Genomic DNA, 451,144 nt, shown 5'->3' with positions numbered 1-451,144 from the left:
TGAGGCCCGCGAGCAGGGCCGCCTCCTTGCCGAAGTTGCGGCTGAAGGAGACGTACCGCACCCGCGAGTCGCAGTCGGCGAGGTGCCCCAGCACGGCGAGCGTACGGTCGCGGCTGCCGTCGTCGACGTACACGAACTCCATGTCGTGGCCGAGCGGCAGCAGCTCGTCCGCGATCTTCTGGACCTCCTCGTGGAAGCGTTCGAGGACGTCTTCCTCGTTGTAGCAGGGCGCGACGATCGATATCAGCATGGCGGTCCCCCAGGGGCGCGGTCAGCGGGCGGTGGTCACGCGCTCGCGCGGTGGTGTGGTCGTGGACGGTGCCGGGACGCGTCTGCGGCGCACGGCGGTGAGGGCGCCGAGCAGGGCGAGCGTGAGCAGCGAGGCGCCCCCGACGGCCGTGCCCAGCCGCAGGCCGGGCGGGTGGAAGGTGCAGGTCAGCGAGGTGGAGTTACCGTCGAGGGGGACGGCGATCAGCCCGTGGTACTCCCCCGCGGGCCGTTCCCGGCCGCCGCCCGTGGCACACCGCCAGCCGGCGATCCGGGGCGCGGCGACCACGGCGATCCCCCTGCTGCCCGGAGGCAGTTGGGCCCGGAGGGTGCCGTCGGAGACGGTCACCTCGGTGGCGGCGGTCGCCTTCAGGCGGGCGGCCGCGGTGCGCAGGCGTGCGGTGTCCAGGCAGCCGATCGCACCGCCCGGGATACGGCCGGGGCGGTCCGGGGACAGCTCGACGCGCAGCCGCCCGGACGCCGGGGCGGGGCCGAGCGGCGCCATCGCGGCGCGGCCCCGCGGGAACTCGAAGCGGAAGCGGGCGTCGGTGCCGGCGCCGTGCTGCCGTGCCGTGCCCGAGTAGTGCGGGGCCCACAGGTACACCTGGGTCCCGGCCGGGCAGCGGGCCGTGATCGTCGGCCTCGTCACGGCGTTCCCGGACCCGACCCGGCCTCCCCGGGCCGGCCTTCCGGTGTCGCCGTGCACGGCGAGGCGGGGCACGGTGTAGACGCGGCTGCCGAGCAGCAGTTCCTGGTTGCGGTACGGCGACGGCCCGAAGGGGGCGCGGTCGGGAGCGGTCCGTACGGTCACCAGCGGCGGCACGTCCTGCCGGGTCACGGTCACCGGGCCGGCGTCCTGCGCCAGGTGCTTCTGGTGCGGGTCGGGCGGCGAGTGGACCCGGGCGCCGACCGAGAAGATGACGTCGGTGACGGCATTGTCGAGGCTCTGCACGCTGCGGCCGCGCGAGGTCCAGCCGTCACCGAGCGCGGTGAGCGTACGGCTGAGGACGTCGGAGGTCAGGCTGCTGTAGTACTGGGCACCCTGGCCGCCCACCAGCAGCGGGTCGTTGCCGACGGTCTGCTCGCGTCCGGGGTCGGTACGGTACCGGGGCCAGCCGTCGGCCCCCGCGATCGCGTCCGCCTGCCGCTGCTGCCGCTGCCCCCAGGGCGCGTAGTCGTCCAGGTGCGCGAGGCGCAGCCGGGTGGCCACGGCGGAGGTGGCGGCCGTCTCGCCGAGCTGCGCACCGAGCAGGAGTACGACGGCCAGGCCGGCCAGCCGGGAGCGCTGCCCGGCGTCGGCGCGGCCGAGCAGGGCCAGTCCGCCGAGCGCGCCGGCGGTGGCGAGCAGCAGCACCGGCCAGGCGAAGGGCCGTACCAGGTCGCTGCGGCTCGCGGCGAGGGTGATCAGGGCGAGCAGCCCGGCCGCCGCCGCGAGCGCGCGCCGGTCGGGCGGGCCGTACGACAGGGTGTGCCAGGCGGCGATCACCAGCAGCCCGCACAGCACGAACGCCTGGCGGTAGGGGCTGCCCTGCGGGGTGGCGAAGGCGTGCCAGACCAGGTGGGTCGGCGCCCACTGCATCGACAGGGTCACCGCGAGCACGAGGACCGTCCAGCCGGTGCGCACCCGGGCCGGCACCGCGCGGTGGAACGGCAGGGCGAGGGCGAGCAGCAGGGCCGTGACGCCCACGTAGACGGCCGGGGAGCCGAAGCCGTACGTCGCCGGCAGCAGCCGGGCCAGCACGTCCTCGCTCGCCACCGGGGCGAACTGGCGGACGCGGCCGGGATAGGCGTGCTTGGTGCCGAAGTAGATGACGGTCACCAGCGGGGCGGCGAGGCCCACGCCGAGGACGACGGTGAGCGCGGCGCGGCCGGCCGCCGCGAGCGCCCGCCGGCGCGGCAGGTCGGCCAGCACCAGCCGGAGCAGCAGGACCAGACCGGCTCCCAGAGTGGCCATGTAGGCGGTGTAGAAGTTGGCGGTCCAGGCGAGGGCCACGACCAGGACGCCGAGGAAGCGGCGGCGCCCGGCAAGCGCCCATTCGCCGACCAGGCAGAGCAGGGGCAGGGCGATGAGCCCGTCGAGCCACATCGGGTTGTAGGAGGCGTCGGCGACGCTCCAGCCGCACAGCGCGTACGAGGTGCCGAGCAGGCCCGCCGCCCACCAGCGCCCCGGCCGCAGGGTGAGCAGCAGGCAGGCCATGGCGGCCGCGGCCGAGGCGGTCTTCAGGACGGTGACCACGTACACCGCGAGGTCGATCTCGTCCCGCGGGAAGACGGCCACGAGCAGGGCGAACGGGCTGCCGAGGTAGGTGCCGAGGTCAGGCAGGAAGCTGGAGCCGTAGCCGGACCGCCAGTTGACGAGGAGACCGCCGTCGGCCCTGCCGTGCAGCAGGTCCCACAGGTGGGTGTGGAAAGGCACGTACTGGTTGCCCAGGTCGTTGACGCTGCGGGTGCGGGGGCCGAAGGGGTAGCTGCGGGCGAGGGCGTCGGCGGCACAGAACGCCGTGATCGTGACGGCCGCGGCGAGCAGGGCGGCGGCACGCCTCGGTCGGAATTGCATTTTCGCCGGTCCCCCCCGGAATGTATGCCTCGTCGATTCGCCGTCTTAGACGGGACACGTTTCCTGTTGGTTGTGCGCTCACCGAAAAGTGAGGCGACTTCTTCCGAATACGGGAAACACCGCGTGAATTTCATGACGGCCAGGAAAACAAAGGATTTCCGAAAGGTGTGTTCGAGGTGAATCGAGCAGCGCTTGACTTGGAGCGCACTCCAAGTTCTACCGTCCTCGTCATGACCAGCGGACACATGAGCGAGAGCACCACCCGTGACGAGCGTTTCACACACGGCCTGGAGGTTCTGAAGAAGGTCGACGGCGAGGCCGGGCAGCGGGTCGTCGACTCGCTCGCCGACATCAACCCGGAGCTGGGGCACCAGATCGTCGCGTGGGCCTTCGGGGAGATCTACGACCGGCCCGGGCTCGCCCCGCGCGACCGGCAGCTGGTCACCCTGGGCATGCTCACCGCGCTCGGCGGCTGCGAGGCCCAGCTGGACGTGCATGTGAACGCGGCGCTCAACGTGGGCCTCACGCCCGAGCAGATCACCGAGGCGCTGCTGCACTCCGCGGTCTACTGCGGCATGCCGAAGGCGCTGAACGCCACCTTCGTGGCGAAGAAGGTGTTCGCCGAGCGCGGGCTGCTGCCGCTCGGACAGCAGCCCGCACCGGCCGCGGCTACTTCTGCTTGATCCTGAGGAAGGTGATGGAGTTCGCCGGGAAGGTGTACGTGAACTTCCCCGCCGCTCCGGTGAACGTGGAGGTCTCGGGGGTGACCGCCGTGGACGTCTCGCTGTTCACCGCGTCGGGGGCGGCGGCGAGCGTGGTCACCTTCGCCGTGCGGGCGACCCTGGCGCCGCCCAGGTCGATCGCCGTACGGGCCGCCGAGACCTGGGCGTTGACGACCTTGACGATCAGCTCACCGGTCTTCGCGTCCCGGGTGACGACCTGGCGGAACGGCTCGGCCGGCTTGTCGTCGGTGAAGCTGCCCCACTGCTGCCCGTCGAGGTACAGGGTGACCTGGCGGCCGCGCACCTTGACGTCGATGTCGTAGGCCCGGCCGGTCTCGACCGAGCCGGCCTTGGAGATCAGGGTGGACTTGCCGCCGTCCACGGCCTGCTCGACCGCGCTCTGGGTGTTGTTCCAGCCGCCCAGGTTCCACCAGTAGTAGTTGCCGGTGTCCTTGACGCCGAAGGCGACGAGGAAGCCCTCCTTGCCGGACTTCTTGGTGGCCTTCACCTGCAGGTCGTAGTCGTGCCAGGACGGGTCGCCCGCCTGGACCATGGTGTTCTCGGCGGTGTCGGACGTCTCGACGTACTGCCCGTCCTGGACGCTCCAGCTGCCGGCGCCGGTGTGGGTCCACTTCGAGGCGTCACCGGAGAAGTCGTCGCTGAGCAGAGTGCTCCCGTCGGCGGCGGTGACCAACACGTCGTCGTAGGCGGCGCTGGTGTTCCAGGTGGACAGGCCGACGGCACCGGTGATGGGGCCGCTGACGTCCGGGGTGGTGGTGGCGGTGGACGGCACCACCCGGCTGCCCACGTTGGTCATGAACAGCTTCTGGACCTCGTAGTTGGCCGAGCCCCAGGAGGCGTGGTTGTTGAACCACACCAGGTCCGGCCGCCACTGGACGTAGTCCTCGTTGGCGAACAGCGGGGCGTAGGAGGCGAGCTTGACGACGTCCGCGTTGCGCTCCAGGCCGGTCATGTAGGCCGCTTCGGCGAGGCCGTTCTTGAAGGCGTTGCCCTGGGAGGCGTACTCGCCGAGGAAGACCTTCGGGCCGCTGCGGTCGTAGGAGTCGTAGCGGTCGTTGTTCTGCAGGAACCACTGCGGGCTGTTGTAGTAGTGCTCGTCGACCAGGTCGACCCTGGCGTCCTTGTTGAGCTTCCAGGCCGTGTCGAAGGTCGCGCCGGAGTCGTCCGGGCCGGAGTTGGAGATCACCCGCATGTACGGGTACTTCGCCTGGATGGCCGCGCGGAACTGCGTGAAGCGGGCGAAGAACTCGTTCGGCAGGTTCTCCTCGTTGCCGACCTCGATGTGCGTGAGGTGGAAGGGCTTCGGGTGGCCCATCTCGGCGCGCTTCCCGCCCCACTCGCTCGTCACCGGGCCGTTGGCGAACTCGATGAGGTCGAGGGTGTCCTGGATGTGCCGCTTGAGCAGCGCGTCGTCGGCTACGGCCTTGTTCTGGCCGCAGCCGGTCACCAGGGCCGGGACGACGGGCAGGGGCATAGCGCCGATGTCCTCGGCGAAGCGGAAGTACTCGTAGTAGCCGAGGCCGTACGACTGGTTGTAGCCCCAGAAGTTCGAGTTCGTCGCCCGCTGCTCGACCGGGCCGACGGTGTCCTTCCACTGGTAGGAGCGCTTGCGCTGCCAGCCGGAGGCCTCGCTGTAGTCCTGCATGGAGCCGGTGTTGACCAGGCAGCCGCCGGGGAAGCGGACGAAGCCCGGGTGCAGGGCGGCGACCTTCTCGGCGAGGTCCTTGCGCAGGCCGTTCGGCTCGTGCTTGTAGGTGTCGCGCGGGAAGAGGGAGACCATGTCGAGCGCGGCGGCGGCCGAGGAGGCGACGGTGAGGCGGCCGGTGCTGCTGGTGCGGGTCGCGGTGAAGGTGGCCCGGTACTGGGCCCAGCCGCTCTTCTTGACGGCGATCGTGTGCCCGGTGGCCAGGGTGCCGCCGGCGTCCTGGAGGGACACGGTGAGCGTGGTGCCGGCCTCCGCACGGGCCCACACCGAGAAGTCGTACTTCTTGCCGTCCTCCAGCGCGATGCCGGTGTTGTAGCCGGCGTTGGTGACCGACGAACCGGCGCCCAGGGAGAGGTAGTTCCGGTTGCGGTCGTTCAGCCGGCCGGCGTCGCCGACGACCTGCGCGGTGCCGGAGACCGTCCAGGCGGTCAGCGGTGTGTACGACCTGTTGTCGTCGGTGGAGTACTCGAAGGACCGGTTCTGCACGAGTTCGGCGTACAGGCCGCCGTCGGCGGCGCGGTTGATGTCCTCGAAGAAGACGCCGTACATCGTCTTGTCGATCTCGGCGCCCTGGGCGGTGGGGTCGACGGTGATCGAGTAGTCGGTGACGTCGGCGGCGTGGGCGGGGGCCGGGACGGCGGTGGCAGCCAGCAGGAAAGCGCTTGCCGTGAGGCCGAGTCTCAGCCTGGTGCGGGTGGTGCGTGACATGGATACTCCGCGGCTCTTCGATTGTTCGAAATATCAGACAGTGGTCAGCACTTCGAACGGCAAGATAGGGAAGGGGTATGAGCACGTCAATGGGGCGGACAGACAGGGGTGATGATGGGCGGGTTCTGGCCCGTGGCCGATGTCCTGGCCCACCTGGCCGGACGCTGGCGGGTGGAGCGGACCGTGCGGGATCTGGCGAGCGGGGACGAGGGGCGGTTCGAGGGAGTCACCGTCTTCAGCCCGCTCGACGGCGGCGGACTGCTGCACGAGGAGTCGGGCACCTTCACCTGGCAGGGCGTGGCCCGGCCCGCGACACGCACCCTGCGCTTCCTGCCCGGGGCCTCGCCGGGCACGGCGGACGTCCGTTTCGCGGACGGCCGGCCCTTCCACGACCTGGACCTGACCTCGGGACGGCACGTGGCCGACCACCCCTGCGCGGCCGACCTCTACCGGGGCGAGTTCACGGTGACGGACGCCGACCACTGGCGCTCGGTGTGGCGGGTCGGCGGACCGGCGAAGGAACTGCTGCTGACCACCGACTACGTGCGCGAGGGCTGAGCCGACACACCGTCCAGACGGAGGTTCCAGCGGCCCGAGCGGCCCGTGACCGTGGTCGTGGAGAGCGGGCGCACGTCGATGTTCCAGTAGGTCGCGGGCGGCGCCTTCAGGGCGTACACCAGGGCGGCGCGGATCACCGAGGGCTCGGCGACGGCGACGATCCGGCCGCCGTCGCCCACCGGGCGGGTGTCGAGCCAGCCACCGACCCGGGAGATGAAGGCCAGCAGCGACTCGCCGCCGTGCGGGACGGAGCGCGGATCGGCGAGCCAGGCGTCCACGGCCTCCGGTTCGCGAGCCATCGCCTCGCCCAGCGTCAGCCCGCGCCACCGGCCCATGTCGCAGTCGCGCAGCGCGAGCTGGACCAGCGGGGCGTACCCCAGGGCGTCGCCGGTGGCACGGCTGCGCGGGGTCGGGGAGCAGTAGCGCAGTTCGGCCGCCGCCAGCGGCAGCAGGTCCCCGGCGATGCGCTGCACCTCGTCCCAGCCGGCCAGGTCCAGCGGCCGGTCGTCCTCGAAGCGCTCCGCGAGCAGCGGGGAACTGCGCGCGGCGGCGACGAACGTGACCCGAAGTGGCATGCGGTGATGGTGAGCCTCGGGTGTACCCAGGTCAAGGGCCGTTACCTGTGAGTTACCCGGGGTGTGCGCCCGCTCACTGGGGGAGGTGGATCATCCACCGGTCGGGGCGGTCCAGCGGCCGGAAGCCCAGCTTCTCGTACACCCCGTGCGCGTCCTCCGTGGCCAGCAGGATGCGCCGCAGACCGAAGGGCCGCAGGTGGTCCCGGATACGGCCGACGAAGGCCGTGCCGACGCCCGTGCCGCGCACCGAGGGGTCGACGTACACGTCGGCCAGCCAGGCGAACAGCGCCCGGTCGGTCACCACGCGCGCGTACGCCACCTGCTCGCCCGAGGCCGTCGCGTACACCCCGAAGTTGATCGAGGACGCCATCGCGTGCTCGTGCTTCTCCCGGGGGCGGCCGATCGCCCAGTACGCGTCGGTCGACAGCCAGCCGTGGACACGGTCGACGTCCACGCGGGAGGTGTCGGCGGAGAACTCGTAGCCGTCGGGGAGGTCGGGTGCGTCGCTCATGCGGGGATCCTCACAGGGCGGACGGCCGGCGTCGAATCGTTTTACCCGGTGGTACGACTGCCTTCCTGCCCGAGAGCACCCTGCCTCAGAGCACCTCGTCGCACGCGACCCGCAGCCGCCGTATCCCCTCCGCGATCTCCCCCGTCCCCGCCACCGCCGCGAAGCTCAGGCGGAGATGGCCCGCGGGGGGTTCGGCGCTGAAGTACGGGCGGCCGGGGGTGAGGGCGACCCCCGCGCGGAGGGCGGCCGCGGTCAGGGCGGCCTCGTCGGCTCCGTCGGGGAGGCGGAGCCAGAGGTGGTAGCCGCCGGAGGGGATGTGGGGCAGGGCCAGTTCGGGCAGGTGCAGGGCGAGTTCGGTCGTCATGGTGTCGCGGCGGGTCTTCAGCTCGGCCGAGAGGGCCCGCAGATGGCGGGGCCAGGCCGGGGAACCGACGAGTTCCAGGGCCGCCTCCTGGAGCGGCCGGGGGACGAAGAAGCTGTCCACGACCTGGATCGCGCGCAGGCGCTCCAGCACGGGACCGCGCGCGGCCAGCGCGGCCACCCGGAAGCTGGGCGAGGTCGCCTTGGTCAGCGAGCCGACGTGGACGACCACGCCGTCGGGGTCGTCGGCGGCCAGCGGGCGGGGCAGCGGGCCCGCGTCCGCGTGCACGAGGCGCCGTACGTAGTCGTCCTCGACGACGAACGCGCCCGCGGCGCGGGCGATGCGCAGCACCTCGGCGCGGCGGTCGGGGGCCAGGACCGCGCCGGTCGGGTTCTGGAACAGGGGCTGGCAGACGAAGAGCCGGGCGCCGGTGGCCCGGAAGGCATCGGCGAGGAGGTCGGGGCGTACGCCGTCGGGGTCGACCGGCACCGGGATCGGGCGCAGTCCGGCCGCGCGGGCGAGGGCCAGCATGCCCGGGTAGGTGGGCGACTCCACGAGGACCGGGGCACCGGGCGGGGCCAGCGCCCGCAGGGCCGTGGCCAGCGCGGCCTGGCCACCCGCGGCGATCAGCACCTCGGCCGCGGTGACCGCGCCGCCGATGCCGCGCGCGAACCACTCGCGCAGCTCGGGCAGCCCCTCCAGCGGCGGCCTCCCCCAGGCGCCGGGCCGTCGCCCGGCCCGGGCCAGGGCCGCGGCCATGGCCCGCTCGGGCTGCAGGGAGGGGTGCGGATAGCCGCCGCTGAACTCCAGCACGCCCGGGGGCGGGGTGGTGAGCGAGACCGTGACCCCGGAAGCGTCCACCGTGCGAGGTACGAGGTCGGAGGCGCCGTCGGCGCTCAGCGCGACCTCCTGCCAGGAGGTGTCCCCGGCGGGCGCGGCCACGGCATGCGGCCGGGCGCGGAAGGCGCCGGCGCCGGGCCGGGTGACCACCAGTCCCTCGGCGGCCAGCTGGGCCAGGGCCCGGGAGACGGTCACCGGGCTCACCCGGAACCGCTCGACCAGGACCCTGCTCGACGGGAGCTTTCCACCTGGGGAGTAGCGGTCCAGTTCCCGTCGCAGCTGTTCTGCCAGTTCACCCACACTGCTACGCTCATGCATGAGAGCACAGAGTAGCGCTACTACCGCGACGGCGATAGCGGTCCCCGCTCCCCGGGAGCACCGGTCCTTCGGCACCGGGATGGCGGCCCTGGGGGTGACCGCCTTCTCCCTCACCTTCCCGTCCACCGCCTGGGGCCTGGAGAGCTTCGGCCCCTGGTCCCTGGTGGCGGTGCGCAGCGTCCTTGCCGCGCTCATCGCGGGCGGGTGTCTGCTGGTGCTGCGGGTGCCGCTGCCCGACCGCCGGCATCTGCCGGGCCTCGCGGTCGTCGCCGCCGGAGTGGTGTTCGGCTTCCCGATGCTGACCACGCTCGCCCTGCAGACCTCGACCACCTCGCACGCCGCCGTCGTGGTGGGCCTGCTGCCGCTGACCACCGCCGTCTGCTCGGCCCTGCGCATGGGCCACCGTCCCTCGCGGCGGTTCTGGCTGGCGGCGCTGACGGGCGCGGCGGCCGTGCTCGCCTTCACCCTCGGCCAGAGCGGCGGTGCGCTCACCGCCGCCGACGGCTATCTGTTCGCCGCACTGCTGGTGTGCGCGGCCGGCTACACCGAGGGCGGGCGGCTGGCCCGGGTCATGCCCGGCTGGCAGGTCATCGGCTGGGCGCTGGTGCTGTGCCTGCCGCTGAGCGTGCCGGCAGCAGCGCTGGCGCTGTCGTACGAGCCGGTGCACTTCACCGTGCACGGGGTGACCGGTCTGGTGTGGGTCTCGGTGGTCTCGCAGTTCCTCGGTCTTGTCGTCTGGTACCGCGGGATGGCGGCCATCGGGATCCCGAAGGCGAGCCAGTTGCAGTTGGCCCAGCCCCTGCTCACACTGGTGTGGTCGGCGCTGCTGCTGGGCGAGCACCTTACGGCGGCCGCTCCCCTGACCGCTGTCGCCGTGCTCGTCTGCATCGCCGTCACCCAACGGTCGTGACCGCGAGGAGGGCCTGATGCGCGCAACCGTCGGCGACCAGCTTGTCCAGCACGGCAGGGTGGTCGGCGAACACGACAAGATCGGCGAGATCGTCGAAGTGATGGGCCAGAAGGGCGAGCCGCCGTACCGCGTCCGCTTCCAGGACGGGCACACGGGCATCTGCTCCCCCGGCCCCGACACCGAGATCCGGCACAAGGAAACCCGACCGTCATAGCTCAGCGCGGTGGCTTCGCCGGCTGCCCGTAGTGGTCGGCGACCACCCGCGCCATCGCCCCGACCGGATCCGCCGCCACGTCCTTGGCGGCGAAGAACACATGGCCGCGCACCTGCGGATACCCGGCGGCGAGCGTGAGGTGCCGGGAGAGTTCGACCGGGTCCTGCCACTCCGAGGGCTGCCCCGCGGCCCCCGCCTTGTACAGCGCCTCCCCGATGTACAGCCGCGTCTTGGTGCCCTCGGCGACCTTCGCCCACCAGTCGACCAGGGTGGCGTAGTCGGCGGCGGCGAAGCCGATGTGCCAGTAGAGCTGCGGGATGATGTAGTCGATCCAGTGGTTGCGTACCCACGTACGGGTGTCCGCGTGCAGGTCGTCATACGTCTGCACGCCCGCCCGGGTGTCCGAGCCGCGGGAGTCGGTCGCGGCGTTGCGCCACACCCCGAAGGGGCTGATCCCGAACCGGGTGCCGGGCCGGACCTGCTTGATCGCCGCGGCCGTCTCCCGCACCAGCCTGTCGATGTTGTCGCGGCGCCAGGCGGCCCGGGTGGAGAAGTCGCCGCCGTACCGGTCGTACGCGGCGTCGTCGTCGAAGGTCTGCCCGGCGACCGGGTACGGGTAGAAGTAGTCGTCGAAGTGGACGGCGTCCACCGGGTACCTGACGACCGCGTCGAGCATGGCCTGCTCCACGAAGGCGCGGACCTCGGGCAGGCCCGGGTTGTAGTAGAGCTTCCCGCCGTAGGGCACCACCCAGTCCGGGTGTCGGCGGGCCGGGTGCGAGGCGGCCAGCCGGGTCGGGTCGGTGTGGTTGGCGACGCGGTACGGGTTGAACCAGGCGTGCAGTTCCAGGCCGCGGGCGTGCGCCTCCCGCACGGCGGTGCCCAGCGGGTCCCAGCCCGGGTCCCTGCCCTGGGTGCCGGTGAGGTACTCGGACCAGGGCTCGTACGGCGAGGGCCACAGGGCGTCGGCCGTGGGCCGCACCTGGAGGATCACCGTGTTGAGCCGGTCACGCACCGCCCGGTCCAGGTGGGCGATCAGCTCCGTGCGCTGCGCCTCGGCCGTGAGGCCGGCCTTCGAGGGCCAGTCGCGGTTGGACACGGTCGCCAGCCACACGCCCCGCATCTCGGCGGCCGCGCGCGGCCACGGCCAGTGCCGGTGCCGCGGCACCGGCACCGCCGCCGCACCCTGGGCCGTCGCCAGCGTCGACAGCGCCGCCATCGCGAACGCACGCCGTGACAGTCGCCCCATCTGCACACCCCCATACGCTCCGGATCCGCGCCGTCACGGATCGTCCCGCGCCCCAGGATGCCCCCACCCGGGCGATCGATCATCGATACTTGGCGGTAACGTGCACGATCGGAGCAGGCGCCGAACCCGGAGGTCCTGCCAGAGCCGGAGAACACCAGCGAAGGGAACGATGTGACCGACATCGAGCGCGTCGGAGTCGTGGGCTGCGGCCAGATGGGCGCGGGCATCGCCGAGGTGTGCGCCCGCGCGGGACTGGACGTCAAGGTCGCCGAGACCACCGGCGAGGCCCTGGAGATCGGCCGTACCCGGCTGTACAACTCCCTGGCCAAGGCCGCCGAGCGCGGCAAGATCAGCGAGGAGGAGCGGGACGCCACGCTGGCGCGCCTCAGCTTCACCACCGACCTCGGCGAGTTCGCCGACCGTGATCTGGTGATCGAGGCGGTCGTCGAGAACGAGCAGGTGAAGACGGAGATCTTCCAGGTGCTCGACCAGGTGCTGACCCGCCCGGACGCGATCCTGGCCTCCAACACCTCCTCCATTCCGCTGGTGAAGCTGGCGGTCGCCACCTCCCGCCCCGACCACGTGGTCGGCATCCACTTCTTCAACCCGGCCCCGGTGCAGAACCTGGTCGAGCTGATCCCGGCGCTCACCACCTCCGAGGGCACGCTCAGCCGCGCCCAGGCCTTCGCCGAGAAGGTGCTCGGCAAGCACGCCATCCGCGCCCAGGACCGCTCCGGGTTCGTCGTCAACGCGCTGCTGGTGCCCTACCTGCTCTCCGCGATCCGGATGTTCGAGTCCGGCATCGCGAGCCGCGAGGACATCGACAACGGCATGGAGATGGGCTGCGCCCACCCCATGGGCCCGCTGCGGCTGTCCGACCTCATCGGTCTGGACACCATCGTCTCCATCGCCAACTCGATGTACGCCGAGTACAAGGAGCCGCTGTACGCCGCTCCCCCGCTGCTCCAGCGCATGGTCGAGGCGGGCCGGCTCGGCCGGAAGTCCGGCTCGGGCTTCTACACGTACGGCTGATTACAAGGAGCGACGCTCCATGGGCCCGGCACCGATTTCGGTGCCGGGCCCATCTGTTTCACACACCGTGTGCGCGCCGGGCACGCATATGCCCTTCGCACACGCTCCCCACGCGCCCACCTGGCGAGTTGACTCCTCATGCGCATGCAAGGGATGCGGAACAACCAGATTCGACTACGGAAAGGAGTGGACCCGTGACCGCCGATCCGGAGCATCCCGTGGTCCATGGAGAACTCGCAGAGTTACGGCGCCGCCTCGACGTGGCGTACGCCCGAGTCGAGGGAGGACTCGCCCTGCTCAGTCATCGCACCGAGGAGGCCGCCAAGGAACTGGACGCACTGCACACGCGCATGAGGTCGCTGGAACACGCACGCTGGCCGCTGCCCTCGGTCGCCGCGCTCACGGCTCTGGGAGCGCTGGTCGTGACGGTCTGGCAGGTGCTGGCCCACTAACCATCCGCGAGCCTCATGTGGTGCAGCAGGAGTAACGCGGCCGCCATGTTGGCGGCCGGGACCTCCCCTCGGGCGATCAGGTCGGGGACGACTTTGAGGGGGACCCATGCGCGGCGGTCCGACTCGAAGTCGTCCACGGGATGTCCGACGTACTCGCCCCGGTCGGCCCAGTAGATGTGGTGCCGGGCGTCGGTGAGGCCGTTGGACGGCTCCACGCTCATCAGGTGGTGCAGGGGCCCCGGCCGCCAGCCGGTCTCCTCCTCCAGTTCCCTGGCGGCCGCGCTCGCGATGTCCTCGCCGTCCTCCACCACACCCGCGGCCAGTTCCCAGCCCCAGCTGTCGGTGATGAACCGGTGGCGCCACAGGAGCAGGACTTCGTTGGCCTCGTTGACCACCGTGGCGACGGCGACCGGCCGCAGCCGGATCAGGAAGTGGTCGAGGTGCCTGCCGTCCGGCAGCTCGACATCTGCGAGGTTGACGCTGAACCAGCGGTTTTCATACACAGTTTGTTCGTTCTGTTTCGTCCACTGCACGGTTCTGCCACCTTCCGACGAGTAAGTGGCAATATCGCAGCAGGGACTGGGTACCCACAGTGGGTCTACAGCGGTACGCGCAGTGCTCCGTCGATGAGTTCGGCGGCTTCGGCGGTCCCGGCCGAGCCGCAGTTCACCAAGTGCTCGCGTACCGCGCGGAGTCTGTCGCGCAGCCGCTGGGACTCCATCCCGCGCGCCTGCTCGGCCATCTGCACGGCGGTGACCACCGCCTTGTCCGCATTGCCCTGGCGCAGTTCGATGGTGCTGAGCATGGCGAGCCGGTGCACCCGGCCCCGGTCGTGGGCGGGGTTGTCGACCGCGGCCGCCGCGTGCTCCCGCGCGGCGGCGAGTTCACCGAGGCTGAGCAGCGCCTCGGCCACCTGGACGTTGACCAGGCCGGGCTGGACATAGCCGGTCTCGTCGGGTTCGTACCCGCGCCGGATGCGGTCGGCGGCCGTCTCGGCCCGGCGGATGCAGGACAGGGCGCTGCTGCTGTCGCCGAGGTGGGCGTACGCCTTGGCCTGCATCGCGTACAGGTCGGAGGCGAGGGCCGGGGTGATGTGCGGGCCCGCGGCGCGCAGCGCGGCCTCGGCGAAGGCGACGGCCTGCCGGTACTCCTTCATGAACAGCGCCTGGTTGACGAGCAGCGCGATCACGTACGCGCCAAGCCCCCGGTCCCCGCTGGCCTTTGCCAGCCGGAGCGCCTGGTGGAAGTAGCGCTGGGCGAGACCGTGCGCGTCGGAGTCGTACGCGCAGATACCCGCGATCGCCACCAACCCGCCGGTGGCCCGGTGCAGTTGGCGGCCGGTGGCGTCGGTGTAGCTGCCTCGCAGCAGCGGCGCGGCCTCGGCGTTGAGGAACCCGACGATCCGGGTGCGGGTCGCGATACCGCCCGCCTTCCGGTACATCTGCTCGTAGTGCGTACGGGCGGCGCGCAGCATCTCGATGTCAGCCGCGGTGACCCGGTGCCGGCCACCGCGGGAGACGTCCACGTCCTCGGGCGGGTTCTCCCACTCCCACACCGGCATCACGGCCGGGGTGCCGGTGACCGCGGGAGCGCCGAGCACATGCGGGCGCTGCTGTTCGTCGGAGCGCCACAGGGCGGTGGCCCGCTCCACGAAGCCGGAGAGCGAGCCGGTGTGCGGGGTGCTGGGCTCGCCGGGCACCCCGAGGCCGATGTCGTCCAGGGTGACCGGCCGGTGCAGCCGTCCGGCGAGCACCTCGCAGATCAGGTCGGGCACCTGGCCGCGTGGCCGCTGCCCCTTCAACCACCGTGCCACGGCCGTGTGTTCGTACCGGAGCGCTAGGCCCCGTCGCCGGCCCGCCTGGTTGACGTGGGCGGCGAGACCGGCGTGCGAGATCCCCGCCTCGTCCAGGATCGCGTCGAGCAGAGTGTTGGGCTGCATGGATTGCCCCCCGAGTGGCCTGGTGCCGTCAGCGTAGTGCGTCCGCTTTCACACGGGGTGTGAACGGAGTGCGCGCATCCGCAGCGTGTGCACGCTGTTGCGGAGCGTGTTCTGCCGGTTGACTGAGAGTCCTCGCAAGAGGCCGGCCAAGCCGCCGGCTCCCCCTCAGAAAGCGGCGGCTTGGCCGTTTGCGCGCGCCCCTGAGAACTCGAAGTTTCTTCGGTCGTTCCGTAGGACCAGTACCGCTACGTCGTCCGTGGGCCGGCCGGCTGTGTGGTGCAGGAGGGACGTGAAGACCGCGCGGAGGATCGTCTGGGCCGTCATCGGGTGATCGTGTACCGCCTCGCGCAGCACTGTCGGCAGCGAGAAGAACCGGCCGTGGGCATCCCTCGCGTCCTCCGCCCCGTCTGTGAAGAGGACCAGGGAATCCCCGGGGAGCAACTGCCCGCACGAGTGCGCCTCCAGCTCTGCGGGGAGCGGGAACGGACCCAGGGGCGGAAGTGGATCGGCAGCGGTGAAGGGCTCCACCCGGGTGCCGCTGAGCAGGTACGGCCATGGGTGACCGCAGTTGAGGGCGCGCACCTCGCCGTCCCGGGCGATCTCCAGGAGCAGGACGGTGACGAACTCCTCGGCGACCGGGTGCTCGGGCTCCTGGGCGCCGTTGCACGGGTGTTCGGTGCGGGCCCGCTCACGCAGGTGACGGGCGTGGGCCCGCTCCAACCGCCGGAGCACATGGGTGAGTTCGGCCTCGTCGTGGGCGGCCTCACGGAAGCTGCCGAGGACGGCGGCCACGGTGCCGAGGGCGGCAAGCCCATGACCGCGTACGTCGCCCATGACCACGCGGACGCCGTGTTCGGTGGCGACGGCCTCGTACAGATCACCGCCGATGGCCGCGCCGCGGTCGGCGGACAGCTGGGCGGCCGCCACGTTCAGCCCGTCGAGCCGGGGCGGCAGGGGCCGTAGCAGCACGCTCTGGGCGGCGCCGGCGACCCGGCGGACCTGCCTCAGCTCGCGCAGCAGGGCATGGCGGACATGGAATATCAGTCCGGTGCCGACGGCGAAGAACACGGCGCTGGTGACGATGCGCGCGCCGAGCCCGTCCTGCTGGGCGAGCGGGCAGCCGAACTTGTACGTGACCGCCACGGCTCCCCAGACCGTGGGCAGTACGGCTCCCCGCGCGGTGGGTGCCCGTGCCTTGATACGGATCATGCCTCTGGTCCCCCATATGGGCCCTGAAAAGCAGACGGACCGACCCCGAAAGGCCGGTCCGATTCTGTCGAGAGGCATGGCCCGGGAGGGCCAGATCCCTCCCGATTCCCACCCGAACGAGTGAGAACTCCCAGGCCAACCCGCATTTATGCAGCGATCAGCCCCGAAGCACAGCCCCGGTCCGCTCGCCCGCCAAGGCAACAGCCGCATCCCGAGCAGCCGAAGCCTCATCAACGGTCAGCGTCCGGTCCGCCGCGCGGAAGCGCAACGCATACGCCAGCGACTTCTTGCCCTCGCCGAGCTGCGCGGCATTCTCGTACACGTCGAACAGCCGAATGGACTCAAGCAGCTCACCCGCACCCGAACGCAGCGCAGCCTCGACCTCCGCGGCCGGGACCGGCTTGTCGACCACGAGGGCGACATCCTGCGTGGCGACGGGGAAGGACGAGATGGAAGGCGCCTGCGGCACCCCGTCGCCCACCGCCTCCAGCGCATCCAGGTCCAGCTCCGTCGCGCAGGTGCGCTCCGGCAGCCCCAGAGCCTTGAGGACCCGCGGGTGGAGTTCTCCCGCATGGCCCACGACCCGCTCCGTGCCGTCGGCGACGACCACCAGCTCGGCACAGCGGCCGGGGTGCCAGGGACCGTACTGCCCCTTGCGCACGACCAGCTCCGCACCGGCCTCACGGGCGACGGCGCGCGCCGCCTCGACCGCGTCGGCCCAGCCGGACGGACGGCCACCGCCCCACCAGCCGGCCTGCTCACGAGCCCCGGCGAGGACGACGGCCACATGGCGCGGCTGCTCGGGCAGCGCACCGTTCAGCTCGGTGATCTCCTCGTCGGTGGGACGCCGGTCCACGGACAGGTGGACACCGAGGCGCTGCTCCTCGCGCGGCCGGAAGACCAGGCCGGTCTCGAAGAGCGCCAGGTCGTGCGAGCCCCGGCCGGCGTTGCGCCGCAGGGCACCCAGCAGGCCCGGCAGCAGGGTCGTACGGAGCGCGGGCTCCTCGTCGTTGAGCGGGTTGACCAGCTTCACGACGCGGCGGGCCGGGTCGTCGGCCGCCAGGCCGAGGTGGTCGAAGACCTGCTCGCCGACGAACGGGTAGTTCGGCGCCTCGACGTAACCCGCGCCGGCCAGGGCGCGGCCGACCCGGCGGTGCAGCCGCTGCCGGTGTGTGAGGCCGCGGCCCGAGGGGAGCTTGGGCAGCGTGGAGGGCAGGTTCTCGTAGCCCTCCAGACGGATGACCTCTTCGGCCAGGTCGTTCGCCTCGAAGAGGTCGGGCCGCCAGGACGGGACGGTGACGATCAGCTCGTCCTGCCCGTAGACGTCGCAGCCGATCTCCTGCAGGCGGCGGACGACGGTCTCGCGGCCGTAGTGCACGCCCGCGACCTTGTCCGGGTGGTTCGCCTGGACGGTGATCGTGTGCGGGGCGGAGGGCGCGACGACCTCGGTGACGCCGGCCTCGGCGGTACCGCCCGCGAGCAGCACCAGCAGGTCCACGGTCCGCTGCGCGGCGGCCGCGGCGGCCTCCGGGTCGACGCCCCGCTCGAAGCGGCGGGAGGCCTCCGAGGACAGCTTGTGGCGGCGGGCCGTACGGGCGATCGCGACCTCGTCGAAGTGGGCGGCCTCGATGACCACGTCGGACGTGGCGTTCTCGAGGTCGTCGTGGTCGGCGATCTCGGTGTTGGCGCCGCCCATGACGCCGGCGAGGCCGATCGGGCCGCGCTCGTCGGTGATGACCAGGTCCTCGGCGTGCAGCTTGCGCTCGACGCCGTCGAGGGTGACGAGCTTCTCGCCCTCCTCCGCCCGGCGCACGCCGATGGTGCCCTGGACCAGGCCGCGGTCGTAGGCGTGCAGGGGCTGGCCCAGCTCCATCATCACGTAGTTCGTGACGTCGACGGCAAGCGAGATCGGGCGCATGCCGACCTTCTGCAGCCGGCGCTGCAGCCAGATCGGGGAGCGTGCCTCGGGGCTCAGACCGGTGACGGTGCGGGCGGTGAAGCGGTCGCAGCCGGCCGGGTCGGAGACCTGCACCGGGTAGCCGAACGCGTTCGGGCCGGGTACGTCGAGCAGCGCGGGGTCGCGCAGCGGCAGGCCGTAGGCGATGGCGGTCTCGCGGGCGACGCCGCGGATGGACAGGCAGTCGCCGCGGTTGGCGGTGACGGCGATGTCCAGGACCTCGTCGACCAGCTCCAGCAGCTCGATGGCGTCCTTGCCGACCTCGGTCTCCGGCGGCAGCACGATGATGCCGTGGTTGCCGTCGTCGCCCATGCCCAGCTCCTCGGTGGAGCAGATCATGCCGTGGGACGTCTTGCCGTAGGTCTTGCGGGCGGCGATGGAGAAGCCGCCCGGCAGGGTGGCGCCCGGGAGGACCACGACGACCTTGTCGCCGACCGCGAAGTTGCGGGCGCCGCAGACGATCTCCTGGGGCTCGCCGGTGCCGTTGGCCTGGCCGACGTTCACCGTGCAGAAGCGGATCGGCTTCTTGAAGCCCTCCAGCTCCTCGATGGTCAGCACCTGCCCCACGACCAGCGGGCCCTTGAGGTCGGCGCCGAGGTGCTCGACGGTCTCGACCTCAAGACCTGCGGAAATGAGCTTGGCCTGGACGTCGCGGCCGGTCTCCGTCGCCGGCAGGTCGACGTACTCCCGCAGCCAAGAAAGCGGGACCCGCATCAGATCTCCATCCCGAACGGCCGGGTGAACCGGACGTCACCCTCGACCATGTCTCGCATGTCTTCGACGTTGTGGCGGAACATCAGCATCCGCTCGATGCCGAACCCGAAGGCGAAGCCGCTGTACTTCTCCGGGTCGACGCCGCAGGCGGCCAGCACCTTCGGGTTGACCATGCCGCAGCCGCCCAGCTCGATCCAGCCCTCGCTGGAGCAGGTGCGGCAGGGCCGGTCGGGGTTGCCGACGGACTCGCCCTTGCAGACGTAGCAGAGCATGTCCATCTCGGCGGACGGCTCGGTGAAGGGGAAGAAGTTCGGGCGCAGCCGGGTCTTCATGCCCTCGCCGAACAGCGCCTGGACCATGTGGTCCAGGGTGCCCTTGAGGTCCGACATGGTCAGGCCCTCGTCCACGGCGAGCAGCTCGACCTGGTGGAAGACCGGGGTGTGCGTGGCGTCCAGCTCGTCGGTGCGGTACACACGGCCCGGGCAGATCACGTAGACCGGCAGCTCGCGACCGAGCAGGGAACGGATCTGGACGGGCGAGGTGTGGGTGCGCAGCACGACACCGGACTCGGTGCCGCCGTTCGGGCCTTCGACGAAGAACGTGTCGGCCTCGCCGCGGGCCGGGTGGTCCGGGCCGATGTTGAGGGCGTCGAAGTTGAACCATTCGGCCTCGACCTCGGGGCCCTCGGCGACCTCGTAGCCCATGGCCACGAAGACGTCCTCGATGCGCTCCGAGAGCGTGGTCAGCGGGTGCCGGGCCCCGGCCGGGACGCGGTCGTACGGCAGCGTGACGTCGACGTCCTCCTCGACCAGCACACGGGCGTCGCGCTCGGCCTCCAGCTCGCCCTGGCGGGCGGCGAGGGCCTTGTTCACGGCGCCGCGGGCCATGCCGACGCGCTTGCCGGCCTCGGCCTTGGCGTGCGGGGGCAGGGCGCCGATCTCGCGGTTGGCGAGGGCCAGCGGGGAGGCGGGGCCGGTGTGGGCGACCTTGGCCTCGTGGAGCGCGTCGAGGGAGCCCGCGGCGGCGAAGGCGGCGAGCGCCTCGTCCCGCATGCGCTCGATCTCTTCCGGTTTCAACGCCTCGACCTCGACAGGGTCGTACGACTTATTGGGTGCGGACATCTCTTCCCGTGCTTCCGATTGGCTGGCGGATGGTCCCCGTCACCGACTCGCGAGGGCCGCGTGAAGGACACAAAGGTGCCAAAGGCCGAGTCTAACGGGGTGGGGGTGGACGAATGGCCCGCGGGCCGCTAGGCGAGATACGCCGGGGCGCCCACGGGCAACGTAAATCGGAACTCGGCGCCGCCGCCGGTGGCGCGGCCGACCGTGATGGTGCCGCCGTGGGCCTCGACGATGCCCTTGACGATGTAGAGCCCCAGGCCCGTGCCGCCGCGCTTGCTGCCCCGCCAGAAGCGGGTGAAGACGCGGTTCATGGATTCCTCCGGGATGCCGGGCCCCTCGTCGCTCACCGTGACCGACGTGCCGGTTTCCTCGCCTTCGCGCGGGGATGCCGAGGGCGTGAGATCAATGGTGACGGTTCCCTCGCCGTGCCGCACGGCATTTTCCAGCAGGTTGCTGAGCACCTGGTCGACTTTGTCGGGGTCGGCCCACAGGGCGGGCAGGGGCTGCTCGATGCGCAGCAGGAACCGGTCGGCGGGCTGTCCTGCGGCGACGTAGGCCTGGATGTGGCGTCCGACGGCCGCGCCGATGTCCACGGGCTGGCGCCTGACCTCCAGCCGCCCGCTGTCGATCCGGGAGATGTCCAGCAGTTCGGCGATGAGCCGGGTGACGCGGTCGGCGTCGGCGTCGACGGTCTCCAGCATCAGCCGCTTCTGGTCGTCGGTGAAGCGTTCCCACTTGGCGAGGAGCGTGGCGGTGAAGCCCTTCACGGACGTCAGCGGGGAGCGCAGCTCGTGGGCGACGGTGGCGATCAGCTCGGCGTGGCTGCGCTCGGTGCGGCGGCGGGCCTCGGTGTCACGGAGCGACACGACGACCCGCTGCACCGGCCCGAGGGGTTCCCCGCGCACGTACCGGGCCGAGACCAGCACTTCCCTCCCCCCGGGCAGCAACAGGTTGCGCTCGGGCTGCCGTACCCGGATGGCGAGGCCGCCGTAGGGGTCGGTGAGCTGCCACCAGCGCCTGCCCTCCAGATCCTCCAGGGGCAGGGCCTTGTCCAGGTGCTGCCCGAGGGCGTCGGCGGCACGGACGGCGGTGATGCGTTCGGCGGCGGCGTTGAAGCAGATCACGCGGCCGTGGTCGTCGGCGACCACGAGGCCGTCGGGCAGCTGGTCGGGGTCGATGCCGAGGCCGGTCTCGGCGCAGTCGCCGTGCCGGGGCGCGGGTGTGCGGCGCACGTCCCGCCCGTCCGGCGCAGTGCTGGTGCCGACCACACTCATCCCTGTACCCCACCTCTCAGACGGCGCAGGGCCCCGAGCTGGCCACCCTACTAGCTCTCGGTGACGGTTCGGCACCCTCCGGAGGCGCGCTGTGCACGAGCCGACGCGTAGAGACATACGGCGGCGGCCGTGGCGAGGTTCAGGCTCTCGGCCTTCCCGTGGATGGGGACGCGTACGACGGCGTCGGCGAGGGCGCGGGTCTCCTCCGGGAGCCCCCAGGCCTCGTTGCCGAACACCCAGGCGGTGGGCCCGCCCATCGTTCCCTTGTCCAGCTCCTCGTCCAGGTCGCGGTCGCCGGCCCCGTCGGCGGCGAGGATCCGCACACCGGCGTCCTTGAGCCCCGCCACGGCCCGCTCGACGGGCACGCCGACGGCGACCGGCAGATGGAACAGGGAGCCCACGGAGGCGCGTACGGCCTTGGGGTTGTACAGGTCGACGGAGGCGTCGGTCAGGACGACCGCCTCGGCGCCGGCGGCGTCGGCGCAGCGCAGCACGGTGCCGGCGTTGCCCGGGTCGCGGACGTGGGCGAGCACGGCGACGAGCTTCGGCCGGGCGGCGAGGACGTCCTCGAAGGGGGTGTCCAGGAACCGGCAGACACCGACCAGACCCTGCGGGGTGACGGTGGTGGAGATGTCGGCGATGACGTCCTCGGCGGCCAGATGCACCCGGGCGCCGACGCTGCGGGCCTCCCCGATGATGTCGGCGTACCGCTCCGCGGCCTCCACGGTGGCGAACAGCTCGACGAGGGTCGCCTCCCCGCCGACCCGGTGCCCGGCAGCTTCCCGCACGGCCTGCGGCCCCTCGGCGAGGAACAGCCGGTCCTTGCCCCGGAAGTTCCGCTTGGCAAGCCGCCGCGCGGCGCTCACACGGGCGGAACGGGGGGAGATCAGCTCGGGGCTGACGGGGGGCATGTTCTTCACCTTCAGCAGCTCAGGTTCCGCTTTTCTTCACACCACACAACGCAACGGACCCGCAGGCAGAAGCCCACGGGTCCGCACAGTCACGTCGGCCTAAGGCCGGCGCAGCGTCACGCGGCCTTCGGCGCGTTGACGTCCGCCGGCAGCGCCTTCTGCGCGACCTCGACGAGCGCCGCGAAGGCACCCGCGTCGTTGACGGCCAGCTCGGCGAGGATCTTGCGGTCGACCTCGACGTTCGCGGCCTTCAGACCCTGGATGAAGCGGTTGTACGTGATGCCGTTGGCGCGGGCAGCGGCGTTGATGCGCTGGATCCACAGCTGACGGAAGTCGCCCTTGCGCTTCTTGCGGTCGTTGTAGTTGTAGACCAGCGAGTGGGTGACCTGCTCCTTGGCCTTGCGGTACAGGCGCGAACGCTGACCGCGGTAGCCGGAGGCCGCCTCGAGGATCGCCCGGCGCTTCTTGTGGGCGTTGACTGCCCGCTTGACGCGTGCCACTTTTTAACTCCTTGTAGCGGGGTCGTGGTGGTCTTCACACGACCCGGAAACGATTGGGTCCCGGTCCAGACGTACGGCGCTCAGACGGCGCCGCCACGTCACTTGCCGAGAAGCTTCTTGATCTTCGCGGCGTCGCCCGGGGCCATCTCGGCGTTGCCGGTGAGGCGACGCGTCACGCGGGACGACTTGTGCTCGAGCAGGTGGCGCTTGCCGGCGCGCTCACGGAGCACCTTGCCGGAGCCGGTGACCTTGAAGCGCTTGCTGGCACCGCTGTGCGACTTGTTCTTCGGCATAGCGCCGTTCTCTCCTCGTCGGTGGCGTTCCGGTGCCCGGTCGCGAAACCGGGCACGGTGGAACGTCGCTCTTGTATCGGTTACATCCTGGGACTCGCGTCCCGGGGATCACGCCTCGGCGGGCTCCTCGGCGGGCGCCTCAGCCTCAGCCTCGGCAGGGTTCTGCGAACGACCGGGGTTGGCCTTCGCTTCCGCCTTCCGGGCTTCCTGCGCCTGGCGAGCCTCGGCCATCGCCTCGGTCTTCTTCTTGTGCGGACCGAGAACCATGATCATGTTGCGGCCGTCCTGCTTCGGGTTCGACTCCACGAACCCGAGCTCCTGGACGTCCTCCGCGAGGCGCTGCAGCAGCCGGTAGCCCAGCTCGGGCCGGGACTGCTCGCGACCACGGAACATGATCGTGATCTTGACCTTGTCGCCCTGCTTGAGGAACCGAACGACGTGACCCTTCTTGGTGTCATAGTCGTGCGGGTCGATCTTCGGCCGGAGCTTCATCTCCTTGATGACCGTGTGCGCCTGGTTCTTGCGCGCCTCACGGGCCTTCATGGCCGACTCGTACTTGAACTTCCCGTAGTCCATGAGCTTGCAGACCGGCGGACGGGCGTTCGCCGCCACCTCGACCAGGTCGAGGTCGTACTCCTGCGCAAGCTCCAGGGCCTTGGCAAGCGGGACAATCCCGACCTGCTCGCCACTGGGACCGACAAGTCGCACCTCGGGAACGCGAATCCGGTCGTTGATGCGGGGCTCGGTGCTGATGGATCCTCCTCGGTAGCACCATACGGCGGTCTGGCGGACAGCCGCGTACGTCTCTATTCGTAGGACCTAACCGCACCGAAGCACAAAAAATGCCCCGGACGATCACAGGCGGGGCTCCCATAGCAACCGGAGCACCGCCGCGATGACCGCGGGGCGCTGTTCGGGCGGCTCCATCGTCCGTACGGAACGATGGTGGCCGCCTGACCGGGTGACCCGCCGTCCCGGAGGACGGTCAGGTGGGAGATCGGAGCCTCCACTTGTGGGCTGGACACAGTCATGTCCAGCCGGTCGCCCACCAGATTAGCAGGATCGCTTGACAAGGGCTAATTGAGGACGGGTGGGGCTGATGAGGACGCCCACCCGGCCTCGCCTATCGTGTGGGGCATGAGTGAGACCCCTCCTGAGAACACCGACTTCGACGCGATGACCCGGGACATCGCCGAGGTCCCCGCCGTCGAGGTGATCGTGACGGTCGCCGTCAACCTGATGAGCGCCGCCGCCGTGAAGCTCGGGCTGAGCGAGGAGGGCGACAAGTACAAGGACCTGGACGAGGCGCGCAAGCTGGTGACCGCGCTCGCCGGTCTGCTGGACGCGAGCGCGACCGAGATCAGCTCCTTCCACGCGGCCCCGCTGCGCGACGGCCTGAAGTCGCTGCAGCTGGCGTTCCGCGAGGCGTCGATCGTCCCGGACGAGCCGGGCCAGGGCCCGGGCGAGAAGTACACGGGCCCCATCTACGGCTAGCCACGAGGGGCTTTTCTACTCCCGTACGAACAAGGGCTCGCCCGGAGGCGTGGTCCCGGCCGGCAGCAGTGCCAGGTCGAGACCGCGCACCAGGCGGGCCCGCAGTGTCTCGTCGGCGGCCAGCCGCTCGGCGACCGCGCGGGCGGCCTCGGCGGGCGGGACGGCCGGGTCGAGGACGAGGGCGAGGGTGCCGTCGGCCTGTCCGGGCCCGAGGTGCGCGCGCAGGACGGCGGGCTCGGCGGCCACGGCGGCACGGACGGCCTCGACGACGGCCGGGTCGGCGAGCGGGTCGCCGCTGGTACGTCCCTCGGCGAGGGCGAGCAGCGCGGGGCCGGTCAGCTCGAAGGGAACCGGGCCGGCCAGGTCCAGGACGACCGTGTCCGCCCTCTCGTGCGCGGCGGCCTGCAGCGCCTGGTGCAGGGGTACGGCGACGGGGCGGGCCGCCGGGTCCCAGCGGGCCAGGGAGTCGGTGGAGGTGAAGGCGGGCAGCGCGGTGCGGCCGCCGGCCTTCAGGGTCGGTACGGCCATGTCGCTGGTCTTCTCGCGGCGCAGCCCGTTCTCGTCCTCCTCGACCTCGCCGAGCAGGGCGACGACCGGGACGAGCAGGCGGGCCCCCTTCAGCGCCTCCAGGACAGGCGCCAGAGCGCCACGGTCCTCGGCCCAGGCGGCGAGCGCGGCGCTCAGCCGGGGGTCGGCGGAGCCGTCGTCGTCGGAGAAGCCGGGGTCGGGAATGTTCTTGTTCGCCACGGTCACCGACCCTATAGGGGGGAAGCTGCTGGGCTTGTGCGGGGCCGGAAACCGGGCCGTCACCGGGCTCACAGGAATCTCAGCATTCCCTGACGCAGATCTAACGTCCGTCTAACGGGCCGCACAGTCCCCGCCCCGAGCATCGCGGGCATGGAGTCCTCCAGAGCCAGCCGTCGCCGCCGTACCCGTCGCTCCCGCCGTCGCCCGCTTCTCTTCACCGCGCTCGCCGTGATCGCCGTCAGCGGGGTCACCGCGGGCGGGACGGTCTATGTGAAGGCGCGGGCGCACTCCGGTGCGGGGGCCGTGGCGTCGGCGTCGGCTTCGGCACCGGCGTCGGTCTCCCCCTCGACCACGGAGGCGTCGGTGGAGCCGGCGGCGGTGGACCGTAAGGCGCTGCTGTCCCAGGCGATGGCCTCGGTGAGCGTGCCGTCCGGCGCCAAGGTGTCGGCTGCGGTGCTCGAAGTGGACTCCGGCGAGAGCGCGGCGTACGGCGGGGCCGCCTTCGACACCGCGAGCATCGTCAAGGTCGACATCCTGGCCACACTGCTGCTGCAGGCGCAGGACGCCGGGCGGCAGTTGACGGTGGCGGAGAAGGCGTACGCCACGAAGATGATCGAGAACAGTGACAACGCCTCTGCGACGGCCCTGTGGCACACGATCGGGCGGGCGGAGGGGTTGGACGCGGCGAACGAGCGGTTCGGGCTGGCGCAGACCTCTGGTGGTTCGGGTGAGCTGTGGGGGCTCACGCAGACCACGGCGGCGGATCAACTCGCGTTGCTTCAGCAGGTGTTCGGGGAGGAGTCGCTGCTGAGCGCGGCTTCTCGGACGTACGTCCAGGGGCTGATGAAGGGGGTGGAGGCCGATCAGCAGTGGGGGGTTTCGGCGGCGGCTGTGGGGTCTTCGTGGGCTCTGAAGAACGGGTGGCTGGCGCGTAGTACGACCGGGCTGTGGGACGTGAACAGCATCGGGCGGGTGACGGTGGACGGGACCGACTACCTGGTGGCTGTGTTGTCCAAGGGGACCGTCAGTGAGGCGAAGGGGATTTCGCTGGTGGAAGATGCCGCGAAGGCGGCGGTGTCTTCGTTCGCCGCGCCCCTTTAGGTAGTTGTCCTTCGGTTTCTCCAAAGGACCAGCCCCGCCACCAGGAGCACTCCCCCCATGCTCCCTGCCAGGGGGCCCGCCCAGTCGGAGGTGGAACTGGTGGACTTGGGGGCGTCCGGGCCGGGGCCGAAGTACTTCTCGTCGTACGACGCCGGGCGCAGGCCCCGTGGCTTCAGCTTGGCCGCTGCCTTGAGGGCCGCTGCCGGGTCGATCATGCCGAAGCCCCGGGAGTCGTCGCGGCCGCCCACCGGGGCGTCCCTGGCCGTGTCCTCCAGCAGCTTCTTGATCTGGGCCGGGGTCAGGGTGGGGTGGGCCGCCTTGATCAGGGCCGCGGCGCCCGAGACGAAGGCGGAGGCGGCCGAGGTGCCCCAGCCTTCGTAGTACTTGTGGTCGGGGTCGGCGATCACGACGTTCACGCCGGGTGCGCTGACCGCGGCGTACCAGCGGCGGGTGGAGAAGGAGGCGCGGGTGCCGTACTTGTCCACGGCGGTGGCGGCGATGACGCCCGGGTAGGCGGCCGGGTAGGAGACATGGTCGCCCTTGTCGCCGCCGTTGCCCGCGGAGGCCACGACGACCACGCCCTTCTTCAGGGCGTACTGCACGGCCTCGTCCTCGCTCGGCTCCGGGTGGGCGGAGCTGGAGTCGTCGCCGAGGGAGAGGTTGATGACGTCGGCGCCGTGGTCGGCGGCCCAGCGGATGCCGTCGGCGAGGGCGTTGCCGCGGGTGGTGCGGGCCTTGGCGCGGGCGGAGTCGCCGTCCTCCAGGATGACCCGCACGGGCAGGATCTTCGCCTCGGGCGCCACGCCCATGACGCCCTCGGTGTCGCCGGGGCCGTGGCCGTGCCCGGCGATGATGCCGGCCATGGCGGTGCCGTGCCGGGCCCAGGTGCGGTCGCCGGGCTTGGCGCCGAAGCCGATCATGTCCTTGGTGGGCAGGACGTTGCCGGCCAGGTCCGGGTGGTCGGCCTCGACTCCGGTGTCCAGGACGGCGACGGTGACGCCCTGACCCTTGGTGGTGCGCCAGGCCTCGTCGAGGTGGAGGGCGGACAGGCCCCACTGCTGGCCGCGGATGCTGTCGGCGTGGGCGGTGGCGGACGGCAGCAGGACGAGGGAGCCGGCGAGCAGGAGGCTCACCGCCGAGCCGGTCATTCGCTTCACGAGGGCTTCTCCGTGGCCGAGCTGACGGTCTGGCGCAGTCGCCGTTCGACGCGGTCGGCGAGGCCCTGGGCCTCGTTGCCGAGGCCGGCCTGGGCGGGTGCCGAGGTGGCGCCGGAGCGGAGGGCGTCCGCGGCGGGCAGGGGCGCGTCGACGGTGCGGCCGTCGGCCCAGCCGGAGACCGAGTAGGCGACGACGGGGGCGTCGGTGAGGACGGAGAGGGTCCAGGTGGCGCGCTGCTCGGCGCCGAAGCCGGCCGCGGCGGTGCCCTTGGCGGCGTACGGCCGGGGCATCAGGTCGCTGCGGCGGTCCAGGTGCTCGTCGCGGAAGCGTGCGGCGAGCGCGGACATGGCGGCGGAGTCGGCCTTGGTGAACAGCAGGCCGACGGTGGTGACGTAGGTCTGGGTGGCGTCGGTGTAGGTGGCGCGCAGGAGCCGCTGGCAGCCGACGGGGGCGAGAACCTTGTGCAGCAGCGGGTCGAAGGCGTCGGCGCAGGTGCTGTCCGGGGCGACGGCGATCCGCGTCCAGGTCCGGTCGGCACCGCCGGGTCCGGCTCCGGTGCCCTGGAGGGTGGGCGGGAAGAGCTGGTCGACGGGCACGCTGTGCCACAGGGTCGCGGCCGCGGTGAACCCGCTCCCGGCCGTGCCGTCCCCGCCGTCCCCGGTGAGCCAACTCCCGGTCACGGCACCGCCGATGAGGCCAAGCCCGAGGACCAGGCAGGCGGCGGCAGCGGCGGTCCGGGGACCTACCCGCACTCCCAGCGGCCGCGCCCGCGTCCGCTCGTCGTACCCCTCGGGCTCCCCGAACGACACGACGGGCCGAGCGGCCGCCCCCGCGCTCCAGGAGAACGCGGGATCCGGCGAAGCCGGCGGAGGGCTCACGGGGTGCGCGGGGTCGCTCGGACTCCAGGCGCCCCGGAGGTCGCGCGCGGGGGGCCTGGGGGATGGCAGCGGGGAGGCCGGGCGGGTGGCGGCAGGGTCCTGCGCGGAGGCCGGGCGGCCGGGGGCAGGCGTGGACGCGGAACCAGGACGGCCGGGAACGGACTCCCCTGGACGGCCAGCGAACGGCATAGCTGCAGAACCCGCACGGCCCGGAACGGACTCCCCCGGACGCCCGGCAGCCGGCATGGCTGCCGGGCCAGGGCGCTGCGGCTCGGCCGCCGACCGAATCGGCCGCAGCGGGGCCGTCGTCTCCGAGAGGGACTCCGCGGGCGCTGCGGGGCGGGGCGGTGTACCCGCGTACGGCGTCGGCGCGGAATCCGCAGGGCCGGGAACGGACTGCCCCGGACGGCTGGCGGCAGGCGTGGACGCGGAACCAGGACGGCCCGGAGCGGACTCCCCCGGACGGCCAGCGGCCGGCATGGCTGCAGAATCCGAACGGGCCGGAGCGGACTCCCCCGGACCGCCCGCGAACGGCGTGGCCGCAGAACCCCCACCGCCCGGAACGGACTCCCCCGGACGGCCCACGGACGGCATGGCCGCCGGGCCAGGGCGCTGCGGCTCGGTCGCCGGTCGGATCGGGCGGAGCCGGGTCGTCGTCTCGGCCGGGGACTCCGCAGGTGCTCCCGGGCGCGGCGGCACCTTCGTGGCGGCCCGCTCGGCGCGTGCCCTGCGGCCCGTGCTCGGTGCCGTGTCGGGGAGGCGGCCCGCGTTCGGCGGGGTGTCGGGGAAGCGGGCCGAGGCAGGGGGTGGCGGCGGGCTCACCGGATCGGGGGCCTGGGGTACGGAGGACGGCCGGAAGGGGGCAGGGGCCGGGCGGGCGGGCTGCTCCTGCCCCGGCGCCCGCGTGGCGCGGGGTGCGAACACGGAGGGTTCGTCGTCGAGGTCCTCGGAGCCCGGCGCGGCCGGGATGGCCGCCGATCCTGCGGAAACCCCCCGGTACCCGGCCGGCTCACGGGCGCCCGTAGCCGCCGACGGTCCGGGCGTCGCCGGTGACGGCGGTTCGGTGGTGGGGCCGGGAGGCGGATTCGTCGGGCGTGGCGGTACGGGGGCGCGGCGCGCTTCCGTGCTCATGCACCCCCCGTTTCCTCGTGCCCGGGCCGTTTCCTCGTACACGGGCCGTCGTGCTCCTCGGCCGTGCCCGGTGCGGAGACCTCGTCCGGGCACGCATACCCGTACGGCTGGATCGACATCCCGGTTCAGGTGAAGCGGCCGGGCGTGTTCCGCCGTACGTGCGCGTCACTCTACGGGTTGTCCGGGAGAGAAGGAGAACCAGTCCACGAGCCCGGGGCATCTGCCCGGAACGTCCCCCTACCCTGCGGTAATCCTGTCTGGCAGGCTTCCGTCATGACTGCGCGTGCCGCTGATCGGGCCCGTTACGACCGGGCCACTGCCCATCTCGACGCCCCTCTCGCGATCGTGGATCTGGACGCCTTCGACGCCAACGCGGACGATCTGGTCCGCCGCGCCGCCGGAAAGCCGGTCCGGGTCGCCAGCAAGTCGGTTCGCTGCCGGGCCCTGCTGGAACGCGTCCTGGCCAGGGACGGCTTCCAGGGGATCATGTCGTTCACCCTCGCCGAGTCGCTGTGGCTCGCGCGTTCCGGGTTCGACGACATCCTGTTGGCCTATCCGTCCGCCGACCGGTCCGGTTTCGCGGAGCTGGCCGCCGATCCCAAGCTCGCGGGCGCCGTCACCGTGATGATCGACGACGTCGCCCACCTCGACCTCATCGACGCGGCCCGCGACGGCGGGCGTGAAGTGGTGCGGGTCTGCCTGGAGTTGGACACCTCGCTGAAGCTGCTGGGCGGCCGGGTCCGGGTGGGGGCGCTGCGTTCGCCGCTGTACTCGCCCGCCCAACTCGCCGAGCTGGCCCGGGCCGTGGCCCGGCGACCCGGCTTCAAGCTGGTGGGGATCATGGCGTACGAGGGGCACATCGCCGGGGTCGGGGACTCCGTGGCCGGGCGGCCGCTGCGTTCGCGGGCCGTACGGCTGATGCAGGCCGCCGCGCGGCGGGAGCTGGCCGAGCGGCGCGGTGCCGTGGTGCGGGCGGTCCGGGCCGTGGCGCCCGACCTGGAGTTCGTCAACGGCGGTGGCACGGGCAGCGTGCAGCACACCGCCGCCGAGGACGCGGTCACGGAGATCGCGGCGGGTTCGGGGCTGTATGTGCCGCGGCTCTTCGACAACTACACGTCCTTCAGCGGCCGTCCCGCCGCCCTGTTCGCGCAGCCCGTCGTACGACGGCCGGGCGTGGGGGTCGTCACCGTGCTCGGCGGTGGCTACCCGGCCTCCGGCGCGGCCGGTCCCGACCGGCTGCCGGTGCCGTACCTGCCGGAGGGACTCAGGTACGACCCGCAGGAGGGCCCCGGCGAGGTGCAGACCCCGCTGCTCGGCTCGCCCGCCGACGATCTGCTCATCGGCGACAAGGTGTGGTTCCGGCACGCCAAGGCGGGCGAGCTGTGCGAGCGGTTCGATGTGCTGCAGCTGGTCGAGGGGGACGCGGTGACCGCGACCGTGCCCACCTACCGGGGTGAGGGGCAGACCTTCCTCTGAGCGCCGTTCAGAAGACGGTGTCGGCCCGGTCCGGCACCACCGTGCCGTCGGCGCGCCGGAGCGGTCCGAGCGTGCCGTCGGGGTGGGTGCGGGCGGTGGTCGCGCACGGGTACGGCTCCGGCCTGCGCGGCAGCGGGGCGATGAACATGGGGTTCACCAGCCAGTGGCCGTCGGCGTCGTCGTAGGCCCGGCACATCAGCTCCGGCTTGTTGCGGTTGATCACGAGGTGGGCGCCGGTGGCGTCCCCGACGAAGGTGACGTCGGTGTCGGCGTCACCGGCCGCGAGCGCGGGCCGCCGTTTCCAGGGCTGCCGCTGCCAGGCGGCGGCGCCCTGGACGCCGTAGATCTCCTGGTTGATCCAGCAGCGCTTGCCGTCGATGTACGGGATCACCGCACCCCGGGTGGCCGGGACGCCGCCGCAGCCCTCGTTCCGCACGGTGATCCGGCCCCGGCGGTCCAGGACCGAGCGGATGGCGATGGTGTGGGCCGCGTCGACGCCGACCGCCCGGGACCAGACCTCGGTGACGGGTTCCGCGCCGGCCGAGACGACGTACACCTCGAATCCGGCTCGCTCCAGGGTGCGGATCAGGTCGCGCTGCTGGTCGTAGTAGCGGACGTAGGCGGGGACCGTGCGGGTGCCCAGGGTGCGGGTCGCGCCGACGGGGGCGGCCAGGGCCTCGCGGCGGGCGGAGCCGGCGTAGGAGGCCAGTTCGGCGGGGGTGCGGCCGGCGAAGAGCTGGGGGATCCAGGCGTACTGCGGGACCGTGCGGCGGTGGTTCCAGCGGCCGGCGAAGGCGGGGGCGCCGCTCGTCGTGGTGCCGGTCTCGCGGATCCGCACGATCTCGTCGGTGCAGCGGGGGCGGGTCGAGGTGCGCAGGGGTGCGCCCGCTCCGGTGCCGCAGGCGGCCGTGAGGGCGTGGTCGGCGGCATCGGTCAGCCAGGCGCTGGTGTCCTTCCAGCGGGCGGGGCGCAGCAGCCGGTCGTGGCGCAGGGCCCAGGAGAGGGTGGCGTCGGTGACGTCGTTCTTGGTGACCGTGTTGTCCCAGTCGAACGTGGCCACCGCGCCCCGGTGACCGGAGCAGGTGCCGTAGCCGTCGATGACCTGCTGGAGGTGGGCACGGTTGGCGCCGTACCAGGTACCGGTCAGCCGGGGGCAGTCGGGAGCGGCCGCCGTCGTTGCGGTGGGCGCGGCCGCCAGGGCGGCGGCCGCTGCCAGGGTCCACACGAGATGCTGTCGCATACGCGCGGACCGTACACCTTTGTCCCTACAGGGGCGTGACGTACGCGCCCGAGATTCCGCCGTCCACCAGGAAGTCGGTGGCGTTGACGAAGGAGGAGTCGTCGCTGGCCAGGAAGGCGACGGCGGCGGCGATCTCCTCGGCCTCGGCGAACCGGCCGACGGGGATGTGGACGAGCCGGCGGGCGGCCCGCTCCGGGTCCTTGGCGAACAGCTCCTGGAGGAGCGGGGTGTTCACCGGGCCGGGGCACAGGGCGTTCACCCGGATGCCCTCGCGGGCGAACTGCACGCCCAGTTCACGGGACATGGCCAGCACACCGCCCTTGGAGGCCGTGTACGAGATCTGCGAGGTGGCCGCGCCCATCCGGGCCACGAAGGACGCCGTGTTGATGATGGAGCCCTTGCCCTGGCGGCGCATGTACGGGATGGCGGCCTTGCAGCACAGGTAGACGGAGGTGAGGTTGACCTCCTGGACCCGCTTCCAGGCCTCCAGGCCGGTCTCCAGGATGGAGTCGTCGTCGGGCGGGGAGATGCCGGCGTTGTTGAAGGCGACGTCGACGCTGCCGTAGGTGTCGTACGCCGTCTTGAACAGCGCCTCGACCTGCTCGGGGTCGGTGACGTCGACCTTGACGAAGATCCCGCCGACCTCGTCGGCGGCGGCCTTGCCGCGGGCCTCGTCGACGTCGCCGCAGACCACGTGCGCGCCCTCGGAAGCGAGGCGGCGGGCGGCGGCGAGGCCGATGCCGCTGCCGGCTCCGGTGACGACGGCGGTACGGCCGACCAGGCGGCGGCAAACAGTTTCTGCGGTCACTGTGCGGGGCCCTCCGTGCTGATGAAGACGTTCTTGGTTTCGGTGAAGGCGGTCAGGGCGTCCGGGCCGAGTTCACGGCCGAGTCCGGACTGCTTGAAGCCGCCGAACGGGGTCGAGTAGCGGACGCTGGAGTGGGAGTTGACGGACAGGTTGCCCGCGCGCACGGCCTGGGAGACGCGCAGGGCGCGGCCGACGTCCCGGGTCCAGATGGAACCGGAGAGGCCGTAGGGGGTGTCGTTGGCCAGGCGGATCGCGTCCTCCTCGTCGGTGAAGGGGAGGAGGACGGCGACGGGGCCGAAGATCTCCTCGCGGGCGGCCTGGCTGTCGTGCCGCTCCCCCGTCAGGACGGTCGGCGGGAACCAGAAGCCGGGTCCGTCGGGTGCGCTGCCGCGCAGGGCCGAGGCGTCCTCGGGGACGTACGAACGGACGCGGTCGAGCTGCTGACGGGAGATCAGCGGGCCCATCTGGGTCTTCTCGTCGGCCGGGTCGCCCACCACGACGCCGGCCAGCGCGTCGGCGAGGAAGTCGCGGGCCTCGTCGTACACCGACTCCTGGACGAGGATGCGGGTGCGGGCGCAGCAGTCCTGGCCGGAGTTGTCCAGGAAGGAGAAGGGGTCGAGGGCGGCCTTGAGGTCGGCGTCGGCGAAGACGACGTTGGGGCTCTTGCCGCCCAGTTCGAGGGTCAGGCGCTTCGTCTGGTCGGCGCAGAGCGCCATGATCCGCCTGCCGACCCGGGTGGAGCCGGTGAAGACGATCTTGCCGACGCGCGGGTTCAGGACGAGGGACTCACCCGCGATGTCGCCACGGCCCGGCAGGACCTGGAAAAGGTGCTCGGGCAGGCCCGCCTCCAGCGCGAGTTCGGCCAGGCGCAGGGCGGTCAACGGCGTGGTCTCGGCGGGCTTGAGCAGCACCGCGTTGCCCGCCGCGAGCGCCGGGGCCACGCCCCATGCGGCGATCGGCATCGGGAAGTTCCAGGGCGCGATGACCCCCACCACACCGATCGGTTCGAGAAACGTGACGTCCAGCCCGCCGGCGACCGGGATCTGCCGACCGGTCAGCCGCTCCACTCCCCCTGCCGCGTAGTCCAGCAGATCGCGGACGTTGCCGGCCTCCCAGCGGGCGTTGCCGATGGTGTGGCCGGCCTCGCGCACCTCCAGCCGGGCGAGTTCCTCGATGTGGTCGTCGACGACGGCGGCGAAGCGGCGCAGCAGCCGGGCCCGGTCGCCGGGCGCGAGTGCGGCCCAGGCCTGCTGGGCCCGTTCGGCTCGGTACGCGGCCGCGTCGACGTCCTGCTCGACGGCGCCGGGTACGGTCGCGATCACCTCTTCCGTCGCGGGGTTGAGGACGTCGAGTTCATACAGTTGCGACACGTCATGCCTCACAAGCGTTCGAAGGAGCGGCGCAGCTCCCAGTCGGTCACCGCCGCGTCGAAGGCCTCCAGTTCGACGCGTGCCATGTTGCGGTAGTGCGCGACGACCTCGTCGCCGAAGGCGGCCTTGGCGATCGGGCTGTTCTCCCAGAGTTCGGCGGCCTCGCGCAGGGTGGTCGGGACGTGCTCGAAGTCGGCGGTGTAGGCGTTGCCGGGGCAGGGCTCGGGGAGTTCCAGCTTCTGCTCGATGCCGTACAGGCCGGCCGCGACCAGTCCGGCGACGGCGAGGTACGGGTTGACGTCGCCGCCGGGGAGGCGGTTCTCGAAGCGCAGGGAGCGGCCGTGGCCGACCACGCGCAGGGCGCAGGTGCGGTTGTCGTGGCCCCAGGCGACGGCGGTGGGCGCGAAGGAGCCGGGCTGGAAGCGCTTGTAGGAGTTGATGTTGGGGGCGTAGAGCAGGGAGAAGTCGCGCAGGGCCGCGAGCTGTCCGGCGAGGAAGTGCCGCATCACGTCGGACATCCCCTCGGACCCGGCCATCGCGTTGTCGCCGTCGGCGTCCGCGAGCGAGAGGTGGATGTGGCAGGAGTTGCCCTCGCGCTCGTTGTACTTGGCCATGAAGGTGATCGAGACGCCCTCCTGGGCGGCGATCTCCTTGGCGCCGGTCTTGTAGAGGGCGTGCTGGTCGCAGGTGCGCAGGGCCTCGTCGTAGCGGAAGGCGATCTCGTGCTGGCCGGGGTTGCACTCGCCCTTGGCGGACTCGACGGTGAGGCCGGCGCCGGCCATGTCGTTGCGCAGCCGGCGCAGCAGGGGCTCGATGCGGCCGGTGCCGAGGATGGAGTAGTCGATGTTGTACTGGTTGGCCGGGGTCAGGCCGCGGTAGTTCGCGTCCCAGGCCTGCTCGTAGCTGTCCTTGAAGACGATGAACTCCAGCTCGGTGCCGACCTGGGCGGTGTAGCCGAGTTCGGCGAGCCGGTCGAGCTGTCGGCGCAGGATCTGGCGCGGGGCGGCGACGACCGGGGCGCCGTCGTTCCAGGCGAGGTCGGCGACGAGCAGGGCGGTGCCGGGGTGCCAGGGGATGCGGCGCAGGGTGGACAGGTCGGGGTGCATGGCGAAGTCGCCGTAACCGCGGTCCCAGGAGGACATCGCGTAGCCGTCGACGGTGTTCATCTCGGTGTCGACGGCGAGGAGGTAGTTGCAGCCCTCGGTGCCGTGCTGCAGGACCTCGTCGAGGAAGAAGCGGGCGGCGAACCGCTTGCCCTGGAGACGCCCTTGCATGTCGGGGAAGGCCAGGACGACAGTGTCGATCTCACCACCGGCGACGAGGGCATGCAGCTCCTCGACACTCAGCGGGGGTGTGCGGTCTGCCACGGGAGAACTCCTTCGGCTTCTTCACGCTTTTTCGGCCGGGCCGGGAGCCATAAGGTATTGCCGAGAACCATTGCTTGGGAAGGGGGTACGGCCGGATGTCGCAGGAGACGGACGCGTACGGCGTGAACGACCGGCTCACTCCGGTGTTGCGGGCGGTACGGGCCGGCAACGGCTTCGAGGAGGCGCTGGAGCAGATCCTCCAGGTCGTGCGGCTCGGTCTGGTGCCGGGCGGCGAGCGGCTGCCGGCCGAGCGGGAGCTGGCGGAGCGGCTCGGGATCAGCCGGGTCACGCTGCGCGAGGTGCTGAAGGTGCTCCAGGACCAGGGGCTGGTGGAGGCCCGGCGCGGGCGGTACGGCGGAACGTTCGTGCTGCCGCGCACGGACGCGGGCGGCGAGGACGAGCTGCGGCGGCGGATCGCCGAGGTCGACATCGAGGACGTGCTGCGCTTCCGCGAGGTGCTCGAGGTGGGCGCGGCCGGGCTGTGCGCGGCGCACGGGCTGACGGACGAGCAGGCCGACCGGTTGCGGGAGGCGCTGGACCGGACCCATGAGGCGCCGCTCGCGGAGTACCGCCGGCTGGACACACTGCTGCATCTGACCCTGGCCGAGCTGTGCGGTTCGCCGTCGCTGACCGCGCAGTACGCGGCGGTGCGGGCGACCGTCAACGACCTGCTGGACTGCATCCCGCTGCTGGTGCGCAACCTGGAGCACTCACAGCGGCAGCACATCGCGCTGGTGGAGGCGGTGCTGGACGGGGACGCGGACGGGGCGCGGGAGATGATGCGGGAGCACTGCGCGGGCACGGCGGCGCTGCTGCGGGGCTTCCTGGCGTGAGCCGACTCTGCAAAGGTATGGGCATGGACCTTTGGATTCCTGGGAGGGCGGCATGACCGTACGACCGCTGATCGGTGTGAGCACGTACCTGGAGGCCGGTGTGCGCTGGGGCGTGTGGGAGCTGGACGCGGCGCTGCTGCCGGCCGGTTATCCGCGGCTGGTGCAGCGGGCCGGGGGGCTCACCGCCATGCTGCCGCCGGACGCGCCCGAGCGGGCCGCGGATGCGGTGGAGCGGCTGGACGGGCTGGTCATCGCGGGCGGGCCGGACGTGGATCCGTCCCGGTACGGCGCCGAGCGCTCACCGCGTACGGGACCGCCCGCACCGGAGCGGGACGTGTGGGAACTCGCGCTGATCGAGGCCGCGTTGGCGGCCGGGGTGCCGGTGCTGGGGATCTGCCGGGGGATGCAGCTGCTGAACGTGGCTCTGGGCGGGACGCTGGTGCAGCACATGGACGGGCACGCGCAGGTGGTCGGCGTGTTCGGGAGCCATCCGGTGAAGCCGGTGCCGGGCACGCGGTACGCGGGGATCGTCCCGGAGGAGACCTCCGTGCCCACCTACCACCATCAGGCGGTGGAGCGGCTCGGTACGGGCCTGGTGCCCTCGGCTCACGCGGAGGACGGGACCGTGGAGGCGATCGAACTGCCGCCGAGCGAGGGATGGGTGCTCGGGGTGCAGTGGCATCCGGAGATGGGGAAGGACCTGCGCGTCATGCAGGCGCTCGTGCGGGCCGCGTCCTGACGTCACCCCCTCGTCAAGGAAAGCAACTCCCGCGCCGGCCCCGTAGGCCGATGCCCCGTGGGCCACACCGCACGCAGGTCCCGGCGCAACGACACCCCTTCCACCGGGATACCCACCAGCCGCCGCATCGCCAGCTCCTCCCCCACCGCCAGTTCGCTGAGGACGGAGGGGCCCGCGCCGCTCACCGCCGAGGCCTTCACCGCCGTGGTGGAGGACAGTTCGATCAGGGGCCGGGCCAGGCCGCCCAAGGCCGTGTCCAGGACCTGGCGGGTGCCGGAGCCCCGCTCGCGCAGGATCAGGGGCGTGGCCGCCAGCTCCTGAGCCGTCACGGGGCGCCGGCGGCGGGCCCAGGGGTGGCCGGGGGCCGTGACGACGATCAGGCGGTCGTGGGCGATCACCGCGGAGTCCAGGCCCGGCGGGACGGTGAGGCCCTCCACGAAGCCCAGGTCCGCCTCGTCGGCCAGCAGGAGTTCCGCGACCTTCGCCGAGTTGCCCGCGAGCAGCGACACCGCGGTGTCGGGGCGCTCGGCGTGCAGGGCGAGGAGCCAGCCCGGGAGCAGGTACTCCGCGATGGTCATGCTCGCCGCGACCCGCAGCCGGGAGTCCCGCCGGTCGCGCAGGGCCCGCGCACCCGCGTCGAAGGCCGCCGCCGCCTCCACCACCCGGCGGGCCCAGTCCGTCACCAGGGCACCCGCGTCGGTGAGCCGGGAGCCGCGCGGGGAGCGGTCGACCAGGGCGACGCCCAGTTGCCGTTCCATGGACCGGATGCGGCTGCTGGCGGCCGGCTGGGTGATGCCGACCTCCCGCGCCGCCGCCCCGAGACTGCCCAGCCGCGCCACGGCCAGCAGCAGCTCCAGCGCGCCGAGGTCCGGCACCCGGTGCGCCAGCGAGCCGCCGGGGCGGCCGTCGTCCGTCGCGTACTCCTCGCTCATAAGACCAGCTTATGCCCTCATAGACAGGAACTCCCTGGTCAGCGACGATCGGCGGCGCGAGGGTGAGGACATGGTCACCGCAGCCCATCCCCTGTCCGCCACACGCGCGATCCGCGTCCGGCACCTCGGTCCCAACTGGTACGCCTCCGTGATGGGGACCTCCATCGTCGGCACGGCCGGTGCCGCGCTCCCCCTGCACCTCCCCGGGCTCCGCGAGGTCTGCACGGCCGTCTGGGCGCTGGCCCTGCTCCTGCTGCTGACCCTGCTGACCGCCCGCGCCCGGCACTGGACCCACCACCGCGACCAGGCCCGCGCCGACCTCCTCGACCCGGCCATGGCCCCCTTCTACGGCTGCCTGTCCATGGCCCTGCTGGCGGTCGGCGGCGGCGCCCTGACCCTCGGCCGGGACTGGATCGGCACCGGTCCCGCCGTCGCGCTCGACACGGTCCTGTTCACCGCCGGTACGGCGGTCGGGCTCGCGGCCGCCGTGGCCGTGCCGTACCTGATGGGCGTACGCCACCGCGTCCAGGCCGCCCAGGCCACCCCGGTCTGGCTGCTGCCGCTCGTCGCGCCGATGGTCTCCGCCGCGCTCGGTCCGCTGCTGGTGCCGCATCTGCCGCCGGGGCAGCCCCGGGAGACCCTGCTGCTGGCGTGCTTCGCGCTGTTCGGGCTGAGCCTGCTGGCGACGCTGCTGATGCTGCCGCTGGTCTTCGCCCGGCTGATCACCTCGGGTCCGCTGCCGCTCGCCCTCACCCCGACCCTGTTCCTGGTCCTCGGCCCGCTCGGGCAGTCCACCACCGCCGTCGGCCTGATCGCGGACTCGGCTCCCCGGGTCGTACCGGCCCCGTACGACCGCGGTTTCGCGGTGTTCGCGCTGCTCTACGGGGTGCCGGTCATGGGGTTCGCGCTGCTGTGGCTGGCGCTCGCGGCCGCGCACGTGGTGCGGGCCCGGCGGCACGGCATGGGCTTCACCATGACCTGGTGGGCGTTCACCTTCCCCCTGGGCACCTGTGTCACCGGCGCCGCCACCCTCGCCCGGCACACCGGGCTCGCCGGGTACGAGGTCCTGAGCGTCGGCCTGTACGGCCTCCTGGTCACCGCGTGGCTCGCGGCCGCGTCGGGGACGGTACGCGGGCTGCTCAGCGGTGAGCTGCTCGCAGGGCCTCGCCCAGTGCCCGTGGCGCCTCGGCCAGCGACGGTCCGTACCAGGTCAGGTGCCGTCCGCTGACCAGGGCGCAGCTCAGCCCGGGAAACGCCTCGGGGCCGTCCTCGGCGGTGAACCGGTAGGGCTCGTCCGGCAGGACCACGACGTCCGGGGCCGCCGCCCGCAGCTCGTCCAAAGGCACGCGCGGGTAGCGGTCGGGGTGCGCGGCGTACAGGTGGTGCACCCCCAGCCGGGTCAGCACGTCACCCGCGAAGGTGTCCCGGCCCAGGACCATCCAGGGCCGGCGCCAGATCGGCACGACCGCCGTCGTACGCCTCTCCGGCTCGGCAAGCCCGCTCCAGACGGCCTCCGCCTCCTCCAGCCACGGCGGCCGGCCCGGCGCACCGCACGCGGCCAGCACCCGCTCCAGCTCCCGAAAGGCCTGCGGCACGCTCCGCACCTCGGTGACCAGCACCTCCAGTCCCCCCGCGCGGAGTGCGTCCAGGTCGGGGGCGCGGTTCTCCTCCTCGTTGGCGATCACCAGGTCAGGAGCGAGGCCGAGGATCCGCTCCACATCGGGGTTCTTGGTCCCCCCGATCCGGCTGACGTCCAGATCCACCGGATGGCTGCACCAGTCCGTGGCGCCGACGAGGGCCCCGGGCAGCGTGACAGCCACCGCCTCGGTGAGGGAGGGAACCAGGGAGACGACTCGCACCAGTTCTCAGCGAGCCCTGTCCTGAACAGCCTCGATATGTTCGGCGACCGCCACCACAATGACCCGCGTGTCCGGAACCGTCGCCCGCCAGCGGTGCCGAACCCCGCCCGTCAGATACAGAGTGTCGCCGCGCCCGAGGCGATACGCCCGCCCCTCCGCCTCGATCTCGACCGCCCCGTCGGCGACGTACATCAGCTCGTCGTTACGGTGCTGGAACTCCCGCCCGGCGTCATGGTCGCCGGTGAACTCGGAGGCGTGCAGCTGATGGTGGCCGCGCACCAGGGAGCGGGTGCGCGGGTCGAAGTCGCCCTCGGCGACGGGCTCGGCGCGTACGACGTCCACGCTGGCCGCCGGGTCGGCGGCGGCGAGGAGTTCCACGGCCGTGGTGCGCAGGGCGTCGGCCAGCTTCTCCAGGGAGGTACGGCTCGGGCGGGCCTTGTCGTTCTCGACCTGGCTGAGGAAGGGCACCGAGAGGCCGGTGCGCTCGGCCACGACGGCGAGGGTGAGTTCCAGCGCACGGCGACGCCGCCGGACGGCCGCGCCCACCCGCACGGGCTGTTGCTCTTTGTGGTCGCCCATCGCTCCGGCTCCCTCCTTCACTCGTCGTGCCGCCGACCGGGTGTCCGTCGCGGGACACACCTCTGATGAGTTCTCTGCACCCTACGCATGTTCGGCAAACCGTTTCATGCGGCTGTCACATCCCTGACACGCCGGTGGGCCCGCACCCCCATGGTTCGCGCCAGTGCTGCGGCTCGCCGTGCGGGACGGGTCTCCCCTGGTTCAAGGCCGAAGCGGGCCTCGGTGTTCCCGCCGGGGCAGGGCCCATGGCGCTCCGTGGTTGGCCGGATCCAACCCGTAGGGGGATCTCCCGGGATTCGGCAGCTCTTCCAGTACTCGGCGTGGGTGGTCGGCAGCCAGGAGTCGGTCTGGAGTCGACCTGGCCGGTGGCGAGGCCGGTGTGACTGTCAGTGCCGTACGGCATGATGCGAGCGTGACCGGACGACTCATGCTTCTCGACACCGCCTCGCTGTACTTCCGCGCCTACTTCGGCGTGCCGGACTCCGTGCGGGCGCCGGACGGCACGCCGGTGAACGCCGTGCGGGGGCTGCTGGACTTCATCGACCGGCTGGTGCAGGACCACCGGCCGGCGAAGCTGGTGGCCTGCATGGACGCGGACTGGCGGCCGCAGTGGCGGGTGGACCTGATCCCCACGTACAAGGCGCACCGGGTCGCCGAGGAGCACGAGGGCGCCCCGGACGAGGAGGAGGTGCCGGACACGCTCACCCCGCAGGTGCCGGTCATCGAGGCCGTGCTGGACGCGGTCGGCATCGCCCGGGTCGGGGTCGCGGAGTACGAGGCCGACGACGTGATCGGCACGTTCACCGCGCGCGCCGACGGGCCGGTGGACATCGTCACCGGCGACCGCGACCTGTATCAGCTCGTCGACGACAAGCGCGGCATCCGCGTGCTGTACCCGCTGAAGGGCGTCGGCACGCTGCAACTGACCGACGAGGCCGTGCTGCGCGAGAAGTATGGGGTCGACGGGCCGGGGTACGCGGATCTGGCGCTGCTGCGGGGCGATCCGAGCGACGGCCTGCCGGGCGTGTCCGGCATCGGCGAGAAGACGGCCGCCAAGCTGCTCGCCGAGTTCGGTGACCTGGCCGGGATCATGGCGGCGGTCGACGACCCGAAGGCGAAGCTCACGCCGTCGCAGCGCAAGCGGCTGACCGAGGCCCGGCCGTATGTCGCGGTCGCGCCGAAGGTGGTGCGGGTGGCCGACGACGTCCCGCTGCCGGAGGTCGACACCACGCTGCCGCGGACCCCGCGCGATCCGGCGGGACTGGAGGCGCTGGCGGCACGCTGGGGGCTGGGCGGCTCCCTGCAGCGGCTGCTGACGACGCTGGGAGAGTGATCCTGACCGGAATATTCCGGCAAAACGCGTTCATCAAGCCCTCATGGAACCCCTGTTAACTGGAGAGAGATGCTAACTTAGGTAAACCTAACCAACGCAGCAGGAGGCCGTGATGGCAGAGCGTCCGGGACGAAAGCCGCGCAAGCCCCATACCGCCCAGGTGGTGCGCACCGAGCGGCTGACCCCGCACATGCAGCGTGTCGTGCTCGGCGGCGAGGGCCTCGCCGGATTCGCCGCGGAAACCTGCACCGACCACTATGTGAAGCTGCTCTTCGGCCCTCCTGGCGTGACCTACCCGGACTTCGACCTGGAGCGGATCCGAGCGGAGTTCCCCCGTGAGCACTGGCCGGTGACCCGGACGTACACCGTGCGCGCCTGGGACCCCGAGCACCGCGAGCTGACCCTGGACTTCGTGATCCACGGCGACGAGGGCCTGGCCGGACCCTGGGCCACCCGCGTGCAGCCCGGTGAGAGCGTGCACTTCATGGGCCCCGGGGGCGCGTACGCGCCCGACCCGAGCGCCGACTGGCATCTGCTCGTGGGGGACGAGAGCGCGCTGCCGGCGATCGCCCGCGCCCTGGAGACGCTGCCGTCCGGCGCCCGGGCGCACGCCTTCGTGGAGGTGTCCGGCCCCGAGGAGGAGCAGAAGGTCGACTCCGAGGTGGAGGTCGTCTGGGTGCACCGCGGGGACCGGCCGGTGGGCGAGGCCCTGGTGGAGGCCGTGCACGCGCTGGAGTTTCCCGAGGGCCGGATGCACGCGTTCGTGCACGGCGAGGCGAGCTTCGTGAAGGAACTGCGCCGACTGCTCCGGGTCGAGCTGCAGATCCCGCGCGAGGACCTGTCGATCTCCGGCTACTGGCGCCTCGGCCACAACGAGGACGGCTGGCAGGCCTCCAAGCGCGAGTGGAACGCCCGCATCGAGGCCGAGCAGGAGAGCGGCGGCGCGGCAGCCGCGTGAACACCTGGAAAGCGGCGGCACCCTGACGGGGTGCCGCCGCTTTCGCGTGCTCGCACCGGCACCCTCCCTTGAGGGCGTGAGGACTTGGGCCCGTTACGGACACGCCCGCGTGACGCGGGGGAAACAGCGCGTCCCTAATTTCTGTCGCTCGACAGGAATTCACTCCCCGCGACCCTGGGCAGGTGCCGCCGTGACGACGACCGACGACCGCTCCCTGGAGGAGTTCGGCTACCGCCAGGAGCTGCACCGCAGCCTGGGCCGGTACGCCTCCTTCGCCGCCGGCTTCTCCTTCATCTCCGTCCTGACCACCGTCTTCCAGTTCTTCGCCTTCGGCTACTCCTTCGGCGGGCCGCTCTTCTTCTGGGCCTGGCCGGCCGTGCTGATCGGCCAGCTGGCGGTCGCCGCGTGCTTCGCGGAACTGGCCGCGCGCTACCCCATCTCCGGAGCGATCTACCAGTGGTCCTCGCGCCTGGCGACCCCCGCCTTCGGCTGGTTCGCCGGCTGGATCATGGTGATCGGGCAGATCGTGGTGGTCGCGGCGGCCGCGCTGGCCCTGCAGATGGTGCTGCCCGCGCTCTGGTCCGGCTTCCAGCTGATCGGCACCGACACCTCGCCCACCTCCGCCGACGGCGCCGCCAACGCGGCCGTGCTCGGCGTGGCCCTGCTGGCACTGACCACGCTGGTCAACCTCGTGGACAACCGTGTGATGTCCCTGGTCAACCGGGTCGGCGTGACCGCCGAGATCATCGGCGCGGTGCTGATCGTGGTCCTCCTGCTGACCCACTCCCGGCGCTCCCCCGGCATCACCTTCCACACCACCGGCGGCGCCGGAACCGGCCTGTTCGGGGCGCTGCTGATCGGCTCGTTCACGGCGGCGTACGTGATGATCGGCTTCGACAGCGCGGGCGAGATGAGCGAGGAGACCCACCAACCACGCCGTACGGCACCGCGCACCATCCTCACCGCCCTCGGTGCGGCCGGCCTGCTCGGCGGCCTCGTCGTCCTCGGCGGCCTCCTCGCCGCGCCCAGCCTCACCGACGGGAAACTGGCGGTGGACGGGCTGAGTTACGTCCTCACCAGCAGCCTGGGCGACGGGGTGGGCCGGGTGCTGCTGGCCGACGTGGCGGTGGCGATCGCCGTGGCCACGCTCGCGATCCAGACGGCGGCCTGCCGCATGCTGTTCTCCATGGCCCGCGACGGCCGGTTGCCCCTCGCCCGCCACCTGGCCAGGGTCAACCCCCGCACGGGCATGCCCGGCACCCCCGCCCTGGTGGTCGGCGTCCTGGCCGCCGCCCTGCTGCTGCTCAACTTCGCCTCGCCGGAGGCGTTCCTGGCCATCGGCACGACCTGCATCGTGATGCTGTACCTGGCCTACGCGATGGTGACGGGCCCGCTGCTGCTCAGCCGTCTGCGCGGCCGGTTCACCACGACGGGCACGGACGAGACGGGCGCCCCGCTCTTCTCCCTCGGCCGCTGGGGGATCCCGGTCAACGCCCTGGCCCTCCTCTACGGCCTCGCGATGACACTCAACCTGGCCTGGCCCCGCGCGGCGGTGTACGACCCGGCGGGCGGGCACTGGTACTTCCAGTGGTTCACGGTGCTGTTCCTGCTGTTCACGCTGCTGTCCGGCTTCCTGTACCGGGCGCGGAAGGCACATCAGCCGCACACCGCGCCGGAAGGGTCACCGCTGGCCGTACCCGCAGAGTCGTCCTGACCCCACTCACCGGGCCACGGCATGCCCGTGCGATCCGGATGCGAAGGCCAGGATGTGCGGGACCGCCGCACGCAGGCTCTCGAAGTGGCGGTGCACGCCCTCCACCGCGGCAGCGGCGTTCACGCCCCACACCGTCATCCCGGCCCGGAGCCCGGACTCGACTCCGGACGGGGCGTCCTCGACGACCAGGCAGTCTTCCGGCTCGGCACCCAGCAGTGCGGCAGCCCGCAGAAACGGCACGGGCGAGGGCTTGCCCTCCTCGACGGCGGCCGCGTCCACGATCAGGCCCGGCACCGGCAGGCCCGTCCGCAGGAAGCGGCCGCGCACCCGGTGCTCGTAGTTCGAGGTCACCAGCGCCCAGGACCCCGACGGCAGACCGTGCAGCAGCTCCGACGCGCCGTCGAAGGCCGCATAGACCCCGGACCGTACGTCCTCGTCCTCCAGCTCGTGCAGCGCGGCCAGGCACTCGTGCGGGTCGCGGTCCGCGGCGACCTGGGCGAATGTCTCCATCGGCCGTGTCCGCAGGGCCACTTGGTACACCTCGTCGGCGTCCAGACCGTATCGCTTCGCCCACGCTCGCCATACCTGGCGCTGGTTGCTCACCGCGTCCATCAGCGTGCCGTCGACATCGAACAGGACATACCTCGAACGGCCCGACTGCGCAGATTCCCTGGTCACGCGTCGATCATGCCAGGCACCGACCCCAGGACCGCGGCCCCGGGCACGGCACCCTCGTACCCTTGACCGGTGAGACGTCGTACCCCGCCCCCGCCCGCCCCGCTCCCCCAGCGTGACGGAATCGACCCGGTGCGGGTGCGGCTGCCGTTCGGCGGGGTGTGGGCGACCGTGCGGGAGTATCTCGTGGCGCGGCTGACGGGGGCCGGTCCCGGGGTGGTCGAGGCGATGTTCGACGCCGGGCTGATCGTGGGCGCCGACGGGCGGGCGGTGGCGCCGGACGCGCCGTACGAGCCCGGGATGTTCGTGTGGTTCCAGCGGGAGCTGGCCCCCGAGGTGCCGGTGCCGTTCCCGGTGCAGGTGGTCCACCAGGACGCGCACATCGTCGTGGCCGACAAGCCGCACTTCCTCGCGACGACCCCGCGCGGCACCCATGTCGCCCAGACCGCGCTGGCCCGGCTGCGGAGCGAGCTGGGCATCCCGTCGCTGTCCGCCGCGCACCGGCTGGACCGGCTCACCGCGGGTCTCGTGCTGTTCACGGTGCGGCCCGAGGAGCGCGGCGCGTATCAGACGCTGTTCGCGGACCGGCTGGTCCGCAAGGAGTACGAGGCGATCGCGCCGTACGACGCCTCGCTCGCCCTGCCCCGGACCGTGCGCAGCCGGATCCTGAAGGAACGCGGAGTTCCGGCCGCACGGGAGGTCCAGGGCGAGCCGAACGCCGTGACCCGGGTGGAGCTGGCCGAGCACCGGGCCGCGCTGGCCCGGTACCGGCTCGTCCCGGAGACGGGGCAGACCCACCAGCTGCGGGTGCACCTGAGCGCGCTGGGCGTGCCCATCCTCGGCGACCCGCTGTATCCGGAGGTGACCGCCCCCGTGCCGGACGACGACTTCCGGCGTCCGCTGCAACTGCTCGCACGGAGGCTGGAGTTCACCGATCCGGTCACGGGGGCGGAGCACACGTTCGTCAGCGGACGGACGCTCCAGGCCTGGCACTCGCCCGAGCGGTGGGCCGCCGGCCAGGAGCCGTAGCCCCGTCCCCCGCGCTCACTCCCCGCGCCACCAGCGCAGCATCCGCTGCCACACGTTCTGGCGGCGGGGCTGCACCGGCGCCGCGGGGACGGGCTCGGGGGCGGGGCGCGGGATCTCCGGAGTGACGTCCGGCGCGGGCATCGGTTCCGTGCGGACGCTGCCGACCTGCCACGTGGCCCGCTGGTTCGGGATGTGCGACGCGCTGGGCGGAAGTTCCACGTCCTGCTGGGGCTTCGGTTCGAAGCGCACCGGCAGGGCCACCAGGTGCCGGGAGGCGATGGACGACCGCCAGCGCAGGTCCTCCTCGGGGCAGTCCAGCTGGATGTCCGAGAGCCGCGTCAGCAGGGCGTCCACACCGACGTCGGCGATGGCACGGCCGATGTCCTGGCCGGGGCACTCGTGCGGGCCGCCGCCGAACGCGAGGTGGGAGCGGTTGCCCTGCATGTTGGCCGACAGGTCGGGCCGCACCCGCGGGTCCACGTTGCCCGGGGCGGGCGCGAAGAGCAGCCCGTCGCCCTTGCGGATGCGCTGGCCGCCCAGCTCGGTGTCCTGCTTGGCGAAGTAGCCGAGAACGGTGCTGAACGGCGGCTCGTCCCACAGGGACTGCTCGATCGCCTCCGGCACGGTCATCTGGCCGCCGTTGAGCTGGGCGCGGAAGCCCGGCTCGGTGAGGACCATGCGCAGCGCGTTGGCGAGCAGGTTGGCGGTGGCCTCGTAGGCCGCGAAGAGGACGAGGCGCAGGTGTTCGCGGACCTCGTCGTCGCTCAGTCCCGCGGGGTGCGTGATGAGGTGACTGGTGACGTCGTCGTCGGGCCGGGCGCGGCGGCGGGTGGTGAGCCGGCTCAGCGCGTCCATGACGTAGGTGTGGCTCTGGATGGCGGTCTCGGTGCCCTTGAGCGCATCACGGGCGGCCTGCACCATCCGGTCGTTGTACTCCTCGGGCATGCCGAGGATCTCGCACATGACGGCCATCGGCAGGTGCTCGGCGAACTGGGAGACCAGGTCGGCCCGGCCCCGCTCGCAGAAGTCGTTGACCAGTTCCTGGGTGTAGCGGCCGATGTGGCGGCGCATGGTGCGGTGGTCGATGGTCGACATGGCGCCGGTGACCGCCGCGCGCAGCCGCTGGTGCTCGTCCCCCTCGGCGTGCGAGCAGATGGGCTGCCAGGCGATGTGCGGCATGAGCGGGTGGTCGGGTTTGACCATGCCCTCCTGCAGCGGGGTCCAGATCCGGCTGTCGCGGGCGTACTGGGAAGGGCTGCGGACCAGGTGCAGGTTCTCGGCGTGCCCGAGGACCACCCACATGGGTACGTCCTCGTGGAGCAGCACGGGCGCCACGGGGCCGTGCTCCTCCCGCAGCCGCTCGTAGAGGTCGCCCAGGTCGGCCGCGTCGGGGCCATAGAGCCGGTGCAGCCCCCCGGGGCCCAGGCCGTGCGCCGGGCAGCCCGGCGGCGGGCCGGCGGTGGGGTCGGTGCCGGTCAGGGATTGGGGTTCAGGCGTCACAGTGTCGCTCCGGAACGGAAGGTGTGGGGGTATGGACGGATGCGGGTCAGGTGAGGGCGCCGGACAGGGCGATCGAGTGCAGGAAGCGCATCAGGGTCATCAGCACCTCCTTGCTGGAGGCCCGGCGGCGCACGTCGCAGTCGAGGATCGGGATCTCCGGGGCCAGGTCCAGCGCGGTGCGCAGTTCCTCGGTCGGGTAACGGGGCGCGTCGGGGAAGGAGTTGACGGCGACGACGAACGGAACGCCCCGTTCCTCCAGTCGTCCCATGACGTCGAAGCTGACCTCCAGGCGCCGGGTGTCGACCAGGACGACCGCGCCGAGCGCGCCCTCGAACAGGCCGTTCCACAGGAACCAGAAGCGCTCCTGGCCGGGGGTGCCGAAGAGGTAGAGCACCAGCTTGTCGGTGATGCTGATGCGGCCGAAGTCCATGGCCACGGTGGTGGCGGTCTTGGACTCGGAGCCGTAGTTGTCGTCGACCCCGATACCGGCCTGGGTCATGGTCTCCTCGGTGGTCAGCGGTCTGATGTCGCTGACCGAACCGACCATGGTGGTCTTGCCGACGCCGAAACCGCCCACGATCACGATCTTCACCGCGGCCTGCGCCGTGTGCGGCAGATGGTCCTCGGTGCGTGGGCCGGGAATGGTGTCAGAGCCGTTGAAGTCCATGCATCACCGCTTCGAGGAGTGAACGGTCGGGGAGCGCCTTGCGGACGATCGGGGCGCGCGCCTGCACCAGTTCGGTCGTGATCAGCTCGGTGATCAGGACGGTCATCGCGCTGAACGGCAGATTGAGGTAGGCCGAGAGCTCGGCCACGGACAGGGGGGCGCCACAGAGCCGGAGCACTGCCGCCTCCTCCGGTGAGGCGGACGGCGGCGGCGCGGAACGCGCCACGATTAAGGTGACCAGGTCGAGTTCGGCCCGGCCGCCGTCGGCGCTGCCGGCGATGGTGTACAGCCGTTCCGGGTACCTGGGGTTCTCCTCGCCCTCCGCCGGTTTGGGGGGCGGCGGGGGCGGGGGCGGCAGTGGTTGCGGCTGGCGCCGTTTGCGTCGTGGAGGAGTCATACGGTCTGCCCGTTCCGCCGGGGCGGACTGGTGAGATGGGCGCCCATCCGGACGACGAGGTCACGCATCATGCCGCTCATCCGGCCCGGCTCACAGGTCACGTCGGCGAGCACGGCGAGGAAGGCGTTGGCACCGGCGTTCATGAGGTAGAAGTAGCCGCCCTCGATCTCGATGACGACGAGCTTCATCTCGCCGGCGCCGGGGAGTTCCTGGATGATGGCACCGGCGAGGCTCTGTACGCCCGCGCAGGCGGCGGCCACCCGGTCGGCGGCGTCGGGGTCGCCTCCGTGGCGGGCGATACGCAGTCCGTCGGCGGAGAGGACCACGATCATCTCGATGCCTGGTACGCCGTCGTTCAGCTGCTTGAGCATCCAGTCCAAGTTGCCTCGCTGCTGGATCACTTGAGGTTCCCCTCGTCGTCGTCGGTGGCGCCCTCGGTGGCGGTGTCCGAATCGTTGAGCAGGTGCAGGTACGCGGTCGGGTTCAGCGTGAAGTCGGTCAGTTCGGCCGCGGTGGCGTCCTCGGGCATGCCCTTGCGCAGGCCGTTCCAGAAGTCGTCGACCCACATGCCCGGCGGCCGCTCCCGGAGCTTCTTCAGCTCGGGGTCCATCTCGGGCTCGGGCTCGGGCTTGGGCTGGGACCAGATGGTCGGCCGGCCCTCGCGCTCGGCGCGCTCGATGGCGGCCTGTTCGGCGTACCGCTGGCTGAGCGGGGTCTTCATCCGGCTGCGGCGCTGCGGCAGACCGCCCGCCGTCCACTCGGTGACCTCGGGGACGTCGTCCTCCATGGAGATCCCGGCGGGGATGCGGGGGCTGGTGGGGCGGCGCTTCTTGGGCGGGCGCTTGGGGCCCTCGACGGCGCCGAGTTCGGGCTTGGGCACGGCGGTGGCACCGATGCCGTGGGCGGCGCCGACGCCGGGCTCGGTGGTGGTCATGACGCGCGGCACGATGAGGATCGCGCGGACGCCGCCGTAGGCGGAGGCGCGCAGCGAGACCTGCATGTCGAAGCTCTTGCAGAGGCGGCCCACGACGGCGAGGCCGAGCTGCGGGTTCGAGCCCAGGTTCTCCGCGTCGTCGCGCGCCATGGCGTCCGCGATCGCCTTTTCGATGCGGGCGCGGCCTTCGTCGCTGAGGCTGACTCCGGCGTCCTCGATCTCGATGACGACGCCGGTCTGCACCTCGGTGGCGGTGACATGCACCTTGGTCGTCGGCGGCGAGTAGCGGGTGGCGTTGTCGAGGAGTTCGGCGGCCGCGTGGATGATCGGCTCGACCGAGGTGCCCTTGATGTTGATGTTGACGATGGAGTTCAGCTCGATGCGCCGGTACTCCAGGATCCGGGACATGGCACCGCGCAGCACGCTGTACAGCGACACGGGCAGCGGCCACTGACGGCCGGGGCGGCCGCCGCCGAGCACGGAGATGGTGTCGGCGAGGCGGCCGATCAGCGCGGTGCCGTGGTCGATGCGCAGCAGGTCGTCGAAGACCTCGGGGTTGCGGCCGTGGTCCTCCTCCATCTCCCGCAGTTCGTTGGCCTGCTGGTGGACGATGGCCTGGATACGGCGGGCGATGCTGACGAAGGAGCGCTCGGTGGCGTCGCGCATCGAGATCTCGTGGTCGGCGCCCTTCAGCGCCGTGCGCAGCAGCTGGCGCTGCGAGTCGGGGATGTTGCGCAGTTCGGGGTCGACGTCGACCGCCTTGCGCATCACCTCTCTGAGCGGTTCTCCGTGGCGCAGCCGGTGGAGCGCGGTGGGCAGGATCTCGGTGCCGAGGCGGACGATCTCCGCGTCATGGGCGGCGAGGCGGCGCTCCAGATACGCGGTGTGACGGGCGTGCTCGGCCTGTGCCTCGCGGAGTCTGCGTCCGCGGCGGACGACTTCGGTGGCCGTGGCGAGGACCAGGAGCAGGGCCACGGCCCCGCACCCGCCGACGGCGATCCGGGCCGAGGCCGGGGCCAGGGTGACCGCCGCCGCGGTCGCCGCGGCCATCGCTATGGCCGGGAGCAACAGCACGCGCGCGTAAGGACGTTCACGGCCGCCGGGAGGCTTTTGAACACTCACCATGGATGCCTTCTGAGACGAGTCGGCTGGGTGTCAGGGGAGCTTGCGTGGGGAAGGTTCATGGAACTGAAGGGGATCATCGGGAAGTTTGGGAACAGGCGCACGAATTCACCTCAACTCGGTGCGCCGCGGGCGAGCTTAGTCCGACCGGATCATCGCCGTGTCATATTCGGCAAGCACCTGAAATCGCCCACGCAACAGGAGTACGCTCGTCCCCATTTGCACGCTCGGCGATCATTCGAACACGACCCGTGACGGCGTACGGGCGTACGAAAATCACTCATCGTGATGAGTGAAAAGGCGGGTCAGACCCCGACGATCCGCAGCGCCGCGTCGGCGGTGGCGCGGGCGAACTCCGCCACGGAGCGCTCCGGTTCGGAGCGGTGCACCAGGATGACGCCCTCGATCAGACCGAAGACCAGATCCGTGCGCAGATCCAGCTCGCTCTTGGCGAGCGCCCCGCCCGCGGCGGTGGCGGCCAGCAACTGCCGGTAGCCGTCCTTGAGTTCGGCCCGTACGGCATGGAAGCCGGCGAACCGCTCGGTGCGCACCTCGGGCAGCAGATAGAGCCCGCCGAGGTTGTGCGGCCCGCCGCACAGCAGCTCCACATCGGTGCGGCACAGCTCCCACAGGCGGTCCTCGGCCGGGGCCGAGTCGTCCGCGAGCAGCTCACGGGCCCGGGCCAGCGAGGGCGTGACGGTGGACTCCAGCAGGTCGGCGAGCAGTTCCTCCTTGCCGGAGACGTAGTGGTACATGGACGCCTGCCGCATGCCCGCGCGCTCGGCGACGGCCCGGGTGGTGGTGGCCGCGTAGCCGCGGGTGGTGAACAGCTCGGCGGCCGCGGCGAGCAGTTCGGCGCGCGGTTCGAGGCCACTGTCCGGCCGCTGCGCGGCCCTCGGCCGGCCGACCCGGCGACTGCTGCCCGTTCCCATGCGTTCGATCCTCGCACACCGCCTCGTCCGGCGATCTCCGCGGATCTCCGTGAGGGCTCGGTAACCACCCGGCAACGCACCCGCAATGGCGGCGACCCGGCCCGCCCCTAATTTCTGTCGCACGACAGAAATCCACTCCTTCCGGCGAGAGGTCCCGCGATGGCGACAGCGACCACCCACGGAGCCCGTGCCCACGCCCGCGCCCAGGAGGGCAGCCGTGCCGAGGCCATGCCCGTCGTACCGGCCCGGGACTGGCCCGAACCGCCCTGCGAGGCGGGCCATCTGGTGTGGGCCGAGACGGTGGCGGGCGGCAACTACACGCACCGCGTGCTGGCCCGCGGCACGGAACTGCGCCTGACCGATGTGCGCGGCGACGCCTGCGCACATCTGCTGCTGTACGTGGCAGACCGCCCCTGGGAGCGGCTGAACGTCGCCGACACGGTCAAGGTGCAGTGGAACGCCTATCTGGGCGAGGGGCAGCTGCTCCTGTCCGACCAGGGACGTGTCCTCGCCTCGGTGGTCGCCGACACCTCCGGACGGCACGACGCCCTGTGCGGCACCTCCACCCTCGTACGCAACACCGAGCGGTACGGCGACGGCACTCCCCAGTCCCCCTCCCCCTCCGGCCGCGAGCTGTTCAAGCTGGCAGCCGCCAAGAACGGGCTGGAGGCGTGCGATCTGCCGCCCTCCCTCTCCTTCTTCCAGGGCGTCGAGGTACGCGACGACGGCGCCGTGGAGTTCACCGGCTCGGCCGGACCCGGCGGCAGCGTCCTGCTCCGCGCGGAGCAGGACGTGACCGTGCTGATCGCGAACGTGCCGCATCCGGTGGACCCACGCCCCGACTACGTCAGCACCCCCTTGGAGGTGCTCGCCTGGCGGGCCGCGCCGACCGCGCCCGGCGACCCGCTGTGGGAGGCCACCCCCGAGGGCCGCCGCGCCTTCCTGAACACCGCCGATTTCCTCGCCGCAAGGGGGCTCGCATGAAGACCGTGGTTCCGGCCCGCGCCGCCTGGTCGTCGGTCGTCCGCGCCGGCGGCACGCTCACCATCACGGACCTGCACGGCAACCAGGCCGTCGACTTCCTCGTGTACGACGCCCACGACACGTCCGTGCGCTACAGCGCCCCCGACACCATCCAGGCGCAGGGCACCATCTTCCTGACCACCGGCAGCGTGCTGCTCTCCAACGAGCACACCCCGCTGATGACGGTCGTCGCCGACGAGGTGGGCCGGCACGACACGGTCGGCGGCGCCTGCTCCAAGGAGTCCAACACCCTCCGCTACGGCCATCACACCTGGTCCCAGCACGCCTGCGTGGACAACTTCCTCGCGGAGGGCGCGAAGTACGGTCTGGGCAAGCGGGACCTGGTCTCCAACATCAACTGGTACATGAACGTGCCGGTCGAGAAGGACGGCACCCTCGGCATCGTCGACGGCATCTCGGCGCCCGGTCTCTCCCTGACCCTGCGGGCCGAGCGGGACGTCCTGGTGCTGGTCTCCAACTGCCCCCAGATCAACAACCCGTGCAACGGCTTCGAGCCGACGGCAGTGGAGATGACGATCACGGGGACCGGCGCATGAGTTTCCAGAAGGTACTGGTCGCCAACCGGGGCGAGATAGCCGTCCGGATCATTCGCACCGCCCGCGAACTGGGCCTGCGCACGGTCGCGGTGTACTCCGACCCGGACCGCTCGGCACCGCACGTCCGGCTGGCCGACGAGGCGGTGCGGCTCGGCCCGGCGCCCGCGAGGGAGTCGTACCTGGACGCGGACCTGGTGCTGAAGGCGGCCAAGGACACCGGGGCGGGCGCGATCCATCCCGGGTACGGCTTCCTGTCCGAGGACGCGGCCTTCGCGCGGCGCTGCGAGGACGCCGGAATCGTGTTCGTGGGGCCGACGCCCGGACAGCTGGAGCTGTTCGGCGCCAAGCACACGGCCCGCACCGCGGCCGAGGCGGCCGGCGTGCCGCTGGCGCCGGGGACCGGGCTGCTGAGCGGCCTGCCAGCGGCGCTGCGCGAGGCCGCCCGCATCGGCTATCCCGTCATGCTGAAGGCGACCGGCGGGGGCGGCGGAATCGGTATGTCGGCCTGTCGCTCCGCCGCCGAACTGACCGAGGCGTGGGAGCGGGTGCAGCGGGTGGCCGCCGCGTCCTTCGCCTCGGCCGGCGTGTTCCTGGAGCGCCTGGTCGAGCACGCCCGCCATGTCGAGGTGCAGGTCTTCGGCGACGGCGCGGGGAAGGTCGTCACCTTCGGCGACCGCGACTGCTCCCTGCAGCGCCGCAACCAGAAGGTGGTCGAGGAGGCCCCGGCCCCCGGACTGCCCGACCACGTCCGTACCCGGCTCGCCTCGGCCGCCCGGGACCTGTGCGCCTCGGTGGGCTACCGCTCCGCCGGCACGGTGGAGTTCGTGTACGACGCGGCCCGCGAGGAGGCGTACTTCCTGGAGGTCAACACACGCCTCCAGGTCGAACATCCGGTCACCGAGGAGGTCTACGGCGTCGATCTGGTCGCGTGGATGCTGCGGCTGGCGCGCGGCGAGCGGGACGTCGTCCGCGACCCGGGCCGGCCGCGCGGCCACGCCGTCGAGGCCCGCCTGTACGCCGAGGACCCCTCGCGCGGGCACCGGCCCAGCGCGGGCCTGCTGACCCGGGTGGAGTTCCCGGCCGGGGTGCGCGTCGACGGCTGGGTGGAGACCGGCACCGAGGTGACGACGTCGTACGACCCGATGCTCGCCAAGGTGATCGCCTACGGCCCCGACCGCGCGCACGCGCTGCGCCGGCTGGACGAGGCGCTGGCCCGCACCCGCGTGGACGGCATCGAGACGAACCTGGGCCTGGTGCGGGCGGCACTCACCGCACCGGAGTTCCGGGCCGCCGCCCACTCCACGGCCACCCTCACCGGCGTCACCGATCCCACCCCGCGCATCGAGGTGGTCTCCGGCGGGACGCTCACCACGGTCCAGGACTGGCCGGGCCGCACCGGCTACTGGCAGGTGGGCGTGCCCCCGTGCGGACCGATGGACGACCGCTCCTTCCGGCTGGGCAACCGGGCGCTCGGCAACCCCGAGGGCGCGCCCGGGCTCGAATGCACGCTCCAGGGGCCCGCGTTGCGGTTCAGCCACGCCACCACGGTCTGTGTGACCGGCGCACCGGCCCCGGTGACCGTGGACGGCACACCGGTCGGGCAGTGGGAGCCGGTCACGGTCCCCTCGGGCGCGGTCCTGGAGGTCGGCGCGCCCCTCGAACACGGCCTGCGCACCTACGTCCTCTTCGCGGGCGGCGGTCTCGACGTGCCGCCGTTCCTGGGCAGTGCGAGCACCTTCACGCTGGGCCGGTTCGGCGGCCACGGCGGGCGGGCGCTGCGCACCGGCGACGTCCTGCACGGCGGGGCCGTCGCCCCGGGCACCCCCGTCACGGACCGCCCCGAGTTCACCGCGGTCTGGCACATCGGCGCCGTGGAAGGGCCGCACGCGGCACCGGAGTTCTTCACCGAGGACGACATCCGCGACTTCTACGCGGCGGACTGGAAGGTCCACTTCAACTCGGCGCGCACCGGCGTCCGCCTGGTCGGCCCGAAGCCCCGCTGGGCCCGCTCCGACGGCGGCGAGGCGGGACTGCACCCGTCCAACATCCACGACACCCCGTACTCGGTCGGCGCGGTCGACTACACCGGTGACATGCCGGTGCTGCTCGGCCCGGACGGGCCCTCGCTCGGCGGGTTCGTGTGCCCGGCGACCGTACTGAGCGGCGAGCGGTGGAAGCTGGGGCAGCTGCGGCCGGGTGACACGGTCCGCTTCGTGCCCGTGGACGTGACGGGCGCGCCCCGCCCGGAGATCGCCGACGGCGGGGTGCTGGCCCGCGACGGTGACGTCACCTACCGCCGCAGCGGCGACGACAACCTGCTCGTCGAGTTCGGCCCGATGCAGCTCGACCTGGCGCTGCGCATGCGGGTGCACGCCCTGATGGAGGCGGTGACGGCGGCCGGCCTGCAGGGGGTCACGGACCTCACACCGGGCATCCGCTCACTGCAGATCCAGGTGGACCCGGCCGTCCTGCCCCAGCACGAACTCCTCACCGCCGTACGGCGGATCGCGGCGGCCCTGCCCCCCACCGCCGAACTGACCGTCCCCTCCCGCACGGTCCACCTCCCGCTCTCCTGGGACGACCCGGCCACCCGCGAGGCCATCGCCCGCTACATGGCGGGGGTCCGGGACGACGCCCCCTGGTGCCCGTGGAACATCGAGTTCATCCGCCGGATCAACGGCCTCGCATCGGTCGAGGACGTGTACCGCACGGTCTTCGACGCGGAGTACCTCGTCCTCGGCCTGGGCGACGTGTACCTGGGCGCCCCGGTGGCCACCCCACTGGACCCGCGCCACCGCCTGGTGACGACGAAGTACAACCCGGCGCGCACCTGGACCGCCGAGAACTCGGTCGGCATCGGCGGGGCGTACCTGTGCGTCTACGGCATGGAGGGCCCCGGCGGCTACCAGTTCGTGGGCCGTACGACCCAGGTGTGGTCGGGATGGCAGCAGCGGGGCGCGTTCGAGCCGGGCTCGCCGTGGCTGCTGCGCTTCTTCGACCGGATCAAGTGGTATCCGGTCGAGCCGGACGAACTCCTGGACCTGCGGGCCGACATCACCTCCGGTCGCTTCGTCCCCCGCATCGAGGAGGGCACCTTCTCGCTCTCCGCGTACGAGGCCTTCCTGGACGAACACGCCGAGTCCGTCGCGGAGTTCCGGGCCCGGCAGCGGGCGGCCTTCGCGGCGGAACGGGACGCCTGGGAGGCGGCGGGCGAGTTCGCGCGGGCGGATGCGGCGGCCGCGCCGTCCGCACCGCCGGCCGAGGTGGTCGCACCACCGGGCGGCCGACTGGTCGAGGCCGAGTTCGCCGCGTCCGTGTGGCAGGTGAACGTGGCCCCGGGCGACACGGTCACGGCGGGGCAGCCGCTCCTCGCCCTGGAAGCGATGAAGATGGAATCAAGGGTGCCCGCACCGGCCGACGGCCTGGTCGCGGAGGTCCTGGTGAGCCCGGGTGACCAGGTCGAGGCAGGCAGGGCCCTGATCGTCCTGGCCCCGGCCGCGAGCCGGGCCGAAGAGCGCACACTGGAGATCGAGGAGCACGCATGACCCCCACCGTGTCCCGGGTGCGCGCCGCGTACGACCGGATCGAGGCCGTCGACCGCCCCGAGATCTGGATCGACCTGCGCCCGCGCGAGGAGGTCGAAGCGGAGGCGCGGGCGCTCGACGCACGCGTGGCCGCCGGGGAGCACCTCCCCCTCGCCGGCCGCCTGCTGGCCGCGAAGGGCAACATCGACGTCCACGGACTGCCCACGACGGCGGGCTGTCCGGCGTACGCCTACGACCCCCCGGCCGACGCCCCGGTCGTCGGGCGGCTGCGCGCGGCGGGCGCGCTCGTCCTCGGGACGACCAACCTCGACCAGTTCGCCACGGGCCTGGTCGGCACCCGCTCCCCCTACGGCGCGGTACGCAACGCCCACGACCCGGCGAGGATCAGCGGCGGCTCCAGCTCCGGCTCGGCGGTCGCGGTGGCCCTCGGCATCGTGGACCTCGCGCTCGGCACGGACACCGCGGGCTCGGGCCGGGTGCCGGCCGCCTTCAACGGCATCGTCGGCATCAAGCCCACCCGTGGCCTGGTCCCGACGGAGGGCGTGGTCCCGGCCTGTGCGTCGATCGACTGCGTGACGGTGTTCGCCCGCACGCTCCCGGAGGCCGAGCAGGCCCTGTCCCTCATGGCGTCCCCGCCCGCCCGCACCCTGCCGCCCCTCCCCCAGCGGACCCCCGGCCCATGGCGCATCGCGGTCCCGTCCCGGGAAGGCCTCGGCGAGCTGGACGAGGGCTGGGCCGAGGCCTACGAGCGCGCCGTGGAGCGACTGCGTGAGGCGGGCGCATCGGTCCGGCAGATCGACCTCACGCCCTTCACGGAAGCGGCGGCGATGCTCTACGAGGGCGCCTTCGTGGCCGAGCGCTACACAGCCGTGGGCACCTTTGTCGACAAGTTGATCGCACAGGGCGGGGAAGGCCTGGACCCCACGGTCGCCGGCATCATCACCCGCGCCCGCGACATCCCGGCCCACCAGCTCTTCACCGACCGGACCCGCCTGGCGGACCTGCGCGCAAGGGCCCTAGCCGAGTTGGCCGACGCCGACGCCCTCCTGCTCCCGACCACACCGGGCCACCCCACGCTCACGGAGGTGGCCGCCGACCCCCTGGGCGCCAACGCCCGCCTGGGCCGCTTCACCAACTCCACGAACCTCTTCGACCTGGCGGCGGTCGCCGTACCGGCGGGCGAGGTCGGGGGCCTGCCGTTCGGGGTGATGCTGATCGGCCCCGCCTTCACCGACGACCGCCTGGCCACCATCGCCCGCACCCTGGAGCCGGAAACCCACCTGGCCGTGGTCGGCGCCCACCTGACGGGCCAGCCCCTGAACCCCCAGCTCCTGGCATTGGGCGCCCGCCTGGACCGTACGACGACCACGGCCCCGGTCTACCACCTGCACGCATTGCCCACCGACCCACCGAAGCCGGGCCTGGTACACGTGGGCGAGGGCGGGGCACCAATCGAGACGGAGATCTGGCGCCTGCCGGCCGAGGGCCTGGGCCGCTTCCTGACCACGCTCCCCCGCCCGATGACCCTGGGCAGCGTGCAGCTGGCAGACGGCACCAGCGTCCCCGGCTTCCTGTGCGAACCGAGCGCTCTACAGGAGGCCGAGGACATCACAGCCTATGGCAGTTGGCGGAACTTCTTGAAACACCGGTGAGGGCAACTACTCAGGGGCGCGGGGAACTGCGCGACCAGCCACAACTCACCCGCACCCGCCAAACGCCGAATCACCCCACCGACGAGTAGGCGACAACACCCCGCAGCAACTGATCAACAGCCTTACGCGCAGCCTTCGCCACAGTCGACCCCTCCACAGGAGAAGCCGCCGAAATCTGCCCAAGCACATCGATCACCTGCTTGCACCACCGCACAAAGTCCCCCGCAGGCATCTCCGCCTCACGCAACACCTCATCGAGCCCCGTCCCCGAGGCCCACATGTACGCGGCCCAGGCGAAGCCGAGATCCGGCTCCCGCTGCCCGACACCCTCGGTCTGGTTGATCCGGAACTCCTCCTCCAGACCGTCGAGTCGGCCCCAGATCCGGACCATCTCACTGAGCGCGGCCTTCGCCTTGCCCGAGGGAAGCTTGGGCGCCATGGCGTCGTCGCCGACCCTCGCCTCGTACACCAACGCCGAGACGCACGCGGCGAGTTCGGCGGGCGCGAGCCCCTCCCAGACACCTTCCCGCAGGCATTCGCTGGCCAGCAGGTCGAGTTCGCCGTAGAGCCGGGCGAGCCGCTTGCCGTGCTCGGTGACCTCGTCGCCGCGCAGGTAGTCCAGTTCGGTGAGCAGCGCGACGATGCGGTCGAAGGTCCGCGCGATGGTGTTGGTGCGGCCCTCGATGCGCCGCTCCAGCTGCGAGGTGTCGCGGAGCAGCCGGTGGTACCGCTCGGCCCAACGGGCGTGGTCCTCCCGGTCGTTGCACCCATGGCACGGATGGGCCCGGATCGCCGTGCGCAGCCGGGCGATCTCGCGGTCGTCGGCGGCCTGCGACCGCTTCTTGCGGGCCCGCTCCGGCGGGATGTGCCCGGCCTTGCTGCGCAGCGCCGAGGCGAGGTCCCGACGGGACTGCGGGGAGCGCGGGTTGAAGCTCTTCGGGATCCGCATCCGGTCCAGCGGCTCGACCGGCACCGGGAAGTCCATCGCCGCCAGCCGCTTGACCTGCCGTTCGGCGGTCAGCACCAGCGGGCGCGGACCGTCGTGGTGGTCGAAGCCGCGGTGACCGTTGGAGCGACCGGCCGGCAGCCCCGGGTCCAGCACCAGGGCCAGCCCCGCGTACTTGCCGGTGGGCACGTGGATGACGTCGCCCGGCTTGAGCTTCTCCAGGGCGACGGCGGCCTCCGCGCGGCGCTCGTTCGCGCCCTGCCGGGCCAGCTCGGTCTCGCGGTCCTTCAGCTCGCGACGCAGCCGCGCGTACTCCTCGAAGTCGCCGAGGTGGCAGGTCATGGAGGCCTTGTAGCCCTCCAGGCCCTCCTCGTTGCGCTGCACCTGCCGGGAGATCCCGACGACCGACTTGTCGGCCTGGAACTGCGCGAAGGAGGTCTCCAGCAGCTCGCGCGAGCGGTGCCGGCCGAACTGCTGGACCAGGTTGACCGCCATGTTGTACGACGGCTTGAAGCTGGAGCGCAGCGGGTACGTGCGGGTGCCCGCGAGACCGGCGAGGTGTTCGGGGCTCATCGCGCGCTGCCACAGCACCACGGCATGGCCCTCGACGTCGATGCCACGCCGGCCCGCACGTCCCGTCAGCTGGGTGTACTCACCGGGCGTGATGTCGGCGTGCTGCTCGCCGTTCCACTTGACGAGCTTCTCCAGGACCACCGAGCGGGCGGGCATGTTGATGCCCAGGGCGAGGGTCTCGGTCGCGAACACGGCCTTGACCAGTCCGCGCACGAACAGCTCCTCGACGACCTCCTTGAAGGTCGGCAGCATGCCTGCGTGGTGGGCGGCGATACCGCGCTCCAGGCCCTCCAGCCACTCGTAGTAGCCGAGGACGTGCAGGTCCTCGGTCGGGATGGCGGAGGTGCGCTCCTCGACCAGCGCGCGGACCTGTTCCCGCGCCTCGTCGTCGTTGAGCCGCAGGCCGGCGTACAGGCACTGCTGGACGGCCGACTCGCAGGCGGCGCGGCTGAAGATGAAGGTGATCGCGGGCAGCAGGCCCTCGGAGTCGAGGCGCTCGATGACCTCGGGCCGGCCCGGCGTCCACACGCGCGAGCGCTGTCTGCGCTCCCGCTCGCGGTCGGCCTCGCGCATCGCGCGGCCACGCCGGCGGTCCTGGTACGACGGCCGGGTCGACTCCATGCGGGCGAGGCGGGCGAGGTCGGGGTTGACGGCCTTCTTGTGGCCCTCGCCCTCCTCGAACAGGTCGTACATCCGGCGCCCGGCGAGCACGTGCTGGAACAGCGGCACGGGCCGGTGCTCGGAGACGATCACCTCGGTGTCGCCACGGACGGTGTCCAGCCAGTCACCGAACTCCTCGGCGTTGGACACGGTCGCCGACAGCGACACCAGGGTCACCGACTCGGGCAGGTGGATGATCACTTCCTCCCAGACGGCGCCGCGGAAGCGGTCGGAGAGGTAGTGCACCTCGTCCATGACCACATAGCCGAGGCCGAGGAGGGTCTGCGAGCCGGCGTACAGCATGTTCCGCAGCACCTCGGTGGTCATCACGACCACCGGGGCGTCGGAGTTGATGCTGTTGTCTCCGGTGAGGAGTCCGACCCTGCCGTCCCCGTAGCGGCGGCACAGGTCGGCGTACTTCTGGTTCGACAGCGCCTTGATGGGTGTCGTGTAGAAGCACTTCTTGCCCTGCTGGAGGGCGAGGTGGACGGCGAACTCGCCCACGATCGTCTTGCCCGAGCCGGTGGGGGCGGCCACCAGCACACCCTTCCCCTCTTCGAGGGCCTGACAGGCCTCGATCTGGAAGGGGTCGAGGCCGAAGTCGTACATCTCGCGGAAGGACGCGAGCGCGGTGGCCTGCTCGGCTGCCCGCCTCCGGGCTGCCGCGTACCGCTCGGCCGGTGAGAGATCCTCTGTCATCGTGCTTTCGAGCGTACCGGGCGTCACTGACAACAGGACGATCATTATCCGGATCTTGGGTTGTTCAACAACGACCGATGCCCCCGTCCTCGAGGACGGGGGCATCGCGTTCTGTGGTTCTGCGCGGGCTCAGGTCACGTCGTCGTAGCCGTTGACCCGGTCCGTGCTCGTCTGCTCGGGCAGGGCCCGGTGCGCCGGGACGGGCTCGACCTCGCCGATGTCCTCGGGGGTGAGGTCCAGGTCGGAGGCCTCGTCGTCGGCGGGACCCTCGGCCTCACGACGGCGCTTGCGCTTGTCGTTGGCCAGGGAGAAGGCGACCGCGCCGAAGTACAGCACCCAGATCGGTCCGGCCAGGGCCAGCATCGACAGCGGGTCCGTGCTCGGGGTCGCGACGGCCGCGAAGACCGTGATGCCGAGGATCATGCCGCGCCACCAGCCGAGCATGCGCCGGCCGGTCAGTATCCCGGTGAGGTTGAGCATGATCAGCAGCAGCGGCAGCTCGAAGGAGAGCCCGAAGACGATCACCATGCGGGTGACCAGCTGGAGCAGATCGTCCAGCGGCAGCAGGTTGGTGATGCTGCCGCTCGGTGTGAAGTCGATCAGCACCTTGGCGGTGGTGGGCAGCACCTCGTACGCGAAGAACGCGCCGGCGAGGAACAGCGGGGCGCCGGTGAAGACGAAGGCGTAGGCGTACTTCTTCTCGTGCCGGTGCAGACCCGGTGCGACGAAGGCCCACAGCTGGTAGAGCCAGACCGGCGAGGCGAACACGACGCCGGCCGTCAGGGAGACCTGGAGTGCGAGCGTGAAGGGGGCGAGCAGACCGTTGATGGTGATCTGTGCGCACTTCTGCTCGTCGCTCGACCTGGCCAGCTGCGAGAACGTCTGGTGGCACCCGACCGAGTCAAGGATCGGCTTGGTCAGGAAGTTGATGATGTCGTTGTAGAAGAAGGCGGCGACGACCGTCACGACGACGATGGCCAGCAGCGCCTTCGCGAGCCGGTTGCGGAGCTCACGAAGGTGATCCGCAAGGGGCATGCGCCCCTCGGGATCCTTCTCCGTCTTGCGGGCAGACTTGAGCAACCCACGTCCTCATCTCGTGCGGCAGGCCGGAGGGTTCCGGCGCTGCGTCAGCGCTGGGTGGTGTCCGTCGGCTCGTTGACCGGCCGAGAGCTGGTCACGTCGCCGGGGGCCGCCTGGATGGTGCGCTGGGACGGAGGCTGCTCGTTGGTGGTGGGAGCCTGGGCGGAGGCGTTGCCCTCCTCCTTCATCGCCTTGGCTTCGCTCTTGAGGATGCGCGCGGACTTGCCGAGCGAGCGAGCCATGTCCGGAAGCTTCTTCGCGCCGAACAGCAGCACGATGACGACGAGGATGAGAATGATCTCGGGGGCTCCGAGCCTTCCGAACATAAGTCTTTACCTTCTCACCGAGGCGACTGGATGGGGTGCTGTCCGACCAGTCGGACATGTGTCCGATGGTCGTGCTGGCAGCGATCGTAACGCTCGGGGGTGAACGTGAGGCAATCCCCGTGCGTACTCCCGGTCCGCGGCACGCGCCTCGTTCTCCGCACCGCGATCAGAGCGTACCTGTCCCGGTCCTCAGCATGACAGGGCGAAGTGACCCAAACCGCTGCCCACCACCGACTCACAGGTTCCGGCATCGCCCTTCACAGCGTGTCCACGGCGCGGGCCGCGCTGACCGCCGCCCGCTCCAGGTCCTCGGCCGCCCTGTTGATACGGCGCGCGGAGGCCGAGACCTGCTCCCCGAGGCGCCGCGCCTCCAGGAAGACCCGGACGGCGAGCACCCCCAGGACGGCGAGACCCAGGAAACCCACGGCTACCGCGAACATCGGCCAGAACATGACGTCGAGCCTAGACGGTCCTAGACCGTGTAGTGCAGCCGCAGGGTCCTGACGCCGCCGCCGGTGAGCAGCTCGACGATGCGCTCCCCGGCGGGCTTGCGCACCGAGGCGCCGCAGTCGGGGCAGGTGAAGGAGTAGAACGTCGTCCGGCTGGTGGCGCCGATGGCGAGGCGCAGCGCGCTCGCGGCGAGCTCGAAGCGGCCCCGGCAGTCCGGGCAGCCGGCCTTGAACACCACGGGGACCACTCTCTTCATCCCGGCGAATGCGGCCGCCACCGTCATCTCACCCGCACCGGACACCGGAGACTCGCTCAAAGCCCTCGCTCCTGCCTGTCGTACTGCCCGTCGTTCCCACCGTCGTGATCACCGTGCACCGCCGTCGGCGGTGTGTCGTACGCCGCCAGGGCCTCGCGGGCCGCCCGGCGGGCGCTGTCGGCCAGCTCGGGTGGCGAGACGATCCTGCCGTCGCGGCCCAGGCGCAGGGCCAGCCGGCGCAGGGAGGTCGGATCGGGGGTGCGCAGAGTGATACGCAACCCGCCGTCGGGAAGCTCATCGGCGCTGTCGTGCGGGTAGTACTCGGCCACCCAGCGGCCGCCGGGGCCGACCTCGATCACGACCTCGGGGTCCTCGGCGGCCGGCTGCACCAGGGCCTCGGAGAGGTCCCGCAGCTCGATCTCCGGCGGCGCGGAGGGCTCGTCCAGGATCCTGATCTCGGCGACCCGGTCGAGCCGGAAGGTGCGCCGGGCCTCGGAGCGGCGGCACCAGGCCTCCACGTAGGTGTGGCCGACGCTGACCAGGCGGATCGGGTCGATCTCGCGCTCGGTGACCTCGTCACGTGCGGGTGAGTAGTAGCGGATCCACAGGCGGCGGCGCTCCGAGATCGCCCGGTCGACGTCGGCGAAGACCCCGCCCTCGGACTCGAAGGTCACCGAGAGACGGGAGCTGGCGCCGGCGACCTCACCGGCCGCCGCCTCCACCTTCGCCGTCGCCCGCAGCAGGGCCTGGCGGTCGCTCTCCCGCAGGCCGGGCAGGGTCGACACCGCGCGGGCGGCCACCAGCAGGGCCGTGGCCTCGTCGGCGGCGAGCCGCAGCGGCTCGGCCGCCTCCTCGCCGAGCGCGGCCGGGTTGTGCCACCAGATGCGCTCACCGTCGGTGTCGATGTCCAGCAGGTCGCCGCCGCGGAAGCTGGTGCCGCACATGGGCAGCAGATCGAGGTCGGAGACCAGCTCGTCCTCGGTGATGCCGAAGGCGCGCGCGACGTCGGCGATCCGCGCGCCGGGCCGCTCCCTGAGGTAGGTGACCAGGGAGAGCATCCGCCGGGTCTGGTCGATGGCGTTCACGGGCCTGACCGGTTTGCCTGCCATGGTTCTGCTCCGCTCCCCTCAGCCCTTGGCCACGGCGCGCAGCCGGTCCACCACGTCGGCCCGCAGCTCGGCCGGCTCCACCACGACCACGTCCGGCCCGAACTCCACCAGCCAGGCGTCCAGGCCGTGCCCGTACGGAATCTCCAACTCGTCCCAGCCGTCGCCGAGTTCCCGGACCTCGGTGGCCTTCGCCCGAAGGGGGTAACCGGCACCGGAACGCAGCCTGATCAGCGCCGAACGGTCGGCGATCTCGCCCGCCCAGCCGGCGACGGTCTCGCGCACGGTGACGACGTCGGGCACGGGCGCGGTGAAGCCCGTACCGCGCGAGCGGACCCGGCCGGTGATCCGGGAGAGCCGGAAGACGCGCTCGGCGCCCCGGTCGCGGTCCCAGCCGGCCAGGTACCAGTGGCCGCGCCAGCACTCCAGGGCCCACGGCTCGACGTGCCGGGGCTCGGGGTGGGCGGCGGACGCCTTGCGGTAGTCGAAGACGACCGGGCGCCGGTCGCGGCAGGCCAGCATCAGCGGCTCGAAGGCGGCCTCGTGCACCGGGATGCGCGGCTCCAGGGCACCGTGGACCTCGTACGGGTCGACGTCCTCGGGCAGCCCCGCCGCGCGCAGCTTCTGCAGGGCGCCGCTGGCCGCTCCGGCGAGGCGCGCCTGCTGCCAGACCTTGGCGGCGAGGCCGAGGGCGGCGGCCTCCTCGGCGTCCAGGGTGATGGGGGGCAGCCGGTTGCTGTCGCGACGGGCGAGGTAGCCGACCTCGCCCTCGATGTTCTCGACGGTCTCGATGACCAGGCCCAGCTCGCGCAGATCGTCCTTGTCCCGCTCGAACATCCGGTTGAAGGAGTCGTCGGAGCCGGCCGCGCCCTTTTCCGGCCTGACGGCCTCGACGTACGCCTCGATGGAATCGCGCAGCTCTCGCTTGCTGAGCGGCCGCCGCGTCCCGAGCAGACACAGCGCGAGGTTCATCAGCCGCTCGGCCTTGGCAATGGCCATCGACGCCCTTCGCCTTCTTATGGTGCTTACGGACGATGACCGTACCGCTCCCAAGGGGCCTGGCAAAGCCGAGGGCCCATGCCCGGACAGGCATGGGCCCCAGGTGATCGGGTCCGGTCGGAACCCGTAAACAGGCCGTACGACGATCAGACCGCGATCAGGTCCACCACGAAGATCAGGGTCTCGCCGGGCTTGATCGCCGGGGTCGGGCTCTGGTTGCCGTAGGCGAGGTGCGCGGGGATGGTCAGCTGGCGGCGGCCGCCGACCTTCATGCCCTGCACGCCCAGGTCCCAGCCCTGAATGACACGGCCGCCACCCAGCGGGAAGCGGAACGGGGTGCCCCGGTTCCAGCTGGCGTCGAACTCCTCGCCCGTGCTGAAGGCCACGCCGACGTAGTGGACGGTGACGGTCTGACCCGCCTGCGCCACCTCGCCGTCGCCCTCCCAGATGTCCTTGATCTCGAGGTCCGCCGGGGGCTCGCCGCCGGGGAAGTCGATCTCGGGCTTGTCGATGCTCACGTCAAAAGCTCCTGCTTGTGTACGACACGAAACACGGACAGTCTTTCATCCCCACTGGTCTGCCGCCTGCCATTGCCGGCGCAGCGCGGCGCCGGCTACATCGCGGCCAGGATGTCCACCGAGAACACCAGCGTGGAGCCCTTCTTGACGACACCACCGCTCGGCGGGTTGTTGCCGTAGCCCAGCTCCGGCGGTACGACGACGAGCACCCTGCTGCCCACCTTCTTGCCGGTCAGCCCCTGGGCCAGGCCCTTGACGGCCTGCTGCATCTGCTCCAGCGAGAACTGGCTGAGCCGCCCGGAGCCGTACGTCTGCTGGAACGTCTTGCCGCCGTCCCAGACCACGGCCTTGAACTGGCACAGGATCGCCTGGTTCGCCTTGAGCTCGTCGCCGTCGCCCTCCAGGACGTAGTTCGACACCAGCTTCTTGGGCGGCTCGGACTTCGGGACGGTGACCGACGGCGCTTTGCCGTCGGTGTTGGTGCCGACCTTGGGCAGGGCGGCGTCGGTCTGCGGGACGGGCTTGCCCTTGACGGAGCTCTTGGAGTTGAAGGAGTCGATCAGGTCGATGACGAAGACCAGGGTGTCGGTGCCCTTGATGCCCGCCTGCGGGTTGCCCGACTTGCCGTACCCCAGCTCCGGCGGGACGGAGAGCTCGATCCGGCTGCCCACCTTCTTGCCCGCGATCGCGTACCGCCAGCCGTCGATGATGCCGCCCTGGGCGAGCTGGATGACCAGTGGGCGGTTGCGGTCGTAGGAGTTGTCGAAGACCTTGGCGGTGCTCCAGATCTGGCCCAGGTAGTTCGCCTGGATGAAGTCGTTCTCCGCGATCGTGCGGCCGTTGCCCGCGATGACCGTCTTGACCGCGAGGTTCTTCGAGGGGTCGCCCTGCCCCTTGGCGACGGTGGGCTTCTCGCCGAACTTCGTGCCCGCCGTGATCGCCGGCAGCGGCCCCTCCACGATCTTGGGCGGGGGCGTGGACGCCGAGGCCGACGGCGACGCCTTGGCCTTGCTGGAGTCGGACTTGTCGTCGCCGCACGCGGCGAGCGTGACCAGTCCCGCGGGAACGGCGGCTAGGAGGAGTGAGCGTCGGCGCACGGAGATGCCTCGTAATCGGTCGATCTTGTGGATTGGCGTGCGCGCAACTCTACGGCGTGAGAAGGGCGCCGTACGGGAAACGTACGGCGCCCGTGTGGCGTTCCGGCAATTCGGTGCGGAAACGCTTGACTCACATACCTTTGTCACATTCCGGCGATGAGCTTCTCCACCCGGTCGTCCACCGAACGGAACGGGTCCTTGCACAACACGGTGCGCTGTGCCTGGTCGTTGAGCTTCAGGTGCACCCAGTCGACCGTGAAGTCCCGGCGCTGTTCCTGCGCCCTGCGGATGAAGTCGCCGCGCAGCCGGGCCCGAGTGGTCTGCGGGGGAACCGACTTGCCCTCGAAGATCTTCAAGTCGTTGCAGATCCGGGCGGCTTGGCCCCTTTTCTCCAGCAGGTAGTACAGACCACGACGCCGGTGGATGTCGTGGTAGGCGAGGTCTATCTGGGCGACCCGCGGGTGCGACATGGTCATGTTGTGCTTGGCCCGGTACCGCTCGATGAGCTTGTACTTCATGACCCAGTCGATCTCGGTGCCGATCCGGTCGAGTTCCTCGGTCTCGATCGCGTCCAGGGTGCGGCCCCACAGCTCCAGGACCTGCGCGACCGTGCCCGTGCGGATGCCACGGCGGTCGCAGAAGTCCACGGCCTTGTCGAAGTACTCGCGCTGCACCTCCAGCGCGGAGGCCTCCCGGCCGCTGGCCAGGCGCACCTTGCGCCGGCCGGTGATGTCATGGCTGACCTCGCGGATCGCCCGGATCGGGTTCTCCAGGGTGAGGTCACGCATCACGGTGCCCGCCTCGATCATGCGCAGCACCAGGTCGGTGGCGCCGACCTTGAGCAGCATCGTCGTCTCGGACATGTTCGAGTCGCCCACGATGACGTGCAGGCGGCGGTAGCGCTCGGCGTCCGCGTGCGGTTCGTCGCGGGTGTTGATGATGGGCCGGGAGCGGGTCGTCGCCGAGGAGACGCCCTCCCAGATGTGCTCCGCGCGCTGGCTGACGCAGTAGACGGCACCGCGCGGGGTCTGCAGGACCTTGCCCGCGCCGCACAGCAGCTGCCTGGTCACCAGGAAGGGGATGAGGATGTCCGCGAGCCGGGAGAACTCCCCGTGCCGTGCCACCAGATAGTTCTCGTGGCAGCCGTAGGAGTTGCCCGCCGAGTCGGTGTTGTTCTTGAAGAGGTAGACGTCGCCCGCGATTCCCTCCTCGTGCAGGCGTCGTTCCGCGTCCACCAGGAGTCCCTCGAGAATGCGCTCGCCGGCCTTGTCGTGGGTGACCAGTTCGATCACGTTGTCACATTCGGGTGTCGCGTATTCCGGATGTGACCCCACGTCGAGATAGAGCCGGGCGCCGTTTCGCAGAAAGACATTGCTGCTGCGGCCCCATGACACGACACGGCGGAAGAGGTACCGCGCCACCTCGTCAGGAGACAGGCGCCGCTGTCCCCTGAACGTGCACGTGACGCCGTACTCGTTCTCCAGCCCGAAAATGCGGCGGTCCATGACTGAACATTACGCCCGATCCCCTGAGCTGAAACGGGGTTCGGCAGCACGATTTGGATCATTTTCCGATGAAGCCGCAACAACCCCGCTCCGCACGGGAGCTGCGAGGACCCGTCCGGTGGCGAGCAGGACCAGCAGGGACACGGCCCCCGCGACGCCCGGAAGCGCGAATCCCCACAGCGCGCCACCCGACTGGACCACCGGGCCCGCCAGCCCCGTTCCGACCGAGGCACCCACGGTGAACGTCGTCACAAGCCAGGAGAACGCCTCGGTGACGGTCCCGCTCGGCGCGTGCCGGTCGACGATGATGAACGCACAGGCGATGCACGGGGCGAGGAACACTCCGGAGACCACCGTGAGCAGCACCATGGCCACCGCGCCGGGCATCAGCAGCAGCGGCAGGTAACACACCGCCAGAAGCGCCACCAGGATCCGCAGTCGCCGCTCGGGCGTACCGCTCCACTGGCGCGCGCCGTAGACGCTGCCGCCGACGAGGGCCCCGAGGCCCAGCGCGGCCATCAGCCAGCCGTAGACCGCGTCACCGCCGTGGGCGTCGGCGTACGGCACCGAGGCCACGGTGATGGAGCCGAGCGCGATGCCCACGAACAGGAAGGCACCGAGCAGCACCAGCAGGCCCCGCGAGCGCAGGGCGCCCAACCAGTGTGCCTCACGCGGGGCCGAACGCCACGCGCGCGAGGGCGGCGAGACGACCACGGACAGGGCACCGAGGACCCCGACGACGTTGAGCACCAGCAGGGCCGCACGCTCCGACCACAGCGACACGCACAGGGTCACCAGCAACGGGCCCACCGTGAACATGACTTCCTGCGCGACGGCGTCCATGGCGTAGGCGGTGTGCACCTGCTCCTCGCGGCGCAGCACGGACGGCCACAGGGCACGCAGGCCGCCCTCCAGGGGCGGGGTGAACAGGCCGGCCGCCGCGACCGTGCAGTACGCGACGGGCAGCGGGTCGGTCCCGGAGAAGGCGAAGGCCGTCATCGCGAGGGCGGACAGGACGGATGCGGGCAGCTGGACGCGCGGCTGCCCGTACAGGTCCACGAGACGGCCCAGCACCGGCTGGCCCACCGCGTTGGCGACGCCGTACACGGCCGCGAGGGCACCCGCCAGGCTGTACGTGCCCCCCTCGGCGCGGACGAACAGCACCAGCGCGATGGCCGCGGTCGCGTTCGGCAGCCGGCCCACCAGGGTGCCGGTCAGCAGACGTGCCGCGTGCCTCGCCCTGAGGATCTCCAGGTATCCCGCGGCCATGTATCGCCTCCAAGTGTTACGTATAACGTCCCCTCTCATACGTACCATGTGCGCTGTTCACACGTCCACACGAAGGAGCAGGCCCACGGTGGCACGCAGCAGCACGCGCCCGACCAGCCGTGACGTCGCACAGGCGGCCGGCGTCTCCCAGGCGGCCGTCTCGCTCGTGCTGGGCGACAAGTGGCGCGGCCGGGTCTCCGAGACCACCGCCGAGCGCGTACGCGAGGCCGCGCGCGAACTGGGCTACCGGCCCAACCTCGCCGCCCGCAACCTGCGCCTCGGCCGCACCCGCACCGTCCTGCTCGTCGTCCCCGCCCTCACCACCGAGTTCTTCGCCGGCGTCTACACAGGCGCCGCACGAGTCGCCGCCCGGCACGGCTTCGGCGTCGTCCTCTACCCCTCCCCCGAAGGCATCGGCCCCGCCCGCGACCCCTTCGCCTCCGCACAGGCCGCCCTGGACGGCGTCATCGCCTCCTCCATGGCCGCCGACGCCCTCACCGCCATCCGCGGCGACCAGCTCCCCCTGGTCATGCTCGACAGCGACCCCGAGGGCAGCCTCGGCGCGGCGACCGTGAACCTGGACATCGCCGACGGCGTCCGCCAGGTCGCCGAGCACCTGCTGACCCTCGGCCACCGCCGCATCCTGCACCTCGCCGCCGACGTGCCCTCCTGGACGTTCGAGATGCGCGCCCGGGAACTGGCGGCACGCCTGGCCGCCGTACCCGGGACGGAGATCCGTACCGCCCCCGCACCCATCTCCATCGAGGGCGCCCTGACCGCCACCGAGGCCGCGCTCACCGCCCCCGGCCCCCGGCCGACCGCGGTGGTCTGCGACGACGACAAACTCGCCGCCGGCGCCTACAAGGCCCTGCGCCGCCTGGGCCTGCGCGTGCCGGACGACGTCTCCGTGACCGGCCTGGACGACCTGGCACTGGCCACGGCCCTCGACCCCGAGCTGACGACGGTACGACTCGACGCCGAACTGTTCGGGGAGCGCGGAATGGAGGCCCTGCTGGCCGTCCTGGAGGGCCGGGAGCCCGAGCGCGGGGACATTCCGGTGGAACTGGTCGTACGGGCCTCCACGGCACCCCCTCGTACGCCCTGAACGCCGTGTGCCCCGACCGGAGAACCGGACGGGGCACACCAGAGCGGGACGAGACGGGGCCTACTCCTCCTCGGAGCCCTCCTCCTCGGAGCTCTCCGCCTCCGTGGCCGCGCCGTTCTCCTCCAGGAGGCGGCCGAGCTGGCGGCCGACGATGCGCTTGAACTTGCGCGACTGCGGGCGGGTGCGGTCCAGCACCGCGACCTCCAGGCGCTCGGCGGGGATCTCCCGCTGCGTGCCGTTCGACTCACGGGACAGCGCCTGCACAGCCAGCTTCAGCGCCTCCGCCAAGGTCATACCGTCCTGATGGCGCTGGTCCAGGTAGTTGCTGATCAGCTCCGCGTTGCCGCCCACCGCCACCGAGCCGTGCTCGTCGACGATCGAACCGTCGTGCGGCAGCCGGTAGATCTGGTCACCCTCGGGAGTCTCCCCGACCTCGGCGACGACCAGCTCCACCTCGTACGGCTTCTCGGCGGCGGAGGAGAAGATCGTGCCCAGCGTCTGGGCGTAGACGTTGGCCAGACCGCGGGCGGTCACGTCGTCCCGGTCATAGGTGTAACCACGCAGGTCGGCGTACCGGACACCGCCGATCCGCAGGTTCTCGTACTCGTTGTACTTACCGGCGGCCGCGAAGCCGATCCGGTCGTAGATCTCGCTGAACTTGTGCAGCGCGCGGGACGGGTTCTCGCCGACGAACACAATGCCGTCGGCGTACTGCAGCACGACCAGGCTGCGACCGCGGGCGATGCCCTTCCGGGCGTACTCCGCCCGGTCGGCCATGGCCTGCTGGGGTGAGACATAGAACGGCGTCGACACCGGTTATCCGTCCCTTTCTGTCATGGTCACTGGATCACCTCGATAAGAACCGGGCCCACGCTCAGAGCAGGGCGGCCTTGGGGCCGTCCGGCTCCTCCAGGCGGTGCTGGAGCACCGCACGGGACAGCTCGGAGGCCTCCTCCTCGGAGAGCCGGCGGAAACCGTCCTCGGTGATCACGGTGATGATCGGGTAGATCCGGCGGGCGACATCGGGACCACCGGTCGCCGAGTCGTCGTCAGCCGCGTCGTACAGGGCCTGGACCACCAGGGTCGCGGCCTGCTCCTCGGTCAGGTCGCCACGGAACAGCTTCTTCATCGCACCCCGCGCGAAGATCGAGCCGGAGCCCGTCGCCGCGAAGTTGTGCTCCTCGGAACGGCCGCCCGTGACGTCGTAGGAGAAGATGCGTCCCCTCTCCCGACCCAGGTCGTACCCGGCGAACAGCGGCACCACCGCCAAGCCCTGCATGGCCATGCCGAGGTTGGAACGAATCATGGTCGACAGCCGGTTCGCCTTGCCCTCCAGCGACAGCTGGGCACCCTCGACCTTCTCGAAGTGCTCCAGCTCCAGCTGGAAGAGCTTGACCATCTCGACGGCCAGACCGGCCGTGCCGGCGATACCGACGGCGGAGTACTCGTCCGCCGGGAACACCTTCTCGATGTCCCGCTGCGCGATCACGTTGCCCATCGTGGCCCGGCGGTCACCGGCGAGCACCACGCCGCCGGGGAACGTCACGGCCACGATGGTCGTCCCGTGCGGCGCCTCGATCACGCCCTGCGTGGGCGGCAGCTGCCGGTTGCCGGGCAGCATCTCCGGCTGGTGCTCCGACAGGAAGTCCATGAACGAAGAGGACCCAGGCGTCAGGAAGGCAGCTGGTAGACGCCCGGTGCTACGAGTGTTGGCTTCCACGCGTTTCCTTCCAGGTAGTCGGCAGCTCGGTGCATCGCTTCGGGATCGTCCCTCAACAGGCCGAGGCCGGAATTGCAGTTGAAGCACAGTACGCCAGGGACCCTACCCGTCATTCGGCAGTGATCCACATGCGTTGCGGGAGTCCCGGCAATGCCGCTGCAAGCCATCCAGGTTCGAGCGCTTGCAGGCAAGCGCTGCGCGCGGCTTGTACTCACCACACCGCACGCAACGCTTCACACCCTCTGCGTTCACCAACCCGAGCACCCCCGCAACCTTCGAATCGAAGGTTACTCGCCGCCCTTCTGAACGAAACTACGAACGAAGTCCTCCGCATTCTCCTCGAGAACATCGTCGATCTCGTCCAGGACGGAGTCCACGTCATCGCTCAGCTTCTCGTGCCGCTCCTTGAGGTCCTCGGAAGCCTGCGCGTCCTGCGCCTGCTCCTCGACCTCCTCGGTGGAGCGCGTCGCCTTCTGCTGGCCGCCGCCGGTGTCCTTGGTCGCCATAACCCTCACCCCGCTCAGTTCGCCTGCCGATCGGTGATGATCAGACCCTACAAGCCGGGTCCGACATCGGCCCCGCAGTTTCGACAACGTACGGGGACCACCTCGATGATTCCCGGGCGGTGGGATTTCCACCCTGGTCCGCCCGGGACGGTGCACGTGCCGGCTCCTCGCCCTCAGCCGCCTGACAGGACCCTGACCAGGTCTTCTGCCGTGCGACAGCGGTCCAGCAGCTCCTTGACGTGATTTCGCGTTCCGCGTAGTGGTTCCAGGGTTGGAACGCGCTGGAGGGAGTCCCGGCCGGGGAGGTCGAAGATGACCGAGTCCCAGCTCGCCGCGGCCACGTCGTCCGCGTACTGCTCCAGGCAGCGGCCGCGGAAGTACGCGCGGGTGTCCTCCGGCGGCTTGGTACGGGCCCTGTCGACCTCGGACTCGTCCAGCAGCCGCTTCATGCGTCCGCGGGCCGCCAGACGGTTGTAGAGGCCCTTCTCGGCGCGCACGTCGGCGTACTGGAGGTCGACCAGGTGCAGCCGGGCGGCGTCCCAGTCGAGGCCGTCGCGGCGGCGGTAGCCCTCCATCAGCTCTCGCTTGGCGACCCAGTCCAGCTCGCCGGCCAGACTCATCGGGTCGTTCTCGAGCCGGTTGAGGGTGTCCTCCCAGCGGGAGAGGACGTCCTTGGTCTGTTCGTCGGCGTCCGCCCCGAAGCGTTCCTCGACGTACTTGCGTGACAGCTCGAAGTACTCCATCTGCAGTTGGACCGCGGTCAGGGTCCGGCCGCTACGCAGGGTGACCAGTCGCTTCAGTGAGGGGTCGTGGGAGACCTGGTGGAGTGTGCGGACGGGCTGGTCCACTGCCAGGTCGACCGCGATGAAGCCGTCCTCGATCATGGACAGGACCAGGGCGGTCGTGCCCAGCTTCAGGTAGGTCGAGATCTCGGAGAGGTTGGCGTCGCCGATGATCACGTGCAGGCGGCGGTACTTCTCCGCGTCCGCGTGGGGTTCGTCGCGGGTGTTGATGATCGGGCGCTTGAGGGTGGTCTCCAGGCCCACCTCGACCTCGAAATAGTCGGCGCGCTGGCTGAGCTGGAAGCCGTGCTCGTGGCCGTCCTGACCGATGCCGACGCGACCGGCGCCGGTGACGACCTGGCGGGAGACGAAGAAGGGCGTGAGGTGGCGCACGATGTCCGAGAAGGGGGTCTCCCGCTTCATCAGGTAGTTCTCGTGCGTGCCGTAGGAGGCGCCCTTGTTGTCGGTGTTGTTCTTGTAGAGGTGGATGGGCTGGGCGCCGGGGAGCTGGGCTGCTCGTTCGGCGGCCTCGGCCATGATCCGTTCGCCGGCCTTGTCCCAGAGGACGGCGTCGCGGGGGTTGGTGACCTCGGGGGCGCTGTATTCGGGGTGGGCGTGGTCCACGTAGAGGCGCGCACCGTTGGTGAGGATGACGTTGGCGAGGCCGATGTCCTCGTCGGTGAGCTGGCTGGCGTCGGCGGCTTCCCGGGCGAGGTCGAAGCCTCGGGCGTCTCGCAGCGGGTTTTCCTCCTCGAAGTCCCAGCGGGCTCGGCGGGCCCGGTGCATCGCCGCCGCGTAGGCGTTGACGATCTGGGATGAGGTGAGCATGGCATTGGCGTTCGGGTGGCCGGGGACGGAGATCCCGTACTCCGTCTCGATGCCCATTACTCGCCGTACGGTCATGCGGCCCTCCTTGCCCGGCGGCACCCTCGGTCGTGGGCGCCGCTCAAGTACCGCTGGAGCTCCGGTGCGTGTGCGGTGCCCGTCCCCGCACTGCGCGACTCGGCGGTAGGAAAGAGCCTAGAACGCCTTTGCGCTGGTGGGGAGATCATTTGCGTCATTGCCTGCTCCGGTCGTGGCCTGAAAAACAGTCGGCTGCGGGTACCCGCCGAGGGCACCCGCAGCCGCCCTGCCTTTACAGGTACTGACCGGTATTCGCCACCGTGTCGATGGAGCGGCCGGTGTCGGCGCCCTGCTTTCCGGTGATGAGGGTACGGATGTAGACGATCCGCTCGCCCTTCTTTCCGGAGATCCGGGCCCAGTCGTCCGGGTTGGTGGTGTTGGGCAGGTCCTCGTTCTCCTTGAACTCGTCCACGCAGGCCTGGAGCAGGTGGGAGACGCGGAGACCCTTCTGGTTCTTCTCCAGGAAGTCCTTGATCGCCATTTTCTTGGCGCGGCCCACGATGTTCTCGATCATGGCGCCGGAATTGAAGTCCTTGAAGTAGAGGACTTCCTTGTCGCCGTTGGCGTAGGTGACCTCCAGGAAGCGGTTCTCCTCGGTTTCGGCGTACATGTGCTCGACCGCCGTCTGGATCATGCTCTGGACGGTCGTCTCCTTGCTGCCGCCGTGCTCGCCGAGGTCGTCGGCGTGCAGCGGGAGCCGCTCGGTGAGGTACTTGCCGAAGATGTCCCTGGCCGCTTCGGCGTCGGGACGCTCGATCTTGATCTTCACGTCGAGCCGGCCGGGGCGCAGGATGGCGGGGTCGATCATGTCCTCGCGGTTGGAGGCGCCGATGACGACCACGTTCTGCAGGCCTTCGACGCCGTCGATCTCGGCGAGCAGCTGCGGGACGATGGTGTTCTCCACGTCCGAGCTGACGCCGGAGCCGCGGGTGCGGAAGAGCGACTCCATCTCGTCGAAGAAGACGATCACGGGGGTGCCCTCGCTGGCCTTCTCACGGGCACGCTGGAAGACGAGGCGGATCTGCCGCTCGGTCTCGCCGACGTACTTGTTGAGCAGCTCGGGACCCTTGATGTTGAGGAAGAAGCTCTTGCCGGCGGCCTGGCCGGTCACTTCGGCGACCTTCTTGGCCAGGGAGTTGGCGACGGCCTTGGCGATCAGCGTCTTGCCGCAGCCGGGAGGCCCGTAGAGCAGGACTCCCTTCGGGGGCCGCAGCTCGTGCTCCTTGAAGAGGTCGGGGTAGAGGTACGGCAGCTCGACCGCGTCGCGGATCGCCTCGATCTGGTTGCCGAGGCCGCCGATCTGGTCGTAGCCGATGTCGGGGACCTCTTCGAGGACGAGTTCCTCGACCTCGCTCTTGGGAACGACCTCGTAGACGTAGCCGGAGCGGGGTTCGAGGAGCAGGGCGTCGCCGGGGCGGATGGTGACGTCCAGCAGCGGCTCGGCGAGCCGTACCACCCGCTCCTCGTCGGTGTGCCCCAGCACGAGGGCGCGCTCGCCGTCCTCGAGGATCTCCTTGAGGGTGACGATGTCGCCGACGCTCTCGTACTCCATGGCCTCGACCACGTTGAGCGCTTCGTTGAGCATGACCTCCTGGCCGCGCCTGAGGTCGTCGAGTTCGACGCTTGGGCTGACGTTCACCCGCAGTTTGCGGCCGCCGGTGAAGATGTCGGCCGTGCCGTCCTCGTTGGCCTGCAGGAAGACACCGAAGCCGGCCGGCGGCTGGGCGAGCCGGTCGACCTCTTCCTTGAGGGCCACGATCTGGTCGCGGGCCTCGCGGAGGGTGTTGGCCAGTCGCTCGTTCTGTGCGGAGACGCCGGCCAGGTTGGTCTGCAGTTCGACGATCCGCTCTTCGAGAATCCTCGTGTGCCGCGGAGAGTCGGCGAGCTTGCGTCGCAGGACGGCGATCTCCTGCTCAAGGTAGGCGATCTGCCCGGCCGGGTCGTCGGACCCTCGTCCCGGGCGGATGCCGCGGTTCATGTCGTCGTCGTGGGCTGCCACGGTCCTCACCTCCTCCAAGGGGAGCTGGACGCTTCCAGACCCTACCTGGGTGGGTGTCGATTGAAACCCCTAGATCACAAAGACTGTCAAGGTGTGTCGTCGGTCACCCGGTGCGCTCCCTCTCGCAGGGAGGGAATACCCACTCAACGTGATTCGGAAGCGGCTTGTTCCTTGTCGGGGATGGTCAAAACCCTTCAGGACTGGCCGGAGTTGTCTGTTCCGGGCCGGTCGTCCGGTACGCGGGCAGGCCTGCGGACGCCCCCGTGTTCATCACGCAGAGCGACGGCTCGGATGGTCGGCGTCACCGTCGGGGTGGCTTGAAGTGTTCCCCCGGGCTCCGGGGTTCCCTTCCCCGGTCGGGCGGTCGTACCCGAGGGGGCCCGGAAGGAAACCCCGGACCCCGTCGCACGCGGCAGGAAAGCGGGCGGAGGTAGGGTCGAGGTGTTCAACAGCCGCTGGAGCGGACCCGGCTGGCCTTCGCGCCTCGGGCACCGCCCGGCGAACCGACGGCAGGAGAGATGACCGTGCAGCAGGAGGCCCCGGGCGGGGAGGCGCTGGAGGTCTGGATCGACCAGGACCTGTGTACCGGCGACGGGATCTGCGCCCAGTACGCGCCCGAGGTGTTCGAGCTGGACATCGACGGGCTGGCCTATGTGAAGGGCGCGGACGACGAGCTGCTCCTGCACCAGGGGGCCACGACGCCGGTGCCGCTGCCGCTGCTCACGGACGTGGTGGACTCGGCGAAGGAGTGTCCCGGCGAGTGCATCCACGTACGCCGGGTTTCGGACAAGGTCGAGGTGTACGGGCCCGACGCGGAGTGAGTCCGGGCCCTCGCCGGGTCAGACGCTGTGGGCCCCGGCCGGGGTGGAGCGCAGGAACGCGGTGCCGTTCCAGCGCCACTTGGCCGGGGTCTTCACGTCGGGGCAGCAACTGGGCACGTCGGACGAGGAGTAGCCGAGCAGGGTGGCGCTGACGGCCCGCGCGCGCAGGGTGAAGTCGGTGACGGTGAGGCGGTCCTTGGGGTCGACGAGGGTGGCGACCACGCGGGCCGTGCCGCTGTCCGTGCCCCGGGTGAGGACGTAGACGCCGTCGGGCGGGGTGCCCATGGGGGCGTCGCAGTGTACGACCGCGACGGTTTCCGGCCTGCCGTCCCCGTCCAGGTCGCCGGCGGCCTGCTTCACCACCAGCGCCTTGACCGGTCCGCAGTCGAGCGGGAAGTCCACGCCTGTCGTGCTGGGGGGTGCGACGGCGGCGGGGGCGGACTTGGCCTCGGTGCCGGGGGCCGGCTGGGCGGCCGTGGCCGAGCCGGGCTGCACTACGGAGGACAGGGCGATCACACCGGCGACGGCAGTGGCGGTGGCGACCCAGTGGATGGGCCGGGTGTGCGTGTGGGCGAGCTCCGGAACGGCGGATTGCTGCACTAGCAGTGTCTCCTGTGAGGGCTGTGCCGGTGGGGGGGTGGCCTGCATGGTGCCACACGTCACAGTGCGGGGGAACGGCGGGGTCGTTACGGATTTCCGCAGGCGAAGAGCACACGCGCGCGTGGGGCCGTACGCATCCCGATGCCGCGTCAACGGACGGGCGCCGTGCCCGGGTTCCCGGGATCGATCGGGAACTCGGGCACGGCGCCCTTGCGTTGTGCTCGGCGGGGGGCCGGTCAGCGGCCGGAGCCGCCGTCGGCGTTGGGGCCGGCGTAGTCCTCGCCGTAGGCGCCCTTGGCGGGGCGGCGGCGGCGCATGGGCGGCTCGACGCCGTCGGCGAGGCGGCGGGCGGTGAGCAGGAAGCCGGTGTGGCCGATCATCCGGTGGTCCGGGCGGACGGCGAGGCCCTCGATGTGCCAGTTGCGGATCATCGTCTCCCAGGCGGTCGGCTCGTTGAAGCAGCCGATCTCCCGGATGGACTCGACGGTCCGGGCGAGCTGGGTGGTGGTGGCCACGTAGCAGCACAGGATGCCGCCGGGGACGAGTGCCTTGGAGACGGCCTCCAGGCACTCCCAGGGGGCGAGCATGTCGAGGATGACGCGGTCGACGTCGGTGTCGGACAGGTTGTCCTGGAGGTCGCCGACGGTGAGCTGCCAGGCGGGGTGCGGGCCGCCGAAGTAGCGCTCGACGTTCTGCTGGGCGATCTCGGCGAAGTCCTCGCGGCGCTCGTAGGAGTGCAGCATGCCCTGGTCGCCGATGGCACGCAGCAGGAAGCTGCTGAGCGAGCCGGAGCCGACGCCGGCCTCCACGACGCGGGCGCCGGGGAAGATGTCGGCGAAGGCGAGGATCTGCCCCGCGTCCTTCGGGTAGACGACGGCTGCCCCGCGGGGCATGGACAGGACGTAGTCGGGGAGCAGGGGGCGCAGCGCGAGGTAGGCGACGTTGCCGGTGGTGCGGACAACGCTGCCCTCGGGAGCGCCGATCAGTTCGTCGTGCGGGAAGGAGCCCTTGTGGGTGTGGAAGTTCTTCCCGGCTTCGAGCGTGAACGTGTAGTGGCGGCCCTTGGGGTCGGTCAGCTGAACCTGGTCCCCGACCTTGAAGGGCCCGCGCCTGCGGGCGGCACCGGTCGGTTCGGACATGTGACCAGCCTACCGGCACCTGAGGGGGCCGCCGACCACTAGGACGTGGGGCGGGCCATGGCTTTCACGAAGGCGCGCTCGACGTCCGCGGCGGACAGGACGCCGTAGATCTCGCCGGTCTCCTCGACCACCAGGTACTCGGTCGCCGGGGTGGCCCGCAGGGCGTCCAGCAGCTCCTCCCCGGACAGCTCGGCGGAGACCCGCATGCCGTCGGTCAGGTCCTGGGCGAGGCCGCTGACGGCGACCCAGGGGCGGCGGTGCTCGGGTACGCCGACGATGGCGGCCTCGCGGACGAGGGAGAGGGGGTTGCCGTCGGCGTCGACGACGACCAGGGCGCGGGCGCCGGCGGCGTTGGCCCGGCGCAGGGCTTCGGAGAGCGGGGTGTCGGTCTGTACGGGTACGGCGCGCCGGGTCAGGGTGCGGGCGCGCAGCTCGGGGAGGTGTTCGCGCAGCCGGGCCATGCGCAGGCTGTTGCCGGCGCCGGTCCAGATGATCGCGGCGAGGATGGCGGCGAGCAGGGCGTCGGTGACGGTGTCCATGCCGCTGATGTCCTCGTTGCCGCCGCCGAGGGCGCCGGTCTGGTTGAGCAGCGGGAGGCCGATCAGGACCGAGATGGCGAGGGCGCGGCCGACCCAGGCGGCGGCGACGGTGCCGCTCATGGGCTTGCCGGTGATCTTCCAGACGACGGCGCGGAGCATGCGGCCGCCGTCCAGGGGCAGGCCGGGCAGCAGGTTGAAGATGGCGACGATGAGGTTGGAGATCATCAGGCCGGCCAGCAGGACGCCCGGGACGGTGTCGGGCTCCACGGGCTTCATGGCCAGGTAGAACAGTCCGGCGAGGACGAGTGAGAGCAGCGGCCCGACGAAGGCGAGGACGAACTCCCGGCCCGGGGTCTCGGCCTCCTTCTCGATCTCGGAGACGCCGCCGAAGAACTGGAGCTGGATGCGGCGGACGGGGAGTTTGAAGCGGATCGCGGCGACCGTGTGGGCCAGCTCGTGGACCAGCACGGAGGCGTAGAAGGCGACGGCGAAGAACAGGGACACCAGGTAGCGGGCGGCGCCGAGTTCGGGCAGTACGCGGTCGAGCTGGCCGCCGAAGACCCAGGTGATCAGCGCGGCGACCAGGAACCAGCTGGGCGCGACGTACACCGGTACACCGAAGGGGCGGCCCATGAGGATCCCGCCACCGGGTTCCTTGGCGGGCGGCTGGGGCGGCTCGCCCTTGGCGATCCCGGAGTGGGCGAGGGTCCGGTGCTCGCCGGATCCGGCCCGGGGGCCTGCAGCGGGCGCCTCTTCACGGGCCCCGGTGTCCCTGGCGTCCTCGCTGGTCGGCGGGTGCGGGTTGTCGGTCGGGGTGTCTTCGCCGGTGTCCGGGTCCTGGTGCGGGTCCCGTTCCGCGGGGGTGGGGGTGTCGGGGCGTCGTGGGGCTCGGGCCCGGGGTGATCGGTGGGTCCGGTCGCCGGGGCCGTAGGACCTGCGGGGTGCTCGGCCGGCTCGTCGTTGCCGGACCGCGGCTGCCCGCTCCCGCCGCTCACGTCCACGCTGTCCCCTCGTTCGAAGCGTCCTCCGCGCCAACCGGCCGGAAGGGTCTGGGTCGATGGTATGCGGCCGTGGTGACACGTTCCGCCCCGGCACCCCCTGTGTTTGCCCCGCCGTGGCATGCCCGACGCCGCACGCGGCTGGGTCACTGTCAGTGCCGGGCCGTATGGTCTGGGGTCATGGACAGCAGCATCGAGGACGCGGGGGCACGGCCCGGCGCGGTCGAGGACACAGAGGCAGCCGGCGGCAGCGGCGAGGCCGCCGGGTCGGTGGGTGAGCGTGCCGCCATGGCGCCGACCTCGTTGTCGCCGTCCCGCGCCAGTGACTTCATGCAGTGTCCGTTGCTGTACCGGTTCCGGGTGATCGACCGGTTGCCGGAGAAGCCGAGCGAGGCGGCGACCCGGGGCACGCTGGTGCACGCCGTGCTGGAGCGGTTGTTCGACGCGCCCGCCGGGGAGCGGACCGCGCCGCAGGCCAAGGCGCTGATCCCGGGCCAGTGGGACCGGCTGCGGGAGAGCAGGCCGGAGGTCGGTGAGCTGTTCGCCGACGATCCGGAGGGGGAACGGCTGGCGCGCTGGCTCGGTGAGGCCGAGCAGCTGGTGGAGCGCTGGTTCACGCTGGAGGACCCGTCGCGGCTGGAGCCCTCCGAGCGGGAGCTGTTCGTGGAGGCCGAGCTGGAGTCGGGGCTGCGGCTGCGCGGGATCATCGACCGGGTGGACGTGGCGCCCACGGGTGAGGTGCGGATCGTCGACTACAAGACGGGCAAGGCGCCGCGCCCGGAGTACGCCGAGGGCGCGTTGTTCCAGATGAAGTTCTACGCCCTGGTGGTGTGGCGGCTGAAGCGGGTGGTCCCGCGCCGGCTCCAGCTCGTCTATCTCGGCAGCGGGGACGTGCTGACGTACGACCCGGTCCTCGCCGACCTGGAGCGGGTGGAGCGCAAGCTGCTCGCCCTGTGGGAGGCCATCCGGCAGGCCACGGAGAGCGGTGAGTGGCGGCCCCGGCCGACGAAGCTGTGCGGCTGGTGCGATCACCAGGCGCACTGCCCGGAGTTCGGCGGCACTCCCCCGCCCTATCCGCTGCCGGTGCGGGCGCCGGAGTCCGGTGCCGGGTGAGCCCGGAGGCGGACCGCTGACCCTGCGCAGGGCAGAATGGGGCCGGACTAGCGAAGGAGTGTCACGTGGCCATCCGCGTCCTACTGGTCGATGACCAGCCACTGCTGCGTACCGGTTTCCGCATGATCCTGGAGGCCGAGCAGGACATCGCGGTCGTGGGCGAGGCCGGTGACGGTCTGCAGGCCCTCGACCAGGTGCGCGCCCTGCAGCCCGATGTCGTGCTCATGGACATCCGGATGCCGCGGATGGACGGGGTGGAGGCGACCCGGCAGATCTCCGGTCCGGGGCGGGACGGCCCGGCGAAGGTGCTGGTGCTGACCACGTTCGACCTGGACGAGTACGTGGTGGAGGCGCTGCGGGCCGGGGCGAGCGGCTTCCTGCTCAAGGACGCGCCCGCCAACGAGCTGGTACAGGCGATCCGGGTCGTGGCGGCCGGTGAGGCCATGCTGGCGCCGAGCATCACCCGCCGTCTGCTGGACAAGTACGCCACGCATCTGCCCTCAGGCGAGGAGCCCGTGCCGGACACCCTGCACACGCTCACCGACCGCGAGGTGGAGGTGCTGAAGCTGGTGGCGCGGGGGCTGTCCAACGCCGAGATCGCCGCCGACCTGTTCGTCAGCGAGACCACCGTGAAGACGCACGTCGGGCACGTGCTGACCAAGCTGGGCCTCAGGGACCGGGTGCAGGCCGCGGTGTACGCGTACGAGAGCGGGCTGGTGCGTCCGGGCGCGCAGTAGGACTTTGTACACAGCACTGGGCGCTGCGTCCTCCGGAGGAGAACGCAGCGCCCTGCGCGTAGGTGCCGCTCAGCCCTTGCTCAGCTCCCAGAACCGGAACACCGTCGAGGCGTCCAGGCAGTACTCCAGGCCGTAGACGCCGTCGCGGGCGAGCGCGTACTGCTTGGCCTGCCACACCGGCAGGACGGGCAGCTCGTCGGCGACGATGTCCTGGAGCTTCCCGAATTCCTTGTCGGTGGCGGAGCGGTCGCTCTGAGCGGCCGTGCCGGGGATGAGGGAGCCGGTGATCGTGCTGTTGCTGTAGTTGTTGCCCAGCACGTTGTCCTTGCCGAAGAAGGGCGCCGTGAAGTTGTCGGCGTCCGGGTAGTCGGGCACCCAGCCCTTCACGTACACGCCGTACTTGCCCTGGGCGATGTCCTTCTCGTACTGGTCGAAGGCGACGGACTTGACGTCGGCCTGGAACAGTCCGCTCGCGTTGAGCTGCCCGGCGATGGCCTTCAGCTCCTCGTCGGTGGCGGGGCCGTAGCGGGACGGCGTGGACCACAGGGTGAGCTTCACCTTGCCGGTGATGCCCTCGGCGCGCAGCGCGGCGGCGGCCTTCTCCTTGGAGGGACGGGCGCCGTAGGTGTCGAAGAAGGCCGTGTTGTGGCCCGCGATGCCGGCCGGGATGATCGAGTACAGCGGGGTGGCGGTGTCCTGGTAGACGTTCCTGACCAGGGCGTCGCGGTCGAGGAGGTAGGCCATGGCCTTGCGGACGGCGAGCTTGCCGGCGACCGGGTCCTTCATGTTGAAGACCAGGTGCTGGACCTCGGCGCTGCTGCCCTCGATGACGTCGATGCCCTTGCTGCCGTCCTGCTGGTCGAGGTCGGCGATGTCGCTCGCGGACAGGCCTCGGTAGGCGATGTCGACGTCGCCGCTCTCGAGGGCCTTCTTCAGGGCGGCCCGGTCGCCGTGGAAGAACTTCAGGGTGATGCCGGAGTTCTTGGCCTTGGCGGTGCCCTGGTAGTTGGAGTTGACGGAGAAGACCGCCTCCTCCTTGTCGAAGGAGTCCAGCTTGTACGGCCCGGAGCCGACGGCCTTGTCGTCGGTGCGCAGGCCGTTGGCGTCGTACTGGCGGTGGTCGACGATGGAGCCGGCGCCGGAGGCGACCTTGCTGGGGAAGGTGGCGTCGGGGACCTTGAGCCGGAAGACGACCGTCTTCGCGTCGGGTGCCTCGACCTTGTCGAGCATCGGGAACATGATCGCCGGGCCGGCGGCGTCGTCGATCTTCAGCATGCGGTCGAAGGAGAACTTGACGTCCTCTGAGGTGAGGGCGTCACCGTTGCTGAACTTCAGACCGTCCTTGAGTTCACACTTGTACACCATCGCCTGGGTGTCGGTGAAGGTGCACTGCTTCGCCGCCTCCGGCTCGGGCTCCGTGCCGCCCTTGGGGAAGCTGAGCAGCGACTGGAAGACGTTGTTGAACAACAGCCAGGAGCCGGGGTCGTAACCGGAGGCGGGGTCGGTGGCGAGGACGTCGTCGGACATCCCCATCACCAGGGAGGAGCCGGTGCCCCCGGATGCACCGTCCTCCGAGCCGCAGCCGGTCAACAGGCCGGAGGCCAGCCCCGCCACGATGGGCAGGACTGGCCACTGGTTGCGCAGGTTCACTGTGTGCCTTTGTCGTCGGTTCGTCGATCCGGAGCCCCCGTTCCGTGCCCCGGACAAGGAGAGACGTCAGCCGCTGACTCCGCGGCCGAGTTCCCACAGCTGAAGCGTCGAGGAGGAGTTGAGGGCGTAGGAGACGCCCGTGATGTCGTCCCGTGCGGCGACGTACTGCTTGCCCTGCCACAGGGGCAGTACGGGGACGTCCTCGGCGACGGTGTTCTGAATCTCGGTCAGGCTCTTGGTGGCGTTGAGCCGGTCGGCCTCGCGGCGGGACTCCGGGATGAGCGTGCGCTGGATGGTGCTGTTGGAGTACGGCGAGCCGAGGAAGTTGTCCTTGTCGAGGAAGGGCGCGACGTAGTTGTCCGCGTCCGGGAAGTCGGGGAACCAACCCATGCCGTAGACGTCGTACTGGCCCTTCTGCTCGGCGGGCCGGAAGGTCGCCCAGGGGTGCCCCTGGATGCTGACGTCGAACAGACCGCTGCCGTTGAGCTGCTTCTGCAGGATCTCGAACTCCTGCTTGGTGGCCGAGCCGTAGTGGTCGGTGGTGTAGTGCAGCGTCAGCTTCACCGGGGCGGTGACGCCGGCCTTGGTGAGCAGGTCCTTCGCCTTGGCGACGTTGGGGTCGCCGTACTTGTTGAAGAACGAGTTGGAGTGGCCGGTGAGGGTCGCCGGGACGAGCGAGTACAGCGGCTCGGCCTGGGTGCCGTAGACCTTGGAGACGAGTTCGCCGCGGTTGATGACCTGGGCCATGGCCTGGCGGACGGCCTTGTTCTTCACGGTCGGCGCGTTGGTGTTGAAGGCCAGGTAGCGGATCTCCAGGCCCGGCATGTCGACCAGGTCGACGTTCTCGTCGGAACCGCTGTCCAGCTTGTCGATCTGCGCCGGCGACATGGTGCGGGTCATGACGTCGATGTCGCCCTTGTCGATGGCGGCGCCCATGGCGTCCGCGTCGTCGTAGGAGCGGATCACGACCTGGTCGTTGTTCACCTTCAGGCTGCCCTTGTAGGAGGCGTTCTTGGTGAAGGTGGCGCTGACGATCGCGTTGTCCTTGACGTCGGCCGTGACGGTGTAGGGGCCGGAGCCGTCGACCTCGAAGCCGTCGCGCAGCTTGCCCTTGTCGTAGTCCTTGGGGTCGACGATGCCGGCGACCGGGGTGGACAGCTTGTACGGGAAGGTGGCGTCGGCCGTCTTGAGGTGGAAGATGACCTCGCGGTCGCCCTGGGTCTCGATCGTGTCGATGGTGTTCAGCAGGGCGGCGACACCGCTGTCGGCCTTGATGCGCAGGGCTCGCTCGATGGAGAACTTGACGTCCTCGGCGGTGACCTTGTCGCCGTTGGCGAACGACAGACCGTCGCGCAGCTTGCAGGCGTAGCGCTCGTTGCCGCTGTCGGTGAAGGAGCAGCTCTCGGCCGCCTCGGGCACCGGGTCACCTTCGCCCTTGGGCTGGGTCATCAGGGTCTGCACCGTCTGGCGCAGGATGTTCCAGGTGCCGACGTCGTAGGCGTAGGCGGGGTCGAGGGGCGCGGGCGCGTCACTCGTGGCGGTGAACCGGTCCGTGGTGCCGACGACGATGGCGTTCCCGCTCTTGCTGCCGCTGTCGGATCCGCCGCACGCGGCGAGAACCGGCGTGAGCAGGCCGGCGACTGCCGGCAGCACCAAGGTCTTGCGGTTCATGCGGGACTTTCTCCAGGACTGTTCGAATCCGTGTACCCGGCATGCATGGGTGGTGCGGCGGGTCACGGGGGTTGCGGCGATGTTCTCGCGACGAGATTAGACCGCGCCCGCAGGAGGGTTCACAGCCGCGTGAGTTGAGTCCCCATCACGGAGTGAAACCGGGTGTGGACACACCGAAAACCCGACAGCGGCAGGTTTGGTGCAGCTTTCCATCAATCGGGACACAAAGGCACGCCAGTCGACCCCAAACGGGGCCGATCTGCACACTCGGGCAACGTTGTCGAGCCCGTCACACGTGGGGAACGTCACACTTCCAACTGGGTTGGCGGTTAACGGAATTCGGCCGGGCGGCCCGCTTCGAATTCCATGTCGGTGTACGACCCCGGATTTTTGTCCAACGCGTCCAATGGACTTTGCACGCTGGGTGAACGGCTAGCGCATTTCCGTCATCAGGCCGCGCAGAAATGCCAGGTCGACCTCTTCGAGCGAGCTGACGACCGTGCGCCCGTCGGTCGGCGCGATGGGGGCCACCGAGGGCACGGCGACCACCCGGCAGCCTGCGGCCTCCGCGGCCTCCACGCCGGTCGCGGTGTCCTCGATCACCGCGCACCGGGCGGGCTCGGCGCCGAGCCCGGCGGCGGCGAGCAGATACGGGTCCGGGTACGGCTTGGTGCGCGACACCTCGTCGCCGGCCACGGTCAGGGCGAAGTGCTGGGGGCCGAGGGAGGCCAGCACGCGGTCGATGATGCGCCGGTGCGAGGCGGAGACCAGGGCGGTCGGGATCTCGTACTCGTACAGCTCGGCGAGCAGCCGGGCGGCACCCGGCATCAGTGGCAGGGAGCGGCCGATGCGCTCCTCGAACCCGTCGTTGAGCAGCGTGGTCAGCTCGGCGAGGGTGATGTCGGCGCCGGTGGCCTCGATCAGGAAGCCCGCGCTGCGGGTCATGGGGCCGCCGACCACGATGTGGCGCCAGGTGTCGTCGAGGGTGTGGCCCAGGGCGGCGAAGACCTCGACCTCCACGTCCCACCAGAAACCCTCGGTGTCCACCAGGGTGCCGTCCATGTCGAGGAGCACGGCCTGCAGGGCTGAGCCTTCGGCCGTACGGGTTCCGAGCGCGGGGACCGTACTGGTCATCCTGGCGCACCTCCTTGAGGGACGACCAGGCCGGTTCCCGGACAGGGAACCGGCCTGCGGTGGACCGACCAGTGTACGACTTATCCGATCAGTGTGCTGTGCGACGCGCCTCACGGGGCGTCGAGGCACCTCACCGGGCGTTGAAGTACTTCGCCTCCGGGTGGTGGATCACGATCGCGTCCGTGGACTGCTCGGGGTGGAGCTGGAACTCCTCGGACAGGTGGACGCCGATCCGCTCGGGCTGGAGCAGTTCGGCGATCTTGGCGCGGTCCTCCAGGTCGGGGCAGGCGCCGTAGCCGAGGGAGAAGCGGGCGCCCCGGTACTTCAGGGCGAACATGTCCTCGATGTCGGCCGGGTCCTCGCCGGCGAAGCCGAGTTCGGCGCGGACGCGGGCGTGCCAGTACTCGGCGAGCGCCTCCGCCAACTGCACGGACAGGCCGTGGAGTTCGAGGTAGTCGCGGTAGGAGTTCGACTCGAAGAGCTTGGCCGTCTCCTCGCCGATGCGGGAGCCGACGGTGACCACCTGGAGGCCGACGACGTCCGTCTCCCCCGACTCCTCCGGGCGGAAGAAGTCGGCGAGGCACAGCCGGCGGCCGCGGCGCTGGCGCGGGAAGGTGAACCGGGTGCGCTCGTTGCCCTGCTCGTCCAGGATGATCAGGTCGTCGTCCTTGGAGACGCACGGGAAGTAGCCGTAGACCACGGCGGCCTCCAGCAGGTTCTCCGTCTGGAGCCGGTCGAGCAGGCCGCGCAGGCGGGGGCGGCCCTCGGTCTCCGCCAGTTCCTCGTACGTCGGCCCGTCCCCGGTGCGGGCCTGCTTCAGGCCCCACTGGCCCTTGAACAGCGCGCCCTCGTCCAGCCAGCTCGCGTACTCCTTGAGCTGGATGCCCTTGATGACGCGGGTGTCCCAGAACGGCGGGGTCGGCACGGGGTTGTCGGTGGCGACGTCGGAGCGGACGTGCCCCTCCTCCGGGCGTTCCTCGACCTGGAGGGCGGCCGCGGCCCGGACCCGGCGCTGCTTCAGCTCGGGCAGCTGCGCACCGGGCACGCCCCGCTTGACGCCGATCAGGGCGTCCATCAGGCGCAGGCCCTCGAAGGCGTCGCGGGCGTAGCGGACCTCGCCCTCGTAGATCTCGTGCAGGTCCTGCTCGACGTAGGCGCGGGTGAGGGCGGCGCCGCCGAGGATGACCGGGAAGCGGGCGGCGAGGCCGCGCTGGTTCAGCTCCTCCAGGTTCTCCTTCATGATCACCGTGGACTTGACCAGCAGACCGGACATGCCGATGACGTCGGCCCGGTGCTCCTCGGCGGCCTCCAGGATCGCGGAGACCGGCTGCTTGATGCCCAGGTTGACGACGTTGTAGCCGTTGTTGGACAGGATGATGTCGACGAGGTTCTTGCCGATGTCGTGGACGTCGCCGCGCACGGTGGCCAGCACGATGGTGCCCTTGCCCTCGGCGTCCGACTTCTCCATGTGCGGTTCGAGGTAGGCGACGGCCGTCTTCATGACCTCGGCGGACTGGAGGACGAACGGCAGCTGCATCTGGCCGGAGCCGAACAGCTCGCCGACGACCTTCATGCCGTCCAGGAGGGTCTCGTTGACGATGTCCAGGGCCGGGCGGTCGGCCAGCGCGAGATCGAGGTCGGCCTCCAGGCCGTTGCGCTCGCCGTCGATGATGCGGCGCTTGAGGCGTTCCTCCAGCGGGAGGGCGGCCAGCTCCTCGGCCTTGCCGGCCTTCAGGGACTTGGCGGTGGCGCCCTCGAACAGGGCCATGAGCTTCTGGAGGGGGTCGTAGCCCTCGCTGCGGCGGTCGTAGATGAGGTCGAGGGCGGTGGTGACCTGCTCCTCGTCGAAGCGGGCGATCGGCAGGATCTTGGAGGCGTGGACGATCGCGGAGTCCAGGCCCGCCTTGACGCACTCGTCCAGGAAGACGGAGTTCAGCAGGATGCGGGCGGCCGGGTTGAGGCCGAAGGAGATGTTCGACAGACCCAGCGTGGTCTGCACGGCCGGGTGCCGCTTCTTCAGCTCGCGGATCGCCTCGATGGTGGCGATGCCGTCCTTGCGGGACTCCTCCTGACCGGTGCAGATGGTGAAGGTCAGGGCGTCGATGAGGATGTCGTCCTCGAGGATGCCCCAGTTCCCGGTCAGGTCGTCGATCAGCCGTTCGGCGATCTCGACCTTCTTCTCGGGGGTGCGGGCCTGGCCCTCCTCGTCGATGGTCAGCGCGATCAGGGCGGCGCCGTGCTCCTGGGCCAGCCTGGTGACCTTGGCGAAGCGGGAGTCGGGGCCGTCGCCGTCCTCGTAGTTGACAGAGTTGATCACCGCGCGGCCGCCGAGCTTCTCCAGGCCCGCCTGGAGCACGTCGACCTCGGTGGAGTCGAGGACGATCGGCAGGGTGGAGGCGGTGGCGAAACGGCCGGCCAGCTCCTCCATGTCGGCGACGCCGTCGCGGCCGACGTAGTCCACGCAGAGGTCGAGCATGTGCGCGCCCTCGCGGATCTGCTCGCGTGCCATCTCGACACAGTCGTCCCAGCGGGCGTCCAGCATGGCCTCGCGGAACTTCTTGGAGCCGTTGGCGTTGGTGCGCTCGCCGATGGCCAGGTAGGAGGTGTCCTGGCGGAACGGCACGGTCTGGTAGAGGGAGGCGGCGCCGGGCTCGGGCCGCGGCTGCCGCTCGGGCGGGGTGAGGCCCCGGACGCGCTCGACGACCTGGCGCAGGTGCTCGGGGGTGGTGCCGCAGCAGCCACCGACCAGCGAGAGGCCGTACTCGCGGACGAAGGTCTCCTGGGCGTCGGCCAGCTCCGGCGCGGTCAGCGGGTAGTGGGCGCCGTCCTTGCCGAGGACCGGGAGGCCCGCGTTGGGCATGCAGGACAGCGGGATACGGGCGGTGCGGGCGAGGTAGCGCAGGTGCTCGCTCATCTCGGCCGGGCCGGTGGCGCAGTTCAGGCCGATCATGTCGATGCCGAGGGGCTCCAGCGCGGTGAGGGCCGCGCCGATCTCGGAGCCGAGCAGCATGGTGCCGGTGGTCTCGACGGTCACCGACACGATCACCGGCACGTCCAGGCCGAGGGCGGCGAGGCCCCGGCGGGCGCCGAGGACGGCGGCCTTGGTCTGCAGCAGGTCCTGGGTGGTCTCCACGAGCAGCGCGTCGGCGCCCCCGGTGACCAGGCCCTCGGCGTTGCGCTGGAAGGCGTCGCGCAGGGTGGTGTAGGGGGCGTGACCGAGGGTGGGCAGCTTGGTGCCCGGGCCGATGGAGCCGAGGACCCAGCGGGGCCGGCCGTCCTTGGCGGTGAACTCGTCGGCGACCTCGCGGGCGACGCGGGCGCCCGCCTCGGACAGCTCGTATACACGGTCGGCGATGTCGTACTCGCCGAGCGCGGAGTGGTTGGCACCGAAGGTGTTGGTCTCGACGCAGTCGACGCCCACGGCGAAGTACGCCTCGTGGACGGAGCGGACGATGTCGGGCCGGGTGAGGTTGAGAATCTCGTTGCAGCCCTCGAGGTGCTGGAAGTCCTCGAGTGTCGGTTCCTGGGCCTGGAGCATCGTGCCCATCGCTCCGTCGGCGACCACCACGCGGGTGGCCAGTGCCTCTCGGAGTGCGGACGCACGGGTCCGGGTGTCGGCGGAAGGGGTCGTTGGCAACGAGGCCATGAAGGGGCTCCCTGGAGTGCGACGGCTGTCGGCTATGCGGTTTGCCCGGCGGGACCGGGCAAGGGGCACGGCGTCAGAGTAACCGGGAGTGGGCTTGGATGGGCAGCGGCGTCCACGAGGCGGACTCGAGTGGCCGAGCCCGGATGGCCGGGGCGCCACGTGCAGGCCACGGCAGATGTAACAGGTGTCGGCCGACCATTAGCGGGAGGCCGACATGGACCGGTAGTGTTCGACATTGCCGAACGGTGTCTTCGATGCTGTTCGGGACGGTCGAAAGGGACGGAGGGCAGGACGGCGATGGCACGGAACATCCAGTCGCTCGAACGGGCGGCCGCGATGCTGCGGCTGCTCGCGGGCGGCGAGCGACGACTAGGCCTGTCGGACATCGCCTCGTCGCTGGGCCTCGCCAAGGGCACCGCCCACGGCATCCTGCGCACCCTCCAGCAGGAGGGCTTCGTCGAACAGGACGACGTCTCCGGGCGCTACCAGCTGGGCGCCGAGCTGCTGCGGCTGGGCACCACCTACCTCGACGTGCACGAGCTGCGCGCGCGGGCCCTGGTGTGGACCGACGACCTGGCCCGCGCCAGCGGGGAGAGCGTGTATCTGGGCGTCCTGCACCAGCAGGGCGTACTGATCGTGCACCACGTCTTCCGGCCCGACGACAGCCGGCAGGTGCTGGAGATAGGGGCCATGCAGCCGCTGCACTCCACGGCACTGGGCAAGGTGCTGTCGGCCTACGACCCGGTCGCGCACAGTGAGGCCCTGGAGGCCGACCGCAAGCCCTTCACGGACCGCACGGTGTGCGAGCTGGCGGACTTCGAGCACATCCTCGACCTCACGCGCGCGCGTGGGTACGCGTCGGACGTGGAGGAGACCTGGGAGGGCGTGGCCTCGGTCGCCGCACCCATCCACGACCGGCGACGGATGCCCGTGGGCGCGGTCGGTATCACGGGCGCCGTGGAACGGCTGGGCCAGGACGGCGCATTGCGCCCCGAGCTGATCGCGGCGGTACGGGACTGTGCCCGCGCGGTCTCCCGCGACCTGGGCGCGGGGCGGTTCTGAGCGGGCAGGCGATCCGCCGCTGACCAGCGGATAACCCCACGGGGACGACCGGGACGCAAGGCGGCGTTCCGGTTCTCGCCATACCCTGAAATGGACATATATGGCGAGAAGGTACGTCAGCGCACGAAGAGCGATAACCAACAGCGATCAATAACGATCCTGTTTTCGATAACAGAACCCTTGACGCATGCGTAACGCCGAAGCAAGACTCCCGTCCATCGGTCGGCATTGTCGAACACCTACCGGCAATACGCGCTAGAGTGTGACAACGCCAAGGGCCGGAATCGCTCTCACCCCCGAGGGCGCCAGAACCCCCGGTGGGACCCGGGGTTCGGCTTCCCTGGACGAAGGACAAAGGAGTCGCGGGTGTCCAGCTCCGACATCTTCATCGGCGAGACCATCGGTACCGCCATACTCATCCTGCTCGGTGGCGGCGTCTGCGCCGCCGTGACGCTGAAGGCCTCCAAGGCCCGTAACGCCGGTTGGCTCGCCATCACCTTCGGGTGGGGTTTCGCCGTTCTGACGGCCGTTTACACCTCGGCGCCGCTCTCCGGCGCCCACCTGAACCCGGCCGTGACGCTCGCGCTCGCGATCAAGGACAAGGACTTCAGCAACCTGCCCGTCTACTGGGGCGGCCAGCTGCTCGGCGCCATGATCGGCGCCACCCTGGTCTGGGTCGCCTACTACGGCCAGTTCCACGCGCACCTCACCGACAAGGAGATCGTCGGCGGTCCGGGTGCGCAGGCCACGGAGGCCAAGGCCGTCGAGGCCCAGGAGACGGGCGCAGGCCCGGTCCTCGGCATCTTCTCCACCGGTCCGGAGATCCGGAACGCGGTGCAGAACCTCCTCACGGAGATCATCGGCACCGTGGTGCTGGTGCTCGCCGTCCTCACGCAGGGCCTGAACGACAAGGGCAACGGTCTCGGCACCATCGGCGCCCTGATCACCGCGCTGGTGGTCGTCGGCATCGGCCTCTCGCTCGGCGGCCCGACCGGCTACGCCATCAACCCCGCCCGTGACCTCGGTCCGCGCATCGTGCACGCCCTCCTGCCCCTGCCCAACAAGGGCGGCTCCGACTGGAGCTACGCCTGGATCCCGGTGGTCGGTCCGCTGATCGGCGCCGCTATCGCTGCAGGCATCTACAACGTCGCCTTTGCTTAAGAAGCACCGAGTCTTCCAGCACGCGCCGTACGTACAGCTTCATCACCACGGATCTTTCAGGAGCACACAGTGACCGACGCCCACACCGCAGGCCCGTTCATCGCGGCCATCGACCAGGGCACGACTTCCTCGCGCTGCATCGTCTTCGACAAGGACGGCCGGATCGTCTCCGTCGACCAGAAGGAGCACGAGCAGATCTTCCCGAAGCCGGGCTGGGTCGAGCACAACGCCAACGAGATCTGGACCAACGTCCAGGAGGTCGTCGCCGGAGCCATCCAGAAGGCCGGCATCACCCGCGACGACATCAAGGCCATCGGCATCACCAACCAGCGCGAGACCACCGTGCTGTGGGACAAGAACACCGGTGAGCCCGTCCACAACGCCCTGGTCTGGCAGGACACCCGCACCGACGCCCTGTGCAGGGAGCTCGGGCGCAACGTCGGCCAGGACCGCTTCCGCCGTGAGACCGGCCTCCCGCTGGCCTCGTACTTCTCCGGCCCCAAGGCCCGCTGGCTGCTCGACAACGTCGAGGGCCTCCGGGAGCGCGCCGAGGCGGGCGACATCCTCTTCGGCACCATGGACACCTGGGTCATCTGGAACCTGACCGGCGGTGTCAACGGCGGCCACCACGTCACCGACGTGACCAACGCCTCCCGCACCATGCTGATGAACCTGCACACCATGCAGTGGGACGAGAAGATCGCCGAGTCCATCGGTGTCCCGCTGGCGATCCTGCCGGAGATCCGCTCCTCCGCCGAGGTCTACGGCAAGGTCACCGGCGGCAAGCTGGGCGACCTGCTCGGCGGCATCCCGGTCGCCTCCGCGCTCGGCGACCAGCAGGCGGCCCTGTTCGGCCAGACCTGCTTCTCCGAGGGCGAGACCAAGTCCACCTACGGCACCGGCACCTTCATGGTGATGAACACCGGTGACAAGATCATCAACTCCTACGCGGGCCTGCTGACCACGGTCGGCTACAAGATCGGCGACCAGCCGACCGTGTACGCCCTCGAGGGCTCGATCGCCGTCACCGGCTCGCTGGTGCAGTGGATGCGGGACCAGATGGGCCTGATCTCCACCGCGGCCGAGATCGAGACGCTCGCGCTCTCGGTCGAGGACAACGGCGGCGCCTACTTCGTACCGGCCTTCTCCGGTCTGTTCGCTCCGCACTGGCGCTCCGACGCCCGCGGTGTGATCGCCGGCCTGACCCGGTACGTCACCAAGGCGCACCTCGCCCGTGCGGTCCTGGAGGCGACCGCCTGGCAGACCCGGGAGATCGCCGACGCGATGGTCAAGGACTCCGGCGACGAGCTGGTGGCCCTGAAGGTCGACGGCGGCATGACCTCCAACAACCTGCTGATGCAGACGCTCTCGGACGTCCTGGACGCACCGGTGGTGCGCCCGATGGTCGCCGAGACCACCTGCCTCGGCGCCGCCTACGCCGCCGGTCTCGCCGTCGGCTTCTGGTCCAGCACCGACGAACTGCGCGCCAACTGGCGCCGGGCCGCCGAGTGGACCCCCCAGATGGACGCGGACATCCGCGACCGTGAGTACAAGAACTGGCTCAAGGCCGTCGAGCGGACCATGGGCTGGATCGAGGACGAGGACTGAGCGGCCCGGACCGCCCAGCCAACTCTGACTAGGAGTAAGAACCCGAAATGACCAGTCAGCCCACCCTGCAGTCCGTGCCCGCCCTGGGGACGCACCCGGCCTCCGGCTCCAACCCGAGCCGGGCCGAGACCAGGGAGCAGCTCTCCAAGGCGTCGTACGACCTTCTTGTGATCGGCGGCGGCATCCTGGGCATCTCCACCGCCTGGCACGCCGCGCAGTCCGGGCTCAGGGTGGCGCTGGTCGACGCCGGCGACTTCGCCGGCGCCACCTCCTCCGCCTCCTCCAAGCTGCTCCACGGCGGTCTGCGCTACCTGCAGACCGGCGCGGTGAAGCTGGTGGCGGAGAACCACTTCGAGCGCCGTGCGGTCTCCCGCCAGGTGGCCCCCCACCTGGCGAACCCGCTCACCTTCTACCTCCCGGTGTACAAGGGCGGGCCGCACGGCGCGGCGAAGCTCGGCGCGGGCGTCTTCGCCTACTCCGCGCTCTCCGCGTTCGGTGACGGCGTGGGCCACCTGCTCTCCCCCGCCAAGGCGGCGCAGGACGTGCCCGAGCTGCGCACCGAGAACCTCAAGGCCGTGGCCGTGTACGGCGACGACCAGATGAACGACGCGCGCATGGCGCTGATGACGGTCCGCGCGGCCGTCGAGTCGGGCGCGGTCGTCCTCAACCACGCCGAGGTCACCGGCCTGCGCTTCACCAAGGGCCGGGTCACCGGTGCCGACCTCCGGGACCGCATATCCGGCGCGGAGTTCGGGGTCAACGCCCGCCTGGTGCTGAACGCGACCGGCCCCTGGGTCGACCACCTGCGCCGGATGGAGGACCCGAACGCGGCGCCGTCCATCCGCCTGTCCAAGGGCGCCCACCTGGTCCTCAAGCGCACCTCCCCCTGGAAGGCCGCGCTGGCGACCCCCATCGACAAGTACCGCATCACCTTCGCCCTCCCCTGGGAGGACATGCTGCTGCTCGGCACCACCGACGAGGAGTACGAGGGCGACCCGGCGGACGTCGCGGTCACCGAGAAGGACATCGCCCAGATCCTGGACGAGGCCGCGTTCTCGGTCCGCGACCAGCAGCTGCAGCGCGACCTGATCACCTACGCCTTCGCCGGCCTGCGCGTGCTGCCGGGCGGCCCCGGTGACACGGCCAAGGCCAAGCGCGAGACCGTCGTCACCGAGGGCAAGGCCGGCATGCTGTCGGTCGCGGGCGGCAAGTGGACCACCTTCCGGCACATCGGCCGCACGGTGATGCAGAAGCTGGAGGCGCTGCCGGGCCACCCGCTCGGCGACGACTTCGAGCCGATCTCCTCGCTGCCGAAGAAGCTTCCGCTGCCCGGTGTCGCCAACCCGCGCGCGGTCGCCCACCGTCTCCTGGTGGACCACCCGGCGCCCGGCCCGCGCATGGCCGCCGACACCGCCAAGCACCTGGCCACCCACTACGGCTCGCTGGCCTTCGACATCGCCCGTATGGCGAACGAGAGCCCGGAGCTGGCCGAGCGCGTCCACCCGGACGCCCCGGAGATCTGGGCGCAGGTCGTGTGGGCCCGCGACCACGAGTGGGCCGAGACGGCCGACGACGTGCTGCGCCGCCGCACCACGCTGACCATCCGGGGCCTGGCCACGGACGAGGTCCGCGACAAGGTCCAGGACCTGCTCGACAAGAAGTAGGTCCCGGCCGGCCCCTCCCCCCTGACCGGGGCCGGAACGGATGAGGGACGGCTCCTCCCGCACGAGGAGCCGGAGCAGCGAGAGGGGCGGCTCCACGCCGACGGAGCCGTCCCTTTCGCGTGCGCGGATGTCAGTGGGGGTGGCGGAGATCAGCCGAGCGACCCCGCGACCGCGCGTACGGCGTCCACGTCGGGCAACTGGGCGCGGCCGACGATCAGTTCGCGGCCCAGCAGCAGCGCCCGCCGGGACGCCGGGACCGGGTCCGGGAGGGTCGTCAGGTCGGTCAGGTGGGCGTAGCCGATGATGCGGCGGACGATCTCGGTGCCCGCGTAGCCGAGGGACTCGCTCCAGACGCGGCGCAGGAAGCGGTCCAGGTGGGCGTCGTCGAAGAAGGTGTCGACGCGGGTGGGCCACAGCCGGCGGAACTCCGTCTCGAACGCCTCCCAGGAGAGGCGGAGTTGGTCGCCGTGGTCGGTGAGGGTGCCGAGGGCGCGGGCGCGCTGCTCCGACACCAGCGTGTTGGCCCAGTACAGGCCGAGGTCGAAGCCGATGGGGCCGACGAAGGAGAACTCGGGGTCGAAGACCCGGACCACCGGGGCACCCGCGCGTTCGCCGACCATGACGCTGCCGGTGTGCAGGTCGCCGTGGAGGAGGGCCTGCGCGCTGGTCATGAAGGTGTGGCGGAGGTCGGCGACCTCGGTGCGCAGGCGGGCGTCGGCGCGGAAGGAGGCCGCCAGGTCGTCCAGGCCCGGGTGCCAGTGGTTGTGCTCGTGCTCGACGTACGGCTCGGAGAGGACGACGTCCTCGGTGATCCTGCACAGCTCGGGGTTGACCGAGGCCGCGATCAGGGCCTTGCGTTCGGCCGACGGCAGGCCGAAGTCGCTGGTGGCGAAGGAGAGCCGGGCGACCAGTCGGCCGATGCCCGGCGAGGTGTGCGGGCCGTACGCGGCGCCCTCGTTCAGGACCGTGCGCAGCACCTCCAGGTCGGAGAGGTCCTCCATGACGAGGGCGTGGTTCTCGGCGTCGTAGCCGTGGATCGCCGGGATCTCGTCCGGGGCCACCTTGGCCAGCTGGGCGTACGCCCGGGCCTCCGCGTCGGAGCGGTCGGGGCTCAGCGGCCAGGAGGGGCCGGCCACCCGGACCCAGGGCAGCGCCTGCTTGAGGGCGAGGCCGCGGGTGCCGGTGCCGTTCGAGGCGAGGAAGACGCGGTTGACGTTGCCGTCGGAGACCTCGCGGACGTGGATGTCGGTCCCGTCCTCCCAGTGGCCCCGCTCGCGCAGGTAGCCGGGGATGTCGTCGGTCTCCAGGATGCGGTAGCCCATCGGCTGTGAACTCCCTTATGCGGTGCGGCGCTTGGACAGGGTGAAGCTGAAGACCAGGGCGAGGATGAGCACGGCTCCCTCGACGACGTCCTGGGTGTAGTACGGCAGGCCCTTGATGGTCAGGCCGGTGGTGATGATGCCGATGAGGACGGCTCCGAGGGCCGTACCCCAGACGTTGGGGCGGCCCCGGCCGAGCACCGACGTGCCGACGAGGGCCACCGCGACCGCCTCCAGCAGCTGGGAGGTGCCGGCGGAGACATCGCCCTGTCCGATCCGGGCGGCCAGGATCAGGCCGCCGACGGAGGCGAGGACGCCGGAGACGACGTACGCCAGGGCCCGGTACGCGCCGACGCGGATGCCCGCGAGGCGGGCGGCCTCGGGGTTGGCGCCGATGGCGTACAGCACCCGGCCCCAGCGGGTACGGGCGAGGAAGACCCAGGCGGCGACGGTGAGCCCGCCGAAGATCAGCACCGGGACGGGGATGCCGAGAACCGTGCCCCGGTCGATGCGCAGGAAGCCCTCGGTGAAGCGGCCCGGGGCGGTGGTGCCGTCGGAGCGGGTCATGCCGGGGGTGATGGACTGGCCGTCGACCAGGATGAGTTTGCTGCCCTGGATCACGAACATGGTGCCGAGGGTGGCGAGCATGTCGGGGATCTTCAGGACGACGATGAGGAGTGCGTTGAGCAGCCCGGCCAGGGCGCCCGCCGCCAGCACCGCGAGGATCGCGACCGTGCCGATCTGGTTGTAGATCACCATCGTCTGGGCGGCGACCGAGACACCGAGTCCGGCGACCGCGCCGACGGACATGTCCATTCCGCCGACGGCCATGGTGAGGGTGACGCCGAGGCCGAGGATCGCGGCGACGGAGACGTATCTCAACGTGTCGAGGAGCGTCGCCGACTCGCGGAACGAGCCCTCGCTCAGCGCGAAGTACAGGAACAGCGCGACCGTCACGAAGATGAAGCCGTACTTGATGACGGCGTTCTGGACGCGCAGGGCGGTGGCGGCGGTGGGCGGGGTCGCCGACTTGGCCGGGGCCTCGGTGCTCTGGGTGCTGGTCATGGCGTGCTGCTTCCTTCGGCGGCCGGTGTCACGGGGGCTCAGACGGACACGGCGATGGTCTGGATGACGCGGTCACGCTGTGCGTCCTCGCCGTACGCGTCGAGGCGGACCTCGCCGGCCGCGAGGACGACGACCCGGTCGGCGACCTCCAGCACCTCGTCGACGTCGGCGGACAGGACGAGCACGGCGGCGCCCTCGGCGGCCAGGGCGCGGGCCCGGCGGCCGATGTCCCGGCGGGCGCCGATGTCCACGCCTCGGAACGGCTCGTCCAGGACGAGGACGCGCGGGGTCTCGGCGAGCCAGCGGCCGACGACGACCTTCTGCTGGTTGCCGCCGGACAGCTCCTCGACGGCGCTGTGCTCGTCGCGCGTGACGACACCGAGGGCGTCGATGGTGGCGCGGCCCAGCGCGTCCTCGCGGGAGTGGCTCACCAGCCCCGCCCGGGAGACGGACTTGAGGAAGGGCAGCGAGATGTTCCGCGCCACCGACCAGCCGGGGACCAGCGCGTCGGTGTGCCGGTCCTCGGGGACCAGATGGACGCCGGCGCGGATGGCGTCGACGGGGCGGCGGGGCGCGTACGGCCTGCCGTCCAGTTCGAGGGTGCCGGTGCGGAACGGCTCGGCGCCGAACAGCCCGCGCGCCAGCTCGGTCTTGCCCGCGCCCAGCAGGCCGACGACGCCGGTGACTTCGCCAGCGCGCAGGTCGAGGTCGAGGGGTGTCCGGTCGTCGAAGAGCCGTACGCCCCGCAGGGAGAGGACGGCCTCGCCCTGTTCCCCTTCGCGCACCGGGCGGGCGGTCCGGGCCTCCTCGGCCTGGGCCAGCATGGCGCGCAGGGCCGCGTCCCAGTCGAAGGGCCTGGCCTGGTCCTCGGTGAGACGGCCGTCCCGCAGGACGACCAGCCGGTCGGCGAGCGCCTCGATCTCGCCGAGGCGGTGGGAGACGTAGAGGACGGCGATGCCGTCGTCACGCATCCGCTCGACCAGTGCGAACAGGCGCTCCGCCTCGGCGGCGGACAGGGCCGAGGTCGGCTCGTCCAAGATGAGGAGCCGTGGGCGGGTGGCCAGGGCGCGGGCGAGGATCAGCAGTTGCCGGTCGGAGATGCCGAGTTCGGTGACGTCCCGCTTCAGGACGGTGTCGCTCCAGTCCAGGCCGAGCGCGGCCTGGATCTCCCGGGCGCGGGCCAGGACGCGGCGGCCGTTCAGGAACGGGTTGCCGCGCTGCTGGGCGAGTTCCTCGAAGACCAGGTTCTCGGCGACCGTGAGTCCGGGCACCACGCCCTCGCCGATGCGCTGATGCACCGTCTGGATGCCGAGCCGGCGGGCGGCGAGGGGCGACTGGAGCGCGGCCGGGGAGCCGTCGACCAGAACCTCGCCGCCGTGGCCGGGGTGCACGCCGGACAGGATCTTGATCAGCGTGGACTTGCCGGCGCCGTTCGCGCCGAGCAGCGCGACCACGCTGCCCGGTGCGATGTCGAGGGACACGGAGGCGAGCACCGTCTTCCCGCCGAAGGCCATGCCGACGTCCCGGAGGCCGACCGCAGGGGTCACGTCAGTGGGCGACATTGGGGATCCAGTCCGCGGTGCTGACCTGGGAGAGGTTCAGTGCGGGCAGGGCGGCCCGCAGCTGGTCCATGTTCTGGATCTTCTTCTCGCGCAGGAAGTCCTGGGTGATGGCGACGGCGGGGAACTCGACGGAGGACTGGTGCAGTTGGCCCGCCAGTTCGAGGGCGGCGGTACGGACGACGGCGGCGCCCACGGCGGACGGGTCGGTGCCGGCGGTGGCGGTCCAGGGGCTGTCCTTGGCGGTCATGTTCTGGATGTCGGCGTTGGAGACGTCGGCGCCGAACACCTTCACCCTGCCCTGGAGCTTCTTGTTCTGCACCGCGAGGACCGTGCCCTTGGCCAGCTCGTCGTAGGGCGCGAAGACGCCGGTCACGTCGGAGTGCTGGGTGAGTGCGGCGGAGACGAGGGGAACGTTGTCGGTGGCCGTGGAGTCGGTCACCTTGCCGACCTTGAAACGCTGCTTCCAGCCCTGGGCGGCGACCTCCTTCGTCCAGACCTTGTCGCGGGCGTCGAGGGCCGCGTAGCCGGCCACGTTGACGTAGCCGACCTGGGCGTTTCTGCCGACCTCCTTGGCCATCACGTCGAGGACGGCCTGGGCCATGCTCGCGTCGTCCTGTTCCGTGTGCACGACGGACTCGTTGTCGACGTCGAGGTCGTAGACGACGACCTTGATGCCCTTCTTGACGGCCTGGTCGATCTGCGACTTCAGGGTGGCCGGGAAGCCGTGGTCGATGACGATCGCCTGCGCGCCGGAGTTGATGGCGCTCGACAGGTCCGTGGCCTGCTTGGCGTTGTCGGCCTGGGCGTCGTACACGGTGAGGTCGATGCCGAGGGCCTTGGCCTGGGCCTTGGCGCCGTTGCCCCACTGCTCGAAGTAGTCGCCGGCGCCGCTCTGCCGGACCAGGGCGACCTTGACCGGGCCCTTGCTGAAGGGGGCGGGCTTCTTGCCGGTGGCGGCCGAGGCGGAGGCCGTGGTGTCGCCGGTCTGCCGCGAGGCGTCGGAGGACTGCGAGCAGGCGGAGAGGAGGAGGGCGGAGACGGAGGCCAGCGAGAGCGCGGCGAGGGAAAGGCGGGCGCGGGGCATGAGGGCTCCAGGGTGCGGAGGGCGGAGAGGGGGAAGGGATGCGCGACCCGGAGCAGGGAAGGAGGAAGCGGCGCCACGTCGGCGTGGCGGAATACCCGCCGCAGAACGGGCGGTGTGATGCTCCGGAGGAGGTCAGCGACAGCTGGCCGTGGTCGACCGGAGCAGGTCCACGTACAGCCGCCGCACGAGCAGCGGCGTCTTCATGCTCAGATCATGGGAACGTTTCCAGCCAATCGTCAAAGGCGTTGACATGGATTCTCAGTATTTGAAACAACAACCTCGTCACACTGGGTCGGCGGCAGGCCGGGAGTTACGATCGCGGGACCGGCATCCGACCCGGCACAGTGAGGCCCTGATGACGACACCCCGCGCCAAAGCGCTGCGCATGCCCCGCATGCGGCGCTGTACGGGCGCGCGCTGTCGCGGCTGAACCGCTGTTCGCCGACACGCCCTCTTCCTCCCCCTCCCGTCCGGTGCTTGTCTCGTTATCCGGACACCCCTTCCTTCTCCTGGAGTTGCTCCCATGACCCTGCTGACGACCTGGCCCGAGTCCGGCCCCGACACCGTGGTCCGGCGCACCGCCGACCCGGCCGAGATCGCCGAGGCGCTCAGGCCGCTCGGTGTGCGCTACGAGCAGTGGCCGATCCGCGAGGACGTGCCGGCCGATGCCGACAGCGAGACCGTGTTCGCCGCGTACGGCCCGGAGATCGACCGGCTCAACGCCGAGGAGGGCTTCACCACCGTCGACGTCCTGGGCCTGCACCCCAGCGAGGACCCCGAGTACCCGGTGAAGGCGAAGGCCGCGCGCGAGAAGTTCCTGCAGGAGCACACGCACGACGACGATGACGAGGTCCGCTTCTTCGTCTCCGGTTCCGGCATCTTCTATCTGCACGTGAACGGCGAGGTCCACGCCGTCTTCTGCGAGAAGGGCGACCTGCTGGGCGTGCCGCGCGGCACCACGCACTGGTTCGACATGGGCACGCAGCCGTCGTTCACCGCGATCCGCTTCTTCCACGAGGAGGACGGCTGGATCGGCAACTTCACCGGCTCGGCCATCGCCTCCCGCTTCCCGGACTACGACACCATCGCCGCCGGGTACGAGCAGGACAAGAGCGCCGCGTGACACAGCACTTCGACGTGGACGCCGTGGTGCTCGACATCGAGGGCACCACGAGCGCCACGGGATTCGTCGTCGACGTGCTGTACCCGTACTCGCGCTCCCGTTTCGCCGCACTGCTCACCGAGCGCGCGGGCGACCCGGAGGTGGCGCGGGCAGTGGCGCAGGTGCGGGAGCTGACGGGCGATGCTGACGCCGACGCCGTACAGGTCGAGAAGACACTGAACGCCTGGCTGGACGAGGACCGCAAGGCGACCCCGCTGAAGACGCTGCAGGGCGTCATCTGGTCCGAGGGTTTCGCGCGCGGCGACCTCGTCTCGCACTTCTACGAGGACGTCGTACCGGCGCTGCGGGCCTGGCACTCGGCGGGGCTGCGGCTGTACGTCTACTCGTCCGGGTCGGTGGCGGCCCAGCGGGCGTGGTTCTCCTCGACACCCGAGGGGGACCTGCTGCCGCTGGTCTCCGGCCTGTACGACACCGAGAACGCGGGGCCCAAGCAGGAGCCGGAGTCGTACCGGCGTATCGCCTCGGCGACCGGCGTCGAGCCGGGCCGCCTCCTTTTCCTGTCCGACCGTCCCGGGGAGCTGGACGCGGCCCGGGCGGCGGGCTGGCGGACCGTCGGGATCCGGCGGCCCGGAGAGCCGTACTACGAGCAGGGCGTCGGCGACCACGCGCAGGCGGGGACGTTCGACGAGATCAACGTTTCGAGGAGCACCACGTGACCGCCGACATCAGCGCACTCGACCTGGAGAAGGCGGGGGCGTCTCTCGCCGCCGAGTCCGCCCGTTTCGCCTCCTTCGGCTGGATGCGGGGCACCTCGGGCAACCTGTCCGTGGTGCTGTCCCGCGACCCGCTGCGGCTCGCGGTGACCGCGAGCGGCCACGACAAGGGCGAGCTGACGCCGGCCGACGTGGTGCTGGTGGACGGGCAGGGCGCCGCGGTGCGGGGCGGCAGGCCGTCGGCGGAGGCCGAACTGCACGCCCGGGTGGCCGCGTTGACGGGAGCCGGCGCGGTCGTGCACGTGCACACCGTGGCGTCGGTGGCGATGGGCCGCCGGGAGCCGGGCGGGATCGTCTTCCGGGACCTGGAGATGCTCAAGGGCGTCGGCCAGCCCGCCCACGACGTCGAGGTGACCCTGCCGGTCATCGCCAACAGCCAGGACATGAAGGAACTCGGCGACCGGCTGGAGGCCGCGCGCGACCCGCGGATGCCGGCCGTGGTCGTGGCCGGACACGGGCTGTACGTGTGGGGCGAGAACCCCCGGCAGGCCCGGCATCACACCGAAGTGGTCGAGTGGCTGCTGGAGTTGGAGCTGACGCAGCGGTGAGAAAGAGGCGGTAGAGGCGGGGCATAGCCGCCACCTCCATGGTCATGAACCTGCGATCCGACGGGCGGATCGCAGGTCTCATGGAGGTGTGGGATGCACCGCAGACTCGCCACCGGCCTCGCCGCCGTGGCCCTGGCCCTGATCACCGTCACCGCCACCGCCACCGCGGCCACCGCGGCTCCGGCCGACAAGCCCCAGGTACTTTCCAACTTCACCCAGACCACCGCGTCCAGCTACAACGCCTGGGCCGCCGCGCGCGCCGACCAGTCGGCCTGGGCGTCCTACGGCTTCGACTGGTCGACCGACTACTGCTCCGACTCGCCGGACAACCCGCTCGGCTTCCCCTTCAAAATGTCCTGTGCCCGGCACGACTTCGGCTACCGCAACTACAAGGCGGCCGGCACGTTCAGCGCCAACAAGGCGCGTCTGGACAGCGCCCTGTACGAGGACCTCAAGCGGGTGTGCGCCACCTACAGCGGGGCGACGAAGACCGCCTGCACCAGCACGGCGTGGACGTACTACCAGGCCGTCAAGGCCTTCGGCTGACGAGCCGACGCAGGCGCGCGGGCCGGGGCGGTACGTCGTCGCCACCCGGCCCGGGCCGCGGGTCAGCGCAGCCGCTCGCCGGGCAGTTCGCCCGCCGACACCTCGAGCACACCCCGCTCGGTCACCAGACCGGTCACCAGGCGCCCCGGCGTGACGTCGAACGCGGGGTTGTGGCCGCGGGACCCGGCGGGAGCCGTCCGCACGCCCGCCCACTCCAGCACCTCGTCCTCGCCGCGCAGTTCGATGTGGATGTCGTCGCCGGTGGCCGTCGCCAGGTCCACCGTGGTCGTGGGCGCCGCCACCAGGAACGGGATCCCGGCGTCCGCGCAGGCCAGGGCGACGCCCACGGTGCCGACCTTGTTCGCGGTGTCCCCGTTGGCCGCTATGCGGTCGGCGCCGACGATCGCCGCGTCCACCTCGCCCCGCAGGATCGTGCCGGCGGCGGCGCCGTCGGCCTGGACGTAGTGCGGTATGCCCTCCTGGACCAGCTCCCAGGCGGTGAGCCGGGAACCCTGGAGCAGGGGCCGCGTCTCGTCGGCGTACACGACCTCCAGGCGGCCGCGGGCGTGCAGTTCGCGTATCACCCCGAGTGCCGTGCCCCAGCCCGCCGTCGCCAGCGCGCCCGTGTTGCAGTGGGTCAGGATCCGCAGCGGGCGGTCCTGGTCGGCCTTCTTCAGCAGCCAGTCGGCGCCGTACGCGCCCATCGCGCGGTTGGCCTCGACGTCCTCCCGCTGGACCGCCGCGGCCTCCGCCAGCACCGCGTCCAGGCCTTCGGGGAGGCGGGCCGTGACCCGGTCCACGCAGACCATCAGGTTGACGGCGGTCGGACGCGCCTCGCGTACCCGGGAGATGGCCCGCAGGATCTCGCCGTCCGTCCAGTCCTCGCGCTCGCCCTGGAGCAGCGCCAGGGCGACGCCGTAGGCGCCCGCCGCCCCGATCGCGGGCGCGCCGCGCACCACGAGCCGCTGGATCGCGTCGACCAGGGTGTCCACATCGCGGACATGCAGCGTCTCGGTGCGGTGCGGAAGCAGGGTCTGGTCGATGAGTGCGATACCGGTACCGGTCCAGTCGACGGCACGCAGTTCCTGGGACATAACGGGACACTCCTGATGTTCCGATGGTGTCCGCCACCGTACATGACCTCGTAGAACCACAGTTCGAGACGGTATGACGGGTGGCTGGAGACGGGTGTTACAGTCCAGCACCTGCATTCCGCAGGCCAACACCCGCATTCCGCTGGGCGAGACGGCGAAGGAGGACGCGTGCTGCTCACCAAACGCCGCTTCCTCGACTTCGGCCGCTGCGCCGGCGACGGCTGTCGACGCTGACCCGTCCCACCCTCAGCGTCCTTCTTCCCCTTCACCCTCACGCGCTCCAACGGCGGAGCGCGCCTTCCCGTATCCCGGAAGCATCCCCGGAAGGTCCTCATGCACCGCAGACACCGCCGCGCCCTGCGCCTCGCCGCCGCCACCGCGATCCTGGCCACCGCCGCCACCGCCTGCAACGCCGCCGCCAAGAACGACACCTCGGCGAGCGGCAAGAGCGGCAGCGGCACGTCGTTCACGCTGGTCACCCCGGACGCCGTCGGCCAGAACGAGTTCCTCAAGCTCGCGGTCACCGGCATCAAGGAAGCGGCCAAGGCGCACGACGGCACGCAGAAGGTGTACGAGTCCACCGACACCGCCTCGCAGCAGCAGAACGTGCAGGCCGCCGTCGAGGCGGAGCCGGACGTGATCGTGCTCGTCGGCTTCGAGTTCGCGGACCTGGTCGCCCAGCAGGCCAAGGCGCACCCGAAGCAGCGGTTCCTGATGATCGACGCCTGCACCACCAAGACCTTCGCCAACGTCAGTTGCGCGGTCTTCCGTGAGCACGAGGGTGTCTACCTCGCCGGCGCCGAGGCGGGCCTGCTCAGCAAGTCCGGCAAGGTCGGCGCGGTGGACGTGCTGGACACGCCCCAGTTCCGCCGCTACAGCGACCCGTTCGCGGCCGGCGCCGAGCAGGTCGCCGCCAAGACGCAGACGGCCACCCGCTTCGTCGGCGGCCAGTCCCCGTTCGACGACTCGGCCCGCGCCAAGGAGCAGGCCGACTCGCTGCTCGCCAAGGGCACCGACCAGCTCATGGCGGCCGCGGCGGCAGGCAACTACGGCGTCTTCGAGGCGGCGAAGGCCAAGGGCGCCTTCGCGTACGGCGTCGACGTCAACCAGTGCCCCTCCGCCCCCGGCACGGTCGTCGACAACGTGATCAAGCGTACGGACGTCGCCGTGCAGAAGGGCATCGACGCGGTGCTCGGCGGCAAGGCCGGCACGACCGTGTCGTACGGCCTGAAGGAGGGCGGCATCAGCCTCACCGGTCTGGAGGCGGGCGTCGACTCGTCCCAGTGCGTGATCGCCCAGCACAAGGACGTCCTGGAGAAGGTCAAGGCGCTGCGCGACCAGATCGTGGCCGGGAAGCTGAAGGTCGATGACCCCGCCGCAAGCTGAACCGGCGGTCGAGCTGCGGGGAATCACCAAGCGGTTCCCCGGCACGCTCGCCAACGACTCCGTCGACCTGACCGTCTCGGCCGGTGAGATCCACGCTCTGATGGGTGAGAACGGCGCGGGCAAGTCCACGCTCATGTCGGTGCTCTACGGCATGGAGCGCCCCGACGCCGGGACGATCCGCGTCGACGGGCGCGTGGTGTCCTTCGCCGGTCCGGCCGGCGCCATGGCCGCCGGACTCGGCATGGTCCACCAGAACTTCAAGCTGTTCGACTCGCTGACCGTCGCCGAGAACGTGGTGTACGCCGCCGAGCCGCGCCGCTTCGGCCTGGTTGACCGGGCCGCCGCCCGGCGCCGGGTGCGCGAGCTGGCCGAGGAGCACGGGCTCGCCGTCGATCCGGACGCCCGGGTCGGCGACCTGCCCGTGGGCCTGCGCCAGCGGGTGGAGATCCTGAAGCTGCTGCACCGGGGCGCGCGCACCCTCATCCTCGACGAGCCGACCGCCGTGCTCACGCCCGCCGAGGCCGACGCGCTGTTCGCGGTGCTCAAGTCCCTGGCCGCACAGGGCCGTACGGTGATCCTCGTCACGCACAAGCTGCGCGAGGTGCTGGAGGGCAGCGACCGGGTGACCGTGCTGCGCGACGGCCGGGTGGTGGCCCGGCTGGTCACGGTGGAGACGACGGCCGACGAGATCGCGGCCGCGATGACCGGCCGCGCGGTCGAGCTGGACCGCGTTCACGCCCCGGGCACCCCGGGTGACGTGGTGCTCGACGTGACGGGCCTGGCCACCGACGGCGTACGGGACCTCGAACTCGCCGTGCGCGCCGGGGAGATCGTCGGCATCGCGGGCGTCGCGGGCAACGGGCAGAGCGAACTGGTCGAGGCCCTGGCCGGACTGCGGCCGGTCACCGCGGGACGGGTCGCCCTGCGGGGGCGGGACATCACGCACGCCTCCGCCACCGAGCGCCGCGCACACGGGCTCGCGTACGTCCCCGAGGACCGCCATGCGGTCGGTACGGCGCCGGCGGCGTCGGTCGCGGACAACCTCGCGATGGGCCACCACCGTACGTCCCTCTCCTCCCGCGGCCTGCTGTCGCCCGCCGCCGTCCGCGCCCATGCGCGCCGGCTGGTCGAGCGGTTCGGCATCAAGGCCGCGACCGAGGAGGTGCCCGCCTCGGCGCTGTCCGGCGGCAACCTGCAGAAGCTGCTGATCGGCCGCGAACTCGCGCACGAGGCACCGCTGCTGCTGGTGGAGCAGCCGACCCGCGGAGTCGACATCGGCGCCGTCCAGAACATCCACGACCAGCTGATCGCCTACCGCGACGCCGGTCACGCGGTCCTGCTCGTCTCGGCCGAGCTGAGCGAGATCCGGGGCCTGGCGGACCGGGTGCTGGTCATGTACGAGGGCCGGATCACGGCGACGTACCCGAAGGACGAGGCCGACGAGCGGTCGCTGGGCCTCGCGATGGCCGGCGGAACCGCGCCGGTGGAGGCCGTGGACTGACATGAACAACCGGATATCGGGAGCCCTGCGCTCCCCCGTCACCTTCTCCGTGCTCGCGGGCGTCGTCATCGGCGCGCTGTTCCTGCTCGGCACGGGCGCAGACCCGGTCACGGCGTACCAGGCCGTGCTGACCGGCGCGCTCGGCGCCGACGGCATCGGCTCCACGCTGAGCACCGGCACCAGCGTGCTCGGCATGGCCCTCGCCCTGGCGATCCCGCTGCGCGCCGGGCTGATCAACCTGGGCGGCGACGGGCAGCTGGTGCTCGGCGGCATCACCGCGGCCGTGACCGGACTGTACGTCCCGCTGCCCGCCCCGCTCGTCGTCGCCCTGGCGCTGCTCGCCGGGATGGCGGCCGGGGCCGCGTACGCCGCGCTGGCCGCCCTGTGCGAGAACCACCTCGGGGTCCCGCTGCTGGTCAGCAGCCTGCTGCTGAGCTACCCGGCGGTCTCCCTCGCCTCCTACCTGGCCCGCTACCCGCTCAAGGAGCCCGGCTCCAGCCTCCCCCAGACCCGCGCGCTGCCCGAGGGCGTGGCACTGCCCGCCTTCGGTGACTCGACGGTCACGGTCGGGCTGGTCCTGGTGCTGCTCGCGGCGGCCGGCTACTGGTTCACCGACCGGCGCACGGCGTTCGGCTACGAGATCCGGATGACCGGGCTCAACCCGCGCTTCTCCGCCTACGCGGGCATCGAACGCCGGGGCCTGACGCTGAAGTTGATGGCGGTCTCGGGTGCGCTGTCCGGACTGGTCGGCGCCATCGGGGTGTTGAGCTTCCCGTACCGCTTCGTCGACGGCTCGCTGACCGCGCCCGGCTACACCTGGACAGGTCTGACGGCCGCGCTGCTGGCCGCCGCCGCTCCGCTGGGCACGGTGATCGCCTCGCTGTTCTTCGCCGTGCTCCAGGTCGGCGGGCTCGCGATGGAGCGGACCACGGAGGTGCCGCGCGAGCTGACCCAGGTGCTGCAGGCGATCGTGATCGTGTTCCTGGCGGCCCGGGTGCGCTTCCCGAGCCGGTTGTGGCGCAGGAGAAAGGAGGCGGTCTGATGTTCCTCGACTCCGACCTGCTGATGTCGGCGCTGCGCGCGCTGACCCCGATCCTGCTGGCCGCGCTGGGCGGCGCCCTGTGCGAGCGGGCGGGCGTGTTCAACATCGGGCTCGAGGGCATGATGCTGCTCGGCTGCTTCACCTCGGTGGCCACCAGCTGGTTCACCGGCAGCCCCTGGCTCGGTGTGCTCGCCGCGGCCCTCGCCGCGGCCGCGTACTCGCTGATCCTCGCGGTGGGCGCCGTGACTCTGCGCGGCGACGCGGTCGTGCTGGGCATCGCCATGAACCTGCTGGCCGTCGGCCTGACCAGCTTCCTGCTGCGGACGGTGTTCGGGGTGCAGGGCACCTTCGACGACCCGTCGCTGGCCGGGCTGCCGCTGGTCGGCGGCTTCACCCCGCTCGCCTATCTGGCGTGGGCGGCGGTCGCGGTGGCGGCGGTGCTGCTGTCGCGGCACGTGTGGGGGCTCAGGCTGCGCGGGGTCGGCGAGGCCCCGGACGCGGCGGCCACCCTCGGGGTGAGCCCGGCCAAGTACAAGTACGGTGCCGTCCTGGTCTCCGGGGTGCTGTGCGGACTCGCCGGGGCCCAACTCGCCCTGGGGAACGTCACCTTGTTCTCCGAGAACATGACGGCGGGCCGGGGCTGGATCGCCGTCGTCGCGGTCATGCTGGGACGTGCCGCCCCGCTCGGGGTGCTGCTCGCCGCGCTGCTGTTCGGCCTCGCCGAGGCGGCCGGCTTCCGCCTCCAGGGCGTGGGCCTGCCGCAGCAGGCGACCGACGCGGCGCCGTACGTCGTCACGCTCGCCGCCCTGTTCCTCTCGACGGCCCGCCGCCGTCGCCGCCGTACCTCTACCTCCGGAGTCGCCGCATGACGCAGGATCTGCTGCCCATCACCCGCATACCGCGCACGGGGCTTCCGGCGCACGCGCTCGTGGTCGGGGATCCGGCCCGGGCGGCGGCCGTGGCCGCGCTGCTGGACGGCGCCGAGGAGGTGTCGTACCACCGCGAGTACCGGGTGTTCAGCGGCAGCTGGAAGGGCCTGCCGGTGGTCGTCGCCTCGCACGGGGTGGGGGCGCCGGGCGCGATCCTGCTGTTCCAGGAGCTGGCCGACGCCGGCGTGCGGGCCTTCCTGCGGTTCGGTACGGCGGGTGCGATGAGGCCGGGGATCGCCGACGGCGACCTCGTCATCGCCGAGGCGGCCGTACGGGACGACGGGGTCACCCACCAGCTGCTGCCGCCGGAGTATCCGGCGTACTCCTCGCCCGAGGCGGTGTTCGCGCTCCAGCGGGCCGCGCGGGAGGCGGGTGCCCCGCACCACCGGGGGATCGTGTGGACGCGGGCGGCCTTCCAGCCGGGGCTGATCCCGCTGTTCTCGTACGAGGGTGCCGGGCTCGCCGCCATCGAGATGGAGCTGTCCGCGCTGCTGGTCACGGCCTCGCTGCGCGGGCTCGTCGCGGGCGGGGTGGTCGTCGTGGACGGGGCCAACGCCGACGAACTGGTCGACGCGGAGGCGACCGGTGGCTACAACCCGCACCGGGAGGTCGTCGCGGCGGGCGTCGAGCGGGGTGCGGTGGTGTCCCTGGAGGCACTGCGGCTGCTGGCCGAGGGGACCTGGGCGTGAACATCGACCTGCTGGTCCACGGCGGTGACGTCCTGACCGTGGACGACGCCGGAACCGTCGTACGGGACGGGGCGGTCGCCGTACATGGAGGGGAGATCGTCGCCGTCGGACCCGCCGAGGAGCTGGGTACGAGGTTCACGGCGAACGAGTCCATCGACGCCGCGGGCTGTCTCGTCCTGCCCGGCCTCGTCAACACCCACACCCACCTCGCGATGACCCTGCTGCGCGGCCGCGCCGACGACGTCACGCTGCAGGGCTTCCTGGAACGGGTGCTCAGGTGGGAGGCCGAACTGCTGTCGCCGGAGAACGTGACGGCGGCCGTACGGCTGGCCGTCGCCGAGAGCGTCCGGGCCGGGGTGACCTCGGCGCTGGACATGTACTGGTTCCACGAGGCGGCCGAGCGGACCGCCCGGGAGGCGGGCTGGCGGCTGCACACCGGGCCGACCTTCATGGACGTACCGGAACCGGCCGACGGCATCGCGTACGAGGACCGGCTCGCGTGGGCGCGACGGGACCTGGAGGCGCGCGGACCGGCCCGGCCCGGCCACCGTCCGGTGCTCTTCGCGCACTCCGCCTACACCCTCTCCCCCGGCCAGCTCACCGAAGCCTTCGCCCTGGCCAGGGAGTTCGGCGCGCTGATCCACATCCACGCCGCGGAGAACGCCACCGAGGTCGCCACCGTCGAGGTGCGGTACGGCAAGCGGCCCGTGGAACTCCTCGACTCGCTCGGGCTGCTCGGACCCGATGTGCTGCTCGCGCACGCCGTCGACCTGACGGGACCGGAGATCGCCGCGCTGGCCCGTACCGGTACGGCGGTCGCCCACTGCCCGGTCTCGAACCTGAAGCTGGGCTGCGGGATCGCCCCGGTGCCCCGGCTGCTGAGCGCGGGCGTGACCGTGGGGCTGGGCACGGACGGGGCGGTCAGCTCCAACACGCTGGACGTGCTGGGCGCGGTGCGGCAGGCGGCGCTGGTGCACAAGGCGGGCGGCGACCCGACGGCGGTCGGCGCCGAGCAGGCCGTACGGATGGCGACGCTGGAGGGTGCGCGGGCGCTGGGCCTCGGGGAGCACCTGGGCTCGCTGGAGGCGGGCAAGCGGGCCGACCTGATCGTGCTCGACCTGGACGCGCCGCATCTGCGGCCGGCGCACGACCCCTGGTCGACGCTCGCCTACGCCGCGCACGCGGCGGACGTACGGGACACGGTGGTCGACGGCCGGGTGCTGATGCGGGACCGGCGGCTGACCACGCTGGACGAGCGGGCGGTGCTGGACGCGTTCGCGCTCTCACCCGAACAGCCGCAGGTGGTGCCCGCATAATGTGCTGAGACATCCGATGTCTCGGCACATCAGGCGGGCGACAGGGAGGCCGGTCATGGCAGTCACCGACGAGGCGATCGAGAAGATCAAGGACATGATCGTCTCCGGTGCCCTGCGCCCGGGCGACCGGCTGCCCAAGGAGAGCGAACTCGCCGCCGACCTCGGCCTGTCCCGCAACTCCCTGCGGGAGGCCGTACGGGCCCTGTCGCTGATCCGGATCCTGGACGTGCGGCAGGGCGACGGCACCTATGTCACCAGCCTCGATCCGCAGTTGCTGCTGGAGGCGATGAGCTTCGTCGTGGACTTCCACCGCGACGACACGGTGCTGGAGTTCCTTGCGGTGCGCCGGATCCTGGAGCCGGCCGCGACGGCGATGGCGGCCTCGCGGATCAGCGAGCAGCAACTGGACGCGCTGTCGGCCCAGTTGGACGCGCTCGGCGCCGAGCCCTCGGTGGAGGAACTGGTCGCCTGCGACCTGGAGTTCCACCGGGGCATCGTGCAGAGCGCGGGCAACTCGGTGCTGTGCTCGCTGCTGGACGGTCTGTCAGGGCCCACCACCCGGGCCCGGATCTGGCGGGGGCTCACCCAGGAGGACGCGGTCAGCCGCACCCTGCGCGAGCACCGGGCGATCCTCGCCGCGCTGCGCGACCGGGACGCGGAGGCGGCCCGTTCCTGGGCGACCGTGCACATCGCGAGCGTGGAGCAGTGGCTTCGCAGCACGCTGTGAACCGCCTGTGCAGGGCGGGCCGGGCTCCCTTCCGGCAGGGGGGTGTTCCGAGGTGGCGAACGGGGCAGTGATCCGTGCATCCCCCGGCCCAGGGGGCTGCGGACGCCCCCGCCGGACGCCGTAAGGTGGGGACGTCAGGCGAGGGCACGTCGGAAGGAGGCACTGGGTGATCGAGCTGGAGGGGGTTCCCGAGCTGATCGACCCAGTCATGGTGGCCGCGTTCGAGGGCTGGAACGATGCCGGCGACGCCGCCTCCACGGCGGTCGCGCATCTGGAACGCGAGTGGAAGGGCGAGGTGTTCGCGGCGCTGGACGCCGAGGACTACTACGACTTCCAGGTGAACCGCCCCACGGTGTTCATGGACGGCGGAGTGCGCAAGATCACGTGGCCGACGACAAGGTTGTCGGTGGTCCGGGTCGGCGGCGAGAAGCCGCGCGACCTGGTGCTGGTCCGCGGCATCGAACCGTCCATGCGCTGGCGCTCGTTCTGCAACGAGCTGCTCGGCTTCGCGCACGAGCTGGGCGTGGAGCTGGTGGTCATCCTGGGCGCCCTGCTCGGTGACACCCCGCACACGCGTCCGGTCCCGGTCAGCGGGGTCACGTCCGACCCGGACCTGGCCCAGCGGATGGACCTGGAGGAGACCAAGTACGAGGGCCCGACGGGCATCGTCGGCGTCCTGCAGGAGGCGTGCACGCACGCGGGCGTCCCGGCGGTGTCGCTGTGGGCGGCCGTACCGCACTACGTCTCCCAGCCGCCCAACCCGAAGGCCACGCTGGCGCTGCTGAACCGTCTGGAGGACCTGCTCGACCTGCGCATCCCGCAGGGCGAGCTGCCCGAGGACGCGCGCGCGTGGCAGGTGGGCGTGGACCAGCTGGCGGCCGAGGACAGCGAGGTCGCCGAGTACGTCCAGACGCTGGAGGAGGCCCGGGACACCGCCGAGCTGCCGGAGGCGTCCGGCGAGGCGATCGCCCGGGAGTTCGAGCGGTATCTGCGGCGCCGGGACGTCAGCCCGCCGGGCGGGCACGCCACGGCGGACGGCGGGGACGCCTCGTACCTGCGGGACAGCCCCGGCGGCAAGGCCCGGCCGACCAGGCAGCCGCCGAAGCCGGGACCCTCCGGAAGCGCGGAAGGCTCGCCGGAAGGTTCTGCCGAGGGCTCCGCCGGAGGTCCCGCCGAGGGCTCCTCCGAGGGCGGCGACGAGGACACGTCGGAGGACTGAGCCCGTCGGAGGACCGAGGCGACGGATCGGGACAACGAGTCGAGACAACGAGTCGAGACAACGAGTCGAGACAACGAGTCGAGACAACGAGTCGAGACAACGAACGAGGGGCGGTTCCCTTGCCGGGAACCGCCCCTCTGCCGTACCTGCGGCTACAGGGCCACGCCGAGCAGCGCGTCCACCGCCCGGGTCACGAGACCCGGCGCACCGATGTCGGTGCCGCCGTCCGCCTCCTGGCGGGCGGCCCAGCGGTCCACGGCGGCGAGCGCCGCGGGGGCGTCCAGATCGTTCGCGAGGGCCTCGCGGATCTCTTCCACCAGCGCGTCGGCGGACGGACCGTCGGGCCGGGAGACGGCCGCGCGCCAGCGCCCGAGACGCTCGACGGCGTCCTGGAGCACCTGGTCGGTCCACTCCCAGTCGGAGCGGTAGTGGTGGGCGAGCAGGGACAGCCGGATGGCGGCCGGGTCGACGCCGTCCCGGCGCAGCCGCGAGACGAAGACGAGGTTGCCCTTGGACTTGGACATCTTCTCGCCGTGCAGGGCGACCATGCCGGCGTGCACGTACGCCTTGGCCATGGGGAACTCGCCGGTGAGCACCTGGGCGTGCGAGGCGCCCATCTCGTGGTGCGGGAAGGCCAGGTCGGAGCCGCCGCCCTGGACGTCGAAGCCCATGCCGAGGTGGTCGAGGGCGATGGCGACGCACTCGATGTGCCAGCCGGGGCGGCCGCGGCCGAGCGAACCGCCGTCCCAGCTGGGCTCGCCCTCGCGGGCCGCCATCCACAGCATCGGGTCGACGGGGTTCTTCTTGCCCGGGCGGTCCGGGTCTCCGCCGCGCTCGGCGGACAGCAGCCGCATCGCGGCCGCGTCGAGGTTCGAGACCTGGCCGAAGTGCGGGTCGGACTCGACGGAGAAGTAGATGTCGCCGTCCAGTTCGTAGGCCGCACCCAGGTCGCGCAGCCGCTCCACGAGCGGCACGATGCCGGGTATCGCCTCGACGGCGCCTATGTAGTGCTTCGGGGGGAGCATCCGCAGGGCGGTCATGTCCTCGCGGAAGAGGGCCGTCTCCTTCTCGGCGAGGGCGACCCAGTCGACGCCGTCCCGCTCCGCGCGCTCCAGCAGCGGATCGTCGACGTCGGTGACGTTCTGGACGTAGTGAACCTGCCGCTTGGTGTCGAGCCACACGCGCTGAACGAGGTCGAACGCGTTGTAGGTCGCCGCGTGACCCATGTGGGTCGCGTCGTACGGCGTGATGCCGCAGACGTAGATACGGGCGACGGGACCGGGGTCGAGGGTGACCGGACCGTCGGTCGCGGTGTCGTGGATCCTCAGGTCGCGGCCCTGACCAGGCAGGGCGGGGACCTCGGAAGCGGGCCAGGCATGCATGTACATGAGCCTAACCGCCCACGAGCTGCGGATACGAACGGGATCAAGCCGGATGACCGGTTAGGCGTTCTTGTACATCGGTGGCGGATGTGCTTACACCGGTGGCCAGGGGATCGCCGGCCACTCCCCGCTCGGCTCCGGGTGCCGGCCGGAGGTGAGCAACGCCTCGACACGCGCGCGCGTGGCGTCGATTTCGGCCGTCGTGAGGAGTCCGGCCAGCCGCACGGACAGCTCCCCGCCGTCGGAAAGGGTCTTCTTCAGCCTTTTGAGCACCTCGACGGCGTCCGGGGTGAGCGGCTCACCGGCCCAGCCCCACAGCAGCGTGCGCAGCTTGTTCTCGACGTTGAAGGCGACCCCGTGATCGATGCCGTAGAGCCGGCCGTCCGCGGTGGGCAGCAGATGGCCGCCCTTGCGGTCGGCGTTGTTGATCACCGCGTCCAGGACGGCGAGGCGGCGCAGCCGCTCGTCGTCGGCGTGCACCAGCAGCGCGGTACGGCCCTCGCCTACCTCGGCGAACCCGATCGCCTTCCAGCCGGGTTCGGGCTCCTCGGCGTCGACCAGGGCGAGCAGCTCGGCCTCGGCGTTCACGTCGATCCACAGCTGGCACATGCCCTCGCCGTAGGGGCCGTCGCGCAGCACGGTCGGCGGGACGAGCCCCCAGCCGGTGGCCTCGGAGACCTCGTAGGCGGCCACCTCGCGGCCGGCCAGGGTGCCGTCGGGGAAGTCCCACAGCGGGCGCTCGCCGGCGACCGGCTTGTACACGCACGATGCTTCCTGCCCGTCGTTCGCGACCGTGCAGAACAGCGCCGCGTTGGACGCGTCACGGATGCGGCCGCGCACCTTCAGCTCACCGATGGTGAGCAGTTCGGCAGCGGTCACGCTCCGCGGCGGTATCCGTTCTGGCGCGGACATACGTGTCCTTCCGGATCGAGCGGGAGGCTGCACAGCGGGCACGGCGGCCGCCCGGCGTTGACGACGTCCAGGGCGCGCTTGGCGAAGGCCCTGGCCTGCGCGCCGGTCAGCCGGACCCGCAGCATCGGGGGCCCGTTCTCCTCGTCCTGGAGCAGCCGCTCCTCGGCCTCGGCGAGGTCCTCCTCGGTGTCGGCGTCCAGCTCCACGAGAGCCTGCGCCTCCACGATCATGCGCTGTTCCTCGCCGTCCCAGGCCAGAGCCATGGTGCCGACCCGGAACTCCTCCTCGATGGGGGTGTCCAGCGGGCCGGTGTCGGCGATCTCCGTGGGCGCCACGGCGGGGACGGCGGCGCTGCCGCCACTGCGCCGTACGACCTCGTCCAGCAGTTCGTCCATGCGTTCGGCGAGCGCGGCGACCTGGGTCTTCTCCAGAGCCACGCTGGTCACCCGGGAGCCTGCGATGGCCTGGAGGAAGAACGTACGGCGTCCGGGCAGCCCGACCGTGCCGGCCACGAAGCGGTCCGGCGGATCGTAGAGGAACACCTGACGGGACACGTCCTGTCTCCATTGGATTCGAGAGTTGGTGCGGTGCGGGCGGTGCGTGAAGGCGACTGTGCGGACCGCTTCACCCTACTGCTCCCGACGATCACGGTGCGCCCGCACCGCCTCCGACCGGTGCGTCTTCCCCCGGAGGTTCCTCGCGCGGGGCAAGGGAGGCGAAATCGCCGGTGTCGCCGAGACGAACGAGAAACGGCCTGAGGCGGGTGTAGCGGATCGCGGTGACGGAGCACGGCTCCACGGAGATCCGCTGGAACAGGTCGAGATGCAGTCCGAGGGCGTCCGCGACCAGTGACTTGATGATGTCGCCGTGCGAGCACATCAGGTAGACGGCGTCGGCCCCGTGGTCGCGCTCCACGCGCGCGTTCCACTCGCGTACGGCCTCGGCGGCGCGGGTCTGCATGGCCCGCATCGACTCGCCGCCGGGGAAGGCCGCGGCCGAGGGGTGCGCCTGGACGACCTCCATCAGCGGTTCGTCCTTCAGCTCGGCGAGCTTGCGGCCGGACCAGTCGCCGTAGTGGCACTCACCGATCCGTTCGTCGGTGTGGGCGCGCAGCCCGGGCCGGGCTTCCAGCAGCGGTCGTACGGTCTCCTGACAGCGCTCCAGGGGGCTGATGACGACCTCGGAGATCGGCAGCCCGTCGAGGCGGCCGGGCAGCGCGGCGGCCTGCGCGGCCCCCCGCTCGTCCAGGGTGACGCCTGGCGTCCATCCGGCGAGCACGCCCGAGGTGTTGGCGGTGGACCGTCCGTGCCTGACGAGGATCAACGTGGGCATGCGGCCCAGGGTAAGCGCTTCTCGACATGCGGCGGCGGGCGGGCGAAGGGAGAATGCGCTCCGTGATCGTGGACTGCGCCGTGTACCGGGACGGGCACCGTACCGAGGGCCCGGAGGACCTGTCCGACGCCCTGGAGGAGGCACGGGCGGCGGGCGGGTTCGTGTGGATCGGGTTGTACGAGCCGTCGGAGCGGGAGTTCGACCTGGTCACCGAGGAGTTCAGGCTGCATCCACTGGCGGTCGAGGACGCCCTCAAGGCCCACCAGCGGCCCAAGCTGGACGTGTACGACGACTCGCTGTTCATGGTCCTCAAGCCGGTGATGTACGAGCCCGAGAGCGACACCGTCACGGCCGGCGAGGTCATGGTCTTCATCGGCGACGGCTTCGTGGTGACCGTCCGGCACGGCGAGGTCCAGCCGCTGGCCGCCGTACGGCACCGGCTGGAGGAGGACCCGGAGATGCTGGCCAAGGGCCCCACCGCGGTGCTGTACGCGATCTCCGACGCCACCGTCGACCACTACCTGGACGTGGCGACGGAGCTGCAGACGGACCTGGAGGAGCTGGAGGCCGAGGTGTTCCAGCCGGAGCGCGGCGGCACTCGCCACACCGCGTCCCGGATCTACAACTTCAAGCGCCAGATCCTGGAGTTCCGCCGGGCCACCGTGCCCCTGACGGTGCCGCTGACCCGGCTGGGCGGTACCGGCGCGCTCGGCGTCGGGGTGCCCTTCGTGCACGAGAAGGCGCGGCCCTTCTTCCGTGACGTGTACGACCACCTCGCGCGCGTGAACGAGTCCGTGGAGGGCCTGGACCGGCTGGTGTCGGACATCCTGTCGGCGCATCTGGCGCAGATGAGCGTGCGGCAGAACGACGACATGCGGAAGATCTCCGCGTGGGCGGCGATGGCGGCGGTTCCCACGATGATCGCAGGGGTCTACGGCATGAACTTCGACCACATGCCCGAGCTGCACTGGCTGTGGTCCTATCCGGCGGTGATCGTGCTGATGGGTGCCCTGGAGGTGCTGCTGTACCGCACGTTCAAGGACCGCGGCTGGCTGTGAGCGCGGCTCAGGCGAACTCCCGGGCGGGGGTGGCGGGCCCGCCGAGGGCGTTGCGGCGCTCGGGCATGCGCAGGGTCACCATGCGGTGCCAGCCGGCCAGGCGCTCGTAGGCGTACACGGCGTGGATACCGGCCGCGAGCGCCGCCGACCTGGCCCGCGGCCAGTCGAGGATGCGGCCCATGTGGGCCGTCACGGCGAGGCTGACGTCCCGGTAGACGCGGATCTCGGCGAGCGCGCACGCGCGCAGGGTGCGCTGGATGAGCCGGCCGTGCCCGGCGGCGGCGAAGCGGAGCAGTTCCTCGTGGGTGTAGGCGAGGTGGTTGTCCTCGTCGCCCGAGATCATCCGTACGGCCCTGCCGACCTCGGGATGGTCGCCGAAGTACGTACGGAGTATCACCATCTGCTCGGCGGCGCGCTGTTCGGTGACCCGGCTGTGCGAGAGGTAGACGATGACGTCTCGCACGGTGAGCGGCTCGTCCCGCTTGAGCTTCTCGTGGGCGAGACCGATGCCCTCGCGCTCCAGGAGCATCGTGTAGTCGGTCTCGGGCGGGACCGGGACCGGGGTGAGGCCGCGCTTCCTCAGCAGGGCGTTGAAGATGCGCCCGTGCTTGTCCTCGTCGGCTCCGTGCCGGGCGATCTTGGGGGCCATCGCCCGTTCGCTCTGCGGTACCAGCGCGGCGATCCGGCCGTTCTCCCAGCCGCCCTGGGACTCTCCGCTGGCGGCGATGGAGCAGAAGAGCCGGAAGGACTCGTCGTCGTCGAGGATCTCCTGGAACAGACTCTTGGCCGAAAGCATGGCAGACACCTCTCTGCACGATTCCGCGCTGCACGATCCGCAGGTTTCCGCAAAGAACGAGTCAAATGCGGACAGAGGGGAGCCGCAACAGCAGTGCGGGCCGACTCGGCCGAAAGGTGGAGCGCCGGGGTCGTAACCGCGCGGCGCCCGGCGCGTTGTTCCCCGTGACGGCCGTGGCGGGGAAGACCCCCGAGCCCCCACCACGGCCGCTGAAAACTCCCGCCGGGAACTCCCCTGTCAGGCGAGCCCGGCGCGTTCCATGGCCTCGGTGCCGGCCCGCAGGGAGGCGATCCGCTCGTCCAGCGTGAAGCCGGCGGGGGCGAGGGTGAGGGTGGTGACCCCGGCGGCGGCGTAGGCCTTCATGCGGTCGGCGATGCGCTCCACCGAGCCGAGCAGCGTGGTCTTGTCGATGAGGTCCTGCGGGATCGCGGCCGCGGCCCCCTCCTTGTCGCCGGACAGGTACTTGTCCTGGATCTCGGCGGCCTCCTTCTCGTACCCCATGCGCTGGGCGAGCTGGTTGTAGAAGTTCTGCTTGCGGCTGCCCATGCCGCCCACGTACAGCGCCGTGTAGGGGCGGAAGGTGTCGGCCAGCCGGGGCACGTCCTTGTCGTCGCCGACGGCGAGCGGCAGCGTCGGGCAGATGTCGAACCCGTCGAGGGTCTTGCCGGCCTTCTCCCGGCCCGCCCGCAGGTACTTGATGGCGGTGTCCTCGAGGTGCTCGGCCGAGGGGAAGATCAGCAGCGCGCCGTCGGCGATCTCACCGGTCTGCTCCAGGTTCTTGGGGCCGATGGCGGCGATGTACAGCGGGATGTGCTCGCGCTCCGGGTGCACGGTCAGCTTGATCGGCTTGCCCGGTCCGCCGGGCAGCGGCAGCGTCCAGTGCTCGCCCTCGTACGACAGGCGCTCGCGGGTCATCGCCTTGCGCACGATCTCCACGTACTCGCGCGTGCGCGCCAGCGGCTTGTCGAACTTGACGCCGTACCAGCCCTCGGAGACCTGAGGCCCGGAGACGCCGAGGCCGAGCCGGAAGCGGCCCTTGGACAGCGAGTCCAGCGTCGCCGCGGTCATCGCCGTCATCGCCGGCTGCCGGGCCGGGATCTGGAAGATGGCCGAGCCGACGTCGATGCGCTCGGTCTGCGCGGCGACCCAGCTGAGCACCGTGGCCGCGTCGGAGCCGTACGCCTCGGCGGCCCAGCACACGGAGTAGCCCAGCCGCTCGGCCTCCTGCGCCACGGCCAGATTGTCCGCGTCCATCCCGGCACCCCAGTAGCCGAGGTTGATCCCGAGCTGCATGGCCGATTCCCCTTACCCATGAGTAACGTCCCTTGGCGGAGACCTTAGCGCGGGGGCGGGGCAAAGGGGCAGGGCATGCCGGGGATCGGCGGCCGGAAGCCCGGTCCCCCGCTGTGAAGATGCGCGGTCCCTCCCTGTGAATCGGAGTTATCCACAGGCAACCCACGGCACCAGTTCTGGCCAGTAATCTCGCGCACATGGAGCAGAGGCATCTCGGCCGCACAGGCCTGCGCGTGTCCCGGATCGGACTCGGCACCCTCACCTGGGGCCGGGACACCGACGAGCACGACGCCGCGGACATGCTGAAGGCGTTCTGGGAGGCCGGCGGAACCCTCGTCGACACCGCGGACGTGTACGGCGACGGTGAGGCGGAGTATCTGCTCGGGCAGCTCATAGACGGCCTGGTGCCGCGCCGGGACCTGGTGATCTCGACGAAGGCGGGCAGCGTCCCCGACCCCGACCGCCGCTTCGACGGCTCCCGCGGCCATCTGCTCGCCGCTCTGGACGCCTCGCTGGCCCGGCTCGGCACGGACCACGTCGACGTCTGGCACATCCACGCCTTCGACCCCGACACCCCGCTGGAGGAGACGCTCCAGGCCCTCGACCTGGCGGTGAGCAGCGGCCGCGCCCGGTACGCCGGCGTCTCCAACTTCTGCGGCTGGCAGCTCGCCAAGGCGGCCACCTGGCAGCTCGCCGCACCGGGCACCCGCACCCGGCTGGCCAGCACACAGCTGGAGTACTCGCTGCTCCAGCGCGGCGTCGAGCGGGAGGTGCTGCCCGCCGCGCTCGACCTGGGCGTCGGTCTGCTGCCCTCCTCCCCGCTGGGCCGCGGCGTGCTGACCGGCAAGTACCGGCACACCACTCCCCCGGACTCACGCGCCGCCTCCGAGCACCTGGCGCCGTTCGTCGCGCCGTACCTCGACGACACCGCGACGCGCATCGTGGACGCGGTGCAGACGGCCGCCGACGGGCTCGCGGTCACCCCGCTCCAGGTGGCCCTCGCCTGGGTCCGGGACCGGCCCGGAGTGGCCGCCCCGATCGTCGGCGCGCGCAACGCGCAGCAGCTCACGGCGGCATTGTCAGTGGAGGCCCTTAGTCTTCCTGACGAGATCTGCCGGGCGCTCGACGATGTGTCGGCACCCCTGCACCGCTATCCCGATCACGACTGGAGCACGCTGTGAGCACGGAGCCGGAGACCACGGAGGACACCGGGCCGGGGACCCCGGAGGGCCTGGAGACCCCGGAGGCCCCGGAGGCCCTGGGTCAGGAGACGGCGCCCGAGGACAGCGGTGGGGGCCGTGGCGCGGGGGTGGAGAACGCGGAGGTTTCCGGGGACGCGGGCGACGGGGCGGTGGAGAGCGGCGGCGCCGCCGGCGACGGCGGTGCTGCAGCAGCCGAGGGTGAGGGCGCGTCCCAGCTGTCCGAGGCCGAGGCCGAGCTGGCCGCCCAGCGGGTCGAGCGGGAGCGGATCGAGCGGCGCAAGGCCGAGAAGAGGGGGACCGTCGAGAGCGGCGCCAAGCTGAGCGGCAAGGCGGCCGACCTGCTCGCCGCGATCCGCGCGGTGGAGAGCGGCGAGAAGCCGGTCGCCACGGTCTTCGCCGAGCCCGAGCCGGCCCCGCGCCGCCCCGTCCCGGAGCCCGTCCGCCGGCCGCAGCCCGCCCCGGCCGCCCTCGCACCCGGCGCCCCCGCCGCCGAGGCCGTCGAGGCCGTCCGTCGTGTGCTGGGCGAGGGCGGCGCCCCCGAGGCCCTCGCGCCCCAGGTGGCGGCGGCCCTCGGTGAGGGCGCCGACACCACGCTCCGGGAGGACCCCTGGCAGCTGCTGCGGATCGGCGGCGTACGGCCGGAGCAGGCCGACGGGTTCGCGCGGGCGCTGCTCGGCGCGGCCTGCGCCCCCGACGACGAGCGGCGGGTCCGCGCGGTGACGGTCTGGCTGCTGGAGCAGGCGGCGCTGGCCGGGCACACCGCCCTGGAACTGCCGGCGCTCACCGCGGCCCTGGCCCAGCGGGGCGTGCCCGACCCGGACGCGGCCGTGCAGGACACGATCGCCGAGGGCGAGGCGCTGGTCTTCCAGGACGCCCTGGAGGAGCCGGGTGCCCCGGCCCCGCAGGAGGAGGACGGCGAGGAGGGCGAGGAGGAGCGCCCGGTCCGTGTCCTCGCCGGCCTGGAGCGGTACGCGCTCGCCGAGGAGAGCCTCGCCGACGGCCTGGCCCGCCTGGTCAACTCGCTGTCCGAGGAAGCCGCGGAGAGGTGGGAGGCGGCCGCGGCCGGGGCGACCGGCGGTGCCGCCGAGCTGGCCCGCGCCGCCGCCGGGCACGGCCTGGTGCTGCACACCGGCGCGGAGGCGGCCCGCGCCGAACCGGCCGCCCTGCTCGGCGCCGCCCGCGCCGCCGGCCTGCGGGCGTTCGCCGTCTGCCACACCCCCGACGGCCGCCGTCGCCTCGCCGCGCTGGTGGGCGAGGAGCCGGAGGCGGCCGTAGGCACCATTGCCGGCCTGCTCTCCGGTGCCGAGGGCCCCGGCCGGGACGCGGACGGCGCCCTGGACCTCGATCTGCTGATCGTGCTGGACGCGCCCCAACTCGACGTGGAGAGCGCCGCGATGCTGGTCGAGTCGCTGCCCGACGGCGCCCGGCTGGTGCTGAGCGGCGACCCCGCGGTGCTGTGGTCGGCCGGACCCGGGCGGGTCTTCGCCGACCTGCTCGCGGCCCGCGCCTGCCCGCAGATCGCCTCCCGCACCCCCGACCCCGGCCCGCTCGGCGAGCTGGTCTCCGGCATCGGCGTCGGCGAGCTGCACCAGGTCGAGGCGCCCGGCAAGGAGATCGTCATCGTCCCGGTGCGGGACGCGGGCGAGGCCGTGCACCGGACCGTGCAGCTGGTCGCGGACTCGGTGCCGCGGGCCATCGGCGTGCCGCCCGAGCAGACCGTGGTGATCACCCCGGGCCACGGCGGAGCGGCGGGCACCCGGGCGCTCAACTCCGCCCTGAAGGAACGCCTCAACCCCGGCCCCGGCCGCTTCGGCGGCTTCGACCCCGGCGACCGGATCGCCTACTCCCCCACCCCGGGCCGTACGGTGCCGGGCCGGGTGGTGAACGCCGACGCCGACGGGCTGCACCTGGAGTGCGCGGGCGCCCCTGTCGTCGTACCGCGGGAGCGGGTGGAGCAGTGCGTACGGCACGGCTGGGCGCTGACCGCGCACCAGGCGGTGGGCGGCCGCTGGCCTGCGGCCGTGGTGGTGCTGCCCGGCGACGCCGCGCAGACGCTCAGCAGACCCTGGGTGTACACGGCGTTCGGCCGGGCGGAGCGGCATCTGTCGGTCGTGCACGGCGTGGAGCAGGCCCTGCCGAAGGCGGTGGCGGAGGTCCCGGCCAAGGCCCGCACGACGCGGCTGCAGACGCTGCTGCGCACCCAGGTCGCCTCAGTGGGCTGACCCTCTCCTTCTCTCGGTGGGGGGAGGTGCCGTACCGGCCTCGGGTCGCACGGCACCCCCGCCTCCTCACCTCACCGCTCGGCGTCCAGCGGCTCCAGGTCCTCGTCCTCGTCCCTGTCGAGTTCGAGGTCGTCCTCCTCGTCGATGTCGTCGGAGACGTCCTCGTCGAACACCGCGCTGACGTCGAACCGGCACACGACCCGCTGCGGGTCGACCTGCTCGAACGGTGCCTCCAGCCACTCCCCGGGCTCGGCCGGCTCGTCCGCCGCGGTGACCCAGAGCGTGGAGTCGCCCTCCTCCAGGCCGAACTCCTTGTGCCGGGAGGCGATCTCGTCCGGTTCGAACTCGCCGAACAGGACGCCCAGCGCCCCGTGGACCGTACCGGCGCCGTCCTCGCCCGCGCCGCCGCCGTCCTCGAACTCCACCGCCTCGACCCGCTGGGCCTGCGCCAGCAGCCGCTGGGGTTCCGCCACGGCGTAGTCGCGGCGGATCAGCACACTGATCGCGTTCGGTTCCTCGGGGCCCGCGTACGGCGGCAGCGAGTCTTCCGCACCGGGGATCTCGAAGGGCGTGACCTCGTCGTAGCGGTCGTAGAGCAGCTCGTCGTACACCTCGGCGGCCGCGGCCAGCTGGTTGAACGCCTCGTAGACGGCCGGGTCGTCCTCCCCCGACCTGCGTTCGACCGCCGCCAGGTGACGGTCGAGCGCGGTCTTGACCGCCTCGACGGCGGCGCGTACCTCGGCAGCGGTGGGCTGCGCAGCATCAGACATAGTGCAGACGCTATCCGTACCGGGCACCAGCCCGCACAATAGATGCGATGCCGGAATACGAATTTGTCGACGTGTACGTACCGCGCGGGGTGTCCCGCAAGGAGGCGACACGTCTGCTGACCGACCATGCCGAGTACGGACACTGGGAGTTGGACCGACTGAGCCTGCTGCGCGACGGCAGCCGCAGGGTGCGGTTGCGCCGGCGGATCATCCGCCAGGTGCGGGCCACGTGGTGAAGCGGGACGCATGAACGGAGCGGGCCCCGCCGTCCTGGCAGGGCCCGCTCCGTTGTCCGGCTGCCGCGCTACGCCGAGGCCCGGGCCTTGCGGTACAGCACCGCGCCCGCGAGCAGCGCGCCCGCGCCCACCGGCAGCGCGAGGCCCAGCGGCACGTCACTGCCGGTGTGGGCGAGCTGCGCGGTGCTCAGGTAGGTGCTGGAGCGTCCGCCCTGCTGCTTGACCTGGGACGAGCCGTGGGGAGTGTGGCTCCCCGTGGTGGGCGGCGTGCCCTGGTGGCCCGGAGTTCCCGGGTGCCCCGGCGTACCAGGGTGACCAGGCGTACCCGGGTGGCCCGGCTGACCGGGGTGACCGGGCTGGCCCGGGTGGCCAGGCTGTCCCGGGTGGCCAGGCTGACCGGGATGCCCCGGCTCGCCCGGGTGCCCCGGCTGTCCGGGCGGGTTGTCGTGCCCGCCGCCCGGCGGCTGGCTGTGGTGACCGCCGCCGTTGGCACAGTCGTTGCCCGTCGTGGCGTTGCCCGCCCCGACGACGTCCACGCTGTTGCCGCACACGTTCACCGGGACGTCGATCGGCACCTGGACGGTGTTGCCGGAGCCGACGCCGGGCGAGCCACTGCTGTGGCCGCCCGCGTGCGAGCCGCCGGAGCTGCCGGAGCCGCTCGAGTCGCCGTAACCCCCCGCGTCACTGCCACCGTGATTGGCGCATTTGTTGCCCACGGACGGGTTGAGGAGCCCGACGACGTTCACGGTGTTGCCGCAGACGTTCACCGGTGCGTGCACCGGCGCCTGCACCGTGTTGCCGGACAGTACGCCGGGCGAGCCGGTCGCGGAGCCGACCGCGCCCGAGTCGGCCTGGGCGTAGCCGCTCGCGGCGGCGATCACACCGGTGGCGGCCGCCATCGTCATCAGGCCCTTGCGGGTGCCCTGTCGCATTTCTGTATTCCCCCCTGCCTTCGTTCTCCGTACATTCCCGCGAAAAGGATTTCCGCGGTAAAAGACCGGTCGGCCGCGGAGCGCATGGCGCGCGCTCCGAGGCCGACGGCTCGTAGAAGACGCCCCTCAGAAAGTCGGCGTCAGTCGTTGATGCAGGTGTTGCCAAAGGCGGGGTTCAGGAGCCCGATCACGTTGATCGTGTTGCCGCACACGTTCACCGGGACGTGCACGGGCACCTGGACGACGTTGCCGGAAATGACGCCGGGCGAGTGCACGGCGGCACCCTGGGCACCCGAGTCGGCGACGGCCAGGCCCGCGCCGGCGAGAACCAGACCACCGGTGGCAGCCGCAGCAGCGACGACCTTCTTGATCATTATTCCTCCTTGTAGGCAATGCGATCCCAAGATGCGGGGATCACATCATCAGTAACGAGGAGGGAGTAATGGAGCTACGAGCTTATCGTCGCATTCACTCTTCTCAGTCGATCTCGTACGGGCGCCCGAATACCTGGGCCCAAGACTTCACGACGCGTCGATGAATCGGTCGAGCACGCGCACGCCGAACTTCAGCCCGTCGACCGGAACCCGCTCGTCCACGCCGTGGAACATGCCGGCGAAGTCCAGCTCCGGCGGCAGCTTGAGCGGCACGAAGCCGAAGCCGCGGATGCCGAGGTCGTCGAAGGACTTGGCGTCGGTCCCGGCGGAGAGCGTGAAGGGGATCGCCTTGGCGGTCGGGTCCTCTGCCAGCAGCGAGGACTGCATGGCCTCGACGAGCGCCCCGTCGAAGGTGGTCTCGATCGCCTTGTCGGCGTGCACGTCCTCGCGGCGGATGTTGGGCCCGAGCAGCCGGTCGAGGTCGGCGAGGAACTCCTCCTCGTGGCCCGGCAGGAACCGTCCGTCGATGTGTGCGGTGGCCTCGCCGGGGATGACGTTGACCTTGTAACCGGCGTTCAGCTGGGTGGGGTTGGCGGTGTTGGACAGGGACGCGCCGATCAGCTTCGCGATCCCGCCGAGCTTGGCCAGGGTGGCCTCCATGTCCTCCGGGTCCAGCTCGGTGCCGAGCGCGTCGCCGAGTTCGTCGAGAAAGGCCCGGGTGGTCTTGGTGACCCGCACCGGGAACTTGTGCCGGCCGACCCGGGCGACCGCCTCGGACAGCTCGGTGATGGCGTTGTCCCGGTGGATCATCGACCCGTGTCCGGCAGTGCCGGCCACGGTCAGCTTCATCCAGTGCATGCCCTTCTGGGCTGTCTCGATCAGGTACAGCCGCCGCTGCTCGTTCACCGTGAAGGAGAAGCCGCCCACCTCGCTGATCGCCTCGGTGACGCCCTCGAACAGGTCCGGGTGCTTGTCGACCAGGTGCCGGGCGCCGTACGTGCCGCCGGCCTCCTCGTCGGCGAGGAAGGCGAGCACGATGTCCCGCGGCGGGCGCCGCCCGCTGCGCAGCCGGTCGCGCACGACCGCGAGGGTCATGGCGTCCATGTCCTTCATGTCGACGGCCCCGCGCCCCCACACGCACCCGTCGGCGACCTCTCCGGAGAAGGGGTGGTGGGTCCAGTCGTCGGCGTTGGCCGGTACGACGTCCAGGTGGCCGTGGATGAGCAGCGCGGGCCGGGACGGGTCCTCGCCCTCGATCCGGGCCACGGTGGAGGCGCGTCCCGGGTGCGACTCGAAGATCTTCGGCTCCAGCCCGACCTCGGCGAGCTTCTCCGCGACGTATTCGGCGGCCTTGCGCTCGCCGGGGCCCGAGTGGTCGCCGTAGTTGCTGGTGTCGAACCGGATCAGCTCGCGGCAGAGGTCCACGACCTCGTCCTCGCCGGTGACGCCCTTGGCCGTGTCCGTCTCGCTCACGCTGCTTCCTCCCGCTGTCTGCTGGTGGTCCTCCTCATCCTCCCTCCGGCCCGGCCCCGGACCCAAGACCGGTCCCGGCCCGTCACACGCCGTTCACGCGGGATCGGAGGGCGGGACGGGGTGTGATCAGCCACCCCCGAAAGCCTGGTAATGTTTCCTTCGTCGCCACGGGGGAAGCCCCGCACGACAGACACCTTGTCCGGGTGGCGGAATGGCAGACGCGCTAGCTTGAGGTGCTAGTGCCCTTTATCGGGCGTGGGGGTTCAAGTCCCCCCTCGGACACCAGTGAGGGCCCCTGTTCATCAGGGGCCCTCTGCTTTTCCCGCCTTGGCGAGGCTCTGGCTGCGCGAACTGCCCCTGAATGTCCGCTCCTTGGCGGTGTGTGTGGGGCATGTCTCGTCCCGCGCGAAGATCCGCAGGTCAGCAACCTCGGGCCGGTGCTCCGCGCACCCCCGTACAGCCCTCCCGAGTGGCCCGACCAAGGGCCGGAGCCTAGCGTCGTACTAAGATTTCCGGTTTGTTACCGAGCTGGAGTCGGACAACCCCAGGCAGACCTGCGGGCCCGCCAGCGCCCCGGAGGCTTCCGGGATCGAGACGCGAGGACCGATGGCAGCCATAGACGAGAGCAGCGCTCTCGGCCTGCTCGACGAAGAGATCCGCACGCAGTTCGGCGACAGGGCACGCTTCTCCGCCGGGCCCGCCGCCTCGCCGCGCACGCTGGTCGACGTCTTCGACGCGTCCGTGCGGTCGTACCCGGACGAACTCGCGCTGGACGACGGCACCCACCGTCTCACCTACCGTGGGCTGGCCGTGGAGGTGGAGCGGCTGCGGCGGCGGCTCGCCGATGCGGGGGTCGGGCTCGGGGACCGGGTCGGGGTGCGGGTTCCGTCGGGGACCAATGAGCTGTACGTCGCGATTCTCGCCGTTCTCGCCGCCGGCGCCGCCTATGTCCCCGTCGACGCCGAGGACCCGGACGAGCGGGCCGAGTTGGTGTTCGGGGAGGCCGAGGTACGGGCCGTCATCGGGGCGGGACACCAGGTCACCGTCAATGGTGCCTCCGAGACCCCGGCCGCCCGGCCCGGTGTCGAGCACGACGCCTGGATCATCTTCACCTCCGGGTCCACCGGGAAGCCGAAGGGCGTTGCCGTCACGCACCGCAGCGCCGCCGCGTTCGTCGATGCCGAGGCCGCGTTGTTCCTGGCCGAGGAGCCGATCGGGCCCGGGGACCGGGTCATGGCGGGGCTGTCCGTGGCGTTCGACGCGTCCTGCGAGGAGATGTGGCTGGCCTGGCGGTACGGCGCCTGTCTGGTGCCCGTGCCTCGGTCGCAGGTCAGGAGCGGTGCCGATCTGGGGCCCTGGCTGGTCGAGCAGGAGATCACCGTCGTCTCGACCGTGCCCACGCTGGCCGCGCTGTGGGAGCCCGAGACCCTCAACGACGTGCGGCTGCTGATCTTCGGCGGTGAGGCCTGCCCGCCCGAGCTGGCGCAGCGGCTGGTCACGGAGGGGCGCGAGGTGTGGAACACCTACGGGCCGACCGAGGCGACCGTCGTGGCCTGTGCGGCGCTGATGACCGGTGAGGGGCCGGTGCGGATCGGGCTTCCGCTGAACGGGTGGGAGCTGGCCGTCGTCGACGAGGGCGGAGAGCCCGTTCCGATGGGCGCCGGCGGGCAGCTGGTGATCGGCGGGGTCGGGCTCGCGCGGTATCTCGATCCCGAGAAGGACGCGGAGAAGTACGCGCCGCTGGAGTCGCTGGGCTGGGAGCGGGCGTACCGCAGCGGTGACCTGGTCAAGGCCGAGCCCGAGGGACTGGTCTTCCTGGGGCGGGCCGACGAGCAGATCAAGCTCGGCGGGCGGCGGATCGAGCTGGGCGAGGTGGATGCCGCGCTGCAGGCGCTGCCCGGTGTGGCGGGAGCCGCCGCCGCGGTGCGCACCGCCCGCAGCGGCAACCAGCTCCTCGTCGGGTACGTCGTCACCCAGGACGGCTGGGACCACGCGGCCGCCGTCGAGAAGCTGCGCGCGGAGCTGCCGGCCGCGCTGGTGCCGCTGCTCGCGCCCGTCGCCGAGCTGCCGACCCGGACGTCCGGGAAGGTGGACCGGAACGCCCTGCCCTGGCCGCTGGAGGGCGTGGAGGCCCCCAAGGCCGACCTGTACGGCACCGAGGCCTGGCTCGCCGAGCAGTGGGCCGAGGTGCTGGGCATCCCGGTGACCGGCGCCTCCGACGACTTCTTCGCGATCGGCGGCGGCAGTCTGGCCGCCGCCCAGCTCACCACCCGGCTGCGCACCCGCTACCCGAGCGCCGCCGTCCTCGACATCTACCAGCAGCCCACGCTGCGCAAGCTGGCCCGGCGCCTGGAGGCCTCGGCGCAGGACGACGGCGCGCAGCGGACGATCGCGCCGGTGCCGGTGCGCGCGCAGGCCGTCCAGCTCCTGGTGCTCGTCCCGCTGGTCACGCTGCTCGGGCTGCGCTGGACGGTGGTCCTGGCCGCCGCCGGGAACCTGCTGCCCGGCTACGCCTGGCTGCCGACCGCCCCCTGGTGGCTGCTCGCGGCCGGTGCGCTGCTGTTCTTCAGCCCGCCCGGCCGGATCGCGCTCGCGGCGGGCGGGGCGCGGCTGCTGCTGCGCGGCCTTGCGCCCGGGCGGTACCCGCGGGGCGGGAGTGTGCATCTGCGGCTGTGGACCGCCGAGCGGCTGGCCGAGTTCAGCGGGGCCACTTCGCTGACCGGATCGTGGCTGGAGCGGTACGCGCGGGCGCTGGGCGCCAAGGTCGGGCCCGAGGTGGATCTGCACTCGCTGCCGCCGGTCACCGGCCTGCTGCGGCTGGGGCGCGGGGCCGCCGTGGAGTCCGAGGTGGACCTGCGCGGGTACTGGCTGGACGGTGACCGGCTGGAGGTCGGTCCGGTGAAGGTCGGCGCGCACGCCGTCGTCGGGACGCGCAGCATGCTGTTCCCGGGCGCGCGGGTCGGCAAGCGGGCCGAGGTGGCGCCCGGCTCGGCGGTCACGGGGCAGGTGCCCACCGGTCAGCGGTGGGCGGGCGCGCCCGCGGTCAAGCTCGGCAAGGCCAAGCGCAACTGGCCGAAGCAGCGGCCGCAGCGGGGCACGTACTGGCGGGTCATGTACGGCGTGACGGGCATGGCGCTCAGCGCCCTGCCGCTGCTCGCGGGCGTGGTCGCGCTGCTGGTCGCCCGGGTCTTCGTGACGCCCGGCAGCTCTCCGGCCCAGGCTCTGCGCGGGGCCGCGCTCGGGCTCGTCCCGGCCACGCTCGCCTACGGCCTGGCGTACGCGCTGCTGATCCTGGTCGCCGTACGGCTGCTCAGCCTGGGGCTGCGCGAGGGCACGCATCCGACGCACAGCCGGGTCGGCTGGCAGGCGTGGACCGTGACGCAGCTGATGGACCGGTCCCGGGAGACGCTGTTTCCGCTGTACGCCGGGCTGGTCACGCCGGTGTGGCTGCGGCTGCTGGGGATGCGTGTCGGGCGCGGTGCCGAGGTGTCGACCGTGCTCGCGCTGCCGAGCCTGACCACCGTCGGGGACGGGGCCTTCCTGGCGGACGACACGCTGACCGCGCCGTACGAGCTGGGTGGCGGCTGGGTGCGGATCGGGCACGCGGAGATCGGGCGGCGGGCCTTCCTCGGGAACTCGGGGATGACCGCGCCGGGGCGGAGCGTGCCGGACGGCGGTCTGGTCGGCGTGCTGTCGGCGACGCCGAAGAAGGCGAAGAAGGGCACCTCGTATCTGGGGCTGCCGCCGGTGAAGCTGCCGCGCAGCGCCGCCGGTGGGGACCAGAGCCGTACGTACGACCCGCCCGCCCGGCTGCTGTGGGCGCGCGGTCTGGTGGAGCTGTGCCGGATCGTGCCGGTCTTCTGCTCGGCGGCGCTGGCCGTGCTGACGGTGGCGGCGCTGTGTGCGCTGGGGCCGTGGGCGCCAATGCTGTCGGGGCTGGTGCTGCTCGCGGCCGGGGCCGCGGCCGCGCTCGCCTCCGTCGTGGCGAAGTGGCTGCTGGTGGGGCGGCACCGCGCCGCGGAGCATCCGCTGTGGAGTTCCTTCGTGTGGCGCAACGAGCTGGCGGACACGTTCGTCGAGGTGCTGGCGGTGCCGTGGCTGGCCGGGGCCGTGCCGGGCACGCCGGTGATGACGGCGTGGCTGCGCGGGCTCGGCGCCCGCATCGGCAAGGGCGTGTGGGTGGAGAGCTACTGGCTGCCGGAGGCCGACCTGGTGACCCTGGCGGACGCGGCCACTGTGAACCGCGGCTGCGTCCTGCAGACTCACCTCTTCCACGACCGGATCTTGCGGACGGATACTGTGGTCCTCCGTGAGGGCGCCACGCTGGGCCCTGGCGGGATCGTGCTGCCCGGCAGCACGATCGGGGCCCGTACGACCCTGGGTCCCGCGTCGCTCGTCATGGCCGCGGAGTCCGTCCCCGACGACACCCGCTGGCTGGGCAACCCGATCGAGGCGTGGCGTCCGTGAGCGCAGCCTTTTCGGGGCCGGTGGGCGGTCGACCGGCACGGAGTGGTGGCACAGCGCAGGGAGCGGACACAGCAGTGGCAGTTCAGCAGTCGGTCGGCCCGGACCCGTACTTCCCGGACAACGGTGACTCCCGCTACCGGGTGCACCGCTACGAGATCACGCTGGACTACCGCCCGGGCCCGAACCGGCTGGCGGGCACGGCCCGGATCAACGCGATCGCGGGACGGACGGCGCTCGCCGAGTTCCAGCTCAACCTGGCCGACTTCAAGATCGGCCGGGTGCGGGTGGACGGCCGGCAGCCGCACTACACGCACCGGGGCGGCAGGCTGCGCATCCGCCCGGCCAAGCCCGTGCGGGCGGGGGCCGCGTTCACGGTCGAGGTGCACTGGTCCGGCAACCCCAAGCCGGTGGCGACGCCCTGGGGCGGGATCGGCTGGGAGGAGCTGTCGGACGGGGCGCTGGTGGCGAGCCAGCCGATCGGGGCGCCGTCCTGGTACCCGTGCAACGACCGGCCGGCCGACAAGGCGTCGTACCTGATCTCGGTCACCACGCCGTCCGCGTACGCGGTGGTCGCGGGCGGGCGCCTGCTGACCCGTACGACGAAGGCCTCGACGACCACCTGGGTGTACGAGCAGGCCGCGCCCACGTCCAGCTATCTCGTCGGTCTGGCGATCGGCAAGTTCCAGACGGTGCTGCTGGGCGACCCGGGACCGGGCGGCATCCCGCAGCACGGGCACATCCCCGCGCATCTGCTGCCCGAGTTCTCCCGGGACTTCGCGCGGCAGCCCGCGATGATGGAGCTGTTCCAGGAGCTGTTCGGGCCGTACCCGTTCGACGAGTACGCGGTCGCGGTGACCGAGGAGGAACTCGATGTGCCCGTCGAGGCACAGGGGTTGTCGCTGTTCGGCTCCAACCACGTGGACGGCGCCCGGGGTTCGGAACGGCTGGTGGCGCACGAGCTGGCGCACCAGTGGTTCGGCAACTGCGTGTCCATCGCCGACTGGCGGCACATCTGGCTGAACGAGGGCTTCGCCAAGTATGCGGAGTGGCTGTGGTCCGAGCGCTCGGGCGGCCGCAGCGCCCAGCAACTGGCCGCCGCCGCACACCGGTTGCTGTCCACGCTGCCGCAGGACCTCCGGCTGGCCGACCCGGGCCGCAAGTCGATGTTCGACGACCGGCTCTACGAGCGGGGCGGCCTGACCCTGCACGCCGTGCGCTGCGCGCTGGGCGACGAAGCGTTCTTCCTCATGCTGCGCAGCTGGGTACGGCTGCACCGGAACGGGTCGGTGACGACATCGGTGTTCACCGCGCACGTGGCCCGGTTCGCGGAGGAGCCGCTGGACGGGCTGTTCAAGGCGTGGGTGTACGGGGCGGCGCTGCCGCCGCTGCCGACGCTGGGCTCGCGGGCGGCCGTCTAGTTCTCGAACTCCAGCAGCACCTTGCACGAGCGGCTCCGGTCGGCGGCCAGGGCGAAGGCCGCCTCGGCCTCCTGTACCGGGACCACCGCGCTGATCAGCCCGTCGAACTCGGCGCGGGCCGCGAGCAGGTGCAGTGCGTCGTCGAACTCGGTGTCGAAGCGGAAGGCGCCCCGCAGCTCGATCTCGCGGCTCACCAGCAGGTTCCCGGGGAAGGGGCTCGGCCCCGGCGGCAGCATCCCGAGCTGGACGACCACACCGCCGCGCCGCACCAGCCGCAGGCAGGTGTCCAGGCCGGCCGCCGCGCCGGACGCCTCCACGGCCACGTCCGCCTCGGCCGGCCGCCCGGTGTCGTCCGGGTCGTCGGCCCGTACGAGGGTGTCGGCCCTGGCGACGGCCGCGTAGGCGAGGGCCTCGGGCAGCAGGTCGGTCGCCGTCACCCGTGCCGCGCCGGCCGCCTTGGCCGCCGCGACCACCAGGCAGCCGATCGGCCCGGCCCCGGTCACCAGCACATGCCGGCCGGACACGTCCCCGGCCCGCCGCACCGCGTGCAGCGCCACCGCGAGCGGCTCGGCGAGCGCCGCCCGCCGCAGCCCGAGCCCGTCCGGCAGCTGCCTCAACTGCCCGGCCGGTACGGCCACTTGACCGGCGAACCCGCCCTGCACATGCGGGAAGCGGGCCGCGCTGCCGAGGTAGCGGGTGGCCCGGCACACGTTCGCCTGCCCGGCGCCGCACTCCGGGCAGCGCCCGCAGGGGGTCGCGGGGTGCACGGCGACCGCGGTACCCGGAGCCGGGCCGGTGGCTCCGGGGCCGTAGGAGACCACGGTGCCCACGACCTCGTGCCCGAGCACCATCGGCTCCCTGAGCCGGAAGTCGCCGACGCCGCCGTGCCGCCAGTAGTGCAGGTCGGAGCCGCACACACCGCCGTACCGGACGGCCACCAGGGCCTGGCCCGGCCGGGGTTCGGGGTCCGGCAGCTCCGCCACCCGCAGCTCCCCCGCGCCGTGGATCACACAACCCAGCATGTCCGCCGCCCCTTTCAGAGCACGCTCGTCATACCGCCGTCGACGTACAGGACCTGCCCGCTGACGAAGTCGGCGGCGGGCGAGGCGAGGAAGAGCACCCCGCCCACCAGGTCCTCGGTACGGCCCCAGCGGCCGGCCGGGGTGCGGCGACGCACCCAGGCGCTGAACTCCTCGTTCTCGACGAGGGGTCTGGTCAGCTCGGTCTCGATGTAGCCGGGTCCGAGCCCGTTGACCTGGACGCCGTACGGGCCCCAGTCGGCGCACATGCCCTTGGTGAGCATCTTCAGCGCGCCCTTGGTGGCGGCGTAGGGCGCGATGCCCGGCCGTGCCACCTCGCTCTGCAGCGAGCAGATGTTGATGATCTTGCCGTGGCCGCGTTCCGTCATCCGCCGGGCCGCCTCCCGGCCGACCAGGAACGCGCTGGTGAGGTTGGTGTCCAGGATCCGGTGCCAGTCCGTGTCCGTGAACTCCAGCAGCGGGGCGCGTAGTTGCATGCCCGCGTTGTTGACGAGGATGTCGAGCGGGCCCACCCGCTCCTCGACGTCCGCGATGCCGGCGGCCACTGACGGACCGTCGGTCACGTCGAATGCCGCCGTGTGCACCCGGTCGCCGGGCAGCGAGGCGGCCGCGTCGGCCAGCCGGTCCGGGTCGCGCCCATTGAGGACCACCGTGCAGCCGGCCTCCGCCAGGCCCCGGGCCAGCGCGAGTCCGATGCCACGACTGGAGCCGGTGACCAGGGCCGTACGGCCGCCGATGTCGAAGAGAGGGTGAGCCGTCATCGTCGTACCGCTCCTAGATCACCAGGGACAACAGCAGGACCAGACCGCCGGCGACCACCGAGATGATCGTCTCCATCACCGACCAGGTCTTGACGGTCTGCCCGACGCTCAGCCCGAAGTACTCCTTCACCAGCCAGAAGCCGGCGTCGTTGACATGGCTGAAGAAGAGCGAGCCGGCGCCGATGGCGAGGACCAGCAGGGCGGTGTGGGTGGTCGACATGTCGGCCGCGAGCGGCGCGACCAGGCCGGCCGCAGAGATCGTCGCGACCGTCGCCGAGCCGGTGGCCAGCCGGATCGCCACCGCGATCAGCCAGGCCAGCAGCAGCGCCGGGATCGACCAGTCCTTGGAGATGTCCAGGATCATCTGGCCGACGCCGGAGTCGATCAGGGTCTGCTTGAAGCCGCCGCCCGCGCCGACGATCAGCAGGATGCCCGCGATGGGCATCAGGCCCTTGTCGACCGTCTGCTGGAGCCGCTCCTTGCCGAACCCGGCGGCCCGGCCCAGCGTGAAGAAGCCGACCAGCACGGCGGCGAGCAGCGCGATCAGCGGCGAGCCGATGATGTCGAAGACCCGCTGGTTCATGTTCGTGGGGTCGTCGACGACGATGTCCACCAGGGCCTTGGCCAGCATCAGCACCACCGGCAGCAGCATGGTGGCGAGCGTCGCGCCGAAGCCGGGCCGGCGCTCCAGTTCCTCGGAGGCGCGCTGCGGGAGCATGCGGTCGGGGGCCGGGACGTCCACCCAGCGGGCGGCGAACCGGGAGAAGACGGGGCCGGCGATGATCACCGTCGGTATGGCGACGAGGATGCCGAGCGCCAGGGTGACGCCCAGGTTGGCGCCGACCGCGTCGATCGCGACCAGCGGGCCGGGGTGCGGCGGGATCAGGCCGTGCATCACGGACAGACCGGCCAGCGCCGGGATGCCGATGCGCATCAGGGAGTAGTTGCCGCGCTTGGCGACCATCAGCACGACCGGGATCAGCAGCACGATGCCGACCTCGAAGAACAGCGGCAGGCCGACGACGGAGGCGATCAGCACCATCGCCCAGGGCATGGCGCGTCCGCCCGCCTTGGCGAGGATCGTGTCGACGATCTGGTCGGCTCCGCCGGAGTCGGCGAGGAGCTTGCCCAGGATCGCCCCGAGCGCGATCAGGACGCCCACGCCGGCCACGGTGGTGCCGAGCCCGGTGGTGAAGCTGACGATGGCCTTGTCGAGCGGTGCCCCGGCGACGGCCCCGAGGACCAGCGACCCGATGGTCAGCGCCAGGAAGGCATGGAGCTTGAACTTGGTGATGAGCAGGACGATGGTGGCGATGCCCACCAGGACGGCGATGCCGAGCTGGACGTGGCCGGCCGAGGTGATGGGCTGGACGGTGTCCGCTGCCAGCATCTCGACGCTGAGTCTGGTCACGGGGGTTCCCTTGCAGGTACGGGGGACGGGGGTGAGGTGCTACGCGGGGATGTCGGGAAGCGCGTCGAGTGCCTTCACGGCTCGATCGGTGATCTCCTGGGGGCCGCCGCTGACATCCACGGCGACTCCCCTCTCGTCCGGCTCCAGCGGCTGGAGCGTGGCGAACTGGGAGTCCAGCAGGGCGGTCGGCATGAAGTGACCCTGCCGGTGGGTCATCCGGTCCTCGATGAGCTTCCGGTCGCCCGTGAGGTGCACGAACACGATCCCGGGAGCCACGGACCGAAGCCGGTCGCGGTACGACCGCTTCAGCGCCGAGCTGCTGACCACCCCGCCGAGCCCGGCCCGCTCGTGCGCCCAGTGACCGATGGCCTCGAGCCACGGCCATCTGTCGGCGTCCTCCAGCGGGATCCCGGCCGACATCTTGTCGATGTTGGCCTGCGGGTGGAAGTCGTCACCCTCGGCGTACGGGACGCCCAGCCGGGCGGCGAGCAGAGGACCGATCGTGGTCTTGCCCGTCCCGGCGACGCCCATCACGACGACGACCTGGGGGGTGCGCATGACTGCCTCGCTGTCTTCCTCGACATCCGACGCCGACGTCCGGCGTCGCCACACTGAAACCCATTAGGTACGACGAATTCAAGAGTCTGTGACATATAAGTCTGACTTTTTGGCTCCGTGATCCACGCCGTACTCTGAGTGCATGAGCACACCGGGCCGGGGGCTGCACGGCCACGTACTGGACACCCTCGGTCCCGCGATCACTGCGGGCGAGTACCCTCCGGGCAGCGTTCTGCGCACCGACGAACTGGCCCAGCACTTCGAGGTGTCGCGATCCGTGATGCGCGAGGCGGTCCGGGTCCTGGAGTCCATGCATCTGGTCGAGTCCCGCCGCCGGGTGGGCGTCACGGTCCGCCCCAAGGCCGAGTGGAACGTCTACGACCCGCAGGTCATCCGCTGGCGCCTCGCGGGCGCCGACCGCCCGCACCAGCTGCGCTCCCTGACCGTGCTGCGCTCGGCGGTCGAGCCGGTGGCGGCGGGCCTGACCGCGAAGAACGCCACGGCCGAGCAGTGCGCCGAACTCACCGAGTGCGCGCTGGGGATGGTGGCCACCTCACGCGGCCACCGGCTGGAGGAGTACCTGGTCCACGACGTCGCCTTCCACCGGGTCATCCTCATGGCCTCGGGCAACGAGATGTTCGCCCGGCTCGGCGACGTCGTCGCGGAGGTGCTGGCCGGGCGCACCCATCACGAGGTGATGTTCGAGGACCCCGATCCGGCGGCCGTGACCCTGCACGTCCAGGTCGCGGAGGCGGTACGCGCGGGCGACGCGGCCCGCGCCGAACAGCTGACCAGGGAGATCACCATGGGCGCCCTCGAGGAGCTGGACATCCTGGCGCCCTAGACACGTCAGTCGCTTCAGTCGCTTCAGTCGAGGAAGTCCCCGTCGACGTACACCCACGCCCCGTCCACCCGCTCGAACCGGCTGCGCTCGTGCAGCGAGCCGCCGCGGTAGGAGGCGCGGAAGGTCACGGTGCCGGTGGTGTGGAAGGCCGACCCGTCGGTGCTGCCGAGGATCTCCAGCCCCGTCCACTTCATGCCCGGGTCCAGGTCCAGCCGCTCCGGCCGGGTGCCGGGATGCCACGTCCGCAGCAGATACCCGGCGTCCCCCTTGACGAACGCGCTGTACCGCGACCGCATCAGCGCCTCGGCGGTGGGCGCGGCGGCGGAACCCGAGTGGAAGCGGCCACAGCAGGCGTCGTAGGACTCGGGACGGCCGCAGGGGCAGGTGCGCGTGGTCATGGCCCACATTCTGCCCGTACCAGGGGAGGCGCCGACCGCCGCCGCGGTGCACAGTGGAAGAGGAGACGCGCCGGTGCGTCCCGTTGCCTCGCACGCAGTGAGGAGAGACGGACGATGACTCGACCCTTGAGCAACCGTCCTCCGTCCGTCAAGGAATGGCGGCTGAACCTGTACCTGTCCGAACACGACCCGGACACCACGGCCCGGATCATCCTGGACACCGGGGACAACGTCCTGGAGAGCCACGCGGAGGCCCGCAGGAACCCCTACGACACGGCGGTGCCCGATATCGGTGACGAACTCGCGGCCGGACGTGCGCTGATCGCCATGGGCCGTCTGCTGCTGCGCGCGGCCGCGGGCGACATGAAGGAGATGGGCGCGACCGAGACGGAGACTCCCGCTCCGCTCTGGCCGGCCCAGGGATGACGGAGCCCTGCCGTGCTCTTCACCGACCGGATCGAGGCGGGGCGCCGGCTGGGCCTGCGCCTCGAATACCTCAGGGGCCAGGACGTCGTGGTGCTCGGGCTGCCGCGCGGCGGGGTGCCGGTCGGCGCGGAGGTCGCCGAGGCGCTCGACGCGCCGCTGGACGTCTGCCTGGTGCGGAAGCTGGGCGTGCCCGACCAGCCCGAGCTGGGGATGGGCGCGATCGGCGAGGGCGACGTACGGGTGATCAACCAGGAGGTGCTGCGCGGCACCGGCGTCGGCCAGGCGGCCCTGGAGCGGGTCGAGCGGCACGAGCGCCAGGTGCTGGAGCAGCGGGCCGCCCGCTACCGGGGCGAACGCGCTCCCGTCAGCGTCGCCGGCCGGACCGTCGTGGTCGTCGACGACGGGGTGGCCACCGGCTCGACCGCGCGGGCGGCCTGCCGGATCGCCCGGGCCCGGGGTGCCGCGCGCATCGTGCTGGCGGTCCCCGTGGCACCGCGCGACTTCGCCCGGCGGCTCGGCGGGGACGCCGACGAACTGGTCTGCCTCGACACCCCGGACGACTTCTTCGCCATCGGCCAGTTCTACGGCGACTTCACCCAGACCGGCGACGACGAGGTCACGGCCTGTCTGCGGCAGGCCGCCAGGCGCCACGACCGGTTCGCCGGCACCGGCGCCGAGGACCGCGAGGTGGAGGTGGCGGCGGGTGCCGTACGGCTGCGCGGGCGGCTCACCCTGCCCGAGGGCGCGACCGGGGTCGTCGCCTTCGCCCACGGCAGCGGCAGCAGCCGGCACAGCCCGCGCAACCGGTTCGTGGCCGAGGGACTGAACGGGGCCGGTCTCGGCACCCTGCTGTTCGACCTGCTCACCGAGGACGAGGAGCGCGACCGGGCCAACGTGTTCGACATCGCGCTGCTGGCCGGGCGGCTGGCCGGTGCCACCGGCTGGCTGCGCGAGGAACCCGACGTCGAAGGGCTCGCCATCGGCTACTTCGGCGCCAGCACCGGCGCGGCCGCCGCCCTGTGGGCCGCCGCCGAACCGTCGGCCCGCCCCGCCGCGGTCGTCTCCCGCGGCGGCCGCCCCGACCTCGCCGGGCCGCGGCTGCCCGAGGTGACGGCGCCCACGCTGCTCATCGTGGGCGGCGCCGACATCCAGGTGCTCGGCCTCAACCGGGAGGCGCAGGCCCAACTGCGGTGCGAGAACCGGCTCGAGGTGGTCCCCGGCGCCACGCATCTGTTCGAGGAGTCCGGAACGCTGGAGCGGGTGACCGAGCTGGCCCGCGACTGGTTCACCGACCACATGGCACCCGCACACGTGTAGGTGGGGATCATGCCCGAGGGGCTCGTCACCCTGTTCCTCGCCGGTGACGTGATGCTCGGCCGGGGCGTCGACCAGATCCTCCCGCACCCCGGTGACCCCGCCCTGCGGGAGGGCTATGTGCACGACGCCCGCGACTATGTCGCCCTGGCGGAGGCGGCGAACGGTCCGGTACCGCGGCCGGTGGCTCCCTCCTGGCCCTGGGGCGAGGCGCTGCCGGTGCTGGAGCGTGCGGCGACCGACGTGCGGGTGATCAATCTGGAGACGGCCGTCACCCGGGACGGCGACTTCGCGCCGGGCAAGGGAGTCCACTACCGGATGCACCCGGCCAACCTGCCCTGTCTCGCCGTGGCACGCCCCGACGTCTGCGTTCTCGCCAACAACCATGTGCTCGACTTCGGGCCGCCGGGCCTCGCCGAGACGCTGGACTCGCTGGCGGCGGCCGGGCTGCGCAGCGCGGGTGCGGGCCGGGACGAGGCCGAGGCCTGGCGGCCGGCGACCGTGCCGCTGCGGTCGGGCGGACGGGTGCTGGTCTTCTCCTTCGGGATGCCGTCCAGCGGAATCCCGCACAGCTGGGCGGCCGGCGCCGAGCGGTCCGGGGTTGCCCTGGTCGCCGCCCCGACCGAGGGCGCCGCGGCCGAATTCGCCGACCGTCTGCGGCAGTCCGGCCGGCCGGACGACATCGTGGTCGCCTCCGTGCACTGGGGTTCCAACTGGGGGTACGGCGTCTCCCGTGCCGAGGTCCGTTTCGCGCACGCGCTCGTCGACGCGGGCGTGAGCGTGGTCCACGGCCACTCCTCGCACCACCCGCGTCCGCTGGAGGTGTACCGGGACCGGCTCGTCCTGTACGGCTGCGGTGACCTCGTCGACGACTACGAGGGCATCGGCGGCTACGAGCGCTACCGGGACGACCTGCGGCTGCTGTACCTGGCCTCGCTCGAACCCGGCACCGGCCGGCTGACCGGCCTGCGGATGGTGCCGCTCCAGGCGCGCCGGATGCGTCTGGAGCACGCGTCGGCCGAGGACACCGCGTGGCTGCGCGCCACTCTGGACCGGTGCAGCCGTGATCTCGGCACCCGGGTCGAGAACGCGGACGACGGCACGCTCACGGTGCGGGCCCTGCGGTGAGACCGGGGGGTCGAGTCCGCCCGGTGCGAGTCGGGTTCAGGCGCGCCCGCTCTTGCGCAGGAACTTGCGCAGGCGGGTCAGGGGCCAGGTGTTGATCACGTCCTCCTTGGTGAGCCAGCCGCGCTGTGCGGTGCCGACGCCGTAGCGCAGCTGGTCGAGGTGGAGGACGGAGTGGGCGTCGGTGTCGACGGCGAACTTCACCCCGAACCGCCTGGCCCGCAGGATGTCCTCGTCGCGCAGGTCCAGCCGGTCGGGCTGGGCGTTGACCTCCAGCGCGGTGCCGGTGCGGGCGCAGGCGGCGAACACCTCGTCCCAGTCGGCGTCGACACCCGGGCGCTTGCCGACGAGCCGGGTGGTCGGGTGGCCGATGACGTTGACGTACGGGTTCTCGCAGGCCCGCACGAGCCGCCGGGTCATCGCCTTCCGGTCCAGGTCGAAGTGGGAGTGCAGGGAGGCCACGCACAGGTCGAATCCGGCCAGGAAGTCGTCCGGCCAGTCCACGTCGCCGTCGGGGCCGATGTTCAGCTCCGTGCCGTGCAGCAGCCGCATCCTGCCCAAGGTGCCGTCCAGCGCCCGCAGTTGCTCCCGCTGGGCGAGGATCTTCTCGTCGGTCATGCGCTGCATGTACAGGTTGGGTGCGTGGTCGGTGACCGCGTAGTAGGCGTAGCCGCGTGCGGCGGCGGCCTCCAGCATCGTCTCCAGCGGTGCGAGGCCGTCGGTGAGGTCCGTGTGGGTGTGCAGGTCGCCGCGGATGTCCCGCTCGGTCAGCACCTCGGGCAGCTCGCCGTGCAGGGCGGCCTCGATCTCCCCGCGGTCCTCCCGCAGCGTCGGCGGGATCCAGGGCAGGCCGAGCCGGTCGTAGACCTCCTCCTCCGTGCGGGAGGCGAGCGACTCCCCGCTCTCGGCGTCGAACAGGCCGTACTCGGAGAGCTTGAGCCCCTGGTGGACGGCGATGGTGCGGGTGCGGATGTTGTGCCCCTTGGAGCCGGTGAAGTACTGCAGCCCGGCGCCCCACGACGTGGGCGGCAGCACCCGCAGGTCCACCTGGACGCCCTTGTGGGTGCGGATCGACGTCTTCTTCTCGCCGTGGGCGATCACCTCCGCGGTCGACGGCAGCGAGACGAGGGCGTCCATGAAGGGTGCCGACCGGTTCGCCGCGACGAGGATGTCGATGTCGCCGATGGTCTCCCGCATGCGCCGCAGCGATCCGGCGTAGGCACAGCGCTTGCAGCCGGTCACCGCGGACAGTTCGGCGACGATCTCCTCGGCGGTGTCGAGGGCCAGGTGGACCGGGATACGGTCGCCCGCCTGCCGCAGCAGCTGGATCCCGTGCAGGATGTTCTCCTGCGTCTTCTCGCCGAACCCCTTCAGATCGGCCAGCGCGTCCGCCTCGATGGCCTTGGCCAGCTCGTCCACCGAGGAGATGTGCAGGTCCTCGTAGAGCCGCAGGGCCTTCTTCGGGCCGAGCGTGGGGATCGTGATCAGCTCCCGTACCCCGGCGGGGATCTTCGCCCGGCGCTCCTCGACCACGGCCATGGTGCCGGTGCGCAGGTACTCGATCACCTTCTCGGCGATCGACCTGCCCACGTTCGGGATCTCCTTCAGGCCGTCGGCGTCCAGCTGGGAGATGTCCGCGGGATGGCCGCCGATGGCACGCGCGGCCTTCTCGTAGGCGCGCGCCTTGAAGGCGTCGCCTCCCGTGATCGCGATGAGGTCCGCGTACTCCTGCAGGAGCGCCTCGACCTCCTCATTGGGCCGGGCCACCCTTCAAGTCTAGGAAGACACCGTTCGTGCGGCGTCACGGACGCCACAACGGGTGTTCCCGCTTCGCCCACTCCCTGCTCACCGACCCGGTCCGCAGTCCCCGGCGCGCCTCCGGATCGCCCAGTGCCATGCCGATGTGGCCGGCCAGGACCACGCCGATGGTCAGGGCCAGCCAGTCGTGGACGAAGGTCGCCGAGGTGCGCCACATCAGCGGGGTGAGGTGGGTGAACCACATCATCAGGCCGGTGCCGAGCATGACCAGGGTGGCCCCGGCGATCCAGGCCGCGTAGACCTTCTGGCCGGCGTTGAACTTGCCCGCCGGGCGGGACGAGTGGCGCTTGTCGCGGACGAGGGCCGCGCGCAGCCACATGCGGTCGTGCGGGCCGAAGCGGTTGAGGAACCGCAGGTCGGCTCGGAAGGCCCGGGAGGCCAGGCCCAGCAGGACGGGGACGGGCAGGGCCAGCCCGGCGCACTCGTGGATGCGTACGACCAGTTCGCGGCGCCCGACCAGCACGGCCAGCTGCGGGATGTAGAGGCAGGCCGCGGTGACCACGCACACGCCCATCAGCGCGGCCGTGGTGCGGTGCACCCACCGCTCGGCGTGGGTGAAGCGGTGGACGCGGGCGCTCGGCGGGGCCGGGGTCTCAGCTCGTAGGCTCATCGGTCCGTCCGTTCGAGCGGCCGACCCAGGCGTCGACGTCGTAGCCGAGCTTCTCCCAGTAGCCGGGCCGGACCTCGTCGGTCACGGTGATCCCGGAGAGCCACTTGGCCGACTTGTAGAAGTACATGGGGGCGACGTAGAGGCGGACCGGGCCGCCGTGGTCGTGGCCGATGTCCTTGTCCTGCATACGCAGGGCGACCAGGACGTCCGGGCGGCGGGCCTGGTCGAGGGTGAGGCTCTCGGTGTAGGTGCCGTCGAAGCAGGTGAAGCGGATGGCCTTGCCGGTGGCCTGGACGCCCGCGGCGTCCAGCAGGTGGGAGAGCCTTACACCCTCGAAGGGGGTGCCCGGCACCCGCCAGCCGGTGACGCACTGGACGTCCTTGACCAGCCGGGTCTGCGGCAGGGCGCGCAGGTCGGCGAGGGTGTAGGTGTGCGGGTGGTCGACCAGGCCGTCTACGGTGAGCCGGTAGTCGGCGGGGCCCTTGTGCGGGACGGACGCGGCGACCGAGTAGTAGCGGAAGCCGCCGCCGTTGGGCAGCAGGCCGGTCAGGCCCGTGGGGTCCTTGCCGGAGATGCTGCCGAGGAAGCCCTCCAGGCCGCGTTGCAGCACCGGCGCGGCCGCGACGCCGAGGGCGCCCAGGCCGAGGGTGCCGAGGAAGACACGGCGGCCGATCGGCCTGCCCTCCGGTTCCTCGGTCGGTTCAGGTTTCACCTACTCATTCGAGCACTTCCGGCCTTTCCCGGGCCAGGGTGTACGGCGGCCGGTCAGACTTCCGTAATCACTTCTCACCCATGTCCCAGGAAACTACGTCTCAGGAAACGCCCGGCCGAGTGCGCGGCAGCGGGCGGTGCGGAAGGCCTGCCACGCGTCGCGGTGCGGGTAGGACCAGGGGGCCCGGGTGGCGTGGCGGCCGATGCGCTGGAAGAGGGCCGCCGCCTCGGCCGGGCGGCCGGCGCAGGACATGGCGAACGCCAGGTGGTTGAGGTCGGTGTGGCGGCGGGGGTGGTCGTCGTGCTCCCACTCCAGCCACCAGTCGAAGGCCGCGCGCAGGATCCGGCGGGCCCGGGGGCCGGACCAGTGCCCGGAGCCGACCGGGTCGGCGGGGGCCAGCCCGGTGGCGGCCAGGACCCGGTAGCGCTCGGCGTAGGCGACCACCGGCAGGACGGCCAGCGGGGAGTCGGCGGGGGCCTGGGCGGCGGCCAGCTCGGCGAGGTCGTACACCTCGTGGGACTCGGCCCGGCCGCCCTGGGGCCGCTCGGCGAGCCGGGCGACCAGCAGGTGGTGTCCGTGGTGGTGCTCGGGGTGGCGCGCCCGGAGTTCCGCGAACGCGCGCAGCACCTCGTTCTCCGGGCCCCGGGTGCGGGCCAGCCGGAGCAGGCCGAGCCAGGGGGTGGGGTCGGCGGGGGCGAGCGCGGCGGCGGTGCGGCATGCCTCGCGGGCCCGCTCGGCGTCGTCCTTGCCGCGCAGGGTGCGCCGGACCAGGGCGAGGGCGTGCAGGGTGGCGGCGTCGGCGGAGCCGGGCTCGGCGAGCAGCCAGTCGTGGGCCCAGGCGGCGGCGTACGGCTCCCCGGCGAGCACGGTGGCCCGGTGACCCCGCCGGTCCCAGTCGTCGCCGGTGTGCAGCAGCAGCGAGCGGGCGACCTGCCAGCGGCCCTGGGTCAACGCGGCCCGGGCGGCGAGGAGTTCGGCGTCGCCGAGCGCGTCGTCGAAGCCGGCTTCTAACGCGCTGGAGTCGTCCGGGGCGGTGTCGCCGGACTGGTCCGTGGGGGCCCGGCGAACGCCGAGCAGAGGCGGGAGTGGGGTCACCGCAGGACTTCCTGATTCTCGGGCTGCCATCGACCGATCACGCACAGCAAACCCCCAGCCAAGGTTTGCGTCAAGCGGAACCCGGGTGTTACTGCGTTCAACCAACGTACGAGGAGGGGTACTTGAGCCAGGTGTGGCGTACGCCATGGCGCCGGAGCCCCGCTCGGCGCAGCATCGTGACCCAGTCAACTGCCCGGTTCCGGGCACTCTCCGGGGCAATGCGGCCCCGGGAGCGCTACAGTCGGCCACTACGCGTCCGTGGTCCGGCCGGATGATCGAGGTACGCAGCGTGTCCGTTCTGGTTCTCCTTCTCGCCGTGAGTGCGGCCTGCTGCGTCGGCTTCGGGTTCGTGCTCCAGCAGAACGTCGCCCAGAAGGCACCGCTCGGCGACTTCCTGTCGTTCCGGCTGCTGCTCGACCTGATGCGGGTACCGCGCTGGCTCGGCGGTATCGCCCTGATGGTGGCCGGCATGGCGCTGGGTGCCGTCGCCCTGGGCAAGGGCGAGATCTCCCTGGTCGAGCCGCTGCTCGCGACGAACCTGCTGTTCGCGCTCGCCCTCTCCCGCCACCAGACCAGACAGCCCCTGGGGCGCCAGGGCTGGACCGGCCTCGCGCTGCTCGCGGGCGGCGTGACCGCGTTCATCATGGCGGGCGAGCCGCGCGGCGGCAGCGCGGTCGCCGACCCGGTGCGGCACTGGCTGATCATCGGCGCGATGCTCGGCGCGGCCATGGTGCTCACGACGTACGCCAAGCGGTCCCGGCTGAGCTGGGGTCCGGTGCTGCTGGCCACCGCCGCCGGGCTGCTGTACGGCGTACAGGACGCGCTGACCCGGGTGAGCGGCACCCGCTTCGCCGAGGGCGGCTTCACGGAGCTGTTCACCGGCTGGCAGCCGTACGGTGTGCTCGCTCTGGGCGTCACCGGTCTCGTCCTGGTGCAGAGCGCCTTCGAGACCGCTGAGCTGCGCATGTCGCTGCCCGCCCTCACCGCCGCCCAGCCGCTCGCCGGCATCCTGTGCGGCGTGGGCTTCCTCGGCGACCGGCTGCGCACCGACACCGGGGCGCTGGCCTGGGAGGCGGCGGGGCTCGCGGCGATCGTCGGGGGCATCGTGCTGCTCGGGCTGCACCCGGCGATGCCGTGCGGCGCGGAGACGGAGCCCACGAGGGACCTCCAGGCACGCTGAGCCCCTGCCCAGGGGTCCTGCTTGGATACGGGCATGAACCCTGCTGACGAGATCCTCGACATCGTCGACGAGCACGACCGGGTCGTCGCCCAGGCCGCGCGCGGCGAGGCGTACGCCAAGGGCCTGCGCCACCGGTGCGTCTTCATCCAGGCCCGGGACGCGGCCGGGCGGCTCTTCGTGCACCGCCGCACCGCGACCAAGCTGGTGTTCCCCGCCCTCTACGACATGTTCGTCGGCGGGGTCGTGGGCGCCGGCGAGTCCTACGACGAGGCGGCGCTGCGGGAGGCGGAGGAGGAGCTGGGCGTCACCGGTCTGCCCCGGCCGGCGTACCTCTTCAAGTTCCTGTACGACGACGGGGCCGGGAACAGCTGGTGGTCGGCGGTGTACGAGGTGCGGTGCGACCTTCCGGTACGGCCCCAGCCGGAGGAGGTCCAGTGGCACGACTTCCTGCCCGAGGACGAGGTGGAGCGGCGGCTCACCGAGTGGGAGTGGGTGCCGGACGGGCTGGCGGCGTACGAGCGGCTGAGGGCGCTCCGGTCGGCCCGGTGACACCCCGGTAGGGTCCTGCGCGTGATCGAATTCGTGCGGAACGTCCGGCTCTGGTTCGCCCCGGAACAGGTACGGGAAGAGGGCAGCACCCCCGACTACCGGTTCTCGCTGGCCAACGAGCGCACGTTCCTGGCCTGGCTGCGGACCGCCCTCGCGCTGATCGGCGGGGGCTTCGCGGTGGACCAGTTCCTGCCGGACCTGCGCTGGGCGTGGCGGGTCGGCCTGGCGCTCGCGCTGCTCGGCGCCGGTGTGCTGTGCTCGCTGCGGGCGGTGAACCACTGGGTGCGCTGCGAGCGGGCGATGCGGCGGGGCGAGGACCTGCCGGCGTCCCGGTTCCCGGCGGTGCTGAGCCTGGTGGTCGCGGTGGTGGCCGTCGCGATGGTCGTGGTGGTGCTGGTCGGATGGGCGGGGTGAGCACCGAGGCCCGGGATCCCGGGCTGCAGCCGGAGCGCACCCGGCTGGCCTGGCGGCGTACGACGCTGTCGAGCACCGTGGCGGCCGTGCTCGCCGTGAAGACCGCGCTGCACGGCGGGGCCTCGGCCCTCGGCGTCGCCCTGTGCGCCCTGTGCTGTGCGCTCTGGCTGGGCTTCCTGTGGGTGGCCCACCGCCGGATCCGCGCGCTCACGACGAGCCCGCGCCCGGCCGCGCTGGCACCCCGGCACGCGACGGCGGCGGTGCTGTGCACGGTGGCGATGGCCGCGTGCGCGGCCGTCCTCGTGTTCTAGGCGGTTTCCGGGCGGCTCAGGCGACACCTTCCTCGCTCTCCCAGTCCACCGTGACCACGATCTTGCCGCGGGTGCGCCCCTCCTCGCTCAGTCGGTGCGCGTCCGCCGCCCGCTCCAGCGGGAAGGTCTCCTGGACGTGTACGGACACGGTCCCCTGCTCGGCCAGCTCGGACAGCTTCCCCAGGTCCGCGGCGTCGGGGCGGACGAAGCAGTAGCGGCCGCCGTAGCTCAGCACCTCGGCGTCGGCGATGGACGCCAGCCGGTCCTCGGGAGCGAGCAGGTTGGCGGAGGTCCTCAGCGTGTCGCCGCCGACGGTGTCGAAGACCGCGTCCAGACCCTCGGGAGCCAGTCCGCGCACCCGTTCGGCCAGGCCCTCGCCGTAGGCGACCGGCTCGCCGCCGAGGCCCCGTACGAAGTCGTGGTTGCGCTCGCTCGCCGTGCCGATCATCCGGGCGCCCAGGTGGACGCCGATCTGGACGGCCAGCGAGCCGACCCCGCCGGCCGCCGCGTGCACCAGCACGGTCTCGCCCCGCTTGACCTCCAGCGCCTTCACGAGGACCTGGTAGGCGGTCAGCCCGGCCAGCGGCAGCCCGGCGGCCTCCTCGAAGGACAGGTTGCGCGGCTTGCGGGCCAGCGTGCGCACGGGCGCGGCGACGTACTCGGCGAAGGTGCCCCGGGACAGGAAGTCCTCGCGGACATAGCCGATGACCTCGTCGCCGACGGCGAACTCCGGCACCGCGACACCGGGCTGCACCACGACCCCGCTCACGTCCCAGCCGGGGACGACGGGGAAGACGGCGTCCAGGACGGTGTCGAGATAGCCCTCGCGGCACTTCCAGTCGACCGGGTTGACCGCCGCCGCGCGCACCTTGACCAGCACCTCGTCCGGGCCGACCTTCGGGTCGCGGACCTCCCCGTACTCCAGCACCTCCGGTCCGCCGTAGCGGCTGTAGCTGATGGCCTTCATGCCCTCGACCCTCCGGGGTACTCGCACGCCACGCAACCCGTATGCCCCGATATGTACCGTCCGCGCGCGTAGCCTGTCGGTCGTCACCGTTCCGCACCCCCCGAAGGTGAACCCATGACCACCCTCCACCAGGAACACACCGAGCACGGCACCCACAGCCACGGCCCCGGCTGCGGGCACACCGCCGTGCCGCACCTCGACCACCTCGACTACGCACACGACGGCCATCTGCACCGCGAGCACGGCGGCCACTGGGACGAGTGCGAACCGGCCGGCCACACCGCGCACGCGGGCCACGAGCACGTGCACCACGAGGAGTGCGGGCACGCGCAGGTGCAGCACGGCGACCACGTCGACTACCTGCACGACGGGCACCGGCACGCCGAGCACGGGGACCACTGGGACGACCACTGACCCTCGTCGCACCACGGCCGACGGCTCCCCGGGCAGCGCGCGGGGAGCCGTCGGCCTATCGTGGCTCCGGTCACGTTTCGCGCCACGTTCGGCACTTGCACTGGACGACATACCGACCGGTCGGCATCATGAGTCCTGTTCTTGTTCAGCCGTTCGTAGGAGTGATGTATGAGCGCCGACCACCCGCCCGGACTCGATCTCGACCGGCTGCACGGCCTGCTCGACCGTGAGCGGCCCGGTCTGGTGAACGGCCCGCTGACCGGACGGCTGATCGAGGGCGGACGGTCGAACCTCACCTACGCGCTCTCCGACGGCACCTCGAAGTGGGTCCTACGACGGCCCCCGCTGGGCCACGTCCTGGCCACCGCGCACGACATGAGGCGCGAGCACCGGGTGATCAGCGCGCTGCACCCGACGGACGTGCCGGTCCCCCGCCCGGTGCTGCTGTGCGAGGACGAGGAGGTGCTGGGCGCGCCGTTCTACGTCATGGAGTTCGTCGAGGGCACCCCGTACCGCACCGCCCAGCAGCTCGCCCCGCTGGGCGCGGAGCGCACCCGGAACGCGGTGCTGTCCCTGGTGGACACGCTGGTCGGACTGCACGCGGTGGACCCCGCCGAGGTGGGCCTCGCGGACTTCGGCCGGCCCGAGGGCTTCCTGGACCGCCAGTTGCGCCGCTGGGGCAAGCAGCTGGACGCCTCCCGCAACCGCGAGCTGGCCGGCATCGACGAGCTGCACGCGGCCCTCGGACGCGCCCTGCCCACCTCCCCCGCGCCCGCCGTCGTGCACGGCGACTACCGGCTGGACAACGTCCTGATCGGCGACGACGACCGGATCAAGGCGATCCTCGACTGGGAGATGTCGACGCTCGGCGATCCGCTGACCGACCTGGGTCTGCTGGTGATGTACAGCCAGCCGCTCGGGATGCCCGAGTCGCCGGTGTCCACGACCGCGGAGGCCCCCGGGCACCCGTCCCCGCAGGAGCTGATCGAGCGGTACGCCGCGCGCTCCGGGCGCGATGTCTCCGCCGTCTCCTGGTACACGGCGTTCGCCTGGTTCAAGCTCGCCGTGATCCTGGAGGGCATCCACTACCGGTACACGCTCGGCCAGACGGTCGGGCGCGGCTTCGACCGCATCGGCGAACTCGTGCCCGTCTTCATCGACCACGGACTGACCACTCTTCAGGAAGGCTGACCGGACATGGACTTCGCGTTCGACGCGCGTACGGAGGAGCTGCGCGGCAAGCTGCTCGCCTTCATGGACGAGCACGTGTATCCGGCGGAGGCGGTGGCCGAGGAGCAGCGGGCCGCGCTGGCCTCCCCCTGGGACACCCCGGCCGTGGTCGAGGAACTGAAGGCGGAGGCGCGCAGGCAGGGCCTGTGGAACCTCTTCCTGCCGGACACCGAGTACGGCGCCGGGCTGACGAACCTCCAGTACGCGCCGCTCGCCGAGATCACCGGCCGCTCCCCGCAGCTCGCGCCCACGGCGCTCAACTGCGCGGCGCCGGACACCGGCAACATGGAGGTGCTCGCCCAGTTCGGCGACGAGCAGCAGAAGAAGCAGTGGCTGGAGCCGCTGCTGGCCGGTGAGATCCGCTCGGCGTTCGCGATGACCGAGCCGGACGTGGCCTCCTCCGACGCCACCAACATCACCACGCACATCGAGCGGGACGGCGACGAGTACGTCGTCACCGGCCGCAAGTGGTACATCTCCGGGGCGATGAACCCCGACTGCAAGATCTTCATCGTCATGGGCAAGACGGACCCGGACGGGACGGACATCCGGCGCCAGCAGTCCATGGTCCTGGTCCCGCGCGACACCCCGGGCGTCACCGTCCGGCGCGCGATGCAGGTCTTCGGCTACGAGGACCACTACCACGGCGGCCACGCCGAGGTGATCTTCGACCACGCGCGCGTGCCCGTCGCCAACCTGATCGGCGAGGAGGGCGGCGGCTTCGCCATCGCCCAGGCCCGCCTCGGCCCCGGCCGGATCCACCACTGCATGCGGCTGATCGGCATGGCCGAGCGGGCGATCGAGCTGATGTGCCGCCGGGCGGTGTCCCGTACGGCCTTCGGCAAGGCGCTGGCCCAGCAGGGCGTGGTCCACAACTGGATCGCGGACGCCCGGGTGACGGTCGAGCAGCTGCGGCTGCTGGTGCTGAAGACGGCCTGGCTGATGGACACGGTCGGCAACAGGGGCGCGCACACGGAGATCCAGGCCATCAAGATCGCCACACCGCGCGCGGTGGTCGACATCATCGACCGCGCGATCCAGCTGCACGGCGCGGGCGGTGTGAGCCAGGACTTCCCGCTGGCCGAGCTGTACGCGGGGGCACGCACCCTGATGATCGCGGACGGCCCGGACGAGGTGCACCAGCGGTCGCTGGCGCGGCGGGAGTTGAAGAAGTACCTGTAGAAGGCGTGTGTAAGGGGCGGTAGCCATGGGCGACCGCCCCTTACACGTATGTCCGCGAGGCTACGGCCGCAGCGCCCGCAGCAGCAGGTCGGCGAGGTGATCGGCGACCTGCTGGGGGGTGAGGGGGCCGTCCGGGCGGTACCACGTCGACAGGTGGTGCACGGAACCGAAGTGGTAGTCCACGACCAGGTCGGCGGGGGTCGCCGTGGAGAAGACGCCCTCGCGCTGGCCCTCCTCGATGAGCGCGCGGAACTGCTCGTGGTAGCGCCGGCGCTCGGCGCGCACCTGCTTGTTCTTCTCCGGGCTCAGATGGTGCATGGAGCGGAAGAAGATCATCGCGTCGTCGAGGCTCTCGATGGTCGTGACGACCACGTCCGCCGCTGCGCCTCTGAGCCGCTGCTCCACCGGCGCGTCCATGGTGGAGAAGTGATCCAGCCGCTCCTGCTGGACTCGCAGCACGCGCGCGTACACCTCGTGCAGAAGGTCGTCCTTGGAGCCGAAGTAGTGGTACAGCGCCCCCTTGGTGACGCCGGCCGCCTCAACGATCTCCTGCACCGAGGTGCGGTCGTAGCCCTGCTCGGCGAAGAGGCGGGTGGCGGCGTTCAGCAGCCGCTGCGGAACGGGCGTCCCGTCTCCGTCCGTCGTCCTGGGCACTGCCGCCACCTGCCTTTCCGTCGTTACTGCTGATTGTCGTGGGCGTGATTGTCCTGGGCGCGGGAACGCAGTTCCCGACGGAGGATCTTCCCACTCGTCGTCTTGGGCAACTCGGGCAGGATCTCCACCTGGCGCGGGTACTTGTACGCGGCCAGTCTCTCCTTGCAGTACACCGCGAGTTCATCCGGGTCCGCCTCGGCGCCCGGGCGGAGGCTGACGTAGGCCCTGACGGTCTCCCCGCGATAGCCGTCGGGGGCGCCGACGACGGCCGCCTCGCGCACCGCCGGATGGGTGTAGAGGACGTCCTCGACCTCGCGCGGCCACACCTTGAAGCCGGACGCGTTTATCATGTCCTTCTTGCGGTCGACGACGTAGAGCCAGCCCTGTGGGTCCATGAAGCCGATGTCGCCGGTGCGCAGCTCGCCGTCCGGGAAGGTCTCGGCGGTGGCCTCGGGGCGCCGCCAGTAGCCCGGGACCACCTGGGGCCCTCGTACGACGATCTCGCCCTGTTCGCCGAAGGGCACCTCCGCGCCCTGCTCGTCCAGGATGCGCACGACGGTGTCGGCGCCGGGCAGGCCGACGGCCAGCGTCCCGGAGACGGGGTCGACCGGAGACTCCAGGCCGGGCGGGACGGCCGCGGCGGCCCCGCTGCACTCCGTCAGCCCGTAGCCGGTGCGGATGTACCGGCCGCAGCGGGCGCGGAACTTCTCGACCAGGGCGGGCGGCACGGGGGCGCCGCCCGAGGCGATGTTCACGAAGGAGGCGAAGTGCTCCGGGGTGGCGTCCGGGTGGGCGGCCAGCGCCATGTAGGCGGTGGACGGGCCGACCGTGTAGTGCGGGCGGTGCTCGGCGAAGGCGTCCAGGACGACGCCGGGCTCGAAGCGGTAGGCGAGCACCAGGGTGCCCACGCTGTTGAGGCAGGTCGCGAACTCGCTGACCATCCCGGTGATGTGGAACAGGGGCGCGAGCGCGTAGTAGACGGGCGCCTCGGGCAGCGCGAGCCCCGTCCGCTGGCGCTCGGCGTTGTGCATGATGTTGCCGTGCGTGTTGGTGGCGCCCTTCGGGGTGCCGCTGGTGCCCGAGGTGTAGCTGATCAGCGCGATGTCGCCGGGGCGCGGGTCGCGGCCCTCGGGCGCCTTGCCGCCCTGCCGGGCGACGGCCACGAGGTCGTCGGCGTCGGGGGCCTGGGGCAGCCGCTCGAAGGTGAACACGCGCGCGTCGTCCCGCGTCTGGAAGTCCAGCTCGCACGCGGTGAGCACGATCCGCAGCGGCGAGTCACCGGCCGTGTCCCGCAGATACGACTCCCAGGCCCGGTCGGTGCAGACCAGCGCGGCGACCTCGCCGTCCCGCAGCACATGGGCGACCTCGGCCGACTTGTACATGGGGTTGACGGGCACCACCGTCGCGCCCGCCTTCCAGGCGCCGAGGACGGCCAGGACGAAGTGCGGGGAGTTCTGCAGCAGGACGGCGACCCGGTCGCCCCGCTCCAGACCGCGCCCCGCGAGGTGGGCGGCGACGGAGTCGCTCAGCTCGTCGACCTCGCGGTAGCTCAGCCGGGCGTCGAAGTAGGCGAGGAAGGTCCGGTGGGGGGCTGCGGCGACCGCGTCACGCAGGGCGTGCACGAGCGAATCGGCGGGCTCGATCGGCCCCCGCTGGACCTCGTTGAGCAGGGCCAGCCAGGGCCGCGCCGCGTACGGGGAGGCGCTCACCGGGTGGCCTCCCACTTCTGCTGGACGCGGTTCATGCCGGCGAGCCAGCGGTCGGGCGTGGTGGCCCGCGCCTGGTAGTACTCGGCGACCTCGGGGTGCGGCAGGATCAGGAAGCGGTCCTCCTCGATGCCCTGGAACAGCGCCTCGGCGACCGCCGCCGGCTCGATCGCGGTCGGCTGCAGCACCAGGTCACCGGCGCTGCCGGTGGCGGCCAGCATGTCGGTGCGGACGCCCTGGGGACAGATGGCGTGGACCTTGACACCCCGGTGGCGGTACGTGAGCGACAGCCACTCGGCGAAGGCCAGCGCGCCGTGCTTGGTGACGCTGTAGGAGGGTGCGCCGATCATGGTGAGGAGCCCGGCGGCCGACACGGTGGAGACGAAACGCCCACGGCCGCGCTCCAGCCACTCCGGCAGCAGCGCGTTGGCCGCCCGGACATGGGCCATCACATTGACGTCCCAGGACAGCGCCCAGGCCTTCTCGTCGAGCGCCTCACCGGCACCCGCGTCCTCGAAGGCGACACCGGCATTGGCACAGAACACGTCCACGCTGCCACCGAGCGCGTCACGGGCGTCACCGACGATCGCGGAGGCGTCCCCCGGCACGGCGGTCCCACCGATCTCGTCCGCCACCGCCTTGGCCTTGTCGGCATCCAGGTCGTTCACCACCACTCGGGCCCCCTCCGCAGCGAACCTACGGGCGAGCGCGGCCCCGATCCCCCCACCCGCCCCGGTGACGACCACTCCCGCATCCTGCACGGTTTCCACCATCGGTCTCCTTCGACACGACTTCGCGCGGCGCGCATCGGCTCTGGCGCTCCAGACTAACCAGTCGGTATGTAGGTAGGGAAGGGTCGGCTCGTCAGGGGCGCGGGGCTGTATCGATGTGCGGCTCCGCCGCGTGGGCGCGATCAACCACAGACGGCCCGCAGCCTGCCACACTGCCTGCGGGAGCGCTCAACGTGGAGGTCACCCCATGCACCTGTCCAGAAGAGCCTTACTCGCAGCGGCCACAGCAACCGCCTCGCTCGGAGCAACACCGGCAGCAGCAGCCGATCACCCAAGCACAGGCTTCGAAAGACTCGCAGCCGACGGATACGCCCTCCTCAGCGGCCAGCGCGTCGGCGTCGTCACCAACCCCACGGGCATCACGAGAGACGCCAGCCACATCGTCGACGTGATGCACACCGACCCCCGCGTAAAACTCACCGCAGTCTTCGGCCCAGAGCACGGCTTCCGCGGCACCGCCCAGGCCGGCGGCTCCGAGGGCCGCTACGACGACCCGGCGACCGGCCTGCCGGTCTACGACACGTACCTGAAGAGCGGCCGCCCCCTCGCCGACATCTTCACCGCCTCCGGCGTCGACACGATCGTCTTCGACATCCAGGACGTGGGCGCCCGCTTCTACACGTACATCTGGACCCTGTACGACTGCATGGAGGCGGCCCAGCTCGCCGGCAAGCGGTTCGTCGTACTCGACCGCCCGAACCCGGTGACCGGCCGCTCCGCCCAGGGTCCCGTCCTGCACAAGGAGTTCGCCACCTTCGTCGGCCGGCAGCCCGTCGCGCAGGCGCACGGCATGACGGTCGCCGAGCTGGCCCGGCTGTTCAACGGGGAGTTCCTGAGCGCGCCCGTCCCGCTGGAGACCGTCCTGATGACGGGCTGGAAGCGCACGCGGTTCTACGACGCCTCCGGTCTGCCCTGGGTGCCGCCGAGCCCGAACATGCCGACCACGGACACCGCGCTGGTGTACTCGGGCACCTGCATGTTCGAGGGCACCAACCTCTCCGAGGGGCGCGGCACGACCCGGCCCTTCGAACTCCTCGGCGCCGAGGGCGTCGACGGGCGGTGGGCCGCCGCGGTCAACGAACTCGGGCTGCCGGGTGTGCGGTTCCGGGAGGCGTACTTCACGCCCACCTTCTCCAAGTTCCAGGGCAAGACCGTCGGGGGCGTGCAGATCCATGTGCGGGACCGGGCCGCCTACGACCCCGTGCGCACCGGGATCGCGTTGCTGGTGACCGCGCGGAAGGTCTGGGACGGCTTCGCCTGGCGGTCGGACAACTGGATCGACAAGCTCACCGGCTCCACCCGGGTGCGGACGATGATCGACGCGGGAGCGGGCACGGACGAGGTGGTCGCCGGCTGGCAGGAGGAGCTGGCGGCTTTCCGGAGTGTTCGAAAGGAATATCTGCTCTACAAGTGACCCGCGCTGTATGGCCAACTCTGCTCCGCCGCAGGACGATACGCCCACATCGCATCGTTCGGGGGACGAGGGAGCCTTGCATGGCGGATCCTGGGATGAGCGTGACTCCCTACTGGGAGCTGACCTTCGATGCGGACGGGGACGTGGACGGCCCCGAACGCGACCGGCTGCTGGCGCAGGTCACGGACCAGGGCGTCCGTGACCTGATCGTCTTCGCGCACGGCTGGAACAATGACCGCTCGGGCGCCACCAGGCTGTACCGGAGTTTCTTCGCCCCGATCCCGAAGCTCGCGCCGAGGGCGCGGATCGGGTACATGGGGGTGATCTGGCCGTCGATGCGGTTCTGCGACGAGCCGATCCCGGACTTCCCCGGCTCCGCGCCGACTCTCGCGGCGGGCCCGGCGCTGGACCCGGACACCCGGCGCGCGCTGCTGAAGACCTTCCCGGACCGGGCCGACGTGCTCGACCGACTGGCCCGGATGCTGGACGAACAGCCGGGCGGGGACGAGGGGTTGGCGCAGTTCGGGCAGCTGGTGCGGCAGCTGGTCGGGACACCGCAGCCGCTCGCCGCGGCGGACACCTCGCAAGAGGGCGAGCCCGTCGCGTTCAGCCGGGACACGGAGACCGCCTGCGAGGAGTTCGCCCACGCCCTGACCGGGGCGCGCGCCGACTTCAGCCTGCCGAACCCGTGGGAGGGCGCCAAGGAACTGCTGCGGCAGGCGACGTACTACACGATGAAGCGGCGGGCCGGGAAGGTCGGCGAGCACGGACTCGGGCCCTTCATCGGGCAGTTGGCCCATGCGGCTGCCGGTGTGCGGGTGCATCTGGTCGGACACAGCTTCGGCGGGCGGCTGGTGGCGTTCGCGCTGCGCGGGCTGCCCGACGGAGTGCGCACGGTGAAGTCCGTGACGCTGCTGCAGGGAGCCTTCTCGCACTATGCGTTCGCGGCCCGGCTGCCCCAGGAGCCGGACACCGCGGGGGCGCTCAAGGACCGGCACCAGCGGATCGACGGCCCGCTGGTGTGCTGCTACTCGCACTTCGACGCGGCGCTCGGCACCTTCTATCCGCTCGCCTCGCGTCTCGCGGGGGACGACAACTCGCTCCTGGGCGTCGACATCGCGGCCGTGCTGGGCCCCGAGTGGGGAGCCATGGGGCACGACGGAGTGCAGGCGGTACCGGGCACCACGAAGCTGGACCTCGCCGCGGCTCTCAACGGGGCGCTGCCCGGCTCGGGCTGTGTGAACGTCGACGCGTCCGCGGTCGTCCACCGCGGGGGTCCGCCGGCCGGGGCGCACAGCGACATCGTGCACCCCGAGCTGGCGCGGGTGGTGCTGGCGGCGGGCCGCATCGCCTGACCCGCCGCCGTCCGGACGTCACCGGTGTGACGTGTACTCCACGACCTGCTGGAAGGTCGGCCGGTTCTGCCAGCTGATCTTGCCGTGCTTGATGCCGCCCAGGGTGCGCTGGACGATCGAGTCGGCGCACCACTGGTCGCCGGCCGAGCACTGGTCGTCGCCCGGGTAGACCTGGGCGGCGGTCAGGCCCGCGGCCTGCTTGAGGGTGCTGATCAGGGTGTCCCGGCAGGCGCTGAGGCTGCCGCCGCCGCAGTACTTCTGCGCGAGACCGCCCTGCACGGACTCGCCGAGCACCGCCCTGATGTCCTTGTCGACATAGCTCCACCAGCCGTACTGGAAGGAGCTTCCGGCGTGCGAGCCGGTCGGGCCGTGGCCGGCGGACGGGGCCTCGTCCACGGGCAGGTTGGCGGTGAACGCGCCGTACAGATCGCTGCCCAGGCCGGGCTCGAACTCCGCCTTCACCAGCAGCGGCCACCACGCGTCCAGGATGCGGATCGCGTCGGCGTTGGCGTACGTCTTCGAACCGGCCGAGGTCTCGGTGCGCTTGGCGCCCGCGGTCACCCAGGCCTGGAGCTTGCTCACCGCGTCGGCGGCCGTCGAGTCGGTCACCGGGGAGGAGTTGACCACCTTCAGCAGCTTGGGCAGCACGTCCTCGGCGCGCAGGTCGGCGAGGGCCGCGTTCGCCATGGCCTGCACCAGCTTCGTACGGGTCACCCCGCCGGCCGCGACCAGCTTCTTCACCCGGTCCTCGAGGAGGTTGCCGCGGTGCACGGACCCGTCGCCCCAGGACGCGGTCGTGTAGTCCTTGGCCTGCTTGTTGTTCCAGGAGATGTAGTAGTCCTGGTCGACGGAGTTGGGGTGCGCGGCGGCCGGGGTGTAGTCGGCCGTGTTGGTGGCCGGGTCCCAGTTCCGCCACTCGTACGCCTGCTGCCCCCACACCGGGAACTCGGCGTCGACACCGCTCGCCCGGACCGGGTTGTCACCGCTGTTGTAGTACGCGGTGTGCTGGGAGTCGGCGTAGAACCAGTTGAAGGTGTAGTTGATGTGCTGGGCCGCGCTCTGGAAGTCCTTCGGGCCCTTGACGTAGTCGGGGTCGTTCAGCATTTGGAAGCCGATGATCGAGTCGGCCTCGTGCAGGTAGGAGGAGCGCAGGGTGGTGTAGGCGACCTTCTTGCCGCCGACGGTGGCGCGGTACTCCACGGGTCCGTACTTCGTCCGCCACACCCGCATGGTGTACGACCCCGCCGCGGTGCCGTCGGCGGTCGTCGGCTTCCACGCGTTCTTCTGCTCGACCTTGTCCATCGCGGTGCAGGTGCCGTGGTACAGGTAGTGGTAGTCGTCCTGGCACAGCTCGACGGCGTAGGTGTCGATGATGTCCTGGCCCGAGGTGGTCGCGCTCCAGGAGTAGTCCTGGCCGCGGCCCAGCTCGACGTACATGCTCAGGCCGGCGAAGGAGGCGCCGCGGGCGCTGATGCCCGGGCCCTGGATCTCCTGCAGCATGAGCAGCTGCGGGGCGAAGTAGCCGGTCTGCGGGCCGAAGACGGCGATCGGGTGACCGCTGGCCGTGTACTTGCCGCTGACCACGAGGGCGTTGGACATCCCGCGCTTGGCGGAGCTGAGGGTGGTCTTGGCGGCCGTGGCGGACGTGCTCTTGGCGCTCGCGGTGGCGGCGCTGCCCGTGCGGTCGTAGACCAGCGGCTCCTGGGTCACCGAGCCGGGGTCGGGCAGGGCCTCGCCCTGGGGGTCGTCGGGCTTGGACGCGTACGGGAAGCTCTCGCCGTTGTGGACGGTCAGGACGGCCTCGGCGTCGTTGCGCTCGCGGAAGGACTCCCAGGCCTTGGTGCCCTGCTCCACGCCGTACTTGGACTGGGCGGCGATCAGCGAGAGGGCGTTGTTGACCTCGCCGCCGCCTCCGGAGCCGAACAGCGAGCCGATGACGGAGCCGAGCGCCACCAGGTCGGCGATCTTGAAGTGGTCGATGGTGCCGGCGTTGGTGATGGAGTCCTTGTGGCCGGTCAGGACGTACTCGCCGGGGAAGTAACGGCCGCTGTCGGAGGCGTCGATGTAGGAGTTGATGCCGTCGAGGTAGGCGTTGGCGTCGGCGAGGGCCTGCTGGCCGCGGGCGCCGTTCTTCGCGATGGCGTTGTCGATCTGCGCCTGCAGGTCGGCCTCGGTGTACGGCGCGTTGCGGTAGAACTGCTGCTCAAGCCCCTGGTTGGCGGCCGCGCCGCCGGCGAACGTGGTCAGCTGGCCGCGGCCCACGTGCCGGAACACGTCCATCAGCCACAGCCGGTCCTCGGCGGCCGCGTACCCGGCGCCGAACTCGGTGCCGTACCGGGTGGTGCCTGTGATGTGCGGCACACCGGCCTTCTTGTCGCGGACGATCGTCACGTCACTGCGGCCGGCCGGCTTCTCGGTGGAGGCGACCTGGTCGGAAGGGACGCCGAACGAGGCGTCGTTGAAGAAGGTGTTGATCTTCGCGTCGGTGAGCCCCGAGTAGCCGGTCGCCAGGTTGGCGTACGGGCCGAGCTGGTCCTCGGCATGGGAGGGCTGGGTGCCGAAGGCCTGGTTGAGCAGGATCTGGGCGAGGGTGGCGTTGCCGTTCTCGCCGGGCGGCAGGATGTCCGAACACTGGCCGCCGCAGTAGTCGTTCGAGGCCGTGGCGCTCTTCGCCGCCGCTGCCTGGGTGAGCGGGGAGAGCACTCCTGCGATCAGAACGCATACGGATGCCGTCTTCAGGAACCCGGTGAGCCTGCGGGGAGTTCTCAGTTTGTCGAACAACACGTTGCGTGGGGTGCGCCGTGGCATGGCAGCTCCTCCCGACGGGGGTGGGCCGGACGTTACCGCCGGTATCCCCGGGATTGAAGATGAACATGCGTCAAGTTTTGGAGTCACCAGGACCGGTGCCCGGCGGTCAACCCGGGGCGCCTTATGGGAGGGCATCGGAAATCGGATGGAGCCGGATCGCGTGTCGATACGTCTACTCGGCGACGTCGCGCGAAAGCCGTACGGCGACGCCGAAGTGACCGAAGTGCGGACGCAGGTGTGACGGAGGTGCAAGGCGATGGCCGGATTCCGAAGTCTGGCGAGACAGGTGCGCGATCCGCGGTGCGATCTGGCACTGCGACGCTACTCACTGCGCAAGTGCCTGGAGCGGTTCGCTCCTTACGGGCACCGGGCCACCTGGGACCATCTGTGCTCCCGGGCCGGTTTCGGTCCGGAGGACCGCTCCCCCGACCCGGCGCGGCTCGTGGCCGCACTGGAGGAGCTGGAGGAGGCGCGCGGCGTCTGGCTCGCCTATGAGGGCGAGTTCGCCGAGCGCCGCAAGAAGGAGAAGCACGACGGGCTGCGCCGGCCGGGCACCGTGGACGACTGGCACCGGCTGACCTGGGGCGGGTTCGGGGTCGCCTGGTGCGACGACCCACGGGTCCACCCCGACGAGCCCCTGGCCGAGGTGCTGCGCCGGCTGATCGCCGCCCTGGAGCGGGAGCCGGGCTCGGCCTGCCCGGTGTGCGGCGGTGAGCGCCTCGTGTGGAAGTACGACCTGGACCACGAGCCGTCGTCCGGCCCGGTCTGCACGGACTGCGGGATCCTCGTACCCCGGCCCGTACTCACGCCTCAGGCACTGGCGTGCGCCGGGCGGGGACGGCTGCTGATGTCGGCCTGATCTGCAGGGGGGTGGAATCGGGGGGTGCGCAGGGGATGCCGCGCCCCTTGCCTGGACGTGCCGTCGGGCGTTGCGGAACATGCCACGGGTCGCTGTCAGTGGCGGCTGGCACCATCGAGGCATGGTGCAGGTGCAGGTGTGTCTCAACGGGCGCCGCTCGGCCGCGGACGGCGTAGCGGTGCCGTTGTCGCCGCAGGAGTTGGCGCGGTCCGCCGCCGAAGCCGTCGCGGCCGGTGCCACGGAGATCCATGTCCATCCGAAGACGCCGTGCGGGCACGACAGTCTGTCCCCACGGGTGCTCGCCCCGACGCTGGAGTCGATACGGGCGCGGGTCCCGGTGCCGGTCGGAGTGACCACCGGTGCCTGGGCCGAGCCCGACCCGGCCGCCCGGCTCGACCGGGCGCGCAACTGGTCGGTGCTGCCCGACTTCGCCTCGGTCAACTGGCATGAGCCGGGCGCCGAGGAGGTCGCGACCCAGCTGCTCGCCCTGGGGGTCGGCGTGGAGGCGGGCATCTGGTCCGGCACCGACGCGGCGGCCCGTTTCGCGGCCTCTCCGCTCGGACCCAGGGTGCTGCGGGTGCTGGCGGAGGTGACCGACCCGGACCCGGCGACGGCGGAGGCGTCGGCGCACCGCCTGCTCGCCGACCTCGGTGACGCACACGGCCGTCCGGTCCTGTTGCACGGCGAGGAGGGCGGCACCTGGCCGGTGCTGAGACTGGCCGGACGGCTGGGCCTCGCCACCCGCATAGGCCTGGAGGACACCCTGTTCCTGCCGAACGGTGAACGCGCCCTGTCCAACGCTCAGTTGGTGGCGGAGGGGTCGACCCAGTACGGGTGGGCCCAGCGGTCGTCGTAGGGCAGGGCGAGGAGTCCGGCACGGATCGCCAGATCGGGCTCGCCCTGGGCGCGCAGCCGAGCCGGGGCGTTCCGCGCCAGCCAGGACTGGAGTTCGGGTACGGCGGCCTCCGCGCCGTGCGGAAACCAGGTGAACGGCGCGTCGTCGACGAGCAGACGGTCGAGCCACCAGTCCACGCACCGGACGAGGTGGGCGTCGGCCACCGGGTGCGCGGGCCAGCGGTCGAGCAGCGGAGTGACGGACCGACCGATCGCGGCGCAGATCTCGAAGACCTCCTCCACCTGGTACGGCGGCTTCGGCGTGCGGAGGACCTGCTGCCACCAGGCATGCACGAACTCCTCGACGGCGGTGGCCTGCTCGGCCGGCCAGGAGCGCCAGTCGACCTGGCTCAGCCCGTGGTCACCCCAGCCGACACCTTCCAGCGCGCCCTCGGCCATCGCCCGCGCCCCCTGGGGCAACAGGCGTCGCATCGCCGCGTCGTGGTCGGTGAAGTGGTCGGACACCTCGAAGAGGTACATCTGCACGACCTCCAGGGGCACGCTGGTGTACGGCGTACGCAGGTACGCGGTCTACTCGGGCAGGTGACAGCGCTCGCAGCTGGTCTCGTCCGGGCTGGCGAAGCCGTTGAAGACCGTGTCGATGTTCGCGAGAGCTGCCTCAAGGGCGGGTGAGAGCAAGGGAGTTGAGCCCGTCAGGACTCCGTGCGCGGCGTCTTTGCGCCGACCGAAGGTCCCGAACTTACCAGCCGCAAATCCGGTCGCTCCACCCCTTTCCGGTGCGGAGAGTGGGGGCCGATGAAACCGAGTTGAGCAACCAGGGAGTCCCGAGATGTCGACGCTCCGCGTCACCGCCGAAGTGCTGACCGTCCACGAGCATCCGAACGCCGATGCGCTCGAGTTGGCCCAGGTGGGCCTGTACCGGGCCGTCGTCGCCAAGGGCGCGTACCGCACCGGTGAGGCCGCCGTCTACATCCCCGAGCAGGCAGTGCTGCCGACCGGGCTGATCGAGGAGCTGGGGCTGACCGGGCGGCTGGCGGGAAGCAACTCCGACCGGGTCAAGGCAGTGCGACTGCGCGGTGAGCTGTCGCAGGGCATCGTGTGCCGGCCGAAGGCGCTGGCAGACGTCGATCTGGCGCGGGCGGCTCAGGAGGGGGCCGACTTCGCGGACGTACTCGGCATCACCAAGTGGGTGCCGCCGATCCCGCCCACGATGAGCGGGGAGGTCGAGTCCGCGCCCGATCTGCTGCCCTGGGTCGACATCGAGAACATCCAGCGGTTTCCGGACATCTTCGCACCGGGCGAGGCTGTGGTCCTGACCGAGAAGCTGCACGGTTCGGCATGCCTGGTGACGTATGTCGCCGACGAGGAGCGGGTGTACGTGTCCTCGAAGGGCTTCGGGGGGAAGTCCCTGGCGCTGAAGGAGGATCCGCGGAACCTGTACTGGCGGGCGGTGCGGGGGCACGGGGTCGCCGAGGCTGCGGCGCGGCTCTGCGAGCGGCTGGGCGCGCGGCGGGTCGGCATCTTCGGGGAGGTGTACGGCGCGGGGGTGCAGGACCTGACATACGGGGCCGACGGTCGGCGCGAGACGCTCGGGTACGCGGCGTTCGACGTGTCGGCCGAGATCGACGGGACGGTGCGGTGGCTGGACGCGGCCGAGGTGCTGGAAGGGGAACTGCCCCTGGTGCCACGGCTCTTCTCGGGGCCGTACGACATCGAGCGGGTGCTGGAGTTCGCGAGCGGGCGGGAGACCGTGTCCGGGCGGGGGATGCATCTGCGGGAGGGTGTGGTGATACGGCCTGCGGTGGAGCGGTACAGCGGGGTGACCGGGGGGCGGGCGATCGCCAAGGCGGTGAGTCCTGCGTACCTGACGCGGAAGGGTGGGACCGAGTACGAGTAGGTCACCGGTGGCCCGGTGCTGCAGCTGGGCGGGGGTGGGTCGCGCGGCCCGGCGCCGGCGGGGTGCCGCTGCGCCCACCCGTGCCGCCCCAAGCGGCACGACTGCCCGCAGCTACGCAGGTACGACGGCGCTGCCGGGTGGGCGCCGCCCCAGCGGCACGACTGCCCGCAGCTACGCACGCCCCTCCGTCATCAGACGCGACCCCGCCCGCCGCTCCCCGAACACATCGTCCGGGTTGGACAGCACGCACGTGTCCAAGGACAGGCACCCGCAGCCGATGCAGTCCGTGAGGTGGTCCCGGAGGCGGTTGAGCTGCTTGATGCGTTCGTCCAGCTCCGAGCGCCACGTCTCCGACAGGCGGGCCCAGTCCTCGCGGGTCGGGGTGCGTTCCTCGGGGAGTTGGGCCAGGGCCTCGCGGATGGTGGACAGGGGGATGCCGACCCGTTGGGCCGCGCGGACGAAGGCGACGCGGCGGAGCGTGTCGCGGGTGTAGCGGCGCTGGTTGCCGGAGGTGCGGCGGCTGGTGATGAGGCCCTTGGACTCGTAGAAGTGCAGGGCGGAGACGGCGGCGCCGCTGCGCGCGGACAACTGGCCGACGGTCAGCTCGTGGATCTTCTCGGGAATCTGGGGCACTCCTCAGAGACTACCTACACAGGGTGACCACCCGGTCGGGCCGCCATCCGTTGACATCACCTCCGGACCCGACCATGCTAAGCAGTTGCTTAGACCTTGCGAGCGAGAGGCCGGGAACATGGCAGAACCGAGGACCTTCACCTCCCCCGACGAGCTGAAGGGCGCCGTGGGCGAGCAGCTGGGCCACACGGACTGGCTGGAGGTCGACCAGAAGCGGATCGACCTGTTCGCCGAGGCCACCGGGGACCACCAGTGGATCCACGTGGACCCGGAGAAGGCCGCCGCGGGGCCGTTCAAGACCACCATCGCGCACGGTTACCTGACCCTGTCGCTGCTCCCGCTCTTCGGGCCGCAGCTCATCAAGGTCGAGGGCGTGAAGATGGGCGTCAACTACGGGACCAACAAGGTCCGCTTCCCCTCCCCCGTCCCCGTCGGCTCCCGGGTGCGCGCCACCGCGACGATCACCGGCGTCGAGGACGTCCCGGGCGGTGTCCAGGTGACCGTCGCCTTCACCGTGGAGCGCGAGGGCGGCGACAAGCCGGTCTGCGTCGCGGAGTCGGTGTCCCGGTACTACCTCTGAGCCGCGGGGCGCTCTACTTGGCGCCCACCATCCGCAGCACGAGGTCGGCGTAGAGCGCGCCGACCTCCTCGGGGGTGCGCGGGCCGTCCAGGGTGAACCAGCGGGCCACGTCGATGCACAACGACAGCACGGCGAGGGTGGTGCCCTTCACGTCGAGCACGTCGAACTCGCCGGAGGCCACACCGTCCTCGATGATGCCGCGCACCTCGGCGTCCACCTGGCGGCGCAGCGCGACGATCTCGGCGCGGGCCTCGGGGCCGAGCGCCTCGAGTTCGTACTGCACGACCCGCGCGGTGGTGCGCCGCCCGGCGTGCCAGCGGACGAAGGAGCTGACGGCGTCGGCCAGCCGCTCCGCGGCGGTGCCCTCGCGCCGGGCCGCCGTCCGCAGGATGTCCAGGGCCTTGTCGTGGCCGATCCGGCTGATCCGGTGGAGCAGCTCTTCCTTGGTCTTGTAGTGGATGTAGAGCGCGGCCGGGCTCATGCCGGCGCGGCCCGCGATGTCGCGGGTCGTCGTCGCGTGGTAGCCGCGCTCGGCGAAGGCCTCCACAGCGGCGACCAGCAGCCGCCGGGCCGCGTCAGGGGTGACCTCTTCCCACGGCTCGACCTCGCCGCCGGTCGTCTCCTCCGCCGTACTCATCGCTCGCTCGCCCCTCTCGGTGACAGGAGCACCACCATACCGCCGAAGGTGAGCGCTCGCTTAGAGCGCCCGCTCAGAGCTTGCCGGCGCCTTTCAGAGCTTCTCGAAGGGGTCGTGGTCGGCGAGCAGCTTCTCCAGGCGGGCCTGGTCGACGCGGCTGACGATCTGCCCGGCCTCCTGGCGGTCCCGGATCACCTTGGCGAGCGTGAAGGCGGACGTGACGAGATAGAGGACGGCGATGGCCAGGAAGGCCCGGACCCAGGCGTCGGTCCTCAGCTGGTAGATACCGATGGACGTGGCCGCCATGGCGATGGCGAAGGAGGCGACGGACTGGCCGTAGAACGCGGCCGTACTCTGCTGCTTGACCGGTGTGTCACTCATGGGAGCAAGCATCGGCGGACGTGGCCCGCGCCACATCCGCCGAGATACTCAGGCACGTACTCAGAACGCCGAAACCCCGGTCAGCGCACGCCCGATGAGCAGCTTCTGGATCTGGCTGGTGCCTTCGTAGAGGGTCATCACGCGGGCGTCGCGCAGGAGTTTGCCGGCCGGGTACTCGTCGATGTAGCCGTAACCGCCGAAGACCTGGAGGGCGTTGTTGGCGGCGCGGACGGCCGCCTCGGAGGCGAACAGCTTGGCCTTGGAGGACTCGACGGCGAACGGCTGCCCGCGGTCGATGAGGTCGGCGACCCGCCAGGTGAGCAGCCGGGCCGCGTCCACGTCGACGGCGATGTCGCTGATCAGCTCCTGCACCAGCTGGTGGTGGGCGATGGACTTTCCGAACTGCTCGCGCTCGCCGGCGTACCGCACGGCCGCGTCCAGCGCGGCCTGGGCTATGCCGACACAGCCCGCCGCCACCGACATCCGGCCCTTGGCCAGCGCGGACATGGCGACGGAGAAACCCTTGCCCTCCTCGCCGAGCAGCGCGGAGGCGGGCACCCGGACGTCGTCCAGGACGAGTTCGGCGGTGGCCTGGCCGCGCAGGCCGAGCTTGCCGTGGATGGTGCGGCGGGTCAGTCCGGGGGTGTCGGTGGGGACCAGGAAGGCGGAGACGCCCTTGTGTCCGGGGGCGTCGGTGGAGCGGGCGAAAAGGAGGACGACGTCGGCCCAGGTGCCGTTCGTGATGAACATCTTGGTGCCGCTGATGACGTAGTCGTCGCCGTCGCGCACCGCGCGGGTGGTGAGGTTGCCCGCGTCGGAGCCGGTGCCGGGCTCGGTGAGGCCGAAGCAGCCGACGTACTCGCCGGCGGTGAGGCCCGGCAGCCAGCGCCGCTTCTGCTCCTCGCTCCCCCAGGCCGCGATCGACTTGGCGACCAGCCCCAGGGACACGGACACGATCCCGCGGACCGATGAGTCCCCGCGCCCCAGCTCCTCGGTGACCAGGCAGTACGCCAGATGGTCGCCGCCCGAGCCGCCGTACTCCTCGTCGACGGTCAGGCCGAGGAAGCCGACCTCGCCGAGCTTCTTCACGATGCCCCGGTCCACCTCCTCGGCCCGGTCCCAGGCGACCACGTGCGGGGCGATCTCGCGCTCCACGAAGTCCCGGGCGAGCTGCCGTACGGCGGCCTGCTCCGCGCTGAGCCCCAGGTTCACCACGAGATCACCCCACACCAGATGGATCTTGAAAGCCGGACATTTAAATTAGCACTGCTAGTTTCCTGTTGCAGCCCTACTATGTGCGCCATGGCCCGACCGCGCAAGCCCCTCCTCAGCACCGACCGGATCGTCGAGACGGCACGGGAACTCGTGGACACGGAGGGCCTGGCGGCCGTCTCCACCCGGCGGCTCGCCGCCGAGCTGGGGGTGAGCGGGCCCTCGCTCTACAACCACTTCCGCACCAAGGACGAGATCCTGGAGGCGGTCGCCGACTCGGTGAGCGGTCTGGTGGACCTGTCGATGTTCGAGGACGGCCGGGACTGGCGGACCGCGCTGCACGACTGGGCGATCTCCTACCGCGCCGCCCTGCGCGACCACCCGAACATCGTCCCGGTCCTCGCCCGCGGGCCCGGCCGCCGCCCCGCCGCGCTGCGGCTGGCCGACGCGGTGTACGGCGCCATGGTCGCGGCGGGCTGGCCGCCGGCGCAGGCCACGTCCATCGGCGCGCTGATGCGGTACTTCATCATGGGCTCCGCGCTCGGCTCCTTCGCCGGGGGCTTCGTGGACGACGCGAGCGCGTACGACCCCGCCGACTATCCGCACCTCGGGCAGGCACACCTCCTCGCCGAACAGCAGGAGAAGATCGACGAGCGGGCCTTCGAGACGGGGCTGAGCGCGCTGCTGGACGGGCTGGCGCAGCAGTACGAGCAGGTACGGCAGAGTGTGTGAGGATACTTCGGCCGCTGCCGAAGTATCCGTACCGCATGCTGGGGGCATGACCGCCAAGGACTCCCGGGCCGCCGGCCTCGCCGCACTCGCCTCGCTGGTCGCCGACGAGACCCGGGCCGCGTGCCTGCTCGCGCTGCTGGACGGGCGGGCCTGGACCGCGGGCGAGCTGGCCCGGCATGCGGGGGTCGCCGCGTCCACACTGAGCGAACATCTGGGCAAGCTGGTCGGGGGCGGGTTGCTGGCCGAGGAACGGCAGGGCCGGCACCGGTACGTCCGGCTGTCCGACGCGCGCGTGGCACAGCTCGTGGAGGACCTCGCCGCGCAGGTGCCTGCGGCGGCGGTACGGCAGCGCTCACGCACCCTGCGGGAGGTGAGTGCGGGGTCCGCGATGGCCCGGGGGCGTACCTGTTACGACCATCTTGCCGGGCGGCTCGGGATCGCGGTCACGGATGCGTTGACCCGGCGGGGGCTTCTTCGGCAGGACACCGGGTTTGCATTGACGGATGCGGGGGTGGAGTGGTTCGGCGCGGTGGGTATCCCGCTGGACCGTTCGACTCGGCGGCCCCTGGCCCGGTCCTGCCTCGACTGGACCGAGCGGCGGCCTCATCTCGCGGGTACGGCGGGCGCCGCGTTGTGTCGGCATGCGATGGAGGTGGGCTGGTGTGTGCGAATCGGGTCTGAGCGGGCCGTAAAAGTGACTCCGTCGGGGGAGCGGGCGCTTTTTGAGTTGCTCGGCATCGAGGCGGCGGGGTTGTGCTGAATTCGGCTACGGGGGTGGGGGTTGTGTGGTGTGCCGGGTGCGGGTCCGTCAGCCGTAATAGCGGGTCGGCTGAATCTCAGAACACCACCAGCGAGCGGCCGCCCTTGCCCGCCAGCATGTTCTCGAAGGCCGCCGGGATGCCCTCCAGGGCGATCCGGTCGGTGACCAGGGTCGAGAGGTCGAGGCGGCCCTCCCGTACGTGTTCGGCGAGGAGCGGCAGGTCGCGGGCCGGGTCGGTGTTGCCGTAGACGCAGCCGGACAGGGTGCGGCCCCACTGGAAGATCTCCAGGGCGTTGAAGGTGACCTCCTGGTCCTTGCCGCCGATGCCGACGACCGTCGTACGGCCGCCCCGGCGGGTGGACTCCCAGGCGGCGCGGATGGTGACCGCGCGGCCCACGCACTCCACGGAGACGTCGACGCCCTGCCTGCCGGTGAGGGCGCGGATCTCGCGGGGGGTGGTGTCGGAGGCGAGGACGAAGTCCGTGGCGCCGGCCGCGCGGGCCAGTTCCTCCTTCTCCGGGGAGACGTCGACCGCGATGATGCGGGACGCGCCCGCGATGCGCGCGGACTGGAGGGTGGCCAGGCCCACGCCGCCGACGCCGAACACCGCGACCGTCTCGTCCGGCCGGACCCGGGCCGAGTGGTGGACGGCGCCGTAGCCGGTGAGGACGGCGCAGCCGAGGAGGGCCGCGTCGGTGAGCGGGACGCCCTCCGGGAGGGGCAGCACGCAGGCGGAGGCGACGACGGTCTCCTCGGCGAACGCGGCGACGTTCAGGCCGGGGTGGAGGTCGGTGCCGTCGGCGGTGCGGGCGTAGACGTCGGCGGCGCCGTTGAGCGCGTTGGCGCACAGCCAGACCTCGCCGAGCGTGCAGGCGTGGCAAGTGCCGCAGGAGGGCGCCCAGTTGAGGACCACGGGGGCGCCGGGTGAGACGTGGGTGACTCCCTCGCCCACGGCCACGACCGTTCCGGCGCCCTCGTGGCCGAGGACCACCGGAGCCGGTACCCGCAGGGTGCCGTTGGACAGGGACAGGTCGGAGTGGCAGACACCGGCGGCGGCGAGGCGGACGCGGACCTGTCCGGGGCCCGGGTCGGGCAGCTCGATCTCGGTGATCTTCAGGGGGGCGCCGATGGCGGGCAGGACGGCGGCTCGTACGGCCATGGGTCGTGGACTTCCTTAGAACTGGAGGGACTTGGTCTGGAGGTACTCGGTGAGTCCGTGTGCACCGAGTTCCCGGCCGACGCCGGACTGCTTGTAGCCGCCGAAGGGGGCGAGGGGGTTGAAGCGGCCGCCGTTGATGTCGACCTGGCCGGTGTCCATACGGCGGGCGAAGGCGACCGCTTCGGCCTCGTCCCCGGCCCAGACGGCGCCGGCGAGGCCGTAGACGGTGCCGTTGGCGATGCGCAGGGCGTCCTCCTCGTCCTCGTAGCGCAGGATCGTGAGGACCGGGCCGAAGATCTCCTCCTGCGCGATCGTGATCTCCGGGGTGACGTCCGCGAAGACCGTCGGGCTGACGAACCAGCCCTTCTCGCGCGGGGATTCGGGGCCGCCGACGACCAGGCGGGCACCCTCCGAAATGCCCTTCTCGATGTAACCGCGCACGCGTGCCTGGTGCTTGGCGCTGACGACCGGGCCGATGCGCTCGCCGTACTTGGCGGCGGCCGCGGTGGCCAGCTCGACGGCCTCGTCGTACTGATCGCTGTGGACCAGCATCCGGGTCCAGGCGCTGCAGGTCTGGCCGGAGTTGGACATCACGTTGGCCACGCCCACGTTGACCGCCTTGGCGAGGTCGGCGCTCGGCAGGATGACGTTGGCGGACTTGCCGCCCAGCTCCAGCGCCACCCTCTTGACGGCCGCGCCGGCCACCGCGCCGATCTGCCGGCCGACGGCCGTGGAGCCGGTGAAGGAGACCAGGTCGACGCCCGGGTGCTCGGCGAGCGCCTGCCCGGCGACCGTACCGAGGCCGGTGACGAGGTTGAACACACCGGCCGGGACGCCCGCCTCGTGCACCGCCTCGGCGAAGAGCTGGGCGGTGAGCGGGGTGTCCTCGGCAGGCTTGAGGACGAGCGTGCAGCCCGCGGCGAGCGCCGGGGCGACCTTGGCGACGATCTGGTGGAGCGGGTAGTTCCAGGGGGTGATCGCGCCGACGACGCCGATCGGCTCGTGCAGGACGGTGGAGTTGCCGACCTTCTCCTCGAAGGAGTGGGTCGCGGCCAGCTCGGCGTAGGTGCCGGCGACGGCGATCGGCACGCCCGCGTGGACCGTCTGCGCGAACTGCGGCGGGGCGCCCAGTTCGGCGGTGACCGTCTCGGCGATCTCGTCCTTGCGGGCCGCGAGCACGTCCCGCAGCGCGGCCAGGCGCGCGGCCCGCTCGGCCGGGGGCGTGGCGGCCCAGGCCGGGAGGGCGGCGCGTGCGGCACGTACGGCGGTGTCCACGTCCAGGGCGGTCCCGGCCGGGACCCGGCCGATGACCTGCTCGTCGGCCGGGTTCACGACCTCGATCACGTCCTGGCCCTCGGCGGGGCGCCAGGCGCCGTCGATGTACAGGCCGTCGTGTGCCTTCATGCTGCTTCCTCCCGGGCAGGGCTACGTCGTCCGGCACACAAACTAGCGGCGATAGTTTTCAGGCGCCATACATGACCGGACGTCCCCGGGATATCAGAAGTCGACCTGCGCCCGTTCGTCCACCCTGCCCACGGACTCCTGGCCGAAAGTCTTCTCGTAGGCCCGCCGGATCTCCTCGATGCTGCGGTCGCTCTTGTCCGCCTGTGTCTGCGGGTACAGCAGGATCAGCTCGTACGACCGCTCCTTCTCGATGGTGCCGTGCGCGTCGCGCCACTGCCCGCGCCCGTTCTGCACGGTGAGCCCGTCCGGGAAGTCGGGCGTCACCTCCTTGTCGACGAAGGCCATGAACTGCCGGTCGGTGACGGCCGGACCGCCGTCCGGGCGCGCCGTGCCGAAGAAGAGCCGGGTCTCGATGTACGGCTTTCCGCGCGTGTGCGCGGCGGAGTCCGGGGTGGCGAGCGTGGCGTACGCGGTCGGGGCGGCGGCCAGCAGCAGACCGGCCGCGGTGAGGGCGGCCCGGGTGGGGGTGAGGTGATGACGCATCCCCCATGCCTAGCGGGCTCACTCCTCCAGGTCAGGCAGCCGCGCCGGGGACGGGCAGATCCGCTCGCCGTGCTGATCGAAGACGAACAGGTGGGCTATGTCGACGAGCAGGGGCACCTGCATGCCGTGCCGGAGACGGATGTCCGGGGTGGTGCGCACGACCAGGTCGCCGGGCAACCGGCCCTCCGGAGGCACGGGTGCCGGGCCGTCGTCCGGCGGGTCCTCCAGGACCACCACCGGCCCGGCGCGCAGGGCACCGGCCCGCTCCCTGAGCCGGTCCAGGACCGTGGGGCCCTCCCGGCGGCGGCGCCGCGCGGGGCGGCCGGACGGGCGCGGGGCCTCCAGCTCCGGTACGACGGCCGGGCTCGAACCGGTGTTGAAGTGGACGAGGACCTCGTGCCCCTGGAACTCCACATGCTCCACCAGGCCGCTGATCGGCACCTCGCCGGGCCGGGCGACGGCGGGCTTGGCGATCCGGACCGCCTCCGAGCGCAGCCCGACGATCACCTCACGGCCCTGCTGCACGCGCAGCAACCGGTGGTCGAGGGAGAGGGGTTCGGGCAGGCGCAGCGCCTGTCTGCCGAGGCTGATGGTCATGGCGCCGTCCAGCGGGGCGCGGACCAGGCCGCGCAGCAGGTTGATGCGCGGGGTGCCGATGAAGGCGGCGACGAAGACGTTGCGGGGCAGCGCGTACACCTCGCGCGGGCTGCCGACCTGCTGGAGCACCCCGCCGCGCAGCACGGCGACCCGGTCGCCGAGCGACATGGCCTCGGCCTGGTCGTGGGTGACGTACACCGTGGTCACGCCCAACTCGCGGGTGAGCTGGGATATTTCGGCCCTCAAGTGGTTGCGGAGCTTGGCGTCGAGGTTGGACAGCGGCTCGTCCATCAGGAAGGCGGAGGGGTGGCGGGCGATGGCCCGGCCCATGGCGACGCGCTGGCGTTCGCCGCCGGAGAGCTGGCCGGGGAAGCGGTCGAGCAGGTCCTCGATGCCGAGCATGCGGGCGGTCGCGTCCACGCGCGGGCGGGGGTCGGTGCCGGGGGCCTCGATGCGCAGCGGGAAGCCGATGTTGTCGCGGCTGGTCATGCTCGGGTAGAGGGCGAAGTTCTGGAATACCATCGCGATGTTCCGGTCGGACGGCTGCCAGTCGTTGGCGTACTCGCCGTCGAGGAGCAGTTCGCCCTCGTCGATCTCCTCGAGACCGGCGATCATGCGCAGCACGGTGGACTTCCCGCAGCCGGAGGGGCCCAGCAGGACCAGGAACTCGCCGGGCGCGATGTCCAGCGAGAGCCGGTCCACCACGCGGACGCCCCGCGCGTAGGACTTGCTCACGTCGTGCAGAGAGATGGCGCGTGTCATGACTGCTGCCCCCGGGGGCTGTGCGGAGCGCCGCTGCTCCGTGGGTCCGAAGGCCGCGTGCGGGTCGTACGAGGCCTGTGGGTCACGGAAGTTAACGGAATGTGCCGGGCCGGGGGAAGACGGGATGCGGCATCGGACGCCGCGCCGCTGGCAGGGGCGGAAACGGAGGGCGGGATTCGGACCGCCCGGGTGGGCGTCGCCGTCCGCGGCGTGCGGTCACTTCGTCGCGGTCGGGCGGTCACTTCGTCGCGTCAGGCGGTCACTTCGTCGCGGTCAGGTGGGCGAAGACCACCACGTTGCTCGTGTAGCCGGTGCGCCGGCTGAACAGGCCGCCGCAGGTGAGGACGCGCAGTTCCGGGCGCCGGGCCGGGCCGTACACCTCCTTGTCGGGGAAGCCGGCCTTGTCGAAGACCTGCACCCGGTCCACGGTGTAGACGGCGGTACGGCCGTCCGCCCGCCTGGCCTCGATCAGTTTCCCGGGCTTCACCTGGGCGAGTGCGGCGAAGACGGCGGGTCCGGTCCTGGTGTCGCGGTGGCCGACGGCGATCGCGGTGCCGGACTCCCCCGGCGTGGGGCCGCCCTGGTACCAGCCGACCTCCTTCGGCCGGTCGAGCGGCGGTGTCTCCAACTGCCGGTCCCGGTCGAGCCGTAGTCCGACGACCGGCGCGTCGATCCCGAGGGACCGGATACGCAGGGACGTCGGCCGGGACCGGGGCAGCGGGCGGGGCGGGGGCGCCGGGCGGGCCGGAGCGGGCTCCCCCTGGCTCGCGCCCCGTGCGTCGGTGCGGGCGGAGCCCGGGTCGGCGGCCGGGCCGCCCGCCTGGAGGGGGGCGGCCGGCCCGTCGTCCCCGCCGCAGCGGACCCCCATCGTCACCAGGACGGCCGCGAGCAGGGCCGTCCGGGTGAGGCGATAGGCGCGGGTCCGGTACCACGGCCTGCGTCTGCGCCTACGCGGCGCCATGCGGCCGGCGGCGGATCAGCCGGAGGTACGCCACTCCGCTGACCGCGACCAGTCCCACGGCAGCGGCTGCGGCCACGGGCGAGAAGGCACCCGAGGTGTCGACCATGCCGCCGCCACCCGCGTGCACTCCGCCCTTGGGGCCGTCGCTGTGGTCGCCGCCGCCCTGGCCCCAGGCCGCGTCACTGCGCTGGTCGCTCTGCTGGTCGCCCTGCTTGTCGCCCTGCTTGTCGCCCTGCTGGTGGTCCTCGATCTGGCCCGGGCCGTGTTCCCCGTCCTTCTTCTCGTCCTTCTTCTCGTCACGGCAGTTGACTCGGAAGACCTTCTCCTTGGTGGCACCCGACACCACCCAGGTGATCTTGTACTGCCCGTCCGCCAGCCCCAGCGGATCGGTGTGCCCGGCGCCGCCGGCAAGCTGGATCGTCCCGGCGACGGTGGCGGCGGTGGGCAGCGGCGGCTGAGGCGTGATGGTGTAGCCGATGCCGGGCAGGACGTCGAAGTTGACGGCGTCGAGGTAGAACTTGCAGACCGCCGAGTCGTCCTTGGAGACACCGTAGGGCACGCCCACGCGGTGGACCCTGATGTCGCCGTTCTCCCCCGCCGCCGAAGCGGGGGGCGCCGCCACCCACGACGCGCCCGCCGCGGCAAGGGCGGTGAGGACGACAGTGGCGCCCGCGCGGGAGCCGATGGCACGTGGGGGTGTCAGGGTGGCCATGTGTATTCCTCCGAGTTCAGACGATTTTCATACAAATCGCTCTTTCGCCTGGACTCTCCTGCACGCACACCGTGCCCCGCGGCATCGACGCCCGGCGCGTCGTCAGATATCGCTCGTGCGGCGCAATACCGAGCGGACCGAGCGCCTGGGCCGCTCCCGCCCCGTACGCCCGGGCCCTTCGGGTCGCCCGGGTGACCGCAGCGCCACCCCCGACGACAGCAGCAGCAACGCCCCGAGCATCACGAACGGCGCGGCCACCCCCGCCACGCCCGCGACCAGACCCGCGGCGGCCGGTGCGGCGACCTGGCCGAGCCGGTTGCCGGTCAGCCGCAGCGCGAGGGCGGTGGAGCGGGCGCCCTCGGGGGCGGCCTGGACGACCGTCGTCATGGACAGCGGCTGCCCGACACCGAGACAGAAGCCGAGGACGGTGAGCATGAGTCCGAGCACCCACACCGGCACGGGCAGCGCCACCCCGGCGCACAGGACGGCCGCCAGGAAGCAGGTCACGGTGAGCAGCGCGGGCCGACCGAGCAGACGCAGCAGCGGGGTGAGGACCAGACGGCAGGCGATGGTGGCCCCGGCGCGCAGGCTGAGCAGGACACCGATCACCGAGGGCGCGATGCCCCGGTGCTCACCGACGACCGGGAGGTAGGCGGTGAGGATGTCGGTGGCGGACAGCACGGAGAGGCTGATGAGCATGCCGGCGGGCACGCCCCGGGCGCGCAGGATCCCCCCGACCGGCACCCGGCCGCCCTGCGGGGAACGGGAGTTGACGGCCGTACGGTCCTCGATGCGCCACAGCGAGGCGAACGCGGCCGCACCGCCCGCGCCCGCCACCACGAGCGCCAGCGCGCTGCTGCCCGCCATGTCGGGGCCGCTGATCAGGGCGCCCGCGGCGACCGGGCCGATGAGCTGGCCGAGGGAGGCGCCGATGGTGAAGTGCCCGAAGTTGCGGTCCTGTTCGTGCTGCGCGGACTGGCGGACCACCAGGGACTGGGCGCCGATCACGAAGCAGAGATGGCCGAGCCCCATCACCCCGCTCCACAGGGCCATCGCCCACAGGGAGTTCACCAGTCCGCTCAGCACGCAGCCGCCGGAGATCAGGACCACGCCCACCGGGAGCAGCGGGGCGCAGCGGCCGTGATCGGTACGGCGGCCGAGCGGTACGGCGGCGAAGAGCGGGAGCAGGGCGTATACACCCGCGATGACGCCGACCGCCCGCTCGTCGGCGCCCAGCGCGAGGGCCCGGTAGGAGACGGCGGGGCGGGCCATCGACACCGCCCCCTGCGCGAAGCCGAAGGCGATGACGAGGCGGAGCAGCCAGCCGCGGTTCCCACCGGGCGCCATGGACGTGTCCTCCTTGGGAGATCAGATGATGCCGAAGAGGATCCCGGCCCCGAGCACCACGAGGGAGGTCAGGGCGGCCCACTTCACGACGAACCGGGTGTGGTCGCCGAACTCGACCTTGGCCATGCCGACCAGGACGTACACGGCCGGGACCAGCGGGCTGGACATGTGCAGCGGCTGGCCGACGAGCGAGGCGCGGGCGATCTCCAGCGAGGAGACGCCGTGCGCCTGGCCCGCCTCGGCGAGCACCGGCAGGATGCCGAAGTAGAAGCCGTCGTTGGACATGAAGTACGTGAGCGGGATGCTCAGCACGCCGGTGACGAAGGCCATGTGCGGGCCCATGCCGTCCGGGATGTTGTCCACCAGCCACGTGGCCATGTGGTCGACCATGCCGGTGCCCTGCAGGACGCCGGTGAAGACGGCGGCGGCGAAGACCATGCCGGAGACGTTGAGGACGTTCTCGGCGTGCGCGCCCAGGCAGGCCTTCTGGTCCGGCATGTGCGGGAAGTTGACGGTCAGCGCGAGCGCGGCGCCGAGCAGGAACAGCACCGGGATCGGCAGCCACTCCATGATCATGGCGGTGAGCAGGGCGACCGTGAGCAGCGCGTTGAACCAGTAGAGCCTGGGGCGCAGGGTGGCCCGGTGGGGGTCGAGGCCCTGGAAGCCCTCGTCCTGCGGCTCGTCGGGCAGGTCCGCGCCGGTGCCGGAACCGCCGGTGCTCTTGGTGCCCTTGCCGGTACCCGCACCGACCAGTACCGTCTCCGTCTCCTCCACCAGCACCTCGTCCAGCGTCAGCACGCCGAGCCGCCCCCGCTCGCGGCGGCCGAGGACGTAGGCGAGGGCGAAGACGAACAGCAGGCCCATGGCCAGGGCCGGGATCATCGGCACGAAGATGTCGCTGGCGTCCAGCTTCAGCGCGGTCGCGGCCCGGGCGGTCGGCCCGCCCCAGGGCAGCGTGTTCATCACGCCGTTGGCCATGGCGGCCACACCGGTCATCACGACCAGGCTCATCTTCAGGCGCTTGTACAGCGGGTACATCGCCGAGACCGTGATCATGAAGGTGGTCGAGCCGTCGCCGTCGAGCGACACGATCCCGGCGAGGACGGCCGTACCGACGACGATCCGCAGCGGATCGGCCTTGCAGAACCTCAGGATCGCCCGGACGATCGGGTCGAAGAGGCCGACGTCGATCATCACACCGAAGTAGACGATCGCGAACATGAGCATCGCCGCGGTGGGGGCGAGGCCGGTGACGCCGTCGATGACGTAGTCGCCGAGCTTGGCGCCCTTTCCGACGAAGACGCAGAACAGTGCCGGGATCAGCACGAGCGCCGCGATCGGCGACATCTTCTTCAGCATGATCAGGACCAGGAAGGTCGCGATCATGGCGAAGCCGAGGATGGTCAACATGAGTGGATACCTAACGTTCGCCCTTGAACATCCCACCGGGGGCTGGCGGTGCGACGACGTTAGGTCCCGTCAAACGGCGTTAACAAGACGTTGACACGCGAGCAATAAGCGCAAAACTCCAGGTCACAGCTGTGCGGCGATCGCGGCGACCTCGACGGGTACTCCGTTGAGGACCGCGTTGCCCGACAGCGGGTCGAGCAGGCTGCCGTCGAGGAGCTGGTTGACGTTGACTCCGGGCTCCCGGACCGCGTGGCTCATCCGGGTCCCGGGGCGGTCGTGGCCCCAGCCGTGCGGCAGGCTCACCACGCCCGGCCGGACGCCGTCGGTGACCTCGGCGGGGGCGACCACCTCTCCCCCGGCCCCCTTCACGCGTACGTCCGCCCCGTCCCGCACGCCCAGGCGCTCCGCGTCCTCGGGGTGGATGTGGACGGTGCAGCGGTTGCTGCCGCCGGTGAGGGCGGGCACGTTGTGCATCCAGCTGTTGTTGGAGCGCAGATGGCGGCGGCCGACGAGGACGAGCCCCGCGGGGCGCTCGCGCAGGGCCGCCCGGAGCCGGGGCAGGTCGCCGGCGATCGGTTCGGGCAGCAGCTCCACCTTGCCGCTCACGGTCTTCAGCGGCTGCGGCAGCCGGGGCCGCAGCGGGCCGAGGTCGATGCCGTGCGGGTGGGCGAGCAGCCGGTCCAGGGTCAGCCCGTCGGGTCGTACGCCGAAGCCGTCGCCGTAGGGGCCGAGGCGCAGCATCAGGTCGAGCCGGCGCTCGGGGCCGGTGTCCCCGGTGAGCTGTGCGGCGAGTTCCTTCGGGTCGCGGCCGTGCACCGGGGAGTGGGGCTCCTGGACGGCCTTGCCGAGGGTCTGCTCGATCACCATCGCGTCCACCGCGCCCGGGTCGGCGCCGTGCATGCCGATCGCGGCCAGGGTCAGCCGGGCGAGGATCTCGGTCTCGGCCATGCGGCCGGGTTCGAGGGGGACGGCGGGGCGGCTGTAGCGGACCTGGTTGCGGACGGCGAGGGTGTTGAAGGCGAAGTCGTGGTGCGGGCTCTGCGAGGGCGGCGGCGGGGGCAGTACGACGTCGGCGTGGCGGGAGGTCTCGTTGAGGTAGGGGTCGACGCTGACCATGAAGTCCAGCGAGTCCAGGGCCTTGTCGAGGCGCCGGCCGTCGGGGGCGGACAGCACCGGGTTGGCCGCGACCACGACGAGCGCGCGGATCGGCTCGCCCGCCTCGGTGGCGGTGTCGATCTCCTCGGCGAGCGCGGAGAGCGGCAACTCGCCCTTGGCCTCGGGCAGGTGCCGTACCCGGGAGTGCCAGCGGCCGAGCGCGAAGCCGTGTCCGGGGCCCGCCGGGCGGGGTGTCCTGTCGGTGGCGGCCTGCGGGAACAGGGCGCCGCCCGGCCGGTCCAGGTTGCCGGTGAGGATGTTGAGGACGTCGACGAGCCAGCTCGCCAGGGTGCCGTGCGGGACGGTGCAGCTGCCGATGCGGGCGTAGACGGCGGCGGTGGGGGCGGCGGCGAGTTCGCGGGCGAGGGTGCGGATGACGCCGGAGTCGACGTCGCACGCCTCGCCGACGGCTTCGGGGGTGAACTCCCGCAGGGCGTCCCGAAGTTCGGGCAACCCCTCGATGTGCGGGGCGAGGGCCCCGAGGTCCACCAGGCTCTCCTCGAACAGCACCGTGGCCATCGCGGCGAGCAGCAGCGCGTCGGCGCCGGGCCGGATGGCGATGTGCCGGTCGGCGAGCTTCGCGGTGCGGGTGCGGCGCGGGTCCACGACGGTGAGCCGGCCGCCGCGGGCCTTGAGGGCCTTGAGCTTGCCGGGGAAGTCGGGCGCGGTGCACAGACTGCCGTTGGACTCCAGGGGGTTGGCGCCGATGAGGAGCAGATGGTCGGTGTGGTCGAGGTCCGGCACCGGGATGGCGTGGGCGTCACCGAAGAGCAGCCCGCTGGAGACGTGCTTGGGCATCTGGTCGACCGTGGAGGCGGTGAACAGGCTGCGGGTGCGCAGCGCGCCGAGCAGGACCGGCGGGTAGAGGGCGCCGGCCATGGTGTGCACGTTGGGGTTGCCGAGGACGATGCCGAGGGCGTCGGGGCCGTACCGCTCCACCACCGGGCGCAGGCCCGCGGCGACCGCGTCGAAGGCCTCCTCCCAGGTGGCCTCGCGCAGGGTGCCGTGCTCGCGGACGAGCGGGGTGCGCAGCCGGTCGGGGTCGCCGTCGACGGCGCCGAAGGAGGCGCCCTTGGGGCAGATGAACCCCTGGCTGAAGACGTCCTCGCGGTCGCCGCGGGCGCCGGTGACACGGGTGCCCTCGATGGTGAGGGTCAGCCCGCAGGTCGCCTCGCACAGGGGGCAGATTCGCAGGGCGGTGCGGGACACGGGTCCTCCCGGAGGGTCGGCGGCGGTGCCGGGCGAGCACAGGCGGGCTCGGGCCGAGCATACCGACCGGTTGGCATGGAGGGGAGCCCTCTGCGGCCCCGGGGACCGCCGGGCTCAGTCGAGCACGCGCGCCAGATACGCCCGCAGCAGCTCGCGCGTCTCGTGGATGATCGCCTCGTCGCCCTGGGGGTCGATCCGGAAGGCCAGGGCGACGAGGGTGTCCGCGCTCTCCACGGCGACCAGGAAGACGCGCCGCAGCTCGTCGTCCGGGGTGCGGCCGAGGTAGCCGGAGAGCAGGTCGGTGAGGCGGTCGGCGACCCGGGTGTTGGGCTCGGCCTGGCGGACGCCGACCGGGATCTGGTTGCCGAAGTCCACGAGGGAGAAGCCGGGGGCGGTGCGCTTCATGCTCAGGTACTCGTCGAGCACGGCGTCCATGGCACCCCGCCAGTCGCCCCGCCGCGCCTCCTTGAGCCGCTGGGTGACGCGCTCGGTGTACCGCTCCAGGTTGCGCTGGGCGAGGGCGTCGGCCATCTGCCGCTTGTTGCCGAAGAAGCGGTAGACCGAGCCGATGGGCACTCCGGCGCGCAGGGCCACCGCGCGGGTGCTCAGCGCGTCGTAACCGACCTCGTCGAGGAGGTCGGCGCAGGCGTCCAAGATCCTGGTCAGCCGTTCGGCGCTGCGCCGCTGGACGGGCGCGCGGCGAAGCGATGTCGCGTGGGGCACGGACTTCATGATGCCTTTCCGCCGGGGTCCGGTGAACCTCGCCCCCCAGTACGGAAAAGGGTGCCTCTTGCACTCATCGGCCGGTCGCACTCATCGGCCGGTCGCACTCATCGGCCGGAGGTCTCCACGCCGGACGCCGTGATGTCGGCGGTGCTCTCGACCGGCTTGCCGTGCACGGCCCACACCGTGCCGTCGTCGGCGTACAGGCGGGCGGTGACGTGGTGGGTGCCGTGCGGGACCAGGCGGGGAGCCAGGTGGTACTCGGGTGCGCGCAGCCGGGTCACCGGGCGGCCGTCGACGAAGAGGTACGCGAGCCCGTGCCCGGGGACCGCCTTCCACCGCGCGCCGGCGGGCGAGAAACGGAAGTGGCGCAGCGTCAGCCGCACGTCCCAGCCGCCGCCGGTGTCCGGGGTCACCTCGACACCGACCTCGGGCGCGTCCTTCTTGGCGACCTCGCGCAGATGCCGGCCGGTCCCGTCCGTGTCGTCCAGGACCTTGCCCACCGGCGAGGGTGAGACGGCACCGGCGCCCCCGTGCGCCTCGCCGGTCCCGCAGCCCTGCGCCCCGAGCGGCAGCAGGGCGCAGACCACGAGCCCGATGACAGTTCTGCGCGTCCACGACATGCCCGGGAGGTTAGTGAAACGCTCCGCCACCCGAATCCCCCTGAAGTCTGGTTCCGGCCCTACCCCGGAGGGAGGACGACGACCCAAGGCGGAGGGAGGACCGCCCGAGGCCCTCTTGCGTCCGCCCCCGCTCATTCCTACGGTGATGCATAGGAATGAGGAGCGCAAGGGAGCGATCATGAGCGGGGACGCACGGAAGACCGCCGAGGGACTGTCGTATCTGTCCGGATTCGGCAACGAACACGCCTCGGAGGCGGTGCCGGGCGCCCTGCCCGAGGGCCGCAACTCGCCGCAGCGCGCGCCGCTCGGCCTGTACCCGGAGCAGCTGAGCGGTACGGCGTTCACCGAGCCGCGGGCGCACAACCGCCGCTCCTGGCTGTACCGGATCCGCCCGTCGGCCGCGCACCCGGCGTTCACCCGCACCGGCAACGGCGCGATCCGTACGGCTCCCTTCACCGAGACGGTGCCCGACCCCAACCGGCTGCGCTGGAACCCGCTGCCCGAGCCGCCGGCCGGCACGGACTTCCTGGCGGGCCTGTGGACCCTGGGCGGCAACGGCGACGCGACCCAGCGCACCGGCATGGCCGTGCACCTGTACCACGCCAACTCCTCGATGGAGCGGGTCTTCTCCGACGCCGACGGGGAGCTGCTGATCGTGCCGGAGCGCGGCGGGCTGCTGCTGCACACCGAGTTCGGCAGGCTCCCTGTGGAACCGGCCCATGTGGCGCTGATCCCGCGTGGGGTGCGCTTCCGTGTGGAGCTGCTGGACGACTCTGCGCGCGGCTATGTGTGCGAGAACTATGGGGCGCCGTTCCAGCTCCCGGACCTCGGGCCGATCGGCGCCAACGGTCTCGCCAACGCCCGGGACTTCCAGGCGCCGGTCGCCGCGTACGAGGACGTGGAGGGCCCGGTGGAGGTGGTGAACAAGTTCTGCGGCAACCTCTGGACGGCCACCTACGACCACTCCCCCCTCGATGTGGTCGCCTGGCACGGCAACCATGTGCCGTATGTCTACGATCTGCGCCGTTTCAATGTGATCGGCACCATCTCGTACGACCACCCGGACCCCTCCATCTTCACGGTCCTGACCTCCCCGTCGGACACCCCGGGCCTGGCCGGCGTCGACTTCGTGGTCTTCGCGCCGCGCTGGCTGGTGGGCGAGGACACCTTCCGGCCGCCGTACTTCCACCGGAACGTGATGAGCGAGTACATGGGGCTCGTCGAGGGCGCCTACGACGCCAAGGCGGAGGGCTTCGTGCCGGGCGGCGGCTCGCTGCACAACATGATGTCGGCGCACGGCCCGGACCGGGAGACCTTCGACAGGGCCAGCGCCGCCGAGTTGAGGCCGCAGAAGATCGACGACGGGCTCGCGTTCATGTTCGAGACGCGCTGGCCGGTGACGCTCACCCCGCACGCGGCCGAGGCGGACCACCTCCAGCAGGGATACGACGACGTGTGGCGGGGACTCGAACGTCACTTCCGCGCGCTGTGACGCCTGCGTTGCACCGAACGTTCTTCAACAGGTACGGATAGCCATGTGACCTCCTTCGCTCCCGATTCGATCGTCCTGAACCGCAAGCTGCCGCTGTGGTACCAGGTGTCGCAGTCACTGCGCGCCTCGATACTCGGCCGCTCGCCACGGGACCCGCTGCGCCTGCCCACCGAGGAGCAGCTGGCCGAGCACTACGGGGTCAGCGTGCTGACCATGCGGCAGGCGCTGAAGGAGCTGGAGGACGAGGGGCTGATCAGCCGGCACCGGCGGCGCGGCACGTTCATCGAGCCGGGTGTCCGGCGCGGTGCTCCGGTGCGGCTCCTCGGCTCCGTGGACGCGATCGTGGCCCAGCAGTCCGGTATGACGACCGAACTGCTGGACCACGGCAGCGTCCCCGTGCCGGCCGATCTCGCCGAGCACTTCCCGGACCTGACCGAGGTGGCGACGTACCACCGCCTGCGCAGCGACGAGAAGACCGGCGAGCCGACCAACCACGCCCTCAACCACGTACGCCCCGAACTGGCCGCACGCATCGACCTGGACGACCTGGTCCGCTGGCCGATGACGAAGGTGCTGCGGGACGTCGTCAGGGCGGACATCAGCCGCATCACGGACACCGTGGAGGCACGGCTCGCCGACCCGGAGACCGCACGCCTCCTGGAGGTGCCGCTGCTCAGCCCGATCCTGCACTACACGGGCGTGACGTACGACGCCGACGGCCGGGTCCTGGACGTGGCGGTCATCCACTACCGGGGCGACCGCTTCTCCTTCACGGTGACTCTGGACGCCACCTGACCCGGCGCGCGGAACCAGGCCGTACCATGCCCAGCGTGACGCACGACGACGCTCCGCTGCTCGCGGACCTCATGCCGTGGTCCGTCGCACCGCTGCGGCCCGGCCGCGCCTGGCCGACGGCACCCGAAGCGGCTTCCCTCAAGGCCCGCTGGGACGCCCTGCTCAAGGCCGAAGGGCCGGACCGCGAGGCCCTGTTCGAGCCGACCCGCTCCCGCACGCTGCAGTCCGCGGTGGGGCAACTGCCCGGCCAGCCCACCGGCACCGAGCGGCTGGCGCGCGCCGAAGGCCCCTGCGCCGAGCCGGTACGGGTCCTGGCGGCGCCCTTCGACGAACAGTGGCTGATCCCGGACCACCGGCTGATCGACACGGCCCGCCCGGAGTTGTGGCGGGTGGCGGACGAGCACCAGGTGTTCGTGGTGGAGACGGCCGAAGACGCTGCCCCTCTCCTGGCGACCTCTCTCCTGCCCACCCTCCGCACCGGCCGCATCCGCCCGCTGTACCGCCGCCCGGACGGCACGGAACCGAACCTGGCCCCGGGCCTGCTGGACCACCTCTCCGACCGCCTCGGCACCCGCCCCGCCCCACCGGACGTCCTGGCCTGGATCCTGGCGACGGTCCGCCCCGACCTCACCGTGCCGCTCACCGAGGACACCGAACTCTGGTCCCGGGGCGTCCAGCTGGGCCACCGCATGCTGTGGCTGATGCGCCGCGACGGCGAGCGCCCCAAGCTCCCGGGCGGCCGCCGCCCCTACGTCCGCGCACCCCTGCCCACCCTCCCCGCGACCCTCGACTACGACCGGGACGAGGAGACCCTCCACCTCGACGAGGGCCGCATCTCTCCCGTTCCACCGGAGGCCTGGGACTACGCGGTGTCCGGAGCCCGCGTCCTGGAGACCTGGTTCACGACCCGCACGACCCCGCCCGAGCCGGGCACCCTGGCCGCGATCCGCCCCGCCACCTGGCCGCAGCCCCGGACGTCGGAGCTGCTGGAGCTGATCACGATCCTGTCCCTGCTGGCGGAACTCCGCCCACAGCGGGCCGACCTGAACCCCACCTCGACGATCACCGCGACCGACCTCCGCCAGGCCGCCGTCCTCCCGCCCCCGGACTCGTCCCACCGCCCCGCCTCGGTCCTGAACCACCACGAGGAGGGCCCGGAGGGACAGTTCGCGCTGCTCTGACGCCGGTTGTCCAGGGCGGCCCTCAGCCGCACCCGCCCAGCCGGCCCGGCGCAAACGCGTCCAGCACCCGCTCCAACGACCGCTGGAACACCGCCTCCAGATCGACCGGCCCCGGATCCTCGCTGAACGCCGCCGCCATCCTCGGGTAGGCGCCGGAGGCCAGCCGGCCGCCCAGATAGGCGGCACGTGCCGCGTTCTCCTCGGCCTCCGACCACGGCAGTGCCCGCGCCCGCTCGGCCGTGTCGAGTTCGTTGCGGACGTACGTGGTCACCACACCGTTCAGCATCGCGATCAGCTCGACCTTGGTGCCGTTGGACGCCTCCAGCGGGTCGAGGCACGCCAGGCAGTGCTCCAGATAGCGAAGAGCCTGCGGGCTGAAGCCGTACACCGGGGACATCAGGCGCGGAACCCACGGGTGCCGATGCATCAGCGCGCGCGTCTCGTGCGCCACCCGGAGCAGGTCCGCCCGCCAGTCCCCGCTCGGCTCCCACGGGACGTGCTCCGCGCTGACCGCGTCCATCATCAGCTCGTACAGGTCCTCCTTGCGGGGGACGTAGTTGTACAGCGACATGGTGCCGCAGCCCAGCTCGGCCGCGACATGCCGCATGGACACCGCGTCGAGCCCCTGCGCGTCGGCGATCCGGACAGCCGCTGCCGCGATGTCGTCGCGCGTGTAGGAGGGCTTCGGGCCCCGGCCCGTGCGCTCAGGGCGCGCCCAGATCACCTCGGGGACGGCCCCTCGGACTGCCATCGATCATCACCTCGGCCACCATCCTAGTTACGTACAGCGTACGTAGTGCGCTATGGTCGCCCCATGACTACTACGTACGCTGTACTTAGTGAAGGTCTGGAGAAGCGCTTCGGCGCTGTGCACGCCCTGCGCGGGCTGGATCTGGCGGTGCCCAAAGGAACGGTCTGCGGGCTGCTGGGCCCGAACGGGGCCGGGAAGACGACGGCCGTACGGCTGCTGACCACGCTGCTGCGGCCCGACGCGGGCTCGGCGCGGGTCGCGGGCCACGACCTGGTGCGCGAGGCGGCGGCCGTACGGCGCCGGATCGGCGTCACGGGCCAGTACGCCTCGGTCGACGGGGACCTCACGGGCTGGCAGAACCTGCGGCTGTTCGCGCGGCTGCACCGGGTGCGGGGCCCTGCCGGCCGCGCCGACGAGCTGCTGGAGCAGCTCGGGCTGACCGAGGCCGCGGACCGCCGGGCGTCCACCTACTCGGGCGGCATGCGGCGCCGCCTGGACCTCGCGGCGAGCCTGATCCGGCGGCCCGACGTGCTCTTCCTCGACGAGCCGACCACCGGACTCGACCCGGCCAGCCGCACCCGCATCTGGGAGGCGGTGCGCGAGCTGCAGAAGGACGGCACGACGGTGCTGCTCACCACGCAGTACCTGGAGGAGGCCGACCAACTCGCCGACCACATCGCCCTGGTGGACCGGGGCCAGGTCGCGCACACCGGGTCACCCGCCGAACTCAAGGCGCTCATCGGGTCGTACGCCGAGGCCGTCGTCGCGCATGCCGACGGGCTGCCGGACGCGGCCGCCGTACTCGACCGACTCACCGGCTCCGCACCCGCGTTCGACCATGAGCGGGGCGCGGTCGGCGCGGTCACCACCGACCCGACCCTCACCCTGCCCCGCCTGGTGCGCGAACTCGACGCGGCCGGGGTGCCGTTGCTCGACGTGAGTCTGCGGCCGCCGACCCTCGACGACGTCTTCCTCCGGCTCACCGGGGAGCCGGCCGGCAGCAAGGAGCTCGCGGCATGAGCGCGTTGGCCCACGACGGACTGGCGATGGCGGGCCGGCAGCTGGGCCGGGTCCGCAACACGCCCGGCCTCACCGTCCTGACCCAGCTGATGCCGGTCAACATGCTGCTGTTCTTCGGCTACGTCTTCGGCAGCGCCCTGGCGATGCCCGGCCGCGAGTACCGCTCCTTCCTGGTGCCCGGACTGCTCGTCGCGACCGCGGCCGGCGGCCTGATGACCGGCATGTTCCAGGCCGCCGCGGACACGCACCGGGGCGTGATGGACCGCTTCCGCACCATGCCGGTGAGCCGGGCCGCGGTACCGCTCGGGCAGGCGTTCGCCGACCTCGTCGTCACGGCCCTCGGCACCGTGCCCCTGCTGCTGGTGGGGCTCGCGGTGGGCTGGCGGATCGAGGGCTCCGCGCTCGCGGCCGCCGGAGCCGTGGGGCTGCTGCTGCTCTTCCGGTTCGCCTGCACCTGCGCCGGGATCTTCCTGGGGCTGCTCACCCGCAGCGAGGACGCCGCCGGACAGCTCGGCGCCTCCTCCTTCGTGCTGCCACTGCTGTCCAACGCCTACATCCCCACCGGGAACCTGCCCGGCTGGCTGCGCACGCTCGCCGAGTGGAACCCGATCAGCGCGGTGACCACCGCGCTGCGCAAGCTGTTCGGCAACGCTTCGGCCCCGGCCGACTCCGCCTGGCCGGTGGCCCACCCGGTCGCCGGGGCGCTGCTGTGGAGCCTCGTACTGACCGCGGTGTTCCTGCCGCTCGCCGTACAGCGGTACGCACACGGCGAGCGGTGACCCCCTGCTGACAAAGCCGCCGGTCAGGGGAGATCATCCACCCCATGGATCTTCTCCCGCTGCCCCTGGAGGGCATCACCGTCGTCGCCGTCGAACAGGCCGTGTCCGCGCCCTTCGCGACCCGGCAGCTCGCCGACCTGGGCGCCAGGGTCATCAAGGTGGAGCGGATCGACGGCGGCGACTTCGCGCGCGGGTACGACACCGCGGCCGGAGGTCTCGCCTCGCACTTCGTGTGGTGCAACCGGGGCAAGGAGTCCATCGCCCTCGACCTCAAGGACCCGCGCGGTCTGGACGTCGTACGGCGGCTGGTCGCGGACGCCGACGTGTTCGTGCAGAACCTCGCGCAGGGGGCCGCGGCCCGGCTGGGGCTCGACGCTGCCACGCTGTGCGCGGCGCACCCGCGGCTGATCGCCGTGGACATCTCGGGCTACGGCAGCTCGGGGCCGTACGCGGACAAGCGGGCCTACGACATGCTCGTGCAGTGCGAGGCGGGTCTGGTGTCGGTGACCGGTACGCCCGGGCAGCCCGTCAAGGCGGGGATTCCGGCGGCGGACATCGCGGCGGCCATGTACGCGTTCTCGGGTGTGCTGGCCGCGCTGGTGCGGCGCGGCACGACCGGGCGGGGCGGGCCGGTGGAGGTGTCGATGCTGGAGGCGCTGGCCGAGTGGATGGGGCATCCGCTGCACCACGCCATGCACGGGGGTGAGCCCCCGGCCCGCACCGGGCTCGCGCATGCCGTCATCGCGCCCTACGACGCCTATGCGACGGCGGACGGCGGACGGGTGCTGCTGTCCGTGCAGAACGACCGGGAGTGGCGACGGCTGGCCGAACAGGTCATAGGACAGCCTGAACTCGGGTCGGACCCGGCATTCGCGACCAATGCCGCCCGGGTGGCGAACCGGGAGCGCACCGATGAGCTGGTCGCCGGGGCGCTCGGCGAGCTGGACGCCGACGAGGCGCTGGCCCGGCTGGAGCGGGCGGGCATCGCCTGCGCACGCCTCAGGGATCTGCACGAGCTGGCGGAGCATCCGCAACTGGCGGCCAGGGAGCGGTGGCGTCAGGTGGGTTCGCCGGTCGGGCCGCTGAGGGCGCTGCTGCCGCCCATCACACTGCCGGGTGGGGACGACGCACGGATGGGCGATGTGCCCGCGCTCGGTCAGCACACCGGGGCGCTGCTGCGTGCCGTGGGGATGACGGACGACGAGATCGCAGCGTTGCGCCGGGACGGTGTGACGGCCTGAGCGCGGGCCTCCTGAAGAGGACTTCAGGTACTGCCGGTTCGCTCAGCGACCGCTCAGCGTCCGCCGAACAGCGAGCGGCGCAGCCGGCGCAGCGGCGCGAAGAGGGAGACACGGCTGACCCGCGCACCTCGGTCGCTGCGCTCGTGCGCGGTGTCACGTGCCGTCAGCTCAAGCATCAGCGAAGTCGCCTCGGCCGCCTTCTGCTGCGGTATGGCGGGACCCGCCAGCACCGACAGATGGCGGTCGAGGCGCGAACTGGTCGCGCTGCTCCCGCAGGTGATAGCAGGGACCCTCGCCCTGCTGCGCACTGTTATCTGCTCCATGTCACTCCCCACCCGTACGAGTCCACCCGGCCCGGGCAGAGTAACCCTATCTCCCATGTGGGGCACGCGTGTATCGCACCCACAGGATTCACCTTCCCCGCAAGGCGGTTGACCATCCCGAGATGACTACTCTCCGAATCCGACCGATTTCAGGGCGAGTTGGACAAGCGGCTGGCCGGTGGGCTGCGCTGAGCCGCCGTCAGGCTCGACGGTTACGGCGAGTGACGTCGAGGACTTGCCGAGCCCCTTGGCGACCAAGGGCGTGTCGGCCGCGAAGAGCCCGAGGGAGCGCGGTTGCACATGGGGGCGCATGAGCCAGAGCTGGTGCACGCGACCGCCGGACGGGGTGCCGTATCCGCTGAGGGTGACGACGGCCTGCCCCTCCGATGCGGAGGCGATTACTCCGATACTGCGGCCCCGGGCGTCCTCGCTGCTCGCGGCGCGGGCGTCGCGAGCGGCCAGAACGTGGGCGATCTCACGTGCCCGGTCCCGCTCGGCGTCGAGTTGGTCCCGGGTGCGGTTCGCCTGGACCGCGAAGAGGGAGGCGACGACGAGGGCCGCGGCGGCGGTCGCCGTGGCGAAGGGAACGAAAAGGGGGCGTCCGCGGGGCGCACGGGTGCGCGACGGCGGGGGCTGAGTGCCCCAGACGTGCGGTGGCAGCTGGGGTGCGCGCTCCCGGGCCGGCGCGGGCGCCTGCTCCTGCGGGATGGTGCGGACGGCGGCCAGGACCCGGTCGCGCAGGGCGGCCGGTGCGGGGGCGGCCGTGGACCAGGCGAGGCGCACCGCGTCCTCGGACAGGGCCCGCACTTCGGCGGCGCAGCGGTCGCAGCCCCTGAGGTGCTTCTCGAAGCGGCGCCGCTCGCCGTGGTCGAGGGCGTCGAGCGCGTAGGGAGCGGCGAGGGAGTGCAGGTCCTCGCGGCCCAGCAGGCGGCCGAGGATGCTCATGCGGCACCTCCCAGGCACTCGCGCAGCCGGGTGAGTCCGTCGCGCATCCGCGTCTTGACCGTGCCCAGCGGCAGCTTGAGCCGCTCGGCCACCTCACGGTATGTGTAGCCGTCGTAGTAGGCGAGGGTCACGGACTGGCGCTGCAGCGCGGTGAGCCGGTCCAGGCAGCGGCGCACCCACTCGCGTTCCAGACCTGCCTCGACCTCCTCGGCCACGTGGTCGAAGGCGGGTTCACCGGCGCGCAGGGCCTCGCGCTGTTCGCGTTCGCCGGCCGCGCGGGCGCTGCGCACCCGGTCCACGGCGCGGCGGTGGGCGAGGGTGAGGACCCAGGACAGGGCGCTGCCCCTGCGGGGGTCGAACCGGCCGGCGGAGCGCCACAGTTCGAGCAGCACCTCCTGGGCGACCTCCTCGGACTGGGCGGGGTCGCGCACCACCCGCCGTACGAGCCCGAACACCGGTCCGGAGACCAGTCCGTACAGATCCTCGAAGGCCTGCTGATCACCGCCCGCCACGAGCACGAGAAGCTCGTCCGCCTCCACCCCGGTCCCCCTTCCGTGGCCGCAGCCGGCCGCCCTGCCTCTGACCCCACGCATCCGCACGAGCGCACACCTCCGGCGGGTGATACGGATCGGCGGGCCGAAAACGCGGGTCTGAAACGTCGAAAAAAAATCTTCCGTCAGACCAATCCGATCGGCTCCTCCGCTCCGTATACCCGTCCGTCAAGGCAAGTTGGCACTGAGGACGGACGGCATGACACCTCTCTTCTCCAGGAGCGGCACGGGACGCAAGGGCCTGGTCTCGCTCATCTGTGGTGCGCTGGCCGCCGGAGGGCTCGCAGCCGCCGGCGTCGCCACGCTGGAACCCGGGGCGGCCTCCGCCTCCTCGCACCGGGAGGCCCCGCTGATCTCGGGGACCCCGCAGTACGACAACACGGACCTGTACGCCTTCGTGAGCCCGGACAAGCCGGACACCACGACGATCGTGGCCAACTGGATCCCGTTCGAGGAGCCGGCCGGCGGACCGAACTTCTACACGTTCGCGGACGACGCCCAGTACGACATCCACATCGACAACAACGGTGACGCGCAGGGCGAGCTGCTGTTCCGCTACACCTTCAAGACGCACGTCAAGAACAAGAACACCTTCCTCTACAACACGGGGGCGGTGAAGAGCCTCGACGACCCGAACCTGAACATCACGCAGACCTACGACATCGACCTGGTCAAGCTGCACAACCAGAAGGTGGTCTCCAAGACACGGCTCGCGGACAACGTGCCGGTCGCGCCGTCGAACGTCGGCAAGGCGTCGATGCCGGACTACGCCAAGCTGCGGTCCCAGGCCATCTACAAGACGGCGGGCGGTGGCGCGACCTTCGCCGGGCAGGCCGACGACCCGTTCTTCGCCGACCTGCGCGTCTTCGACCTGCTCTACGGCGGGAACCTCTCCGAGGTCGGACGGGACACGCTCAAGGGCTACAACGTCAACACGATCGCGCTGCAGGTGCCCAACGACCTGATCCGCGAGTCGTCCAAGCAGCCGATCGTCGGCATCTGGTCGACGACGCAGCGAAGGAACGCGCAGGGTTACTACGAGCAGGTCTCGCGCCTGGGCAACCCGCTGGTGAACGAGGTCGTCAACCCGCAGAAGGACAAGGACAAGTTCAACGCGTCCCAGCCCTGGTACGACGCTCAGTTCCTGAAGAACGTGACCAACCCCGAGCTGCCGAAGCTCATCGAGTCGATCTACAAGATCAAGGCACCCGCCGAGCCGCGCAACGACCTGGTCGACGTGTTCCTCAAGGGCGTCAAGGGCCTCAACCAGCCGCCGTACGTGAAGCCTGCGGAGGAGCTGCGGCTGAACACCTCGATCAAGCCGAGCATGCACCCCAAGCGGCTGGGCGTCCTCGACGGTGACAACGCGGGCTTCCCGAACGGCCGTCGCCTGTCGGACGACGTGATCGACGCCTCCCTCCAGGTGGTCGAGGGCGAACTGGTCGGCTCCAAGAACGACTTGGGCGACGCGGTCGACAAGAACGACAAGGGCTTCGAGAAGTACTTCCCGTACGTGGCCGAACCGACGGCCGGTTCCCGCGGCGCCCTGGCCAAGGGCACGTCCGGCAACGCCGACGTCCGCAGCCAGCTCGGCGACGCCCTGCAGCCGGCCGGGTCCTCCTCCGACGGCTCCGGCAACACGATGCTGATCGCCGCCTCGGCGGCCTCGGGCGCGGCCGGAATCCTGCTGATCGGCACCGCCTTCGCCTGGTGGCGCCGCCGGATGCAGCGCCCGTACTGATTCCGCACCCCCACCGACCGGCGCGGCCCGTATCCCCCTCCCCCACGGCGGGCCGCGCCTTTCCCCTTCCAGACACAACCAGGCGACCGAGGAGAGGGCATGCCCCCGCGCACGAACGACGACGAGGCCGAGACCCGGCCCCCGATCCCTGGCGGGGATGCCGCCTTGGCCCCTGCCACTCCCGAAGCGGAACCAACCAGCTCGGGCACAGGGGTGGAGCCGGGCGGGTCCGGGGCAGAGCCTGACGGGTCCGGCGCGGAGTTGGGCAGGCCCGAGGCAAAGCCGGTCGCATCCCCAGCGGAGTCGACCAGGCCCGAGTCAGGCGCAGGTGGGCCGGAAACCGCACCTGTCGTCCCCCACTCGCACGCCTCCCCCTCCGGCACCGACCGCCGCGTCGCCGCCGTGCGTCGGGTCGGTGCCGGCGGGCGGCGTTGGCGGGCGGCTCAACTGGTGGGTTGTGCCGCTCTGTTGGCCGTCGCGCTGACGGGTGGTGCGATTGCCGTCGGGGCGGCGCGGGATGGTGGGTCCGCGGTGGCGGTCGCCTCCAGTGCTGTCGATCCTGGGGTGCTGGGCAGCGGGAATCTGGACGCGGGCATCGCCTCGCTGCAGGCGCATCTGCGTTCCCAGCCACGGGACTTCGGCAGTTGGGCCACCCTCGGCCTGGCCTATGTCGAGCAGGCGCGGACCAAGGGGGACCCGGCGCGGTACCCGCAGGCCGAGAAGGCTCTGAAGCGGGCCCTGGACCTTTCCCCCGGCAACGACCAGGCCCTGGCCGGCCGGGCCGCGCTCGCCGCCGCGCGGCACGACTTCAAGGACGCGCTGACCTACGCGGACCAGGCCCTGAAGGAGAACCCGTACAGCGAGCGCGCCCTGTCCTCGCGCATCGACGCCCTGGTCGAACTGGGCCGGTACGCCGAAGCGGACGGGGCCGCCAAGACCGCCGACACGCGCAAGCCGGGCGTGCCGGTCTTCACGCGGTACGCGTACGTGCACGAGCTGCGCGGCGACGTTAAGACCGCCCGGCGCGTGCTCAAGCAGGCCCTGTCCGTGGCCACTTCGCGGGGCGATGTCGCCTACGTGGCCGCCCAGCTCGGCCAACTCGCTTGGAACCAGGGCGAATACCCGACCGCGCTCACCTACTACGCCCGGGCCCTGGCCGCCGACGAGAACTACCTCCCCGCGCTGGAGGGCCGGGCCCGTGCCCAGGCCGCCAGCGGTCACCGGGACGAGGCGATCAAGGGTCTGGAGACCGTCGTCTCCCGCTATCCGCTGCCCGGACCGCTCGTCGAACTCGGCGAGCTGTACGAGGCCCGTGGCGCCGCCGGCGACAAGGCCAGGGCGCGCGACCAGTACGCGCTCGTGGACGCCTGGATCGCCCTCGCCCGCGCCAACGGCGTCAACGCCGACCTCGACACCGCGCTGGCCGCCGCCGACCACGGCGACAAGGCCTCCGCCCTGCGCGCGGCCCGCGCCGAGTGGGCGCGCCGCCACACCGTGCACACCGCGGACGCCCTCGCCTGGGCACTGCACGTCAACGGCCGTGACAAGGAAGCCCTCCCGTACGCCCGCCGGGCCACGGCGACCGGCTACCGCAACGCCGCCTTCCTCTACCACCGCGGCATGATCGAGCTGGCCACGGGCCACGCCGAGGACGGCCGCGCCTGCCTGAGGGCGGCCCTGAAACTGAACCCCGGCTTCTCTCCCCTGGGCGCGGCCCGGGCCCGTAGGGCACTGGAGGCTGCCCAGTGAACCTCCGTCGCCCCCTCGCCTCCGCGGCAGCGGTCCTCACCGCCGCCTGCGCCGTCGTGCTCACCCCGGCCACGGCCGCGAGCGCGCACCCCCTCGGCAACTTCACCGTCAACCGCTACGACGGTCTCGTCGCCGCCCCCGGACAGCTCCGCGTCGACCATGTGGAGGACCTCGCCGAGATCCCGGCCACCCAGGCCAAGCCCGACATCAAGCGGCTGGGCCTGTCCACATGGGCCGAGCAGCGGTGCGCCGAGGCCGCGCGGGGCAGCAGGCTCACCGTCGGGGGACACTCCGCCACGCTCGCCCCCGGCTCCGCCCACGCGAACCTGCGGCCCGGGCAGGCCGGGCTCAACACGCTGCGCGTGGAGTGCCGGTTCACCGCTCCGCTCCCCCGGGGGAAGTCCGTCGCGCTCGGCTTTCACAGCGCGGGTACCACCAGCGGGCCCGGCTGGCGGGAGATCACCGCCCGCGGCGACCGCATGACGCTCACCGCGACGGACGTACCGAAGATGTCGGTCTCGCACGAACTCACCAGCTATCCCAAGGACTTGCTGTCCTCTCCCGCCGACACCGCCACCGCCTCCCTGCGGGTGCGCCCCGGCGGCCCGGCCCTCGCGCACGAGCGGCAGGAGCCGCAGGACGCCCCCGGCGCCTCCGTACTGCCCCGGGGCGCCGACCGCTGGACCCGCGCCCTCGACGACCTCGTCGCCCGCCACAATCTCACCGTCGGCTTCGCCGCGCTCGCCCTGCTCATCGCCGTCGCCCTCGGCGCGATGCACGCCCTGGCACCGGGCCACGGCAAGACCCTGATGGCCGCGACGGCGGCCGCGCGCGGCGGCCGGGCCCGGCTGCGCGACGTACTGCCCCTGGCCGCCTCGGTCACGGTGACCCACACCCTCGGCGTGGTCGCTCTGGGCCTGCTCGTCACGGCCGGTTCCGCCGCCACGCCCTCGGTGATCGCCTGGCTGGGCATCGCCAGCGGCGCCCTGGTGCTCGTGGCGGGCGCGAACCTCGTACGACGGGCCTGGCGCAACCGCGCACACGCACATCCGCACCCTCACCCTCACCCCCACGCGCACCCTCACGCGCACGAGGAAGCCGAAGCACGCCCGCTGGCCCTGGTGGGTGCGCACCAGGAAGCAGCCCACGCTCAGCATGGCCACCATCACCATCACCACGACGGCCACCCCCATCACCACGACCACGACCACGGGCACGCGCACGGGCACGGGCACGAGCACGCCCTGGTCCACACCCACGGCGGCCACACCCACTCCCACCCCACCGCCCCCACCGTCCGCGGCACGATCCTGCTCGGGTTCGCCGGCGGTCTGGTGCCCAGCCCCTCCGCGGTCGTCGTGCTGGTCGGGGCCGCGGCGCTCGGGAAGGCCTGGTTCGGGCTGCTGCTCGTCGTGGCGTACGGCGCCGGTCTCGCGCTGACGCTCACGGCCGCCGGGTTCGCCGTCGTCCGGCTGGGCTCGGGGATGACCCGGGTTCTGGACCGGCGCCCGCGCTGGACCGCCCATCCGGTGGCCGCCCTGGTGCGCCGGACCCTGCCGCTCGCGTCCGCGCTGGTCGTCGTCGCCCTGGGTGCCGGATTGGTGCTCAAGGGGGCCGCATCCGCACTCGGCTGAGCTACTTTTGTGGAGAAATCACGTGAGATGCCGTGGGGGTCGCCCATGTCCGAAGAGCCGGGGCGTGAACGTGTGATCGCGGGCCGCTACCGTCTGCTGTCGCCGCTGGGCGAGGGCGGCATGGGAACCGTGTGGCGCGCCCGTGACGAGGTGCTGCACCGCGAGGTGGCCGTCAAGGAGGTGCGGGCCCCGGCCGGGCTGCCCGCTTCGGACGTCGAGCGGATGTACGCGCGCCTGGAGCGCGAGGCGTGGGCGGCGGCCCGGGTCGCCAACCGCAACGTGGTCACGGTGTACGACGTGGCGATGGAGGGCGGCCGCCCCTGGATCGTGATGGAGCTGGTGCGCGGGCTGTCCCTCGCCGACCAGTTGGACGCCGAGGGTCCGCTGCCGCCGCAGCGGGCCGCGCACATCGGTGCCGAGGTGCTGGCCGCGCTGCGTGCCGCGCATTCCGCCGGGGTGCTGCACCGGGACGTGAAGCCGGCCAACGTGCTGCTGGCGAACGACGGCCGGGTGGTCCTCACCGACTTCGGCATCGCGACGGTCGAGGGCAGCTCGGCGCTGACCATGACCGGCGAGGTGATCGGCTCGCCCGAATTCCTGGCGCCGGAGCGGGCGTTGGGGCGTACGCCGGGTCCAGAGTCGGACCTGTGGTCGCTGGGCGTGCTGCTGTACGCGGCCGTCGAGGGCAACACCCCGTTCCGGCAGGACACTCCGCTGAGCACCCTGCGCGCGGTGGTGGACGAGGAGCTGCCGCCGCCGCACCGGGCCGGACCGCTCGCCCCGGTCATCGAGGGGCTGCTGCGCAAGGACCCGGCCGAGCGGCTGTCCGGCGAACGGGCCGAGCACGATCTGCGGATCGTGGCGGCGGGCGGGACCCTCGGGCCGGCGCAGACGGACACGACGCCTGCCTCGCCGTACGCCCCGACGGTCGCGGCCCAGCCGCAACGGCCGTCCCCCACACCGCCGATGCCCGTGCCCACCGGGTATCCGGGGCCGCGGACCACGGCCGTCGAGCCGGAACGCAACCGGCGGGCCGGCGTGGTCCTGGTGGCCGGTCTCCTCGCGGTCCTGCTGGCGGTGGCGGGACTGACGTACGCGCTGCTCAACCGGCACAACGGCAGCGGTGACGGGAACGCCGGCGCGCACACCAGCCGGGCCGGCCAGAGTGCGCACACGCCGAGCCCGAGCACCAGCACCCACACGGACACCGCCGCGCCGCCGCCCACGCGGAGCAGCAGCGCCCCGCCGAGCAGTCAGCCGGCCCAGTCCGTGCGGGTCACCCTGACGGGCGCACACACGGAGTACGACGGAAGCTGCCCGCCGCCGACCGCGCAGGCGCCCGCGTTCACGGCGACGTTCACGGTGGGGCGGGTGCCCGCGCAGGTGGAGTACCGGTGGGTGCTCGCGCACGGGTCGGTCTCCGACCCGGGGTGGAAGACGCTGTCGTTCCCCGCGGACGGCGGGAAGACCCAGCAGGTGCAGGTGGTCGTGACGGCCTACTCGGACAGCGGGACGATCGACAACGAGATCAGCGTGGAGGTGCGCAGTCCGGTGCGGACCACGTCGAACTCGGTGCCGTTCACGGTGACCTGCGCAACGACGGAGACCCCGACGGACGGGGCCTCCGCTTCACCTTCGGCCTCGTGACGGTCAGGCCGCGTTCGTGAGCACCGGCAGGTAGCCGCCGGACTGGCCGGCCGCGGTGGGGTGGTACGACTCGCCGATGGAGAGCCAGTTGACGCTGTGCAGCCAGGAGTCGCCGGAGCAGATCTCGTGGCCGGTGAACGTGGTGCGGACGTCGCCGAAGACGAAGTCGTGGTCCAGGGCGCGCTTCTGGATGGCGGCGTCGATGTAGTCGGCCGCGCCGTTGATCGCGGAGCGCTTGGTCTCGGAGAGGCCGAGGCAGGTCTGGCCGAGCTTGTAGAAGCGGGGGTAGCCGAGGACGACCACCTGGGCCGTCGGGGCTTTGGCGCTGATCGCGTTGTAGACGGCGTCGAGCTTGCCGGGGAGCGTGGAGTCGACGTACGCCTTGGCGCTGTTGATCTTGGAGATGCAGGCGCTGTCGGACGAGATGACACAGGTCGTCATGACGTCGGCGAAACCGGCGTCGTTGCCGCCGATGCTGATCGAGACCAGGGCGGTGGAGGAGTTGAGCGAGCCGAGCTGATTGGCGAGCACATCGTCCGTCTTGGCACCGGAGCAGGCGTTGAAGGCGAACGAGGACGGGCTGTGCGCGGCGTTCCACAGGTACGGGTACGCCTTGGTGCTGCGGTCACAACTACCGCTCGAACTGATGTAGCTGCCCGCTCCGACCCCGGAGGAGTAGGAGTCGCCGAGCGCCACATAGCCGCCGTTCGCGGCAGCCGTGGAGGCCTGCGCCGTGGCGGCCCCGGCGAGGGCGAGGCCGGTGGCGAGGAGGAGCGAGGTCACGGATGCCGCAAATCGGGAACGTCTCATGGAACCTCCCTTTAGCAGGATGTCTGCCACAACTGTCGTAGCAACTACGCGTGTTGACAGGAAGTGTTCATGCCAAGACTTTTTAGGTCTCAACGACGTCTCGACGGGATCGGCTCAGGACGTTCACGCTCGAGTTATTGCGTGTGCATGTCAGATCTGTTGACAGCTCGTCAACTCCCTTGTTCTACCCCCATAGATGACCGAGGCTTTACCCAGCCCCGGAACGGAACGCGACGCTCCAGGGTCGTGCGCGCGATCCCGCGCGCACCCCCCACAGACGCGCGCCGGACCCGGGCGCGCGCTGCCAGGAGGAGGACTCCCCCGCAATGGCACAGCTGCGTACCAAGAAGCTCCGCACGGCCGCCCTCACCGGCCTGGCCTCCGCCGCCCTCGTCGGCTCACTCGCCGCGCTGCCCGCGCAGGCGGCCCCGGCCACCGGCAAGGTGCTGGCCGCGAACTCCCCCACCGCCGTCAAGGGCAGCTACATCGTCACCCTGAGGAAGACCGCCGGCTTCGCGGCCTCGTCGAGCACCGGCAAGGGCCTGATCCAGCACTACGGCGGCACGGTGCAGAAGACCTTCCGCTCGGCCCTCAACGGCTACACCGCCCACCTCTCGGCGGCCGAGGCCGCCAGACTCGCCGCCGACCCGGCGGTGGCCACCGTGGAGCAGGACCAGCGGGTCCACCTCGCCGACACCACGCAGTCCAGCGCCCCCTGGGGCCTGGACCGCATCGACCAGGCGAGCCTGCCGCTGTCCGGCACCTACACCTACCCGGACAGCGCGGGCAGCGGCGTGACGGCGTACGTCATCGACACCGGCGTCCGCATCACGCACTCCCAGATCAGCGGCCGTGCCTCCTACGGCTACGACGAGGTGGACAACGACACCACCGCCCAGGACGGCAACGGCCACGGCACCCATGTGGCCACCACCATCGCGGGCTCCACCTACGGCGTGGCCAAGAAGGCGAAGATCGTCGCCGTCCGCGTGCTCGACAACAGCGGCTCGGGCACGACGGCCGGGGTGATCGCCGGTGTCGACTGGGTGACCGCGAACCACAGCGGGCCCTCGGTCGCCAACCTCTCGCTCGGCGGCGGCGCCTCCACCTCGCTGGACACGGCGGTGCGCAACTCCATAGCCAGCGGCGTCACCTACGCCGTCGCGGCCGGCAACAGCAGCGCCAACGCCTCCTCGTACTCCCCGGCCCGGGTGACCGAGGCGATCACGGTCGGTGCCACCACCAGCTCCGACGCCAAGGCCAGCTACTCCAACTACGGCTCGGTGCTCGACCTGTTCGCGCCGGGTTCCTCGATCACGGCCGGCTGGAACACCAGCGACACCGCGACCAACACCATCTCGGGCACCTCGATGGCGACCCCGCACGTGGCGGGCGCGGCCGCCGTCTACCTGGCGAGCCACACCTCGGCCACCCCGGCCCAGGTCGCCACGGCCCTGGTGAACGGCGCCACCAGCGGCGTGGTCACCAGCCCGGGCAGCGGCTCGCCGAACAAGCTCCTGAAGCTCGTCCCGTAACGGCCGTACACACCCCCTGAACACCCCGTTCCCCGGAGGCCTCGAAGGCCTCTGGGGAACACATGTTTACAGAGGGATGTCATCTTGACGGCCCCCTTGGGCCTGCGCCACATTGAAGCCCGGCATCCGGCGCGCTGGGGGGCAAAGTCGCCAATGCAGACCTTACGCATCAAGACACCTTCGGCGGACAACACCGGAGAAGACGCCGAGCGGGTGCGGCCAGGTCCGGGGAGGGACCTGTCTCCGCTGCTCGCGGGGGCGGCCACCGCCATCGGTGCGGTCGGCGCACTGCTCGCGCTCACCGACGCCGACTCACCGCTGCGCGGACCGTGCACGCTGTTCTTCCTGCTCGCGGCGCCGGCCGTGGCGATCGGGGCGGCGCTGCGCGGGCTGGATCGCTTCGGCCGGGCGCTCACCGCGCTTGCGGGCGCGGTCGTCCTGGACATGCTGGTTGCCCAGGGCATGTTGGCCGTGCACCGCTGGTCGGTGCGTGGCGGGATCGTCGCGGTGACCGCGCTCAGCCTGCTCCTGCTCCTGCTCGCCGTCGGCCGGGAGAAATTCCGTTCGAAAAAACTCGGGCAAGAGTGAAGAAGCCAGGCCAAAGTTGTGTAACGGCCAAACCAATAAAAACGTGAGACCTCCTTCCAGGTCTTGCCATTCTGCTTCAATCGTCAATACCGTCGTACATCTCACCCGCATCGGTCCGTCAGTACACGGTTCAGGGGAGGGCTCAGGGCCGTGACGTTCCGGCGCGGGGCGCGGTAGGGGGGTGCCGTGCTCGGTGACCGCACTGGTGACCGAGTCGTGCCGCGCGACCGGCTGTCGTCTTTTTCCGGCAGACCGGCCAGCTTTGCCAGCTCGTTCGCGTGCACGGAGATCAATTCGCCGTGCCGAGGATGAGAAACCCCCCTTTCGAACCGGACACAGAGCCGGGCTGCCCAGGGGCGGGCGGTCCACCGGACGAGAGGGACCACACTCATGAGTTCTGTTCTGCATCCGCCGAGTTCGGGCCAAGATCCGTTACTGGCCGCCCGTTACCGGCCCATCTCCTCTCACCTGGCGATCACTCCGCCGGTGAGCGTGGTGATTCCCGCCATGAATGAGGCGGAGAATCTTCCCTACGTCTTCAAGACCCTTCCGGACTGGATACACGAAGTGGTTCTCGTGGACGGCAATTCCACCGACGACACGGTCGAAGTGGCCCGCTCGCTGTGGCCCAAGGTGCGCGTCGTCGAACAGCAGGGCAAGGGCAAGGGGGATGCCCTGATCACCGGGTTCGAGGCGTGCACCGGCGACATCATCGTGATGGTCGACGCGGACGGCTCGGCCGACGGCAACGAGATCGTGTCGTACGTCTCCGCCCTCGTCTCCGGCGCCGACTTCGCCAAGGGCTCGCGCTTCGCCAATGGCGGCGGCACGGACGACATGACCTTCATCCGCAAGCTCGGCAACTGGGCGCTGTGCACCATCGTCAACCGCAAGTTCGGCGCCCGCTACACCGATCTCTGCTACGGATACAACGCGTTCTGGCGGCACTGCCTCGACAAGATCGACCTCGACTGCACCGGTTTCGAGGTCGAGACGCTGATGAACATCAGAGTGGTCAAGGCGGGGCTGAAGGTGCAGGAGATCCCCAGCCACGAGTACCTCCGCATCCACGGCACGAGCAATCTGCGGGCCGTGCGGGACGGGATCCGGGTGCTGAAGGTCATCCTCAAGGAGCGCTCCAACCGGCGTGCCCTGCGTCGCCAGGCCCACCACGAGCGACTGCTGAACACCGGGCGGGGAGAGGTGTCTTGAGAGATCCCGGCATCTCCGTCGTGATCTGCGTGTACACCGAGGACCGCTGGGAGGACATCCTCGCGGCGGTCTCCTCGGTGCGCGCGCAGTCGTATCCGGCGCTGGAGACGCTCCTGGTCGTGGACCACAACCAGGTTCTGCTGGACCGGCTGGCCCGCGAGTACAAGGAGGCCGGCGATGTGCGCGTGCTCGCCAACGCCGGCCCGCGCGGGCTGTCGGCCGGCCGCAACACCGGTATCGCCGCCTCCCACGGCGAGGTGATCGCCTTCCTGGACGACGACGCCGTGGCCGAGCGGGACTGGCTGCGCCGCTTCGCCGAGGGATACGCCGACCCGCGGGTGATGGCGGTCGGCGGCCGTACGATGCCCGTCTGGGCCTCGGGCCGGCGTCCCGCCTGGTTCCCGGAGGAGTTCGACTGGGTCGTGGGCTGCACCTACCGGGGGCTGCCGCCGGGCCGCGTCCGAGTCCGCAACGTACTAGGCGGAAACGCTTCTTTCCGGCGCACGGCGTTCGAGGCGGCGGGCGGCTTCGCGACCGGCATCGGCCGCGACGGCGACCGGCGCCCGCTGGGCTGCGAGGAGACGGAACTGTGCATCCGCCTCACCCGGGCCCGCCCCGACGCGGTCCTGCTCATCGACGACCGCGCGGTGATCCACCACCGGGTGCCCGCCGCCCGCGAGCACTTCGCGTACTTCCGCACCCGCGCCTACGCCGAGGGCCTGTCCAAGGCGCTGGTGTCCCGCAGCGTCGGCGCCGACAAGGGCCTGGAGTCCGAACGCCGGTACACCACCCGCGTCCTGCCCGCCGGAATCGCCCGCGGCCTCCGTGACGCCCTGCTCGCCCGCCCGGGCGGCGCGGGCCGCGCGGGCGCGATCGTCGCCGGGGTACTCACCGCGGCGGGCGGCTACGTGGTGGGCAGCGTGCAGGCCCGGCGGGGCGGACCGACGTTCTCCGTCGTACGGATCGAGGGGGGCACCCTCACCGATGCGGGCGTGCGGATCGGTGCGGACACCGGGAGCGATCTGGGCGTACGGATCGCCGGGGACACCACGAACGACCCCCGCGTACGCATCGGCGAGGACACCACAAGCGATCCGGGCGGGCGGATCTACGGGGACGCCGCGAACGACCCCGGCGCACGGATCGGCGAGGAAGCCACAAGCGACCCCGGCGCACGGACCGACAGGGACACCACAAGCGATCCGGGCGTACGGATCGACGGAGACACCGCGAACGATCCGGCCGCACGGATCGACGCGGACACTGCAAGCAACCCCGGCGCACGGACCGACAGGGACACCACAAGCGACCCCCGCGCACGCATCGACGGAGACACCGCAAGCGACCCCGGCGCACGCACCGAGAGGGACCCCGCATGAGCCGACCGGGCGTAGGGATGGAGGGGGAACGCCCATGAGCCGACCGGGCGTAGGGATCGAGGGGGAACGCCCATGAGTGACACCGCCGTGCCCATCCTCATGTACCACGCGGTGGCGAGCGCGCCGAACGACGCCACCCGGGCGCTGTCCGTCGCGCCGGAGGCCTTCGCCGAGCAGATGGCGCTCATCGGTGACCTGGGCCTGACCCCGGTCACCACCGCCGACCTCGCGGCGCGCTGGCGGTCCGGCCGGCCGCTGCCCGACCGGCCGGTGCTGATCACCTTCGACGACGGCTACGAGGGCGTCCACCGGCATGCCCTGCCCGTGCTCGCCAAGCACGGGTTCCCGGCCACGCTGTTCGTCTCCACCGGCTGGATCAAGGGCGCGTACGACACCGGAGGCGGTCTGGACGCCATGCTCGACTGGCAGCAGGTGCGCGACCTCGCGGACAGCGGGATCGAGATCGGCGGGCACAGCCACTCCCACCCACAGCTCGACCAGCTCGACGACGCCACCCTGCGCTCGGAGCTGGTCCGCAGCACCGAGATCGTCACCGGCGAACTCGGCGCGCGGCCGGTGTCGTTCGCCTACCCGTACGGCTACTCCAGCCGCCGGGTCCGCGGGGCGGTGCGGGAGGCCGGGTACGCCCAGGCGCTCGCCGTCGGCAACGGGCTCGCCCGCCGCCGCCAGGGGCCGTACGCCCTGCAACGCGTCACCGTCCGGCGCGGCACGGACGTCGAGGAGTTCGAGCGGCTGCTCCAGGGCCGTGCCATCACCCGTAACTTCGCCAAGGACCGCGCTCTGACCAAGGGGTACGCCCTCGTCCGCAGAGCCCGTCAGGTCCGCCGGAAGGCCATCCGTTCCCGTGTCTGACACGACCACCACAACCGAGGCCGCGACGCCCGAGGACCAGGCGCCCGAGCAACCGGGGCGCCGCCTTCGCCTGCCCGGGCTGGGCCGCTCGTCCGGCGGCAACCAGCTGTTCCGCAACGCCTACGCGCTGATGCTCAACACCGGCATCTCCGCCGTGCTCGGGCTCGGCTTCTGGCTGGCCGCGGCCCGCTACTACTCCGAGTCGGCGGTCGGGCAGGGCTCCGCCGCCATCGCCGCGATGAAGCTGCTCGCCGGACTGACCGCGGTGACCCTGACGGGCGCCCTGGCCCGCTTCATCCCGGTGGCCGGACAGCGCACCGGACGGCTCATCTTCCGTACGTACGCGGGCAGTTCGCTGATCGTGGCGCTGGCCGCGGGCGTCTTCCTGACGACCCTGGACACGTGGGGGCCGTCGTACCACTTCCTGCACGGGTCGGTGAAGGGCCTCGGCTTCATCGCGGCCGTCGTCGCCTGGAACCTGCTCACCCTCCAGGACGGCGTGCTGACCGGGCTGCGCAGCGCGCCCTGGGTGCCGGTGGGCAACACCGTGTTCTCGGCGGTGAAGCTGGGGCTGCTCGTCGCGTTCGCCGTGGCGATCCCGACCACCGGTGTCTTCGTGTCCTGGGTCGCCGCCATCGCCACCTCGGTGGTGCCGCTGGGCTGGCTGGTGTTCCGGCGGCTGGTGCCCCGGCACGTCAAGGCGACCGAGGACCACGCCAAGCCGCCGACGCTGAAGGAGATCGGGCGGTTCCTGGCCGGCGACTACACCGGCTCGCTCTTCTCGCTGGCCGTGGTCTACCTCGTCCCGGTGATCATCGCCTCGCAGGTCAGCTCCGAGGACAACGCGTACTTCTACATCACCACCACCATCGGCGGCACGACCAACCTGCTCGCCATCAACATGGGCGCGTCCCTCACGGTCGAGGGCTCGCACGATCCGGGACGGCTGGCCGCCAACACCCGCGCCGCGCTCAAGCGGATGGCCAAGATCATGCTGCCGATCGCGGGCGTGCTGTTCGTCGGCGCGCCCTGGATCCTGGGCGTCTTCGGCGAGGGCTACGCGGACGCGGCGACTCCGCTGTTGCGCTGGTTCGCGGTGGGCGCGGTGCTGCGGGTCGTCATGGAGACGTACTTCGCGGTGCTGCGCGCGCAGAGCCGTACCGCCGGACTCGCCTGGCTGCAGGGCCTGTTGTGTGTGCTGGTGCTCGGCCTGACGCTGCTGCTCCTGCCCCGGATGGGCCTGACCGGAGCGGGCGTCGCCGAGATCTCCAGCCTCGCGGTGATCGTGGCGATCGCGGCGCCGAAACTGTGGCTGACCATCCGGTCCGCGCCCCCTGCCCTGCCGCCGGAGACGGCGGCACCGGACGGGGACCTCTCCGACCTGGGCGCGCGCGAAGTCCCGGCCGACTCCCCGGCGCATCGGCACAGCCCGGCCTGGGCGCTGGACAACGACACCCTCGCCCTCGGCATCCACGTCGACTTCGACCACGTCGAACGCCGGCCGGACGTCCGCCCGGGCCCCGGCACCCCGCCCGCGGGCACGCCCGTGCCGCGACCGGTCGAGGAGCCGGAACCGGGCGCGGAGGCGTCGCTGGGTCCGGCCGAGGCGGCGCTGCTGAAGGAGGCGGAGGTCGACGCGCCGTTCGAGGTGGCGGCGCCCGAGAACGCCGTAGCGCGTGAAGCCGTGGACAAGGCCGCGGACGAAACCGTGGACGAAGCCTTGGCCGAGAAGCCGCCCACTCGTCGGACGCCCACCCGCTCCGGTGTCGTTCTCGGCTGTCTGCTGATCGCCGCGCTCCTGCTGTACTGGGTGCCCGCGCTGCGGCTCGGCGAGGCCGACCTCGACGGGATGGGTGGGCTCGGCCTGGTCTCCGTGCTGCCGCTGCCGACGCTGGTGGGGGCCGCCCTGCTGGTCACGGTGTTCGCCTCGCTGCTCTGGCTGCGCCGTGAGCACCGGGCCCTGTTGCTGGTCACGCTGCTGGCGACCGTGGTGTCCCTGCACGCGCTGCCCGCGGTGCTGGAGACCGAGCCGCGGTTCCCGACGGCCTGGCAGCACCTGGGCTTCATCGACTACATCGACCGCACCGGGTCCGCAGTGCCGGACCTGGACGCCCGCTGGAGCTGGCCGGGATTCTTCGCGGTGGCCGCGTTCGTCGCCCGGGCGTGCGGGGTCGACGACTTCACGGAGGTCATCCGCTGGTGGCCGACGGCCATCCAACTCGCCTATCTGGCTCCGATGTTCCTGCTCACCCGGTCTCTGCGGGCCAGCTGGCGGGCCAAGTGGACCGGCGTGTGGCTCTTCGTGCTCAGCGGCTGGGTCGGCCAGGACTACTTCTCCCCGCAGGGCTTCACGTTCCTGCTGTACCTCGTCTTCGTGGCGATCCTGCTGGTGTGGTTCCGCGCCCCCCACGTGATCTGGGCGAAGTTCCGCCCGGGAGAGGCCGAGGTCGAACCCACCGACCGGCGCCAGCGGGCCGTGCTGCTCCTGGTGCTGATCGGCCTGTACGCGGCGAGCGTCCCGGCGCACCAGCTCACCCCGTTCGTGATGCTCGGCGTGCTCGCGGTCCTGGTGCTGCTCCGCCGGTCCGAGCTGCGCGGGCTGCCCGTCCTGTTCGCGGTGCTGGTCGCGGTCTGGGTCGGCTTCATGGCCGAGCCGTACTGGTCCGGGCACTTCAATGATCTCTTCGGCGGGGTCGGCGGGGTCGGCAGCAACGTCTCGACCTCCGTCTCCGGCCGTATCCAGGGCGGGAGTTCGACCCACAAGCTGGTCCTGTACGTCCGGGTCCTGCTGGCCGGCTCGGTGCTGGCGCTCGCCTGCTGGGGCTGGTGGCGGCGCCGCCTCCACCGGTACCGCGAGCGGTCGCTGCTGGTGCTCACCTTCGTCCCGTTCCTGGGCTTCGGCATGCAGTCGTACGGCGGCGAGATGGCGCTGCGCGTCTTCATGTTCGCGGTGCCGGGTGCGGCCCTGCTCGGCGCGCTCGCCCTGTTCCCGCGCACCGGCGTCACCGCGCAGGAGCGCGAGAAGGAGCGGGTCAGCCTCGCCCCGCTGGCCGCGCTGCTGGCCGGGCTGCTGCTGATGGGCGGCTTCCTGGTGGCCCGGTGGGGCAACGAGTCGTTCGAGCGGACCCGGCCCGGCGAGGTCGCGGCCATGGACTGGGTGTACGCCCACGAGCGGCCGACGGTACGGCTGCTGTGGCTGAGCCAGGACCCGGTCAACGACGTGACCCCGGCCCTGCCGTGGGGCTCCCGGGACATGGAACGGGTGAACTACGTGCCGACGCTGGCACCCGTCGACCCGGTGCTGGTGTCCGGGCTGGTCAAGTCGCTGAAGGACGCGGGCCCGAACTCGTACCTGATGATCAACGAGAGTCAGGTCACCTATCTGGAGCTGGACGCGGGCTACTCCGCGACCTGGGAGTCCCGGCTGATCCACAACCTGGACAACCGGCAGGAGCTGACGAAGGTCCTGGTCAACGACGACGTCACCGTGTACGCGCTGCGCAAGCAGCCGGCGGGCCCGGTGCCGAAGCCGGATCCGGGTCCGATCGGGCCGCAGGTGACGTGGACGCCGTGGTCGGTGGTCGGCGCGCTGGCCGCCGTAGCGCTGATCCTGCTGCTCACCACGCGCGAGGTGGTCCGGGTCGCGATGCGGCCGAGCACCCGGCAACTGCGCCTGCTGCAGAGCAGCTTCTGGTTCTCGCTGCCGCTGCTGGCGGTGCTGCTGGCCTCGCTGGTGCAGCGGTTCCTGACCATGAAGTGAGGGGGTACGGGGTGGTGGCTCAGCGGTCGAGCCACTTCACCTCGTACGCCCGCATGTCGAACCGCTTCCCGTCGACCTGTGCGCTGATCGCCCGGTCGAGGGTGTTGACCACGAGGATCTTCCTGCTGTCGGCCAGGACCCGCACGTTGGGTACGTCGTCCGGGGCGACGGACACCGTCTCGTACCGGGTGCCCGGCGGGAACGCCTGGCCGAACCGGGACACCAGGTCGTACATGGGGAGTTCCCTGCCCCCGTCGGACGCGTCGGTGGGCGTCCACAGGCAGCCGGGGCAGTCGGGGCCCGTCTTCTCCTCCGGGTTCCAGTAGAAGCCGGAGTCGGCGCCGCCCCTGACCATGGCGATCATCCCGGTGGCGTGGACGGCGAGGCGGTGGGCCTCGGACCAGCCCCTGCGCTCGTCGTTGCCGTCGGCGGGCTCGACGTAGTACTCCGCCCACCACAGGGGCAGGTCACGGGTCTGCCGCCGTACCCACTCGCCCACCGCCGTGAGCTTGTCGGTGGCGGCGAACTCGTCGGGCAGCAGCTCGTCGTCGTTGGTGTAGCTGGAGCCGTCGACGACCACGAAGTCGGCGCCGGCCTTGTGCTTGTTCCAGTAGCCGAAGGCGTCGAGGACCCGCTGGTCCATGGCGCCCCACGGGCCCTTCAGCGCGGTGGAGGCCTTCGGGTCGCGCGGGTCGACGCTGTCCATGACCAGGTACGGCCCACCGACCATGATGTCCTTGTCGACCTTCTTCAGCGCCTTGTAGACGAGGTTGTACATCGTCGTGTAGCCCTCGTAGTCCCAGCGGCCCTTGGCGTTGTTCCAGAAGCCCTTGAACTCGTTCCACACGATGAAGTGGCGTACGTCGGGGTAGCGCTTGGCGACGGTCGCGGCGAGGTCGGCGAAGTCCTGGTAGTGGTCCGGGGTGGGCGCGGTCTCCAGGGCGGCCTGGCTCCAGTCGGTGCTGTCGACGCCGGCCCTGCCGCCCTTCATCCAGTCCGGCGAGCAGCACAGCGTGACCACGGGGGTGCCGCCCGACCTGCGGATGAAGTCGATACGGCGGTCCATGGCGCCGAAGTCGTAATGCCCCTTCACCGGCTCGGGGTTGTCGGCGCCCCAGCCCATGAGGGCCTGGACCTGCGGCAGCCCGGCGTGCTTCGCCAGCAGTTGCTCGACCCGGTCGGTGGCCGTGCCGCTGCCCTGGTCGGCGCTGTACTGGGTGTGGGTGAAGCCCCAGCCGACGTACGGCTCCGGGTGCTCGGGCGGGGTGGCGGGCGTGCCGTGCACCTTGTCGCCGTCGCGCGAGGTGCCGGCGGTGCTTCCGCCGCCGGGCAGCGTGTTGATCAGGGTGACCACCAGGGCCAGAGCGGCCACGCCCACACCGAGCAGGGCGGTGAGCCGCCACCGCCGATTCCCCGTATACCACTCATGACGTCCCATCAAGGACAACAGTAACGGCGGAAACCACGCACGGGGCAGGTCTTGGGAACACCCGGAACAAGGGGCGGAAATGCCGTGCGCGGAGCCCATCGGTGCCGGATCATGGCGGCATGTCTGCGAACCCACACGACGCACTGCCGATCCGGCTCCACGTCGACGACTCCGACTCGCCGTCCGACGTCGTCGACGCGCTGTTCCTCGGCCGCTTCGCGACGGGCGAGCAGCCGTACTCGCACGCGGTGAACATCGACCGGGTCCGCTCCGGCGCGACCCTGCTGCCGGAGGGCGCCCGGGTGCTGCGGGTCGCCCGCGACGACGACCGCAGCGCGACCCTCGCGGAGGGCGACGGCTGGACCCTGCTGATCTCCCGCTGGAACCGCGGCGCGGACGTCACGGTGACCGCGACCAGCGCCGAGCTGGCGAAGACGGTCCTCGACCGGGCCACGGACGGCGCGGCCGACGAGCCGGAACCGCAGCCGGAGAACGTGACCATGGGCTTCTGGTACGTCTCCCCGCGGCGCGGCCCGCACCGCACCACCCGCCAGATCTCCGCGGGCACCTGGGACGAGGTCCGGCCCAACTACACGGCTCCCGTGGCGGACGCGATGGACCGCCTGATGAAGACGACCCCCGAGGACATCGCGGGCCGGCTGCTCCTGCTGCACGGCCCGCCCGGCACCGGCAAGACCTCCGCCCTGCGCACGCTGGCCCGCTCCTGGCGCGACTGGTGCCAGGTGGACTGCGTGCTGGACCCGGAGCGGCTCTTCTCCGACGTCGGCTACCTCATGGACATCGCGATCGGCGAGGAGGACAGCGCGGGCAAGGGCCGCTGGCGGCTGCTCCTCCTGGAGGACTGCGACGAGCTGATCCGCGGCGAGGCCAAGCACACCGCGGGCCAGGCCCTGTCCCGGCTGCTCAACCTCACCGACGGCCTGCTCGGCCAGGGCCGCAACGTCCTGGTCGGCGTCACCACCAACGAGGACCTGGAGCGTCTGCACCCGGCCGTGGTCCGCCCCGGCCGCTGTCTGGCCCGTATCGAGGTGGGCCCGCTGACCCGCGGCGAGGCGGTGAGCTGGCTCGGCAGCGAGGCCGCTGACCGGGAGGAGGCCATCGGCCGGGACGGCGCGACCCTGGCCGAGCTGTACGCACTGCGCCGGGGCGCGGGGCCGACGTCGGTGCCGGGGGCGCGGGACGGCACGGACGCGGGGCTGTATCTGTAGCCAGTTGCTGCCGTATCTGTAGCTGGTGACTTTGGGTGCTTTGATGGAGGTATGAGCCTGTTCGTCGGTACGTCCGGGTGGCAGTACAAGGACTGGCGGGGGGTCCTGTACCCGGGCGACTGCCCGACCCGGCTGTGGCTGGAGGAGTACGCGACACGCTTCGCCACGGTGGAGATCAACAACGCGTTCTACCGGCTGCCGACGCGGGAGAACTTCGAGGCCTGGCGGGAGCGGGTGCCGGACGACTTCGTCGTGGCGGTGAAGGCCAGCCGGTACCTCACGCACATCAAGCGGCTGAAGGACCCCGAGGAACCGGTCCACCGCCTGATGACCCACGCGGCGGGCCTGGGCGACCGCCTGGGCCCGGTCCTCCTCCAGCTCCCGCCGACCCTGCGCGCGGACCCGCCCCTGCTGGACGCCTGCCTCGCCTGCTTCCCCTCCGGCACGAGGATCGCGGTCGAGCCGCGCCACGACTCGTGGTGGACGCCCGAGGCGCGCACGGTCCTGGAGTCCCGGGGCGCGGCATTGTGCTGGGCGGATGTCCAGGCCCACCCGGTCACCCCGCTGTGGCGCACCACCGACTGGGGCTACGTCCGCTTCCACGAGGGCCGCGCCCAGCCGTGGCCGCGCTACGGCCGACGCTCCCTGGAGACCTGGGTGGACCGCATCGCGACGACCTGGTCCGACGCGTGTGACGTGTACGCGTACTTCAACAACGATCCCGGCGGAGCTGCGGTGGAGGACGCGGTGACGTTCGGGAGGGCGGCGACGAGAGCGAGTCTTACGGTGACGCGCACACCGGGCGCGCTTTCAACACGCCCTTAGCCGCCCGTCACTCCCCATAAGCCGCGCGCAGGGCATCCCGCACCCCGGCCAACGCCTCATCCTCGGTGAGCCCCAGCCGCCGAACCCGCTCCACGTAAGCCTGCGCAGCCAGGGACGCCTCACGCACCGCGGCCGAGCCGGCGGCAGCCACGAACGTTCCGTTGCGCCCCCGCGTCTCGATCACCCCGTCGCTCTCCAGAGCCCGGTACGCCTTGGCCACCGTGTTCACCGCGAGGCCCAGAGACTCGGCCAGCCCCCGCACGGTCGGCAGCCGGTACCCCACCGGCAGCACCCCGGACCGCGCCTGCTCGGAAATCTGCGCCCGCACCTGCTCGTACGGCGGCGCGCTGTCATCGATATGGATCTTCAGGCTCACAAGGCCGATTGTCCCGTACCCACCGGAAAATCAGAGGCATCCCCAGCCCCTCTCCCCGTACGGTGCCTCCTCATGACTGTGATCGTGCGCGACCTGCAGCCCGACGTCCAGGCCGACACCGAGGGCTTTGCCCGGGTCCGCCATCTCGCCCTCCCGTACATCCTGTTCACTTCGGACTCCGTCCGCCACATGCTCACCAACAGCCACCCCGACGCCCGCTTCCGCGCGCTGATCGCGGTCGAGGACGGCGAGGTGATCGGCGCGGCCGGGGTCTCGCTGGCACACGACAGCACGGAGCCGGGCCAGGGGTACCTCAACATCTATGTGCGCCCGGACCGGACCCACCGCGGTGCCGGCCGGCTCCTCGCCCGGGCCGCCGAGGAGCATCTGGCCGCCGTGGACGCGACCAAGCTGTACACCTGGGTCCTCGACGAGCCCGCCAACCGCGCCTTCGCCGAACAGCACGGCTACACCCAGGGCCGCCCCGCGCACTTCCTCCGCCTCGACCTGGCGAACGGCGCCCTCCCGCCGCTCCCGGAGATCCCGCCGGGCGTGGAGCTGCGTACGGCCGCCGACTTTGCGGACGACCCGCGGCCGCTGTTCGAGCTGGACGCGGAGACGGTGTCGGACGAACCCGGTGAGATCGACATCGAGTTCACGGACTACGACGCCTGGTTGGAGCAGTCGTGGCGGCATCCGCTGCTGCACCCCGAGCTGACCATGGCCGCGGTCGTCGACGGCCGCCCGGTCGCCTTCAGCGTGGCCTACACCGACGGCGCCACCCGCTACTCCACCGCGATGACCGGCACGGCTCGGGCCTACCGCGGCCGTGGCCTGGCCAAGCTCGCCAAGATCCACTCCCTGTACCGGGCCCGCGCCGCCGGCCTCACCGAGGCGTTCACGGGCAACGACGCCGGCAACGACCCGATGATCGCGATCAACAAGTGGCTCGGGTACGAGATCTGCGCGACGGAGGTGCGCTATGTCCGCGAACTCGGCTGAGACCACGGCCCGGGTGGAGGTCGTCCTGGTCAAGGGCGGCCGTACGAAGATCCGTTATCCCGCGGAGCTGCTGGCCGACGACGGTGTCCGCGTCTCCATCCGCGCCCCGTGGGCGGGCGAGGGCGCCCGCGACTTCGGCTTCGTGCGCTTCGAGGCCGGCGACGTGTTCACCGAGCACTACTGGCGGGACCGCTGGTACTCGGTGAAGGAGGTCCGGGCCGGCGACGGCACCGTCAAGGGCTGGTACTGCGACATCACCCGCCCGGCCGTCCTGTCCGGCACCGAGCTGGTCGTCGAGGACCTCGACCTGGACCTGTGGCGCTCCGCCGACGGCACGGACGTACGACGTCTGGACGAGGACGAGTTCGCCGAGAGCGGGCTGGCGGAGACGGACCCGGAGGCCGCGTCCGCCGCCGTCGCCGCCCTGGACGAACTGGAGGCACTGGCCCGCGAGGGCGACTTCGAGAAGCTGCTGGCCTGAGCCTCTGCAGGCCGCCCGGCTACACCACCTACACCGTCGCTACCACCACGTACCGCTCGTCGTCCACGGCCTTCCCCCACAACACGGGCTCGTCGGACAGCCGCTGCACGCGCACGCTCCCGGCGACGGGCTCCAGGAGGACGGTGAGCCGGTCGGCGGGTATGCCGACCGGGGTGAGGGTCCCCCAGACGCCCTCGACCAGCACGAACCGGCCGCCGGGACGCAGGAGCGTGCGCCAGTGCCGCAGGACGCGCGCGGGGTCGGGCAGCGCCCACAGCACATGCCGGACGAGGACGACGTCGTACCGCTGCTCCCCCACCGGCGGAGCGGCAGCGTCCCCGTGCAGGACCACCGCGTCGCGCCCGGCGAGCTTGGCCCGGGCCCGCTCGACCATGGCCGGCGAACTGTCGACCCCGGTCACCCGGTGTCCCTGCTCGGCCGCGAGGAGCGACAGGCTGCCGGTGCCGCAGCCGAGGTCGAGGACGTCGGCGGGGTGCTCGGGCAGCCAGGACCGGAGCAGGGCCGCCCAGGCGGCCCTGACCTCGGGTGCGCGCAGGCCATGGTCCGGCTCGTCGTCAAAGGCGGCCGCCTCGGCGTCCCAGTCCACCCCGGCACCCATCGCAACCAAGTGCTCACTCTCGTTCGTCATTCCCCAAGAGTGACACCCGCCACTGACAGTCCCGACGTGACAGCCGCCACTGACAGACCGGCACCGATGAGGAACTCTCGCCCAAAGGGTCTACCTCCGTGACACCACGGATCCAGGTGGGCACTGAAGGAGGCAGCCATGCGCCGCATGACCGTGCACAAGCCCCTGAAGAGGACCGACAGCCGCCGGATCCGCGAAGAGGCGGAGGAGCGCCCCGCGGCGCGTCCGGAGGTGCGCAAGGACATCGCACGCACCTGGTGGCCGGACGGCTGACCGGACCGGCCCTTTCCCGTGTCAGACCAGCCGTTTCCGGTAGTGGATGCGGTCGTACGGGCCGTCCACGCGCCGCTCCACGACCTCGTAACCGAACCTCGGGTAGATCTTCTGGTTCTCCCACATCAGCGCGTTCGTGTAGAGCCTGACCTCGGGCAGACCGAGCGCACGCGCGCGTGCGTCCACGAACTCCAGCAGGCGCCGCCCCACCCCCTTGCCGTGCGCGTCGGGATGGACGGCGATGCTGTCGAGGAGCAAATGATCCTCGTACGCCTCGACGACGACGAGCCCGACCACCGGCTCCCCGAACACGTACACCCTGCCCGCGGTCACGTTCGCCCCGTGGTCCGCCTCCATGGGCTGCGGCACCACTCCGATCCGCTCGATGTAGTGGTGGTACGCCGCGTCGGTCACGGCCTTCACGGCCGGCACGTCGGCGTCCCGGGCGGGCCGGATCTCGTCGTTCGTCATACCGGGAACGCTATCTACCTCAGCGGAGCCTGAGCATTCCCTTAACGCCACCGTAAGAGCCCAAAGGCCCCTCGGAACGGCTTTCGCACAGCTCAGAGGCAGGAGTTCAATGCCCCGTAGACGGGCCGCTCATGAGCAGGCGCTTCGTCGTACGCCCTGTTGAAGATCCGGCTTTCCCAGCGCCACCGGTCACCGCCTCGATACGCGGGCCGCGCCCCAGGTCAGAGGCCCTTTGCCGCTTCGAGCCAGGCTGAGCGGGGCCACGGTAATCGCATGCTCAGCTTCTGGGACCTGATGCATCGCGGACTTCCTGGGGCCACGGCTCGAAGAGGATGCCATCGGATGTGTCCTCTTCGTCTTCATCCTCGTCGCCCTCCCAGGCAGGCAGCCCTGGTTCGTCCAGTTCGCCGGTCAGCCAGGCCACCAACGTGTCGAGGAGTCCGCCGTTCAGCCGGGCCTGGTTGTGGTTACGCGGCCAAAGCACCAGAGGCCACTCATCGGCCGGCCCATCAACAAGCCAGCAGAGGAAGTCACCGCCGGGCGACATGGCGAAGGGAAGTACGCCTCCGGCCTCAGGCCATGCAGGGAAGGGGTACTTCTCCGGGGACTTCCCCTTGAGTTCCCGGTAGCCGCCGGCCATGCGCGGCCCTCCGTCCATCAATCCGACGGGGCCGTCGTCCAGCGGTGCCCAGAAACCCAACCAGTCACCCCAGGTGCCGGCGCCGTAGGTGGTCATCAGGCGGACGTACTCCGTGGGCTACTCGGTTCCCAGAAGAGAGAAGAGCTCCTCCCACGACCTCCGCCCCAACCACGGCGACTCGGGAGGCGGCAGCAGTTCAGTCAGTCGCTTCCAAGCAGGTGCGCCCATCATGGTCCTGGATACTGGCAGACAGCGCCGACAGTCCTCAGCGACCACCGTGCCCATGGTTCGCATCAAGGGGCGCGCAGGTTGTGGCGAGGACCTCGCCCTTGGCAGCCAGGGCGGCCGCCTGTCACGATCAAGCCGTGGCCAACCTTGCACAGATCGCGGGGCGGATGGACATCCTCCTCACGAGAATCGCGAGGCAGGTGAACATTCTCCTCGACCTCGTGGGCGGCCCGGTGGTCGGTGCACTGCTGCTGTCCGGAGGTATCGAGACCTACCACGACGGTGGATCCGTAGGCTGGCCCATCGCGGGATCAGCTCTGCTCCTGATCAACTTGCTGGTGGCCTGGCGACGATTCTCCCGGCTCAGGAAGCGCGCTACATCGCCGTAGCGGCACAGACAGCCACTAGGGGAACGACTCAGGAACTCGCGCCGTGCAGGGTCCTGCTCCGCTTCGGCCAGGTCCGCGAGTACCTGCAAGAGCCGTTGGGCGTTGATCTGGGGGCAGTTGCAGGAGCACCCAGCCCACGCTCTCCATCATCTTCACCGCGGAGTCGGGATCCACTTCATCGTCCCCGCAGCTCTCCAGCCACCACACGACGTCGACGAGCAGGCCGGAGAGTGTCGGCACAAGCGGATCCCTGTCAATCATGCGGGCAACTTAACCGAGCCCTACGACACCGCCTCATGGGTCGGTGAGTGTCCAACTGCGTGACAGCACCCGCGCACAGCGGCGGACACCCGCGAACGCCCATGGATGGTCGCCGCAGGTGAGAAGCGCCCTGGCCGGCGGAGTCTCGGGCGTCGGCCAGGTCGCCGCGCTCGCACGCCTCCACCACCTCGGCCAGATCGCTGCGGAGGATGCGAAGGGAGTCGCCCTGGATGAGTACGCCGGGGAACCTCCGCCCGGACAGGCGAATCACGGCGTCGTTGCCACCGTCAGTGAACAGCTCTGCCTCAACGCGCTCCATCACGCCATCCAGCCTGACGCCACCAGCTGACATCAACAGCCGTGCAGGCAGGCGGCCTTGGGCGATCGCGAACGCTGGACCAGCAAGGGCGCCGGGGCTCCATGCAAGCCTTCCGATCGAACTTACAAGGCGGTGATCCCGCAGTTCCCCGTATGGCACGATTCCTTGCCGTGGAGTGGACGACACTGGTCGGGACGGGGCTTGGGGCTGTACTGGGAGTGGGGGCCACCTTGGTCGGCGAACATGTGCGTTGGCGGCGCACCACCAGGGACAACAGGCTGCAAGACCGCCGGAACTTGTACGTGGACTGTCTCGTCTCCCTTCGGAGGGCGCACGAGGCCATGCGGTTGGCAGCTGACGAAGATCATGCGAGTCCGCAGGCCAGAGCGGCTAAAATCCGACAGCTCTTCCAGGCGTCGGGATGTGACGAGGCACGTGAACGGCTGATCCTCACAGCAACCGACGCGGTGATGTCAGCGATCGACGCGTCATATCACTCGCTGCGAGAGGTACGCGAGATACTCGCTTCCGGTAGCACGCTGACCTCAGCGAGCTACCAAACGGCAAGGCAGGCACATGGAGACGCGACCCGAGCTGCTCGTGTCGTTCTTCGGCGTGAGCTGAGTGCACTGGACATCTGACCTGGTACCCCTGCTGATGGCTGCTTCTGTGCTGCGTCCGGACGAAGCCCTGAGGACCGTCCGCGCGGCCTGGAGACAGCGTGTCAAGTGCGTGTCGAAGTTGGCGGTTAAAGCGTCGACGAGCCGTAGGAATGCCTAAGTCAGCGGACCCTTACGGGCGAAGCGGCGATGCACCTTCTAAGCGCTTGGCCGCAGGTTCGAGTCCTGCCGGGGGCGCCCAGCCTCAGCCCTCCCATCGGGAGGGCTTTTTGCTGGTCAGGAGGGGTGCGGCTCCTCACAAAAGAGCGCCGGACCCGCCCCGGTGATCGCGGGGAGAGTCCGGCGCTGTCCGGCTGTCACCGGGTTTCTGCGGGTGGCGTGAATACGCGGGGAAGTCTCGTCGACCCGGACAGTGCTCTCACCACCGTGCCTGAGCTGATCCTCGCTGCCATCGACAAGGTCACGGCCTGGGGTCCGTGTCGGGTGAAGCAGCGGCCACCAAGCACGACCCCGGCAGCCGCGGCGGGCGGCCGCCAAGGTTCGACCGTCCTGTAGCCATGAGCGGGGTACGTCTTCCCTCGGTAGCCATTTTCACCGCTAGCGCTGAGAGCAGGAGAGGCAAGATGCCAGACGACTCGACGGGCGGCGACGGTGCCCCACCCGCCTCGGTTACTGCCCGCTTCAAGACTGCGGTGCGGCGCTTCTTCGCCTCACCCGCACGGCGAGACGCGGCGGCAATCGTCATTGGACTGATCTCCGGGGGCGTCGGAGCCATCGTTGGCGCCGCAGCACTCCCCGTCTGGGTGATGGTCGTGCTCACCATGCTGGTGGCGGCGCAGTTCCTCACCATCGAACGGGCAGCGACTACCGACACCGCCGAAAAGAAAGTGCGATGGCTATGGGGGGCTCTCGCCGTGGCGCTCGTGCTTCCCGTCGGATCGTGGGCCTACCACCTCTACGACTCGGACGGGCGAGAGACGTACCCGTTCTACGTCGAGGGCGAGAACCTGCTCTATTCAGCTGGCAAGCCGGGGGGCATGCCGCTGTTGTCTGGAGACCAGGTCTGGCCAGGAAACAGCTATGACTTCGAATGCGTCGGCAAGGACTCGAAGGGGGCGGTGTGGATCAAAGCTGCGGCAGGCAACTATTGGTACCCCGCCGCCCTTCTGTCTCCCGTCGGAGACTTCGACACATCTGACATGCCGACGTGCGACTAGGGTCCGTCTGGTTCCGCCAGCCCTCACGTAGAGGCCAACGGAACCATACGAATGGTCAGATCTCGGGTAGATCCCCGCGCGCCAGGATCCGCTTCTTCAGGTCCCGAAGGTGGCCGGAGATGCATCGGGCGTAGATGGCCAGCAGCACGGGGACGCTGTTGCCCGCCCACTCAGCCACCTGCGCCGGCGGGATGCCGTCGTTGAGCCAGTTGGTCAAGCAGGTGTGCCGCAGGTCGTACACCCGCCTACCGAGCGGCGACGCGAACTCCTCCGGGGTGAGCACTTCCGCGCGAGCGCTCCGCCATGCCCGGCGGATGACCGACCCCGCGAGCAGGCCGCCCTTCTCGCCCTGGAACAGCAGATCCCCCGACTTCAGACTCTCTGCCTTGATGTGCTCACGCAGGATCCGCGTCAGCGACGGGTGCCCCGGCACGACGCGGGTGTCGTCCGAGGCACGCCCCTTCAACCCCCGCTCTTCGTGGATCTCGCCGTCATCCGTCCAGTTCTTCCCGACCTCCGGCTGAGCCGTGTGGAACAACAGCTCACACCACTGGTCCTCGGCGTCCTCATCGGGAAGACGGACGTCTGCAACGTCCATCGCCACAACCTCCTCCGGGCGCGGCCCGGCGTAGTACATCGTGGCAAAGAAGGCGTGCAGCCGCTTGCCGCCGCGGGGGCGCCGACGTACCCACCCCAGCAGGCGCGCCGCCTGCTCCGGGTTGAGGAGAGACCTCTTGTCGACCGCGGACGACGTCTTGGGCGCCGCCCCTCTCCCCTTCGGCAGGGGGTTGGTCCGCAGAATCCGGTGCTTGACGGCGTACTCCATGGCCACGTTCAGGATCCGCCGGTTGCGCTTGACGGAGCTTGCCGCGGCGCGCGTGCCGTCCAACTTCGAGCCGACGGCCAGAAGCACCTCGTCAACCTTGGCGGGGTCCTCCCATGCGGCCATGGTCAGGGTGTTGCGCTCCACCCACTTCAGGATGGTGGCCATCTCGGGTGGAGCGTCCTCCCGGCGTCGCGTGTTGAACGCGAACTCCCGCAGCGCCGTGCGCAGGTCGACCGGCCGGAACGCGGTCTGCGGTGTGCGCAGCAGAGCGACGGTGGTCGCCATGAGCGCCTTTGACGTGTTCTTGCGGTTGTTCCCCCCGGTCCGGTGCCACTGAGCGTCCGCGAACTGGACGGCGAAGTCGTACCAGTTCACCGCGCTCGCCCCGGACTGATGCGAGACAGGGCGGCCCGTGGCGAGGCTGAATGCCTCGCCACGGCGCGTGGCACTGACCAGCTCGGAGCGGAAGGCGTCCGCGAGTGCCTTCGTGTCGAACGGCGCTCGCCACTCCTTGCCGTCCAGCTCCCAGCGCACCGTGTGGGTGGTCTTGCGCTTGCCCTTGTAGACCGCCGTCTTCCAGATCTTGACGTTGTACGTCGTGCCATCCATCAGGCGGCGTCCTCCCGATCGTCCAGCCAGTGTTCGTAATCGCTGCGCCGAACCCGGATGTCACCGTTGGGCAGCTTGATGCAGCGAGGGGCGCGGCCCTTCGCGCGCCAGTCATAGAAGGTGGAGTGGGAAACCTTCAGGTCCTTGCAGATCTCCGCGAGCGTGAGCTTGTCGTCTCGCGCGCCGGCACCCATGCCGCCGTCCTCTCTTCTGCTTTGCTCAGCAACGTCTGTGGGTCTTCTGGAGAATCCGCAACATCCGCCACGCCGCAACATTGCTGGTCAGCAGCTTGGGTTTGTGGCGGATGCCGATTGTGTTGCGGATAGGTGCCGCCGCGCGGTGCGCGGCGGCACGTTGGGGGTCGGGGCTGGTCAGCCTGCGATGCGCAGTTGGCGTGTGCCGGTTTCCGCGTGCGCGTGGCGGCTCTCCGTGGGGGTTTCCGCCACGGATTCACCCTCGTTGACCTGCGGTGTTGCGGCTGTTGCGGATGTTGCGGACTTCTCGGGGGGGGGGAGGGGGGCAGTAGCGGGCCCAGGCGTCGGTCAGGTTGTCGGCGTAGTAGCCCTTCGGGGTGCCGCTGCCGACCCGGATGCCCCGGGGCCGGATCGGGGTGTTGTCGGGCCGGACGTACTGGCTCAGGAGCTTGGACAGGCCCCGGGCGGTGAGTGGCTTGCCGTCGTCGTTCAGGTCGGCCCAGGGGGCGTCATCGAGTCCGAGGAGGACTTCGAGGATGGCGGCGGTGGGCATGCGGTCGGCGCCGCAGAACACCTTGTCGCGCAGGTCGGTCAGCAGGCGGACCCCGAGGGAGGCTTCGTCGCCTTCCTGGGCGGCCTTGATGAGTTCGACGCAGGCGGCGCGGGCGCGCTCGGGCCAGTGGCCGCCGGCCGCGTCGGCGACGGCGACGGCGAGGAGGGGTTCCCACACGTCGGCAGGCCGGTCGGAGACGCCCTCGGGCATCTCGGGCCAGGCTTCGGCGACTTCGTCGTGCACGGTGGCGGTCCAGTCGGCGAGCCGGTCGCGCAGGGCGTGGCCCTGCTTCTCGTGGACGTGCCGACGGTACGGTTCGGCCTTCTCGTTGGGGGCCTTCTTGCGCATGCGGATGATGACCGAGCGGGTCAGGATCGTGTCCGGGAGGGAGCCGAGTCCGGCCATGGCGACGGCGCAGAACGAGGAGAACCACTCGGTGCTCTGGTTGGAGCCGTCTCCTACGCAGCGCAGGGACTTGGCTCCGCGCCGGTAGCCGGAGTTCAGGAACCCGCGGACCTCTTCGTTGCCTCCGGCCTTCAGGCCGAAGACGGTGTCGATCTCATCGAACAGGAGCGTCGGTGTCCCGCCGTCGGCTTCCACGAGCCGGAAGAGGGCGTTGGCGGAGGCGTTGACGGTGGTGGCCGCGCGCGGGGTGAGGGTCTCCACGATCTCCAGGGCGCGGGACTTGCCCGAGCCCGGCTCGGGACTCAGGAAGGCGAGGCGGGCGGTGCCGTCGAAGGCGTCGATCAGGTGGGCGTGAGCGTCCCACAGCGTGACGGCGACGTAGGCGGATTCGGTGGGGAAGATGTTGAAGCGTCGGTGGAAGGCTTCGACTTCATCGAGCAGGGCGGCGCCGTCGATGGACGGGGCGGGCGGGTTGACGCTGGTCATGCGGCGTTCCTCCTTTCGTTGTGCGTGCCGGGCCTGCCGGTGCAGAAGTGCTTGTGTGCCTCGTACTCGGTGACCAGGTCGGCCACCGCCTGTTGTCCGGTGGCGGTGCCGGTCTGGCCGCAGGTGCAGGCGTAGGCGGCGGTGGGGGCGGCGCCGTAGCACGTGGACCAGCGGGCGCCGTCGTAGTGATGGCGGTAGACGGGCGGGGCGTAGATCCGGATCCCGGGCTGGTCCGGCGTCGGGTCTTCGCTCGGGGCGCGTCCGTAGGCGGCCGGGTGCGGGTCAGAACGAAGAACTGAAAGGACGGCCTGGCGGCCGTCGTTCTTCGTGCCACGGCCCTCAACGGCGCCGCCCTGGGCCGGGTGCGAACCGGGTGCGGTGGATCGGGTCTGCTTTTCAGGGCGGGGGGTCATGCGGCGTCCCTGGGCCGGCAGGTGCGGATGGACCAATCCAGGGCGCTGCGGAGGGTGGCCCGGCACTCGGCCGCAGACAGCCCAGCCACCTCTCCCCCCGCCTGAAACGCCTCCTCCACCACGTCCCGCGGGATCTCGCCCCAGGCGACGAACCGCCCCAGCGCGCGGGCGCCCTCCAACAGCCGGGTGTTCCGGCCGCCCTCGCCGGTGCCCGCTACCGCGGCCACCTCACGATCCAGCGCCGCCTGGGCCCGCCGGGTGACCGCCTCCTGCACGAGCAGCGGCGCGAGCGCCACGGCAGGCCTGGACGGCTCGATCAGCAGCGGGGCCAGCCAGTGCGGCAGCGCGGCCACGGGCGCGTCGTCCAGCACCTCGTAGGCACCCTCGGGGGTGGTGCTTCCGGGGGCGACGACGTAGCCGCCCCAGGCGCGGGTGTCGATGTGCGGCCCGAGCCGGTTGACGCTGCTGGGCAGCTTCCCGCCAGACGGGGCGGTGAAGTACAGGTGGCGGCCCCCGCTCGGGGTCCGCACCTGGTAGGTGGGTGGGAGGTCCTCGCCGGTGCGCTCGCAGAGCGCCTGCAAAGAAGCGGCGCCGTCGGGCGCTCCTTCTTCCTTTCCCGGCTTGGGCACGTCCAGATCGATCACCAGCAGCCCGGCCGGGCCGGTGGCGACCCCTACGTTGTACGGGGTGCGCGCCCACGCGTCGGGTGGCAACCCGTGCACTTCGCATGTTCAGCCCGCCGGGGAGCTATAGGTGTCGTTGCACTTCCCCCTCGGGCACTGTTGAACTAAGGCTTCTCCAGATACTAGGGAGGTGAGGATCCCCGGCCCGCCGAGGAGGGTGAAGTGTCGTACCTCGTCCGCCAGATCGTCATGGGCGTAGTGATAGGAGTCGCCGTTCTGGTCGTTGCCTTGGTCGTCGTCAAGCACTCCGGCAGCTCCGATGTGGACAAGTACAGCTACACCAAGGGCTACGACGCTTTCGGAGGAGCGCTCATGCCTACAGACGACCGGAGTCGTGAGCAGGTGGAGGCGGACTGCGATGCCTTGCTGCGGAGGCGTTCGCTCATGGCCCCGGACCACAAGTTGATCGCGAAGGACTGGATCCAGGGATGTGCCGACGCGGCGCAGAACAAAGACTCCCGCTTCAAGTAGGGCACGACAGGCCACCGATCGGTACGGCAGCGGAGTGCAGCATTTACAACGGCCTTCCTCGTCCAGCAGTGCCCCACGGAGGTATCAGCGCGCCCGCTATGTCCGACAGCCACCGATCACCGCAGAGCTACGAATCAGAAGGCTCCTGACATCCACCGCTGACATCAACGACACCAGACAGGGGCGTACACCAGCGTCTGCCCAGCCGTCGCACCAGTCGGCAGCAGCAGCCGGAGCGGGCTCGGATCGAACTCCTAACCTCGCCCTTTCATAGGCGGCAGATGCTGATGGCCAATCATGATGGGCTTGGTGTCGCTGACCTGCAGTGTTGTCCCATGCCGGGGGCCCTGTCGAACCTCTGTGGCCTTCACCTCGCGGGTGAAGCTCCTGGTGCGCCAATCCGATCTTGACCGGCGAGTGATGTCACTGCGATCGGTTCCACAGGCGTCCGACGGGGCACTCAGCGCGGATCTCGGTGGCCTCGAAGGACACGCGCTTGTCCTGGCCGGCGAGCACGACCGTGTTCCCCGCGAGGGTGGCGGTGGTTGTGGGCCAGCCGGACCAGCCGTTCACCTCGAAGTTCTTCACGCCGATGCAGACCAGGACGAACTCGACCGCGTTGTGGCCTCGCGCCTGCCACAGGTCCGCGGCGCCGTCCGGGACGGCGAAGGCGGAGAACCTCAAGGTGACTGACGCTGCGCGTTCGTCGATGAGGACGGAGTCCAGGTGGTAGTCCGTCAGCGGTGGCGGGGGTGAGCCGAGAACGTCGCGGACCGTCTCGGGATTGGTCACCTCGGCAGACCAGTCGTGGTCACTCATAGAACGTCTTCGCGGTCGTGGGAGGCAGTACCTGGTGCAGGTGCTGGTCGACGCGGCTCTCGAACCAGCGCCGAGCGGTATCGAGGTCCGCGTCGTTGGAGCGATAGGCGTTGAGATGGTCAGCCTTGAGGCCAGCCCAGGCGGTGAAGTCCAGCGAGAATCCCGCTCCGTGCACCGCGACCCTGATCCGGCGTTCGTAGACCTGGACGAGGGGGCTGAGCTCGATGTCGACCACGGTGCGGTCGGGAGTGCCCCGCATCCGCAAATCCTCGCCCACGGCCAGGAACTCGATCTGGGCCTCGAACCGGTCGCAGCCCGCCTCGGTCCACGTCACGGGAGCGCGGTCCGGAAAGCGCGGAAGCTCCACCCGCAACGTCACACCGGGGCCGTAGGGGCTCAGGTGGACCGACCTGAGGACGAGGTGCTCCAAGGGCGGCAGCTCGGTATAGAGCGCGGTCAGCCGCTCGGAGTGCACCAAGAGCTCCGACCACGTGTCGGCTGGCATGGATGGGCTCCTCTGCTCTGGATACCTCACGCCCGGCGAGGCTGACCCGATCATCGTCCAAGGGGCGGCCAGAGAGCTAGAAAGCGCCTCTGAACTGCGATGATAGGGCTTGTCGAAGGTCCTGTTGCATCGCCGAATACGAGGCACTTTCCAGGTGAAGAAGCGTAGCGGGTGCTATCCGCGCGTCCAGATATCGCGTGGCGGATCAGAGGTGGTCTCGCAGGCCGGCGGGGTACTGCTGGTGGAGACCGCCCGCGCCAGCGGGCTGGACACTGCACTGTCGTCTGCGCTGGCGCCCTGGCGCAAGGATCGCACGGTCCACGACCCGGGCAAGATACTCCTGGATATGGCCCTGACCGTCGCCCTGGGCGGGGACTGCCTGGCAGACGTGGCCCTGCTGCGGGCCGAGCCCGCCGTCCACAGGAACGTCGCCTCCGACCCGACCGTCTCCCGCCTGATCGCCGCCCTCGCAGCAGCGGGCCCCAGGGCACTGACCGCCATCCGCGCAGCACGCGCTCAAGCCCGGCAGCACGCATGGGCCCTGGCCAAGGACCGCTCCCCGGACAGCGGCGGCCAGGTGACCGTGGACATCGGCGGCGTCCTGGTCACCGCCCACTCCGAGAAGCAGGACGCCACCGCGACCTGGAAGAAGACCTTCGGCCACCACCCGCTGGTCGCGTTCGTGGACCACGGCCACCAGGGCAGCGGGGAACCCGTCGCATCCCTCCTACGGCCAGGCAGGGCCGGCTCCAACACCGCCGCCGACCACATCGCCACCACCCGACAGGCGCTGGCCCAACTGCCCAAGCGGTTTCGGCGCGGCCGCCAGACCCTGATCCGGACCGACTCCGCCGGCGGCACACACGCCTTCCTCAACTGGCTCATCCAGCCCGGACGGTGGCTGTCCTACTCGGTCGGCATGACCATCACCGACGACATCCACGACGCGATCAGGCTCATCCCCAAGAAGGCATGGACCCCGGCCTACGACGCCGACCGGCAGGTCCGCGACGGCGCCTGGGTGGCCGAGATCACCGACATGCTCGCTCACCAGCTGGCCCAAGGGGCTACGGTTGATCGTCCGCAAGGAGCGTCCGCACCCCGGCGCCCAACTGCGGATCACCGACCTCGACGGACACCGCTTCACCATCTTTGCGACCAACACTCCCGACGGACAGCTCGCAGACCTCGAACTGCGTCACCGCCGCCGGGCCCGCGCCGAGGACCGCATCCGCGCCGCCCGCGCCACCGGCCTGCGCGACCTCCCCCTGCACGGCACCGCCCAGAACCAGATCTGGCTGGAGATCGTCTCCCTCGCCCTGGACCTGCTCGCCTGGCTCCCCATGCTCGCCCTGGACGGAGCACCCCGACGATGGGAACCCAAGAAGATGCGACTCCGCCTCTTCTCCGCAGCTGCACGGCTCGTCAGCACCGCCCGAACCCGCCACCTACGGTTCTCCGACCGAAACCCCTGGACCAAGTTGATCACGACCGCCATCGGCCGGCTCCATGCGCTCGCCCCACCTCAGCCAGCCTGCTGACCTGCACCAACGAGCCGCACATCACCTGGGGAAGTGGAACCCCACGCTCACCCGACGCGACAGCCGGGCCAAAGCCATCCACGCCGTCGAATCGCACAGCCGATCACCGCCGACCCTGCACGCCAACAACACTGACGGACGGTCACGAAAGATCGAGGCTAAAGCGGTGTTCAGCTTGTTGGCATGGATGACAACGGTGACCGCAGCGAGCTGGGCAGCGACGGATCGGCCAGCTCGGAGCAAGTAGCGATGCGGAACACCATCCGATCACATAGCGTGATTGAGCGAGTCTCGATAGTAATGCAGGCCGCAGCGGGGTTGACGAGGCGGCCTTGGGATCAGCTGCCGTGGCAGCTGTAGTGACGTTGGCGCCGGGAGAAGGCCCCTATGGCTGGCTGAGCACAGGAGTGGGCATCACGTTGGCTCTTCTCCTCACGGCCTATTACAGGCCCAGAAATACACCTCCCCGCACTAAGCCGGACACCTACGGCCGGGCGTTCGCTTTCGGCGCCATCGCCGGACTGTTGGTTGCAATGATCTTGGCGTGGGCGGTCCAGGGCGGCCTTAGCCTGCAGGGCCTCCAATACCGCAAGGAGGCAAATCCGGCTAATCCATGGGTCGCCTGGATCTGGCTGGTGAGCGGCCTCGCCCTGGCGATTGTCCACCGCGCGATGGTACCGCCGGCCCCGGGTCAGGCTGTGGCCACCGGAGCGCCCCAGCGACGAAACGGCGATGGATGAGCTACCCAGTCGTGGACTATCTGTGGAAACGCAGCCGCTCAGTCAGGCTTCGCAAGGCCGTGGCCAGCGGCGACGAACGAGTTTGGACTGGCCTCCGGAGCCGCGCGCCGGGTACCGCGCAGGCGCAGCAACTGACACGATGGAGCGACCGCAGCCCGCTACTCAGCCCATCAGCTTGTGCAGTCCGAGGGTGCTGGCGCCAGCGCCAGTCAGCCCCGCGAGCAGAGCGCCGGCGGCATTGCCCGTGCTGAAGAAACTCAGGGCTCCCACAGTCGCGCCGATGAATGCAGCTGCGAGCAGCACCAAGACTGCCCGCTGGGTAACCAGCGCTTCAGGTTGCGAGCCCGGAGAGTTCGGGGCGGGCGGAGGGGGCGGTGGCTGCGTCGTCATGCTGGCTCCGTCTCACTGCCCGTACGCACCGCGTACGCGTATCGAGGCATCGCGAGTAGCTGTGCTGCAATCCATGTCCACCGAGCCCGGCGACTGGGCATATCAGCCAGGTATCCGCGCTGTTCCTCCAGCCACTCAGACCGCTCATCTCCCGGGAGAAGTAATGCGACAAGGCGAAGTACATTCTTGCCCGAGTCGGAGCGCCCCTGCGGCAAGGCGGTAGACGAAAGCATGTGGGGCAACGCTTCGGGGTCCTGAGGAGCGTCCATGTCAGGCGATGTGGCCGGCACTTCGAGGACCTGCTGATCAACGCCTCCTACGTATGGCGAGTCGTCGTCCTCGTCGATGAGGAACCCCCTCATCGGAACCTGTCCCTGCCATGTCGCCGGCGTCGACAGGTTGTCATCCTCGTCGATGAGGAACCCCCTCATCGGAGCCGGACCTTGCTGAGTCGCCATGGTCGGCCACTGAGCAGGATCGTGCTGCGTCATCCTGGTTGGCGAGGGAACCTGTCGCTTCGTCCTGATTGGCAATGGGGCCCGGCGCTGCTGCATCGCCCCCGTCGACAGATCGTCGTCCTCGTCGATGAGGAACCCCCTCATCAGAGCCGGACCCTGCCGTGTCGCCTCGAACCACGAGTAGTTTCCGACGTTTGCCTCTGGGGGCGAAGACTCACCTCCGGAAGCCTCCTGCGTGCTCATCGGGCCCCTCCTGCCATGCCGGGGCGCCCGAATCTCGATGCCGAGCCGACAGGCGCAGCAGCAGCTGCTTCCGCCAAGGCGAGAGGGGCAAGGTCAGCACCCTTCGGGGTGATGCGGTAGAAGCGGCGTCGGGGGCGTCCCTCAGCCTCGGCGATGTCGTCCTGTTCCCAGTACCTCTCGACCCATCCTGCCTGGCGCAACCGTTCCAAGATCGGGAAAAGGGTACCGTTCGGCAGCCCTGACATCTTGGACAGCTCCAGCCCGTACAGTCCTTCGTCCAGTACCACTGAGCGGCGCTCGCCGTCGACGCCCTTCCCGAGGAGCGCACGCAGCACTGTCTGCGTGTGCGGTGTCATTCTCACAGCCGACATGCCTTCAATCTACCTAGGTAGAAACACGTCCGTCTACCTAGGTAGGAGAATGTCCGTGCAGCCGATCCGAAACGCTCGACGCTTCATGGAATGGTCGATTCCGGGGAATGTGCGGTGACGCGACGCCCAGCGCGCCCTGTCGCCCGTCAAATGGGCTGGCCAGAGGGGCAGGGAGGTGGCCCCTTCTAAGCGCCTCCGCCCTCCCTCGGGAACTGCGAGACCCGCCGTGAGGGTCGGCGCAAGGTCGAGCCATCAACACCAGACCCGGCCGGCTTCCGGTTGACGCATAGACCCTCTGACCAGCACGTTCCCCACGAGACGAAGAGCCCTCCGGAGCCGCGTGCGCAGGCTCGAATCCTGGTAGGCAAGTCACGTAGGCGGCGCCGCCGGGAGCCAAACCGGGAGCCAACTGAAGCGTCCGGCCGCGGACGAACGCGGACTGCCACGGACGGCGACACCTCTCGGAAGCAGGTGACACGGGGCTCCCCGACGCTCCTCCCTGAGCCCCCAGTTAGCCCCGCCTTAACGCCACCATAAGGATCTCCATCACCCGCCCCCAGCAGGCGATTTCGCGGTTTCTTGGGGCTAGCTTCTGATCGCCCCCACGGGATTCAGCCCATCCCCCGAGGACCGTTCCGAGGAGTTCCCCATGTCCGCACGCCGCAAGGCCGCCGTCGTCGCCGCCCTCGGCAGCACCGCGCTCGCGCTCTCCGCCGCGCCCGCCTCCGCGCACGGTTCGATGGGTGACCCGGTCAGCAGGGTGTCGCAGTGCTACGCGGAAGGTCCGGAGAGTCCCAGGTCGGCCGCGTGCAAGGCGGCGGTCGCGGCGGGCGGTACGCAGGCGCTCTACGACTGGAACGGCATCCGCATCGGTGATGCCGCCGGACGCCACCAGGAGCTGATCCCGGACGGCAAGCTGTGCAGCGCGAACAACGAGGAGTTCAAGGGGCTGGACCTGGCCCGCGCGGACTGGCCGGCGACGAGCGTGCGAAGCGGGTCGTACACCTTCAAGTACCGTGTGACCGCCCCGCACAAGGGCACCTTCAGGGTGTACGTCACCAGGCCCGGGTACGACCCGGCGAAGCCCCTGGCCTGGGGAAACCTGGATCTGGAGCACCCGGTCGCGACGGCCACCGACCCGGTTCCCTCGGGCGGCTTCTACACCTTCTCGGGCACCCTTCCCGAGCGCACGGGCAAGCAGCTGCTGTACGCGGTCTGGCAGCGCTCGGACAGCCCGGAGGCCTTCTACTCCTGCTCCGACGTCAACTTCGGCGGCGGTGCGACGGGCGGCACCACCCCCGCTCCGAGCGCCTCAGCGCCCTCCGACGGGCAGATCGCGGACGGTGCCGACAAGTCGACGATCGAGCACCACGGGCACGGGGACGACGACGCGAGCACGTCCGCGGAGCCGTCCACCGCGGAGCCGTCCACCGCCGCCCCGGTGACCCCGGCCAACGAGCCGAAGGCCGCCGGGACTTCGGAGAACCTCGCCGAGACCGGCGCCTCCACCGGCACCTCGTACGTCGCGATCGGCGGCGCGGCGGCGCTGGCGCTGGGTTCGGCAGTGCTGTTCATGTCGGTGCGACGGCGTGCCGCGGGCGGCCGGCACGGGCGGTGATCCAGGACTCCGGGGCCTGTCCGGCGGCTCAGGTCGGACAGGCCCCGGCGGTGCGTCAGCTGAAGGCCGACGCGCAGGTGGTGGCCGTGGCGTGGGCCGGGTCGAGGGCGTTGGCCACCTCGTGGAAGGCGATGCGGTCGAAGAGGCCGATCGCCACGTGCTCGGAGAGGTCGAGCGGGCACAGGTCCTGGAGCAGGACGTTGTGGACGTCCGAGCCGCTCAGGTACTGGTTGCGCCAGGGTGTGGCCACCTCGTCGTACTTGGTGGCGATGACCGTGTAGTGCACTCCGGGGACGGTGTCGCCGCCCGCGTTGAGCTTGGTGAGGAAGGCGGAGCCGGCGATCTGGTCGGCGAGGCCGGGGGTGGTGGCCTTGATCAGGTCCTCGGCACCGGGGAAGTACGGCAGCAGGTTGGTGAGGCCGTCCAGGTCGGTGCCGTGGTTGTCGGGGGCGAGGCCGACGAGGGCGTTCACCTTGGCGGCTCCGCCGAGGAACTTCAGGTAGTAGCGGGGCATCATGCCGCCCTGGGAGTGCCCGACCAGGTCGGCCTTGCCGGCGCCGGTCGCGGTGAGCACCTTGTCGACGAAGGCGGACAGCTGCTCGGCCGACTTGTCGATGGGGCCGAGGCCGTAGAAGAGCGGGACGCCGGGCAGTTGGCCGTAGTCGAGGGAGTAGACGCAGTATCCGCGGGTCTTCAGATACGGAGCGAGGGACAGCCAGTTGTCGACGGAGTTGCCCAGGGTTCCGTGCACCAGGATCACCGGGCGGGGATGGGCGGAAGAGGGCTTGCACGAGTAGTCGTTCCAACCACTGCTCGGAGCGGCAGCGTCGGCGGCGTGGGCCGTGGCGGCGGGAACGGCGGCCACGGCGGCGGTCAGGAGCAGCGCGGCGAGGGGTCTGAGCACTCGCTTCCAGGGCAGCATCGTGTGATCTCCTTGCGGCTCAAGGGAGGTGCGACGGCCTAACCCTGTGATCCGGATCACGAGGATGCTGTTCACTCGTCAAGTTACGGGCGAGTAGTGCAGCTGTGAAGTTACGCGTCAGTAAAAACTTCCAGTGATAACCAGCGGCTCATTCGGCAGCCGATGAACCGTCACCAGGCAGGCCTGATCGGACCGTAGGGCGCGATCCGCGTCAAACGCTCCCGCAACGCCCGCACTTCACCCTCGCCCAGCAGTTCGACCCACGCGTCCACGACGTCGGCCGCAGCCGCTTCCGCGGCCCGGGTACAGGCCCACCCCTGCTCGGTGAGCACGACCAGCCGGGCCCGGGCGTCCTCGGGATGCGGACGCCGTTCGGCGTATCCCTTGCGCACGATCTCGTCCACCAGCTGACTGGCGGCCTGCTTGGTCACCCCGAGGTGTGCGGCGAGGTCGGTGACGGTGGCACCGCCCGGCGCGAGCCGCGCGAAGGCGAAGCCATGGGCCGGCCGGATGTCCGTGAAGCCGCGAGCCTCGACCCCGTCATGGATGCGCTGGGTGAGGTCGCCCGCGACGGCGAGCAGGGCGGCGGACAGGGCCATGGCTTCGGAGTTCTGCACGGAGGCATTGAAACACCCTTGACGAACTGGTCAAGCTGCTTGACCATGTAGTCAAGCAGCTTGACCACTTGAACGGAGACCAGCATGCCCGTAGTCCGCTCGTCCGAGGCCGTGACCCACGAGATCCACGGCGCCCGCTTCGTCTCGTACGCGACCCCCCTGACCGGGAGCAAGGAACTGTGCGCCTGGCGGGGCGAGATCCCCGCAGGAACCAAGGCACCCGCCCACACCGTCAACCGGGAGGAGATCTTCCTCCTGCTCATCGGCGAACTGCTGATCACCCTCGACGGCCGCACCGAGCGGATCTCCGCCGGCGACACGGTGATCATCAATCCCGGCGCGACCCTGACCGTCGAGAACCCGACCGACCACACCGCGGTCTCCTGGGTCACCACCTCCGTCGGCCTCACGGCGGAACTGGCCGACGGCACGGTCATCACCCCGCCGTGGGCCAACTGACGCCGCCGGACAGGAGGGTCACGCCGCCAGCGTCCCCGGCATCACCGCTCGTGGCCCGAACTTCGCCCGGGCGCGGTCCGCGACCTCCTCGATGCGGCGGACCTTCTCGTCCACGGGGTCGAAGGTGAGCTGGTAGGAGGCCCGGTCGGCGGGGGCCAGGCCCTCGGCGCGCAGGGTGAGCGCGCGAACCCGGGCGCGCTGGAGGCCGAGCGCCTCGTACATGCCGTAGGCCGTCTTCGTGAGGGACGCCGAGTGTGCGGTCGGTTCCTTGAGGGTGCGGCTGCGGGTGGTCGAGATGGGGGTCCCCCCGCTCGAGCCCGTTCGAGAGCGGGGGAGGTCGGCGTAGCGCACGGTGAGGGTCAGGGTGCGGCAGACCTTCTCCACCGCGCGCAGCCGGGCCCCGAGTTCCTCGGCGGCGGACAGGAGCGCCCCGCGGTGCCGGTCGGGATCCAACTCGTCGAGGTCGAAGGGTCGTTCGACGGCGATGGACCGGGAGACGGCGTTCGGGACGACCCGGCCGCGGTCGACACCGCTCGCCTTCTCGCGCAGCTCGCGCCCCGCTTTCGCGCCGATCAGCCGCTGGAGTGTGGACAGGGGCGCGGCGGCGACCAGGCCCAGCGTGTCCAGACCGTACTCGCACAGGGTACGGGCGGTCGCCGTGCCGACGCCGGGCAGCGCGGACACGGGCCGCTCGGCGAGGAACTCCGCGATGGCGTCCTGTTCTTCGGGCACGGCACAGGTCACCCCGGGACGGGCGTCGCGCAGCGCCACGCGGGCCAGCATCGGCCCCGGCCCGGCGCCGATCACACAGTCGACGCCGTACAGCGCGAGGGCCCGGACCCGGATCACCGAGGCCAGTTCCACCGCACTGCGCCCGAAGTACCGCTCGGCACCCCGGAGATCGGCCAGCGCCCCGTCCGGGGGCAACGCCTCCACGACCGGGGTGAACTCCTCCAGCAGCCCGAGCAGCCCCGGCAGGGCCGCCTCGTACATCGGCGGCAGCTGGAAACGTACGCACAGAATGGTCATCCCGCACTCCCCGGACTCTGGTGCCACAACTTCCGTACCGTTGAGGGCCCTTGTGAGGCCTCCTGACCCGCGGGCCGCAGATCGGCCCACGGATGCATCTCGTACCCGGTCGGCAGATGGATCCGGCGGCCGCCCGTCGGATCCTCCCCGTCCGCCCCCTCCCGGACGGGTGCCGCCAGCCGGGCGGCCACCTCGTCGAGACCGCCCTCGGCGCGCAGTTCGACCAGTTCGGCGAGGTTCCAGGCGGCGGAGCCCACCACGCTGAGGCTGCGCGGGCCGCGCCGCTGCACCACCCCGCGCACCAGCAGCAGCCAGGAGTGGAAGACGGTGTGCGCGCAGGCGTCGTGCGAGTCGTCGAAGAAGGCGAGGTCGACCAAGCCCGTGCCGTCGTCCAGCGTGCTGAAGATGACCCGCTTGCCGGACCGGATCGGCGGGGTCTGGGTGGCCGCCTTGGCACCCGCGACCAGCACCGTCTCCCCGTGCCGGGCCTCACGCAGCCGACGTGCCGACACCACGCCCAGCTCCTTGAGGAACTCCCGGTGGTCGTCCATCAGATTGCGCGAGGCGTCCATGGACAGCACGCCCAGCTCGGCACTGAGCCGCTCCGCCGAGGTCAGGTCGGGCAGCCCGGCCGAGGCGGTCTTCCGGCCACCGGCGAGCGGAAGCTGACCGCCGCCCGCGCCCCGGGCACCCCGGTGCAGCTCGGTCAGATGCAGCTGCAGATCCCGGCGGTTGGCGCCGAAGGCGTCCAGCGCACCCACCTGTGCGAGCCGCTGGGCCAGGGGACGGCTCGGCCGCGCCCGCTCCCAGAAGTCGAGCAGCGAGGCATACGGCTGCCCGTCCGCGATCCGCTTCGCCTCGGCCTCGCTGATGCCGTACACATCGGAGAGGGCGAGCCGCAGCCCCCACACCCCGGATTCAGACACCAGTTCGATCCTGTGTGCCACCCCCGACACGTTCACGTCCAACGGCAGGATCGGCACCCCGCGCCGCCGCGCATCCGCCAGCAGCAGCCGCTTCGGGTACATCCCGGGATCATGCGTGAGCAGCCCGGCGTAGAAGGCAGCCGGGTGATGGGCCTTCAGCCACGCCGACTGGTACGTCGGTACGGCGAAAGCGACCGCATGCGCCTTGCAGAAGCCGTACGACCCGAACGCCTCGACGATCTCCCAGGTCCGCTGAATCGTTTCCGCGTCATACCCGTTGGCCGCCGCATGCTGCGCGAACCAGACCCGGATCCGCCCCTGCGACTCCGGGTCGGACAGCCCGCGCCGCACCGCGTCCGCCTCGGCCCGGCCGCAGCCGGTCATGATGTCGACGATGTGGATGATCTGCTCGTGGAAGACGACGACCCCGTACGTCTCCTTCAGCGGCCCCTCCAGATCCGGATGCGGATAGCGGATCGGCGCCCGCCCGTGCCGCGCCTCGATGAACGGCCGCACCATGTCGGCGGCGACCGGCCCCGGCCGGAACAGCGAGATGTCGACGACCAGGTCATGAAAGGTGGCCGGCTGGAGCCGCCCCACCAGATCCCGCTGCCCGGGCGACTCGATCTGGAAGCAGCCCAGAGTCTCGGCGGACCGGATGAGCCGATACGTCGCCGGGTCACCCTCCCGCACAGCATCGAGGTCGATCCGCTCCCCCGTAGCCCGCTCCACCTCGGCGACCGCGTGCGCCATCGCCGACTGCATCCGCACGCCCAGCACGTCCAGCTTGAGCAGCCCGAGGTCCTCCACGTCCTCCTTGTCGAACTGCGACATGGGAAAGCCCTCGCCGCTGGTCGGCATGACCGGTGTACGGGCGAGCAGGGAGGCATCGGACAGGAGCACCCCGCACGGATGCATGGCGACCCCGCGCGGCAGGGCGTCGAGGGCCTCGACCAGCTCCCACAGCTTGCCGTACCGCTCCTTCTCCCCCGCGAGCCGCTTCAGCTCGGGCAGCTCCTCCAGCGCCGCGCGGGCGTCCCGTGCCCGGATGTGCGGGAAGGACTTGGCGATGCGGTCGATGTCGGCGGGGTCCATGGACAGAGCGGCCCCGACATCACGGATCGCGTGCCGGACCCGATAGGTCTCCGGCATGGCGACGGTCGCGACCCGCTCGGTGCCGAACCGGCCGATGATCGCGCGGTAGACCTCCAGCCTGCGCGCGGACTCCACGTCGATGTCGATGTCGGGCAGGGCGAGGCGCCGCTTGGACAGGAAGCGCTCCATCAGCAGCCCGTGCTCGACCGGATCGGCGTGCGCGATCCCGAGCAGGTGGTTGACGAGGGAGCCGGCACCGGACCCACGGGCGGCCACCCGGATACCCATCCCCCTGACGTCATCCACCACTTGAGCGACCGTCAAGAAGTAGGAAGCGAAGCCATGATGGGCGATGATGTCCAGCTCATCATGCATCCGCGCCCAGTAGTCCCGGCGGTCGGCGTAGCCGCGCAGCACCATGCCGGCGGCCGCCCGCGAGGCGAGCGCCCGCTGGGCGGTACGACGCCCGGCACCGACGAGATGCGCCTCAGGGAAATGAACGCTCCCCATACCGAGGTCGTCCTCGGGATCGACCAGACACTCGGCGGCCGTGGCCCGGGTCTGCTCCAGCAGCCGATGAGCGGTGTCGCGCCGGTAGCCGGCGGCCTCCACCACCCGCTCGGCGACCCGCAGCATGGCCTGCGCGTCCTTCAGCCAGGCCTCACCGGAGTCCAGCTCCTTGCGGGGATCGATCGGAACCAGACGGCGGGCGGCATCCAGTACATCGGCGACCTGCCCCTGCCGGGGATCGGCGTACCGGACCGCGTTACTGAGCACAGGCCGAACCCGCTGCTCGGCGGCAAACCCAACCGTACGGGCGGCCAGCCGCAGAGAACCGGGCCCCGTACCTTCACGACCGTGCCAGACGGCCTCCATACGCAGCGCGTCACCGTAGACCTCACGCCAGGGAACGAGCAGCTTCGCGGCCCGATCGGGCCGCCCCGCAGCAAGGGCACGCCCCACATCGGACCCGGGACCGAGCAACACGGTCAGACCGTCCCCATGATTACCGGCCCAGGGCAGCAAGGGCGCATCCTCACCCCCGTGCGCCGCCGTGACGATCCCGCACAGATCGGCCCAGCCACGGGCGCCGTCCCGGGCAAGGAAGGTCACCCGGGCCGCCGACTCATCGACGAAGGCACCACCACGCACCGGAGCCCGCCGCCGCTCACGCCGCGCGACCACCGGCTCACCCACCGCCAGGTTCACACCGAACAGCGGACGGACACCCGCCTTGGCACACGCCTTGGCAAAGCGAACCGCACCGGCGAGGGTGTCGCGGTCAGTCAGGGCGAGGGCATCCATACCCCGCTCGGAGGCACGCTCGGCCAGCCGCTCCGGATGCGAGGCCCCGTACCGCAAGGAGAACCCGGAGACGGTGTGCAGATGCGCGAAGCCCGGCACACGCACCTCCCGCACTCATGAGCCCCGAACAGCACTCGAACATCAGTTCCCACCCCCACCATACCCCCATTCCCGAACAAGTGTGCGACATCCATGCGAGCGCCTCTCACCTGCGGAAACGCTGCCGCCGACGCCCCGCAGCGGGCCGCCGCAGGCATGGCAACGCAAAGTCCCGCCCCTCACACCCGGGGCGGGACTCCGACGAAACCGAAAGCCGGGCGTCAGCCGATCTGCGCCCCCGTAGCCGACAGCGCCTCGGTGACAGGCTGGAAGAACGTCTCCCCACCGGAGGTGCAGTCACCACTGCCACCCGAGGTCAGCCCGATCGCGCTGCTGCCGGAGAAGAGCGAGCCACCGCTGTCCCCGGGCTCGGCGCACACATCGGTCTGGATCAGACCGCTGACCGTGCCCTCGGAGTAGTTGACGGTGGCGTTCAGCCCGGTGACCGTCCCGTCGTGCACCTGGGTGGTGGAGCCACTCCGGGTGACCTTCATACCGACAGTGGCCTCGGCCGCGCCGGTGATCTGCTGGGCGGACCCGTCGTAGAGGTCGACCTCGCTCGGGTGATCCACGGTCGAGGTGTACTTGACCAGCCCGAAGTCGTTGCCCGGGAAGCTGGACTGCGCGTTCTTGCCGATGACGTTGCCGGAGGAGTCCGACCAGCTGGAGATGGCCTCGGTGCAGTGCCCCGCGGTCAGGAAGTACGGCTGCCCGTCCTTGACCACGTTGAAGCCGAGCGAGCAACGCCCACCCGATCCCGTGATGGCGTCACCGCCGGCGATGAAGGGCTTGAACTCCCCCTTCGACCGCTTCAGTTCGACCTTGGCCCCAAGCCCGTCGACGACCGTGCTGAGCTTCGCCCACTCGCCCCCGGACACCGTCCTGTCCGCGGTGACGACGACCTTGTTGGTGACCGGGTCGGTGGCCCACGAGGTACCGGGGATGGTCGCGTCCTTCTTCAGGGTCGCCCGCGCACCATCGAGTTCGGCCAGCGAGTGGGCGACGAGTCTGGCCTTGCCGCCGGCCGCCTCCACGGCCTTGGCGGCGGTGGCATCGAGCACGTTGACGACGAGGCTCTTGCTCCGGGCGTCGTAGTAACTGCCGGCCGCGTCGGACCCGAGGTCCTTCACGAGCGCCGAGGCGAGCTTTCCGGCCGCCGGAACGGACAGAACCCGCGGTTCCGGAGCCGACTTGGCAGGCTCGCTGGCGTTCGCAGTCTGGAAGGTGACACCCGCGGCGACCAGTGCGGAGATGCCCGCGCCGATCACGACGGCCCGCCGCCTGGGTATGCGTCGGTGCTTCAACTCACGTCCTCCTGTGGGGGGTCGGCCCGGAAGTTGTGGGGACTCCGCGGACCGGAAGGCTGGTTGACGGGCGCCCACTCTTCCGAACCGCACAGGGAGTACACAAGGTCGACTTCAGGACGCGCACACGGCAACCCCGTACGCCCCCGCCCCACGTGACCGAGGACAGTCACCCCAGGAAATTCGCACTGCAAACACTACGCGCGAGTAACCCATAGGCGGACAGTGACCGTTACCCGTGGCTGGAATACACCCCGAGACAAGAGAAGGTCCCCGCACGCGAGCCGCGCGCGGGGACCCACCAAGACGGACCCGTCAGGGAAGGGTCACACCGTAGTAGCTCAGCGCCTCGGTGACCGGCTGGAAGAACGTCGTACCGCCGGAGGTGCAGTTGCCGCTGCCGCCGGAGGTCAGGCCGTAGGCCACGCTGCCCCCGTAGAGCGGACCTCCGCTGTCGCCGCCCTCGGCGCAGACCGTGGTCTGGATCAGGCCGTAGACGATGTCACCGCTGCCGTAGTTGACGGTCGCGTTCAGCGCGGTGACCCGCCCGCTGTGCGTACCGGTGGTGGAGCCACGCCGGTAGACGGTCGTGCCCACGGACGGGGTGGCCGCGCTGCTGATGGTCTGGTTGCCCACCGCGCTCGGGTGCGCGATGGAGGAGTTGGTGTAGCGCACCAGCGCGAAGTCGTTGCCCGGGAAGCTGTAGCCGACGTTCGTGCCCAGCACGGTCGTGTGACCGGAGTTGCTGTACCAGGTCGAGGCGACCTCACCGCAGTGACCGGCGGTCAGGAAGTAGTACGTGCTGCCGCTGCGCACGTTGAAGCCGAGCGAGCAGCGGTAGGAGCCGCCGTAGATGGCGTCGCCGCCGCTGATCAGCTTCTTGAACTTGCCGGAGGTGTGCTTGATGGTCAGCGCGCCCGCGTTGCCGCCGGCCTGCTGCTTGATCTTGGCGATCTCGGCCTTGGAGACCGTGCTGTCGACGGTGACGACGACACGGTTGGTCTTGCTGTCCACCGCCCAGGCCGTACCGCCGATGTCGGCCTTGAGGACGGAGTCGCTCGCCTTGGTGAGCTGGGTGGCGCTGAACGTGTGGGCGTCGCTGGCGTTCGCGGTGGGGGCGGCGAACGCGGCCGCGGCCAGGAAGCCGGTGGCCACGGCGATCAGCCGGGTCCGTCTTGCGATGCCGCTGCGGGGAGTGGTGCGCTTGATCCTCACGTTTCGTTCCCTCCCAGGGGAAGTCGGGGGCCCGCGTGGGGTCGGGGCCCGTGAGGCGCAGCCAGGGGCCGGTCCTGGGTTCCGAACACGCATGCCCCTGACAAGCGCTGAGGGGGAGTATTCGGCCGAACGGCCGGTAGGCACAAGAGTGCCTTTCGGCCGTCAACCTTTGAACCACCCGGGCGCAGTGGCCCCCTGACGTCAGCTCAGGACGCGCTCCCCCGCCTCGATCGCCACGTCCAGCCGGTTGCCCGGCGGCGGGAAGGGGCAGATGAAGTGATCGGCGAAGGCGCACGGCGGGAGCTGGGCGCGGTTGAAGTCGACCGTGGTACGACCCTCGGCGTCCGGTGCCTGCGGGAAGAGGAACCGGAAGCGGAAGCTGGTGTCGCCGCTGGTGGCGTCGGCGAACACCGCCCACAGCGGGCCGTCGCCCTGCCGCGCGACCTGGAGCGTGAGATCGTTTCCGGCCAGGCTGAAGGCGAGTTCCCCGGCGAGCGCGAGCCCGCGCTCCCGTCCGTCCGCGTTGCCGACCCGCACCGTGCGCGTGTCGTCGTACGGCGTGAAGCGCCCCGGCACCGACCAGCGCGGGTCGTACGCCGTGGCCTCGATGCCCCGGAAGGCGCGGCGGGCCTCGGCGGCGGGGTCGTAGACCCGCACCCCCCACACGTCCTCGCGGACCAGTACGACCAGCCGCTTCTCGCCCAGCGCGACCCGCGACCCGGCCTCCGGCCCGAGGTCGGCGGCGAGGTGGACCTCCCCCGAGAACGGCCGGCCGTCCAGGGTCAGCCCGTCGCCCTCGGCAGCGGTGAGCACCACCCCGTCACCATCCGTCCCCCACGTCCCGGGAATGTCCGGAAGTCGCCCCTCCGGATGGTCCTCGACCCAGTGGGTGGCGGTCAGCGCGAGCGGTCCGTAGGGCTCCGAGACCTTCTCCACGCGCTGTTCGTGCCACTGCTTCCAGGCGTCGGGTGCGTCGCTGGTCATAGGATCCATTCCTTTCATACGCGTCATACGCGCTCATCCCTCCCACGGCGGGTCGGGCAGCCCGAGGTGTGAGCGCAGGGTCGCGCCCTGGTATTCCGTGCGGAACGCGCCGCGCTCCTGGAGCAGCGGCACCACCCGGTCCACGAACTCGTCGAGGCCGCCGGGTGTGTGGTGCGGGACGAGGACGAAGCCGTCGGCGGCGTCCTCGCGTACGTACGCCTCCAGTTCGGCGGCGACCGTCTCGGGGGTGCCGACGACCGACGGGCGGCCGCCCACCTCGATCACGGTCTCCCGGATCGACAGCCCCTTCTCGTTCGCCGGCACCGGGTCGGTCTCCGGGAGCGGGCCGTCGGGGTCGTGACCGGAGAGGTCGACGCCCCAGTCCCGCCCCAGGAGTTGCAGCGCGCGCTGCGGGGTGATCCGCTGCCGTCGGATCTCCACGGCCCGCTCCTGGGCCTCGGCGGCGGTGTCCCCGAGGACGACGGTGACACCGGCCAGGACCTTCAGGTCCTCCGGTGCCCGGCCGTACGCGGCGAGCCTGCGGGTGACATCGGCGCGGACGGACCGGCCCGCCGCCGGCGAGCGGTGCCGGGTGAGGAGTACGTCGGCCGTGGCCGCGGCGGACTCCCGGTCCTGGTCCGAGTCCCCGGCCCGGATCACCACGGGATGGCCCTGCGGCGAGCGGGGCAGACCGAACTCACCCGCGATGTCGAAGTGCCGGCCCTGGTGTGCGAACGGCCGGGACACCCCGTCGGCCGACCAGGAGGTCCACAACCGCCGTGCGACGGCGACGAACTCGGCGGCGCGCCCGTACCGGTCGGCGGGGTCGGCGGAGCCGTCGTGGCGGAGGTCGGCGCCGGTGAAGGTGTCCGCGCAGGTCGCCACGTGCCAGGCGGCCCGGCCCCCGCTGAGATGGTCCAGGGTCGCGAGTCTGCGGGCGAGTTCGTACGGCTCGGTGAAGGCCGTGGGCACGGTGGCGGCGAGCCCCAGCCGCTCGGTGACCCCGGCGAGCGCGTTCAGCACGGTGAGCGGCTCCGGCCGGCCCGTCGCGTCGCGATCGTCGATCCGCCGCGGCCGCGGCCCCTCGGACAGGAGCACGAAGTCGAACAGCCCGCGCTCGGCGGTACGCGCCGGCTGCTCGAAGGAGGCAAGGGCGATCGGTGAGCCGGAAGGCTGACCGGGCCGGGCGGCGGTGTCGCCGTCCCCTGGGAGGCAGACCGCCAGACGCACCTGCCGTCGTACGGTCATGACGTTCCCCCGGTCACGGCGTACTGGTGGGCGGGCCGGGCCAGGCCCAGGTGCTCGCGCAGGGTGCTGCCCGGGTAGAAGGTGCGGAACAGGCCGCGGTGCTGGAGCAGCGCCACCGTGCCGTTGACCAGCCGCTCCAGGTCACGGCGCGGCTCGACGGGGACGAGGTGGAAGCCGTCGGTGACGTCCGCCGCGTGCCAGGCGGCGATCAGCTCCGCGAGGTCGACCGGACCGCCCCGGTACAGCGGGCCCTGTGCGGTGGGCCGGGGACCGCCTCCGCCGTGCCCGGGCTCGGCCGCGTGCTCGCCGTCGCCGAGGTCGACGAGCAGGCTCACCAGGACCCGCAGGGCACCCGGGTCCCTGCCGGACTCCGCCGCCCGGTTGCGCAGTTGCCCGCGTACGGCGGCGGCCTGCGCGGGATCGGCGACCCGGACCAGGGCCACGTCGGCATACCGGGCCGCCGTGGGCCGGGCCTGCCCGTCGGTGGCGTCGACGACGCGGACGGGGTGGCCCTGCGGGGGCCGGGGCAGCTTGGTGCCGTCCTCCCAGCTGTCCCACAACCGCGCCGCCACCTCGGCGGCTTCGTCCGCCTCCTGCCACAGCGCGGCGGCGGGGGCGGCGTGCCTGCGGCCGAAGAGGCGGGCCTCGCCCTCGGTGGTGGACACGTCGATCCGCCAGCCGGCCCGGCCTCGGCTGGCCCAGTCGAGGGTGGCGACGGCGGCCTGGACGCGCAGGGGCTCGGTGTGTGTGGTGGTGACGGTCGGGACCAGCCCGATCCGCCGGGTGGCGGGCGCCACGCGCGACAGCACGGCGAGCGCGTCTGGCCCGGGGCGCGCGAAGGAGTCGTCCAGCGTCACGAAGTCGAGCCCGCCGCTCTCGGCGAGCTGCGCCAGCTCGACGTAGGAGACGGCGTCGAAGGAGCCCGGCCGGTCGATGGCGGCGGCGAGGTGCAACAGCCCACGCCCGTACCGCGCGCTCACGTCAGCACCCCCTGTTCGCAGGGCACCGACGCATCACAGGCAAAGGTCATCGCTCACAGCACCTTCGCCAGGAACGCCCGCGTCCGCTCCTCCCGCGGAGCGCCCAGTACCTCACCCGGCGGCCCGGCCTCGACGATCCTCCCGTCGGCCATGAACACCACCGTGTCCGCGACCTCGCGGGCGAAGGCGATCTCGTGCGTGACGACGATCATCGTCGTGCCCTGGCTCGCCAGGTCCCGGATGACGTCGAGGACTTCGCCGACCAGCTCGGGATCCAGCGCCGAGGTCGGCTCGTCGAAGAGCAGCAGCTTCGGTTCCAGCGCGAGCGCCCGCGCGATGGCGACCCGCTGCTGCTGACCGCCGGACAGCTGCCGGGGGTAGGCGTCGGCCTTGTCGGCGAGCCCGACCCGCTCCAGCAGCCGGCGCGCGCTCTCCACCGCCTCCTTCCGGGGCCGCTTCAACGCCGAGACCGGCGCCTCGATGACGTTCTCCAGCACGGTCAGGTGCGGGAACAGGTTGAAGTTCTGGAAGACGAAGCCGATCCGTGTGCGTTGCCTGAGCACCTCGCGCTCGGGCAGCTCGTACAGCCTGTCGCCGGAGCGCCGGTAGCCGATCAGCGCGCCGTCCACACTGATCGCGCCGTGGTCCACCTTCTCCAGGTGGTTGATGGCGCGCAGCAGTGTCGACTTCCCGGAGCCGGAGGGGCCGAGGACGACGGTGACCTCACCGGTGCGCACCTCCAGATCGATGCCCTTGAGGACCTCGAGCGAGCCGAAGCTCTTGTGGACGGACCTGATGTCGACCATGACGCTCATCGTGGAATTCCTTGGAGTCAGGGGGGTCATGCGGCCGCGCGGAGGGCGAGTTCGGCCAGGAACCGCAGCGCGGCCCGCGCCGTCGCGTCGTTCTGCCGGAACGCGGGCCCGCCGGTGCGCGGCCGGGTGAAGGCGCCGGGGGTGCGGCCGTCGGTGAAGGGGCCGAGGGCGAACCGCCGGGGATGCGGCCGCCCGGCCCCGTCGAGGATCCGGCCGTCGGCGGGGTCGATGCGCAGCAGCCCGTCGGGGGTCTCGGCAGCCCCCTCGGCGTGCAGCTCCCGCAGCAAGGTGTCGCGGGCCCGTCCCACGGTCGGCTCGGGCAGCCGGGCCTCGACCAGCGCCCGCGCCTCGACGGAGAACCCCGGCACGGTGGGGCTGGCCGCCCGGAACACGCCGTCCTCGGCGGTGACGGTCATGTCGGCGCCGACGAACCGCAGGAGACCGGCCCGGGACAGCGCGAGCAGCTGCCGCAGCCGGGGCCCGGGCGGCCCGGACGCCAGGTAGCTGAAGAAGCCGTGCCACCAGGGGCCGACGTTCCCGAGCCGCACCAGCTGCCCGTAGACGGACAGCAGCCCGAGGAAGACGCCCAGGTCGGCGCTGTGCTCCGGATCGTGACGACGGCTCAGGTCACCCTGGACATAGCCACGCAGGCCCTCCTGGAACTCCTCGTGCGAGGTGTACCGCACCCCGTCCAGGGGGTGGTCGAGCGCGGCGAGGTCGAGGCGGTCGGCCGGGTCGGGTACGGCGGCGGCGACGAGCGCCGCGGTCTCGGCGAGGTCGGCTGCGGCCGCGTACTTCTCCTCGAAGTCGGCCCAGTTCATCGCCGTACGCTCGGCATGGGCGGTGAACAGCCGGTGGTAGTGGGCGAAGCCCAGCTCCTTCTCCACCAGCGGCCACACATCGCGCCGGAAGTCGAAGCCTTCCGGCCTGGCCAGCAGCGCCTCGACCTCGGGCGGGCCGAAGAAGCGGGGCAGCGGCGGCCGGTCGCCGGTCCAGTCGTAGCCGATCTTCGAGTGGTACGGCACTCCGCGCCGCGAGCCGACGTACAGCACCGGCTCGCGCCCCGAGGGGACGTAGGTGTCACCCTCGTAGCGTCCGCCCCGGCCCTCGGTGAGCAGCACCATCAGGTCGACGAAGGCCAGCCCGAAGCCGCGTACCAGGACGGGCTCGCCGGCCCGCAGCGGGGACAGGTCGCTGTCGGCGGTGAAGTCGGGCGGCAGGTGGACCAGGCCGTGCTCCCGCGCGTACGCGGCCAACTCGGCCTGGTCGTCGTCGAGTTCGGAGTCGAGGTGGCCGAGGGCGAGGACGACCAGGTCGGCGAGCAGGGGGCGCGGGCGGCCCTCCAGCCACACCTGCTGGCGCCCCTCGCGCGGGCCGCTCACCCGCAGGGCACGCCGGGCGTGGTGGTGGACGGTGACTCCCGGGGGCAGCTCGGCGAGGGCCCGCTCGTACACGTGGCGCAGGTAGCGGCCCTGGATCTGCCGGTCGGCGAAGGTGCGGCCGTCCAGCTCCGCCCACTCGTGCAGGGTGGGGCCCTCGCGCACCGGGCCGGCCATCTGCACCGTCTCGTCGGTGAACATGGTGACGTCCTCGGCGTGCGAGTTCATCCACAGCAGCGGCGACTGCGCCGTGCGCCAGATGCGTCCGCCGCCCGGCGGATGGGGGTCGACCAGATGGATGTCGAGTCCCGAACCGGCGTACAGGTCGGGTGCGTTGGCGGCGATGCGTTCGAGGAGTCCGGTCCCCCGCGGCCCGGCTCCCACGATCACCAGCTGCGGCCTCATCGGGCGGACTCCGTCCCGCGCGCGTAGTGCTTCTCGACGTAGTACTGCCCGACGCCGAGCACCGAGGTGACGAGGGTGTACCAGAGGGTGGCGACCATCAGCAGCGGGATGACCTGGTACGTGCGGTGGTAGATCAACTGCGCCGAGAACAGCAGGTCGTTGACGGCGATGACGCTGACGATCGAGGTGCCCTTGAGGGCACCGATCAGCATGTTCCCGGCGGGCGGCACGATGGAGCGCATGGCCTGCGGCAGCACGATCCGCCGCCAGCGCCGCCACCGGCTCAGGCCGAGCGCCTGGGCGGCCTCGATCTGCCCGCGGTCGACGGAGAGGATGCCGCCCCGGACGACCTCGGCGGCGTAGGCGGCCTCGTGCAGGGTGAGACCGACGACGGCGACGGCGACCGGGCTGAGCAGGTTGACGGTCTTCACCCCGAGGATCTGCGGGTACAGCGCCCCGATGTTGAACCACAGCAGCAGCTGCACCAGGATCGGGATCGACCGGAAGAGCCAGACGTACCCCCAACTGACCGCCCGCAGCACGGGGTTGGCGGAGAGCCGGAAGGCGGCGAGCAGGGTGCCGAGGGCGAAGCCGAGGACCATGACGACGGCGGTCAGCCACAGCGTGAGCCACAGGCCGCGCAGGACGGAGTCCGAGGTGAAGTAGTCGGCGACGACGTTCCACTGGAACGCCTTGTTGCGCAGGACCGAGTTGACGGCGAGGCCGAGCAGGACGAGAACGGCGACAGCGGCGATCCACTGGCCGAGCCGGCGCTGCGGGACGATCGTCAGGGCGTCCGCGTGCTCGGGTGTCTGGGGTGCGGCGGGGACTTTGGCGAGGGTTTCGGATGACATGCGAAGGCTCCGTGACGATGGGAGTCCCTCCCGCTCGAGCGAAGCCGAGAGTGGGGGACGAACACGGTGGGTGCCTTCACACAGGTGCGCCGCGCGGCGCGGATACGGCCGAGCCCCTCAGCAGGGCCGTTCATCGAGAGTACGTGGGCGTTTCGGTGCGCTGTCAAGGCCGTCCACACTGTGAGCCGTACGTCTCAACTCAGTTGACGCAGAACCGGATGCCTGTTCCACTTGGCCCATGCATCCACAGCAGTGGCTGGTCACCCGCTCCCACATCGACTTCGGTCGCGTGTGGTCCTCCTCCTGTTGAGCTGACCCCCTGCGCGCCCGCCTCCGAGCGGGCCCATGCGTTCTTCCTGTTCTCTCTTTCGTCTTTGCCTTCACACGCGCACCCCCTCCCCTCGCGCTTCTTCACGCCTTCTGCCAGGAGACCGCTTTCGATGCGTACGCCTGCCCATCGCCATTTCCTGCCCTTCGCCGTCATCACGTCCGCCGCTCTGCTGCTCACCGCCTGCGGCTCCGGGTCCGGTGGCTCGGGCGGGACGGACGCCGCCGACGTGGCGGCCGCCTCGGACAAGGTGCCCACCACGGACGTGATCTCCGCCGTCAAGAAGGACGACGCGGCCGCGAAGCTGCTGCCGGCGGGCGTCACGAGCCTCACCGTCGCGGTCAGCGTCGGCGGCACCCCGCCCGGCACCACCTACCTGAACGACGGCAAGACGCTGACCGGCCAGGACGTCGACTTCACCAAGGCGGTCGCCAAGTCGCTCGGTATCGAACTCAAGGTGGAGCAGGCGAGCTTCGAGGCGATCCTGCCCGCCCTGGACAGCGGCAAGTACGACTTCGGCGCGAGCAACTTCGGCGTCACCGACGAGCGCCGCAAGACCATCGACTTCGTCACCTACATCAACGACGGCCAGGGCTTCGCCGCCCGCAAGGACAGCAAGCTGTCCAGGATCACCGACCTGAAGCAACTGTGCGGCCTGAACGTCGCGACCGGCGCGGGCACGACCTTCGAGGCCACGCTGGAGGAGAACAAGCACGTGTGCACCGACGCCGGCAAGAAGGCGTACCAGGTGCAGACGTACTCGGAGGAGGGCGCGATCTGGTCCTCGGTGCAGCAGGGGCGCAGCGATGTCGTGATGTCCACGATCAACGGCCTGCGTTACGCGGTCGCCCACCAGCAGGGGGTGAAGTTCCTCAACGAGTACCACCGCCTCGACGTCGGCTTCGCCTTCAAGAAGGGCACCAAGCTGGCCCCGGCCTTCCAGGCGGCGGTCAACGAGCTGATCGCCGACGGCACGTACGACAAGATTCTCAAGAAGTGGGGGACGACGGGTTCGGCGATCGGCAAGTCGCGGATCTCCCCGCCCGAGCTGAAGAACTGACGTTCATTCACCCGTACGCTCCGAGCCTCACCCATCCGCCTCCGACAATCATATTTCACTCTCAGTCAGCAGCCGTATGAGTCAGGACCCTTGGGACACAAGGACTCTCGACGGATCGCCTCTGCACCAGTACCGTCACAAACCCCCCGCGCGGCGTCTATCCACTTGGCGCGCCGTCCGCATCATGGATGACCATAGGGATGCGGAAGCAAGAAGGACCGCTGTGAGAGGAGGCGTCCATGGGATCGGTACGCAAGGCGAGTGCGTGGCTCGGCCTCGTCGACGACAACGATGACGAGCGCTACTACGACGACGACTACTCCGAGGGCACCGAGTCCGGAGCCGCCTGGGTCACGGACCCGCGGGTGAAGGTGGCCACGGACACGGCCGAGGAGAAGGGCCGCCGGATCGGCACGGTCACCCCGGACAGCTTCCGGGACGCCCGCGCCATCGGCGAGCTGTTCCGGGACGGTGTCCCGGTGATCATGAACCTCACGGTGATGGAGCCCGCCGACGCCAAGCGCGTGGTGGACTTCGCGGCCGGACTGACCTTCGGCCTGCGGGGCACGATCGAGCGGGTCGCGAACCGGGTCTTCCTGCTGACGCCGGCGAACACGGAGATCATCAGCGGCGAGCCGGCGGCGCGGCGCGAGGACGGATTCTTCAACCAGAGCTGAGGCAGGGCCGCTCACCGGCCCTGCCCCGCTGCCGAGGTCAGCGGAAGGCGTCCAGCCCGGTGAGCGCCTTGCCCAGCACGAGCTGGTGCATCTCGACGGTGCCCTCGTAGGTGAGCACCGACTCGAGGTTGGTCGCGTGCCGCATCACGGGGTACTCGAGGGAGATCCCGTTGGCACCGAGGATCGTGCGCGCCGTACGGCAGATCTCGATGGCCTCGCGGACGTTGTTGAGCTTGCCGAAGCTGACCTGCTCGGGACGCAGGCGGCCGGCGTCCATCCGCCGCCCCAGATGGTGGGCGAGCAGGATTCCCTTGTGCAGTTCGACCGCCATGTCGGCGAGCTTGGCCTGGGTGAGCTGGAAGCCGCCGATGGGCCGCCCGAACTGCTCCCGCGTCTTCGCGTACTCCAGAGCCGCCTCGAAGCTGCTGCGCGCCGCGCCCATCGCGCCCCAGACGATGCCGTAGCGGGCGTGCGAGAGACAGCTGAGCGGTCCGCGCAGACCGGTGACCTCGGGGAGGACGGCGGTGGCGGGCAGCCGTACGTCGTCCAGGACGAGTTCGCTGGTGACGGAGGCGCGCAGGGACCACTTGTGCTTGATCTCGGGCGCCGAGAAGCCGGGGCGGTCGGTCGGTACGACGAACCCGCGGATCCCGTCCTCGGTCTGCGCCCAGACGACGGCCACCCCGGCCACGGAGCCGTTGGTGATCCACATCTTGCGGCCGTTGAGGATCCAGTCGTCGCCGTCGCGCTTGGCGTGGGTGCGCATGGAGGCGGGGTCGGAGCCGTGGTCGGGCTCGGTGAGCCCGAAGCAGCCGATCACCTCGCCGGAGGCCATGCGGGGCAGCCACTCCTGCTTCTGCTCCTCGCTGCCGAACCGGTGGATCGCGTACATGGCGAGCGAGCCCTGCACGGAGACCAGCGACCGGATGCCCGAGTCGGCGGCCTCCAGCTCCAGGCAGGCGAGGCCGTACTGCACGGCCGACGCGCCCGCACAGCCGTACCCGGTGAGCGACATGCCGAGGGCGCCGATCCCGCCGAGTTCGCGCGCGAGTTCCCGGATGCCGGGCAGCTCGCCCTTCTCGTACCAGTCGGCGACGTAGGGCAGCACGCGGTCGGCCGCCCAGCTGCGGACCGTGTCCCGTACGGCCAGGTCCTCCGGGTCCAGGAGGTCGTCGATCCCGAGCGGGTCGGCGGCGTCGAACGGGGGCAACTTCGCGGACATGGAACACCCTCCGGCACACTGAGGCACGGTGAAAACTAGCATCGCTAGTTACGACTGTGCAGCCGACGTTACGGTGCGCTGTCCCGCACGTCCAGAGCCGCCACGGCGACCCTCGGCTTCTCGGCCTCCCTCGGGGCCGGCAGCTCCACCTCGGCGGACTCCTCCCCGCACTGCATGATCCGGGGCAGCCGCAGCGCCATCACCGCGCCCAGCAGCAACAGGCCCGCGCTCACCAGCAGGGTCACATGCAGCCCGTGCACGAAGGAGTCCCGCGCCGCCCGGCGCAGGGCGGCCCCCACCGGCCCGCCGAGCCGCCCGGCGACCTCGTAGGCCTCGCCCAGCGAGTGGCCCGCCGCGTCCGACGCGCGCGAGGGGACGCCCGGCACCGACGCGAGACCGGGCGCGTAGGCCGCGTTCATCACGCTGCCGAGCAGCGCGATCCCGATCCCGGCCCCGAGCTGGTACGACGTCTCGCCGATCGCCGCGGCTCCGCCGGCCTGCTCGGCCGGCGCCTCGCTCAGCATCGACTCGTACGCCCCGAAGAGGGTCGTCTCCAGGCCGAACCCGAGCAGGACGAAGCCGAACAGCAGCAGGCCCGCGTTGTCGTTCGCGCCCATCGCCGTCAGCGTCAGCACCGCCGCCGCGGTGAGGCAGAAGCCGAAGCACACCATCCGGCGCGGTCCGAAGCGGCGCAGCATCCGCGCGCCGGCGAGGCCCGCCGCCATCGCCGCGACGGTCAGGGGCAGCAGCCTGAGGCCCGTCTCCAGCGGCGACAGACCGAGCACCAGCTGCAGATACTGCGCCGCGATCAGCTCCAGGCCCACCAGCGCGAGCATCGCCAGCACGATGCAGCCCACCGACGTGCTGAACGCCGGGCGTCGGAACATCCGCAGGTCCACCAGCGGGTGCGGGCGCCGCGCCTGCCGCCGTACGAAGAGGAAGAGCAGCGCGGCACCGGCCAGCAGCGGCACCAGGGTGAACGGGCTCGCGGGCGGCTCACCGCCGCCGAGCCGCTTCACGCCGAGCACGACCCCGAACAGGCCGACCGCCGCCATCAGCGCGCCGACCACGTCCCACGGGCCGTTGCGGTCGCCGCGCGACTCGGGCAGCAGCATCCGCCCGACCGGCAGGCTGACCAGCATCAGCGGGATGTTGACGAGGAAGACCGCGCCCCACCAGAAGTGCTCCAGCAGGAAGCCGCCGAGCAGCGGACCGACCGCCGCGCCGACGGCCGCGACCGCGCTCCAGACACCGATGGCCAGCGCGCGCTCGCGCCGGTCCGGGAAGACCTGGCGGAGGATCGACAGCGTCGCGGGCATGATCATCGCGCCGCCGACCCCGAGCAGCGCCCGGGCGAGGATCAGCGTCTGAGCGGTCGGTGCGAAGGCGGCCACGGCGGAGGCGACACCGAAGAGGGCGTAGCCGAGGAGCAGGATGCGCCGGCGGCCGACCCGGTCGCCCAGCGTGCCGAACAGGATCAACAGGGAGGCGCAGACCAGCGGGTAGATGTCGACGATCCAGAGCAGCTCTATCGCGTCGGGCCTGAGGTCCTCCGTGACGGCGGGGACCGCCACGTGCAGCACGGTCGCGTCGAGGGCGACGAGCAGCAGGCTGACGCAGAGGACGACGAGGACGACCCAGCGGTTGGCACCGGCCCCGGCCTCCCGACGGCGCGGCCGTACGGCAGCCGTGGTCGTCCCGGACATGTACTACCTCCCAGATGATCCCTCGCGAGCTGCGGATCGGCGGGGTGGGGACTCCCCGTCGTACGGCCGGAGAGGAGCGGTGTCTCCGGCCCGCGCAAACCCACGCGGGTGACTCGTCAGCGTACGCGAGTTCGCCGCGGGGACACGTGGCGGACCTCTCACACGCAGGAGCGAACCCGTGTGGCGTACGCCACCCCGCCCGCTCTTGACCACGCCCCGGCGGGCGGCCCGGTTCCCCGTCCGGTCGATAATCGAGCCCGTGACCGATCTTGACACGTGCGTGGCACCACCCCGCACCCCCGCCCTGCGCCGGGCGGCGCCGGCCCTCCTCGGGTACGCGGCCGTCCGCGCCCTGGGCCTGGTCGTGCTGGCCGTGTGGAGCGGCGCGCGCGGCAAGAGCGCGTACACGCTGCTGACCGCGCGCTGGGACTCCCTCTGGTACACCCGGGTCGCCGAGCTGGGCTACGGCTACGAGGTGCGGCTGCCGAACGGCGACGTCCACTCCAACCTGGCGTTCTTCCCGCTGCTGCCCTGGCTGGAGCGGCTGCTGCACGCGGTCACGCCGCTGTCGTACGCGGACGCGGGTTTCGTCGTCGCCCTGCTCGCCTCGCTCGCCGCGGCCTGGGGGATCTTCGCGGTCGCGGACCACGTGTACGGGCCGAGGGTGGGCGTCTGCGCGGTGCTGCTGTGGGCCGTGCTGCCGGTCGGGATCGTGCAGTCGATGGCGTACAGCGAGTCCTTGTTCACGGCGCTGGCCGCGTGGTCGCTGTACGCGGTGCTGACCGGCCGGTGGGTGAGCGCGGGCGCGCTGGCCGCGCTGGCGGGGCTGACCCGGCCGGTGGGGCTCGCGGTGGTCGCGGCGGTGTGGGTGGCGGGCGTGGTCTCGTTCGTGCGAGATCGAAGCGCGCGGGGCGCGCACGGCGCACGAAACGGCGAACACGCCCCCGCTCCGGCGGACACCACGCACGCCGAGCGCAGCCCCACCACCGGCGCACCCGCCTGGCGTCGCGCCCTCGGCATGCTTCTCGCGCCCCTGGGCGCCGCCGGCTATGTCCTCTGGGTCGGCCACCGCACCGGCAAGGGCCCGCTCGGGTATCTCGATGTGCAGGCCGGGTGGCGCAACGGGTTCGACGGCGGGTACGCCTTCGCACGCTTCGTAATCGACAAGTTCACGTCATTTCCGTCGGCTCTCGCCGGCGCGGGCCTGATCATCGGTGTGGCCCTGCTGATCTGGCTCTACGTGACCGGCGTCCGCCAGGGCCAACCCATCCCGCTGCTGGTGTACACGGGTGTCGTCCTGGCCCTCGCCCTGTGCGCGTCGAGTTACTTCGGGTCGAAGCCGCGGCTGCTGATGCCGGCCTTCCCGGTGCTGTTCCCGCTCGCCCGCGCTCTGGCCCGGCTGCGGACGTCCAGGTCGGCGCTGGTCACAGTGGGTGTGGCGGTGGCGACGGCGGTCTACGGCGCCTTCTGGCTGAACGGCTCCGGTCCCCCATGATCAACTTCGGCGGTTCGATGAGCACGCTCTGAATTCCATCCCATGATTCGGTGAACGAATTCATAAGCGCCATAAAACCGGACCCCCGGCATGATCAAAGGAATTGCAGGAAGCGACCCTCGCAGGATTCGGAATCCCAGGAATTCGGATGGCTCCTGAGAGGTTTCCCACATCACATCGTCATCACAAAGCCGCTGTTTCGACCGGGAACAGAGCTCACTCGCTGTAACGTCGATTGGGTGCGTACCGAACGAAACCTCACCCGGAGTCTGGACCGGGTGTTCGCCAGGCTGGACCGTGAGCCGGAACGACCGGCTCACATCGATGTGCCGCGGATGAGCCGGCACCGGGTCGTGCTGTTCACCGCGACCCTCGCCTTTTACCTGGCGATCGTGTGGGCCGTGGTGATCACCTCCTGGCTGGTCCGGCTCGACTGGCAGGTCATGTTCTTCCGGCCGTACCAGCAGTGGCCGCAGATCCACGCCTTCCTCGACTACTACGTGGTGCTCGGCCAGCGCGGCCCCACCGCCGTGATGGTCGCGGCCTGGCTCGGCTGGCGCTCCTGGCGGCAGCACACCCTGCGCCCGCTGCTGACCCTGGCCGCCTCGCTGCTGCTGCTGAACATCACGGTCGGCGCCGCCAAGCTCGGCATGGGGCGGCTCGGTCCGCACTACGCGACCGTGATCGGCTCGAACGAGATGGGTCTGGGCGGCGATATATTCCCCAGTGGCCACACCGCCAACGCGGTGGTGACCTGGGGAATCCTGGCGTATCTGGCCTCCTCCCCGAGAGCGCGCCGCTGGCTGTCCGCGCTCTCCGCGGTCACCTCGCTCGGCGTCGGCCTCACCACCGTCTACCTCGGTACGCACTGGCTGAGCGACGTGCTGCTGGGCTGGGCCGCGGGCCTGCTGATCCTGCTCGCCCTGCCCTGGTTCGAGCCGCTGATCACCATGGCCGAGACCGCGCTCTTCGACCTGCGCGACCGCTGGCGCGCCCGCCGCGGCCGTACGGTGCCCGCGCCGGCCGTCCCGGTCACGCCCTCGCCGGTGCTGCTCAAGCCGCGGCCCGCCGAGCGGGCCGCCGCCCCGGCGCGCGAGCCGGTGTCGCCGGTGCGCGGCTCCCGGGCCCCGATCCATCTGGCCCCGGGCCCGCACACGGCCCGTTCGGAGCGCACCCCGGTCACCCCGGCGGGCAGCCGCCGCCCGCCGCACGCCGACCGCCTCCCGCGCGGCACCTCCCAGCCGGCCCGCCCCCTGACGGGCAACTGACGCTCCACCACGGCGCCGGGGCCGGTACGCACAGCCAACCCCCGCCATGACGAAGGCCCCGCTCCCGGCAAGGGGGAGCGGGGCCTTCGTCGTGCACGCGAGGAGTCTCAGCCCTTCCAGGCGCGGGTCACCCGGCCGCTCCGTACCTCGAAGTTGAGCCGGCCCACCCGGTACTCCATGGTGATGATCGTACCCGGCGGCAGCGACCGTACCGTCGACCACCCGCGCTCCCGAGCGATCCGCTCGGCGCTGGCGGCGTCGAGGCCGACGTACCCGTCCGGACTGTCCTGGGGCTCCGCTGGCGGAGTGGGAATCGGTGCCATGCGGCCACGCTAGGCCGCATCGGCCGGCGACGGAAGCCGGAACCGGCGGACCACGTCATGGGTCCCCTTCCGGTCACGCTTCTGTCACAGGTTCCCGACACGCGTTTCCGTCGAACTCCGTCACACGTACGGGGGTTTCCATACCGCTCACCGGGGCAATCGAACAGAATTCCCGCGTGCCGGAGCAGCCCCTCGAATTACCCGGCGGAATGCGCCGCGGCGCGGATCGGAGCGGGTCCGGGATGCGATTCCCCGCGGAATCCGGCGCCATGCCGGACGAGCTGACACCGCATAGGAAATTCACGGATCCAGCACACAACCGACGTACGCCCCGTCGTCACCCGGTACCCGGGCCGGGCCCGGCGGCCCGCGCCAGTGCGGCGTCCAGCCGGTCCCGGACCCTCCTGATCACCTCGTTCAGCTCGACGGGCTCCAGCACCTCGAAGGGGACGCCCGTCATCATGATGTGAATGACCATCACCTCCAGGTTCGGGGCACCGCTGCGCAGGATGCACGCGTCCTCGCCGTCGGCCTCCAGCATCCCCGCGGACGGCGAGATCCGCTCGGCGGCCTCCCTGAGCGGCACCAGCAGCCGGACGGTGGAGTGCGTGGCGTACGCGCTCGTGGAGACGCCCTTCGACACATAGGCGGCGAGATCCTCGGCGGGCGGCTCGCGCGGGACGAAGCGCGGGCCGTGCGGCGGCTTCGGCGTGATGCGGTCGACGCGGAAGGTCCGCCAGCCCTCCCGGTCCACGTCCCAGGCGACCAGGTACCAGCGCCGCTCGGTGCACACCAGCCGGTGCGGCTCGACGGTACGGCGGCTGGCGGCGCCGTCGTGGCTCAGGTACTCGAAGCGCAGCCGCTCGGCGTCCCGGCACAGATGGGCGAGTTCGGTGAGCACGGCCGGGTCGACGGGGGTCGACGGCGGACCGCCGCGCAGCATCGGCACGGTGAAGGCGTTGAGGGCGCCCACCCGGCGGCGCAGCCGGTCCGGCAGCACCTGTTCCAGCTTGGCGAGGGCGCGTACGGAGGTCTCGCCGATGCCCTCGATGCCCTGTCCGGCGGCGGTGCGCAGACCGACGGCGACGGCGACGGCCTCGTCGTCGTCCAGCAGTAGCGGGGGCAGTTCGGCACCCGCGCCGAGCTGGTAGCCGCCCCCGGTGCCGGGGCTCGCGTTGACCGGGTAGCCCAGCTCGCGCAGCCGGTCCACGTCCCGGCGGACGGTGCGCGGGGTGACGCCGAGCCGCTCGGCGAGTTCGGCGCCGGACCACTCGCGATGGGCCTGGAGCAGCGAGAGCAGGCGCAGCAGTCGTGCCGAGGTCTCCAACATGGGGCCGAGTCTGCCAGCGGATGCGGACAGCCGCTGTCCTCATTCAGGACAGCGGCTGTACCGGTCAGGTGGCCGGGGTGACCGGCACCCGTCGCGTGCTTCAGAGCGCGAGGCGCTGGCCGGGCACGATCAGGTTCGGGTCGTCGCCGATGACCTTCTTGTTGACGGCGTACACCCGCTGCCAGGTGGTCCCGTGCCGGGCGGCGATGGCGCTCAGGGTGTCGCCCTCGCGGACGGTGTAGTCACCGCGGGACGCGCTGCGGTCGGTGTGGCCCGCCGGGCGCTCCGGCGCCTTCGCCGGTACGGACTTCGCGGGGGCGGACTTCGTCGGCGCGGACTTCGTCGTCGCGCTGTTCTTCGAGGAGTTCGTACCCGAGGAAGCGGTCGTCGGGGCCGTGCCGGAGGCTCCGGCCCGGGCCGAGCAGACCGGCCAGGCGCCCCAGCCCTGGGCGTGCTGGACCTTGGTGGCGACGGCGATCTGCGCGCTCCTGGAGGCCTGGTCGGCCGTCGGGGCGTAGGCGGTGCCGCCGTACGCGCGCCAGGTGCCGGCGGAGAACTGGAGCCCACCGTAGTAGCCGTTGCCGGTGTTGATGTGCCAGTTGCCACCGCTCTCGCACTGGGCGATGCGGTCCCACACTCCGTTGTCCGCCGCGGCGGCGTTGCCGGTCGCGGCGAGCAGCCCCAGCGGGGCCAGCAGCACCGCCCCGGCGAGGGCGGCCGTCGTACGGCCCTTGCGGGCGCTGTCGTGACGAGCGGTGTTGCGGGTGGTATCGGCACACTCGGACATGTAATTCCCTCTCCACGAACCCGGGCTCCCCCAGGCGGAGCGCGCCTCACCGCGCAGGACCGCGGTTCCTCGCGCCCGCCCCGTCCGCCGCGGCCGGTGCCTTGATCGTGCTCTGCCTGGTGCCGGCCGGCGGACGTTCCCGAGCGGTGCTCGTTGCACACGGCGGAGGAATCTAGGGAGATCGGGCCGCCGATATCAACCAACTCCCTGTCATTCCAGGCCAGTTCGTGGTTACCCTCGGTATCGGCAATTTTCGGCCAGCCATTTCATCCACTGATTTCCTGATTTTTCGACCACCCGTTCAGGCGATGTGTGACCCACTTCACCCTTTCAAGTTCCTTGACTGTGAACAGAGTTGACCGTGAGTGGCCAATTCCGTACCGAAGGTGACCCTGTGCGGTGGATGGTTCGATTCCGTTCTCCCCTGGGCGTGACCACCACCACAGGACGCCCGTTGTCTTCTTCATGAGCCCGGAACCCCGGGGCTCAGGGGCCGGGAGCCACCCGGCCGACCCAGCACCGCATCCCGAGGGAGCCACCGTGCCGCGCATGCTCGACGTCAGTGACGCAGTACGCGCCGAGATCGGCGACGAAGAAGCCGACCGGCTGCTCGCCGGAGAGAACGCCCCGGGCAGTTACGACTGCACGTCCTGCCGCACCCCGGGCGACTCCGAGCAGGAGCGCACCAGCACCGTTCTGTTCGTCGGCGACGAGACCGCCGTCCTCGCCTTCGCCCACGCCGGCTGCCTGCCCTCGCAGGTCGTCCAGGTCACCGAGGAGCAGCTGCAGGGCGCGGTGCGCTCCATCGGCGGCAGCGCCCCCGGCGTGGGCGAGCCGCACAAGGCGGTGCCCGAGCAGGCCGTGCTCGGCGTGACCAGCGGACTCGTCCTCATCGAGGGCGAGTTGCACCCCGCGCTCGTGGTCGAGCCGACCGCGCCCATCGTGCGTCCCGGCTCCACCGCGGTCGGCGACGACTTCCTTCCGCTCCTCATCGAGCAGGGCTACATGCCGGTGACCGAGCTGGTGACCGTTCCGCCGGTGCTGCACGGCTGGTCGGTGCTGCTCGCCGTCGGCCAGCTGCACGCGGTGCTGCAGCCGGGCACCAACGGTGGACAGCCGGTCGCCTGGTGGCAGGCGCATCAGCCGCTGCAGGTGACGGACAGCTGGCGGGCCGCCGCCAACAAGCACCAGCAGGTGCTGATGTTCGCGGCGCCGGTGGGGTCCATCGGGCGGCAGCCTCGGGAGGACCTGCTGCGGGCGTCTCTCGACAAGGCGGCGGCGAACGGGAAGTTGGTGGCGGCGGCGCTTCCTCTTGCGGGGACCTGACAGTCGCCCAAGGGGTGGGGGCTGCGGTGCCTTCGCGAGTGCGGGTGCGTGGTGGTCTCTCGCGCCCACGCGGCGGAGCCGCATATTGATGCAGCCCCGCGCCCCTATTTGTCGGACCGCATCTCTTTAGGGTGCCCGTCGTTTGGACATACGTGCACGCATACGACGCTCCCCCGCCCCTCCGGTCCGGCTTCTCCTCCATTCCGTCCGCGCGGGCGGGGCAGGAGGTTGTGGGCGCATCGGCCACGCCGATCTACGACTCGCTCTACGCGGAGTGGGTCAAGACCTTCCGTACGCTGCCGGGTGACCGCAGCGGCGAGGAGGGGCTGGACTTCACGGCCTTCGGGAACATGCCGCACAGCACGGGCTCGTACGGCGGACACCGGCCGGGGTCGTTCAGCAGTTCGTACAGTGCCTACAGCGCGGGGGCCTACAGCGCGCGGCAGCAGTCGCAGTGGCAGCGGGTCGGCACCCTCGGGCGGCAGCAGGACACCGGGATGCACCACGTTCCGGCGGGGCTGCCACCGGCTCCGCGCCGGAGTGTGTGACGTACGGCGAAGGGCGGCCCCTGGAGCAGGGGCCGCCCTTCGTCATGCGCCGGGGAGGTACTACTTCTTCTTCGCGCCGCGCTTCTCGCGCACCCGCACCGAGATGTGGATCGGGGTGCCGTCGAAGCCGAACTCCTCGCGCAGGCGGCGCTCGATGAAGCGCCGGTAGCCCGCCTCGATGAAGCCGGAGGCGAAGAGGACGAACCGCGGCGGCTTGGTGCCGGCCTGGGTGCCGAACAGGATGCGCGGCTGCTTGCCGCCCCGGACCGGGTGCGGGTGGGCCGAGACCAGTTCGCCGAGGAAGGCGTTCAGGCGGCCGGTCGGCACGCGGGTCTCCCAGCCGGCGAGCGCGGTCTCGATCGCCGGGACCAGCTTCTCCATGTGGCGGCCGGTGCGGGCCGAGACGTTGACGCGGGGTGCCCAGGCGACCTGGCCCAGCTCGGTCTCGATCTCCCGCTCCAGGTAGTAGCGGCGCTCCTCGTCGAGGGTGTCCCACTTGTTGTAGGCGATGACCATCGCGCGGCCGGCCTCGACGGCCATCGTGATGATCCGCTGGTCCTGCACGGAGATGTTCTCGGAGGCGTCGATCAGGATGACCGCGACCTCGGCCTTCTCCACGGCGGCCGCGGTGCGCAGCGAGGCGTAGTAGTCCGCGCCCTGCTGGAGGTGGACACGCTTGCGGATGCCGGCGGTGTCGACGAACTTCCAGGTGACGCCGCCCAGTTCGATCAGCTCGTCGACCGGGTCGCGGGTGGTGCCCGCCAGCTCGTTGACGACGACGCGCTCCTCGCCGGCCACCTTGTTGAGCAGCGAGGACTTGCCGACGTTCGGGCGGCCGATCAGGGCGATACGGCGCGGTCCGCCGACCGCGCTGCCGAAGGTCTGCTCGGGTGCCTCGGGCAGCGCCTCCAGGACGGAGTCGAGCATGTCACCGGTGCCGCGGCCGTGCAGCGCCGAGACGGGGTGCGGCTCGCCGAGGCCGAGGTTCCACAGGTAGGCCGCGTCGGCCTCGCCGCTCGGGCCGTCGACCTTGTTGGCGCACAGCACGACCGGCTTGCCGGCCTTGCGCAGCAGTCGTACGACCGCCTCGTCGGTGTCGGTGGCGCCGACCTTGGCGTCCACGACGAAGACGACCGCGTCGGCCGCCTCGATCGCGTACTCGGCCTGGGCGGCGACGGAGGCGTCGATGCCGAGGACGTCCTGCTCCCAGCCGCCGGTGTCGACGACCTTGAAGCGGCGGCCGGCCCACTCGGCCTCGTAGGTGACGCGGTCGCGGGTGACGCCGGGCTTGTCCTCGACGACCGCCTCGCGGCGACCGATGATCCGGTTCACCAGGGTCGACTTGCCGACATTGGGGCGGCCGACGACGGCGAGCACGGGCAGCGGGCCGTGGCCTGCCGCCTCGATGGCGCCCTCGACGTCCTCGATGTCGAAGCCCTCTTCGGCGGCGAGCTCCATGAACTCCGCGTACTCGGCGTCGCCGAGCGCCCCGTGCTCGTACTCGTGCTCGGCCGAGCCGTCGGGCTGGATCTGGTCGCTCATGAAGTCCGTACCTCGTCGTTCATCGTGGTGATCGGTGGAACGACCCTTTATGGGCTGATCCACTACTCAAGTGTCGCCTAGCGCCCGGTCAGGCGCCTGGCGTTTTCCAGGTGGCTGGTGAGCTGCTTCTGGATGCGCTCGGTCGCCTCGTCGAGCGCCTTGCGCGTACGCCGTCCGCTGCCGTCGCCCGCCTCGAACGGGTCGCCGAAGACGACGTCGACGCGGGAGCGCAGCGGGGGCAGTGCCTTTATCAACCGGCCGGGCCGGTCGGAGCTTCCCAGGACCGCCACGGGCACGATCGGTGCGCCGCTGCGGACCGCGAAGTAGGCGAGCCCGGCGCGCAGCGAGGCGAAGTCGCCCTCGCCCCGGGTGCCCTCCGGGAAGATGCCCAGCACTCCCCCGTCCTCCAGGATGCCGAGGGCCTGGGTGATCGCCGTGCGGTCGGCCGAGGTGCGGTCCACCTTCAGCTGGCCGATGCCGGTCAGGAAGGCGTCCAGCGGGCCGATGAACGCCTCCTTCTTGATCAGGAAGTGCGTCGGCCGGGGCGCCACGCCCATGACCATCGGGCCGTCGACGTTGTGGGAGTGGTTCACGGCGAGGATCACCGGACCGGTCGCGGGCACCTTCCAGGCGCCGAGCACGCGCGGCTTCCACAGCCCGTACATCAGGCCGACGCCGATGCGCCGGCCGACCTCGGCGCCCCGCTCGGACGGAAGGCTCACTTCCCGGCCCGCTTCTCCTCGACCAGGGTGACGACGCACTCGATGACCTGGGCGAGGGTGAGCTCGGTGGTGTCCACCTCGACGGCGTCGCCGGCCTTGGCGAGCGGCGAGGTCTTGCGGCTGGAGTCGGCCGCGTCCCGCTTGATCAGCGCCTCGCGGGTGGCGTGGATGTCCGCGCCCTTCAGCTCGCCGCTGCGGCGGGCCGCGCGGGCCTCCGGGGAGGCGGTGAGGAAGATCTTCAGGTCGGCGTCCGGCAGCACGGTCGTACCGATGTCGCGGCCCTCGACCACGATGCCGTACTCGGCGCCGGAGGCCAGCGAGCGCTGCAGCTCGGTGATCCGGGAGCGCACCTCGGGCACCGCGCTGACCGCGCTGACCTTGGAGGTGACCTCCTGGGTGCGGATCGGGCCGGCCACGTCGACGCCGTCGACCGTGATGGTCGGGGCGGCCGGGTCGGTGCCGGAGACGATCTCCGGCTTGCCGGCGACGGCCGCGATCGCGGTCGGGTCCTCCAGGTCGATGCCGTTGGTCACCATCCACCAGGTGATCGCCCGGTACTGGGCGCCGGTGTCCAGGTAGCTCAGGCCCAGCTGGGCGGCCACGGCCTTCGACGTGCTCGACTTGCCCGTGCCGGAGGGGCCGTCGATCGCGACGATCACGGACTTGGCGGTCGGGGCGCCGTTTTCCACGAGGGGACACCTTCCTGGTGCGGTGCGGTGAGCGGGGTTGGGGGAGCGAGAGCGCCCTGCACAAGGTTACTGGGTGCGGGTGACCCGAACGGACGACCGCCCTTCGGCGCCGGGCGCCCTACTGCCGCAGGGCCCACCCTCGCTCGCGCAGCGCCTCCTTCAGCACCGGCGCGGCCTTGGGCTCGACCATCAGCTGGACCAGGCCGGCCTGCTGTCCGGTCGCGTGCTCGATGCGTACGTCCTCGATGTTGACCCCGACCCGTCCCGCGTCCGCGAAGATGCGGGCCAGCTGGCCGGGCTGGTCGTCGATGAGGACGACGACGGTGTCGTACACGCGCGGCGCGCTGCCGTGCTTGCCCGGCACTCGGACCTGCCCCGCGTTCCCGCGCCGCAGCACGTCCGCGATGCCCTGGCCGCCCTCGCGCCGCTTGTCCTCGTCGGAGGACTGCAGGGAGCGCAGGGCGCGGACGGTCTCGTCCAGGTCGGCGGAGACGTCCGCGAGGAGGTCGGCGACCGGACCGGGGTTGGCGGAGAGGATGTCGATCCACATCCGGGGGTCGGAGGCGGCGATCCGGGTCACGTCCCGGATGCCCTGCCCGCACAGCCGTACGGCCGCCTCCTCGGCGTGCTCCAGGCGCGCGGCGACCATGCTGGAGACCAGGTGGGGCATGTGCGAGACGAGGGCGACGGCCCGGTCGTGGGCGTCGGCGTCCATGACGACCGGCACGGCACGGCAGTGCGAGACCAGTTCCAGGGCGAGGTTCAGCACCTCGGTGTCGGTGTCCCGGGTCGGGGTGAGCACCCAGGGGCGGCCCTCGAAGAGGTCGCCGGTCGCGGCCAGCGGGCCGGACTTCTCCCGGCCGGACATCGGGTGGGTGCCGATGTAGGAGGAGAGGTCGAGGCCGCGGGCCTCCAGCTCGCGGCGCGGGCCGCCCTTGACGCTGGCCACGTCGATGTAGCCGCGGGCCACTCCCCGGGCCATGGCGTCCGCGAGGACACCGGCCACGTGGGCGGGCGGGGCGGCGACGATCGCGAGGTCCACCGGGCCGTCGGGGGCCGCGTCGGTGCCGGCGCCCAGCGCGGCCGCAGTACGGGCCTGCTCGGGGTCGTGGTCGTCAAGGTGGACGACGACGCCCCGCTGGGTCAGGGCGAGCGCGGCGGAGGTGCCGATGAGCCCGGTGCCGATGACGAGTGCGGTCCTCACTGGGCGATGTCCTTGCGCAGGGCGGCGGCGGCGCCGAGGTAGACGTGGGCGATGTCGGCGCGGGGCTTGTCCGACTCGATGTGCGCGAGCACCCGGACGACCCGGGGCATGGCGCCGTCGATGTCCAGCTCCTGGGCGCAGATCAGGGGTACATCGGCGAAGCCGATGCCGAGCTTGCGGGCGGCGGCCGCCGGGAAGTCGCTGTGCAGGTCGGGGGTGGCCGTGAACCAGATGCTGATCAGGTCGTCGGCGGTGAGTCCGTTCCGCTCCAGGATGGCGGTGAGCAGGGCGCCCACCTGCTCTTCCATGTGACCGGCCTCGTCCCGCTCCAGTTGGACGGCCCCCCGGACCGCTCGTACCGCCACGGCGCTGCTCCTCGCTGACATACGTATCGGCTCTTGGTCCGTCCAGCCTAGTCAGACCCGGTCGGCCGGGCGCGCGGCGACCGCCCGCTGAGACGGTTGATGCAAAGATGTCGCAAATCGGGACTTTCTTCCTGTCTGTGTTCTCTACATTCTCTACGTTCGGAGTGACGACATGAGTGACGGCATGACTTGCAGCACGACTTACGGCACGACGCGGCGCACGGTCCTCATGACGACGGGCGCGGTGGCGCTCGCCGCCGGCTGCGGCAGCGAGAGCACCAAGAACGACACGTCGCCCGGCAGCCAGGACCTGACGGAGACCGGTGCCATCCCGGAGGGCGGCGGCAAGATCTTCAAGGACCAGAAAGTCGTGGTCACCCAGCCGACGAAGGGCGAGTTCAAGGCCTTCTCGGCGATCTGCACCCACATGGGCTGCACGGTGAGCCAGGTGGCGGACGGCACCATCGACTGCCCCTGTCACGGCAGCAAGTACCACATCGCCGACGGCTCGGTGGCGCACGGCCCGGCGACCAAGCCGCTGCCCCCCAAGACGATCAAGGTGGAGGGAAATTCGATCCACCTGGCGTGAGCGGCCCCCGTACGCTCCCGGCATGCAGCCCGAAGATCTCGTACGCGACCACACGATCTACGCCTGTGTCATGGGCTCGCGGGCCTTCGGCCTGGCCACGGACGCCAGCGACACCGACCGCCGGGGCGTCTTCCTCGCCCCCACCCCGCTGTTCTGGCGGTTCGAGAAGCCGCCGACGCATGTGGAGGGGCCGGGCGAGGAGCGGTTCTCCTGGGAGCTGGAGCGGTTCTGCGAGCTGGCGCTGCGCGGCAACCCGAACATCCTGGAGTGTCTGCACTCCCCGCTGGTGGAGCACGTGGACGACACCGGCCGCGAGCTGCTGTCCCTGCGCGGCGCCTTCCTCTCCCGGCGCGCCCACGACACCTTCACCCGCTACGCCCTCGGCCAGCGCCGCAAGCTGGACGCCGACGTCCGTACGACGGGCGCCCCGCGCTGGAAGCACGCGATGCACCTGCTCCGCCTGCTGATGAGCGCCCGCGACCTGCTGCGCACCGGAGAGCTGCGGCTCGACGTCGGCGACCAGCGGGAGCCGCTGCTGGCGGTGAAGCGGGGCGAGGCCCCCTGGGCACAGGTCGAGGGCTGGATGGTCCGGCTCGCGGACGAGACCGAGGAGGCCCTGCACCGCACCCCGCTGCCGCCGGAGCCGGACCACGCGCGCGTGGCCGACTTCCTGCACCGGGTGCGCCGTGCGTCAGCCTGCCCGTCGGACGCGCACCACGAAGTCGTGCAGGGCGTCGTGCGCGCTGGGCGCGTCGGGCAGGGCTGAGGCGGCCTGCGCCGCGTCGAGCACGGCGTGCAGCCGCTCCACGTCGGCCTCCACGCGCGCGTGCTCGATGTCGGTGGTGCCGTGCTCCTGCTCCGCCTTGGCGGCTATCAGCTCGGGCAGATAGTTCGGCGCGTCCACCTGCTCCAGGAGTGTGGGCAGATGGGCCTGCACCTCGCCGCTGCGCATCAGGTGGACGCCGGTGAGCAGCACGCGGAACGTGTAGAGCAGCGGCTTGAGTTCGCCGGTCTTCTCGAACAGCCGCCACTGGGTCACCGCGAACCCGCGGTAGTGGTGGGCGTGGTGGCCGGTGAGGACGCCCGGCACCAGCGCGATCAGCTCCCGGTGCTCCTCGGTGGTGTGCGCGACCAGGGGCGAGAGCAGCTGCTCCAGCACGTAGCCGTTGCGCCGGAGCATCAGCCGTACGAACTTGCGCACGTCATGGGTGACGAGGTCCATCTCCACGCCGAACCGCACCCACGCCCGCGACCGTGTCTCCTCCGGCTCGCGCAGCCCGACCAGGTCGGCGGTGGGCAGCAGGTGGGCGCCGCGCAGGTCCAGGTCGGAGTCCTGGGACGGGAAGCCGTACAGGTGGGCTCCGGATACGGTCGCGAACAGCAGCGGGTCGGGCTGTTCGGCGATCACGGGCGCCAGGTCCAGGTCGAGGTCGTCGATCATGGGCCTAAGCGTCCCAGAGCGCTCCCAGGGCCAACAGGTCGCCCCGGTACTCGATCCGGTCGGCCCACTCGGTGGGCCAGGCGCCCGCGCCCAGCCAGGCGCCCGCGAAGGCGCCGGTGAGGCAGGCGATGGAGTCCGAGTCGCCCGCGGTGCAGGCGGCCCGGCGCAGGGCGGTGACGGGCTCGTCGGGGAAGAGCAGGAAGCACAGCAGCCCGGTGGCGAAGGCCTCTTCGGCGATCCAGCCCTCGCCGGTGGCCAGGCAGGGGTCGGTCTCCGGTGAGACCGTACGCACGGCCTCCTGGAGCCGGCCGAGGATCTCCAGGCACTCGTCCCAGCCGCGCGTGATGAAGTGCTCGGGGCTGGGGTCCTGGGAGCGGGTCCACAGGTCGCCGAGCCAGGTGTGGTGGTAGTGGCTGCGGTTGTCGTGGGCGTACGAGCGCAGCTGTCCGACGAGTCCGACCGGGTCGGTGCCCCGGGCGAGCAGGTGGACCGCGCGGGCGGTCAGGTCGGAGGCGGCCAGCGCCGTGGGGTGTCCATGGGTGAGCGCGGACTGCAACTGGGCGGCGCCGGCGCGCTGTTCGTCGCTCAGGCCGGGGGCGAGTCCGACGGGGGCGACGCGCATGTTGGCACCGCAGCCCTTGGAGCCGATCTGGCTGGCGTCCTGCCAGGCCCGGCTCTCCTCCTTCAGCAGGGCGCACGCGGTCAGGCAGGTGCGGCCGGGGGCGCGGTTGTTGTCCGGCGACTGGTACCAGTCCACGAACTCCTCGCGCAGCGGCCGCTCTAGCCGCTTCGGGGCGAGCACACCACGGTCCATGGCCGTCCTGAGGGCGCGGCCGACGGCGAGGGTCATCTGCGTGTCGTCGGAGACGAAGGCGCGCTGCGGCAGCTCCATCTCCCGCCAGGGCCCGCACTTGGCGAGGATCGAGGGCACGTCGTTGAACTCGGTCGGGAAGCCCAGGGCGTCCCCGAGGGCGAGTCCGGTCAGGGATCCGGAGGCGGCGCGCTTGCTCGTGTGGAACGTGGTCATGCGGGGCGTCCTTCCCGGGACGGTCGGAGCAGGGGCGGGTGCAGGCTGGTTGCGGTGCCCGCGCGGTAGAGGGCGGCCGGCTTGCCGCGGCCGCCGGTCAGCCGGGCGGCGCCGGGGACGGGTTCCACGAAGCCGGGCGTGGCAAGCACCTTGCGGCGGAAGTTGGGCCGGTCCAGGGCCGTGCCCCACACCGTCTCGTAGACCTGCTGCAGCTCGCCGAGGGTGAACTCGGGCGGGCAGAAGGCGGTGGCGACGCAGCTGTTCTCCAGCCGGGCGCCGATCCGTTCATGCGCGTCGGCCAGGATCCGGTCGTGGTCGAAGGCGAGCGGCCCGGCGGAGTCGTACGGCAGCCAGCGGGCCTGGGCCGCGTCACCGCCGCCGCGCGGCTCGGGGGGCTCGGGCAGCAGCGCGGTGAAGGCGACGGAGACGACCCGCATCCGGGGGTCGCGGTCGGGCTCGCTGTAGGTGCGCAGCTGCTCCAGGTGCAGCCCGGAGACGTCGTCGAGCCCGGTCTCCTCGGCGAGTTCGCGCCGGGCGGCCGTCTCCGCGGACTCGTCGGGCAGCAGGAAGCCACCGGGCAGCGCCCAGTGACCGGCGTACGGCTCCTGCCCGCGCTCGACCAGCAGCACGTGCAGGGCGCCTTCGCGGAGCGTGAGGACGGCGAGATCGACGGTGACGGCGAAGGGTTCGTAGGCGTACTTGTCGTAGCCCTCCATGACCCGGCACCCCCTTTGTTGCGGTCGGCTTCACGGTCAGTCCGACTAATAGTCGTTACGACCATAAAGGGCCCGCGCGTTGGTCCGCAAGCCCCTCAGCGCCCCCTGGAGCCCCGTTCGCGGCTACGCCGACGGCCGGTCCCGGAATACCCGGAACCGGCCGTCAGAACGCCACGCAGACACCGCGCAGACGCCACACAGGCGTCACGCAGACGCCTCCTAGAGGTCGACCTCCTTCATGAGCATCCCGACCTCGGTGTTGGACAGGCGGCGCAGCCAGCCCGACTTCTGGTCGCCCAGGGTGATCGGCCCGAAGGACGTACGCACCAGCTTCTCGACCGGGAAGCCGGCCTCGGCGAGCATGCGGCGCACGATGTGCTTGCGGCCCTCGTGCAGGGTCACCTCGACCAGGTAGTTCTTGCCGGTCTGCTCGACGACCCGGAAGTGGTCCGCGCGCGCGTAGCCGTCCTCGAGCTGGATGCCGTCCTTCAGCCGCTTGCCCAGGTCGCGCGGGATCGGGCCGACGATGGCCGCGAGGTACGTCTTCTTCACGCCGTACTTGGGGTGCGTGAGGCGGTGCGCCAGCTCGCCGTGGTTGGTGAGCAGGATGACGCCCTCGGTCTCGGTGTCGAGCCGGCCGACGTGGAAGAGCCGGGTCTCGCGGTTGGTGACGTAGTCACCGAGGCACTGGCGCCCCTCGGGGTCCTCCATGGTGGAGACGACACCGGCGGGCTTGTTCAGCGAGAAGAACTGGTACGACTGGGTCGCGACGGTCAGGCCGTCGACCTTGACCTCGTCCTTCTCCGGGTCGACGCGGCGGCCCTGCTCAAGGACGATCTCGCCGTTGATCTCGACGCGGGCCTGCTCGATCAGCTCCTCGCAGGCGCGCCGGGAGCCGTAGCCCGCGCGCGCGAGGACCTTCTGCAGCCGCTCGCCCTCCTGCTCGGCGCCGGGGAAGGTCTTGGGCAGCTTGACGTCCTTCTTGCCCGCGTACCGCTCCCGGTTGCGCTCCTCGGCGCGTGCCTCGTACTCGCGGGAGCTTCCCGGAGCCGTCCGCCCACCGCGCGGCTGGGCCTGCTTGGGGCCGCCCTTGGCACCGCCGCGCGCCGCGCCGCCCCGCCCGGACTTGGGGCCGTCCTGGGTGGCGCCGGGGCCCACGTCGTAGCGGCGCTCCTCCGGGCGCGGCTTCTTCGGCCGGCCGCCCTGCTTGTCGTCGCGGGCGTTCCCGGCGCCGCGGTAATTACCGCGGCCACCGCTGCTCCCGCCGCGGCCGCCGCTGTTGCCACCACGGCTCCCGCCGTTGTTTCCGCTGCTGTTCCTGCCGCTGCTGCTTCGCATCAAAGTTCCGTCTTGTCGTCTGCGTCCTCGGAATCCGGAGCGTCCGGATCGAACGACGGCACACCCTCCTGGGTCTCGGCCTCGATCGCCTCCGCCTCCGGAAGGAAGGGCGCGAGCTCCGGGAGCTCGTCCAGGCCGCGCAGGCCCATCCGCTCCAGGAAGTAGTTCGTCGTCCTGTACAGGATCGCACCTGTTTCGGGTTCCGTGCCCGCCTCCTCGACCAGACCGCGCTGCAGGAGGGTGCGCATCACGCCGTCACAGTTGACTCCGCGCACGGCGGAGACGCGGCTGCGGCTGACGGGCTGGCGGTAGGCGACGACCGCCAGGGTCTCCAGCGCGGCCTGGGTGAGGCGGGCCGTCTGGCCGTCCAGCACGAGCCGCTCGACGGCGGGCGCGTACTCGGCGCGGCTGTAGAAGCGCCAGCCGCCCGCGACGAACCGCAGCTCGAAGCCGCGGCCCTGCACGGTGTAGTCGTCGGCCAGCTCCCGCAGCGCGTCCGCGATCTGCCGCTTCGGCCGCTCCAGGATCTTCGCCAGGTGCTCCTCGGTCGCGGGCTCGTCCACGACCATGAGGACCGCCTCCAGGGCGGGCTTGAGGTCGAGATCGGCGACGGTACGGAGTCCCGCCGGGAGTTCCGCGGTCTCCTCGCTCATGCCTTCTTCTCCTCCTTGGAGTCCTTGGGCTCCTCGGGCGGCCGGTCGAACTCGTCGGTGACCCTCGGCGCCGCGTCCGAGTCGCCGCCGGTCCAGCGCACGATCAGGTCCCCGAGCGCGGTCTCCTGGTCCAGGGCCACGGCCTTCTCCCGGTACAGCTCCAGCAGCGCGAGGAACCGGGCCACGACCGTGAGGGTGTCGTCGGTGTCCTCCACCAGCGCCCGGAAGCTGGCCTCGCCGAGTTCCTTCAACCGCGCGACGACGATCCCCGCCTGCTCCTGCACACTGACCAGCGGGGCGTGGATGTGGTCCACGTACACCTGGGGCTTGGCCTTGGGCTGCATCGCCTTGACGGCGAGCTTGGCGAAGCCCTCGGGCCCGATGCTGATGACGACCTCGGGCAGCAGCTCGGCGTGCTGGGGTTCAAGGCCGACGGTACGCGGATAGCGGCGGGCCTCTTCGTCCAGGCGCCGATTGAAGATGTCGGTGATCTGTTTGTATGCGCGGTACTGCAGCAGCCGTGCGAACAGCAGGTCCCGGGCCTCCAGCAGCGCGAGGTCGGCCTCGTCCTCGACCTCGGCGGTGGGCAGCAGCCGGGCCGCCTTGAGGTCCAGCAGGGTGGCGGCGACGACGAGGAACTCGGTCGTCTGATCCAGGTCCCAGTCCGGCCCCATGGCCCGGATGTGCGCCATGAACTCGTCGGTGACCTTGGAGAGGGCGACCTCGGTGACGTCCAGCTTGTGCTTGGAGATGAGCTGGAGAAGCAGATCGAAGGGGCCCTCGAAGTTGGCGAGCCGAACCTTGAAGACGCCGTCGGCAACGGGCTCGCCCGGGCCCTGGGACTCCGTACCGGAGGCGGGGGCACCGGGCACGTCCGGATATCCGACCTCGGCCCTGGCCGCCCGCGTCGGCTCCGGCCCCGCCGGTACGGCGCTGCCCTCCGGCCCGTGCTCCGGTGCCACCGCCTGGGAAAACTCCACCTCAGCGACTGCCGCCCCCACCACAGGCTCCGCCTCGCCAGCAGCCGGCCACGCCCCAGCCCCCGACTCAACGGCCTCCGGCGGCACCCCGGACCCCAATCCGCCCGGCCGCGCCCCGGGGTCCGCCTCAACGACCGTCGGCCGTGCTACGGGGTCCACCTCAGGGCTTACCGGCCGCGCCACGGGGTCCACCTCGGCGCCTACCGGCCGCACCAAGGACTCCGCCTCAATGGCCGTCGGCCGTGCTACGGGGGCCGTCTCAGGGCCTACCGGCCGCGCCTCCGGCTCCGCCTCGGCAGCTGGCGACGGTGCCTCAGGGGTGGTTGGTGGTGTCGCTGACCCGGTGGCCGGCGTCGATGTGGCCTCGGGGGGCTCGGGTCGCGACGCTCCAGGTCCCCGGCCGAGCGCACGTCTGCGGCCGGCGGCTGGGCCGGGGGCGGGAGCGTCGTTCGAGGTCATGGCCGTCGCAGGCTATCGCTTACGGCCCGCGGTGCCGACTAGCGACCCCGCAGCCGCCGTACCAGGATGCTCGCGTCCCCTCGGGACTCCAGGTCCGCCAGGACCACGGCGACCGCCTCGCGGACGATGCGGCCGCGGTCGACGGCGAGGCCGTGCTCGCCTCTGAGGACCAGTCGCGCGTGCTCGAGGTCCATCAGCTCCTCGGCGGACACGTACACGGTGATCTTCTCGTCGTGCCGCTCGCGCCCGCTGGGCCGCCGGTTGGCCGCCCGCCCGCGCTTGCGGGGCTGTTCGGCCGCCGCGGGGGCGGAGGCGGCAGAAGAACCTTCCTGCGCCGTCTGCCGCCGGGCCGGCCGGGTGCGGGACTCGCCGGCCTCGGCCGATTCCGCCTCCGCCGCGACATGCTCCGCACCCTCGCCGTCACCGCCCTGGACGGGCACCGACGGCGGCACGTCCTCGGCGGCGGCCACGTCGTCGCTCTCCCCCGCGGGAGCCGGGACCCGGGCCTCGCCGTTGGCCCCGCGCCGGGGCGTGGACGGCTGGAGCGCCATCCCCCCTGTCGTACGGAAGAGTTCGTCGGCCCCGGGCAGACTCACTCGGCGTGACACCGGGCGAGCACCTCCCTGGCGAGCTGGCGGTAGGCGGCGGCACCGACGGAGTTGGAGGCGTAGGTGGTGATCGGCTCACCGGCGACCGTGGTCTCCGGGAAGCGGACCGTGCGGCCGATGACCGTGTGGTAGACGTGGTCGTCGAAGGCCTCGACCACCCGGGCCAGGACCTCACGGCTGTGGACCGTGCGCGAGTCGTACATCGTGGCGAGGATGCCGTCCAGTTCCAGCTCGGGGTTGAGCCGCTCCTGGACCTTCTCGATGGTCTCGGTGAGCAGCGCGACACCGCGGAGGGCGAAGAACTCGCACTCCAGGGGGACGATCACCTTGTGGGCGGCCGTCAACGCGTTCACCGTGAGCAGGCCGAGCGAGGGCTGACAGTCGATCACGATGTAGTCGTAGTCGGGCAGCAGGGGCTTGAGCGCCCGCTGCAGGGTCGACTCGCGCGCGACCTCGGAGACCAGCTGGACCTCGGCGGCCGACAGGTCGATGTTGGACGGCAGCAGGTCCATGTTGGGGACCGCCGTCTTCAGCAGGACCTCGTCCGCGGACATCCCCCGCTCCATGAGCAGGTTGTAGACGGTGAGGTCCAGCTCCATCGGGTTGACGCCGAGACCCACCGACAGCGCGCCCTGCGGGTCGAAGTCCACGAGCAGCACGCGCCGGCCGTACTCCGCGAGCGCGGCACCCAGGTTGATGGTCGACGTCGTCTTGCCGACGCCGCCCTTCTGGTTGCACATCGCGATGATCTTCGCGGGGCCGTGGTCGGTCAGCGGGCCCGGGATCGGGAAGTACGGCAGCGGGCGTCCGGTCGGGCCGATGCGCTCACGGCGCTGGCGGGCCGCGTCGGGCGCGAGCGTGGCCGCGTACTCGGGATCGGGCTCGTACTCGGCGTCGGGGTCGTAGAAGTGCCCCTCGGGCAGTTCGTCGTAGTCGGCGAAGTGGTTGTGGGGCGCGCCACTTCCGTCGCCGGCCATGGCGTTCACGTGATGGCCATCCATGCTCTGGTGTGCTGTCCGGACGGTCTGCCGACCCGGACTCTGGTGGGCTGCGAAGGTGCGCACAGCTACGGAGCCGACAGCCTCGAATCCCGCGGAGCCCTGGCCCCGTACAGGCATTCCTGGTTGACCACCCCGGGAGAAAATGTCGACTCATTCACAAGTCGTCTTACCTCCTTGGTGACCAGGAAACTTCTAGACAAGGTCAGCGTGGCACCATGCCGACGGTTGGCGACTCTATGGCGTGTCGGCGGTCCGCAGCAACACAATCCGCCGGACCCGGCAGGATGTGTCGGCAATGAAACATCCCGCTGTCAAGGGCGTACGGCCGTCGCACAGCAGGTTTCACCGGTGTGCGAATCGGTCGAAGGGTTACGTTCGAGGCGAGTTGACCGAGAGTCGCAAAGTGACCATACACACATCCGGCCGGACCTTGTCGGGCAAGGTCCGGCCGGGTGCGCGGTGTTGACGAGGCGTGTTGACGAATCGCCTTTTACCTGTCGGTGACTTAGCGACTCACCAGGTCGGAGGGGTCAGTCGAGCAGGGAGTCCAGCTCCACGTGCTCCAGGCCGTGGGCCTCGGCGACCTCCTTGTAAACGACCTTGCCGTCATGGGTGTTGAGCCCCTTGGCGAGCGCGGCGTCGCGGCGCAGCGCCTCCACCCAGCCGTTGTTGGCCAGCGAGACGATGTACGGCAGCGTGGCGTTGGTGAGGGCGTTGGTGGAGGTGTTCGGCACCGCGCCCGGCATGTTGGCGACGCAGTAGAAGACCGAGTTGTGCACCCGGAAGGTCGGCTCGGCGTGCGTGGTGGCACGCGAGTCCTCGAAGCAGCCGCCCTGGTCGATCGCGATGTCGACAAGAACACTTCCGGGCTTCATGCGGGACACCAGCTCGTTGGTGACCAGCTTCGGGGCCTTGGCGCCCGGGATGAGGACGGCGCCGATGACGAGGTCCGCGTCGAGGACGGCCTTCTCCAGCTCGAAGGAGTTGGACATGATGGCCTTGACCTTGGTGCCGAAGACCTTGTCGGCCTCGCGCAGCTTGTTGATGTCGCGGTCGAGCAGGGTCACGTCGAAGCCCATGCCGACGGCGACCTGGGTGGCGTTCCAGCCGGAGACACCGCCACCGATGACGACGACCTTGGCCGGGGTCACGCCCGGGACACCGCCCGGCAGCACGCCACGGCCGCCGGCCGGACGCATCAGGTGGTAGGCGCCGACCTGCGGGGCCAGCCGGCCCGCTACCTCGGACATCGGGGCGAGCAGCGGCAGCGCGCGGTTCGGCAGCTCGACCGTCTCGTAGGCGATGGCCGTGGTGCCGGACTCGATGAGCGCGTCCGTGCACTCCTTGGAGGCGGCCAGGTGCAGGTAGGTGAAGAGGATCTGGTCCTTGCGGAGGCGGTGGTACTCCTCCGCGATGGGCTCCTTGACCTTCAGCAGCAGGTCCGCGGCGGCCCAGACCTCGTCCGCCGTCCCGAGGATCTCGGCACCGGCGGAGACGTACTCGTCGTCCGTGATCGAGGAGCCGACGCCGGCGCCCCGCTCGATGACGACCTGGTGCCCGTTGCGCACCAGCTCGTGCACACCGGCGGGGGTGATGGCCACCCGGAACTCGTTGTTCTTGACCTCGCGGGGGATGCCGACCTTCACGTCGATCACGGTCCTTGGCTCAGAGGGTATGGGGGGTGCATTACAAGACATACCCAGGCATGCGGGGGCATACCGGGAGACACCGCAGGAGAACGAGCGGCAGAGCCAGTTTAATGAAGGTGTTCCGACTGTCTAGCCTTTCATTGCATCAATCTTCGCTGGGTGCACTACGGATTTCGCAGGCGTTAGCGTCCTGTTCCGCGCTGGAGTCGTCCTCCGACTGCTCCTCGTTCAGCATGCGCTCGGCCGCCGCCCGGTGCAGGCGGGCGGCCGTGGGGTCGCCGAGCCGGTCCAGGGTGTCGGCCAGCCGGAGCTGCAGCGCGGCCTGCAGCCGGACCTCGTCGGCGCGCCGCGCCCACTCCGCCGCCTCCTGGCAGGTGCGCAGCGACTCCTCGGGCCGCCCCGCGTACTCCTGGACCCGGGCCAGTTCGCTCAACGCCCGCGCGTAAGCGGCGACATCACCTTCCTTGCGGTACCCGGCGGCGGCCGCCCGCCAGTTCCTGAGCCCCTCGCCGTAGCGGCCCGCGTAGGTGTGGGCGGTGGCGATCCGGCCGTAGAGCCGGGCGGCCTCCGTGCGCTCGCCCCGGGCCAGCCGCTCGGCGAGGGCCCGGCCGAACCAGTCGGCGGCCCGGTCGTAGTCCCCCAGCTCCTGGTGCGCGCCGCCTACGGATTCCATCGCGCGGCGGGTCGCGTACGGGTCATTTGCTTCGCGTCCGGCGTCCAGGGCGGCCCGGTAGCGGGCCAGCGCGTCCCGGGTGCGGCCGGTCTGCGCGTCCAGATCGCCCAGGTTCAGCAGGGCCGCGGCCCGCTCCCGGTGCAGCCCGCGCCGCTCGGCGACATCCAGCACCAGGCCGTGGACGCCGTACAGGTCGGGCGCGGCCGCCTGGGTGCCGAAGTGTGCCGCCATGGCCCTGACCAGCTGGGACATCAGCCGGCGGGCGAGAGTGTCCAGCTCCCCGTCGGCCACGGCCACGCGGACGGCGGCCAGCAGGGCGGGCCGGCGCACGCGCAGCCACTCCTCGGCCGCCCGGGGAGTGGGGAAGCGGAGCGCCGGGGGCGTCTCCTGCAGCTTCTCCCGGGCCTGCGGGCTGTCCGTCTCGGTGATCGCCCGGCACGACTGCAGCAGCCGTACGGTCCGCTCCAGCATGCGGGCCCGGGCCAGCTGCAGCTCCGCCGGGCGTTCCTGGCTCTCGGCGAAGGAGCGCAGCAGCGGGTGCAGACAGCCGGGGACGTCGTACTCGGGCAGCGGGGAGTCCACCGCGCGCAGCAGGCCGAGGAGGACGAACTCGTCCAGGGCGGCGCGGGCCGCGCCCACCGAGCAGCCGGCCAGGGCCGAGGCGGTGTGCGGGTCGATCAGGCCGGCCGGGGCCAGCGAGAGCAGTCGCAGTATCCGGGCGGCGGGGGCCGGCAGCTGGTCGTGGACGAGCCGGAAGACCCGGGCCAGCGGGGTGGCGTCGGCGCCCTCGGCGCCCTCGACGGCATCCGTGTGCATCCGCTTGGCGAGGTCGGAGACGGCCGCCTGGGGCCGGGAGGCGAGCCAGCCGCCGGCCAGGGTGAGCGCGGCCGGGTGGCCCTGGCAGGCCTCGGCCAGGCTCTCGGCGGAGCGCGGGTCGACGGTGATGCGCACCGAGCCGGTGTAGCGGGTGAGGAGCTCCACCGCCGACTTGGTGTCGAGGCCGCCCAGGGTGCACGGGCGGACGTCCGCGATGCCGGTCAGCGGGCCGCCGGAGACGGCGACCACCAGGCAGTCCGGGGCGTCCGGCAGCAGCGCGTCGACCTGCTCGGCGCCGGCCGCGTCGTCCAGCAGGAGCAGCGCGCGCCGCTCGGCGAGGGCCGCGCGCAGCGCCTCCGTCAGGTCGTCCTCGGCGGCCCCGGCGGGTGCCTGCACGTCCAGCGCGGCGAGCAGCTCGCGGGCGGTGCGCTCGATCGGTACGGGGGTGCCGTCGGGCTCGCTGAGCCGGGCCCGCAGCACGCCGTCGGGGTAACGCTCGGCGACCTGTCGTACGAGTTCCTCGGCGACGGCTGTCCGGCCGGAGCCGGGGCGGCCCGCGATGAGAAGCACGCGCGCGCGGGGGGCCTTGCGGCCGGAGAGGGTGTCCAGGCCCGCGCGCTCGATGTCGGCGCGCAGCTCCTTCAACTCCCGTGTGCGGCCCAGGAAATGGTCCTCCGTGGCCGGGTGCGCGGACAGCCGCCCGCCGCCTGTGTCCACCGCCTGATCCGTCACGGGCCACGCTCCCGTCCCACCGCACGCGCAAGCCCGCCGGATCTTCCGGTACGGGCGTTTTCCAGAGCCTAGTTCACGCTCTGCGACGTTCCGGGAAGAGCACGGCGGGCACGTCCCCCGATCGGATCAGGCGATCGTCACACCAATGTGCGCACGGGTGGATTCAGGAATCGAACGGGCGCGCGGGCCACGGCGCGTCGGCCGGGCGCAGGGCGTCCAGACCGCCCTCGGACCGCGCCGCCACCAGGGAGAGGACCCCGACGACGAGGCAGTTGTTGTGCACGTCACCGGCGAGCACCAGGCGCACCAGCTCGTCGACCGGCACGCGCGCGTACTCCATGTCGGTCTCCTCGTGCTCCGTCTCGAAGCGCTCCCCCTCGGCCTCGGACAGATCGCGGGCGAGGAAGATCCGTACGGCCTCGTCACAGCCGCCGGGGGTGGTGTAGACGTCGGTCAGCACCCGCCAGTTCTCGGCCTTGACGTGCGCCTCCTCGTACAGCTCGCGCTGGGCGGCGTGCAGCGGGTTCTCGCCGGGCACGTCGAGCAGGCCGGCCGGGATCTCCCAGAGCTTCTGCCGGACCGGGTGGCGGTACTGGCGGATCAGCAGGACGCGGTCCTCCTCGTCGAGGGCGAGGACGGCGACCGAGCCGGGGTGCACCTGGTAGTCGCGGCGGACCACGGAACCGTCGGGCATGACCACGTCATCCGTGCGAACGGAGGTCTTGTTGCCCCTGAAGGGGGTCTCCGTCGCCCGGATCTCCCACTCCTCGGGGGTGTCCTTGATCGTCATGCCCTGTCCTTCCACACACGCTTTTATGAAGGCCGGCCAAAAAAGACCGGCCACAGTGAAACCGGGGTGCGCACCTTTGAAGGTATGCACCCCGGCCACCGTACAACTGGTGTGTCAGTTGGAATTCTTCCGCTCGACCGAGGCCTTCACCAGGCCGGCGAAGAGCGGGTGCGGACGGGTCGGCCGCGAGCGCAGCTCGGGGTGCGCCTGCGTGGCGACCAGGTAGGGGTGGACGTCGCGCGGGTACTCGACGTACTCGACGAGCTTGCCGTCCGGGGAGGTGCCCGAGAAGAGGATGCCGGCCTTCTTCTCCAGCTCCGCGCGGTAGGCGTTGTTCACCTCGTAGCGGTGGCGGTGCCGCTCCTCGATGTACTCCTTGCCGTCGTACACCTCGCGCACGATGGAGCCCTCGGCCAGCTTCGCCGGGTACATGCCGAGCCGCATCGTGCCGCCCATGTCGCCCTCACCGGCGACGATGTCCATCTGCTCGGCCATGGTGGAGATGACCGGGTGGCCGGTGGCCGGGTCGAACTCGGTGGAGTTGGCGTCCGGGATGTCGGCGAGGTTGCGCGCGGCCTCGATCACGATGCACTGGAGGCCGAGGCAGAGGCCGAGCAGCGGGATCTTGTTCTCGCGGGCGTAGCGGATGGCGCCGACCTTGCCGAGCACACCGCGGTCGCCGAAGCCGCCGGGGATGCAGATGCCGTCGACGTCGCCGAGGGCCGCCTTGGCGCCCGCCGGGGTCTTGCAGTCGTCGGAGGTGACCCACTTGATCTTCACGCGGGCCTTGTTGGCGAAGCCGCCCGCGCGCAGCGCCTCGGTGACCGACAGGTAGGCGTCGGGCAGGTCGATGTACTTGCCGACGAGGGCGAGGGTGATCTCGTGGTCGGGGTTGTGGACGCGGTCGAGCAGGTCGTCCCAGGTCGTCCAGTCCACGTCACGGAACGGCAGGTCGAGCTTGCGCACGACGTAGGCGTCCAGGCCCTCGGAGTGCACGACCTTCGGGATGTCGTAGATCGAGCGGGCGTCCGGGCAGGCGACGACGGCGGCCTCGTCGACGTCGCACATCAGCGAGATCTTGCGCTTGATGGCGGTCGGGACCTCGCGGTCGCAGCGCAGCACGATCGCGTCCGGCTGGATACCGATGTTGCGCAGGGCGGCGACGGAGTGCTGGGTCGGCTTGGTCTTCAGCTCGCCGGAGGGCCCGATGTAGGGCAGGAGGGAGATGTGCACCACGAAGACGTTGTCCCGGCCGACCTCGTGGCGGACCTGGCGGACGGTCTCCAGGAACGGCAGCGACTCGATGTCGCCGACCGTGCCGCCGACCTCGGTGATGACGACGTCCACCTGGTCGGTGGCCATGCGCCGGATGCGGTGCTTGATCTCGTTGGTGATGTGCGGGATGACCTGCACGGTGTCGCCCAGGTACTCGCCGCGCCGCTCCTTGGCGATCACGGTCGAGTACACCTGACCGGTGGTGACGTTGGCCGAGCCGTCCAGGTCGCGGTCGAGGAAGCGCTCGTAGTGGCCGATGTCCAGGTCGGTCTCGGCGCCGTCGTTGGTGACGAACACCTCACCGTGCTGGAAGGGGTTCATCGTGCCCGGGTCGACGTTCAGGTACGGGTCCAGCTTCTGCATCACGACGCGCAGGCCGCGGGCCTTGAGCAGCATGCCCAGGCTGGAGGCGGTGAGGCCCTTGCCGAGCGAGGAGGCGACACCCCCGGTGACGAAGATGTGCTTGGTCGTCGTGGATTTGGGCGGCATGGCCAAGAGGGGGCTCCCGTGGTCGCTGTCTGTGATGCGGTGCGGCTACCCGCCCGGAGATTTCCGGAGGCGCCGTCGCTGCGGTTCGGGGGTTTGTCGCCCACCGGTCCACGGGCTACCAGCGTATCAGCGCCCGGAGGGGATGGCTTCCGGCCACGCTCCGCGCTCGCGCCGACACGGACACCCGTCACGTGCGTATACACAGGTGCGCACCGGTCACATCGATATCACCCGCTGCTCACTCGTTCGGCCCACACGGGTTGCCCGGAGCGGCACGCAGATCATCTACGTGCGTCGTATCCTGCTCGGACACTCTGCCGAGCCCGGCCGGAACGACGGCACACCCCCGCCTGCATCACCCGGAACAACGAGAGCGCGGCAGTTCGTTGAGCAAAGACTGTCGTGTTGCCTCAGGGCTCGGCGGGCTGCTTTGCTTCACCGCTCAACGACGCATAACAACGACCCCTTGACCGCACTAGCGACAGCCCCCTTGTGTGGGGGTGACGTGGCCGTTCGACTGGAGTTGCACGTGGCCGGGCGCATCGAAGACTACGCACTCATCGGAGACATGCAGACCGCGGCACTGGTCTGCCGGGACGGCACAGTCGACTGGCTGTGCCTGCCCCGCTTCGACTCGCATGCCATCTTCGCCGGCCTGCTGGGCACCGAGGAGCACGGCTTCTGGCGGCTCGGCCCGGCACACGCGGCCGACGCGCAGCCCCCCACGGCCGCCCGGCGCAGCTACCGCGGCGACTCGCTGATCCTGGAGTCGGAGTGGGACACCCCGCGCGGCACCGTGCGCGTGACGGATTTCATGCCCCCACGTGACGGCGCGCCGCAGCTGATCCGGATCGTGGAGGGCGTCACCGGCCGGGTGCCGATGCGCTCCGCGCTGCGGATGCGGTTCTCCTACGGCAGGATCGTGCCCTGGGTGCACAAGCACGAGGGCCGGACGGTGGCGGTCGCCGGGCCCGACTCGGTGTGGTTCGACACGGAGGCCGAGACCTACGGCAAGGCGCTGACCACCTACGCCGACTTCACGGTCGCCCCGGGTGACCGGATCGCGTTCACCATCTCGTGGCAGCCCTCGCACAAGGAGCCGCCGCAGCTGGCGGAGCCCGAGCAGTCGCTGGAGGCGACGGAGGCGTTCTGGCGCGAGTGGGTGGAGCACTGTACGTACCACGGTCCGTACCGCGAAGCGGTGATCCGCTCGCTGATCACCCTGAAGGCGCTGACGTACGCCCCCACGGGTGGCATCGTCGCGGCCCCGACCACCTCCCTCCCCGAGGACATCGGCGGCGTCCGCAACTGGGACTATCGCTACACCTGGCTGCGCGACGCCGCGATCACCCTCTCCTCCCTGCTGCGCACGGGCTACCGCGAGGAGGCCCGGGCCTGGCGCGAGTGGCTGCTGCGCGCGGTGGCGGGCGACCCGGAGAACCTGCAGATCATGTACGGCCTCGCCGGCGAGCGGGAGCTGGGTGAGGCGGAGCTGGACTGGCTGCCGGGCTACGAGAACTCGGGGCCGGTCCGGGTCGGCAACGGCGCGGCCCACCAGCTCCAGCTGGACGTGTACGGCGAGGTCATCGAGGCCCTGCACCTGGCCCACATGACCGGCCTGGCCCGCCACGACTACGCCTCCCTGCTCCAGCTCAAGCTGATCCGCTACCTGGAGGACCACTGGCAGGAGCCGGACGAGGGCATCTGGGAGGTGCGCGGCCCGCGCCGGCACTTCGTGCACTCGAAGGTGATGGCCTGGGTGGCGGTGGACCGCACCATCAAGCTGATCGAGTCCGGTGACGCGGACGGCCCGCTGGAGCGCTGGAAGGAACTGCGCGACGACATCCACCGGGACGTGTGCGAGAAGGGCTACGACCAGGAGCGCAACACGTTCACCCAGTCCTACGGCTCCAAGGAGCTGGACGCCTCGCTGCTGCTGATCCCGCAGATGGGCTTCCTGCCGCCGGACGACAAGCGGGTGATCGGCACCATCGAGGCGATCCAGCGCGAGCTGTCCACCCCGGACGGGTTCATCCTGCGCTATCCGACGGAGGGCGAGAGCGAGGGTGTCGACGGCCTGCCCGGCGACGAGGGCGCCTTCCTGGCCTGCTCCTTCTGGATGGCCGACGACCTGGCGATGATCGGCCGCGTGGACGAGGCCCGCAAGCTCTTCGAGAAGCTCCTCGCCCTGCGCAACGACCTCGGCCTGCTCGCCGAGGAGTGGGACCCGCGCCTGCAGCGCCAGGTCGGCAACTTCCCCCAGGCCTTCAGCCACGTTCCGCTGATCGACACGGCACTGCGGCTGACGGCTTCGGGGGCGTACGGCGGCTGAGCACTCCCCCCCGGCCCCGGTCATCCATGCGTACGGCCGGGGCGGGGGCTTCTCAGCGGCGGGCCGCCGCGACGAGGCGTCGCAGGGCGGTATGGGCGGGTGGGCCCCAGGTGGGCTTGCCGCCGGGACGGCCGCGGACTCCGGCCTCTCCGATGAGGATGCCGCCGAGGGCGCGCCACACCGCCCAGCCGCGGGCGCGACGCAGGGTCGCGGCGTCCGCGGTCGGCCGGTATGCGCGATGGAAGCGGTCGGCGGCGCCGTCCGGCAGCAGTGTCCACGGGGCGGCGAGGTCGCAGGCGGGATCGCCCGCGCAGAGGTCGCCGAAGTCGATCACGCCGCAGAAGGTGCCGTCCGCGGTGAGGACGTTGGCCGGGTGCAGGTCGCCGTGGAGCCACAGTGCCGGGCCCGCCCAGTCGGGCGCGGCGACGGCGTCCTCCCAGACCGCGCGGACGGCGTCCGGGTCGGGGACCAGCCCCATCTCGGTGGCCGAGGCCAGTCCCTCGGCGAACTGCTCGGCGCGGTCGGCCAGCGGACCCCCGCGGTCACGGCCGACGGGCGCGCCGTCGGGAGCGGGTCGGTGAAGAGCGGTCAGGAAGAGGGCCAAGCTGTCGGCCGCGTCCGCGGCGCGCGTGACCGGGGCACGGTCGGCAGGAGCGCCCGGCACCCAGGTGGTCACGATCCAGGGCCGCGGGAACCGCTCGGAAGGCTCCCCGAGGCGCTGCGGGACGGGGACCGGCAGGGGGAGGCGCGGGGCCAGGGCGGGCAGCCAGGCGTGCTCCTTGCGCAACAGCGCATCGGCGGACCGCGTCGCCCAGGGCAACCGGACGGCGAGGTCGTCGCCGAGTCGCCACAGCTGGTTGTCCCAGCCACGCGCGCCGAGCCTCACAGGCCGATCGGCCAGGTCGGGATGCTGGTCACGCAGCAGATCCCGGACCAACTCCGCGGTGATCTCGATCTCGGTGTGGGTCATGCGGAGAACCCTCACACATGCGGAATGTCGTGCGGGGAGTCCGGGGCGGCGGCTTCCAGATCGGCGATGCTGCCCGACATGATCGCCCGCACGTGCTCGGTGATGTGCTCCGCGGGCCAGTCCCACCAGGCCACCGCCAGCAGTCGGGCGATGTCCTGGTCGTCGTAGCGGGTGCGGATGAGGCGGGCCGGGTTGCCACCGACGATGCCGTAGTCGGGCACGTCTGTGGTGACCACGGCGCCGGTAGCGATGATCGCGCCATGCCCGATGCGGACGCCCGGCATGACCGTCGTGCCGTGGCCGAACCAGACGTCGTTGCCGACGACGGTGTCCCCTCGGCTGGGCAGGCCGGTGAGCAGGTCGAAGTGTTCGGCCCACGAGCCGCCCATGGTGGGGAACGGGAACGTCGAGGGACCGTCCATCCGGTGGTTGGCGCCGTTCATGATGAACCGCACTCCCGTACCCAGCGCGCAGAACTTGCCGATGATCAGCTTCTCCGGCCCGTAGTGGTGGAGCACGTTGCGCGTCTCGAACGCGGTCGGGTCGTCGGGATCGTCGTAGTAGGAGTACTCCCCGACCTCGATCAGCGGGGACTTCACCAGCGGCCTGAGCAGCACCACCCGCGGCTGCTCGGGCATCGGATGGAGAACGGTCGGGTCGGCCGGGACGGGCATGGGGAGCGATTCCTCATCGGTCGTGGGTCAGTGACCGGTCCATGATCGCGACACCGAGCGGTCCGGGACAGTCGTTTACGGCACGGGGCATCGAGCGCACTGCACCCTCGACCCGGCCCACCTAGGCTGGAAGCGGAGTGCGGCCCCTGTGCGGAAGGGGGCGGCCATGGCTCCCCTCTCGAAGGCGCACGCGGCCCTCGCCGCGCTGCGCGACGATCTGGTCGGCGAGGTCTTCGCCCCCGGGGACGCGGGCTACGACGCGGCGCGTGCCGTCTTCAACGCGATGATCGACAAGCGTCCGGCCGTGATCGCGCAGTGCGCGGACGCGGCCGACGTGGTCCGGGCGGTGCGCTTCGGACGGGATCTCGACCTGCACATCGCGGTGCGCGGCGGCGGCCACAGCGTGGCCGGCACGGCCCTGGGCGACGGCGCGCTCGTGGTGGACCTGCGCCGGATGCACGGGGTGACCGTCGACCCCGCGGCCGAGGCGGTCCGGGTCGAGGGCGGTGCCACGATGAGCCATCTGGACCGGGCCACCCAGCCGTACGGCCTCGCGACCACCGGCGGCCGGGTCTCGTCCACGGGCGTCGGCGGGTTCGTGCTGGGCGGCGGCACCGGCTGGCTGGACCGCGCCTTCGGCCTGGCCGTCGACAACCTCATCGGGGTGGAACTGGTGACCGCCGACGCCGAGCGGGTGCACGCGAACGCCGACGAGAACCCCGAGCTGTTCTGGGCCCTGCACGGCGGCGGCGGCAACTTCGGCGTCGCCACCGCGCTCACCCTGGAGCTGCACGAGCTGCCGGAGTTCGCCGTCGCCCTGCTGCTGTACCTGCCGGAGGTAGGCCCCGGCGCGGTCCGCGCCTTCCGGGAGGTCATCCGCACCGGCCCCGACGAGCTGGGCGGCGCGGTGCTGTACATCACCGGCCCGCCCGCGGAGTTCGTACCGGAGCACCTGGTCGGGAAGCTGGTGTGCGCCGTGCTGCTGACGTACACCGGCGGCGAGGAGGAGCTGCGCAAGCCGGCCGAGCCGCTGCTGGCGCTGCCGCACGAGTCGGAGTTGGTCGGCGCGCTGCCCTACGTGGACCTGCAGTGCATGCTGGACGTTCCGTCCGGCCTGCGGAACCACTGGTCGGCGGAGTATCTGACCGGCCTGCCCGACGAGCTGGTGGACGTCTTCTGCGCCCGTGCCGTGGACATGCCCGTGCCGACCTCCACCCAGCACATCGTCTTCCCGCAGGGCGGTGCGATCGCGGCCGGTCCGCACACGTACCCGGTGCCGTACCGGGACGCGCCCTGGGCCGTGCATCCCTTCGCCGTGTGGGCGGACCCGGCCGACGACGAGCGGGCCGTCGCCTGGGTGCGGGACGTCCGCACGGGCGTCCGGCCGTGGAGCACGGGGGACGTGTACCTGAACTTCATCGGCGAGGAGGGCGCCGAGCGCGTGCGGGCGGGCCTGGGCGCCGGGAACCTGCTGCGGCTGGAAAAAGTGAAGCGGGCGTACGACCCCGACAACGTGTTCCGCTTCAACCACAACATCCGTCCGCTGTAGCCGACGCCCGAGCTGTCGTCCGGGCATTTGCCCAGGTAGCGTCCGCTCCATGGACAGCGGTACGGAGAGCAGATTCGCCACTCAGGGCGCCGGGATCACCGTTCAGCGGGCGCTGGAGCTGCCGGGACTGCGCAGCGGGCTCCCGGAGATCCTGGCGGGTGCCGACCGGCTGGGGCGCACGGTCCGCTGGGTGCACGCGGGCGAGGTGCCGAACATCGCCTCGCTGCTCAAGGGCGGAGAGCTGCTGCTGACCACGGGCTACGGCCTCGGGACCCGCCCGGCCGAGCAGCGCGCGTTCGTGCGGACGCTCGCCGAGCGCGGGATCGCGGCGCTGGTGGTGGAGCTGGGCCCGCGCTTCACCCGGCTGCCCGCCGCGCTGGTGGACACGGCCCGCAGCGCGGGGCTGCCGCTGGTCCAGCTGCACCGCGAGGTGCCGTTCGTGACCGTCACCGAGGAGATCCACACCGAGATCGTCAACGGGCACTACGCGCTGCTCCAGCGCGCCGAGGAGGTGCACCGGCGGTGTACCGAGGCGCTGTTGGGCGGTGGCGGGGTGCCGCAGGTGCTGGGCATCCTGGCCGACTTCAGCGCCAACCCGGTGTTCCTGGAGACGGCGGACGGCCGGCTGCTGTACGCAGCCGGGTCCGGGCCCGAGGGCGCGGACCCGCTGCAGGTGTGGGAGGGGCTGCGGGGTCCGCAGAAGGACGCGCCGCCGCCCGCCGGTTCGGTGCTGGTGGACGTGCCCGGCGGCGGGCCCGGGGCGGGGCCCGGGTCGGTACGGGCGCGGCTGGTGCTGCTGCCGGTCCGCTCGCCGCTGGCTCCGGTACACCGGATCGCCGCCGAGCGGGCCGCGGGCATCCTGGCCGTGGTGCTGATGCAGGCCCGGCAGGAGGAGGAGCTGGCGGCGCGCGGCCGGGGCGACTTCCTCACCGACCTCGCCGAGGGCCGCATCACGGCGGAGGACGCCCCGGCGCAGGCCCGGGTGCTCGGCTTCAAGCCCGGCACCAGCCCGCTGCTGCCCGTGGTGATGCGGGTCGGTGACTCCCTGTCCCCCGGCGGCGGCTGGGCCGTGCTGGCGCGGGCGGTCGCCGAGGAGCTGGCCTCGGTGGGCGTGCCGGTGCTGCTGGGTGTGCGGCCGGTCGAGGGCCGGGTGCCGGTGCTGCTCGGGCTGCGCTCGGAGTCGGAGCGGTCGGCTGTCGCGGACCGGGTGGCGACGGCGCTGCGGGCGGGCGTCGAGCGGGCCGGGATGCAGCGGCCGGGCGCTCCGCCGCCGGTCGTGGTGGTCGGGGTGGCCGGTGGCTGGGCGGCCGCGTCGGCGGGCCTGCGGCATGCGGCGGAGACGGCGACGGCGGCGCAGGGCCTGACCGACCGCCCCTGGTACGACGCCCGCCGCCTCGATATCGACCTCCTCCTGTGGCGGCTGCGCGACCACCCGGACCTGGCGGCCTTCGTGGACCGTGCGATCGGCCCGCTGCGCGACCACGACCACCGCTCCAAGCCGCCGCTGCTGCCCACCCTTGAGACCTATCTGGCGCACGCGGGCCGCAAGGCGGAGACCGCCCGTGAGCTGCACCTCAACCGCCAGACCCTCTACAACCGGCTCGGCCGCATCGGGGAGTTGCTGGGCACCGACCTCGACGACCCGCAGACCGTACTGGCGTTGAGCCTCGCCCTGCGGGCCCGCCGGCACGTGCCCTAGGCGGAACGTGCCCGCGCCGGGCCCTAAGCCAGTGGCTGGGGCTGGGTCAACTCGTCGTAGACGCTGAGCACTTGGGCGACGGTCTCGTCCTCCGTCGGCCAGGTCGCCGCCTGCCGCGTGCCCCGCTCCCGCAGCAGCTCGCACCGGTCCGGATCCGCGAGCAGCCGTACGACGACGTCCGCGAGCGCCTCCGCATCGCCGTACGGGACGAGTTCGGCCGCGTCGCCGACGAGGTCGGGGATGCCGCCGACGCGCGTCGCGACGAGCGGCACGCGCGCGTGCAGGGCCTCCTGGGCGAGGACGGAGCGGGACTCCCAACTGCTGGTCAGCAGCGCGAGATCGGCGGCCGCGAGCAGCTCGGGCACGTCCTCACGCCGTCCGACGAGCCGTACCGGCAGCTCCTCGTCCTCGATCCGCCGCTGCAGCACCGGCCGCAGCGGCCCCTCCCCCGCGACGACGACCAGCGGTACCGGGTCGAGGTCCCGCCAGGTCCGGGCCGCGTCCAGCAGGACGTCGTAGCCGCGCTGCGGGTCGAGGGAGCCGACCGCCATGAGCACCGGGCGTCCGGTGGCGCCGAGTTCGGCGCGGATCTTGGGCCACAGCCGGTCGGGGTCGTCGTGGTCGACGGGCCGGCGCCGTCCGGGCAGGGCCACGGCCGCGAGCCGGGCGTCCCGGGCCCCCGTCCGGCGTGCCCGGTCCACCAGGTCGGAGGTGGTGCCGAGCACCACGGCGGCCGTCCGGACCACACGCCGCTCCAGCAGCCGCAGCAGATGGGCCCGTGCGCCCTCGGCCCGGGCCCGGTTGTGCCAGGTGACCACCAGCGGGGTGCCGCGCCCGCTGAGCGCGAGCACGGCACGGAAGGAGGCGTGCAGCCCGTGCGCGTGCACCAGGTCGGCGTCCGCGCAGGCCGCCCGGAGCGCGGCCACGGAGCCCGGGTCGCTGCTGCGCGGCACATGCACATGATCGGCGCCGGCCCCGGTGAAGTCGTAGGCGCGATCGGCCTCGGCGGGGGCGCACACCGTGACCCGCACGCCCCGGGCGACGAGCCCCTCGGCCAGGGAGCGTACGTGCGCACTGCTGCCGGCGTTGCCTCCGCCCAGCACCTGCACGGTGCGCAGCGGCGACTGGCCGTGCGGTGCGTTGCTGCTCACGGGGCTCACGGGGCCGGGGCTCCTGACTCGGCGCGGGCGGTCACGAAGAAACGTACTGGAGGTAGCGGGCGGAGAGGGGAGGAAGGACGTACCGCGCGCCTCTCGCGCGGACCGCGTCCGACCCGCCACCCACCCCGTGTTCTCTGCCAAGCATGCCAGCAGGTACGGCCGTTCCGGGAAATCCGGGGAGGCGCACAGCGCGGCGGCCCGGAGCAGTGCGCCGGAGCACGTCACCCACACGGGTGAGGGAACCCCGGCTCGGCGGAACGGCCCGTGCGCCCGTACCGGGAGGTCAGCGGCTCACAGCGCACGCACCCGGTCCCCGTACACCGCGGCCGCCACCACAGCGACGGCGTGCGCCAGCAGCCCCGCGCGCCGGTTGCACGCGACCACGGCGGCACCGAGCGCCGCCCCGAGGGCGTGCGCCCCCGCGTCACCGATCATCACGCGCTCCGCGAGGTCGTCGGGCAGCACGGCCGCGGCACCGCCCAGGGCCGCCGCGGTCAGTTCCCCGCCCGGCCCGTTCCTGAGCAGCCCCGGCGCCCCGAGCGCGAGCACCGCTCCGGCCGCACGCCCCGGCCGTACGTCGACCAGGTTCACGAAATGCGCGGCCCCGGCGATCACGACACCCGCCAGCACCTTGTCGAGGAGCCGCTCCTTCATCAGGGCCCCCGCCACCAGCCCGGCGGCGGAGATCCCGAACAACTTCACGGCCCCGCTGGTGACTTCCCCGTCCCGCAAGGCCCCCAGATGCGCCCGAAACCCGCGCCGCGGATCTCCGGCCCCGACGACGTCGTCGTACGCCCCGCAGACCCCGGCGGCCAGCACCGCGAGCCCGGCCCCGGGGTGCACCCGCCCGGCGGCGACCGCCGTACCAAGAGCCGCGGCGGGCCCGGCGTACAGCCCGACGGCCCGCCCCGCGTAGTTCTTCCGCTCCCACCGCGCGCGGCCGCCGGGCGACTCGGCGCGCAGGAGTGCCTGGCCGGCCCGGGTGAGCGCGGCGGAGAGCAGGAACGAGCGGGACCTTGGAGCGCGGTTGATCATCCGGCCATCGTCACAGATCCGCGCGCGCCGTTGCCAGCAGTTCCTCCGCGTGCGCGCGGGCCGTCTCCGAGTCCTCCTGGCCCGCCAGCATCCGGGACAGCTCGCGGACCCGCTCCTCGCCCTCCAGGACCTTCACGCCGGAGCGGGTGACCGAGCCGTCGTTGGTCTTCTCGACCAGCAGCTGGCGGTCGGCGAAGGCGGCGACCTGGGGCAGGTGGGTGACCACGACGACCTGTGCGGTCCTGGCGAGCTTCGCCAGGCGCCGCCCGATCTCCACCGCGGCCTTGCCGCCGACACCGGCGTCGACCTCGTCGAAGAGGTACGTCGGCACGGGGTCGGTCCCCGCGAACACGACCTCCACGGCCAGCATCACGCGGGACAGCTCACCGCCGGACGCGCCCTTGGCGATGGGCCGCGGCGGCGCGCCCGGGTGCGGAGCGAGCAGCAGCTCGACCTCGTCCGCGCCCGACGGCCCGTACGCGACCGTGCGCCCGCCGACCTCGACGCCCTCCGGATCCTCGGTCTGCCGGATGTCGAACGACACGCGCGCGTGGGGCATCGCCAGCGAGGCCAGCTCGGCGGTCACCGCGGCGGCGAACCGCTCGGCGGCCTCCCCCGCGCGTCCGTCAGCGCCTGCGCCAGCCCGCCCAGTTCGGAACGCAGCGCGTCCCGCTCGGCGGTCAGCTCGCCGATCCGCTCGTCGTCGCCGTCCAGCTCGCCGAGCCGCGCGGCGCTCTGCTCGGCCCAGGCGAGCACGGCGTCGATGTCGTCGCCGTACTTGCGCGTGAGGCCGGTCAGCGCGGCCCGGCGCTCCTCCACGGCGGCCAGCCGCAGTGGATCGGCGTCCAGGTCGTCGGCGTACCCGGCCAGCTCCCCGGCCACGTCACCGAGCAGGATCCCGATCTCACCGATCCGGTCGGCGAGGGCGGCGAGCGCCGGATCGTGCGACCGGACGGCCTCCAGGGCCCGGTGCGCGCCCGCGACGAGGGTCGCTGCGTCGATGCCCTCGGGGTCCTCGGGATTGCCCGCGAGCGCGGCGTGCGCGGCGGTGGCGGCGGACGACAGCGCCTCGGCGTGCCCGAGCCGCTCCGCCTCCTCGGCCAGCTCCACGTCCTCCCCGGCCCGCGGCTCCACGGCCGCGATCTCCTCGAGCCCGTACCGGAGCATGTCGGCTTCCTGGGCGCGCTCACGCGCGCGCGTGACGATCTCCTCCAGCTCGGTGGAGACCGCCCGCAGCCGCCGGTAGGCCTCGGAGTACTTGGCCAGCGGCACGGCGACGCCGTCGCCCGCGTACCGGTCCAGGGCCTGCCGCTGTCGGGACAGCTTCAGCAGTCCCTGCTGGTCGGTCTGCCCGTGCACGGCCACCAGGTCGTCGGCCAGCTCGGCGAGCAGCCCCACAGGCACGCTGCGTCCGCCCAGGTGCGCCCGCGAGCGCCCCTCGGCGGAAACGGTACGGCTGATCAGCAGGGCCCCGTCGTCCAGCTCGGCCCCGGCCTCCTCGGCGCGTACGACGGCGGCGGCGCCCGCGGGGACGGCGATCCGCCCCTCCACGACCGCCTTCCCGGCCCCGATCCGCACGAGGGCCGGGTCCGCCCGCCCACCGAGCAGCAGCCCCAGGCTGGTGACCACCATGGTCTTGCCCGCCCCCGTCTCACCGGTGACGGCGGTGAACCCCGGCGACAACTCGACGACAGCATCGTCGATGACCCCGAGCGACCGTATCCGCATCTCCTCCAACACGGAACAGACCATACGAGGTCCGGGGCGGGGAGTGCACACGGCCCGCCTAACCGCACTCTCACGGATGCCTAGTGCGGCGCCCCCCGCCACCCATGCGTCGGCAACGCGAACTTCGCCACAAGCCGGTCGGTGAAGGACGAATGATGCAGCCGGGCCAGCCGCACCGGCACAGCCCCCCGCCGCACCTCCACCCGCGCCCCCGGCGGCAACTCGATGGTCCGCCGCCCGTCACACCACAACACCCCGGGCGGAATGTGAGGCAGAACCTCCACAGCAAGCACGGAATCCGGCGAAGTGACCAACGGCTTCGCGAACAACGCATGCGCACTGATCGGCACCATCAGCAGCGCCTCCACCTCGGGCCACACCACCGGCCCCCCGGCGGAGAACGCGTACGCCGTGGACCCGGTCGGCGTCGACAGCACGATCCCGTCGCACCCGAAAGCGGTAACCGGCCGCCCGTCGATCTCCAGCACGACCTCGAGCATCTTCTCGGCGCCGGCCTTCTGCACCGCCGCCTCGTTCAGCGCCCAGTCCGTGTGCACGATGTCCCCGTTGCGGTGCACGACGACATCGACGGTCATCCGCTCCTCGACCTCGTACGACCGCGCCACCACCCGGTCGACCACCCGATCGAGGTCGTCCCGCTCTGCCTCCGCGAGGAACCCCACCCGTCCGAGGTTGACGCCGAGCATCGGCACCCCGGACGCCCGGGCGAACTCCGCACCGCGCAGCAGCGTGCCGTCGCCGCCCAGCACTATCAGCAGCTCACAGCCGTCGAGGCACTGCGGTGTCGCTTCCTTGACCAGCTCGACCTCTTCGGGCAGCGGCAGGTCGCGCGCCTCCTCCTCCAGCACCCGCACCCCGATGCCCTGTCCCAGCAGTCCCTTGACCACGAGTTCCGCACTGCGGATCGCCGCGGGACGCCCGGTGTGGGCGAGCAGGAAAACAGTACGCGCTCGGTTCTGTGTCAACGCGGCCCCTCCGCCACTGCACGGTCTACGTCGGCCGGGTCCAGTTCGGGGGCACCGGACCGCAGCCAGAGAAAGTACTCGACATTGCCCGAGGGACCGGGCAGCGGACTGGCGGTGACTCCACGCACCCCGAGCCCCAGCTCCCAGGCCTTCTCGGCCACCCCCCGCACGGCTTCCGCCCGCAGCTGCGGACTCCGTACGACACCCCCGCTGCCCAGCCGCTCCTTCCCCACCTCGAACTGCGGCTTGACCATCATCACCAGGTCGGCGTCCGGCTTCACGCACCGTTTCAGGGCGGGCAGCACCAGCCCCAGCGGGATGAAGGACAGATCACCCACGACAAGATCCACAGGTTCCCCATCGATCGCGTCGAGCGTCAACTCGCGTACGTTCGTACGGTCCTTGACGGTGACGCGTTCATCGTTCTGGAGAGACCACGCGAGTTGGCCGTATCCGACGTCCACGGCGACCACGTGCGCGGCGCCCGCGCGCAGCAGGACGTCGGTGAATCCACCCGTGGAAGCCCCGGCGTCCAGCGCCCGCCGCCCCGCGACCACGAGCCCCTGCGGTACGAAGACCTCCAGCGCACCCGCGAGCTTGTGCCCACCCCGCGACACGTAGTCGGGATCGCTGTCGTCGTCCTGGACCACGATCGCCGCCGCGGTCTCCACCTGCGTGGCCGGCTTGGTCGCCACGGTCCTGCCGACGGTGACCCGCCCGGCGACGATCAGCTGGCTGGCGTGCTCGCGCGAGCGCGCGAGCTTCCGGCGGACCAGCTCCGCGTCCAGACGGCGGCGTGCGACTCCTGCCACGTTCGGTTCAGCTCCTGCTCTGGTGGTACGTCGACGGGGGCGCCGGAGGTCCCGGGCGGGCGTCGAGCGCGGTGAGCGCGTCGCGCAGCCCCCGATGTACATCCTCGTACACCTCGAGGTGTCCGTCGGTGGCCAGGTGGTCGGTGTCACCCAGCCGCTCCAGCTTGGCGTCGACCTCGGCGTTGCCGGTGGGGGTGCGGGGGACGTTCAGGGGTGCGGGGGCGGCGGGGTCGTACTCGGGTTCGACGTCGGCCGCGGTCTCCGCCCCGGCCGCGAACTCGGTGCCGACCTCGGCCTCTGACACGGACTCGCTCATGCCCAGACGCTACCGTGAACCGGTCGGGTACCGTCGTTCGCGATGGCCACGATCGAGGAGTGCCGCGCCGCACTGGGAAAGCTCTCGGACAACATGCAGGACGCCGAGGGCGACGTTCGCGCAGCCGCCGCCCTGGACCGCTCCGTGAGCTGCCACATCACCGACCTGGACGTCACCTTCGAGGGTCGCCTGACCGGCGGCCGGATCGAGGTGGACGAGACCCACCCGGGGCCGCCGCACGAGAAGGCGCAGATCAGACTCGCCATGGCCGGCGACGACCTGGTCGCCCTGGTACACGGCCGGCTGAACTTCGCGACCGCCTGGGGTTCGGGCCGGGTGCGGCTGGAGGCGAACCTGCTGGACCTGTTCCGGCTCAGGAAGCTGCTGTGAGCCTGGCCTTGCGCGCGGCCGGCACCACCAGCGGGGTCCCCGTCTCCGGGTCGTCGATGACCTGGCAGCGCAGCCCGAAGACCTCCTCGACCAGGTCGGCCGTCACGATGTCGTTCGGGGCGCCCTCGGCGATCACCCGGCCGCCGCGCAGGGCGATGAGGTGGGTGGCGTACCGGGCGGCGTGGTTGAGGTCGTGCAGGACGGCGACCAGCGTGCGGCCCTGGGTCTCGTGCAGCTCCGCGCACAGGTCCAGGACGTCGATCTGGTGCTGGATGTCCAGGTAGGTGGTCGGCTCGTCCAGGAGCAGCAGCGGGGTCTGCTGGGCGAGCGCCATCGCGATCCACACGCGCTGGCGCTGGCCGCCGGACAGCTCGTCCACGTACCGGTCGGCGAGTTCGGCGACACCCGTCTGCGCCATGGACGCCTGGACGACCCGCTCGTCCTCGGCGGACCACTGCCGCAGGATGCCCTGGTGCGGGTAGCGGCCGCGGCCGACGAGGTCGGCGACGGTGATCCCGTCCGGCGCGACGGACGACTGCGGCAGCAGGCCGAGGGTGCGCGCGACCTTCTTGGCGGGCATCGACTGGATGACCTGCCCGTCGAGGAGCACCCGGCCCTCGGCCGGCTTCAGCATCCGCGACAGCGCCCGCAGCAGCGTCGACTTGCCGCACGCGTTCGGGCCGACGATCACCGTGAAGGAGCTGTCGGGGATCTCGACCGACAGCTGTTCGGCGATGACGCGCTGGTCGTAGGCGAGGGTGACGCTCTCGGCGGACAGGCGGTTCACAGTGCTCCTTCGGGTGTTCTTGATCGCTGAGCCGCTGGTGTCCGGCTGCCCCGAGCCGCTCATATCCGGCCCGCCCTGCGTTCGGTGACCAGCAGCCACAGCAGGTAGACGCCGCCGAGGACGCCGGTGACCACGCCGACGGGCAGCTGGTCGGCGCCGAAGGCCCGCTGCGAGGCCCAGTCGGCGGTGACCAGGAGGGCGGCGCCCATGCACAGGGACGGCAGCAGGTTCGGGCCGGGGGACCGGGTCAGGCGACGGGCGAGCTGCGGGGCGGTGAGCGCCACGAAGCCGACGGGGCCCGCGGCCGCGGTGGCGGTCGCGGTGAGCAGGACGGCGGCCACCATCAGCAGCGCCCGTACGCGCTCGACGCGCACGCCGAGGGCGTTCGAGACGTCGTCGCCCATCTCCATCATCCGCAGCCCGCGCGCGTTGGCGAGGACGAGCGGCACGAGTACGGCGCACAGCCCGAGCAGCGGCCAGACCTGGTCCCAGTCACGGCCGTTGAGGGACCCCGTCATCCAGACGACGGCACGGGCCGCGTCGACGATGTCGGACACGGTGAGCAGGTAGCCGTTGATCGCCGTGACGATCGCGGAGACGCCGATTCCGACCAGGACCAGTCGATAACCGTGCACGCCCCGCTTCCAGGCGAGCAGATAGATGGCGAGCCCGGTCACCAGTCCGCCCACGAGCGCGCCCACGGTGACCTGGGCCGCGCTCCCGGAGAACAGCACGATCATCACGAGCGCCCCGGCGGTCGCCCCCTGCCCGAGGCCGAGCACGTCCGGGCTGCCGAGCGGATTGCGGGTGACGGCCTGGAACAGCGCCCCGCCGAGCCCGAGGGAGGCGCCGACCAGCAGCCCGACCAGGACCCGCGGCAGCCGTAGCTCGTTGACGATGAACTCCTGGCCGGCGTTGCCGTTGCCGAGCAGCGTCTTCACCACGTCGCCCGCCGAGATCGGGAAGTCGCCGGTGCCGATCAGCACGACACTCGCGGCGAGCGCGGCCAGCAGCAGGAGGACGACGACGGTGACGGCCCGGACGTCCAGGCGCAGCGAGAGCCCGCCCGGCGTCCTGATGACACGGTTGGTCTTCACAGCTGGGCCGTCCTCCGCCGTCGTACGAGAAAGATGAAGACCGGGCCGCCGATGATCGCGGTGACGATGCCGACCTGCAGCTCCGAGGGACGCGCCACGACCCGGCCGATGACGTCGGCGCCGAGCAGCAGCACGGGGGACAGAACCGTCGCGTACGGCAGGATCCAGCGCAGGTCGGGGCCGGTGAAGGAGCGCACGACGTGCGGGACCATCAGGCCGACGAAGACGATCGGACCGCAGGCGGCGGTCGCGGCGCCACAGAGCACGGTGGCGGCGAGCATGGCAAGGGCGCGGGTGCGGGTGAGGTTCGCCCCGAGGGCGCGCGCGGTGTCGTCGCCCATCGCCACGGCGTTCAGCGGCCGGGCCAGGGCGAGCGCGAGGAGCGTGCCGGCCGCGAGGAACGGCAGCACCTGCACGATGGTCGAGTCGGTCGCCGAGGCCAGCGAACCGACCGTCCAGAAGCGCATCTTGCCCAGCGCCGCGTCGTCCATGATCATCACGGCCTGGAGATAGCCGTACAGCGCGGCGCTGATCGCCGTACCGGCGAGCGCCAGCCGTACCGGCGTGGCGCCCCGGCTGCCGCCGAGGAACCAGACCAGCGCGCCGACCGCCGCCGCCCCGCCGAAGGCGAACCACACATAGCCGCTGAGGCTGGTGACGCCGAAGTAGGTGAGGGCCGTGACGACGGCGGCGGAGGCACCCGCGTTGATGCCGAGCAGTCCCGGGTCGGCCAGCGGATTGCGGGTGAGCGCCTGCAGCACCGCCCCCGACAGGCCGAGCGCGGCACCGGCCAGCAGACCGAGGACCGTACGCGCGAGCCGCTCGTCGACGACGACGTCGCCGTACGTCCCCGTGCCGTGGAACAGGCCGTGCCAGACCTGGTCCGGCGTCAGCGCCTTCGCCCCGATCGCGATGCTCGCCAGGGCGACGAGCACCAGGATCGCGACGGAGAGCAGGAGCCCAAGGGCCCGTACCGCCCGACGGGTTGGGGGCGCGGGGGCGGTCTCCGCGCGCTGTTCCGGAGGACTGTCGACCAACACGAGGTTAGGTTAGCCTACCCTCGCATACGAACTCGATCCCGAGGGCGGTGAGCGGTCGGAGCCCGAGCCGCTGTGTGTCAGAGCCCGAGCCGCGCCAGCGCCTTCCCTCCGTCCAGCTCGCAGGAACCGTCCCCGGCCGCCGTCCAGGCCGCCGCGCACAACGCCCGCAGCCCGTCGAGTGCCTCGCCGTCACCCTCCAGCTCCAGCCGGTCCGCCCCGGCGGTCGCCGTCCACCCCCCGCAGCGGAAACCGTCACCCTCCTCGGTGACCTCCGGCTGGCCGGTGAGCAACCCGCGCAGATCGGCGTCCACATACGTCGGCCGGTGCTGCGGCGGCGCGGCGAGCAGCTGGGGGCCGTCCGTGACGCCGGTCAGCACCAGCAGCGAGTCCACCCCGCCGTTGAACGCGCCCTCGATGTCCGTGTCCAGCCGGTCCCCGACCACCAACGGCCGCTTCGCGCCCGTACGCAGGATCGTCTCCCGGTGCATGGGCGGCAGCGGCTTGCCCGCCACCTGAGGCTCCGCGCCGGTCGCGATCCGGACGACCTCCACGGCCGCGCCGTTGCCCGGCGCGATGCCCCGCCCGCTGGGAATCGTCAGGTCGGTGTTGGACGCGAACCACGGCACCCCCCGCGCCACGGCGTACGACGCCTCCGCGAACCGCCCCCACGTCAGATCGGGGCCGCCGTAACCCTGCACCACCGCCGCCGGATCGTCGTCCGCCGACTCCACCGGCGTGAGGCCGCGCTCGCGCAGCGCCACCCGCAGACCCTCACCGCCGATCACCAGCACCCGCGCCCCGGCCGGCACCTGCTCGCTGATCAGCCGCGCGACCGCCTGTGCGGAGGTGATGACGTCGTCCGCCCCCGTCGGTATCCCCAGCTCCGTCAGATGCTCCGCCACCGCGTCCGGCGTCCGCAGCGCGTTGTTGGTGACGTACGCCAGATGCATCCCGCCCGCGCGGGCCGTCGCCAGCGAGTCGACGGCGTGCACGATCGCGCTCCCGCCCGCATACACCACTCCGTCGAGATCGAGCAGCGCCGTGTCGTACGCCTCGTTCAGGGCCTGCCCACTGCCCTCGGGCCTCGTCCTGACCGCCTGGCTCATTCCACATCGCTCCTCGTTCACTCGCCTTTCCCCCGATCATCCCGCACGCCACTGACACACGTACGATGCCGGGATGAAGACTGCAGGTCACTCGGAAGCAACGGTGCACCGAGGCCTGGAACTCACCCCGTTCCGAGGCCTTCGTTACGACCCCGACCGGGTCGGCAGCCTGGCCTCCGTCACCTCCCCGCCCTACGACGTCGTCGTCCGCCCCGACGGCCTGCACCACCTCGAGGCCGCGGACCCGTACAACATCGTCCGTCTGATCCTCCCCCAGGCCGGAACCCCCAGCGCCCGCAACGAACAGGCGGCCGACACCCTGCGCCGCTGGCTCGCCGAAGGCGTCCTGACCACCGACCCGGACCCCGCCCTGTACGTGTACGAACAGCGGGACGGCAACGGCATGCTCCAGCGCGGTCTCATCGGCGCTCTACGCGTGTCAGAGCCCGCGGAGGGCGTGGTCCTGCCGCACGAGGACGTCATGCCCCCGGTGGTCGCCGACCGCGCTGCCCTGATGCGCGCCACCCGCGCCAACCTCGAACCCCTGCTGCTGACCTACCACGGCAACGGCATGGCGGCCGAGGTCGTCGAGCGCACGGCGGAACAGCCCCCGCTGCTGGCCACGACCACCGAGGACGGCTTCCACCACAGCCTGTGGTCGGTCACCGACCCCGCCGACGTGGCCCGCATCCAGACCGACCTGGCGAACCACCAGGCCCTCATCGCCGACGGCCACCACCGCTGGGCCACCTACCGGCTGCTGCGCGCCGAGCACCCCTCCCCCAGCCCCTGGGACCACGGCCTGGTCCTGCTGGTCGACACCGCCCGCTACCCCCTGCGGGTCCGCGCCATCCACCGCCTGCTGCACGGCCTGCCGGTCGCGGACGCGCTGGCAGCCCTGGAGGGCCTGTTCCGGGTACGACACCTCGACGTATCGCTGGCCGAGGCCCTGGAGCTGCTGGCGGACGCGGCCTGCGCCGGCAACGCCTTCCTGCTGGCCGGCGACGGCTCCTTCCACCTCGTCGACCGCCCGGATCCGGACCTGCTGGCCCGCACGATCCCCGAGGACCGCCCGGCCGCCTGGCGCTCCCTGGACGCCACGGTCCTGCACGCCGCACTCCTCGACCACGTCTGGCACATCCCCGAGGACTCCCCGGCCCACATCGCCTACATCCACGACACGGCCGCCACGGTCGCGAAGGCCGAGCGCGACGGCGGTACGGCCGTCCTGCTGCACCCGGTCCACGAGGACGTCGTACGCGACCTGGCCCGCCAGGGCGTGACGATGCCCCGCAAGTCGACGTCGTTCGGCCCGAAGCCGGCGTCGGGGCTGGTGCTGCGGGCGCTGGAGATCTGACCGCGCACATACGGGGCACATACGAAAGGGCGGGACCCCCGGGGGTCCCGCCCTTTCGTATGTCGTGACGTCGTCACTCGCTCGGGTCAGTCCTTGTCGTCGTCCTGAGCGGCGGTCGCGTCCGCGGAGCCGGTGCTCTCTTCGCGCGGGTCCTTGTTGTCGCCCTCGTTGTCGCCCTCGTTGTCGCCCTCGTTGTCGCCCTCGTTCTCACCGTCGTTCTCGTTCTCGGTCTCGTCGAGGGCGTCGACGAACTCCACGCCGTCCAGCTCGGCGAGCCGGTCGGAGGCGTCCGTGCTGCCGTCCCGGTCCGCCTCGACGGCCTTCGCGAACCACTCCCGCGCCTCGCTCTCCCGGCCCGCGGCCAGCAGCGCGTCGGCGTAGGCGTAGCGCAGCCGCGCGGTCCACGGCTGGACGGAGTTGGAGGCCAGCTCCGGGCTCTGCAGGGTCACGATGGCCGCGTCCAGCTGGTCCATGTCACGCCGGGCACCCGCCGCGACGAGCCGCATCTCGACCTGCCCGGCCTTGTCCAGCTTGTGCACCTCGGGGGCGCCGGCCATGTCCAGCGCCTTCTCCGGCCGCCCGAGCCCACGCTCGCAGTCGGCCATCACCGGCCACAGGTCGACGCTGCCGGTCATGCGCCGCGCGGCACGGAACTCGGCGAGGGCCTCGCTGTACTTCTGGTTGGCGTACGCGGCGAACCCGGCGGCCTCGCGTACGGCGGCAACACGGGACGCCAGGCGCAGGGCCACCCTGGAGTAGCCGTAGGCACCCTCGGGGTCCTCGTCGATGAGCCGCGCGACCATCACCAGGTTCTTGGCGACGTCTTCGGCGAGCGTCTTGGGCAGGCTCTGCAGCTCCTGGCGAACGTCCTTGTCGATCTCCTCACCGGTGACGTCCTCCGGGATCGGCAGCCGCTTGATCGGCTCCCGGTCCCGGTCCCGCTCGTCGCGGAAGCGGCCGCCACCACGGCGGTCGTCGCGCCGGTCGTCACGCCCGTCACGCCCGCGGAAGCCGCCCGGCCGACCACCGCGGTCGTCCCTACGGGGCCCACGGCCGCCTCGGTCGTCCCGGCCGCGGAAGCCACCGCGCTCACCGCGGTCGCGGTCGTCACGACGGTCGTCACGACGGAAACCGCCACGGTCGTCGCCCCGGCGGTCGTCGCGCCGGTCATCACGCCTGTCGTCACGGCGGTCGTCGCGGCGGTCGTCGCGGCGGTAGGCGGGTCGGTCGTCACGGCGGTCGTCACGGCGGAAGCCGCGGTCGCCTCGGTCGTCCCGACGCGGCCCACGGTCACGGTCGTCACGCTGGTACGCCGGACGGGAACCGCGGTCACCCTCACGCCGGTCGTCACGCTGGAACGCCGGACGGGAACCGCGGTCACCCTCACGCCGGTCGTCACGGCGACCGTAACCACCACGATCGCCGTAGCCACCGCCACGGCTGTCATCACGCCGGTCGTCGCGACGGAAACCACCGCGATCACCACGGTCACGGTCATCACGACGGTCGTCACGACGGTCATCGCGCCGGTCGTCACGACGGAAACCGCCACGATCACCGCGGTCGCCGTAACCGCCACCACGGCTGTCGTCACGGCGGTCGTCGCGGCGGTAGGCGGGTCGGTCGTCACGGCGGTCGTCACGGCGGAAGCCGCGGTCGCCTCGGTCGTCCCGACGCGGCCCACGGTCACGGTCGTCACGCTGGAACGCCGGACGGGAACCGCGGTCACCCTCACGCCGGTCGTCACGGCGACCGTAACCACCACGATCGCCGTAGCCACCGCCACGGCTGTCATCACGCCGGTCGTCACGACGGAAACCACCGCGATCACCACGGTCACGGTCATCACGACGGTCGTCACGACGGTCATCGCGCCGGTCGTCGCGGCGGAAACCGCCACGGTCACCGCGGTCATCGCGCCGGCCGTAACCGCCGCGGTCGTTACGGTCGTTGTCCCGACGGAAGCCACCACGGTCCCCGCGGTAGCCGCCGCGTTCGCCGCGGTCACCACTGTCCCGTCGCCGCTGGTCGCGCTCCGGCCGGTCTTCGGGAGAGTTGGTGGACATCGGTGACTCCTGTCTTCGGTACCGCAAGCATTGTAAAAACAAAAGGACCCCTGGTCCCAGCTGAACGCTGGGACCAGGGGTCCTCCAAAGATTGTTCGGCGGCGTCCTACTCTCCCACAGGGTCCCCCCTGCAGTACCATCGGCGCTGTGAGGCTTAGCTTCCGGGTTCGGAATGTAACCGGGCGTTTCCCTCACGCTATGACCACCGAAACCCTAATGGTTTCGAGCGAACAAGCACACTTTTCTGTTGTGTTCATGTGTTCAACTCAAAGCCGGCAACCGTTCGTTGCCTCAGAACATACACAGTGGACGCGAGCATCAATGGACAAGCCCTCGGCCTATTAGTACCAGTCAACTCCACCCGTTACCGGGCTTCCATATCTGGCCTATCAACCCAGTCGTCTACTGGGAGCCTTACCCCATCAAGTGGGTGGGAGTCCTCATCTCGAAGCAGGCTTCCCGCTTAGATGCTTTCAGCGGTTATCCCTCCCGAACGTAGCCAACCAGCCATGCCCTTGGCAGAACAACTGGCACACCAGAGGTTCGTCCGTCCCGGTCCTCTCGTACTAGGGACAGCCCTTCTCAAGACTCCTACGCGCACAGCGGATAGGGACCGAACTGTCTCACGACGTTCTAAACCCAGCTCGCGTACCGCTTTAATGGGCGAACAGCCCAACCCTTGGGACCGACTCCAGCCCCAGGATGCGACGAGCCGACATCGAGGTGCCAAACCATCCCGTCGATATGGACTCTTGGGGAAGATCAGCCTGTTATCCCCGGGGTACCTTTTATCCGTTGAGCGACGGCGCTTCCACAAGCCACCGCCGGATCACTAGTCCCGACTTTCGTCCCTGCTCGACCCGTCGGTCTCACAGTCAAGCTCCCTTGTGCACTTACACTCAACACCTGATTGCCAACCAGGCTGAGGGAACCTTTGGGCGCCTCCGTTACTCTTTAGGAGGCAACCGCCCCAGTTAAACTACCCATCAGACACTGTCCCTGATCCGGATCACGGACCCAGGTTAGACATCCAGCACGACCAGACTGGTATTTCAACGACGACTCCCACCATACTGGCGTATGGCTTTCACAGTCTCCCAGCTATCCTACACAAGCCGAACCGAACACCAATATCAAACTGTAGTAAAGGTCCCGGGGTCTTTCCGTCCTGCTGCGCGAAACGAGCATCTTTACTCGTAGTGCAATTTCACCGGGCCTATGGTTGAGACAGTCGAGAAGTCGTTACGCCATTCGTGCAGGTCGGAACTTACCCGACAAGGAATTTCGCTACCTTAGGATGGTTATAGTTACCACCGCCGTTTACTGGCGCTTAAGTTCTCAGCTTCGCCCCACCGAAATGGAGCTAACCGGTCCCCTTAACGTTCCAGCACCGGGCAGGCGTCAGTCCGTATACATCGCCTTACGGCTTCGCACGGACCTGTGTTTTTAGTAAACAGTCGCTTCTCGCTGGTCTCTGCGGCCACCCCCAGCTCAGGACGTAAAGCCCATCACCAGGAATGGCCCCCCTTCTCCCGAAGTTACGGGGGCATTTTGCCGAGTTCCTTAACCATAGTTCACCCGAACGCCTCGGTATTCTCTACCTGACCACCTGAGTCGGTTTAGGGTACGGGCCGCCATGAAACTCGCTAGAGGCTTTTCTCGACAGCATAGGATCATCCACTTCGCCACAATCGGCTCGGCATCAGGTCTCAGACTACATGCAAGGCGGATTTGCCTACCTCACGTCCTACACCCTTACCCCGGGACAACCACCGCCCGGGATGGACTACCTTCCTGCGTCACCCCATCACTCACCTACTACCATCTTGGGTCAGCGGCTCCACCACTTTCCTTTCCCCGAAGGGTCCGGAACGGCTTCACGGCCTTAGCATCAATAGGTTCGATGTTTGACGCTTCACAGCGGGTACCGGAATATCAACCGGTTATCCATCGACTACGCCTGTCGGCCTCGCCTTAGGTCCCGACTTACCCTGGGCAGATCAGCTTGACCCAGGAACCCTTAGTCAATCGGCGCAAACGTTTCTCACGTTTGTATCGCTACTCATGCCTGCATTCTCACTCGTCAACCGTCCACAACTACCTTCCGGTGCTGCTTCACCCGGCAGACGACGCTCCCCTACCCATCACAGCACCCGTTGGGGCTATATGCTGCAATGACACGACTTCGGCGGTACGCTTGAGCCCCGCTACATTGTCGGCGCGGAATCACTAGACCAGTGAGCTATTACGCACTCTTTCAAGGGTGGCTGCTTCTAAGCCAACCTCCTGGTTGTCTGTGCGACTCCACATCCTTTCCCACTTAGCGTACGCTTAGGGGCCTTAGTCGATGCTCTGGGCTGTTTCCCTCTCGACCATGGAGCTTATCCCCCACAGTCTCACTGCCGCGCTCTCACTTACCGGCATTCGGAGTTTGGCTAAGGTCAGTAACCCGGTAGGGCCCATCGCCTATCCAGTGCTCTACCTCCGGCAAGAAACACACGACGCTGCACCTAAATGCATTTCGGGGAGAACCAGCTATCACGGAGTTTGATTGGCCTTTCACCCCTAACCACAGGTCATCCCCCAGGTTTTCAACCCTGGTGGGTTCGGTCCTCCACGAAGTCTTACCTCCGCTTCAACCTGCCCATGGCTAGATCACTCCGCTTCGGGTCTTGAGCGTGCTACTGAAGCGCCCTATTCGGACTCGCTTTCGCTACGGCTTCCCCACCCGGGTTAACCTCGCAACACACCGCAAACTCGCAGGCTCATTCTTCAAAAGGCACGCAGTCACGAGAATGTGCAAGCACATTCCGACGCTCCCACGGCTTGTAGGCACACGGTTTCAGGTACTATTTCACTCCGCTCCCGCGGTACTTTTCACCATTCCCTCACGGTACTATCCGCTATCGGTCACCAGGGAATATTTAGGCTTAGCGGGTGGTCCCGCCAGATTCACACGGGATTTCTCGGGCCCCGTGCTACTTGGGTGTCTCTCAAACGAGCCGCTGACGTTTCGACTACGGGGGTCTTACCCTCTACGCCGGACCTTTCGCATGTCCTTCGCCTACATCAACGGTTTCTGACTCGTCCTGTCGCCGGCAGACGACAGAAGAGAGATCCCACAACCCCGCATGCGCAACCCCTGCCGGGTCTCACACGCATACGGTTTGGCCTCATCCGGTTTCGCTCGCCACTACTCCCGGAATCACGGTTGTTTTCTCTTCCTGAGGGTACTGAGATGTTTCACTTCCCCTCGTTCCCTCCACACTGCCTATGTGTTCAGCAGCGGGTGACAGCCCATGACGACTGCCGGGTTTCCCCATTCGGAAACCCCCGGATCAAAGCCTGGTTGACGACTCCCCGGGGACTATCGCGGCCTCCCACGTCCTTCATCGGTTCCTGGTGCCAAGGCATCCACCGTGCGCCCTTAAAAACTTGGCCACAGATGCTCGCGTCCACTGTGCAGTTCTCAAACAACGACCAGCCACCCGTCACACACCGCTTACACGATGCTTCACCGGGGCCGGCGACTGAGGAAATCCATTCCCTCAGACACCCAACAGCGTGCCCGACACGATCAGCCGACCAGATCAGCGTTCCACGCCCCGAAGAGCAGTACTAGCGCCTGGTCCATCCTGGACCGTGCCGAATAATCAACGTTCCACCCATGAGCAACCAGCATCAGACATTCGCCGATGTACTGGCCTCTGGACCGCTAGGCGGCCTAGAAGTGCTCCTTAGAAAGGAGGTGATCCAGCCGCACCTTCCGGTACGGCTACCTTGTTACGACTTCGTCCCAATCGCTAGTCCCACCTTCGACAGCTCCCTCCCACAAGGGGTTGGGCCACCGGCTTCGGGTGTTACCAACTTTCGTGACGTGACGGGCGGTGTGTACAAGGCCCGGGAACGTATTCACCGCAGCAATGCTGATCTGCGATTACTAGCGACTCCGACTTCATGGGGTCGAGTTGCAGACCCCAATCCGAACTGAGACCGGCTTTTTGAGATTCGCTCCACCTCACGGTATCGCAGCTCTTTGTACCGGCCATTGTAGCACGTGTGCAGCCCAAGACATAAGGGGCATGATGACTTGACGTCGTCCCCACCTTCCTCCGAGTTGACCCCGGCGGTCTCCTGTGAGTCCCCATCACCCCGAAGGGCATGCTGGCAACACAGAACAAGGGTTGCGCTCGTTGCGGGACTTAACCCAACATCTCACGACACGAGCTGACGACAGCCATGCACCACCTGTACACCGACCACAAGGGGGGCACTATCTCTAATGCTTTCCGGTGTATGTCAAGCCTTGGTAAGGTTCTTCGCGTTGCGTCGAATTAAGCCACATGCTCCGCCGCTTGTGCGGGCCCCCGTCAATTCCTTTGAGTTTTAGCCTTGCGGCCGTACTCCCCAGGCGGGGAACTTAATGCGTTAGCTGCGGCACCGACGACGTGGAATGTCGCCAACACCTAGTTCCCACCGTTTACGGCGTGGACTACCAGGGTATCTAATCCTGTTCGCTCCCCACGCTTTCGCTCCTCAGCGTCAGTAATGGCCCAGAGATCCGCCTTCGCCACCGGTGTTCCTCCTGATATCTGCGCATTTCACCGCTACACCAGGAATTCCGATCTCCCCTACCACACTCTAGCTAGCCCGTATCGACTGCAGACCCGAGGTTAAGCCTCGGGCTTTCACAATCGACGTGACAAGCCGCCTACGAGCTCTTTACGCCCAATAATTCCGGACAACGCTTGCGCCCTACGTATTACCGCGGCTGCTGGCACGTAGTTAGCCGGCGCTTCTTCTGCAGGTACCGTCACTTTCGCTTCTTCCCTGCTGAAAGAGGTTTACAACCCGAAGGCCGTCATCCCTCACGCGGCGTCGCTGCATCAGGCTTTCGCCCATTGTGCAATATTCCCCACTGCTGCCTCCCGTAGGAGTCTGGGCCGTGTCTCAGTCCCAGTGTGGCCGGTCGCCCTCTCAGGCCGGCTACCCGTCGTCGCCTTGGTGAGCCATTACCTCACCAACAAGCTGATAGGCCGCGGGCTCATCCTTCACCGCCGGAGCTTTCCAACCCCCAAGATGCCTTGGAGGCTCGTATCCGGTATTAGACCCCGTTTCCAGGGCTTGTCCCAGAGTGAAGGGCAGATTGCCCACGTGTTACTCACCCGTTCGCCACTAATCCACCCCGAAGGGCTTCATCGTTCGACTTGCATGTGTTAAGCACGCCGCCAGCGTTCGTCCTGAGCCAGGATCAAACTCTCCGTGAATGTTTACCGGTAATCCGGTGCACACATCACGAGAGCGGTCCAAGAGGAGGAATGATCCTCTCGGACACAGCGTCCTCGCTGTGTTATTTCAAAGGAACCTCGTCCCAGCCGTGATGGCCGGAGACGGGGTATCAACATATCTGGCGTTGATTTTTGGCACGCTGTTGAGTTCTCAAGGAACGGTCGCTTCCTTTGTACTCACCCTCTCGGGCTTTCCTCCGGGCGCTTCCCTTCGGTCTTGCGTTTCCGACTCTATCAGATCCTTTCGGATCCGATTTCCGGTCGGCGCCACCCCGCGTTAGCGAGATATTGGCACAGTGTCTCGGGCTTTTGGGCTTTCGCCTGTCGGCCTTTCGACATTCACTACGTTAGCCGATTCCCTCGGCAACTCATAATCGAGTCTCTCGGGTTCGAATTCGGGCACGCGGGCGCGCCAGAATCGACCCCGTTGAGGGGTTGTAGCTAGGTAGTGGGTTGGCCGCTCCGGCTGCAGGCGATTGCCGTACCCGGTTCAGCGGCTCGGGCTACATTACGCACCTTGCAAGGGCGCGTCAACTTGAGCGACGCCTCGGCGCATGGGCTCGATAGGGGCTCACCGTCGGGTCGTTGGCCACCCAGAACCGCCAGGGATGGACGTCGCCGTTGCCGCCTTCGCCGGCGACTCCGGTGCGCGGACCGCTGCGTACCTGGTCAGGGGCGACAGGAGTGCCGGTCAGCATCCTCAGTGGTGTCTCACCGGCTGCGCACGCGTCCGTGCCGTCCAAGGCGCGGTCGACCTCCAGGGCTGTGGCCAGGCGAGCCGGACCCTTGGCCAGTTCCTTGTCATTTCGGGCCGAAAGTCGACGTTTGCGAGCCAGCTCGGTGCCCTCGATGACCTCACCGGCCCGGAGCAGTACGGCGCTCGCCGTGCCCTCGGGTCCGCAGACCAGGTTCATGCAGTGCCACATGCCGTAGGTGAAGTAGACGTACACATGTCCGGGCGGACCGAACATCACTTCATTGCGGGCGGTGCGGCCACGGTAGGCGTGCGAGCCGGGGTCGTTCGGGCCGTCGTACGCCTCCACCTCCGTGAGGCGCACGGCGATCGGGCCGTCGGGGGTCGTACGGACCAGGATGCGGCCGAGGAGGTCGGTGGCGACGTCCAGGACGGGGCGGTCGAAGAACTCTCGGGGCAGTGACGTACGGTCCGGGGGCGCGATCATGCCGTCCGAGCGTAGTCCAGCGGGTTCCGGGCCAAGGGGTGGTCAAGGATCGCTCCCCTTGCCAGGGTGTGGCGTCGGAACCGGTCGTGACCGGATCGCGTTTGTACGGGTCGAGGGTCCATTCGTAAAGGGAGAGTCATGGCGTTCAAGAAGCTGCTCGCGAGCCTCGGGGCCGGCGGCGCCTCGGTCGAGACGGTGCTGACCGAGGTCAATGCCGTACCGGGAGGCGTGGTCCAGGGCGAGGTGCGGATCCAGGGCGGGTCCGTGAACCAGGACATCGAGGGTCTGTCCGTCGGCCTGCAGGCGCGCGTCGAGGTCGAGAGCGGCGACCAGGAGTACAAGCAGGACATCGAGTTCACCAAGGTGCGGCTCGGTGGTGCCTTCGAGCTGCAGGCGGGGGCCGTGCACGCGGTGCCGTTCGGTCTCGAGATCCCGTGGGAGACGCCGGTCACGATGATCGACGGGCAGTCGCTGCGCGGGATGCACATCGGGGTGACCACCGAGCTGGCGATCGCCCGTGCCGTGGACTCCTCCGACCTGGACCCGATCAACGTGCACCCGCTGCCGGCGCAGAAGGCGATCCTGGACGCCTTCATCCAGCTGGGCTTCCGCTTCAAGAACGCGGACATGGAGCGCGGCCACATCCGGGGTACGCGGCAGCGGCTGCCGTTCTACCAGGAGATCGAGTTCTACCCGCCGTCGCAGTACCGGGGCCTGAACCAGGTCGAGCTGAGCTTCGTGGCCGACGAGCACGCCATGGACGTCATCCTGGAGATGGACAAGAAGCCGGGTCTGTTCAGCGAGGGCTCGGACACCTACCGCTCCTTCCAGGTGGGTCTGAACGACTTCCACGGGACCGACTGGGCGGCTTACCTCAACCAGTGGCTGTCCGAGGTCGGCAGCAAGCGCAACTGGTTCTAGGCTCTGACCTACTGAACGAGAACGATCAGGAGGTACCGAGGTGACCGAGCTCAAGCGGCGGCCGCTCCCCCACGACTTCCATCCGCCCGTGCCGTCGTTCACGGTGACGAGTGAGGACATCGAGGAGGGCGCGACGCTGGGGAGCGCCCAGGTCTACGCCGAGGGGAACATCTCTCCGCAGCTGCGGTGGGAGGGCTTCCCCGCGGAGACCAAAAGCTTCGCCGTGACCTGCTACGACCCCGACGCGCCGACCGGCAGCGGGTTCTGGCACTGGGTCCTGTTCGACATCCCCGCCTCCGTGACGGAGCTGCCGGCGGGTGCGGGCAGCGGCAAGTTCGAGGGCCTGCCCGACGGTGCGGTGCACGTGCGCAACGACTACGGGTCGAAGGACTTCGGCGGTGCCGCTCCGCCGCCCGGGGACGGCCCGCACCGGTACGTCTTCACGGTGTACGCGGTGGACCAGGAGAAGCTCGGCCCGAACGCGGACGTCTCTCCGGCGGTCGTCGGCTTCAATCTGCGGTTCCACGCGCTCGCGCGTGCCCACCTCATCGGTGAGTACGAGAACCCCGCGAAGGGCTGACGCAGCGCGCTGATTCAGCCAAGCGTTCATGGAACGTTTGCCCGCCTCCGGTCTTGGAAGTGATCGGAGGCGGGCATTTTTTATTGCGTTGTCCATCTCGGCGCGCCCGTCCAGAGTTGATCCAAGCCCGCCGGGGGGTGGGCAGGTGCACACGGGAGGTGGGCTGGATGCGTGACACGTTGGTCCTGAACGCGAGCTTCGAGCCGCTGTCGACAGTGACTCTGAACCGAGCGGTCGTACTGGTCCTGCAGGACAAGGCCGTCGTCGAGCAGGCCCATCCCGAACTGCGCATGCGCGGTGCCGATCTGGACATACCCGCGCCCCGGGTGATCAGGCTGTGCAGGTACGTACGGGTGCCGTTCCGAAGACAAGCGCCCTGGTCGCGGCGGGGGGTGCTGGTCCGGGACCGGCACCGGTGCGCGTACTGCGGGCGCAGGGCTGCGACCGTGGACCATGTGCTGCCGCGGTCGCAGGGTGGGCAGGACACGTGGCTGAATACGGTCGCCGCGTGTGCGGAGGACAATCACCGCAAGGCGAACCGGACTCCGGAGGAGGCGGGGATGGCGCTGTTGCGGCAGCCGTTCGAGCCGACGCCGGCGGACGCGATGCTGTTGGCGCTGGGGCGGGACGACCTCGACGCGTTGCCGGAGTGGCTGGCGCAGCCCGCGGCGTAGCCGGTAGGTGAAGTGGGGCCCGCCTTCTACGGAAGGCGGGCCCCACTTCACCTGCGGAGGTCAGTCGATGGACGGCTTCTCCCGGCGTTCGTTGCCGTTGTTCTGGGGCGGGACGGTGTTGCCGCCGCCCTGACCGCCGCCCAGCGGGCCGAAGTTGCCCATCGCTCCGGAGAGGCCCTTGAGGGCGTCGCCGATTTCGCTGGGGACGATCCAGAGCTTGTTGGCGTCGCCTTCGGCGATCTTCGGGAGCATCTGCAGGTACTGGTAGCTCAGGAGCTTCTGGTCCGGGTCGCCGGCGTGGATCGCCTCGAAGACCGTACGGACGGCCTGGGCCTCGCCCTCGGCGCGCAGGGCGGCGGCCTTGGCCTCACCCTCGGCGCGCAGGATCTGGGACTGCTTCTCACCCTCGGCGGTGAGGATGGCCGCCTGGCGCGTACCTTCCGCGGTGAGGATCGCCGCGCGCTTGTCACGGTCGGCGCGCATCTGCTTCTCCATCGAGTCCTGGATGGAGGTGGGCGGCTCGATGGCCTTCAGCTCGACGCGGTTGACGCGGATGCCCCACTTGCCGGTGGCCTCGTCGAGGACGCCGCGCAGGGCCGCGTTGATCTCCTCGCGGGAGGTCAGGGTGCGTTCGAGGTCCATGCCGCCGATGATGTTGCGGAGCGTGGTGACGGTCAGCTGCTCGATGGCCTGGATGTAGCTGGCGACCTCGTAGGTGGCCGCCCGGGCGTCCGTGACCTGGTAGTAGATGACCGTGTCGATGTTCACGACCAGGTTGTCCTGGGTGATCACCGGCTGGGGCGGGAACGGTACGACCTGTTCGCGCAGGTCGATGCGGTTGCGGATGGTGTCGATGAACGGGACCACGATGTTGAGGCCCGCGTTGAGTGTCCGCGTGTAGCGGCCGAAGCGCTCGACGATGGCGGCGCTGGCCTGTGGGATGACCTGGATGGTCTTGATCAGGGCGATGAAGACCAACACCACCAGAATGATCAGGACGATGATGACCGGTTCCATCGTGTTCCCCGAACCCCTCTCCGCCTCGGCACCTCGGCAGATCTTATGGTTGTTGAAGATCTTGCTGGTCGAGTCTGACAGACCGTCGCCCAACTCGTGGGCCGGATGGCTCAGATGACGATCGCGGTGGCTCCTTCGATGTCGACGACATCCACCTCCTGGCCCACTTCGTAGGCGCGGCCGGTGTCGAGGGCGCGGGCCGACCAGATCTCTCCGGCGAGCTTGATCCGGCCGCCGGAGCCGTCGACGCGCTCCAGGACGACTGCCTGCTTGCCCTTCAAGGCGTCGACGCCGGTGGCGAGTTGGGGCCCTTGTCTGCCGTGCCGGGTCGCGATGGGACGGACGACGGCGATGAGGGCGACCGAGACGACGACGAAGGTGAGCACCTGGATCACGGCGTCGAAGCCCAGTCCGGCGACGACCGCGGCGGCGACGGCTCCCACCGCGAGCATGCCGAACTCCGGCATCGCGGTGACCACGAGCGGGATTCCGAGCGCCGCCGCGCCGACGAGCCACCACACCCATGCGGAGATGTCGTTCACAGGGTCATGGTAGGACCGCGGTCGGGCGGCGGACAGGGCGCGAACGGGGAGTGGCGCTGCGTCAGGACAGGGGCAGGCCCTGGGCGGTCCAGCGGTCGCCGACCTGCTCGACGACGAGCGGCAGGCCGAAGCAGAGAGAGAGGTTGCGGGAGGAGAGTTCCAGTTCGATCGGGCCTGCGGCGAGGACCTTGCCCTGGCGGATCATGAGGACGTGGGTGAAGCCGGGGGCGATCTCCTCGACGTGGTGGGTGACCATGATCATCGAGGGGGCGATGGGGTCGCGGGCGAGCCGGCCGAGGCGGCGGACCAGGTCCTCGCGGCCGCCGAGGTCGAGGCCGGCGGCGGGCTCGTCGAGCAGGAGCAGCTCGGGGTCGGTCATCAGGGCGCGGGCGATCAGGGTGCGCTTGCGCTCGCCCTCGGAGAGGGTGCCGAAGCGGCGCTCGACGTAGTCGCTCATGCCGAGGCGGTCGAGGAAGGCGCGGGCGCGCTGCTCGTCGACCTCGTCGTACTCCTCCTGCCAGTGGGCCGTCATGCCATACGCGGCCGTCAGCACGGTCTCGAGGACGGTCTGGCGCTTGGGGAGCTTGTCGGCCATGGCGATGCCTGCCACGCCGATGCGCGGGCGCAGGTCGAAGACGTCGACCTTGCCGAGGGTGTCGCCGAGGATGGTGGCGGTGCCCTTGCTGGGGAAGAGGTAGCTCGAGGCGACGTTCAGGAGGGTGGTCTTGCCGGCGCCGTTGGGGCCGAGGATGACCCAGCGCTCGCCCTCCTTGACCGACCAGGAGACCTGGTCCACCAGAGCCCGGCCCTCACGGACCACGGATACGTCCTGAAGCTCCAGAACATCGCTCATGAGCGCGTTGTCTCCCCTTGCAGTGTGCCGGTCTCGGCTGTCGCGTACGCCTGTGGGCTCGGTCCGCCGCGCCGGTGGGCGCAGCCCCCTCATGAAATCTACGCCACGAGTGCGCCGCTCCATTCCATCGGTCCGGTCCTTAGGGTGGGGGCATGCTCTCGGAACCGCGTTCAGGACGCCTTGCCGCTTGGGGAAATGCCCTTTTGGCCGGACTAGTCTCTCCCGATGACGCCGTACTCGCCATCGTGGGCGAGGACGCGGTGCACCGGGTCGAGGGGCTGCCGGGTGAGTCGGCGCAGGTCGGGCTCACGCTCGCGCTCGGGCGGCTGCGGGCGCTGGGGGTGACCGGCCTGCGGGTCGCGCTGCCCGCGCCCGGCCATCCGCTGGGGCTGAGCGGGCCGCCGGAGTTCAATGCGCGGGCGCTGGAGGCCGAGGAGGCGGTGGTCTGCTTCGGTGCCGCGTTCGGGCTGGTTCCGGAGGTGTACGCGGCCGGCCCCGAGGGTGATGTGCATGTCGAGGTGGTCTGGCATGTGCTGCCGGTGCGGGAGGCGCCGCCCGCCGATGTGCCGTCGCTGGGCGAGGCGGAGCGGGAGCTGGCGGAGGCCCTGCGGGACGCGACCGAGGTGCTGTCGAAGCTGGATGTCGCCGGGTCGGGTCCGGTGGCCGAGGCGGCGATCGACGCGTACCGGGCGCGGGCCGAGCGGGGGCGGGAGGTGCTGGCGCCGGGGTATCCGCCGCGTGCGGTGCGGGTGTTGGAGCTGGCCCAGCGGGTGGGGCTGCTGGTGTCCCTGGCCTACGGCAACGGGCACGGGGGTGCGGTCAGCTCCGCCGAGATGGGGGCGCGGTCCGCGGCGCTGCGGCCGGTCGAGCGGACGGCCCGGCGGGCGCAGGTGGCGGCGTACAACTCCATCGTGGAGGAGCGGGAGCGGGGGGTTCGCTGAGCCGGCAGAGGCTCCCCGAGTCGGTCGCCCGAGGAGCCCGCGCGGCCGCCTGGAGCCTCAGTCGTTGACCGTCGCGTTGCCGAAGGCCGGGTTCAGGAGGCCGATCACGTTGGCGGTCACGCCGGTGACGTTGACCGGGACGTGGACCGGGACCTGGGCGACGTTGCCCGAGCCGACACCCGCGGACGTCGTGGCCGCGCCGCTCGCGGTCGAGTCGGCGATGGCGGCTCCGGCGGAGGCGCCGGCGGCGATGCCGGCGACGGTCAGGGCGAGGGCGGCCTTCTTGGCGATGTTCATGGGACGGGTTCCTCCTGCGTGTGCGTGTCCGACCCGGCCGTGGGTCGTGCGCTGATCAACGCCGGAGTCTTCGCCGGGGTGCGGGAGCCGCTCGTCGAGCCCCCGTTCGGGCCACTCGGATGACAACCGGACAGGCCTCCCGGTGGGCCCGGGAGGCCTGAGATCGTGGTCGGCCCTGGCTCAGCCGTTCAGGCCGAGGTTGCCGAAGGCCGGGTTCAGCACGCCGATGACGTTCACGCTGTTGCCGGACACGTTGACCGGGACGTGCACCGGGGCCTGGACGACGTTGCCCGAGCCGACACCCGGAGAGCCGTGGGCCGCGCCGCCGGCCCAGGCGCCGTCCGTGGCGGAGGCCATCCCCGCACCGGCGGCCATCAGGCCACCGGCCACCATCGTCACGGCCGCTGCCTTCTTCAGGTTCTTCACTGTCTAAGCCCTCCTTGGCGTTCGCCGCGGCGGTTGACCGCAGCACGCACTGGAGAACGGCGGAGATCGCCGGAGGATGCGCCATCCGGGTGACATTCCCACGACGGTATGAATCTCAGTCCGGAACGGAACCTTCCGAGTTGCCGTCCGTGAGGTGTTGGGGAGGACGTTTCAGCCGGTCACGCCATGGCGTACGGCCCACAGGGCGGCCTGGGTGCGGTCGGCGAGGTCCAGTTTCATGAGGATGTTGGAGACGTGCGTCTTGACGGTCTTCTCGGACAGCACGAGGGCGCGGGCGATCTCCCGGTTGGAGCGGCCGTCGGCGATCAGGCCGAGTACCTCGCGCTCCCGTTCGGTGAGCGAACCCCCTCTTCCCTGACCCGAGTTGGCCTCCTCCTGGGAGAGCAGGGCGCCGGCCACCTCGGGCTGGAGCAGGATGTGCCCGGCGTGCACCGAGCGGATGGCGCCGGCCAGCGCGTCGGGGTCCACGTCCTTGTAGACGTACCCGGCGGCGCCCGCGCGCAGGGCCGGGATGACCGTGCGCTGCTCGGTGAAGCTGGTGACGATCAGCACGCGCGCGGGGTTGTCCAGTTCACGGAGCCTGCGCAGGGCGTCGATACCGTCCATGCCCGGCATCTTGACGTCCATGAGGACGACGTCGGGCCGCAGCTCCTCGGCACGGGCGACCCCCTCGGCACCGTCGGCGGCCTCCCCGACGACCTCGATGTCGTCCTGCACCTCCAGGAAGGTGCGCAGGCCCCGGCGGACGACCTGGTGGTCGTCGACGAGCAGCACCTTGATTGCGTCAGCCACCGGGGACCTCCATCTCGATCGTGGTGCCCTTGCCGGGCGCCGATTCCACGGTCAGCGAGCCGCCGACACCGCTCGCCCGGTCCCGTATCGAGACCAGGCCCAGGTGGCGTCCGGCGCGGCGGACCGACCGCGGGTCGAAGCCGCTGCCGTCGTCGCTGACGCGCAGGACGGCTCCGCTGCCGCGCCGGTCCACGGTCACGTCGACGTGCTCGGCGCCGGAGTGGCGCAGGGCGTTGTGCAGGGCCTCCTGGGCGACCCTGAGCAGGGCCTCCTCCTGGGCGGCGGGCAGGGCGCGGAAGCCGTTGGTGGTGAAGGTGACGCGCGCGGTGTGGGCGCGGTCGAGGACCTGTATCTGGGTGCGCAGGGTGGCGATCAGGCCGTCCTCGTCCAGGGCGGCGGGGCGCAACTCCACCACGGCGGCGCGCAGTTCGTCGGCCGCCTCGGCGGCGAGCGCGGCGACCTGGTGCAGCTCGCCCTTGGCACGGGCGGGGTCGCGGTCGATCAGCGCGGCCGCGGCCTGGGCGGTCAGGCGCAGGGAGAAGAGCTTCTGGCTGACCGCGTCGTGCAGTTCGTGGGCGAGGCGGGAGCGCTCCTCGGCGATGGTCAGCTCGCGGCTGCGCTCGTAGAGGCGGGCGTTGGTGAGAGCGATGGCGGCGTGCTGGGCGAGGATCGAGAGCAGTTCCTCGTCCTCCTCGTTGAAGCCGCAACCGCCATCCGGCTTCGGGCTCGGGGCGTGTGGGGGGTGTCCCCCCGCAGAACGCAGCTTGTTCGCCAGGAACAGGGCGCCGATGACCTCGTCGCCGTCGCGGATCGGCAGGCCCAGGAAGTCGGACATCTCCGGGTGGGCGGACGGCCAGCCCTCGAAGCGCGGGTCCTTGCGCACGTCGGCGAGGCGCTCGGGCCGGGCCTCCTGGAGCATCGCGGCGAGGATGCCGTGCTGGCGGGGCAGCGGGCCGATGGCCTTCCACTGGGCGTCGCTGACGCCGTCGACGACGAACTGGGCGAAGCCGCCGTGGTCGTCGGGGACGCCGAGGGCGGCGTACTGCGCGTCGAGCAGCTCGCGGGCGGAGGCGACGATCGTCTTGAGGACGTCGCGCACCTCGAGATGCCTGCTCATGGCCAGCAGCGCGGAGCTGACCGCTGCGAGGCCGGACCGGGGGCCTTGACTCATGTCCTCACGGTACCGGCGGGGTGTGACAGTGCGGATCGGACCTGTGACCGCCGGGTCCGGTCCGCTGGACCTAGGGCCGGCGAGGTAGGGCTCCGGCCCCGGGACGTGCGGCTTACGTCGAAGGACCCCGCCGTATTGCGGCCCGCGTCCGAGGCGCCGCGGGGGGTGCCGTTCCTAGGTTGTGGTCACCGCTCCGACGGGGCGGCAAGCGACGAGGGGACGGTTGTCATGCCGGTAGCGATCATCACGGGGGCCTCCAAGGGGCTGGGGCGGGCGCTCGCCGAGGCGCTGGCCGCGCGGGGCTGGGACCTGGTGCTCGACGCCCGCGGCGCGGGCCCCCTGGAGGAGGCCGCGCAGGCTCTCGCCGGGCACGGTACGCGGGTGGAGGCGCTGCCCGGGGACGTCACGGACGCCGGGCACCGGGCCGAGCTGGTGGCCGCCGCGCGGAAGCTGGGCGGTGTCGACCTGGTGGTGAACAACGCGGGGATCCTGGGCGCCGAGCCCCTGGTCCCGCTGGGCAGCCAACCGCTGGACGGCTTCCGGGCGGCGCTGGAGACCAATGTGGTGGCTCCTCTGGCGCTGCTCCAGGAGACGCTGCCGCTGCTGCGCGAGGCCCCTGCGGGAGCGGTGGTCAACGTGAGTTCCGACGCGGCGGTGGAGGCCTACGGGACCTGGGGCGCGTACGGGGCGACGAAGGCGGCTGTGGACCAGTTGTCCGCCGTGCTCGCGGTGGAGGAGCCGGGGCTGCGGGTCTGGTGGGTCGATCCGGGCGGCATGCGGACGGACATGCTGGCCACCGCCGAGCCCGACGAGGACCTGTCGGGCACGCCGGCACCCGAGGAGATCGTTCCTGCTTTCCTGCGGCTGCTGGACAGGCGCCCGGCGAGCAGCCGGTACACCGCGGCCGCGCTGCTGGAGGCGCTGTGAGCGTCAGGGTGCGGGTTCCGGAGGGCCTGTCCGCGCGCGTGCCGGCCGAGCAGCGGGGTCCCGGTCTCGACCGGGACGACGTACGGCTGCTGGTGTCGCGCGGCACCGAGGTGACGCACCACGTGTTCGCCGAGCTGCCGCGGCTGCTGCGGGCGGGGGACCTGCTGGTGGTGAACACCTCGCCCACGCTGGCGGCCGCGGTGGACGGGCGGACCGGGCACGCGCGCGTGGTGGTGCACTTCTCGACGCGCGGGGACGACGGGCGGTGGGCGGTCGAGCTGCGGGAACCGGACGGGAGGGGTACCACACGCGCGCGTGCGGGCACGCCTGCGGGGACAGAGGTGGGGCTGCCTGGCGGGGCTCGGCTGGTCCTGGAGGAGCCGCTGAGCGGGCGTGGTGAGCGGCTCTGGTGGGCGCGGGTGTCCGGGGCGGAGGTCCTTCGGGTGCTGCGGGAGCACGGGCGGCCCATCCGTTACTCCTACACGGAGCGGGACCAGCCGCTGTCCGTCTATCAGACGGTGTTCGCGCTGCCTTCGCCGGACGGGGCGGGCAGCGCGGAGATGCCGAGTGCGGCGCGGCCCTTCACCGCGCGGCTGGTGGCGGAGCTGGTGAGCCGTGGGGTGCAGTTCGCGCCGATCACTCTGCACACGGGGGTGGCGTCGGCGGAGGCGCACGAGCCGCCGTATCCGGAGCGGTTCGCGGTGCCGGCGGCGTCGGCTCGGCTGATCAACGCGGCGAAGCCGGGGGCCGGGCGGGTGATCGCCGTCGGGACGACGGCGGTGCGGGCCGTGGAGTCGGCGACCGGGCCGGACGGGGTGGTGCGGGCGGCCGAGGGGTGGACCGACCTGGTGGTCACGCCCGAGCGCGGGGTGCGCGTGGTCGACGGGCTGCTGACCGGGCTGCACGAGCCGGAGGCCTCGCATCTGCTGATGCTGGAGGCGGTCGCGGGGCGGGCCGCGGTCGACCGCGCGTACGAGGAGGCGCTGCGCGGGCTCTATCTGTGGCACGAGTTCGGCGACGTCCACCTCATCCTCCCGGAGGAGACGCCTCACTCAGAGCGTTGCGACGGCAACTCTTGGTGAGACAGTCCCGCCTCCGATGTGAGCCCGCACATAGGGCCCACATCACGTACGAAGGGACATAGGAGATATTGCCTCCCGGCACGAACGGGGCAGACGTTCCAGTCTGTCCCGTTTTGCCCTTGCCCGGTCCACTATCGGGGATCGTACGTCACACCTTTGCCACAGGATTTTGCGGCCGCTAAGAATTGCACCCGTCGCTCGGCGCTGCGGGGTTCCCCCCGCTGGTGCTCGTGCAGGAGGAACTGATTCCCCCGGCGGACACAGAGCGACCTCCGCGCTATTCGAAGAGGTCCATCAGCCATGCCCAAGAACATCCTCACCCGTGGTCATAGTCGTGCGCTGACCAGCCAGCACAAGATCGCGATCGCCGGTGTCGGCGTGCTCGGCGCCGCCGCTCTCGCCTTCTCGGCCGTCCCCAGCAGCGCCGAGTCCATCACCACGGGTGCCCCGGCCGTGGCCGCGCAGGTCGCCGCCCAGCCGGCCAAGGACGTCAAGGGCACGCTCACCGGCCAGCTCGCCACCGAGTCGGTCAAGCTCGACACCTTCGCCGCCAAGCAGAAGGCCGCGGTCGACGCCGCCGCCAAGAAGCAGGCCGAGGCCGCGGCGAAGCAGAAGGCCGCCGCCGAGGCTGCTGCCAAGAAGGCCGCCCAGGAGCGCGCCGCCAAGGAGGCCGCGAGCCGTTCCGCGCAGCGCCCCCAGATGCAGCTGGTCGCCGCGAAGACCTACGCGAACAACCTCGACGGCTGGATCCGCCAGGCCCTGGACATCATGAAGTCCAAGGGCATCCCGGGCAGCTACAACGGCCTGCACAAGAACATCATGCGGGAGTCCTCCGGCAACCCCATGGCCATCAACAACTGGGACATCAACGCGATCAACGGCATCCCGTCGAAGGGCCTGCTGCAGGTCATCCCGCCGACCTTCAACGCGTACCACGTCGCCGGCACCTCGTGGAACATCTACGACCCGGTCGCCAACATCACCGCCGCCGCCAACTACGCGGCCGACAAGTACGGCTCGATCGACAACGTCAACAGCGCGTACTGAGGCCGGCGCGGGCCTCTGACGACGCGACGCCGAAGGGCGGCACCCCTCCAGGGGGTGCCGCCCTTCGCGTCGTACGGCCGCGGTTACTTCCGCATGACCTCCGGCTCGTGCCGGCGCAGGAAGCGGGCGACGAAGAAGCCGCAGACCACACCGAGGACGATCAGCGCGAACATGTCCAGGCCCCAGGCCGAGGCCTCGTGGTTCCACAGCGGGTCCGTGCTGCTCGGGTCGTCGGTGTTGGGCGCGATGTTGTTGAAGTCCAGCGTGGCGCCCGCGGCGGCCACCGCCCAGCGCGACGGCATCAGGTACGAGAACTCGTTGACGCCGAGGGTGCCGTGCAGGGTGAAGAGGCAGCCGGTGAAGACGACCTGGATGATCGCGAACATCACCAGCAGCGGCATGGTCTTCTCGGCGGTCTTCACCAGCGAGGAGATCACCAGGCCGAACATCATCGAGCTGAAGCCGAGCGCCATGATCGGCAGGCACAGCTCGAACAGCGTCGAGCTGCCGAGGACGAGCCCCTGGTCGGGGATCTCGCGGCTGGAGAAGCCGATCACGCCGACCATCAGGCCCTGGAGCACGGTGACCGCGCCGAGCACGACCACCTTCGACATCAGGTAGGCCGACCGGGACAGGCCGGTCGCGCGCTCCCGCTCGTAGATGACCCGTTCCTTGATCAGCTCACGCACCGAGTTCGCCGCACCGGCGAAGCACGCGCCGACCGCGAGGATCAGCAGCACCGTGGTGGCCGTGCCGTTCGGGACGTGCGCGCCGGTGCGCGGGTTGACCGCCTCGTTGACCAGCAGGCCCCGGTTGTGGTCGATCAGGAGGCTGACCGCGCCGAGCACCGCCGGCAGGATCACCGTCAGCGCCAGGAATCCCTTGTCGGAGGCGATGACCGCCACGTACCGCCGGATCAGGGTCATCAGCTGCGAGCCCCAGCCCTGCGGCTTGGGCGGCTTCATCGCCTGTGGCGGAGGCATGTGTACGGACTGCGGGGCGACCGCGTCGATGTCCGCGGCGTACATCTGGTAGTGCTGCGAGCCCTTCCAGCGGCCCGCCCAGTCGTAGTCGCGGTAGTTCTCGAAGGCGGAGAAGACGTCGGCCCAGGTGTCGTAGCCGAAGAAGTTCAGCGCCTCCTCCGGCGGGCCGAAGTAGGCGACCGCGCCGCCCGGCGCCATCACCAGGAGCTTGTCGCAGATCGCCAGCTCGGCCACGGAGTGGGTGACCACGAGGACCGTACGGCCGTCGTCGGCCAGGCCCCGCAGCAGCTGCATGACGTCACGGTCCATGCCCGGGTCGAGGCCCGAGGTCGGCTCGTCCAGGAAGATCAGCGACGGCTTGGTGAGCAGCTCGAGGGCCACCGAGACGCGCTTGCGCTGGCCACCAGAGAGAGAGGTGACCTTCTTGTCCTTGTGGATGTCGAGCTTCAGCTCGCGCAGCACCTCGTCGATGCGGGCGTCGCGCTCGGCGGCCGTGGTGTCGGCGGGGAAGCGCAGCTTGGCCGCGTACTTGAGGGCCTTCTTGACGGTCAGCTCCTTGTGCAGGATGTCGTCCTGCGGGACCAGACCGATGCGCTGGCGCAGCTCGGCGAACTGCTTGTAGAGGTTGCGGTTGTCGTACAGCACCTCGCCCTGGTTGGCGGGCCGGTAACCGGTGAGCGCCTTCAGCAGGGTCGACTTGCCGGAACCGGACGGGCCGATGACCGCGATCAGCGACTTCTCCGGGACGCCGAACGAGACGTCCTTCAGGATCTGCTTGCCGCCGTCGACCGTGACGGTCAGGTGGCGCGCCGAGAAGGAGACCTCACCGGTGTCGACGAACTCCTCGAGGCGGTCGCCGACGATGCGGAAGGTGGAGTGGCCGACGCCGACGATGTCGTTCGGGCCGAGCTGAACCGAGCCGCCCTTGGCGATCGGCTGGCCGTTGACGTAGGTGCCGTTGTGCGAGCCCAGGTCGCGGATCTCGAAGCGGCCGCCGGGCATCGAGTGGAACTCGGCGTGGTGCCGGGAGACCTGCAGGTCGGAGACGACCAGCTCGTTCTCCAGAGCACGGCCGATGCGCATCACGTTGCCGATGGCGAACTGGTGGAACGTCGTGGGGCTGCGGTCGCCGTAGACCGGCGGTGCCCCCGCGCCGCCACCGGGCACCTTCTGCGCGTACTGCTCGGCCGGAGCGCCCTGCTGCTGCGGAATCGGCGCGGCCTGCTGCGGCTGCTGCCAACCGGCCTGCGGGGCCTGCTGCTGCGGAGCCTGCTGCGCCCAGCCGGCCCCCGCCCCCTGCGCGGCGTACGGCGCGGCCTGCTGCTGAGGCTGAGCGGTGGCGGCGGCACCGGAGAGGTTCAGGCGCGGTCCGTCGGTCGCGTTGCCGAGGTGCACCGCCGAGCCGGGGCCGATCTCCGTCTGACCGATCCGCTGGCCCTGCACGAAGGTGCCGTTGGTGCTGCCGTGGTCCTCGATGACCCAACTGCGGCCGTTGAAGCTGACCGTGGCGTGGCGCCAGGAGACCCTGGCGTCGTCGAAGACGATGTCACCCTGCGGATCGCGTCCGAGGGTGTAGGGCCTGGACGGGTCGAGCGTCCAGGTCCTTCCGTTTGTTTCCAGTACGAGTTCCGGCACTCCATGCCCCACTGAGTAGTCCCCCGAGTTACCCCCATCACAGGGAGTCTAGGGATGTCGAACATCGTCGGGAACTATTTCAGGCGGGGCCCCGTGACCGAAAGTCGGGCCTTGTGAAGGGCGCCTGTACGCGCTTCAACTCGCCCCGTTGACGGGGTTGAAACCGGGCCGGAGAGTGGTAATCCCCCGCGAGGGGGGACAAGCGCGGCTGCGGTGCCGCGCCGCGGATCGGGGGGTCGGCCATGAGCGCTGCCACGGGCGTCGAGACCGCACGGCACGGCACCTCGCTGCCGTGGACGGACATCCTGCTGTCCGCGATCGCCGCCGTCAGCTGGGCGTTGATAGGGATGGCGGGCACGGCCGCGCTCGGCCTGCATCTGCTGCAGGCGGACGCGGCGGGCTCACTGGGCCCGATGACGGCGGCTGTTGTGGCGCTCGGGGCGGGTGGTTCGGTCTCGCCGTCGGGCGATGTGTCCGCTTTCGGGCTGAAGGGCGCCGAGGCCCACACGGCCGTCGAGATCACGCCACTGGGGGTGAGCCTGGTCGGCGCCCTGCTGCTGTCGTGGTTCTTCCTACGGTCCCTGCGCACGGCCGGAGTTGTGATCGCCCCGTCCGAACTCCTCGCGCGCGCGGGCGCGGTGGTTGTCCTCTTCGTGGCGACGCTGGGCGGGCTGGCGTGGGCCGGGCACGACGTCATCACGATCGACGGCGGCTCGCTGGGTCTGGACAAGCTGCCCGGCGGGGGCGGCAAGGGGGGTGGTCTGAACATCCCCGGTCTGGGGGACGTCGGCGGGCTGCTGCCGGACCGGATCGGCGATCTGATCCACGCGAAGGCCGCGGTCGGTTTCACCGTGGACACCGCGCCCACCCTGCTCGGCGGCCTGTGCTGGTCCGCCGGAATCCTGCTGATCGCCCTGTTCGCCTCCCGGCGCACTCCCCTGCCGCCCGGCTGGGACGCCGTGCACCGGGTGGTGCGGCCGGCGGTCTCGGCGCTCGTCACCGTGCTGCTGGTGGCCGTGGCCGCCGGGTTCGCGGCGGCGGCGTACGCGGCGATCGGCGACGACCACCCGCGCCGGATCGTGGGCGCGGCCCTGCTGGGCGCCCCGAACGGGGTGTGGCTCGGTATCCCGATCGGCCTGTTCGTCCCCTGGGACGGCAAGGCCACCGGCGCCCTGGGCACCGTGCTGCCCCACCCTCTCGACCAGCTGCTGAGCGCGCACTCCGACCAGCCCGTCACGGTGGGCCGGCTGGCCGGGCTGGACGGGCGGGTGTGGCTGCTCGCGGTGGCGGCGGCGTTGATGATGCTGCTGGCCGGGGTGCTGACGGCGGTACGGACACCGCTGCCCGGCGCGGGTGGTGCGGCGGGGTTCGCCGGCCGCTGCGCCCTGCGGCTCGGGATCGCGACCGCGCTCGCCCTGCCCTTCCTCGCCTGGTTGGCGGACGTCTCGGTGGACGCCTCGCTGTCCGTACTGGGCTTCGACGCCTTCGGCGCGGGCATCGAGCTGCACGGCCACCTGGGCATGGCGCTGCTCCTGGGCGCCCTGTGGGGTGCGGGGGCCGGGGCGGCGGGGGCGGGGCTCGCCTGGGTGGCGGGGGCGGTGGGGGCTCGGGCGGTGGGGCCGGGACGGGGCGGCGCGGTCGTCGGGGACAGCCGTGGCAGGGGCGTGGACCACGGGTACGGCAGTGTGGGCTCCGGGCGGTCCGGGTCCGGCGACGGGGCCGGACCGTACGCGCCGAGCAGGCCGTACCGGCCGCCGAACCCGAACACGAACCCCTATCTCCAGGTGCCGGAGCAGTTGCGGGCGCAGCCGGAGGACGCGCGGCCGTCTTCGACCGGGGACGACGTGTACGGCGCCCCCACCGTGGCCCGGCCCTTCGGCCCGCCTCCCCCCGCACCCCGGAACCGTCCTGGAGCACGCCCGCGTGATCGCGCACCGGACGCTCCGGACGAGGGGCCACCGCCGCCTCCGCCACCACCACCGGCACCGCCCCGCAGACCCAGGAGGTGAGCGTGGCAGGCGCCCGCGTGACACAGTCGTGGTAGACGCGGAGCCGTACCGGCGGGATCGGACCGTACCGGCAGGAACCGGACCGTACCGGCGGATCGGGCCGGGGCCGGGTCGTCGTCGTGAGGCAAGATCCTCTACATCGGCCCGACACCCATTGTTCCGTGTCCGTCAGGCGGACCTCACGGGCGGAAGGCACTGGGTGCCGGATACGGTGGTGACACCATGAGCGCTTCGCAGACCTCCGAGGTCCCCACTCTCCTCGTCAAGATCTTCGGCAAGGACAGGCCGGGCATCACGGCCGGCCTCTTCGACACCCTCGCCGCCTACCTCGTCGACGTGGTCGACATCGAGCAGGTCGTCACCCGGGGCCGCCTGGTGCTGTGCGTGCTGGTCACCCAGCCGCCGGCGAGCCTGGAGGGCGACCTGAGGGCCACCGTGCACAGCTGGGCCGAGTCGATGAAGATGCAGGCGGAGATCATCTCGGGGCACGGCGACAACCGTCCCCGTGGTCTCGGGCGCTCCCTGGTGACCGTCCTCGGTCACCCCCTCACCGCCGAGTCGACGGCCGCCATCGCCGCCCGGATCGCCAAGGCCGGCGGCAACATCGACCGTATCTTCCGCCTCGCCAAGTACCCGGTGACCGCGGTGGAGTTCGCCGTCTCCGGTGTGGAGACCGAGCCGCTGCGCACGGCCCTGGCCTCCGACGCGGCGGCACTGGGTGTCGACATCGCCGTCGTCTCGGCGGGCCTGCACCGGCGCGCGCAGCGGCTGGTGGTCATGGACGTGGACTCCACCCTCATCCAGGACGAGGTCATCGAGCTGTTCGCCGCGCACGCCGGCTGCGAGGACCAGGTCGCCGAGGTGACGGCCGCGGCGATGCGCGGGGAGCTGGACTTCGAGCAGTCGCTGCACGCGCGCGTCGCCCTGCTGAAGGGGCTGGACGCCTCGGTGGTGGAGAAGGTGCGCAACGAGGTACGGCTGACGCCGGGCGCGCGCACGCTCATCCGCACCCTGAAGCGCCTCGGCTACCAAGTCGGTGTGGTCTCCGGTGGGTTCACCCAGGTCACGGACGATCTGAAGGAGCGGCTGGGGCTGGACTTCGCGCAGGCCAACACGCTGGAGATCGTCGACGGGAAGCTGACCGGGCGGGTCACCGGCGAGATCGTGGACCGCGCGGGCAAGGCGCGGCTGCTGCGCCGGTTCGCCGCGGAGGCCGGGGTGCCGCTGTCGCAGACGGTGGCGATCGGTGACGGTGCCAACGACCTGGACATGCTGAACGCGGCCGGTCTCGGTGTCGCCTTCAACGCCAAGCCGGTGGTCCGCGAGGCCGCGCACACGGCGGTGAACTTCCCCTTCCTGGACACCGTCCTGTATCTGCTGGGCATCACCCGCGAAGAGGTCGAGGCGGCCGACACCCACGACGAGGGCTGAGCCGCCCCGGACGGGGCGCGCACCGGAGCTGAGGAGGGCCCGGCACCGCTGTGGTGCCGGGCCCTCCTGGCGTGGGTGCCGTCACTCGGCGGGTGCCCAGTAGTCCGTCAGTGTGGCCACGGCCGGCTCCAGGCTCTTCCAGGCGCCGTCGTAGGACAGCAGCGCGAAGCCCGCGGCGGGGAAGCCTCGGCGGTTCATCCGCTCGCGGGCGTCGCCCTCGGACTCGCCCGCGAGGATGTCGGCCAGGCCGTGCACGCCCGGGTTGTGGCCGATCAGGATCACGTTCTGCACGTCGTCCGGGATCTCGTTGAGCACGGCGATCAGCTCGCCGGGCGAGGCCTCGTAGACCCGCTCCTCATAGGTGGTTTTCGGCCGGTGCGCCAGCTCGTGGACGGCGAGCTTCCAGGTCTCGCGGGTCCGGACCGCGGTGGAGCACAGGGCCAGGTCGAAGGTGATGCCGGTGTCGGCCAGCCTGCGCCCGGCGACTGCGGCGTCCTTGCGGCCCCGCTCGGCGAGCGGGCGGTCATGGTCGGACACCTGGGGCCAGTCGGCTTTCGCATGCCGGAAGAGGGCGATCCTGCGGGGTTCTGCGACGCTCATGGGACCCAGCTTCGCATGAAACAGGCCATGCGGCGCAGGGAGTTGACATGCGGATTCACCGCGTGCGGAGGCCCTGCTCAGCGCGCGAGAAGCTGCTGCACGCGCTCGAAGAGCTGTGTGATCGCCGGGTCGCCGCTCGCCGCGTGGGCGTCCGACGGGTTCAGTATCAGCGCGAGCAGCGCGATGAAGGCGAGCGCGGGCAGGGCGAGCGCCCACCAGGGCAGCCGGATGTCGACGCCGCCCGTGGTCGCCGGGTGGGGCCGGGTGTGCGTGCGGGCCGGCATGGTCGCCTCCGTGGGTCCTCGAGTGGTCCTGGCCGCCTGCTGCGGTCACCTCTCGAAGCTACGGAATCCGGGGCCCTCAACCCATCCGGAGATCCACCCACTTGACCCTGACCCTGACCCCCTAGGGGATGGTGGGGCCAGCCCCACCATCAGGGCGTGTCACGGGTCGGGCCGGGTGGCCGGATCAGGGCGAGGCGATCGTCGCGATGATGGCGATGATCACGAAGATGGCGAAGAACGAGCCGAAGACGACCAGCATCTTCTTCTGGCCGTTCTGGGGGTTCGGGTCGAGCACTGGCATGCCGCCAGTCTCGCACCCGCCGCGCGCGCCCCTGGCGCCGGGGTCGTCGGCCCTGCGCCGGAGTCGTCAGCGCGCCGTCGCCTCGTCCTCCACGATGCGGTCGCGGCCCGCCAGGAAGCCCACCGCCATCTGGGGGAGCATCAGGCCCGCCATGAGGGCGATCGGCAGCCCCCAGCCGCCGCTCTGCTGGTAGAGCACACCGACCAGCAGCGGGCCGGGGATGGAGATCAGATAGCCGGTGCTCTGCGCGAACGCGGACAGCTGGGCCACGCCCGGGCCGGTCCTGGCCCGCATGCCGACCATGGTCAGCGCCAGCGGGAAGGCGCAGTTGGAGACGCCGAGCAGCACCGCCCAGGCCCAGGCGCCGCCGGCCGGCGCGAAGTACAGGCCGGCGTATCCGGAGAGTCCGCACACACCCAGGACGAGCACGATCGGCCCCTGGTGGGGCAGCCGGGTGGCGACCCGCGGGATGACGAAGGCCAGCGGCACGCCCATCACCATGGTGACGGCGAGGAGGAGGCCCGCCGTGCCCGCGGGAACCCCGGAGTCGCGGAAGATCTGGGCCATCCAGCCCATCGTGATGTACGCGGCGGTGGCCTGGAGTCCGAAGAAGACGGCGAGCGCCCAGGCGGTACGGCTGCGGGTGATGCGCAACGGGGCCTTCTGCGGCTGCTCCCCCGCCGCGGCCATCGGCGCCTGGGCGGCGGCGCCCCGCTCCCGAACCAGCGGCAGCCAGGGCAGTACGGCGGCGGCGGCGAGCAGCGCCCACACGGCGAGTCCGGACTGCCACCTGCCGCCCAGGGCGGCGGTCATGGGCACGGTCACCGCGGCGGCGAGGGAGGTGCCGAGGGCCAGGGCCATGGAGTACAGGCCGGTCATGGAGCCGACGCGGTCGGGGAACCAGCGCTTGACGATGACCGGCATCAGCACGTTGCTGACGGCGATGCCCATGAGGGTGAGTGCGCTGGCGGCCAGGAAGCCGGCCGTGCTGCCGGCGTAGGGCCGTATCAGCAGGCCCGCGGTGATGGCGGCCATGCCCGCGCACACCACCGCGGACGGTCCGAAGCGGCGGGCCAGCCGGGGTGCGGTGACGCCGAAGACGGCGAAGCAGAGCGGAGGAACGGAGGTGAGCAGCCCGGCCACGCTGCCGCTCATGCCGAGGCCGTCGCGGACCTCCTCCAGAAGCGCGCCGAGGCTCGTGATGGCCGGCCGGAGGTTCAGCGCGGACAGCACGATGCCGACGACGACCAGCCGTGTCGCCCACGCGCGCGTGGGGGCCGTCTTACGCGCGTTCGCCGCAGTGGTCGTAGCGCGTTCGGTGGACGACTGCTCCGTACGGGTTTCCGTGGTCCGGGTTTCCTCACTAGCCATGTCACCCATCATAGAATCATGGGATGATTGGTTGTCCATCCCCGGGACGTATCCGCCCCGGCCTCGCGTGCGAAGGTGGGCCATGCCCCTGAGCCACCCGCGCCGTTCGGCGCTGTCCGAGCAGGTCATCGCCGAGCTGCGCAATCAGATCGCCTCCGGCGAATGGCCGGTCGGCTCCCGCATCCCGACCGAGCCGGAGCTGGTCGAGCAGCTCGGGGTCGCCCGCAACACCGTCCGCGAGGCGGTCCGCGCGCTGGCGCACAACGGTCTGCTGGACATCCGCCAGGGCTCGGGCACGTACGTCGCGGCGACGAGCGAGCTGGCCGGTGTGATGCACCGCCGGTTCGCGGACGCCGACCCCCGGCACATCGCCGAGCTGCGCTCCACGCTGGAGTCGGCGGCGGCCAAGCTGGCCGCCGAGCGGCGCAGCGAGAAGGACCTCAAGCAGCTGGACGCGCTGCTGGCCCGGCGCGAGGAGGCCTGGGAGACCGGCGAGGCCGAGGCGTTCGTGACCGCCGACGCCACCTTCCACCTGGCCGTGGTGGCCGCCTCCCACAACGACGTCATGACGGCGATGTACGCCGACCTGGGAGAGGTGCTGCGGGACTGGCTGCGCGCGGACGTCGGCGCCGAGCTGACGCCCGAGACGTACATGGATCACACCCGGCTGGTGGACGCGATCCGCGCGGGGGACGCGGAGGCAGCCGCCACGGAGGCGGCGAGCTATCCGTTCCTGTGCCGTCCGGGCAGGTTCAGCGCGCCTTCTGGTGGCTGATCCACACCGAGCGGACTTCCTTCCAGCACCGGCCGGTCAGCCGTACGGTCATGGCGGGCGCGGTGTCCACCGGGGCGCTGTCGGTGTCGATGTCCCACCAGCGGGCGCATTCGATGTGCAGCCGCACCCGGTCGGTGTCGACGTAGGGGTTGTGGCAGTACGCCACCACGTGGGAGCCGGTGACGGTCGTACGGCACTCGGCGCCGAACAGGTCCGGCGCGGGCGGCTTGCCGTGGCCCACGCGCGCGTGGGACAGCGCGTCGTACGGCAGGGAGAGTACGAGGGCTACGGCCACGGTCACCGGGGCCAGGCTGCGGGACAGGCGCACAAGGGGACCTCCTCGGCCGGGCTGCGGAGGGATGCGCGGGGTGAACCCGTAATCCAGAGTGCGCCGTTGCCCCCGGTCGCGCCCGGCCGGGTAGGCCGAACGAGTGACGCCCCGTTCCCCGCGGTCCGCGGGGAACGGGGCGTCGACGTCAGGCGAGGCGGGCGAGGGTCACGCGCCGATGGCGTGCAGACCGCCGTCCACGTGGATGATCTCGCCGGTGGTCTTCGGGAACCAGTCGCTCAGCAGCGCGACGACACCCTTGCCGGCCGGCTCCGGGTCCTTGAGGTCCCACTCCAGCGGGGAGCGGGTGTCCCACACGGAGGCCAGATCGCTGAAGCCCGGGATGGACTTGGCGGCCATCGAGCCGAGCGGGCCGGCGGAGATGAGGTTGCAGCGGATGTTCTGCTTGCCCAGGTCGCGGGCGATGTAGCGGCTGGTGGCCTCCAGGGCGGCCTTGGCCGGGCCCATCCAGTCGTACTGCGGCCAGGCGAAGGACGCGTCGAAGGTGAGGCCGACGACCGAGCCGCCGTTCTGCATCAGCGGCAGGCAGGCCATGGTCAGCGACTTCAGGGAGAACGCCGAGACGTGCATGGCGGTGGCGACCGACTCGAACGGCGTGTTGAGGAAGTTGCCGCCGAGCGCGTCCTGCGGGGCGAAGCCGATGGAGTGGACGATGCCGTCGAGGCCGCCCAGCTCCTCGCCGACCACGTCGGCCAGGCGGGCGAGGTGCTCGTCGTTGGTGACGTCCAGCTCGATGACCTTGGTCGGCTTCGGCAGCTTCTTGGCGATGCGCTCGGTCAGCGTCGGCCGCGGGAAGGCGGTCAGGATGATCTCGGCGCCCTGCTCCTGGGCGAGCTTGGCGACGTGGAAGGCGATGGAGGACTCCATCAGCACACCCGTGATCAGGATGCGCTTGCCCTCGAGGATTCCGCTCATGGTGATCAGTGACCCATTCCCAGTCCGCCGTCAACGGGGATGACGGCTCCAGTGATGTACGAGGCGTCGTCCGAGGCGAGGAACCGCACCGTCGCGGCGATCTCCTCCGGCTGCGCGTAACGGCCGAGCGGCACCTGCGACACGATGCTCTCGCGCTGCTGCTCGGTGAGCGCCTTGGTCATGTCGGTGTCGACGAAGCCGGGCGCGACGACGTTGAAGGTGATGTTGCGCGAGCCCAGCTCACGGGCGAGGGAACGCGCGAAGCCGACCATGGCGGCCTTGGAGGCGGCGTAGTTGGCCTGCCCCGCCTGGCCGAGCAGGCCGACCACGGAGGAGATCAGGATGACCCGGCCCTTCTTGGCCCGCAGCATGCCGCGGTTGGCACGCTTGACCACGCGGAAGGTGCCCGTGAGGTTGGTGTCGATGACCGAGGTGAAGTCCTCCTCGGACATGCGCATCAGGAGCTGGTCCTTGGTGACACCGGCGTTGGCGACGAGGACCTCGACCGGACCGTGCTGGTCCTCGATCTCCTTGTAGGCCTGCTCCACCTGCTCGGCGTCGGTGATGTCGCACTTGACGGCGAGGAAGCCGGCCGGCGGCTCACCCGAGCGGTACGTGATAGCGACCTTGTCGCCGGCGTCGGCGAAAGCGCGGGCGATGGCGAGGCCGATGCCCCGGTTGCCTCCGGTGACGAGAACCGAGCGGCTCAACGGATCACCCTTTCGTTAGCGGTCTGATGCGGTCGGGCAGCCCGCCCGAACAGCTGGATGGCAGGCGGCTTCATCGAAAACCTATCGGTAGCGCCGCTTCCGCGGGCAAGCGGGCACCGACAGTGGCGCGAGTGCGACGCTGTGGGGTCCCTACAGAATGGACCGGTATCGGACCGAAACATGTGGTCCGCCGGGCCACTCCCACGACATGATCGGAACCGACAGGCCACGACAGCAGGGAGACCTCCGTGCCTCATTCCATCGACGAAGCCTTCACGGCGCTTCCGCTAAGGGCTCTGGCCGACGCCGCGCTCGCACGCGCGCGTGCGCTGGGTGCCGAGCATGCGGACTTCCGGTTCGAGCGGGTGCGCAGCGCCTCCTGGCGGCTCAGGGACGCCAAGCCCGCGGGAACGTCGGACACCACCGACCTCGGCTACGCGGTCCGGGTCGTGCACGGCGGTACGTGGGGCTTCGCGTCCGGGGTGGACCTGACCCTGGACGCGGCCGCCAAGGTCGCCTCGCAGGCGGTGGCGATGGCGAAGCTCTCGGCGCAGGTGATCAAGGCCGCCGGGTCGGACGAGCGGGTGGAGCTGGCCGGCGAGCCGGTGCACGCCGAGCGGACGTGGGTGTCGTCGTACGAGATCGACCCGTTCTCGGTGCCCGACGAGGAGAAGGCCGCGCTGCTCGCGGAGTGGAGCAACCGGCTGCTGGCCGCGAGCGGCGTGAACCACGTGGACGCCTCGCTGCTCACCGTGCACGAGAACAAGTTCTACGCCGACACCGCGGGCACCGTGACCACCCAGCAGCGGGTCCGGCTGCATCCGCAGCTGACGGCCGTGTCGGTCGACGAGTCGAGCGGTGAGTTCGACTCGATGCGCACCCTCGCGCCGCCCGTCGGGCGTGGCTGGGAGTACCTGACCGGGACCGGCTGGGACTGGGACACCGAGCTGGAGCAGATCCCGGAGCTGCTCGCCGAGAAGATGCGGGCGCCGAGCGTGGAGGCGGGCCTGTACGACCTGGTGGTCGACCCGTCCAACCTGTGGCTGACCATCCACGAGTCCATCGGACACGCCACCGAGCTGGACCGCGCGCTCGGCTACGAGGCCGCCTACGCCGGCACCTCCTTCGCCACCTTCGACCAGCTCGGCAAGCTGAGGTACGGCTCCGAGCTGATGAACGTCACCGGTGACCGCACCGCCGAGCACGGCCTCGCGACCGTCGGCTACGACGACGAGGGCGTCGAGGCGCAGTCCTGGGACCTGGTGAAGGACGGCACGCTCGTCGGCTACCAGCTGGACCGCAGGATCGCGAAGCTGACCGGGTTCGACCGGTCCAACGGGTGCGCGTTCGCCGACTCCCCCGGGCATGTGCCGGTGCAGCGCATGGCCAACGTGTCCCTGCAGCCGGATCCGGCCGGGCTGTCCACCGAGGACCTGATCGGGGGCGTCGACCGGGGCATCTACGTCGTCGGCGACCGGTCCTGGTCGATCGACATGCAGCGGTACAACTTCCAGTTCACCGGGCAGCGCTTCTTCAAGATCGAGAACGGGCGGATCACCGGGCAGCTGAAGGACGTCGCCTACCAGGCCACGACCACCGACTTCTGGGGGTCGATGGCGGCCGTGGGCGGCCCGCAGACCTACGTCCTGGGCGGCGCCTTCAACTGCGGCAAGGCCCAGCCGGGCCAGGTCGCCGCCGTGTCCCACGGGTGCCCCTCCGCCCTCTTCAAGGGCGTCAACATTCTGAACACCACGCAGGAGGCCGGTCGATGAGCGCCCGTACCACCAAGCCGCACGAGGTCGTCGAGCAGGCCCTTGCGCTGTCCCGGGCCGACGGCTGCGTCGTCATCGCCGACGAGGAGTCGACCGCCAACCTGCGCTGGGCCGGCAACGCGCTCACCACCAACGGTGTGACCCGCGGTCGTACCCTCACGGTGATCGCGACCGTGGACGGCAAGGAGGGCACCGCCTCCGGTGTCGTCTCGCGGTCCGCCGTGACCGCCGAGGAGCTGGAACCGCTGGTGCGGGCCGCCGAGGCGGCCGCGCGGGGGGCCGGGCCGGCCGAGGACGCCCAGCCGCTGGTCACCGGTGTCCCGCAGTCCCCTGACTTCACGGACGCGCCCGCCGAGACCTCCTCGGCCGTCTTCGCGGACTTCGCCCCCGCGCTCGGCGAGGCCTTCGCACGCGCGCGTGCCGGCGGCCGCGAGCTGTACGGCTTCGCCAACCACGAGATGGTGTCGACGTACATGGGCACGTCCACGGGGCTGCGCCTCAGGCACGACCAGCCCACCGGCACGCTGGAGCTGAACGCCAAGTCCCCGGACCGCGCCCGCTCGGCGTGGGCTGGCCGCTCCACACGGGACTTCAAGGACGTCGACCCGGGCGCCCTGGACGCCGAACTGGCCGTACGTCTCGGCTGGGCCGAGCGGCGCGTGGAGCTGCCCGCGGGCCGGTACGAGACGCTGCTGCCGCCGACCGCGGTCGCGGACCTGCTGATCTACCAGCTGTGGTCGGCTTCGGGCCGGGACGCGGCCGAGGGCCGGACGGTGTTCTCCAAGCCGGGCGGCGGCACCCGCGTCGACGAAAAGCTGAGCGAGCTGCCGCTGACCCTGCGCAGCGACCCGAACGAGCCGGGCCTGGAGTGCTCGCCCTTCGTGGTCGCCCATTCCTCGGGCGGCGACCAGTCCGTGTTCGACAACGGACTGCCGGCGCATCCCACCGAGTGGATCGGCGAGGGCGTGCTCAAGCACCTGATCACCACCCGGCACAGCGCGGGCCTGACCGGGCTGCCGGTCGCCCCGGCGATCGGGAACCTGATCCTGGACGGCGGGCAGGACCGCTCCCTGGAGGAGATGGTCGCGAACACCGAGCGCGGGCTGCTGCTGACCTGCCTGTGGTACATCCGCGAGGTCGACCCGGCGACGCTGCTGCTCACCGGCCTGACCCGGGACGGCGTCTACCTCGTGGAGAACGGCGAGGTGACCGGGCAGGTGAACAACTTCCGGTTCAACGAGTCGCCGGTGGACCTGCTCGGCCGGGCCGCGGAGGCGGGGCGCACGGAGAAGACGCTGCCGCGGGAGTGGAGCGACTACTTCACCCGGGCCGCGATGCCCGCGCTGCGGATCCCCGATTTCAACATGAGCTCTGTCAGTCAGGGCGTATAACCTCGTAGTCGGCTGTCACCCGACTGCCCACCGGATCACCGAGGAGACACGAGAACCGTGACGGACATCGTCGACGAGCTGAAGTGGCGTGGGCTGTTCGCCCTGTCCACCGACGAGGACGCTTTGCGCAAGGCTCTCGCGGACGGTCCCGTCACGTTCTATTGCGGTTTCGACCCGACCGCGCCGTCGCTGCACGTGGGGCATCTGGTGCAGGTGCTCACCGTGCGCCGGCTCCAGCAGGCCGGGCACCGGCCGCTGGCGCTGGTCGGCGGCGCGACGGGCCTGATCGGTGACCCGCGCCCCACCGCGGAGCGCACGCTGAACGACCCGGAGACGGTGGCCGGCTGGGTGGGCAGGCTGCGCGCCCAGATCGAGCCGTTCCTGTCCTTCGAGGGCGAGAACGCGGCGGTCATGGTGAACAACCTCGACTGGACCGCGAACCTCTCCGCGATCGAGTTCCTGCGGGACATCGGCAAGCACTTCCGCGTCAACAAGATGCTGACGAAGGACTCCGTGGCCCGCCGCCTGGAGTCCGACCAGGGCATCAGCTACACCGAGTTCAGCTACCAGCTCCTGCAGGGCATGGACTTCCTGCAGCTGTACCGGCGGTACGGCTGCACGCTCCAGCAGGGCGGCAGCGACCAGTGGGGCAACCTCACGGCCGGGCTCGACCTGATCCACCGGCTGGAGCCGGCCGCCGAGGCGCACGCCCTGGCCACCCCGCTGATGACCAAGGCGGACGGCACCAAGTTCGGCAAGACCGAGGGCGGCGCCGTCTGGCTCGACCCGGAGATGACGACGCCGTACGCGTTCTACCAGTTCTGGCTGAACGTGGACGACCGTGACATCTCGAAGTACATGCGCATCCTGTCCTTCAAGTCCCGTGAGGAACTGGAGGAGCTGGAGCAGCAGACCCAGGAGCGACCGCAGGCTCGTGCCGCGCAGCGCGCGCTCGCCGAGGAGCTGACGACGCTGGTGCACGGCGCCGACCAGACGGCCGCCGTGATCGCCGCGTCCAAGGCCCTGTTCGGCCAGGGCGACCTGACGGAGCTGGACGAGGGGACGCTGGCGGCGGCGCTGTCCGAGGTGCCGCACATCCAGGTCGCCGAGCTGGGCCAGGTGGTCGACCTGTTCGCCGAGGTCGGCCTGGTGGCCAGCAAGTCCGCCGCGCGGCGGACCGTGAAGGAGGGCGGGGCCTACGTGAACAACGCGAAGGTCACCGCCGAGGACGCGGTGCCCTCCAAGGAGGAACTGCTGCACGGGCGGTGGCTGGTGCTGCGGCGGGGCAAGAAGAACCTCGCCGCGGTAGAGGTCACCGGCGCATAGGACAGTCCGAAGGGCGGCCCCCGGAAGCGGGGCCGCCCTTTGCCGTGTCTGCCGTCAGGCCTGCTGCTTCTTCTTGCCCAGCGTCGCCATGTAGAGCCTGTCCACGGCGAAGACGATGATGATCGCGGCGATGAGCTGGAAGGCGTGCCGGCTCCAGTCGATGCCGCGGGTCTCCGCGACGCCGAGCGCGGCGGCGATCGCGTTGCCGGCGATGGCGCCCAGGATGCCGCAGATGGTGGTCAGCCACAGGGGGCTGTGCTGCTTGCCCGGGATGATCGCCTTCGCGATGAGGCCCAGCACGAATCCCACGATGATCGCCCACAACCAGCCCATGGCTGCCTCCTCGTACGGCTCGACGTGAGCATTACGGTCAGTCTGGGTCCGTCCGCCGTACGGCGCATGTCGGGTACCCCCGTAGGCGGCACGGCCGAGGACGTTCACGCAGGCAGGAGGCGACCCGGTCTCGTCGGCCGTACGACCGCGGCGTAACGTGGAGATGTCCTGGTCCGGTTCCCCGCCGGGCGTGGACGACGGTGCGGGCCGGGGAGAGTCCGATGCGGGCGGATGGTGGAGTGTGATGCGCAAGCAGCACGGTGGCAGCGCCCAGGTGTTCCGGATCACCGGTGCCCGGACCGGGCTGGCCGAGGACGTACGGGGCCGGCAGCGACGGTACGTCATCTCGATGACGATCCGCACCGCCTCCGTGATCCTCGCGGCCACGCTGTGGAACGTCGAACGGTACGTCGCCGTCGTGGCGCTGGTGTTCGGTGCGCTCCTCCCCTATGTCGCCGTGGTGATCGCGAACGCCGGCCGGGAGCGGCCGCCCTCTCTTCCGTCGACCTTCATCGCCGCGCCGACGCGGCCGATGATCACGCCGCCACGTGCGGAGGAGGAGGCCGTTCCGGAGGACAAGCCGGGCGGAAACTGACAGCACTCCAACGTCAAGCTCAAGAAAAGCTCAGATCAATCGTGCACTTCCAGTGCCGGGCGACGGCTGACCCGTGACATACTGCGTACGCGCTCCGCATCCCCCGTCGGAGCGACAGACCGACGCCGGGCAGCTCCCCCCGTGGCTGCTCGGCGTCGCCTTGTTTGCGGGGGCTCTGTGAGACGGAACCAGTGACGAACCTGTGAGTGACGAGACCCCCATCTGCTCCGCCAAGGGCTGCCGTGCCGATGCCGTGTGGGTGCTGGCGTGGAACAACCCGAAGATCCACACGCCGGAGCGGCGCAAGACATGGCTCGCCTGCGAGGAGCACCGCGAGCATCTTTCGCAGTTCCTCGGGGTTCGGGGGTTCCTGAAGGACGTGGTGAAGTTCGAGGACTGGGAAGGGCCCGAGGAGTCCTAGCCGCCGATCGCCGACATCGGTCGGTCCGGCTGCACGAACGACGGGTCGTCCAGGCCCGCTCCCGCCTTCTTGCCCCACATCGCCAGGCGCCAGATGCGGGCGATCTCCTCGTCGGGGGCGTCGGAGCGCAGCGCCGCGCGGAGGTCGGTCTCCTCGGTGGCGAACAGACAGGTGCGTATCTGGCCGTCGGCGGTGAGGCGGGTGCGGTCGCAGGCCGCGCAGAACGGGCGGGTGACCGAGGCGATCACGCCGACCCGCTGTGGGCCGCCGTTGACCAGCCAGCGCTCCGCCGGTGCCGAGCCGCGCTCGTCCGCACCCTCGGGGGTGAGGTCGAAGCGGGTGCGCAGGGAGGCCAGGATGTCCCCGGCGGTGACCATGCCCTCGCGCTTCCAGCCGTGCTGGGCGTCGAGCGGCATCTGCTCGATGAAACGCAGCTCGTACTCGTGCTCCAGCGCCCAGGCCAGCAGGTCCGGGGCCTCGTCCTCGTTCAGGCCCGGCATCAGGACCGTGTTCACCTTGACCGGGGTGAGGCCCGCCTCGCGGGCGGCTTCGAGGCCCTCGATGACGTCCTTGTGACGGTCGCGGCGGGTGAGGGCCTTGAAGACGTCCGGGCGCAGGGTGTCCAGGGAGACGTTGACCCGGTCCAGGCCCACCGCCTTCAGGGCGGAAGCGGTGCGCCTGAGGCCGATGCCGTTCGTCGTGAGGGACATCTGGGGGCGGGGGTCGAGGGCCGCCACGCGCTCGACGATGCCGACCAGGCCCGGGCGCAGCAGGGGCTCGCCCCCGGTGAAGCGGACCTCCTCGATGCCGAGCAGGCGGACCGCGATGTCGATGAGGCGGACGATCTCGTCGTCCGTGAGCAGATCGGGCTTGGCGAGCCACTGCAGGCCTTCCTCGGGCATGCAGTAGGTACAGCGCAGATTGCACCGGTCTGTGAGCGAGACCCTCAGGTCGGTGGCCACTCGGCCGTAGGTGTCGATGAGCACGTGGGCCCCCTCCCTCGATCCGGTGCAATCATTTTCCGTCACCTGTGAGCCTACGTGAGACCACCGACATCGACAGCGGCCCGATCTTACGAGCTACGACGCGGCCGCGTCGTAGGACCGTACAGTCCTGAACGACGCGGCCGTCCGTACGATGCTCAGTGCGCTCCGGTCCCGGTCAGGGACCGCACCTCCAGCTCCGCGTACTTGCCGGCGTCCGGGACCTCCTTCGACAGCAGGGTGCCCAGGGCGCCCAGCAGGAAGCCGACGGGGATCGAGATGATGCCGGGGTTCTCCAGCGGGAACCAGTGGAAGTCCACGTCGGGGAACATCGAGGTCGGCTTGCCGGACACCACCGGCGAGAACAGCACCAGACCGACCGCGGTGACCAGGCCGCCGTAGATCGACCACAGGGCGCCCGAGGTGGTGAACCGCTTCCAGAACAGGCTGTAGAGGATGGTCGGCAGGTTGGCGGAGGCGGCGACCGCGAAGGCGAGGGCTACCAGGCCGGCGACGTTCAGGTCGCGGGAGAGGGCGCCCAGGACGATCGAGACGGCGCCGATGCCGACGGTCGCGTAGCGGGCCGCGTTGATCTCCTGCTTCTCGGTGGCCTGCCCCTTCTTGATGACGTTGGCGTAGATGTCGTGGGCGAAGGAGGAGGACGAGGCCAGGGTCAGGCCGGCGACGACCGCGAGGATCGTGGCGAAGGCGACCGCGGAGATGGTGGCCAGCAGGATCGCGCCCCAGTTGGAGTCGACTCCGCCGAGGTGGAGCGCGAGCAGGGGTGCCGCGGTGTTGCCGGCCTTGTTGGAGGCGATGATCTCGTCCGGTTTGATCAGCGCGGCCGCGCCGAAGCCGAGGGCGAGGGTCATCAGGTAGAAGGCGCCGATCAGGCCGATCGCCCAGATCACGGACTTACGGGCGGCCTTGGCCGTCGGGACGGTGTAGAAGCGGATCAGGATGTGCGGCAGGCCTGCGGTGCCGAGGACCAGGGCGATGCCGAGCGAGATGAAGTCCAGCTTGGTGGTGCCGGTGGCGCCGTACTTCAGGCCGGGCTCGAGGAACGCGGAGCCCTTGGCGCTGTTGTCGGCGGCCTTGCCGAGCAGGTCCGAGATGTTGAAGTGGAACTTCAGCAGGACCAGGAAGGTCAGCAGCAGGGCGCCCGCGATGAGCAGCACCGCCTTGACCATCTGGACCCAGGTGGTGCCCTTCATGCCGCCGATGGTGACGTACACGATCATCAGGACGCCGACCAGGGCGACGATGCCGATCTTGCCGCCGTCGCTGGTGATGCCCAGGAGCAGCGAGACCAGGACGCCCGCGCCGGCCATCTGAGCGAGCAGGTAGAAGATCGAGACGACGATCGTGGAGGTGCCGGCGGCGGTACGGACGGGCCGCTGGCGCATCCGGTAGGCCAGCACGTCGCCCATCGTGTAGCGGCCTGAGTTGCGCAGCGGTTCGGCGACCAGGAGCAGGGCGACGAGCCAGGCGACGAGGAAGCCGATGGAGTAGAGGAAGCCGTCGTAGCCGAAGAGGGCGATGGCGCCCGCGATGCCGAGGAAGGACGCGGCGGACATGTAGTCGCCGGAGACGGCGAGGCCGTTCTGGAATCCGGTGAACTGGCGGCCGCCGGCGTAGAAGTCGGCGGCGTCCTTGGTCTGCCGGCCCGCCCAGACGGTGATGACGAGGGTCGCGGCGACGAACACCGCGAACAGGGTGATGATCAGCGTGCGGTGCTCGCTCGCCTCGCCGGCGGCCAGCAGGGTGTGCTGTGCGGGGCTCATGCTCCGCCCTCCATCCGGGACTTGATGGCCTCGGCCTTGGGGTCGAGCTTGGCCGCGGCGTGCCGCGCGTACCACCAGGCGATGAGGAACGTGGTGAGGAACTGGGCGAGGCCCAGGACGAGGGCCACGTTGACGTTGCCGGCCACCTTGGTGCCCATGAAGCCGTCCGCGTAGTTGGAGAGCAGGACGTACAGCAGGTACCAGGTGATGAAGGCGATGGTCAGGGGGAAGGCGAAGGAGCGGTGGGAGCGGCGCAGTTCACCGAACTCCGCGCTCTGCTGCACCTCGGCGAACTCCTCGGTGGAGGGAAGGTGGACTTGGGGTTTCGCAGGGGGCGGTGTCTCGGTAGCCACGGAGTCTCCTCGCGTCACGGACATGCGCTTTCTGGCCTTACAGGGACGTGGATCACACTACAGGGAGTCACTGACAGGCAACCTGGAGTGATACCGGCGGGGCCACGATCCTGATGGGCCCTCCGTCCACGGTCACGGCGCCACGCGCGGAGCGGTTCAAGTCCGCCTGGCTCTTTCGTAGATCAGTCCCGGGAGATAGCTTCGCCCTGCACCACCCGTCATGTACCTGCCCGAGCACCACCTGTGTCTCGGGCGGTTTTGTATCCGGATGATGTGGAGATCCCATGGCTCATCTGCGCTCCAGACGCCGGCTCGCGCTCGCCGTGCCGGTCGTGCTGTCGCTGACCGTCTCGCTCGGATTCCTGCCGACGGCGGCCTCGGCGGCGACCCCCGCTCCCACGGCAGCGCGGGCTGCGGACGGCCCCGGCCTCGCGTACGTGGTCAACACCCGCACGGACCGCCACACGATCGAGTCGGTGCAGCAGGCCATCACCCGCAACGGCGGGACCATCGTGGAGAGTTACGACCGGATCGGTGTGATCGTCGCCCACTCCGCGAACCCCGACTTCGGCGCGCAGATGCGTGCCGTGCGGGGAGTGCAGTCGGCGGGTGCCACGCGCACCGCTGCGCTGACCGCGGCGGGGACGACGGACGAGGGCGCCGTGCAGGTCCTGTCGAAGGCGGAGGCCGCGAAGCTCGCCGACGGCGCGGCGGCCGGCCAGGAGCCTCTCGAGGCCGACCAGTGGGATCTGCGGGCGATCGGTGCCGACAAGGCCGCGACGATCGACCCGGGCAGCAGGAACGTGACCGTCGGCGTGATCGACACCGGCGTCGACGACACCCACCCGGACATCGCCCCGAACTTCTCCGCGTCCCAGTCGGCGAACTGTGTGAGCGGCAAGGCGGACACGACGTACGGCGCCTGGCGGCCGGTGGACGCCGACCACTACCACGGCACGCATGTGGCGGGCGAGATAGCCGCGGCCCGCAACGGCATAGGCGTGGCGGGTGTGGCGCCCGGGGTGAAGGTCGCGAGCATCACCGTGGCCCAGCCGGACGCGACCTCGCTGTTCTACCCCGAAAGCGTGGTCTGCGCCTTCGTGTTCGCCGCGGACCACGGCATCGAGATCACCAACAACAGCTACTACGTTGATCCGTGGCTGTACAACTGCATGGACGACCCCGATCAACGTGCCATCGTTGACGCGGTCAACAGGGCCCAGCTGTATGCACAGCACAAGGGCACGCTCAATGTGGCCTCGGCCGGCAACTCCAACCACGACCTCGACGCGGACGCGATCGTCGACACCTCCAGCCCCGACGACTCCACCGCCACGACGCGGACGATCGACCCGCACGAGTGCTTCGACGTGCCGACCCAGCTGCCCGGTGTGGTCACCGTGAGCGCGGTGGGCGTCAAGGGCACCAAGTCGTACTACTCCAGCTACGGCCAGGGCGTCGTCGACGTGGCGGGGCCGGGCGGCGACAAGTACCAGATCCCGGACACGCCGTCGAAGAACGGCCGCATCCTGTCCACGCTGCCGAACAACCAGTACGGCTTCCTCCAGGGCACGTCGATGGCGTCCCCGCACGTGGCCGCCGTGGCCGCGCTGCTGAAGTCGGCCCACCCGCACGCCACCCCGGCCCAGCTGCAGGCCCTTCTGAAGGCCCAGGCGGACAACCCGGGCTGCCCGAGCGACCCGTACGACGGGAACGGCGACGGCGTCGTGGACGCGACCTGCGTCGGCGGCAAGCGCGTCAACGGCTTCTACGGCTTCGGAGTCGTCAACGCACTGCGCGCGGTCGAGTAGCACGCCACCACCGACGGACAGGTCCTGCCGGAGCCTCTTCGGCAGGACCTGTCTGCATTCGCATCCCCTCAGGCAATCATTGATTCAATCAATGATGCATAGTGAAGTAATGACTGCATTCAATACTGCCTGGCACGCAGTGGGCGGCGATCCCGCTCTCGCATCGCGCGCGTCGAGCGTCGTACGTCGGGGAGCGCTCGAAGCGAGGCTGCCCGTACGGGAGTTGGCGCGTGCCTGTGTGGGGGCGTCTGCGCTGGCCGCCGCCGAGCTGGGGGCGCGGCGGGCGGGGCTCGCCGAGGTGCCGGCGGTCGGGGTGGACGACGGTGCGGTCGCCGCCGCCTTCCACAGTGAGCGGCTGCTGCAGGTCGACGGGCGGACGCCGGTCTCCTTCGCGCCGCTGTCGCGGTTCTGGCGCACGGCCGACGGCTGGGTGCGCACCCACGCCAACTACCCGCACCACCGGGCCCGGTTGCTCGGCGCGCTGGGCCTGCCGGCGGACGCCTCGGCGGACGAGGTGGCCCGTCGGCTCGCCGAACGCTCCGCCCTGGAGGTGGAGGAGGCGGTGTACCGCGCCGGCGGTCTCGCCGTGGCGCTGCGCACCCCGAAGGAGTGGGCGGCGCACGAGCAGGCCGCCGAGGTGGCCGCCCGGCCCCTGGTCGAGCGTGAGCGGCTGGACTCGGCGCACGCGCGCGTGCTCCCCCCGCTCGATCGGGCCGCCGCTCCCCTGCTGCCCGCCGCCGGGCTCCGCGTCCTCGACCTGACCCGGGTGCTGGCCGGGCCGGTCGCCACCCGGACGCTGGCCCTGCTCGGCGCGGACGTGCTGCGCGTGGACGCCCCGCAGCTGCCCGAACTCGCCGACCAGCACGCCGACACGGGTTTCGGGAAACGGTCGGCGACCCTCGACCTCACCACCGACCGGGACACCTTCGAGGAGCTGCTGGCCTCGGCGGACGTCGTCGTCACCGGCTACCGGCCGGGCGCCCTGGACCGGTTCGGGCTCTCCCCCGAGGCGCTGGCCGGGCGGCGCCCGGGGCTGGTCGTGGCGCAGGTGTCGGCGTGGGGCGCGTACGGGCCCTGGGGCGGGCGGCGCGGCTTCGACAGCCTGGTGCAGGTCGCGTCCGGCATCGCGGTGACCGAGGGCTCGGCGGACCAGCCCGGCGCCCTGCCCGCGCAGGCCCTGGACCACGGCACCGGCTATCTGCTGGCGGCGGCCGTGCTGCGGGCGGTGACCGAGCAGTCGTACGACTCGGGCAGCCGGCTCGTGCGGCTGGCGCTCGCCCGGACCGCGCGCTGGCTGACGGACGAGATCCGGCCCGGCCCGGCCACGGGCGCCGCCGCCTACGAGGGACCGGACGCCTGGCTGGCCGAGACGGACAGCCCGCTCGGCCGGCTGCGGCACGCCCTGCCGCCGGTGTCCTTCGCGGGCGGCCCCGCCGACTGGGCGCGGCCTCCGGTGCCGTGGGGTTCGGACCCGGCCCGCTGGGCGTGAGCGGGCGGGCGGCCGGAAACGTACGTATGAGGGGAATGCCGTAGCCCCAGTTGTTTTCCGGGACTTGCCCGGTTCTGTGACGGCTGGCGAAGATCACGGGGTGACCTTGATACGACCGAGTGCCGACGCCGCCGACGCGAACCGACCGGCGCGCCGGTCCGGCACCGGCCGGTCCGTCGCCGTCCTGGTCCTGGTGGCCCTGGCCGCCTTGATCCCGCTGTCAGGGCCGTCGGCCGCGCTGCACGGCACCGGGGAGGCCGCCGCTCCCGGTGTCGGTGGCATCGCGCTGCTGCGGGGGGTGTTGTTCGCCGCCCTGTGCGTCCCGCTGGGCGAGCTGCTCGTGGGCCGGCTCGCCCGGCGCCTGCCCGATGCCCCGCCCGAACGACCGCGCAGCTGGGCCCCGTCGGCGACCGGCGCGGGCTTCCTGGCCGCGCTGGCCCTCGCCTCGGTGGTCTCCACCGGCAACCTGGTCCCGCACAGTCTCGGCCAGATCGACGTCGGCGGCCTGTACGACTCCCGCGACGGCAAGCTGGCGCTGCTGGAGGTCAACGCCTTCCTGCTGGCGGCGCTGTGCGCGCGCTCGCGCCGCCCGGCGGCCCAGGTGTGGCCGCTGGCCGCGGTGGTCGTCGCGGAGGCGCTGCGCGCCCACCCCACGACCGAGCACAGCCCGCTGGTCGGCTCGGGTCTGACGCTGGTGCACCTGACCTGCGCGGCGCTGTGGGCGGGCGGCCTGCCGCACGCGCTGCGGACGCTCAGGCGGTGGCACGGCCACGCGGCCGGGGCCGCGCTGCTGGGGATCTACGCGCGCGTGGCCGCCGTTCTGCTCGCGGCCCTTACCGCGACGGGCGTGTGCAGTGCGCTGCGGCGCATGCCGGCGGCCACGATCCTGGACCAGCTGACGACGACGGCGTACGGACGCACCCTGCTGGCCAAGGTGATCCTGGTCGCCGTCGTCGCCGCGCTCGCCCTGTGGGCGCGGATCCGGCTGCGCCGGGCGGCCGACCCGCTGACCGCCTACGCCCCCGCGCGGGCCGAGGTGATCGCCCTGGGCGCGGTGGTCGCGGTCTCGGGCCTGCTCACGGCGCTGCCGCCGCCGATCCGCTGGTCCTAGCGGGTGCCTAGCCGTTGGTGACGAGCACCTTGAGGGCGGTGCGCTCGTCCATCGCCTTGTAGCCGTCCGGCACGCCCTCGATGCCGACGGTCATGTCGAAGACCGGCGAGGGGTCGATCGTGCCGTCGAGGACGTCGGGCAGCAGGTCGGGGATGTAGGCGCGGACCGGCGCGACACCGCCGCGCAGCGCGATGTTCCGGTCGAACATGACGCCGAGGTCCAGGCCGGTGCCGCTGCCGTGCGGCACGCCGACGAAGCCGATCGCGCCGCCGTCGCGGGTGATGTTGACGGCCGTACGCATGGACTGTTCCGTACCGACGGCCTCGACGACGGCGTGTGCGCCCTGGCCGCGGGTCAGCTCGCGGACGGCCTCGACGGCCGCGTCCCCGCGCTCGGCGACGACGTCGGTGGCGCCGAAGCGGCGCGCGATGTCGGTACGGACCTCGTGGCGGCCGAGCGCGATGATCCGCTCGGCGCCCAGCCGCTTGGCGGCCAGCACCGCGCACAGGCCCACCGCGCCGTCGCCGACCACGGCGACCGTGGCGCCCGGGCGGGAGCCCGCGCCGAGGGCGGCGTGGTGGCCGGTGCCGAGGACGTCGGAGAGGGTCAGCAGGGCGGACAGCAGGTGGTCGTCGGAGGCCGCCTCCTTGGGCAGCTGGACGAGGGTGCCGTCGGCGAAGGGCACGCGCACGGCCTCGCCCTGGCCGCCGTCGTAGCCGACGGAGCCCCAGAAGCCGCCGTGCTCGCAGGACGTCGTCAGGCCCTCGCGGCAGTAGTCGCAGACGCCGTCGGACCACATGAAGGGGGCGACCACGAGGTCCCCGCGCCTCACCGTGCTCACCTCGGAGCCGGTCTCCTCGACGACACCGAGGAACTCGTGCCCGATGCGCTGTCCCGGCTGCCGGGCCGCCTCGCCCCGGTAGGCCCACAGGTCGCTGCCGCAGATGCAGGCGCGCAGCACCCGCACCACGGCGTCGGTGGGCAGCTGCACCATGGGTTCGGGGACGTTCTCCACGCGCATGTCGTACGGGGCGTGGATGGTGGTGGCGCGCATGGCGAGGGTCCTTCTCGTGCGGGGTGTGGTGCGATGCGCTCGGGGGGTGGTCGAGCGCACTTCACGGTACGTCGTCCCCGTCGCCGGTCGCGCGGCCAGGGTGCGGTCCGCTACACCCCCGCCGCGCCCAGCAGCGTCCCCGCCGCGTACGTCACCCCCATGGCGAGCGCCCCGCCCACCACGTTCCGCAGCACCGCGGGTCTCGGGTCGGCCGCTCCCAGCCGGGCGCTGCTCCAGCCGGTGAGGACGAGCGCGGCCAGCACGCAGACCACGGTCACCGGGAGCCGCCGGTCGGCCGGCGGGAGGACGATCGCCAGGAGCGGCAGCAGCGCGCCCACCGTGAAGGACAGGAAGCTCGCCCAGGCCGCGTGCCAGGGGTTGGTCAGCTCGTCCGGGTCGATGCCCAGCTCCACGCGCGCGTGTGCTTTCAGCGCGTCCCGCGCGGTGAGCTGCTCGGCGGCCTCCCGGGCCACCTCCCGGGACAGGCCGCGCTGCCGGAGCAGTTCGGTCAGCTCCTCCAGTTCGGCCTCGGGCTGCTCCTTCAGCTCCCGTTTCTCCACGGCCAGCGCGGCCATCTCGGAGTCGCGCTGGGTGGAGACGGAGACGTACTCCCCCGCCGCCATGGACATCGATCCGGCGAGCAGCCCGGCCAGGCCGGCGGTGAGCAGGGCGGCCCGGTCCTGGGTCGCGCCGGCCACGCCCACGACGAGTCCCGCGGTGGAGACGATGCCGTCGTTGGCGCCCAGCACGGCCGCGCGCAGCCAGTTCAGCCGGGAGCCGAGCGCGCCTCCGTGGGGCTCGTCGTGGGTCGGTTCCGTCACATGACGGAGGATCGCACCCCGGGCGGCACGGGACACGGACCGACGCTCGCGGCCGAGTCACTGGACACACACCGACGCCCGCCCCAGAGCCACCGGACACGTCCCCCGCGCCTCACCAGACCCGCACCCTCGCCCCCCGCGCGAACACCGGGCTCGTCGCGTCCGCCGGCGGCTCCTCCAGTGGCTCCGCCAGCTCGGCCACCGTCGGGCCCACCTTCGCCGCGATCGGGTCCAGGAGGTCCAGGTCGAAGCCGTAGACGCGGGCCGCGTTGCCGCCGAGCATGGCTGCCAGCTCCGCGCGCGGGACGCCCGCGTAGGCGAACCGCAGGCCCTCGCGGGTGTACGGGTAGGTGCCCTCGTCGTGGGGGTAGTCGCTGCCCCACATGATCTTGTCGACGCCGATGCGGTCGCGGAGCGGGACCTCGTGCGGGCGCATGAAGCTGGCGCCGACGAAGCAGTGGTCGCGCCACACCCGGGACGGCGCCTCGCCCATGGACTCGGCCAGACCGGCGCCGAACTTGGCCTCGGCGGTGTCGGCCTTCGAGGCGGCCGCGACCAGGCGGCCGTGGTAGTAGTCCAGCATGTCGAGGACCCCCGGGATCCAGCCGGAGCCCTGTTCGGTCAGGACCAGTTTCAGCCCGGGGTGGCGGCGGAAGGCGCCGCCGAAGACCAGGTGCCACAGGGCGCGGTGGGAGAACCAGGTCGTCTCGACCATGAAGACCGCGCGCGCGGCCGGTTCGTCGCCGAGTGGCGGGGAGGCGGAGCCCGCGTGGTGGTTGACGGGGACGCCGAGTTCCGCGCAGACGGCCCAGATCGGGTCGTACGCGCGCGAGTACAGCTCGGGCAGACCCGAGCCAGGCGGCGTCCCGGGCAGCATCAGGCCACCCTTGAGGCCTGCCGAGGCGGCCCAGCGGATCTCCTTGACCGCCTCCTCGACGTCGGCCAGGAGGATCTGGAAGACACCCGCCCGGCGCCCTGGCGCGGCCGCGCAGAAGTCCGCCAGCCAGCGGTTGTGGGCGCGCAGACCGGCCCAGCGCCGCTCGAAGTCCTCGGCGGTCGGGGGCGGGGCCATCAGGGAGCCGGACGGGAAGAACGGCGGGATGGTGTTCGGGAAGATCACCTCCGCGACGATCCCGTCCGCCTCCAGCTCCGTGAGGCGCCGCTCGGAGTTCCAGTTCCGGTCGGCCGAGTCGGCGAGCAGGTCCTCGTAGGGGTTGACGTAGGTGGCCGCCCAGATGTCGAAGTCGTCGTGGTAGCGCTTGTCCAGGTACGGCTTGTAGTCCAGCAGGTCGGCTCCCGCGTGGCAGTCGGCGGAGATCACCGTGTACCGGTCGTTCACTGCGTCACCCCCAGGGTCGGGAAGTCGTGGTCGGTCAGCCAGTGCCGGCCCACCTCGCGCGAGCGCGCCCAGGAGGCCTCCACGGCCGCCTGGTCGGCCTGCTGGCCGAGGTCGGCGGGGGTGGGGCCGATGCGCTCGGCCAGGGGCGTCAGGCGGCGTACGTCGAAGCCGAAGACCTCCGCCGCCGCCAGGCCCAGCATCCGGCGCGTCTCGCTCACCGGGATGTCGTGGAAGGTGCGCCGCAGCCACGCGCGCGTGTCGGGCCAGGTGCCCTCGGGATGCGGGAAGTCGCTGCCCCAGAGGATGTTGTCGACGCCGATCTCGTAGCGCTGGGCGAGTTCGCGGCGCTTGGTGTTCGTCGCACAGACGAAGACCTGGCGGTCGAGGTACTCGTGCGGCGGGCGTTTCAGCTCCTCGAACGGGGAGAGCTTCTTGCCGCCGTGCGCGCCGAGGTAGAGGCGGTCCATGAACCACAGCAGGTTCGGCAGCCACCAGCAGCCCGACTCCGCGACCCCGAACCGCAGTCCTGGGTGGCGTTCGAAGACACCGGACCAGAGCAGGAACCACAGCGGCCGGGCCGGCCACCAGGTCACCTCGCTGACGAAGATCCCCAGGTGGTCGCCGTACTCATGGCGCGGCGCCGATCCGGAGTGCGTCAGCACCGGCATCCCGCACTCGGCCGCCGCCGCCCACACGGGGTCGTACCGGCGGTCGTGGTACGGCTCCTTGTCGCCCCAGAGGGCGGGGATCATCAGCGCGCCGAGCCCGGACTCCCTGGCGCGGTGGATCTCGGCGACCACCGTCCGCGCGTCGGCCGTGACCGGCAACAGGGCCACGCCACAGTGCCGTTCGGGGTTCTCGGACACGAACTCCGCGAGCCAGCGGTTGTGTGCCCGCGCGCCCGCCATGCCCAGCTCCGGGTCGTGGTCACCGGACAGCCCGAGGCCCACCCCGAAGGGCGCGGCGGTCTGGCTGTCCACGGCGTCGGCGTCCGGGAAGACGACTTCCGCGGCCACGCCGTCGCCGTCCAGCTCCTTGAGGCGCTGCGCGGTGTCCCAGCCGCCGCGCAGGCCCTCCTCGTTGTCCTGGAACCACTTGGTCGCGAACGCCTCGTTGCGGATGCCGAGCCGGGTCATCTCCTCGCGGCGCCGCTCGCGGCCCGCGAGGAACTCGTCGAAGTCCCGGTGGAAACGGGACTCCAGGTAGGGCCGGTACCGCTCGGTGGGCAGCCCGGCATGGCAGTCGGAGGAGATGATCAGGTACGGGTCCTGGCTGGTCACAACAGCCTCCCGGGTCAATCGAGTACGAAGCTTTCGAGGTACGTCGGGTTCGCGCGCTCCAGCATCGAGTGCGCCCGCGCGCGGATCTGGGCGTCGCTGTGCTCGCTCTCCGGCAGCAGCCAGAAGCGGTCGGCGCGGATGCCGGCCACGACGAAGTCGGCGACCTCCTCGACGGGCGTGAAGGCGATCTCCCTGCCCGCCGCGCGCATCGCGGCCTCCCACTGGTCGAGACTGCGGTACGGCGTCCTGCGCGGCCGCTGCTTGGCGTATCGCTCGGGCCGGTTGCGGTGCGACTCCCACAGTCCCGTGCGCAGCATGTGCGGCCCCGGGAAGAGCACCGAGGCGCCCACGCGCGCGTGCTCCGCCTTCAGATGGGCGTACAGGGACTCGGTGAGCGTGACCACGGCGGCCTTGGTGACGGCGTACACGGAGGCCGTCGGCAGGGGTGCGATGCCGCCGTCACCGGAGGATGTATTGACCACATGACCGGGTTGACCCGACTTGATCATCCTGGGCAGGAAAGCCTGTACACCGTGGAAGACGCCCCACACATTGACCGCGAAGGCCCACTGCCAGTCGTTCGGCTCGTGTTCCCACATGCGCCCCTCGGCGCCCGAGCCGACCCCCGCGTTGTTGCACAGGACGTGCACGGCGCCGTAGGCCTCGTACGCCGACTCGGCCAGCTCCAGGACCTGTTCGCGTACGCCGACGTCGACCACGCGCGCGTGCACGTCGGCACCCCCCGCGCGCAGGTCGGCGGCGGCCTTGTCCAGCGCGGTCTCCTCGACGTCGGCGAGGACGACCTTCAGGCCCTCGGCCGCGAACCGCCGCGCCATCGCCAGCCCGATCCCGCTCGCCGCTCCGGTGACGACGGCGACCTGTCCCGCTCGCAGGTCCATCACCGGCTCCCCTCGGGCGGCCCGTCATGGATCTGCAGCGGGTCGTCGTAGCGCTGGTGGACGTACGGCAACAGGGCCTGCGCGTCGACGCGTTCCACCACCCGGCCGCGCTGGTCGCTGGTCTTCTCGCCGATGGTGATCTCCCGCAGGCGCAGCACCGGGAGATCGGCGACGGGGTCGTACGGGGACTCGCGGAGCACGACGTCCCCGGTGATCCGCTCCAGCCGGCGGACCTTCTCGTGCCGTACGCAGTGCACCAGCACGGGGTCCGCGTCGAAGCCCGAACCGTCCACGGCCGGGAGGAACTTGAAGTAGAAGTCGGTCTTCCGTGAGGGCTCCGGGAGGGACAGCTCGCCGCTCACCGCGCCGCGCACCTCGACGAAGGCGATGCCGTGCCGGGCCAGCGACGCCCGGACGGCCAGGCCCTCGCGCTCGACGGTCACCTCGCCGAGCTTCTTGGGCTCCCCGAAGACCTCACGGCCGCCGGTGAGGGCGCGCTCGTGGGTCATCGGCATCACCAGCGGGTACCAGCCCTCGACCTCGCCGTGCGCGGCGGCGACCGCGAAGGAGCCCGCGCCGAGCGGGTATCCGGGCAGGTCGACCTTGCTGATGTTCACCCGGACGAGCGGGCTGCCCGTGGGTTTCAGGGGTGGTGGCAGCACCGCCGCGACCGCGTCCGGGTCGGTCTCCCAGACGGCCACCACACCGGTGGACCAGATGTCGGGGAGCCGCGCGCTCGCGGTGCGCGTGGCGGCGATCTCCCGCTCGGTCCGTGCTCCGTACCGTACGCGTGCCATACGCCGTACCGCCCTTCTTCTGACGGGCCGTCATCTGTAACACAGTTACAGCAGACCGGACGCGGGGTAAATACGCGTGCACGGGCCGAAGTTGGGAGGATCATGGCGAGAGGGGCGCTCAGCCGGGAGGAGGTCCTGGAGGCGGCCGCCGAGCTGGTGCGGCAGCACGGCCCGGACGCCCTGACCATGCGCAAGCTCGCGGCGGAGCTGGGCACCGCCGTCACCTCGATCTACTGGCACGTCGGGGGCCGCGAGGCCCTGCTGGACGCCCTGGTGGAGCGGACCGTGGCCGGTCTCGGTGAGATCCGTCCCGCGGGGCGTACGCCCGAACAGCGGGTCGTCTCCGTGGCGCGCGCCCTGCGCCGGCAGCTGCGCGACCATCCGCACCTGGTGGCCCTGGTGCACGAGCGCGGGCTGACCGAGCGGATGTTCCTGCCCGCCCAGCAGGCCCTGGTGCGCGAGGCGCACGCGGCGGGGCTGCGCGGTGCCCGGGCCGCCGAGTTCGTGCGGGCGGTGCAGTTCCAGGTCGTCGGTCATGTGCTGGTCGAGCGCAACCGCGAGCGTGCCCCGGTGCAGCGGCCCGGCGAGGAGGAGCTGTGGCGCGCCGAGGCCGCCGGTGACGACCCCGCCCTGGCCCGCGCGCTGGCCCGCCCCGTGGACGCGGAGCGGCTGTTCGTCACCGCCGTACGGGCGTTGGTGGGGGCGCTGCTCGCACCGCGCGGAAAATGACTCCGCAAGCGTGCTTCCTTCTCTCCCTTTCCTGGCCACCCACGCCACACCGAGGCAACGCCCGGCCACCCACGCCACACGGGGGCAACGGCCGACGGCGCGCCGCGCCGGGTGGCTGCCGGCCGTCTGCCTCGAACTGTCCCGCGGGTCGGCCGCATTGTGGTCGCCGCACGTACGTGCGTGCGGTGGCCGAGTGGGAGGGCGAGCGTGGCGGCCGGGTTCGGCCCCTGCGGGACAGCGCTGTCGGTCGTGGCCCGTATCCTCAATGACCATGCTCGAAGACCGTGCGACCGCAGTGTCCTCCCCCACTCAGTGGCCGACCGCGTATCCGAAGGGATACGCGGTCGTTGACGTGGAGACCACCGGCCTGGCCCGGGACGACCGGATCATCTCCGCCGCCGTCTACCGGCTGGACGAGCGCGGCGAGGTCGAGGACCACTGGTACACCCTGGTCAACCCGGAGCGCGATCCGGGCCCCGTGTGGATACATGGTCTGACGAGCGAGGTGCTCGAAGGGGCGCCGCTGTTCGCGGACGTCGCTGAGGAGTTCGCGGCCCGCCTCGACGGCCGGGTGCTGGTCGCGCACAACGCGGTCTTCGACTGGCAGATGATCGCGCGCGAGTACGCGCGCGCGGAGCGCGAGGCGCCGGTGCGGCAGCGGCTGTGCACCATCGCGCTGTCCAAGGAGCTGGGGCTGCCGCTGCCCAACTTCAAGCTGGAGTCGCTGGCGGCGCACTTCGGGGTCGTACAGCAGCGGGCGCACCACGCGCTGGACGACGCGCGCGTGCTCGCGGAGGCGTTCCGGCCCAGTCTGCGGGCGGCCGCGGCGGGCGATGTACGGCTGCCGCTGCTGGAGTGCCGGCCGCTGACGGAGTGGTCGGACGCGCCCCGGATCGGCCGGCAGGCGAGCGGGGGGTACGGCAACTACCGGCCGTCCAGTTGGCGCCCGTCCCGGAAGCGGCCCGCCTGCCCCTATCCCAACCCGGGCCGGTACGAAGACGGCAAACGTCTCAAACAGGGCATGCGGGTGGCGTTCTCCGGGGACACCTCCACCGAACGGGAGCTGCTGGAGGACCGGGCAACCGAGGCCGGGCTGCACGTGGCGACGAGCCTGTCCCGGCTCACCAGCCTGCTGGTCACGAACGACCCCGACTCGGGCACCTCGAAGGTGGTCAAGGCACGGCAGTTCGGCACGCCGGTCGTCGACGAGGCCGCGTTCGGGCAGCTGCTGAGGGATGTCGAGCCCGCCGACGAGTGAGCGGACAAAGGACTCGCAGCGAGCGGACACGGCACCCGTACGGATGGGTGATTCGCCGCGACTCGCCCGCCGCCCGGCACCCCGCGACGAGGGCGACGGCTCACCCTGTGGCGCATGGCGAATTGCGAAGTTTGCGGCAATGACTACGGGATGACCTTCGAGGTCCACGCACAGGGTGCTGTGCACGTGTTCGACTGCTTCTCCTGTGCGATCCACCGCATGGCCCCGATCTGCGAGCACTGCAAGGTCTCGATCATCGGCCAGGGCGTGGAGGCCGACGGCAGCTGGTTCTGCGGCGCCCACTGCGCCCGCGCCGAGGGGAAGGTGGGGATCGTCGACCGCGTGTGACCCGGCACCCGCCCGATCGCACCCCACGACCGAGTTGTACCGTCGTGGGGTGCACCGCTACCGCTTCCTGCTGACCCGCCAGTGGGTGATCCTCACCCTCGTCGCGATCGCGCTGATCCCGACGATGATCAGGCTCGGCTTCTGGCAGCAGCACCGGTACGAGGAGCGCACCGCCCGGAACAACCTGGTCTCCCAGGCGCTGCACGCCAAGCCGGTCCCCGTGGAGCGGCTCACCTCCCCCGGGCACACCGTGACCCGCACCCAGAAGTACCGCATGGTCACCGCGACCGGCACCTTCGACCCCTCCCGGGAGGTCGTGGTGCGGCGCCGTACCAACTCCGACGACGAGGTCGGCTTCCACGTCCTGACCCCGTTCGTCCTGACGGACGGCAAGGTGCTGCTGGTCAACCGGGGCTGGATCCCCGCGAACGGCGTACAGACCGCCTTCCCCAAGATCCCCGCCCCGCCCGCCGGCCGGACCACCATCACCGCACGGCTGAAGGCCGACGAGACCACCGCGGCGAGCGGTATCAAGAACGTCAAGGGTCTGCCGGACCGGCAGATCATGCTGATCAACAGCGCGGAGGAGGCGCGACGGCTCGGTGCGAAGGTGCTCGGCGGCTACGTCGAGCAGACGGCGCCCGAGCCCAAGGACGGCTCCCCGGAGCAGATCTCCGACCCGGGCAGCGAGGACGCCCCGCTGAACTACGCGTACATGATCCAGTGGTGGCTGTTCGCCGCAAGTGTCCCGGTGGGCTGGTGGTTCCTGGTCCGGCGCGAGATCCGCGACCGCGAGGAGGCCGCCGCCGAGGAGCAGCCCGAGGCGACGGAACCCGCCACCGTGTGATCCCCGGCCCCCGGGGGACCCTCGGTCCCCCTGGGGAGCCGTCACTCCCCCGGCGCACCGCCGGATTGGCCCCCAGGCCCTTCGGGAACCCGCATCCCGTGAACGCGCGCATCGAGGACTACGCCCTCATCGGCGACGAGCAGACAGCGGCGCTGGTCGGCAGGGACGGCTCGATCGACTGGCTGTGCCTGCCGCGCTTCGACTCCGCCGCCTGTTTCGCCCGGCTCCTGGGCAACGAGGACAACGGCCACTGGCGGATCGCACCGAAGGGCGCGGACACCTGCACCCGCCGCGCCTACCGGACCGGCACCCTCGTCCTCGACACCGAGTGGGACACCCCCGAGGGGACGGTGCGCGTCACCGACCTGATGCCGCAGCGCGACCGCGCCCCCGACGTCGTACGCATCGTGGAGGGCGTCAACGGGCGCGTCACCGTGCACAGCACGCTCCGCCTGCGCTTCGACTACGGGTCCATCGTCCCGTGGATGCGCCGCTGCGACAGCCATCGGGTGGCCGTGGCCGGACCGGACTCGGTGTGGCTGCGCACCGAGCCCCATGTGCACATCTGGGGCGAGGACTTCAGCACCCACGCGGAGTTCACCCTCGCCGAGGGCGAGCGGGTCGCGTTCGTGCTCACCTGGCACCCCTCGCACGAGCCGCGCCCCCCGCTCGTCGACCCCTATCAGGCACTGAGCGCCAGTGTCCGGGACTGGCGCCGCTGGACGTCCCGCTGCCGCTACGAGGGGCCGTACCGGGACGCCGTCGTACGGTCCCTGATCACGCTCAAGGCCCTCACCTACATCCCGACGGGCGGGATCGTCGCCGCGGCCACCACCTCGCTGCCCGAGGAGATGGGCGGGGTGCGCAACTGGGACTACCGCTTCTGCTGGCTGCGCGACTCCACCCTCACCCTCGGCGCCCTGCTGTCGGCGGGCTACCACAAGGAGGCCGAGGCCTGGCGCGACTGGCTGGTCCGCGCGGTCGCGGGGGACCCGGCCGACCTGCAGATCATGTACGGCGTGGCGGGTGAGCGACGGCTGCCGGAGTTCGAGCTGCCCTGGCTGTCCGGCTTCGCCGACTCCGCGCCCGTACGCGTCGGCAACGGCGCGGTCGACCAGCTCCAGCTGGACGTGTACGGCGAGGTCATGGACTCACTGGCGCTGGCCCGCAGCGCGGGCCTGCCCAGCAAGCCGCACATGTGGTCGATCCAGTGCGCGCTGATGACGTTCCTGCAGTCGGTGTGGCGGCAGCCCGACGAGGGCCTGTGGGAGGTGCGTGGCGGCCGACGGCAGTTCGTGCACTCGAAGGTGATGGTGTGGGTGGCCGCCGACCGCGCCGTACGGATGCTGGAGCAGAACCCGGAGCTGAAGGGCGACCTGGCGGGCTGGCGGGCGATGCGCGACGAGGTGCACCGGGAGGTGTGCGAGCAGGGCTTCGACGCCCGGCGCAACACCTTCACCCAGTACTACGGCTCGCGCGAGCTGGACGCCGCGGTGCTGCTGATCCCCCGCGTCGGCTTCCTGCCGCCCGACGACCCGCGCGTGATCGGCACGGTCGAGGCGGTCCGCGACGACCTCGGCCACGGCGGCTTCGTACGGCGTTACGACACCGACGCCATCGGTGTCGACGGGATGCCGGGCGGTGAGGGTGCCTTCCTCGCCTGCTCGTTCTGGCTGGCGGACGCCCTGCATCTGATCGGCCGCACCGACGAGGCCCGGGAGCTGTTCGAGCAGCTGGTGGGCCTCACCAACGACGTGGGGCTGCTGTCCGAGGAGTACGACCCGGGACTCGGCTGCCAGGCGGGCAACTTCCCGCAGGCATTCAGTCACATCGCGCTGGTGAACACCGCGCTCACGCTGTTCGGGGACCAGGGGGCAGGATAGGGGCCATGGATCTTGGACTGAAGGACCGGGTGTACATCGTCACCGGCGCCACGCGCGGGCTCGGCAACGCCGCCGCGCGGGAGCTGCTCGCCGACGGGGCGAAGGTGGTCATCACCGGCCGCGACGAGAAGCGGGTGGCCGACGCGGCCGCCGAACTGGGCGAGAACGCGGTCGGCGTGGCCGTCGACAACTCCGACGCGGGGGCCCCCGAGCGGCTGATCGCGGCCGCCCGGGAGCACTTCGGCGGCTTCCACGGCGTCCTCGTGAGCGTCGGCGGGCCGCCGCCCGGGTTCGTCGCCGACAACACGGACGAGCAGTGGCGGGACGCGTTCGAGTCGGTGTTCCTCGGCGCGGTCCGGTTGGCCCGCGCGGCGGCGGCCGAGCTGGAGCCGGGCGGGGTCATCGGGTTCGTGCTGTCCGGGTCGGTGTACGAGCCGATTCCGGCGCTGACGATCTCCAACGGGTTGCGGCCCGGGCTCGCGGGGTTCGCCAAGTCGATCGCCGACGAGCTGGGGCCGCGCGGGATCCGGGTCGTGGGGCTGCTGCCGGGGCGCATCGCGACGGATCGCATGAAGCAGCTGGACGGGTTGTCCGCGGATCCTGAGGCCACTCGGGCGGCCAATGAGTCACGGATTCCGATGCGTCGGTATGGGACGCCTGATGAGTTCGGGCGGGTTGCGGCGTTCTTGCTGTCTCCGGCCGCGTCCTATGTGACGGGGGTCATGGTGCCTGTGGACGGGGGGACACGGCACGGGTTCTGAGGGGTCGGATTTTCGGCGTCAAGTCACCCTTTCCGCACGGTGTTTGACTGCCCCCAGTCGTACCTCCGCCGGAAGTGACGCCAAGCCCGCCGACTCTCGTGCGTGCGTCAGAGACTGGTCGGTGAAGTCCCTCAGTGCCGCCCCGGGGTCCACATCCGGCTCCAGTCGCAGCCACGCACGCACCGCAGGCGTCGTACGGCGGCCCGTCAGCAGGGTCTCGGTGTGGGACACCCCCTGTTGGAGGGCCGCTTCCGCCGCCAGGGCTGTCTCCAGGGCCTTGCCGCGCAGCAGGGCGCCCTCTCCGTCGCCGGTGTCGACCAGGACCTCGGTCAGGCGGCGTCGGCGCAGGATCGCGGTGAGCCACCACAGGGCGAGCAGCACGAGAAGGGCCAGGGCGGCGATGACCGTCGGCCACCACCAGCGGGCGTCCCGCCAGCGGGTGCGCTCGGCGGTGCTGAGCAGGACGTCGTGCGGGCCGGTGTGCAGCCACCAGTGCGGCGGCGGTGCGCCCAGGCCCACGGCCAGCACCGCGCCGCCCACGGCGAGCAGCAGCAGGCCCACGAGTCCGAGCAGGACGCGGTTGACGGTACCCCTGTGCATACCGTCACCCCTTCCGTCCGGGGCGGCGGACGTGCACCGACAGCGCGGGCGGCCGGGACAGTCCGAGTCCCCGTACCGCTTCGGTGAGCACGGCGTCCAGGTCGGCCTGTACGTCGTCCAGGCCGCGGAAGTGCGAGACCGCGCGGACGTCGGCCCTCCTCCGCCGCATCCGCACCCGTACCGCGCGCACGCCCGAGACCTCCATGGCCCGGTCGCGCAGCACCTGAGCGGCCGCCTCGCGCCGGAGTCCGGCGCGGACGTCGGGATGCGGGCGCCGCATGGGCAGCAGGTCCCGCAGGCCGGGCGTGACGGCGAGCACGATCAGCCACAGGCCGAGGGCGGCGGCGACCCCCGCCCCGGCCAGCACCCAGGTGTCGTCCAGGGGCCGCTCGGCGAGCTGCCGGGCGAGGGAGCGACGCCAGTGCATCGCCGGACGGTGGGCGCGTACGGCGGCGATGTCGTACAGGAAGACGGCCGCGCCGGCCAGGAGGCACAGGGCGACGACGGCCGCCGGGACGCGGCGCGCCGACCAGAAGCGGCCGCTGCCTTCGGGGAGCAGGGCCGGTGGGGTGTCGGGGGTCTTGTCGATGTCGAGGACGGGCAGTCGCTGGGTGGGGCTCTCGGGTGGCCGGGGCTCGCTCATGGCGTCCTCCCGTGGGGTGCGCCGGGTGCCGGTGTCCGGTGCAGCCGCTCGACCTGGACGGCGACCTCCGACACCTCCATGCTCACCAACGCGCCTACCCGCTCCACGACTTGCCGACGCACGGCGGCACAGCGGGCGCCGATGTCGCAGGGGTAGCCGAGTTCGAGCACGACGCGGACGCGGGCTGTGTCGATGGGGGTCCCCCCGCTCGAGCGAAGCCGAGAGTGGGGGAGTACGACGACGGTGGCGTGCGGGGGCGCGGCGCCCGCGGGCAGCGGGGCGAGCGCCTCGCGTGCGGCCTGGGCGGCGATCTTCGCGACGACCCGGTCGGCGATCCGGGTGGCGCCCCGCTCGCCGGGCGGCACGAGGTCCAGCGGCCCGCGTGCCGTACCGGTCTCCGCGCTCACGGCGGTCACCGGCCGCGGTCGCGCCGGTCGCCGCGGGTGCGGAAGAAGTCACCGGGCTCCAGGTCACCCTCCAGGAACCGGCCGGCGATGAACCCGACGGCGCCCAGCGCCGCCACCAGCAGGAAGGCTCCGAACCCGCCGAAGTACCCGGCGAACCCCAGCGCCATTCCGGCGATCATGCCGACCACGGCCATGCTCATGCAGCACTCCTCAGCTCGTCAGGTGTGCGGGGGCCCGGCGCGTCACTGGATCCGGGGCGCCTCGGGCTCCTCTTCCTCTTCTTCGGGGAGCTTGACGTCGCTCACCGCGATGTTGACCTCGACGACCTCGAGTCCGGTCATGCGTTCCACGGCGGCGATCACGTTCTCCCGTACCGCGCGGGCGACGTCGGTGATGGAGACGCCGTAGTCCACGACGATCTCCAGGTCGAGTGCCGTCTGCACCTCGCCGACCTCGGCCTTCACACCCCGGGTCACCGACTTGGCGCCGCCCGGCACCCGGTCGCGCACAGCCCCGAAGGTGCGGGCCAGGCCGCTGCCCATGGCATGGACGCCGACCACGTCCCGGGCGGCCAGTCCGGCGATCTTCTCCACGACGCCGTCGGCGATGGTGGTGCGCCCCCGGGTCGCCGGGTCCCCGCCGCCGCGTCTGGTGGCCTTACGGGTCGACACCTGCGGTTCGTTGTCACCGTCCGGGGTCGTCGTCATCTCGGTCATCGCCGTACGTCCCTTTCGGTTGCCGGCCCTTTCGGTTGTCGTACTGCGACCACCGTAAGCAAGGATGCTCCGTTGCGCGCCGGGATGCGGCAGGCTGGAGGAATGACGGCGGACCAATGGACGCAGGCAGTCAGGCATCAGCTGGGGCTGGGCAGGCTGCTGCCGCTCGGCGGCCCGGGTGACGGGGCGTGGGTCGCGGAGGGGGCGGCCGTGGCGGTGCTGGCGCGCGCTGCGGCGACCGAGGTACCGCAGGTGCGCCTCGGCACGCTGCGGATCACGCTCGCCGATCCGGAGGACGTCCACGAACCCGTCGTACCGCCTCCGCCGAGCGCTCTGCCCCCGGGCCCACTCCGGGTGACGGCGGACTTCGCGGCCACGGCCACGGATCCCCTGCCGACGACGGCGTCCCGCCTGCGGCTGGCCCTGGCGACGGCCGCGACGGACCGCCTGGGCCTCACGGTGGCGGAGGTCGACCTCCGGGTGACGGACCTGCTGGCGGCAGAGGCGGCGGACGGCCAGGCGACGGCGGTACGGGCACCGCAGCCACCGCCCGCCCGCGAGACCACCGACCCCGACGAGTCCCTCGCGGCCACAGCCGCGCTCTCCGTCCCCGGCGTGACCCATCTGACCGGCTCGCTGGGCGGCTTGGGCCGTGCGGTGCACATCGAGCAACGCACGACCGACACCTCACTGCCCCACCGCCACGTCCGGGTGGAGGCGGCGGTGGGGAGGGACTACCGGGCCGTGGACGTGACCAGGCAGGTACGCACGGCGGTACGGACCGCACTGAAGGACCACCCGACGGTGGCGGTCCTGGTTACAGCGGTCGACTGACTCCGCTGCCCCGCTGTGCCCGGCGCAGAGCTCATTCGCCGACGCCGGCCAGGTCCCGCAGCCGCCGACCCTGCGCAGCCCGCTCAGCCGCACGCTGCTCGTCGTACGTACGATCCACCGCACCCCGCAGCAACGCCTTGGTCTCCACCACGGCATCCCGCGGTGCGGCCACCATCGCCGCGGCCAAGTCCGCAACGGCACCGTCCAGTTCACCGACGGGCACCGCGAGGTTGGCCAGCCCCGACTGCACCGCTTCCGCCGCCCCGACGAACCGCCCGGTCACGCAGATCTCGAGCGCGCGGGCGTACCCGACGAGGCCGACCAGCGGATGCGTGCCGGTCAGGTCGGGAACGATGCCGAGGGCGGTCTCGCGCATGGCGAACTGCACGTCGTCCGCGACGACCCGCAGATCGCACGCGAGCGCGAGCTGGAACCCGGCACCGATGGCGTGCCCCTGGACGGCGGCGATGGACACGATGTCGTTCCGCCGCCACCAGGTGAACGCCTCCTGGAACTCGGCGATGGTCGCGTCGAGCCCGGCGTCGTCACGGCGCGCGATATCGGTGAAGGTCGGCTCGCCCGGGATCCCCTCCGGGGTGAACATCTGTCGGTCCAGCCCGGCGGAGAAGGACTTGCCCTCGCCGCGCAGCACGACGACGCGGACAGAGCCCGGCAGCAGCCGACCGGCCTCGGTGAGCGCCCGCCACAGGGCGGGGCTCTGCGCGTTGCGCTTGGCCGGGTTGGTCAGCGTCACCGTGGCGAGCGTGTCGTCGACGGTGAGCCGTACGCCGTCCTTGTCGAGTACAGGAGCGAGGTCCTGGTCGGGCGAAGCCATGGGGCGCCTCCGATGAGTGCGGTCATCACGCATTGCCGTACGGCATGCTAAGTGACTGCACAGTAACCACCCGGCCGATCGATCAACCGACCGGGTGGCCACCATCGAAGGCCGATGGGCCGCCCGGAGTCAGGACGATGCGGCCTTCTTGCCCCGCGTCGCTCCGCCACGCCCACGGAGCGTGACGCCCGACTCACTGAGCATCCGGTGTACGAAGCCATACGAGCGGCCGGTCTCCTCGGCCAGCGCCCGGATGCTCGCACCGGAGTCGTACTTCTTCTTCAGGTCTGCCGCGAGCTTGTCGCGCGCGGCGCCGGTCACCCGGCTGCCCTTCTTCAGAGTCTCGGCCACCCGTGCCTCCTCATGGGAAGTGCGCTCTGGTCTCCTCATGATCACCCCTCCAGGGCGTGATGGCCACCCATTCGGCAAGGTCCGTGAGACATCGTTGTGACGACAGGAGCACATCCCCACATGCGGAATCTCCGATTCCACGGTGGAGCGTCCACGGGGCCGAACGGGTGGATTCGCGAAGTACCAGGTCAGGGACGCGAAGCGGCCGATCCCTTGGTGGCCAAGGGATCGGCCGCGAAATCGATGTACGACACACCTCGATACGAGGAGATCTCACACAGATGATGGATCACGGATCGGCCGAATGATCCATACACAGTGGATCAGTCTTTCGATCAAGCCAGGGCGACGAGATCCGCGTAGTCGGAGCCCCACAGGTCCTCGACGCCGTCCGGCAGCAGGATGATCCGCTCCGGCTGGAGCGCCTCGACGGCGCCCTCGTCGTGGGTGACGAGGACGACCGCGCCCTTGTAGGTGCGCAGGGCGCCGAGGATCTCCTCGCGGCTCGCGGGGTCGAGGTTGTTGGTCGGCTCGTCCAGGAGCAGGACGTTCGCGGAGGAGACGACCAGGGTGGCGAGGGCGAGACGGGTCTTCTCGCCGCCGGAGAGGACACCGGCGGGCTTGTCGACGTCGTCGCCGGAGAACAGGAACGAGCCCAGCACCTTGCGGACCTCCACGAGGTCCATGTCGGGGGCGGCCGAGCGCATGTTCTCCAGGACCGTGCGGTCGGGGTCCAGGGTCTCGTGCTCCTGGGCGTAGTAGCCGAGCTTGAGGCCGTGGCCGGGGCGGACCTCGCCGGTGTCGGGCTGCTCCACCCCGCCGAGCAGACGCAGCAGGGTGGTCTTGCCGGCGCCGTTGAGGCCGAGGATGACGACGCGGGAGCCCTTGTCGATGGCCAGGTCGACGTCGGTGAAGATCTCCAGGGAGCCGTACGACTTCGACAGGCCCTCGGCCATCAGCGGGGTCTTGCCGCAGGGCGCGGGCTCCGGGAAGCGGAGCTTGGCGACCTTGTCGGACATCCGGACCTCTTCGAGGCCGGACAGCAGCTTCTCGGCGCGGCGGGCCATGTTCTGCGCCGCGACCGTCTTGGTGGCCTTGGCGCGCATCTTGTCGGCCTGGGCGTTGAGCGCCGCGGCCTTCTTCTCGGCGTTCTGCCGCTCACGCCTGCGGCGCTTCTCGTCGGCCTCGCGCTGCTGCTGGTAGAGCTTCCAGCCCATGTTGTAGACGTCGATCGTCGAACGGTTCGCGTCCAGGTAGAAGACCTTGTTGACGACCGTCTCGACCAGGTCGACGTCGTGGGAGATCACGATGAAGCCGCCGCGGTAGGTCTTCAGGTAGTCGCGCAGCCAGATGATCGAGTCGGCGTCGAGGTGGTTGGTGGGCTCGTCGAGCAGCAGCGTGTCGGCGTCGGAGAAGAGGATCCGGGCCAGCTCGACACGGCGGCGCTGACCGCCGGAGAGCGTGTGCAGGGGCTGGCCGAGCACGCGGTCGGGCAGGTTGAGCGCGGCGGCGATGGTGGCGGCCTCGGCCTCGGCGGCGTACCCGCCCTTGGTGAGGAACTCCGTCTCCTGGCGCTCGTACTGCTTGAGGGCCTTCTCGCGGGTGCCGCCCTTGCCGTTGGCGATGCGCTCCTCGTTCTCGCGCATCTTGCGGATCAGTACGTCGAGGCCGCGGGCGGACAGGACACGGTCGCGGGCGAGGACGTCGAGGTCGCCGGTGCGGGGGTCCTGCGGGAGGTAGCCGACCTCGCCGGAGCGGGCGACGTTGCCGGCGGCCGGGATGCCCTCGCCGGCGAGGACCTTGGTGAGTGTGGTCTTGCCTGCGCCGTTGCGGCCGACGAGGCCGATGCGGTCGCCCTTGGCGACACGGAAGGTGGCGTTCTCGATGAGGATGCGCGCACCGGCGCGCAGCTCGATACCGGAGGCGGAGATCACGGACAGACTCCAGGGCGTACGGGGTTGACGGGTGGGCGGCTGAGGACGTTCCCGCCGTCTAATGCGCGAGGAGAATGGCCATGGGCCAAGTCTAACGGGGCCGTGCAAGCGGTTTTTCTACGTCCGTACGTTCGGGTCGCTGTCCGAAGGGGCGTTGAGCAGGGGAACACGCCGTCCGCTGTGATACGCCCCACGTCGTCCACGGCGGCGAGGTACCGGACCGGAGGCCCGGCCCGGTACGACGCCTGCCGCTGAGGCGTTGTCAGTGGTGGCTGCGAGACTCGATGCGAGGACCCGACCGACGCACGAAGGAGTGATCGGCATGGCAGGCACGGGCGGACGGCCGAGCATCTGTCCGACGCTGCTGTACGCGGACGCGAAGGCGGCGATCAGGCAGCTCACGGAGGCCTTCGGCTTCACCGAGCTGTCGGTGTACGAGACGGCGGACGGCTCGGTGATGCACGCCGAGCTGGTCCAGGGCAACGGCGCGGTGATGGTCGGCTCCAAGGGCCGCGGCGGCCTCTTCGACACGGCCATGAAGGACGCCGGGCCCGCGGGGGTGTACGTCGTCGTGGACGACGTCGACGCCCACCACCAGCGGGCCGTGGAGCACGGCGTGGAGATCCTGATGCCCCCGACGGACCAGGACTACGGCTCGCGGGACTACATGGCCCGGGACGCCGAGGGCAACATCTGGAGCTTCGGGACGTACTCCCCCGAGACAGGCGGCTGAGCGAGCCGGTCCCGCTCTCCGCTCGGCTATCCGCCGGTGTGCACCTGGAAGGCGGCCCGGCGCACGGCCTTGGCCAGGGCCGGGTCGGGGTGGGCGGCGGCGAGCGCGACCAGGACCTGCACGGTGCGCGGGTGGCCGACGGCGCGGACCTCGTCGAGCAGCGCGGGGACGGTGGGCTGCAGGGCGGCCTCCAGGTGCCGTACCAGCATCTCCGTCTCGCCGTGGTCGGCGACGGCGGCGGCGGTGTCGACCCACAGCCAGGTGGCCTCCTCACGGGTGAGGACCTCGTGGGCGTCCTCCGGGTCGATGCCGTCGTGCTCGGCGAGCCACAGCAGGGCGTACGGCCTGAGGGCGGGGTCGTCCAGCACGGCGCGTACGTCGGGCTCGGCGGGGGCGCCGACGACGCGCAGCGCCTCGAAGGCGAGGCCGCGCAGCAGGGCGTCCTCGCCCCGGGCGGCGATGAGCAGTTCGGTGACGGCGCTGCCGACGGGGCGGGCGGCGAGCCAGGCTCGGTACTCGGCGCGGGCCGCGTTGGGGCGGAGCTGGGCGCAGCCGCGGAGCATGTCCTCGGCGGCCTGCTCGATGTTGCCTGCGGGGCTCTGCGCGGCCACGCAGATCTGCTCCAGCTTGACCCAGACCGCCCAGCTGCCCAGCGGGGTGAGCGTGGCCTGGGCGTCGCCGTAGGTCAGGGCGCCGACGGAGGCGAGGGCCTGGAGGGCCCAGTCGAGGAGGGGGGCGAGCGGGGTGTCCTCGACCGGTGCGGGTTCCGCCGGGCCGGGGGTGCCGGCCGGCTCCGCGGAGCCGGGTCCGTAGGGGATCTCGCAGCGCTCGGTGCGCAGTTCGGTGACCCGCTGCTGGAGCAGGTCGAGGAGCTGCTCGACCGGGACGGGACCGGCGGACAGCTGGAGGAAGGAGAGCACCTGAGGCATGGCCGAGACGACCTCGGCGACGGCGGCCGGCTCGTGGTCCGCGGGTTCCGGGCTGGCGAGCGACCAGGCGTCGAAGAGGGCGACCCAGCCGCGCAGCACGGCGCTGTCGTCGCGGTCCCAGGCGCGCAGGCGCCAGCCGGGGCGCGCGCTGTCCCCGTGCACCTCGACAAGTCCGGAGAGGCGGGCGGTGTCCCAGTCCGCGCGGATCTGAGCGACGCTCAGGACGAGGTCGTCGGCGGCGCGTTCGGCGGTCGCTTCGGAGAGGGTGGCCTTGCCGTCGGCGGTGGCACCGTCGCGGCCGGGGCCGAGGGCGGCGTCGGCCCAGCGGGCGACGCGGACCGCGCCGGCCAGTCCGGTGCGCGCCATTCTGGCCAGTTCAGCGGGGGCTGGGGTGCCCTCCGGCGGCCGGGGTGCGGGGCGGCGTGGGCGCCGCTGGTTCACAGCTCTGGGGGCGGCGGCCAGGGGTCGCGGACGGACGAGTCGAAGCCTGGAGTCGCGCGGGATACGGGACGTCACGGGTGCAGTCTTCCGGTTGACGGTCCGAAAACCCAAACGGAATGTCACGGGGGGCGACGGGGCTGGCCAACGCACTGGGGCCGGTGGCGGGTGAGGAGACGTGATCAGGCCAGTCGTTCGGCCTTAAACGGAACGGCTGGAACCGGGGCTTCCGACTCGTACCGCAGGAATCGGCGGGCCTCACATCAGCGGGGTCAGGAACCGGCGCAGGCGTTCCTCGTACTCCGGCGGGTCGGCGTTCCACATCGCCGCGTGCGGAGCCTGCGGCACGGTGTGCAGGGCGACGCGGTCGGGGCGGCGGGCGGCCAGGCGCCGGGAGTACTCCCACGGGGCGACCGTGTCGTCCGGGCCGTGGATGATCAGGGTGGGCACGTCGAGCAGCTCGGGGTCGGTGGTCTCCGCGGCCCGGTCGGCTTCGAGACCGGCCCGGCCCTGCGCGGCCCGCACGGCGAGCGGCAGCAGGGGTTCGGGGGTGTGGCGGGCCTGGGCGAGGGCACGCAGGGTGGCCTGCCAGCTGAGGACGGGCGAGTCGAGGATCAGCCCGGCGATGCGCTCGCGCACGACGGAGTGCTCGGCGGCGCGCAGGGCCATGGTGGCGCCGGTGGACCAGCCGAGGAGGATGACCCGGCGGGCGCCGTAGCGGACGGCGTAGCGGATCGCGGCGTCCACATCGCGCCACTCGGTCTCGCCGAGGTGGTTCAGGCCGTCCGGCGGGCGCGGGGCGCCGAGGTCGCCGCGGTAGGCGAGCGCGAGGACCGGCAGGCGGCGGCCGTGCAGGAACTCCATGACGTTCAGGGCGTGCTCGCGGGTGGTGCCGAGGCCGTGCACGGCGATCACCCAGGTGTCCCGGTAGCCGGGCACGAACCAGGCGGGCAGGGCCCCGAGTTCGCCGGGCACGTCGATGTCGGCGTGGTCGAGGCCGAGGGCGGCGTCCGGATTGCCGACGTGCACGTTCGGGGTGAGCCACACGGTGTCGCCCGGGGCGAGGGTGCCGTGCGTGACGCGCACCAGGCGGCGGACGACGGTGTCGGGGGTGTGCCCGGCCGTCGCCAGGACGGGGCCGACGACCGCGTGGGAGCCGTCGCCGGCCAGGCCGTAGGTGCCGGGGCGCAGTGAGGCCAGGTCGCGGGTGAGGGTGATCTGGCCCGCGGCCGTGCCGTGCACGGTGAGCCGGGGTTCGGTGGGCAGCGGGCGGCCGGGGGGTGCCTTCAGCGCGGCGTCACTGGCGAGACGCCCGGCGGCCACGGATGCCGCGCCGGCGGCCAGGACCGCGGTGAGTGCGGCGGCGGTCGCTTTGACGGTGCCCACGGGTCCAGTGTCGTGGCGGTCCGGGCCGAGGGCCAGTGGAGGGGCGGACCGAGGAGAGCGCGGGGGTCAGCCGCGTTGTCCGTAGCCCTTCAGACGTGCGCCGGCCTCCTCCAGCTGCGCCTCCGTCAACAGGGAAGGCGCCAGGCCCGGCACCGAGGACGCCGTCAGCCACAGGCGGCACATCCACTCCAGCTGGGCGGTGCGGTCGTAGGCCTGGTCGAGGGTGGAGCCGTAGGTGATCGTGCCGTGGTTCCGCAGGAGGCAGCCGGAGCGGTCGGCGAGGGCGTCGAGCATGTGGGCGGCCAGCTCGTCGGTGCCGTAGGTCGCGTAGGGGGCGACGCGGACGCGGCCGCCGAGGGCGCCGGCCATGTAGTGGATCGGGGGCAGCTCGGTCACGAGGGTGGAGACGGCCGTGGCGTGCACGGCGTGGGTGTGCACGACGGCGCGGGCGTCTGTGGTGTTGTAGACGGCGAGGTGCATGGGCAGTTCGCTGGTCGGCCCGAGCGTGCCGAGCACCTGCCGCCCGTCGAGGTCGACGCCGGTGATGTCGTCCGGGGCCAGCCGGTCGTAGGGCACGCCCGACGGGGTGACCAGCACGAGGTCCCCGACGCGTGCCGAGACATTGCCCGAGGTGCCGACGACCAGACCGTCGGTTACCGTTCGCCGCGCCGTGGCGACCAGCGCCGCCCACACGCGCGCCGCTTCCGCTTCCTCTTCCGCTTCCCGCCGCTGTTCAGCCATGCCGCGATCCTGCCAGCCGGCCCGTCACGGAGCGGTCCGTCGGCGTGCTTCGGGCCGGAACCCGTACGGCCGAACGGGTGAAGATGCCCGCAAAACACCCGAAATCATCATGCTTCAAGTGATCATCAGGCATTCAATGATCGTTCTTACTCGCTGGACGACGTTCCACCGCCACTCCAGGGGGACACATGCCTCGTGCTCGCCTCGCTTCCCGCGCCCGTCGCCGCGCGGTCGTTCTCGCGGCCGCCACCGCGGCACTCGCCCTCGCGGGCGCCCAGGCCGCGGCCGCCGGGTCCCCGGCGTCCGCCGCCGGCCCGCTCAGAGGGCACGACGTGTCGTCCCACCAGAAGCACGTCGACTTCCCCGCCGCCCGGTCGGACGGCGCACGGTTCACCTACATCAAGGCGACCGAGTCCACGACCTACCGCAACCCCTACTTCGACCGGCAGTACGACGGCGCCCGCCGGGCGGGCCTGATCCGTGGCGCGTACCACTTCGCGCGGCCGGACAGGTCCTCGGGCGCCGAGCAGGCCGCGTACTTCGTGCAGCACGGCGGGGACTGGCGGGCGGACGGCTGGACACTGCCGCCCGCGCTCGACATCGAGTACAACCCGTACGACGACGAGCACAAGTGCTACGGGCTGGGCTGGAAGCGGATGGTCGACTGGATCCGGTCCTTCAGTGACGAGGTCGAGTCGGGGACCGGCCGGCGCCCGGTCATCTACACCACCGCCCACTGGTGGCAGGCCTGCACCGGCGACAGCCGCGCGTTCGCCGCGGACCACCCGCTGTGGATCGCCCGGCACGGCACCTCGGACCCGGGATCGCTGCCGGGCGGCTGGGCGCGCTGGACCTTCTGGCAGTTCGGCACCGAGGGCGGTCTGCCGGGTGACCAGAATCTCTTCAACGGGCCGCCGAGCCGACTGCGGGCCTTCGCACGGGGCTGGTAGCCAAGGGGCGCCTGGGGCGTGGATCCGAACGGCATTCCAACCTTCCCTTGACGACACCCTGACGCCTGTCTCAGTTCACCTTCCGTTCACCCAGGTTGCCTACGGTCCAACAGCCAATGACCTCGAACGATTGCCTGGGTAAATGGAAAACTTCTCGCTGATCCTCGCGATTGTGGTGGTAACCGCACTCGCGTTCGATTTCACGAACGGTTTTCACGACACCGCCAACGCGATGGCCACGACCATCTCGACCGGTGCGCTCAAGCCCAAGGTCGCGGTGGCCATGTCCGCCGCCCTCAACCTTGTAGGCGCTTTCCTCTCCGTGGAGGTCGCCAACACGATCTCCAAGGGTCTCGTAGATGAGAACGGCATCCGTCCCGAGGTCATCTTCGCCGCTCTCACCGGCGCGATCCTCTGGAACCTGCTGACCTGGCTCGTCGGACTGCCGTCCAGTTCCTCCCACGCCCTGATGGGCGGTCTGGTCGGCGCCACCGTCGCCTCCGCCGGCTTCGGCGCCGTCCACGGAGACATGCTGGTCACCAAGGTGCTGCTCCCGGCGGTGGCCGCCCCGATCGTGGCCGGCCTCGCGGCGATGCTCGCCACCCGGTTCTCGTACGGCATCGGCGGCAAGGCCGACGGCGAGGCCACCCGCAAGGGCTACCGCGCCGGGCAGATCGCCTCCGCCGGTCTGGTCTCCCTCGCCCACGGCACCAACGACGCGCAGAAGACGATGGGCATCATCACCCTCGCCCTCATCGCGGGCGGCGCCATCTCCCCCGGCTCCAACCCTCCCACCTGGGTCATCCTCTCCGCGGGTCTGGCCATCGCGCTCGGCACCTACATCGGCGGCTGGCGCATCATCCGCACCATGGGCAAGGGCCTGACCGACCTCGAGCCGCGACAGGGCTTCGCCGCCCAGACCAGCGCGGCCACGGCCATCCTGGCCTCCTCCCACCTCGGCTTCTCCCTCTCCACCACCCACGTCGTCTCCGGCTCGGTGATGGGTGCGGGCCTGGGCCGCAAGGGCGGTGTGGTCCGCTGGTCCACCGCGACCCGCATGTTCATCGCCTGGGCGCTGACCCTGCCGGCCGCCGCGCTGGTCGGCGCGGGCGCCGAGTCCGTCACGGACCTGGGTGACTGGGGCACCGCGGTCGTCGCCGTCTTCCTGGTCGGCGCCAGCGCCACGATCTGGAAGATCTCCCGTCGCGAGGTCGTCGACCACACCAACGTGGTCGCCGACACGACGGAGCCGGCCGGCGTGGTGACCACCGCCATCGCCGCGGTGACCCCGCCGCCCGCGGGCACCGTCGCCGATGACCTGTCGGCCACGATCCCGGCTCCGGCCGTGACCGCCGCCACCGCCACCGACCCGGCTCCGGCGGCTCCGCCGGCCGCCGCGGTCTGACCGCCCAGTACCGAAGGAAGCATCCCCATGAAGATCGACTGGGCGGCCCTCGGCTCCGTCTTCGGCGTCAGCCTCGCGTTCACGGTGGGCCTGGTGGCCCTGTTCACCCTCGGCGTCAACGGCCTGTCGCGCCGCGAGAAGGCGGTGGCGCAGGGTGGGTCCGCGGCGCTGGCGGTGACTGGTGCGTACGTGTGCTTCGCGGCTTGTGCGGCTGCGGTGGCTTACGGGATTTACTTGATCGTGGCGAAGCCCTGACGGCTGATCCACGCGTTGTCCGCCCTGTCGGGGCCATCTACCGGTGGCCTCGGCAGGGCGGAGTCATGTCGGCTTCCGGGGGAATGCTGAGCGACGGCTGGGACTTCGTCACGTTCGGTGGATGGGGGCCCAAGTAGCCGCACAGGGGCTGGATGGGGCCTTGGGTGAGGTGGGCGAGGGGGTAGGTCAGGGTGCCCGCGTCGGTGTAGCCGTGTAGACCCCGTCTGCGCCGCAGCGAAAGTTCCGTCCGACCGGAACAGCGCGGCAGACACGTCCGACTCGTCCGTCACAGGCTCCGGCAGAGGGCCCAACTCGGTTCGCATCTTGAATGGACAGGACCGTCCGAGTCGTCCTGAAGCACAGCAGCGGTGGTGCCGCTTGCGTGCGCCATGGCCCGCACGTTGCCCAACGGCCCATCGGCGTGGGCGTCCCACGTCGGGTGGACACGGAATTCGAGGAGGTCCCGCCCCGTCACCAGGTCATGCGGCAGGACCCACCCGACGTCGAGCAGCTCCCCCTGCCTGGACTCGACGCCCCAGCTGACCCCGGATCCCCAACGTCCGTCGGATCCATCCCCATTCGACCACTGCATGTTCACCGTGAAGTGCGCCTCCGTGGAACCCCGCGCCACTGCGATTGCCTGCTGGAGGGTCTCCGCCGCCACACCGGCCGCCGTGCCGCCCCGTGAGACCCGCTGCACCCCGCCGGGACGCTCGCCCGCCACCTCCAGCAGTACGGCCTGGCCGTCGTCCAGCAGCATCTCGCCCACGTACGCCACCGTGTGTCCCCTCCCACGCCCGTTGCATCCCGTATGAGACGTACGCGCTCTTGCAGGCGGTCACCGTCCGTGAGGACAAGCGGGATTCCCGAATGCCGCCCGACGGAGGGGAATTCACCGCAACCCGGTCCACCCTCACCGCCCGCCGTGCTGGCGATGTGGGCCTCAGCACAGTCCGGCGTCCCAGGTCAAAGGCAAGTTGACGGCCCTTCCGGGTGCGTGGTGGACTGCCCAGGCCATGTACGGCGGCAGGAGAGGAAGCCGGTGCGAATCCGGCGCGGTCCCGCCACTGTCACCGGGGAAGAAAACCCCGGGAGCCAGGAACTCTCACCGCCGGTCTCGTCGAACCAGGGCGCGGACACCCTGAGTGAGGACATATCGCCATGCGCGGCTGCCGATTGAGGTTCAGTAACCGGGCCCTGCCTGCCCCCACGGCCGGCTGAGCCGATGGGTGCCGATCGCTGCTACGCGTACGGCGCCGCCGCCGGCCTCATCGGCGACCTGCTTCTCGGCGATCCGCGCCGCGGGCATCCGGTCGCCGCGTTCGGGCGGGCTGCCGCGGCCGTGGAGCGGGTGTTGTGGCGCGACCACCGTGGCTGGGGGGCGCTGCACACCGTCGTGTGCGCCGGAGGTGCCGTCGCGCTGGGGGCCGTGGCCGAGCGGGCCGTGCGCCGCTCCCCCCTCGCTTCCGTGGCGTTGGCCGGTGCCGCCACCTGGGCTGTCGTCGGGGGCACTTCGCTCGCCCGGGAGGCGCGGACCATCGGGCGCGCCCTGGAGGCCGGGGATGTCGAGGCGGCCCGGGTGCGGCTGCCGCATCTGTGCGGGCGGGATCCGCAGGCGCTGGATGCCGACGGGATCGCGCGGGCCGTCGTGGAGTCCGTCGCCGAGAACACCTCCGACGCCGTCGTGGGGGCCCTGGTGTGGGGTGCCGTGGGTGGGGTGCCCGGGCTGCTCGGGTTCCGGGCCGTCAACACCCTGGACGCGATGGTGGGGCACAAGTCGGCCCGCTACCGGCGCTACGGCTGGGCCTCCGCCCGGCTGGACGACGTCACCGGGTGGCCGGGGGCTCGGCTGACCGCCGTGCTGGCCGCCGTGGCCGGGCCCGACCCGCGGGGTGCCCTGCGCGCCTGGAAGGCCGACGCCCGCAGGCACCCGAGCCCCAACGCCGGTCCCGTCGAGGCCTCGTTCGCGGGTGCCCTCGGTGTGCGGCTGGGCGGGACGCTCTCCTACGGCGGGCGCGTCGAACACCGGCCCGTGCTCAACGGGGACACCGGGCGGGCCGTCCGGGTCACCGACATCGACCGGGCCGTACGGCTCTCCCGCCGGGTCGGCCTGCTCGCGCTCGGCGTCACGGTCGCCGCGCGCCGACTCGTGAAGGGACGTGCGAAGTGAACGGTGGTCTCCTCGTCGCCGGCACCACCTCCGACGCCGGCAAGAGCGTCGTGACGGCCGGGATCTGCCGGTGGCTGGTGCGCCAGGGCGTCAAGGTCGCGCCCTTCAAGGCGCAGAACATGTCCCTCAACTCGTTCGTGACCCAGGAGGGTGCCGAGATCGGGCGGGCTCAGGCCATGCAGGCCCAGGCCTGTCGCGTCGAGCCGACCGCGCTGATGAACCCCGTGCTGCTCAAGCCCGGCGGTGAGCAGAGCAGCCAGGTGGTGCTGCTCGGGAAGCCGGTCGGTGAGCTGAGCGCGCGCGGGTATCACGGGGGGCGCCAGCAGCGGCTCCTCGGCACGGTGTTGGACTGTCTCGCCGAGTTGCGGGGCACGTATGACGCGGTGATCTGTGAGGGGGCGGGGAGCCCGGCCGAGATCAATCTGCGGCGGACCGACATCGTGAACATGGGGATCGCGCGGAACGCGCGGCTGCCGGTGCTCGTCGTGGGTGACATCGACCGCGGGGGCGTCTTCGCCTCCTTCTTCGGGACCGTCGCGCTGCTCTCGCCCGAGGACCAGGAGCTGGTCGCCGGGTTCCTGGTCAACAAGTTCCGCGGCGATGTCAGCCTGCTGGAGCCGGGGCTCGACATGCTGCACGGGCTGACCGGACGGCACACGTACGGCGTCCTGCCCTTCCGGCACGGGCTCGGCATCGACGAGGAGGACGGGCTGCGGGTGTCCCTGCGCGGGACCGTGCGGGAGTCGAACACCGCCCCGCCCGTCGGCGAGGACGTCCTGCGCGTCGCCGTCTGCGCGGTCCCGCTCATGTCCAACTTCACCGACGTGGACGCGCTGGCCGCCGAACCGGGTGTCGTGGTGCGGTTCGTGGACCGGCCCGAGGAGCTGGCCGATGCCGACCTGGTCGTGATCCCGGGGACCCGGGGGACGGTCCGGGCGCTGGAGTGGTTGCGGGAGCGCGGGCTCGCGGAGGCCATCGTCAGAAGGGCCCACGACGGGCAGCCGGTCCTCGGCATCTGCGGTGGCTTCCAGATCCTCGGCGAGCAGATCGAGGACGAGGTCGAATCGCGCGCCGGGCAGGTCGAGGGCCTGGGGGTTCTCCCGGTCCGGGTGCGGTTCGCCCGCGAGAAGACCCTCACCCGGCCCGTGGGCGAGGCCCTCGGCGAGCACGTCGAGGGGTACGAGATCCATCACGGGGTCGCCTCCATAGGGGGAGGAGAACCCTTCTTGGACGGCTGCCGGGTCGGCCAGACCTGGGGCACGCACTGGCACGGCTCCCTGGAGTCGGACGGTTTCCGGCGGGCCTTCCTGCGCGAGGTGGCGGCCGCCGCGGGGCGCCGCTTCGTGCCGGCCCCCGACACCTCGTTCGCCGCGCTGCGCGAGGAGCAGCTCGACCGGCTCGGCGACCTGATCGAACAGCACGCGGACACGGACGCGCTCTGGCGGCTCATCGAGTCGGGCGCGCCGCAAGGACTGCCTTTCATTCCACCGGGAGCGCCCGCATGAGCACAGTGTTGTTGTTGTCGACCGCCGACACCGATCTGCTGGCGGCCCGGGCCTCCGGCGCCTCCTACCGGATCGGCAACCCGACCCGTGTGGAGGTCGAGAGCGAGCTGCCCGCGCTGCTCGAAGGCGCGGACATCGCCGTCGTACGACTGCTCGGTGGCAAGCGGGCCTGGGAGGACGGGCTGGCCGCGCTGAGGGCGTCCGGTGTGCCGACCGTGCTGCTGGGCGGCGAGGCCGTGCCGGACGCCGAGCTGATGGCCGAGTCGTCCGTACCGGCGGGTGTGGTGGCGGAGGCCCTGAAGTACCTGGTCGAGGGCGGGCCCGACAACCTGACCGAGCTGGCCCGGTTCCTGTCCGACACCGTGCTGCTGACCGGTGAGGGCTTCGAAGAGCCGCGGAAGATGCCCGAGTACGGCGTGCACGGCTCGTACGAGATCCGCGCCGGCCGGCCGACCGTGGGCGTGCTCTTCTACCGGGCGCACGAGCTGAGCGGCAACACCGCCTTCGTGGACACGCTGTGCGAGGCGATCGAGGCGCGCGGCGCCAACGCGCTTCCCGTGTACTGCGGTTCGCTGCGCGGCGCGGACGCCGGGCTGTACGAGCTGCTGGGGCAGGCCGACGCCCTGGTCGCCACCGTTCTTGCGGCCGGCGGTACGCATGCCTCGCAGGCCTCGGCGGGCGGCGACGAGGAGTCCTGGGACATCGGGGCGCTCGCCGACCTGAACATCCCGGTGCTGCAGGGCCTCTGCCTCACCTCCTCGCGGGCCGCCTGGGAGGAGTCGGACGCCGCCCTCTCCCCCATGGACGCGGCGATGCAGGTCGCGATCCCGGAGTTCGACGGCCGGATCGTCACGGTGCCGTTCTCCTTCAAGGAGCAGGGACCGGACGACGTTCCGGTGTACGTCGCCGACCCCGAGCGGGCCGGACGCGTCGCCGGAATCGCCGTACGGCACGCGCAGTTGAAGCACAAGCCGAACGCGGACAAGAAGGTCGCGCTGGTCTTCACCGCCTACCCGACCAAGCACTCGCGGGTCGGGAACGCCGTCGGTCTGGACACGCCCGCGTCGGCGGTGCGGGTGCTGGACGCGCTCCGGGATGCCGGGTACTCCCTCACCGAATACCCGGACAACGGGGACGAGTTGATCCACCGGCTCATCGAGGCCGGCGGGCACGACGTCGAGTGGCTCACCGAGGATCAGCTGGCCGCCGCGCCCGCGCGGGTGCCGCTCGCCGACTACCGGGCCTGGTTCGACAAGCTGGACACCGAGCTGCGGGACGGCATGCTGGAGGCGTGGGGCGAGCCGCCGGGCAGCCTGTACGTGGACGGCGACGAGATCGTGCTCGCCTCCCTGCAGTTCGGGAACGTCGTCGTGATGATCCAGCCGCCGCGCGGCTTCGGCGAGAACCCGATCGCGATCTACCACGACCCCGACATGCCGCCGTCGCACCACTACATGGCGGCGTACCGGTGGCTCGAAAACTCCTTCGGTGCCGACGCGATCGTGCACATGGGCAAGCACGGCACGATGGAGTGGCTGCCGGGCAAGGGCCTCGGGCTGAGCAAGGGGTGCGCGCCGGACGCCGTCCTCGGCGACCTCCCGCTCATCTACCCGTTCATCGTCAACGACCCCGGCGAAGGCACGCAGGCCAAGCGGCGCGGGCACGCCACCGTGGTCGACCACCTGGTGCCGCCGATGGCGCGGGCCGACACCTACGGCGACCTGGCCAAGCTGGAGCAGCTGCTGGACGAGTACGCGCTCGTCTCCGACCTGGACCCGACGAAGGCACCGGCCGTGCGGGCGCAGATCTGGACGCTGGTCAAGGCGGCCGAGCTGCACCACGACCTGCATGTGGACGAGCAGCCGGACGACGACGACTTCGACATGTTCGTCATGCACATCGACGGCTATCTGTGCGAGATCAAGGACGTGCAGATCCGGGACGGGCTGCACATCCTCGGCGGCGGGCCGGTCGCCGAGCCGCGCGTGAACCTGGTCCTCGCCGTGCTGCGCGCCTCGCAGGTGTGGGGCGGGCAGGCGAACGCGCTGCCGGGGCTGCGGGCCTCGCTGGCCGAGCACTTCGGGCTCGTGGAGAAGGAGTTGCTCGCCGAGCCGGGTGCGCCGGTGAAGGTGCCGGTCGAGCTGACGGATCTGGTCGACGGGCCGTCCCGTACCGCCGCCGACGCGATCGACCTGCTGGAGCAGCTGTGCCGGCGGATGGCGGAGGGCATGGAGGCCCGGGCGTGGGACCGTACGGCCGTACGCGCCGTCCTGAGTGACGTGCTGGGCACCGAACTCCCGGACGCGGTGGCCGTGCTGGAGTTCGCCTGCACCGAGGTCGTACCGCGGCTCGCCCGTACGACCGACGAGATCGGGCACATCCTGCGGGCGCTGGACGGCGGTTACGTCCCGGCGGGCCCGTCCGGTTCGCCGACCCGGGGTCTGGTCAACGTGCTGCCGACCGGCCGCAACTTCTACTCCGTCGACCCCAAGGCCATTCCCTCCCGGCTGAGCTGGGAGGTCGGCCAGTCGCTCGCCGACTCGCTGGTGCAGCGGTATCTGCAGGACACCGGGGAGTACCCGAAGTCGGTCGGGCTGACGGTGTGGGGCACGTCGGCGATGCGCACCCAGGGCGACGACATCGCCGAGATCCTGGCGCTGCTGGGCTGCCGCCCGGTGTGGGACGAGGCCTCGCGGCGGGTGACGGGGTTCGAGGTGATTCCCCTGGCGGAGCTGGGCCGGCCGCGCATCGACGTCACGGTCCGGATCTCCGGCTTCTTCCGGGACGCGTTCCCGCATGTGGTCGGGCTGATCGACGACGCGGTGCGCGCGGTGGCGGAGCTGGACGAGCCGGCCGAGTCCAATTACGTGCGGGCCCACGTGGACGAGGACGCGGCGCAGCACGGCGACCGCCGGCGCGCGACCGCCCGTATCTTCGGCTCGAAGCCGGGCGCGTACGGCGCCGGTCTGCTGCCGCTGATCGACGCCCGCAACTGGCGCTCCGACGCCGACCTCGCCGAGGTGTACGCGGTGTGGGGCGGCTACGCGTACGGGCGAGGGCTCGACGGGCGGGCGGCGCGCGGGGACATGGAGACGGCGTTCAAGCGGATCGCGGTCGCGGCGAAGAACGTCGACACCCGTGAGCACGACCTGGTCGACGCGGACGACTACTTCCAGTACCACGGTGGCATGGTGGCGATGGTCCGGCATCTGACCGGCGCCAACCCCGAGGCGTACGTGGGTGACAGCGCCGTACCGGATCAGGTGAAGACGCGCACGCTGGGCGAGGAGACGCACCGGGTCTTCCGGGCCCGGGTGGTCAACCCGCGCTGGATGGCGGCGATGCGCCGGCACGGCTACAAGGGCGCCTTCGAGATGGCGGCGACCGTGGACTACCTGTTCGGCTACGACGCCACGGCGGGCGTGGTCGACGACTGGATGTACGAGAAGCTCAGCGCGGAGTACGTCTTCGACCCGGAGAACCGGGACTTCATGAAGAAGTCCAACCCGTGGGCGCTGCGCGGGATCACCGAGCGGCTGCTGGAGGCGGCGGACCGCGGGCTGTGGGCCGAGCCGGACGCGGACACGCTGGAGCGGCTGCGCGCCACCTACCTGGAGCTGGAAGGCGACTTGGAGGGCGACCAGTGACCACCCCCTTCCCCTTTACGGCCGTCGTCGGCCAGGACGACCTGCGGCTCGCGCTGCTGCTGAACGCCGTGTCGCCGGCGGTCGGCGGAGTGCTGGTGCGCGGCGAGAAGGGCACCGCCAAGTCGACGGCCGTGCGGGCCCTTTCGGCGCTGATGCCCGAGCTGGACGTGGTGGCCGGGTGCCGGTTCTCCTGCGACCCCGGCTCCCCCGACCCCGCCTGCCCGGACGGGCCGCACGAGCCGGGGGCGTTCGAGACCCGGCCGGCCCGCATGGTCGAGCTGCCCGTCGGTGCCTCCGAGGACCGGCTGGTGGGCGCGCTGGACATCGAGCGGGCGCTCGCCGAGGGCGTGAAGGCGTTCGAGCCGGGCCTGCTGGCCGACGCGCACCGCGGGATCCTCTACGTCGACGAGGTCAACCTGCTCCACGACCACCTGGTCGACCTGCTGCTGGACGCGGCGGCGATGGGTGCCTCGTACGTGGAGCGCGAGGGTGTGTCCGTGCGGCACGCGGCGCGCTTCCTGCTCGTCGGCACCATGAACCCCGAGGAGGGCGAGCTGCGGCCGCAGCTGCTCGACCGGTTCGGGCTGACGGTTGAGGTCGCGGCCTCGCGGGAGCCGGACCAGCGGGTGGAGGTCGTACGGCGGCGGCTCGCCTACGACGACGACCCGGCGGGCTTCGCCGAGCGCTGGGCCGGCGAGGAGGCTGCCGTACGTCAACGGATCGTCGCGGCACGGGAGTTGCTGCCCCAGGTGCGGCTGGGCGACGGTGCGCTCAGGCAGATCGCGGCGACCTGTGCGGCCTTCGAGGTGGACGGCATGCGCGCCGACATCGTGATGGCGCGTACGGCTACCGCGCTGGCCGCGTGGGCCGGGCGGACCGACGTGCTCGCCGAGGACGTACGGCAGGCCGCGCTGCTCGCGCTGCCGCACCGGCGGCGGAGGAACCCCTTCGACGCGCCGGGCCTGGACGAGGACAAGCTGGACGAGACGCTGGAGCAGTACTCCGGGGAGAACGGGGAAGACGGGGACGACGATCCCGACCCCGACGGGCCCGGTGGCGGCGGTGGACAGCCGGCGCCCGACAGCGGTCCGCAGGACGACGGCGGCAGCGCCGCGCAGCCCGAGGCCGGTGAGGGCGGGCAGCCGCAGGCCTCCGGCGCGCAGGAGCAGTCGGCCGTACGGGCCGCCGAGCCGTTCCGTACGAAGGTGCTCAGCGTGCCGGGCCTCGGTGAGGGTGCCGCCGGGCGGCGCTCGCGCGCGCGGACCGAGCACGGGCGGACGACCGGGGCCCGGCGGCCTCGGGGGACGCTCACCAAGCTGCACCTGGCGGCGACCGTGCTGGCCGCGGCCCCGCACCAGCGGGCGCGCGGGCGGTCCGGTCCTGGGCTGGTACTGCGCCGGGACGACCTGCGGCAGGCGACGCGGGAGGGGCGCGAGGGAAACCTCGTGCTGTTCGTGGTCGACGCGTCCGGGTCGATGGCGGCGCGGCAGCGGATGAGCGCGGTGAAGGGTGCCGTGCTGTCCCTGCTGCTGGACGCCTACCAGCGGCGGGACAAGGTGGGGCTGGTGACCTTCCGGGGCGCCGCGGCCGATGTCGCGCTGCCGCCGACCTCGTCGGTGGATGCCGCGGCGGCCCGCCTGGAGTCGCTGCCGACGGGCGGTCGTACGCCGCTGGCCGCCGGGCTGCTCAAGGCGCACGAGGTGCTGCGGGTGGAACGGCTGCGGGATCCGGCGCGGCGGGCGCTGGTCGTGGTGGTGACGGACGGGCGGGCCACCGGCGGGCCGGAGCCGGTCGCGCTGGCGGGGCGGGCGGCCCGGCTGTTCGCGGCCGAGGGCGTCGCCTCGGTGGTCGTGGACTGCGAGTCGGGGCCGGTGCGGCTCGGGCTGGCCGGGCAGCTCGCGGGTGAGCTGGGCGGTACGGCCGTCACGCTGGACGAGCTGCGGGCCGACTCGATCGCCGGTCTGGTCAGGGACGTGCAGGGAACTTCGAGGAGGGCCGCGTAATGCCTCAGGGACAGCCGAGTGTGGTTCCGGACGACGGGCTGACGACCCGGCAGCGGCGCAACCGGCCGCTGGTCGTCGTGCACACCGGGATCGGCAAGGGCAAGTCGACGGCCGCGTTCGGGCTCGCGCTGCGCGCCTGGAACCAGGGGTGGCCGATCGGGGTGTTCCAGTTCGTCAAGTCGGCGAAGTGGAAGGTCGGCGAGGAGAACGCGCTGCGCGTGCTCGGCGCCTCCGGCGAGGGCGGGACCGTCGACTGGCACAAGATGGGCGAGGGCTGGTCCTGGGTCCAGCGGGACGCCCAGATGGACAACGAGGAGAAGGCCCGGGAGGGCTGGGAGCAGGTCAAGCGGGACCTGGCCGCCGAGACGTACCGGCTGTACGTGCTGGACGAGTTCGCCTACCCGATGCACTGGGGGTGGGTGGACACGGACGAGGTCGTGGATGTGCTGCGCAACCGGCCCGGGACTCAGCATGTGGTGATCACCGGGCGTAACGCGCCGGAGAAGCTCGTCGACTTCGCGGATCTCGTGACCGACATGTCCAAGGTCAAGCACCCCATGGACGCGGGGCAGAAGGGCCAGAAGGGCATCGAGTGGTGAGTTCCGTTCCCCGGCTGGTCATCGCCGCGCCGTCGTCCGGGAGCGGCAAGACCACCGTCGCCACGGGGCTGATGGCCGCGTTCGCCGCGCGGGGGCTCGCCGTGTCTCCGCACAAGGTCGGGCCGGACTACATCGACCCCGGGTATCACGCGCTCGCGACCGGGCGGGTGGGGCGGAACCTGGACGCGTATCTGTGCGGGCCCGAGCTGGTCGCTCCGCTGTTCCTGCACGGGGCGCGGGGGTGTGACCTCGCCGTCGTCGAGGGTGTGATGGGGCTGTACGACGGGGCCGCGGGTGAGGGGGAACTCGCGTCCACGGCCCATGTCGCCAAGTTGTTGCGGGCGCCGGTGGTACTGGTCGTGGACGCGTCGTCGCAGTCGCGGTCGGTGGCGGCGCTGGTGCATGGGTTTGCTTCCTGGGATCCGGAGGTTCGGATCGGGGGCGTGATCCTGAACAAGGTCGGGTCCGATCGACACGAAGCGCTCTTGCGGGAGGCGTTGGATGCCTCCGGGGTGCCTGTGCTGGGTGTGTTGCGGCGGGTTCCTCAGGTGGACACGCCGTCGCGGCATCTGGGGTTGGTGCCGGTTGCCGAGCGGGGCGCTGCCGCGGTTGAGGCTGTGGCTGCGATGGCTGCGCAGGTGGCCCGTGGTTGTGACTTGGCGGCGTTGGAAGCACTTGCCCGTGCTGCGGGTGCCGTACCAGGGGGCTCCGCCCCCTGGACCCCCGAGTCGCCCACCCACGACCACCCGACTCTGTTGGCTGAGAAGCGGAGGCCCGTGGTTGCCGTTGCCGGTGGGGAGGCGTTCACCTTCTCCTATGCCGAGCATGCGGAACTGCTTGCCGCCGCCGGTGCCGACGTCGTGACCTTCGATCCGCTTCGGGACGAGGAACTGCCCGAAGGGACCGCCGGGTTGGTCATCGGGGGCGGTTTCCCCGAGGTGTACGCCAGTGAGCTGTCCGCCAATGAACCGCTCCGCAAGGCCATCGCCGAACTGGCGCTGAGCGGCGCGCCCGTCGCCGCCGAATGCGCCGGGCTGCTCTACCTCTGCCGTGAGCTGGACGGCCGGCCCATGTGCGGCGTCCTGGACGCCACCGCGCGGATGACGGAACGGCTCACCCTCGGCTACCGGGACGCCGTCGCCGTCGGCGACAGTGTGCTGGCGCCGGCCGGCACGCGGATGCGGGGGCACGAGTTCCATCGCACCGTCGTCGAGCCCGGCGCCGGTGCCGCTCCCGCCTGGGGCATGCGCGCCCCCGTCCGGCGGGTCGAAGGTTTCGTACAGCAGGGCGTGCACGCGAGTTATCTGCACACGCACTGGGCAGCCGAGCCCGGTGTGGCCCGTCGGTTCGTGGAAAGGTGCCGGACGTCATGAGCAGCAGGCTGGTCGGTGTCGGGGTCGGTCCCGGTGACCCGGAGCTGGTGACCGTCAAGGGGGTCAACGCGCTGCGCGCGGCCGACGTCGTCGTCGTACCGGTAATGGCTGCGCCCGATGGAAAAGATGGCGGCGAGCGGGGGCGGGCCGAGGCGACCGTGCTGCACTACGTGCCCGAGGAGAAGGTCCTCCGGGTGGTGTTCGCGCTGAACGAGCGGACCGACCGGGCGCGCCGGGAGGCGGCCTGGGACGCGGCGGGCGAGCGGGTCGCCGGGCTGCTGCGCGCGCACGGGTCGGTCGCGTTCGCCACCATCGGCGATCCCAACGTGTACTCGACGTTCACGTATCTCGCGCAGACGATCGTGGAGCTGGTGCCGGGTGTCGTGGTGGAGACCGTGCCCGGGATCACCGCCATGCAGGATCTGGCGGCCAGGTCCGGGGCCGTCCTGACCGAGGGCACCGAGCCGCTGACGCTGGTGCCGGTGACGGCGGGCTCGGCAGTGCTCAAGGAGGCGCTGGCCGGGCCGGGCACCGTGGTGGCATACAAGTTCGGCCGGCAGGCCGCCGAGGTCGCCGAGGCCCTGCGGGAGACCGGGCGGATCGAGGACGCGGTGTGGGGCTCGGCCCTCGGGCTGCCGGAGGAGTCGGTGCGACCGGCCGCCGAGCTGGACGGCGAGCCACTGCCGTACCTGTCGACGCTGATCGCGCCCCCGCGACGGGACAGCGGACGGGGCGGGAAGCTGTGAGGCCGGCGGGGCGGTCAGCCGCCCGAGATGCCGACCACCAGCCAGATGAAGGCCGCGCCGGCCACCGTGCACAGGACGGTGGAGCGGGCCGGGTGTTCGTGGTGGGCCTCCGGGAGGATCTCGGCGGCGGCGAGATAGAGCAGGACTCCGCCGAAGAGGCCGAGATAGCCGCCGAGCACCGGTCCCGGGATGTGGAAGAACGCGGTCGACAGCGCGCCCACCAGGGGTGCGCAGGCGTCGGCCACGAGCATGCCTATCGCCCGGCGGCGCGCGTTGCCGTACAGGTTGGTGAGGGTGAAGGTGTTGAAGCCGTCGGCGAAGTCGTGCGCGATCACGGCGAGCGCGACGGACGTGCCCATGCCGCCGCCCACCTGGAAGGCCGCGCCGATCGCCACCCCGTCCATCGCGCTGTGGCCGACCATCGCGGCGGCCGCCGTCAGGCCCACCTCGGGCGCCCGGTGGTCGTGCTCGCCGGCGCCGTGGGCGGCCCTGCGGGCGGCGAGGAGACGTTCCACCAGATGGGCCAGCAGGAAACCGGCCACGAACAGCAGCAGGGCCGCGGGTACGCCGAAGACCTCGCGGTCGGCCGCGTCCAGCGCCTCCGGCAGCAGGTCCAGGCCGACCACGCCCAGCATCAGGCCGCCGGCCAGACCCAGGACCAGGTGGCGACGGTCGGTCACGCGCTGTGCCGTCCAGCCGCCGGCCAGCGTCATCAGGAACGCGCCGAGCGCGACAAAGACCGCCATGGGCCCTTGGTATCCGATGGACCCCCGATCGCGCACATCCGGCCACGTTCCTACCCCGACACACCGTGACATTTCGTACGAGAGGACCCCTCCCCATGGCCGATGCCCCCACCGGCAAGGTGACCTTCGTCGGTGCCGGCCCCGGCGCCGCCGACCTGCTGACGTTCCGCGCCGCCCGCGCGATTGCCGAGGCCGACGTGGTGATCTGGGCGGCCAGCCTGGTCCAGGCGGAGGTTCTGGAGCACGCGCGCGAGGACGCGGAGATCCTCGACTCGGCGACCATGTCCCTGGAGGACGTCGTCGCCGTCTACCGTCGGGCCCTGGCCGAAGGCCTGCAGGTCGCCCGCATCCACTCCGGCGACCCGGCGCTCTGGGGCGGTACCCAGGAGCAGCTGGACCGGTGTGCCGAGATCGGGATCGCGACGGAGATCGTGCCGGGCGTCTCGTCCTTCTCCGCCGTCGCCGCCCTCGCACAGCGCGAGCTGACCATCCCGGAGGTCGCCCAGTCCGTGGTGCTGACCCGGCTGGGCGGCGGCAAGACACCGATGCCGCCCGGCGAGGAGGTGCGCGAGTTCGCCCGGCACGGCACCACCATGGCGATCTTCCTGTCGGCGGCGCGCAGCGGCCAGCTGGTGCGGGAGCTGCTGGAGGGCGGATACCCGACGGACACCCCCGTGGTCGTCGCGTACCAGGCGACCTGGCCGGAGGAGCTGGTCGTGCGGTGCACGATCGGCACGCTGGAGGAGACGGTCAAGGAGCACAAGCTCTGGAAGCACACGCTCTTCCTGGTCGGCCCGGCCCTGGACGCCCACGGGACCCGTTCGCACCTGTACCACCCGGGTCACTTCCACGGCTTCCGCAAGGCCGACCCGGAGGCGCGGCGGGCGCTGCGCGAGCGGGGGGCGAACAGTTGATCACGGTCGTCGGTACGGGGACGGGGGCGCCGGTGCCCGCTGACGTCCTCGCCGGGGCCGCTCTGGTCGTCGGCGGGCGGCGCCATCTGGACGCCGTACGGCTGCCCGAGGGCGCGGAGCGGATCGTGCTCGGGCCGTTGGGGCCCGCCCTGGAGACGGTCGCGGAGTACGTCGGCAAGGAGCTGCCGGTGGTCGTGCTGGCCTCCGGGGATCCCGGGTTCTTCGGGATCGTGCGGGCGCTGGCCGAGCGGTTCGGCGCCGGGCGGCTGGACGTGCGGCCCGGGGTGTCGTCGGTGGCGACCGCGTTCGCGCGGATCGGGCTGCCGTGGGACGACGCGGTGGTGGTGAGTGCGCACGGGCGGGATCTGCGGACTGCCGTCAACGTGTGCCGGGCGCACCCGAAGGCGGCCGTGCTCACCGGGCCCGGCGCCGGGCCCGCCGAGCTGGGTGCCGCGCTCGGCGGTGACCGCCGGGTCCTCGTCGTGGCGAGCGCGCTCGGCGATCCGGAGCGCGAGCGCGTGGAGCGGGTGACGCCCGCCGAGGCCGCGGCGCGGGACTGGGGTACGGCGGTGAGCGTGGTGCTGTGCCTGGACGAGACCCGGGCTCTCGGCGGGCTGCGCACGGTCGCCGGGGTGCCCGCGCAGCCGGACCGGTGGGCGCTGGACGAGAGCGAGTTCGCCCACCGGGACTCGATGATCACCAAGTTCGAGGTGCGGGCGCTCGCGCTGGCCCGGCTCGGGCCGCGCCTGGGCGACCTGGTGTGGGACGTCGGCGCGGGCTCGGGTTCGGTGGCCGTGGAGTGCGCGCGGCTCGGCGCGGCCGTCGTCGCCGTCGAGAAGGCCCCGGACGGGGTCGAGCGGATCCACGCGAATGCGCGGGCGCACGGTGTCGACGTGCGCGTGGTGCACGGCTCGGCGCCGGACGCGCTCGGCGAACTCGACGATCCCGACGCCGTGTTCATCGGCGGTGGGGGGCGTGAGCTGCCCGCCGTCGTCGGCGCGTGCGCGCGGCGGGCGCGGCGGACCGTCGTCGTCGCGATGGCCGCCCTCGACCGGGTGCCGGCGGCGCGCGCGGCGCTGACGAGTGCCGGGTTCGCCTGCGACGGCGTGCTGTTGCAGTCGTCGCGGCTGGCGCCGCTGCCGGGTGACGTGACCCGGCTGGCGGCGACCAACCCCGTTTTCCTGCTGTGGGGCGTCAGAACCCCGGCGTCTAGTGAAGGAGTTACACAGTGATCGGCCTCATTTCCGCCACCGCGGCGGGGGCGGCGGCGCGCGACCGGCTGGCCGCGGCCTGGCCGGACCGTGCGCGGGTGTACGACGGTCCCGTCGGGGAGGCCGTCCGGGCCGCGTTCGCCGAGTGCGAGCAGCTGGTGTGCTTCCTGGCGACGGGCGCGACGGTACGGCTGCTCGCGCCGCTGCTCGGCGACAAGGCGGCGGACCCGGGTGTGGTGTGCGTGGACGAGGGCGGCCGGTTCGCGGTGTCGCTGGTCGGCGGGCACGGCGGCGGCGCCAACGAACTCGCCCGTGAGGTGGGCGCGTTGCTGGGGGCCGAACCGGTCGTGACGACCGCGACGGACGCCGTGGGGCTGCCGGGTCTCGACACCCTCGGGTTCCCGTTCGAGGGCTCGGTCGCCACGGTGTCCCGGGCTCTGCTGGACGGCGAAGGCGTCGTCCTGGTGGCCGAGGTGCCGTGGCCGCTGCCTCCGCTGCCGACCGCGCCGCAGGGGTCGTACACCGTCCGGCTCACGGATCGTGCCGTCGCACCCGGCGAACGGGAGGTGCTGCTCAGGCCGCCGTCCCTGGTGGTCGGGGTCGGCTCCTCCAAGGGTGCCCCGGCCGAGGAGGTGCTCGGGCTGGTCGAGGACGCGCTGCGGGAGGCGGGGCTCTCGCCGAAGTCGTTGGCCGAACTCGCCACCGTGGACGCCAAGTCGGAGGAGCCCGGCATCGTCGCAGCCGCCGAGCGACTGGGGGTGCCTCTGGTGACGTACCCGGCCGAGGTGCTGGCGGCCGTGGAGGTGCCCAACCCGTCGGACGCCCCGCTCGCGGCCGTCGGCACCCCCTCCGTCGCCGAGGCGGCCGCGCTGGTGCGCGGCGGTGAACTCCTCGTCCCCAAGCGGAAGTCCGAGCGTGCCGACGGGCAGCCGGCCATGGCGACCTGTGCCGTCGTACGACGTCCGGGGCGCGGGCGGCTCGCGGTGGTCGGGCTCGGCCCCGGCGCCCGGGACCTGCTCACCCCGCGCGCGGCCGCGGAGCTGCGGCGGGCGTCCGTGCTGGTGGGGCTCGACCAGTACGTCGACCAGATCCGCGACCTGCTGCGGCCCGGCACCCGGGTGCTGGAGTCGGGGCTCGGCGCCGAGGAGGAGCGGGCCCGCACGGCGGTCGCCGAGGCCCGCAAGGGGCATGCGGTGGCGCTGATCGGCAGCGGGGACGCGGGCGTGTACGCCATGGCCTCCCCCGCGCTCGCCGAGGCGTCCGACGACATCGACGTGGTCGGCGTGCCCGGTGTGACGGCCGCGCTGGCCGCCGGGGCGATCCTCGGTGCGCCGCTGGGCCACGACCATGTGTCGATCAGCCTGTCCGACCTGCACACGCCGTGGGAGGTCATCGAGCGGCGGGTGCGGGCGGCGGCCGAGGCGGACATCGTGGTCACCTTCTACAACCCGCGCTCCCGGGGCCGCGACTGGCAGCTGCCCAAGGCGCTGGCGATCCTCGCCGGGCACCGGGAGCCGACGACGCCCGTCGGTGTCGTACGCAACGCCTCGCGGCCGGACGAGTCCAGCCGGCTGACGACGCTGGCCGCGCTCGACCCGGCGTCGGTCGACATGATGACGGTCGTGACCGTGGGCAACACCGCGACCCGGGACATCGCGGGGCGCATGGTGACCCCGCGCGGCTACCGCTGGCAGGCAGCGCAGGAGGGCGCCAAGTGAACCGTGTGGTCCACCCGATCGAGCAGGAGTCCTTCCGGCGGCTGCGCGCCCGCCTGGACACCTCGCACTTCCCGCCGCTGACCCGGGCGGTGGTGGAGCGGGTCATCCACTCCGCCGCCGACCTGGAGTACGCGGCCGACCTCGTCACGGACGAGGGCGACCTGGTCAAGGCGCATGCCGCGCTGCACGCCGGGGCGCCCGTCGTCGTGGACGTGGAGATGGTCGCGGCCGGCATCACCCGGCGGGAGACCGTGTGCCGGCTGAAGGACGCCAAGGCCGGGCCGGGGCTGACCCGTTCGGCGCACGCGATCCGGCTGGCGTACGAGGAGGTCGGGCCCGGCGCCCTGTGGGTGATCGGCTGTGCGCCGACCGCCCTGGAGGAGCTGCTGACCCTGGACGCCTCCCCGGCGCTCGTCATCGGCCTGCCCGTCGGCTTCGTCGGCGCGGCCGAGTCCAAGGAGGCGTTGCGGGCGAGCGGGCTGCCCGCCGTGAGCAACGTGTCCGAGAAGGGCGGGTCGGCCGTGGCCGCGGCCGCGCTCAACGCCCTGCTGTACCACCCGCTTTCGCATTCCGAGGAGACATCGTGACCACCCCGCCGCCCGCCCTGCTCATCGCCGGCCATGGCACCCGGGACGAGGCCGGAGCCGAGGCGTTCCGCGACTTCGTACGGGAGCTGGGCCGCCGCCACCCCGACCTGCCCGTCGCGGGCGGTTTCATCGAGCTGTCCCCGCCGCCGCTGGGCGAGGCCGTCGCCGAGCTGGTCGAGCGGGGCGTACGGCGGTTCGCGGCCGTGCCGCTGATGCTGGTGTCCGCCGGGCACGCCAAGGGTGACATCCCGGCCGCGCTGACCCGTGAGAAGGAGCGGCACCCGGGGATCTCGTACACCTACGGCCGCCCGCTGGGCCCGCACCCCTCGCTGCTGTCGGTCCTGGAGCGGCGGTTGGACGAGGCCCTCGGGGACTCCGTGCGCACGCCCGAGGACCGGGCCGATGTGACCGTGCTGCTGGTGGGCCGGGGTTCGACGGACCCGGACGCCAACGCCGAGGTGTACAAGGCGGCCCGGCTGCTGTGGGAGGGGCGCGGGTACGCCGGTGTGGAGACGGCGTTCGTGTCGCTGGCGGCGCCGGACGTGCCGAGCGGTCTCGACCGCTGCGTGCGGCTGGGGGCGCGGCGGATCGTCGTCCTGCCCTACTTCCTGTTCACCGGCATCCTGCCGGACCGGGTGCGGCAGCAGACCGAGGGCTGGGCGGCCGCGCACCCGGAGGCCGAGGTGCGCTCGGCGGACGTCATCGGGCCCGAGCCGGAGCTGCTGGACCTGGTGATGGAGCGGTACGAGGAGGCCGTCAAGGGCGACCTCCGGATGAACTGCGACTCCTGTGTGTACCGGATCGCGCTGCCGGGCTTCGAGGACAAGGTGGGACTGCCGCAGCAGCCGCACTTCCACCCGGACGACGACGGCCACCACCACGGGCACGGGCACCACCATCACGGGGGGCACTCGCACAGCCATGCACACTGACGACACCGGGCACGATCTGCGTCATCACGGGGACGCCGAGGTCCGTGACGACGGGGCCGCGCTGGTCGACCTCGCGGTCAACGTGCGTGCGGACACGCCCCCGGCGTGGCTGCGGGAGGAGATCGCCCGGTCCCTGTCGTCGCTCGCGGCCTACCCGGACGGGCGGGCCGCGCGGGCGGCGGTGGCGGCGCGGCACGGGCTGCCGGCGGAGCGGGTGCTGCTGACGGCGGGGGCGGCGGAGGCGTTCGTGCTGCTGGCGCGGGCGCTGAAGGTACGCCGGCCGGTGGTCGTGCACCCGCAGTTCACGGAGCCGGAGGCGGCGCTGCGGGATGCGGGGCACACGGTGGACCGGGTGCTGCTGCGGGAGGCGGACGGCTTCCGGCTGGATCCGGCGGCCGTCCCGGAGGACGCCGACCTGGTGGTGATCGGGAACCCGACCAATCCGACGTCGGTCCTGCACCCGGCCGCCACGATCGCCGGACTCGCCCGGCCGGGGCGGACGTTGGTGGTCGACGAGGCGTTCATGGACGCGGTGCCGGGTGAGCGGGAGGCGCTGGCCGGGCGGACCGATGTGCCCGGCCTGGTCGTGCTGCGCAGCCTGACCAAGACGTGGGGGCTGGCCGGGCTGCGGATCGGCTATGTGCTGGCCGACCCGGAGGTCATCGCGTCGCTGGAGCGGGCGCAACCGCTGTGGCCGGTGTCCACACCCGCCCTGGCCGCGGCCGAGGCGTGTGTGGCGCCGCGGGCGCTGGCGGAGGCGGCGCACGCGGCCCACCGGGTCGCGGCGGACCGGGCGCACCTGGTGGCCGGGCTGGCCGCGTTCGCCGACCGGGGTGTGCGGGTGGCCGGTCCCGCCGAAGGGCCGTTCGTGCTGGTCCGTATGCCGGGCGCCGCCGCGGTACGGCGGCGACTGCGCGAGCTGGGCTACGCGGTGCGGCGTGGGGACACGTTTCCCGGGCTGCACGACGACTGGATACGGATGGCCGTACGGGACAGGGCCACGGTGAACGGATTCCTGGCGGGGCTGGACCAGGCTCTGGGCTGACCCCGCCAGGAGTTCCGTCAGCTCTTCCGGCGTCGGGCCACCGTCACCGCTCCCCCGCCCAGCAGCACCAACGCCAGCGCGCCGCCCGCGATGTACGGCGTCGCCGAGCTGCCGCCCGTCTCCGCCAGGTCGGCACGGGCGCCCTGGGCCTTGACGTCGGAGGCCGGGTCGTGGCTCGGGGCCGGGTGTCCGGTGGGTGCGTGCATCGGGGACTCGCAGGTGGCCTTGGCCAGGGTGATCGTTCCTTCGACCTCGGCCACGTTGAGCTTCAGCGGGTTGACGGAGACCTTGAGTTCGAGGGCCGTCGCGGCTGCCGTGCGCGTCGTGGTGCTGTGCTGGGAGAGGTCGAGGCGGACCTCGCCGACGCCGGGCACCTTCACCTCGGTCGGCCCGCCCGCGGTCAGCGTGACGCGCTTGCCGAGGACCGTGACGGCACCGAGGACGTTCGCGGCGGCGACGGGTCTCTTGCCGACCTCGCAGGTCGCCTTCGCGGTGACCGTGCCGACCTCCACGAGGGAGAGCAGGGGCAGGCCCGGGACGTACAGCCTGGCGTGGGCGAGGCGGACCGAGCCCTCGGCGAGCTTCTTGTCCACCGTGGCCCTGGCCGATGCGACCTCCGCGCCGAGGACGGTGAACGGCTTGCCGCCGTTCACGCCGTCGAGCCGGGCGGACAGCGCGGTCCTGTCGGCGCTCTCGGGCGCCTGGACCTCGTTCAGGGTGACCGCGAGCGGGACGTTCACGGTCTTGTTGAGCAGGGACACGTCGAGCCCGGTGCGGAGCACGACGGCGGAGGCGCGACCGTGGTCCGTGGTCGCGTGCGCGGCGCCCGCGCCCAGGACCGCGGGACCTGCGGCGAGGGCGGTGACCGTCGCGACCGTGGCGAGACGGCGTGCGGGCATGCGGAAGTTGTTGCTGTTCAAGGCGGTGGGACCCCCAGACGGAACTTGCTTGGGACCCGTCAACCTTGTACGCACTGTGGGTGAACGGTCAGCGATCCTGGGTCACTTCACTCAAACGTGGATATCCCGCACGCCCCTTCGAATCACTGGGCACACGTGTTCCCTCAGTCGATCACCACCCCGTTGAGCACCACCCGGCGCGGTGCCGCCAGCACGCGTACGTCCGCGCGCGGGTCGGCCTCGTACACCACCAGGTCCGCCGGAGCCCCTTCGTCCAGTCCGGGGCGGCCGAGCCACCTCCGGGCTCCCCAGGTCGTCGCCGACAGGGCCTCGACCGGCGGGATGCCGGCGGTGACCAGTTCCGCCACCTCCCCCGCGACCAGGCCGTGCGGGAGGTGGCCCCCGGCGTCCGTGCCGACGTACACCGGGATCCCGGCGTCGTAGGCGCCGCGCACCGTGTCGTAGCGGCGCTCGTGCAGCCGGCGCATGTGGGCCGACCAGCGCGGGTACTTGGACTCGCCGCCGTCGGCGAGCTGGGGGAACGTGGCGATGTTGACGAGGGTGGGGACGATCGCGACACCGCGCTCGGCGAAGAGGGGGATCAGGTCCTCGGTGAGGCCGGTGGCGTGTTCGATGCAGTCGATGCCGGCCTCGACCAGGTCCTGGAGGGAGTCCTCCGAGAAGCAGTGGGCGGTGACGCGGGCGCCAAGACGGTGGGCCTCCGTGATGGCCGCCTCGACCGCCTCGCGCGGCCAGCACGCCGACAGGTCGCCGAGGTCGCGGTCGATCCAGTCGCCGACCAGCTTCACCCAGCCGTCCCCGCGCCGGGCCTCCCGGGCCACGTAGGCGACCAGGTCGTCGGGCTCGATCTCGTGGGCGTAGCCGCGCATGTAGCGGCGGGTGCGGGCGATGTGCCGGCCGGCCCGGACGATCTCCGGGAGGTCCTCACGGTCGTCGACCCAGCGGGTGTCGGCGGGCGAGCCCGCGTCGCGGATCAGCAGGGTCCCCGCGTCCCGGTCGGTCAGCGCCTGCTTCTCGGCCTCGGCGTCGTCGACCGCGCCGTGCGGCCCCAGGCCCACATGGCAGTGCGCGTCGACGAGGCCGGGCAGCGCCCAGCCCTCGACGGTCCGGATGTCCTGGGCACCGGCGGGACGGTCGAAGGAGATGCGGCCCCCGACCACCCACAGCTCGTCACGGACGTCCTCGGGCCCGACCAGGACCCGGCCCTTCACGTGCAGCACCGTGTGATCGCTCATACACGGCACCTTAGTGAGCGCCGGCTCGGTCCCGTTAGTGAGCTAGGACTCGCTCTTCCCCACCTGGTCCGAGGTCTCCTCCTCCACCTCGGCCATCGCCGGGTCGAGCAGGCGGGACAGGAAGTGGCGGGTGCGCTCGTGGCGGGGGCTGCCGATGACCTGGTCGGGGCTGCCCTCCTCGACGATCACGCCGCCGTCCATGAAGACGACCCGGTCGGCGACCTCACGGGCGAAGGTCATCTCGTGGGTGACGACCATCATCGTCATGCCCTCGGTGGCGAGCATGCGCATGACGGCGAGGACGTCGCCGACCAGTTCCGGATCGAGCGCCGAGGTCGGCTCGTCGAACAGCATCACCTCGGGGCCCATCGCCAGGGCGCGGGCGATGGCCACGCGCTGCTGCTGGCCGCCGGAGAGGGAGGACGGATAGGCGTCCGCCTTCTCGGACAGGCCGACCCGGGCGAGGTTCTCGGCGGCGATCTTCGCTGCCTTGGCCTTGTCCCGCCTGAGGACCCGTCGCTGCGGGAGCGTGAGGTTCTCGGTGACGTTCAGGTGCGGGAAGAGGTTGAACTGCTGGAAGACCATGCCGATACGGCGGCGTACGGCGTCGATGTCGACGTCCGGGTCGGTGATCTCGGTGCCGCCGACGAAGACCTGGCCCTTGGTGGGCTCCTCCAGCAGGTTGACGCAGCGCAGCAGGGTCGACTTGCCGGAGCCGGACGGGCCGATGACGCAGACGACCTCGCCCTGGCCGATCTCCAGGTCGATGCCGCGCAGGACGTGGTTGTCGCCGAAGGACTTGTGCAGGTCCTGGACGCGGATCTCCGGGCGGCTCAACGGATCGCCTCCTTGGAATCGGACTCCATGCGGCGGACGACGAAGCCGAGCGGAACGGTGATGAGCAGGTAGCAGAGGCCGGCCACCAGGATCGGCGTGGAGTTCGCGGTCGTGCTGGCCAGGTCGTTGCCGAACTTGGACAGCTCGCGCTCCTCCAGGGTGACGCCGAGGAACAGCACCAGCGAGGAGTCCTTGAAGAGCAGGACCAGCTCGTTGGTCAGCGGCGGCAGGATGATGCGGAAGGCCTGCGGGATGATGATCGAGACCATGGCCCGGGTGGGCGAGAAGCCCAGCGAACGGGCCGCCTCCATCTGCCCCTTGGGCACCGCCTGGATGCCCGCGCGGATGGTCTCCGCCATGTAGGCGGCGGAGACCAGGCCGAGCGCGACCGCGACCTTGCCGTAGGTGCCGCCGGGGTACTGGATGTCCGGGAAGGCCAGCGGCACGCCGACGCCGACGAAGATGAAGATCAGCAGGGCGGGCAGGCCGCGGAAGATCTCGATGTAGATGCCGGCGACCCAGCGGTACGGCCCCACGGAGGACAGCCGCATCAGGGCGATGAGCATGCCGAGGGCGAGGCCCACGACGAAGCCGGACAGGGTGTACAGCACGGTGTTCTTGAGCGCCACCGTGATGACGTCCGGGAACATCTGCTCGGCGATATGGGCCTGCGCGAACTGGTTCTTCAGCCGTCCCCAGTCCGCCGAGGCCGCGAACGCGGCCACGGCGGCGACGAAGACGGCGTACTGCGCCCCGCGCGACAGCCTGCGCTTCTGGCGGCGCGTCAGGCCTGTTTTCCTCGGCTGGATCTGTGTGTCCGTCTCGGTCATGGGGTCAGGACGCGGACGGCGAGGCGGCGGAGGCGCTGTACGGGCCGATCCACTGCTTGTAGATCTTCTTGTAGGTGCCGTCGGCCCTGGCGTTCTTGAGGGCCTTGTTGATGGCGGCGAGCAGTGCGGTGTTGCCCTTCTTCACCGTGAAGCCGTACTGCTCACCGGTGTTGAGGTTGTCGACGACCTTGAAGGCGTCGGCGTTGGCCTTGTCCTTCAGCCAGCCCTGGACGACCGGGTAGTCGATGATGACGGCCTGGACCTGGCCGGTGCGCAGGCCGTTGAGGACCGCGTCGGAGGAGTGGAAGGAGACCGGGTCGAAGCCCTTGCTCTTGGCGTAGTCCTCACCGGTGGTCTGCGCCTGGGCGCCCAGCTTCTTGCCCTTGGCCTTGACGTCGGCGAGCGAGGTGACGCCGGCCTTCTTGTCGACCAGCACGGCCTGGGTGGCCTCGAAGTACGGGTCGGAGAAGTCGACGTTCTTCTTGCGCTCGGCGGTGATGGTCATGCCGGCCGCGGCCAGGTCGCACTGGCCGGAGTTGAGGAAGGCGCCGGTCTTGAAGTTCTCGAACGGCGTGTCGAGGACCTGCTGCTTGACGCCCAGGTCCTTGGCGACGAGGTCGATGAGGGAGACGTCGAAGCCCTGCACCTTGCCGTTGATCTCCGACTGGAACGGCGGGTACGGCAGGTGGGTGCAGGTGGTCAGCTGACCGGCCTTGACGAGGTGGACCCCCTTGACGGTGGTCTTGCCCCCCGAGTTGCCGGAGGAGCAGCCGGCCACAAGCACGAGGCCGGCCGTCGCGGTGGTGGCGGCCAGGAGGCGGGTCCGGCGCCCGAGGAGCGTTTTCATGGGGGATCTCCCTGTGGGGGAACTGTGGGTTCCGATTATAAGGAAAGGTTTGAGTCTCTCAAATCAAACCGATGGTTAGGGAGCCCTTCGACTTAAGATCGATGGAGTCACCCCCTGAACGACCCCCGAACGACCCCTGAACCCCCCCGACCGAAGAGAGCAGCGCCGTGACCCACCCCTTCCTCGATCTGCCCCCGCTGAGCGCCGAGCGGTTCGCCGCCATCGAGGACCGGGTGGCCCGATTGCTGGACACCCGCCAGGACGTCGTGATCACCCAGGGCGAGGCGCTGCTGCCGCTGGAGGGTGCGATCCGCGCGACCGCCGGTCCCGGCACGACGGCGCTGAACGTGATCACGGGCCCGTACGGCCAGACGTTCGGCAACTGGCTGCGGGACGCCGGCGCGACGGTGTACGACCTCTCGGTGCCCTTCCACAGCGCGGTGACGGCCGAGCTGGTCCGGGAGGCCTTCGCCGACCGTCCGGAGATCGACTTCGTCTCCCTCGTCCACGCGGAGGCGGCGACCGGCAACACCAATCCGGTCGCGGAGATCGGCGAGGTGGTACGGGAGCACGGCGCGCTGTTCTATCTGGACGCGGTCGCCTCGGTCGGGGCGGAGCCGGTGCTGCCGGACGCGTGGGGTGTGGACCTGTGCGTGATCGGTGCGCAGAAGGCGATGGGCGGCCCGGCGGGTGTGTCGGCGATCTCGGTGAGCGAGCGGGCGTGGGCCCGGATGGCGGCCAACCCGAACGCGCCGCGCCGCTCCTACCTCTCCCTCCTCGACTGGAAGGAGCGCTGGATCGACGGCGGCCGCACGGCACTGCTGCACGCTCCCGCCCAGCTGGAGATGCTGGCGCTGGAGGCGTGCCTGGAGCGGATCGAGTCGACGGGCCTGGAGACGGTGATGGCCCGGCACCGCGGCGCGGCGCTGGCGGTGCGCGCCGGCGCGGTGGCCCTGGGCGGGGGCCTGGAGCCGTATGTGTACGAGGCGAAGGACGCGGCACCGGTGGCGACGACCCTCCGGGTGCCGTCGGGGGTGACCGCCTCCGAGCTGGTGGCCCGGGCCCTGGAGAGCGACCCCGCCCTCCCGCTGGCGGCGGGCGGCGGCGCCCTGGCCAAGGAGATGATCCGGGTCAACCACTACGGCCCCGACGCCACGCCGGGCGCGGTGCGCAGCTGCCTCACGGCGCTGGGTGCGGCGCTGGCCGAGCGGGGGCTGGACGTGGATGTGCCGGGCGCGCTGCGGGCGGCCGAGCGGGCCGAGCCCGCCGCGTAGACCTTGAGGTTCCGGTCGCCGGTCATGCGATCCCCCCGAAATTCACGCGACCCACATTAATTCTGGCCGCTATTTCCAAAATTCAAATCGAGCACAGCTTCCCGTATTCTTCTGCCCGCTTTTCGCGAGGCTAAACAAAGAGGTTTCGCAGGGATTTCCAGGCTGTGACACACCCCACAACAGGGATGTTTTGTCATGATTTGATGTGGGACAACTCGGGCATTTCACCAGCCTTGACTCTCGCCCACGTCAACCCTCCCGTGCATTTCTGAATTCACCTCGCTAAATTCGTGCCGCATGACTGCCCGACCAGCGGACCTGCTCATCGACCGACCGGCGGTGACCGACGGAGCCTCGCTCTGGCGTCTCGCCAAGGACTCGAAAACCCTCGACCTGAACTCCTCGTACAGCTATCTGCTGTGGTGCCGGGACTTCGCCGGCACCTCCGCGGTGGCGCGCGGCGCGGACGGTGAGCCCGTCGGTTTCGTCACCGGGTACGTGCGGCCCGACCGCCCGGGCACCCTGCTCGTCTGGCAGGTCGCCGTCGACTCGGCCCACCGGGGTCTCGGCATCGCCGCCGCCCTGCTGGACGGGCTGACCGCCCGGCTCACCGCCGAGCGGGGCATCACCCGCGTCGAGACCACCATCACCCCCGGGAACACCGCCTCCGAGCGCCTGTTCACCTCGTTCGCCGCCCGCCACGGCGCGGCCCTCGCCCGCGAGGTGCTGTTCCCCGCCGACCTGTTCCCGGACGGCCCGCACGACCCCGAAGTCCTTTACCGCATCGGCCCGTTGACCCCCACCAACGCGCACTGAGGAGCGATTCACCGTGACCATCACCCAGCCCGACCTCAGCGTCTTCGAGACACTCGAGTCCGAGGTACGCAGCTACTGCCGCGGCTGGCCCACCGTGTTCGACCGTGCGCAGGGCAGCCGTATGTACGACGAGGACGGCCACGCGTACCTCGACTTCTTCGCCGGGGCCGGCTCACTCAACTACGGGCACAACAACCCGGTGCTGAAACGGGCGTTGATCGACTATCTGTCCCGGGACGGCGTCACCCACGGCCTGGACATGTCGACCACCGCCAAGCGGGCCTTCCTGCAGACCTTCCAGGACCTGGTGCTGCGCCCGCGCGACCTGCCGTACAAGGTCATGTTCCCGGGCCCGACCGGCACCAACGCCGTCGAGTCCGCGCTGAAGCTCGCCCGGAAGGTGAAGGGGCGGGAGGCGATCGTGTCGTTCACGAACGCCTTCCACGGCATGTCGCTGGGCTCCCTCGCCGTCACCGGCAACGCCTTCAAGCGGGCGGGAGCCGGCATCCCGCTGGTGCACGGCACGCCCATGCCGTTCGACAACTACTTCGACGGCACGGTCCCGGACTTCCTGTGGTTCGAGCGGCTCCTGGAGGACCAGGGGTCCGGCCTCAACAAGCCCGCCGCCGTGATCGTGGAGACCGTGCAGGGCGAGGGCGGCATCAACGTGGCGCGCCCGGAGTGGCTGCGAGCGCTCGCCGAGCTGTGCGCGCGGCAGGACATGCTGCTCATCGTCGACGACATCCAGATGGGCTGCGGCCGTACGGGTGCGTTCTTCTCCTTCGAGGAGGCGGGCATCACCCCCGACATCGTCACGGTCTCCAAGTCGATCAGCGGATACGGCCTGCCGATGTCGCTGTGCCTGTTCAAGCCCGAACTCGACGTCTGGGAGCCGGGCGAGCACAACGGCACGTTCCGCGGCAACAACCCCGCCTTCGTCACCGCCACCGCGGCCCTGGAGACGTACTGGAGCGACGGCTCCGCCATGGAGAAGCAGACCCGCGCGCGCGGCGAGCAGATCGAGCAGGCGCTGATCTCGATCACCGAGGAGAACCTCGCCGACGTGAAGGAGTACCGCGGGCGCGGTCTGGTGTGGGGCCTGGAGTTCCACGACAAGAGCCGTGCCGAGCGGATCGCCCGGCGGGCTTTCGAACTCGGGCTGCTCATCGAGACGTCCGGCCCGGAGGGCGAGGTCGTCAAGCTGCTGCCCGCGCTCACCGTCACGCCCGAGGAGCTGGACGAGGGCCTGAGCGTCCTCGCCCGGTCCGTCCGCGAGACCGCCTAGCACCATCCACCGAGGAGGAAGCACAGCACCGTGATCGTCCGATCGTTCAAGGACATCGAAGGCACCGACCGGCATGTGAGGGCGAAGTCCGGCACCTGGGAGAGCAAGCGGATCGTGCTCGCCAAGGAGCGGGTCGGCTTCTCCCTGCACGAGACCGTCCTGTACGCCGGGACCGAGACGTCGATGTGGTACGCCAACCACATCGAGGCCGTCGTCTGCGTCGAGGGCGAGGCCGAACTCACCGACCACGAGGCCGGGAAGACGTACACGATCACCCCCGGCACCATGTACCTCCTCGACGGGCACGAGCGGCACACGCTGCGCGTCAAGGAGGACTTCCGCTGCATCTGCGTGTTCAACCCGCCCGTGACCGGACGGGAGGACCACGACGAGAACGGCGTCTACCCGCTGCTGACCGAGCCCGAGGAGGTGTGAGAACCGTGACCGTCACCGATCTCTACCCCAGCCGCGGCCCCGCCGAGGTGTCCGTCCCCCGCCAGGACCCCGTCGTCTGGGGCGCCCCCGGCACCCCCGGCCCGATCCCGACCGCCGATCTCCAGGCGTTCGAGCGCGACGGCTTCCTCGCGATCGACCAGCTGATCACCGACGACGAGGTCGCCGTCTACCGGCGGGAGCTGGAGCGGCTCGTCGACGATCCGGAGATCCGCGCCGACGAACGGTCGATCGTCGAACCGAAGTCGAAGGAGATCCGTTCCGTCTTCGAGGTGCACCGGATCAGTGAGGTGTTCGCGAGGCTGGTGCGCGACGAGCGGGTCGTCGGGCGGGCCCGGCAGATCCTGGGCTCGGACGTCTACGTCCACCAGTCCCGGATCAACGTCAAGCCGGGCTTCGGCGCGAGCGGCTTCTACTGGCACTCGGACTTCGAGACCTGGCACGCCGAGGACGGCCTGCCGAACATGCGCACGGTGTCCGTCTCGATCGCGCTGACCGAGAACTACGACACCAACGGCGGTCTGATGATCATGCCGGGCTCGCACCGGACGTTCCTGGGCTGCGCCGGGGCCACGCCCGCGGACAACTACAAGAAGTCGCTGCAGATGCAGGACGCGGGCACGCCGTCGGACGAGGCGCTGACCGCGATGGCGGGCGAGTACGGCATCCGGCTGTTCACGGGCAGGGCCGGTTCGGCGACCTGGTTCGACTGCAACTGCATGCACGGGTCCGGCGACAACATCACCCCGTTCCCGCGCAGCAACGTCTTCATCGTGTTCAACAGCGTGGAGAACGCGGCGGTCGAGCCCTTCGCGGCGCCGGTACGCCGACCCACGTTCATCGGAGCAAGGGATTTCACTCCCGTGCGGTGAGCCGAACCCGGCCGGGGGTCCGGGGGTTGTCCCCCGGAAGATGCAGCATCGGAGCAAGGGATTTCACTCCGGTGAAGTGACCCCCTGAGCACCGGGCCGGGGCCTCCTCGTGTGGGACGGGAGGTCCCGGCCCGGTCGTGTCAGCCGGACAGCGCGTCCAGCAGGCGGTCCACGTCCGCGGTGGTGTTGAACAGGTGGAAGGCCGCGCGCAGGTTGCCCGCGCGGTCGGAGACCTCGATGCCGGCGCGGCTCAGCCCGGGCTGGCGGCCGCCGAGCCCGGGGACCGAGACGATCGCCGAGCCGGGTGCGGGCACGGGCTCGTGGCCGAGGGTCGCGAGCCCGGCCCGGAACCGGTCGGCGAGGGCCACGTCATGGGCGTGGACGGCGGCCATGCCGAGTTCCTCGATCAGGTCGAGCGAGCGGCGCAGGCCCGCGAAGGTGAACAGGGCGTGCGTGAGGTCGAACCGTCGTGCCGAGTGGGCGAGTTCGGCGACCGGGCCGTAACAGCTGTCCCACGGCTTCTCGCCCGCGACCCAGCCCGAGAGCACCGGGGTCAGTCCGCCGAAGTCCTCGGGGACCACGAGGAAGGCGGCCCCGTGCGGGCCGAGCAGCCACTTGAAGGAGACCGAGGCGGTGAAGTCGTAGGCGTCCGCGTCCATCGGGAGCCAGCCGGCGGCCTGGGAGAAGTCGACGTAGGTGCGTGCCCCGTGCGCGCGGGCGGCCTCCCGCAGGGCGGGCAGGTCGGCGATGCGGCCGTCGGCCGACTGGACGGCGCTGACCGCGACCAGTGCCGTGTCCGGGCGGACGGACTCGGCGATCCGCTCCAGCGGCACCGTGCGGACCTTGAGGTCGCCGCGGACGTGGAAGGGGTTCAGCACGGAGGTGAAGTCGTCCTCGGCGGTGAGGACTTCGGCGCCGGCGGGCAGCGAGGCGGCGATCACGCCGGTGTGCGCGGCGACCGAGGCGCCCGCCGCGACCCGGGTGGCCGGGACTCCGGCGAGCCGGGCGTAGGCGGCACGGCAGGCCTCCACGTCCTCGTACAGCGAGGTCAGCGGCCGGCCCTCGGCCCGCAGCAGCGCCGCCTCGTGCAGGGCGGCGACGGTGCGGGCGGGCAGCAGGCTGTTGCTGGCGGTGTTGAGGTAGGTGCTCTTCGGGGTGAACTCGGCGCGGACGAGGCTCTCGAACGTCTCCGTGGTCTCCATGGGTCCACTCTGCGGCCCGATGAAGTCGTAGTCCATTGCGGATTTTTACGTGGTTCCGCTTAGGAACACTTATACGTCCGCGCCGACCTGCGGTTTCTCAGTGCTGCGGCACCGCGCACCCGTCCGGGCCACAGGCCTCGGCATCACCCTGGTCGACCAGCTTCAGCGGGGACCGCTCGCCCCAGGCCTGGGTGAGCGCCTGGGTGAAGACCTCGGCGGGCTGGGCGCCGGAGACGCCGTACGTGCGGTCCAGGACGAAGAAGGGCACACCGTTCGCGCCGAGCTGGGCGGCCTCGCGCTCGTCGGCGCGGACCTCGTCGGCGTACGCGGCCGGGTCGGCGAGCACCGTGCGGGCGGCCTCGGCGTCCAGGCCGGCCTCGGCGGCCAGCTCCACCAGGCGTTCGTCACCCTCGGTGAACACGGACCGCTCCTCGGCGAAGTTGGCCCGGTACAGGATCTGGATCAGCTCGTCCTGCCTGCCCTGCTCCTTGGCGAAGTGCAGCAGGCGGTGCATGTCGAAGGTGTTGCCGTGGTCGCGGTCCCGGGTGCGGTAGTCCAGGCCCTCGCCGGCGGCCTGGGCGCCCAGGTTCTCCTCGCCGGCCTGGGCCTGCGCCTCGCTCATGCCGTACTTCTTGGCGAGCAAGGTGATCACCGGCTGGACGTCGCCCTTGGCGCGGCCCGGGTCCAGCTCGAAGGAGCGGTGCACCACCTCGACGTCGTCGCGGTGCGGGAAGGCAGCCAGCGCCTTCTCGAAGCGGGCCTTGCCGACATAGCACCAGGGGCAGGCGATGTCGCTCCAGATCTCGACGCGCATGTCTTCGGCTCTTTCCAGCTCGTACGGGCGCGGAGGCTCTCTCCGCCCAGTACCTGAACCTTCAATCAGCGACGTTCATTCCCGGGCACGGAGAAGCGCAGGAAGAGGTGGTGGTCGCCCTCGGCCGGCGGGTTCTCCGGGTCGGGGATCCAGCCCTGGCGGGCGTAGAAGGCCTGGGCTCGCGCGTTGTCCGTATGGACGTCGAGTACGGCCGTCCGCTTGCCGTCGACCTGCCACTCCTCCACACAGGCCGCGTGCAGGGCCGTACCGATACCGGCGCGCCAGTGGCCCGGGTCGACGTGGAACTGGAACAGCTTGACCGTTTCGGTGGGGGCGCCCTCCGGAGTGCGGAAGGAGGCGATGCCGACGATCCGGCCCCGCTCCACGGCGCACAGCACATGTGCCTCGGGGCGCTCGATGGAACCTCTCCAGGCCTCGACCCAGTCGAAGTCGGCCTGCGGGAGCCCGTCCGGGTAATAGGTCGAGCGCGCCCGGACATGCAGATCGGCGATGACCTCGGCCTCGGCGGGCAGGGCGGTGCGGAGCACCAGGGCACCGTTCACGCGTTCACTGATCATGCAACGGAGGACGTACGAGCACCGGCCCCGGTTCCGTACCCCGCCCTGCCCCTCGGCTCAGCTGCCGTCTCTCAGGTCGTCCGGCCAGGCGGGCCGGAACTCGATGTGGTCGTAGGTCACCACGCACCCCTCGCCCATCGGCGACTGGGTCATGAAGCCGATCAGGGCCGCGTCGGTCTCCTTCTCCTCGCCGAGGGTGAAGAGCCGGACGAAGGTCCAGCGCTCGCCGTCCCGGGAGGCGTGGAAGGCGAAGGCCCGTCCGGTCCGGCTGACCCGCAGCCAGACCGAACTGCCCTCCACGGCGAAGGAGTTCGCGTCGTCGGAGTGTCCCCGGGTGACCACCGTGCAGACGGTGGGCACGTCCGGGGAGTACTCCAGACAGAGCTTGGCCCAGGCGCGTTCGCCGACGTGGACGTAGAGCACTCCGGCGTCGAAGGCCGCGCCGAACCCGACGGTGACCCGGGCTATCAGCTGGAAGTCACCGTCGGGCGCCCCGAGCAGCCGGGGCGCGTCGGAGGCGGGCTCCAGGGCCTCTCCGGTAGGCGTGACGAACCGATCCTGCCGGGGTCCGGCCCATCCGGTGAGCACACCCCCCTCGTAGGACCAGTTGCCGTCGGGTCCGTAGGTGCGCAGCGGGAAGGGAAGTTCGGGAAGTTCTACGTCCATTGCGCGAGTGTCCCAGGTTGTCGTTCTTGCGTCCCGCGAACGGGTTCAGCGCTCGAGGCTCCCGTTGAACCGCCGGGGAAGGCCCAGGGGGTTGTCGTCCCGAAGCTCCGGCGGCAGCAGGGCCTCCGGGGCGTTCTGGTAGGTGACGGGCCGCAGCCACCGCTCGATGGCCGTACCGCCCACGGAGGTGGACGTGGAGGTGGTCGCCGGGTACGGACCGCCGTGGTGCTGGGCCGCAGCCACGGCCACGCCCGTCGGCCATCCGTTCACCAGCACCCGCCCGGCCAGCGGGGTCAGCTCGGCGAGGATCTCGGCGCCCCGGCCCTCGCCGGCGGCCTCCTCGGCCGACAGCTGGACGGTCGCCGTGAGGTTGCCCGGCAGCCGGGAGAGCACCGCCGTCGCCTCAGCCTGGTCCTCGTACCGGGCCACCACGGTCACCGGCCCGAAGCACTCCTCCAGCAGCAGGTCGTACGCCCCCTCCTCGGCCAGCCGGCTCGCCGGCACCGTGAGGAAGCCCGCGCTGACCGTGTGCTCGCCACCCGCGCCCGGCGTGACCGGCGAGTCCACCTCGGGCAGCTGCGCACGCTCGGCGACGCCCGCGACGAAGTTGTCCCGCATGCGGTGGTCGAGGAGGACACCCGCGTCGGTGTCGCTGACGGCGTCCGTGAGCGCCTTGACCAGGCCGTCGCCCGCCGCGCCGGACGGCACCAGCACCAGGCCCGGCTTGACGCAGAACTGACCGACGCCCAGCGTCATGGACCCGGCGAGACCGGAGCCGATGGCCTCCGCCCGCTCGGCCGCCGCCGCCTCGGTCACCACGACCGGGTTCAGCGAGCCCAGCTCACCGTGGAACGGGATCGGCGCCGGGCGTGCGGCGGCCGCGTCGAACAGGGCGCGCCCACCGCGTACGGAACCGGTGAAGCCGGCGGCGGCGACCAGCGGGTGCTTGATCAGCTCGACGCCCGCCTCGAAGCCGTGCACGAGGCCCACGACGCCCTCGGGGATGCCGTGCTCGGCGGCGGCCCGGCGCAGCACCTTGGCGACCAGCTCGGACAGGGCCGGGTGGTCGGGGTGGGCCTTGACGACCACCGGGGAGCCCGCGGCCAGCGCGCTCGCGGTGTCGCCGCCCGCCACGGAGAAGGCGAAGGGGAAGTTGGAGGCGGAGTAGACGGCCACGACACCCAGCGGGACCTTGTAGCGGCGCAGGTCCGGGATGGGCGGGGTGGCGGTGTCGTCGGGGTGGTTGATGATGACGTCCAGGAAGGCGCCCTCGTCGACGATGTCGGCGAAGGCCCGCAACTGGTACGCCGTACGGGCGAGTTCGCCGGTCAGCCGGACCGGGCCGAGGGCGGTCTCGGCGTCGGCGGTCTCGATCAGGCCGTCCTTGGCCGCGTCCAGGCCCGCGGCGGCCGAGCGGAGGAAGGCGGAGCGGACGGTCCGGTCGGCGAGGGCACCGCGCACGGCGTGTGCCGCCCTGACGGCCGCGTCCACCTCCTGGGCTGTGGCCTCCACCGCAACCTGTTCACGCTGCTTCCCGGTGCGCGGGTCGACACTCCAGACTGGTGCTGCTGCCACCGCGGGTCCCTCCAAGTAAGGCCGCAATTCCTGGGTCAACCATCAGCCGCGTTCGATATACTGAACACTGTCTCTGATGATGAACTTGCTGCTCGGAGACTATATATCTAGGTCCTCGTCGAACGAAGGGGTCAGGGGCGATATGTCGGCAGGCGAGACAGGCGGCGGGGCGCAGGTCAAGTCCGCGGTGCGGACCGTTGAATTGCTCGAGTACTTCGCCGGCAAGCCCGGTATGCACTCCCTCGCGGCCGTCCAGGAGGCCGTGGGCTACCCCAAGTCCAGCCTGTACATGCTGCTCCGCACGCTCGTGGAGCTGGGCTGGGTGGAGACGGACGCGACGGGGACGCGGTACGGCATCGGGGTGCGGGCGCTGCTGGTCGGCACGTCGTACATCGACGGCGACGAGGTGGTGGCGGCGGCCCGCCCGACGCTGGACCGCCTCTCCGACGACACCACGGAGACGATCCACCTGGCCCGCCTGGACGGCACGAACGTCGTCTACCTGGCCACCCGCCAGTCCCAGCACTACCTCCGCCCCTTCACCCGTGTCGGCCGCCGGCTGCCCGCCCACTCCACGTCCCTCGGCAAGGCGCTGCTCGCCACCCACACCGACGAGCAGGTCCGCAAGCTCCTCCCGGAGACCCTCCCGGCCCTGACCGAGCACACCATCACCGACCGCGAGAAGCTGATCGAGGAACTCCACCAGGTCCGCGAACAGGGCTTCGCCGTGGACCGCGAGGAGAACACGCTGGGCCTGCGCTGCTTCGGCGTGGCGATCCCGTACCGCACCCCCGCCCGCGACGCCATCAGCTGCTCGGTCCCGGTGGCCCGCCTGACCCCCGCCCACGAACAGATGATCAAGGACGCCCTGTTCGACGCGAGGGACCGGCTGACGCTGGCGACGCGACGGCTGTAAGTACCTGGATTCGGCCCGTGGCAGGCGCCTAGGCTGTGGCCCATGGAGATCGCCCTGCGTGCCGTCGAGGACAGCGATCTGCCGGTCTTCTTCCGGCAGATGACCGACCCCACGGCCCTCCGGATGGCCGCGTTCGGTCCGAAGGACCCTGCCGACAGGGCTGCCTTCGACGCCCATTGGAGGCGCATCCGGGCCTCCCCCGACGTGCTGCGCACGGTCCTGGCCGACGGCGCCGTGGTGGGCAGCGCGGCGGTCTACGGGGAGCCCGGCGAGCGCGAGGTGACGTACTGGATCGAGCGGGCGTACTGGGGGCGGGGCGTGGCGACGGCGGCCCTGCGCGCCCTGCTCGCGGAGGTGCCCGAACGCCCGCTGTACGCCCGGGCCGCCGCCGACAACGCCGGATCGCTACGGGTGCTGGAGAAGTGCGGATTCCGGGTGAGCGCGCGGGCGCGGGGGTTCGCCAACGGGCGCGGTGCGGAGATCGACGAGGTGGTGCTGACGCTGGAGGAGTGAGCCTCCCCCGTCCGGCGGAGCCGGATCGTCTTCGCGCACGAGGTGAACGCGCGGGCGGCGCGGGAGCGTTGAGGCATGACCTCCTCAACCGCTGCCGCCGTCACCGACCTGCGGCGACACCCTGTACTGCGCCTCGTGGCCATCGTCGCCTGTCTGCCCTACCTGTCCCTCAAGCTCGCCTGGATCTCCGGGAGTCATCTCGGTATCCCGGACGGGAGTCCGCTGCTGGAGCACCGGGTGGTGATGGCTCTGGCCAACGGGCTCACCGTGCTCATGGACGCCGCTGTCGTCGTGCTGGCGCTGTTGCTGACCCAGGCGTGGGGGCGGCGGGTGCCCGCCTGGGTGCTCGCGGTGCCGATGTGGGTCGCCACGGGGCTGCTCGCGCCGATCATGGTGGGGTTCCCGCTGCAGATGGTCGTGCACGGGGGTACGGACAGCGGTGACGACCGGCCGTTCCTCGACGGGTGGGTGTTCGGGGTCGTGTACGGGGGGTTCATCGTGCAGGGGCTCGCGCTGGGCGCGCTGTTCGTCGGGTACGCCCGCGAGCGGTGGGGGTACCTGTGGCGGGGGCGGGTGTGGGAGCTGCCCCCGCACGGCACGGTGGCCGCGCAGCGGGTGACCGCCGTGACGGCGGCGCTGCTCGCGCTCGTCCCGGGCACGCTGCGGCTGCTGTGGGCCTGTGGGTTCACGGGCGGGCGGAACATCAGCGGCGGCCGGCTGATGGAGGTCGTCTACGTCGGCTTCCTCGTCGCCGCCGTCACCGGCGCCTGGCAGCTCGCCTTCCGCCGCGGCCGCCCGCTGCCGGTCACCGTGCCGCTCGCCCTCGCCTGGGTCGGCTCCGGGGCGGTGGCCTGCTGGGGCGGCTGGATGGCGCTCGGTGCCCTGGTCACCTCCCACGACCTCGCCGACCGCCCGACACCGGCGATGAGCCTCACCTACGCTGTCCAGATGATCGTCGGCCTGCTCGTGGCGACCGTCGCCGCCCACCACTTCGCGGACCGTTCGGCGAGGACCCCTCGGTGACCCGGGCGTGGGGACTCCTGTTCGGCGGGCGGGCCCGGCGCCGCTGGATCCATCTGATCCTGGGTGGGGCGCTCGCCATGCCGTACGTCCTCGTCGGCTCGGTGGTCGTCGGACCGCTCACCGGCGTGAACGACGTGTTCGGGTCCCTGCCCCTGCAACTCGGCTCGTTCGCGGTCGGGTTGCCGCTCGCCGCCGTCACCTCGCTCTTCCCGCTGACCCGGCCGCTGGAGGCCGGCGCCGCCCGCGCCCTGTGCGGCATCGACGCGGACGCCCTCGCGCACGGACCGGCCCGGACGCGGTCCGAACGGGGGCGTACGGCCGCCTGGTTCACGCTGCATCTGGGGCTCGGCGGGATCCTCGCGGGGATGTCGCTGGCCCTGCCGCCGTTCGCGGTGATGCTGATCCTGCTGCCCCTGCTCGTCCAGCCGTCCTTCGGCGGTCTCGAACTTCCCGAAGGCCTCGACCACACCTGGGCGTTGGCCCTCTCCCCGGTCGCGGGCCTGGCCATGCTGGTCGCCCTCGCCGCCTGCGCCGCCGCCTGCGGGGCCCTGCTCGCGCACTGCGCGCCCGCCCTGCTCGGGCCCGGCCCCGCGGACCGGATCGCCGCGGCCGAGGCCCGCGCCGCCGACCTCGCCGTACGCAACCGGCTCGCCCGCGAGCTGCACGACTCCGTCGGACACGCGCTGAGCGCCGTCACCCTGCAGGCGAGCGCCGCCCGCCGGGTCCTCGACACCGACCCGGAGTTCGTCCGCGAGGCACTGGCCGCCATCGAGGACACCACCCGGCGCACGGTCGGCGAACTGGACGCCGTACTGGGTGTGTTGCGGGACGGCGACACACCGGGCACCGCCCCCGCCCCGACCCTCGCGGCCGACCTGGACGGACTGCTGCGCCGGACCAGGGCGGCCGGGCAGCGCGTGACGGCCACGGTCGACACCGGCCCCACCGCCCTGCCCCCGCTGGTCTCCCGGGAGGCGTACCGGATCGTCCAGGAAGGCCTGAGCAACGCCCTCAAGCACGCCGGCGAACCGGTCACCCTCCGCATCGCCACCGCCGACGGCCACCTCGACATCACCGTCGAGAACCCCCTCGGCCCCTGCCCCGCTCCCCGCCCCGGCGGCGGCCACGGCCTGCGCGGCATCGCCGACCGGGTACGGCTGCTCGGCGGCACCTCCCGGGCGGGGGCCGAGCGCGGCACCTGGCGCCTGCACGTCCGACTTCCACTGAAGGGATCCACGTGACCGACGAAAGGGCGGGCACGGGCCGGCCCGCCATCCGGATCGTCCTCGCCGACGACGAGCGCATGGTCCGCACCGCCCTGCGGGCCATCCTCTCCGCCGAGCCCGGCCTGGAGGTGGTCGGCGAGGCGGCGACCGGAGCCGAGGCCGTGTCCGTCGTACGGGAGCTGCGCCCGGACGTCGTGCTGATGGACGTCCGTATGCCCGAGGTCGACGGCATCCGGGCCACCGAGCAGATCCTCGCCACCCTGGACGAGCCGCCCCGGGTCGTGGTCGTGACCACCTTCGAGAACGACTCCTACGTGTACGACGCGCTGCGCGCCGGAGCCGCCGGGTTCCTGCTGAAGCGGGCGGAGGCCGACGCCCTCGTCCAGGCGGTACGGCTGGTCGCGCACACCGACAGCCTGCTGTTCCCGTCGGCCGTACGGGCCCTCGCGGCCGAGCACGCCCGCCAGGCGCCCGCGCCCCCGGCGTGGGTGAGCAGGCTCACGGGGCGGGAGAGCGAGGTGCTGCGGCACATGGCCGCCGGGCTGACCAACGCGGAGATCGCCCGCCGCATGGACGTCGGCCCCGCCACCGTGAAGTCGCACGTCGCGGCGGTGCTGGCCAAGACGGGTGCCCGGGACCGGACACAGGCGGTGATCGCGGCGTACGAGGCCGGTTTCCTGAACGTACGATGAGAAAAGCGGACGTACGGGAACGGTCATCCCCCTCTCGATCGTCTTCACAGCGGGATGAACAAGACGATCAGGCGGGCGTCCGTCTTCGCGCTGCTGCTCGTGCTCGCCCTGCTGGTCAGGGCGACCTGGGTGCAGTTCTACGACGGCAAGGCCCTCGCGGACGACAACGACAACCGGCGGAACGTGATCGAGACGTACTCACGGCCGCTCGGGAACATCATCGTGGCCGGGGACGCGATCACCGGCTCGGCGCGGACGAAGGGGAGCGACCTCGCGTACAAGCGGACGTACCAGAACGGCAAGCTGTACGCGGCGGTGACGGGCTACGCCTCGCAGGCCTACGCTCCGACCCAGCTGGAGGGCATCTACAAGGATCTCCTCAACGGCACGGACAACCAGCTCAAGAGCGTGCTGGACACGGTCACCGGTGAGCGCTCCGACCCGGGCAACGTGCTCACCACGATCGACCCGGCCGTGCAAAAGGCGGCGTACGACGCGCTCGGCGGCAACAAGGGCGCGGCCGTCGCAGTCGACCCGAAGACCGGCCGGATCCTCGCCGTGGTGTCGACTCCGTCGTACGACCCCGGGCAGCTCACCGACGCGAACACGGCCGGGGCGGCCTGGAAGAAGCTCAACGCGGACAAGGACAAGCCGCTCACCAACCGGGCGCTGCGCCAGCCGCTGCCGCCGGGCTCGACGTTCAAGCTGGTCGTGGCGGCGGCCGCGCTGGAGGACGGGCTGTACAAGAACGTGGACGAGCACACCGACAGTCCCGACCCGTACGTCATGCCGGGCACGACACGCCCGCTGGAGAACGAGAACAAGTCGGCCCCGTGCGAGAACGCCCCGATCCGGGTCGCGCTGCGCTACTCCTGCAACAACGTCTTCGGCAAGATGGCCGTCGACCTCGGGCAGGACAAGGTGAAGGCGATGGCCGAGAAGTTCGGCTTCAACGACGACGAGCTGGACGTGCCGGTGCGGGCCTACGCGAGCGTGTACCCCTCGGACATGGACAAGGCGCAGACGGCGCTGTCGGGCATCGGCCAGTTCGATGTCACCGCCACCCCGCTCCAGATGGCCATGGTGTCCGCGGCCATAGCCAACGGCGGCAAGCTGGTCTCGCCGCACATGGTGTCGCAGATCACCGACAGTGGCGGTGATGTGTTGAAGGACTACGACGACAGCGCGGACACCAAGGAGATCGTGAGCTCCTCCACCGCCGAGCAGTTGCAGTCGGCGATGGAGACGGTGGTGAAGGACGGTACCGGTACGAACGCGCTGATCGACGGGGTGACCGTCGGCGGCAAGACGGGTACCGCCCAGCACGGCGAGAACAACAGCAAGACGCCGTACGCCTGGTTCACCTCGTACGGCAAGTCCGACAGCAGCGGCAAGGAGGTCGCCGTCGCGGTGATGGTGGAGCAGTCGGACGCGGCGCGGTCGGAGGTCAGCGGCAATGGCTTGGCGGCGCCGGTGGCCAAGGCGATGATGCAGGCGGCACTCAAGTGATCCCGGTGAGGGGGCAGTCCAGGGGGACTGCCCCCTCACTGCTCACTTCACTCCGAGGAGCTGCTCCACAGGATCAATCGCGAAGTACACCAGGAACAGCGCCGAAACCCCCCACAGCAGCCAGTTGACCTCCTTCGCCTTCCCCAGCACCGTCTTGATGAGCACGTACGCCAGGAACCCCGCCCCGATGCCATCGGTTATCGAGTACGTGAACGGCATCGCGGCGATGGTCAGAAACGCCGGGATGGCGATCTCGTACTTGTCCCAGTCGATGTGCTTGACGTGGGTCATCATCAGGAAGCCCACCGCGATCAGCGCGGGCGCCGCCGCCTGCAGCGGGACGATGGTGAGCAGCGGGGTGAGGAAGAGCGCGAGGCCGAAGAGGCCGCCGGTGACCAGGTTGGCGAAGCCGGTGCGGGCACCCTCGCCGACGCCGGCCGCGGACTCGATGTAGGCGGTGTTGGAGGAGGCGGAGCCGACACCGCCGGCGACGGCGGCAGCGCCGTCGATGAACAGCACACGGCCGATGCCGGGCACCTGCCCCTTCTCGTCGAGCAGTCCGGCCTCGGCGCTGATGCCGACGATGGTGCCCATGGCGTCGAAGAAGTCGGACAGGATGAGGGTGAAGACCAGCAGGACGGCGGTGAGGACGCCGGCCTTGGCGAAGCCGCCGAACAGGCTGAAGTGACCGACGAGCCCGAAGTCCGGGGCGGCGACGATCTTGTCCGGGACCTTCGGGGTGGTCAGGCCCCAGCTCTTGATGTCGGCGACGGCGTTGATGACGATCGCGACGACGGTCATCGTCACGATGCTGATGAGGATCGCGCCCTTCACCTTGCGGGCGAGCAGCGCGATGGTCAGCAGGACGCCGAGACAGAACACGAGGACGGGCCAGCCCGTGAGGCGGCCGACGGCGCCCAGCTGCACCGGGACGGTGGTGTTCGCGACGTCCGGGATGCGGCTGACGAACCCGGCGTCGACGAAGCCGATGAAGGCGATGAACAGGCCGATGCCGACACCGATGGCCTGCTTCAGCTGTTGCGGGATCGCGTTCATGATCGCCTCCCGGAGTCCGGTGAGGACCAGGAGGCAGATGATCAGGCCTTCGAGGACGACCAGGCCCATCGCGTCGGACCAGCTCATCAGCGGGGCCAACTGGAAGGCGACGACGGCGTTGAGGCCGAGGCCGGCGGCGATGGCGAGCGGGAGGTTGCCGCCGACGCCCATGATGATCGTCATCACACAGGCCACCAGCGCGGTTGCGGTGACGAGTTGGCCGGTGTCGAGGGAATGGCCGAACTTGTCCTTGGCGCTGCCCAGGATGATCGGATTCAGGACAAGGATGTAGGCCATGGTGAAGAACGTGGCGAAGCCGCCGCGTATCTCCCGGCCGAAGGTCGATCCCCGCTCGGAGATTCTGAAGTACCGGTCGACGCTGTTCGCGGCAGGTGGCGCGGCGCCCGGCCGCTGTTCCACCTTCTGCGTCTCGGACATGGTCGTACTCCTCGTTGCCTGTTGAGCGTGTGCGGATGCTGGCTGGATTGTTCCCGCGTTGAACCCGTTTCAGGTTTTCCCCGTGTTACGGAATCGGGTTCGGTCTTTCATACGGTGTTCGAGCCCCCGTACGAACCAGGCTCTTGATCACTGCTACGCTTCCCGATCTCGTTCCGGCCACCCCCGGACGATCACATGTCATTCACATGACACGCACAGAGAGGTCCCCCGTGGGCACTGTCGTCGACGACGCAGCCTCCGTGGAGTTCCATGCCTTCTTCGAACGGCACTACGCCGAACTGGCCCGTCTCGCCCACCTGTTGACCGGCGAGGCGGACGCCGCCGACGATCTGGCGGCGGACGCGCTGCTCGCCCTGTGGCACCGCTGGGACCGGGTGCGCGCGGCCGACCACCCGGTGGCCTACGCCCGTGGAGTCGTCGCCAACCTCGCGCGCACCCGCATCCGCAGCGCCGTACGTGAGCGCCGGCGGATCTCCCTGTTCTGGTCGCAGCGTGAGGAGAAGACGGAGAACCCCGACATAGCGGGCGTGGTCGACGTACAGGAGGCGTTGCGCAGGCTGCCGTTCCGTAAACGGGCGTGTGTGGTGCTGCGGCACGCGTTCGACCTGTCGGAGAAGGACACCGCTCTCGCCCTGGGTGTTTCCGTGGGTACGGTTAAGTCCCAGACGTCCAAGGGGATGGCCGAGCTGCAGCGGATTCTCGGCTCCCGGGGCGTTCCACAGAAGGTGCACGCGGCGATGGCACGCGGCGGCGAGACCGGAGGACGGATCCGATGAGGCAGCAGGACGTGCACGACGAGCTGCGCGCCCGGCTGCACGAGGCGGCCGAGGCGCACCAGCCGGACCGGGCCCGCATGCTGGCCCGGATCGAGCGGGGCATGAGCGCCGAGCGGGGTCGCTCCGGTCACCGCCAGACGCGTCCGCTCGTGTGGGGCTGGGCCCGGGTGGTGAGCGCCACGGCCGCGGTCGCGGGCATGCTGGCGATCGGTGGTTACGCGGTGGCGTCCGCGGTGAAGGACGACACTCCCGCCCAGCAGACGGTCACGGTCTCGCCGACACCCACCCCGTCGCCGGACGCGACGAGCAAGGCGCCCGCGCCGCCGGCGCACCGCACGCCGAGCAGGGCCCCGGAGTCCCCCAAGGCAAGCGACTCCCCGTCCCAGCCGGCCTCCCCCTCCCCTTCCGCCTCCGTGCTGCCGCCCGCCGACGGCGAGACGGACGGCCCGCTGTGGTCGGACGGCTCGGTCGACCCGCACAGCAACGACTTCTGGGCGCAGAGCAACGTCACGTTCAAGACCAGCGAGCAGCTCACCTCCCTCACCGTGCAGTTGAAGGTCTCCCAGACCGGCGGGGTGAGTTCGGCCGGCGCCTGGCGCTCGCTGCCGGAGCAGGACTTCACCCTCACGGTCGGCGAGCAGGACGGCTTCCTGGTCTACACGTGGGTACTCAAGGACGGCCGTACGGTCCCCAAGGGCGAGTGGGTGTTCGCCGGGCAGTACAACCACGAGCGCGGCGGCCGGGACGCGAAGGACGACAGCTACTCGGTCACGGCCACGGCGGACGGCGAGCAGCGCGCGGTGGGCGGCGACTTCGCGGCGCACACGGACGGCGAGGGCGACTCGTAAAGAATCTCGAAGAGGGCGGCAACCCTTCTCTCGGCGGCGGCAACCAGGAAGCGCACGGCTCCCTCTTCCCCTGCAGCTGAGTGAAAATTCAAGTACGACGGGATCTCGCCCCTTGAGCACGCACAAGAGACACCTCACCCGCAGACGGGTGCTCGGAGCCTCCGCGATCGGCGTCGCCGCCACCGGCGCCGCCGTCGCGGGAGGCGCCGGCCTTCTCTCGTCCGCGTCCGCCGCGACCTTCGGCTACCAGGACGACGGCAGGAACTACGTCGTCGACACCGGCTCCTCCCTCGTCTTCAAGGTCTCCAAGTCGACCGGCGACATCACGTCCCTGGTCTACAAGGGCAAGGAGTACGAGGGCTACGGCGGCAAGCACTCGCACGTCGAGTCCGGCCTCGGCGCGTCCACCGTCACGATCAGGCAGACCGGCTCGACGATCCTGATCAAGGCCGTGCACGGGGCGATCACCCAGTGGTACGCGGCCCGCAGCGGCCAGAACAACGTCTACCTGTGGACGAACAAGGCGGACGCCTCCTTCACCGCGACCCGCTACATCGTCCGCATCAGGCCCGGCATGTTCCCCAACACGGGCTCGGACGCCTGGGACTCGACACGGGACAAGATCATCGAGGCGGGCGACGTCTGGAAGAGCCCGGACGGCACCACCCACTCCAAGCACTACTCGGGCAAGCGGACGATCGACTACGACCACGTCGGCTTCACCACCGGCTCGGTCGGCCTCTGGCTGGTCCGCTCCCACCACGAGAAGGCCTCCGGCGGCCCCTTCTACCGCTCGCTGCTGCGGCACTCGAACGAGGGCGGGGCGGCCCTCTACGAGATCCTGCACTACAACGAGGCCCAGACGGAGGCGGAACGCTTCGGCCTCCAGGGCCCGTACGTCATCGCGTTCACGGACGGCGGCACGCCCTCGTCCTCGCTCTTCCACGACAAGCTCGACACCTCCTGGGTGGACGGCCTCGGCATCACCGGCTGGGTCGGCAAGGCGGGCCGCGGCAAGGTGGCGGGCGTCGGCCTGAAGGGCATGGACGCGAAGTACGACTACACCGTGGGCTTCGCCAACGCGGACGCGCAGTACTGGGCGAAGGCGGCGGCCGGCACGGGTGCCTTCTCCTGCACGGGGATGCTCCCGGGGACGTACACCCTGACCGTCCACAAGAACGAACTGGCCGTGCACACGGAGTCGGTGAAGGTCACGGCGGGCGGTACGACCACCCTGCACACGTTGAGCATCACCGGTGACCCCTCCACCGCCCCAGCCGTCTGGCGGCTCGGCGACTGGGACGGCACGCCCGGCGAGTTCAAGAACGCCAAGCTGATGACGTACGCGCACCCGTCCGACGGCCGCGCCGCGAAGTGGACCGGCAACGTCACCATCGGCAGCGGCAGCGAGGCCGCGTCCTTCCCCGCGTACCTGTGGAAGGACGTCAACGACGGCATCCTCGTCTACTTCAAGCTGACCAAGGCACAGGCCGCCGCGGCGCACACGCTGCGGGTCGGGGTGACGGACGCGTTCTCCAACGGGCGGCCGCGGGTGAGCGTGAACGACTGGGTCTCGGCCATCCCCTCGGCTCCCACCCAGCCCGAGACACGTTCCCTCACCACGGGTTCGTACCGCGGGAACAACCACACCTTCACGTTCAGCGTCCCTTCCAGTGCCTGGAAGACGGACACCTCGCAGTACAACGTCCTGAAGATCAACATCGTGAGCGGTTCGGGCGGCACGGCCTACCTCAGCGCGGGCACGTCGTTCGACTGCCTGGACCTGCTGGCCTGAGCCCCCCTCGGTCAGCAGAAGGAACGCCCCCGCCGGTGACGACCGGCGGGGGCGTTCGCGCACCACGGTCAGTTCATGGTGGAACCGATCGTCGTGGACCCCGTGGTGAGGAAGGTGGTGGCCGGCAAAGAGCCGTCCGACTTCCGAGCACCGTACGCCGTCGCGGCGTCGGTCGACTTGAAGGACGGGGTGCTGACGCCGCTGTCCCAGTTGTTGGCAGCGGACACGGTGTGCGAACTCAGCTTGGACAGGCCGCCCTTGTTGCTCACGGCGAGGTTGCGGGCCAGCCGAGCCTTGCCCGTCTCGAAGAAGAACCCCGCCTGCGCGTTGGCGTACGCGGTGTTGCGGTTCAGCGCGACCGCGCCGGTGTTGGAGTTCTCGGTGAAGCCGTTGAGGCTGTTGTCCCAGGCCGCGTCGTTGTTGACGACGTGGGCGACCGAGGCGCCCCCGCCGCCCAGTTTGAAGCCGTTGCCGTTGCCCTCGAAGGCGGAGTCGTTCCAGCGGTTCCTGCCGTTGCCGAAGGCCCAGGAGTGCTCGATGGTGACCGGCGAGGAGAACTGCCACAGGTCGAGGCCGTCATCGGAGTTGTTGTAGAGGCGGGCGCCGGTGACCTTGTTGCCGGTTCCGGAGCCGAACTTGATGGCGATGCCGTCGGCGTTCTGGCCGTGCCCGGAGGCGTCGTAGTTGCCGTAACTGTCCAGGTTCTGGACAAGGTTGTTCACGGTGTTGTCGCCGCGCAGAGTGAACCCGGAGTCGCCGTTGTTCGCGGTGACGAGGTTCTTGAAGACCCCTCCGGTGGAGGAGGTGACGACGAAGCCCTGGGCCGGGGACTTCTGGAAGGTGAGGTTCTGCACGGTCCAGTAGCTGCCGTAGATCCCGGTGAGCCAGGAGCCGGCGGGCAGCTTGGAGCCGTCGATCTTCACCGTCTCACTGCCGTACGCCTGGAGCGTGATGCGGTTCGAACTGGTACCGCTGGCCGTGGACTTGAGGGTGGCTGTCGGGTAGTAGGTGCCGCCCCGCACCTGGATGACAGTACCGGCGGCGGCGTTCTTGACGGCCGACTCCAACTGGGCGGTGGTGGACACGGTCACCGTGGTCGTGGCGGCCTGGGCGCCGCCGTTCGACAGGCCGAGGTAGACGCCGCCGGCCCCCGCGGCGACGGCCACCGCGGCGGCGATCGAGAGGGTGCGCGTCCTGCGGTGACGTCCGGTGCTCTGCCGCACTGGCCGTTCCTTTCCTAGGGGGTTGAGTCGCATGCCAGTCGCCGCCATGGCCGGAACAGGTTGCCGCGCCCACGCGAAAACAACCGAAACTTTCGGCCGCCCGAGTCGCCCGCACACCGATTGACGCGCTGTTCCCCACTGGCCACACTCCGAGAGCGCGCACCGATCAACAGAAATCCCCAAACTCACACAGGACTGTCATGCGCCCCAGAACCAGAACCCTGCTGGTCCCCCTCCTGGCCGCCCTCTTCCTCACCCTGCTGACCGCCCCACCGGGCTCCGCGCAGACACGGCACCCCAAGTACGCGGGCTATCTCTTCGCCTACTTCACCGGCGAGGGCACCGCCGACGGCGAGCAGATCCGCTACGCCCTCAGCCAGGGCAACGACCCGCTGCACTGGCGGGAGCTGAACGCGGGCAAGCCGGTGCTGACCTCGACCATCGGCGAGAAGGGCCTGCGCGACCCGTTCGTGATCCGCTCCCCCAAGGGCGACAAGTTCTATCTGATCGCCACCGACCTGCGGATGTACCAGAACAGCAGCGGCAGCTGGGACTACGTCCAGCGGCACGGCAGCAAGTCGATCATGGTCTGGGAGTCCACCGACCTGGTGCACTGGAGTGACCAGCGGCTGGTGAAGGTGGCCCCGGACAACGCGGGCAACACCTGGGCCCCGGAGGCCTACTGGGACGACCGGCTCCACGAGTACGTGGTCTTCTGGGCGTCGAAGCTGTACGCCGCCGACGACCCCGACCACACCGGCTCGACGTACAACCGGATGCTCTACGCGACGACCAGGGACTTCCGCACCTTCAGCGAGCCCGAGGTCTGGGACGACCCGGGCTACTCGGTCATCGACTCGACGGTTATCAAGGACAAAGGGACGTACTACCGCTTCACCAAGGACGAGCGGGACCCCAGCTCCAGCTCGCCCTGCTCGAAGTTCATCACCGCCGAGAAGTCGCGGAACCTGACCGACACGTCGTACGACTTCGTCTCCGACTGCATCGGCAGCGGCTCCATCCAGCGGGGCGAGGGACCGACCGTGTTCAAGTCGAACACCGAGAAGAAGTGGTACCTGTTCATCGACGAGTACGGCCTGCGCGGCTACGTGCCCTTCGAGACCACCGACCTCGCCTCGGGCAAGTGGACCCTGTCCACGGACTACGCACTGCCCGCCAGCCCCCGCCACGGCACGGTACTGCCGGTGACGAGGGCCGAGTACGAGCGGCTGCTCAGGACCTACGGATGACCGTCAGGAGACGAAGTAGGTCGGGTTCGGCAGCTTGTAGGTGCGGTCGGCGTAGCCGCCGTCCAGGTCCGAGTACTGGTCGCCGAAGTTGGCGATGACCTCGTACCCGAGGTCGTCCTCGATGTGCTTGCGGGTGCCGGACTTGTACTGCACCGTCGTGCAGGTCCAGGTGCCCGGGGTGGCGCAGTCGCCCAGGTAGGCCGGCGGGTTGGCCTTGTCCTTGAGGAACACGTGGTCGGCGTCGAGGTTCACATCGGCGCCGACCTTCTTCAGGTTCTCGACGGCGGCGCTGCGCTGCGCCTCGCTGAGACCGGAGTTGTAGAAGACCTCGACGCCCTTGGACTCGGCGTACTGGACCAGCTCCGGGCTGCCGAACACGGCCGGACGGCTGGCCTTGTTCACGTAGTCGGCCCAAGTGGTCGAGTTGTACGTGTAGTTGTAGCGCTTCTCGTAGTCGAGGCTGAGCAGCAGCGTGTCGTCGATGTCGAAGACGACGGCCGGCTTCTCGCCGTGGCGATGCGCCTTGCGGGCCGCCTTGTCGATGTAGCGCTTGGCGTCGGCGTCGATGCGCGCCAGGTCCTGGGCGTACGGGCTGTCCGGGGACGCCTGGTAGACGCCGTTGGCGTCGGCGGTGGTGCCGTAGTAGGTGTCGATGTCCTTCACCAGGAGCCCGATGTTGTAGGGCTCGTGGGTGGAGTTCGCCGTCGACTGACCGGCGGTGGCCGCGCCGGCGCCGTATAGGGCACCACCGGCGAGGGCACAGGCGGCGGTGATCGCCGCGATCCGCAGTGATTTATGCATGACAGGTTTTCTACGCGCGTCACCCAGTCGAAGGCGACATTCGTTGCGCGATCGATACACACCAATTCGGTTGGAGGCAGGGGCTGGTCAGTCGCAGGGCGGGTCGTAGGGTTCGCCGGGGACGTAGGCGTTCCATTCGGGCTCGGTGATCCTGTCACCGATGTTCTTGCAGAGGAGGTACTTCAGGTCCGGGGTGTTGGTGGCCCAGACGTTGATGTCCGCTCCGGCCGCGGCCAGCAGGGGCTTGCCGTGGGAGCTGTATGACAGGCTTCCGAAGCCCGTGAGGCTTCCGAGATCGAAGGCGAACGCGCCCTTGTACACCGGAGCCTTCCAGTGGCTGACGTCCCACATCTCAATGTGGTTCTGGGAGTAGACGTCGTTCGGATCACCGGTGCTTGACCAGGCGAGGGTCCCGCCGTCCGGGCTGAAGGCGATGCCTCCGCCCGAGCCGATCGTGCGCATCACGGAAGGATCGCCCGTGATGCGGCCGTTCTTGATCCGCCAGAAGCGAGTGGTGCTCTTGGTGTCCGTGGCGGCGAGCAGTTCGCCGTCGGGACGGAAGGCGGTACGCGACACGTCGGCGCCCGGGGTCAGCCACCGGGTCAACTGGGGTACCGGACGGCGTGGGTTCGCCACCGTCCAGGACAGCATCCTGTCGGCGGTGTTGGCGACCAGGAGCCGGTCCTTCGGGGAGAAGGTGACGAAGAAGACGTTGCCCTTCATAGCTGCGGTCCGCCGGGGGTGCGAGACGGTGGTGACGTCGAACAGCTTCACCGAAGGTGGCTCGGCCCGGACAGCCGTGTTGTCGTTGTTGTCGGCCACGGCCAGCAGATGACCGTCCGCGCTGAAGGAGAGGTCCTCGACGCCGTTGGCGATGTCCGTGATGGTGGCGATGACGGGTGCGCCGGACCGGCGGGTGTCCCGCAGCCGGACGACACGCTTGTTCCCGCTCAGCTCGCTGAGGGCGAGGATCTTCCCGTCGGGGCTGAAGGCCGCGCCCTCCGCGCCGATCTCGCCACTGCCCGGCAGCCGTGCCAGGCTCTTGTGGAGCGTGGCCGTGCCGGTCAGGTCCCACAGAGCACCGCCGTTGGCACCGTGGATGACCAACAGCCGCCGGGCACCTCCGCTGAGCTTCGTGGTCACCTGGAAGCCGGACGGTGACGGGCCGAAGCTGGCCGCAGCGGTGGGCTGGGCCGTGTTCTCCACGTACCACAACAGCACTCCGCGGCCCGTGGCGCGCAGCAACCGGTGGCCGTGTGCTGTGAAGAGCGCCGGCCCTGTCCCGTTGGCTTCTGCGCCCCTTTTGAGCTGAGCGGACTGTCGCAGGCGGGAACCTGGAAGGACGTCCCAGAGGTAGGTGTTGGCATCACAGCCGGTGGCGAGAACCTTCCCGTCCGGACTGAACGCGGCGGAGGCCAGGTTCGCCGCACAGTCGGTCACATATTTGTCCTTCGCCGTACCCGCCGACGTCGGCTGCCCCCGGCCCGGCAGCCGCCACAGACGGACACGGGTCTTGTCCCCGTCCCCCGGCCCGGCCAGCAGCCGGCCGTCCGGGCTGAACGCCACCCGGTGCAGCGGCTTTCCGTTCAGGTCGTAGGTTTGGGAATCCAGCTTGAGACCAGGGAGGACCGCCGACGCCGAGGTGCGCCGCTGGTCCGTCATGTCCCAGAGCCGTACCTTTCCGTCACTGCCGGCGCTCGCCAGGAGCCGCCCGGACGGGGCGAAGGTGAGCGAGTCGACGTTCCCGGTGTGGCCGCTCAGGGTGCGCAACGGGCGTGGGACGGACCGGCGGGCGATGTCCCACAACCCCAGCGACCCACTTGCCGTGCTGCCTGCCCGTACGACGGCCACCAGCCGTCCGTCGGGGCTGAGCGCCACCGCACCGGTCCGCATCTGGCCCAGGTTCCCCAACTTCCCATTGCCGTGCGCCGTGTCCCACAGGACGACGTCGGAACCGGTCGAGACGGCCATCCGTTCGCCCCGGGCGTCCAGGGAGATGTCGTCGGCGGAGGCCTCGGACATGAAGACGCCCGGGCTCTCCATTTCGGCGAGCATCGAAGCCGTCCCGATCTGCGGGTCCAGCCGGTTCGCGATCAGGCTGAGCTGTTTGGCCAGCCCCGGGCGGCTGTCCCGCAGACGGTCCGCCTCCTCGTTGACCAGCCGTGCGACAGCCTCCCGCCGCTGAGCCGCCTCCTTCTGCCCCGACCACCAGGCCAGGCCTCCGCCCGCCCCGGCCAGCAGCGTCAGCACACACATGCAGGCGATCACCGCCCTGCGTATGCGCACCCCGCGCCGTTCCTGACGCCACGACTGGTTCAGGAACTCCGCGAGCCGTGGTTCGAGTTCACCGGCATGCCCTTTGCCCTCGGCGGCGGCGGTCAGACCCGCGCCCTCCAGGCGTTCACGGGTGGCGGCGAGCCGGGGCCCCCGATAGAGCAGCGAGGGATGCCTGTCCGCCTCCCACCAGACGGCGGCGTCGACGGCGACCTGCTGCCGCGCACGCAGCCAGTCGCGGTCCGCGTCGATCCACTCGCGCAGCCGGGGCCAGGTGTGCAGCAGGGCGTTGTGGCTGATGCGGACGGTGTGCTCGTCGAGGACCAGCAGCCGTGCCGCGGCGAGCCGGTTCAGGGCGCGCTCGGCCGCCTGCGGGTCGGGCAGGCCGTCCAGCAGTACGGTCCGGTCGGCGGGGCGGCTGGTGTCCGGCGCGTCGTCGTCGATGTGCACCAGGCGCGGCAGCATGCGGCGTACGGCGGCACGGCCCGCGTCGTCCAGGTGCTCATAGGTGTCGTCGGCGGTCTGTTTGATGGCTTCGTCGATGCCCCCGCTGTCGCGGTAGCCGGCGACGGTCAGCTGTCTGCCCTGTCGGTGTCGCCAGGTGGACCAGAGTGCGTGGGAGAGCAGGGGCAGGGTGCCGGTCTGGGACCGGGTCAGCCGGGCTGCGCCCAGTTCGTGGATGAGCAGGTCCGCGAGGCCTTCGTCGAGTTCCAGTCCGACGGCCGCGGCCGGGCGCTCGATCGCGGCCCTCAGCTCCTCCTGCCGCATCGGGCTGACGAGCACCTGGTTGGACCGCAGCATCGAGTCCAGCTCGGGCAGGGCCTGGGCGTGCCCGTAGAAGTCGGCGCGCAGGGCGGCGACGACGAGCGTCCCGGCCTCGGCCAGGGCCGCCAACGCGGCGAGGAACGCCGTGCGTTCGGTCCGGCTGCGGCAGAGGGTGAACAGCTCCTCCAGCTGGTCCACCACCAGCACCAGTCGCCGCCGGTCCGGAACGAGGTCGTGGACCCAGCCGACGGCGGCTTTCGGGTCCTCTGCCGACAGAACGGTGTCCCCCCGCAGGGCGGTCGTCAGGTTGCGGAGGGGGTGTTCGCCCGGGGTCAGGACCAGGCCGGGCCAGGCCGCCGAACCGGGCAGCAGCGGGGTTCCGGCCTGTAAGGCCGCGAGGAGTCCGGCGTGCAGCAGTGAGGTCTTGCCGGCGCCGGACGGGCCGACCACCGCCAGCGGCCGACCCTGTTCTACAGCCTGGAGGCAGCCGCGGAGCAGTTCGTCGACCAGCTTCTCCCGGCCGTGGAAGAACTCCGCGTCGTCCACGGTGAACGCGTCGAGGCCCGGGTACGGGCAGGGGCCCGGCGCCGGTTCCTCGGCCGTGGTGCCGTCCGGCTCGTCGGTGGCCGGCGCGGCCGCGTTGACGGCAAGGACGAGTCCGCCGGAGCGGTCGCCGGCCTGGCGTCGGGGCAGCGGCCCGCCCCGGGACCGTAACGCGCGGAACAGGTGGTCGTAGACGTCGTCCAGGGTGAGCAGGCGCGGTGCGCGCGGGTCGCCGTCCCGCAGCAGGCTGATCAACTCGCCCGTGAGGGCGGTGTGTTCGGCGTCGTCGGGTGCCAGCGCCAGCTGCTCGGCGGAGCCCATCAGGTACATCCCGTGCCCGGCGGGCAGGGTGAAGGCCGCGGGCTGGGGCGTACCGGCGCCGAGCCGGGCGCGTCCGGAGAAGCAGCAGTCCAGGACGACGATCACCGACGCGGCGCGGCACAGGGTGAGCGCCTCGCGCAGGGCCGAGAACGACAGTGCCTGGTGTGCGGCGAGGCCCGGGGTCAGCCGGTCGGTGGCGGTGGCGGCGAGGTACAGCTCGTCGCCGGGGCCGATGAGGCCGTGGCCCACGTAGTACACGAGCAGGGTGCTCTCGGCCTCCTGCGCCGCGTCGGCGACGGCCAGGGCCATCGTGCGGGCGTCCGCCGGGTCGACGAGGGTGCGCAGCCGGTCGGGGGTCACTCCGCAGCGTTCGGCCAGGACGGCCGCCAGTGCTTCGACGCTGCGCGGCACCGCCGGTACGGAGGTCAGCGTCGGGCCGTCGTGCGTACCGGTGCCTATGAGCAGCACCCGCGCGCCGGAGGACGCCAGGGCGGTGGTGGGCGTGGCGAGGGCCGGTGACTCGGCGGGCCGGGTGGTCATAACGCGCCGCCGTCCGGTCCCGGGCCGCCCTGACCGCCCTGGCCGCTCTCCAGGAGCCGGGAGGAGTCGGTCACGAAGGCGCGCAGTTCCTGGGGGGTCATCGGCCCGACGAGCTTCGTGGAGATCTCCAGCGAGGCGCCGTCGGACCGGGTCGCCTTGACGGTGACGTCGCTGTGCCGGCTACGGATCCAGGCGACCACGGCGGTGGTGAGTCCGGTGACCGCCCCGCCCGAGCCGAGCGCGACCACCAGGCCGTCCAGGACCGGGCCCAGGGTGCCGGGCACCGGTGGTCTCTCCTGCGGAGTGACCCGGCCGCGCAGCTCTCCCTCCTGGGTGAGCCAGGCGAGCAGCGACCTCGTCTCGTCGGCCGCGCCGGCAACGTCGGCATCGTCCGTGACGCGGACATCCACACGTACGTCCACAGGTTCCCCCGATCCTGCATCCTGTCCCAATGGACCGTCGGACAACAGCGTAGAGGGAACGGGGGAAACCTGACCCGGTAATTCCGGTCGCCAGTCGGGTCTGCTTCGCCGTCTAATTCATCGTCGCCCCGATCGTCGTGCTTCCCGTCGTCAGGAACGTCGTCGACGGCAGGGAGCCGTCCGACTTGCGGGTGTTGTACGTAGTCGACGCGTCCGTGGAGACGAAGGACGGGGTGGAGATGCCGGAGTCCCAGTTGTTGCCGGCCGAGGTCACGTTGGAGCCCTTGCTGACCTGGCCGCCGCCGTTGCCGACAGCCAGGTTCTTGCCGAGCTTCGCGGAGCTGGTGGCGAAGTAGTAGCCCCACTTGGCGTTGGCGTAGGCGGTGGTGCGGTTGATGACGATCGCGCCGGTGTTGGAGTTCTCCGTGAAGCCGTTGCCTGCGTTGTCCCAGGCGGCCGAGTTGTTGACGACGTGGGCGACCGTCACACCGTTGCCGCCCAGCTTGTAGCCGTTGCCGTTGCCCTCGAAGGCGGTGTCGCCCCAGCGGTTCTTGCCGTTGCCGAAGGACCAGGTGTGCTCGATGGTCACCGGGGAGGAGAAGGACCACAGGTCGATGCCGTCGTCGGAGTTGTTGTAGAGGCGCGCTCCGGTGACGAGGTTGCCGGTGCCCGAGCCGAACTTGATGGCGACCCCGTCCGCGTTCTGGCCGTGCGTGGCGGCGTCGTAGTTGCCGTAACTGTCCAGGTTCTTGACGGTGTTGTTCACGGTCCCGTCCCCGGTGAGGGTGAAGCCCGAGTCGCCGCCGTTGATGGTCTTGATGTTGTTCCAGTTGGTGCCGGTGCAGGACTGGCAGACGACCGCGCTGTCCGGGGAGTTCTGGAAGGTGATGTTGGAGACGTTCCAGTAGTCGGCGGTCAGCTTGAAGATCCAGGAGCCGGAGGGCAGCGAGGAGCCGTCGATCTTCACGGTCTCGGAGCCGTACGCGGTGAGGGTGATCGGGGACGAGGAGGTGCCGTTGGCCGTCGACTGAAGCGTCGCGGTCGGGTAGTAGGTGCCGCCGCGCACCTGGATGACGGTGCCGGCGGTGGCGTTCTTGATGGCGTTCGTCAGGTCGGTGGAGTTGCTGACCACCACGGTCGCGGCATGCGCGGGCGTGGCGACCAGGCCGAGCCCGGCGATGGCGAGAACGGTGAGGGTGCTCTTGATGCGACGCATGACGTGCGGGTCCTTTCGTCGGCTCAGAGCGAGCGGTGGGGGTGGAGGTGGGGGTGGGGGTGCCAGTCGCCGAGGTAGGCCGCGGGGGTGTGCAGCGTGGCCTCGGCGTCGGTGAGCTGGGGCCGGTTGGCGGGGACGGTGATCACCGCGCCCGGACCCGAGTTGCTGTACTCGCGAAAGCGCATGGACTGCCACGGGTAGGCGTCCCGCATGTTGGTGTAGGGGGCGACCGGGTCGATGCCGGGCCCGATGAGGCTGTCCCGGACGACGAGCGAGGGCCAGGCGGTGATCTCGTACGACGGCACCCACGGCCGGGCCAGTTTGTACGCCGAGTCCTCCGCGCCGGAGGTGAACCGGGAGCGGACGGCGAGGATGCCGTGCGGGTTGGCGCGGGCGGTGGACGGGGCGAAGACCATGCCCTTGGGGGTGAAGGTGACGTCCCGCCGCAGGGTGTGGAAGCGGCAGCGGTCGAACACCGCGGTCGCCCGTCCGAAGACGAAGTCGACGTCGCCCTCGATGTGGCAGTGCCGGAAGTACTGCCGGTCGAAGGAGTCGAGTGCGGTGGTGTCCGCGAACAGGGTGTCCTGGTGGGCGAGGAGCCGGACGTTGTCGAGGTGGGTGCGGTCGCCGGTGAGGTAGGCGGCGACCGCCTGGGTCCCGGTGATGTCCGGGTGGTCGGCGCGCAGCCAGTCGTTGGCGAGGGTCAGATCGCGCACGGTCAGCCCGGGAGCGGCCGAGCTGAAGGTGGCGGACCCGGCGGTGCCGTAGGTGCCCGAGCCGTCGGGCTTCTGGGTGCCGTTGGCGTTGTCGTGGACGATGACGACGTCACGGGGGTCGCCCGTGATCCCGCGGATCGTCAACTGCTCCTTGTCCACCGGCACGTTGACGACCTCGCGGTACGTCCCTGGGTGGAGGAGGATCGTCCGGCCCGGGGCGTCGACGGCGTCCACGGCGGCCTGGACGGAGTCGCCGGGGCGGACGTGCAGGACCCGGCGGCCAGACGCGACCACCGGGGATGCGCTCATGGCCACCAGTCCGCCCGCGATACCCGCGAGCAGCGTGCGTCGGGGCAGCGGCATCAGCAGCCCTCCCACGGGGTCCAGTCCCCGAGATAGGCCTCCCGGGTCGCCGACTCGGCCTTTTCGTCGGTGAGTTGGGGCCGGTTCTCCGGGACGGTGACGACGGCGCCGGGGCCGGTGTTCCGGTACTCGGCGAACCGCTGGTTCTGCCACGGGTAGGTGGCCGACATGTTGGTGTAGGGCGCGGTCGCGTCGATGCCGGGGCCGAGCCAGGTGTCGCGGACGGTGAGCATGGGGCGGGCGGTGGGGTCGGAGCCGGGCACCCAGGGGCGGGCCAGTTTGTAGAAGGCGTCCGGGGCCTCGCTGCTGACGTGGCTGCGGGTGACCAGGTAGCCGCGCGGGTTGGCGACGGCCGTGGAGGGGGCGAAGACGAAGCCGTACGGCGCGGCGGCCAGGTCGGTGCGGTTCAGGGTGCGGAAGTGGCAGTGCTCGTAGACGGCGGTGGCCCGGCCGAAGACGAAATCGACGTCGCCCTCGACGTAACAGTGGGCGTAGTACTGGCGGGCGAAGGCGCCGAGGGCCATCGAGTCGGCGTACAGGGTGTCCTGGTGGCCGAGGAAACGGCAGTGCAGGAAGGCGCCGCGGTCGCCCTGCACCTTGACGGCGACGGCCTGGGTACCGCTGATGTCCGGGTGGTCGGCGCGCAGCCAGTCGTTGGCGAAGGTGATCCAGCGGGCGGTGAAGCCGTCGGCCTGCACGGTCGTGGTGGCCGACCCGGTGGTGCCGTAGGTGCCGCCGCCGGGCTTGGGGGTGCCGGCCGCGTGGTCGTAGACGATGACGACGTCCCGGGGGTCCTCGGAGGCGCCGATCCAGGTCATCTCCGTACGGCCGGCGTCGACTGCGACCGTCTCCCGGTAGGTGCCGGGTGCCAGGACCAGCGTCCGGCCGCTGCCGGTGGCAGCGGTCACCGCGGCCTGCACGGAGGTGAAGTCACCGCGGCCGTTCGGGTCGACGTACAGGGCCCCCGGGGTGAGGCGGCGGGCCGGTGACCCGTACCGGCCGAACGGGAGCGGTCCCCCGGCGGCCCGCGCGGGGACGGCGGCGAGGCCGAGCGCGGTGGCGGCCCCGGCGCTCGCGACCAGGAAGCGCCGTCTGGACAAGGGGAGTTGGGGCGAGGGCATGGGAGTGCTCCTTCGCGGTGCGGCTCGTGAGAGGAGAGGGGGATCGGGGCCGGAGGTCCGGCCCCGGTGGGTCAGCCCAGGCGGCCCGCGCCCGCGCAGTGGTCGACCAGGCCCGGGACGGCCTTTGCGGGGTCGACCTTGGTGCGCAGGGTCGGCGTCCAGCCCGCCCCGGACTGCAGGATCTCGCCCGGGACCTCGGTGTTGTGGACGGCGATCAGGTCCGTCGGCACGCCGTTGACGTAGTTGTCGTCGGCGGTGAGCGGCGACTCCTTCCACTTCTTCAGGATCGAACCGGTCTTCGCACCCGCCGGCAGGGTGAACGCGTTGTGCTCGGCGACGAGTTGGGACTCCATGCCGATGCCGTAGCTGTAGGAGTAGCCGTCGCCGGCGACGAAGTGGTTGTTGTAGGAGTCCACCTGTCCGAAGCGGACGCGGGGTGCGCGCTCGACCAGGTTCGAGAACAGGTTGTGGTGGAAGGTGACCTTGAGGTGGCCCCGGTCGACCGCGGCCGTGGAGGCGCTGTCGCTGTTGCCGATGAGGATCGTCTTGTCGTGGTCCTCGAAGACGTTCCAGGAGGCGGTGACGTAGTCGGCGCCCTTGACGATGTCCAGCTCGCCGTCGTGCTGCTCGTAGATCCGGCCGTAGTAGTACGGCAGGGTGCTGTCCGGGTGGCCCCCGTCGGTGAAGGTGTCGTGGTCCATCCACACGTGCGTGGAGCCGTAGATCACCGCGCTGTCGTACTCGGAGTTCCAGTTGCCGTCGGCGGTGTCGGTGGGGTCCCACTGCGGGAAGCAGTCGAGGGGGCTCTCGAAGCCGAGGTTGCGGACGATGACGTTGTCGACGCCCTTGATCTGGAGGCTGGCGCCCTTGAAGCCGGCGTCCTTGCCGATGCCGACGATGGTGGTGTTGGCGGGGATGTTCGCCTTGATGTAGGCGTCCTGCTGGGCGGCGGAGGCGCGGCGCAGGCCCTCGGGGCTGGCGTCGGGCTCGCCGTCGAGGTTCTTGGTGCGACCCCACACGGCAGGGTCGTAGGTCTTCAGGTAGGTGTCGAAGTCGTAGCCGGGCACGGCGAACGAGGCACAGCTCGGCCCGTCCGCGTCGATGGTGCCCTTCACCCTGATGATCTTCGGGGCACTGCCGCCGTCCGCGAGGGCGGACTTGAACTGCTCCCAGGTGGTGACGGTGTAGACGTGCGCGGCATCGGCGGCGGCACCGCCGGTCGTCCCGGTGCCGTAGGCGGCCCAACCGTCGTTCGCGGGCAGCACCTGGCGCTCAACGACCCGACCGGGCTGCGCGGAGGCGGTCCCGGTGACGGCGAGCACGAGAGCCGTGCAGCCCACGAGCGTTCCTATGACGCGTCCATGACACTTCCGTGTACGCACTGTGCGGGTCTCCTCTTTCGTGAGGTCACGATTGCGGTGCGGGCGGCCAGGTGATCCAGGACGTCGGAACGTCCTCGTGCAACCGGACGACGTCATGCCGGGCCAGCACCCGGGTGCGCAGCAGCTCCTGCGCCACGAGCCGGGCCACGGCGATGGCGCCCGGCGGGTTGAAGTGCGTGTTGTCCTGCTCGGTGTCGGTCCAGTTGAAGTACTTCTTCGTCTCCTCGACACCCAGCTCCTGCCACAACGCGAGCGACAGCGCCTCGATGTCGAGCAGCGCGACCCCTTCCTGCTCGGCGAGCGCCCGCATGGCCGCCGGGTACTCACCATGGGTCGGTACGGCATTCCCGTCGGCGTCGAACCTGCGGCGCTCGACGGGGGTGGCGAGGACGGGGCGGGCCCCTTTCGCCCGTGCCCCGTCGATGTACCGCCGCAGATAGTCCTGGTACGTGGTCCAGGGCTCGGTGTAGCGGGTGGGGTCGGTGTTCTTCTCGTCGTTGTGCGCGAACTGGACGACCAGGAAATCGCCGGGCCGGATCACGGAGAGGAGGGCGTCGAGCCGGCCTTCGTCGGCGAAGCTCTTCGAACTACGTCCGTTCACCGCGTGATTGGCGACATCCAGCCCCTTACGGAGAAAGAAGGGGAACGCCATTCCCCACCCGGTCTCGGGGGCCGCGTCGGCGTATTTCTGAGCGGCGGTGGAGTCACCGGCGACGTAGAGCGTGCGGTGCCCCTTCGGGGATCGGCCGACGAGGGGTACGGCGGCGAGGGCAGCGGAGGTGACCTGTCTGCGGGTAAGAGACACAACGGTGCCTTTCAAACAGGGAGTTGGACAACCAGGGGCGCGGGTCTGTATCAATGTGCGACTCCGTCGCGCGAGCGCGACCAGCCACAACGGACCCGCAGCCCCCCACAACCGAAACCACCCGAGCTGTCAGTGGTTCTTCTTCCAGTCGGCCTGCGCAGCATTGAGCTGATCGGCAAGCGTGTCCAGAAACTCCTTCGCGCTCATCTTCCCGAGCAGCAGCTTCTGGAAATTGGGCTCGTTGTCCGCCTTGGAGATCGTGTTCCAGTCAGGCAGGTAGTACGGCAACTGCACAATCTTCGTACCGCCCCCGTTCAACGCCTCCGCCGCCAGCTTCGTGGGCTCGGCCTGCTGGATCCACGCGTCCTTCGCCGCCTCCGTGTTCGCCGGCACCTGCCCCGCCGACTCGTTGAACTTGGAGTTCTCCGCGGCGGACACCGCGAACTCGATGAACTTCCAGGCCGCCGCCTTGTTCTTGCTCGACTTGAACAGGCTCAGCCCGTCCACCGGGTTGGACACCTGCACCCGGGTGCCGTCGTCCATCGTGGGGTTCGGAACGCCCCGGAACTTCTCTTTGCCCAGCGCCTTCAGATGGTCCTGGTACGACCCCAGGTTGTGGCTCAGCATGCCGATCGTGCCGCTGTCCCACTGGGCGACCATCTTCGTGAAGTCGTTGTTGACGTCGGCGGACGGGGTGTCCTTCTTGTAGAGCGCGACGTACTTCTCCAGGGCGGCCACGTTCTTGGGGTCGTTGACGGTGGTCTTGTCGCCGTTCCAGAACGAGGTGATGCCGGTCTGGCCGTACACCGCGTCGAGGGCCGGCGCGATGGCGCCCTCACCGCCACGGATGGTGAAGCCGAACTGGTTCCTGCCCTTGTCCGTGAGCTTGCCGGCGGCCTCGTAGAACTTCGACCAGGTGGTCGGCGCGTCCAGGCCGGCCTTCTTGAACAGGTCCGTCCGGTACCACAGCGTGCCGTTGTTGGCGGAGGTCGGCACCTGGTACAGCGTGTCCCCGCCGCCCGCCGCCTTGCTGACGTCGATGAGGTTCTGGCTCAGCTTTCCGTTCAGCGGGCTCTTGCCGAGCCGGCTGTCCAGCGGTTCCAGCGCCCCCTGGACGGCGACCTCGGCGAGCATCGCGGTGCCCACCCCGCCGACGTCCGGCAGGCCACCGCCCTGGATGGCGGTGTCGTACTTGGACTGGGCGCTCGCCGCCGGGATGCCCACGTACTTGACCTTGATGTCCGGGTACTTCTTCTCGAAGTCGGCGATGATCTGCTTCCAGATGTCGGTGCGCACACCGCCGTTGTTGTCCCAGAAGGTGATCGTGCCCTTGCCGGAGCCCTCGTTCCCCTTGTCCCCCGCGCCGCCGCTGCCGTCGTCGCCGCAGGCGGTGGCGGTCAGCGCGAGCACGGAGCCCAGGGCGACGGCCGTGGCGGCGCGCCTGCTTCTGCGGTTGCTGCTCTTCATTGGTCGGCTCTCTTCTTCTGGATCCAACGGAAGGGGTGGAGCTGTGGGGGTGTCAGTGGCCGATCCGCGCCTGCGGAACGGAGAAGTGCTTGACCAGCGCGGGTACGGCGGCGGCCGGGGCGAGGTGGTAGGCGTAGAAGGCCCGCGGATGGCAGGCCGTGCCGTGCTCGTCCGTCCGGCCGGTGGTGTTCCTGAGAATCGATCCGCGCTGCACCAACTCGGCCGTGTCGTCGGCCTGGTAGGGGTGCTGGGCGCTGTCGTGCACGATCTCGCCGGTGTCGCCGACGCCGATCAGGGTCTTGTCGGAGCCGACGACGATGTCCGAGTCGAAGGGCTCCACCGCGCCCAGCCCGAGCGCGGCGATCAGGCCGGCGACGGCGGCCAGGACGAGACCGGCACCCGGCCCTGACCTTGGCAAGCGCTTGCTAGGGAAGTGCGTCATTGCGGCTCCCAACAGGCATACAGGGGACGGACTACAGGGGGCTGATCCGGAACTCCGTGAAGGTCGCCGACCCGGCGTGCCCCGATCCCTCGGGCGCGACGGCGAACAGGCCGAGCAGGGCGCCGACCCAGCGCCAGGGGGTGGCCGCGAAGACCGGTCCGGAGGGGCGCAGGCCGTCTCCGACGTCGTACGAGAAGTGGCAGCGCGCCCCGGCCGCCACCTCGATCCGCAGCCGGGCCCGTCCCTCGGGCGCGAGGCACGGCACACCGGCGTCCCGTTCCTGCTCGGCGACGGCCTCCGCGAACCGGTGCACGAGCCGGACCGTCCCGTCGGCTCCCCGTTCGAGGCCGATCCACCCGAAGGCGTCCCCGAGCACCGCCAGCCCCGCTCGCGCGCCCGGCTCGGTGCCGTCCAGGCTCAGCTCGACGTCGACCGCGCAGGGCAGGCCGGGCAGGCGCTGGGTGAGCACGTGCGGCAGTTTCCGCGGGTCGTGGGCGTCGGCCGAGCGGACGCAGGTCAGCCGCAGCCCGTCCCCGCAGTGGTGGGTGGCCCAGCCGTCGCCCGGGTTGGCCGTCCACTGCCACTGGCGGCCGTACCGTCCGCCGGGGAAGTCGTCGTCGGTGGCGGGAGCGGCGGGCGGCTGCGGCGGGAGGCCGGGGCGGCGGTGTACGGCGACGGGGGCGCCGTCGGCGCCGATGACCGGCCAGCCGTCCGTGCCCCAGCGCATCGGCTGGAGGTGCACGACCCTGCCGTAGGCACCGCGCTGCTGGAAGTGCAGGAACCAGTCCTCGCCGGCCGCGGTGCGCACCCAGCCGCCCTGGTGCGGCCCGTTGACCTCGGTGTCCCGCTGCTCCAGGACGATCCGCTCCTCGTACGGCCCGAAGAGGCCTCGCGAGCGGAAGGCGCCCTGCCAGCCGGTGTCCACTCCCCCGGCGGGCGCGAGGATCCAGAACCAGCCGTCGTGCTGGTAGAGCTTGGGTCCCTCCAGGGTGAACCAGCCGGGGATGCGGTCGCCGTCGACGATCACCTTGCCCTCGTCGAGCAGCGAGGTGCCGTCGGGGTGCATACGGTGACCGGTGAGCCGGTTCTTGATGCCGGAGCGGGACCGGGCCCAGGCGTGCACGAGGTAGGCGTCGCCGGTCTCGTCGTCCCACAGCGGGCACGGGTCGATGAGGCCCTTGCCCGGCTTGAGGAGGTGCGGGCGGGTCCAGGGGCCGCGGATCTCCGGGGCGTTGATCTGGTAGATGCCCTGGTCTGGGTCGCCCCAGAAGATCCAGAAGCGTTCGTCGTGGTGCCGGATCGCCGGTGCCCAGACCCCGCAGTCGTGCCGGGGCGTCGTGAACTCCGCCTCCGGTTCGAGGCGTTCGAGGGCGTGGCCGACGAGGGTCCAGTGGACGAGGTCGCGCGAGTGCAGCAGGGGCAGGCCGGGCACGCGGCCGAAGCTGGAGGCGGTGAGGTAGAAGTCGTCGCCGACGCGGACGACGTCCGGGTCGGACCAGTCCGCGTTCAGAATCGGGTTCTCGTACGTCTCGTTCATCACTGGCTCACCGCCTTGCGGACCAGCGCGGCCGCCTCGCCGCGCTCCAGGCGTCCGTCGGCGACGACGGTGACGATCCGGCGTACGACGGTCTCGCCGGGCGGTATCGGCAGCCGCTGCGCGTGCGCCAGCGAGGAGCCCACGCCCGGGTACTCGCCCGCGCGCACGAACCACGGGTCGCGCCGGGTGTGCTCGGTGGCCCCGGCGAAGACCAGCGTCCAGCCGGCCCCCGCCAGCGCGACCCAGTCGGCGCGGGTGCCGTGCACCTCGGCCTCGCCCTCGCGGTCGGCGGTGAAGACGTCCGGTGCCGACTCCTCCTTGCGGGCCCGCCAGAAGAAGCCGCCGTAGGCCGCGCCGGGCCGCCCGTTGGTGGCGGGGCTCCCGATGGAGAGCGGGACCGGGGTGACATTGGTGAGGGAGAAGGTGAAGTCCAGCGCCCAGGCGGTGTCGGTGAGTTCGGTGGCGGCGACGGTACGGCGCTCGCGCAGCAGCTCGGCTCCGGCGGCGACCCAGCGCAGCTCGGCCACGAAGCCGTCGGGGTCGCGCAGCTGGAAGGCGGTGTGCCGCTGGGCGCCGTGGTTGTCCAGCTCGGTCGGGCCCTGGTCGCGCACGAAGGTGCGCCCGCCCCAGAAGTTGTACCCCTCGACGTCGGGAACGGCGACACCGACGCCGAGGTGGTGTGCGTGGTCGGCGGGGCTCAGCTCGGTGACCGCCGTGCCGGCCAGGGTGGTGACGGGGTGCAGATAGGGGCGCGGGGCGAGCCTGGCCGGCAGCTCGGGCCGGGTGACGTACCGGCCGACCGGGCGGCCGGCGACCCGCAGGACCGGGGTGTCGTGTGGCGTCATCAGGTGCTCACCTCTTTCGGTAGGGCCCAGGAGGCGACGCCCAGCTCGGAGTAGAGGGCGAGGGTGTCGGCCGAGGCCGCGACCAGGCCGTCGATGCCGGGGACGACCCGGCGCCGCTCGGCGGGCAGCAGGTGCCAGGCGGTCTCGGGGAGGGGGGCCGGGTCGGGGGCGGTCCTGATGGCCTCGACGACCTTCATGAAGGCGCCGGTCTCGTCCGGGGCGGCCAGCAGGTCGGCGCCGCTCTCCAGGTGCTCGACCAGGTTCTCCAGCAGGTCCGTGCGGCCGTGCTCGGACTCCTCGGGGCCGTGCCCGGCCCGCTGGAGCAGCACCCGGTCCTGCTTGTACCAGAAGGTGATCCGGCCGGTGCTGCCGTGCACCAGGACGTAGGGGTCCCCCGGTTCCTCGGCGCACAGGGTGGCGGCGACCGTGACCGGGCCGCGCGCGGTGCTCACGCGGACGCAGGAGGTGTCGTCGGACTCGATGTCGTTGGCGCGCAGCAGCTCGGTCTCGATGCCGGTGACGTCCTCGGCGCGGGTGGTGCCGAGCAGGGCGAGGCCGGTGGCGACGGCGTGCGCGAGGGGGTTGGTGAGGACCCCGTCGACCACATCGACGCCGTTCAGGCGCCGCCGGCCGGCCCAGGGTGCCCGCCGGTAGTAGGCCTCGTCGCGGGCCCAGGCCCCGGCGCCGCCGACCCCGAGGATCTCGCCGATCGCGCCCTCGGCGATGAGCCGCCGGATCGCGGGCACGGCGTGCGAGCCCAGTGACTGGAACCCGATCTGGCAGACCACACCGGCCCGGGCGACCCCGTCGGCCATCCGCCGGTACTCGGCGTAGGAGGGCGCGGGCGGCTTCTCCAGCAGGAGGTGCACGCCCCGCTCGGCGGCCTGCAGCGCCAGGTCGGTGTGGGTGGGGATCGGCGTGCAGATGACGGCGATCCTCGCTCCGGTGGTGTGGAGGAGCGCCCCGAAGTCGGCGGACTGCGCGGGCACGCCGAGGCCGTCGGGGATCTCCTCCTGGCTCAGCGGGGTCAGTTCGCAGATCCCGGCCAGCTGGACGAGGCCGTTCGCCTGGAGCCGGCGGATGTTGTCCAGGTGCCAGCGGCCGTGGCCGCGCGCGCCCGCCAGGACGATGGGTACGGTCATGGGATCCTCCCTGCGCCCGCACCGCGCGCCACCTCTCGGTCGGCCACCGCGGCGCTGTCGATCTTTCCGTGCAGGGTAGGCGTCCAGCCGACGTCCGCCGTGAGGTCGCGCTCGCTGCCCGAGTTGTAGGCGTCGTAGATGGCGAGCAGGTCGACCGGGTAGCCGTTGAAGAGGGTGCCGCTCTGGTGCAGGGCGGAGCCGTTCCAGCTCTTGACCAGGTCGGCGGCCTCGACGTGGCTCGGGGTGTGGAAGGCGTTGTTCTCGGCGTAGATCGCGGACTCGGTGGAGACGCCCAGGGAGTACCGGTACTCGCTGCCCCCGGGGACCACGTACCGGTTGTCGTACAGGTGCACCTGCCCGAAGCGGACGCGTGGTGCGCGCTGGACGACGGACTCGAACTGGTTGTGGTGCAGGGTCACCCGCAGCTTGCCGCGGTCGCCGGTGGCCGAGTCGCTGTTGCCGATGAGCATCGCCTTGTCGTGGTCGGCGAACCGGGACCAGGAGACGGTGACCAGGTCGGAGCCGCCCGTGATGTCCAGCAGGCCGTCGTGGCGGAGGTAGTTGCGGGCGAAGTAGGTGGGCTCGGCGGAATCCGGGTGGCCCCTGTCGGAGGCGGTGACGTGGTCGATCCAGACGTGGGTGGCGCCGGTCAGCGAGAGGGTGTCGTAGGCCGTCTTCCAGTCGCCGAGGCCGCCGGTGTTGGGCTGCCAGACGGGGAAGCAGTCGTAGGCGTCGCGGAGTTCGAGGTTGCGGACGATGACGTTGTCCGCGTCCTTGATCTGGAGGTCGGCGCCCTTGAGGAGGGCCTTCGAGCCGAGGCCGACGATCGTGGTGTTCGAGCCGACGGGCAGGACGACCCGCTCGGCCTGCTTGGTCGCCGACGCCTGGCGTGCCTCCTCCTGCGGGCCGCTGGGCTTGGCGGAGCCCCAGGTGCGGGGGTCGTAGGCGGCCAGGTACTTCTTCAGGCCGTACCCGTCGGTGGCGTAGTCGGCGCAGTCCAGGTGACGGCCGGAGTCGTCGGTGTCGGCGTCGACGGTCCCGGCGATCCTGATGATCTTCGGGGTGTCGCTGCCGCCGTCGAGGGCGCGGACGAGGCCCGCGCGGTCGGTCACCGTGTGGACGTGTGCGTCGTCGGCCGCCGCGCCGCCGGTGGTGCCGCCCCCGGCCGCGGCCCAGCCGTCGTCCGGGGCGAGCACGTCCCGGCTGATGTCACGGGCGTCGTCGGCGTGCGCGGGCACGCACAGAACTCCCAACAGCGCTCCTGCAAGCGTGAGGTGACGGAGTCTCATCCCTTCACCGCCCCCGCGCTGAAGCCGGTGATCAGCCACTTCTGGATGAAGGCGAACACGATCACGACCGGTACGGCCGCGATGATGCCGCCGGCCGCGAGGGCGCCCAGGTCGACGCTGTCCGCGCTCATCAGGGTGTTGAGGCCGACCGGGATGGTCTGCTTGCTCTGGTCGGAGAGGAACATCAGGGCGAACAGGAAGTGGTTCCAGGCGTGCACGAAGGCGAAGGAGCCCACGGCGATCAGCCCGGGCCGCAGCAGCGGCAGGACGACGATCCGGAAGGCGGTCATGCGGTTGCAGCCGTCCACCCAGGCGGCCTCCTCCAGGGAGTACGGCACGTTCCGGATGAACCCGCTGATCAGGATCATCGACAGCGGCAGCTGGAAGACGGTCTCGGCGATGATGACGCTGCCCAGCGAGTTGATCATCGACAGCCTGGCGAAGATCTGGAACAGCGGGACCAGCAGCAGGGCGCCCGGCACGAACTGGGAGCAGAGCAGGGCCAGCATGAAGCCGCGCTTGAGCCGGAAGTCGAAGCGGGCGAGGGCGTAGCCGCCGGCCAGGGCGACCACGGTGGTCAGCACCAGGGTGGCGATGCCGACGTAGACGCTGTTGGCGAAGTAGGTGCCGAAGCTGCGCTCGGTCCACACCTTCTGGAAGTGGTCGAAGGTCATCGGCCAGGGGACCAGGGAGGTGGAGCCGGCCGGGCGGAGCGCGAAGAGCAGGATCCAGTAGAAGGGGATCAGGGTGAAGAGGAGGTAGATCCCCAGGGGGAGGTAGATCTGCCAGCGCGGGACCTCGTCCCAGGCACGGCGCCTGCCGCGCGGCCGGGCGGGCTCGGGCGCCGTGCGCTCGGGTGCGGGAGCGATCTCGGTGATCACTTGGTCTCACCTCCGAACTTGCTCAGCCGCAGATAGACGATCGAGCAGAAGAGCAGGATCACGAACGCCACCGTGGTCAGCGCGGAGGCGTAGCCGAAGTTGTGGGCGTCGACGCTGGTGTTGGCGATGTAGAGCGGGAGGGTGGTGGTCTCGCCCGCGGGTCCGCCGCCCGTGAGGGTGTAGAGCAGGTCGACGTTGTTGAACTCCCACACCGCGCGCAGCAGCGTGGACAGGACGATCGCGTCCTTCAGATGGGGCAGGGTGATGTGCCAGAACTGCTTGAGGCGGCTCGCCCCGTCGACCTCGGCGGCCTCGTACAGGTCCTTGGAGACGGACTGGAGGTCGGCGAGGATGAGGATCGCGAAGAAGGGGACACCGCGCCAGAGGTCGGCGACCACCGCGGCCGGGAAGACCGTGGACGTGTCGGACAGCCAGCTGGTGCCGTAGGAGCCGATGCCCGCGTCGGCGAGGTAACGGGTGATGCCCGTCTGGGAGTTGTAGAGCAGCACCCAGATCGCGGAGGTCAGCGCCCCGGAGACGGCCCACGGGGAGAAGACGAGGGCGCGGCCGACCGCCCGGCCCACGAAGGTCTGGTTGACGATGAGCGCGAGCGCCAGTCCGAACAGCAGCTGCAGCCCGACCTCGACCACGACCCACTTGGCACTGAAGGTCAGCGTGTCCCAGAACTGCGGGTCGTGCGCGAAGGCCTGGGTGAAGTTGTCGAAGCCCGCGAAGCCGTTCCGCCACGGCTTGGTGGGGTTGTAGTTCTGCAGGCTGTAGTAGAAGACGCTGAGCACCGGGTAGGCGATGAAGCCCAGCATGAGCAGGGCCGCCGGGGCGATCAGCAGGTACGGCAGCCTGCGCGGGGTCGCGGAGGCACGGCGCCGCCGGGGTGGCGCGGGCGGTTTCGCCACGGCTGCGGCTTGGGCCATGACTGTTCTCCGTTCGCAGTGGGGCGGGTAGAGCGGGTGCGGCGGGTGCAGGAAGCGCTTGCTACATACACATGCGTGAAGCGCTTCGACAGTGGGTGTGCGGGGTTCAGCCGGCGTACGGGTCCGGCACCTGGCCCGGCCGGGCCAGGAACTCGAAGTCGCAGCCGGTGTCGGCCTGGGTGATCTGCTCGTTGTAGAGCGCGCCGTAGCCGCGCTCGTACCGGGTGGGCGGCGGTGTCCAGTCCGCCCTCCTGCGCTCCAACTCCTCGTCGTCCACATTCAGTTGGAGGGTCCGGGCCTCGACGTCCAGGGTGATCGAGTCGCCCGTGCGGACGAGGGCCAGCGGCCCGCCGATGTACGACTCGGGCGCGATGTGCAGCACGCACGCGCCGTAACTCGTGCCGCTCATCCGGGCGTCGGAGATCCGCACCATGTCCCGCACGCCCTGCTTGAGCAGGTGGTCGGGGAGGGGCAGCATGCCGTACTCGGGCATGCCAGGGCCGCCCTTGGGTCCGGCGTTGCGCAGCACCAGCACGCTGTCGGCGGTGATGCCGAGCGACGGGTCGTTGATGGTGCGCTGCATGGTCCGGTAGTCGTCGAAGACGACCGCCGGGCCGGTGTGCTCGAGCAGGTGCCGTTCGGCTGCGATGTGCTTGATGACGGCGCCGTCCGGGCAGAGGTTGCCGCGCAGTACGGCGACCCCACCCTCGCTCGCGACCGGCTTGTCCCGGGGCCGGATGACGTCGTCGTCGTGGACCTGGGCGCCTTCCAGCTGCTCGCGCAGGGTGTCGTACGAGACCGTCGGCCGGTCCAGGTGCAGCAGGTCCGGGATCCGGGAGAGGAACCCGGGCAGGCCGCCGGCGAAGTGGAAGTCCTCCATGAGGTACGTCTGTCCGCCGGGCCGGACGTTGGCCAGCACCGGCACCGTGCGGGCGATGCGGTCGAAGTCGTCGAGGGTGAGCCGGACGCCGGCCCGGCCGGCCATGGCGATCAGGTGGATGACGGCGTTGGTGGAGCCGCCGAGGCCGAGGACGGTGGTGACGGCGTCCTCGAAGGCGTCCTGGGTGAGGATGTCGCTCAACTTCCGGTCCTTGCGGACCAGTTCGACGATCTCCATACCCGCCCTGGCGGCCATCCGGTCGTGCCCGGAGTCGACGGCCGGGATGCTGGAGGCCCCCGGGACCGTCACGCCGAGCGCCTCAGCGGCGGCGGTGAGCGTGGACGCCGTACCCATCGTCATGCAGTGGCCCGGCGAGCGGGCCAGGCCGCTCTCCAGCTCGGTCATCTCGCAGTCGCCGATGAGGCCGGCCCGCTTGTCGTCCCAGTACTTCCACATGTCGGTGCCGGAGCCGAGGACCTCGCCCCGCCAGTGCCCCGGGAGCATGGGCCCGGCGGGGACGAAGACGGTCGGCAGGTCGACGCTCGCCGCGCCCATCAGCAGGGCGGGCGTGGACTTGTCGCAGCCGCCCATCAGGACGGCGCCGTCCACCGGGTACGACCGCAGCAGTTCCTCGGTCTCCATCGCGAGCAGGTTGCGGTAGAGCATCGGGGTCGGCTTCTGGAAGGTCTCGGAGAGGGTGGAGACCGGGAACTCCAGCGGGAAGCCGCCCGCCTGCCACACCCCGCGCTTCACGGCCTGCGCGCGGTCCCGCAGGTGCACATGGCAGGGGTTGATGTCGGACCAGGTGTTGAGGATCGCGATGACCGGCTTGCCGAGGTGCTCCTCGGGCAGGTAGCCGAGCTGGCGGGTGCGGGCGCGGTGGCTGAAGGAGCGCAGGCCGTCGGTGCCGTACCACTGGTGGCTTCTCAGCTGCTCGGGGGACTTCATATCGACCACCCGGCGGCTATCGCGGCGACCTCGGCGCGCTCGTCCTCGGGCAGCTGCCTGCTGGGTGGGCGGACGTCCCGGCGGCACAGGCCGAGCGCGGCGAGGGCCTCCTTGACGACGGTGACGTTGTTGGCGGAGCCATGAGCGGCGCGCAGTTCCTCGAAGCGGCGGATCTGCTCCCAGACCTTCATGGCGGCCGGGTAGTCGCCGGATCGAAGCGCTTCGATCATGTTCAGCGAAACGGCCGGGGCGACGTTCACGAGCCCTGAGGTGAAGCCGGTGGCGCCCGCGGAGAAGTAGGAGGGGGCGTACGGTTCGGCGAGGCCCGCCACCCAGACGAAGCGGTCCAGGCCCGCGTCCCGGGCGAAGGCCGCGAAGCGTGCCGCGTCCGGCACGGCGTACTTCACGCCGATGACGTTGGGGCAGTGGTCGGCGAGTTCGGCGAGGCGGGCGCCGGGCAGCTGGGCGTTGCGAATGTAGGGGACCACGCCCAGGTCGGGCACGGACTCGGCGATGGCGCGGTGGTAGTCCACCCAGCCGGCCGCCGAGACGTACGGGTGGACGGGCTGGTGGACCATCACCATCTGCGCGCCGAGTGCGCGGGCGTGCCGGGCGGAGGCGGTCGCGGTGGGCAGGTCGTGGCCGACGCCGACCAGGATCGCGGCGCGGTCGCCGGCCTCCTGCACGGTCAACTCGGTGACCAGGCGGCGCTCTTCGGGGGTGAGGGCGTAGAACTCGCCGGTGTTGCCGTTCGGGGTGAGCGTGGTGATCCCGCCGTCGAGCAGGCGACGCAGCAGGGCCCGGTGGGTGTCCTCGGCGACGGAGCCGTCCTCGGCGAAGGGGGTCACCGGGATGGCCACCACGTCGGCCAGGGCCGCCCGTTGGGTCTCGAACGTCACGCTGCTCATTGATGACCTTCCGCTGGGTGGGGCTCGGTGTCCGAGGGGAAAGCTCGTCGTACGAAGGACGCGATGTGGGCGTGCAGGGCACTCGCGGCGCCGTCCGCGTCGCCGTCCAGCGCGAGCCGCAGGATCTCCCGGTGCTCGGCGGCCTCCCGCTCCCAGGAGGGGTCGGTCGCCCAGGCCACGGCGGAGACGAGGGCGGCCTGGTCGCGGACCTCGTCCAGCATCCGGCCGAGCAGCGGGTTGCCGCACGGCAGGTAGAGGGCGCGATGGAACTCCCGGTTGGCCAGGGAGCGTTCGGCGGTGTCGCCGGCGGCGTCGGCCCGGGTGAGCGCGTCGCGGGCGGCGTCGAGGGAGGCCTCGCGCCGCACGGCCCGGCGCAGCGCTTCCGGCTCCAGCAGCAGCCGCACGTCGTAGACCTCGCGCGCCATGTCCGCGTCCACCATGCGCACCGTGACGCCCTTGTACTGGCTCATCACGACGAGACCGGTCCCGGCGAGCGTCTTCAGCGCCTCCCGCACCGGGGTCTTGGACACCCCGTACTGCGCGGCCAGCTCCGTCTCGACCAGGGCCTGGCCGGGCGTCAACTGGCCCGTCAGGATGCGGTGTTTGATCGCGTCCAGCACAAATTGCGTGCGGGACGGGATCGGGGTGGGCACAGAGGTCATGCGGCCCTCTCGGATCTCACATATCGCGTCTCATATATGACGTACGAAGTACGACGCGTTGAAGGTAGGAGGGGGCCCGTGTTTCGTCAATGCTTCTGACAAAAGAAGGCCGGCGGCGTCTCAGACGGTGCGGGTGTCGCCCTCGACGGCGGTGTAGGTGGGCCGGCCGAAGACCGCGGCGGCTCGCCCGGTGGCCGCCTCACGGGTGAGCGTGGGGCCGACGTGGGTGACGAGCAGCTCCCGTACGCGCGCGTCCCGGGCGATACGGCCGGCGTCCTCGGGCGTCAGATGGACCTGCCGGGGGTGTTCGCCAACGCGATGCTCGTCGAGGTCCGCCTCGCACAGGAACAGGTCGGCGCGGGAGGCGAGTTCGGTGAGCGCGGGGCAGGGTCCGCTGTCTCCCGAGTACGCCAGGACGCTGCCCTGGGACTCGGCGCGCAGCCCGTACGCCTCGGTGTCGTGGGCGACGGCGCGGGCGGTCAGGCGGAGGTTCCAGTGCCGGACGTCATGGCCGTCGTACAGGTCCCGGAAGTCGAAGACGCCCTTCAGGAACTCGACGTCCGGGCGACCGAAGAAGCCGGCCAGCCGGCGCGCGCAGTCCTGGGGCGCGTACACGGGGATCGGCGCGTGCGGGGCCATGCCGCCGAAGGCGAAGGCGTAGGCGGCGGCGAGCAGGTCGGCGCTGTGGTCGGCGTGCAGATGCGAGATCCAGATCGCGGTGAGCCGGGCGGGATCCGTGTGCCGCTGCAACGCGGCGAACGTACCGGGCCCCGCGTCCACCCACACCTCGGCGCCGCCGCCGGACACCAGATAGCCGGAGCAGGGCCGGTCCGGGCCCGGGTGCGGCGAGGCGGTACCGAGGACGGTGAGGGTGAGCGGCATAGCAGGGAGGGTACGACGCCCGGCCCCGCCGTGCGCCGGGGGCCCGCCGTCGCGGTCAGATCTCCATCACGGCATCGCAGTCGGGGCAGACCACGGGCGCGTACTCGGCGGGATACCACCGCGCCCCCGGCTCCTCGGACGGCCGCCAGCGGGCCAGCTCCATGGCGAAGGTGTCCTTGCCGCAGAGGGTCCGTGGTCCGGCGGCGTCGGGTCTGCCGGGCGCGGTGGGGACCGCGTGCACCCGGCGCGGGAGCCGTTGCTCATCGGGCGAGCTGTCCGGGCCGGCGTGCGCGGCCGCCGGCTGGTCCAGCTCGTACACGACGACGATCTCGCTCATGTCAGCCGCGTTCACCCATGGCCGCCGCCCGGGAGGGTGAGTTCCCGGCCGCGGTAGAAGCCCTCGTCCTCCGAGGCGACGTACGGCTCCATGGCCGCCCGTCGCTGCGCCTCCGGCTCGGAGACCCGCCATGCGTCGCACGCCTCCTGGGAGTCCCAGAACGACACGCCGGTGATCTCCTGCCCGTCCTCGGACCAGTACGCGAAGGCACGGCGCAGGCCCTGCGGGGCGGGGGCGGGGCGCCAGGCCCGCTCGAACTCCTCCAGGGTGCCCGGCTTGAGGCGGCGCGTCGTCACCCACACGTAGTGCTCCTGCATGGCGGCTTCCTCCGTCGTACGCGTTCGGCCCGCCCCCTCTCAGGTCACGGTAGGTCCGATGCGCCGCTTCCGCCGCCCGGCGACCGCCGGTACGCCCAGGGCACGGCCCCGCGTCGCCGGCGTGATCCGGAAGACACCCTCTCGGGCCCCGCGTCGCCGGCATGATCCAGAGGACACCCGCTACGGCCGCCACCCCGGATCGCGCCCGCTCAGGCCCACCGCCCGGTCCAGCAGCGGCGCCTCGGCCGGGACCGGGACGACCGGGCCGAAGGGGCCGTTGCCCTCGTCGGTCGCCACGAGGAGGAAGCCGTGGGCCGAGGTGACGGCCTCGGGGTCGGGGGCGTAGGGGTGGCCGGTGGCGCGGGCCAGGTCCCAGCCGTGGATCACCAGCTCGTCGGCGACGACCGCACCCGCGACCGCGCCGGGCAGGTCCACCCCGCCCGCCCGGGTCATGCCGGTCCAGGCGGCCGGGTCGCGCCAGGCGTCGGCGAGTTCGTCCAGCGCCTTGGGCAGCTCCTCGCGCCAGCCGGGGCCGATGTCCGGGACGACGGTGTTCGGCGGTGTGTCGGTCGTCTCGCCCAGGTCCTTGCGGGCGGCGTCGCGGAAGGCGACGGACAGCCCCAGCAGGTGACCCAGCAGATTGCGTACCGCCAGGTCAGGACAGGGTGTGCGGCCCGGCAACTGCTCGTCGGTCACGGCCTCGGCGAGCCGCGCCAGGATCCGGGTCTGCGGGCCGAGGTCGAGGATCGGGGTGGTCATGCGTCGCTCCTTGGGGGTTGCGCTACCCGTACGGAGGGGTGACCGGACGACTCGGCGAAACTCATCGGTGCCCTGCGGCCGCGCAGCCACTCCCACGGTGACCGGCCGCCTCCGAAGCACCACAGCGCGATGACAGGATCACAGAGCGCGCACCCGAACGACGAGTCGTGGGCGAACGGGATGATCGGGTGACCCTTGAGATGGTGCACGACGTCCCACGCGGTGTGCAGCAGCCAGCCGACGCCGATGAAGGTCCAGGAGTCCAGGCCCCGGTAGGCGACGTAGGTGGCCACCGCGGTGAACGCGAACTCCCAGCCGCCGAGGGCCCCGCCACTGAGGTAGGCGGCACCCGCGCCCGCGATCATGACCGCGTTGAAGCGGCGCCGGTGCGGCTCGGGGATCAGGGACATGAGCAGGACGTAGAGCAGGCCGATGAGGATCGGGGCGATGTAGCGCATGCGGTCGACGGTAGGGACGGGGGCGCGGCTGCCCCAGGGGGGTGAGTGACAGGTTCCGACGGATTGTCGCCGCCGCGGTCACGCGCGCGGATAAGGCAGGTGACCGATCCGTAGGCACCCCCCTTAGGGCCACGATGAGCAGGCATGACGACTTCGTGGACCGTGACGCGGGTGCTGCGGGACCGCAACGCCGGGCTGTATCTCACGGGCTTGCTGGTGTCCGCCTTCGGCACCTCCTCGCTGTGGCTGGCGTCCGGCGTGTGGGTCAAGGACCTCACCGGTTCCAATGGCCTGGCCGCCCTGTGCATGCTCGCGATGTGGGCACCCACCCTGGCCGGCCCGGCGCTCGGCACCCTCGCCGACGGCTTCCGCCGAAAGACCCTGCTCATCACCCTGAACCTGGGCCTGGCGGCCCTCCTCCTCGCCCTCTTCACCGTCGACTCGCCCGGCGGCCTGTGGCTGCTGTTCGCCGTGCTGTTCCTGTACGGCGCCGCCGGCGTCGTCAGTGAGGCCGCCGAGTCGGCCCTGGTCGCCGCCGTCGTCGCCCCGGACCTGCTCGGCGACTTCAACGGACTGCGGTTGACCGTCACGGAGGGCATGAAGCTCGTCGCCCCGCTGACCGGCGCGGGCCTCTACACGGTCTACGGCGGGCCGGCCGTCGCCTGTCTCGACGCGGTCACCTTCGTGCTCGCCTCCGGGCTGTGCGCCCTGCTGCGCGTACCCGAGGAACGGCCCGCCCGGTCGGGCGGCGGCTGGTGGCGGCAGACCGCCCGGGGCGTGCGCCACCTGTGGGGGCACCCGGGGCTGCGGCCGCTGGTCCGGGCGGGTGGTACGACGATGCTCCTCACCTCGCTGAGCAGCACGACGACGTACGCCGTCGTGGACCGCCTCGGGCACTCCCCCGCCTATACGGGCGTGCTGTACGCCGCCCAGGGCGTCGGCTCGGTGACGGTCGGGCTGGTCTCCGGGCCCGCGCTGCGGCGGCTCGGCGGGCGCCGGTTCGCGGCGGCCGGCATCGCGCTGACGGCGGCCGGGGTGGCCGCGCGGGCCGTGCCGTCGGATCCGGTGGCCCTGGTGGCCGGGGCTGCCGTCGGCCTCGGTCTGCCCTGTGTGCTGATCGCCGCGCTCACCGCCGTACAGCGCGAGACGCCGGGGCCGCTGCTGGGCCGGGCGACGGCGACCGCGAACACGCTGATCTTCACGCCGAACGTGCTCGGGCTCGCCGTCGGGGCCGGCCTGGTCGAACTGGCCGGCCCCGGGCTGCTGCTGCCCCTGTACGGCGTGGCACTGCTCCTGACAGCCGCGGCGCTCGCGGCTCAGCGCGTGGCGAGCGCCTCGCGCACCGCCCCGAGGTCGTCGTCCGACGCCAACCCGGCGTGATACAGCCGCAGTTCCGTCGCGCCCTGGGCACGCGCGCGTGCCGCGTCGGCCGCGAGGGTGCCGGGGCTGCCGCCCATCCCGGAGACCACCGTGAAGTTGGCGGCCAGCACCGTCCGCTCGCGCGCCTGCTCGGCGAAGGGCGCCAGCAGGGCCGTACCGCCCGTGCACGGCACCACCACGCCGTCCGCGGCGGAGAGGATGTGCGCGGGATCCACGCCGACGTTGGCGCCGCAGTGGTACGGCACCGGGTCCGCGTGCAGCAGGATCTGGAAGCCGTCGGGTGCGGCGGCGCGTACGGCGGTGACGGCCTGCTCCTGGAGGGTGCGGGCCGTGGTGTCGCGCCACGCGCGCGTGGCGGCCGCGGTGTCCTGGCCGAGGAGCTTCTCGACCGTCGGCCAGCCCCCGTCGTCCGCCGCGCCCCGCCACAGCGGCTCCAGGGCGTCCCGTACGGCGGCCGCCAACCCGTCGGCGTCCAGGCCCTGTTCGCCGTACCCGGCGCGGCAGGCGGGGCAGAAACAGAGCGACATCAGGTACTGCCCGGCGTCCCCGAGGCCGACCCCGGAGGTCTTGTCGTGGGCGTGCAGGTGCTGGAGCCCGTACCAGCCGAGGGACTCCAGTTCGGTGCCGTGCGCGCCGGGGCGTACGGCGGCCTCGGCGGCCAGGTCGACGAGGTACGCGCGCGTGGCGGGCTGGGCGATGCAGGGGGCCCACGGGTAGCGGTCGCCGTAGGCGTTGACGACCGAGGTGTCCGGATGCTCGGCGCCCAGGCGGGAGTTGTGCGCGAGGACGACCCAGGTGTGCACCTCCAGGCCGGCCGCGGCGAGCGCCGCGGCGGCCTCTCCGTAGGCGTTTGCGGGGGCCCAGCGCCCGGCGGGGTACGGTCGCAGGCCGCGGCCGGCCCAGCGGTCGCCGACGGGGTACAGGACGGCCGCGTACTCGGCGGTGACGATGCGGTGGCGCGGGTGGCGGGGGGTCAGGGCGCGGGTGGAGTGGTAGGCGGACGCGAGGGTCACCTGCTCGACGCCGAGCGCGGCGATGCGGGCGGAGGCCTCGGGGTCCCCGTCGACGTCCCAGGGGTAGACGAACGCCGACGCCTTCACGCGTCCTCCTCCAGCAGCGCGTGGCCCCGCTCGATCAGCTGGGCGAGCTGTTTGACGTGGTCCTCGCCGGGCTCGTGCAGCGGGGGCCGGACCTCGCCCACGTCCAGGCCGCGCAGCCGTACGCCCGCCTTGACGAGTGAGACGGCGTAGCCGCGGCCCTGGGCGCGCAGTTCCACGAACGGGCGGTAGAAGCCGTCCAGGAGGCGGCGCACGGTGTCCTGGTCGTCCGTCCGCAGGGCCCGGTGGAAGGCGAGGGCGATCTCGGGGGCGAAGCAGAAGACGGCCGAGGAGTACAGGGTGATGCCGAGGGCGCGGTAGGCGAGCTGGGTCTGCTCGGCGGTGGGCAGGCCGTTGAAGTACAGGAAGTCGCCGGGGACCTCGGTGCGGACGGCGCTGACGATCCGCTGCATGAGGTCCAGGTCGCCGAGGCCGTCCTTGAGGCCGATGACGCCGTCGGTGCGGGCCAGCCCGACCACCGTCTCCGGGGTGAAGACGGCGTTGTCGCGCTGGTAGACGATCACCGGCAGGGCGGTGGCGGCGGCGACCTCCCGGTAATGCCGCAGCAGGCCCTCCTGGCCGGCCAGCACGAGGTACGGCGGCATGGCGAGCAGCCCGTCGGCGCCCGCGGCCTCGGCGAGGCGTGCGTAGCGGACGGCGAGCGCGGTGCCGTAGCCGGCGCCCGCGATCACCGGGACGCGCCCCTCGGCCGCCTCGACGGCCGCCCGCACGCAGGCCTCGAACTCCTCCGGCAGCAGCGCGTGGAACTCCCCGGTGCCGCAGCAGGCGAACACGGCGGCGGCGCCGGCCTCGACACCGCGGCGCACATGGGTGCGGTAGACATCGAGGTCGAGGGAGCCGTCCGGGCCGTAGGCCGTGACGGGGAAGAACAGCGGCCCGCTCGGGTCGCGGAGCCGGGCGGCGAGAGGGGCTGGCGTCACGGGCGCTCCCTGTCGGTGCATGTCTCTGATCAGCGTCTATATTTCTGAACGCGACCACGCTACGGGCGCCCCTCGGGACGGGTCAAGCGGACAAACCCCCGACACAGCAGCGGATTTCGCGACTCCACGCCACACTTGACTAGCCGCTGCACCGATCCTTAGCGTGTCCATGCATGTGAATGCTGTCCACGAATGCGGCCGTTGACTCAAGGAGACCGAGGATGCCCGCTCCCCGCACCGTATTGCTCACCGGCGCCGCCGGCGGGCTCGGCACCCTGATGCGGGACCTGCTGCCGGAGTACGGCTACACGCTGCGCCTGTTCGACGTGCGGCCCATCGAGGGCGAGCCGGACGCGATCACCGCGGACCTCACCGACAAGGAGGCGCTGCGCGAGGCGGTGCGGGGTGTGGACGCGGTCCTGCACCTCGCGGGCATCTCCCTGGAAGCGCCCTTCGAGAAGATCCTGACGTCGAACATCGAGGGCACCTACAACCTGTACGAGGCCGCCCGCCTCGAAGGCGTGCCGCGGATCGTCTTTGCCTCCTCCAACCACGCCGTCGGCTTCACCCCGGCCCCGCGCGCGGGCACACCTCTTGATTCAAGAGCGCTGATCCCGATCGACACCCCGCACCGCCCCGACACCTTCTACGGCCTGTCCAAGGCCTTCGGCGAGGACCTCGCGCAGTTCTACTGGGACAAGTACGGCCTGGAGTCCGTCTCCGTGCGCATCGGCTCGTGCTTCCCGGAGCCGACCAACGTGCGCATGCTCTCGGTCTGGATGAGCCCGGCCGACGGCGCCCGCCTCTTCCACGCGGCCCTGACCGCCGAGGAGGTCGGCCACACCGTCGTCTACGGCTCCTCGGCGAACACGCGCCTGTGGTGGGACCTCACGACCGCGCGAGCGCTCGGCTACGAGCCGCAGGACGACTCGGAGCCGTACGCCGAGAAGCTGATCGCCGAGCAGGGCGAGCTGGACCCGGAGAACCCGGCCCACAGCCACCTGGGCGGGCACTTCGTGAACGATCCGCCCATCTGGCCGTACTGAGCATCCGGCGAGACGGCGGAAAACGATCGCTCACGGCGGCGGGCGGGCACCGAACGGGCCCGCCCGCCGCCGTGTTCGGGCATCCGGGCCGCCCGCTCCCACCCCTCGCCCGGCAGCCGTGCAGGTCCGAGGCGGGCACAGCGCTTCGCAAACGGGCACACACGGGCAGTATCGGGCCCGCAACAGACCTGGTCAGCGCCGCACACCCGCTGTAGAACTTCCCCCAAGGGCCCGAACGGGCAGCTCCACAGGGAAGTGGGTGACGACATGAGCACGAGGACCGCGGAAGAGCGCCAGCGCGAGATCGTGCTGGCCGCGCGCGCCACGGGCTCGGTCGACGTCACCGCGCTCGCCGCCCGGCTGGGCGTCGCCAAGGAGACCATCCGCCGCGATCTGCGCGCCCTGGAGGACCACGGCCTGGTCCGTCGTACGCACGGTGGCGCCTACCCGGTCGAGAGCGCCGGATTCGAGACGACACTCGCCTTCCGTGCCACCAGCCACGTCCCCGAGAAGCGCAGGATCGCGGCCGCCGCGGCCGAGCTGCTGGGGGACGCGGAGACGGTCTTCGTCGACGAGGGCTTCACCCCGCAGCTCATCGCCGAGGCCCTGCCGACGGACCGGCCGCTGACCGTGGTCACCGCGTCCCTGCCCGTCGCGGGCGCCCTCGCCGAGACCGAGAGCATGTCGGTCCTGCTCCTCGGCGGCCGGGTCCGCGCCGGCACGCTGGCGACCGTCGATCACTGGACGACGAAGATGCTGTCCGGTTTCGTGGTCGACCTCGCCTTCATCGGCGCCAACGGCATCTCCCGCGAACACGGCCTGACCACCCCCGACCCCGCGGTCAGCGAGGTCAAGGCCCAGGCCATCCGCGCCGCACGCCGGACGGTCTTCGCGGGCGTGCACACCAAGTTCGGAGCGGTCAGCTTCTGCCGGTTCGCCGAGGTCGGCGCACTGGAGGCGATCGTGACGAGCACGCTGCTTCCGGCGGCCGAGGCCCACCGCTACTCCCTGCTGGGCCCGCAGGTCATCCGGGTCTGAAAAACAAACTCGCCCACCCCCCAGGGCTCATTCATACCGATACGCGCCCCTTATATCCCTATAAATCCAGGAGCGATCCATGCGAACCCAGAGCCGATGGAGGCCGCGAGCCACGCTCGCCATGGCCGCCGCAGGGACGCTGCTCGCCCCGCTGCTCTCCGGCTGCTGGGTCGGTGCGGGCGGGTCCGGTTCAGGCGGCGACTCCCTCAACGTCCTGATGGTCAACAACCCTCAGATGACGGAGTTGCAGAAGCTCACCGCCGCGCACTTCACGAAGGAGACCGGCATCAAGGTCAACTTCACCGTCCTGCCCGAGAACGACGTCCGCGACAAGATCAGCCAGGACTTCGCCAACCAGGCCGGTCAGTACGACGTGGCCACGCTCTCCAACTACGAGATCCCGATCTACGCCCGCAACGGCTGGCTGCACGAGATGGACTCGTACACCGCCAAGGACCCGGCCTACGACGAGCAGGACGTCCTGAAGCCCATGCGCCAGTCCCTCACCGGCAACGACGGCAAGCTCTACGGCCAGCCCTTCTACGGCGAGTCGTCCTTCCTGATGTACCGCAAGGACGTGTTCGCCGCGAAGGGCCTGACGATGCCCGCGCACCCCACCTGGCAGCAGGTCGCCGACCTCGCCGCGAAGGCGGACGGCGCACAGCCCGGCATGAAGGGCATCTGCCTGCGCGGGCTGCCCGGCTGGGGCGAGGTGATGGCACCGCTCACCACCGTGGTGAACACCTTCGGCGGCACCTGGTTCGACAAGGACTGGAAGGCCCGGCTGAACTCCCCCGAGTTCGAGAAGGCGACAAAGTTCTATGTCGATCTCGTCCGCAGCCACGGTGAGTCGGGCGCGGCCCAGTCCGGCTTCGCCGAGTGCCTCAACGACATGACCCAGGGCAAGGTCGCCATGTGGTACGACGCCACGTCCGCGGCCGGTCTGCTGGAGGCGGCCGACTCGCCGGTCAAGGGCAAGCTCGGCTACGCCCCGGCCCCCGTCGAGAAGACGGACTCCTCCGGCTGGCTCTACACCTGGGCCTGGGGCATCCAGAAGGCCTCCCGCAACCCCGACAAGGCCTGGAAGTTCGTCTCCTGGGCGTCGAGCAAGGGCTATGAGCAACTGGTCGGCGAGACCAGCGGCTGGCCGAACGTCCCGGCGGGCAAGCGGGCGTCGACCTACGCGAACGCCGACTACCGCAAGTCGGCGGCCGCCTTCCAGGAGATGACCAAGGAGGCCATCGAGAGCGCCCGCCCGGGCGACCCCGGCGTCCAGCCGCGCCCCGCGCCCGGCATCCAGTTCGTCGGCATCCCCGAGTTCACCGACCTCGGCACCAAGGTCTCCCAGGAGATCAGCGCGGCCATCGCCGGACGCCAGTCCGTCGCATCGGCCCTCGACAAGTCCCAGCAGCTCGCCGAGAAGATCTCCAAGGAGTACGAGGGACGATGACAGCGACGACGACGGCCCCCCTCGCGACCACCCCCGTGAGAACCGTGAAACAACCCTCCGCCCGGCTGCGCGCCTGGGCCGCCCGTGGCCCGCTCCTGCCGGCCCTGGTCTTCATGATCGTGGTGACCCAGCTGCCGTTCGTGGCCACGCTGGTGATCTCCTTCTTCGACTGGAACTCGCTCTACCCGAAGGCCCGCCGTTTCACCGGCGTCGACAACTACCGCCAGGTGCTGACCGACACGGACCTGCGCCACTCGGTGTGGACGACCGTGCTGCTCACGGTGGCGGTGGTGCTGGCCAGCCTGGTCCTCGGTCTTGCGCTGGCCCTGCTGCTGGACCGTAGGTTCCGCGGCCGGGGTGTCGTACGCACCCTGCTCATCGCGCCGTTCCTGGTGGTGCCCGTGGCCGCGGCCCTGCTCTGGAAGCATGTGCTCTACAACCCCGAATACGGCCTGTTCAATGGGTTGTTGCACTATGCGGGCGGACCACAGCCGGACTGGATCTCCCACACCCCGCTGCTCGCCGTCGAGGCCTCGCTGGTGTGGCAGTGGACGCCGTTCATGATGCTGATCCTGCTGGCCGGACTGCAGAGCCGGGACCAGCAGCAGATCGAGGCCGCTCGGGTCGACGGCGCGAGCGACTGGCAGATCTTCCGCCATCTCACCCTGCCCCACCTGCGCCGCTATCTCGAACTCGGCGCCCTGCTGGGCTCGATCTACATCGTGCAGAACTTCGACGCGGTGTTCACGATCACCTCCGGCGGCCTCGGCACCGCCAACCTGCCCTACACCGTCTACCAGACCTTCTACCAGGCCCACGAGAACGGCCTCGCCTCGGCCGCGGGCGTCCTGGTGGTCATCGGCTCGATCATCATCACGACCTTCGCCCTGCGCGTGGTGTCGTCCCTGTTCCGCGAGGAGGCGTCCCGCGCATGAGCACAACGATCCTGCGGCACCGCCGGGGCCTCGGCCTGGGCCTGGTGGCCTGGCTGGCCGGCATCCTGTTCTTCCTGCCCATCGCGTGGATGGCCCTGACCTCCTTCCACTCCGAGGCGGACGCGGCGACCAACCCGCCCTCCTTCGCCGCCTCCCTCACCCTCGACGGCTACCGCGAGTTCTTCGGCACGGGCGGCGGGGCGAGTCCGTGGCCCGCGCTGATCAACTCCACGGTCGCCTCGCTGGTCTCGACGCTGTGCGTGCTGCTCCTCGCCCTCCCGGCGGCGTACGCGCTCTCGATCCGGCCGGTCAAGAAGTGGACCGACGTCCTGTTCTTCTTCCTGTCCACGAAGATGCTGCCGGCGGTGGCGGGCCTGCTGCCGGTGTACCTCTTCGCGAAGAACGCCGGGATGCTCGACAACATCTGGCTGCTGGTCATCCTCTACACCTCCATGAACCTGCCGATCGCGGTGTGGATGATGCAGTCCTTCCTCGCCGAGGTGCCGGTCGCGGTGATCGAGGCGGCGCAGATCGACGGCGCCCGCCTCCCGACGATCCTCGCGCGCGTGGTGGCCCCCATCGCCCTGCCCGGCATCGCCGCCACCGCCCTGATCTGCTTCATCTTCAGCTGGAACGAACTGCTCTTCGCCCGAGTCCTGACGGGCGTGGTCGCCGAGACCGCCCCCGTCTTCCTGACCGGCTTCATCACCAGCCAGGGCCTGTTCCTGGCCAAGGTGTGCGCCGCGTCGCTCGTCATCTCCCTGCCGGTGCTCGCCGCGGGGTTCGCCGCCCAGGACAAGCTGGTCCAGGGCCTCTCGTTGGGAGCCGTGAAATGAAGGCCGCCGTCATCGAGTCCGTGGGCCGCGCCGTCGTCACCGAGGTCCCGGACCCGACGCCAGGGCCCCGCGAGGTCGTCGTCGAGGTCGCCGCCTGCGGCCTGTGCGGCACCGATCTGCACATCCTCCAGGGCGAGTTCGCGCCCAAGCTGCCGATCGTCCCCGGACACGAGTTCGCGGGCGAGGTGGTCGGGGTCGGCACCCAGGTCACGGAGGTCGCGGTCGGCGACCGGGTGGCCGTGGACCCCTCCCTGTACTGCTACGAGTGCCGCTACTGCCGTACCGGCCACAACAACCTGTGCGAGCGGTGGGCCGCGATCGGCGTGACGACGGCGGGCGGCGCGGCCCAGTACGCCGTGGCCCCCGTGGCGAACTGCGTGAAGCTGCCCGAGCACGTGCGCACCCAGGACGCGGCCCTGGTGGAGCCCCTGTCCTGCGCGGTACGCGGCTACGACGTCCTGCGCTCCCGCCTCGGCGCGCACGTCCTCATCTACGGCTCCGGGACCATGGGGCTGATGATGCTGGAGCTGGCCAAGCGCACGGGCGCGTCCAGCGTGGACGTGGTCGACGTGAACCCGGCCCGCCTGGAGACGGCCCGCCGCCTCGGTGTCTCGGCGTCCGCCGCGAACGCCGACGAACTGGACCGCCCGCAGGGCTGGGACGTGGTGGTCGACGCGACCGGCAACGCGGCGGCGATCCAGGACGGCCTGGACCGGGTGGCGAAGGCGGGCACGTTCCTGCAGTTCGGGGTGGCCGACTACGCGACCCGGGTGACGATCGACCCGTACCGCATCTACAACCAGGAGATCACCATCACCGGTTCGATGGCGGTGCTGCACAGCTTCGAGCGGGCGGCCGAGCTGTTCGCGAACGGAGTCCTGGACCCCGAGGTGTTCATCAGCGACCGGATCCCGCTGGAGCGCTACCCCCAGGCGCTGGAGCAGTTCGCGGCGGGCGTGGGGCGGAAGATCGTGGTGGTGCCGTAGGAGGCCGCGTCGCAGGTGAGCGGAGGCCGCCGCGGCGAAGTCGGCGGCCTCTGCCTTCCGCTCAGCCGCCGAAGTGGATCAGCGTCGCCCAGCGGCTGGGGCGGTCGGGCCAGCCGCCCGAGGTCCACTCCGCCAGCTGGTTCAGGATCCTGGCGGGCTCCACGGCCTCGCCCCGGCCGAGCCGCCGGGCCAGCGCCTGGTGGAACCGGCCCGCGAGAAACGCCGCCGCCGCGTCGTCGACCGGCCACAGCGTCCCGACCGCGTGCGTGAATCCGGCCAGCACCAGGCCGGCGCAGAGCGTGATGGCCTCGTCCGTGAGGACTCTGCCGCCACGGGCCGTGTCGCAGGCCGACAGGTATGCGAGGAAGGCGTGACCCTCCAGGTCCTGGACCGACAGCTCGGCCACGGACAACGTGCCGTCGGCGAGCACCAGGCCACTGCGGGAAGGGTCTTCGGGCACGTTGAGGGCATGGCAGGCGAAGTGCGCGACCGCGGCGCGGGACAGCGCCGAGGCCACCGCGGTGTGCGTCGCGTCGGCCCCGACGAGCGGAACCGAGCCGGGATAGCAGCCGGCCACCGCCTCCGCCTCGGCTCGTACGCCCGGCAGGTCCGCGTGTCCCCGCGTCACCGGCATCGCCACCACGGACGCCGACTGGGCGGGCGCCGCCGGCATCGCGGGTTTCCGCAGCGCGGCGAGGGTGGGGGTGTAGGAGGAGACGACGCATTCCAACGCGCACAATTTTGTGGTGGCACCGTCGGCGGGCCGAAGCGCGGCATGCAGCGGAAGCAGCGTCAACGCGCCGGTCGGTGACCACCACAGGCGCGGGCGTGACACCGCCGGCGAACGGTGATCCCACCCGAGCGCGGCCAGGACGGGCGCGACGACGGCGTCCCAGGTCCAGGCCAGGACGGACACCACGGCCCGCTCGGTCTGCTCCTCGCCTCCCGCGTCGGCCCCGGTGGGACCACGCCGGTCCAGCGCGCCGTACAGGGCACGGACCTGCGCCGCCACGGTGTCCGGCGTCACCAACGGCAGGGGCACCACGAGCGGTTCGCCGCCGTCACGGGCACCCACGATGATCGCGTCGCTGCGGTAGCTGCTCAGGTTCAGCACCACCACGGTCCGAGTCGACGTATCCGTCGCATGGGACGCCCCCGTTGCCGGGAAGTCCTCAAGACCGGGCAGGGTCCTGATGTGCTCGATCAGGGCCCGAAGCTCCTCGGCGGCTGCGATGCGGTGCGCCGTGTCCCCTACGGCGCGGGCCATCTGCTGCGAACCGTCGTCCTGATCGAGGGTCTTGCGCAGGGCCACGTACGTGTCGACCAGGTCGGGCGCCTTCTCGCGCAGCTCCTCGACCGCGGCTGCCCGGACCATCGCATGGCGCAGCAGCACGCCCCGCCCCGATTCCAGCAGATCCAGCGCGAGTTCGGCCTGCCCGGCGTGGAGAGCGGCCGCGGCCCCGTTCCGCAGCGCGTCGCCCAGCCTGATCAGTTGGAGCTCGCGGTCACGGCGCCGCACCAACTCGCCGCTGGCCAGCGGGATCAGCCCGACCAGGCGGACGCAGCCCTGCGCCGCCGACTCCCAGGCGCCTGCCGCCGCGGCGGTTTCGACCCAGCTGTACGCGGAGTTCCACCGCACCCACAGGGGTGAGGACTCGTACTCGGCCGAGCCGCGGAGGGCTTCAAGAGCGGCGTCCAGATCCGTGGTGTCGTGGTGCCGCTCGAACCGGAGGGCGTGGACCCGGCCCAGATGGTTGAGCCGGTGCCCCAGCTCGGGGCTGTCCTCGGGAGTCGTCCCGACCGACTCGGTGGCCAGGGCGATCAGTTCGTCGATCTCGGCCGCCGGCAGAACGGTGCCGTGGTCGGCCGGCGCCCACAGCGAGGCCACCAGGTTGGCCAGCACGCGCGGCCGTATCGCGTCGCCGGGTCCGATCAGGGCCAACGCGCGCCGCAGCACGGCTGCGGACTCCCGGGCGTCCGAACCATCGCCATAGGGCATGGAATGCAGGGCGATACCGAAGTCGTTGAGTGCCGGGGCCAGCCGCGGGTTGTTCGGTGGGATCTTGGCCAGGAGATCCCGGAACATA

At 71.3% G+C, this 451,144-nt stretch carries 413 protein-coding genes, 1 tRNA gene, 3 rRNA genes, 8 pseudogenes and 1 riboswitch (2 of these 426 cut by a window edge); of the genes and pseudogenes, 170 read left to right on the top strand and 255 right to left on the bottom strand.

Annotated features, from left to right (window positions below):
* On the bottom strand, window positions 1-250 hold the beginning of the coding sequence (locus CRP49_RS26785; RefSeq protein ID WP_097255693.1) for a glycosyltransferase family 2 protein. 701 nt of this gene lie to the left of the window's left edge; 250 of the gene's 951 nt are visible here — the first part of the coding sequence; its start codon is at window positions 248-250; its stop codon lies beyond the left edge, outside the window.
* A gap of 21 nt (window positions 251-271) precedes the next feature.
* Window positions 272-2,824, bottom strand: coding sequence for a YfhO family protein (locus tag CRP49_RS26780; RefSeq protein ID WP_097255692.1), 2,553 nt, complete (start codon window positions 2,822-2,824; stop codon window positions 272-274).
* A 245-nt stretch (window positions 2,825-3,069) separates the two neighbouring features.
* Between CRP49_RS26780 and CRP49_RS26775 the strand changes: the two genes are divergently transcribed.
* Window positions 3,070-3,507 carry a carboxymuconolactone decarboxylase family protein gene (locus CRP49_RS26775; RefSeq protein WP_097255691.1) on the top strand — a complete coding sequence of 146 codons (438 nt, stop codon included), beginning with the start codon at window positions 3,070-3,072 and terminating at the stop codon, window positions 3,505-3,507.
* Here the strand turns inward: CRP49_RS26775 and CRP49_RS26770 are convergent.
* A complete protein-coding gene (locus CRP49_RS26770; RefSeq protein WP_097255690.1) occupies window positions 3,494-5,980 on the bottom strand; it encodes an alpha-L-arabinofuranosidase C-terminal domain-containing protein in 2,487 nt (828 codons plus the stop codon). The genes CRP49_RS26775 and CRP49_RS26770 overlap by 14 nt on opposite strands.
* A gap of 114 nt (window positions 5,981-6,094) precedes the next feature.
* Between CRP49_RS26770 and CRP49_RS26765 the strand changes: the two genes are divergently transcribed.
* Window positions 6,095-6,538, top strand: coding sequence for a DUF6314 family protein (locus CRP49_RS26765; protein WP_097257545.1), 444 nt, complete (start codon window positions 6,095-6,097; stop codon window positions 6,536-6,538).
* Here the strand turns inward: CRP49_RS26765 and CRP49_RS26760 are convergent.
* From CRP49_RS26760 to CRP49_RS26750, 3 genes are all read right to left on the bottom strand, one after another.
* Window positions 6,520-7,113: a histidine phosphatase family protein gene (locus CRP49_RS26760; protein WP_097255689.1), complete on the bottom strand. Its 594-nt coding sequence runs from the start codon at window positions 7,111-7,113 to the stop codon at window positions 6,520-6,522. The two genes, CRP49_RS26765 and CRP49_RS26760, sit on opposite strands and share 19 nt — an antisense overlap.
* Window positions 7,114-7,186: 73 nt before the next feature.
* Entirely contained in the window at window positions 7,187-7,624 is a 438-nt protein-coding gene (locus CRP49_RS26755; protein ID WP_097255688.1) for a GNAT family N-acetyltransferase, read from the bottom strand.
* 85 nt (window positions 7,625-7,709) lie between these two features.
* Window positions 7,710-9,143, bottom strand: a complete 1,434-nt coding sequence (locus CRP49_RS26750) for a PLP-dependent aminotransferase family protein (RefSeq protein ID WP_179851758.1) — start codon at window positions 9,141-9,143, stop codon at window positions 7,710-7,712.
* Between CRP49_RS26750 and CRP49_RS26745 the strand changes: the two genes are divergently transcribed.
* Both CRP49_RS26745 and CRP49_RS26740 read left to right on the top strand, forming a co-directional pair.
* Window positions 9,142-10,053: a DMT family transporter gene (locus CRP49_RS26745; protein ID WP_097255686.1), complete on the top strand. Its 912-nt coding sequence runs from the start codon at window positions 9,142-9,144 to the stop codon at window positions 10,051-10,053. The two genes, CRP49_RS26750 and CRP49_RS26745, sit on opposite strands and share 2 nt — an antisense overlap.
* A 16-nt stretch (window positions 10,054-10,069) precedes the next feature.
* Window positions 10,070-10,267 (top strand): DUF1918 domain-containing protein, encoded by a 198-nt coding sequence (locus CRP49_RS26740; protein WP_094216879.1) that lies wholly within the window; start codon window positions 10,070-10,072, stop codon window positions 10,265-10,267.
* 1 nt (window position 10,268) lies between these two features.
* Here CRP49_RS26740 and CRP49_RS26735 read toward each other — a convergent pair whose 3' ends face one another.
* On the bottom strand, window positions 10,269-11,513 hold the full coding sequence (locus CRP49_RS26735) for a glycoside hydrolase family 10 protein (RefSeq protein WP_179851757.1): 1,245 nt from the start codon (window positions 11,511-11,513) through the stop codon (window positions 10,269-10,271).
* Window positions 11,514-11,684: 171 nt separating this feature from the next.
* On the opposite strand from CRP49_RS26735, the gene CRP49_RS26730 reads away from it, so the two are divergent.
* Window positions 11,685-12,545 (top strand): 3-hydroxybutyryl-CoA dehydrogenase, encoded by an 861-nt coding sequence (locus CRP49_RS26730; protein WP_097255684.1) that lies wholly within the window; start codon window positions 11,685-11,687, stop codon window positions 12,543-12,545.
* A 194-nt stretch (window positions 12,546-12,739) separates the two neighbouring features.
* Window positions 12,740-12,997 carry a hypothetical protein gene (locus CRP49_RS26725; RefSeq protein WP_097255683.1) on the top strand — a complete coding sequence of 86 codons (258 nt, stop codon included), beginning with the start codon at window positions 12,740-12,742 and terminating at the stop codon, window positions 12,995-12,997.
* On the opposite strand, the gene CRP49_RS26720 is transcribed toward CRP49_RS26725, so the two are convergent.
* The 10 genes from CRP49_RS26720 to infC form a co-directional block, all read right to left on the bottom strand.
* Window positions 12,994-13,530, bottom strand: a complete 537-nt coding sequence (locus tag CRP49_RS26720; RefSeq protein WP_097255682.1) for an NUDIX hydrolase — start codon at window positions 13,528-13,530, stop codon at window positions 12,994-12,996. The genes CRP49_RS26725 and CRP49_RS26720 overlap by 4 nt on opposite strands.
* 65 nt (window positions 13,531-13,595) lie before the next feature.
* Window positions 13,596-14,936 (bottom strand): transcriptional regulator, encoded by a 1,341-nt coding sequence (locus CRP49_RS26715; RefSeq protein WP_094216874.1) that lies wholly within the window; start codon window positions 14,934-14,936, stop codon window positions 13,596-13,598.
* Window positions 14,937-15,101: 165 nt separating this feature from the next.
* Window positions 15,102-16,145 carry a PP2C family protein-serine/threonine phosphatase gene (locus CRP49_RS26710; RefSeq protein WP_097255681.1) on the bottom strand — a complete coding sequence of 348 codons (1,044 nt, stop codon included), beginning with the start codon at window positions 16,143-16,145 and terminating at the stop codon, window positions 15,102-15,104.
* Between the two features lie 157 nt (window positions 16,146-16,302).
* On the bottom strand, window positions 16,303-18,816 hold the full coding sequence (pheT, locus tag CRP49_RS26705; protein WP_097255680.1) for a phenylalanine--tRNA ligase subunit beta: 2,514 nt from the start codon (window positions 18,814-18,816) through the stop codon (window positions 16,303-16,305).
* A complete protein-coding gene (gene pheS, locus CRP49_RS26700; RefSeq protein WP_097255679.1) occupies window positions 18,816-19,937 on the bottom strand; it encodes a phenylalanine--tRNA ligase subunit alpha in 1,122 nt (373 codons plus the stop codon). The genes pheT and pheS overlap by 1 nt, the downstream gene beginning before the upstream one ends.
* A 128-nt stretch (window positions 19,938-20,065) precedes the next feature.
* Window positions 20,066-21,211 (bottom strand): ATP-binding protein, encoded by a 1,146-nt coding sequence (locus CRP49_RS26695; protein WP_097255678.1) that lies wholly within the window; start codon window positions 21,209-21,211, stop codon window positions 20,066-20,068.
* A gap of 50 nt (window positions 21,212-21,261) precedes the next feature.
* Window positions 21,262-22,122: an RNA methyltransferase gene (locus tag CRP49_RS26690; RefSeq protein WP_097257544.1), complete on the bottom strand. Its 861-nt coding sequence runs from the start codon at window positions 22,120-22,122 to the stop codon at window positions 21,262-21,264.
* Window positions 22,123-22,238: 116 nt separating this feature from the next.
* Window positions 22,239-22,622 carry a 50S ribosomal protein L20 gene (gene rplT / locus CRP49_RS26685; protein WP_018549117.1) on the bottom strand — a complete coding sequence of 128 codons (384 nt, stop codon included), beginning with the start codon at window positions 22,620-22,622 and terminating at the stop codon, window positions 22,239-22,241.
* 98 nt (window positions 22,623-22,720) lie between these two features.
* Window positions 22,721-22,915, bottom strand: coding sequence for a 50S ribosomal protein L35 (rpmI, locus tag CRP49_RS26680; RefSeq protein ID WP_004933563.1), 195 nt, complete (start codon window positions 22,913-22,915; stop codon window positions 22,721-22,723).
* Window positions 22,916-23,023: 108 nt separating this feature from the next.
* Window positions 23,024-23,668 (bottom strand): translation initiation factor IF-3, encoded by a 645-nt coding sequence (infC, locus tag CRP49_RS26675; protein WP_097255677.1) that lies wholly within the window; start codon window positions 23,666-23,668, stop codon window positions 23,024-23,026.
* A gap of 384 nt (window positions 23,669-24,052) precedes the next feature.
* On the opposite strand from infC, the gene CRP49_RS26665 reads away from it, so the two are divergent.
* The gene (locus CRP49_RS26665) at window positions 24,053-24,409 is read left to right on the top strand and encodes a DUF1844 domain-containing protein (protein ID WP_097255676.1); all 357 of its coding nucleotides are present in this window, start codon (window positions 24,053-24,055) and stop codon (window positions 24,407-24,409) included.
* Between the two features lie 15 nt (window positions 24,410-24,424).
* Here the strand turns inward: CRP49_RS26665 and CRP49_RS26660 are convergent, their stop codons facing one another.
* Entirely contained in the window at window positions 24,425-25,156 is a 732-nt protein-coding gene (locus CRP49_RS26660) for an SseB family protein (RefSeq protein WP_097255675.1), read from the bottom strand.
* Between the two features lie 150 nt (window positions 25,157-25,306).
* Here CRP49_RS26660 and CRP49_RS26655 point away from each other — a divergent pair, with 150 nt between their 5' ends.
* Window positions 25,307-26,257 (top strand): serine hydrolase, encoded by a 951-nt coding sequence (locus tag CRP49_RS26655; RefSeq protein WP_097255674.1) that lies wholly within the window; start codon window positions 25,307-25,309, stop codon window positions 26,255-26,257.
* Here CRP49_RS26655 and mycP read toward each other — a convergent pair.
* The 3 genes from mycP to CRP49_RS48040 form a co-directional block, all read right to left on the bottom strand.
* A complete protein-coding gene (mycP, locus tag CRP49_RS26650; RefSeq protein ID WP_097255673.1) occupies window positions 26,254-27,405 on the bottom strand; it encodes a type VII secretion-associated serine protease mycosin in 1,152 nt (383 codons plus the stop codon). The genes CRP49_RS26655 and mycP overlap by 4 nt on opposite strands.
* A 5-nt stretch (window positions 27,406-27,410) precedes the next feature.
* On the bottom strand, window positions 27,411-28,292 hold the full coding sequence (locus tag CRP49_RS26645) for a hypothetical protein (RefSeq protein ID WP_257033493.1): 882 nt from the start codon (window positions 28,290-28,292) through the stop codon (window positions 27,411-27,413).
* Window positions 28,293-29,301: 1,009 nt separating this feature from the next.
* Window positions 29,302-29,427: a hypothetical protein gene (locus CRP49_RS48040; RefSeq protein ID WP_257033492.1), complete on the bottom strand. Its 126-nt coding sequence runs from the start codon at window positions 29,425-29,427 to the stop codon at window positions 29,302-29,304.
* A 269-nt stretch (window positions 29,428-29,696) separates the two neighbouring features.
* Here CRP49_RS48040 and CRP49_RS26640 point away from each other — a divergent pair, with 269 nt between their 5' ends.
* Window positions 29,697-30,899, top strand: a complete 1,203-nt coding sequence (locus tag CRP49_RS26640; RefSeq protein ID WP_094216863.1) for an amino acid deaminase/aldolase — start codon at window positions 29,697-29,699, stop codon at window positions 30,897-30,899.
* 7 nt (window positions 30,900-30,906) lie between these two features.
* Here CRP49_RS26640 and CRP49_RS26635 read toward each other — a convergent pair whose 3' ends face one another.
* From CRP49_RS26635 to CRP49_RS26620, 4 genes are read right to left on the bottom strand one after another with little or no spacing between them, the layout of a single operon-like run.
* Window positions 30,907-32,139 (bottom strand): haloacid dehalogenase-like hydrolase, encoded by a 1,233-nt coding sequence (locus CRP49_RS26635; RefSeq protein WP_179851756.1) that lies wholly within the window; start codon window positions 32,137-32,139, stop codon window positions 30,907-30,909.
* A 25-nt stretch (window positions 32,140-32,164) separates the two neighbouring features.
* Entirely contained in the window at window positions 32,165-32,947 is a 783-nt protein-coding gene (locus CRP49_RS26630) for a 3-oxoacyl-ACP reductase (RefSeq protein WP_094216861.1), read from the bottom strand.
* Window positions 32,944-34,317, bottom strand: a complete 1,374-nt coding sequence (locus CRP49_RS26625; protein WP_097255672.1) for an aldehyde dehydrogenase — start codon at window positions 34,315-34,317, stop codon at window positions 32,944-32,946. The genes CRP49_RS26630 and CRP49_RS26625 overlap by 4 nt, the downstream gene beginning before the upstream one ends.
* A gap of 8 nt (window positions 34,318-34,325) precedes the next feature.
* Window positions 34,326-35,684, bottom strand: a complete 1,359-nt coding sequence (locus tag CRP49_RS26620; RefSeq protein WP_097255671.1) for a glutamine synthetase family protein — start codon at window positions 35,682-35,684, stop codon at window positions 34,326-34,328.
* A 95-nt stretch (window positions 35,685-35,779) separates the two neighbouring features.
* On the opposite strand from CRP49_RS26620, the gene CRP49_RS26615 reads away from it, so the two are divergent.
* Both CRP49_RS26615 and CRP49_RS26610 read left to right on the top strand, forming a co-directional pair.
* Window positions 35,780-36,517, top strand: a complete 738-nt coding sequence (locus CRP49_RS26615; RefSeq protein WP_097255670.1) for a FadR/GntR family transcriptional regulator — start codon at window positions 35,780-35,782, stop codon at window positions 36,515-36,517.
* Window positions 36,518-36,569: 52 nt separating this feature from the next.
* Window positions 36,570-37,256 carry a gamma-glutamyl-gamma-aminobutyrate hydrolase family protein gene (locus tag CRP49_RS26610; RefSeq protein WP_097255669.1) on the top strand — a complete coding sequence of 229 codons (687 nt, stop codon included), beginning with the start codon at window positions 36,570-36,572 and terminating at the stop codon, window positions 37,254-37,256.
* Window positions 37,257-37,258: 2 nt separating this feature from the next.
* Here CRP49_RS26610 and CRP49_RS26605 read toward each other — a convergent pair whose 3' ends face one another.
* Window positions 37,259-38,188 carry a LysR family transcriptional regulator gene (locus CRP49_RS26605; RefSeq protein ID WP_097255668.1) on the bottom strand — a complete coding sequence of 310 codons (930 nt, stop codon included), beginning with the start codon at window positions 38,186-38,188 and terminating at the stop codon, window positions 37,259-37,261.
* Between the two features lie 70 nt (window positions 38,189-38,258).
* Here CRP49_RS26605 and CRP49_RS26600 point away from each other — a divergent pair, with 70 nt between their 5' ends.
* Window positions 38,259-39,416: a TDT family transporter gene (locus CRP49_RS26600; RefSeq protein WP_097255667.1), complete on the top strand. Its 1,158-nt coding sequence runs from the start codon at window positions 38,259-38,261 to the stop codon at window positions 39,414-39,416.
* Here CRP49_RS26600 and CRP49_RS26595 read toward each other — a convergent pair.
* Both CRP49_RS26595 and CRP49_RS26590 read right to left on the bottom strand, forming a co-directional pair.
* Entirely contained in the window at window positions 39,328-40,047 is a 720-nt protein-coding gene (locus CRP49_RS26595) for a helical backbone metal receptor (protein WP_097255666.1), read from the bottom strand. The two genes, CRP49_RS26600 and CRP49_RS26595, sit on opposite strands and share 89 nt — an antisense overlap.
* A gap of 6 nt (window positions 40,048-40,053) precedes the next feature.
* Window positions 40,054-40,626, bottom strand: coding sequence for a helix-turn-helix domain-containing protein (locus CRP49_RS26590; protein ID WP_097255665.1), 573 nt, complete (start codon window positions 40,624-40,626; stop codon window positions 40,054-40,056).
* A 412-nt stretch (window positions 40,627-41,038) separates the two neighbouring features.
* Here CRP49_RS26590 and CRP49_RS26585 point away from each other — a divergent pair, with 412 nt between their 5' ends.
* The 3 genes from CRP49_RS26585 to CRP49_RS26575 all read left to right on the top strand — a co-directional run bounded on the left by CRP49_RS26585 (window position 41,039) and on the right by CRP49_RS26575 (window position 44,631).
* The gene (locus CRP49_RS26585) at window positions 41,039-41,959 is read left to right on the top strand and encodes a 5'-3' exonuclease (protein WP_097255664.1); all 921 of its coding nucleotides are present in this window, start codon (window positions 41,039-41,041) and stop codon (window positions 41,957-41,959) included.
* 112 nt (window positions 41,960-42,071) lie between these two features.
* Window positions 42,072-42,917: a siderophore-interacting protein gene (locus CRP49_RS26580; protein WP_097255663.1), complete on the top strand. Its 846-nt coding sequence runs from the start codon at window positions 42,072-42,074 to the stop codon at window positions 42,915-42,917.
* A 190-nt stretch (window positions 42,918-43,107) separates the two neighbouring features.
* The gene (locus CRP49_RS26575) at window positions 43,108-44,631 is read left to right on the top strand and encodes an amino acid permease (RefSeq protein ID WP_257033491.1); all 1,524 of its coding nucleotides are present in this window, start codon (window positions 43,108-43,110) and stop codon (window positions 44,629-44,631) included.
* A 6-nt stretch (window positions 44,632-44,637) separates the two neighbouring features.
* On the opposite strand, the gene CRP49_RS26570 is transcribed toward CRP49_RS26575, so the two are convergent.
* On the bottom strand, window positions 44,638-45,309 hold the full coding sequence (locus CRP49_RS26570) for an HAD family phosphatase (RefSeq protein WP_097255662.1): 672 nt from the start codon (window positions 45,307-45,309) through the stop codon (window positions 44,638-44,640).
* A 69-nt stretch (window positions 45,310-45,378) separates the two neighbouring features.
* Here CRP49_RS26570 and CRP49_RS26565 point away from each other — a divergent pair, with 69 nt between their 5' ends.
* Window positions 45,379-46,335, top strand: coding sequence for a pseudouridine synthase (locus tag CRP49_RS26565; protein WP_097255661.1), 957 nt, complete (start codon window positions 45,379-45,381; stop codon window positions 46,333-46,335).
* A 15-nt stretch (window positions 46,336-46,350) separates the two neighbouring features.
* Here the strand turns inward: CRP49_RS26565 and CRP49_RS26560 are convergent, their stop codons facing one another.
* The 6 genes from CRP49_RS26560 to CRP49_RS26535 all read right to left on the bottom strand — a co-directional run bounded on the left by CRP49_RS26560 (window position 46,351) and on the right by CRP49_RS26535 (window position 51,887).
* Window positions 46,351-47,835 (bottom strand): cytochrome P450, encoded by a 1,485-nt coding sequence (locus tag CRP49_RS26560; RefSeq protein WP_097255660.1) that lies wholly within the window; start codon window positions 47,833-47,835, stop codon window positions 46,351-46,353.
* A gap of 46 nt (window positions 47,836-47,881) precedes the next feature.
* Window positions 47,882-48,502 carry an ATP/GTP-binding protein gene (locus tag CRP49_RS26555; protein ID WP_097255659.1) on the bottom strand — a complete coding sequence of 207 codons (621 nt, stop codon included), beginning with the start codon at window positions 48,500-48,502 and terminating at the stop codon, window positions 47,882-47,884.
* Entirely contained in the window at window positions 48,483-48,899 is a 417-nt protein-coding gene (locus tag CRP49_RS26550; RefSeq protein ID WP_097255658.1) for a DUF742 domain-containing protein, read from the bottom strand. Before CRP49_RS26550 ends, CRP49_RS26555 begins: the two co-directional genes overlap by 20 nt.
* Window positions 48,896-49,300, bottom strand: a complete 405-nt coding sequence (locus tag CRP49_RS26545; RefSeq protein WP_094216844.1) for a roadblock/LC7 domain-containing protein — start codon at window positions 49,298-49,300, stop codon at window positions 48,896-48,898. Before CRP49_RS26545 ends, CRP49_RS26550 begins: the two co-directional genes overlap by 4 nt.
* Window positions 49,297-50,958, bottom strand: coding sequence for an ATP-binding protein (locus tag CRP49_RS26540; protein WP_107487120.1), 1,662 nt, complete (start codon window positions 50,956-50,958; stop codon window positions 49,297-49,299). Before CRP49_RS26540 ends, CRP49_RS26545 begins: the two co-directional genes overlap by 4 nt.
* 302 nt (window positions 50,959-51,260) lie before the next feature.
* Window positions 51,261-51,887, bottom strand: coding sequence for a TetR/AcrR family transcriptional regulator (locus tag CRP49_RS26535; RefSeq protein WP_097255657.1), 627 nt, complete (start codon window positions 51,885-51,887; stop codon window positions 51,261-51,263).
* A gap of 159 nt (window positions 51,888-52,046) precedes the next feature.
* Between CRP49_RS26535 and CRP49_RS26530 the strand changes: the two genes are divergently transcribed.
* Genes CRP49_RS26530 through atzF form a run of 4 tightly spaced genes read left to right on the top strand, consistent with a single transcriptional unit; the run spans window position 52,047 to window position 58,664 of the window.
* Window positions 52,047-52,871, top strand: a complete 825-nt coding sequence (locus CRP49_RS26530; protein ID WP_097255656.1) for an urea amidolyase associated protein UAAP1 — start codon at window positions 52,047-52,049, stop codon at window positions 52,869-52,871.
* Window positions 52,868-53,467, top strand: a complete 600-nt coding sequence (locus CRP49_RS26525) for an urea amidolyase associated protein UAAP2 (protein WP_097255655.1) — start codon at window positions 52,868-52,870, stop codon at window positions 53,465-53,467. The genes CRP49_RS26530 and CRP49_RS26525 overlap by 4 nt, the downstream gene beginning before the upstream one ends.
* Window positions 53,464-57,012 (top strand): 5-oxoprolinase/urea amidolyase family protein, encoded by a 3,549-nt coding sequence (locus tag CRP49_RS26520; protein ID WP_097255654.1) that lies wholly within the window; start codon window positions 53,464-53,466, stop codon window positions 57,010-57,012. Before CRP49_RS26525 ends, CRP49_RS26520 begins: the two co-directional genes overlap by 4 nt.
* Complete coding sequence (atzF, locus tag CRP49_RS26515) at window positions 57,009-58,664, top strand: allophanate hydrolase (RefSeq protein ID WP_097255653.1); 1,656 nt, start codon at window positions 57,009-57,011, stop codon at window positions 58,662-58,664. Before CRP49_RS26520 ends, atzF begins: the two co-directional genes overlap by 4 nt.
* A gap of 70 nt (window positions 58,665-58,734) precedes the next feature.
* Here atzF and CRP49_RS26510 read toward each other — a convergent pair whose 3' ends face one another.
* From CRP49_RS26510 to CRP49_RS26460, 11 genes are all read right to left on the bottom strand, one after another.
* Window positions 58,735-61,587, bottom strand: coding sequence for an RNA helicase (locus tag CRP49_RS26510; RefSeq protein ID WP_097255652.1), 2,853 nt, complete (start codon window positions 61,585-61,587; stop codon window positions 58,735-58,737).
* Between the two features lie 84 nt (window positions 61,588-61,671).
* Window positions 61,672-62,622, bottom strand: a complete 951-nt coding sequence (gene tatC, locus CRP49_RS26505; RefSeq protein ID WP_097255651.1) for a twin-arginine translocase subunit TatC — start codon at window positions 62,620-62,622, stop codon at window positions 61,672-61,674.
* Window positions 62,623-62,669: 47 nt separating this feature from the next.
* Window positions 62,670-62,948: a Sec-independent protein translocase subunit TatA gene (tatA, locus tag CRP49_RS26500; protein ID WP_097255650.1), complete on the bottom strand. Its 279-nt coding sequence runs from the start codon at window positions 62,946-62,948 to the stop codon at window positions 62,670-62,672.
* 257 nt (window positions 62,949-63,205) lie between these two features.
* Window positions 63,206-63,400 (bottom strand): hypothetical protein, encoded by a 195-nt coding sequence (locus CRP49_RS26495; RefSeq protein WP_094216835.1) that lies wholly within the window; start codon window positions 63,398-63,400, stop codon window positions 63,206-63,208.
* Between the two features lie 20 nt (window positions 63,401-63,420).
* Window positions 63,421-63,681 (bottom strand): hypothetical protein, encoded by a 261-nt coding sequence (locus tag CRP49_RS26490; protein ID WP_097257539.1) that lies wholly within the window; start codon window positions 63,679-63,681, stop codon window positions 63,421-63,423.
* Between the two features lie 29 nt (window positions 63,682-63,710).
* Window positions 63,711-64,763 (bottom strand): YafY family protein, encoded by a 1,053-nt coding sequence (locus CRP49_RS26485; RefSeq protein WP_097255649.1) that lies wholly within the window; start codon window positions 64,761-64,763, stop codon window positions 63,711-63,713.
* A gap of 18 nt (window positions 64,764-64,781) precedes the next feature.
* On the bottom strand, window positions 64,782-65,759 hold the full coding sequence (locus tag CRP49_RS26480; RefSeq protein ID WP_097255648.1) for a YafY family protein: 978 nt from the start codon (window positions 65,757-65,759) through the stop codon (window positions 64,782-64,784).
* Between the two features lie 146 nt (window positions 65,760-65,905).
* Entirely contained in the window at window positions 65,906-66,277 is a 372-nt protein-coding gene (locus CRP49_RS26475) for an FKBP-type peptidyl-prolyl cis-trans isomerase (RefSeq protein ID WP_094216832.1), read from the bottom strand.
* A gap of 95 nt (window positions 66,278-66,372) precedes the next feature.
* Complete coding sequence (locus tag CRP49_RS26470; RefSeq protein WP_097255647.1) at window positions 66,373-67,374, bottom strand: FKBP-type peptidyl-prolyl cis-trans isomerase; 1,002 nt, start codon at window positions 67,372-67,374, stop codon at window positions 66,373-66,375.
* Window positions 67,375-67,517: 143 nt separating this feature from the next.
* Complete coding sequence (gene pafA / locus CRP49_RS26465; RefSeq protein ID WP_097255646.1) at window positions 67,518-68,879, bottom strand: Pup--protein ligase; 1,362 nt, start codon at window positions 68,877-68,879, stop codon at window positions 67,518-67,520.
* Between the two features lie 9 nt (window positions 68,880-68,888).
* Window positions 68,889-70,148 carry an MFS transporter gene (locus CRP49_RS26460; RefSeq protein WP_097255645.1) on the bottom strand — a complete coding sequence of 420 codons (1,260 nt, stop codon included), beginning with the start codon at window positions 70,146-70,148 and terminating at the stop codon, window positions 68,889-68,891.
* A gap of 88 nt (window positions 70,149-70,236) precedes the next feature.
* Here CRP49_RS26460 and CRP49_RS26455 point away from each other — a divergent pair, with 88 nt between their 5' ends.
* A complete protein-coding gene (locus CRP49_RS26455) occupies window positions 70,237-71,253 on the top strand; it encodes a LacI family DNA-binding transcriptional regulator (RefSeq protein WP_179851754.1) in 1,017 nt (338 codons plus the stop codon).
* Between the two features lie 60 nt (window positions 71,254-71,313).
* Here the strand turns inward: CRP49_RS26455 and prcA are convergent, their stop codons facing one another.
* The 6 genes from prcA to arc form a co-directional block, all read right to left on the bottom strand.
* Window positions 71,314-72,066 carry a proteasome subunit alpha gene (gene prcA / locus CRP49_RS26450; protein WP_094216827.1) on the bottom strand — a complete coding sequence of 251 codons (753 nt, stop codon included), beginning with the start codon at window positions 72,064-72,066 and terminating at the stop codon, window positions 71,314-71,316.
* A gap of 61 nt (window positions 72,067-72,127) precedes the next feature.
* Window positions 72,128-72,973 carry a proteasome subunit beta gene (gene prcB, locus CRP49_RS26445; RefSeq protein WP_097255643.1) on the bottom strand — a complete coding sequence of 282 codons (846 nt, stop codon included), beginning with the start codon at window positions 72,971-72,973 and terminating at the stop codon, window positions 72,128-72,130.
* Window positions 72,925-73,086, bottom strand: a complete 162-nt coding sequence (locus CRP49_RS26440; protein WP_257033490.1) for an endonuclease VII domain-containing protein — start codon at window positions 73,084-73,086, stop codon at window positions 72,925-72,927. Before CRP49_RS26440 ends, prcB begins: the two co-directional genes overlap by 49 nt.
* A gap of 174 nt (window positions 73,087-73,260) precedes the next feature.
* On the bottom strand, window positions 73,261-73,479 hold the full coding sequence (locus CRP49_RS26435; protein WP_020939002.1) for a ubiquitin-like protein Pup: 219 nt from the start codon (window positions 73,477-73,479) through the stop codon (window positions 73,261-73,263).
* 173 nt (window positions 73,480-73,652) lie between these two features.
* Window positions 73,653-75,164, bottom strand: a complete 1,512-nt coding sequence (dop, locus tag CRP49_RS26430) for a depupylase/deamidase Dop (RefSeq protein WP_373560369.1) — start codon at window positions 75,162-75,164, stop codon at window positions 73,653-73,655.
* Between the two features lie 232 nt (window positions 75,165-75,396).
* The gene (gene arc, locus CRP49_RS26425; RefSeq protein WP_097255640.1) at window positions 75,397-77,163 is read right to left on the bottom strand and encodes a proteasome ATPase; all 1,767 of its coding nucleotides are present in this window, start codon (window positions 77,161-77,163) and stop codon (window positions 75,397-75,399) included.
* 518 nt (window positions 77,164-77,681) lie between these two features.
* Between arc and CRP49_RS26415 the strand changes: the two genes are divergently transcribed.
* Window positions 77,682-77,984, top strand: coding sequence for a ferredoxin (locus tag CRP49_RS26415; protein WP_097255639.1), 303 nt, complete (start codon window positions 77,682-77,684; stop codon window positions 77,982-77,984).
* Between the two features lie 18 nt (window positions 77,985-78,002).
* On the opposite strand, the gene CRP49_RS26410 is transcribed toward CRP49_RS26415, so the two are convergent.
* The 3 genes and pseudogenes from CRP49_RS26410 to CRP49_RS26400 form a co-directional block, all read right to left on the bottom strand.
* The gene (locus CRP49_RS26410) at window positions 78,003-78,584 is read right to left on the bottom strand and encodes a hypothetical protein (protein WP_097255638.1); all 582 of its coding nucleotides are present in this window, start codon (window positions 78,582-78,584) and stop codon (window positions 78,003-78,005) included.
* 236 nt (window positions 78,585-78,820) lie between these two features.
* The gene (locus CRP49_RS26405; RefSeq protein ID WP_067031713.1) at window positions 78,821-79,723 is read right to left on the bottom strand and encodes a tRNA (adenine-N1)-methyltransferase; all 903 of its coding nucleotides are present in this window, start codon (window positions 79,721-79,723) and stop codon (window positions 78,821-78,823) included.
* Window positions 79,724-79,761: 38 nt separating this feature from the next.
* Window positions 79,762-81,263: pseudogene (locus CRP49_RS26400) on the bottom strand (site-2 protease family protein).
* 177 nt (window positions 81,264-81,440) lie between these two features.
* Here CRP49_RS26400 and CRP49_RS26395 point away from each other — a divergent pair.
* Both CRP49_RS26395 and CRP49_RS26390 read left to right on the top strand, forming a co-directional pair.
* Window positions 81,441-82,373: a RecB family exonuclease gene (locus CRP49_RS26395; RefSeq protein ID WP_097255637.1), complete on the top strand. Its 933-nt coding sequence runs from the start codon at window positions 81,441-81,443 to the stop codon at window positions 82,371-82,373.
* A 65-nt stretch (window positions 82,374-82,438) separates the two neighbouring features.
* Entirely contained in the window at window positions 82,439-83,110 is a 672-nt protein-coding gene (locus CRP49_RS26390) for a response regulator transcription factor (RefSeq protein ID WP_094216819.1), read from the top strand.
* Between the two features lie 69 nt (window positions 83,111-83,179).
* Here the strand turns inward: CRP49_RS26390 and CRP49_RS26385 are convergent, their stop codons facing one another.
* The 4 genes from CRP49_RS26385 to metH form a co-directional block, all read right to left on the bottom strand.
* Window positions 83,180-84,760: an ABC transporter substrate-binding protein gene (locus CRP49_RS26385; RefSeq protein WP_097255636.1), complete on the bottom strand. Its 1,581-nt coding sequence runs from the start codon at window positions 84,758-84,760 to the stop codon at window positions 83,180-83,182.
* 66 nt (window positions 84,761-84,826) lie between these two features.
* Window positions 84,827-86,431: an ABC transporter substrate-binding protein gene (locus CRP49_RS26380; protein ID WP_097255635.1), complete on the bottom strand. Its 1,605-nt coding sequence runs from the start codon at window positions 86,429-86,431 to the stop codon at window positions 84,827-84,829.
* A gap of 432 nt (window positions 86,432-86,863) precedes the next feature.
* Window positions 86,864-87,565: an HAD family phosphatase gene (locus tag CRP49_RS26375; RefSeq protein WP_097255634.1), complete on the bottom strand. Its 702-nt coding sequence runs from the start codon at window positions 87,563-87,565 to the stop codon at window positions 86,864-86,866.
* A gap of 130 nt (window positions 87,566-87,695) precedes the next feature.
* Complete coding sequence (gene metH / locus CRP49_RS26370; protein WP_097255633.1) at window positions 87,696-91,211, bottom strand: methionine synthase; 3,516 nt, start codon at window positions 91,209-91,211, stop codon at window positions 87,696-87,698.
* Between the two features lie 297 nt (window positions 91,212-91,508).
* On the opposite strand from metH, the gene CRP49_RS26365 reads away from it, so the two are divergent.
* The 4 genes from CRP49_RS26365 (at window position 91,509) to CRP49_RS26350 (ending at window position 96,706) form a co-directional block, all read left to right on the top strand.
* Window positions 91,509-92,273 (top strand): IclR family transcriptional regulator, encoded by a 765-nt coding sequence (locus CRP49_RS26365; protein WP_097255632.1) that lies wholly within the window; start codon window positions 91,509-91,511, stop codon window positions 92,271-92,273.
* Between the two features lie 366 nt (window positions 92,274-92,639).
* A complete protein-coding gene (locus tag CRP49_RS26360; protein WP_097255631.1) occupies window positions 92,640-93,434 on the top strand; it encodes an MIP/aquaporin family protein in 795 nt (264 codons plus the stop codon).
* Window positions 93,435-93,503: 69 nt separating this feature from the next.
* The gene (glpK, locus tag CRP49_RS26355) at window positions 93,504-95,042 is read left to right on the top strand and encodes a glycerol kinase GlpK (protein WP_097255630.1); all 1,539 of its coding nucleotides are present in this window, start codon (window positions 93,504-93,506) and stop codon (window positions 95,040-95,042) included.
* Between the two features lie 47 nt (window positions 95,043-95,089).
* Window positions 95,090-96,706: a glycerol-3-phosphate dehydrogenase/oxidase gene (locus CRP49_RS26350; RefSeq protein ID WP_094216811.1), complete on the top strand. Its 1,617-nt coding sequence runs from the start codon at window positions 95,090-95,092 to the stop codon at window positions 96,704-96,706.
* 149 nt (window positions 96,707-96,855) lie between these two features.
* Here CRP49_RS26350 and mtnK read toward each other — a convergent pair whose 3' ends face one another.
* From mtnK to CRP49_RS26330, 4 genes are read right to left on the bottom strand one after another with little or no spacing between them, the layout of a single operon-like run.
* Complete coding sequence (gene mtnK, locus CRP49_RS26345) at window positions 96,856-98,028, bottom strand: S-methyl-5-thioribose kinase (protein ID WP_097255629.1); 1,173 nt, start codon at window positions 98,026-98,028, stop codon at window positions 96,856-96,858.
* Between the two features lie 15 nt (window positions 98,029-98,043).
* Window positions 98,044-99,090, bottom strand: coding sequence for an ABC transporter permease (locus CRP49_RS26340; protein ID WP_097255628.1), 1,047 nt, complete (start codon window positions 99,088-99,090; stop codon window positions 98,044-98,046).
* Window positions 99,091-99,128: 38 nt separating this feature from the next.
* Window positions 99,129-100,652: a sugar ABC transporter ATP-binding protein gene (locus CRP49_RS26335; protein WP_097255627.1), complete on the bottom strand. Its 1,524-nt coding sequence runs from the start codon at window positions 100,650-100,652 to the stop codon at window positions 99,129-99,131.
* Window positions 100,639-101,736 carry a substrate-binding domain-containing protein gene (locus tag CRP49_RS26330; RefSeq protein ID WP_097255626.1) on the bottom strand — a complete coding sequence of 366 codons (1,098 nt, stop codon included), beginning with the start codon at window positions 101,734-101,736 and terminating at the stop codon, window positions 100,639-100,641. Before CRP49_RS26330 ends, CRP49_RS26335 begins: the two co-directional genes overlap by 14 nt.
* A gap of 523 nt (window positions 101,737-102,259) precedes the next feature.
* Here CRP49_RS26330 and CRP49_RS26325 point away from each other — a divergent pair.
* The 4 genes from CRP49_RS26325 to CRP49_RS26310 all read left to right on the top strand — a co-directional run bounded on the left by CRP49_RS26325 (window position 102,260) and on the right by CRP49_RS26310 (window position 104,726).
* On the top strand, window positions 102,260-102,859 hold the full coding sequence (locus CRP49_RS26325; protein ID WP_097255625.1) for an acireductone dioxygenase: 600 nt from the start codon (window positions 102,260-102,262) through the stop codon (window positions 102,857-102,859).
* Entirely contained in the window at window positions 102,856-103,575 is a 720-nt protein-coding gene (gene mtnC / locus CRP49_RS26320; protein WP_097255624.1) for an acireductone synthase, read from the top strand. The genes CRP49_RS26325 and mtnC overlap by 4 nt, the downstream gene beginning before the upstream one ends.
* Window positions 103,572-104,180 (top strand): methylthioribulose 1-phosphate dehydratase, encoded by a 609-nt coding sequence (mtnB, locus tag CRP49_RS26315; RefSeq protein WP_097255623.1) that lies wholly within the window; start codon window positions 103,572-103,574, stop codon window positions 104,178-104,180. Before mtnC ends, mtnB begins: the two co-directional genes overlap by 4 nt.
* 93 nt (window positions 104,181-104,273) lie before the next feature.
* Entirely contained in the window at window positions 104,274-104,726 is a 453-nt protein-coding gene (locus tag CRP49_RS26310; RefSeq protein WP_097255622.1) for a phospholipase, read from the top strand.
* 62 nt (window positions 104,727-104,788) lie between these two features.
* Here the strand turns inward: CRP49_RS26310 and mtnA are convergent, their stop codons facing one another.
* Window positions 104,789-105,820, bottom strand: coding sequence for an S-methyl-5-thioribose-1-phosphate isomerase (mtnA, locus tag CRP49_RS26305; RefSeq protein WP_097255621.1), 1,032 nt, complete (start codon window positions 105,818-105,820; stop codon window positions 104,789-104,791).
* A 333-nt stretch (window positions 105,821-106,153) separates the two neighbouring features.
* On the opposite strand from mtnA, the gene CRP49_RS26300 reads away from it, so the two are divergent.
* The 8 genes from CRP49_RS26300 (at window position 106,154) to CRP49_RS26265 (ending at window position 114,629) form a co-directional block, all read left to right on the top strand.
* Complete coding sequence (locus CRP49_RS26300) at window positions 106,154-107,206, top strand: BMP family ABC transporter substrate-binding protein (protein ID WP_097255620.1); 1,053 nt, start codon at window positions 106,154-106,156, stop codon at window positions 107,204-107,206.
* Window positions 107,187-108,707: an ABC transporter ATP-binding protein gene (locus CRP49_RS26295; RefSeq protein ID WP_097255619.1), complete on the top strand. Its 1,521-nt coding sequence runs from the start codon at window positions 107,187-107,189 to the stop codon at window positions 108,705-108,707. The genes CRP49_RS26300 and CRP49_RS26295 overlap by 20 nt, the downstream gene beginning before the upstream one ends.
* Window position 108,708: 1 nt before the next feature.
* A complete protein-coding gene (locus CRP49_RS26290; RefSeq protein WP_097255618.1) occupies window positions 108,709-109,749 on the top strand; it encodes an ABC transporter permease in 1,041 nt (346 codons plus the stop codon).
* Window positions 109,749-110,618, top strand: a complete 870-nt coding sequence (locus CRP49_RS26285; RefSeq protein WP_097255617.1) for an ABC transporter permease — start codon at window positions 109,749-109,751, stop codon at window positions 110,616-110,618. Before CRP49_RS26290 ends, CRP49_RS26285 begins: the two co-directional genes overlap by 1 nt.
* Window positions 110,615-111,367: a purine-nucleoside phosphorylase gene (locus CRP49_RS26280; protein ID WP_097255616.1), complete on the top strand. Its 753-nt coding sequence runs from the start codon at window positions 110,615-110,617 to the stop codon at window positions 111,365-111,367. The genes CRP49_RS26285 and CRP49_RS26280 overlap by 4 nt, the downstream gene beginning before the upstream one ends.
* Window positions 111,364-112,683 (top strand): amidohydrolase, encoded by a 1,320-nt coding sequence (locus CRP49_RS26275; protein ID WP_097255615.1) that lies wholly within the window; start codon window positions 111,364-111,366, stop codon window positions 112,681-112,683. The genes CRP49_RS26280 and CRP49_RS26275 overlap by 4 nt, the downstream gene beginning before the upstream one ends.
* A 55-nt stretch (window positions 112,684-112,738) precedes the next feature.
* Window positions 112,739-113,410, top strand: a complete 672-nt coding sequence (locus CRP49_RS26270) for a FadR/GntR family transcriptional regulator (RefSeq protein WP_094216795.1) — start codon at window positions 112,739-112,741, stop codon at window positions 113,408-113,410.
* Window positions 113,411-113,576: 166 nt separating this feature from the next.
* Window positions 113,577-114,629: a PAC2 family protein gene (locus CRP49_RS26265; RefSeq protein WP_097255614.1), complete on the top strand. Its 1,053-nt coding sequence runs from the start codon at window positions 113,577-113,579 to the stop codon at window positions 114,627-114,629.
* Between the two features lie 152 nt (window positions 114,630-114,781).
* Here CRP49_RS26265 and mshC read toward each other — a convergent pair whose 3' ends face one another.
* The 4 genes from mshC to CRP49_RS26245 all read right to left on the bottom strand — a co-directional run bounded on the left by mshC (window position 114,782) and on the right by CRP49_RS26245 (window position 118,255).
* A complete protein-coding gene (gene mshC, locus CRP49_RS26260; RefSeq protein WP_097257538.1) occupies window positions 114,782-116,011 on the bottom strand; it encodes a cysteine--1-D-myo-inosityl 2-amino-2-deoxy-alpha-D-glucopyranoside ligase in 1,230 nt (409 codons plus the stop codon).
* 93 nt (window positions 116,012-116,104) lie between these two features.
* On the bottom strand, window positions 116,105-116,923 hold the full coding sequence (locus tag CRP49_RS26255; RefSeq protein WP_097255613.1) for an SCO1664 family protein: 819 nt from the start codon (window positions 116,921-116,923) through the stop codon (window positions 116,105-116,107).
* Complete coding sequence (locus CRP49_RS26250) at window positions 116,887-117,477, bottom strand: DUF3090 domain-containing protein (protein WP_094216792.1); 591 nt, start codon at window positions 117,475-117,477, stop codon at window positions 116,887-116,889. The genes CRP49_RS26255 and CRP49_RS26250 overlap by 37 nt, the downstream gene beginning before the upstream one ends.
* A gap of 91 nt (window positions 117,478-117,568) precedes the next feature.
* Window positions 117,569-118,255: a histidine phosphatase family protein gene (locus CRP49_RS26245; RefSeq protein ID WP_097255612.1), complete on the bottom strand. Its 687-nt coding sequence runs from the start codon at window positions 118,253-118,255 to the stop codon at window positions 117,569-117,571.
* A 62-nt stretch (window positions 118,256-118,317) separates the two neighbouring features.
* Between CRP49_RS26245 and corA the strand changes: the two genes are divergently transcribed.
* The gene (gene corA, locus CRP49_RS26240; RefSeq protein ID WP_179851753.1) at window positions 118,318-119,313 is read left to right on the top strand and encodes a magnesium/cobalt transporter CorA; all 996 of its coding nucleotides are present in this window, start codon (window positions 118,318-118,320) and stop codon (window positions 119,311-119,313) included.
* Window positions 119,314-119,320: 7 nt separating this feature from the next.
* On the opposite strand, the gene CRP49_RS26235 is transcribed toward corA, so the two are convergent.
* Window positions 119,321-120,109: a hypothetical protein gene (locus tag CRP49_RS26235; protein WP_097255610.1), complete on the bottom strand. Its 789-nt coding sequence runs from the start codon at window positions 120,107-120,109 to the stop codon at window positions 119,321-119,323.
* Window positions 120,110-120,346: 237 nt separating this feature from the next.
* Window positions 120,347-121,402, bottom strand: coding sequence for an LLM class F420-dependent oxidoreductase (locus CRP49_RS26230; RefSeq protein ID WP_097255609.1), 1,056 nt, complete (start codon window positions 121,400-121,402; stop codon window positions 120,347-120,349).
* A gap of 197 nt (window positions 121,403-121,599) precedes the next feature.
* Between CRP49_RS26230 and CRP49_RS26225 the strand changes: the two genes are divergently transcribed.
* Both CRP49_RS26225 and CRP49_RS26220 read left to right on the top strand, forming a co-directional pair.
* Entirely contained in the window at window positions 121,600-122,583 is a 984-nt protein-coding gene (locus tag CRP49_RS26225; protein ID WP_094216787.1) for an aldo/keto reductase, read from the top strand.
* Window positions 122,580-124,826, top strand: coding sequence for a helix-hairpin-helix domain-containing protein (locus tag CRP49_RS26220; protein WP_097255608.1), 2,247 nt, complete (start codon window positions 122,580-122,582; stop codon window positions 124,824-124,826). Before CRP49_RS26225 ends, CRP49_RS26220 begins: the two co-directional genes overlap by 4 nt.
* Window positions 124,827-124,897: 71 nt before the next feature.
* Here CRP49_RS26220 and CRP49_RS26215 read toward each other — a convergent pair whose 3' ends face one another.
* The gene (locus tag CRP49_RS26215) at window positions 124,898-125,596 is read right to left on the bottom strand and encodes a hypothetical protein (protein ID WP_097255607.1); all 699 of its coding nucleotides are present in this window, start codon (window positions 125,594-125,596) and stop codon (window positions 124,898-124,900) included.
* Between the two features lie 47 nt (window positions 125,597-125,643).
* On the opposite strand from CRP49_RS26215, the gene CRP49_RS26210 reads away from it, so the two are divergent.
* Window positions 125,644-125,832, top strand: a complete 189-nt coding sequence (locus tag CRP49_RS26210) for a DUF5703 family protein (RefSeq protein WP_014671721.1) — start codon at window positions 125,644-125,646, stop codon at window positions 125,830-125,832.
* Window positions 125,833-125,900: 68 nt separating this feature from the next.
* Here CRP49_RS26210 and CRP49_RS48865 read toward each other — a convergent pair whose 3' ends face one another.
* From CRP49_RS48865 to CRP49_RS26195, 3 genes are all read right to left on the bottom strand, one after another.
* Window positions 125,901-126,764 carry a chaplin family protein gene (locus CRP49_RS48865; RefSeq protein WP_097255606.1) on the bottom strand — a complete coding sequence of 288 codons (864 nt, stop codon included), beginning with the start codon at window positions 126,762-126,764 and terminating at the stop codon, window positions 125,901-125,903.
* A 140-nt stretch (window positions 126,765-126,904) separates the two neighbouring features.
* On the bottom strand, window positions 126,905-127,138 hold the full coding sequence (gene chpH, locus CRP49_RS26200) for a chaplin ChpH (RefSeq protein WP_094216784.1): 234 nt from the start codon (window positions 127,136-127,138) through the stop codon (window positions 126,905-126,907).
* Between the two features lie 147 nt (window positions 127,139-127,285).
* Entirely contained in the window at window positions 127,286-128,611 is a 1,326-nt protein-coding gene (locus CRP49_RS26195; RefSeq protein WP_097255605.1) for a M20/M25/M40 family metallo-hydrolase, read from the bottom strand.
* Between the two features lie 197 nt (window positions 128,612-128,808).
* Between CRP49_RS26195 and CRP49_RS26190 the strand changes: the two genes are divergently transcribed.
* The 3 genes from CRP49_RS26190 to CRP49_RS26180 all read left to right on the top strand — a co-directional run bounded on the left by CRP49_RS26190 (window position 128,809) and on the right by CRP49_RS26180 (window position 134,496).
* Window positions 128,809-128,896: transfer RNA gene (locus tag CRP49_RS26190), tRNA-Leu, on the top strand.
* Between the two features lie 321 nt (window positions 128,897-129,217).
* Window positions 129,218-133,078 carry a Pls/PosA family non-ribosomal peptide synthetase gene (locus tag CRP49_RS26185; protein ID WP_097255604.1) on the top strand — a complete coding sequence of 1,287 codons (3,861 nt, stop codon included), beginning with the start codon at window positions 129,218-129,220 and terminating at the stop codon, window positions 133,076-133,078.
* A 74-nt stretch (window positions 133,079-133,152) separates the two neighbouring features.
* Window positions 133,153-134,496: a M1 family metallopeptidase gene (locus CRP49_RS26180; protein ID WP_097255603.1), complete on the top strand. Its 1,344-nt coding sequence runs from the start codon at window positions 133,153-133,155 to the stop codon at window positions 134,494-134,496.
* On the opposite strand, the gene CRP49_RS26175 is transcribed toward CRP49_RS26180, so the two are convergent.
* From CRP49_RS26175 to CRP49_RS26160, 4 genes are read right to left on the bottom strand one after another with little or no spacing between them, the layout of a single operon-like run.
* Window positions 134,493-135,518: an L-idonate 5-dehydrogenase gene (locus tag CRP49_RS26175; protein ID WP_097255602.1), complete on the bottom strand. Its 1,026-nt coding sequence runs from the start codon at window positions 135,516-135,518 to the stop codon at window positions 134,493-134,495. The two genes, CRP49_RS26180 and CRP49_RS26175, sit on opposite strands and share 4 nt — an antisense overlap.
* 14 nt (window positions 135,519-135,532) lie before the next feature.
* Window positions 135,533-136,297: a glucose 1-dehydrogenase gene (locus CRP49_RS26170; protein ID WP_097255601.1), complete on the bottom strand. Its 765-nt coding sequence runs from the start codon at window positions 136,295-136,297 to the stop codon at window positions 135,533-135,535.
* A gap of 13 nt (window positions 136,298-136,310) precedes the next feature.
* Window positions 136,311-137,708, bottom strand: a complete 1,398-nt coding sequence (locus CRP49_RS26165) for a GntP family permease (protein ID WP_097255600.1) — start codon at window positions 137,706-137,708, stop codon at window positions 136,311-136,313.
* Window positions 137,709-137,747: 39 nt separating this feature from the next.
* On the bottom strand, window positions 137,748-138,266 hold the full coding sequence (locus CRP49_RS26160) for a gluconokinase (protein ID WP_097255599.1): 519 nt from the start codon (window positions 138,264-138,266) through the stop codon (window positions 137,748-137,750).
* Between the two features lie 142 nt (window positions 138,267-138,408).
* Here CRP49_RS26160 and CRP49_RS26155 point away from each other — a divergent pair, with 142 nt between their 5' ends.
* Window positions 138,409-139,110, top strand: a complete 702-nt coding sequence (locus CRP49_RS26155) for a FadR/GntR family transcriptional regulator (RefSeq protein WP_094216776.1) — start codon at window positions 138,409-138,411, stop codon at window positions 139,108-139,110.
* Between the two features lie 23 nt (window positions 139,111-139,133).
* Here CRP49_RS26155 and CRP49_RS26150 read toward each other — a convergent pair whose 3' ends face one another.
* On the bottom strand, window positions 139,134-139,508 hold the full coding sequence (locus tag CRP49_RS26150; RefSeq protein ID WP_097255598.1) for a YchJ family protein: 375 nt from the start codon (window positions 139,506-139,508) through the stop codon (window positions 139,134-139,136).
* A gap of 114 nt (window positions 139,509-139,622) precedes the next feature.
* Here CRP49_RS26150 and CRP49_RS26145 point away from each other — a divergent pair, with 114 nt between their 5' ends.
* The 3 genes from CRP49_RS26145 to CRP49_RS26135 are packed head-to-tail and all read left to right on the top strand — an operon-like array spanning window position 139,623 to window position 142,376.
* Window positions 139,623-139,934: a dsRBD fold-containing protein gene (locus CRP49_RS26145; protein ID WP_094216774.1), complete on the top strand. Its 312-nt coding sequence runs from the start codon at window positions 139,623-139,625 to the stop codon at window positions 139,932-139,934.
* A 12-nt stretch (window positions 139,935-139,946) separates the two neighbouring features.
* Window positions 139,947-141,251, top strand: coding sequence for a phosphoribosyltransferase (locus CRP49_RS26140; protein ID WP_097255597.1), 1,305 nt, complete (start codon window positions 139,947-139,949; stop codon window positions 141,249-141,251).
* A 9-nt stretch (window positions 141,252-141,260) separates the two neighbouring features.
* Window positions 141,261-142,376 (top strand): CapA family protein, encoded by a 1,116-nt coding sequence (locus CRP49_RS26135; RefSeq protein WP_097255596.1) that lies wholly within the window; start codon window positions 141,261-141,263, stop codon window positions 142,374-142,376.
* Between the two features lie 36 nt (window positions 142,377-142,412).
* Here CRP49_RS26135 and polX read toward each other — a convergent pair whose 3' ends face one another.
* The 4 genes from polX to CRP49_RS26115 form a co-directional block, all read right to left on the bottom strand.
* Window positions 142,413-144,140, bottom strand: a complete 1,728-nt coding sequence (gene polX / locus CRP49_RS26130; protein WP_097255595.1) for a DNA polymerase/3'-5' exonuclease PolX — start codon at window positions 144,138-144,140, stop codon at window positions 142,413-142,415.
* A gap of 34 nt (window positions 144,141-144,174) precedes the next feature.
* Complete coding sequence (locus CRP49_RS26125) at window positions 144,175-144,801, bottom strand: cytochrome b/b6 domain-containing protein (RefSeq protein ID WP_097255594.1); 627 nt, start codon at window positions 144,799-144,801, stop codon at window positions 144,175-144,177.
* Window positions 144,785-145,513, bottom strand: a complete 729-nt coding sequence (locus tag CRP49_RS26120) for a molybdopterin-dependent oxidoreductase (RefSeq protein WP_097255593.1) — start codon at window positions 145,511-145,513, stop codon at window positions 144,785-144,787. The genes CRP49_RS26125 and CRP49_RS26120 overlap by 17 nt, the downstream gene beginning before the upstream one ends.
* 93 nt (window positions 145,514-145,606) lie before the next feature.
* On the bottom strand, window positions 145,607-146,608 hold the full coding sequence (locus CRP49_RS26115; RefSeq protein WP_097255592.1) for a hypothetical protein: 1,002 nt from the start codon (window positions 146,606-146,608) through the stop codon (window positions 145,607-145,609).
* Window positions 146,609-146,879: 271 nt separating this feature from the next.
* Between CRP49_RS26115 and CRP49_RS26110 the strand changes: the two genes are divergently transcribed.
* Genes CRP49_RS26110 through CRP49_RS26095 form a run of 4 tightly spaced genes read left to right on the top strand, consistent with a single transcriptional unit; the run spans window position 146,880 to window position 149,062 of the window.
* Window positions 146,880-147,788 carry a DMT family transporter gene (locus tag CRP49_RS26110; protein WP_179851752.1) on the top strand — a complete coding sequence of 303 codons (909 nt, stop codon included), beginning with the start codon at window positions 146,880-146,882 and terminating at the stop codon, window positions 147,786-147,788.
* A gap of 33 nt (window positions 147,789-147,821) precedes the next feature.
* Window positions 147,822-148,337, top strand: coding sequence for an NUDIX hydrolase (locus CRP49_RS26105; protein WP_097255591.1), 516 nt, complete (start codon window positions 147,822-147,824; stop codon window positions 148,335-148,337).
* A gap of 21 nt (window positions 148,338-148,358) precedes the next feature.
* Complete coding sequence (locus CRP49_RS26100) at window positions 148,359-148,751, top strand: YidH family protein (protein ID WP_097255590.1); 393 nt, start codon at window positions 148,359-148,361, stop codon at window positions 148,749-148,751.
* Window positions 148,748-149,062 carry a DUF202 domain-containing protein gene (locus CRP49_RS26095; RefSeq protein ID WP_373560368.1) on the top strand — a complete coding sequence of 105 codons (315 nt, stop codon included), beginning with the start codon at window positions 148,748-148,750 and terminating at the stop codon, window positions 149,060-149,062. Before CRP49_RS26100 ends, CRP49_RS26095 begins: the two co-directional genes overlap by 4 nt.
* 16 nt (window positions 149,063-149,078) lie before the next feature.
* Here CRP49_RS26095 and CRP49_RS26090 read toward each other — a convergent pair whose 3' ends face one another.
* The gene (locus CRP49_RS26090) at window positions 149,079-150,029 is read right to left on the bottom strand and encodes an NADP-dependent oxidoreductase (RefSeq protein ID WP_097255588.1); all 951 of its coding nucleotides are present in this window, start codon (window positions 150,027-150,029) and stop codon (window positions 149,079-149,081) included.
* 114 nt (window positions 150,030-150,143) lie between these two features.
* Between CRP49_RS26090 and CRP49_RS26085 the strand changes: the two genes are divergently transcribed.
* From CRP49_RS26085 to CRP49_RS26075, 3 genes are all read left to right on the top strand, one after another.
* Window positions 150,144-150,443 carry a hypothetical protein gene (locus tag CRP49_RS26085; RefSeq protein ID WP_097255587.1) on the top strand — a complete coding sequence of 100 codons (300 nt, stop codon included), beginning with the start codon at window positions 150,144-150,146 and terminating at the stop codon, window positions 150,441-150,443.
* Between the two features lie 168 nt (window positions 150,444-150,611).
* On the top strand, window positions 150,612-151,634 hold the full coding sequence (locus tag CRP49_RS26080; RefSeq protein WP_097255586.1) for a phosphotransferase family protein: 1,023 nt from the start codon (window positions 150,612-150,614) through the stop codon (window positions 151,632-151,634).
* 6 nt (window positions 151,635-151,640) lie between these two features.
* Entirely contained in the window at window positions 151,641-152,855 is a 1,215-nt protein-coding gene (locus CRP49_RS26075; RefSeq protein WP_097255585.1) for an acyl-CoA dehydrogenase, read from the top strand.
* A gap of 60 nt (window positions 152,856-152,915) precedes the next feature.
* Here CRP49_RS26075 and CRP49_RS26070 read toward each other — a convergent pair whose 3' ends face one another.
* The 3 genes from CRP49_RS26070 to CRP49_RS26060 are packed head-to-tail and all read right to left on the bottom strand — an operon-like array spanning window position 152,916 to window position 155,988.
* Window positions 152,916-153,509 (bottom strand): TetR/AcrR family transcriptional regulator, encoded by a 594-nt coding sequence (locus tag CRP49_RS26070; protein ID WP_097257535.1) that lies wholly within the window; start codon window positions 153,507-153,509, stop codon window positions 152,916-152,918.
* A gap of 23 nt (window positions 153,510-153,532) precedes the next feature.
* Window positions 153,533-155,218, bottom strand: a complete 1,686-nt coding sequence (locus CRP49_RS26065; protein ID WP_097257536.1) for a class I adenylate-forming enzyme family protein — start codon at window positions 155,216-155,218, stop codon at window positions 153,533-153,535.
* Complete coding sequence (locus CRP49_RS26060) at window positions 155,215-155,988, bottom strand: SDR family oxidoreductase (RefSeq protein ID WP_097255584.1); 774 nt, start codon at window positions 155,986-155,988, stop codon at window positions 155,215-155,217. Before CRP49_RS26060 ends, CRP49_RS26065 begins: the two co-directional genes overlap by 4 nt.
* A gap of 205 nt (window positions 155,989-156,193) precedes the next feature.
* Between CRP49_RS26060 and CRP49_RS26055 the strand changes: the two genes are divergently transcribed.
* The gene (locus CRP49_RS26055; protein WP_097255583.1) at window positions 156,194-157,420 is read left to right on the top strand and encodes an exo-beta-N-acetylmuramidase NamZ domain-containing protein; all 1,227 of its coding nucleotides are present in this window, start codon (window positions 156,194-156,196) and stop codon (window positions 157,418-157,420) included.
* Between the two features lie 80 nt (window positions 157,421-157,500).
* Entirely contained in the window at window positions 157,501-158,775 is a 1,275-nt protein-coding gene (locus CRP49_RS26050) for a serine-threonine protein kinase (protein WP_179851751.1), read from the top strand.
* Window positions 158,776-158,793: 18 nt separating this feature from the next.
* On the opposite strand, the gene CRP49_RS26045 is transcribed toward CRP49_RS26050, so the two are convergent.
* A complete protein-coding gene (locus tag CRP49_RS26045; RefSeq protein ID WP_097255582.1) occupies window positions 158,794-161,583 on the bottom strand; it encodes a penicillin acylase family protein in 2,790 nt (929 codons plus the stop codon).
* A 256-nt stretch (window positions 161,584-161,839) separates the two neighbouring features.
* Between CRP49_RS26045 and CRP49_RS26040 the strand changes: the two genes are divergently transcribed.
* Window positions 161,840-162,442 carry a hypothetical protein gene (locus CRP49_RS26040; RefSeq protein WP_094216756.1) on the top strand — a complete coding sequence of 201 codons (603 nt, stop codon included), beginning with the start codon at window positions 161,840-161,842 and terminating at the stop codon, window positions 162,440-162,442.
* Between the two features lie 121 nt (window positions 162,443-162,563).
* Window positions 162,564-163,298: a 3-keto-5-aminohexanoate cleavage protein gene (locus tag CRP49_RS26035; protein WP_179851750.1), complete on the top strand. Its 735-nt coding sequence runs from the start codon at window positions 162,564-162,566 to the stop codon at window positions 163,296-163,298.
* On the opposite strand, the gene CRP49_RS26030 is transcribed toward CRP49_RS26035, so the two are convergent.
* Window positions 163,244-163,837: a hypothetical protein gene (locus tag CRP49_RS26030; protein ID WP_257033489.1), complete on the bottom strand. Its 594-nt coding sequence runs from the start codon at window positions 163,835-163,837 to the stop codon at window positions 163,244-163,246. The genes CRP49_RS26035 and CRP49_RS26030 overlap by 55 nt on opposite strands.
* 289 nt (window positions 163,838-164,126) lie before the next feature.
* Here CRP49_RS26030 and CRP49_RS26025 point away from each other — a divergent pair, with 289 nt between their 5' ends.
* The gene (locus CRP49_RS26025) at window positions 164,127-165,194 is read left to right on the top strand and encodes an RNA ligase (ATP) (RefSeq protein WP_097255581.1); all 1,068 of its coding nucleotides are present in this window, start codon (window positions 164,127-164,129) and stop codon (window positions 165,192-165,194) included.
* Window positions 165,195-165,365: 171 nt separating this feature from the next.
* On the opposite strand, the gene soxR is transcribed toward CRP49_RS26025, so the two are convergent.
* Window positions 165,366-165,827 (bottom strand): redox-sensitive transcriptional activator SoxR, encoded by a 462-nt coding sequence (gene soxR / locus CRP49_RS26020; protein ID WP_097255580.1) that lies wholly within the window; start codon window positions 165,825-165,827, stop codon window positions 165,366-165,368.
* 118 nt (window positions 165,828-165,945) lie between these two features.
* Between soxR and CRP49_RS26015 the strand changes: the two genes are divergently transcribed.
* On the top strand, window positions 165,946-166,407 hold the full coding sequence (locus CRP49_RS26015; RefSeq protein WP_094216752.1) for a MaoC family dehydratase: 462 nt from the start codon (window positions 165,946-165,948) through the stop codon (window positions 166,405-166,407).
* Between the two features lie 13 nt (window positions 166,408-166,420).
* Here the strand turns inward: CRP49_RS26015 and CRP49_RS26010 are convergent, their stop codons facing one another.
* The 3 genes from CRP49_RS26010 to CRP49_RS26000 form a co-directional block, all read right to left on the bottom strand.
* Window positions 166,421-167,044: a TetR/AcrR family transcriptional regulator gene (locus CRP49_RS26010; RefSeq protein WP_097255579.1), complete on the bottom strand. Its 624-nt coding sequence runs from the start codon at window positions 167,042-167,044 to the stop codon at window positions 166,421-166,423.
* Window positions 167,045-167,137: 93 nt separating this feature from the next.
* Complete coding sequence (locus tag CRP49_RS26005) at window positions 167,138-167,425, bottom strand: YiaA/YiaB family inner membrane protein (RefSeq protein ID WP_094216750.1); 288 nt, start codon at window positions 167,423-167,425, stop codon at window positions 167,138-167,140.
* Window positions 167,426-167,485: 60 nt separating this feature from the next.
* Window positions 167,486-168,637: an acyl-CoA dehydrogenase family protein gene (locus tag CRP49_RS26000; RefSeq protein ID WP_097257532.1), complete on the bottom strand. Its 1,152-nt coding sequence runs from the start codon at window positions 168,635-168,637 to the stop codon at window positions 167,486-167,488.
* 90 nt (window positions 168,638-168,727) lie between these two features.
* Here CRP49_RS26000 and CRP49_RS25995 point away from each other — a divergent pair, with 90 nt between their 5' ends.
* On the top strand, window positions 168,728-169,369 hold the full coding sequence (locus CRP49_RS25995; RefSeq protein WP_097255578.1) for a TetR/AcrR family transcriptional regulator: 642 nt from the start codon (window positions 168,728-168,730) through the stop codon (window positions 169,367-169,369).
* A 46-nt stretch (window positions 169,370-169,415) separates the two neighbouring features.
* Complete coding sequence (locus CRP49_RS25990; protein ID WP_097255577.1) at window positions 169,416-170,129, top strand: helix-turn-helix transcriptional regulator; 714 nt, start codon at window positions 169,416-169,418, stop codon at window positions 170,127-170,129.
* Window positions 170,130-170,205: 76 nt separating this feature from the next.
* Here CRP49_RS25990 and CRP49_RS25985 read toward each other — a convergent pair whose 3' ends face one another.
* From CRP49_RS25985 to CRP49_RS25935, 11 genes are all read right to left on the bottom strand, one after another.
* The gene (locus CRP49_RS25985) at window positions 170,206-171,288 is read right to left on the bottom strand and encodes a Zn-dependent alcohol dehydrogenase (protein ID WP_097255576.1); all 1,083 of its coding nucleotides are present in this window, start codon (window positions 171,286-171,288) and stop codon (window positions 170,206-170,208) included.
* A gap of 15 nt (window positions 171,289-171,303) precedes the next feature.
* Window positions 171,304-172,692: an aldehyde dehydrogenase family protein gene (locus CRP49_RS25980; protein WP_097255575.1), complete on the bottom strand. Its 1,389-nt coding sequence runs from the start codon at window positions 172,690-172,692 to the stop codon at window positions 171,304-171,306.
* Between the two features lie 93 nt (window positions 172,693-172,785).
* Window positions 172,786-173,235, bottom strand: coding sequence for a DUF3574 domain-containing protein (locus CRP49_RS25975; RefSeq protein WP_097255574.1), 450 nt, complete (start codon window positions 173,233-173,235; stop codon window positions 172,786-172,788).
* An 18-nt stretch (window positions 173,236-173,253) separates the two neighbouring features.
* A complete protein-coding gene (locus CRP49_RS25970) occupies window positions 173,254-174,594 on the bottom strand; it encodes an ABC transporter ATP-binding protein (protein ID WP_097255573.1) in 1,341 nt (446 codons plus the stop codon).
* A gap of 259 nt (window positions 174,595-174,853) precedes the next feature.
* Entirely contained in the window at window positions 174,854-175,555 is a 702-nt protein-coding gene (locus CRP49_RS25965) for a class F sortase (RefSeq protein ID WP_097255572.1), read from the bottom strand.
* Window positions 175,542-176,267 carry a hypothetical protein gene (locus CRP49_RS25960; RefSeq protein ID WP_097255571.1) on the bottom strand — a complete coding sequence of 242 codons (726 nt, stop codon included), beginning with the start codon at window positions 176,265-176,267 and terminating at the stop codon, window positions 175,542-175,544. Before CRP49_RS25960 ends, CRP49_RS25965 begins: the two co-directional genes overlap by 14 nt.
* A 102-nt stretch (window positions 176,268-176,369) precedes the next feature.
* A complete protein-coding gene (locus CRP49_RS25955) occupies window positions 176,370-177,614 on the bottom strand; it encodes an MFS transporter (protein ID WP_097255570.1) in 1,245 nt (414 codons plus the stop codon).
* 21 nt (window positions 177,615-177,635) lie between these two features.
* Window positions 177,636-179,024 (bottom strand): CitMHS family transporter, encoded by a 1,389-nt coding sequence (locus tag CRP49_RS25950; protein ID WP_097255569.1) that lies wholly within the window; start codon window positions 179,022-179,024, stop codon window positions 177,636-177,638.
* Between the two features lie 123 nt (window positions 179,025-179,147).
* Window positions 179,148-181,388, bottom strand: a complete 2,241-nt coding sequence (locus CRP49_RS25945; RefSeq protein ID WP_097255568.1) for a molybdopterin oxidoreductase family protein — start codon at window positions 181,386-181,388, stop codon at window positions 179,148-179,150.
* Window positions 181,389-181,502: 114 nt separating this feature from the next.
* Window positions 181,503-182,120 carry a TetR/AcrR family transcriptional regulator gene (locus tag CRP49_RS25940; RefSeq protein ID WP_097255567.1) on the bottom strand — a complete coding sequence of 206 codons (618 nt, stop codon included), beginning with the start codon at window positions 182,118-182,120 and terminating at the stop codon, window positions 181,503-181,505.
* A gap of 98 nt (window positions 182,121-182,218) precedes the next feature.
* Entirely contained in the window at window positions 182,219-182,734 is a 516-nt protein-coding gene (locus CRP49_RS25935; protein WP_097255566.1) for a hypothetical protein, read from the bottom strand.
* A 178-nt stretch (window positions 182,735-182,912) separates the two neighbouring features.
* On the opposite strand from CRP49_RS25935, the gene hmgA reads away from it, so the two are divergent.
* From hmgA to CRP49_RS25920, 3 genes are read left to right on the top strand one after another with little or no spacing between them, the layout of a single operon-like run.
* A complete protein-coding gene (gene hmgA / locus CRP49_RS25930; RefSeq protein ID WP_097255565.1) occupies window positions 182,913-184,226 on the top strand; it encodes a homogentisate 1,2-dioxygenase in 1,314 nt (437 codons plus the stop codon).
* Window positions 184,227-184,271: 45 nt separating this feature from the next.
* Complete coding sequence (locus CRP49_RS25925; RefSeq protein ID WP_097255564.1) at window positions 184,272-185,021, top strand: GntR family transcriptional regulator; 750 nt, start codon at window positions 184,272-184,274, stop codon at window positions 185,019-185,021.
* 26 nt (window positions 185,022-185,047) lie between these two features.
* Window positions 185,048-186,202: a type ISP restriction/modification enzyme gene (locus CRP49_RS25920; protein ID WP_179851749.1), complete on the top strand. Its 1,155-nt coding sequence runs from the start codon at window positions 185,048-185,050 to the stop codon at window positions 186,200-186,202.
* Between the two features lie 22 nt (window positions 186,203-186,224).
* Here the strand turns inward: CRP49_RS25920 and CRP49_RS25915 are convergent, their stop codons facing one another.
* Window positions 186,225-186,953 carry a TetR/AcrR family transcriptional regulator gene (locus CRP49_RS25915; protein WP_097255563.1) on the bottom strand — a complete coding sequence of 243 codons (729 nt, stop codon included), beginning with the start codon at window positions 186,951-186,953 and terminating at the stop codon, window positions 186,225-186,227.
* 63 nt (window positions 186,954-187,016) lie between these two features.
* Between CRP49_RS25915 and CRP49_RS25910 the strand changes: the two genes are divergently transcribed.
* From CRP49_RS25910 to CRP49_RS25900, 3 genes are read left to right on the top strand one after another with little or no spacing between them, the layout of a single operon-like run.
* The gene (locus CRP49_RS25910; protein WP_097255562.1) at window positions 187,017-187,973 is read left to right on the top strand and encodes an ATP-binding cassette domain-containing protein; all 957 of its coding nucleotides are present in this window, start codon (window positions 187,017-187,019) and stop codon (window positions 187,971-187,973) included.
* A complete protein-coding gene (locus tag CRP49_RS25905; RefSeq protein WP_097255561.1) occupies window positions 187,970-188,752 on the top strand; it encodes an ABC transporter permease in 783 nt (260 codons plus the stop codon). Before CRP49_RS25910 ends, CRP49_RS25905 begins: the two co-directional genes overlap by 4 nt.
* A gap of 44 nt (window positions 188,753-188,796) precedes the next feature.
* Complete coding sequence (locus CRP49_RS25900) at window positions 188,797-189,993, top strand: CaiB/BaiF CoA-transferase family protein (protein ID WP_097255560.1); 1,197 nt, start codon at window positions 188,797-188,799, stop codon at window positions 189,991-189,993.
* A 53-nt stretch (window positions 189,994-190,046) separates the two neighbouring features.
* Here the strand turns inward: CRP49_RS25900 and CRP49_RS25895 are convergent, their stop codons facing one another.
* The 3 genes from CRP49_RS25895 to CRP49_RS25885 form a co-directional block, all read right to left on the bottom strand.
* Entirely contained in the window at window positions 190,047-190,316 is a 270-nt protein-coding gene (locus tag CRP49_RS25895; RefSeq protein ID WP_094216730.1) for a hypothetical protein, read from the bottom strand.
* 126 nt (window positions 190,317-190,442) lie between these two features.
* Complete coding sequence (locus CRP49_RS25890) at window positions 190,443-191,261, bottom strand: anti-sigma factor domain-containing protein (protein WP_097255559.1); 819 nt, start codon at window positions 191,259-191,261, stop codon at window positions 190,443-190,445.
* Window positions 191,258-191,800, bottom strand: a complete 543-nt coding sequence (locus CRP49_RS25885; protein ID WP_094216728.1) for a sigma-70 family RNA polymerase sigma factor — start codon at window positions 191,798-191,800, stop codon at window positions 191,258-191,260. The genes CRP49_RS25890 and CRP49_RS25885 overlap by 4 nt, the downstream gene beginning before the upstream one ends.
* A 211-nt stretch (window positions 191,801-192,011) precedes the next feature.
* Between CRP49_RS25885 and CRP49_RS25880 the strand changes: the two genes are divergently transcribed.
* The 4 genes from CRP49_RS25880 (at window position 192,012) to CRP49_RS25865 (ending at window position 198,583) form a co-directional block, all read left to right on the top strand.
* Window positions 192,012-193,553, top strand: coding sequence for a DUF4331 domain-containing protein (locus CRP49_RS25880; RefSeq protein WP_097255558.1), 1,542 nt, complete (start codon window positions 192,012-192,014; stop codon window positions 193,551-193,553).
* Window positions 193,554-193,652: 99 nt separating this feature from the next.
* Window positions 193,653-195,302 carry a lipopolysaccharide assembly protein LapB gene (locus CRP49_RS25875; RefSeq protein WP_097255557.1) on the top strand — a complete coding sequence of 550 codons (1,650 nt, stop codon included), beginning with the start codon at window positions 193,653-193,655 and terminating at the stop codon, window positions 195,300-195,302.
* Window positions 195,299-196,936 (top strand): nickel transporter, encoded by a 1,638-nt coding sequence (locus CRP49_RS25870; protein WP_097255556.1) that lies wholly within the window; start codon window positions 195,299-195,301, stop codon window positions 196,934-196,936. The genes CRP49_RS25875 and CRP49_RS25870 overlap by 4 nt, the downstream gene beginning before the upstream one ends.
* 45 nt (window positions 196,937-196,981) lie before the next feature.
* A complete protein-coding gene (locus CRP49_RS25865) occupies window positions 196,982-198,583 on the top strand; it encodes a serine/threonine-protein kinase (protein WP_097255555.1) in 1,602 nt (533 codons plus the stop codon).
* Between the two features lie 3 nt (window positions 198,584-198,586).
* On the opposite strand, the gene CRP49_RS25860 is transcribed toward CRP49_RS25865, so the two are convergent.
* Window positions 198,587-199,393: an SGNH/GDSL hydrolase family protein gene (locus CRP49_RS25860; protein WP_097255554.1), complete on the bottom strand. Its 807-nt coding sequence runs from the start codon at window positions 199,391-199,393 to the stop codon at window positions 198,587-198,589.
* A 326-nt stretch (window positions 199,394-199,719) separates the two neighbouring features.
* Here CRP49_RS25860 and CRP49_RS25855 point away from each other — a divergent pair, with 326 nt between their 5' ends.
* The 6 genes and pseudogenes from CRP49_RS25855 to CRP49_RS25830 all read left to right on the top strand — a co-directional run bounded on the left by CRP49_RS25855 (window position 199,720) and on the right by CRP49_RS25830 (window position 208,740).
* Entirely contained in the window at window positions 199,720-200,928 is a 1,209-nt protein-coding gene (locus CRP49_RS25855) for a S8 family peptidase (protein WP_097255553.1), read from the top strand.
* An 84-nt stretch (window positions 200,929-201,012) separates the two neighbouring features.
* Window positions 201,013-201,516, top strand: coding sequence for a hypothetical protein (locus CRP49_RS25850; protein WP_257033488.1), 504 nt, complete (start codon window positions 201,013-201,015; stop codon window positions 201,514-201,516).
* Window positions 201,517-201,906: 390 nt separating this feature from the next.
* Window positions 201,907-202,728 carry a glycosyltransferase family 2 protein gene (locus CRP49_RS25845; RefSeq protein WP_097255552.1) on the top strand — a complete coding sequence of 274 codons (822 nt, stop codon included), beginning with the start codon at window positions 201,907-201,909 and terminating at the stop codon, window positions 202,726-202,728.
* Window positions 202,725-203,699, top strand: a pseudogene (locus tag CRP49_RS25840) (glycosyltransferase family 2 protein); the annotation flags it as partial. The gene CRP49_RS25845 and the pseudogene CRP49_RS25840, both read left to right, overlap by 4 nt.
* A 480-nt stretch (window positions 203,700-204,179) precedes the next feature.
* Window positions 204,180-204,980, top strand: a complete 801-nt coding sequence (locus CRP49_RS25835) for a polysaccharide deacetylase family protein (RefSeq protein WP_097255551.1) — start codon at window positions 204,180-204,182, stop codon at window positions 204,978-204,980.
* A complete protein-coding gene (locus CRP49_RS25830) occupies window positions 204,973-208,740 on the top strand; it encodes a lipopolysaccharide biosynthesis protein (RefSeq protein WP_097255550.1) in 3,768 nt (1,255 codons plus the stop codon). The genes CRP49_RS25835 and CRP49_RS25830 overlap by 8 nt, the downstream gene beginning before the upstream one ends.
* Before the next feature lie 19 nt (window positions 208,741-208,759).
* On the opposite strand, the gene CRP49_RS25825 is transcribed toward CRP49_RS25830, so the two are convergent.
* A complete protein-coding gene (locus tag CRP49_RS25825) occupies window positions 208,760-210,178 on the bottom strand; it encodes a xylan 1,4-beta-xylosidase (RefSeq protein WP_097255549.1) in 1,419 nt (472 codons plus the stop codon).
* Between the two features lie 110 nt (window positions 210,179-210,288).
* On the opposite strand from CRP49_RS25825, the gene CRP49_RS25820 reads away from it, so the two are divergent.
* Window positions 210,289-211,398, top strand: coding sequence for a DUF5925 domain-containing protein (locus tag CRP49_RS25820; RefSeq protein WP_097255548.1), 1,110 nt, complete (start codon window positions 210,289-210,291; stop codon window positions 211,396-211,398).
* 51 nt (window positions 211,399-211,449) lie between these two features.
* Complete coding sequence (locus CRP49_RS25815) at window positions 211,450-212,223, top strand: DUF72 domain-containing protein (protein WP_097255547.1); 774 nt, start codon at window positions 211,450-211,452, stop codon at window positions 212,221-212,223.
* Window positions 212,224-212,230: 7 nt separating this feature from the next.
* Here CRP49_RS25815 and CRP49_RS25810 read toward each other — a convergent pair whose 3' ends face one another.
* Window positions 212,231-212,599: a GntR family transcriptional regulator gene (locus CRP49_RS25810; RefSeq protein ID WP_097255546.1), complete on the bottom strand. Its 369-nt coding sequence runs from the start codon at window positions 212,597-212,599 to the stop codon at window positions 212,231-212,233.
* 72 nt (window positions 212,600-212,671) lie between these two features.
* Between CRP49_RS25810 and CRP49_RS25805 the strand changes: the two genes are divergently transcribed.
* Window positions 212,672-213,601 carry a GNAT family N-acetyltransferase gene (locus CRP49_RS25805; protein WP_097255545.1) on the top strand — a complete coding sequence of 310 codons (930 nt, stop codon included), beginning with the start codon at window positions 212,672-212,674 and terminating at the stop codon, window positions 213,599-213,601.
* On the top strand, window positions 213,582-214,082 hold the full coding sequence (locus tag CRP49_RS25800; RefSeq protein ID WP_097255544.1) for a DUF402 domain-containing protein: 501 nt from the start codon (window positions 213,582-213,584) through the stop codon (window positions 214,080-214,082). The genes CRP49_RS25805 and CRP49_RS25800 overlap by 20 nt, the downstream gene beginning before the upstream one ends.
* A gap of 28 nt (window positions 214,083-214,110) precedes the next feature.
* Here the strand turns inward: CRP49_RS25800 and CRP49_RS25795 are convergent, their stop codons facing one another.
* On the bottom strand, window positions 214,111-214,731 hold the full coding sequence (locus CRP49_RS25795; RefSeq protein WP_097255543.1) for a class I SAM-dependent methyltransferase: 621 nt from the start codon (window positions 214,729-214,731) through the stop codon (window positions 214,111-214,113).
* A gap of 138 nt (window positions 214,732-214,869) precedes the next feature.
* On the opposite strand from CRP49_RS25795, the gene CRP49_RS48025 reads away from it, so the two are divergent.
* Window positions 214,870-215,004, top strand: a complete 135-nt coding sequence (locus CRP49_RS48025; RefSeq protein ID WP_097255542.1) for a hypothetical protein — start codon at window positions 214,870-214,872, stop codon at window positions 215,002-215,004.
* 21 nt (window positions 215,005-215,025) lie between these two features.
* Here the strand turns inward: CRP49_RS48025 and CRP49_RS25785 are convergent, their stop codons facing one another.
* The 3 genes and pseudogenes from CRP49_RS25785 to CRP49_RS25780 all read right to left on the bottom strand — a co-directional run bounded on the left by CRP49_RS25785 (window position 215,026) and on the right by CRP49_RS25780 (window position 216,211).
* Entirely contained in the window at window positions 215,026-215,475 is a 450-nt protein-coding gene (locus CRP49_RS25785) for a GNAT family N-acetyltransferase (RefSeq protein WP_097255541.1), read from the bottom strand.
* A gap of 104 nt (window positions 215,476-215,579) precedes the next feature.
* Window positions 215,580-215,681, bottom strand: a pseudogene (locus CRP49_RS46000) (DUF3626 domain-containing protein); the annotation flags it as partial.
* 71 nt (window positions 215,682-215,752) lie between these two features.
* Window positions 215,753-216,211, bottom strand: coding sequence for a hypothetical protein (locus CRP49_RS25780; protein WP_097255540.1), 459 nt, complete (start codon window positions 216,209-216,211; stop codon window positions 215,753-215,755).
* Between the two features lie 269 nt (window positions 216,212-216,480).
* Between CRP49_RS25780 and CRP49_RS25775 the strand changes: the two genes are divergently transcribed.
* Window positions 216,481-216,732 carry a hypothetical protein gene (locus CRP49_RS25775; protein ID WP_257033487.1) on the top strand — a complete coding sequence of 84 codons (252 nt, stop codon included), beginning with the start codon at window positions 216,481-216,483 and terminating at the stop codon, window positions 216,730-216,732.
* A 253-nt stretch (window positions 216,733-216,985) separates the two neighbouring features.
* Here CRP49_RS25775 and CRP49_RS49170 read toward each other — a convergent pair whose 3' ends face one another.
* Entirely contained in the window at window positions 216,986-217,312 is a 327-nt protein-coding gene (locus CRP49_RS49170) for a hypothetical protein (protein ID WP_373560367.1), read from the bottom strand.
* 1,243 nt (window positions 217,313-218,555) lie between these two features.
* On the opposite strand from CRP49_RS49170, the gene CRP49_RS25760 reads away from it, so the two are divergent.
* Window positions 218,556-219,149 carry a hypothetical protein gene (locus CRP49_RS25760; protein WP_097255539.1) on the top strand — a complete coding sequence of 198 codons (594 nt, stop codon included), beginning with the start codon at window positions 218,556-218,558 and terminating at the stop codon, window positions 219,147-219,149.
* Between the two features lie 55 nt (window positions 219,150-219,204).
* Here the strand turns inward: CRP49_RS25760 and CRP49_RS25755 are convergent, their stop codons facing one another.
* The 5 genes and pseudogenes from CRP49_RS25755 to CRP49_RS25735 all read right to left on the bottom strand — a co-directional run bounded on the left by CRP49_RS25755 (window position 219,205) and on the right by CRP49_RS25735 (window position 223,348).
* Window positions 219,205-220,584: a tyrosine-type recombinase/integrase gene (locus CRP49_RS25755; protein ID WP_097255538.1), complete on the bottom strand. Its 1,380-nt coding sequence runs from the start codon at window positions 220,582-220,584 to the stop codon at window positions 219,205-219,207.
* Window positions 220,584-220,778: an AlpA family transcriptional regulator gene (locus tag CRP49_RS25750; RefSeq protein ID WP_097255537.1), complete on the bottom strand. Its 195-nt coding sequence runs from the start codon at window positions 220,776-220,778 to the stop codon at window positions 220,584-220,586. Before CRP49_RS25750 ends, CRP49_RS25755 begins: the two co-directional genes overlap by 1 nt.
* A 177-nt stretch (window positions 220,779-220,955) precedes the next feature.
* A pseudogene (locus tag CRP49_RS25745) lies at window positions 220,956-222,222 on the bottom strand (DUF3631 domain-containing protein).
* A complete protein-coding gene (locus tag CRP49_RS48020) occupies window positions 222,219-222,635 on the bottom strand; it encodes a hypothetical protein (protein WP_257033486.1) in 417 nt (138 codons plus the stop codon). Before CRP49_RS48020 ends, CRP49_RS25745 begins: the two are co-directional and overlap by 4 nt.
* Window positions 222,632-223,348, bottom strand: a complete 717-nt coding sequence (locus tag CRP49_RS25735; protein WP_257033485.1) for a bifunctional DNA primase/polymerase — start codon at window positions 223,346-223,348, stop codon at window positions 222,632-222,634. The genes CRP49_RS48020 and CRP49_RS25735 overlap by 4 nt, the downstream gene beginning before the upstream one ends.
* Before the next feature lie 132 nt (window positions 223,349-223,480).
* Between CRP49_RS25735 and CRP49_RS25730 the strand changes: the two genes are divergently transcribed.
* Window positions 223,481-223,789: a hypothetical protein gene (locus CRP49_RS25730; RefSeq protein WP_097255535.1), complete on the top strand. Its 309-nt coding sequence runs from the start codon at window positions 223,481-223,483 to the stop codon at window positions 223,787-223,789.
* 423 nt (window positions 223,790-224,212) lie between these two features.
* On the opposite strand, the gene CRP49_RS25725 is transcribed toward CRP49_RS25730, so the two are convergent.
* The gene (locus CRP49_RS25725; protein ID WP_097255534.1) at window positions 224,213-224,608 is read right to left on the bottom strand and encodes an Imm50 family immunity protein; all 396 of its coding nucleotides are present in this window, start codon (window positions 224,606-224,608) and stop codon (window positions 224,213-224,215) included.
* Window positions 224,601-225,113, bottom strand: a complete 513-nt coding sequence (locus CRP49_RS25720; RefSeq protein ID WP_179851747.1) for an Imm50 family immunity protein — start codon at window positions 225,111-225,113, stop codon at window positions 224,601-224,603. Before CRP49_RS25720 ends, CRP49_RS25725 begins: the two co-directional genes overlap by 8 nt.
* Window positions 225,114-225,267: 154 nt before the next feature.
* On the opposite strand from CRP49_RS25720, the pseudogene CRP49_RS25715 reads away from it, so the two are divergent.
* Window positions 225,268-226,654: pseudogene (locus CRP49_RS25715) on the top strand (IS1380 family transposase).
* 902 nt (window positions 226,655-227,556) lie between these two features.
* On the opposite strand, the gene CRP49_RS45995 reads toward CRP49_RS25715, so the two are convergent.
* The 3 genes from CRP49_RS45995 to CRP49_RS25705 are packed head-to-tail and all read right to left on the bottom strand — an operon-like array spanning window position 227,557 to window position 228,730.
* Window positions 227,557-227,784, bottom strand: a complete 228-nt coding sequence (locus CRP49_RS45995; RefSeq protein WP_101373014.1) for a hypothetical protein — start codon at window positions 227,782-227,784, stop codon at window positions 227,557-227,559.
* Complete coding sequence (locus CRP49_RS25710; RefSeq protein ID WP_097255532.1) at window positions 227,781-228,485, bottom strand: hypothetical protein; 705 nt, start codon at window positions 228,483-228,485, stop codon at window positions 227,781-227,783. The genes CRP49_RS45995 and CRP49_RS25710 overlap by 4 nt, the downstream gene beginning before the upstream one ends.
* Window positions 228,482-228,730 (bottom strand): PadR family transcriptional regulator, encoded by a 249-nt coding sequence (locus CRP49_RS25705; protein WP_257033695.1) that lies wholly within the window; start codon window positions 228,728-228,730, stop codon window positions 228,482-228,484. The genes CRP49_RS25710 and CRP49_RS25705 overlap by 4 nt, the downstream gene beginning before the upstream one ends.
* 775 nt (window positions 228,731-229,505) lie before the next feature.
* Here CRP49_RS25705 and CRP49_RS25700 point away from each other — a divergent pair.
* Window positions 229,506-230,474, top strand: coding sequence for a lytic polysaccharide monooxygenase (locus CRP49_RS25700; RefSeq protein ID WP_097255530.1), 969 nt, complete (start codon window positions 229,506-229,508; stop codon window positions 230,472-230,474).
* A gap of 55 nt (window positions 230,475-230,529) precedes the next feature.
* On the opposite strand, the gene CRP49_RS25695 is transcribed toward CRP49_RS25700, so the two are convergent.
* Entirely contained in the window at window positions 230,530-231,396 is an 867-nt protein-coding gene (locus tag CRP49_RS25695; RefSeq protein WP_097255529.1) for a triacylglycerol lipase, read from the bottom strand.
* 170 nt (window positions 231,397-231,566) lie between these two features.
* A complete protein-coding gene (locus CRP49_RS25690) occupies window positions 231,567-232,013 on the bottom strand; it encodes a MarR family winged helix-turn-helix transcriptional regulator (protein WP_097255528.1) in 447 nt (148 codons plus the stop codon).
* Between the two features lie 84 nt (window positions 232,014-232,097).
* Between CRP49_RS25690 and CRP49_RS25685 the strand changes: the two genes are divergently transcribed.
* Window positions 232,098-232,472 (top strand): cupin domain-containing protein, encoded by a 375-nt coding sequence (locus tag CRP49_RS25685; RefSeq protein ID WP_097255527.1) that lies wholly within the window; start codon window positions 232,098-232,100, stop codon window positions 232,470-232,472.
* An 18-nt stretch (window positions 232,473-232,490) separates the two neighbouring features.
* Here CRP49_RS25685 and CRP49_RS25680 read toward each other — a convergent pair whose 3' ends face one another.
* The 10 genes from CRP49_RS25680 to CRP49_RS25635 form a co-directional block, all read right to left on the bottom strand.
* Window positions 232,491-233,501, bottom strand: coding sequence for a hypothetical protein (locus tag CRP49_RS25680; protein WP_097255526.1), 1,011 nt, complete (start codon window positions 233,499-233,501; stop codon window positions 232,491-232,493).
* Entirely contained in the window at window positions 233,498-236,926 is a 3,429-nt protein-coding gene (locus CRP49_RS25675) for a DNA polymerase III subunit alpha (protein ID WP_097257528.1), read from the bottom strand. The genes CRP49_RS25680 and CRP49_RS25675 overlap by 4 nt, the downstream gene beginning before the upstream one ends.
* Before the next feature lie 221 nt (window positions 236,927-237,147).
* Complete coding sequence (locus CRP49_RS25670) at window positions 237,148-238,230, bottom strand: S1 family peptidase (protein WP_097255525.1); 1,083 nt, start codon at window positions 238,228-238,230, stop codon at window positions 237,148-237,150.
* Window positions 238,231-238,545: 315 nt separating this feature from the next.
* A complete protein-coding gene (locus tag CRP49_RS25665; RefSeq protein ID WP_097255524.1) occupies window positions 238,546-239,445 on the bottom strand; it encodes a S1 family peptidase in 900 nt (299 codons plus the stop codon).
* 201 nt (window positions 239,446-239,646) lie between these two features.
* Window positions 239,647-240,429 (bottom strand): DUF1684 domain-containing protein, encoded by a 783-nt coding sequence (locus CRP49_RS25660; protein WP_097255523.1) that lies wholly within the window; start codon window positions 240,427-240,429, stop codon window positions 239,647-239,649.
* 33 nt (window positions 240,430-240,462) lie between these two features.
* Entirely contained in the window at window positions 240,463-241,677 is a 1,215-nt protein-coding gene (locus CRP49_RS25655) for an NtaA/DmoA family FMN-dependent monooxygenase (protein WP_097255522.1), read from the bottom strand.
* Complete coding sequence (locus CRP49_RS25650; RefSeq protein ID WP_097255521.1) at window positions 241,674-242,657, bottom strand: LLM class flavin-dependent oxidoreductase; 984 nt, start codon at window positions 242,655-242,657, stop codon at window positions 241,674-241,676. The genes CRP49_RS25655 and CRP49_RS25650 overlap by 4 nt, the downstream gene beginning before the upstream one ends.
* A 53-nt stretch (window positions 242,658-242,710) precedes the next feature.
* Window positions 242,711-243,472 carry an amino acid ABC transporter ATP-binding protein gene (locus CRP49_RS25645; RefSeq protein ID WP_094216694.1) on the bottom strand — a complete coding sequence of 254 codons (762 nt, stop codon included), beginning with the start codon at window positions 243,470-243,472 and terminating at the stop codon, window positions 242,711-242,713.
* 26 nt (window positions 243,473-243,498) lie between these two features.
* The gene (locus CRP49_RS25640; protein ID WP_097255520.1) at window positions 243,499-245,256 is read right to left on the bottom strand and encodes an FAD/NAD(P)-binding domain-containing protein; all 1,758 of its coding nucleotides are present in this window, start codon (window positions 245,254-245,256) and stop codon (window positions 243,499-243,501) included.
* On the bottom strand, window positions 245,253-246,110 hold the full coding sequence (locus CRP49_RS25635; protein WP_097255519.1) for an amino acid ABC transporter permease: 858 nt from the start codon (window positions 246,108-246,110) through the stop codon (window positions 245,253-245,255). The genes CRP49_RS25640 and CRP49_RS25635 overlap by 4 nt, the downstream gene beginning before the upstream one ends.
* Window positions 246,111-246,550: 440 nt before the next feature.
* On the opposite strand from CRP49_RS25635, the gene CRP49_RS25630 reads away from it, so the two are divergent.
* Together CRP49_RS25630 and CRP49_RS25625 are read left to right on the top strand one after the other, a co-directional pair.
* On the top strand, window positions 246,551-247,498 hold the full coding sequence (locus CRP49_RS25630) for an ABC transporter substrate-binding protein (protein ID WP_097255518.1): 948 nt from the start codon (window positions 246,551-246,553) through the stop codon (window positions 247,496-247,498).
* Between the two features lie 239 nt (window positions 247,499-247,737).
* Window positions 247,738-248,175, top strand: a complete 438-nt coding sequence (locus CRP49_RS25625) for a cell division protein SepF (protein ID WP_097255517.1) — start codon at window positions 247,738-247,740, stop codon at window positions 248,173-248,175.
* A 37-nt stretch (window positions 248,176-248,212) separates the two neighbouring features.
* On the opposite strand, the gene CRP49_RS25620 is transcribed toward CRP49_RS25625, so the two are convergent.
* Together CRP49_RS25620 and CRP49_RS25615 are read right to left on the bottom strand one after the other, a co-directional pair.
* Window positions 248,213-249,397, bottom strand: a complete 1,185-nt coding sequence (locus tag CRP49_RS25620; RefSeq protein WP_097255516.1) for an acyl-CoA dehydrogenase family protein — start codon at window positions 249,395-249,397, stop codon at window positions 248,213-248,215.
* A gap of 68 nt (window positions 249,398-249,465) precedes the next feature.
* Complete coding sequence (locus CRP49_RS25615; RefSeq protein WP_097255515.1) at window positions 249,466-251,103, bottom strand: MFS transporter; 1,638 nt, start codon at window positions 251,101-251,103, stop codon at window positions 249,466-249,468.
* 259 nt (window positions 251,104-251,362) lie between these two features.
* Here CRP49_RS25615 and CRP49_RS25605 point away from each other — a divergent pair, with 259 nt between their 5' ends.
* Both CRP49_RS25605 and CRP49_RS25600 read left to right on the top strand, forming a co-directional pair.
* Entirely contained in the window at window positions 251,363-252,598 is a 1,236-nt protein-coding gene (locus tag CRP49_RS25605) for a mannosyltransferase family protein (protein ID WP_097257527.1), read from the top strand.
* A gap of 239 nt (window positions 252,599-252,837) precedes the next feature.
* Entirely contained in the window at window positions 252,838-253,866 is a 1,029-nt protein-coding gene (locus CRP49_RS25600) for a phosphatase PAP2 family protein (RefSeq protein WP_097255513.1), read from the top strand.
* A 107-nt stretch (window positions 253,867-253,973) separates the two neighbouring features.
* Here CRP49_RS25600 and CRP49_RS25595 read toward each other — a convergent pair whose 3' ends face one another.
* The 3 genes from CRP49_RS25595 to CRP49_RS25585 all read right to left on the bottom strand — a co-directional run bounded on the left by CRP49_RS25595 (window position 253,974) and on the right by CRP49_RS25585 (window position 256,306).
* A complete protein-coding gene (locus tag CRP49_RS25595) occupies window positions 253,974-254,189 on the bottom strand; it encodes an I78 family peptidase inhibitor (RefSeq protein WP_097255512.1) in 216 nt (71 codons plus the stop codon).
* A gap of 337 nt (window positions 254,190-254,526) precedes the next feature.
* The gene (locus tag CRP49_RS25590; RefSeq protein WP_097255511.1) at window positions 254,527-255,519 is read right to left on the bottom strand and encodes a YafY family protein; all 993 of its coding nucleotides are present in this window, start codon (window positions 255,517-255,519) and stop codon (window positions 254,527-254,529) included.
* 100 nt (window positions 255,520-255,619) lie between these two features.
* Entirely contained in the window at window positions 255,620-256,306 is a 687-nt protein-coding gene (locus CRP49_RS25585) for a transglycosylase family protein (RefSeq protein ID WP_097255510.1), read from the bottom strand.
* Between the two features lie 540 nt (window positions 256,307-256,846).
* On the opposite strand from CRP49_RS25585, the gene CRP49_RS25580 reads away from it, so the two are divergent.
* Both CRP49_RS25580 and CRP49_RS25575 read left to right on the top strand, forming a co-directional pair.
* Complete coding sequence (locus tag CRP49_RS25580) at window positions 256,847-257,632, top strand: hypothetical protein (RefSeq protein ID WP_097255509.1); 786 nt, start codon at window positions 256,847-256,849, stop codon at window positions 257,630-257,632.
* A 152-nt stretch (window positions 257,633-257,784) separates the two neighbouring features.
* The gene (locus tag CRP49_RS25575; RefSeq protein ID WP_094216680.1) at window positions 257,785-258,180 is read left to right on the top strand and encodes a hypothetical protein; all 396 of its coding nucleotides are present in this window, start codon (window positions 257,785-257,787) and stop codon (window positions 258,178-258,180) included.
* Between the two features lie 60 nt (window positions 258,181-258,240).
* On the opposite strand, the gene der is transcribed toward CRP49_RS25575, so the two are convergent.
* The 5 genes from der to aroH form a co-directional block, all read right to left on the bottom strand.
* Entirely contained in the window at window positions 258,241-259,722 is a 1,482-nt protein-coding gene (gene der, locus CRP49_RS25570) for a ribosome biogenesis GTPase Der (protein ID WP_097255508.1), read from the bottom strand.
* A 77-nt stretch (window positions 259,723-259,799) separates the two neighbouring features.
* Complete coding sequence (locus CRP49_RS25565) at window positions 259,800-260,387, bottom strand: 1-acyl-sn-glycerol-3-phosphate acyltransferase (RefSeq protein ID WP_257033694.1); 588 nt, start codon at window positions 260,385-260,387, stop codon at window positions 259,800-259,802.
* A 53-nt stretch (window positions 260,388-260,440) separates the two neighbouring features.
* Window positions 260,441-261,133: a (d)CMP kinase gene (gene cmk, locus CRP49_RS25560; RefSeq protein WP_097255506.1), complete on the bottom strand. Its 693-nt coding sequence runs from the start codon at window positions 261,131-261,133 to the stop codon at window positions 260,441-260,443.
* Between the two features lie 118 nt (window positions 261,134-261,251).
* Complete coding sequence (locus CRP49_RS25555) at window positions 261,252-262,337, bottom strand: prephenate dehydrogenase (protein ID WP_097255505.1); 1,086 nt, start codon at window positions 262,335-262,337, stop codon at window positions 261,252-261,254.
* Entirely contained in the window at window positions 262,334-262,702 is a 369-nt protein-coding gene (gene aroH / locus CRP49_RS25550; RefSeq protein ID WP_094216675.1) for a chorismate mutase, read from the bottom strand. Before aroH ends, CRP49_RS25555 begins: the two co-directional genes overlap by 4 nt.
* Window positions 262,703-262,886: 184 nt before the next feature.
* Here aroH and CRP49_RS25545 point away from each other — a divergent pair, with 184 nt between their 5' ends.
* The gene (locus CRP49_RS25545) at window positions 262,887-263,291 is read left to right on the top strand and encodes a Rieske (2Fe-2S) protein (RefSeq protein WP_097255504.1); all 405 of its coding nucleotides are present in this window, start codon (window positions 262,887-262,889) and stop codon (window positions 263,289-263,291) included.
* Between the two features lie 22 nt (window positions 263,292-263,313).
* The gene (locus tag CRP49_RS25540) at window positions 263,314-264,057 is read left to right on the top strand and encodes a DNA polymerase beta superfamily protein (protein ID WP_097255503.1); all 744 of its coding nucleotides are present in this window, start codon (window positions 263,314-263,316) and stop codon (window positions 264,055-264,057) included.
* Here CRP49_RS25540 and CRP49_RS25535 read toward each other — a convergent pair.
* The 12 genes from CRP49_RS25535 to CRP49_RS25480 all read right to left on the bottom strand — a co-directional run bounded on the left by CRP49_RS25535 (window position 263,983) and on the right by CRP49_RS25480 (window position 277,938).
* Window positions 263,983-264,732: a DNA polymerase beta superfamily protein gene (locus CRP49_RS25535; RefSeq protein WP_097255502.1), complete on the bottom strand. Its 750-nt coding sequence runs from the start codon at window positions 264,730-264,732 to the stop codon at window positions 263,983-263,985. The two genes, CRP49_RS25540 and CRP49_RS25535, sit on opposite strands and share 75 nt — an antisense overlap.
* A gap of 4 nt (window positions 264,733-264,736) precedes the next feature.
* The gene (locus tag CRP49_RS25530) at window positions 264,737-265,759 is read right to left on the bottom strand and encodes an ADP-ribosylglycohydrolase family protein (RefSeq protein WP_097255501.1); all 1,023 of its coding nucleotides are present in this window, start codon (window positions 265,757-265,759) and stop codon (window positions 264,737-264,739) included.
* Window positions 265,756-266,475, bottom strand: a complete 720-nt coding sequence (locus tag CRP49_RS25525; RefSeq protein WP_097255500.1) for an NUDIX domain-containing protein — start codon at window positions 266,473-266,475, stop codon at window positions 265,756-265,758. Before CRP49_RS25525 ends, CRP49_RS25530 begins: the two co-directional genes overlap by 4 nt.
* 219 nt (window positions 266,476-266,694) lie before the next feature.
* Entirely contained in the window at window positions 266,695-267,813 is a 1,119-nt protein-coding gene (locus CRP49_RS25520; RefSeq protein WP_097255499.1) for a pseudouridine synthase, read from the bottom strand.
* Window positions 267,813-268,466, bottom strand: coding sequence for an SMC-Scp complex subunit ScpB (gene scpB, locus CRP49_RS25515; RefSeq protein WP_097255498.1), 654 nt, complete (start codon window positions 268,464-268,466; stop codon window positions 267,813-267,815). The genes CRP49_RS25520 and scpB overlap by 1 nt, the downstream gene beginning before the upstream one ends.
* Window positions 268,463-269,446, bottom strand: coding sequence for a ScpA family protein (locus CRP49_RS25510; protein ID WP_306459750.1), 984 nt, complete (start codon window positions 269,444-269,446; stop codon window positions 268,463-268,465). Before CRP49_RS25510 ends, scpB begins: the two co-directional genes overlap by 4 nt.
* Window positions 269,447-269,943: 497 nt before the next feature.
* On the bottom strand, window positions 269,944-270,513 hold the full coding sequence (locus CRP49_RS25505; protein WP_097255496.1) for a hypothetical protein: 570 nt from the start codon (window positions 270,511-270,513) through the stop codon (window positions 269,944-269,946).
* Window positions 270,498-271,631: a ParA family protein gene (locus tag CRP49_RS25500; protein WP_097255495.1), complete on the bottom strand. Its 1,134-nt coding sequence runs from the start codon at window positions 271,629-271,631 to the stop codon at window positions 270,498-270,500. Before CRP49_RS25500 ends, CRP49_RS25505 begins: the two co-directional genes overlap by 16 nt.
* 413 nt (window positions 271,632-272,044) lie before the next feature.
* Window positions 272,045-273,169: an alanine dehydrogenase gene (gene ald, locus CRP49_RS25495; RefSeq protein ID WP_097255494.1), complete on the bottom strand. Its 1,125-nt coding sequence runs from the start codon at window positions 273,167-273,169 to the stop codon at window positions 272,045-272,047.
* Between the two features lie 139 nt (window positions 273,170-273,308).
* A complete protein-coding gene (locus tag CRP49_RS25490) occupies window positions 273,309-275,384 on the bottom strand; it encodes a tetratricopeptide repeat protein (RefSeq protein WP_097255493.1) in 2,076 nt (691 codons plus the stop codon).
* Window positions 275,385-275,547: 163 nt separating this feature from the next.
* Window positions 275,548-276,174, bottom strand: coding sequence for an NUDIX hydrolase (locus CRP49_RS25485; protein ID WP_097255492.1), 627 nt, complete (start codon window positions 276,172-276,174; stop codon window positions 275,548-275,550).
* Window positions 276,175-276,288: 114 nt separating this feature from the next.
* Window positions 276,289-277,938: a CTP synthase gene (locus CRP49_RS25480; protein ID WP_097255491.1), complete on the bottom strand. Its 1,650-nt coding sequence runs from the start codon at window positions 277,936-277,938 to the stop codon at window positions 276,289-276,291.
* A 529-nt stretch (window positions 277,939-278,467) separates the two neighbouring features.
* Between CRP49_RS25480 and CRP49_RS25475 the strand changes: the two genes are divergently transcribed.
* Entirely contained in the window at window positions 278,468-280,270 is a 1,803-nt protein-coding gene (locus tag CRP49_RS25475) for a glycoside hydrolase family 15 protein (protein WP_097255490.1), read from the top strand.
* 52 nt (window positions 280,271-280,322) lie between these two features.
* Here CRP49_RS25475 and CRP49_RS25470 read toward each other — a convergent pair whose 3' ends face one another.
* Together CRP49_RS25470 and CRP49_RS25465 are read right to left on the bottom strand one after the other, a co-directional pair.
* Window positions 280,323-281,240: an aminoglycoside phosphotransferase family protein gene (locus CRP49_RS25470; protein ID WP_097255489.1), complete on the bottom strand. Its 918-nt coding sequence runs from the start codon at window positions 281,238-281,240 to the stop codon at window positions 280,323-280,325.
* 11 nt (window positions 281,241-281,251) lie between these two features.
* Window positions 281,252-281,914, bottom strand: a complete 663-nt coding sequence (locus CRP49_RS25465; protein WP_097255488.1) for a CatB-related O-acetyltransferase — start codon at window positions 281,912-281,914, stop codon at window positions 281,252-281,254.
* A 166-nt stretch (window positions 281,915-282,080) separates the two neighbouring features.
* On the opposite strand from CRP49_RS25465, the gene CRP49_RS25460 reads away from it, so the two are divergent.
* Complete coding sequence (locus CRP49_RS25460) at window positions 282,081-283,463, top strand: FAD-binding oxidoreductase (protein ID WP_097255487.1); 1,383 nt, start codon at window positions 282,081-282,083, stop codon at window positions 283,461-283,463.
* Window positions 283,464-283,512: 49 nt separating this feature from the next.
* Window positions 283,513-285,162: a PucR family transcriptional regulator gene (locus tag CRP49_RS25455; protein ID WP_097255486.1), complete on the top strand. Its 1,650-nt coding sequence runs from the start codon at window positions 283,513-283,515 to the stop codon at window positions 285,160-285,162.
* Between the two features lie 23 nt (window positions 285,163-285,185).
* On the opposite strand, the gene CRP49_RS25450 is transcribed toward CRP49_RS25455, so the two are convergent.
* From CRP49_RS25450 to CRP49_RS25425, 6 genes and pseudogenes are all read right to left on the bottom strand, one after another.
* Window positions 285,186-286,322, bottom strand: coding sequence for a glycosyltransferase family 4 protein (locus CRP49_RS25450; protein ID WP_097255485.1), 1,137 nt, complete (start codon window positions 286,320-286,322; stop codon window positions 285,186-285,188).
* A gap of 291 nt (window positions 286,323-286,613) precedes the next feature.
* Window positions 286,614-287,357: a hypothetical protein gene (locus CRP49_RS25445; protein ID WP_097255484.1), complete on the bottom strand. Its 744-nt coding sequence runs from the start codon at window positions 287,355-287,357 to the stop codon at window positions 286,614-286,616.
* Between the two features lie 10 nt (window positions 287,358-287,367).
* Window positions 287,368-289,109 (bottom strand): annotated as a pseudogene (gene recN, locus CRP49_RS25440) (DNA repair protein RecN).
* A 56-nt stretch (window positions 289,110-289,165) separates the two neighbouring features.
* On the bottom strand, window positions 289,166-290,071 hold the full coding sequence (locus CRP49_RS25435; protein WP_097255483.1) for an NAD kinase: 906 nt from the start codon (window positions 290,069-290,071) through the stop codon (window positions 289,166-289,168).
* Window positions 290,068-290,883, bottom strand: coding sequence for a TlyA family RNA methyltransferase (locus tag CRP49_RS25430; RefSeq protein ID WP_097255482.1), 816 nt, complete (start codon window positions 290,881-290,883; stop codon window positions 290,068-290,070). Before CRP49_RS25430 ends, CRP49_RS25435 begins: the two co-directional genes overlap by 4 nt.
* A gap of 7 nt (window positions 290,884-290,890) precedes the next feature.
* Window positions 290,891-291,199: a hypothetical protein gene (locus CRP49_RS25425; protein WP_097255481.1), complete on the bottom strand. Its 309-nt coding sequence runs from the start codon at window positions 291,197-291,199 to the stop codon at window positions 290,891-290,893.
* 42 nt (window positions 291,200-291,241) lie between these two features.
* On the opposite strand from CRP49_RS25425, the gene CRP49_RS25420 reads away from it, so the two are divergent.
* Window positions 291,242-291,589, top strand: coding sequence for an SCP2 sterol-binding domain-containing protein (locus CRP49_RS25420; protein ID WP_097255480.1), 348 nt, complete (start codon window positions 291,242-291,244; stop codon window positions 291,587-291,589).
* Here CRP49_RS25420 and CRP49_RS25415 read toward each other — a convergent pair.
* The 4 genes from CRP49_RS25415 to CRP49_RS25400 all read right to left on the bottom strand — a co-directional run bounded on the left by CRP49_RS25415 (window position 291,573) and on the right by CRP49_RS25400 (window position 295,619).
* On the bottom strand, window positions 291,573-292,439 hold the full coding sequence (locus CRP49_RS25415; protein WP_097255479.1) for an ABC transporter ATP-binding protein: 867 nt from the start codon (window positions 292,437-292,439) through the stop codon (window positions 291,573-291,575). The genes CRP49_RS25420 and CRP49_RS25415 overlap by 17 nt on opposite strands.
* On the bottom strand, window positions 292,436-293,473 hold the full coding sequence (locus CRP49_RS25410) for an iron chelate uptake ABC transporter family permease subunit (RefSeq protein WP_097255478.1): 1,038 nt from the start codon (window positions 293,471-293,473) through the stop codon (window positions 292,436-292,438). The genes CRP49_RS25415 and CRP49_RS25410 overlap by 4 nt, the downstream gene beginning before the upstream one ends.
* Window positions 293,470-294,513: an iron ABC transporter permease gene (locus tag CRP49_RS25405; protein WP_097255477.1), complete on the bottom strand. Its 1,044-nt coding sequence runs from the start codon at window positions 294,511-294,513 to the stop codon at window positions 293,470-293,472. Before CRP49_RS25405 ends, CRP49_RS25410 begins: the two co-directional genes overlap by 4 nt.
* Before the next feature lie 77 nt (window positions 294,514-294,590).
* Window positions 294,591-295,619 carry an HAD-IIA family hydrolase gene (locus CRP49_RS25400; RefSeq protein ID WP_097255476.1) on the bottom strand — a complete coding sequence of 343 codons (1,029 nt, stop codon included), beginning with the start codon at window positions 295,617-295,619 and terminating at the stop codon, window positions 294,591-294,593.
* A 73-nt stretch (window positions 295,620-295,692) separates the two neighbouring features.
* Here CRP49_RS25400 and CRP49_RS25395 point away from each other — a divergent pair, with 73 nt between their 5' ends.
* Window positions 295,693-296,976 (top strand): DUF1015 domain-containing protein, encoded by a 1,284-nt coding sequence (locus tag CRP49_RS25395; RefSeq protein WP_097255475.1) that lies wholly within the window; start codon window positions 295,693-295,695, stop codon window positions 296,974-296,976.
* An 86-nt stretch (window positions 296,977-297,062) separates the two neighbouring features.
* Here CRP49_RS25395 and CRP49_RS47500 read toward each other — a convergent pair whose 3' ends face one another.
* From CRP49_RS47500 to CRP49_RS25365, 6 genes are all read right to left on the bottom strand, one after another.
* Window positions 297,063-297,887 carry a tetratricopeptide repeat protein gene (locus CRP49_RS47500; protein WP_218892997.1) on the bottom strand — a complete coding sequence of 275 codons (825 nt, stop codon included), beginning with the start codon at window positions 297,885-297,887 and terminating at the stop codon, window positions 297,063-297,065.
* Window positions 297,779-298,948, bottom strand: coding sequence for a hypothetical protein (locus CRP49_RS48860; protein WP_306459780.1), 1,170 nt, complete (start codon window positions 298,946-298,948; stop codon window positions 297,779-297,781). The genes CRP49_RS47500 and CRP49_RS48860 overlap by 109 nt, the downstream gene beginning before the upstream one ends.
* Window positions 298,949-299,135: 187 nt before the next feature.
* A 5S ribosomal RNA gene (rrf, locus tag CRP49_RS25385) occupies window positions 299,136-299,252 on the bottom strand.
* Between the two features lie 111 nt (window positions 299,253-299,363).
* Window positions 299,364-302,483: ribosomal RNA gene (locus CRP49_RS25380) — 23S ribosomal RNA — on the bottom strand.
* A 300-nt stretch (window positions 302,484-302,783) separates the two neighbouring features.
* Window positions 302,784-304,309, bottom strand: a 16S ribosomal RNA gene (locus CRP49_RS25375).
* Together the 16S, 23S and 5S rRNA genes form the textbook arrangement of a ribosomal RNA operon.
* Before the next feature lie 551 nt (window positions 304,310-304,860).
* Window positions 304,861-305,511 (bottom strand): DNA-3-methyladenine glycosylase, encoded by a 651-nt coding sequence (locus tag CRP49_RS25365; RefSeq protein ID WP_097255472.1) that lies wholly within the window; start codon window positions 305,509-305,511, stop codon window positions 304,861-304,863.
* Window positions 305,512-305,649: 138 nt separating this feature from the next.
* Between CRP49_RS25365 and CRP49_RS25360 the strand changes: the two genes are divergently transcribed.
* The 3 genes from CRP49_RS25360 (at window position 305,650) to CRP49_RS25350 (ending at window position 307,686) form a co-directional block, all read left to right on the top strand.
* Window positions 305,650-306,432 carry a sporulation protein gene (locus CRP49_RS25360; RefSeq protein ID WP_097255471.1) on the top strand — a complete coding sequence of 261 codons (783 nt, stop codon included), beginning with the start codon at window positions 305,650-305,652 and terminating at the stop codon, window positions 306,430-306,432.
* A gap of 40 nt (window positions 306,433-306,472) precedes the next feature.
* Window positions 306,473-307,012 (top strand): YbhB/YbcL family Raf kinase inhibitor-like protein, encoded by a 540-nt coding sequence (locus tag CRP49_RS25355; protein ID WP_097255470.1) that lies wholly within the window; start codon window positions 306,473-306,475, stop codon window positions 307,010-307,012.
* 167 nt (window positions 307,013-307,179) lie between these two features.
* Window positions 307,180-307,686 (top strand): HNH endonuclease, encoded by a 507-nt coding sequence (locus tag CRP49_RS25350; RefSeq protein WP_097255469.1) that lies wholly within the window; start codon window positions 307,180-307,182, stop codon window positions 307,684-307,686.
* A 60-nt stretch (window positions 307,687-307,746) separates the two neighbouring features.
* Here CRP49_RS25350 and CRP49_RS25345 read toward each other — a convergent pair whose 3' ends face one another.
* The 3 genes from CRP49_RS25345 to CRP49_RS25335 form a co-directional block, all read right to left on the bottom strand.
* The gene (locus CRP49_RS25345; RefSeq protein ID WP_097255468.1) at window positions 307,747-308,703 is read right to left on the bottom strand and encodes an SPFH domain-containing protein; all 957 of its coding nucleotides are present in this window, start codon (window positions 308,701-308,703) and stop codon (window positions 307,747-307,749) included.
* 110 nt (window positions 308,704-308,813) lie between these two features.
* The gene (locus tag CRP49_RS25340) at window positions 308,814-309,245 is read right to left on the bottom strand and encodes an NfeD family protein (protein WP_097255467.1); all 432 of its coding nucleotides are present in this window, start codon (window positions 309,243-309,245) and stop codon (window positions 308,814-308,816) included.
* Between the two features lie 61 nt (window positions 309,246-309,306).
* A complete protein-coding gene (locus tag CRP49_RS25335; RefSeq protein ID WP_094214631.1) occupies window positions 309,307-310,098 on the bottom strand; it encodes an ABC transporter ATP-binding protein in 792 nt (263 codons plus the stop codon).
* Window positions 310,099-310,250: 152 nt separating this feature from the next.
* On the opposite strand from CRP49_RS25335, the gene CRP49_RS25330 reads away from it, so the two are divergent.
* Entirely contained in the window at window positions 310,251-311,039 is a 789-nt protein-coding gene (locus tag CRP49_RS25330; RefSeq protein WP_097255466.1) for a hypothetical protein, read from the top strand.
* Window positions 311,040-311,096: 57 nt separating this feature from the next.
* Here CRP49_RS25330 and CRP49_RS25325 read toward each other — a convergent pair whose 3' ends face one another.
* The 4 genes from CRP49_RS25325 to CRP49_RS25310 all read right to left on the bottom strand — a co-directional run bounded on the left by CRP49_RS25325 (window position 311,097) and on the right by CRP49_RS25310 (window position 313,746).
* Entirely contained in the window at window positions 311,097-311,336 is a 240-nt protein-coding gene (locus CRP49_RS25325) for a chaplin (protein ID WP_097255465.1), read from the bottom strand.
* Window positions 311,337-311,516: 180 nt separating this feature from the next.
* Window positions 311,517-311,762 (bottom strand): chaplin, encoded by a 246-nt coding sequence (locus CRP49_RS25320; RefSeq protein WP_097255464.1) that lies wholly within the window; start codon window positions 311,760-311,762, stop codon window positions 311,517-311,519.
* A gap of 171 nt (window positions 311,763-311,933) precedes the next feature.
* Window positions 311,934-312,575: a response regulator transcription factor gene (locus CRP49_RS25315; protein ID WP_097255463.1), complete on the bottom strand. Its 642-nt coding sequence runs from the start codon at window positions 312,573-312,575 to the stop codon at window positions 311,934-311,936.
* Window positions 312,568-313,746 carry a GAF domain-containing sensor histidine kinase gene (locus CRP49_RS25310; protein WP_097255462.1) on the bottom strand — a complete coding sequence of 393 codons (1,179 nt, stop codon included), beginning with the start codon at window positions 313,744-313,746 and terminating at the stop codon, window positions 312,568-312,570. Before CRP49_RS25310 ends, CRP49_RS25315 begins: the two co-directional genes overlap by 8 nt.
* A gap of 228 nt (window positions 313,747-313,974) precedes the next feature.
* Here CRP49_RS25310 and CRP49_RS25305 point away from each other — a divergent pair, with 228 nt between their 5' ends.
* From CRP49_RS25305 to CRP49_RS25295, 3 genes are all read left to right on the top strand, one after another.
* Window positions 313,975-314,673 (top strand): SDR family oxidoreductase, encoded by a 699-nt coding sequence (locus CRP49_RS25305; RefSeq protein ID WP_097255461.1) that lies wholly within the window; start codon window positions 313,975-313,977, stop codon window positions 314,671-314,673.
* Window positions 314,670-315,755, top strand: coding sequence for an S-adenosylmethionine:tRNA ribosyltransferase-isomerase (locus CRP49_RS25300; RefSeq protein WP_097255460.1), 1,086 nt, complete (start codon window positions 314,670-314,672; stop codon window positions 315,753-315,755). The genes CRP49_RS25305 and CRP49_RS25300 overlap by 4 nt, the downstream gene beginning before the upstream one ends.
* Before the next feature lie 300 nt (window positions 315,756-316,055).
* Window positions 316,056-316,802 (top strand): transglycosylase SLT domain-containing protein, encoded by a 747-nt coding sequence (locus tag CRP49_RS25295; protein WP_097255459.1) that lies wholly within the window; start codon window positions 316,056-316,058, stop codon window positions 316,800-316,802.
* Window positions 316,803-316,885: 83 nt separating this feature from the next.
* Here CRP49_RS25295 and CRP49_RS25290 read toward each other — a convergent pair whose 3' ends face one another.
* The gene (locus CRP49_RS25290) at window positions 316,886-319,420 is read right to left on the bottom strand and encodes an FHA domain-containing protein (protein ID WP_097255458.1); all 2,535 of its coding nucleotides are present in this window, start codon (window positions 319,418-319,420) and stop codon (window positions 316,886-316,888) included.
* Window positions 319,421-319,662: 242 nt separating this feature from the next.
* Here CRP49_RS25290 and CRP49_RS25285 point away from each other — a divergent pair, with 242 nt between their 5' ends.
* A complete protein-coding gene (locus tag CRP49_RS25285) occupies window positions 319,663-321,429 on the top strand; it encodes a streptophobe family protein (protein WP_097255457.1) in 1,767 nt (588 codons plus the stop codon).
* Between the two features lie 222 nt (window positions 321,430-321,651).
* A complete protein-coding gene (gene serB / locus CRP49_RS25280; protein WP_097255456.1) occupies window positions 321,652-322,860 on the top strand; it encodes a phosphoserine phosphatase SerB in 1,209 nt (402 codons plus the stop codon).
* An 81-nt stretch (window positions 322,861-322,941) separates the two neighbouring features.
* Here serB and CRP49_RS25275 read toward each other — a convergent pair whose 3' ends face one another.
* From CRP49_RS25275 to CRP49_RS25260, 4 genes are all read right to left on the bottom strand, one after another.
* Window positions 322,942-323,460 carry a histidine phosphatase family protein gene (locus tag CRP49_RS25275; protein WP_094214643.1) on the bottom strand — a complete coding sequence of 173 codons (519 nt, stop codon included), beginning with the start codon at window positions 323,458-323,460 and terminating at the stop codon, window positions 322,942-322,944.
* A gap of 77 nt (window positions 323,461-323,537) precedes the next feature.
* Window positions 323,538-323,744: a hypothetical protein gene (locus tag CRP49_RS25270; protein ID WP_094214644.1), complete on the bottom strand. Its 207-nt coding sequence runs from the start codon at window positions 323,742-323,744 to the stop codon at window positions 323,538-323,540.
* A gap of 184 nt (window positions 323,745-323,928) precedes the next feature.
* Window positions 323,929-324,045: an SGM_5486 family transporter-associated protein gene (locus CRP49_RS48010; RefSeq protein WP_094214645.1), complete on the bottom strand. Its 117-nt coding sequence runs from the start codon at window positions 324,043-324,045 to the stop codon at window positions 323,929-323,931.
* Between the two features lie 66 nt (window positions 324,046-324,111).
* Entirely contained in the window at window positions 324,112-325,416 is a 1,305-nt protein-coding gene (locus tag CRP49_RS25260; protein WP_373560366.1) for a CynX/NimT family MFS transporter, read from the bottom strand.
* A gap of 82 nt (window positions 325,417-325,498) precedes the next feature.
* Here CRP49_RS25260 and CRP49_RS25255 point away from each other — a divergent pair, with 82 nt between their 5' ends.
* Complete coding sequence (locus CRP49_RS25255; RefSeq protein WP_097255454.1) at window positions 325,499-326,191, top strand: FadR/GntR family transcriptional regulator; 693 nt, start codon at window positions 325,499-325,501, stop codon at window positions 326,189-326,191.
* Here the strand turns inward: CRP49_RS25255 and CRP49_RS25250 are convergent.
* The 3 genes from CRP49_RS25250 to fabG all read right to left on the bottom strand — a co-directional run bounded on the left by CRP49_RS25250 (window position 326,169) and on the right by fabG (window position 328,165).
* A complete protein-coding gene (locus CRP49_RS25250) occupies window positions 326,169-326,519 on the bottom strand; it encodes a hypothetical protein (protein ID WP_097255453.1) in 351 nt (116 codons plus the stop codon). The two genes, CRP49_RS25255 and CRP49_RS25250, sit on opposite strands and share 23 nt — an antisense overlap.
* A gap of 168 nt (window positions 326,520-326,687) precedes the next feature.
* Window positions 326,688-327,455 carry an enoyl-ACP reductase FabI gene (gene fabI, locus CRP49_RS25245; protein ID WP_094214649.1) on the bottom strand — a complete coding sequence of 256 codons (768 nt, stop codon included), beginning with the start codon at window positions 327,453-327,455 and terminating at the stop codon, window positions 326,688-326,690.
* Between the two features lie 5 nt (window positions 327,456-327,460).
* On the bottom strand, window positions 327,461-328,165 hold the full coding sequence (gene fabG, locus CRP49_RS25240) for a 3-oxoacyl-[acyl-carrier-protein] reductase (RefSeq protein WP_097255452.1): 705 nt from the start codon (window positions 328,163-328,165) through the stop codon (window positions 327,461-327,463).
* Window positions 328,166-328,413: 248 nt separating this feature from the next.
* Here fabG and CRP49_RS25235 point away from each other — a divergent pair, with 248 nt between their 5' ends.
* From CRP49_RS25235 to tyrS, 3 genes are read left to right on the top strand one after another with little or no spacing between them, the layout of a single operon-like run.
* Window positions 328,414-329,937 carry a TldD/PmbA family protein gene (locus CRP49_RS25235; protein ID WP_097255451.1) on the top strand — a complete coding sequence of 508 codons (1,524 nt, stop codon included), beginning with the start codon at window positions 328,414-328,416 and terminating at the stop codon, window positions 329,935-329,937.
* A complete protein-coding gene (locus CRP49_RS25230) occupies window positions 329,934-331,328 on the top strand; it encodes a TldD/PmbA family protein (RefSeq protein ID WP_097255450.1) in 1,395 nt (464 codons plus the stop codon). The genes CRP49_RS25235 and CRP49_RS25230 overlap by 4 nt, the downstream gene beginning before the upstream one ends.
* Window positions 331,329-331,385: 57 nt before the next feature.
* On the top strand, window positions 331,386-332,654 hold the full coding sequence (gene tyrS / locus CRP49_RS25225) for a tyrosine--tRNA ligase (protein WP_097255449.1): 1,269 nt from the start codon (window positions 331,386-331,388) through the stop codon (window positions 332,652-332,654).
* A gap of 54 nt (window positions 332,655-332,708) precedes the next feature.
* Here the strand turns inward: tyrS and CRP49_RS25220 are convergent, their stop codons facing one another.
* Window positions 332,709-332,987: a GlsB/YeaQ/YmgE family stress response membrane protein gene (locus CRP49_RS25220; RefSeq protein WP_097255448.1), complete on the bottom strand. Its 279-nt coding sequence runs from the start codon at window positions 332,985-332,987 to the stop codon at window positions 332,709-332,711.
* Between the two features lie 244 nt (window positions 332,988-333,231).
* Here CRP49_RS25220 and CRP49_RS25215 point away from each other — a divergent pair, with 244 nt between their 5' ends.
* A complete protein-coding gene (locus tag CRP49_RS25215; RefSeq protein ID WP_167444071.1) occupies window positions 333,232-333,582 on the top strand; it encodes a DUF3099 domain-containing protein in 351 nt (116 codons plus the stop codon).
* A gap of 202 nt (window positions 333,583-333,784) precedes the next feature.
* Window positions 333,785-334,003 (top strand): hypothetical protein, encoded by a 219-nt coding sequence (locus CRP49_RS25210; RefSeq protein ID WP_097255447.1) that lies wholly within the window; start codon window positions 333,785-333,787, stop codon window positions 334,001-334,003.
* Here CRP49_RS25210 and moaA read toward each other — a convergent pair.
* From moaA to CRP49_RS25195, 3 genes are all read right to left on the bottom strand, one after another.
* Window positions 334,000-334,989 carry a GTP 3',8-cyclase MoaA gene (moaA, locus tag CRP49_RS25205; protein WP_218892968.1) on the bottom strand — a complete coding sequence of 330 codons (990 nt, stop codon included), beginning with the start codon at window positions 334,987-334,989 and terminating at the stop codon, window positions 334,000-334,002. The two genes, CRP49_RS25210 and moaA, sit on opposite strands and share 4 nt — an antisense overlap.
* Window positions 334,990-335,144: 155 nt before the next feature.
* The gene (locus tag CRP49_RS25200) at window positions 335,145-336,770 is read right to left on the bottom strand and encodes a cation acetate symporter (protein ID WP_097255445.1); all 1,626 of its coding nucleotides are present in this window, start codon (window positions 336,768-336,770) and stop codon (window positions 335,145-335,147) included.
* A complete protein-coding gene (locus CRP49_RS25195) occupies window positions 336,767-337,123 on the bottom strand; it encodes a DUF485 domain-containing protein (protein ID WP_097255444.1) in 357 nt (118 codons plus the stop codon). The genes CRP49_RS25200 and CRP49_RS25195 overlap by 4 nt, the downstream gene beginning before the upstream one ends.
* A gap of 284 nt (window positions 337,124-337,407) precedes the next feature.
* Here CRP49_RS25195 and CRP49_RS25190 point away from each other — a divergent pair, with 284 nt between their 5' ends.
* From CRP49_RS25190 to CRP49_RS25180, 3 genes are all read left to right on the top strand, one after another.
* Entirely contained in the window at window positions 337,408-338,934 is a 1,527-nt protein-coding gene (locus CRP49_RS25190) for a S8 family serine peptidase (RefSeq protein ID WP_097255443.1), read from the top strand.
* A 109-nt stretch (window positions 338,935-339,043) separates the two neighbouring features.
* A complete protein-coding gene (locus CRP49_RS25185; RefSeq protein ID WP_097255442.1) occupies window positions 339,044-340,423 on the top strand; it encodes a CoA transferase in 1,380 nt (459 codons plus the stop codon).
* Between the two features lie 100 nt (window positions 340,424-340,523).
* Window positions 340,524-341,534 (top strand): CopD family protein, encoded by a 1,011-nt coding sequence (locus tag CRP49_RS25180; protein ID WP_097255441.1) that lies wholly within the window; start codon window positions 340,524-340,526, stop codon window positions 341,532-341,534.
* 7 nt (window positions 341,535-341,541) lie between these two features.
* Here the strand turns inward: CRP49_RS25180 and CRP49_RS25175 are convergent, their stop codons facing one another.
* The 6 genes from CRP49_RS25175 to CRP49_RS25150 form a co-directional block, all read right to left on the bottom strand.
* Window positions 341,542-342,588 (bottom strand): zinc-dependent alcohol dehydrogenase family protein, encoded by a 1,047-nt coding sequence (locus CRP49_RS25175; protein ID WP_097255440.1) that lies wholly within the window; start codon window positions 342,586-342,588, stop codon window positions 341,542-341,544.
* 110 nt (window positions 342,589-342,698) lie between these two features.
* Window positions 342,699-343,409, bottom strand: a complete 711-nt coding sequence (locus CRP49_RS25170) for a VIT family protein (RefSeq protein ID WP_094214664.1) — start codon at window positions 343,407-343,409, stop codon at window positions 342,699-342,701.
* 112 nt (window positions 343,410-343,521) lie between these two features.
* Window positions 343,522-344,748 carry an amidohydrolase family protein gene (locus CRP49_RS25165; protein WP_097255439.1) on the bottom strand — a complete coding sequence of 409 codons (1,227 nt, stop codon included), beginning with the start codon at window positions 344,746-344,748 and terminating at the stop codon, window positions 343,522-343,524.
* Window positions 344,745-346,028 carry an amidohydrolase family protein gene (locus CRP49_RS25160; RefSeq protein ID WP_097255438.1) on the bottom strand — a complete coding sequence of 428 codons (1,284 nt, stop codon included), beginning with the start codon at window positions 346,026-346,028 and terminating at the stop codon, window positions 344,745-344,747. Before CRP49_RS25160 ends, CRP49_RS25165 begins: the two co-directional genes overlap by 4 nt.
* 14 nt (window positions 346,029-346,042) lie before the next feature.
* Complete coding sequence (locus tag CRP49_RS25155) at window positions 346,043-346,927, bottom strand: SDR family NAD(P)-dependent oxidoreductase (protein ID WP_097255437.1); 885 nt, start codon at window positions 346,925-346,927, stop codon at window positions 346,043-346,045.
* Window positions 346,927-347,724: an acetoacetate decarboxylase family protein gene (locus CRP49_RS25150; protein ID WP_097255436.1), complete on the bottom strand. Its 798-nt coding sequence runs from the start codon at window positions 347,722-347,724 to the stop codon at window positions 346,927-346,929. The genes CRP49_RS25155 and CRP49_RS25150 overlap by 1 nt, the downstream gene beginning before the upstream one ends.
* Before the next feature lie 102 nt (window positions 347,725-347,826).
* Between CRP49_RS25150 and CRP49_RS25145 the strand changes: the two genes are divergently transcribed.
* The 6 genes from CRP49_RS25145 (at window position 347,827) to CRP49_RS25120 (ending at window position 353,550) form a co-directional block, all read left to right on the top strand.
* Window positions 347,827-348,453 carry a TetR/AcrR family transcriptional regulator gene (locus CRP49_RS25145; protein ID WP_097255435.1) on the top strand — a complete coding sequence of 209 codons (627 nt, stop codon included), beginning with the start codon at window positions 347,827-347,829 and terminating at the stop codon, window positions 348,451-348,453.
* Window positions 348,454-348,724: 271 nt separating this feature from the next.
* Window positions 348,725-349,711, top strand: a complete 987-nt coding sequence (locus CRP49_RS25140) for a DEDDh family exonuclease (protein ID WP_097257526.1) — start codon at window positions 348,725-348,727, stop codon at window positions 349,709-349,711.
* Between the two features lie 114 nt (window positions 349,712-349,825).
* Window positions 349,826-350,059 carry a hypothetical protein gene (locus CRP49_RS25135; protein ID WP_097255434.1) on the top strand — a complete coding sequence of 78 codons (234 nt, stop codon included), beginning with the start codon at window positions 349,826-349,828 and terminating at the stop codon, window positions 350,057-350,059.
* A gap of 49 nt (window positions 350,060-350,108) precedes the next feature.
* On the top strand, window positions 350,109-350,906 hold the full coding sequence (locus CRP49_RS25130) for an SURF1 family protein (RefSeq protein ID WP_097255433.1): 798 nt from the start codon (window positions 350,109-350,111) through the stop codon (window positions 350,904-350,906).
* A 98-nt stretch (window positions 350,907-351,004) separates the two neighbouring features.
* Window positions 351,005-352,789, top strand: coding sequence for a glycoside hydrolase family 15 protein (locus CRP49_RS25125; RefSeq protein WP_097255432.1), 1,785 nt, complete (start codon window positions 351,005-351,007; stop codon window positions 352,787-352,789).
* A 5-nt stretch (window positions 352,790-352,794) separates the two neighbouring features.
* Window positions 352,795-353,550, top strand: coding sequence for an SDR family oxidoreductase (locus CRP49_RS25120; protein ID WP_097255431.1), 756 nt, complete (start codon window positions 352,795-352,797; stop codon window positions 353,548-353,550).
* Between the two features lie 18 nt (window positions 353,551-353,568).
* On the opposite strand, the gene amaP is transcribed toward CRP49_RS25120, so the two are convergent.
* Genes amaP through CRP49_RS25095 form a run of 5 tightly spaced genes read right to left on the bottom strand, consistent with a single transcriptional unit; the run spans window position 353,569 to window position 355,916 of the window.
* Window positions 353,569-354,150 (bottom strand): alkaline shock response membrane anchor protein AmaP, encoded by a 582-nt coding sequence (gene amaP, locus CRP49_RS25115; protein ID WP_097255430.1) that lies wholly within the window; start codon window positions 354,148-354,150, stop codon window positions 353,569-353,571.
* A gap of 4 nt (window positions 354,151-354,154) precedes the next feature.
* Window positions 354,155-354,793, bottom strand: coding sequence for a DUF6286 domain-containing protein (locus CRP49_RS25110; protein ID WP_097255429.1), 639 nt, complete (start codon window positions 354,791-354,793; stop codon window positions 354,155-354,157).
* Window positions 354,790-355,209: an Asp23/Gls24 family envelope stress response protein gene (locus CRP49_RS25105; protein WP_097255428.1), complete on the bottom strand. Its 420-nt coding sequence runs from the start codon at window positions 355,207-355,209 to the stop codon at window positions 354,790-354,792. Before CRP49_RS25105 ends, CRP49_RS25110 begins: the two co-directional genes overlap by 4 nt.
* Complete coding sequence (locus CRP49_RS25100) at window positions 355,206-355,400, bottom strand: hypothetical protein (protein WP_094214678.1); 195 nt, start codon at window positions 355,398-355,400, stop codon at window positions 355,206-355,208. Before CRP49_RS25100 ends, CRP49_RS25105 begins: the two co-directional genes overlap by 4 nt.
* A 42-nt stretch (window positions 355,401-355,442) precedes the next feature.
* Window positions 355,443-355,916, bottom strand: coding sequence for an Asp23/Gls24 family envelope stress response protein (locus CRP49_RS25095; protein WP_097255427.1), 474 nt, complete (start codon window positions 355,914-355,916; stop codon window positions 355,443-355,445).
* Window positions 355,917-356,018: 102 nt separating this feature from the next.
* Between CRP49_RS25095 and CRP49_RS25090 the strand changes: the two genes are divergently transcribed.
* A complete protein-coding gene (locus tag CRP49_RS25090) occupies window positions 356,019-356,750 on the top strand; it encodes a nucleopolyhedrovirus P10 family protein (protein ID WP_097255426.1) in 732 nt (243 codons plus the stop codon).
* A 31-nt stretch (window positions 356,751-356,781) separates the two neighbouring features.
* Here CRP49_RS25090 and CRP49_RS25085 read toward each other — a convergent pair whose 3' ends face one another.
* From CRP49_RS25085 to abc-f, 3 genes are all read right to left on the bottom strand, one after another.
* A complete protein-coding gene (locus CRP49_RS25085; RefSeq protein WP_097255425.1) occupies window positions 356,782-357,585 on the bottom strand; it encodes an enoyl-CoA hydratase/isomerase family protein in 804 nt (267 codons plus the stop codon).
* Window positions 357,586-357,714: 129 nt separating this feature from the next.
* Entirely contained in the window at window positions 357,715-357,936 is a 222-nt protein-coding gene (locus tag CRP49_RS25080; protein ID WP_004002281.1) for a helix-turn-helix domain-containing protein, read from the bottom strand.
* Between the two features lie 335 nt (window positions 357,937-358,271).
* A complete protein-coding gene (gene abc-f / locus CRP49_RS25075) occupies window positions 358,272-359,870 on the bottom strand; it encodes a ribosomal protection-like ABC-F family protein (RefSeq protein ID WP_097255424.1) in 1,599 nt (532 codons plus the stop codon).
* 322 nt (window positions 359,871-360,192) lie between these two features.
* On the opposite strand from abc-f, the gene CRP49_RS25070 reads away from it, so the two are divergent.
* Window positions 360,193-360,603 carry a VOC family protein gene (locus CRP49_RS25070; protein ID WP_097255423.1) on the top strand — a complete coding sequence of 137 codons (411 nt, stop codon included), beginning with the start codon at window positions 360,193-360,195 and terminating at the stop codon, window positions 360,601-360,603.
* A gap of 26 nt (window positions 360,604-360,629) precedes the next feature.
* Here the strand turns inward: CRP49_RS25070 and CRP49_RS25065 are convergent, their stop codons facing one another.
* The 3 genes from CRP49_RS25065 to CRP49_RS25055 form a co-directional block, all read right to left on the bottom strand.
* Complete coding sequence (locus CRP49_RS25065) at window positions 360,630-362,048, bottom strand: hypothetical protein (RefSeq protein ID WP_179851745.1); 1,419 nt, start codon at window positions 362,046-362,048, stop codon at window positions 360,630-360,632.
* Between the two features lie 180 nt (window positions 362,049-362,228).
* Window positions 362,229-363,356 (bottom strand): alpha/beta hydrolase, encoded by a 1,128-nt coding sequence (locus CRP49_RS25060; protein WP_097255421.1) that lies wholly within the window; start codon window positions 363,354-363,356, stop codon window positions 362,229-362,231.
* 66 nt (window positions 363,357-363,422) lie between these two features.
* Window positions 363,423-364,097: a class II aldolase/adducin family protein gene (locus CRP49_RS25055; protein ID WP_097255420.1), complete on the bottom strand. Its 675-nt coding sequence runs from the start codon at window positions 364,095-364,097 to the stop codon at window positions 363,423-363,425.
* Between the two features lie 188 nt (window positions 364,098-364,285).
* Between CRP49_RS25055 and CRP49_RS25050 the strand changes: the two genes are divergently transcribed.
* The 3 genes from CRP49_RS25050 (at window position 364,286) to CRP49_RS25040 (ending at window position 366,707) form a co-directional block, all read left to right on the top strand.
* Window positions 364,286-365,047, top strand: coding sequence for a lysozyme (locus CRP49_RS25050; protein ID WP_097255419.1), 762 nt, complete (start codon window positions 364,286-364,288; stop codon window positions 365,045-365,047).
* Between the two features lie 142 nt (window positions 365,048-365,189).
* On the top strand, window positions 365,190-366,452 hold the full coding sequence (locus tag CRP49_RS25045) for an inorganic phosphate transporter (protein ID WP_097255418.1): 1,263 nt from the start codon (window positions 365,190-365,192) through the stop codon (window positions 366,450-366,452).
* Between the two features lie 27 nt (window positions 366,453-366,479).
* On the top strand, window positions 366,480-366,707 hold the full coding sequence (locus tag CRP49_RS25040; RefSeq protein WP_097255417.1) for a hypothetical protein: 228 nt from the start codon (window positions 366,480-366,482) through the stop codon (window positions 366,705-366,707).
* Window positions 366,708-366,993: 286 nt separating this feature from the next.
* Here the strand turns inward: CRP49_RS25040 and CRP49_RS25035 are convergent, their stop codons facing one another.
* Window positions 366,994-367,485 (bottom strand): hypothetical protein, encoded by a 492-nt coding sequence (locus tag CRP49_RS25035; RefSeq protein WP_097255416.1) that lies wholly within the window; start codon window positions 367,483-367,485, stop codon window positions 366,994-366,996.
* A gap of 205 nt (window positions 367,486-367,690) precedes the next feature.
* Window positions 367,691-367,833: riboswitch (cobalamin riboswitch) on the top strand.
* Window positions 367,834-367,932: 99 nt separating this feature from the next.
* Between CRP49_RS25035 and CRP49_RS25030 the strand changes: the two genes are divergently transcribed.
* The 7 genes from CRP49_RS25030 to cobI are packed head-to-tail and all read left to right on the top strand — an operon-like array spanning window position 367,933 to window position 378,750.
* Window positions 367,933-368,877, top strand: a complete 945-nt coding sequence (locus tag CRP49_RS25030) for a cobalamin biosynthesis protein (protein ID WP_097255415.1) — start codon at window positions 367,933-367,935, stop codon at window positions 368,875-368,877.
* On the top strand, window positions 368,874-370,382 hold the full coding sequence (locus CRP49_RS25025; protein WP_097255414.1) for a cobyric acid synthase: 1,509 nt from the start codon (window positions 368,874-368,876) through the stop codon (window positions 370,380-370,382). The genes CRP49_RS25030 and CRP49_RS25025 overlap by 4 nt, the downstream gene beginning before the upstream one ends.
* Window positions 370,379-374,029 (top strand): cobaltochelatase subunit CobN, encoded by a 3,651-nt coding sequence (cobN, locus tag CRP49_RS25020; protein WP_097255413.1) that lies wholly within the window; start codon window positions 370,379-370,381, stop codon window positions 374,027-374,029. The genes CRP49_RS25025 and cobN overlap by 4 nt, the downstream gene beginning before the upstream one ends.
* The gene (locus tag CRP49_RS25015) at window positions 374,026-376,032 is read left to right on the top strand and encodes a putative cobaltochelatase (RefSeq protein WP_097255412.1); all 2,007 of its coding nucleotides are present in this window, start codon (window positions 374,026-374,028) and stop codon (window positions 376,030-376,032) included. The genes cobN and CRP49_RS25015 overlap by 4 nt, the downstream gene beginning before the upstream one ends.
* Complete coding sequence (cobO, locus tag CRP49_RS25010) at window positions 376,032-376,631, top strand: cob(I)yrinic acid a,c-diamide adenosyltransferase (RefSeq protein WP_097255411.1); 600 nt, start codon at window positions 376,032-376,034, stop codon at window positions 376,629-376,631. Before CRP49_RS25015 ends, cobO begins: the two co-directional genes overlap by 1 nt.
* Entirely contained in the window at window positions 376,625-378,004 is a 1,380-nt protein-coding gene (locus CRP49_RS25005) for a cobyrinate a,c-diamide synthase (RefSeq protein ID WP_097255410.1), read from the top strand. Before cobO ends, CRP49_RS25005 begins: the two co-directional genes overlap by 7 nt.
* Complete coding sequence (cobI, locus tag CRP49_RS25000; RefSeq protein WP_097257525.1) at window positions 378,001-378,750, top strand: precorrin-2 C(20)-methyltransferase; 750 nt, start codon at window positions 378,001-378,003, stop codon at window positions 378,748-378,750. The genes CRP49_RS25005 and cobI overlap by 4 nt, the downstream gene beginning before the upstream one ends.
* A gap of 14 nt (window positions 378,751-378,764) precedes the next feature.
* On the opposite strand, the gene CRP49_RS24995 is transcribed toward cobI, so the two are convergent.
* On the bottom strand, window positions 378,765-379,496 hold the full coding sequence (locus CRP49_RS24995; RefSeq protein ID WP_097255409.1) for a ZIP family metal transporter: 732 nt from the start codon (window positions 379,494-379,496) through the stop codon (window positions 378,765-378,767).
* Between the two features lie 95 nt (window positions 379,497-379,591).
* Here CRP49_RS24995 and cobM point away from each other — a divergent pair, with 95 nt between their 5' ends.
* From cobM to cobC, 6 genes are read left to right on the top strand one after another with little or no spacing between them, the layout of a single operon-like run.
* Entirely contained in the window at window positions 379,592-380,410 is an 819-nt protein-coding gene (gene cobM, locus CRP49_RS24990) for a precorrin-4 C(11)-methyltransferase (RefSeq protein WP_097255408.1), read from the top strand.
* Entirely contained in the window at window positions 380,407-381,642 is a 1,236-nt protein-coding gene (gene cbiE, locus CRP49_RS24985; protein ID WP_097255407.1) for a precorrin-6y C5,15-methyltransferase (decarboxylating) subunit CbiE, read from the top strand. Before cobM ends, cbiE begins: the two co-directional genes overlap by 4 nt.
* Window positions 381,639-383,339 (top strand): precorrin-3B C(17)-methyltransferase, encoded by a 1,701-nt coding sequence (gene cobJ, locus CRP49_RS24980; RefSeq protein ID WP_097255406.1) that lies wholly within the window; start codon window positions 381,639-381,641, stop codon window positions 383,337-383,339. Before cbiE ends, cobJ begins: the two co-directional genes overlap by 4 nt.
* The gene (locus CRP49_RS24975; protein WP_097255405.1) at window positions 383,336-383,926 is read left to right on the top strand and encodes a precorrin-8X methylmutase; all 591 of its coding nucleotides are present in this window, start codon (window positions 383,336-383,338) and stop codon (window positions 383,924-383,926) included. Before cobJ ends, CRP49_RS24975 begins: the two co-directional genes overlap by 4 nt.
* Window positions 383,923-384,858 (top strand): sirohydrochlorin chelatase, encoded by a 936-nt coding sequence (locus CRP49_RS24970; protein WP_097255404.1) that lies wholly within the window; start codon window positions 383,923-383,925, stop codon window positions 384,856-384,858. The genes CRP49_RS24975 and CRP49_RS24970 overlap by 4 nt, the downstream gene beginning before the upstream one ends.
* A complete protein-coding gene (gene cobC / locus CRP49_RS24965; protein WP_097255403.1) occupies window positions 384,848-385,903 on the top strand; it encodes an Rv2231c family pyridoxal phosphate-dependent protein CobC in 1,056 nt (351 codons plus the stop codon). The genes CRP49_RS24970 and cobC overlap by 11 nt, the downstream gene beginning before the upstream one ends.
* A gap of 17 nt (window positions 385,904-385,920) precedes the next feature.
* Here cobC and CRP49_RS24960 read toward each other — a convergent pair whose 3' ends face one another.
* The 5 genes from CRP49_RS24960 to CRP49_RS24940 all read right to left on the bottom strand — a co-directional run bounded on the left by CRP49_RS24960 (window position 385,921) and on the right by CRP49_RS24940 (window position 390,572).
* Window positions 385,921-386,823, bottom strand: a complete 903-nt coding sequence (locus CRP49_RS24960; protein ID WP_097255402.1) for an SCO1860 family LAETG-anchored protein — start codon at window positions 386,821-386,823, stop codon at window positions 385,921-385,923.
* Between the two features lie 143 nt (window positions 386,824-386,966).
* Window positions 386,967-388,058 carry an amidohydrolase family protein gene (locus CRP49_RS24955; RefSeq protein ID WP_097255401.1) on the bottom strand — a complete coding sequence of 364 codons (1,092 nt, stop codon included), beginning with the start codon at window positions 388,056-388,058 and terminating at the stop codon, window positions 386,967-386,969.
* 42 nt (window positions 388,059-388,100) lie between these two features.
* Window positions 388,101-388,895: an amino acid ABC transporter ATP-binding protein gene (locus CRP49_RS24950; protein ID WP_097255400.1), complete on the bottom strand. Its 795-nt coding sequence runs from the start codon at window positions 388,893-388,895 to the stop codon at window positions 388,101-388,103.
* Window positions 388,892-389,725: an amino acid ABC transporter permease gene (locus tag CRP49_RS24945; protein WP_097255399.1), complete on the bottom strand. Its 834-nt coding sequence runs from the start codon at window positions 389,723-389,725 to the stop codon at window positions 388,892-388,894. Before CRP49_RS24945 ends, CRP49_RS24950 begins: the two co-directional genes overlap by 4 nt.
* 4 nt (window positions 389,726-389,729) lie before the next feature.
* Complete coding sequence (locus CRP49_RS24940) at window positions 389,730-390,572, bottom strand: transporter substrate-binding domain-containing protein (RefSeq protein ID WP_097255398.1); 843 nt, start codon at window positions 390,570-390,572, stop codon at window positions 389,730-389,732.
* A gap of 167 nt (window positions 390,573-390,739) precedes the next feature.
* Between CRP49_RS24940 and CRP49_RS24935 the strand changes: the two genes are divergently transcribed.
* The 5 genes from CRP49_RS24935 to thpD all read left to right on the top strand — a co-directional run bounded on the left by CRP49_RS24935 (window position 390,740) and on the right by thpD (window position 395,272).
* Window positions 390,740-391,846, top strand: a complete 1,107-nt coding sequence (locus tag CRP49_RS24935; protein ID WP_097255397.1) for an alanine--glyoxylate aminotransferase family protein — start codon at window positions 390,740-390,742, stop codon at window positions 391,844-391,846.
* A gap of 297 nt (window positions 391,847-392,143) precedes the next feature.
* Window positions 392,144-392,662 (top strand): diaminobutyrate acetyltransferase, encoded by a 519-nt coding sequence (gene ectA, locus CRP49_RS24930; protein WP_097255396.1) that lies wholly within the window; start codon window positions 392,144-392,146, stop codon window positions 392,660-392,662.
* A gap of 13 nt (window positions 392,663-392,675) precedes the next feature.
* Entirely contained in the window at window positions 392,676-393,947 is a 1,272-nt protein-coding gene (ectB, locus tag CRP49_RS24925) for a diaminobutyrate--2-oxoglutarate transaminase (protein ID WP_097255395.1), read from the top strand.
* A 30-nt stretch (window positions 393,948-393,977) separates the two neighbouring features.
* On the top strand, window positions 393,978-394,382 hold the full coding sequence (locus CRP49_RS24920) for an ectoine synthase (RefSeq protein WP_094214712.1): 405 nt from the start codon (window positions 393,978-393,980) through the stop codon (window positions 394,380-394,382).
* Window positions 394,379-395,272 (top strand): ectoine hydroxylase, encoded by an 894-nt coding sequence (thpD, locus tag CRP49_RS24915; RefSeq protein WP_097255394.1) that lies wholly within the window; start codon window positions 394,379-394,381, stop codon window positions 395,270-395,272. The genes CRP49_RS24920 and thpD overlap by 4 nt, the downstream gene beginning before the upstream one ends.
* A 140-nt stretch (window positions 395,273-395,412) precedes the next feature.
* Here thpD and CRP49_RS24910 read toward each other — a convergent pair whose 3' ends face one another.
* The 5 genes from CRP49_RS24910 to CRP49_RS24890 form a co-directional block, all read right to left on the bottom strand.
* Window positions 395,413-396,474, bottom strand: a complete 1,062-nt coding sequence (locus CRP49_RS24910; RefSeq protein ID WP_097257524.1) for an aminotransferase class V-fold PLP-dependent enzyme — start codon at window positions 396,472-396,474, stop codon at window positions 395,413-395,415.
* Window positions 396,475-396,571: 97 nt separating this feature from the next.
* Window positions 396,572-397,288 carry a DsbA family oxidoreductase gene (locus tag CRP49_RS24905; RefSeq protein WP_097255393.1) on the bottom strand — a complete coding sequence of 239 codons (717 nt, stop codon included), beginning with the start codon at window positions 397,286-397,288 and terminating at the stop codon, window positions 396,572-396,574.
* 65 nt (window positions 397,289-397,353) lie between these two features.
* Entirely contained in the window at window positions 397,354-397,866 is a 513-nt protein-coding gene (locus CRP49_RS24900) for a GNAT family N-acetyltransferase (RefSeq protein ID WP_179851744.1), read from the bottom strand.
* 57 nt (window positions 397,867-397,923) lie between these two features.
* Window positions 397,924-398,532, bottom strand: a complete 609-nt coding sequence (locus tag CRP49_RS24895; protein ID WP_097255392.1) for a DUF1349 domain-containing protein — start codon at window positions 398,530-398,532, stop codon at window positions 397,924-397,926.
* 45 nt (window positions 398,533-398,577) lie between these two features.
* Window positions 398,578-400,107, bottom strand: a complete 1,530-nt coding sequence (locus tag CRP49_RS24890; RefSeq protein WP_097255391.1) for an aldehyde dehydrogenase (NADP(+)) — start codon at window positions 400,105-400,107, stop codon at window positions 398,578-398,580.
* A gap of 142 nt (window positions 400,108-400,249) precedes the next feature.
* Between CRP49_RS24890 and CRP49_RS24885 the strand changes: the two genes are divergently transcribed.
* From CRP49_RS24885 to CRP49_RS24860, 6 genes are all read left to right on the top strand, one after another.
* Window positions 400,250-401,023, top strand: coding sequence for an IclR family transcriptional regulator (locus CRP49_RS24885; protein ID WP_067313156.1), 774 nt, complete (start codon window positions 400,250-400,252; stop codon window positions 401,021-401,023).
* Window positions 401,024-401,065: 42 nt separating this feature from the next.
* Complete coding sequence (locus CRP49_RS24880) at window positions 401,066-401,536, top strand: GNAT family N-acetyltransferase (RefSeq protein ID WP_097255390.1); 471 nt, start codon at window positions 401,066-401,068, stop codon at window positions 401,534-401,536.
* 75 nt (window positions 401,537-401,611) lie between these two features.
* Window positions 401,612-402,559: a hypothetical protein gene (locus CRP49_RS24875; RefSeq protein ID WP_097255389.1), complete on the top strand. Its 948-nt coding sequence runs from the start codon at window positions 401,612-401,614 to the stop codon at window positions 402,557-402,559.
* Window positions 402,556-403,800 carry a histidine kinase gene (locus CRP49_RS24870; RefSeq protein WP_257033484.1) on the top strand — a complete coding sequence of 415 codons (1,245 nt, stop codon included), beginning with the start codon at window positions 402,556-402,558 and terminating at the stop codon, window positions 403,798-403,800. The genes CRP49_RS24875 and CRP49_RS24870 overlap by 4 nt, the downstream gene beginning before the upstream one ends.
* Window positions 403,797-404,477: a response regulator transcription factor gene (locus CRP49_RS24865; protein WP_306459749.1), complete on the top strand. Its 681-nt coding sequence runs from the start codon at window positions 403,797-403,799 to the stop codon at window positions 404,475-404,477. The genes CRP49_RS24870 and CRP49_RS24865 overlap by 4 nt, the downstream gene beginning before the upstream one ends.
* Before the next feature lie 54 nt (window positions 404,478-404,531).
* Window positions 404,532-405,986, top strand: coding sequence for a penicillin-binding protein 2 (locus tag CRP49_RS24860; protein WP_097255388.1), 1,455 nt, complete (start codon window positions 404,532-404,534; stop codon window positions 405,984-405,986).
* 42 nt (window positions 405,987-406,028) lie between these two features.
* Here the strand turns inward: CRP49_RS24860 and CRP49_RS24855 are convergent, their stop codons facing one another.
* Window positions 406,029-407,480 (bottom strand): NCS2 family permease, encoded by a 1,452-nt coding sequence (locus CRP49_RS24855; protein ID WP_097255387.1) that lies wholly within the window; start codon window positions 407,478-407,480, stop codon window positions 406,029-406,031.
* A 230-nt stretch (window positions 407,481-407,710) separates the two neighbouring features.
* Between CRP49_RS24855 and CRP49_RS24850 the strand changes: the two genes are divergently transcribed.
* The 3 genes from CRP49_RS24850 (at window position 407,711) to CRP49_RS24840 (ending at window position 410,920) form a co-directional block, all read left to right on the top strand.
* Window positions 407,711-408,277 (top strand): SigE family RNA polymerase sigma factor, encoded by a 567-nt coding sequence (locus tag CRP49_RS24850; protein ID WP_097255386.1) that lies wholly within the window; start codon window positions 407,711-407,713, stop codon window positions 408,275-408,277.
* Entirely contained in the window at window positions 408,274-409,125 is an 852-nt protein-coding gene (locus CRP49_RS24845; RefSeq protein WP_097255385.1) for a hypothetical protein, read from the top strand. The genes CRP49_RS24850 and CRP49_RS24845 overlap by 4 nt, the downstream gene beginning before the upstream one ends.
* 112 nt (window positions 409,126-409,237) lie before the next feature.
* The gene (locus CRP49_RS24840) at window positions 409,238-410,920 is read left to right on the top strand and encodes a rhamnogalacturonan lyase B N-terminal domain-containing protein (protein ID WP_097255384.1); all 1,683 of its coding nucleotides are present in this window, start codon (window positions 409,238-409,240) and stop codon (window positions 410,918-410,920) included.
* 68 nt (window positions 410,921-410,988) lie between these two features.
* On the opposite strand, the gene CRP49_RS24835 is transcribed toward CRP49_RS24840, so the two are convergent.
* A complete protein-coding gene (locus CRP49_RS24835) occupies window positions 410,989-412,143 on the bottom strand; it encodes a right-handed parallel beta-helix repeat-containing protein (RefSeq protein WP_097255383.1) in 1,155 nt (384 codons plus the stop codon).
* A 200-nt stretch (window positions 412,144-412,343) separates the two neighbouring features.
* Here CRP49_RS24835 and CRP49_RS24830 point away from each other — a divergent pair.
* A pseudogene (locus CRP49_RS24830) lies at window positions 412,344-413,387 on the top strand (glycoside hydrolase family 43 protein); the annotation flags it as partial.
* A gap of 9 nt (window positions 413,388-413,396) precedes the next feature.
* Here the strand turns inward: CRP49_RS24830 and CRP49_RS24825 are convergent.
* The 24 genes and pseudogenes from CRP49_RS24825 to CRP49_RS24710 all read right to left on the bottom strand — a co-directional run bounded on the left by CRP49_RS24825 (window position 413,397) and on the right by CRP49_RS24710 (window position 439,348).
* Window positions 413,397-414,194 (bottom strand): HAD family acid phosphatase, encoded by a 798-nt coding sequence (locus tag CRP49_RS24825; RefSeq protein WP_097255382.1) that lies wholly within the window; start codon window positions 414,192-414,194, stop codon window positions 413,397-413,399.
* 87 nt (window positions 414,195-414,281) lie between these two features.
* Complete coding sequence (locus tag CRP49_RS24820) at window positions 414,282-418,637, bottom strand: caspase family protein (RefSeq protein WP_097255381.1); 4,356 nt, start codon at window positions 418,635-418,637, stop codon at window positions 414,282-414,284.
* Window positions 418,634-419,059: a hypothetical protein gene (locus CRP49_RS24815; protein ID WP_097255380.1), complete on the bottom strand. Its 426-nt coding sequence runs from the start codon at window positions 419,057-419,059 to the stop codon at window positions 418,634-418,636. The genes CRP49_RS24820 and CRP49_RS24815 overlap by 4 nt, the downstream gene beginning before the upstream one ends.
* Before the next feature lie 112 nt (window positions 419,060-419,171).
* Window positions 419,172-420,275 (bottom strand): chondroitinase-B domain-containing protein, encoded by a 1,104-nt coding sequence (locus tag CRP49_RS24810; RefSeq protein WP_097255379.1) that lies wholly within the window; start codon window positions 420,273-420,275, stop codon window positions 419,172-419,174.
* A 23-nt stretch (window positions 420,276-420,298) separates the two neighbouring features.
* On the bottom strand, window positions 420,299-421,348 hold the full coding sequence (locus CRP49_RS24805) for a pectinesterase family protein (RefSeq protein WP_373560398.1): 1,050 nt from the start codon (window positions 421,346-421,348) through the stop codon (window positions 420,299-420,301).
* Window positions 421,349-421,353: 5 nt separating this feature from the next.
* Window positions 421,354-422,475: a pectinesterase family protein gene (locus CRP49_RS24800; RefSeq protein ID WP_097255378.1), complete on the bottom strand. Its 1,122-nt coding sequence runs from the start codon at window positions 422,473-422,475 to the stop codon at window positions 421,354-421,356.
* 71 nt (window positions 422,476-422,546) lie between these two features.
* Complete coding sequence (locus tag CRP49_RS24795) at window positions 422,547-423,857, bottom strand: polysaccharide lyase family 1 protein (protein ID WP_373560365.1); 1,311 nt, start codon at window positions 423,855-423,857, stop codon at window positions 422,547-422,549.
* 25 nt (window positions 423,858-423,882) lie between these two features.
* Window positions 423,883-424,662 (bottom strand): rhamnogalacturonan acetylesterase, encoded by a 780-nt coding sequence (locus tag CRP49_RS24790; RefSeq protein ID WP_097255376.1) that lies wholly within the window; start codon window positions 424,660-424,662, stop codon window positions 423,883-423,885.
* A gap of 129 nt (window positions 424,663-424,791) precedes the next feature.
* Window positions 424,792-426,129: a sugar ABC transporter substrate-binding protein gene (locus CRP49_RS24785; protein WP_097255375.1), complete on the bottom strand. Its 1,338-nt coding sequence runs from the start codon at window positions 426,127-426,129 to the stop codon at window positions 424,792-424,794.
* A 58-nt stretch (window positions 426,130-426,187) separates the two neighbouring features.
* Window positions 426,188-426,391, bottom strand: a pseudogene (locus tag CRP49_RS49165) (pectate lyase); the annotation flags it as partial.
* Between the two features lie 211 nt (window positions 426,392-426,602).
* Complete coding sequence (locus tag CRP49_RS24775; protein WP_097255374.1) at window positions 426,603-428,108, bottom strand: glycoside hydrolase 43 family protein; 1,506 nt, start codon at window positions 428,106-428,108, stop codon at window positions 426,603-426,605.
* A complete protein-coding gene (locus CRP49_RS24770) occupies window positions 428,108-428,953 on the bottom strand; it encodes a PmoA family protein (RefSeq protein WP_097255373.1) in 846 nt (281 codons plus the stop codon). Before CRP49_RS24770 ends, CRP49_RS24775 begins: the two co-directional genes overlap by 1 nt.
* Entirely contained in the window at window positions 428,953-430,095 is a 1,143-nt protein-coding gene (locus CRP49_RS24765; protein WP_097255372.1) for a Gfo/Idh/MocA family protein, read from the bottom strand. Before CRP49_RS24765 ends, CRP49_RS24770 begins: the two co-directional genes overlap by 1 nt.
* Window positions 430,092-431,384 (bottom strand): polysaccharide lyase family 1 protein, encoded by a 1,293-nt coding sequence (locus tag CRP49_RS24760; RefSeq protein WP_097255371.1) that lies wholly within the window; start codon window positions 431,382-431,384, stop codon window positions 430,092-430,094. The genes CRP49_RS24765 and CRP49_RS24760 overlap by 4 nt, the downstream gene beginning before the upstream one ends.
* Window positions 431,381-432,265, bottom strand: a complete 885-nt coding sequence (locus tag CRP49_RS24755; RefSeq protein WP_097255370.1) for a carbohydrate ABC transporter permease — start codon at window positions 432,263-432,265, stop codon at window positions 431,381-431,383. Before CRP49_RS24755 ends, CRP49_RS24760 begins: the two co-directional genes overlap by 4 nt.
* Complete coding sequence (locus tag CRP49_RS24750) at window positions 432,262-433,197, bottom strand: carbohydrate ABC transporter permease (protein WP_097255369.1); 936 nt, start codon at window positions 433,195-433,197, stop codon at window positions 432,262-432,264. Before CRP49_RS24750 ends, CRP49_RS24755 begins: the two co-directional genes overlap by 4 nt.
* A 106-nt stretch (window positions 433,198-433,303) precedes the next feature.
* Window positions 433,304-435,025, bottom strand: coding sequence for an L-arabinonate dehydratase (gene araD, locus CRP49_RS24745; protein WP_257033482.1), 1,722 nt, complete (start codon window positions 435,023-435,025; stop codon window positions 433,304-433,306).
* Window positions 435,022-435,933, bottom strand: coding sequence for a dihydrodipicolinate synthase family protein (locus CRP49_RS24740; protein ID WP_097255367.1), 912 nt, complete (start codon window positions 435,931-435,933; stop codon window positions 435,022-435,024). The genes araD and CRP49_RS24740 overlap by 4 nt, the downstream gene beginning before the upstream one ends.
* Window positions 435,930-436,595, bottom strand: coding sequence for a GntR family transcriptional regulator (locus tag CRP49_RS24735; RefSeq protein ID WP_097255366.1), 666 nt, complete (start codon window positions 436,593-436,595; stop codon window positions 435,930-435,932). The genes CRP49_RS24740 and CRP49_RS24735 overlap by 4 nt, the downstream gene beginning before the upstream one ends.
* 120 nt (window positions 436,596-436,715) lie before the next feature.
* A complete protein-coding gene (locus tag CRP49_RS24730) occupies window positions 436,716-437,477 on the bottom strand; it encodes an MBL fold metallo-hydrolase (RefSeq protein ID WP_097255365.1) in 762 nt (253 codons plus the stop codon).
* A gap of 55 nt (window positions 437,478-437,532) precedes the next feature.
* The gene (locus CRP49_RS24725; RefSeq protein ID WP_097255364.1) at window positions 437,533-437,814 is read right to left on the bottom strand and encodes a hypothetical protein; all 282 of its coding nucleotides are present in this window, start codon (window positions 437,812-437,814) and stop codon (window positions 437,533-437,535) included.
* 11 nt (window positions 437,815-437,825) lie between these two features.
* Window positions 437,826-438,131: a hypothetical protein gene (locus CRP49_RS24720; protein ID WP_097255363.1), complete on the bottom strand. Its 306-nt coding sequence runs from the start codon at window positions 438,129-438,131 to the stop codon at window positions 437,826-437,828.
* 180 nt (window positions 438,132-438,311) lie between these two features.
* Window positions 438,312-438,890, bottom strand: coding sequence for a TIGR03086 family metal-binding protein (locus CRP49_RS24715; protein WP_097257519.1), 579 nt, complete (start codon window positions 438,888-438,890; stop codon window positions 438,312-438,314).
* Window positions 438,887-439,348, bottom strand: a complete 462-nt coding sequence (locus CRP49_RS24710) for a DUF6010 family protein (RefSeq protein WP_257033481.1) — start codon at window positions 439,346-439,348, stop codon at window positions 438,887-438,889. Before CRP49_RS24710 ends, CRP49_RS24715 begins: the two co-directional genes overlap by 4 nt.
* A 144-nt stretch (window positions 439,349-439,492) precedes the next feature.
* Between CRP49_RS24710 and CRP49_RS24705 the strand changes: the two genes are divergently transcribed.
* A complete protein-coding gene (locus CRP49_RS24705) occupies window positions 439,493-440,728 on the top strand; it encodes an MFS transporter (RefSeq protein ID WP_097255362.1) in 1,236 nt (411 codons plus the stop codon).
* Here the strand turns inward: CRP49_RS24705 and CRP49_RS24700 are convergent.
* A complete protein-coding gene (locus CRP49_RS24700; RefSeq protein WP_097255361.1) occupies window positions 440,665-441,828 on the bottom strand; it encodes a hypothetical protein in 1,164 nt (387 codons plus the stop codon). The genes CRP49_RS24705 and CRP49_RS24700 overlap by 64 nt on opposite strands.
* On the bottom strand, window positions 441,825-442,766 hold the full coding sequence (locus CRP49_RS24695; protein ID WP_097255360.1) for a 5-dehydro-4-deoxyglucarate dehydratase: 942 nt from the start codon (window positions 442,764-442,766) through the stop codon (window positions 441,825-441,827). The genes CRP49_RS24700 and CRP49_RS24695 overlap by 4 nt, the downstream gene beginning before the upstream one ends.
* Before the next feature lie 221 nt (window positions 442,767-442,987).
* Between CRP49_RS24695 and CRP49_RS24690 the strand changes: the two genes are divergently transcribed.
* From CRP49_RS24690 to CRP49_RS24665, 6 genes are all read left to right on the top strand, one after another.
* Entirely contained in the window at window positions 442,988-443,812 is an 825-nt protein-coding gene (locus CRP49_RS24690) for an NAD(P)-dependent oxidoreductase (RefSeq protein ID WP_097255359.1), read from the top strand.
* A gap of 267 nt (window positions 443,813-444,079) precedes the next feature.
* Complete coding sequence (locus CRP49_RS24685) at window positions 444,080-444,850, top strand: DeoR/GlpR family DNA-binding transcription regulator (RefSeq protein WP_097255358.1); 771 nt, start codon at window positions 444,080-444,082, stop codon at window positions 444,848-444,850.
* Between the two features lie 79 nt (window positions 444,851-444,929).
* Entirely contained in the window at window positions 444,930-446,300 is a 1,371-nt protein-coding gene (locus CRP49_RS24680; RefSeq protein WP_097255357.1) for a sugar ABC transporter substrate-binding protein, read from the top strand.
* Window positions 446,297-447,235 (top strand): carbohydrate ABC transporter permease, encoded by a 939-nt coding sequence (locus CRP49_RS24675; RefSeq protein WP_097255356.1) that lies wholly within the window; start codon window positions 446,297-446,299, stop codon window positions 447,233-447,235. Before CRP49_RS24680 ends, CRP49_RS24675 begins: the two co-directional genes overlap by 4 nt.
* The gene (locus CRP49_RS24670) at window positions 447,232-448,071 is read left to right on the top strand and encodes a carbohydrate ABC transporter permease (protein WP_094214756.1); all 840 of its coding nucleotides are present in this window, start codon (window positions 447,232-447,234) and stop codon (window positions 448,069-448,071) included. Before CRP49_RS24675 ends, CRP49_RS24670 begins: the two co-directional genes overlap by 4 nt.
* Entirely contained in the window at window positions 448,068-449,057 is a 990-nt protein-coding gene (locus tag CRP49_RS24665) for a zinc-dependent alcohol dehydrogenase family protein (RefSeq protein ID WP_097255355.1), read from the top strand. Before CRP49_RS24670 ends, CRP49_RS24665 begins: the two co-directional genes overlap by 4 nt.
* Before the next feature lie 61 nt (window positions 449,058-449,118).
* Here the strand turns inward: CRP49_RS24665 and CRP49_RS24660 are convergent, their stop codons facing one another.
* Window positions 449,119-451,144, bottom strand: partial view of a CHAT domain-containing protein gene (locus CRP49_RS24660; RefSeq protein WP_097255354.1) — the 3' portion only. The gene runs 1,091 nt beyond the window's last position; 2,026 of the gene's 3,117 nt are visible here — the last part of the coding sequence; the start codon falls outside the window, past its right edge; its stop codon occupies window positions 449,119-449,121.

The organism is Streptomyces sp. Ag109_G2-15 (assembly GCF_900215565.1).
Classification (GTDB): domain Bacteria; phylum Actinomycetota; class Actinomycetes; order Streptomycetales; family Streptomycetaceae; genus Streptomyces; species Streptomyces diastatochromogenes.
This window is presented reverse-complemented; position numbering and strand designations above follow the sequence as displayed.

What these genes read in the sequence shown, in the direction of transcription:
- CRP49_RS25420 (WP_097255480.1), top strand. Translation starts at nt 291,242, where the DNA reads ATGGCCACGATCGAGGAGTGCCGCGCCGCACTGGGAAAGCTCTCGGAC.
- CRP49_RS24725 (WP_097255364.1), bottom strand. Translation starts at nt 437,814, where the DNA reads ATGAGCGAGATCGTCGTCGTGTACGAGCTGGACCAGCCGGCGGCCGCG.
- CRP49_RS26230 (WP_097255609.1), bottom strand. Translation starts at nt 121,402, where the DNA reads ATGCAGCTCGGGATCAACCTCGGCTACTGGGGTGCCGGGATGGACGCG.
- CRP49_RS25960 (WP_097255571.1), bottom strand. Translation starts at nt 176,267, where the DNA reads ATGGCCACCCTGACACCCCCACGTGCCATCGGCTCCCGCGCGGGCGCC.
- CRP49_RS25445 (WP_097255484.1), bottom strand. Translation starts at nt 287,357, where the DNA reads ATGATCAACCGCGCTCCAAGGTCCCGCTCGTTCCTGCTCTCCGCCGCG.
- amaP (WP_097255430.1), bottom strand. Translation starts at nt 354,150, where the DNA reads ATGCACAGGGGTACCGTCAACCGCGTCCTGCTCGGACTCGTGGGCCTG.
- CRP49_RS25520 (WP_097255499.1), bottom strand. Translation starts at nt 267,813, where the DNA reads ATGCGAAGCAGCAGCGGCAGGAACAGCAGCGGAAACAACGGCGGGAGC.
- CRP49_RS25805 (WP_097255545.1), top strand. Translation starts at nt 212,672, where the DNA reads ATGACTGTGATCGTGCGCGACCTGCAGCCCGACGTCCAGGCCGACACC.
- CRP49_RS49170 (WP_373560367.1), bottom strand. Translation starts at nt 217,312, where the DNA reads ATGGAGCGCGTTGAGGCAGAGCTGTTCACTGACGGTGGCAACGACGCC.
- CRP49_RS24690 (WP_097255359.1), top strand. Translation starts at nt 442,988, where the DNA reads ATGCCCGCTCCCCGCACCGTATTGCTCACCGGCGCCGCCGGCGGGCTC.
- CRP49_RS25705 (WP_257033695.1), bottom strand. Translation starts at nt 228,730, where the DNA reads ATGTCAGGGCTGCCGAACGGTACCCTTTTCCCGATCTTGGAACGGTTG.
- CRP49_RS25825 (WP_097255549.1), bottom strand. Translation starts at nt 210,178, where the DNA reads ATGGGACGTCATGAGTGGTATACGGGGAATCGGCGGTGGCGGCTCACC.
- CRP49_RS24670 (WP_094214756.1), top strand. Translation starts at nt 447,232, where the DNA reads ATGAGCACAACGATCCTGCGGCACCGCCGGGGCCTCGGCCTGGGCCTG.
- CRP49_RS24955 (WP_097255401.1), bottom strand. Translation starts at nt 388,058, where the DNA reads ATGAGCGATCACACGGTGCTGCACGTGAAGGGCCGGGTCCTGGTCGGG.
- CRP49_RS25965 (WP_097255572.1), bottom strand. Translation starts at nt 175,555, where the DNA reads ATGGCGCCGCGTAGGCGCAGACGCAGGCCGTGGTACCGGACCCGCGCC.
- CRP49_RS25710 (WP_097255532.1), bottom strand. Translation starts at nt 228,485, where the DNA reads ATGAGCACGCAGGAGGCTTCCGGAGGTGAGTCTTCGCCCCCAGAGGCA.
- CRP49_RS26145 (WP_094216774.1), top strand. Translation starts at nt 139,623, where the DNA reads ATGACTCGACCCTTGAGCAACCGTCCTCCGTCCGTCAAGGAATGGCGG.
- CRP49_RS24905 (WP_097255393.1), bottom strand. Translation starts at nt 397,288, where the DNA reads ATGCGCGTCGAGATCTGGAGCGACATCGCCTGCCCCTGGTGCTATGTC.
- CRP49_RS24675 (WP_097255356.1), top strand. Translation starts at nt 446,297, where the DNA reads ATGACAGCGACGACGACGGCCCCCCTCGCGACCACCCCCGTGAGAACC.
- CRP49_RS25365 (WP_097255472.1), bottom strand. Translation starts at nt 305,511, where the DNA reads ATGATCGCGCCCCCGGACCGTACGTCACTGCCCCGAGAGTTCTTCGAC.
- CRP49_RS25345 (WP_097255468.1), bottom strand. Translation starts at nt 308,703, where the DNA reads ATGGAACCGGTCATCATCGTCCTGATCATTCTGGTGGTGTTGGTCTTC.
- CRP49_RS26330 (WP_097255626.1), bottom strand. Translation starts at nt 101,736, where the DNA reads ATGCCCCGCGCCCGCCTTTCCCTCGCCGCGCTCTCGCTGGCCTCCGTC.
- CRP49_RS24895 (WP_097255392.1), bottom strand. Translation starts at nt 398,532, where the DNA reads ATGGACGTAGAACTTCCCGAACTTCCCTTCCCGCTGCGCACCTACGGA.
- CRP49_RS24765 (WP_097255372.1), bottom strand. Translation starts at nt 430,095, where the DNA reads ATGACCGTACCCATCGTCCTGGCGGGCGCGCGCGGCCACGGCCGCTGG.
- CRP49_RS26775 (WP_097255691.1), top strand. Translation starts at nt 3,070, where the DNA reads ATGAGCGAGAGCACCACCCGTGACGAGCGTTTCACACACGGCCTGGAG.
- CRP49_RS24885 (WP_067313156.1), top strand. Translation starts at nt 400,250, where the DNA reads ATGTCGGCAGGCGAGACAGGCGGCGGGGCGCAGGTCAAGTCCGCGGTG.
- CRP49_RS25395 (WP_097255475.1), top strand. Translation starts at nt 295,693, where the DNA reads ATGAAGACTGCAGGTCACTCGGAAGCAACGGTGCACCGAGGCCTGGAA.
- CRP49_RS25920 (WP_179851749.1), top strand. Translation starts at nt 185,048, where the DNA reads ATGCCCAGCGTGACGCACGACGACGCTCCGCTGCTCGCGGACCTCATG.
- CRP49_RS25460 (WP_097255487.1), top strand. Translation starts at nt 282,081, where the DNA reads ATGGCTCCCCTCTCGAAGGCGCACGCGGCCCTCGCCGCGCTGCGCGAC.
- CRP49_RS26780 (WP_097255692.1), bottom strand. Translation starts at nt 2,824, where the DNA reads ATGCAATTCCGACCGAGGCGTGCCGCCGCCCTGCTCGCCGCGGCCGTC.
- CRP49_RS25645 (WP_094216694.1), bottom strand. Translation starts at nt 243,472, where the DNA reads ATGAGCGTCATGGTCGACATCAGGTCCGTCCACAAGAGCTTCGGCTCG.
- CRP49_RS25695 (WP_097255529.1), bottom strand. Translation starts at nt 231,396, where the DNA reads ATGCTGCCCTGGAAGCGAGTGCTCAGACCCCTCGCCGCGCTGCTCCTG.
- CRP49_RS26290 (WP_097255618.1), top strand. Translation starts at nt 108,709, where the DNA reads ATGAACAACCGGATATCGGGAGCCCTGCGCTCCCCCGTCACCTTCTCC.
- CRP49_RS24730 (WP_097255365.1), bottom strand. Translation starts at nt 437,477, where the DNA reads ATGCCGCTCACCCTCACCGTCCTCGGTACCGCCTCGCCGCACCCGGGC.
- CRP49_RS48010 (WP_094214645.1), bottom strand. Translation starts at nt 324,045, where the DNA reads ATGCCAGTGCTCGACCCGAACCCCCAGAACGGCCAGAAGAAGATGCTG.
- CRP49_RS25260 (WP_373560366.1), bottom strand. Translation starts at nt 325,416, where the DNA reads ATGGCTAGTGAGGAAACCCGGACCACGGAAACCCGTACGGAGCAGTCG.
- pheT (WP_097255680.1), bottom strand. Translation starts at nt 18,816, where the DNA reads ATGCGGGTCCCGCTTTCTTGGCTGCGGGAGTACGTCGACCTGCCGGCG.
- CRP49_RS26635 (WP_179851756.1), bottom strand. Translation starts at nt 32,139, where the DNA reads ATGCGACAGCATCTCGTGTGGACCCTGGCAGCGGCCGCCGCCCTGGCG.
- CRP49_RS26225 (WP_094216787.1), top strand. Translation starts at nt 121,600, where the DNA reads ATGGAGCAGAGGCATCTCGGCCGCACAGGCCTGCGCGTGTCCCGGATC.
- CRP49_RS26600 (WP_097255667.1), top strand. Translation starts at nt 38,259, where the DNA reads ATGGTCACCGCAGCCCATCCCCTGTCCGCCACACGCGCGATCCGCGTC.
- CRP49_RS25415 (WP_097255479.1), bottom strand. Translation starts at nt 292,439, where the DNA reads ATGAGCGGCTCGGGGCAGCCGGACACCAGCGGCTCAGCGATCAAGAAC.
- CRP49_RS25190 (WP_097255443.1), top strand. Translation starts at nt 337,408, where the DNA reads ATGGCTCATCTGCGCTCCAGACGCCGGCTCGCGCTCGCCGTGCCGGTC.
- CRP49_RS25325 (WP_097255465.1), bottom strand. Translation starts at nt 311,336, where the DNA reads ATGAACATCGCCAAGAAGGCCGCCCTCGCCCTGACCGTCGCCGGCATC.
- CRP49_RS25955 (WP_097255570.1), bottom strand. Translation starts at nt 177,614, where the DNA reads ATGGCGCCCGGTGGGAACCGCGGCTGGCTGCTCCGCCTCGTCATCGCC.
- mshC (WP_097257538.1), bottom strand. Translation starts at nt 116,011, where the DNA reads ATGCATGCCTGGCCCGCTTCCGAGGTCCCCGCCCTGCCTGGTCAGGGC.
- CRP49_RS24715 (WP_097257519.1), bottom strand. Translation starts at nt 438,890, where the DNA reads ATGACCACCCCGATCCTCGACCTCGGCCCGCAGACCCGGATCCTGGCG.
- CRP49_RS25425 (WP_097255481.1), bottom strand. Translation starts at nt 291,199, where the DNA reads ATGAGCGAGTCCGTGTCAGAGGCCGAGGTCGGCACCGAGTTCGCGGCC.
- CRP49_RS25095 (WP_097255427.1), bottom strand. Translation starts at nt 355,916, where the DNA reads ATGACCGAGATGACGACGACCCCGGACGGTGACAACGAACCGCAGGTG.
- CRP49_RS26415 (WP_097255639.1), top strand. Translation starts at nt 77,682, where the DNA reads ATGACCGTGCAGCAGGAGGCCCCGGGCGGGGAGGCGCTGGAGGTCTGG.
- CRP49_RS26035 (WP_179851750.1), top strand. Translation starts at nt 162,564, where the DNA reads ATGGTGCAGGTGCAGGTGTGTCTCAACGGGCGCCGCTCGGCCGCGGAC.
- mtnA (WP_097255621.1), bottom strand. Translation starts at nt 105,820, where the DNA reads ATGTCCCAGGAACTGCGTGCCGTCGACTGGACCGGTACCGGTATCGCA.
- CRP49_RS26460 (WP_097255645.1), bottom strand. Translation starts at nt 70,148, where the DNA reads ATGGCCGCGGGATACCTGGAGATCCTCAGGGCGAGGCACGCGGCACGT.
- CRP49_RS26755 (WP_097255688.1), bottom strand. Translation starts at nt 7,624, where the DNA reads ATGAGCGACGCACCCGACCTCCCCGACGGCTACGAGTTCTCCGCCGAC.
- CRP49_RS26605 (WP_097255668.1), bottom strand. Translation starts at nt 38,188, where the DNA reads ATGAGCGAGGAGTACGCGACGGACGACGGCCGCCCCGGCGGCTCGCTG.
- CRP49_RS25755 (WP_097255538.1), bottom strand. Translation starts at nt 220,584, where the DNA reads ATGGATGGCACGACGTACAACGTCAAGATCTGGAAGACGGCGGTCTAC.
- CRP49_RS26325 (WP_097255625.1), top strand. Translation starts at nt 102,260, where the DNA reads ATGACCCTGCTGACGACCTGGCCCGAGTCCGGCCCCGACACCGTGGTC.
- CRP49_RS24705 (WP_097255362.1), top strand. Translation starts at nt 439,493, where the DNA reads ATGACGACTTCGTGGACCGTGACGCGGGTGCTGCGGGACCGCAACGCC.
- CRP49_RS24680 (WP_097255357.1), top strand. Translation starts at nt 444,930, where the DNA reads ATGCGAACCCAGAGCCGATGGAGGCCGCGAGCCACGCTCGCCATGGCC.
- CRP49_RS26770 (WP_097255690.1), bottom strand. Translation starts at nt 5,980, where the DNA reads ATGTCACGCACCACCCGCACCAGGCTGAGACTCGGCCTCACGGCAAGC.
- CRP49_RS25750 (WP_097255537.1), bottom strand. Translation starts at nt 220,778, where the DNA reads ATGGGTGCCGGCGCGCGAGACGACAAGCTCACGCTCGCGGAGATCTGC.
- CRP49_RS26405 (WP_067031713.1), bottom strand. Translation starts at nt 79,723, where the DNA reads ATGTCCGAACCGACCGGTGCCGCCCGCAGGCGCGGGCCCTTCAAGGTC.
- CRP49_RS24900 (WP_179851744.1), bottom strand. Translation starts at nt 397,866, where the DNA reads ATGATCAGTGAACGCGTGAACGGTGCCCTGGTGCTCCGCACCGCCCTG.
- CRP49_RS48025 (WP_097255542.1), top strand. Translation starts at nt 214,870, where the DNA reads ATGCGCCGCATGACCGTGCACAAGCCCCTGAAGAGGACCGACAGCCGC.
- CRP49_RS26050 (WP_179851751.1), top strand. Translation starts at nt 157,501, where the DNA reads ATGGCGGATCCTGGGATGAGCGTGACTCCCTACTGGGAGCTGACCTTC.
- CRP49_RS26535 (WP_097255657.1), bottom strand. Translation starts at nt 51,887, where the DNA reads ATGGGAACGGGCAGCAGTCGCCGGGTCGGCCGGCCGAGGGCCGCGCAG.
- CRP49_RS26380 (WP_097255635.1), bottom strand. Translation starts at nt 86,431, where the DNA reads ATGAACCGCAAGACCTTGGTGCTGCCGGCAGTCGCCGGCCTGCTCACG.
- CRP49_RS25150 (WP_097255436.1), bottom strand. Translation starts at nt 347,724, where the DNA reads ATGGCACGCGTACGGTACGGAGCACGGACCGAGCGGGAGATCGCCGCC.
- CRP49_RS25040 (WP_097255417.1), top strand. Translation starts at nt 366,480, where the DNA reads ATGAAGATCGACTGGGCGGCCCTCGGCTCCGTCTTCGGCGTCAGCCTC.
- araD (WP_257033482.1), bottom strand. Translation starts at nt 435,025, where the DNA reads ATGAAGTCCCCCGAGCAGCTGAGAAGCCACCAGTGGTACGGCACCGAC.
- CRP49_RS25635 (WP_097255519.1), bottom strand. Translation starts at nt 246,110, where the DNA reads ATGTCATCCGAAACCCTCGCCAAAGTCCCCGCCGCACCCCAGACACCC.
- CRP49_RS25175 (WP_097255440.1), bottom strand. Translation starts at nt 342,588, where the DNA reads ATGCGCGCCACCACCATCCACGCCCCGTACGACATGCGCGTGGAGAAC.
- CRP49_RS24685 (WP_097255358.1), top strand. Translation starts at nt 444,080, where the DNA reads ATGAGCACGAGGACCGCGGAAGAGCGCCAGCGCGAGATCGTGCTGGCC.
- chpH (WP_094216784.1), bottom strand. Translation starts at nt 127,138, where the DNA reads ATGATCAAGAAGGTCGTCGCTGCTGCGGCTGCCACCGGTGGTCTGGTT.
- rpmI (WP_004933563.1), bottom strand. Translation starts at nt 22,915, where the DNA reads ATGCCGAAGAACAAGTCGCACAGCGGTGCCAGCAAGCGCTTCAAGGTC.
- CRP49_RS26395 (WP_097255637.1), top strand. Translation starts at nt 81,441, where the DNA reads ATGGACAGCAGCATCGAGGACGCGGGGGCACGGCCCGGCGCGGTCGAG.
- CRP49_RS26735 (WP_179851757.1), bottom strand. Translation starts at nt 11,513, where the DNA reads ATGGGGCGACTGTCACGGCGTGCGTTCGCGATGGCGGCGCTGTCGACG.
- CRP49_RS26245 (WP_097255612.1), bottom strand. Translation starts at nt 118,255, where the DNA reads ATGCCCACGTTGATCCTCGTCAGGCACGGACGGTCCACCGCCAACACC.
- CRP49_RS26530 (WP_097255656.1), top strand. Translation starts at nt 52,047, where the DNA reads ATGGCGACAGCGACCACCCACGGAGCCCGTGCCCACGCCCGCGCCCAG.
- CRP49_RS24910 (WP_097257524.1), bottom strand. Translation starts at nt 396,474, where the DNA reads ATGGAGACCACGGAGACGTTCGAGAGCCTCGTCCGCGCCGAGTTCACC.
- CRP49_RS26640 (WP_094216863.1), top strand. Translation starts at nt 29,697, where the DNA reads ATGACTGCGCGTGCCGCTGATCGGGCCCGTTACGACCGGGCCACTGCC.
- der (WP_097255508.1), bottom strand. Translation starts at nt 259,722, where the DNA reads ATGAGCGACCAGATCCAGCCCGACGGCTCGGCCGAGCACGAGTACGAG.
- CRP49_RS25725 (WP_097255534.1), bottom strand. Translation starts at nt 224,608, where the DNA reads ATGAGTGACCACGACTGGTCTGCCGAGGTGACCAATCCCGAGACGGTC.
- CRP49_RS26135 (WP_097255596.1), top strand. Translation starts at nt 141,261, where the DNA reads ATGCCCGAGGGGCTCGTCACCCTGTTCCTCGCCGGTGACGTGATGCTC.
- mtnK (WP_097255629.1), bottom strand. Translation starts at nt 98,028, where the DNA reads ATGGGCTACCGCATCCTGGAGACCGACGACATCCCCGGCTACCTGCGC.
- CRP49_RS25045 (WP_097255418.1), top strand. Translation starts at nt 365,190, where the DNA reads ATGGAAAACTTCTCGCTGATCCTCGCGATTGTGGTGGTAACCGCACTC.
- CRP49_RS24845 (WP_097255385.1), top strand. Translation starts at nt 408,274, where the DNA reads ATGAGGCAGCAGGACGTGCACGACGAGCTGCGCGCCCGGCTGCACGAG.
- CRP49_RS26365 (WP_097255632.1), top strand. Translation starts at nt 91,509, where the DNA reads ATGGCACGGAACATCCAGTCGCTCGAACGGGCGGCCGCGATGCTGCGG.
- CRP49_RS26555 (WP_097255659.1), bottom strand. Translation starts at nt 48,502, where the DNA reads ATGGACTTCAACGGCTCTGACACCATTCCCGGCCCACGCACCGAGGAC.
- CRP49_RS25530 (WP_097255501.1), bottom strand. Translation starts at nt 265,759, where the DNA reads ATGACCACGTTCCACACGAGCAAGCGCGCCGCCTCCGGATCCCTGACC.
- CRP49_RS26440 (WP_257033490.1), bottom strand. Translation starts at nt 73,086, where the DNA reads ATGACGGGTAGGGTCCCTGGCGTACTGTGCTTCAACTGCAATTCCGGC.
- CRP49_RS26490 (WP_097257539.1), bottom strand. Translation starts at nt 63,681, where the DNA reads ATGACGGTGGCGGCCGCATTCGCCGGGATGAAGAGAGTGGTCCCCGTG.
- CRP49_RS25085 (WP_097255425.1), bottom strand. Translation starts at nt 357,585, where the DNA reads ATGGCTTCGCCCGACCAGGACCTCGCTCCTGTACTCGACAAGGACGGC.
- CRP49_RS26695 (WP_097255678.1), bottom strand. Translation starts at nt 21,211, where the DNA reads ATGAGTGTGGTCGGCACCAGCACTGCGCCGGACGGGCGGGACGTGCGC.
- CRP49_RS26540 (WP_107487120.1), bottom strand. Translation starts at nt 50,958, where the DNA reads ATGGTGAGTGTTCAAAAGCCTCCCGGCGGCCGTGAACGTCCTTACGCG.
- CRP49_RS24785 (WP_097255375.1), bottom strand. Translation starts at nt 426,129, where the DNA reads ATGAAGAGCAGCAACCGCAGAAGCAGGCGCGCCGCCACGGCCGTCGCC.
- CRP49_RS25760 (WP_097255539.1), top strand. Translation starts at nt 218,556, where the DNA reads ATGCCAGACGACTCGACGGGCGGCGACGGTGCCCCACCCGCCTCGGTT.
- CRP49_RS24855 (WP_097255387.1), bottom strand. Translation starts at nt 407,480, where the DNA reads ATGTCCGAGACGCAGAAGGTGGAACAGCGGCCGGGCGCCGCGCCACCT.
- CRP49_RS25335 (WP_094214631.1), bottom strand. Translation starts at nt 310,098, where the DNA reads ATGAGCGATGTTCTGGAGCTTCAGGACGTATCCGTGGTCCGTGAGGGC.
- CRP49_RS26235 (WP_097255610.1), bottom strand. Translation starts at nt 120,109, where the DNA reads ATGCTTTCGGCCAAGAGTCTGTTCCAGGAGATCCTCGACGACGACGAG.
- CRP49_RS25660 (WP_097255523.1), bottom strand. Translation starts at nt 240,429, where the DNA reads ATGACCAGCGACGCACCCGACGCCTGGAAGCAGTGGCACGAACAGCGC.
- CRP49_RS24820 (WP_097255381.1), bottom strand. Translation starts at nt 418,637, where the DNA reads ATGACCACCCGGCCCGCCGAGTCACCGGCCCTCGCCACGCCCACCACC.
- CRP49_RS26480 (WP_097255648.1), bottom strand. Translation starts at nt 65,759, where the DNA reads ATGGCCATTGCCAAGGCCGAGCGGCTGATGAACCTCGCGCTGTGTCTG.
- serB (WP_097255456.1), top strand. Translation starts at nt 321,652, where the DNA reads ATGAGCGCTTCGCAGACCTCCGAGGTCCCCACTCTCCTCGTCAAGATC.
- CRP49_RS26085 (WP_097255587.1), top strand. Translation starts at nt 150,144, where the DNA reads ATGACCACCCTCCACCAGGAACACACCGAGCACGGCACCCACAGCCAC.
- CRP49_RS25470 (WP_097255489.1), bottom strand. Translation starts at nt 281,240, where the DNA reads ATGACCCACACCGAGATCGAGATCACCGCGGAGTTGGTCCGGGATCTG.
- CRP49_RS25785 (WP_097255541.1), bottom strand. Translation starts at nt 215,475, where the DNA reads ATGACGAACGACGAGATCCGGCCCGCCCGGGACGCCGACGTGCCGGCC.
- CRP49_RS25910 (WP_097255562.1), top strand. Translation starts at nt 187,017, where the DNA reads ATGACTACTACGTACGCTGTACTTAGTGAAGGTCTGGAGAAGCGCTTC.
- CRP49_RS25100 (WP_094214678.1), bottom strand. Translation starts at nt 355,400, where the DNA reads ATGAGCATGGCCGTGGTCGGCATGATCGCCGGAATGGCGCTGGGGTTC.
- CRP49_RS25050 (WP_097255419.1), top strand. Translation starts at nt 364,286, where the DNA reads ATGCCTCGTGCTCGCCTCGCTTCCCGCGCCCGTCGCCGCGCGGTCGTT.
- CRP49_RS25875 (WP_097255557.1), top strand. Translation starts at nt 193,653, where the DNA reads ATGCCCCCGCGCACGAACGACGACGAGGCCGAGACCCGGCCCCCGATC.
- CRP49_RS25120 (WP_097255431.1), top strand. Translation starts at nt 352,795, where the DNA reads ATGGATCTTGGACTGAAGGACCGGGTGTACATCGTCACCGGCGCCACG.
- CRP49_RS25595 (WP_097255512.1), bottom strand. Translation starts at nt 254,189, where the DNA reads ATGGCACCGATTCCCACTCCGCCAGCGGAGCCCCAGGACAGTCCGGAC.
- CRP49_RS26270 (WP_094216795.1), top strand. Translation starts at nt 112,739, where the DNA reads ATGGCAGTCACCGACGAGGCGATCGAGAAGATCAAGGACATGATCGTC.
- CRP49_RS25970 (WP_097255573.1), bottom strand. Translation starts at nt 174,594, where the DNA reads ATGACACGCGCCATCTCTCTGCACGACGTGAGCAAGTCCTACGCGCGG.
- CRP49_RS26045 (WP_097255582.1), bottom strand. Translation starts at nt 161,583, where the DNA reads ATGCCACGGCGCACCCCACGCAACGTGTTGTTCGACAAACTGAGAACT.
- CRP49_RS25975 (WP_097255574.1), bottom strand. Translation starts at nt 173,235, where the DNA reads ATGCGTCATCACCTCACCCCCACCCGGGCCGCCCTCACCGCGGCCGGT.
- CRP49_RS25950 (WP_097255569.1), bottom strand. Translation starts at nt 179,024, where the DNA reads ATGTTGACCATCCTCGGCTTCGCCATGATCGCGACCTTCCTGGTCCTG.
- CRP49_RS25680 (WP_097255526.1), bottom strand. Translation starts at nt 233,501, where the DNA reads ATGACCATTCTGTGCGTACGTTTCCAGCTGCCGCCGATGTACGAGGCG.
- CRP49_RS26580 (WP_097255663.1), top strand. Translation starts at nt 42,072, where the DNA reads ATGGCAGAGCGTCCGGGACGAAAGCCGCGCAAGCCCCATACCGCCCAG.
- CRP49_RS25780 (WP_097255540.1), bottom strand. Translation starts at nt 216,211, where the DNA reads ATGACCACCTACGGCGCCGGCACCTGGGGTGACTGGTTGGGTTTCTGG.
- CRP49_RS24995 (WP_097255409.1), bottom strand. Translation starts at nt 379,496, where the DNA reads ATGGCGGTCTTTGTCGCGCTCGGCGCGTTCCTGATGACGCTGGCCGGC.
- CRP49_RS25465 (WP_097255488.1), bottom strand. Translation starts at nt 281,914, where the DNA reads ATGCCCGTCCCGGCCGACCCGACCGTTCTCCATCCGATGCCCGAGCAG.
- CRP49_RS25845 (WP_097255552.1), top strand. Translation starts at nt 201,907, where the DNA reads ATGAGTTCTGTTCTGCATCCGCCGAGTTCGGGCCAAGATCCGTTACTG.
- CRP49_RS25275 (WP_094214643.1), bottom strand. Translation starts at nt 323,460, where the DNA reads ATGAGCGTCGCAGAACCCCGCAGGATCGCCCTCTTCCGGCATGCGAAA.
- CRP49_RS25055 (WP_097255420.1), bottom strand. Translation starts at nt 364,097, where the DNA reads ATGGCTGAACAGCGGCGGGAAGCGGAAGAGGAAGCGGAAGCGGCGCGC.
- CRP49_RS25890 (WP_097255559.1), bottom strand. Translation starts at nt 191,261, where the DNA reads ATGAGCATCCTCGGCCGCCTGCTGGGCCGCGAGGACCTGCACTCCCTC.
- CRP49_RS25585 (WP_097255510.1), bottom strand. Translation starts at nt 256,306, where the DNA reads ATGTCCGAGTGTGCCGATACCACCCGCAACACCGCTCGTCACGACAGC.
- CRP49_RS26525 (WP_097255655.1), top strand. Translation starts at nt 52,868, where the DNA reads ATGAAGACCGTGGTTCCGGCCCGCGCCGCCTGGTCGTCGGTCGTCCGC.
- CRP49_RS26690 (WP_097257544.1), bottom strand. Translation starts at nt 22,122, where the DNA reads ATGCCCCCCGTCAGCCCCGAGCTGATCTCCCCCCGTTCCGCCCGTGTG.
- cobI (WP_097257525.1), top strand. Translation starts at nt 378,001, where the DNA reads ATGAGCAGCAGGCTGGTCGGTGTCGGGGTCGGTCCCGGTGACCCGGAG.
- CRP49_RS26060 (WP_097255584.1), bottom strand. Translation starts at nt 155,988, where the DNA reads ATGGTGGAAACCGTGCAGGATGCGGGAGTGGTCGTCACCGGGGCGGGT.
- CRP49_RS25545 (WP_097255504.1), top strand. Translation starts at nt 262,887, where the DNA reads ATGACTTGCAGCACGACTTACGGCACGACGCGGCGCACGGTCCTCATG.
- metH (WP_097255633.1), bottom strand. Translation starts at nt 91,211, where the DNA reads ATGGCCTCGTTGCCAACGACCCCTTCCGCCGACACCCGGACCCGTGCG.
- CRP49_RS25285 (WP_097255457.1), top strand. Translation starts at nt 319,663, where the DNA reads ATGAGCGCTGCCACGGGCGTCGAGACCGCACGGCACGGCACCTCGCTG.
- CRP49_RS24735 (WP_097255366.1), bottom strand. Translation starts at nt 436,595, where the DNA reads ATGACCTCTGTGCCCACCCCGATCCCGTCCCGCACGCAATTTGTGCTG.
- CRP49_RS26715 (WP_094216874.1), bottom strand. Translation starts at nt 14,936, where the DNA reads ATGCAGCCCAACACTCTGCTCGACGCGATCCTGGACGAGGCGGGGATC.
- CRP49_RS25855 (WP_097255553.1), top strand. Translation starts at nt 199,720, where the DNA reads ATGGCACAGCTGCGTACCAAGAAGCTCCGCACGGCCGCCCTCACCGGC.
- CRP49_RS24720 (WP_097255363.1), bottom strand. Translation starts at nt 438,131, where the DNA reads ATGCAGGAGCACTACGTGTGGGTGACGACGCGCCGCCTCAAGCCGGGC.
- CRP49_RS25480 (WP_097255491.1), bottom strand. Translation starts at nt 277,938, where the DNA reads ATGCCGCCCAAATCCACGACGACCAAGCACATCTTCGTCACCGGGGGT.
- CRP49_RS26760 (WP_097255689.1), bottom strand. Translation starts at nt 7,113, where the DNA reads ATGCCACTTCGGGTCACGTTCGTCGCCGCCGCGCGCAGTTCCCCGCTG.
- CRP49_RS26590 (WP_097255665.1), bottom strand. Translation starts at nt 40,626, where the DNA reads ATGGGCGACCACAAAGAGCAACAGCCCGTGCGGGTGGGCGCGGCCGTC.
- cobC (WP_097255403.1), top strand. Translation starts at nt 384,848, where the DNA reads ATGCACACTGACGACACCGGGCACGATCTGCGTCATCACGGGGACGCC.
- CRP49_RS25255 (WP_097255454.1), top strand. Translation starts at nt 325,499, where the DNA reads ATGCCCCTGAGCCACCCGCGCCGTTCGGCGCTGTCCGAGCAGGTCATC.
- mycP (WP_097255673.1), bottom strand. Translation starts at nt 27,405, where the DNA reads ATGACCGGCTCGGCGGTGAGCCTCCTGCTCGCCGGCTCCCTCGTCCTG.
- CRP49_RS26215 (WP_097255607.1), bottom strand. Translation starts at nt 125,596, where the DNA reads ATGTCTGATGCTGCGCAGCCCACCGCTGCCGAGGTACGCGCCGCCGTC.
- CRP49_RS26765 (WP_097257545.1), top strand. Translation starts at nt 6,095, where the DNA reads ATGGGCGGGTTCTGGCCCGTGGCCGATGTCCTGGCCCACCTGGCCGGA.
- CRP49_RS25540 (WP_097255503.1), top strand. Translation starts at nt 263,314, where the DNA reads ATGCAGCCCGAAGATCTCGTACGCGACCACACGATCTACGCCTGTGTC.
- CRP49_RS25940 (WP_097255567.1), bottom strand. Translation starts at nt 182,120, where the DNA reads ATGAAGTCCGTGCCCCACGCGACATCGCTTCGCCGCGCGCCCGTCCAG.
- CRP49_RS25215 (WP_167444071.1), top strand. Translation starts at nt 333,232, where the DNA reads ATGCGCAAGCAGCACGGTGGCAGCGCCCAGGTGTTCCGGATCACCGGT.
- CRP49_RS26295 (WP_097255619.1), top strand. Translation starts at nt 107,187, where the DNA reads ATGACCCCGCCGCAAGCTGAACCGGCGGTCGAGCTGCGGGGAATCACC.
- CRP49_RS26075 (WP_097255585.1), top strand. Translation starts at nt 151,641, where the DNA reads ATGGACTTCGCGTTCGACGCGCGTACGGAGGAGCTGCGCGGCAAGCTG.
- CRP49_RS26170 (WP_097255601.1), bottom strand. Translation starts at nt 136,297, where the DNA reads ATGACGGCTCACCCTCTCTTCGACATCGGCGGCCGTACGGCCCTGGTC.
- CRP49_RS24945 (WP_097255399.1), bottom strand. Translation starts at nt 389,725, where the DNA reads ATGACCGAGACGGACACACAGATCCAGCCGAGGAAAACAGGCCTGACG.
- CRP49_RS25110 (WP_097255429.1), bottom strand. Translation starts at nt 354,793, where the DNA reads ATGAGCGAGCCCCGGCCACCCGAGAGCCCCACCCAGCGACTGCCCGTC.
- CRP49_RS26110 (WP_179851752.1), top strand. Translation starts at nt 146,880, where the DNA reads ATGATCGAGGTACGCAGCGTGTCCGTTCTGGTTCTCCTTCTCGCCGTG.
- CRP49_RS48020 (WP_257033486.1), bottom strand. Translation starts at nt 222,635, where the DNA reads ATGACCCCCCGCCCTGAAAAGCAGACCCGATCCACCGCACCCGGTTCG.
- CRP49_RS25185 (WP_097255442.1), top strand. Translation starts at nt 339,044, where the DNA reads ATGACTGCATTCAATACTGCCTGGCACGCAGTGGGCGGCGATCCCGCT.
- CRP49_RS25360 (WP_097255471.1), top strand. Translation starts at nt 305,650, where the DNA reads ATGGCGTTCAAGAAGCTGCTCGCGAGCCTCGGGGCCGGCGGCGCCTCG.
- pheS (WP_097255679.1), bottom strand. Translation starts at nt 19,937, where the DNA reads ATGTCCGCACCCAATAAGTCGTACGACCCTGTCGAGGTCGAGGCGTTG.
- CRP49_RS26175 (WP_097255602.1), bottom strand. Translation starts at nt 135,518, where the DNA reads ATGCTGGGTTGTGTGATCCACGGCGCGGGGGAGCTGCGGGTGGCGGAG.
- CRP49_RS25135 (WP_097255434.1), top strand. Translation starts at nt 349,826, where the DNA reads ATGGCGAATTGCGAAGTTTGCGGCAATGACTACGGGATGACCTTCGAG.
- CRP49_RS25615 (WP_097255515.1), bottom strand. Translation starts at nt 251,103, where the DNA reads ATGTCCGGGACGACCACGGCTGCCGTACGGCCGCGCCGTCGGGAGGCC.
- CRP49_RS25200 (WP_097255445.1), bottom strand. Translation starts at nt 336,770, where the DNA reads ATGAGCCCCGCACAGCACACCCTGCTGGCCGCCGGCGAGGCGAGCGAG.
- CRP49_RS24825 (WP_097255382.1), bottom strand. Translation starts at nt 414,194, where the DNA reads ATGCATAAATCACTGCGGATCGCGGCGATCACCGCCGCCTGTGCCCTC.
- CRP49_RS26255 (WP_097255613.1), bottom strand. Translation starts at nt 116,923, where the DNA reads ATGTCCGCGCCAGAACGGATACCGCCGCGGAGCGTGACCGCTGCCGAA.
- dop (WP_373560369.1), bottom strand. Translation starts at nt 75,164, where the DNA reads ATGACCGTACGGCGAGTAATGGGCATCGAGACGGAGTACGGGATCTCC.
- CRP49_RS26010 (WP_097255579.1), bottom strand. Translation starts at nt 167,044, where the DNA reads ATGAGTACGGCGGAGGAGACGACCGGCGGCGAGGTCGAGCCGTGGGAA.
- CRP49_RS26150 (WP_097255598.1), bottom strand. Translation starts at nt 139,508, where the DNA reads ATGACCACGCGCACCTGCCCCTGCGGCCGTCCCGAGTCCTACGACGCC.
- CRP49_RS25900 (WP_097255560.1), top strand. Translation starts at nt 188,797, where the DNA reads ATGGATCTTCTCCCGCTGCCCCTGGAGGGCATCACCGTCGTCGCCGTC.
- CRP49_RS24760 (WP_097255371.1), bottom strand. Translation starts at nt 431,384, where the DNA reads ATGAGACTCCGTCACCTCACGCTTGCAGGAGCGCTGTTGGGAGTTCTG.
- CRP49_RS24740 (WP_097255367.1), bottom strand. Translation starts at nt 435,933, where the DNA reads ATGAGCAGCGTGACGTTCGAGACCCAACGGGCGGCCCTGGCCGACGTG.
- CRP49_RS26160 (WP_097255599.1), bottom strand. Translation starts at nt 138,266, where the DNA reads ATGCGCACCCCCCAGGTCGTCGTCGTGATGGGCGTCGCCGGGACGGGC.
- CRP49_RS26090 (WP_097255588.1), bottom strand. Translation starts at nt 150,029, where the DNA reads ATGAAGGCCATCAGCTACAGCCGCTACGGCGGACCGGAGGTGCTGGAG.
- CRP49_RS25090 (WP_097255426.1), top strand. Translation starts at nt 356,019, where the DNA reads ATGACGGCGGACCAATGGACGCAGGCAGTCAGGCATCAGCTGGGGCTG.
- CRP49_RS25980 (WP_097255575.1), bottom strand. Translation starts at nt 172,692, where the DNA reads ATGAAGGCACACGACGGCCTGTACATCGACGGCGCCTGGCGCCCCGCC.
- CRP49_RS25720 (WP_179851747.1), bottom strand. Translation starts at nt 225,113, where the DNA reads ATGCCAGCCGACACGTGGTCGGAGCTCTTGGTGCACTCCGAGCGGCTG.
- CRP49_RS25795 (WP_097255543.1), bottom strand. Translation starts at nt 214,731, where the DNA reads ATGACGAACGAGAGTGAGCACTTGGTTGCGATGGGTGCCGGGGTGGAC.
- pafA (WP_097255646.1), bottom strand. Translation starts at nt 68,879, where the DNA reads ATGGACCGCCGCATTTTCGGGCTGGAGAACGAGTACGGCGTCACGTGC.
- CRP49_RS25500 (WP_097255495.1), bottom strand. Translation starts at nt 271,631, where the DNA reads ATGCCTGTACGGGGCCAGGGCTCCGCGGGATTCGAGGCTGTCGGCTCC.
- CRP49_RS25590 (WP_097255511.1), bottom strand. Translation starts at nt 255,519, where the DNA reads ATGTTGGAGACCTCGGCACGACTGCTGCGCCTGCTCTCGCTGCTCCAG.
- CRP49_RS26155 (WP_094216776.1), top strand. Translation starts at nt 138,409, where the DNA reads ATGAGCACACCGGGCCGGGGGCTGCACGGCCACGTACTGGACACCCTC.
- CRP49_RS25630 (WP_097255518.1), top strand. Translation starts at nt 246,551, where the DNA reads ATGCGTACGCCTGCCCATCGCCATTTCCTGCCCTTCGCCGTCATCACG.
- CRP49_RS24775 (WP_097255374.1), bottom strand. Translation starts at nt 428,108, where the DNA reads ATGAACGAGACGTACGAGAACCCGATTCTGAACGCGGACTGGTCCGAC.
- CRP49_RS25860 (WP_097255554.1), bottom strand. Translation starts at nt 199,393, where the DNA reads ATGAGACGTTCCCGATTTGCGGCATCCGTGACCTCGCTCCTCCTCGCC.
- CRP49_RS25525 (WP_097255500.1), bottom strand. Translation starts at nt 266,475, where the DNA reads ATGGAGGGCTACGACAAGTACGCCTACGAACCCTTCGCCGTCACCGTC.
- CRP49_RS26310 (WP_097255622.1), top strand. Translation starts at nt 104,274, where the DNA reads ATGCACCGCAGACTCGCCACCGGCCTCGCCGCCGTGGCCCTGGCCCTG.
- CRP49_RS24800 (WP_097255378.1), bottom strand. Translation starts at nt 422,475, where the DNA reads ATGCCCTCGCCCCAACTCCCCTTGTCCAGACGGCGCTTCCTGGTCGCG.
- tatA (WP_097255650.1), bottom strand. Translation starts at nt 62,948, where the DNA reads ATGTTCGGAAGGCTCGGAGCCCCCGAGATCATTCTCATCCTCGTCGTC.
- CRP49_RS26300 (WP_097255620.1), top strand. Translation starts at nt 106,154, where the DNA reads ATGCACCGCAGACACCGCCGCGCCCTGCGCCTCGCCGCCGCCACCGCG.
- CRP49_RS25535 (WP_097255502.1), bottom strand. Translation starts at nt 264,732, where the DNA reads ATGATCGACGACCTCGACCTGGACCTGGCGCCCGTGATCGCCGAACAG.
- CRP49_RS25620 (WP_097255516.1), bottom strand. Translation starts at nt 249,397, where the DNA reads ATGTCCGCGAAGTTGCCCCCGTTCGACGCCGCCGACCCGCTCGGGATC.
- CRP49_RS25655 (WP_097255522.1), bottom strand. Translation starts at nt 241,677, where the DNA reads ATGACCGTACGACGGCAGGTGCGTCTGGCGGTCTGCCTCCCAGGGGAC.
- CRP49_RS25985 (WP_097255576.1), bottom strand. Translation starts at nt 171,288, where the DNA reads ATGGCCGTACGAGCCGCCGTCCTGCCCGCCATCGGCGCCCCCCTGAAG.
- cobM (WP_097255408.1), top strand. Translation starts at nt 379,592, where the DNA reads ATGGCCGATGCCCCCACCGGCAAGGTGACCTTCGTCGGTGCCGGCCCC.
- atzF (WP_097255653.1), top strand. Translation starts at nt 57,009, where the DNA reads ATGACCCCCACCGTGTCCCGGGTGCGCGCCGCGTACGACCGGATCGAG.
- CRP49_RS26350 (WP_094216811.1), top strand. Translation starts at nt 95,090, where the DNA reads ATGACCAGTCAGCCCACCCTGCAGTCCGTGCCCGCCCTGGGGACGCAC.
- CRP49_RS25800 (WP_097255544.1), top strand. Translation starts at nt 213,582, where the DNA reads ATGTCCGCGAACTCGGCTGAGACCACGGCCCGGGTGGAGGTCGTCCTG.
- CRP49_RS26340 (WP_097255628.1), bottom strand. Translation starts at nt 99,090, where the DNA reads ATGACCAGCACCCAGAGCACCGAGGCCCCGGCCAAGTCGGCGACCCCG.
- CRP49_RS25625 (WP_097255517.1), top strand. Translation starts at nt 247,738, where the DNA reads ATGGGATCGGTACGCAAGGCGAGTGCGTGGCTCGGCCTCGTCGACGAC.
- CRP49_RS26740 (WP_094216879.1), top strand. Translation starts at nt 10,070, where the DNA reads ATGCGCGCAACCGTCGGCGACCAGCTTGTCCAGCACGGCAGGGTGGTC.
- CRP49_RS25295 (WP_097255459.1), top strand. Translation starts at nt 316,056, where the DNA reads ATGCCCAAGAACATCCTCACCCGTGGTCATAGTCGTGCGCTGACCAGC.
- CRP49_RS25865 (WP_097255555.1), top strand. Translation starts at nt 196,982, where the DNA reads ATGTCCGAAGAGCCGGGGCGTGAACGTGTGATCGCGGGCCGCTACCGT.
- CRP49_RS25305 (WP_097255461.1), top strand. Translation starts at nt 313,975, where the DNA reads ATGCCGGTAGCGATCATCACGGGGGCCTCCAAGGGGCTGGGGCGGGCG.
- CRP49_RS24875 (WP_097255389.1), top strand. Translation starts at nt 401,612, where the DNA reads ATGACCTCCTCAACCGCTGCCGCCGTCACCGACCTGCGGCGACACCCT.
- CRP49_RS24770 (WP_097255373.1), bottom strand. Translation starts at nt 428,953, where the DNA reads ATGACGCCACACGACACCCCGGTCCTGCGGGTCGCCGGCCGCCCGGTC.
- CRP49_RS24940 (WP_097255398.1), bottom strand. Translation starts at nt 390,572, where the DNA reads ATGAAAACGCTCCTCGGGCGCCGGACCCGCCTCCTGGCCGCCACCACC.
- CRP49_RS25880 (WP_097255558.1), top strand. Translation starts at nt 192,012, where the DNA reads ATGACACCTCTCTTCTCCAGGAGCGGCACGGGACGCAAGGGCCTGGTC.
- CRP49_RS25935 (WP_097255566.1), bottom strand. Translation starts at nt 182,734, where the DNA reads ATGTCGTGGACGCGCAGAACTGTCATCGGGCTCGTGGTCTGCGCCCTG.
- CRP49_RS26435 (WP_020939002.1), bottom strand. Translation starts at nt 73,479, where the DNA reads ATGGCGACCAAGGACACCGGCGGCGGCCAGCAGAAGGCGACGCGCTCC.
- CRP49_RS24710 (WP_257033481.1), bottom strand. Translation starts at nt 439,348, where the DNA reads ATGCGCTACATCGCCCCGATCCTCATCGGCCTGCTCTACGTCCTGCTC.
- CRP49_RS25700 (WP_097255530.1), top strand. Translation starts at nt 229,506, where the DNA reads ATGTCCGCACGCCGCAAGGCCGCCGTCGTCGCCGCCCTCGGCAGCACC.
- cobN (WP_097255413.1), top strand. Translation starts at nt 370,379, where the DNA reads ATGAGCACAGTGTTGTTGTTGTCGACCGCCGACACCGATCTGCTGGCG.
- CRP49_RS24810 (WP_097255379.1), bottom strand. Translation starts at nt 420,275, where the DNA reads ATGCGTCGCATCAAGAGCACCCTCACCGTTCTCGCCATCGCCGGGCTC.
- CRP49_RS26550 (WP_097255658.1), bottom strand. Translation starts at nt 48,899, where the DNA reads ATGACTCCTCCACGACGCAAACGGCGCCAGCCGCAACCACTGCCGCCC.
- CRP49_RS25895 (WP_094216730.1), bottom strand. Translation starts at nt 190,316, where the DNA reads ATGGAGCAGATAACAGTGCGCAGCAGGGCGAGGGTCCCTGCTATCACC.
- CRP49_RS26510 (WP_097255652.1), bottom strand. Translation starts at nt 61,587, where the DNA reads ATGATCGTCCTGTTGTCAGTGACGCCCGGTACGCTCGAAAGCACGATG.
- CRP49_RS48865 (WP_097255606.1), bottom strand. Translation starts at nt 126,764, where the DNA reads ATGCGACAGGGCACCCGCAAGGGCCTGATGACGATGGCGGCCGCCACC.
- CRP49_RS24860 (WP_097255388.1), top strand. Translation starts at nt 404,532, where the DNA reads ATGAACAAGACGATCAGGCGGGCGTCCGTCTTCGCGCTGCTGCTCGTG.
- CRP49_RS25330 (WP_097255466.1), top strand. Translation starts at nt 310,251, where the DNA reads ATGCTCTCGGAACCGCGTTCAGGACGCCTTGCCGCTTGGGGAAATGCC.
- CRP49_RS25230 (WP_097255450.1), top strand. Translation starts at nt 329,934, where the DNA reads ATGAGCGCCCGTACCACCAAGCCGCACGAGGTCGTCGAGCAGGCCCTT.
- CRP49_RS25915 (WP_097255563.1), bottom strand. Translation starts at nt 186,953, where the DNA reads ATGGCAGTCCGAGGGGCCGTCCCCGAGGTGATCTGGGCGCGCCCTGAG.
- CRP49_RS24750 (WP_097255369.1), bottom strand. Translation starts at nt 433,197, where the DNA reads ATGGCCCAAGCCGCAGCCGTGGCGAAACCGCCCGCGCCACCCCGGCGG.
- ectA (WP_097255396.1), top strand. Translation starts at nt 392,144, where the DNA reads ATGACTGCCCGACCAGCGGACCTGCTCATCGACCGACCGGCGGTGACC.
- CRP49_RS26125 (WP_097255594.1), bottom strand. Translation starts at nt 144,801, where the DNA reads ATGAGCCTACGAGCTGAGACCCCGGCCCCGCCGAGCGCCCGCGTCCAC.
- CRP49_RS26750 (WP_179851758.1), bottom strand. Translation starts at nt 9,143, where the DNA reads ATGCATGAGCGTAGCAGTGTGGGTGAACTGGCAGAACAGCTGCGACGG.
- CRP49_RS45995 (WP_101373014.1), bottom strand. Translation starts at nt 227,784, where the DNA reads ATGACGACGCAGCCACCGCCCCCTCCGCCCGCCCCGAACTCTCCGGGC.
- CRP49_RS26055 (WP_097255583.1), top strand. Translation starts at nt 156,194, where the DNA reads ATGCACCTGTCCAGAAGAGCCTTACTCGCAGCGGCCACAGCAACCGCC.
- CRP49_RS25070 (WP_097255423.1), top strand. Translation starts at nt 360,193, where the DNA reads ATGGCAGGCACGGGCGGACGGCCGAGCATCTGTCCGACGCTGCTGTAC.
- CRP49_RS24880 (WP_097255390.1), top strand. Translation starts at nt 401,066, where the DNA reads ATGGAGATCGCCCTGCGTGCCGTCGAGGACAGCGATCTGCCGGTCTTC.
- CRP49_RS26745 (WP_097255686.1), top strand. Translation starts at nt 9,142, where the DNA reads ATGAGAGCACAGAGTAGCGCTACTACCGCGACGGCGATAGCGGTCCCC.
- CRP49_RS25640 (WP_097255520.1), bottom strand. Translation starts at nt 245,256, where the DNA reads ATGAGGCCGCAGCTGGTGATCGTGGGAGCCGGGCCGCGGGGGACCGGA.
- CRP49_RS25820 (WP_097255548.1), top strand. Translation starts at nt 210,289, where the DNA reads ATGTCTGCGAACCCACACGACGCACTGCCGATCCGGCTCCACGTCGAC.
- CRP49_RS25220 (WP_097255448.1), bottom strand. Translation starts at nt 332,987, where the DNA reads ATGGGCTGGTTGTGGGCGATCATCGTGGGATTCGTGCTGGGCCTCATC.
- CRP49_RS26040 (WP_094216756.1), top strand. Translation starts at nt 161,840, where the DNA reads ATGGCCGGATTCCGAAGTCTGGCGAGACAGGTGCGCGATCCGCGGTGC.
- CRP49_RS25455 (WP_097255486.1), top strand. Translation starts at nt 283,513, where the DNA reads ATGGACAGCGGTACGGAGAGCAGATTCGCCACTCAGGGCGCCGGGATC.
- cobO (WP_097255411.1), top strand. Translation starts at nt 376,032, where the DNA reads ATGCCTCAGGGACAGCCGAGTGTGGTTCCGGACGACGGGCTGACGACC.
- CRP49_RS26665 (WP_097255676.1), top strand. Translation starts at nt 24,053, where the DNA reads ATGAGTGAGACCCCTCCTGAGAACACCGACTTCGACGCGATGACCCGG.
- CRP49_RS25990 (WP_097255577.1), top strand. Translation starts at nt 169,416, where the DNA reads ATGACCGCCAAGGACTCCCGGGCCGCCGGCCTCGCCGCACTCGCCTCG.
- CRP49_RS25905 (WP_097255561.1), top strand. Translation starts at nt 187,970, where the DNA reads ATGAGCGCGTTGGCCCACGACGGACTGGCGATGGCGGGCCGGCAGCTG.
- CRP49_RS25145 (WP_097255435.1), top strand. Translation starts at nt 347,827, where the DNA reads ATGGCGAGAGGGGCGCTCAGCCGGGAGGAGGTCCTGGAGGCGGCCGCC.
- CRP49_RS26210 (WP_014671721.1), top strand. Translation starts at nt 125,644, where the DNA reads ATGCCGGAATACGAATTTGTCGACGTGTACGTACCGCGCGGGGTGTCC.
- CRP49_RS25835 (WP_097255551.1), top strand. Translation starts at nt 204,180, where the DNA reads ATGAGTGACACCGCCGTGCCCATCCTCATGTACCACGCGGTGGCGAGC.
- CRP49_RS25995 (WP_097255578.1), top strand. Translation starts at nt 168,728, where the DNA reads ATGGCCCGACCGCGCAAGCCCCTCCTCAGCACCGACCGGATCGTCGAG.
- CRP49_RS25140 (WP_097257526.1), top strand. Translation starts at nt 348,725, where the DNA reads ATGCTCGAAGACCGTGCGACCGCAGTGTCCTCCCCCACTCAGTGGCCG.
- CRP49_RS25155 (WP_097255437.1), bottom strand. Translation starts at nt 346,927, where the DNA reads ATGGACCTGCGAGCGGGACAGGTCGCCGTCGTCACCGGAGCGGCGAGC.
- CRP49_RS25485 (WP_097255492.1), bottom strand. Translation starts at nt 276,174, where the DNA reads ATGACGATCAAGGACACCCCCGAGGAGTGGGAGATCCGGGCGACGGAG.
- CRP49_RS26655 (WP_097255674.1), top strand. Translation starts at nt 25,307, where the DNA reads ATGGAGTCCTCCAGAGCCAGCCGTCGCCGCCGTACCCGTCGCTCCCGC.
- CRP49_RS26005 (WP_094216750.1), bottom strand. Translation starts at nt 167,425, where the DNA reads ATGAGTGACACACCGGTCAAGCAGCAGAGTACGGCCGCGTTCTACGGC.
- CRP49_RS26080 (WP_097255586.1), top strand. Translation starts at nt 150,612, where the DNA reads ATGAGCGCCGACCACCCGCCCGGACTCGATCTCGACCGGCTGCACGGC.
- scpB (WP_097255498.1), bottom strand. Translation starts at nt 268,466, where the DNA reads ATGAGCGAGGAGACCGCGGAACTCCCGGCGGGACTCCGTACCGTCGCC.
- CRP49_RS25400 (WP_097255476.1), bottom strand. Translation starts at nt 295,619, where the DNA reads ATGAGCCAGGCGGTCAGGACGAGGCCCGAGGGCAGTGGGCAGGCCCTG.
- CRP49_RS25270 (WP_094214644.1), bottom strand. Translation starts at nt 323,744, where the DNA reads ATGCCGGCCCGCACGCACACCCGGCCCCACCCGGCGACCACGGGCGGC.
- CRP49_RS25030 (WP_097255415.1), top strand. Translation starts at nt 367,933, where the DNA reads ATGGGTGCCGATCGCTGCTACGCGTACGGCGCCGCCGCCGGCCTCATC.
- CRP49_RS26520 (WP_097255654.1), top strand. Translation starts at nt 53,464, where the DNA reads ATGAGTTTCCAGAAGGTACTGGTCGCCAACCGGGGCGAGATAGCCGTC.
- CRP49_RS25565 (WP_257033694.1), bottom strand. Translation starts at nt 260,387, where the DNA reads ATGTACGGGCTGTGGAAGCCGCGCGTGCTCGGCGCCTGGAAGGTGCCC.
- CRP49_RS26280 (WP_097255616.1), top strand. Translation starts at nt 110,615, where the DNA reads ATGACGCAGGATCTGCTGCCCATCACCCGCATACCGCGCACGGGGCTT.
- CRP49_RS26105 (WP_097255591.1), top strand. Translation starts at nt 147,822, where the DNA reads ATGAACCCTGCTGACGAGATCCTCGACATCGTCGACGAGCACGACCGG.
- CRP49_RS26610 (WP_097255669.1), top strand. Translation starts at nt 36,570, where the DNA reads ATGACCGTACGACCGCTGATCGGTGTGAGCACGTACCTGGAGGCCGGT.
- CRP49_RS26375 (WP_097255634.1), bottom strand. Translation starts at nt 87,565, where the DNA reads ATGACCAGTACGGTCCCCGCGCTCGGAACCCGTACGGCCGAAGGCTCA.
- CRP49_RS26025 (WP_097255581.1), top strand. Translation starts at nt 164,127, where the DNA reads ATGTCGACGCTCCGCGTCACCGCCGAAGTGCTGACCGTCCACGAGCAT.
- CRP49_RS26495 (WP_094216835.1), bottom strand. Translation starts at nt 63,400, where the DNA reads ATGTTCTGGCCGATGTTCGCGGTAGCCGTGGGTTTCCTGGGTCTCGCC.
- CRP49_RS26185 (WP_097255604.1), top strand. Translation starts at nt 129,218, where the DNA reads ATGGCAGCCATAGACGAGAGCAGCGCTCTCGGCCTGCTCGACGAAGAG.
- CRP49_RS25815 (WP_097255547.1), top strand. Translation starts at nt 211,450, where the DNA reads ATGAGCCTGTTCGTCGGTACGTCCGGGTGGCAGTACAAGGACTGGCGG.
- CRP49_RS26710 (WP_097255681.1), bottom strand. Translation starts at nt 16,145, where the DNA reads ATGATCCGTATCAAGGCACGGGCACCCACCGCGCGGGGAGCCGTACTG.
- CRP49_RS25350 (WP_097255469.1), top strand. Translation starts at nt 307,180, where the DNA reads ATGCGTGACACGTTGGTCCTGAACGCGAGCTTCGAGCCGCTGTCGACA.
- CRP49_RS26015 (WP_094216752.1), top strand. Translation starts at nt 165,946, where the DNA reads ATGGCAGAACCGAGGACCTTCACCTCCCCCGACGAGCTGAAGGGCGCC.
- CRP49_RS26335 (WP_097255627.1), bottom strand. Translation starts at nt 100,652, where the DNA reads ATGTCGCCCACTGACGTGACCCCTGCGGTCGGCCTCCGGGACGTCGGC.
- CRP49_RS25685 (WP_097255527.1), top strand. Translation starts at nt 232,098, where the DNA reads ATGCCCGTAGTCCGCTCGTCCGAGGCCGTGACCCACGAGATCCACGGC.
- fabI (WP_094214649.1), bottom strand. Translation starts at nt 327,455, where the DNA reads ATGAGCGGAATCCTCGAGGGCAAGCGCATCCTGATCACGGGTGTGCTG.
- CRP49_RS26485 (WP_097255649.1), bottom strand. Translation starts at nt 64,763, where the DNA reads ATGGCAGGCAAACCGGTCAGGCCCGTGAACGCCATCGACCAGACCCGG.
- CRP49_RS25310 (WP_097255462.1), bottom strand. Translation starts at nt 313,746, where the DNA reads ATGAGTCAAGGCCCCCGGTCCGGCCTCGCAGCGGTCAGCTCCGCGCTG.
- CRP49_RS26285 (WP_097255617.1), top strand. Translation starts at nt 109,749, where the DNA reads ATGTTCCTCGACTCCGACCTGCTGATGTCGGCGCTGCGCGCGCTGACC.
- CRP49_RS26615 (WP_097255670.1), top strand. Translation starts at nt 35,780, where the DNA reads ATGTCGCAGGAGACGGACGCGTACGGCGTGAACGACCGGCTCACTCCG.
- CRP49_RS24665 (WP_097255355.1), top strand. Translation starts at nt 448,068, where the DNA reads ATGAAGGCCGCCGTCATCGAGTCCGTGGGCCGCGCCGTCGTCACCGAG.
- hmgA (WP_097255565.1), top strand. Translation starts at nt 182,913, where the DNA reads ATGAGCGGGGACGCACGGAAGACCGCCGAGGGACTGTCGTATCTGTCC.